At 69.6% G+C, this 445,677-nt stretch carries 462 protein-coding genes, 5 tRNA genes, 4 pseudogenes and 1 riboswitch (2 of these 472 cut by a window edge); of the genes and pseudogenes, 220 read left to right on the forward strand and 251 right to left on the reverse strand.

The window, feature by feature from the left end:
- The 5 genes from AC5L3X_RS06365 to AC5L3X_RS06385 form a co-directional block, all read left to right on the forward strand.
- Positions 1–787 carry the 3' portion of a 5-oxoprolinase subunit B family protein gene (locus AC5L3X_RS06365; protein WP_494855716.1) on the forward strand. Its footprint begins 119 nt before the window's first position, so 787 of the gene's 906 nt are visible here — the last part of the coding sequence; its start codon lies beyond the left edge, outside the window; it ends in the stop codon at positions 785–787.
- A complete protein-coding gene (locus AC5L3X_RS06370) occupies positions 777–1,754 on the forward strand; it encodes a 5-oxoprolinase subunit C family protein (RefSeq protein WP_494855718.1) in 978 nt (325 codons plus the stop codon). The genes AC5L3X_RS06365 and AC5L3X_RS06370 overlap by 11 nt, the downstream gene beginning before the upstream one ends.
- Before the next feature lie 64 nt (positions 1,755–1,818).
- Entirely contained in the window at positions 1,819–2,691 is an 873-nt protein-coding gene (locus tag AC5L3X_RS06375) for an FAD binding domain-containing protein (protein WP_494855720.1), read from the forward strand.
- A complete protein-coding gene (locus AC5L3X_RS06380) occupies positions 2,688–3,173 on the forward strand; it encodes a (2Fe-2S)-binding protein (RefSeq protein ID WP_494855722.1) in 486 nt (161 codons plus the stop codon). Before AC5L3X_RS06375 ends, AC5L3X_RS06380 begins: the two co-directional genes overlap by 4 nt.
- Positions 3,170–5,548, forward strand: coding sequence for a xanthine dehydrogenase family protein molybdopterin-binding subunit (locus AC5L3X_RS06385; protein WP_494855723.1), 2,379 nt, complete (start codon positions 3,170–3,172; stop codon positions 5,546–5,548). Before AC5L3X_RS06380 ends, AC5L3X_RS06385 begins: the two co-directional genes overlap by 4 nt.
- A 49-nt stretch (positions 5,549–5,597) precedes the next feature.
- Here AC5L3X_RS06385 and AC5L3X_RS06390 read toward each other — a convergent pair whose 3' ends face one another.
- The gene (locus AC5L3X_RS06390) at positions 5,598–6,062 is read right to left on the reverse strand and encodes a nuclear transport factor 2 family protein (RefSeq protein WP_189124964.1); all 465 of its coding nucleotides are present in this window, start codon (positions 6,060–6,062) and stop codon (positions 5,598–5,600) included.
- Positions 6,063–6,397: 335 nt separating this feature from the next.
- Between AC5L3X_RS06390 and AC5L3X_RS06395 the strand changes: the two genes are divergently transcribed.
- The 5 genes from AC5L3X_RS06395 to AC5L3X_RS06415 all read left to right on the forward strand — a co-directional run bounded on the left by AC5L3X_RS06395 (position 6,398) and on the right by AC5L3X_RS06415 (position 10,806).
- Positions 6,398–7,996: a sensor histidine kinase gene (locus AC5L3X_RS06395; protein WP_494855725.1), complete on the forward strand. Its 1,599-nt coding sequence runs from the start codon at positions 6,398–6,400 to the stop codon at positions 7,994–7,996.
- Positions 7,997–8,089: 93 nt separating this feature from the next.
- Positions 8,090–8,524 (forward strand): roadblock/LC7 domain-containing protein, encoded by a 435-nt coding sequence (locus AC5L3X_RS06400; protein WP_189124963.1) that lies wholly within the window; start codon positions 8,090–8,092, stop codon positions 8,522–8,524.
- Positions 8,521–8,877, forward strand: coding sequence for a DUF742 domain-containing protein (locus tag AC5L3X_RS06405; protein WP_189124962.1), 357 nt, complete (start codon positions 8,521–8,523; stop codon positions 8,875–8,877). Before AC5L3X_RS06400 ends, AC5L3X_RS06405 begins: the two co-directional genes overlap by 4 nt.
- A complete protein-coding gene (locus AC5L3X_RS06410) occupies positions 8,858–9,481 on the forward strand; it encodes a GTP-binding protein (protein ID WP_494855727.1) in 624 nt (207 codons plus the stop codon). Before AC5L3X_RS06405 ends, AC5L3X_RS06410 begins: the two co-directional genes overlap by 20 nt.
- Positions 9,478–10,806 carry a cytochrome P450 gene (locus tag AC5L3X_RS06415; protein WP_494855728.1) on the forward strand — a complete coding sequence of 443 codons (1,329 nt, stop codon included), beginning with the start codon at positions 9,478–9,480 and terminating at the stop codon, positions 10,804–10,806. The genes AC5L3X_RS06410 and AC5L3X_RS06415 overlap by 4 nt, the downstream gene beginning before the upstream one ends.
- Positions 10,807–10,876: 70 nt before the next feature.
- Here the strand turns inward: AC5L3X_RS06415 and AC5L3X_RS06420 are convergent, their stop codons facing one another.
- The 7 genes from AC5L3X_RS06420 to AC5L3X_RS06450 form a co-directional block, all read right to left on the reverse strand.
- Complete coding sequence (locus tag AC5L3X_RS06420; RefSeq protein ID WP_494855729.1) at positions 10,877–11,476, reverse strand: neutral zinc metallopeptidase; 600 nt, start codon at positions 11,474–11,476, stop codon at positions 10,877–10,879.
- Between the two features lie 240 nt (positions 11,477–11,716).
- Positions 11,717–12,325, reverse strand: a complete 609-nt coding sequence (locus AC5L3X_RS06425) for a hypothetical protein (protein WP_494855731.1) — start codon at positions 12,323–12,325, stop codon at positions 11,717–11,719.
- 112 nt (positions 12,326–12,437) lie between these two features.
- On the reverse strand, positions 12,438–13,952 hold the full coding sequence (locus AC5L3X_RS06430; protein ID WP_494855732.1) for a serine/threonine-protein kinase: 1,515 nt from the start codon (positions 13,950–13,952) through the stop codon (positions 12,438–12,440).
- Positions 13,949–15,343 carry a protein kinase domain-containing protein gene (locus AC5L3X_RS06435; protein WP_494855734.1) on the reverse strand — a complete coding sequence of 465 codons (1,395 nt, stop codon included), beginning with the start codon at positions 15,341–15,343 and terminating at the stop codon, positions 13,949–13,951. The genes AC5L3X_RS06430 and AC5L3X_RS06435 overlap by 4 nt, the downstream gene beginning before the upstream one ends.
- The gene (locus AC5L3X_RS06440; RefSeq protein ID WP_494855735.1) at positions 15,340–16,206 is read right to left on the reverse strand and encodes a hypothetical protein; all 867 of its coding nucleotides are present in this window, start codon (positions 16,204–16,206) and stop codon (positions 15,340–15,342) included. The genes AC5L3X_RS06435 and AC5L3X_RS06440 overlap by 4 nt, the downstream gene beginning before the upstream one ends.
- Positions 16,207–16,211: 5 nt before the next feature.
- Positions 16,212–16,838, reverse strand: a complete 627-nt coding sequence (locus AC5L3X_RS06445) for a hypothetical protein (RefSeq protein WP_494855736.1) — start codon at positions 16,836–16,838, stop codon at positions 16,212–16,214.
- Positions 16,839–16,867: 29 nt separating this feature from the next.
- Positions 16,868–18,616, reverse strand: a complete 1,749-nt coding sequence (locus AC5L3X_RS06450; RefSeq protein WP_494855737.1) for a serine/threonine-protein kinase — start codon at positions 18,614–18,616, stop codon at positions 16,868–16,870.
- Positions 18,617–18,703: 87 nt separating this feature from the next.
- Here AC5L3X_RS06450 and AC5L3X_RS06455 point away from each other — a divergent pair, with 87 nt between their 5' ends.
- The 4 genes from AC5L3X_RS06455 to AC5L3X_RS06470 all read left to right on the forward strand — a co-directional run bounded on the left by AC5L3X_RS06455 (position 18,704) and on the right by AC5L3X_RS06470 (position 22,359).
- Positions 18,704–19,846, forward strand: a complete 1,143-nt coding sequence (locus tag AC5L3X_RS06455; RefSeq protein WP_494855738.1) for a sensor histidine kinase — start codon at positions 18,704–18,706, stop codon at positions 19,844–19,846.
- A complete protein-coding gene (locus AC5L3X_RS06460; RefSeq protein ID WP_189124952.1) occupies positions 19,843–20,493 on the forward strand; it encodes a response regulator in 651 nt (216 codons plus the stop codon). Before AC5L3X_RS06455 ends, AC5L3X_RS06460 begins: the two co-directional genes overlap by 4 nt.
- Positions 20,494–20,599: 106 nt before the next feature.
- Positions 20,600–21,583: an NAD(P)-dependent alcohol dehydrogenase gene (locus tag AC5L3X_RS06465; protein ID WP_189124951.1), complete on the forward strand. Its 984-nt coding sequence runs from the start codon at positions 20,600–20,602 to the stop codon at positions 21,581–21,583.
- Between the two features lie 158 nt (positions 21,584–21,741).
- Positions 21,742–22,359 carry a hypothetical protein gene (locus tag AC5L3X_RS06470; RefSeq protein ID WP_494855740.1) on the forward strand — a complete coding sequence of 206 codons (618 nt, stop codon included), beginning with the start codon at positions 21,742–21,744 and terminating at the stop codon, positions 22,357–22,359.
- Between the two features lie 47 nt (positions 22,360–22,406).
- Here AC5L3X_RS06470 and AC5L3X_RS06475 read toward each other — a convergent pair whose 3' ends face one another.
- From AC5L3X_RS06475 to AC5L3X_RS06525, 11 genes and pseudogenes are all read right to left on the reverse strand, one after another.
- Positions 22,407–23,057, reverse strand: coding sequence for a response regulator (locus tag AC5L3X_RS06475; RefSeq protein WP_494855741.1), 651 nt, complete (start codon positions 23,055–23,057; stop codon positions 22,407–22,409).
- A 27-nt stretch (positions 23,058–23,084) separates the two neighbouring features.
- Positions 23,085–24,329, reverse strand: a complete 1,245-nt coding sequence (locus AC5L3X_RS06480) for a sensor histidine kinase (protein WP_494855743.1) — start codon at positions 24,327–24,329, stop codon at positions 23,085–23,087.
- Positions 24,323–25,072: an ABC transporter permease gene (locus AC5L3X_RS06485; protein WP_494855745.1), complete on the reverse strand. Its 750-nt coding sequence runs from the start codon at positions 25,070–25,072 to the stop codon at positions 24,323–24,325. The genes AC5L3X_RS06480 and AC5L3X_RS06485 overlap by 7 nt, the downstream gene beginning before the upstream one ends.
- Positions 25,069–25,785, reverse strand: a complete 717-nt coding sequence (locus AC5L3X_RS06490; RefSeq protein WP_494855746.1) for an ABC transporter ATP-binding protein — start codon at positions 25,783–25,785, stop codon at positions 25,069–25,071. The genes AC5L3X_RS06485 and AC5L3X_RS06490 overlap by 4 nt, the downstream gene beginning before the upstream one ends.
- Positions 25,786–25,966: 181 nt before the next feature.
- Positions 25,967–26,443: an anthrone oxygenase family protein gene (locus AC5L3X_RS06495; RefSeq protein WP_494855748.1), complete on the reverse strand. Its 477-nt coding sequence runs from the start codon at positions 26,441–26,443 to the stop codon at positions 25,967–25,969.
- Between the two features lie 48 nt (positions 26,444–26,491).
- A pseudogene (locus tag AC5L3X_RS06500) lies at positions 26,492–26,836 on the reverse strand (site-specific integrase); the annotation flags it as partial.
- Between the two features lie 322 nt (positions 26,837–27,158).
- Positions 27,159–28,073, reverse strand: a complete 915-nt coding sequence (locus tag AC5L3X_RS06505) for a GNAT family N-acetyltransferase (RefSeq protein ID WP_494855750.1) — start codon at positions 28,071–28,073, stop codon at positions 27,159–27,161.
- Between the two features lie 150 nt (positions 28,074–28,223).
- A complete protein-coding gene (locus AC5L3X_RS06510; RefSeq protein ID WP_494855752.1) occupies positions 28,224–28,775 on the reverse strand; it encodes a hypothetical protein in 552 nt (183 codons plus the stop codon).
- The gene (locus tag AC5L3X_RS06515) at positions 28,765–29,193 is read right to left on the reverse strand and encodes a MarR family winged helix-turn-helix transcriptional regulator (RefSeq protein ID WP_494855753.1); all 429 of its coding nucleotides are present in this window, start codon (positions 29,191–29,193) and stop codon (positions 28,765–28,767) included. The genes AC5L3X_RS06510 and AC5L3X_RS06515 overlap by 11 nt, the downstream gene beginning before the upstream one ends.
- Positions 29,194–29,324: 131 nt before the next feature.
- Positions 29,325–29,857, reverse strand: a pseudogene (locus AC5L3X_RS06520) (Tn3 family transposase).
- Complete coding sequence (locus AC5L3X_RS06525; protein ID WP_494855754.1) at positions 29,847–30,182, reverse strand: hypothetical protein; 336 nt, start codon at positions 30,180–30,182, stop codon at positions 29,847–29,849. The pseudogene AC5L3X_RS06520 and the gene AC5L3X_RS06525 overlap by 11 nt, the downstream one beginning before the upstream one ends.
- Positions 30,183–30,255: 73 nt before the next feature.
- Here AC5L3X_RS06525 and AC5L3X_RS06530 point away from each other — a divergent pair, with 73 nt between their 5' ends.
- From AC5L3X_RS06530 to AC5L3X_RS06540, 3 genes are read left to right on the forward strand one after another with little or no spacing between them, the layout of a single operon-like run.
- On the forward strand, positions 30,256–30,615 hold the full coding sequence (locus AC5L3X_RS06530; protein WP_494856234.1) for a YciI family protein: 360 nt from the start codon (positions 30,256–30,258) through the stop codon (positions 30,613–30,615).
- A 7-nt stretch (positions 30,616–30,622) separates the two neighbouring features.
- The gene (locus tag AC5L3X_RS06535) at positions 30,623–30,958 is read left to right on the forward strand and encodes a YciI family protein (protein WP_189124942.1); all 336 of its coding nucleotides are present in this window, start codon (positions 30,623–30,625) and stop codon (positions 30,956–30,958) included.
- Positions 30,955–32,205, forward strand: a complete 1,251-nt coding sequence (locus tag AC5L3X_RS06540) for an RNA polymerase sigma factor (protein WP_494855755.1) — start codon at positions 30,955–30,957, stop codon at positions 32,203–32,205. Before AC5L3X_RS06535 ends, AC5L3X_RS06540 begins: the two co-directional genes overlap by 4 nt.
- Positions 32,206–32,478: 273 nt before the next feature.
- On the opposite strand, the gene AC5L3X_RS06545 is transcribed toward AC5L3X_RS06540, so the two are convergent.
- From AC5L3X_RS06545 to AC5L3X_RS06555, 3 genes are read right to left on the reverse strand one after another with little or no spacing between them, the layout of a single operon-like run.
- On the reverse strand, positions 32,479–33,024 hold the full coding sequence (locus AC5L3X_RS06545) for an HAD hydrolase-like protein (protein ID WP_494855756.1): 546 nt from the start codon (positions 33,022–33,024) through the stop codon (positions 32,479–32,481).
- Positions 32,990–33,202 (reverse strand): hypothetical protein, encoded by a 213-nt coding sequence (locus AC5L3X_RS06550; RefSeq protein WP_494855758.1) that lies wholly within the window; start codon positions 33,200–33,202, stop codon positions 32,990–32,992. The genes AC5L3X_RS06545 and AC5L3X_RS06550 overlap by 35 nt, the downstream gene beginning before the upstream one ends.
- Positions 33,192–34,403 carry an MFS transporter gene (locus AC5L3X_RS06555; RefSeq protein WP_494855759.1) on the reverse strand — a complete coding sequence of 404 codons (1,212 nt, stop codon included), beginning with the start codon at positions 34,401–34,403 and terminating at the stop codon, positions 33,192–33,194. The genes AC5L3X_RS06550 and AC5L3X_RS06555 overlap by 11 nt, the downstream gene beginning before the upstream one ends.
- Before the next feature lie 47 nt (positions 34,404–34,450).
- Between AC5L3X_RS06555 and pdxR the strand changes: the two genes are divergently transcribed.
- On the forward strand, positions 34,451–35,887 hold the full coding sequence (gene pdxR / locus AC5L3X_RS06560) for a MocR-like pyridoxine biosynthesis transcription factor PdxR (RefSeq protein ID WP_494855760.1): 1,437 nt from the start codon (positions 34,451–34,453) through the stop codon (positions 35,885–35,887).
- Between the two features lie 21 nt (positions 35,888–35,908).
- On the opposite strand, the pseudogene AC5L3X_RS06565 reads toward pdxR, so the two are convergent.
- The 4 genes and pseudogenes from AC5L3X_RS06565 to msrA all read right to left on the reverse strand — a co-directional run.
- Positions 35,909–36,017: pseudogene (locus AC5L3X_RS06565) on the reverse strand (peptide-methionine (S)-S-oxide reductase MsrA); the annotation flags it as partial.
- A 12-nt stretch (positions 36,018–36,029) separates the two neighbouring features.
- Positions 36,030–36,446, reverse strand: a complete 417-nt coding sequence (locus tag AC5L3X_RS06570) for a type II toxin-antitoxin system VapC family toxin (protein ID WP_494855762.1) — start codon at positions 36,444–36,446, stop codon at positions 36,030–36,032.
- The gene (locus tag AC5L3X_RS06575; RefSeq protein WP_494855764.1) at positions 36,443–36,649 is read right to left on the reverse strand and encodes a hypothetical protein; all 207 of its coding nucleotides are present in this window, start codon (positions 36,647–36,649) and stop codon (positions 36,443–36,445) included. Before AC5L3X_RS06575 ends, AC5L3X_RS06570 begins: the two co-directional genes overlap by 4 nt.
- Positions 36,650–36,717: 68 nt before the next feature.
- The gene (msrA, locus tag AC5L3X_RS06580; protein ID WP_494855765.1) at positions 36,718–37,380 is read right to left on the reverse strand and encodes a peptide-methionine (S)-S-oxide reductase MsrA; all 663 of its coding nucleotides are present in this window, start codon (positions 37,378–37,380) and stop codon (positions 36,718–36,720) included.
- Positions 37,381–37,501: 121 nt separating this feature from the next.
- Between msrA and rarD the strand changes: the two genes are divergently transcribed.
- Positions 37,502–38,425 carry an EamA family transporter RarD gene (gene rarD, locus AC5L3X_RS06585; RefSeq protein ID WP_494855766.1) on the forward strand — a complete coding sequence of 308 codons (924 nt, stop codon included), beginning with the start codon at positions 37,502–37,504 and terminating at the stop codon, positions 38,423–38,425.
- On the opposite strand, the gene AC5L3X_RS06590 is transcribed toward rarD, so the two are convergent.
- From AC5L3X_RS06590 to AC5L3X_RS06670, 17 genes are all read right to left on the reverse strand, one after another.
- Positions 38,393–39,382: a polyprenyl synthetase family protein gene (locus tag AC5L3X_RS06590; protein WP_189124931.1), complete on the reverse strand. Its 990-nt coding sequence runs from the start codon at positions 39,380–39,382 to the stop codon at positions 38,393–38,395. The genes rarD and AC5L3X_RS06590 overlap by 33 nt on opposite strands.
- A gap of 11 nt (positions 39,383–39,393) precedes the next feature.
- Entirely contained in the window at positions 39,394–40,980 is a 1,587-nt protein-coding gene (nuoN, locus tag AC5L3X_RS06595) for an NADH-quinone oxidoreductase subunit NuoN (protein WP_494855769.1), read from the reverse strand.
- Positions 40,977–42,542: an NADH-quinone oxidoreductase subunit M gene (locus AC5L3X_RS06600; RefSeq protein WP_494855771.1), complete on the reverse strand. Its 1,566-nt coding sequence runs from the start codon at positions 42,540–42,542 to the stop codon at positions 40,977–40,979. Before AC5L3X_RS06600 ends, nuoN begins: the two co-directional genes overlap by 4 nt.
- A complete protein-coding gene (gene nuoL, locus AC5L3X_RS06605; RefSeq protein ID WP_494856235.1) occupies positions 42,542–44,386 on the reverse strand; it encodes an NADH-quinone oxidoreductase subunit L in 1,845 nt (614 codons plus the stop codon). The genes AC5L3X_RS06600 and nuoL overlap by 1 nt, the downstream gene beginning before the upstream one ends.
- 73 nt (positions 44,387–44,459) lie before the next feature.
- On the reverse strand, positions 44,460–44,705 hold the full coding sequence (gene nuoK, locus AC5L3X_RS06610) for an NADH-quinone oxidoreductase subunit NuoK (RefSeq protein WP_049559522.1): 246 nt from the start codon (positions 44,703–44,705) through the stop codon (positions 44,460–44,462).
- Between the two features lie 47 nt (positions 44,706–44,752).
- The gene (locus tag AC5L3X_RS06615) at positions 44,753–45,511 is read right to left on the reverse strand and encodes an NADH-quinone oxidoreductase subunit J (RefSeq protein ID WP_189124927.1); all 759 of its coding nucleotides are present in this window, start codon (positions 45,509–45,511) and stop codon (positions 44,753–44,755) included.
- On the reverse strand, positions 45,504–46,019 hold the full coding sequence (nuoI, locus tag AC5L3X_RS06620; RefSeq protein WP_189124926.1) for an NADH-quinone oxidoreductase subunit NuoI: 516 nt from the start codon (positions 46,017–46,019) through the stop codon (positions 45,504–45,506). Before nuoI ends, AC5L3X_RS06615 begins: the two co-directional genes overlap by 8 nt.
- Positions 46,006–47,322, reverse strand: coding sequence for an NADH-quinone oxidoreductase subunit NuoH (gene nuoH / locus AC5L3X_RS06625; protein ID WP_494855773.1), 1,317 nt, complete (start codon positions 47,320–47,322; stop codon positions 46,006–46,008). The genes nuoI and nuoH overlap by 14 nt, the downstream gene beginning before the upstream one ends.
- Positions 47,319–49,706: an NADH-quinone oxidoreductase subunit G gene (locus tag AC5L3X_RS06630; RefSeq protein WP_494855775.1), complete on the reverse strand. Its 2,388-nt coding sequence runs from the start codon at positions 49,704–49,706 to the stop codon at positions 47,319–47,321. Before AC5L3X_RS06630 ends, nuoH begins: the two co-directional genes overlap by 4 nt.
- On the reverse strand, positions 49,703–50,992 hold the full coding sequence (nuoF, locus tag AC5L3X_RS06635) for an NADH-quinone oxidoreductase subunit NuoF (RefSeq protein WP_189124923.1): 1,290 nt from the start codon (positions 50,990–50,992) through the stop codon (positions 49,703–49,705). Before nuoF ends, AC5L3X_RS06630 begins: the two co-directional genes overlap by 4 nt.
- Positions 50,989–51,666 carry an NADH-quinone oxidoreductase subunit NuoE gene (nuoE, locus tag AC5L3X_RS06640; protein WP_308015960.1) on the reverse strand — a complete coding sequence of 226 codons (678 nt, stop codon included), beginning with the start codon at positions 51,664–51,666 and terminating at the stop codon, positions 50,989–50,991. Before nuoE ends, nuoF begins: the two co-directional genes overlap by 4 nt.
- Positions 51,667–51,709: 43 nt before the next feature.
- The gene (locus AC5L3X_RS06645; protein ID WP_494855777.1) at positions 51,710–53,035 is read right to left on the reverse strand and encodes an NADH-quinone oxidoreductase subunit D; all 1,326 of its coding nucleotides are present in this window, start codon (positions 53,033–53,035) and stop codon (positions 51,710–51,712) included.
- A 46-nt stretch (positions 53,036–53,081) separates the two neighbouring features.
- Positions 53,082–53,789: an NADH-quinone oxidoreductase subunit C gene (locus tag AC5L3X_RS06650; RefSeq protein WP_189124920.1), complete on the reverse strand. Its 708-nt coding sequence runs from the start codon at positions 53,787–53,789 to the stop codon at positions 53,082–53,084.
- Positions 53,786–54,337, reverse strand: a complete 552-nt coding sequence (locus AC5L3X_RS06655; RefSeq protein WP_189124919.1) for a NuoB/complex I 20 kDa subunit family protein — start codon at positions 54,335–54,337, stop codon at positions 53,786–53,788. The genes AC5L3X_RS06650 and AC5L3X_RS06655 overlap by 4 nt, the downstream gene beginning before the upstream one ends.
- Positions 54,338–54,339: 2 nt before the next feature.
- Positions 54,340–54,735 carry an NADH-quinone oxidoreductase subunit A gene (locus tag AC5L3X_RS06660; protein WP_189124918.1) on the reverse strand — a complete coding sequence of 132 codons (396 nt, stop codon included), beginning with the start codon at positions 54,733–54,735 and terminating at the stop codon, positions 54,340–54,342.
- 76 nt (positions 54,736–54,811) lie between these two features.
- Complete coding sequence (locus tag AC5L3X_RS06665; protein WP_494855780.1) at positions 54,812–56,053, reverse strand: geranylgeranyl reductase family protein; 1,242 nt, start codon at positions 56,051–56,053, stop codon at positions 54,812–54,814.
- 339 nt (positions 56,054–56,392) lie between these two features.
- A complete protein-coding gene (locus tag AC5L3X_RS06670; protein ID WP_494855782.1) occupies positions 56,393–57,109 on the reverse strand; it encodes a demethylmenaquinone methyltransferase in 717 nt (238 codons plus the stop codon).
- 79 nt (positions 57,110–57,188) lie between these two features.
- Here AC5L3X_RS06670 and AC5L3X_RS06675 point away from each other — a divergent pair, with 79 nt between their 5' ends.
- The gene (locus AC5L3X_RS06675) at positions 57,189–58,403 is read left to right on the forward strand and encodes a delta-60 repeat domain-containing protein (protein ID WP_494855784.1); all 1,215 of its coding nucleotides are present in this window, start codon (positions 57,189–57,191) and stop codon (positions 58,401–58,403) included.
- Here AC5L3X_RS06675 and AC5L3X_RS06680 read toward each other — a convergent pair.
- The gene (locus tag AC5L3X_RS06680; RefSeq protein ID WP_494855785.1) at positions 58,400–58,618 is read right to left on the reverse strand and encodes a DUF4229 domain-containing protein; all 219 of its coding nucleotides are present in this window, start codon (positions 58,616–58,618) and stop codon (positions 58,400–58,402) included. The genes AC5L3X_RS06675 and AC5L3X_RS06680 overlap by 4 nt on opposite strands.
- Before the next feature lie 254 nt (positions 58,619–58,872).
- Here AC5L3X_RS06680 and AC5L3X_RS06685 point away from each other — a divergent pair, with 254 nt between their 5' ends.
- The gene (locus tag AC5L3X_RS06685; RefSeq protein ID WP_181616591.1) at positions 58,873–59,094 is read left to right on the forward strand and encodes a BldC family transcriptional regulator; all 222 of its coding nucleotides are present in this window, start codon (positions 58,873–58,875) and stop codon (positions 59,092–59,094) included.
- 217 nt (positions 59,095–59,311) lie between these two features.
- Here the strand turns inward: AC5L3X_RS06685 and AC5L3X_RS06690 are convergent, their stop codons facing one another.
- On the reverse strand, positions 59,312–59,554 hold the full coding sequence (locus AC5L3X_RS06690) for a hypothetical protein (protein ID WP_189124913.1): 243 nt from the start codon (positions 59,552–59,554) through the stop codon (positions 59,312–59,314).
- A gap of 10 nt (positions 59,555–59,564) precedes the next feature.
- Complete coding sequence (locus tag AC5L3X_RS06695) at positions 59,565–60,401, reverse strand: hypothetical protein (protein ID WP_494855786.1); 837 nt, start codon at positions 60,399–60,401, stop codon at positions 59,565–59,567.
- 276 nt (positions 60,402–60,677) lie between these two features.
- On the opposite strand from AC5L3X_RS06695, the gene AC5L3X_RS06700 reads away from it, so the two are divergent.
- Positions 60,678–60,983, forward strand: a complete 306-nt coding sequence (locus tag AC5L3X_RS06700) for a PLD nuclease N-terminal domain-containing protein (RefSeq protein ID WP_189124911.1) — start codon at positions 60,678–60,680, stop codon at positions 60,981–60,983.
- Positions 60,984–61,052: 69 nt separating this feature from the next.
- On the opposite strand, the gene ccsB is transcribed toward AC5L3X_RS06700, so the two are convergent.
- From ccsB to AC5L3X_RS06725, 5 genes are all read right to left on the reverse strand, one after another.
- Positions 61,053–61,997: a c-type cytochrome biogenesis protein CcsB gene (gene ccsB / locus AC5L3X_RS06705; RefSeq protein WP_494855787.1), complete on the reverse strand. Its 945-nt coding sequence runs from the start codon at positions 61,995–61,997 to the stop codon at positions 61,053–61,055.
- Positions 61,987–63,549 (reverse strand): cytochrome c biogenesis protein ResB, encoded by a 1,563-nt coding sequence (resB, locus tag AC5L3X_RS06710; RefSeq protein ID WP_494855788.1) that lies wholly within the window; start codon positions 63,547–63,549, stop codon positions 61,987–61,989. The genes ccsB and resB overlap by 11 nt, the downstream gene beginning before the upstream one ends.
- Positions 63,549–64,271, reverse strand: a complete 723-nt coding sequence (locus tag AC5L3X_RS06715) for a cytochrome c biogenesis CcdA family protein (RefSeq protein ID WP_189124908.1) — start codon at positions 64,269–64,271, stop codon at positions 63,549–63,551. The genes resB and AC5L3X_RS06715 overlap by 1 nt, the downstream gene beginning before the upstream one ends.
- Entirely contained in the window at positions 64,264–64,839 is a 576-nt protein-coding gene (locus tag AC5L3X_RS06720) for a TlpA family protein disulfide reductase (RefSeq protein ID WP_189124907.1), read from the reverse strand. The genes AC5L3X_RS06715 and AC5L3X_RS06720 overlap by 8 nt, the downstream gene beginning before the upstream one ends.
- A 92-nt stretch (positions 64,840–64,931) precedes the next feature.
- Positions 64,932–65,573, reverse strand: coding sequence for a histidine phosphatase family protein (locus AC5L3X_RS06725; RefSeq protein WP_189124906.1), 642 nt, complete (start codon positions 65,571–65,573; stop codon positions 64,932–64,934).
- Between the two features lie 128 nt (positions 65,574–65,701).
- Between AC5L3X_RS06725 and AC5L3X_RS06730 the strand changes: the two genes are divergently transcribed.
- Complete coding sequence (locus AC5L3X_RS06730; RefSeq protein WP_189124905.1) at positions 65,702–66,553, forward strand: EamA family transporter; 852 nt, start codon at positions 65,702–65,704, stop codon at positions 66,551–66,553.
- Between the two features lie 27 nt (positions 66,554–66,580).
- On the opposite strand, the gene AC5L3X_RS06735 is transcribed toward AC5L3X_RS06730, so the two are convergent.
- Positions 66,581–67,501 (reverse strand): LysR family transcriptional regulator, encoded by a 921-nt coding sequence (locus tag AC5L3X_RS06735; RefSeq protein ID WP_494855789.1) that lies wholly within the window; start codon positions 67,499–67,501, stop codon positions 66,581–66,583.
- A gap of 183 nt (positions 67,502–67,684) precedes the next feature.
- On the opposite strand from AC5L3X_RS06735, the gene AC5L3X_RS06740 reads away from it, so the two are divergent.
- Positions 67,685–68,626 (forward strand): EamA family transporter, encoded by a 942-nt coding sequence (locus tag AC5L3X_RS06740; protein ID WP_494855790.1) that lies wholly within the window; start codon positions 67,685–67,687, stop codon positions 68,624–68,626.
- On the opposite strand, the gene hemL is transcribed toward AC5L3X_RS06740, so the two are convergent.
- From hemL to AC5L3X_RS06775, 7 genes are all read right to left on the reverse strand, one after another.
- Entirely contained in the window at positions 68,524–69,813 is a 1,290-nt protein-coding gene (hemL, locus tag AC5L3X_RS06745; protein ID WP_494855792.1) for a glutamate-1-semialdehyde 2,1-aminomutase, read from the reverse strand. The two genes, AC5L3X_RS06740 and hemL, sit on opposite strands and share 103 nt — an antisense overlap.
- 49 nt (positions 69,814–69,862) lie before the next feature.
- Complete coding sequence (locus AC5L3X_RS06750; RefSeq protein WP_189124901.1) at positions 69,863–70,492, reverse strand: bifunctional DNA primase/polymerase; 630 nt, start codon at positions 70,490–70,492, stop codon at positions 69,863–69,865.
- 129 nt (positions 70,493–70,621) lie between these two features.
- Entirely contained in the window at positions 70,622–71,605 is a 984-nt protein-coding gene (gene hemB, locus AC5L3X_RS06755) for a porphobilinogen synthase (RefSeq protein ID WP_189124900.1), read from the reverse strand.
- Complete coding sequence (locus tag AC5L3X_RS06760) at positions 71,602–73,146, reverse strand: bifunctional uroporphyrinogen-III C-methyltransferase/uroporphyrinogen-III synthase (RefSeq protein ID WP_494855794.1); 1,545 nt, start codon at positions 73,144–73,146, stop codon at positions 71,602–71,604. Before AC5L3X_RS06760 ends, hemB begins: the two co-directional genes overlap by 4 nt.
- Positions 73,143–74,048 (reverse strand): hydroxymethylbilane synthase, encoded by a 906-nt coding sequence (gene hemC / locus AC5L3X_RS06765; RefSeq protein WP_494855796.1) that lies wholly within the window; start codon positions 74,046–74,048, stop codon positions 73,143–73,145. The genes AC5L3X_RS06760 and hemC overlap by 4 nt, the downstream gene beginning before the upstream one ends.
- Complete coding sequence (locus AC5L3X_RS06770; RefSeq protein WP_494855797.1) at positions 74,045–75,301, reverse strand: glutamyl-tRNA reductase; 1,257 nt, start codon at positions 75,299–75,301, stop codon at positions 74,045–74,047. Before AC5L3X_RS06770 ends, hemC begins: the two co-directional genes overlap by 4 nt.
- Positions 75,298–75,975: a redox-sensing transcriptional repressor Rex gene (locus tag AC5L3X_RS06775; protein ID WP_189124898.1), complete on the reverse strand. Its 678-nt coding sequence runs from the start codon at positions 75,973–75,975 to the stop codon at positions 75,298–75,300. The genes AC5L3X_RS06770 and AC5L3X_RS06775 overlap by 4 nt, the downstream gene beginning before the upstream one ends.
- 111 nt (positions 75,976–76,086) lie before the next feature.
- Here AC5L3X_RS06775 and AC5L3X_RS06780 point away from each other — a divergent pair, with 111 nt between their 5' ends.
- Positions 76,087–76,332 (forward strand): glutaredoxin family protein, encoded by a 246-nt coding sequence (locus AC5L3X_RS06780; protein ID WP_189124897.1) that lies wholly within the window; start codon positions 76,087–76,089, stop codon positions 76,330–76,332.
- 41 nt (positions 76,333–76,373) lie between these two features.
- On the opposite strand, the gene AC5L3X_RS06785 is transcribed toward AC5L3X_RS06780, so the two are convergent.
- Positions 76,374–77,849: a putative quinol monooxygenase gene (locus AC5L3X_RS06785; protein WP_494855798.1), complete on the reverse strand. Its 1,476-nt coding sequence runs from the start codon at positions 77,847–77,849 to the stop codon at positions 76,374–76,376.
- Positions 77,850–78,028: 179 nt separating this feature from the next.
- Between AC5L3X_RS06785 and AC5L3X_RS06790 the strand changes: the two genes are divergently transcribed.
- The 3 genes from AC5L3X_RS06790 (at position 78,029) to AC5L3X_RS06800 (ending at position 80,266) form a co-directional block, all read left to right on the forward strand.
- The gene (locus AC5L3X_RS06790; protein ID WP_189124895.1) at positions 78,029–78,667 is read left to right on the forward strand and encodes a sigma-70 family RNA polymerase sigma factor; all 639 of its coding nucleotides are present in this window, start codon (positions 78,029–78,031) and stop codon (positions 78,665–78,667) included.
- Positions 78,668–78,804: 137 nt separating this feature from the next.
- The gene (locus AC5L3X_RS06795) at positions 78,805–79,380 is read left to right on the forward strand and encodes a DUF5667 domain-containing protein (protein WP_494855799.1); all 576 of its coding nucleotides are present in this window, start codon (positions 78,805–78,807) and stop codon (positions 79,378–79,380) included.
- Positions 79,381–79,402: 22 nt separating this feature from the next.
- Positions 79,403–80,266 (forward strand): HAD family hydrolase, encoded by an 864-nt coding sequence (locus tag AC5L3X_RS06800; RefSeq protein WP_494855800.1) that lies wholly within the window; start codon positions 79,403–79,405, stop codon positions 80,264–80,266.
- Between the two features lie 34 nt (positions 80,267–80,300).
- Here the strand turns inward: AC5L3X_RS06800 and AC5L3X_RS06805 are convergent, their stop codons facing one another.
- The 8 genes from AC5L3X_RS06805 to AC5L3X_RS06840 form a co-directional block, all read right to left on the reverse strand.
- Entirely contained in the window at positions 80,301–81,344 is a 1,044-nt protein-coding gene (locus AC5L3X_RS06805; protein ID WP_494855802.1) for an LCP family protein, read from the reverse strand.
- Between the two features lie 2 nt (positions 81,345–81,346).
- Positions 81,347–81,928 (reverse strand): RNA polymerase sigma factor, encoded by a 582-nt coding sequence (locus AC5L3X_RS06810; protein WP_494855803.1) that lies wholly within the window; start codon positions 81,926–81,928, stop codon positions 81,347–81,349.
- Between the two features lie 88 nt (positions 81,929–82,016).
- Positions 82,017–82,913 carry a lysophospholipid acyltransferase family protein gene (locus tag AC5L3X_RS06815; protein ID WP_494855805.1) on the reverse strand — a complete coding sequence of 299 codons (897 nt, stop codon included), beginning with the start codon at positions 82,911–82,913 and terminating at the stop codon, positions 82,017–82,019.
- Entirely contained in the window at positions 82,910–83,902 is a 993-nt protein-coding gene (locus tag AC5L3X_RS06820) for an NAD-dependent epimerase/dehydratase family protein (RefSeq protein ID WP_189124890.1), read from the reverse strand. The genes AC5L3X_RS06815 and AC5L3X_RS06820 overlap by 4 nt, the downstream gene beginning before the upstream one ends.
- 23 nt (positions 83,903–83,925) lie before the next feature.
- Positions 83,926–84,024, reverse strand: coding sequence for a 30S ribosomal protein bS22 (locus AC5L3X_RS06825; RefSeq protein WP_018654693.1), 99 nt, complete (start codon positions 84,022–84,024; stop codon positions 83,926–83,928).
- A gap of 177 nt (positions 84,025–84,201) precedes the next feature.
- Positions 84,202–84,405: a helix-turn-helix domain-containing protein gene (locus AC5L3X_RS06830; protein ID WP_043629748.1), complete on the reverse strand. Its 204-nt coding sequence runs from the start codon at positions 84,403–84,405 to the stop codon at positions 84,202–84,204.
- A gap of 306 nt (positions 84,406–84,711) precedes the next feature.
- Positions 84,712–85,500, reverse strand: a complete 789-nt coding sequence (locus AC5L3X_RS06835) for a phosphatase (protein ID WP_189124889.1) — start codon at positions 85,498–85,500, stop codon at positions 84,712–84,714.
- Between the two features lie 11 nt (positions 85,501–85,511).
- Complete coding sequence (locus tag AC5L3X_RS06840; RefSeq protein ID WP_494855810.1) at positions 85,512–86,675, reverse strand: acetoin utilization protein AcuC; 1,164 nt, start codon at positions 86,673–86,675, stop codon at positions 85,512–85,514.
- A gap of 118 nt (positions 86,676–86,793) precedes the next feature.
- On the opposite strand from AC5L3X_RS06840, the gene AC5L3X_RS06845 reads away from it, so the two are divergent.
- From AC5L3X_RS06845 to AC5L3X_RS06860, 4 genes are all read left to right on the forward strand, one after another.
- Positions 86,794–87,924, forward strand: coding sequence for a sensor histidine kinase (locus AC5L3X_RS06845; protein ID WP_494855811.1), 1,131 nt, complete (start codon positions 86,794–86,796; stop codon positions 87,922–87,924).
- Positions 87,921–88,589 carry a response regulator gene (locus tag AC5L3X_RS06850; RefSeq protein WP_494855813.1) on the forward strand — a complete coding sequence of 223 codons (669 nt, stop codon included), beginning with the start codon at positions 87,921–87,923 and terminating at the stop codon, positions 88,587–88,589. The genes AC5L3X_RS06845 and AC5L3X_RS06850 overlap by 4 nt, the downstream gene beginning before the upstream one ends.
- Positions 88,590–88,669: 80 nt before the next feature.
- The gene (locus tag AC5L3X_RS06855; protein ID WP_189124885.1) at positions 88,670–89,560 is read left to right on the forward strand and encodes an ABC transporter ATP-binding protein; all 891 of its coding nucleotides are present in this window, start codon (positions 88,670–88,672) and stop codon (positions 89,558–89,560) included.
- A complete protein-coding gene (locus AC5L3X_RS06860) occupies positions 89,557–90,297 on the forward strand; it encodes an ABC transporter permease (protein WP_494855815.1) in 741 nt (246 codons plus the stop codon). The genes AC5L3X_RS06855 and AC5L3X_RS06860 overlap by 4 nt, the downstream gene beginning before the upstream one ends.
- An 85-nt stretch (positions 90,298–90,382) precedes the next feature.
- Here AC5L3X_RS06860 and proC read toward each other — a convergent pair whose 3' ends face one another.
- Positions 90,383–91,177, reverse strand: coding sequence for a pyrroline-5-carboxylate reductase (proC, locus tag AC5L3X_RS06865; RefSeq protein WP_189124883.1), 795 nt, complete (start codon positions 91,175–91,177; stop codon positions 90,383–90,385).
- A 20-nt stretch (positions 91,178–91,197) separates the two neighbouring features.
- The gene (locus AC5L3X_RS06870) at positions 91,198–92,088 is read right to left on the reverse strand and encodes a proline dehydrogenase family protein (protein ID WP_494855816.1); all 891 of its coding nucleotides are present in this window, start codon (positions 92,086–92,088) and stop codon (positions 91,198–91,200) included.
- A gap of 158 nt (positions 92,089–92,246) precedes the next feature.
- On the opposite strand from AC5L3X_RS06870, the gene AC5L3X_RS06875 reads away from it, so the two are divergent.
- The 7 genes from AC5L3X_RS06875 to AC5L3X_RS06905 all read left to right on the forward strand — a co-directional run bounded on the left by AC5L3X_RS06875 (position 92,247) and on the right by AC5L3X_RS06905 (position 100,321).
- Positions 92,247–92,702, forward strand: a complete 456-nt coding sequence (locus AC5L3X_RS06875; protein WP_494855818.1) for a hypothetical protein — start codon at positions 92,247–92,249, stop codon at positions 92,700–92,702.
- Between the two features lie 196 nt (positions 92,703–92,898).
- Positions 92,899–94,770, forward strand: coding sequence for a molecular chaperone DnaK (gene dnaK, locus AC5L3X_RS06880; RefSeq protein ID WP_494855819.1), 1,872 nt, complete (start codon positions 92,899–92,901; stop codon positions 94,768–94,770).
- Positions 94,770–95,363 carry a nucleotide exchange factor GrpE gene (gene grpE, locus AC5L3X_RS06885; RefSeq protein ID WP_189124879.1) on the forward strand — a complete coding sequence of 198 codons (594 nt, stop codon included), beginning with the start codon at positions 94,770–94,772 and terminating at the stop codon, positions 95,361–95,363. Before dnaK ends, grpE begins: the two co-directional genes overlap by 1 nt.
- Positions 95,364–95,385: 22 nt before the next feature.
- Positions 95,386–96,561 carry a molecular chaperone DnaJ gene (gene dnaJ, locus AC5L3X_RS06890; RefSeq protein ID WP_494855821.1) on the forward strand — a complete coding sequence of 392 codons (1,176 nt, stop codon included), beginning with the start codon at positions 95,386–95,388 and terminating at the stop codon, positions 96,559–96,561.
- 3 nt (positions 96,562–96,564) lie between these two features.
- Complete coding sequence (locus tag AC5L3X_RS06895) at positions 96,565–96,915, forward strand: heat shock protein transcriptional repressor HspR (RefSeq protein ID WP_189124877.1); 351 nt, start codon at positions 96,565–96,567, stop codon at positions 96,913–96,915.
- Positions 96,916–96,919: 4 nt separating this feature from the next.
- Complete coding sequence (clpB, locus tag AC5L3X_RS06900) at positions 96,920–99,490, forward strand: ATP-dependent chaperone ClpB (protein WP_189124876.1); 2,571 nt, start codon at positions 96,920–96,922, stop codon at positions 99,488–99,490.
- Positions 99,491–99,706: 216 nt separating this feature from the next.
- Positions 99,707–100,321: a hypothetical protein gene (locus AC5L3X_RS06905; RefSeq protein WP_494855823.1), complete on the forward strand. Its 615-nt coding sequence runs from the start codon at positions 99,707–99,709 to the stop codon at positions 100,319–100,321.
- Positions 100,322–100,453: 132 nt separating this feature from the next.
- Here the strand turns inward: AC5L3X_RS06905 and AC5L3X_RS06910 are convergent, their stop codons facing one another.
- Complete coding sequence (locus tag AC5L3X_RS06910; protein WP_494855825.1) at positions 100,454–100,984, reverse strand: tetratricopeptide repeat protein; 531 nt, start codon at positions 100,982–100,984, stop codon at positions 100,454–100,456.
- Positions 100,985–101,153: 169 nt separating this feature from the next.
- On the opposite strand from AC5L3X_RS06910, the gene AC5L3X_RS06915 reads away from it, so the two are divergent.
- Positions 101,154–101,492, forward strand: coding sequence for a hypothetical protein (locus tag AC5L3X_RS06915; protein ID WP_494855826.1), 339 nt, complete (start codon positions 101,154–101,156; stop codon positions 101,490–101,492).
- A gap of 38 nt (positions 101,493–101,530) precedes the next feature.
- Here the strand turns inward: AC5L3X_RS06915 and AC5L3X_RS06920 are convergent, their stop codons facing one another.
- The 5 genes from AC5L3X_RS06920 to AC5L3X_RS06940 all read right to left on the reverse strand — a co-directional run bounded on the left by AC5L3X_RS06920 (position 101,531) and on the right by AC5L3X_RS06940 (position 107,101).
- The gene (locus AC5L3X_RS06920) at positions 101,531–102,481 is read right to left on the reverse strand and encodes a DUF8094 domain-containing protein (RefSeq protein ID WP_494855827.1); all 951 of its coding nucleotides are present in this window, start codon (positions 102,479–102,481) and stop codon (positions 101,531–101,533) included.
- Between the two features lie 163 nt (positions 102,482–102,644).
- Positions 102,645–103,214 carry a TetR/AcrR family transcriptional regulator gene (locus tag AC5L3X_RS06925; RefSeq protein WP_225262846.1) on the reverse strand — a complete coding sequence of 190 codons (570 nt, stop codon included), beginning with the start codon at positions 103,212–103,214 and terminating at the stop codon, positions 102,645–102,647.
- 124 nt (positions 103,215–103,338) lie between these two features.
- Entirely contained in the window at positions 103,339–105,075 is a 1,737-nt protein-coding gene (locus AC5L3X_RS06930) for an SDR family oxidoreductase (RefSeq protein WP_494855828.1), read from the reverse strand.
- A 41-nt stretch (positions 105,076–105,116) separates the two neighbouring features.
- The gene (locus AC5L3X_RS06935) at positions 105,117–106,193 is read right to left on the reverse strand and encodes a CapA family protein (protein ID WP_494855830.1); all 1,077 of its coding nucleotides are present in this window, start codon (positions 106,191–106,193) and stop codon (positions 105,117–105,119) included.
- An 83-nt stretch (positions 106,194–106,276) separates the two neighbouring features.
- Positions 106,277–107,101, reverse strand: coding sequence for a helix-turn-helix transcriptional regulator (locus tag AC5L3X_RS06940; protein WP_494855831.1), 825 nt, complete (start codon positions 107,099–107,101; stop codon positions 106,277–106,279).
- Between the two features lie 109 nt (positions 107,102–107,210).
- On the opposite strand from AC5L3X_RS06940, the gene AC5L3X_RS06945 reads away from it, so the two are divergent.
- Positions 107,211–108,617 carry an MFS transporter gene (locus AC5L3X_RS06945; protein ID WP_189124870.1) on the forward strand — a complete coding sequence of 469 codons (1,407 nt, stop codon included), beginning with the start codon at positions 107,211–107,213 and terminating at the stop codon, positions 108,615–108,617.
- A 296-nt stretch (positions 108,618–108,913) separates the two neighbouring features.
- Here the strand turns inward: AC5L3X_RS06945 and AC5L3X_RS06950 are convergent, their stop codons facing one another.
- Together AC5L3X_RS06950 and AC5L3X_RS06955 are read right to left on the reverse strand one after the other, a co-directional pair.
- Positions 108,914–109,138 carry a DUF397 domain-containing protein gene (locus AC5L3X_RS06950; protein ID WP_189124869.1) on the reverse strand — a complete coding sequence of 75 codons (225 nt, stop codon included), beginning with the start codon at positions 109,136–109,138 and terminating at the stop codon, positions 108,914–108,916.
- A 54-nt stretch (positions 109,139–109,192) separates the two neighbouring features.
- Positions 109,193–110,056 carry a helix-turn-helix domain-containing protein gene (locus AC5L3X_RS06955; RefSeq protein WP_494855833.1) on the reverse strand — a complete coding sequence of 288 codons (864 nt, stop codon included), beginning with the start codon at positions 110,054–110,056 and terminating at the stop codon, positions 109,193–109,195.
- Positions 110,057–110,861: 805 nt separating this feature from the next.
- On the opposite strand from AC5L3X_RS06955, the gene AC5L3X_RS06960 reads away from it, so the two are divergent.
- The 6 genes from AC5L3X_RS06960 to AC5L3X_RS06985 all read left to right on the forward strand — a co-directional run bounded on the left by AC5L3X_RS06960 (position 110,862) and on the right by AC5L3X_RS06985 (position 116,409).
- Positions 110,862–110,993, forward strand: a complete 132-nt coding sequence (locus AC5L3X_RS06960) for a hypothetical protein (protein WP_263647933.1) — start codon at positions 110,862–110,864, stop codon at positions 110,991–110,993.
- A gap of 1 nt (position 110,994) precedes the next feature.
- Entirely contained in the window at positions 110,995–111,660 is a 666-nt protein-coding gene (locus AC5L3X_RS06965; protein ID WP_494855835.1) for a hypothetical protein, read from the forward strand.
- 136 nt (positions 111,661–111,796) lie between these two features.
- The gene (locus AC5L3X_RS06970; protein ID WP_494855837.1) at positions 111,797–113,986 is read left to right on the forward strand and encodes a molybdopterin-dependent oxidoreductase; all 2,190 of its coding nucleotides are present in this window, start codon (positions 111,797–111,799) and stop codon (positions 113,984–113,986) included.
- A 1-nt stretch (position 113,987) separates the two neighbouring features.
- On the forward strand, positions 113,988–114,599 hold the full coding sequence (locus AC5L3X_RS06975) for an HD domain-containing protein (protein ID WP_494855838.1): 612 nt from the start codon (positions 113,988–113,990) through the stop codon (positions 114,597–114,599).
- 63 nt (positions 114,600–114,662) lie between these two features.
- Positions 114,663–115,541, forward strand: coding sequence for a Rieske 2Fe-2S domain-containing protein (locus tag AC5L3X_RS06980; RefSeq protein WP_494855839.1), 879 nt, complete (start codon positions 114,663–114,665; stop codon positions 115,539–115,541).
- Positions 115,542–115,569: 28 nt separating this feature from the next.
- The gene (locus tag AC5L3X_RS06985) at positions 115,570–116,409 is read left to right on the forward strand and encodes an NAD(P)H-binding protein (protein WP_494855840.1); all 840 of its coding nucleotides are present in this window, start codon (positions 115,570–115,572) and stop codon (positions 116,407–116,409) included.
- 26 nt (positions 116,410–116,435) lie between these two features.
- Here AC5L3X_RS06985 and AC5L3X_RS06990 read toward each other — a convergent pair whose 3' ends face one another.
- The 3 genes from AC5L3X_RS06990 to AC5L3X_RS07000 form a co-directional block, all read right to left on the reverse strand.
- Complete coding sequence (locus AC5L3X_RS06990; RefSeq protein WP_189124861.1) at positions 116,436–116,660, reverse strand: DUF8836 family protein; 225 nt, start codon at positions 116,658–116,660, stop codon at positions 116,436–116,438.
- A gap of 30 nt (positions 116,661–116,690) precedes the next feature.
- Positions 116,691–117,446 (reverse strand): sulfite exporter TauE/SafE family protein, encoded by a 756-nt coding sequence (locus AC5L3X_RS06995; RefSeq protein ID WP_494855842.1) that lies wholly within the window; start codon positions 117,444–117,446, stop codon positions 116,691–116,693.
- 76 nt (positions 117,447–117,522) lie between these two features.
- Positions 117,523–118,311, reverse strand: a complete 789-nt coding sequence (locus AC5L3X_RS07000; protein WP_494855843.1) for an ABC transporter ATP-binding protein — start codon at positions 118,309–118,311, stop codon at positions 117,523–117,525.
- 69 nt (positions 118,312–118,380) lie between these two features.
- On the opposite strand from AC5L3X_RS07000, the gene AC5L3X_RS07005 reads away from it, so the two are divergent.
- Positions 118,381–119,100, forward strand: coding sequence for an Rv1486c family protein (locus AC5L3X_RS07005; RefSeq protein ID WP_494855844.1), 720 nt, complete (start codon positions 118,381–118,383; stop codon positions 119,098–119,100).
- A gap of 51 nt (positions 119,101–119,151) precedes the next feature.
- Here AC5L3X_RS07005 and AC5L3X_RS07010 read toward each other — a convergent pair whose 3' ends face one another.
- Together AC5L3X_RS07010 and AC5L3X_RS07015 are read right to left on the reverse strand one after the other, a co-directional pair.
- Positions 119,152–119,772 carry a response regulator gene (locus AC5L3X_RS07010; protein WP_494855846.1) on the reverse strand — a complete coding sequence of 207 codons (621 nt, stop codon included), beginning with the start codon at positions 119,770–119,772 and terminating at the stop codon, positions 119,152–119,154.
- Positions 119,769–120,884, reverse strand: a complete 1,116-nt coding sequence (locus AC5L3X_RS07015; protein ID WP_494855848.1) for a GAF domain-containing sensor histidine kinase — start codon at positions 120,882–120,884, stop codon at positions 119,769–119,771. Before AC5L3X_RS07015 ends, AC5L3X_RS07010 begins: the two co-directional genes overlap by 4 nt.
- A 92-nt stretch (positions 120,885–120,976) precedes the next feature.
- Here AC5L3X_RS07015 and AC5L3X_RS07020 point away from each other — a divergent pair, with 92 nt between their 5' ends.
- From AC5L3X_RS07020 to serB, 3 genes are all read left to right on the forward strand, one after another.
- A complete protein-coding gene (locus AC5L3X_RS07020) occupies positions 120,977–121,633 on the forward strand; it encodes an SDR family NAD(P)-dependent oxidoreductase (RefSeq protein ID WP_494855850.1) in 657 nt (218 codons plus the stop codon).
- A complete protein-coding gene (locus AC5L3X_RS07025; protein ID WP_494855851.1) occupies positions 121,630–122,694 on the forward strand; it encodes an S-adenosylmethionine:tRNA ribosyltransferase-isomerase in 1,065 nt (354 codons plus the stop codon). The genes AC5L3X_RS07020 and AC5L3X_RS07025 overlap by 4 nt, the downstream gene beginning before the upstream one ends.
- A gap of 120 nt (positions 122,695–122,814) precedes the next feature.
- Complete coding sequence (gene serB / locus AC5L3X_RS07030; RefSeq protein ID WP_189124854.1) at positions 122,815–124,032, forward strand: phosphoserine phosphatase SerB; 1,218 nt, start codon at positions 122,815–122,817, stop codon at positions 124,030–124,032.
- A 6-nt stretch (positions 124,033–124,038) separates the two neighbouring features.
- On the opposite strand, the gene AC5L3X_RS07035 is transcribed toward serB, so the two are convergent.
- The 4 genes from AC5L3X_RS07035 to AC5L3X_RS07050 all read right to left on the reverse strand — a co-directional run bounded on the left by AC5L3X_RS07035 (position 124,039) and on the right by AC5L3X_RS07050 (position 128,660).
- The gene (locus AC5L3X_RS07035) at positions 124,039–124,506 is read right to left on the reverse strand and encodes a SixA phosphatase family protein (RefSeq protein WP_494855852.1); all 468 of its coding nucleotides are present in this window, start codon (positions 124,504–124,506) and stop codon (positions 124,039–124,041) included.
- Positions 124,507–124,804: 298 nt separating this feature from the next.
- Positions 124,805–127,120: a sodium-translocating pyrophosphatase gene (locus tag AC5L3X_RS07040; protein WP_494855853.1), complete on the reverse strand. Its 2,316-nt coding sequence runs from the start codon at positions 127,118–127,120 to the stop codon at positions 124,805–124,807.
- 755 nt (positions 127,121–127,875) lie between these two features.
- Entirely contained in the window at positions 127,876–128,307 is a 432-nt protein-coding gene (locus AC5L3X_RS07045) for an ATP-binding protein (RefSeq protein WP_494855854.1), read from the reverse strand.
- A gap of 2 nt (positions 128,308–128,309) precedes the next feature.
- Positions 128,310–128,660 (reverse strand): STAS domain-containing protein, encoded by a 351-nt coding sequence (locus tag AC5L3X_RS07050; RefSeq protein ID WP_043629845.1) that lies wholly within the window; start codon positions 128,658–128,660, stop codon positions 128,310–128,312.
- Positions 128,661–128,878: 218 nt separating this feature from the next.
- On the opposite strand from AC5L3X_RS07050, the gene AC5L3X_RS07055 reads away from it, so the two are divergent.
- Positions 128,879–131,284: a DEAD/DEAH box helicase gene (locus tag AC5L3X_RS07055; RefSeq protein ID WP_494856237.1), complete on the forward strand. Its 2,406-nt coding sequence runs from the start codon at positions 128,879–128,881 to the stop codon at positions 131,282–131,284.
- Between the two features lie 84 nt (positions 131,285–131,368).
- Here AC5L3X_RS07055 and AC5L3X_RS07060 read toward each other — a convergent pair whose 3' ends face one another.
- The 11 genes from AC5L3X_RS07060 to AC5L3X_RS07110 form a co-directional block, all read right to left on the reverse strand.
- A complete protein-coding gene (locus tag AC5L3X_RS07060; RefSeq protein WP_494855855.1) occupies positions 131,369–133,108 on the reverse strand; it encodes a hypothetical protein in 1,740 nt (579 codons plus the stop codon).
- Between the two features lie 819 nt (positions 133,109–133,927).
- A complete protein-coding gene (locus AC5L3X_RS07065; protein WP_494855857.1) occupies positions 133,928–134,050 on the reverse strand; it encodes a hypothetical protein in 123 nt (40 codons plus the stop codon).
- Between the two features lie 151 nt (positions 134,051–134,201).
- Positions 134,202–135,464, reverse strand: a complete 1,263-nt coding sequence (locus tag AC5L3X_RS07070; protein WP_494855859.1) for a hypothetical protein — start codon at positions 135,462–135,464, stop codon at positions 134,202–134,204.
- 655 nt (positions 135,465–136,119) lie between these two features.
- Positions 136,120–136,518 carry an Rv3654c family TadE-like protein gene (locus AC5L3X_RS07075; RefSeq protein WP_494855860.1) on the reverse strand — a complete coding sequence of 133 codons (399 nt, stop codon included), beginning with the start codon at positions 136,516–136,518 and terminating at the stop codon, positions 136,120–136,122.
- A 297-nt stretch (positions 136,519–136,815) separates the two neighbouring features.
- Positions 136,816–137,133: a TadE family type IV pilus minor pilin gene (locus tag AC5L3X_RS07080; protein WP_494855861.1), complete on the reverse strand. Its 318-nt coding sequence runs from the start codon at positions 137,131–137,133 to the stop codon at positions 136,816–136,818.
- Positions 137,134–137,224: 91 nt separating this feature from the next.
- Entirely contained in the window at positions 137,225–137,626 is a 402-nt protein-coding gene (locus tag AC5L3X_RS07085; RefSeq protein WP_494855863.1) for a DUF4244 domain-containing protein, read from the reverse strand.
- A gap of 422 nt (positions 137,627–138,048) precedes the next feature.
- Complete coding sequence (locus AC5L3X_RS07090) at positions 138,049–138,570, reverse strand: type II secretion system F family protein (protein WP_494855865.1); 522 nt, start codon at positions 138,568–138,570, stop codon at positions 138,049–138,051.
- A 1,038-nt stretch (positions 138,571–139,608) separates the two neighbouring features.
- Complete coding sequence (locus tag AC5L3X_RS07095) at positions 139,609–140,319, reverse strand: type II secretion system F family protein (protein ID WP_494855866.1); 711 nt, start codon at positions 140,317–140,319, stop codon at positions 139,609–139,611.
- Positions 140,320–140,434: 115 nt separating this feature from the next.
- Positions 140,435–141,589: a TadA family conjugal transfer-associated ATPase gene (locus tag AC5L3X_RS07100; RefSeq protein ID WP_494856238.1), complete on the reverse strand. Its 1,155-nt coding sequence runs from the start codon at positions 141,587–141,589 to the stop codon at positions 140,435–140,437.
- Between the two features lie 62 nt (positions 141,590–141,651).
- On the reverse strand, positions 141,652–142,692 hold the full coding sequence (gene ssd / locus AC5L3X_RS07105; RefSeq protein ID WP_494855867.1) for a septum site-determining protein Ssd: 1,041 nt from the start codon (positions 142,690–142,692) through the stop codon (positions 141,652–141,654).
- A gap of 864 nt (positions 142,693–143,556) precedes the next feature.
- Positions 143,557–144,336 (reverse strand): Fic family protein, encoded by a 780-nt coding sequence (locus AC5L3X_RS07110; RefSeq protein ID WP_494855868.1) that lies wholly within the window; start codon positions 144,334–144,336, stop codon positions 143,557–143,559.
- Positions 144,337–144,630: 294 nt separating this feature from the next.
- On the opposite strand from AC5L3X_RS07110, the gene acs reads away from it, so the two are divergent.
- The 4 genes from acs to AC5L3X_RS07130 all read left to right on the forward strand — a co-directional run bounded on the left by acs (position 144,631) and on the right by AC5L3X_RS07130 (position 148,703).
- Positions 144,631–146,604: an acetate--CoA ligase gene (gene acs, locus AC5L3X_RS07115; protein ID WP_494855869.1), complete on the forward strand. Its 1,974-nt coding sequence runs from the start codon at positions 144,631–144,633 to the stop codon at positions 146,602–146,604.
- A 308-nt stretch (positions 146,605–146,912) separates the two neighbouring features.
- Positions 146,913–147,353, forward strand: coding sequence for a phage holin family protein (locus AC5L3X_RS07120; protein ID WP_494855870.1), 441 nt, complete (start codon positions 146,913–146,915; stop codon positions 147,351–147,353).
- Entirely contained in the window at positions 147,343–148,263 is a 921-nt protein-coding gene (locus tag AC5L3X_RS07125) for an alpha/beta fold hydrolase (RefSeq protein ID WP_494855871.1), read from the forward strand. The genes AC5L3X_RS07120 and AC5L3X_RS07125 overlap by 11 nt, the downstream gene beginning before the upstream one ends.
- Positions 148,260–148,703 (forward strand): DUF309 domain-containing protein, encoded by a 444-nt coding sequence (locus tag AC5L3X_RS07130; RefSeq protein WP_494855872.1) that lies wholly within the window; start codon positions 148,260–148,262, stop codon positions 148,701–148,703. The genes AC5L3X_RS07125 and AC5L3X_RS07130 overlap by 4 nt, the downstream gene beginning before the upstream one ends.
- Here AC5L3X_RS07130 and AC5L3X_RS07135 read toward each other — a convergent pair.
- On the reverse strand, positions 148,700–149,890 hold the full coding sequence (locus tag AC5L3X_RS07135) for a MarP family serine protease (RefSeq protein WP_189124837.1): 1,191 nt from the start codon (positions 149,888–149,890) through the stop codon (positions 148,700–148,702). The two genes, AC5L3X_RS07130 and AC5L3X_RS07135, sit on opposite strands and share 4 nt — an antisense overlap.
- An 82-nt stretch (positions 149,891–149,972) precedes the next feature.
- On the opposite strand from AC5L3X_RS07135, the gene AC5L3X_RS07140 reads away from it, so the two are divergent.
- Complete coding sequence (locus AC5L3X_RS07140) at positions 149,973–150,491, forward strand: HEAT repeat domain-containing protein (protein ID WP_189124836.1); 519 nt, start codon at positions 149,973–149,975, stop codon at positions 150,489–150,491.
- Here AC5L3X_RS07140 and AC5L3X_RS07145 read toward each other — a convergent pair.
- The gene (locus tag AC5L3X_RS07145; RefSeq protein WP_189124835.1) at positions 150,468–151,115 is read right to left on the reverse strand and encodes an NUDIX hydrolase; all 648 of its coding nucleotides are present in this window, start codon (positions 151,113–151,115) and stop codon (positions 150,468–150,470) included. The two genes, AC5L3X_RS07140 and AC5L3X_RS07145, sit on opposite strands and share 24 nt — an antisense overlap.
- A gap of 38 nt (positions 151,116–151,153) precedes the next feature.
- Positions 151,154–151,810 carry an endonuclease III gene (nth, locus tag AC5L3X_RS07150; RefSeq protein ID WP_494855874.1) on the reverse strand — a complete coding sequence of 219 codons (657 nt, stop codon included), beginning with the start codon at positions 151,808–151,810 and terminating at the stop codon, positions 151,154–151,156.
- Positions 151,811–151,866: 56 nt separating this feature from the next.
- Here nth and AC5L3X_RS07155 point away from each other — a divergent pair, with 56 nt between their 5' ends.
- Positions 151,867–152,598 (forward strand): Crp/Fnr family transcriptional regulator, encoded by a 732-nt coding sequence (locus tag AC5L3X_RS07155; RefSeq protein WP_189124833.1) that lies wholly within the window; start codon positions 151,867–151,869, stop codon positions 152,596–152,598.
- Here AC5L3X_RS07155 and AC5L3X_RS07160 read toward each other — a convergent pair.
- The 4 genes from AC5L3X_RS07160 to sp36 are packed head-to-tail and all read right to left on the reverse strand — an operon-like array spanning position 152,580 to position 154,849.
- The gene (locus AC5L3X_RS07160) at positions 152,580–153,371 is read right to left on the reverse strand and encodes an MBL fold metallo-hydrolase (protein WP_494855876.1); all 792 of its coding nucleotides are present in this window, start codon (positions 153,369–153,371) and stop codon (positions 152,580–152,582) included. The genes AC5L3X_RS07155 and AC5L3X_RS07160 overlap by 19 nt on opposite strands.
- Positions 153,368–154,177 carry an NUDIX hydrolase gene (locus AC5L3X_RS07165; protein WP_494856240.1) on the reverse strand — a complete coding sequence of 270 codons (810 nt, stop codon included), beginning with the start codon at positions 154,175–154,177 and terminating at the stop codon, positions 153,368–153,370. The genes AC5L3X_RS07160 and AC5L3X_RS07165 overlap by 4 nt, the downstream gene beginning before the upstream one ends.
- Before the next feature lie 58 nt (positions 154,178–154,235).
- Positions 154,236–154,697 carry a RidA family protein gene (locus AC5L3X_RS07170; RefSeq protein ID WP_189124831.1) on the reverse strand — a complete coding sequence of 154 codons (462 nt, stop codon included), beginning with the start codon at positions 154,695–154,697 and terminating at the stop codon, positions 154,236–154,238.
- Positions 154,694–154,849, reverse strand: a complete 156-nt coding sequence (gene sp36, locus AC5L3X_RS07175) for a Sp36 family protein (protein WP_165959776.1) — start codon at positions 154,847–154,849, stop codon at positions 154,694–154,696. The genes AC5L3X_RS07170 and sp36 overlap by 4 nt, the downstream gene beginning before the upstream one ends.
- A 76-nt stretch (positions 154,850–154,925) precedes the next feature.
- Between sp36 and bagA the strand changes: the two genes are divergently transcribed.
- Complete coding sequence (bagA, locus tag AC5L3X_RS07180) at positions 154,926–155,927, forward strand: ATPase BagA (RefSeq protein ID WP_494855877.1); 1,002 nt, start codon at positions 154,926–154,928, stop codon at positions 155,925–155,927.
- Positions 155,924–157,051 carry an ATPase BagB gene (gene bagB / locus AC5L3X_RS07185; protein WP_189124829.1) on the forward strand — a complete coding sequence of 376 codons (1,128 nt, stop codon included), beginning with the start codon at positions 155,924–155,926 and terminating at the stop codon, positions 157,049–157,051. Before bagA ends, bagB begins: the two co-directional genes overlap by 4 nt.
- A 43-nt stretch (positions 157,052–157,094) precedes the next feature.
- On the opposite strand, the gene AC5L3X_RS07190 is transcribed toward bagB, so the two are convergent.
- The gene (locus tag AC5L3X_RS07190; RefSeq protein WP_148036282.1) at positions 157,095–157,391 is read right to left on the reverse strand and encodes a WhiB family transcriptional regulator; all 297 of its coding nucleotides are present in this window, start codon (positions 157,389–157,391) and stop codon (positions 157,095–157,097) included.
- 277 nt (positions 157,392–157,668) lie between these two features.
- Between AC5L3X_RS07190 and AC5L3X_RS07195 the strand changes: the two genes are divergently transcribed.
- Entirely contained in the window at positions 157,669–159,846 is a 2,178-nt protein-coding gene (locus tag AC5L3X_RS07195) for a transglycosylase domain-containing protein (RefSeq protein WP_494855879.1), read from the forward strand.
- A 42-nt stretch (positions 159,847–159,888) separates the two neighbouring features.
- Here AC5L3X_RS07195 and AC5L3X_RS07200 read toward each other — a convergent pair whose 3' ends face one another.
- Positions 159,889–160,344 (reverse strand): GatB/YqeY domain-containing protein, encoded by a 456-nt coding sequence (locus AC5L3X_RS07200; protein WP_494855880.1) that lies wholly within the window; start codon positions 160,342–160,344, stop codon positions 159,889–159,891.
- Positions 160,345–160,433: 89 nt separating this feature from the next.
- On the opposite strand from AC5L3X_RS07200, the gene AC5L3X_RS07205 reads away from it, so the two are divergent.
- On the forward strand, positions 160,434–161,297 hold the full coding sequence (locus AC5L3X_RS07205; protein WP_494856241.1) for a metallophosphoesterase: 864 nt from the start codon (positions 160,434–160,436) through the stop codon (positions 161,295–161,297).
- Between the two features lie 96 nt (positions 161,298–161,393).
- A tRNA-Pro gene (locus AC5L3X_RS07210) sits at positions 161,394–161,467 on the forward strand.
- Between the two features lie 101 nt (positions 161,468–161,568).
- On the opposite strand, the gene AC5L3X_RS07215 is transcribed toward AC5L3X_RS07210, so the two are convergent.
- Both AC5L3X_RS07215 and AC5L3X_RS07220 read right to left on the reverse strand, forming a co-directional pair.
- Positions 161,569–161,730 carry a hypothetical protein gene (locus AC5L3X_RS07215; protein ID WP_494855881.1) on the reverse strand — a complete coding sequence of 54 codons (162 nt, stop codon included), beginning with the start codon at positions 161,728–161,730 and terminating at the stop codon, positions 161,569–161,571.
- Positions 161,731–161,830: 100 nt separating this feature from the next.
- A complete protein-coding gene (locus AC5L3X_RS07220; RefSeq protein ID WP_494855882.1) occupies positions 161,831–163,186 on the reverse strand; it encodes a serine hydrolase domain-containing protein in 1,356 nt (451 codons plus the stop codon).
- A 627-nt stretch (positions 163,187–163,813) separates the two neighbouring features.
- Between AC5L3X_RS07220 and AC5L3X_RS07225 the strand changes: the two genes are divergently transcribed.
- Entirely contained in the window at positions 163,814–165,559 is a 1,746-nt protein-coding gene (locus tag AC5L3X_RS07225) for a nitroreductase/quinone reductase family protein (RefSeq protein ID WP_494855883.1), read from the forward strand.
- An 85-nt stretch (positions 165,560–165,644) separates the two neighbouring features.
- Here the strand turns inward: AC5L3X_RS07225 and AC5L3X_RS07230 are convergent, their stop codons facing one another.
- From AC5L3X_RS07230 to AC5L3X_RS07265, 8 genes are all read right to left on the reverse strand, one after another.
- Positions 165,645–166,124 (reverse strand): hypothetical protein, encoded by a 480-nt coding sequence (locus AC5L3X_RS07230; RefSeq protein WP_494855884.1) that lies wholly within the window; start codon positions 166,122–166,124, stop codon positions 165,645–165,647.
- Positions 166,112–168,076: a hypothetical protein gene (locus tag AC5L3X_RS07235; protein ID WP_494855886.1), complete on the reverse strand. Its 1,965-nt coding sequence runs from the start codon at positions 168,074–168,076 to the stop codon at positions 166,112–166,114. Before AC5L3X_RS07235 ends, AC5L3X_RS07230 begins: the two co-directional genes overlap by 13 nt.
- On the reverse strand, positions 168,073–168,972 hold the full coding sequence (locus AC5L3X_RS07240; RefSeq protein WP_494855887.1) for an S-4TM family putative pore-forming effector: 900 nt from the start codon (positions 168,970–168,972) through the stop codon (positions 168,073–168,075). Before AC5L3X_RS07240 ends, AC5L3X_RS07235 begins: the two co-directional genes overlap by 4 nt.
- Positions 168,973–169,116: 144 nt before the next feature.
- Positions 169,117–171,249, reverse strand: a complete 2,133-nt coding sequence (locus AC5L3X_RS07245; RefSeq protein WP_494855888.1) for a peptidase domain-containing ABC transporter — start codon at positions 171,247–171,249, stop codon at positions 169,117–169,119.
- Positions 171,246–171,434, reverse strand: a complete 189-nt coding sequence (locus AC5L3X_RS07250; protein WP_494855889.1) for a hypothetical protein — start codon at positions 171,432–171,434, stop codon at positions 171,246–171,248. The genes AC5L3X_RS07245 and AC5L3X_RS07250 overlap by 4 nt, the downstream gene beginning before the upstream one ends.
- Complete coding sequence (locus AC5L3X_RS07255; RefSeq protein WP_494855891.1) at positions 171,431–172,432, reverse strand: TIGR04500 family putative peptide maturation system protein; 1,002 nt, start codon at positions 172,430–172,432, stop codon at positions 171,431–171,433. Before AC5L3X_RS07255 ends, AC5L3X_RS07250 begins: the two co-directional genes overlap by 4 nt.
- Positions 172,432–173,382, reverse strand: coding sequence for an MvdC/MvdD family ATP grasp protein (locus AC5L3X_RS07260; RefSeq protein WP_494855892.1), 951 nt, complete (start codon positions 173,380–173,382; stop codon positions 172,432–172,434). The genes AC5L3X_RS07255 and AC5L3X_RS07260 overlap by 1 nt, the downstream gene beginning before the upstream one ends.
- Before the next feature lie 60 nt (positions 173,383–173,442).
- Entirely contained in the window at positions 173,443–173,592 is a 150-nt protein-coding gene (locus AC5L3X_RS07265; RefSeq protein WP_494855893.1) for a hypothetical protein, read from the reverse strand.
- A 369-nt stretch (positions 173,593–173,961) separates the two neighbouring features.
- Between AC5L3X_RS07265 and AC5L3X_RS07270 the strand changes: the two genes are divergently transcribed.
- The gene (locus tag AC5L3X_RS07270) at positions 173,962–174,717 is read left to right on the forward strand and encodes a hypothetical protein (RefSeq protein ID WP_494855894.1); all 756 of its coding nucleotides are present in this window, start codon (positions 173,962–173,964) and stop codon (positions 174,715–174,717) included.
- Between the two features lie 22 nt (positions 174,718–174,739).
- Here the strand turns inward: AC5L3X_RS07270 and nhaA are convergent, their stop codons facing one another.
- Positions 174,740–176,080 carry a Na+/H+ antiporter NhaA gene (nhaA, locus tag AC5L3X_RS07275; protein WP_494855895.1) on the reverse strand — a complete coding sequence of 447 codons (1,341 nt, stop codon included), beginning with the start codon at positions 176,078–176,080 and terminating at the stop codon, positions 174,740–174,742.
- 235 nt (positions 176,081–176,315) lie between these two features.
- Between nhaA and AC5L3X_RS07280 the strand changes: the two genes are divergently transcribed.
- On the forward strand, positions 176,316–176,717 hold the full coding sequence (locus AC5L3X_RS07280) for a hypothetical protein (RefSeq protein ID WP_189124813.1): 402 nt from the start codon (positions 176,316–176,318) through the stop codon (positions 176,715–176,717).
- Between the two features lie 103 nt (positions 176,718–176,820).
- Here AC5L3X_RS07280 and AC5L3X_RS07285 read toward each other — a convergent pair whose 3' ends face one another.
- A complete protein-coding gene (locus AC5L3X_RS07285; RefSeq protein WP_494855897.1) occupies positions 176,821–177,129 on the reverse strand; it encodes a hypothetical protein in 309 nt (102 codons plus the stop codon).
- A gap of 57 nt (positions 177,130–177,186) precedes the next feature.
- Positions 177,187–177,498: a hypothetical protein gene (locus AC5L3X_RS07290; protein WP_189124811.1), complete on the reverse strand. Its 312-nt coding sequence runs from the start codon at positions 177,496–177,498 to the stop codon at positions 177,187–177,189.
- A gap of 230 nt (positions 177,499–177,728) precedes the next feature.
- On the opposite strand from AC5L3X_RS07290, the gene AC5L3X_RS07295 reads away from it, so the two are divergent.
- Positions 177,729–180,605, forward strand: coding sequence for an AfsR/SARP family transcriptional regulator (locus AC5L3X_RS07295; RefSeq protein WP_494855899.1), 2,877 nt, complete (start codon positions 177,729–177,731; stop codon positions 180,603–180,605).
- A 77-nt stretch (positions 180,606–180,682) separates the two neighbouring features.
- Here the strand turns inward: AC5L3X_RS07295 and AC5L3X_RS07300 are convergent, their stop codons facing one another.
- Positions 180,683–181,393, reverse strand: a complete 711-nt coding sequence (locus AC5L3X_RS07300) for an SRPBCC family protein (protein WP_494855900.1) — start codon at positions 181,391–181,393, stop codon at positions 180,683–180,685.
- On the reverse strand, positions 181,390–182,064 hold the full coding sequence (locus tag AC5L3X_RS07305) for an ArsR/SmtB family transcription factor (protein ID WP_494855902.1): 675 nt from the start codon (positions 182,062–182,064) through the stop codon (positions 181,390–181,392). Before AC5L3X_RS07305 ends, AC5L3X_RS07300 begins: the two co-directional genes overlap by 4 nt.
- A gap of 90 nt (positions 182,065–182,154) precedes the next feature.
- Between AC5L3X_RS07305 and lysS the strand changes: the two genes are divergently transcribed.
- From lysS to AC5L3X_RS07330, 5 genes are all read left to right on the forward strand, one after another.
- Complete coding sequence (lysS, locus tag AC5L3X_RS07310; protein WP_494855903.1) at positions 182,155–183,765, forward strand: lysine--tRNA ligase; 1,611 nt, start codon at positions 182,155–182,157, stop codon at positions 183,763–183,765.
- Positions 183,766–183,913: 148 nt separating this feature from the next.
- Positions 183,914–184,639: a glycosyltransferase family 2 protein gene (locus AC5L3X_RS07315; RefSeq protein WP_189127937.1), complete on the forward strand. Its 726-nt coding sequence runs from the start codon at positions 183,914–183,916 to the stop codon at positions 184,637–184,639.
- A 19-nt stretch (positions 184,640–184,658) separates the two neighbouring features.
- Positions 184,659–185,633: a ketopantoate reductase family protein gene (locus AC5L3X_RS07320; RefSeq protein ID WP_494855905.1), complete on the forward strand. Its 975-nt coding sequence runs from the start codon at positions 184,659–184,661 to the stop codon at positions 185,631–185,633.
- A gap of 41 nt (positions 185,634–185,674) precedes the next feature.
- On the forward strand, positions 185,675–186,115 hold the full coding sequence (locus AC5L3X_RS07325; RefSeq protein ID WP_494855907.1) for a hypothetical protein: 441 nt from the start codon (positions 185,675–185,677) through the stop codon (positions 186,113–186,115).
- A gap of 122 nt (positions 186,116–186,237) precedes the next feature.
- Positions 186,238–188,139 carry a sensor histidine kinase gene (locus AC5L3X_RS07330; protein WP_494855909.1) on the forward strand — a complete coding sequence of 634 codons (1,902 nt, stop codon included), beginning with the start codon at positions 186,238–186,240 and terminating at the stop codon, positions 188,137–188,139.
- Between the two features lie 20 nt (positions 188,140–188,159).
- Here AC5L3X_RS07330 and AC5L3X_RS07335 read toward each other — a convergent pair whose 3' ends face one another.
- Positions 188,160–188,900, reverse strand: a complete 741-nt coding sequence (locus AC5L3X_RS07335; RefSeq protein WP_494855911.1) for an MBL fold metallo-hydrolase — start codon at positions 188,898–188,900, stop codon at positions 188,160–188,162.
- A gap of 9 nt (positions 188,901–188,909) precedes the next feature.
- A complete protein-coding gene (locus AC5L3X_RS07340) occupies positions 188,910–189,053 on the reverse strand; it encodes a hypothetical protein (protein WP_494855912.1) in 144 nt (47 codons plus the stop codon).
- A 373-nt stretch (positions 189,054–189,426) separates the two neighbouring features.
- Between AC5L3X_RS07340 and rho the strand changes: the two genes are divergently transcribed.
- The 3 genes from rho to AC5L3X_RS07355 all read left to right on the forward strand — a co-directional run bounded on the left by rho (position 189,427) and on the right by AC5L3X_RS07355 (position 193,389).
- A complete protein-coding gene (gene rho, locus AC5L3X_RS07345; protein WP_494855914.1) occupies positions 189,427–190,530 on the forward strand; it encodes a transcription termination factor Rho in 1,104 nt (367 codons plus the stop codon).
- Between the two features lie 71 nt (positions 190,531–190,601).
- Entirely contained in the window at positions 190,602–191,480 is an 879-nt protein-coding gene (locus tag AC5L3X_RS07350) for a putative RNA methyltransferase (RefSeq protein ID WP_494855916.1), read from the forward strand.
- A gap of 142 nt (positions 191,481–191,622) precedes the next feature.
- Positions 191,623–193,389 (forward strand): S9 family peptidase, encoded by a 1,767-nt coding sequence (locus AC5L3X_RS07355; protein ID WP_494855918.1) that lies wholly within the window; start codon positions 191,623–191,625, stop codon positions 193,387–193,389.
- A gap of 144 nt (positions 193,390–193,533) precedes the next feature.
- On the opposite strand, the gene AC5L3X_RS07360 is transcribed toward AC5L3X_RS07355, so the two are convergent.
- Positions 193,534–195,078 (reverse strand): PP2C family protein-serine/threonine phosphatase, encoded by a 1,545-nt coding sequence (locus AC5L3X_RS07360; RefSeq protein ID WP_494855919.1) that lies wholly within the window; start codon positions 195,076–195,078, stop codon positions 193,534–193,536.
- A gap of 121 nt (positions 195,079–195,199) precedes the next feature.
- On the opposite strand from AC5L3X_RS07360, the gene AC5L3X_RS07365 reads away from it, so the two are divergent.
- From AC5L3X_RS07365 to AC5L3X_RS07375, 3 genes are all read left to right on the forward strand, one after another.
- Positions 195,200–199,357: a HAMP domain-containing protein gene (locus tag AC5L3X_RS07365; RefSeq protein ID WP_189127930.1), complete on the forward strand. Its 4,158-nt coding sequence runs from the start codon at positions 195,200–195,202 to the stop codon at positions 199,355–199,357.
- A gap of 3 nt (positions 199,358–199,360) precedes the next feature.
- Entirely contained in the window at positions 199,361–199,990 is a 630-nt protein-coding gene (locus AC5L3X_RS07370) for a response regulator (RefSeq protein ID WP_494855921.1), read from the forward strand.
- A gap of 107 nt (positions 199,991–200,097) precedes the next feature.
- Positions 200,098–201,255 (forward strand): VLRF1 family aeRF1-type release factor, encoded by a 1,158-nt coding sequence (locus tag AC5L3X_RS07375; protein WP_494855922.1) that lies wholly within the window; start codon positions 200,098–200,100, stop codon positions 201,253–201,255.
- A gap of 4 nt (positions 201,256–201,259) precedes the next feature.
- On the opposite strand, the gene AC5L3X_RS07380 is transcribed toward AC5L3X_RS07375, so the two are convergent.
- Both AC5L3X_RS07380 and AC5L3X_RS07385 read right to left on the reverse strand, forming a co-directional pair.
- The gene (locus AC5L3X_RS07380; RefSeq protein ID WP_494856242.1) at positions 201,260–202,474 is read right to left on the reverse strand and encodes an NYN domain-containing protein; all 1,215 of its coding nucleotides are present in this window, start codon (positions 202,472–202,474) and stop codon (positions 201,260–201,262) included.
- A gap of 175 nt (positions 202,475–202,649) precedes the next feature.
- Positions 202,650–205,010, reverse strand: a complete 2,361-nt coding sequence (locus AC5L3X_RS07385; RefSeq protein WP_494855924.1) for a sigma-70 family RNA polymerase sigma factor — start codon at positions 205,008–205,010, stop codon at positions 202,650–202,652.
- Between the two features lie 131 nt (positions 205,011–205,141).
- On the opposite strand from AC5L3X_RS07385, the gene pyrE reads away from it, so the two are divergent.
- Positions 205,142–205,675: an orotate phosphoribosyltransferase gene (pyrE, locus tag AC5L3X_RS07390; RefSeq protein ID WP_189127926.1), complete on the forward strand. Its 534-nt coding sequence runs from the start codon at positions 205,142–205,144 to the stop codon at positions 205,673–205,675.
- On the opposite strand, the gene AC5L3X_RS07395 is transcribed toward pyrE, so the two are convergent.
- Together AC5L3X_RS07395 and AC5L3X_RS07400 are read right to left on the reverse strand one after the other, a co-directional pair.
- Positions 205,656–206,075 (reverse strand): hypothetical protein, encoded by a 420-nt coding sequence (locus AC5L3X_RS07395; protein WP_189127925.1) that lies wholly within the window; start codon positions 206,073–206,075, stop codon positions 205,656–205,658. The two genes, pyrE and AC5L3X_RS07395, sit on opposite strands and share 20 nt — an antisense overlap.
- Positions 206,076–206,111: 36 nt before the next feature.
- Positions 206,112–206,822, reverse strand: coding sequence for a DedA family protein (locus tag AC5L3X_RS07400; RefSeq protein WP_225262862.1), 711 nt, complete (start codon positions 206,820–206,822; stop codon positions 206,112–206,114).
- 145 nt (positions 206,823–206,967) lie between these two features.
- Here AC5L3X_RS07400 and fbaA point away from each other — a divergent pair, with 145 nt between their 5' ends.
- The 3 genes from fbaA (at position 206,968) to AC5L3X_RS07415 (ending at position 209,818) form a co-directional block, all read left to right on the forward strand.
- Positions 206,968–207,990, forward strand: coding sequence for a class II fructose-bisphosphate aldolase (gene fbaA / locus AC5L3X_RS07405; protein WP_494855925.1), 1,023 nt, complete (start codon positions 206,968–206,970; stop codon positions 207,988–207,990).
- Positions 207,991–208,024: 34 nt separating this feature from the next.
- Positions 208,025–208,435, forward strand: coding sequence for a DUF3151 domain-containing protein (locus tag AC5L3X_RS07410; protein WP_225262863.1), 411 nt, complete (start codon positions 208,025–208,027; stop codon positions 208,433–208,435).
- A gap of 99 nt (positions 208,436–208,534) precedes the next feature.
- A complete protein-coding gene (locus tag AC5L3X_RS07415) occupies positions 208,535–209,818 on the forward strand; it encodes an adenylosuccinate synthase (RefSeq protein WP_189127922.1) in 1,284 nt (427 codons plus the stop codon).
- Between the two features lie 28 nt (positions 209,819–209,846).
- Here AC5L3X_RS07415 and AC5L3X_RS07420 read toward each other — a convergent pair whose 3' ends face one another.
- Entirely contained in the window at positions 209,847–210,494 is a 648-nt protein-coding gene (locus tag AC5L3X_RS07420; protein WP_494855927.1) for a GNAT family N-acetyltransferase, read from the reverse strand.
- A gap of 182 nt (positions 210,495–210,676) precedes the next feature.
- On the opposite strand from AC5L3X_RS07420, the gene AC5L3X_RS07425 reads away from it, so the two are divergent.
- A complete protein-coding gene (locus AC5L3X_RS07425; protein ID WP_189127920.1) occupies positions 210,677–211,582 on the forward strand; it encodes a glycerophosphodiester phosphodiesterase family protein in 906 nt (301 codons plus the stop codon).
- A 119-nt stretch (positions 211,583–211,701) separates the two neighbouring features.
- Here the strand turns inward: AC5L3X_RS07425 and corA are convergent, their stop codons facing one another.
- Complete coding sequence (corA, locus tag AC5L3X_RS07430; RefSeq protein WP_225262865.1) at positions 211,702–212,712, reverse strand: magnesium/cobalt transporter CorA; 1,011 nt, start codon at positions 212,710–212,712, stop codon at positions 211,702–211,704.
- Positions 212,713–213,165: 453 nt separating this feature from the next.
- On the opposite strand from corA, the gene purD reads away from it, so the two are divergent.
- From purD to AC5L3X_RS07450, 4 genes are all read left to right on the forward strand, one after another.
- The gene (gene purD / locus AC5L3X_RS07435) at positions 213,166–214,386 is read left to right on the forward strand and encodes a phosphoribosylamine--glycine ligase (protein ID WP_494855929.1); all 1,221 of its coding nucleotides are present in this window, start codon (positions 213,166–213,168) and stop codon (positions 214,384–214,386) included.
- Positions 214,383–215,219 carry a phosphoribosylaminoimidazolesuccinocarboxamide synthase gene (locus AC5L3X_RS07440; protein ID WP_494855931.1) on the forward strand — a complete coding sequence of 279 codons (837 nt, stop codon included), beginning with the start codon at positions 214,383–214,385 and terminating at the stop codon, positions 215,217–215,219. Before purD ends, AC5L3X_RS07440 begins: the two co-directional genes overlap by 4 nt.
- Before the next feature lie 77 nt (positions 215,220–215,296).
- Positions 215,297–216,562, forward strand: coding sequence for a UDP-N-acetylglucosamine 1-carboxyvinyltransferase (gene murA / locus AC5L3X_RS07445; protein ID WP_189127916.1), 1,266 nt, complete (start codon positions 215,297–215,299; stop codon positions 216,560–216,562).
- Between the two features lie 201 nt (positions 216,563–216,763).
- On the forward strand, positions 216,764–218,053 hold the full coding sequence (locus tag AC5L3X_RS07450) for a transcriptional regulator (protein WP_189127915.1): 1,290 nt from the start codon (positions 216,764–216,766) through the stop codon (positions 218,051–218,053).
- A gap of 236 nt (positions 218,054–218,289) precedes the next feature.
- On the opposite strand, the gene AC5L3X_RS07455 is transcribed toward AC5L3X_RS07450, so the two are convergent.
- Positions 218,290–218,748, reverse strand: coding sequence for a rhodanese-like domain-containing protein (locus tag AC5L3X_RS07455; RefSeq protein WP_494855933.1), 459 nt, complete (start codon positions 218,746–218,748; stop codon positions 218,290–218,292).
- 154 nt (positions 218,749–218,902) lie between these two features.
- On the opposite strand from AC5L3X_RS07455, the gene AC5L3X_RS07460 reads away from it, so the two are divergent.
- A complete protein-coding gene (locus tag AC5L3X_RS07460) occupies positions 218,903–219,895 on the forward strand; it encodes an EamA family transporter (RefSeq protein ID WP_494855935.1) in 993 nt (330 codons plus the stop codon).
- A 10-nt stretch (positions 219,896–219,905) separates the two neighbouring features.
- On the opposite strand, the gene hisC is transcribed toward AC5L3X_RS07460, so the two are convergent.
- The 7 genes from hisC to AC5L3X_RS07495 all read right to left on the reverse strand — a co-directional run bounded on the left by hisC (position 219,906) and on the right by AC5L3X_RS07495 (position 228,214).
- On the reverse strand, positions 219,906–220,964 hold the full coding sequence (gene hisC / locus AC5L3X_RS07465) for a histidinol-phosphate transaminase (RefSeq protein WP_494855937.1): 1,059 nt from the start codon (positions 220,962–220,964) through the stop codon (positions 219,906–219,908).
- A 212-nt stretch (positions 220,965–221,176) separates the two neighbouring features.
- Positions 221,177–221,326, reverse strand: coding sequence for a DUF4143 domain-containing protein (locus AC5L3X_RS07470; protein ID WP_494855938.1), 150 nt, complete (start codon positions 221,324–221,326; stop codon positions 221,177–221,179).
- 204 nt (positions 221,327–221,530) lie between these two features.
- Positions 221,531–222,196 (reverse strand): NUDIX hydrolase, encoded by a 666-nt coding sequence (locus AC5L3X_RS07475; RefSeq protein ID WP_189127912.1) that lies wholly within the window; start codon positions 222,194–222,196, stop codon positions 221,531–221,533.
- 27 nt (positions 222,197–222,223) lie between these two features.
- Positions 222,224–224,011: a DUF4434 domain-containing protein gene (locus AC5L3X_RS07480; protein WP_494855939.1), complete on the reverse strand. Its 1,788-nt coding sequence runs from the start codon at positions 224,009–224,011 to the stop codon at positions 222,224–222,226.
- A 43-nt stretch (positions 224,012–224,054) separates the two neighbouring features.
- A complete protein-coding gene (locus tag AC5L3X_RS07485; RefSeq protein ID WP_189127910.1) occupies positions 224,055–225,143 on the reverse strand; it encodes a glycosyltransferase in 1,089 nt (362 codons plus the stop codon).
- A 19-nt stretch (positions 225,144–225,162) separates the two neighbouring features.
- Entirely contained in the window at positions 225,163–226,425 is a 1,263-nt protein-coding gene (locus tag AC5L3X_RS07490; protein WP_189127909.1) for a nucleotide sugar dehydrogenase, read from the reverse strand.
- A 115-nt stretch (positions 226,426–226,540) separates the two neighbouring features.
- Positions 226,541–228,214: a glycosyltransferase family 4 protein gene (locus AC5L3X_RS07495; protein ID WP_494855941.1), complete on the reverse strand. Its 1,674-nt coding sequence runs from the start codon at positions 228,212–228,214 to the stop codon at positions 226,541–226,543.
- 56 nt (positions 228,215–228,270) lie between these two features.
- Between AC5L3X_RS07495 and wecB the strand changes: the two genes are divergently transcribed.
- Positions 228,271–229,401: a non-hydrolyzing UDP-N-acetylglucosamine 2-epimerase gene (gene wecB, locus AC5L3X_RS07500; RefSeq protein WP_494855942.1), complete on the forward strand. Its 1,131-nt coding sequence runs from the start codon at positions 228,271–228,273 to the stop codon at positions 229,399–229,401.
- 66 nt (positions 229,402–229,467) lie between these two features.
- The gene (locus tag AC5L3X_RS07505) at positions 229,468–231,504 is read left to right on the forward strand and encodes a glycosyltransferase family protein (RefSeq protein ID WP_189127906.1); all 2,037 of its coding nucleotides are present in this window, start codon (positions 229,468–229,470) and stop codon (positions 231,502–231,504) included.
- A 48-nt stretch (positions 231,505–231,552) separates the two neighbouring features.
- Here AC5L3X_RS07505 and AC5L3X_RS07510 read toward each other — a convergent pair whose 3' ends face one another.
- Positions 231,553–232,224, reverse strand: a complete 672-nt coding sequence (locus tag AC5L3X_RS07510; protein WP_494855943.1) for a hypothetical protein — start codon at positions 232,222–232,224, stop codon at positions 231,553–231,555.
- A 403-nt stretch (positions 232,225–232,627) separates the two neighbouring features.
- Between AC5L3X_RS07510 and AC5L3X_RS07515 the strand changes: the two genes are divergently transcribed.
- On the forward strand, positions 232,628–234,430 hold the full coding sequence (locus AC5L3X_RS07515; protein WP_494855944.1) for an NAD(P)-binding protein: 1,803 nt from the start codon (positions 232,628–232,630) through the stop codon (positions 234,428–234,430).
- A 38-nt stretch (positions 234,431–234,468) separates the two neighbouring features.
- Here AC5L3X_RS07515 and AC5L3X_RS07520 read toward each other — a convergent pair whose 3' ends face one another.
- The gene (locus AC5L3X_RS07520; RefSeq protein WP_494855945.1) at positions 234,469–235,251 is read right to left on the reverse strand and encodes an SDR family NAD(P)-dependent oxidoreductase; all 783 of its coding nucleotides are present in this window, start codon (positions 235,249–235,251) and stop codon (positions 234,469–234,471) included.
- Between the two features lie 198 nt (positions 235,252–235,449).
- Here AC5L3X_RS07520 and AC5L3X_RS07525 point away from each other — a divergent pair, with 198 nt between their 5' ends.
- From AC5L3X_RS07525 to AC5L3X_RS07540, 4 genes are read left to right on the forward strand one after another with little or no spacing between them, the layout of a single operon-like run.
- The gene (locus AC5L3X_RS07525; protein WP_494855947.1) at positions 235,450–237,525 is read left to right on the forward strand and encodes a sensor histidine kinase; all 2,076 of its coding nucleotides are present in this window, start codon (positions 235,450–235,452) and stop codon (positions 237,523–237,525) included.
- Positions 237,522–237,929, forward strand: a complete 408-nt coding sequence (locus AC5L3X_RS07530) for a roadblock/LC7 domain-containing protein (protein ID WP_494855948.1) — start codon at positions 237,522–237,524, stop codon at positions 237,927–237,929. Before AC5L3X_RS07525 ends, AC5L3X_RS07530 begins: the two co-directional genes overlap by 4 nt.
- On the forward strand, positions 237,929–238,288 hold the full coding sequence (locus AC5L3X_RS07535) for a DUF742 domain-containing protein (RefSeq protein ID WP_494856243.1): 360 nt from the start codon (positions 237,929–237,931) through the stop codon (positions 238,286–238,288). Before AC5L3X_RS07530 ends, AC5L3X_RS07535 begins: the two co-directional genes overlap by 1 nt.
- On the forward strand, positions 238,269–238,841 hold the full coding sequence (locus tag AC5L3X_RS07540; protein WP_189127900.1) for a GTP-binding protein: 573 nt from the start codon (positions 238,269–238,271) through the stop codon (positions 238,839–238,841). Before AC5L3X_RS07535 ends, AC5L3X_RS07540 begins: the two co-directional genes overlap by 20 nt.
- On the opposite strand, the gene AC5L3X_RS07545 is transcribed toward AC5L3X_RS07540, so the two are convergent.
- From AC5L3X_RS07545 to AC5L3X_RS07570, 6 genes are all read right to left on the reverse strand, one after another.
- Positions 238,838–239,215 (reverse strand): DUF742 domain-containing protein, encoded by a 378-nt coding sequence (locus tag AC5L3X_RS07545; protein ID WP_189127899.1) that lies wholly within the window; start codon positions 239,213–239,215, stop codon positions 238,838–238,840. The two genes, AC5L3X_RS07540 and AC5L3X_RS07545, sit on opposite strands and share 4 nt — an antisense overlap.
- Complete coding sequence (locus AC5L3X_RS07550; RefSeq protein WP_494855949.1) at positions 239,212–241,560, reverse strand: sensor histidine kinase; 2,349 nt, start codon at positions 241,558–241,560, stop codon at positions 239,212–239,214. The genes AC5L3X_RS07545 and AC5L3X_RS07550 overlap by 4 nt, the downstream gene beginning before the upstream one ends.
- Positions 241,561–241,616: 56 nt before the next feature.
- The gene (locus tag AC5L3X_RS07555; RefSeq protein ID WP_494855950.1) at positions 241,617–242,291 is read right to left on the reverse strand and encodes a DUF998 domain-containing protein; all 675 of its coding nucleotides are present in this window, start codon (positions 242,289–242,291) and stop codon (positions 241,617–241,619) included.
- A 152-nt stretch (positions 242,292–242,443) separates the two neighbouring features.
- On the reverse strand, positions 242,444–243,862 hold the full coding sequence (gene xylB, locus AC5L3X_RS07560; RefSeq protein ID WP_494856245.1) for a xylulokinase: 1,419 nt from the start codon (positions 243,860–243,862) through the stop codon (positions 242,444–242,446).
- 76 nt (positions 243,863–243,938) lie between these two features.
- Positions 243,939–244,127, reverse strand: coding sequence for a hypothetical protein (locus tag AC5L3X_RS07565; RefSeq protein ID WP_494855951.1), 189 nt, complete (start codon positions 244,125–244,127; stop codon positions 243,939–243,941).
- Positions 244,128–244,274: 147 nt separating this feature from the next.
- The gene (locus tag AC5L3X_RS07570; RefSeq protein WP_189127895.1) at positions 244,275–244,724 is read right to left on the reverse strand and encodes a MarR family winged helix-turn-helix transcriptional regulator; all 450 of its coding nucleotides are present in this window, start codon (positions 244,722–244,724) and stop codon (positions 244,275–244,277) included.
- Positions 244,725–244,784: 60 nt separating this feature from the next.
- Between AC5L3X_RS07570 and AC5L3X_RS07575 the strand changes: the two genes are divergently transcribed.
- Complete coding sequence (locus AC5L3X_RS07575; protein ID WP_494855953.1) at positions 244,785–245,294, forward strand: VOC family protein; 510 nt, start codon at positions 244,785–244,787, stop codon at positions 245,292–245,294.
- A gap of 106 nt (positions 245,295–245,400) precedes the next feature.
- The gene (locus AC5L3X_RS07580) at positions 245,401–245,637 is read left to right on the forward strand and encodes a hypothetical protein (RefSeq protein WP_494855955.1); all 237 of its coding nucleotides are present in this window, start codon (positions 245,401–245,403) and stop codon (positions 245,635–245,637) included.
- Here the strand turns inward: AC5L3X_RS07580 and AC5L3X_RS07585 are convergent, their stop codons facing one another.
- The 4 genes from AC5L3X_RS07585 to AC5L3X_RS07600 all read right to left on the reverse strand — a co-directional run bounded on the left by AC5L3X_RS07585 (position 245,638) and on the right by AC5L3X_RS07600 (position 250,236).
- Entirely contained in the window at positions 245,638–247,029 is a 1,392-nt protein-coding gene (locus tag AC5L3X_RS07585) for an FAD-dependent oxidoreductase (RefSeq protein ID WP_494855957.1), read from the reverse strand.
- Positions 247,022–247,588 (reverse strand): PadR family transcriptional regulator, encoded by a 567-nt coding sequence (locus AC5L3X_RS07590; RefSeq protein WP_494855959.1) that lies wholly within the window; start codon positions 247,586–247,588, stop codon positions 247,022–247,024. The genes AC5L3X_RS07585 and AC5L3X_RS07590 overlap by 8 nt, the downstream gene beginning before the upstream one ends.
- Before the next feature lie 52 nt (positions 247,589–247,640).
- Positions 247,641–248,750: a hypothetical protein gene (locus tag AC5L3X_RS07595; protein ID WP_494855961.1), complete on the reverse strand. Its 1,110-nt coding sequence runs from the start codon at positions 248,748–248,750 to the stop codon at positions 247,641–247,643.
- 94 nt (positions 248,751–248,844) lie between these two features.
- Positions 248,845–250,236, reverse strand: a complete 1,392-nt coding sequence (locus AC5L3X_RS07600; protein WP_494855963.1) for an amino acid permease — start codon at positions 250,234–250,236, stop codon at positions 248,845–248,847.
- Between the two features lie 227 nt (positions 250,237–250,463).
- Here AC5L3X_RS07600 and AC5L3X_RS07605 point away from each other — a divergent pair, with 227 nt between their 5' ends.
- From AC5L3X_RS07605 to AC5L3X_RS07615, 3 genes are all read left to right on the forward strand, one after another.
- On the forward strand, positions 250,464–251,453 hold the full coding sequence (locus AC5L3X_RS07605) for an LLM class flavin-dependent oxidoreductase (RefSeq protein ID WP_494855965.1): 990 nt from the start codon (positions 250,464–250,466) through the stop codon (positions 251,451–251,453).
- 155 nt (positions 251,454–251,608) lie between these two features.
- Positions 251,609–253,108: an MFS transporter gene (locus AC5L3X_RS07610; protein ID WP_494855967.1), complete on the forward strand. Its 1,500-nt coding sequence runs from the start codon at positions 251,609–251,611 to the stop codon at positions 253,106–253,108.
- A gap of 118 nt (positions 253,109–253,226) precedes the next feature.
- On the forward strand, positions 253,227–254,102 hold the full coding sequence (locus AC5L3X_RS07615) for an alpha/beta fold hydrolase (RefSeq protein WP_494855969.1): 876 nt from the start codon (positions 253,227–253,229) through the stop codon (positions 254,100–254,102).
- 13 nt (positions 254,103–254,115) lie between these two features.
- Here AC5L3X_RS07615 and AC5L3X_RS07620 read toward each other — a convergent pair whose 3' ends face one another.
- Both AC5L3X_RS07620 and AC5L3X_RS07625 read right to left on the reverse strand, forming a co-directional pair.
- Positions 254,116–254,907 carry a hypothetical protein gene (locus AC5L3X_RS07620; protein ID WP_494855970.1) on the reverse strand — a complete coding sequence of 264 codons (792 nt, stop codon included), beginning with the start codon at positions 254,905–254,907 and terminating at the stop codon, positions 254,116–254,118.
- 51 nt (positions 254,908–254,958) lie between these two features.
- Positions 254,959–255,600 (reverse strand): TetR/AcrR family transcriptional regulator, encoded by a 642-nt coding sequence (locus AC5L3X_RS07625; RefSeq protein ID WP_494855971.1) that lies wholly within the window; start codon positions 255,598–255,600, stop codon positions 254,959–254,961.
- 58 nt (positions 255,601–255,658) lie between these two features.
- On the opposite strand from AC5L3X_RS07625, the gene AC5L3X_RS07630 reads away from it, so the two are divergent.
- Together AC5L3X_RS07630 and AC5L3X_RS07635 are read left to right on the forward strand one after the other, a co-directional pair.
- Positions 255,659–255,952: a hypothetical protein gene (locus AC5L3X_RS07630; protein ID WP_494855972.1), complete on the forward strand. Its 294-nt coding sequence runs from the start codon at positions 255,659–255,661 to the stop codon at positions 255,950–255,952.
- Positions 255,952–256,851: a class I SAM-dependent methyltransferase gene (locus tag AC5L3X_RS07635; RefSeq protein WP_494855973.1), complete on the forward strand. Its 900-nt coding sequence runs from the start codon at positions 255,952–255,954 to the stop codon at positions 256,849–256,851. The genes AC5L3X_RS07630 and AC5L3X_RS07635 overlap by 1 nt, the downstream gene beginning before the upstream one ends.
- Before the next feature lie 110 nt (positions 256,852–256,961).
- On the opposite strand, the gene AC5L3X_RS07640 is transcribed toward AC5L3X_RS07635, so the two are convergent.
- The gene (locus AC5L3X_RS07640; protein WP_494855974.1) at positions 256,962–257,504 is read right to left on the reverse strand and encodes a hypothetical protein; all 543 of its coding nucleotides are present in this window, start codon (positions 257,502–257,504) and stop codon (positions 256,962–256,964) included.
- Positions 257,505–257,603: 99 nt separating this feature from the next.
- Positions 257,604–258,050 carry a hypothetical protein gene (locus AC5L3X_RS07645; protein ID WP_494855975.1) on the reverse strand — a complete coding sequence of 149 codons (447 nt, stop codon included), beginning with the start codon at positions 258,048–258,050 and terminating at the stop codon, positions 257,604–257,606.
- A 198-nt stretch (positions 258,051–258,248) separates the two neighbouring features.
- Between AC5L3X_RS07645 and AC5L3X_RS07650 the strand changes: the two genes are divergently transcribed.
- From AC5L3X_RS07650 to AC5L3X_RS07690, 9 genes are all read left to right on the forward strand, one after another.
- Positions 258,249–259,442, forward strand: a complete 1,194-nt coding sequence (locus tag AC5L3X_RS07650) for an ROK family transcriptional regulator (RefSeq protein WP_494855977.1) — start codon at positions 258,249–258,251, stop codon at positions 259,440–259,442.
- A 372-nt stretch (positions 259,443–259,814) separates the two neighbouring features.
- Positions 259,815–260,468, forward strand: coding sequence for a hypothetical protein (locus AC5L3X_RS07655; protein ID WP_189127880.1), 654 nt, complete (start codon positions 259,815–259,817; stop codon positions 260,466–260,468).
- Entirely contained in the window at positions 260,469–260,978 is a 510-nt protein-coding gene (locus AC5L3X_RS07660) for a hypothetical protein (protein WP_189127879.1), read from the forward strand.
- A gap of 2 nt (positions 260,979–260,980) precedes the next feature.
- Positions 260,981–261,496 (forward strand): hypothetical protein, encoded by a 516-nt coding sequence (locus AC5L3X_RS07665; protein WP_494855980.1) that lies wholly within the window; start codon positions 260,981–260,983, stop codon positions 261,494–261,496.
- A complete protein-coding gene (locus AC5L3X_RS07670; RefSeq protein ID WP_189127877.1) occupies positions 261,497–261,667 on the forward strand; it encodes a hypothetical protein in 171 nt (56 codons plus the stop codon).
- An 87-nt stretch (positions 261,668–261,754) separates the two neighbouring features.
- Entirely contained in the window at positions 261,755–262,228 is a 474-nt protein-coding gene (locus tag AC5L3X_RS07675) for a hypothetical protein (RefSeq protein WP_189127876.1), read from the forward strand.
- Positions 262,225–262,602: a MauE/DoxX family redox-associated membrane protein gene (locus AC5L3X_RS07680; RefSeq protein WP_494855983.1), complete on the forward strand. Its 378-nt coding sequence runs from the start codon at positions 262,225–262,227 to the stop codon at positions 262,600–262,602. Before AC5L3X_RS07675 ends, AC5L3X_RS07680 begins: the two co-directional genes overlap by 4 nt.
- A 136-nt stretch (positions 262,603–262,738) precedes the next feature.
- Complete coding sequence (locus AC5L3X_RS07685) at positions 262,739–263,242, forward strand: SigE family RNA polymerase sigma factor (RefSeq protein ID WP_494855985.1); 504 nt, start codon at positions 262,739–262,741, stop codon at positions 263,240–263,242.
- Complete coding sequence (locus AC5L3X_RS07690) at positions 263,239–264,312, forward strand: TolB-like translocation protein (protein ID WP_494855986.1); 1,074 nt, start codon at positions 263,239–263,241, stop codon at positions 264,310–264,312. Before AC5L3X_RS07685 ends, AC5L3X_RS07690 begins: the two co-directional genes overlap by 4 nt.
- A 12-nt stretch (positions 264,313–264,324) precedes the next feature.
- Here the strand turns inward: AC5L3X_RS07690 and AC5L3X_RS07695 are convergent, their stop codons facing one another.
- The 5 genes from AC5L3X_RS07695 to AC5L3X_RS07715 form a co-directional block, all read right to left on the reverse strand.
- On the reverse strand, positions 264,325–264,666 hold the full coding sequence (locus AC5L3X_RS07695) for a hypothetical protein (RefSeq protein WP_494855988.1): 342 nt from the start codon (positions 264,664–264,666) through the stop codon (positions 264,325–264,327).
- Positions 264,667–264,931: 265 nt separating this feature from the next.
- Positions 264,932–265,129 carry a hypothetical protein gene (locus AC5L3X_RS07700; protein WP_494855990.1) on the reverse strand — a complete coding sequence of 66 codons (198 nt, stop codon included), beginning with the start codon at positions 265,127–265,129 and terminating at the stop codon, positions 264,932–264,934.
- A 172-nt stretch (positions 265,130–265,301) separates the two neighbouring features.
- Positions 265,302–266,126 carry a lasso peptide biosynthesis B2 protein gene (locus tag AC5L3X_RS07705; RefSeq protein ID WP_494855992.1) on the reverse strand — a complete coding sequence of 275 codons (825 nt, stop codon included), beginning with the start codon at positions 266,124–266,126 and terminating at the stop codon, positions 265,302–265,304.
- 5 nt (positions 266,127–266,131) lie between these two features.
- Positions 266,132–268,012 (reverse strand): albusnodin/ikarugamycin family macrolactam cyclase, encoded by a 1,881-nt coding sequence (locus AC5L3X_RS07710; RefSeq protein WP_494855994.1) that lies wholly within the window; start codon positions 268,010–268,012, stop codon positions 266,132–266,134.
- A 206-nt stretch (positions 268,013–268,218) separates the two neighbouring features.
- Complete coding sequence (locus tag AC5L3X_RS07715; protein WP_225262900.1) at positions 268,219–269,208, reverse strand: ROK family protein; 990 nt, start codon at positions 269,206–269,208, stop codon at positions 268,219–268,221.
- Positions 269,209–269,576: 368 nt separating this feature from the next.
- Between AC5L3X_RS07715 and AC5L3X_RS07720 the strand changes: the two genes are divergently transcribed.
- Entirely contained in the window at positions 269,577–269,903 is a 327-nt protein-coding gene (locus AC5L3X_RS07720) for a hypothetical protein (protein ID WP_494855996.1), read from the forward strand.
- Positions 269,900–270,370 carry an acyl-CoA thioesterase gene (locus tag AC5L3X_RS07725; protein ID WP_494855998.1) on the forward strand — a complete coding sequence of 157 codons (471 nt, stop codon included), beginning with the start codon at positions 269,900–269,902 and terminating at the stop codon, positions 270,368–270,370. Before AC5L3X_RS07720 ends, AC5L3X_RS07725 begins: the two co-directional genes overlap by 4 nt.
- Here the strand turns inward: AC5L3X_RS07725 and AC5L3X_RS07730 are convergent.
- A complete protein-coding gene (locus AC5L3X_RS07730; protein ID WP_494856000.1) occupies positions 270,352–270,924 on the reverse strand; it encodes a dihydrofolate reductase family protein in 573 nt (190 codons plus the stop codon). The two genes, AC5L3X_RS07725 and AC5L3X_RS07730, sit on opposite strands and share 19 nt — an antisense overlap.
- A gap of 336 nt (positions 270,925–271,260) precedes the next feature.
- On the opposite strand from AC5L3X_RS07730, the gene AC5L3X_RS07735 reads away from it, so the two are divergent.
- Both AC5L3X_RS07735 and AC5L3X_RS07740 read left to right on the forward strand, forming a co-directional pair.
- Entirely contained in the window at positions 271,261–272,772 is a 1,512-nt protein-coding gene (locus tag AC5L3X_RS07735) for a S1 family peptidase (RefSeq protein WP_189127865.1), read from the forward strand.
- Positions 272,773–273,008: 236 nt separating this feature from the next.
- On the forward strand, positions 273,009–273,953 hold the full coding sequence (locus AC5L3X_RS07740; protein ID WP_494856002.1) for a hypothetical protein: 945 nt from the start codon (positions 273,009–273,011) through the stop codon (positions 273,951–273,953).
- 222 nt (positions 273,954–274,175) lie between these two features.
- On the opposite strand, the gene AC5L3X_RS07745 is transcribed toward AC5L3X_RS07740, so the two are convergent.
- The 3 genes from AC5L3X_RS07745 to AC5L3X_RS07755 form a co-directional block, all read right to left on the reverse strand.
- Entirely contained in the window at positions 274,176–274,565 is a 390-nt protein-coding gene (locus AC5L3X_RS07745; protein WP_494856004.1) for a hypothetical protein, read from the reverse strand.
- A gap of 534 nt (positions 274,566–275,099) precedes the next feature.
- On the reverse strand, positions 275,100–275,324 hold the full coding sequence (locus tag AC5L3X_RS07750; RefSeq protein WP_494856006.1) for a hypothetical protein: 225 nt from the start codon (positions 275,322–275,324) through the stop codon (positions 275,100–275,102).
- 125 nt (positions 275,325–275,449) lie between these two features.
- A complete protein-coding gene (locus AC5L3X_RS07755) occupies positions 275,450–276,355 on the reverse strand; it encodes an AraC family transcriptional regulator (protein ID WP_494856008.1) in 906 nt (301 codons plus the stop codon).
- Between the two features lie 143 nt (positions 276,356–276,498).
- On the opposite strand from AC5L3X_RS07755, the gene AC5L3X_RS07760 reads away from it, so the two are divergent.
- The gene (locus tag AC5L3X_RS07760) at positions 276,499–276,816 is read left to right on the forward strand and encodes a putative quinol monooxygenase (protein ID WP_189127860.1); all 318 of its coding nucleotides are present in this window, start codon (positions 276,499–276,501) and stop codon (positions 276,814–276,816) included.
- Between the two features lie 86 nt (positions 276,817–276,902).
- The gene (locus AC5L3X_RS07765; protein ID WP_494856009.1) at positions 276,903–277,862 is read left to right on the forward strand and encodes an alpha/beta hydrolase; all 960 of its coding nucleotides are present in this window, start codon (positions 276,903–276,905) and stop codon (positions 277,860–277,862) included.
- Positions 277,863–278,257: 395 nt separating this feature from the next.
- Here the strand turns inward: AC5L3X_RS07765 and AC5L3X_RS07770 are convergent, their stop codons facing one another.
- Entirely contained in the window at positions 278,258–279,193 is a 936-nt protein-coding gene (locus AC5L3X_RS07770) for a YxiH-YxzG fusion protein (protein WP_494856010.1), read from the reverse strand.
- A gap of 503 nt (positions 279,194–279,696) precedes the next feature.
- On the opposite strand from AC5L3X_RS07770, the gene AC5L3X_RS07775 reads away from it, so the two are divergent.
- On the forward strand, positions 279,697–280,653 hold the full coding sequence (locus AC5L3X_RS07775; protein ID WP_494856012.1) for a cyclase family protein: 957 nt from the start codon (positions 279,697–279,699) through the stop codon (positions 280,651–280,653).
- A 180-nt stretch (positions 280,654–280,833) separates the two neighbouring features.
- Here the strand turns inward: AC5L3X_RS07775 and AC5L3X_RS07780 are convergent, their stop codons facing one another.
- Genes AC5L3X_RS07780 through AC5L3X_RS07790 form a run of 3 tightly spaced genes read right to left on the reverse strand, consistent with a single transcriptional unit; the run spans position 280,834 to position 283,687 of the window.
- The gene (locus tag AC5L3X_RS07780) at positions 280,834–281,292 is read right to left on the reverse strand and encodes a S26 family signal peptidase (RefSeq protein WP_494856013.1); all 459 of its coding nucleotides are present in this window, start codon (positions 281,290–281,292) and stop codon (positions 280,834–280,836) included.
- Positions 281,289–283,154, reverse strand: coding sequence for an ABC transporter ATP-binding protein (locus AC5L3X_RS07785; RefSeq protein ID WP_494856014.1), 1,866 nt, complete (start codon positions 283,152–283,154; stop codon positions 281,289–281,291). The genes AC5L3X_RS07780 and AC5L3X_RS07785 overlap by 4 nt, the downstream gene beginning before the upstream one ends.
- Positions 283,151–283,687, reverse strand: coding sequence for a TlpA family protein disulfide reductase (locus AC5L3X_RS07790; RefSeq protein ID WP_494856015.1), 537 nt, complete (start codon positions 283,685–283,687; stop codon positions 283,151–283,153). Before AC5L3X_RS07790 ends, AC5L3X_RS07785 begins: the two co-directional genes overlap by 4 nt.
- A 2-nt stretch (positions 283,688–283,689) precedes the next feature.
- On the opposite strand from AC5L3X_RS07790, the gene AC5L3X_RS07795 reads away from it, so the two are divergent.
- On the forward strand, positions 283,690–283,830 hold the full coding sequence (locus AC5L3X_RS07795; RefSeq protein ID WP_494856016.1) for a hypothetical protein: 141 nt from the start codon (positions 283,690–283,692) through the stop codon (positions 283,828–283,830).
- 377 nt (positions 283,831–284,207) lie between these two features.
- Here AC5L3X_RS07795 and AC5L3X_RS07800 read toward each other — a convergent pair whose 3' ends face one another.
- On the reverse strand, positions 284,208–287,021 hold the full coding sequence (locus AC5L3X_RS07800; RefSeq protein ID WP_494856017.1) for an AfsR/SARP family transcriptional regulator: 2,814 nt from the start codon (positions 287,019–287,021) through the stop codon (positions 284,208–284,210).
- A gap of 476 nt (positions 287,022–287,497) precedes the next feature.
- Here AC5L3X_RS07800 and AC5L3X_RS07805 point away from each other — a divergent pair, with 476 nt between their 5' ends.
- Positions 287,498–287,851 carry a DUF6247 family protein gene (locus AC5L3X_RS07805; protein WP_494856018.1) on the forward strand — a complete coding sequence of 118 codons (354 nt, stop codon included), beginning with the start codon at positions 287,498–287,500 and terminating at the stop codon, positions 287,849–287,851.
- Positions 287,852–288,387: 536 nt separating this feature from the next.
- On the opposite strand, the gene AC5L3X_RS07810 is transcribed toward AC5L3X_RS07805, so the two are convergent.
- Entirely contained in the window at positions 288,388–288,675 is a 288-nt protein-coding gene (locus AC5L3X_RS07810; protein WP_494856020.1) for a hypothetical protein, read from the reverse strand.
- Positions 288,676–288,835: 160 nt separating this feature from the next.
- Positions 288,836–289,249 carry a hypothetical protein gene (locus tag AC5L3X_RS07815; RefSeq protein WP_357907386.1) on the reverse strand — a complete coding sequence of 138 codons (414 nt, stop codon included), beginning with the start codon at positions 289,247–289,249 and terminating at the stop codon, positions 288,836–288,838.
- Between the two features lie 700 nt (positions 289,250–289,949).
- On the opposite strand from AC5L3X_RS07815, the gene AC5L3X_RS07820 reads away from it, so the two are divergent.
- Positions 289,950–290,384 carry a tyrosine-type recombinase/integrase gene (locus AC5L3X_RS07820; RefSeq protein WP_494856021.1) on the forward strand — a complete coding sequence of 145 codons (435 nt, stop codon included), beginning with the start codon at positions 289,950–289,952 and terminating at the stop codon, positions 290,382–290,384.
- Positions 290,338–290,967: a site-specific integrase gene (locus tag AC5L3X_RS07825; protein WP_494856023.1), complete on the forward strand. Its 630-nt coding sequence runs from the start codon at positions 290,338–290,340 to the stop codon at positions 290,965–290,967. The genes AC5L3X_RS07820 and AC5L3X_RS07825 overlap by 47 nt, the downstream gene beginning before the upstream one ends.
- Positions 290,968–291,068: 101 nt before the next feature.
- Here the strand turns inward: AC5L3X_RS07825 and AC5L3X_RS07830 are convergent.
- Positions 291,069–291,141 (reverse strand) — tRNA-Arg (locus AC5L3X_RS07830).
- Between the two features lie 56 nt (positions 291,142–291,197).
- Positions 291,198–291,743, reverse strand: coding sequence for a hypothetical protein (locus AC5L3X_RS07835; protein WP_494856024.1), 546 nt, complete (start codon positions 291,741–291,743; stop codon positions 291,198–291,200).
- Positions 291,744–291,886: 143 nt separating this feature from the next.
- Here AC5L3X_RS07835 and AC5L3X_RS07840 point away from each other — a divergent pair, with 143 nt between their 5' ends.
- The 6 genes from AC5L3X_RS07840 to AC5L3X_RS07865 all read left to right on the forward strand — a co-directional run bounded on the left by AC5L3X_RS07840 (position 291,887) and on the right by AC5L3X_RS07865 (position 296,902).
- Positions 291,887–293,023: a sensor histidine kinase gene (locus AC5L3X_RS07840; RefSeq protein ID WP_494856025.1), complete on the forward strand. Its 1,137-nt coding sequence runs from the start codon at positions 291,887–291,889 to the stop codon at positions 293,021–293,023.
- On the forward strand, positions 293,020–293,646 hold the full coding sequence (locus AC5L3X_RS07845; protein WP_494856026.1) for a response regulator: 627 nt from the start codon (positions 293,020–293,022) through the stop codon (positions 293,644–293,646). Before AC5L3X_RS07840 ends, AC5L3X_RS07845 begins: the two co-directional genes overlap by 4 nt.
- Positions 293,647–294,197: 551 nt before the next feature.
- Positions 294,198–294,377 (forward strand): hypothetical protein, encoded by a 180-nt coding sequence (locus AC5L3X_RS07850; protein WP_225264042.1) that lies wholly within the window; start codon positions 294,198–294,200, stop codon positions 294,375–294,377.
- A gap of 1 nt (position 294,378) precedes the next feature.
- Positions 294,379–295,110, forward strand: a complete 732-nt coding sequence (locus tag AC5L3X_RS07855; protein WP_494856027.1) for a prolipoprotein diacylglyceryl transferase — start codon at positions 294,379–294,381, stop codon at positions 295,108–295,110.
- Positions 295,107–296,660, forward strand: coding sequence for a radical SAM protein (locus tag AC5L3X_RS07860; protein WP_494856028.1), 1,554 nt, complete (start codon positions 295,107–295,109; stop codon positions 296,658–296,660). The genes AC5L3X_RS07855 and AC5L3X_RS07860 overlap by 4 nt, the downstream gene beginning before the upstream one ends.
- On the forward strand, positions 296,657–296,902 hold the full coding sequence (locus AC5L3X_RS07865; protein WP_494856029.1) for a hypothetical protein: 246 nt from the start codon (positions 296,657–296,659) through the stop codon (positions 296,900–296,902). The genes AC5L3X_RS07860 and AC5L3X_RS07865 overlap by 4 nt, the downstream gene beginning before the upstream one ends.
- Here AC5L3X_RS07865 and AC5L3X_RS07870 read toward each other — a convergent pair.
- The 3 genes from AC5L3X_RS07870 to AC5L3X_RS07880 are packed head-to-tail and all read right to left on the reverse strand — an operon-like array spanning position 296,883 to position 299,233.
- Positions 296,883–298,247, reverse strand: coding sequence for a hypothetical protein (locus tag AC5L3X_RS07870; RefSeq protein WP_494856031.1), 1,365 nt, complete (start codon positions 298,245–298,247; stop codon positions 296,883–296,885). The genes AC5L3X_RS07865 and AC5L3X_RS07870 overlap by 20 nt on opposite strands.
- The gene (locus AC5L3X_RS07875) at positions 298,244–298,720 is read right to left on the reverse strand and encodes a SigE family RNA polymerase sigma factor (protein WP_189127429.1); all 477 of its coding nucleotides are present in this window, start codon (positions 298,718–298,720) and stop codon (positions 298,244–298,246) included. The genes AC5L3X_RS07870 and AC5L3X_RS07875 overlap by 4 nt, the downstream gene beginning before the upstream one ends.
- Positions 298,721–298,774: 54 nt before the next feature.
- On the reverse strand, positions 298,775–299,233 hold the full coding sequence (locus AC5L3X_RS07880) for a MaoC family dehydratase (protein ID WP_225264052.1): 459 nt from the start codon (positions 299,231–299,233) through the stop codon (positions 298,775–298,777).
- A gap of 563 nt (positions 299,234–299,796) precedes the next feature.
- On the opposite strand from AC5L3X_RS07880, the gene AC5L3X_RS07885 reads away from it, so the two are divergent.
- The gene (locus AC5L3X_RS07885; RefSeq protein ID WP_189127427.1) at positions 299,797–300,978 is read left to right on the forward strand and encodes an ATP-binding protein; all 1,182 of its coding nucleotides are present in this window, start codon (positions 299,797–299,799) and stop codon (positions 300,976–300,978) included.
- Between the two features lie 103 nt (positions 300,979–301,081).
- Here the strand turns inward: AC5L3X_RS07885 and AC5L3X_RS07890 are convergent, their stop codons facing one another.
- The gene (locus AC5L3X_RS07890) at positions 301,082–301,876 is read right to left on the reverse strand and encodes a MauE/DoxX family redox-associated membrane protein (protein ID WP_494856033.1); all 795 of its coding nucleotides are present in this window, start codon (positions 301,874–301,876) and stop codon (positions 301,082–301,084) included.
- A gap of 5 nt (positions 301,877–301,881) precedes the next feature.
- Positions 301,882–302,829, reverse strand: a complete 948-nt coding sequence (locus tag AC5L3X_RS07895) for a hypothetical protein (protein ID WP_494856035.1) — start codon at positions 302,827–302,829, stop codon at positions 301,882–301,884.
- A gap of 215 nt (positions 302,830–303,044) precedes the next feature.
- Between AC5L3X_RS07895 and AC5L3X_RS07900 the strand changes: the two genes are divergently transcribed.
- Entirely contained in the window at positions 303,045–303,587 is a 543-nt protein-coding gene (locus AC5L3X_RS07900) for a SigE family RNA polymerase sigma factor (RefSeq protein ID WP_494856036.1), read from the forward strand.
- Here AC5L3X_RS07900 and AC5L3X_RS07905 read toward each other — a convergent pair.
- On the reverse strand, positions 303,508–304,038 hold the full coding sequence (locus AC5L3X_RS07905; RefSeq protein ID WP_494856038.1) for a MarR family winged helix-turn-helix transcriptional regulator: 531 nt from the start codon (positions 304,036–304,038) through the stop codon (positions 303,508–303,510). The two genes, AC5L3X_RS07900 and AC5L3X_RS07905, sit on opposite strands and share 80 nt — an antisense overlap.
- A gap of 94 nt (positions 304,039–304,132) precedes the next feature.
- Between AC5L3X_RS07905 and AC5L3X_RS07910 the strand changes: the two genes are divergently transcribed.
- From AC5L3X_RS07910 to AC5L3X_RS07920, 3 genes are all read left to right on the forward strand, one after another.
- Positions 304,133–304,696: a YceI family protein gene (locus tag AC5L3X_RS07910; protein ID WP_494856040.1), complete on the forward strand. Its 564-nt coding sequence runs from the start codon at positions 304,133–304,135 to the stop codon at positions 304,694–304,696.
- A gap of 147 nt (positions 304,697–304,843) precedes the next feature.
- A tRNA-Ser gene (locus AC5L3X_RS07915) sits at positions 304,844–304,932 on the forward strand.
- A gap of 165 nt (positions 304,933–305,097) precedes the next feature.
- Positions 305,098–305,661: a hypothetical protein gene (locus AC5L3X_RS07920; protein ID WP_494856041.1), complete on the forward strand. Its 564-nt coding sequence runs from the start codon at positions 305,098–305,100 to the stop codon at positions 305,659–305,661.
- A 142-nt stretch (positions 305,662–305,803) separates the two neighbouring features.
- Here AC5L3X_RS07920 and AC5L3X_RS07925 read toward each other — a convergent pair whose 3' ends face one another.
- From AC5L3X_RS07925 to AC5L3X_RS07935, 3 genes are all read right to left on the reverse strand, one after another.
- Positions 305,804–306,364, reverse strand: a complete 561-nt coding sequence (locus AC5L3X_RS07925) for a dihydrofolate reductase family protein (protein WP_494856043.1) — start codon at positions 306,362–306,364, stop codon at positions 305,804–305,806.
- Positions 306,365–306,661: 297 nt separating this feature from the next.
- Positions 306,662–308,464: a hypothetical protein gene (locus AC5L3X_RS07930; RefSeq protein WP_494856045.1), complete on the reverse strand. Its 1,803-nt coding sequence runs from the start codon at positions 308,462–308,464 to the stop codon at positions 306,662–306,664.
- Positions 308,465–308,509: 45 nt separating this feature from the next.
- Entirely contained in the window at positions 308,510–309,310 is an 801-nt protein-coding gene (locus AC5L3X_RS07935; RefSeq protein ID WP_494856047.1) for a class I SAM-dependent methyltransferase, read from the reverse strand.
- Between the two features lie 275 nt (positions 309,311–309,585).
- Here AC5L3X_RS07935 and AC5L3X_RS07940 point away from each other — a divergent pair, with 275 nt between their 5' ends.
- The 6 genes from AC5L3X_RS07940 to AC5L3X_RS07965 all read left to right on the forward strand — a co-directional run bounded on the left by AC5L3X_RS07940 (position 309,586) and on the right by AC5L3X_RS07965 (position 314,336).
- Positions 309,586–309,819, forward strand: coding sequence for a hypothetical protein (locus AC5L3X_RS07940; RefSeq protein ID WP_494856048.1), 234 nt, complete (start codon positions 309,586–309,588; stop codon positions 309,817–309,819).
- A gap of 269 nt (positions 309,820–310,088) precedes the next feature.
- On the forward strand, positions 310,089–310,850 hold the full coding sequence (locus AC5L3X_RS07945; RefSeq protein ID WP_494856050.1) for an AfsR/SARP family transcriptional regulator: 762 nt from the start codon (positions 310,089–310,091) through the stop codon (positions 310,848–310,850).
- Complete coding sequence (locus tag AC5L3X_RS07950; RefSeq protein ID WP_494856051.1) at positions 310,847–311,341, forward strand: S26 family signal peptidase; 495 nt, start codon at positions 310,847–310,849, stop codon at positions 311,339–311,341. Before AC5L3X_RS07945 ends, AC5L3X_RS07950 begins: the two co-directional genes overlap by 4 nt.
- Before the next feature lie 134 nt (positions 311,342–311,475).
- A complete protein-coding gene (locus AC5L3X_RS07955; RefSeq protein WP_358494342.1) occupies positions 311,476–311,691 on the forward strand; it encodes a hypothetical protein in 216 nt (71 codons plus the stop codon).
- Positions 311,692–311,901: 210 nt separating this feature from the next.
- Positions 311,902–312,441: a TlpA family protein disulfide reductase gene (locus tag AC5L3X_RS07960; protein WP_189127411.1), complete on the forward strand. Its 540-nt coding sequence runs from the start codon at positions 311,902–311,904 to the stop codon at positions 312,439–312,441.
- Between the two features lie 98 nt (positions 312,442–312,539).
- On the forward strand, positions 312,540–314,336 hold the full coding sequence (locus AC5L3X_RS07965) for an ABC transporter ATP-binding protein (protein ID WP_494856054.1): 1,797 nt from the start codon (positions 312,540–312,542) through the stop codon (positions 314,334–314,336).
- Between the two features lie 63 nt (positions 314,337–314,399).
- On the opposite strand, the gene AC5L3X_RS07970 is transcribed toward AC5L3X_RS07965, so the two are convergent.
- The 3 genes from AC5L3X_RS07970 to AC5L3X_RS07980 all read right to left on the reverse strand — a co-directional run bounded on the left by AC5L3X_RS07970 (position 314,400) and on the right by AC5L3X_RS07980 (position 317,672).
- Complete coding sequence (locus AC5L3X_RS07970) at positions 314,400–315,491, reverse strand: serine hydrolase domain-containing protein (protein WP_494856056.1); 1,092 nt, start codon at positions 315,489–315,491, stop codon at positions 314,400–314,402.
- A 73-nt stretch (positions 315,492–315,564) separates the two neighbouring features.
- Entirely contained in the window at positions 315,565–316,989 is a 1,425-nt protein-coding gene (locus AC5L3X_RS07975) for a sensor histidine kinase (protein ID WP_494856057.1), read from the reverse strand.
- Positions 316,986–317,672: a response regulator transcription factor gene (locus tag AC5L3X_RS07980; RefSeq protein ID WP_189127407.1), complete on the reverse strand. Its 687-nt coding sequence runs from the start codon at positions 317,670–317,672 to the stop codon at positions 316,986–316,988. The genes AC5L3X_RS07975 and AC5L3X_RS07980 overlap by 4 nt, the downstream gene beginning before the upstream one ends.
- A 312-nt stretch (positions 317,673–317,984) precedes the next feature.
- Between AC5L3X_RS07980 and AC5L3X_RS07985 the strand changes: the two genes are divergently transcribed.
- The gene (locus tag AC5L3X_RS07985; protein WP_189127406.1) at positions 317,985–318,377 is read left to right on the forward strand and encodes an SHOCT domain-containing protein; all 393 of its coding nucleotides are present in this window, start codon (positions 317,985–317,987) and stop codon (positions 318,375–318,377) included.
- Positions 318,378–318,410: 33 nt separating this feature from the next.
- Here the strand turns inward: AC5L3X_RS07985 and AC5L3X_RS07990 are convergent, their stop codons facing one another.
- Both AC5L3X_RS07990 and AC5L3X_RS07995 read right to left on the reverse strand, forming a co-directional pair.
- Entirely contained in the window at positions 318,411–319,040 is a 630-nt protein-coding gene (locus AC5L3X_RS07990) for a GAP family protein (RefSeq protein WP_494856060.1), read from the reverse strand.
- Positions 319,041–319,083: 43 nt separating this feature from the next.
- A complete protein-coding gene (locus AC5L3X_RS07995; protein WP_494856061.1) occupies positions 319,084–319,686 on the reverse strand; it encodes a TetR/AcrR family transcriptional regulator in 603 nt (200 codons plus the stop codon).
- A gap of 100 nt (positions 319,687–319,786) precedes the next feature.
- Between AC5L3X_RS07995 and AC5L3X_RS08000 the strand changes: the two genes are divergently transcribed.
- The 7 genes from AC5L3X_RS08000 (at position 319,787) to AC5L3X_RS08030 (ending at position 328,303) form a co-directional block, all read left to right on the forward strand.
- Complete coding sequence (locus AC5L3X_RS08000; protein ID WP_494856063.1) at positions 319,787–321,571, forward strand: MDR family MFS transporter; 1,785 nt, start codon at positions 319,787–319,789, stop codon at positions 321,569–321,571.
- Positions 321,568–321,993: a hypothetical protein gene (locus AC5L3X_RS08005; protein WP_494856065.1), complete on the forward strand. Its 426-nt coding sequence runs from the start codon at positions 321,568–321,570 to the stop codon at positions 321,991–321,993. The genes AC5L3X_RS08000 and AC5L3X_RS08005 overlap by 4 nt, the downstream gene beginning before the upstream one ends.
- Positions 321,990–322,226, forward strand: a complete 237-nt coding sequence (locus AC5L3X_RS08010) for a hypothetical protein (RefSeq protein ID WP_494856067.1) — start codon at positions 321,990–321,992, stop codon at positions 322,224–322,226. The genes AC5L3X_RS08005 and AC5L3X_RS08010 overlap by 4 nt, the downstream gene beginning before the upstream one ends.
- A gap of 98 nt (positions 322,227–322,324) precedes the next feature.
- Entirely contained in the window at positions 322,325–323,056 is a 732-nt protein-coding gene (locus tag AC5L3X_RS08015) for a M15 family metallopeptidase (protein WP_494856069.1), read from the forward strand.
- 262 nt (positions 323,057–323,318) lie between these two features.
- On the forward strand, positions 323,319–323,927 hold the full coding sequence (locus AC5L3X_RS08020; protein ID WP_494856071.1) for a hypothetical protein: 609 nt from the start codon (positions 323,319–323,321) through the stop codon (positions 323,925–323,927).
- Positions 323,928–323,963: 36 nt separating this feature from the next.
- Positions 323,964–325,055: a helix-turn-helix domain-containing protein gene (locus AC5L3X_RS08025; RefSeq protein WP_494856072.1), complete on the forward strand. Its 1,092-nt coding sequence runs from the start codon at positions 323,964–323,966 to the stop codon at positions 325,053–325,055.
- A gap of 1,052 nt (positions 325,056–326,107) precedes the next feature.
- A complete protein-coding gene (locus AC5L3X_RS08030; RefSeq protein WP_494856073.1) occupies positions 326,108–328,303 on the forward strand; it encodes an ATP-dependent nuclease in 2,196 nt (731 codons plus the stop codon).
- Between the two features lie 164 nt (positions 328,304–328,467).
- Here AC5L3X_RS08030 and AC5L3X_RS08035 read toward each other — a convergent pair whose 3' ends face one another.
- Positions 328,468–329,202: an XRE family transcriptional regulator gene (locus AC5L3X_RS08035; RefSeq protein WP_494856074.1), complete on the reverse strand. Its 735-nt coding sequence runs from the start codon at positions 329,200–329,202 to the stop codon at positions 328,468–328,470.
- Positions 329,203–329,347: 145 nt separating this feature from the next.
- On the opposite strand from AC5L3X_RS08035, the gene AC5L3X_RS08040 reads away from it, so the two are divergent.
- The 4 genes from AC5L3X_RS08040 to AC5L3X_RS08055 all read left to right on the forward strand — a co-directional run bounded on the left by AC5L3X_RS08040 (position 329,348) and on the right by AC5L3X_RS08055 (position 331,511).
- Entirely contained in the window at positions 329,348–329,692 is a 345-nt protein-coding gene (locus AC5L3X_RS08040; RefSeq protein WP_494856075.1) for a hypothetical protein, read from the forward strand.
- A 14-nt stretch (positions 329,693–329,706) separates the two neighbouring features.
- Positions 329,707–330,159, forward strand: a complete 453-nt coding sequence (locus AC5L3X_RS08045; RefSeq protein ID WP_494856076.1) for a GntR family transcriptional regulator — start codon at positions 329,707–329,709, stop codon at positions 330,157–330,159.
- A 67-nt stretch (positions 330,160–330,226) separates the two neighbouring features.
- Positions 330,227–330,790, forward strand: a complete 564-nt coding sequence (locus AC5L3X_RS08050; RefSeq protein ID WP_494856077.1) for an HD domain-containing protein — start codon at positions 330,227–330,229, stop codon at positions 330,788–330,790.
- 25 nt (positions 330,791–330,815) lie between these two features.
- Positions 330,816–331,511, forward strand: a complete 696-nt coding sequence (locus AC5L3X_RS08055) for a DUF6000 family protein (protein WP_494856078.1) — start codon at positions 330,816–330,818, stop codon at positions 331,509–331,511.
- On the opposite strand, the gene AC5L3X_RS08060 is transcribed toward AC5L3X_RS08055, so the two are convergent.
- Together AC5L3X_RS08060 and AC5L3X_RS08065 are read right to left on the reverse strand one after the other, a co-directional pair.
- The gene (locus tag AC5L3X_RS08060) at positions 331,475–331,951 is read right to left on the reverse strand and encodes an NUDIX hydrolase (protein WP_494856079.1); all 477 of its coding nucleotides are present in this window, start codon (positions 331,949–331,951) and stop codon (positions 331,475–331,477) included. The two genes, AC5L3X_RS08055 and AC5L3X_RS08060, sit on opposite strands and share 37 nt — an antisense overlap.
- 3 nt (positions 331,952–331,954) lie before the next feature.
- Positions 331,955–332,695, reverse strand: coding sequence for a helix-turn-helix domain-containing protein (locus AC5L3X_RS08065; RefSeq protein WP_494856080.1), 741 nt, complete (start codon positions 332,693–332,695; stop codon positions 331,955–331,957).
- 148 nt (positions 332,696–332,843) lie between these two features.
- On the opposite strand from AC5L3X_RS08065, the gene AC5L3X_RS08070 reads away from it, so the two are divergent.
- Both AC5L3X_RS08070 and AC5L3X_RS08075 read left to right on the forward strand, forming a co-directional pair.
- Entirely contained in the window at positions 332,844–333,056 is a 213-nt protein-coding gene (locus AC5L3X_RS08070) for a hypothetical protein (RefSeq protein WP_494856082.1), read from the forward strand.
- Positions 333,053–333,244 (forward strand): hypothetical protein, encoded by a 192-nt coding sequence (locus AC5L3X_RS08075; protein ID WP_189129275.1) that lies wholly within the window; start codon positions 333,053–333,055, stop codon positions 333,242–333,244. The genes AC5L3X_RS08070 and AC5L3X_RS08075 overlap by 4 nt, the downstream gene beginning before the upstream one ends.
- Here the strand turns inward: AC5L3X_RS08075 and AC5L3X_RS08080 are convergent.
- Complete coding sequence (locus tag AC5L3X_RS08080; RefSeq protein ID WP_494856084.1) at positions 333,204–333,572, reverse strand: GntR family transcriptional regulator; 369 nt, start codon at positions 333,570–333,572, stop codon at positions 333,204–333,206. The two genes, AC5L3X_RS08075 and AC5L3X_RS08080, sit on opposite strands and share 41 nt — an antisense overlap.
- A 100-nt stretch (positions 333,573–333,672) precedes the next feature.
- Between AC5L3X_RS08080 and AC5L3X_RS08085 the strand changes: the two genes are divergently transcribed.
- The 10 genes from AC5L3X_RS08085 (at position 333,673) to AC5L3X_RS08130 (ending at position 340,756) form a co-directional block, all read left to right on the forward strand.
- Positions 333,673–334,002 carry an SCO3933 family regulatory protein gene (locus tag AC5L3X_RS08085; protein WP_189129228.1) on the forward strand — a complete coding sequence of 110 codons (330 nt, stop codon included), beginning with the start codon at positions 333,673–333,675 and terminating at the stop codon, positions 334,000–334,002.
- Complete coding sequence (locus AC5L3X_RS08090; protein ID WP_494856085.1) at positions 333,995–335,314, forward strand: FtsK/SpoIIIE domain-containing protein; 1,320 nt, start codon at positions 333,995–333,997, stop codon at positions 335,312–335,314. The genes AC5L3X_RS08085 and AC5L3X_RS08090 overlap by 8 nt, the downstream gene beginning before the upstream one ends.
- Positions 335,315–335,330: 16 nt before the next feature.
- Entirely contained in the window at positions 335,331–335,987 is a 657-nt protein-coding gene (locus tag AC5L3X_RS08095) for a DUF2637 domain-containing protein (protein ID WP_494856086.1), read from the forward strand.
- Positions 335,988–336,007: 20 nt separating this feature from the next.
- A complete protein-coding gene (locus tag AC5L3X_RS08100; protein WP_494856088.1) occupies positions 336,008–336,349 on the forward strand; it encodes a hypothetical protein in 342 nt (113 codons plus the stop codon).
- A gap of 16 nt (positions 336,350–336,365) precedes the next feature.
- Entirely contained in the window at positions 336,366–336,527 is a 162-nt protein-coding gene (locus AC5L3X_RS08105; RefSeq protein WP_494856089.1) for a hypothetical protein, read from the forward strand.
- Positions 336,528–336,532: 5 nt separating this feature from the next.
- Positions 336,533–336,655, forward strand: a complete 123-nt coding sequence (locus AC5L3X_RS08110; protein ID WP_494856091.1) for a hypothetical protein — start codon at positions 336,533–336,535, stop codon at positions 336,653–336,655.
- Positions 336,656–336,791: 136 nt separating this feature from the next.
- Positions 336,792–338,135: a replication initiator gene (locus tag AC5L3X_RS08115; RefSeq protein WP_494856247.1), complete on the forward strand. Its 1,344-nt coding sequence runs from the start codon at positions 336,792–336,794 to the stop codon at positions 338,133–338,135.
- Positions 338,132–338,317, forward strand: coding sequence for a helix-turn-helix transcriptional regulator (locus AC5L3X_RS08120; protein WP_494856093.1), 186 nt, complete (start codon positions 338,132–338,134; stop codon positions 338,315–338,317). Before AC5L3X_RS08115 ends, AC5L3X_RS08120 begins: the two co-directional genes overlap by 4 nt.
- Positions 338,318–338,385: 68 nt before the next feature.
- Entirely contained in the window at positions 338,386–339,576 is a 1,191-nt protein-coding gene (locus tag AC5L3X_RS08125; RefSeq protein WP_494856094.1) for a tyrosine-type recombinase/integrase, read from the forward strand.
- A 553-nt stretch (positions 339,577–340,129) separates the two neighbouring features.
- The gene (locus AC5L3X_RS08130) at positions 340,130–340,756 is read left to right on the forward strand and encodes a hypothetical protein (protein WP_494856095.1); all 627 of its coding nucleotides are present in this window, start codon (positions 340,130–340,132) and stop codon (positions 340,754–340,756) included.
- 727 nt (positions 340,757–341,483) lie between these two features.
- Here AC5L3X_RS08130 and AC5L3X_RS08135 read toward each other — a convergent pair.
- The gene (locus tag AC5L3X_RS08135) at positions 341,484–342,026 is read right to left on the reverse strand and encodes a dihydrofolate reductase family protein (protein WP_494856097.1); all 543 of its coding nucleotides are present in this window, start codon (positions 342,024–342,026) and stop codon (positions 341,484–341,486) included.
- A 475-nt stretch (positions 342,027–342,501) separates the two neighbouring features.
- Between AC5L3X_RS08135 and AC5L3X_RS08140 the strand changes: the two genes are divergently transcribed.
- From AC5L3X_RS08140 to AC5L3X_RS08150, 3 genes are all read left to right on the forward strand, one after another.
- Positions 342,502–343,278 (forward strand): TNT domain-containing protein, encoded by a 777-nt coding sequence (locus tag AC5L3X_RS08140; RefSeq protein ID WP_494856098.1) that lies wholly within the window; start codon positions 342,502–342,504, stop codon positions 343,276–343,278.
- 130 nt (positions 343,279–343,408) lie between these two features.
- The gene (locus AC5L3X_RS08145) at positions 343,409–343,951 is read left to right on the forward strand and encodes a helix-turn-helix domain-containing protein (protein WP_494856100.1); all 543 of its coding nucleotides are present in this window, start codon (positions 343,409–343,411) and stop codon (positions 343,949–343,951) included.
- 3 nt (positions 343,952–343,954) lie between these two features.
- On the forward strand, positions 343,955–344,317 hold the full coding sequence (locus AC5L3X_RS08150) for a hypothetical protein (protein ID WP_494856101.1): 363 nt from the start codon (positions 343,955–343,957) through the stop codon (positions 344,315–344,317).
- 222 nt (positions 344,318–344,539) lie between these two features.
- On the opposite strand, the gene AC5L3X_RS08155 is transcribed toward AC5L3X_RS08150, so the two are convergent.
- Positions 344,540–345,037, reverse strand: coding sequence for a hypothetical protein (locus tag AC5L3X_RS08155; RefSeq protein WP_494856102.1), 498 nt, complete (start codon positions 345,035–345,037; stop codon positions 344,540–344,542).
- Positions 345,038–345,220: 183 nt separating this feature from the next.
- On the opposite strand from AC5L3X_RS08155, the gene AC5L3X_RS08160 reads away from it, so the two are divergent.
- The 12 genes and pseudogenes from AC5L3X_RS08160 (at position 345,221) to AC5L3X_RS08215 (ending at position 356,301) form a co-directional block, all read left to right on the forward strand.
- Positions 345,221–346,132: a hypothetical protein gene (locus AC5L3X_RS08160; RefSeq protein ID WP_494856104.1), complete on the forward strand. Its 912-nt coding sequence runs from the start codon at positions 345,221–345,223 to the stop codon at positions 346,130–346,132.
- A gap of 69 nt (positions 346,133–346,201) precedes the next feature.
- On the forward strand, positions 346,202–346,798 hold the full coding sequence (locus AC5L3X_RS08165) for an RNA polymerase sigma factor (RefSeq protein WP_494856106.1): 597 nt from the start codon (positions 346,202–346,204) through the stop codon (positions 346,796–346,798).
- Positions 346,791–348,089: a CU044_5270 family protein gene (locus AC5L3X_RS08170; RefSeq protein ID WP_494856107.1), complete on the forward strand. Its 1,299-nt coding sequence runs from the start codon at positions 346,791–346,793 to the stop codon at positions 348,087–348,089. Before AC5L3X_RS08165 ends, AC5L3X_RS08170 begins: the two co-directional genes overlap by 8 nt.
- A 185-nt stretch (positions 348,090–348,274) precedes the next feature.
- Positions 348,275–348,520: pseudogene (locus AC5L3X_RS08175) on the forward strand (CDP-alcohol phosphatidyltransferase family protein); the annotation flags it as partial.
- A gap of 172 nt (positions 348,521–348,692) precedes the next feature.
- Entirely contained in the window at positions 348,693–350,288 is a 1,596-nt protein-coding gene (locus tag AC5L3X_RS08180) for an ABC transporter substrate-binding protein (protein WP_494856109.1), read from the forward strand.
- Between the two features lie 64 nt (positions 350,289–350,352).
- On the forward strand, positions 350,353–351,318 hold the full coding sequence (locus AC5L3X_RS08185; protein WP_494856110.1) for an ABC transporter permease: 966 nt from the start codon (positions 350,353–350,355) through the stop codon (positions 351,316–351,318).
- Positions 351,315–352,178 carry an ABC transporter permease gene (locus AC5L3X_RS08190; RefSeq protein ID WP_494856112.1) on the forward strand — a complete coding sequence of 288 codons (864 nt, stop codon included), beginning with the start codon at positions 351,315–351,317 and terminating at the stop codon, positions 352,176–352,178. Before AC5L3X_RS08185 ends, AC5L3X_RS08190 begins: the two co-directional genes overlap by 4 nt.
- Positions 352,175–353,035 (forward strand): ABC transporter ATP-binding protein, encoded by an 861-nt coding sequence (locus AC5L3X_RS08195; protein WP_494856113.1) that lies wholly within the window; start codon positions 352,175–352,177, stop codon positions 353,033–353,035. Before AC5L3X_RS08190 ends, AC5L3X_RS08195 begins: the two co-directional genes overlap by 4 nt.
- Positions 353,028–353,789 carry an ABC transporter ATP-binding protein gene (locus AC5L3X_RS08200; RefSeq protein ID WP_494856114.1) on the forward strand — a complete coding sequence of 254 codons (762 nt, stop codon included), beginning with the start codon at positions 353,028–353,030 and terminating at the stop codon, positions 353,787–353,789. The genes AC5L3X_RS08195 and AC5L3X_RS08200 overlap by 8 nt, the downstream gene beginning before the upstream one ends.
- A 12-nt stretch (positions 353,790–353,801) precedes the next feature.
- On the forward strand, positions 353,802–355,235 hold the full coding sequence (locus AC5L3X_RS08205) for an aldehyde dehydrogenase family protein (protein WP_494856116.1): 1,434 nt from the start codon (positions 353,802–353,804) through the stop codon (positions 355,233–355,235).
- 35 nt (positions 355,236–355,270) lie between these two features.
- Positions 355,271–356,116, forward strand: coding sequence for an NUDIX hydrolase (locus AC5L3X_RS08210; RefSeq protein ID WP_494856118.1), 846 nt, complete (start codon positions 355,271–355,273; stop codon positions 356,114–356,116).
- Positions 356,117–356,214: 98 nt separating this feature from the next.
- Positions 356,215–356,301, forward strand: a tRNA-Ser gene (locus tag AC5L3X_RS08215).
- A 1-nt stretch (position 356,302) separates the two neighbouring features.
- Here the strand turns inward: AC5L3X_RS08215 and AC5L3X_RS08220 are convergent.
- Entirely contained in the window at positions 356,303–358,600 is a 2,298-nt protein-coding gene (locus AC5L3X_RS08220; protein ID WP_494856119.1) for a MinD/ParA family ATP-binding protein, read from the reverse strand.
- Between the two features lie 113 nt (positions 358,601–358,713).
- Here AC5L3X_RS08220 and AC5L3X_RS08225 point away from each other — a divergent pair, with 113 nt between their 5' ends.
- On the forward strand, positions 358,714–359,670 hold the full coding sequence (locus AC5L3X_RS08225) for an NAD(P)H-quinone oxidoreductase (RefSeq protein WP_494856121.1): 957 nt from the start codon (positions 358,714–358,716) through the stop codon (positions 359,668–359,670).
- Positions 359,671–359,675: 5 nt separating this feature from the next.
- On the forward strand, positions 359,676–360,182 hold the full coding sequence (locus AC5L3X_RS08230; protein ID WP_189127385.1) for a bacterial proteasome activator family protein: 507 nt from the start codon (positions 359,676–359,678) through the stop codon (positions 360,180–360,182).
- Here AC5L3X_RS08230 and AC5L3X_RS08235 read toward each other — a convergent pair.
- Positions 360,173–360,952 carry an HAD family hydrolase gene (locus AC5L3X_RS08235; protein ID WP_308016009.1) on the reverse strand — a complete coding sequence of 260 codons (780 nt, stop codon included), beginning with the start codon at positions 360,950–360,952 and terminating at the stop codon, positions 360,173–360,175. The two genes, AC5L3X_RS08230 and AC5L3X_RS08235, sit on opposite strands and share 10 nt — an antisense overlap.
- A gap of 248 nt (positions 360,953–361,200) precedes the next feature.
- Here AC5L3X_RS08235 and AC5L3X_RS08240 point away from each other — a divergent pair, with 248 nt between their 5' ends.
- A complete protein-coding gene (locus tag AC5L3X_RS08240; protein WP_043619750.1) occupies positions 361,201–361,404 on the forward strand; it encodes a cold-shock protein in 204 nt (67 codons plus the stop codon).
- A gap of 167 nt (positions 361,405–361,571) precedes the next feature.
- A complete protein-coding gene (locus AC5L3X_RS08245) occupies positions 361,572–362,903 on the forward strand; it encodes a hypothetical protein (protein ID WP_494856124.1) in 1,332 nt (443 codons plus the stop codon).
- On the opposite strand, the gene serS is transcribed toward AC5L3X_RS08245, so the two are convergent.
- From serS to AC5L3X_RS08260, 3 genes are all read right to left on the reverse strand, one after another.
- On the reverse strand, positions 362,867–364,129 hold the full coding sequence (gene serS / locus AC5L3X_RS08250) for a serine--tRNA ligase (protein WP_189127382.1): 1,263 nt from the start codon (positions 364,127–364,129) through the stop codon (positions 362,867–362,869). The two genes, AC5L3X_RS08245 and serS, sit on opposite strands and share 37 nt — an antisense overlap.
- Positions 364,130–364,182: 53 nt before the next feature.
- On the reverse strand, positions 364,183–365,103 hold the full coding sequence (gene pheA, locus AC5L3X_RS08255; protein ID WP_189127381.1) for a prephenate dehydratase: 921 nt from the start codon (positions 365,101–365,103) through the stop codon (positions 364,183–364,185).
- A 163-nt stretch (positions 365,104–365,266) separates the two neighbouring features.
- Positions 365,267–366,475, reverse strand: coding sequence for a glycosyltransferase 87 family protein (locus AC5L3X_RS08260; RefSeq protein WP_494856127.1), 1,209 nt, complete (start codon positions 366,473–366,475; stop codon positions 365,267–365,269).
- 79 nt (positions 366,476–366,554) lie between these two features.
- On the opposite strand from AC5L3X_RS08260, the gene AC5L3X_RS08265 reads away from it, so the two are divergent.
- A complete protein-coding gene (locus AC5L3X_RS08265) occupies positions 366,555–368,918 on the forward strand; it encodes a hypothetical protein (RefSeq protein WP_494856128.1) in 2,364 nt (787 codons plus the stop codon).
- Here the strand turns inward: AC5L3X_RS08265 and mptB are convergent.
- The 3 genes from mptB to AC5L3X_RS08280 form a co-directional block, all read right to left on the reverse strand.
- The gene (mptB, locus tag AC5L3X_RS08270; RefSeq protein WP_494856129.1) at positions 368,800–370,467 is read right to left on the reverse strand and encodes a polyprenol phosphomannose-dependent alpha 1,6 mannosyltransferase MptB; all 1,668 of its coding nucleotides are present in this window, start codon (positions 370,465–370,467) and stop codon (positions 368,800–368,802) included. The genes AC5L3X_RS08265 and mptB overlap by 119 nt on opposite strands.
- Before the next feature lie 123 nt (positions 370,468–370,590).
- Positions 370,591–371,316: a glycosyltransferase family 2 protein gene (locus AC5L3X_RS08275; protein WP_494856130.1), complete on the reverse strand. Its 726-nt coding sequence runs from the start codon at positions 371,314–371,316 to the stop codon at positions 370,591–370,593.
- A gap of 43 nt (positions 371,317–371,359) precedes the next feature.
- Positions 371,360–371,707: an STAS domain-containing protein gene (locus AC5L3X_RS08280; protein ID WP_189127379.1), complete on the reverse strand. Its 348-nt coding sequence runs from the start codon at positions 371,705–371,707 to the stop codon at positions 371,360–371,362.
- A 223-nt stretch (positions 371,708–371,930) separates the two neighbouring features.
- On the opposite strand from AC5L3X_RS08280, the gene AC5L3X_RS08285 reads away from it, so the two are divergent.
- Positions 371,931–372,335, forward strand: a complete 405-nt coding sequence (locus AC5L3X_RS08285; protein ID WP_189127378.1) for a hypothetical protein — start codon at positions 371,931–371,933, stop codon at positions 372,333–372,335.
- Positions 372,336–372,366: 31 nt separating this feature from the next.
- Here the strand turns inward: AC5L3X_RS08285 and AC5L3X_RS08290 are convergent, their stop codons facing one another.
- Complete coding sequence (locus tag AC5L3X_RS08290) at positions 372,367–373,512, reverse strand: sensor histidine kinase (RefSeq protein WP_494856132.1); 1,146 nt, start codon at positions 373,510–373,512, stop codon at positions 372,367–372,369.
- On the reverse strand, positions 373,493–374,206 hold the full coding sequence (locus AC5L3X_RS08295; RefSeq protein WP_494856133.1) for a response regulator transcription factor: 714 nt from the start codon (positions 374,204–374,206) through the stop codon (positions 373,493–373,495). Before AC5L3X_RS08295 ends, AC5L3X_RS08290 begins: the two co-directional genes overlap by 20 nt.
- Positions 374,207–374,300: 94 nt before the next feature.
- On the opposite strand from AC5L3X_RS08295, the gene AC5L3X_RS08300 reads away from it, so the two are divergent.
- The 3 genes from AC5L3X_RS08300 to AC5L3X_RS08310 are packed head-to-tail and all read left to right on the forward strand — an operon-like array spanning position 374,301 to position 375,396.
- Positions 374,301–374,471: a hypothetical protein gene (locus tag AC5L3X_RS08300; protein ID WP_189127457.1), complete on the forward strand. Its 171-nt coding sequence runs from the start codon at positions 374,301–374,303 to the stop codon at positions 374,469–374,471.
- 1 nt (position 374,472) lies between these two features.
- Positions 374,473–374,694 (forward strand): DUF6412 domain-containing protein, encoded by a 222-nt coding sequence (locus tag AC5L3X_RS08305; RefSeq protein WP_494856134.1) that lies wholly within the window; start codon positions 374,473–374,475, stop codon positions 374,692–374,694.
- A 48-nt stretch (positions 374,695–374,742) separates the two neighbouring features.
- Positions 374,743–375,396: a YidC/Oxa1 family membrane protein insertase gene (locus AC5L3X_RS08310; RefSeq protein WP_494856135.1), complete on the forward strand. Its 654-nt coding sequence runs from the start codon at positions 374,743–374,745 to the stop codon at positions 375,394–375,396.
- On the opposite strand, the gene AC5L3X_RS08315 is transcribed toward AC5L3X_RS08310, so the two are convergent.
- Complete coding sequence (locus AC5L3X_RS08315; RefSeq protein ID WP_225264016.1) at positions 375,393–375,824, reverse strand: ATP-binding protein; 432 nt, start codon at positions 375,822–375,824, stop codon at positions 375,393–375,395. The genes AC5L3X_RS08310 and AC5L3X_RS08315 overlap by 4 nt on opposite strands.
- Before the next feature lie 143 nt (positions 375,825–375,967).
- Positions 375,968–377,836 (reverse strand): PAS domain S-box protein, encoded by a 1,869-nt coding sequence (locus tag AC5L3X_RS08320; protein WP_494856137.1) that lies wholly within the window; start codon positions 377,834–377,836, stop codon positions 375,968–375,970.
- 93 nt (positions 377,837–377,929) lie between these two features.
- Between AC5L3X_RS08320 and AC5L3X_RS08325 the strand changes: the two genes are divergently transcribed.
- Positions 377,930–378,490, forward strand: a complete 561-nt coding sequence (locus AC5L3X_RS08325) for a methylated-DNA--[protein]-cysteine S-methyltransferase (RefSeq protein WP_189127371.1) — start codon at positions 377,930–377,932, stop codon at positions 378,488–378,490.
- On the opposite strand, the gene AC5L3X_RS08330 is transcribed toward AC5L3X_RS08325, so the two are convergent.
- From AC5L3X_RS08330 to AC5L3X_RS08340, 3 genes are all read right to left on the reverse strand, one after another.
- Positions 378,468–379,802 carry a purine-cytosine permease family protein gene (locus AC5L3X_RS08330; protein ID WP_494856138.1) on the reverse strand — a complete coding sequence of 445 codons (1,335 nt, stop codon included), beginning with the start codon at positions 379,800–379,802 and terminating at the stop codon, positions 378,468–378,470. The two genes, AC5L3X_RS08325 and AC5L3X_RS08330, sit on opposite strands and share 23 nt — an antisense overlap.
- A riboswitch (TPP riboswitch) is annotated at positions 379,793–379,906 on the reverse strand. Its footprint overlaps the gene before it by 10 nt.
- A 26-nt stretch (positions 379,907–379,932) precedes the next feature.
- Positions 379,933–380,256, reverse strand: a complete 324-nt coding sequence (locus AC5L3X_RS08335) for a rhodanese-like domain-containing protein (protein ID WP_494856140.1) — start codon at positions 380,254–380,256, stop codon at positions 379,933–379,935.
- The gene (locus AC5L3X_RS08340) at positions 380,253–380,684 is read right to left on the reverse strand and encodes a winged helix-turn-helix transcriptional regulator (protein WP_189127368.1); all 432 of its coding nucleotides are present in this window, start codon (positions 380,682–380,684) and stop codon (positions 380,253–380,255) included. Before AC5L3X_RS08340 ends, AC5L3X_RS08335 begins: the two co-directional genes overlap by 4 nt.
- A gap of 77 nt (positions 380,685–380,761) precedes the next feature.
- Between AC5L3X_RS08340 and AC5L3X_RS08345 the strand changes: the two genes are divergently transcribed.
- Positions 380,762–382,183: an MFS transporter gene (locus AC5L3X_RS08345; RefSeq protein WP_494856142.1), complete on the forward strand. Its 1,422-nt coding sequence runs from the start codon at positions 380,762–380,764 to the stop codon at positions 382,181–382,183.
- On the opposite strand, the gene AC5L3X_RS08350 is transcribed toward AC5L3X_RS08345, so the two are convergent.
- Positions 382,184–383,062 carry an Fpg/Nei family DNA glycosylase gene (locus AC5L3X_RS08350; RefSeq protein ID WP_494856144.1) on the reverse strand — a complete coding sequence of 293 codons (879 nt, stop codon included), beginning with the start codon at positions 383,060–383,062 and terminating at the stop codon, positions 382,184–382,186.
- A gap of 51 nt (positions 383,063–383,113) precedes the next feature.
- Positions 383,114–383,719, reverse strand: a complete 606-nt coding sequence (locus AC5L3X_RS08355; protein ID WP_494856146.1) for a TenA family protein — start codon at positions 383,717–383,719, stop codon at positions 383,114–383,116.
- Positions 383,720–383,743: 24 nt separating this feature from the next.
- Here AC5L3X_RS08355 and AC5L3X_RS08360 point away from each other — a divergent pair, with 24 nt between their 5' ends.
- Positions 383,744–384,391, forward strand: a complete 648-nt coding sequence (locus tag AC5L3X_RS08360) for a GOLPH3/VPS74 family protein (protein ID WP_189127364.1) — start codon at positions 383,744–383,746, stop codon at positions 384,389–384,391.
- Positions 384,392–384,430: 39 nt separating this feature from the next.
- On the opposite strand, the gene AC5L3X_RS08365 is transcribed toward AC5L3X_RS08360, so the two are convergent.
- Complete coding sequence (locus AC5L3X_RS08365) at positions 384,431–385,663, reverse strand: LCP family protein (protein WP_225264014.1); 1,233 nt, start codon at positions 385,661–385,663, stop codon at positions 384,431–384,433.
- 244 nt (positions 385,664–385,907) lie between these two features.
- On the opposite strand from AC5L3X_RS08365, the gene AC5L3X_RS08370 reads away from it, so the two are divergent.
- The gene (locus tag AC5L3X_RS08370) at positions 385,908–387,254 is read left to right on the forward strand and encodes a hemolysin family protein (RefSeq protein ID WP_494856147.1); all 1,347 of its coding nucleotides are present in this window, start codon (positions 385,908–385,910) and stop codon (positions 387,252–387,254) included.
- Positions 387,251–388,267 (forward strand): hemolysin family protein, encoded by a 1,017-nt coding sequence (locus AC5L3X_RS08375; RefSeq protein ID WP_494856149.1) that lies wholly within the window; start codon positions 387,251–387,253, stop codon positions 388,265–388,267. The genes AC5L3X_RS08370 and AC5L3X_RS08375 overlap by 4 nt, the downstream gene beginning before the upstream one ends.
- Before the next feature lie 172 nt (positions 388,268–388,439).
- On the opposite strand, the gene AC5L3X_RS08380 is transcribed toward AC5L3X_RS08375, so the two are convergent.
- The 7 genes from AC5L3X_RS08380 to AC5L3X_RS08410 all read right to left on the reverse strand — a co-directional run bounded on the left by AC5L3X_RS08380 (position 388,440) and on the right by AC5L3X_RS08410 (position 393,589).
- Positions 388,440–389,069, reverse strand: coding sequence for a hypothetical protein (locus AC5L3X_RS08380; RefSeq protein ID WP_494856150.1), 630 nt, complete (start codon positions 389,067–389,069; stop codon positions 388,440–388,442).
- A gap of 3 nt (positions 389,070–389,072) precedes the next feature.
- Complete coding sequence (locus AC5L3X_RS08385; protein WP_225264012.1) at positions 389,073–389,660, reverse strand: RNA polymerase sigma factor; 588 nt, start codon at positions 389,658–389,660, stop codon at positions 389,073–389,075.
- Between the two features lie 58 nt (positions 389,661–389,718).
- A complete protein-coding gene (locus AC5L3X_RS08390) occupies positions 389,719–390,915 on the reverse strand; it encodes an ABC transporter permease (RefSeq protein WP_189127359.1) in 1,197 nt (398 codons plus the stop codon).
- Positions 390,915–391,643 (reverse strand): ABC transporter ATP-binding protein, encoded by a 729-nt coding sequence (locus AC5L3X_RS08395; protein ID WP_189127358.1) that lies wholly within the window; start codon positions 391,641–391,643, stop codon positions 390,915–390,917. Before AC5L3X_RS08395 ends, AC5L3X_RS08390 begins: the two co-directional genes overlap by 1 nt.
- A complete protein-coding gene (locus tag AC5L3X_RS08400; protein ID WP_494856153.1) occupies positions 391,640–392,704 on the reverse strand; it encodes a peptidoglycan-binding protein in 1,065 nt (354 codons plus the stop codon). Before AC5L3X_RS08400 ends, AC5L3X_RS08395 begins: the two co-directional genes overlap by 4 nt.
- Entirely contained in the window at positions 392,701–393,156 is a 456-nt protein-coding gene (locus tag AC5L3X_RS08405) for a hypothetical protein (RefSeq protein ID WP_189127356.1), read from the reverse strand. The genes AC5L3X_RS08400 and AC5L3X_RS08405 overlap by 4 nt, the downstream gene beginning before the upstream one ends.
- 350 nt (positions 393,157–393,506) lie before the next feature.
- A tRNA-Leu gene (locus AC5L3X_RS08410) sits at positions 393,507–393,589 on the reverse strand.
- A gap of 199 nt (positions 393,590–393,788) precedes the next feature.
- Between AC5L3X_RS08410 and AC5L3X_RS08415 the strand changes: the two genes are divergently transcribed.
- The 7 genes from AC5L3X_RS08415 to pknB all read left to right on the forward strand — a co-directional run bounded on the left by AC5L3X_RS08415 (position 393,789) and on the right by pknB (position 402,469).
- A complete protein-coding gene (locus AC5L3X_RS08415) occupies positions 393,789–394,529 on the forward strand; it encodes an FHA domain-containing protein (RefSeq protein ID WP_189127355.1) in 741 nt (246 codons plus the stop codon).
- Positions 394,530–394,546: 17 nt separating this feature from the next.
- A complete protein-coding gene (locus AC5L3X_RS08420) occupies positions 394,547–395,017 on the forward strand; it encodes an FHA domain-containing protein FhaB/FipA (RefSeq protein ID WP_189127354.1) in 471 nt (156 codons plus the stop codon).
- Positions 395,014–396,291, forward strand: a complete 1,278-nt coding sequence (locus tag AC5L3X_RS08425) for a Stp1/IreP family PP2C-type Ser/Thr phosphatase (protein WP_189127353.1) — start codon at positions 395,014–395,016, stop codon at positions 396,289–396,291. The genes AC5L3X_RS08420 and AC5L3X_RS08425 overlap by 4 nt, the downstream gene beginning before the upstream one ends.
- The gene (locus AC5L3X_RS08430; RefSeq protein ID WP_225264008.1) at positions 396,292–397,686 is read left to right on the forward strand and encodes an FtsW/RodA/SpoVE family cell cycle protein; all 1,395 of its coding nucleotides are present in this window, start codon (positions 396,292–396,294) and stop codon (positions 397,684–397,686) included. It begins immediately after the preceding gene.
- The gene (locus AC5L3X_RS08435) at positions 397,683–399,143 is read left to right on the forward strand and encodes a peptidoglycan D,D-transpeptidase FtsI family protein (RefSeq protein WP_494856155.1); all 1,461 of its coding nucleotides are present in this window, start codon (positions 397,683–397,685) and stop codon (positions 399,141–399,143) included. Before AC5L3X_RS08430 ends, AC5L3X_RS08435 begins: the two co-directional genes overlap by 4 nt.
- 21 nt (positions 399,144–399,164) lie before the next feature.
- Positions 399,165–400,541 (forward strand): serine/threonine-protein kinase, encoded by a 1,377-nt coding sequence (locus AC5L3X_RS08440; RefSeq protein WP_494856156.1) that lies wholly within the window; start codon positions 399,165–399,167, stop codon positions 400,539–400,541.
- A gap of 83 nt (positions 400,542–400,624) precedes the next feature.
- Positions 400,625–402,469, forward strand: a complete 1,845-nt coding sequence (gene pknB / locus AC5L3X_RS08445; protein WP_494856157.1) for a Stk1 family PASTA domain-containing Ser/Thr kinase — start codon at positions 400,625–400,627, stop codon at positions 402,467–402,469.
- Between the two features lie 161 nt (positions 402,470–402,630).
- Here the strand turns inward: pknB and AC5L3X_RS08450 are convergent, their stop codons facing one another.
- The 3 genes from AC5L3X_RS08450 to AC5L3X_RS08460 are packed head-to-tail and all read right to left on the reverse strand — an operon-like array spanning position 402,631 to position 404,013.
- Complete coding sequence (locus AC5L3X_RS08450; RefSeq protein WP_494856158.1) at positions 402,631–403,236, reverse strand: anthranilate synthase component II; 606 nt, start codon at positions 403,234–403,236, stop codon at positions 402,631–402,633.
- Complete coding sequence (locus AC5L3X_RS08455; RefSeq protein ID WP_189127348.1) at positions 403,233–403,391, reverse strand: hypothetical protein; 159 nt, start codon at positions 403,389–403,391, stop codon at positions 403,233–403,235. The genes AC5L3X_RS08450 and AC5L3X_RS08455 overlap by 4 nt, the downstream gene beginning before the upstream one ends.
- 1 nt (position 403,392) lies before the next feature.
- Positions 403,393–404,013 (reverse strand): class E sortase, encoded by a 621-nt coding sequence (locus AC5L3X_RS08460; protein WP_189127347.1) that lies wholly within the window; start codon positions 404,011–404,013, stop codon positions 403,393–403,395.
- Between the two features lie 144 nt (positions 404,014–404,157).
- On the opposite strand from AC5L3X_RS08460, the gene AC5L3X_RS08465 reads away from it, so the two are divergent.
- Positions 404,158–404,403: a cell division protein CrgA gene (locus AC5L3X_RS08465; RefSeq protein ID WP_189127346.1), complete on the forward strand. Its 246-nt coding sequence runs from the start codon at positions 404,158–404,160 to the stop codon at positions 404,401–404,403.
- Positions 404,404–404,436: 33 nt separating this feature from the next.
- Here the strand turns inward: AC5L3X_RS08465 and AC5L3X_RS08470 are convergent, their stop codons facing one another.
- Together AC5L3X_RS08470 and AC5L3X_RS08475 are read right to left on the reverse strand one after the other, a co-directional pair.
- A complete protein-coding gene (locus AC5L3X_RS08470) occupies positions 404,437–405,318 on the reverse strand; it encodes a rhomboid family intramembrane serine protease (protein ID WP_189127345.1) in 882 nt (293 codons plus the stop codon).
- A gap of 76 nt (positions 405,319–405,394) precedes the next feature.
- Positions 405,395–405,931, reverse strand: coding sequence for a peptidylprolyl isomerase (locus AC5L3X_RS08475; RefSeq protein ID WP_189127344.1), 537 nt, complete (start codon positions 405,929–405,931; stop codon positions 405,395–405,397).
- A gap of 158 nt (positions 405,932–406,089) precedes the next feature.
- Here AC5L3X_RS08475 and AC5L3X_RS08480 point away from each other — a divergent pair, with 158 nt between their 5' ends.
- On the forward strand, positions 406,090–406,590 hold the full coding sequence (locus AC5L3X_RS08480; protein WP_189127343.1) for a hypothetical protein: 501 nt from the start codon (positions 406,090–406,092) through the stop codon (positions 406,588–406,590).
- Between the two features lie 109 nt (positions 406,591–406,699).
- Here AC5L3X_RS08480 and AC5L3X_RS08485 read toward each other — a convergent pair whose 3' ends face one another.
- On the reverse strand, positions 406,700–407,506 hold the full coding sequence (locus tag AC5L3X_RS08485; RefSeq protein ID WP_494856159.1) for an MBL fold metallo-hydrolase: 807 nt from the start codon (positions 407,504–407,506) through the stop codon (positions 406,700–406,702).
- A 114-nt stretch (positions 407,507–407,620) separates the two neighbouring features.
- On the opposite strand from AC5L3X_RS08485, the gene AC5L3X_RS08490 reads away from it, so the two are divergent.
- A complete protein-coding gene (locus tag AC5L3X_RS08490) occupies positions 407,621–408,211 on the forward strand; it encodes a dihydrofolate reductase family protein (RefSeq protein ID WP_494856160.1) in 591 nt (196 codons plus the stop codon).
- Here AC5L3X_RS08490 and AC5L3X_RS08495 read toward each other — a convergent pair.
- Genes AC5L3X_RS08495 through AC5L3X_RS08535 form a run of 9 tightly spaced genes read right to left on the reverse strand, consistent with a single transcriptional unit; the run spans position 408,190 to position 413,202 of the window.
- Positions 408,190–408,525: a gas vesicle protein K gene (locus AC5L3X_RS08495; protein WP_494856161.1), complete on the reverse strand. Its 336-nt coding sequence runs from the start codon at positions 408,523–408,525 to the stop codon at positions 408,190–408,192. The two genes, AC5L3X_RS08490 and AC5L3X_RS08495, sit on opposite strands and share 22 nt — an antisense overlap.
- Complete coding sequence (locus AC5L3X_RS08500; RefSeq protein WP_494856163.1) at positions 408,506–408,748, reverse strand: gas vesicle protein; 243 nt, start codon at positions 408,746–408,748, stop codon at positions 408,506–408,508. The genes AC5L3X_RS08495 and AC5L3X_RS08500 overlap by 20 nt, the downstream gene beginning before the upstream one ends.
- Positions 408,735–409,520 carry a GvpL/GvpF family gas vesicle protein gene (locus AC5L3X_RS08505; protein WP_494856165.1) on the reverse strand — a complete coding sequence of 262 codons (786 nt, stop codon included), beginning with the start codon at positions 409,518–409,520 and terminating at the stop codon, positions 408,735–408,737. The genes AC5L3X_RS08500 and AC5L3X_RS08505 overlap by 14 nt, the downstream gene beginning before the upstream one ends.
- The gene (locus tag AC5L3X_RS08510; protein WP_494856166.1) at positions 409,510–409,911 is read right to left on the reverse strand and encodes a gas vesicle protein; all 402 of its coding nucleotides are present in this window, start codon (positions 409,909–409,911) and stop codon (positions 409,510–409,512) included. The genes AC5L3X_RS08505 and AC5L3X_RS08510 overlap by 11 nt, the downstream gene beginning before the upstream one ends.
- Positions 409,908–410,270: a gas vesicle protein GvpO gene (locus tag AC5L3X_RS08515; protein WP_494856168.1), complete on the reverse strand. Its 363-nt coding sequence runs from the start codon at positions 410,268–410,270 to the stop codon at positions 409,908–409,910. The genes AC5L3X_RS08510 and AC5L3X_RS08515 overlap by 4 nt, the downstream gene beginning before the upstream one ends.
- Positions 410,271–410,326: 56 nt before the next feature.
- The gene (locus tag AC5L3X_RS08520; RefSeq protein WP_189127336.1) at positions 410,327–410,551 is read right to left on the reverse strand and encodes a gas vesicle protein GvpG; all 225 of its coding nucleotides are present in this window, start codon (positions 410,549–410,551) and stop codon (positions 410,327–410,329) included.
- 29 nt (positions 410,552–410,580) lie between these two features.
- Entirely contained in the window at positions 410,581–411,381 is an 801-nt protein-coding gene (locus AC5L3X_RS08525) for a GvpL/GvpF family gas vesicle protein (protein ID WP_494856170.1), read from the reverse strand.
- A gap of 13 nt (positions 411,382–411,394) precedes the next feature.
- On the reverse strand, positions 411,395–411,799 hold the full coding sequence (gene gvpJ, locus AC5L3X_RS08530) for a gas vesicle protein GvpJ (RefSeq protein WP_494856172.1): 405 nt from the start codon (positions 411,797–411,799) through the stop codon (positions 411,395–411,397).
- A gap of 47 nt (positions 411,800–411,846) precedes the next feature.
- The gene (locus AC5L3X_RS08535; protein ID WP_494856174.1) at positions 411,847–413,202 is read right to left on the reverse strand and encodes an SRPBCC family protein; all 1,356 of its coding nucleotides are present in this window, start codon (positions 413,200–413,202) and stop codon (positions 411,847–411,849) included.
- Between the two features lie 566 nt (positions 413,203–413,768).
- On the opposite strand from AC5L3X_RS08535, the gene AC5L3X_RS08540 reads away from it, so the two are divergent.
- Positions 413,769–414,068: a hypothetical protein gene (locus AC5L3X_RS08540; protein ID WP_494856176.1), complete on the forward strand. Its 300-nt coding sequence runs from the start codon at positions 413,769–413,771 to the stop codon at positions 414,066–414,068.
- 105 nt (positions 414,069–414,173) lie between these two features.
- Here AC5L3X_RS08540 and AC5L3X_RS08545 read toward each other — a convergent pair whose 3' ends face one another.
- From AC5L3X_RS08545 to AC5L3X_RS08555, 3 genes are all read right to left on the reverse strand, one after another.
- A complete protein-coding gene (locus AC5L3X_RS08545) occupies positions 414,174–415,574 on the reverse strand; it encodes a hypothetical protein (RefSeq protein WP_494856177.1) in 1,401 nt (466 codons plus the stop codon).
- A 95-nt stretch (positions 415,575–415,669) separates the two neighbouring features.
- Positions 415,670–416,818: a bifunctional WXG100 family type VII secretion target/C40 family peptidase gene (locus tag AC5L3X_RS08550; protein ID WP_494856178.1), complete on the reverse strand. Its 1,149-nt coding sequence runs from the start codon at positions 416,816–416,818 to the stop codon at positions 415,670–415,672.
- A gap of 8 nt (positions 416,819–416,826) precedes the next feature.
- Positions 416,827–417,138, reverse strand: a complete 312-nt coding sequence (locus AC5L3X_RS08555) for a hypothetical protein (RefSeq protein ID WP_494856179.1) — start codon at positions 417,136–417,138, stop codon at positions 416,827–416,829.
- 123 nt (positions 417,139–417,261) lie between these two features.
- On the opposite strand from AC5L3X_RS08555, the gene AC5L3X_RS08560 reads away from it, so the two are divergent.
- Together AC5L3X_RS08560 and AC5L3X_RS08565 are read left to right on the forward strand one after the other, a co-directional pair.
- Positions 417,262–417,618 carry a YciI family protein gene (locus tag AC5L3X_RS08560; protein WP_494856181.1) on the forward strand — a complete coding sequence of 119 codons (357 nt, stop codon included), beginning with the start codon at positions 417,262–417,264 and terminating at the stop codon, positions 417,616–417,618.
- Positions 417,615–418,154, forward strand: a complete 540-nt coding sequence (locus tag AC5L3X_RS08565) for a GNAT family N-acetyltransferase (protein WP_494856183.1) — start codon at positions 417,615–417,617, stop codon at positions 418,152–418,154. The genes AC5L3X_RS08560 and AC5L3X_RS08565 overlap by 4 nt, the downstream gene beginning before the upstream one ends.
- On the opposite strand, the gene AC5L3X_RS08570 is transcribed toward AC5L3X_RS08565, so the two are convergent.
- The 3 genes from AC5L3X_RS08570 to AC5L3X_RS08580 all read right to left on the reverse strand — a co-directional run bounded on the left by AC5L3X_RS08570 (position 418,155) and on the right by AC5L3X_RS08580 (position 422,131).
- Complete coding sequence (locus tag AC5L3X_RS08570; RefSeq protein ID WP_494856185.1) at positions 418,155–419,942, reverse strand: flavin-containing monooxygenase; 1,788 nt, start codon at positions 419,940–419,942, stop codon at positions 418,155–418,157.
- A gap of 300 nt (positions 419,943–420,242) precedes the next feature.
- Positions 420,243–421,172 (reverse strand): hypothetical protein, encoded by a 930-nt coding sequence (locus AC5L3X_RS08575; RefSeq protein ID WP_494856186.1) that lies wholly within the window; start codon positions 421,170–421,172, stop codon positions 420,243–420,245.
- A 107-nt stretch (positions 421,173–421,279) separates the two neighbouring features.
- Complete coding sequence (locus AC5L3X_RS08580; protein ID WP_494856188.1) at positions 421,280–422,131, reverse strand: DUF72 domain-containing protein; 852 nt, start codon at positions 422,129–422,131, stop codon at positions 421,280–421,282.
- Positions 422,132–422,506: 375 nt separating this feature from the next.
- On the opposite strand from AC5L3X_RS08580, the gene AC5L3X_RS08585 reads away from it, so the two are divergent.
- From AC5L3X_RS08585 to AC5L3X_RS08600, 4 genes are all read left to right on the forward strand, one after another.
- A complete protein-coding gene (locus AC5L3X_RS08585) occupies positions 422,507–422,785 on the forward strand; it encodes an FmdB family zinc ribbon protein (RefSeq protein ID WP_494856190.1) in 279 nt (92 codons plus the stop codon).
- Positions 422,786–422,902: 117 nt separating this feature from the next.
- Entirely contained in the window at positions 422,903–423,568 is a 666-nt protein-coding gene (locus AC5L3X_RS08590; protein ID WP_494856248.1) for an AmiS/UreI family transporter, read from the forward strand.
- Positions 423,569–423,647: 79 nt separating this feature from the next.
- Entirely contained in the window at positions 423,648–424,895 is a 1,248-nt protein-coding gene (gene fmdA / locus AC5L3X_RS08595; RefSeq protein WP_189127322.1) for a formamidase, read from the forward strand.
- Positions 424,896–425,174: 279 nt separating this feature from the next.
- Positions 425,175–425,603, forward strand: a complete 429-nt coding sequence (locus AC5L3X_RS08600) for a hypothetical protein (protein ID WP_189127321.1) — start codon at positions 425,175–425,177, stop codon at positions 425,601–425,603.
- A 51-nt stretch (positions 425,604–425,654) separates the two neighbouring features.
- Here the strand turns inward: AC5L3X_RS08600 and AC5L3X_RS08605 are convergent, their stop codons facing one another.
- Positions 425,655–426,431 carry an alpha/beta fold hydrolase gene (locus AC5L3X_RS08605; protein WP_494856192.1) on the reverse strand — a complete coding sequence of 259 codons (777 nt, stop codon included), beginning with the start codon at positions 426,429–426,431 and terminating at the stop codon, positions 425,655–425,657.
- Positions 426,432–426,488: 57 nt separating this feature from the next.
- On the opposite strand from AC5L3X_RS08605, the gene AC5L3X_RS08610 reads away from it, so the two are divergent.
- Positions 426,489–426,965 carry a MarR family winged helix-turn-helix transcriptional regulator gene (locus AC5L3X_RS08610; protein WP_225264005.1) on the forward strand — a complete coding sequence of 159 codons (477 nt, stop codon included), beginning with the start codon at positions 426,489–426,491 and terminating at the stop codon, positions 426,963–426,965.
- Between the two features lie 45 nt (positions 426,966–427,010).
- Here the strand turns inward: AC5L3X_RS08610 and AC5L3X_RS08615 are convergent, their stop codons facing one another.
- A complete protein-coding gene (locus tag AC5L3X_RS08615; protein WP_494856193.1) occupies positions 427,011–428,003 on the reverse strand; it encodes a GlxA family transcriptional regulator in 993 nt (330 codons plus the stop codon).
- 52 nt (positions 428,004–428,055) lie between these two features.
- On the opposite strand from AC5L3X_RS08615, the gene AC5L3X_RS08620 reads away from it, so the two are divergent.
- Together AC5L3X_RS08620 and AC5L3X_RS08625 are read left to right on the forward strand one after the other, a co-directional pair.
- Positions 428,056–428,451, forward strand: coding sequence for a cupin domain-containing protein (locus tag AC5L3X_RS08620; protein ID WP_494856194.1), 396 nt, complete (start codon positions 428,056–428,058; stop codon positions 428,449–428,451).
- 123 nt (positions 428,452–428,574) lie between these two features.
- A complete protein-coding gene (locus AC5L3X_RS08625; protein WP_494856196.1) occupies positions 428,575–429,555 on the forward strand; it encodes a zinc-binding dehydrogenase in 981 nt (326 codons plus the stop codon).
- Positions 429,556–429,620: 65 nt separating this feature from the next.
- Here the strand turns inward: AC5L3X_RS08625 and AC5L3X_RS08630 are convergent, their stop codons facing one another.
- The gene (locus AC5L3X_RS08630; protein ID WP_494856197.1) at positions 429,621–430,046 is read right to left on the reverse strand and encodes a hypothetical protein; all 426 of its coding nucleotides are present in this window, start codon (positions 430,044–430,046) and stop codon (positions 429,621–429,623) included.
- A gap of 157 nt (positions 430,047–430,203) precedes the next feature.
- Between AC5L3X_RS08630 and AC5L3X_RS08635 the strand changes: the two genes are divergently transcribed.
- From AC5L3X_RS08635 to AC5L3X_RS08645, 3 genes are all read left to right on the forward strand, one after another.
- Complete coding sequence (locus AC5L3X_RS08635) at positions 430,204–430,575, forward strand: YciI family protein (protein ID WP_189127315.1); 372 nt, start codon at positions 430,204–430,206, stop codon at positions 430,573–430,575.
- 67 nt (positions 430,576–430,642) lie between these two features.
- Entirely contained in the window at positions 430,643–431,881 is a 1,239-nt protein-coding gene (locus AC5L3X_RS08640; RefSeq protein WP_494856198.1) for an RNA polymerase sigma factor, read from the forward strand.
- A gap of 104 nt (positions 431,882–431,985) precedes the next feature.
- Entirely contained in the window at positions 431,986–433,047 is a 1,062-nt protein-coding gene (locus tag AC5L3X_RS08645; RefSeq protein WP_189127313.1) for a DUF418 domain-containing protein, read from the forward strand.
- Positions 433,048–433,114: 67 nt separating this feature from the next.
- On the opposite strand, the gene sigJ (AC5L3X_RS08650) is transcribed toward AC5L3X_RS08645, so the two are convergent.
- Positions 433,115–433,993, reverse strand: a complete 879-nt coding sequence (gene sigJ / locus AC5L3X_RS08650; protein WP_494856199.1) for an RNA polymerase sigma factor SigJ — start codon at positions 433,991–433,993, stop codon at positions 433,115–433,117.
- A gap of 236 nt (positions 433,994–434,229) precedes the next feature.
- On the opposite strand from sigJ (AC5L3X_RS08650), the gene wrbA reads away from it, so the two are divergent.
- Positions 434,230–434,841, forward strand: coding sequence for an NAD(P)H:quinone oxidoreductase (wrbA, locus tag AC5L3X_RS08655; protein WP_494856200.1), 612 nt, complete (start codon positions 434,230–434,232; stop codon positions 434,839–434,841).
- 215 nt (positions 434,842–435,056) lie between these two features.
- Positions 435,057–436,058 (forward strand): WXG100 family type VII secretion target, encoded by a 1,002-nt coding sequence (locus AC5L3X_RS08660; RefSeq protein ID WP_494856202.1) that lies wholly within the window; start codon positions 435,057–435,059, stop codon positions 436,056–436,058.
- Between the two features lie 15 nt (positions 436,059–436,073).
- On the opposite strand, the gene AC5L3X_RS08665 is transcribed toward AC5L3X_RS08660, so the two are convergent.
- The 4 genes from AC5L3X_RS08665 to AC5L3X_RS08680 all read right to left on the reverse strand — a co-directional run bounded on the left by AC5L3X_RS08665 (position 436,074) and on the right by AC5L3X_RS08680 (position 440,228).
- Positions 436,074–436,841 (reverse strand): endonuclease/exonuclease/phosphatase family protein, encoded by a 768-nt coding sequence (locus AC5L3X_RS08665; RefSeq protein WP_494856204.1) that lies wholly within the window; start codon positions 436,839–436,841, stop codon positions 436,074–436,076.
- Between the two features lie 171 nt (positions 436,842–437,012).
- A complete protein-coding gene (locus AC5L3X_RS08670) occupies positions 437,013–438,209 on the reverse strand; it encodes an NAD(P)/FAD-dependent oxidoreductase (RefSeq protein ID WP_494856205.1) in 1,197 nt (398 codons plus the stop codon).
- Positions 438,210–438,302: 93 nt separating this feature from the next.
- The gene (gene sigJ / locus AC5L3X_RS08675) at positions 438,303–439,247 is read right to left on the reverse strand and encodes an RNA polymerase sigma factor SigJ (protein ID WP_494856206.1); all 945 of its coding nucleotides are present in this window, start codon (positions 439,245–439,247) and stop codon (positions 438,303–438,305) included.
- Between the two features lie 78 nt (positions 439,248–439,325).
- The gene (locus AC5L3X_RS08680) at positions 439,326–440,228 is read right to left on the reverse strand and encodes a hypothetical protein (protein ID WP_494856208.1); all 903 of its coding nucleotides are present in this window, start codon (positions 440,226–440,228) and stop codon (positions 439,326–439,328) included.
- Between the two features lie 363 nt (positions 440,229–440,591).
- Between AC5L3X_RS08680 and AC5L3X_RS08685 the strand changes: the two genes are divergently transcribed.
- The 3 genes from AC5L3X_RS08685 to AC5L3X_RS08695 all read left to right on the forward strand — a co-directional run bounded on the left by AC5L3X_RS08685 (position 440,592) and on the right by AC5L3X_RS08695 (position 442,861).
- Entirely contained in the window at positions 440,592–441,608 is a 1,017-nt protein-coding gene (locus tag AC5L3X_RS08685) for a hypothetical protein (protein WP_494856210.1), read from the forward strand.
- The gene (locus tag AC5L3X_RS08690; protein WP_494856212.1) at positions 441,527–441,841 is read left to right on the forward strand and encodes a hypothetical protein; all 315 of its coding nucleotides are present in this window, start codon (positions 441,527–441,529) and stop codon (positions 441,839–441,841) included. The genes AC5L3X_RS08685 and AC5L3X_RS08690 overlap by 82 nt, the downstream gene beginning before the upstream one ends.
- Positions 441,842–441,907: 66 nt before the next feature.
- A complete protein-coding gene (locus AC5L3X_RS08695; protein WP_494856213.1) occupies positions 441,908–442,861 on the forward strand; it encodes a GlxA family transcriptional regulator in 954 nt (317 codons plus the stop codon).
- Between the two features lie 64 nt (positions 442,862–442,925).
- Here AC5L3X_RS08695 and AC5L3X_RS08700 read toward each other — a convergent pair whose 3' ends face one another.
- The 4 genes from AC5L3X_RS08700 to AC5L3X_RS08715 form a co-directional block, all read right to left on the reverse strand.
- Complete coding sequence (locus AC5L3X_RS08700) at positions 442,926–443,465, reverse strand: hypothetical protein (RefSeq protein WP_494856215.1); 540 nt, start codon at positions 443,463–443,465, stop codon at positions 442,926–442,928.
- 173 nt (positions 443,466–443,638) lie between these two features.
- Positions 443,639–444,136, reverse strand: coding sequence for an RNA polymerase sigma factor (locus AC5L3X_RS08705; RefSeq protein WP_494856217.1), 498 nt, complete (start codon positions 444,134–444,136; stop codon positions 443,639–443,641).
- Positions 444,137–444,732: 596 nt separating this feature from the next.
- Complete coding sequence (locus AC5L3X_RS08710) at positions 444,733–445,257, reverse strand: hypothetical protein (RefSeq protein ID WP_494856218.1); 525 nt, start codon at positions 445,255–445,257, stop codon at positions 444,733–444,735.
- A 367-nt stretch (positions 445,258–445,624) separates the two neighbouring features.
- Positions 445,625–445,677: the 3' end of a hypothetical protein gene (locus AC5L3X_RS08715; RefSeq protein ID WP_494856220.1), read on the reverse strand. 1,141 nt of this gene lie beyond the right edge of the window; 53 of the gene's 1,194 nt are visible here — the last part of the coding sequence; its start codon lies off the right edge, out of view — the gene reads right to left on this strand; its stop codon occupies positions 445,625–445,627.

The following is a 445,677-nucleotide window of genomic DNA, read 5'->3' on the forward strand; positions in this document are numbered from 1 at the left end:
CGTGTCGAAGATCCTCAGCGAGGACCGCATCCCGGGCATCGTGGACATCTGCCCGGCCAACGCCTCCCTGCTGATCAGGTTCGACCCCGACATCGTGCCACCGGCCGAGCTGGAAGCGACGGTGCGGGCGGCCGAGGAGAAGGTCGCCGGCTCCCCCTCCCGCAGCGTGGAGACCCGCATCTTCGAGGTCCCCGTCTGGTACGACGACCCGTTCACCAACGAGACGGGCGCCCGCTTCCGCGACCGGCACCAGCGGCCCGAGGGCAACGATCTGGAGTTCGCGGCCGTCGAGAACGACCTCGACTCGGTGCAGGCGTTCATCGACGCCCACTCCGGCTCGCCGTGGATCACGTCGATGGTCGGCTTCGTGGCCGGGCTGCCGTTCCTGTTCCAGATGGTCCCGCAGGAGCGGCAGCTGGAGCTGCCCAAGTATCTGCGGCCGCGCACCGACACCCCGGCGCTGACCGTGGGCCACGGCGGCTGCTTCGCCTGCATCTACTCGGTCCGCGGGGCCGGCGGCTACCAGATGTTCGGCGTCACCCCGGTGCCGATCTTCGACCCGGAGCAGCGGCTCGCCGACTTCAGCGAATTCATGATCTTCTTCCGGCCCGGTGACATCGTCAAGTTCCGCGCCGTCGACCAGGCTGAGTACGAGGCCATTCGGGCCGAGGTCGAGGCGGGCACCTACCGCTATCGGCAGCGCCCGGTGACCTTCGACCTCGATCGCTTCCTGGCCGACCCCGACGGCTACAACACCGAACTTCTGGAGGCGCTCTATGCCAGTTGAGATCCTCGAACCGGGGCTGGCCTCCAGCATCCAGGACCGCGGCCGTCCCGGCTACTACAACGTGGGCATCCCGCCGTCCGGCGCGGCCGACCTGCGTGCCGCCGCCGCGGCCAACCTGCTCGTGGGCAACCCGCTCGACGCGGCGGTCATCGAGTCGCCGTACATGGGTCCGGTGCTGCGCTTCGACGAGCCGACGGTGGTGGCCGTCACGGGCGCCGACATGCCGGTGATGCTCAACGGCGAGCCCGCGCCGCAGTGGGAGTCCTTCGCCGTCGCGGCCGGAGACCAGCTGACCTTCGGCTTCCTGCGGGCGGGGGCGCGCATCTACATCGCCGTCGCCGGCGGGTTCGACGTGCCCGTGGTGCTGGGCAGCCGGTCGACGTACGCGCTCGGCGGGTTCGGCGGCTTCCAGGGCCGCAACCTCAAGAAGGGCGACGTCGTGCCGGTCGGCCGGTCCTCCGGCGGCGTGCCGGGCCAGGTCGTGCCCGAGACGCTCAGGCCCGTCTACAGCCGCGACGTCGAGCTGCGGGTGGTCCTCGGCCTGTACGACTACCGGCTGACCGACGCCGGGCGCAGCTGCCTGCTGGAATCGGAGTGGACGCTGACCCCGGTCGCCGACCGCACCGGCTTCCGCTACTCCGGCCCCGTCCTGGAGTGGGAGGAACGCGTCCAGCCGTTCGGCGCGGGGTCCGACCCGTCCAACATCGTGGACGCCGGTTACCCGGTCGGTTCGATCCAGGTGCCCGGCGGCGTCGAGCCGATCATCCTGCACCGCGACGCGGTCTCCGGCGGCGGCTACGCCATGGTGGCCAGCGTGATCAGCGCCGACCTCAACCTGGTGGCGCAGTGCTCCCCCGGCACCCGCACCCGGTTCGTCGCCGTGACCCTCGACGAGGCGTTGCGGGCCCGCGCCGACTCGGCCGACCGGGAGCTGAAGCTGCGCCAGGCCCTCGGCGCAGCCACCTGACCCGGCCCCGCCGTTCCGCTGAGGGACGGCGGGGGCCGTCGGCCACCAGACAAGGAGGTTCTCGATGACGGTTCCGACCGCGCCCAGCCTGTACCAGCCGACCTCGCTGGACGACGCCGTCGAACGGCTGGCGGTCGCCGGCCCCGACGCCGCTCCCATCGCGGGCGCCACCTGGATCATGAGAAGTCCTTCGCGTGGCGAGCCGTTCCACCGCGAGTACGTCTCGCTGGCCCGGATCGAGGAGCTACGGCGGATCGACGACGACGGCGCCACCCTCACGATCGGCGCCGCCGTCACCCACGCGCGGCTCGCCCAGGCGCTGGCCGGCCACCCAGCGCTGGAGGCGCTCCGGCAGGCCGCGGCGACTTCGGCCAACCCGTCCGTCAGGCGTCAGGCCACGGTCGGCGGCAACCTCTGCGCCCGCGACTTCGCGGCGGCCGACCTGGCGCCCGCGCTGCTCAGCCTGTCGGCCAGGGTGGTGCTGGCGGGCCCGGCGGGCATCACGACCACGCCGCTCAGCGGGTTCCTGGCCGGTCGTGACAACCTGCCGCCCGGGACAGTGCTGGCCCACGTGTCGGTGCCGCTCGCGCCGGTCGTCTCCGCGCACGCCCGCCTCACGCTGCGGCGCGCGGGCGACTACCCGGTCGCCATCGTCAGCGTCGCGGCGGCGCTCGATCAGGCGGGCGTGGTCGAGTCGGCCACCGTCGCCGTGGGCTCTGTCGAGCCCGTGGCCCGGCTGTGGCCCGAGCTGGCGGCCGCGATGACCGGCCGTCCGCTCGACGCGGACGAAGCGGTCCGTACGGCCCGCGAGCTCGCCGGATCCTTCACCCCGCGCACCTCGGTGGAGGCGGACGGCTGGTACCGACTGCAGGTGCTGCCGACGGTCGTCGGCCGTGCCGTACGAGCGCTGGAGCCGCACGGAAGGGACAGGACATGACCGAGTTGTTCGTCAACGGAGAGCCGCGCCGGGTGCACGCCGACCCGATGACCCCGCTGTCCGGCGTGCTCCGCGAGGAGCTGCATCTGCGCGGCACGAAGGCGGCGTGCGGCGAGGGGTTCTGCGGATCCTGCACGGTGTTCGTCGACGACGACGCGGTGGCCTCCTGCCTGGTGCCGGTGGGCCTGGCGGAGGGCAGGTCGGTCCGCACCGTCGAGTCCCTCGCCGACCCGGCCGGCGCGCTGTCCCCGCTGCAGCAGGCGATGAAGGACAACGACGCGGTGCAGTGCGGCATGTGCTTCCCCGGGATGCTGATGTCGCTGACCGCGCTGCTGGAGACCAACCCGAGCCCCGAGCGGCGTGACGTCCACGAGGCCCTGGTCGGCAACATCTGCCGGTGCACCGGATACGAGCGCATCGTGGAGGCCGCCCTCACGGCGGCACGAGCCGCCACCGCGACGATGGAGGAGGACGCGTCATGAGCGACGTCATCGGAGCGGACCTGCCCCGCCGCGACGCCGAGGACAAACTGCGCGGCCGGACGGTGTTCACGGTCGACGCGGCCGAAGGCGGGCTGCTGCACGCGGCCTTGTGCCGCTCGAAGGTCCCGGCGGGCCGCATCGTGTCGATCGACCTGGAGCCCGCCCGCCGCATGCCCGGGGTGCGGGCCGTCGTGTCGGCGGCCGACGCCCCCGGCCGCTACGGGATCACCATCGCCGACCATCCCCTGTTCGCCGTCGACCAGATCCGCTACCTGGGCGAGCCCGTCGCGGCGGTCGCGGCGGAGACCCTCGACCAGGCCCGCGCGGCGGCCGCCGCGATCGTGGTCGAGGTCGAGGAGTACACCCCTCTGGTCACCATGGCGCAGGCCCTGGCCGACGACGCCCGTGACCTCCATCCGGGCTGGGAAGACTACGACGTGCTCGTCGAGGGCGGCCGGCGGGGCCGCAACATCGGCTGGGAGGCCACCGTGGTCCGCGGCGACACCGACGCCGCCTTCGCCCGCGACGACGTGCGGATCGTCGAGACGGAGTTCGTGGCCGGCCGGCAGAACCAGGCCCCGCTCGAACCCCGCGCGTGCGTGGCCGGCTACGAGAACGGCCGGTTCGTCATCCAGACGTCCACCCAGGTGCCCTGGTCGGTCCGCAACTCCACCGCCCGCCTCCTCGGGGTGCGCGAGGCCGACGTCCGCGTGGTGGTCCCGCCGGTGGGCGGCGGGTTCGGCATGAAGTTCGAGGTGAGCCTCGAACCGTTCGCCGCGCTGCTCGCCCGGGCCGCGGGGCGGCCGGTCAAGCTGGTCAACAGCCGTCAGGAGGAGATGCAGACGGCCCTGTGCCGGGAGAACGCGGAGATCCGGATCCGGTCGGCCGTCACCGAGTCGGGCGAGATCGTCGCCCGGGAGGCCGTCGTCCTGATGGACTGCGGCGCCTACGGCGGCGAGCAGCCGTTCCTGACCAGCATGACCGCCCACACGCTCGGCGGAAACTACCGGCTCGGCGCGGTGCGCCTGGTGAGCCGGGCCGTCTACACCAACACGCCCCCCAACGGCGCCTTCCGCGCCTGCAACGGCACCTACTGCACCGCCGCCCTCGAACGGCACACGGACGAGATCTGCGCCGCCATCGGCATGGACCGGGTGGAGTTCAGGCGGCGCAACGTGCTCGGCGACGGCGACCTCGGATCCACCGGGCAGGTCTTCGAGGGCGACGTGCTGGCCCCGATGATCGACCGGATGGTCGCGCTGCGCGACTCCGCCGCCCCGGTGGAACGGGCCGACGACGGCCGCCTCTACGGGACGGCGACGACCGTCGGCACCTGGTTCATCTTCGTCGGCCCCTCCGCCGCCACCGTCAACCTAAACCCGGACGGCACGGCGACCCTGGTCACCGCCGGCGTCGAGATCGGCTCCGGATCGACCATGCAGGCGATCCCGCAGCTCGTCGCCGATTCGCTGGGCCTGCGGCCGGAGGACGTCACGGTCCGGGCCGCCGACACCGACGCGGCCGGGTACGACGGCGGCGTCGGTGGCGGCCGGACGACCGTCTCCCTGGGCGCGGCCGGCGTCGCGGCCTGCGACGAGGTGCGCCGGAAGGTCTTCGACCTCGCCGCCGAGATGCTGGAAGCGTCACCCGATGACCTGGTCCTCACCGACGGCCACGTGGCCGTCAACGGAGTGCCGTCGGCGCGGATCACCCTGCGCGAGGTGGCCGAGCGGGCGCAGCAGGTGTCCGGGCCGATCTCCGGCTCCGGCTCGTTCACCGGCATCGGGGTGCAGCCGATGTCCGGCTGCGCGGCCGGGCACATGATCGGCGCGCTGGACCTGCCCGTCTTCGCCGTGCACGAGTGCGACGTGGCCGTCGACCCGGACACCGGCCACGTGGAGGTGCTCGCCTACCGCGTCGTCCAGGACGTGGGCCGGGCCATCAACCCGAGGGCCGTCCGCGGCCAGGTGCAGGGCGGTGTCGTCCAGGGCCTGGGCTACGCGCTGCACGAGGAGATCACCATCGACGCGCGGGGGAAGGTGCGCCAGACCGGGTTCGAGACCTACCGCATGCCGCTGTCCGGTGACGTCGTACCCGTCCAGCTCGACCTGTACGAGGGAGCTCCGTCGTTCGGCCCGCTCGGGGTCAAGGGCGCCGGCGAGGTGCCCATCCTCAACGTGGCCGCGGCGGTCTCCTGCGCGGTGGCCGACGCCATCGGGCGGCCGGTGTCACAGATCCCGCTGACCCCGCAGCGTGTCCTCGGCCTCGTCCTCGGCCGTGAGAGCGAGGGCGTGGAGCTGCGGCACATCGGGCCCGGCTGGCGTGACAACGTGATCGCGGACCCTGACGAGCTGATGGCCGCAGCAGGGGTGTGAGGTCCGCACCCGGGGGATCCGCATCCCGGGGTGCGGATCCCGGGGATGTTCACAATCCGAGATCGCTCAGCCCCGGGTGGTCGTCCGGGCGGCGGCCCAGCGGCCAGTGATACCTGCGCTCCGACTCCCGGATCGGCAGGTCGTTGATGGAGGCGTACCTCAGCTTCATCAACCCCTCGCCGTCGAACTCCCAGTTCTCGTTGCCGTAGGAACGGAACCAGTTGCCGGAATCGTCGTGACACTCGTACGCGAAACGCACGGCGATCCGGTTCTCCTGGAACGCCCAGAGCTCCTTGACGAGCCGATACTCCAGCTCCCGCGCCCACTTGCGGGTGAGGAACGCGACGATCTCGTCGCGCCCGTTGACGAACTCCGCGCGATTCCGCCAGGCGGAGTCGATCGTGTAGGCCTGGGCCACCTTCTCGGGGTCGCGGGTGTTCCACGCGTCCTCCGCCAGCCGTACTTTCCGGGTGGCGGTCTCGAAGGTGAACGGCGGCAGCGGCGGTCTCGTCATGCGATCAGCTTATAGTCGCGGATTATCCCGCCATCGTAGGCGAACAGCCGGTCTGTGCCCCTTTGGCCGATCGTTGGGACCACCGGAACGCCACCTTGATCATCAGCCCACCTGGCCAGGCCAAATCGACCCATGTGTTGACTCTTTGTGCGTTAAAGGGGCAACGCATGATTTGAAGGTGCTTGTCTGTTCTTGGCTGTGCACGTGGTGCTAGCGTGTGCGCCTGTTCCCTTGCGCTCCGTCGCGAAGCGGCCACGCAACCGACCTGTCGCGCGAGGGGAGCAGGTTCGACGCGGCTCGGCCATGCCTCGCCGCCACGCCCCCAAGGACCGCCGATGCCAGCAGAAGCACCCCGCCGGACACAGCGCAGGCTTTCGCCGAGGGAGCTGGCGGTCATCGCCTTTCTCGGCACCTTGATCATCATGGCCTGTGTGTGGCTGTGGGCGGTGTCCTCCGTCACCGCCGAGGCCAAAGGCGTGATGGCGTTGGTCGGTGGCGTCTCGGCCGCGCTGCTCGCCGGCACCACCGCGGCCGTCGTCCACTACGCGGCCGCCGGGCGCCGCTCACGCGAGCAGGCCAGGTCGATCGCCGCGCGGCTGGCCCGGCTGGAGCGCGAGGTGCTGCAGCTGACCGAGGAGTCGCTGCCCGCGCTGGGACGTCAGGTGCGCGGAGGGGTCTCGGTCTCCGACGCCCTCACTCGCGTCGTCCAACCTCAGGACGGCGCGTTGCCCAGCCTGCTCAAAGCCATCGGGCACGAGCTCGACGTGCTCGAACGCGAGCGCACCATGGCCCAGGCGTCCCGCTCGGCCATGGAGTCCGAGATCGCCCGGGTGACCGGTGAGACGCTGCCCGACCTGGTCAAGCGGATCCAGGCCGACCGGATGTCGGCGACCGCCGCCCTGGCCGAGGTGCGCCAGCCGGTGCACACCCCGCTGCGCGAGCTGCTGGCCGAGACGGCACGCCGGCTCGACGAGGGCGAGCGCAGGGGCGCCGCGGTCATGGCGGCCTGCGCCGGCGCCGCGGCCCGCGTACAGGCCCAGGCCACCAGCCTGCTCGCCCGGCTGCGCGAGCTGGAGGAGCTGTACGGCGACCAGGAGGAGGTCTTCGCCGACCTGCTGGAGCTCGACCACCGCATCGCCCAGATGAGCCGGCTGGCGGACAACGTCGCCCTGCTGAGCGGCGGTCGCTCCGGCCGCCGGTGGACCCGGCCGATCGTGATGGAGAGCGTCCTGCGGGGCGCGATGGGCCGCGTCGGCGCCTACCGGCGCATCCGCCTGCACTCCACCAGCACCGTCGCCGTGGCCGGATACGCGGCCGAGGGCGTGATGCACGCGCTGGCCGAGCTGATGGACAACGCCGCCGCGTTCTCGGCGCACGGCTCCGAGGTTCACGTGTACGTGGACGAGGAGGACGCCGGTGTCGTGATCACGATCGAGGACAGCGGCCTCGGCATGCGCCCGCGCGAGCGGCACCACGCCACCAGGCTCGTGAGCGAGCCGCTCGACCTGCGGACGCTGTCCGGCACCCGGCTGGGCCTCGCGGTCGTCGGTCGCCTGGTCGACAAGTACGGTCTGACGGTCAGCTTCCGGCCGTCGGCCCGAGGCGGCACCGGAGTCGTCGTGCTGATCCCCCGCCTGCTGATCACCCAGCCCAGGCAGGACACCGCCCCACCCGCGATCGAGCCGGCCCGCCCCGCCGTGCCGGCCTCCGTGGCCGCCGTGGCCATCCCCGCCCAGGAAGGACCGGCCGAGGACGACGACGGCCTCCTGCCGAGGCGGCGACGGGGTCAGACACTGGCCGAGGCCACCAAGGGCCGGCAGGCGCGGATCGCGGGGCCCGTACGGGAAGGGCGTGACTCGGCGGCGAGGTTCGCCGCCTTCCGCCAGGCGGGGGCGCGCGGGCGCGGCTCTTCCCCGGGCCCGGGCGACGACTGACGCCCGCCCGCGGCTACCGGAACTTATCGATCACAGATAGGAGGCAGGGGCGGTCACGCCGGCGCCCGCGCCGGAGGGCGCCCCGTCGTTTCGATGAGCACTATAGACGCTTCGCGCAGTACCGATCGCAACCTTGACTGGCTGCTGGAGAACCTCAGAACCAAGACCCCGGGGATCAGGCACGTGCTGGTGCTGACCAGGGACGGCCTCAAGATGTGCTACACCACCGGCCTGGAGCGCGACGGCGCCGACCAGCTCGCCGCCCTGGCCGCCGGGATCCAGAGCCTGTCGCTGAGCGCCTCGGCCGAGTTCGGCGACAGCATCGGGGCGGGGCAGGCGATGGTCGAGTTCGCCGGAGGGCTGCTGCTCATCGTGCCGGCCGGGGCGGGCGCCCATCTGGCGGTGGTCGCCGAGGAGGACGGCGAGGTCGGGCTGATCGCGCACAACATGAACGAGCTGGTGGAGCAGATCGGCGTCTACCTCACGGCCGCGCCACGCCAGGCGGAGACCAGCGGCGAGCGCCCATGACGAGGCGGGCCATCGACCAGGAGGACCCGGACCGGCTCTACACGGTCACCGGCGGACGCACCCGCGCCGACGAGACGGCCTTCGACTCCGTCTCCCTGGTCGTGAGCGAATGCCGCCCGACTCCCGGCATGCAGTCCGAGCACGTCAAGATCCTGCGGATGACCCGGCGGCCGACGGCGGTCGTGGAGATCTCCGCCGAGCTGCGGCTGCCCGTCAGCGTGGTGAAGATCCTGCTGCGCGACCTGCTCGACACCGGCCGCATCACCGTCCGCCATCCGTCGGCCGCCACGCAGGCCGGACAACCGGATCCCGAACTCCTGAAGCAGGTGCTCATTGCCCTCCACGACCTCTGACCAGCCTGCGGCCGGCGTGCGGGCGCCCCTGCGCGAGACCGCCGTCGACGCCCTCAAGATCGTGATCGTCGGCGGGTTCGGCGTCGGCAAGACGACCATGGTCGGCTCGGTGAGCGAGATCCAGCCGCTGAGCACCGAGGAGGTCATGACCCAGGCCAGCGTGGGCATCGACGACGCGAGCCGGGTGCGTACCAAGGCCACGACCACGGTCGCCTTCGACTTCGGCCGGATCACGCTCAACGCCGGCATGGTGCTTTACCTGTTCGGCGCGCCCGGCCAGCAACGGTTCTGGTTCGTATGGGACCAGTTGTTCGCCGGCAGTCTCGGCGCGGTCGTCATGGTCGACACCCGCCGCCTGGAGGAGTCGTTCTACTCCATCGACCGGCTGGAGCACCACCGGATGCCGTTCGTGGTCGCCGTCAACCGCTTCGCCGACGGGCCCGCCCTGAGCTCGGTGCGCGACGCGCTGGCGTTGTCGCCCGAGGTCCCGATCGTCGACTGCGACGCGCGGGAGCGGTCCTCGTGCAAGACCGTGCTGATCACGCTCGTGGAACACCTCGCCCGCATGCACGACCTGTCGCCCGTCCGAGAGAGCACTCCGTGACCAAGCTCCCCGCCTCGCCCGCCGACTCCGCCGACTCCGCCGGGTCCTCCCCGCGCAGCGGGGGCCTGTTGGACGGATACCCCGACCACACCGACGCGGCACGCCTGTACGAGCCGGAGACGTACGACGACCCCGGTCCCCTTTACGAGCAGCTGCGCCGCACGTACGGGCCCGTCGTCCCCGTCCTTCTCGACGGCGACGTCCCGGCCTGGCTCGTGGTCGGCTACCGCGAGCTGCACCACGTCACCAGCCAGCCACAGTTGTTCGGCCGCGACCCGAGGCGCTGGAACCTGCGCGAGATCGTGCCGCCGGACTGGCCGTTGCGCATGTACGTGAGCTGGTCGCCGACAATGGTGTTCACCGAGGGCGCGGAGCGGATGCGGCGCGGCGGCGCCCTCGGCGACGCGCTGGACGCGATAGACCGCACCGAGCTGACCCTCGTCTGCGAGAGGATCGCCGACCTGGTGATCGACGCCTTCTCGGGCGACGGCCGGGCCGACCTGATCTCCCAGTACGCCTACCGCATCCCGGCCCAGGTCGTCGCCCGGCTCTTCGGCATGTCCGAGAGCGAGGCGCCCGAAATGGCCGAGGAGATCAAGATCGTGATGGACGGCGGCGAGGACGCCCACGCGATGCTCGGGCCCATCGTCGGGCGCATGGCGCGGCTCATGGAGAGCAAGCGCGCCCAGCCCGGCCGCGACCTCATGTCGATCCTGCTGGCGCACTCCGCGCGGCTCACCGACGACGAGATCGTCCAGGACGCGATGGCGCTGGTGATGGCCTCCCACGGCACCAGCTCCAACTGGATCGGCAACACGCTGCGCCTCATGCTGGTCGACGACCAGTTCCAGATGGACCTCCAGGGCGGGCGCAGCAGCGTCTCCGAGGCGCTGAACCAGGTCCTGTGGAAGGACCCGCCGATGCAGAACACACCCGCCCGCTACGCCGTACAGGACTGTGAGCTGGCCGGGCACCGCATCCGCAGGGGCGACCTGCTGGTGCTCAGCCTCGCCGCAGCCAACGCCGATCCCCAGGTCCAGCCGGCCGCGTCCACGTTCTCCGGGCCGAACCGAGCGCACATGGCCTTCAGCCACGGCGAGTACGGCTGCCCCTTCCCTGGCCCGGAGCTGGGCGAGATCATCGCCAAGACCGCGGTGGAGGTGCTTCTGGACCGCCTGCCGGACGTGCGCCTGGAGGTGGAGCCGGCGGACCTGCGGTGGCGCCGCTCGATCTGGATCCGCGCGCTGGAGTCGCTGCCCGTCCAGTTCGCGCCCACCATGCCGGCCGGTCAGCCCTCACCCCACTCCTGGGCCGACCTCCGCTGATGCCGCACATCAGGCCAGGCTCGGCTCAGGCCCGCCGTTCTTCGTCCACCGCGGATCAGGACACCTTGGATCAGGACACCTTGGACGACGGGGCCGTCCAGGTGTTGCACGCCGCCGGCGACCCGGCACGGAAGCCCTTGTCGAGCCAGGCGGCGATGTTGCGGCCCTTCCCGTGGTCACTGGCCTTGGTCCACTCGTCGCCGCTTTCGCGCGTGATGTCGAGCAGCTCGTCCCAGTCGTCCCGCGTCCGGTCCAGCGAGTCCCAGAAGCTGCGCATGAAGACGCCACCCAGGCACTCGGCCTGCAACTCGTTGCGCCGGATCTGCTCGTTCAGCTCCTTCTTGCCCTTGTACGGGTAGTAGTCGAACGCGCGCGCCATCCGGGTGAGGTGCTGCACGTGGTGCCCGTACTCGTGGGTGACGATCTGGAAGTTGAACAGGTCCCAGGGGTTGGAGAGCGTGTCGTCATCCAGCAGGACGAGGAAGCGCCGCTCCGCGTCGCAGTAGACCGCCGCGGCCTTCCCCCAGGAGCCTCCGCAGTAGCGCCGCGGTTTGGTGATGAAGCCGATCCTGGCCTTGGCGAAGGGCAGCCCCGCCCGCTTCGAATAGGCCGCCCAGGAGGTGTTGAGGCAGTTCAGCACCGAGGTCAGATACCTCTTGGCGGAAGGCACGTCGTTCGCCTTGATCTCCCGCTCAGGACATGCTCTCGGTGTGAGCTTGCCGCTGCGATACAGCTTGTTATGGGTCAGTACGCGATCTTTGATGGGGTAGGCGGTCGCGTGGGCCGTACCGGAAAGTAAGAGCAAGAAAGCTACGCAACCTGCAAGAAGGGGAGATAAACGCATGATCGACATCATAGGAGCAAGGTGGCTTTGGGCGAGTTGAGCCGACCGGAAAAGGTCGCGGCGCCTTCAGCTACCCAACTGAGCCTTGACCACGTCCAAGATCACGGAGGCGGCCAACCCGAAGGCCACGCCTGCCAACATGTATCGTCGCTGAGTTCTCCTCCCCCGTTGATCCACCTTCTCCGCGACGGCGTCGATCTTGGTTCCGAGAAGGCGGTCGAAGGCGTCGGCTTCTTCCTTGCGCAACTGCGCGGCTTCCCTGCTTGACTCGGCCTCCAGCCGGTTCGTTTCAGCTTCGGCCGCGAGTCGTCTGGCCACGGCGGCACGTGCGTGCATGGCCGCTTCGAGATCCGCGAGTTCGGCGAAAGTGCCTTCCAGGCGGAGCGCCAGGTCTTTGAAGCGCACCTCAAGGCTTTCGTCGTCACTTGCGATCGAGGTGCTTTTGCGGGGCGCGACTTCTTCGACGAGACTTTCTAGATGATCGAACCGTCGATCCACGCGGAGTTGGTGACGGAGTATCACGGTCGCGACGATTCCCAGCGCCAGCAGGCCGGCGGCGCTGATGAGCTGGGAGGAGTCCTCCGGCCCTCCGAGCACCTCTTCGGGAAGAATCCCGATCATGCCTATGCCTAACGCGAGAATCACCGCCATGACGGCATCGATGTTCGCTGTCACCCACTGAACGAAGCGTGCTGGAGACCTGGCCATGCTGGTTTTCTATCTGATCTTCGTGAGGCACGACAGACGAACGGAGTTCCGGTCTCAGCGGGCTCCACCGGACGACCGGTCAGCGCCGGAGCGCGTCGACGACCAGGCGGGCGACCGACAGCACACCCTCCTGATGCGCCTCGGTCACGGTGGGGGTCCCGCCCTTGGCGAAGGTCTTCGAGTAGTGGAGCTTCACCAGCCGGTCACCGACCCTGAACACGACGGTGCTGGTGGCGTTGTCGAGCAGACCGACACCTTCGACGGCGAAGGCCTCGTCCCCGAGGCCGGCCACGTCTCTCGGCGGCAGGTCTCCCGGCTCGGGTCCGAGCAGACCGCCGGACCGCGCCCGGGACATGTCGGTCTCCCGGCGGGCGATGTAGATCTCCCGCGCCGTCTCCGGCCCGGTCCTGCCCTGTCGCGGCGGGAAGGTCTCGACCGTCACGGTGAGATCACCGGCGTCCGCCGACCACGCGCACCCTCCAGCCGAGGGGGCCGGCTTGCGCGGGGCCGGTAGGAGGGTCTCCACCTGGCCAAGGGTCAGCAGCCCACATGGTTCGAGAGTCGCCGGCGAAGACGCGGCCGGCGGCGTCGCCCCCGGCTGCTCACGTGACGCCACCACGCTCACCGCGACCGTCCCGGCCAGCACCACCGCGCCGGCCGCCACGGCGGCCCGCCGCCGACCGCTCGTCCGCTCTCCGTCCGCAGACCCGTCCAGCCTGGTCGCCGGTAGGTCCACCTCGGGCGCCGGGGTGGGTGGTTCGGGCCTGGCGGCGTCGACCGGCAGGCCGTCGGCGATCCTGCCGAGATCCCGCCGGAGCCGGTCGGCGTCTGGGCGGTCGGCGGGATCCCTGGCCAGCGACCCGAGCAACAAGCCGGCGAGCGGCCCGGTGAAGGACGGTTCGCGTGGCGGCTGAGTGAGCACCGCGGCGAGCACCGCCATCGGCGTGTCCCGGTGGAAAGGTGCCTGCCCCTCCGCCGCCGCGTACAGCGTGGCACCCAGCGACCACAGGTCCGCCTCGGGCCCGTCATCCTCGCCCAGCAGCCGTTCGGGCGCGATGTATCCGGGCGAGCCGACCAGGGCGCCCGGCGAGGTCAGCCCCAGGTCGCCGACGAACGCCGCGATGCCGAAGTCCGTGAGCAGCGCCTTCCCGTCCGGCCCGATCATGATGTTGGCCGGTTTGACGTCGCGGTGCAGGATCCCCCGCCGATGCGCCTGGGTGAGCGCGTCGAGCACCCGCACCCCGATCGCGGCGACCCGGGCGGGCGGCAGCCGCCCCTCGGCACGCACCACCTCCTCCAGAGAACGGCCCGCGATCAAATCCATGACGATCCACGGCAGGCCCTCCTCCTCCAGCACGTCGTGGACGGTGACGATCGCCGGGTGCCGGAGCCGCGCGGCGGCGCGGGCCTCGCGCAGGGCGCGCTCGCGCAGCTCAGCCAGCCGGTCCGCGGACACGGCGCCCTTCGGGCGCACCTCCTTGACCGCCACCTCGCGATCGAGCAACTCGTCCCTGGCCTGCCACACGGCGCCCATCCCGCCTGCTCCGAGCAGCCGGACGAGCCGATAGCGGCCGGCCAGCAGGCGCTCGGTCATGCTCGCCTGGCGAGCGCGTCCGCGACCCACCGGGCGGCACGCAGCCCACCGGCCGCGAGGCGGCCCTCCGGATCGTCCTTGATCCGACCGGAGTAGACGATCTCGGCCACCACGTTGCTCACCCGCACCATGACCACCTGGGAGAGCCGGTCGCTGTCACGGAGCTGGTAGGTGTACGCCTCGTCACCCAGGCCGGGCAGCGGGCGGTGACCTGTGCCTCCCACTCGCGTCCGGGCGTCCTCGCTCTCCCTCCTGAAGAGCTCGCGACTGCCGGCCAGTTCGGCGGGCGGGTGGTGCTGGAGCACGAGCTTGACTCTGCGCTTCAGCCCTTCCGGAACGCCCGCCCCCAGGGCCGTGTCCCCACGACACACGGCGGGATTCGGGCCGGTCGTTTCCTCGTCGTCGATGGTCGGTGCGGGGACGAGGGCGGCGAACTGGGCGTCGGTGAGCAAGCCGCAGGCGACCGGCACCCGTACGAAGCCGCCCCGGGAGTTCGCGGCCCGCTCCGCGTCGGCCCCCGCCTTCACCCGGGCGCCGAGCACCCCGGCTCCGCAGGCCAGCACGACGGAGCAGGCGACCACGGCGGCGACGACGCTCCTGGGGACGACCAACGGTTCGCGGACCGGCCGGCCCGCGGCGATCCGGCGCAACCGGCTGCTGATCGTCCGGGGACGGGGCCTCGTCAGCGGGTCCTTCCCGAGCAGCGCTTCCAGCAGTGGGGCGAGCGGGCCCGCGTGCGCCGGCTCGCGCGGCCGCCCGGTGAGCGTCGTACTCGTGGTGGCCAGCGCGGTCGCCCGCCGGTACGGGGGCACGCCCTCGACCGCGGCGTACAGAGTGGCCCCCAGCGACCACAGGTCCGAGGCCGGGACGGGCGGGCCCGTCAGACACTCGGGCGCGGTGAAGCCCGGGACGCCGACGAAAGCCCCGGTCCGGCCGCCACCGCCGAACCCCGCGAGCTTGACCCGGCCGTCACCGTTGATCACCACGGTGGCCGGAGTGACGGCGCCGTGCACGAGGCCCCGCCGGTGGGCCGCGGTGAGGGCGGCCAGCGCTTCCAGCCCGAGCGCGGCCACCTGCTCGACGGGCAGCCGCCCCTGGTCGGCGAGCACCTGAGCCAGGCTGGTGCCGTCTTCGAGGCCGGTGATGGTCCACAGCCGGTCGTCGTCGGCCGTGACCAGGTCGTGCACCACGGCGACCGGGGCGTTCCTGATGGCGTCGACGGCGCCGATCCGCTCGATCACGTGCTCCCGCCACTCGGCCGGATCGGTTCCGGCGGGGACGGGCAACTCCTGCGCCAGCACGTCGCGGGCGAGCAGTTCGTCGTAGGCCAGCCAGGCGGCGCCCATCCCGTACGCCCCGAGCGGGACGTGCAGCCGGTACCTGTCGTTCACCGCTCCAGGCCCTCCAGGCTCCGATGGGCCAGCTCGACCAGACGCTCCTTCATCGGGCCGGCCTCCTCCCGCGTGCCGTTCAGCCGAAGGTAGTGGACGTCGACCACGACGGCGCCGTAGCGGTAGCCGACCATGGAGACGAACAGGCCGCTCTCCGTCACGCCGCCGAGGTAGAACGCCTCGTCAGCGAGACCGGACACGGGCATCAGGTGCCGGTCGGCGGGCCCCTCGGGAAGGTACTTCTTGCGGACGTTCTCCGCGTTCTGCCGCCGGTCGGCCAGGTCCGAGCCGGCCTTGTCCTCGTCGTCCCCGCGCCATGTGACCCAGACCGTCATGGTGGGCCGCTGGGCCGCCCCGATCGCGGCGTCCCCTGAGGTGATCTGACATTGGTTCATCGCCGGGTCGGGAGGGGAAGACGCGCGGGCCGTCTTCTGGGCCTGCGCGACCAGCGTCCGCAGGTCCTCGACGGTGAGCAGGTCGCAGGCCTGAGGCGGCGTGCTGAAGTGCGGGGGCCGCGCGGTGGCGACGGCGAGCGTCGTGGCCGTCACAGCGACGGCGGCCGCGCAGACGGCTGCCACCACGAGCGCCCGGGTCCGCCTGCCTCGCGGGTCGAGCCGCATCACCAGCCATGGCGTGTCCCCGTCGACCACGAGGTCGTGGACGGCGGTGAGAGCGATCGCGCGGCCCCGCACCGCCTCGCCCGCCGCGGCGAAACCCGCCGCCAGGTCCGCCGCGGACCTCCCCGCCACCTGGGTGACCGCGACGTCCCTGCGCAGCGACTCGTCACGGGCCCGCCAGACGTCGGTGCCGCCCAACCGGGCGACCAGCCGGTAGCGTCCGCCCAGTACGCGCTGCTCCGTCACGGGACTCACCTCAGCCGCCTCAGTGCCTGGACCGCCCAGGTGGCGGCCTGCCGGGCACCGCGTTCCAGCCGCCCGTCACGGTCGGCGGTGGCGCCGTACCTTCTGTAGTCGATCTCGGCGATCAGGTTGCCGAGCCGGACGACCATGCGCCGGCCGAACCCCGGCAACGCGCTGCTCATGTCGCCGCGCGCCGCGTACGCCTCGTCACCGAGCCCGGCGACGAGCGGTGGTTCCTCCGCGTCCGTTCGCAGCGCCTGGAAGTACTCCCTGGCGCGTGCCTCGTTCGGCAGCAGCCGCAACCTGAGCGCCAAGCCGTCCCGGGGCTTCGCCGGGTCGTCGAGGGAGTCCCACTCACACCCGCCGCGCCCGTCGCGCCGGCTGAACGGTTCGTGGACCAGCTCGCCGAACTGCGACTTCGTGAGCAGGCCACAGGCGTACGGCAGTTCGGTGAAGGGCCCGGAAACCGGCTCGGCCGTGACCGGCGCCTCAGGAGGAGGAAAAGTGCGGCCGGGAGCGGCGGCGGCGGGCAGCCGACCGTAGAGCACGGCGACGGCCGCGCCCACCCCGATCAGGAACACCACCGCCAGAACGGCCACGGTTCTGGAGACGGCGACACCTCTCCTTCGTGTCATCGACTCATCCCCCGTCGTGTGTCATCGGCTCATCCCCCGCGGTTGAGAGCGACCACGATCCACTGAGCCGCGGTCCGTGCCCGCCGCTCGATCAGTTCGGCGTCGTCGGCCTCGTTGATGTTGAAATAGCTCACCCTGAGGACCAGGTTGGAGGTCCTGAAGGTCACGTCGGTCCCCACCCGGCCGCCCATCCAGCGGTCGTTGGTGTGCACGAGGAACGCCTCCTCACCCACCCCGGTGACCGGCGTGGCGATCGACGTCCGAGCCGTGGTCCTTTTCATGCCGATCTGCGGCCATTCCATGAGCACCCACGAGCTGGTGTCCGCATACTTGGACCGCTCACCGACAAAGGTCCGGTGGGCCTTGTTCGGGCTCCCGCCCCACGGCTCGCCGCCCATGATGTCCACCGACACCCCGGATCCCTCGGGCAGGACGGTCGCCTTCCTGAAGCGCAGGACGGTGTCGGAACCCGCGGGCATCGCGTCCCCCTTCTTGAAGCGATGCCCTGGCCCTCTCGCGGTCCACGAACAGCTGTTGCCGCTCGACTTTCCGGCTGGATCGGCGACCTTCGGGAGCAACTGTCGTACCTGCTCGGGAGTGAGCAACTCGCACAGTCTGACGGGGATCCCGAACCTGCCCGGTTGGTCGCTCGGGTCGGCCGGCGGCTGAGTGGCGGCGGCGGGCGAGGCCGCCGTGCCCGGCGCGCCGAACGAGAAGCCCGCGGTGGCCGCCAGCGCACTGGCGATCACGGTCCCCACGAGCAGCACCCCAGGCCCCGCCCCGCCCCGGCGACGGACCGCTGCGGCGGTCAGGAGCCGGCGCCGGCCACCGGCCACCGTGCCATGACGCGCGACCCGGGCGCGGGCCTCACCACGCGTGACCTCGATCGCGCCACCCCTCGCGGGCTCAGTGTCACCGGGCGCGGCCTCCTTCGTCACGCCGGGGCGGGCCGGCCCGTCCGCTGTGGCGATCTCCGCCAGCATCGCGCCGGCCGTGGCGGCATCCGGCCTGTCTTCCGGACGCCGCTCCAGCAGGCCCATCAGCACGGGGGCCAGCGGCCCCGACAGCACCGGCGGGCGCCGCTGCTCGGTCAGCACCGCCGCGAGCACCGCCGTCGGCATGTCGCCCGAGTACGGTGGCACGCCCTCGACGGCGGAGTAGAGCGTGGCGCCCAGCGACCACAGGTCCGACGCCGGCCCGTCAGGCTCGCCGTGCAGGCGTTCCGGCGCCATGTAGCCGGGCGATCCGACCAGCACCCCTTCGGCGGTGATCGTCACCTGGCCCTCGATCGTGGCGATGCCGAAGTCGGTGAGGACGGCCCGGCCATCCTCGTGGAGGAAGATGTTGGCCGGTTTCACGTCCCGGTGCAGCACCCCGGCCTCGTGCACGAAGGCCAGCGCGGCGAGCACCTCGCCGCCGATCGCCGCGACCCGCCCGACGGGCAGCGGCCCTTCCTCCTCGACCGCCTCCTTCAGCGACCTGCCGTACAGGACCTCCATGACCAGCCACGGTCTGCCGTCCTCGGAGATCACGTCGTGCAGGGCGACGACCCCTGGGTGCCGCACCCGGGCGGCGGTCCGCGCCTCGCGCAGGACTCGCTCATAGGCCTCCGCCCGTTCGGCGGCGTCCAGCCCCGCGGGCAGCGTGACTTCCTTGACCGCCACGTCCCGCTCAAGGAGCTCGTCGTGGGCCAGCCAGACCCTGCCCATGCCCCCGGATCCGAGAGGCCCGCGCAGCCGGTAGCGCCCCGCCAGAACGGAGTCTGGACCGAAGATCATAAATCAGCAGATTAGCCGTCATCTTCACGTTTGATCCAGAAATGGCGAGACCTCGGCCGCTCCCGGGCCGAGCCTCGCGGACGTACCATGTTTTCCGTGCTCGCCCTTTTTCGCTCGGTGTGGGACGAGCCGCGCCCACCCGATCCGCCACGGCGGGTGTGGCGGGACTGGGCACTCGTGGGGGTGCTCGCGGCGGTCGCGGTGCTCGAAGGAGTGCTGCGGGCCGACCTTCCGTGGCGGGTCGTCTCGGTGACCGTCACCGTCGGGCTGCTGCCGACACTGCTGTGGCGCCGCACCAGGCCGCTCCTGATGGTCATGATCGTCTTTGTCGCCACCAGCCTGGCCCCGCTGTTGATGGACGGCGACGCCATGGACACGTACACGATGGCGTACGTCCTGGTCCTGTTCTACTCGTTGTGCCGGTGGGGATCGGGACGCGAGATCGTGACCGGCTTGACGATCATGCTCGTGGCGGTCTCCTTCTCGCTGTTCTTGGGTCGCCTCGCCCCCGGCGACACGGTCGCCGCGTTCGCCGTCACGTTCTCGGCCCTCGCCCTGGGCGGAACACTCCGCTACCGAGCCCGGGCCAGAATGCGCGAGCTCGACCAGATCAAGCTGCTCGAACGCGAACAGCTGGCCCGCGACCTGCACGACACCGTCGCCCATCACGTCTCGGCGATGGCGATCCGGGCACAGGCCGGCATCGCCACGTCGGCGTCGCGGCCCGGCGCGGCGACCGAGGCACTCCACATGATCGAGGCCGAGGCGGCACGCGCCCTCGACGAGATGCGCGCCCTGGTCCGGGTCCTGCGCCTGGACCGGCCCGCGGAGCTGGCGCCCGGCCGTCGCATCACCGACCTCGAACAGCTCGCCGGCCGAGACCACTCCGGCCCGCCCGTCGACGTGGAGATCTCGGGCGACCTCGGCGACCTCCCCCCGTCGGTCGAGGCCGCGATCTACCGCATCGCCCAGGAATCGGTCACCAACGCCCGACGGCACGCCCGCCAGGCCAGCCGCATCAAGGTTCGCGTCGCCGCCGACGACACCTCGGTGCGCCTGCGGGTGAGCGACGACGGCGGCCTCGTACGTCCGACCACGTCGAAGGGATACGGGCTCATCGGCATGAGCGAACGCGCTGACCTGCTGGGCGGCACCTGCGAAGCCGGCCCCGGCCCGAATCGAGGCTGGACCGTGACCGCCGTGCTCCCCCGAACCGGGTCGGTGACATGAGCATCCGGGTGCTCGTCGCCGACGACCAGGAGATCGTCCGCACCGGGCTCGCGATGATCCTCGACGCCCAGCCGGACATCGAGGTCGTCGGCCAGGCCGCCGACGGGCGTCGAGCCGTCGAGCTCGCCCGGCGCCTTCGCCCTGACGTGTGCCTGTTCGACATTCGCATGCCCGGTCTCGACGGCATCGAGGCCACCCGTTCCCTCGCCGGGCCGGACGTCGATGACCCCCTCGCCGTCGTCGTCATCACCACGTTCGACCTCGACGACTACGTCTACGCCGCGCTGAGAGCCGGTGCCCGGGGGTTCCTGCTCAAGAACGCGGGCGCCGAGCTGCTCTCCCAGGCCGTCCACGCCGCCGCCGACGGCGACGCGCTCATCGCCCCGAGCATCACCGCCCGGCTGCTCGGCGCCTTCGCCCGCACCGGGCGCGCCTCACCGCCGGCGCGCCCCGGCGAGGCGCTCACCGACCGGGAGGAGCAGATCCTGGCCACCGTGGCGCGCGGACGGACCAACAGCGAGATCGCCGACGAGTTTCACATCTCCCTCAGCACCGTCAAGTCGCACATCGCCAGCCTGATGGCCAAGCTCGGGGCCCGCAACCGCGTCGAGATCGCCATGTGGGCATACGAGACCAATCGGGTGTAGCCGTGACCTGGCCGATCGTCCGCCAATTGGGCGTACTTTCGGCTGATGAACGCCCTGGTGTCCGGCTTCTACGCTGAACTTCCCCGCAGTGGATGAGGAGTATGCGATGAAGGCGTTCGTCCTACGCTCGTACGGCTCACCCGACGTCCTCGAACTCACCGACGTCGACACGCCCGTGCCCACCGACGACGAGGTGCTGGTCCAGGTGCGCGCCACCTCCGTCCAGCCGTACGACTGGCACTTCATGAGGGGAGAACCGTACGTCGCGCGCCTGATGGGCGGCCTCGGGCTACGCAAGCCGAAGATCGACATCCTGGGCGCCGACGTGGCCGGAGTGGTCGAGGCGGTCGGCCGGAACGTGACGGAGTTCCGCCCCGGCGACGAGGTGTTCGCCATGCCCAAGCAGGGCGGTTTCAGCCAGTACGTCTGCGTACGGGAGGACGAGCTGGCGCCGAAGCCGAAGAACCTGACGTACGAGCAGGCGGCGGCCGTGCCCATGGCGGCCAACACCGCCCTGCTGGCCCTGCGCGACCAGGGACGAGTCCAGCCAGGACAGAAGGTCCTCGTCAACGGCGCCTCGGGTGGCGTGGGCACGTTCGCCGTGCAACTCGCCCGGGCCTTCGGCGCGCAGGTCACCGGCGTCTGCAGCACGCGGAACCTGGACCTGGCCCGGTCGATCGGGGCGCACGAGGTCATCGACTACACCCGGGAGGACTTCACCCGGAACGGCCGGCGCTACGATCTCCTGCTGGACAACGCGGGCAACCACCCAGGGGCGGCCTGCCGGCGGGCGCTGACCCCCAAGGGGACCCACGTCATCGTCGGCGGACAGGCCGGCCGCTGGCTGCGGCCCGTCGGCCGCATGTTCTCGACGCTCGCGGCGTCGCCGTTCGTGTCCCAGCGGATAGTCCGGGCGGACGTCGTCCGGTGCACGGAGAACAAGCGCAACCTGCTGACGCTGACCGAGCTCATCGAGACCGGGAAGGTCACTCCGGTCATCGACCGGACCTACCCCTTCGAGGACGTTCCGGCGGCCGTCAGGTACCAGGAAGAAGGGCGCGCCCGGGGAAAGGTCGTCATCACGATCTGACGGCCGGCACCGCGCCCGTGTCTTGTGCAGCACGAACCGACGGTCCTCTTGGTTCAGGGCCTGACGAAAGTCAGGGGTGGTCCCTGTCGTTCGGGTCCTGTCCTGGGGTTTCGCGATATCTAGCGTTGCCGACGTCAACGAGACGATCGGAGCACGTTGTGTGGCAGAGCAAGAAGTGGCAGAGCAAGAAGTGGCAGGGCAAGAACCGGTGGCGGGGCAAGAACCGGTGGCGGGGTGTGGCGCGGGCGGCGACCGCGGTGGTCGCCGGTCTGGTGATTCTGGCGGTGCCGGGCCCGGCATCCGCGAAGGGAGACCCGGACGAGGCGGCGATCCAGCGGGTGGTGTCCGACTTCGCCCGCAACGCGGGCTATCCGGGCATCGCCGTGGCGATCAGCAAGGGTGACCAGGTGCTGTACACGGGTGGATACGGCAAGGATTCGTCCGCTCCCGCGACCTGCCGCGTAACGTGCGCAAGGGATTCGTTTACGCCTACGGAGTGCCGATTCCCGTCACCGAGCCGAAACGGTTCGTCAACGGTTCCGACGGCGTGGTCACCATCGCCGCGGACACACAGCGGCGTCTGGTTCACCTACACCGCCGAACAGCTTCTGCTCCCCGGCGGCTACGGCATCGCGGTCATCGGCAACGGCGGCATGGGCCTGGTCAACGAGGGCATCGGCGCACTGGCGGACGAGTTGGCCACCCTGGTGACCGGCGGTCGGGGGGCTCACGACTCCCCGGGACGAGTGAGATCGCGAGCGGTCACCGTGCCGTGAGAGGCCATCCATGCCGAGACCGGTGCCGCGAAGACCGCGACAGTTGTTCAACCGCTGTCCCCCCTGCGAACATCGGCGCTCGGCTTGAGCAGGCCGGTCTCATACGCAGCCGCGACCGCGGCCGCCCGATCGTTCACCTCGAGTTTGGCGAAGAGGTGCAGCAGGTGCGTCTTCACCGTCGCCTCGGTGATGAACAGTTTCGCGGCGACCTCACGATTGGTCGCGCCACGGGCGACGAGCCCGAGCACCTCGAGCTCGCGGCGGCTCAGTGCGGGCGCGAGCTGTTCGGGCGCGCGCGCCCGGTGCGCCAGCGCGCCGGCCACGGAAGGGGACAGCACCGTCTCACCGCGAGCCGCCGCCCGCACGGCGCGGCGCAGGTCGGCGCGCGGGGTGTCCTTGAGCAGATAGCCGGTGGCGCCCTGCTCGATCGCGGGCAGGACGTCGGCGTCGTCGTCGAACGTGGTCAGGACCAGCACATGGATGCCCGGCGTCTGTTCGCGGAGCCGGCGGATGACCTCCGCCCCGCTCATCTTCGGCATCCGCAGGTCCATGAGCACGACATCGGGATTGGTCCGCAGGGCCACCACGAGTGCCTCCGGCCCGTCAGCCGCCTCGCCGACGACCTCGAAGGCGTCGTCGTCGGCGAAGATCCCACGCAGCCCGTCACGGACGACTGGATGGTCATCCACGATGATCATACGAATCGGCATATCTCACCACACGTTTCAGGAGGGGGCGGACGATCCCGCATCCGAGCCGGCCGGGATGGCTGGAATGGTGGCGGAGATTCCCGTTCCCTGGCCGGGGGCGGTCTCGATCTCGAAGTCGCCGGCCAGCCGCATCACCCGCTGACGCATCGCGACGAGCCCGAAGCCACCACTCGCGTCCGACGGGTTCGCCGCCCCAAGAGTGAAGCCCGCCCCGTCGTCACGGACGTCCAGCGCCACGACATCCTCCATGTACGACAGGGTGAGGCCGACCCGGGTGGCCGAGGCGTGCTTGCCGACGTTGGTCAGCGCCTCCTGCGCCACCCGCAGCAAGGTGATCTCCACCTCCCCGTGCAGCGGCCGGGGTTCACCGGTGACCGACACGGAAACGGGGACGCCGGAGGTCCGCGACCAACTCGCGGCGATGCCGTGAAGGGCGGTGGCGAGCTGGGCCTCGTCCAGCGGCGCCGGACGCAGCGCCTGAACCGATCGTCGGGCTTCGTTCAGGCTCTCCCTGGCCAGGGTGCGCACCGTACTCAGGCGCGAGCGGACGGCTGGGGTGTCATCGATCGCGTCGTCGACGGCTTCGAGCTGGGTGAGGATGCCGGTCAGTCCCTGCGCGATGGTGTCGTGGATCTCCCTGGCCATCCGCTGCCGCTCCTCGAGCACGCCGGCCTCACGAGCGCTGGTCAGTAGCTGGGCCTGCAGATTCGCGTTCTCCTCCGCGAGCGCGGCCAGCTTGGCGCCGGCCTCCCGCAACTGCGTGATCATCACCTTGCGGTTCTCGTTCTGATCACGGATGGCCTGGCCGACCAGGCCGATCGCGGAGGCGACCAGCAGCGCGACGAGGAAGGAGAAGAGCATCTGGCTCGGGGTCCGCCCTTGCTCAGGGCGAGCGACGACCAGCACACCGGCCGTCGCGACCACCCCCGCGTACGCCCACCAACCGGTGATCAGGGTGAAGGACTGGATGAACATCGCCACGCCCGTCACCGTGAACAGCGTGTCGATTCTGATCAGCGTCCCGATGACGGCGAGCATCACGACGAAGTAAGCGATCACCATCACCGGCCTCTCGATCCGGCCAGGACGCGAGGTGACCATGAACCAGTGCCAGACGCCGGCGACCAACACCAGGGCCGCCACCTCCGGCCTCCAGTCCCGCAGCAACGCGAAGACCGCCGGAAGCAGAATGAAGAGGTACGGCAGGACGGGCCAGACACGATCCCAGCGCGAGGCGGCAGGGTCGTCGGTGGCTACCACCGAAACGCCCTGACGGCGACACCGCCGGCGACGACGAAGATCGCGGCCATGAGGCCCAGGGTAACCGGGGACATCGCATCGCCGGCCCAGCCGTCGCGGATCGCCCGGACCGCGGGGGCCATGGGGGTCAGGTCGCCGATGGCCCGCATCGACTCGGACATGGACTCGCGGGGGATGATCGCGCCGGAGAGGAAGCCCATCGGAAAGAAGAGGCCCAGCCCGATCACCGTCGCGGCGCGACCACTGGGAACGAGCGCACCGACGAGGAGGCCGATGGAGCTGAGGCTCAGCGCGCCGAGTGTCCACGCCAGGAGAACTCCCCCCACGTTCGCCGGCGCCGTGAGCCCGTAGCCGATCAGTCCGACGACGATCAACAGCATCGTCCCGAGCGCGGCCAGCAGCATGTGAGCCACCCACTGGGCGCCGAACAGCAGGGTGGGTGAGGCAGGGGTGGCGCGCAGCCGCTTCAGCACCCGGCGTTCTCTGTACCCGGCGAGTGTGGCGGGGAGGACGACCAGCGCGGCGAGACCGATGACGAAGACGCTCAGCATCGGCACGGTGGCGTCGACGGCCGGCAACCCGCCCGGCAGGGGTTTGCCGGTGCGCAACTTGACCCACAGCATGATCAACGGGAAGGCCAGGGCGAAGAACGCCGACATCGGATCACGCATGATCAGCTTCAGCTCGACGGCGATGACGTTCGTGATGCCGTTCATGCCGTTCATGCCGTTCATGCCGTTCATGCCGTTCCCCTTCCGGTCAGCGCGAAGTACGCGTCCTCCAGTGAATCGGATCGTCCCTGCGTGATCAGCTCGCGCGGGCTGCCCTTGGCGATGACTCGGCCCCGGTCGATGATCGCGATGCGGTCGCACAGTGCCTCGGCCTCGTCCATGAAATGGGTGACCAGCACGACGGTGACCCCGCGCTCCCGCATCTCGCGGATCAGGCCCCAGGTCGTACGGCGGGCAGAGGGATCCAGGCCCGTGGTGAGCTCGTCGAGGAAGACGAGGTCCGGGTTGCCGACCAGGGCCAGCGCGATGAACAACCGCTGCTTCCAGCCGCCGGACAGGCTCGCGAAGCCGGCACGTCTCTTGTCCGTCAGCCCCCACTCGTCCATGAGTTCTCGCCAGTCTGCGGGCTTGGCATAGAGGGAGGCATACATCCGTAACGCCTCACCGACCTTGATCGCGTCAGGCAGGGCCGCCTCCTGCAGTTGGACGCCGATGCGCTGCAGCAGCTCGCGCCGGTCGCTCTGCGGGTCCAGACCCAGCACGCGCAGGGTGCCACCGTCTCGCCGCCGCAACCCCGACGCGCACTCCACGATCGTGGTCTTCCCTGCTCCGTTGGGTCCGGCGATCCCGAAGATCTCCCCTCGCTCCACCTTCAGGGAGACGCCGTCTACCGCGTCGCCGCCTTTGTAGCTTTTCCGGAGGCCGTGCATCTCGATGGCTGTCATGCTTCGAGGATCATCGGCAGGCGACTCCTTCGACATCCACCGAACGGTTGATGGGGCCCGCCCGGAGTCACCGCTTGTGGCCTGGGCGTACTGCTCAGGGTCGGTCTTGGTTCGAGCAGTTGCCCGCCGACCGGTGATGACCTCCCGCGTTCGACGCCGGCGGCATCGGAGAGCGCCTCGCCTAGCCTCCCGCCCTGTCGGCCACCTGGGCGATCAGGAGCGCGACGAAGGCCAGGGTCGCCATCGCCGTACGGACCAGATGCAGCGTCCACCAGCGCAGGCGGACGTCCGCCCAGCCGGCCGGCGGCCGATCGGCGTCCCACGAGTCGGCCAACTGGTTGAGCGGATCCAACGCGGTCAGGGTGAGCGCGATCGTGGCCACCAGGAGCAGCGTGGCGGCGACCACGAGCCAGAAGACGAGTCGGCCGCGCGGGTAGGAGGCGACACAGGTCGCCAGGAGCAGGACGAGGCAGGTGAGCAGGAGCACCGGCATGGCGCGGCGGTAGTCGGTGTTGAGCGCCTGCCAGTAGCGCACGTACGCGGATCCGGGCAAGGAACGTAGCGATGGGGCCAGCACGGTGAACACGAGCCCGCCGGCGAACAGGCCGAGCAGTAACGTCGCACCCGTACGAGCGACCTCCAGCAGCACGACCCGCATACCCGCCTCCGGCGAACCCGAGCTCTTGACCAGATGCACAAACTTTCATTAGAAGTGATTAAAGTCAATATGTGGGATCTCAGGCGCGCCGCAGGCTTCGCCGAGGTCGGTGATGATGTCGCGGGCGGCGCGGGCGGTCAGGCGGCCGCCGCGCTGGTTGAGGAACACCGCGGTGGTGCCGGCGCCTTTCCAGCTGACGCGCACTTGGAGCCAATCGGTGAGGGCCTGGCGCAGGTCGGGGTGGACGGGCAGGTGGCGCATCTTGCCGCCGTCGCGGCCCTTGCCACGGACTCGCAGCTCGCCCTTGCGGGCCGACAGCCGGACGTCGATCAGGCGGAGGCCGACGACTTCGGAGATGTGCAGCCCGGCGAAGTAGGGCAGCAGTGCGATGGCCTGGTCGCGCGGGCCAGCGGCGAGCTGAACGTGGCGGACAACCGGCGGGCGAGGCGGGTATCGAGCGCGCGGGGCGCGGTACGGCGGGAGCCGCGTTCGGGCCGGGCCTGGGGTTTGCCGAGGCCGCTGAGGGCTTTCCGGAAGGCACTCCCGAGTCTACTTCCGGAATTGCCTCATTCCGGAAGTAGACTTCCCGCCCGCTGTGGCGATCCGGGATTAGGCCGGCGATGGCGGCCAGCACGCGCTCGCGGGCAGTGGCAGCCAGGGGCGTCGATCAAGACGTACAGCGGGGGGCGGGGCGATACGAAAGGCGTTGCGCGGGCTACTTCGGCTGCCAGCGGCCGATCTTCTTGGAGACGAGCGTGGCGCCGATGCGCGTGTAGAACCGCTGCGCCGCCTCGTTGGCCTCGGCGACTTCCCAGCGGATCAGCTTGCCGTCGGCGGCTTCGGCCGCCGCGTGCATCAGTTGTTCTCCCACGCCGTGGCCGCGTTCGGCGCCGGTCACATAGAGATCGTCCAGGTGGAGGTAGTTCTCACCGGACCAGAAGCTGATCCGCTCTAACCAGGAGACGTAGCCGATGGCCTGCCCCTCCCGCTCGGCGATCAAGTAGGTGACCTCCGGGCGGGCCAGTATCTGCTGCAGGTCGGGGACGCTGACGGTGATGCTCCATGCCTGTTCTTGGTGTTCGGCCAGCCTGCGGATGAGGGCGTGCACGGTGGCGGCGTCCGCGGGGGTGGCGCGGCGAATCGAGGTCATCGTAGGTCCTTTGAGGATGGGGTTCAGGGTTGCGGGCCGGTGAGGGAGCCGGATGAGCGGGGGTGATGAGGGCGGCGGCCAGTTCGCCTGGCAGCGTTTGCGCGGCGGTGACCGCACCGTCGAGGCTGTCGCGGCCGGCGGCGGCGGCCTCGTGCGGCAGGCCCGCGGGAAGCGGCCGTGGACGGCGTTGTAGCCCTGCTCCTCCCACACCTCCAGTTGCGATTGCGGGTGCGCGGCGAACGTGCGGCCGCCGCGCCGGTCGGCATGCACGCGCAACGCGGTTTGCTTGGCCATGGTGCCGCTGGGGGAGAACAGCGCGTTGTCCTTGCCGGGCAGGTCGGCCAGCCGCTGCTCCAGCACCGTGACCGGGCCTTCCGGGCCGTCGGCCGGGGTGTCGTCGTCCACCAGGGCCAGCATCTGCTCCAGCATCAGGCGCGGCTTGCACCGGATCGGCGCGTGCAGGAACAGCGAGCGCCGCACCAGCGGGCTGGTGTGTCAGGCATCAAATCTCCTTCATTATTGCGACATATGTGCAAGAAGATATCGAAGAACCTTACCGGGGTTAGGTATCCACGGGACCTGCGGGTCCGCGACTTCCGTGCACGGGCGGGGGTGATGCAGACAAGCGGGTCATCCGTGTTCTGCATGCTGCCCGTGGTCGGAGACCTGGGCGTCGAACCAGGCATGCAGCGCCTTGACGAGGGACGCATCTGAGGTGGTGTAGGTGATCTGCGCCCCGGCGGGAGCTTCCGCGTAGCGGACGTCGATCCGGTCATGGCCGGCGGCGAGCTCACGCAGGCCGGGCATCTGCCCACCGTGGATGGAGGCGGGGTCGCCGAAGTCGCCCTTGCTGAAGCGCGCGACCTCCTTGGTTAGGTGCTCGCGGATGAGCGTGATCTGCCGGGTGTCGGCGAGGTCTTTGGCGGTGACGGTCTGCAGGCCGCCGCTGCCGGTCTTGGTGAAGCGGTGCATGGTGCGCTCGAGGTCGAACGGCATCACCTGCCGGCTCTTGGCCGCGATCTCCGCCTGCCGCTCCGCCTGCGCCTGCGCGCTTTTCTGGGTGCCCTGACTGCTCTGGCCGGTCTGGTCGTTCTGATCGCCTGCGGCGCATCCGGCCGACGCGCTGGCGATCACCGCGAGGCCGGCCAGCAGCAGGGGAACGGATCGCTTCTTAGGGTTCATCCATGGCCTCCGTGAGGATGTCCAGGGCGTGCAGGACGCCTGTGCGTTCGTTTTCCGGCACCCGGTCCAGGACTGCGGCGAAGCGGGCCGCTCTGGCTTTTGCCAGTTGCTCGGCGGCCATGATGCCGGCGGCGGTGAGCCGGACCAGCACGCCGCGTCCATCGTCCGGAGCCGGGGCGCGTTCGGCCCAGCCCCGGTTGATGAGTTGCGTGACAAGCCTGCTGGTGGTGCTCTTCTCCAGGCGTAGCCGCTGCGTTAGATCGCTCTGCCGCAGCGCGCCGTCCCTGGCCAGCTCGCCCAGGGCGTGCGCCTCCGAGGTCGGGATGGGCCGCCCACAGGGGGTCTGGTCGGGCTGGTGCAGGCCGAAGGCCCGGACGAAACGGGCCACGGCGTCCTGGAGGTCGCGCTCATCCGCCATGGTTCGACCCTGCCATGGTTCGACCCTACAACTATCTAGTTGTATGGCGCAACCAGGCGGGTAGATCACCTGATCCGCCGGGCTGAGCATCGAAACCCTGACGATGTTACGCGCGGGCTCCGATGCGGTGATCATGCCCTGCCAGAACCAGGGTGACCGCCGCCGAGGGCCAGTCGCTTGTTGATGTAGACCAATGCCGCTCGCAAGACCCGCAGGCATAGCACGGTCATCTCCATCTCCTCGCGGCGGTTGGTGGTGATGTCGCCGCCCTTGCCGTAGAAGATGACCAAATTTGCTCCGCTGGAGGACTCCACCACGTTGAGCCCTTCCTGGATCTCCCGCAGGCGCAGATAACGGGCGACGAAGATGGTCCTTTGAGCCCGCCCGACCTCCAGCATGGCCTGGTAGGTAGGGTGGGAGGCGGACTCGGTATAGCGGCGCAGAATCGCCTCGGTGGAGGCGGCGCCCTGCTTGATCGCGGTGGCGTACTTGATCATCTGGTCGTAGCTCTGCTCGATCAGTCCCAGCGGATCGGCCGGGTCATCGCCGGGGCCGGCTGCGGATGCAGGCCGCTTTCGCCGCTCTCGATGCGATACAGCTTGACCTTGTTGATCTGCTTGATGCGCGGCAGCAGGTCAAACCCAAGAGCAGGGTCACGCCGAATTGGTGCCGTACCCGTAGATCGCCAGCATCAGGCGTTCGGCCAGGACCTCGGGCGCAAGGCTGGAGCTGCCCACCACCGAGGTGACGGCGTTCAGGCAGCCGGTGCGCAGCACCGCCTCCTTGAGCATGTCGATCAGCGGAACCGAGCCCCAGCGACGGCCCACCTCCTTCTTGATCTTGCGCAGGTTCTGCGGCTCCTCCGCTGCGGCGATCTTTGTCGGCTTGGTCGCGCCGGACTTGCGCTCCTTGATCTCCACCCAGTCCAGCTTGGGCAGCACGGTGTTCAGCGCCTCCAGCTCGGCGCCAGTGCCGCAAGAATGCGGCACCGGCTCCGACCTCAGGGAGAACGGCGCCTCAAGGGCGCCACCCGACCGTCGAAGGAGACGACCTGTGAAGTTCATGTTGATCATGCATGCCAACCCGCAGATCTGGGACGCGCTGACCGACGAGGAGCGCAACGAGGTGATGAACGGCCACGGCCCGTTCATGGAGACCATCAAGAGGTCCGGGGAGATGATCAGCACCGTCGCGTTGGCCGACCCCTCGCAGAGCGCTGTGGTCAAGGTGCGGGGCGGCGTAGCGGCGGTGACGGACGGGCCCTACCTTGAGGCCAAGGAGTACCTCGGCGGCTACTACCTGGTGGAGTGCGACAGCCGGAAGCGTGCCCTGGAGCTGGCCGCGCTCATCCCCGACGCCGGCGTCGAGGGCCTGGGCATCGAGGTGCGACCGGTGATCTACGCGGGCACGGCGGACGGCTGAGCACGCGGTGAAGTTCCTGCTCAATCTCTACCTGCCCGCGGCCGACCTGCCGGGAGAGGGGTTCGACCATGCGGAGTTCCTGGCCGCGGCCGGGCAGGCGGGAGAGCTGATCAGTGCCCACGCGTTCGCCGATCCGTCCATCAGCGCGGTCGCACGGGCTCGGGACGGCGTGGTGACGGTGACCGAGGGCCCGTACCTCCAGACCTCCGATCAGGTCGTCGGCCAGTACGTGGTGGACTGCGAGAGCCGGGCGCGCGCCGTGGAGCTGGCCACCCTGATAGCGGGCGGTCTCGGCGGCGTGGAGATACGACCGCTGATGGACTCGGCCGGTATGGAGATGTGAGCACGACCGAACGCCTCGAGGATCTGCTGCGCGAACTCGTGCCGCAGGTCCTCGGCGTGCTCCTGCGCCGGTACGGCGGGTTCGAGGAGTGCGAGGACGCCGTGCAGGAGGCGTTGCTCGCGGCGGCGACGCAGTGGCCTGCCGAGGGCGTCCCGCGAAGCCCGCGGTCCTGGCTGGTGACCGTCGCCTCCCGCCGCCTGGTCGACCAGGTCCGCAGCGAGCAGGCCCGCCGCCGCCGGGAGGTCACCGCGGCGGCGCGCGAGACACCGCACGCCGGCCTCGCGCCGGCGCCCGGCGACGAGCGGCCGGGCGACCAGGACGACGCCCTCGCGCTGCTGTTCCTGTGCTGCCACCCGGCGCTGACGCCCGCCTCTCAGGTGGCGCTCACCCTGCGCGCCGTCGGCGGCCTCAGTGCCGCCGAGGTGGCGCGGGCCTTCCTGGTGCCGGAGGCCACCATGGCGCCGCGGATCAGCCGCGCCAAGCAACGGATCAGAGCCGTCGGCGCGTCGTTCGCCATGCCGTCGGCCCAGGACTGGGCCGACCGGCTGGACGCCGTCCTGCACGTGCTCTACCTGATCTTCAACGAGGGCTACACCGCCAGCTCCGGACCCGACCTGCACCGGGGCGAGCTCACCGCGGAGGCGATCCGGCTCACCCAGATGGCGCACCGGTCCTTGCCGGATGACGGCGAGGTGGCCGGGCTGCTGTCGCTGATGCTGCTCACCGACGCCCGCCGAGCGGCGCGCACCGGCCCGGACGGCGACCTCGTGCCACTGGCCGAGCAGGACCGCACCCGATGGGACACCGCCATGATCGAGGAGGGCACCGCGCTGGTCACCGCGGCCATGTCCGCCTCACCTCTCGGCCCTTACCAGCTCCAGGCGGCCATTGCCGCGCTGCACGTCCAGGCGCCGCGAGCCGGGGACACCGACTGGGAACAGATCCGCATCCTGTACGGAATCCTCACTCGGATCGCGCCCAACCCGATGGTCACGCTCAATCACGCCGTCGCGGTCGCGATGAGCCGAGGGGCCCACGCCGGGCTCGAACTGCTGGAAAGCCTGGACGGCGACCCCCGGATCGCCCATCACCACCGCCTCCACGCCGTACGCGCCCACCTGCAGGAGTTGGCCGGCGAGTACGCCGCCGCGCGAGAGAACTACCGGCTGGCGGCCCGACGCACCACAAGCCTCCCCGAACAGCGCTACCTGCGGGACAGGGCAGGCAAACTGCCCCGAAGGACGTGAGGGTCGCGGGGAGTCCTTGAGGTTCGACATAACGATGACTTGATCCCCAGGAGCGGACCGTAGGGGGCGAGCGCTTCTACACCGCCGGAGAGCCGCTGCAGCAGATCCAGCAGAACCATCGGACAAGACGCACGCCACTCACCTGCTCCGCATCAGCCACCAGGCGCGCAACCCCTCGCTGGGCCGCTTCGATGACGCTCAGCCCCGCCCGGACTGCATACACCACTTGCCGCCACACCGCCGGCAGAGCTACCTGAGCTCCTGCCCCTCCGGTCAGATGGGCCGCCTCCCTTCGGTAACAGCGCGCTGGACGGCGCAGGTGTCCGTGAGATCCGGCAGCACGACATCTGCGCCCGCCGCTTGTAGTTCGGCGACGCTGTTGGTTCCGGTTGCGACCGCGACGATCCGGGTCCCGGCCGCGTGGGCGGTGGCGATGTCACGGAGGGTGTCGCCGTTGATGACAGTGTCGGCGCCGCTGTGTCGGTGGCCGAGATGCCGCTCGGTGCGCTTGAAGGCGTGTGCCGGCAGGTCGGTGCCTTCGAAGGCGTCGCCTCCATACGCGCCGAGACGGAAGTCGATGTGGCGGTCGAGTCCGAACACTTCCAATTTGAATACCGCGAGCGAATACAGATTGCCGGTCAGTACTGACTGACGCACTCCTGGGACGGCCCCCACAGCCGTCAGTGCATCGGCCGCACCTGGCAGCGCACGCCCGTCAGCAACCAGGTCGCCTGCACGGTCCAGATGTTCTGCGATCAGCAGATCCGTGAAGGCGTCCAGCAGGTCAGCGCCGGGATCCAGGCCGTGAGCCCTCAGCACATCGGTAGCGGAGGCCAGTTCGGTGCGGCCGTCGAAACTGCCAGGGCTGCTCCAGCGTCAGGTTTGTCGCCTTACGGAACGCTTCGGCATAGGCCTGGCGCGCGACCGTGCCGGCGTCGATCAGCGTGTGATCGATGTCCCAGAGCACCAGAAGAGGAGTCGGCATGTCAGCTTGCATGAAGACCTCCATGATTGTTGCGGGCCCACACGATCAGTCCTAAAACCATGAACACGGCGCCGACCGCCGAGACAGCAGCCCATCCGCCGAGCCGATAGGCCGCCGTGCCCGCAGCGGTGCCGACCACGCCCCCAAGGGTGTAGATGGTCATGTATACGGAAGCGATCCGTGAACGTGCCACGTTCACCAGGCCATAGACCACGCTCATGTTCAGCAGGTGTGTGCCCTGTACCGCCATGTCCATCGCCAGGAGCCCGACGACGAGCCATGCCAGGCCCTGCGTTCCGATCGCCATCAGTCCGAACGAGGCCACACCCACCATGAGGAGAATGCCGGTCAACTGGCGTTGCCGTCCCCTGTCCACAGCCCGACCCGTCGCCTTTGCCGCGATCACGCCTGCGGCGCCGACCAACGCGAACAGGCCGATCTCAGCTTCGCCGTACTGGTAGGGAGGTCCTGCCAGCAGGAACGCCACGGTCGCCCAGAACACCCCGAACGCGCCGAAGGTACAGGCACCGATCAGCGAGCGTCTCCTGAGCAGCGGCTCACTCACCGCCAGCTTGACGGTCGCCCGGAACTGCGCGGCGTAGCCGATCGCCATCTCGGCGGGGGCTGACGGCAGGGTGCGTGCCAGCGCGCCGGTGAGCAGGAGCGTCACAACCGCAGCGCCCAGGAAGAGCGCACGCCAGCCGAACGCCTCGGCAGTCAGGCCGGCGATCGTTCGGGACAGCAGAATGCCCACCAGGCCACCGCTGAGCACCGTCGCGATGACGCGGCCGCGCTCGTGCTCGCCGGCGAGGGTGGCGGCGTAGGGGATGAGGATGTTTACCACACTCGCGCCGGCCAAGCCGATCACCGCCCCCGCGGCCAGCAGTACGCCCACGGTGGATGCCGTGCTGGTCACGACGAGCGCCACGACTTCGACGAGCAGGAGCAGGCAGACCAGCGGGCGTCGACGGACGATGTCGCCGAGCGGCACGACAAGAACCAGCCCCAGCGCATAGCCCAGCTGCCCGACGGCAGGCAGGTACCCGACCTCGAAGGCCGAGGGGTACGACCGCGCCATGTCAGGAAGCAGCGGCTGGCAGTAATAGAGGTTTGCTATGGCCACCCCGTAGCTCACCGCCAGGAGCCATACCTGATGGCCTGGAGCGTGGACGGCCTGCCCCGTACACGATGGGCGCCTCTCGTCGATGGTCACCGTAGCGACGCTACGAGAGTATTGGGCCTGAATTAAGATCCACCAATATGTCGAATTCTTGGCCCACTTCCGGTATCGATCTGCATCTGGAACTTGACCCGGCAACTGGCCGCCGCGCCGCTCTCGAGCAGGCGTTACGGGCCGCGATCCAAACTGGACGGCTGGCACCCCATGCCCGGCTGCCTGCCAGCCGCAATCTCGCTGCGGAGCTCGGGCTGTCCCGTGGAACCGTCAGGGCCGCGTACGACCAGCTCATCGCCGAGGGATACCTGACCGCCCGCCAGGGATCGGGCACGGCGGTGGCCGGGCTCCCCCAGCGCCACACGGACAGCGCAGCCGGTCGGCGTGACCCGGCATCGCCTGGCCCTCGGCACGATCTCCGCCCAGGCCGCCCAGATGTCTCCGCCTTCCCCACGGCGGCATGGTTGCGGTCCACCCGCCGGACACTGGGCTCCGCCGCAGCCGACGCGTACACCTGTGACGACCCGCGCGGCCGGATCGAACTGCGTACCGCACTGGCCGAGTACCTCGGACGCACCCGTGGCGTCCTCGCTCACCCAGACCTCATCATGATCACAAACGGGTACGTCCAGGCCCTGGCACTGCTCAGCCGCGTACTCAGCGAGACCGGCACGGCCACCATCGCGACGGAGGATCCGGGAGTCGCCTTCCACCGGGAGGTGATCCGTCGCAACGGCTCGGCGGTCGTCCCGCTCGCCGTGGATGAGCGCGGCGCCCGCACCGACCTGCTCGGCGCCCCGGGTTTCCCGTCGGTTGACGCCGTGGAGGTGACCCCGGCCCATCAGCATCCGACAGGACACACCCTCGACCCGCAACGCCGCCGGGCCCTCATCGGCTGGGCGCGTTCCAGCGGCGCTCTGATCATCGAGAATGATTACGACGGCGAGTTCCGCTACGACCGTCAACCCATCGGCGCGATCCAGGGCACAGCGCCCGACCATGTCGCCTACGTCGGAACCGTCTCCAAGACCCTCAGTCCCGCCCTGCGTCTGGGCTGGATCGTGCTCCCCCATCACTTCCTGGAGCCGCTGATCGAAGCCAAGCGCCACAATGATCGTCACACCGAGACCATCGGCCAACTGACGCTGGCGGACTTCATCGCCTGCCATGCTTACGACCGGCACGTCCGCGCAGGCCGGTTGCGCTACCAACGCAGGCGCGACCTGCTGCTGGCCCGTCTCCACGCTCAGCCGGGCCCCCTGCCGACCGGTTTCTCCGTCCACGGAATCGCCGCCGGCCTGCACGTCCTGATCAGCTTGCCGACTGAAGGCCCGACCGAGCAGCAGGTACTCCACACCGCAGCGGCCAACGACGTGGGCGTGGGACACTTGGGCGATCGCTGGCATGCCCCCGGAGACCACCCGCAGGGCATCATCGTGGGCTACGGAACACCGAGCGAGCGCACCTACCCGGCCGCAGTCGACGCCCTCGCCCACGTCCTACGGATCACGCATCGCGCATAGATCTCGCGCAGACAGCCCTGTTCACTCACCAGCGGGAGCAACGCCCACCGGACAGGAAACCCCAGTGCCACCGATCCCGCAGTACCCATTGGGCACTTTGTACAAAATACTGCTGGTGATAGCGCTCGCTTCAGGTCGTAATTCAGAGCGTTTCCGGAAGGAGGAGCAGTGCGCTGGTGTGGTTCGGTCGGACCACCGTGAAGTGACGGCGATCAAGTGTGGCCACCTCTGAGATCTTGAGCCGTTCGGCAATCGCGATCACGGACGCGTCCACTGCGCCCAGAGGAAGACTCGCGTACATCTCGACCAAGGTGCTCATGCGATCCAGATCTGACGCGGCGAGATCCACAAGCGTCAATCCCGCCCCGAGACTCCGCAAGAAGGCCGCTTCCGCCTTACCGCCTTGTCGTCTTTCGACCAACTGGCAGACTTCTACGACGACAGAGGAGGGGACCAGCAACGGACCAGGGTGAGTCCTCAGCAGGCGTGCGCATGCATCGTGGTGCTTGTCTCCGCGGTTGAGCGCCGCAACCAGTGGGCCTGTGTCAAGGACGATCACAGGCAGTGATTGTCCTCCGACTTCAGGATCTCTTCGCTGCGTTCGGCAAAATCCGGCTCAGCCGCCAGCAGACCGATGAATGGCAGATCACGGACGGCCGACGGCTCATCGAGCTGATCTTTGACCAAGCGCAGCAGAGGCGCGACCTTCTCTTCGGGGAGCCGGTCCACCAGGTGATGGAGTTCCTCGCGCATCACGCTCATGACGTCATTGTATAGACAAGGCTTTCCAGGAAGCCGGGACACACCTTGTCAACATCTCAGCGATGCGCTCAGGCCTCGCCAGTGGTTAGGCCGACCGGACAGGCCACGCCCGTCCCGCCGATTCCGCAGTACCCATTGGGCACTTTGTACAAGTACTGCTGGTGATAATCCTCGGCGAAGTGGAACGGGCCGGCGGGGGCGATCTCCGTGGAGATGTCGCTGTAGCCGGCCTCCTTGAGGACCGACTGGTACGCCGCCCGCGACGTCGTGGCCGCCTTCTCCTGCTCCGGCGAGTGGAAGTAGATGGCCGACCGGTACTGGGTGCCGACGTCGTTGCCCTGGCGCATGCCCTGCGTGGGGTCGTGCGACTCCCAGAAGACCTTGAGGAGCTCCTCGTACGAGACCTTCGACGGGTCGAAGACGACCCGCACCACCTCGGCGTGGCCGGTCTGGCCGCTGCAGACCTCTTCGTACGTCGGGTTGGGCGTGTAGCCGCCCTGGTAGCCCACGGCCGTGGTCACGACCCCGGGCGTCTGCCAGAACTTCCGCTCGGCTCCCCAGAAGCAGCCCAGCCCGAAGTCGGCGATCTCGACTCCCGAGGGGTACGGCGGGGCGAGCGGGGCGTCGAGGACCGCGTGCCGCGCCGGGACCGGCATGGCCGTCTCTCGCCCCGGCAGGGCGTCCTCGGGCCGGACCATCGATGTCTTGTTGCCGCCGAACAGCCACCCCATGGTGCCACCTCCATAGCCTCTGTTCACCATACATAGGCCGCAACATTTTAGAGAGGCTACATAATCCCGTATAGCGATACACGTTTGTGTTTAAGCATGGTAATGCCCGACTATGGGCTACATGCCTGACCTCCGGCGAGGCGTTCTGTTCGGGATCGCCGCCTACACCATGTGGGGACTTTTCCCCTTGTACTGGCCGCTGCTCAAGCCCTCCGGGGCCGTCGAGATCCTGGCCCACCGGATCACCTGGTCCCTGATAACGGTCATCGCGGTGCTGGCCGTGCGAAGGCACTGGTCGTGGTTCAGGACGATGATCCGGCAACCGAAGAAGCTCGGGTTGCTGGCGCTGGCGGCGGCGATCGTCACCGCCAACTGGGGCGTCTACATCTACGCGGTCAACAGTGGCCACGTGGTGGAAACCGCGCTCGGATACTTCATCAACCCCCTGGTCAGCGTGCTGTTCGGGGTGGTCCTGCTGCGGGAGCGACTGCGGCCGTTGCAGTGGACGGCGGTGGGGTTCGGCGCGCTGGCCGTGGTGGTGCTCACGGTCGACTACGGGCGCCTGCCGTGGATCGCGCTCACGCTGGCCGTCAGCTTCGGCGTGTACGGGCTGGTCAAGAAGCACGCGAACGTGGGGGCGGCCGAGAGTCTCACCGTCGAGACGCTCGTGCTGCTGGCGCCCGCCCTCGGCTACCTGATCTATCTGGAGAGCGCGGGGCAGGCGACCTTCGGGCACCTGGGTGCGGGACACGCGCTGCTCCTCGTGGGCGCGGGCGTGATCACCGCGGTCCCGCTGCTGTGCTTCACCGCGTCCGCGATCAGGGTGCCGCTCAGCACGCTCGGGTTGCTTCAGTACATCGCGCCGGTGCTGCAGTTCCTGTGCGGGGTGCTGGTCGTGAAGGAGACGATGCCGGCCAGCCGCTGGGTCGGCTTCTCGATCGTCTGGCTGGCCCTGGCGATCTTCACGTACGACAGCATCCGTACGGCTCGCGCCACCGCGCGGACCCGGCGGTCAGCCCGAACGCTCGACCACGTAGTCACATAGCGTCAAAAATGCGGTCTTGGCGGGGATGTCGGGAAGGCCGGAGATGTCATGCCGGGCCCGATCCACCCAGGCGGTCAGCTCGGCCCTGGCCTTCTCCATCGCCGGATGCGCGCGCAGCAGCGTCAGCGCCTCCTCGACGTCCTCCTCGCCCACCGGCCCCGACAGCAGCCGCCCCAGCCGAGACTCCGGGTCCGAGCCGAGCACGTACAGGACGGGGAGTGTGCGGATGCCCTCGCGCAGGTCGGTGCCGGGCGTCTTGCCCGACTGCCGGGAGGAGGACGCCACGTCGAGCAGGTCGTCACCGAGCTGCCAGGCCACGCCGATCGCCTCACACGCCCGGCTGAGCCGCTCCTCCACGTCGGCCGGAGCCCCGGACAGCAGCGCGCCGAACCGCCCCGAGGCGGCGATCAGCGAGCCGGTCTTGTCGGCCAGCACGCTGATGTAGTGGGCCACCGGGTCCTCGTCGTCGCGCGGCCCCACGGTCTCGCGGATCTGCCCCTGCACGAGGCGGGAGAACGTCTGGGCCTGGATGCGGATCAACTCCGGCCCGAGGTCGGCCAGCAGGTCGGAGGCCTGGGCGAACAGGTAGTCGCCGGTGAGGATGGCCACGGTGTTGTCCCACCGGGCGTTGGCCGACGGCGAGCCCCGGCGCACCGGAGCCTCGTCCATGACGTCGTCGTGGTAGAGCGACCCGAGATGGGTCAGCTCGATGACCACGGCGCCGGTCACGACCCCCGGCGCCGAGGCGTCGCCGAACTGCGCGGCCAGCAGCACCATCAGCGTGCGGAACCGCTTGCCACCGGCCTCGATGAGATGCTTGGACGCCTCCGTGACAAAGACGTCCTCGGTCTCCACCGACGACCGCAGCAGCTTCTCGACCGCGGCCAGCCCCTGGGCCACGTCCTGCGCCAACCGCGCATCCTCAATGGGAAGGTCAACAACGGGAGGCGCAGACATACGTAGTCCCCTTATCTAATGAACAGGCCGGATGCCGCCTGGTTTGCGAGGTCAAGCACGGGCTGCGGGAAGAGCCCCACTCCTACCGTAACCAGCATCGCGACCGAGATGACGGCCACGGTCCCCGTACTCGGCACCGCGATCGACGGACCGTCCGCCGCCGCGTCGCTGAAGAACATCAGCACGATGACCCGGACGTAGAAGAACGCGGCGACCGCCGAGGCGACCACACCCAGCACGACCAGGCCGACCATCCAGCCGCCCAGCGAGTCGCCCACCTCGGCGCCGCTGCCGAGCGCCGCCGTGAACACGGCGTACTTTCCGAAGAAACCGCTCGTCAACGGGATGCCGGCGAAGGCCAGCAGGAAGAAGGCGAAGGTGCCGGCCAGCAGCGGCGACCGCTTGCCCAGCCCGGCCCAGCGCGACAGGTGCCACGCCTCGCCGCCGGGATCACGGACGATCGTCACCACGGCGAACGCGCCCACGGTGGTGAAGCCGTAGACCACCAGGTAGAACAGGATCGCCGAGAGCGAGCCCGAGTTGCCGGCCGGGGTGTCGAACGTGGCCATGACGCCGATGAGCAGGAAGCCCGCGTGCGCGATCGACGAGTAGGCGAGCATCCGCTTGATGTCGGTCTGCGTGATCGCCAGGATCGAGCCGACCAGCATGGTCAGGGCCGCGACGCCCCACATGACCGGGCGCCAGTCCCAGTCGAGGTTGCCCAGACCCACCCAGAACACCCGCAGCAGCGCGCCTACGGCGGCGACCAGGGTGCCGGAGGCCATGAGCGCGGTGATGGGAGTCGGGGCGCCCTGGTAGACATCCGGCTTCCACGCCTGGAAGGGCGCCGCACCGATCTTGAACAGCAGGCCCACGCCGAGCAGCGCCATCCCGATCAGCAGCAGCGGATCGAGCAGCACCCCGGTGGACAGCGCCTGGTTGATGCCGGGCAGCGACACCGTGCCGGCGTAGCCGTAGATCATGGCCATGCCGTACAGGAAGAACGCCGAGGAGAACGCGCCAAGCAGGAAGTACTTCATCGACGCCTCCTGCGAGAGCAGGCGGCGACGGCGGGCCAGGCCGCACAGGAGGTACAGCGGCAGCGACATGACCTCAAGGCCGACGAACATCGTCAGCAGGTCGTGGGCGGCGGGGAAGAGCATCATGCCGCCGACCGCGAACAGCACCAGCGGGTAGACCTCGGTGTGCCCGCCGCCGGCGGTCTCGGCCTCCTCCTCGTCGGCGCTGCCCGGCACGGCCGCGGCCGAGGCGACGAAGTGACCCTCGTCGTTGATCAGCAGCACGCACACGAACGACAGGACGAGGATGACGCCCCAGATGAACAGCGACGGCCCGTCGACGGCGACCGCGCCCATGGCGGCAGGCGTGGTGGGCAGGCTGCCCCGCAGCGCCTGTACGAGCACCAGGGCGAACCCGCCGGCGAGGGAGAGCAGCGTGAGCGGCACGTGGATCGACTTGCGCAGGTAGCGGGGCGCGAACGCCTCCACGAGCACGCCGATCACGGCCGCGCCGAAGACCAGCAGCAGCGGCGCCAGCAGGCCGTACTCGATCGTCGGCGCCTCGATGGCTCCGTTCACTGGCCGGCTCCCTTCTCAGCGATAGCCGGGTTGTCCACTTGTACGTTGACCAGCGTCTGGGTCACCGTGGGGTTGATCACGTCGAGCAGGGGCTTGGGGTAGAACCCGAAACCGATGATCAGCGCGACCAGCGGCGCCAGCACGAGGATCTCACGCACGTTGAGGTCCTTGAACGCCTTGACCGGCTCGGCGGTCGGCCCGTTCAGGGTGCGCTGCACCATCCACAGGATGTAGACGGCGGCCAGGATCACGGCCAGCGCCGAAATGCCGGCGGCCACACTCAGCGCGCCCGAACCGAAGGCCGTGCTGGAGTAGGCGCCGATCATCACCATGAACTCGCTGACGAAGGACGACAGCCCCGGCAGCGACAGTCCGGCCAGGCCGGCGACCAGGAAGAATCCCGCCAGCAGCGGGGCGACCTTCTGGACGCCTCCGTAGTCGGCGATGTGCGGCGAGCCGCGCCTGGAGATGAGGAACCCGGCGGCCAGGAAGAGCGCACCGGTGGCGAAGCCGTGGTTGACCATGTAGAGGGCGGCGCCCGCCTGGGCGACCTGCGACATGGCGAACACGCCCAGCACGATGAACCCGAAGTGGGAGATCGACGTGTAGGCGATCAGGCGCTTCATGTCGCTCTGCCCGATGGCCACGATCGCGCCGTAGATGATGCTGATGACCGCCAGCACCACGATCGGCATCGTGAACGCCTTGGCCGCGTCGGGGAACAACTCCAGGCAGAAGCGGAGCATCCCGAACGTGCCCACCTTGTCGAGCACGCCCACGAGCAGTACGGCTGCGCCGGCCGGGGCCTGCGCGGCCGCGTCGGGCAGCCAGGTGTGCACCGGCCAGAGCGGCGCCTTGATGGCGAAGGCGATGAAGAATCCGGCGAACAGCCACTTCTGCGTGGCCGGGTCCTGGATGACCCCGACGAGCTCGGGGAACATGAACGTGCCCTTGCCCGCGACCACGTACAGCCCGATCACCGCGACCAGCATGAGCAGGCCGCCGAACAGGGAGTAGAGCAGGAACTTCACGGCCGCGTAGGACCGCTGGGCGCCGCCGTACGACCCGATCATGAAGTACATCGGGATCAGCATGGCTTCGAAGAACACGTAGAAGAGGAAGACGTCGGTCGCCGCGAAGACGCCGATCATCATCGCTTCCAGGACGAGCAGCAGCGAGAAGTACGTCTTGACCGACCGCTTCGGCGTGATCAGCGTGCCGTCGGCGGTCCGGACCCCGTCGGCGTCGTGCCACGAGGCGAGCACCACGATCGGCACCAGCACCGCCGACAGCGCGATCAGGACGAGCGCGATGCCGTCGACGCCGACTCCGAAGTGCACCCCGAAGCTCGGGATCCAGTCGTAGACCGCCTCGAACTTGAACCGGTCACCGCTCGCCGACGGGAACTGGAACGCCATGACGAGCGTCAGCACCAGGACGACCAGCGACACCGCCAGCGTGACCTGCTTGGCCAGCTTGTCGCTCCCCTTGGGAAGCAGCGCCACCACGATGGCGCCCAGCACGGGCACCGCCATGAGGATCGGGAGCCAGAGTGACGACATCAGATGTTCCCAACGAGGAGCAGGGCGCCTGTCAGCAGGGCGGCGCCGATCAGGATGGACAACGCGTACGTTCTGGCGAAGCCCGTCTGGAGCCGCCGCAGCCGGCCCGAGGTCCCGCCGATGCCCGCCGCCAGCCCGTTGACCACCCCGTCGATGCCGCGGTTGTCGAAGAACACCGCGATCCGGGTCAGCCACTGGCCGGGGCGCATGAACAGCGATTCGTTGAGCGCGTCGCCGTACAGGTCACGCCGGGCGAACGTGGTGACGAACGAGCCGCGCGGCGCCACGACGGGCACCTCGGCCCGGCCGTACTTGAACCAGGCGAAGCCCGCGCCGACGGCCACCAGCGCGAGCGTGGTGAGGCCGGGAACGCTGGCGAAGTGGAACACCGGCAGGTCCGTGGGCCGTCCGACCGCGGGGGCCAGGAACTTCATGAGCGTGTTGCTCAGGATCAGGTAGCCGCCCAGGAAGATCGAGCCGATCGACAGGATGATCAGCGGCACCGTCATGACGGCCGGCGACTCGTGCGGGTGCGCGTCGGCGTCCCAGCGCTTCTCACCGAAGAACGTCATGAAGATCATGCGCGACATGTAGAAGCCGGTGATGCCGGCGCCCGCCACGGCCAGCCAGCCGAGGACCGGCTGGTGGTGAACGGCCGTCTCGATGATGCCGTCCTTGGTGAAGTAGCCGGACAGCAGCGGGAAGCCGATGATCGCCAGGTAGCCGACGATGAAGGTGACGAAGGTGATCGGCATGTACTTGCGGAGACCGCCGTACTTGCGCATGTTCACCTCGTCGTTCATGCCGTGCATGACCGAGCCGGCGCCGAGGAACATGTCGGCCTTGAAGAAGCCGTGCGTGATCAGGTGACCGATCGCGAAGGCGTAGCCCGCCGGGCCGAGACCCGCGCCGAGCATCATGTAGCCGATCTGCGACATCGTCGAGCCGGCCAGGCCCTTCTTGATGTCGTCCTTGGCGCAACCGATGATCGCACCGGCGAGCAGCGTGGCCGCGCCGACGATGGCGACGGCGAGCGCCGCGGTCGAGCCCTCGGGGAAGAAGAACGCGCCCGAGCGGACCACCAGGTAGACGCCGGCGGTGACCATGGTCGCGGCGTGGATGAGGGCGGAGACCGGGGTCGGGCCCTCCATCGCGTCGAGCAGCCAGGACTGCAGCGGCAGCTGGGCCGACTTGCCGCACGCGCCGAGGAGCAGCAGCAGGCCGATGGCCAGCGTGGTGCCGTCCTGGACGCCGTTGACCTTGGCGCCCAGGTCGCCGAAGGCGAGGGTGCCGAACGAGGTCCAGATGATGAACATGCCGACCAGCAGCCCGAAGTCGCCGACCCGGTTGACGATGAACGCCTTCTTGGCGGCGACCGCGGCCGACGGCTTGAACTGCCAGAACCCGATCAGCAGGTAGGAGGCCAGGCCGACGCCCTCCCAGCCGATGAACAGCCCGACATAGTTGTCGGACAGCACCAGCAGGAGCATCGCGGCGACGAACAGGTTGAGGTACGCGAAGAACCTGCGCCGGTCGGGGTCGTGCGCCATGTAGCCGATCGAGTAGATGTGGATCAGCGATCCGACACCGGTGATCAGCAGCGCGAAGCTGATCGACAGCGGGTCGATGAGCAACCCCATGTCGACCATGCCGGGAATGAACTCATACAGATGTACGGCTTGCCGACGCTGGTCGTCCGGCAGGCCGATCAGCGCGAAGAACCCCAGCACCGCCACGACGAACGAGGCGAGGGACATGGCCACGCCCAGCAGATGGCCCCACCGGTTGGTCTTCCGCCCGAGGACGAGCAGGATCGCCGCGCCCAGCAGGGGAAGCACGATCATGAGCCAGGAGAGCCCGATCACGCCACCAGCGGTGTGCTGGACGATCTCAACAGGAGATTCCACCAGTCACCTCTTAGTACTTCAGCAGGTTGGCGTCGTCCACGGACGCCGACCTGCGGGTTCGGAAGATCGTCACGATGATGGCCAGGCCTACCACGACCTCGGCCGCTGCCACCACCATCACGAAGAACGCGATGATCTGGCCCTCAAGATTGCCGACCTGCCGGGCGAACGTGACGAACGCGAGGTTGCAGGCGTTGAGCATGAGCTCGACGCACATGAACACCACGATCGCGTTGCGCCGGATCAGCACGCCCATCGCGCCGATGGCGAACAGCAGGCCCGACAGGATGAGGTATTGGGTGGTCACTTGGACTCCTCCTCAGCCGAGTGCTTGATGGCCTCGGCCAGCGCGGGGTCCTCCGGAAGGTGGCCCTGCTCGACGTCGAAGCGGGCGATGTAGCGGTTGACGGAGGTCTCCGCCACCGTGCCGTCGGGCAGCCGGGCCGGCATGTCGATGGCGTTGCCGCTGGCGTACGTGCCGGGGCCGGGCAGCGGCGACGGCTGGTCGCTGAGGAACCGGGCGCGCGAGAGGTCCTTCTGGGTGACCTTCTCGGTCAGCCGCTCGCGGTGCGCCAGCACCATCGCGCCGAGCGCGGCGGTGATCAGCAGCGCCGAGGTGACCTCGAACGCGAACACGTACTTGGTGAAGAGCAGCAACGCGATCGAGCGGATGTAGCCGCCCTGCGCCGTGGCCGCGGCGAGCCCGGCCGGCTCGGCGAACACCACGTTGCCCACGGCGAGCACGATCAGCGCCGCGAAGCCGAGCCCGGCGATCGCGGCCCAGAAGCGCTGGCCCTTCAGGGTCTCGACGAGCGAGTCGGTGGAGTCGACGCCGACCAGCATGAGCACGAACAGGAAGAGCATCATGACGGCGCCGGTGTAGACGATGATCTGCACCGCGGCCAGGAAGGGCGCGTCCTGCACGGCGTACATGACCGCCAGGCAGAGCATCACGGTGCCGAGCATCAGCGCGGAGTAGACGGCCTTCCGGTTGAAGACCATGCCGAGCGCGGCGCCGACCGACACGACGGCGAGCACCCAGAACGTGATGGCCTCACCCATTGGTCCGTCCCAGCCGGTAGTAGTCCTCTTCGGTCTCGCCGAGCCGCATGGGGTGCGGAGGCTGCTCCATCCCCTGCGTCAGCGGGGCGAGGAGCATCTCCTTGGTATAGATGAGGCCCTCGCGGTTGCTGTCGGCGAGTTCGTACTCGTTGGTCATCGTGAGCGCCCGGGTCGGGCACGCCTCGATGCAGAGGCCGCAGAGGATGCACCGCAGATAGTTGATCTGGTAGGTGCGGCCGTAGCGCTCACCAGGCGAGAAGCGCTCCTCGTCGGTGTTGTCGGCACCCTCCACGAAGATCGCGTCGGCCGGACACGCCCAGGCGCACAACTCGCAGCCGACGCACTTCTCCAGCCCGTCCGGCCAGCGGTTGAGCTGGTGCCGCCCGTGGAAGCGCGGGGCCGTCGGCCTCTTCTCCTCCGGGTAGTTGACCGTGACGGGCTTCTTGAACATCGTGTGGAAGGTGACCCCGAAGCCTTTGACGGGGTTCAGGAAATCAGTTAGTCCCACTGGGAATCTCCTTGTGCTGCACCCCGTGGTAGTGCGGCAGATCGAGCGGCGGCACAGGGAAGCCACCTGCCGTCGGCTCGTTGGACAGCTCCTCGAACTCGGCCTCGACCTCGGCCTTCCTCGCTTCCCTGCGCCGCTGGTTGACCGTGTCGAACCTGAGCCAGATCGCGATCGCGCCGAACAGGATGGCCACGCCGATGCCGGCGACCACGTAGAGGTCTCCTTCGAACCGGCCGCCGTAGACGTACATCACGGTCCGGACGGCGGCGACGAGCAGGATCCAGGCCAGGTTGAGCGGGATCAGCACCTTCCAGCCGAGGGCCATGAGCTGGTCGTACCGCACCCGTGGCAGGGACGCGCGCACCCACACGATGAAGCAGAAGGTCAGCACGAACTTGATGAAGAACCACAGGAAGGGCAGCCAGCCCTCGTTGGCGCCGTCCCACATCGAGATCGGCCAGGGGGCCCGCCAGCCGCCGAGGAAGAGCGTGACCGCGATTCCGGAGGCGACGAACGTGTGAAGGTACTCGCCCATCATGATCACGGCGAACTTCAGCGACGAGGAGTATTCGGTCTGGAACCCGCCGACCAGCTCGCCCTCGCCCTCGGGCAGGTCGAACGGGATGCGCGCGGCCTCGCCGAACATGCAGATCACGTAGATGAGGAACGACGGGATCAGCAGCACCGCGAACCAGGTCGGCTCCTGTGCCGCGACGATCTCCGAGGTGGACAGCGTCCCGGCGAACAGGAAGACGCCGACGAACGACAGACCCATCGCGATCTCGTACGAGACCACCTGGGCCGCCGACCGCAACCCGCCCAGCAGCGCGTACGGCGAGCGGGACGACCAGCCGGCCAGCACCACGCCGTAGACCGAGATGGCGCCCATGGCCAGCATGAACAGCACGGCCACCGGGAGGTCGACCAGCTGCAGCGGCGTCTCGACGCCGAACAGGTTGACCATCGGCCCCATCGGGATGATGGAGAAGGCCAGGAAGGCCGGGATCACCATGATGACGGGCGCCATCAGGTAGAGCACCTTGTCGACGGTCCGCGGGAAGAGGTCCTCCTTGAGGCCCATCTTGATGCCGTCGGCGACCGATTGCAGCAGACCGAACGTGCCGGCCCGGTTGGGGCCGTAGCGGTTCTGCATCCGCGCGATCAGCTTGCGCTCGAACCAGACGCCGAACAGGATGCCCAGCATCAGGAAGACGAAGAGCAGCACGGCCTTGATGATGGTGATCCAGAGCGGATCCTTGCCGAAGTCGGCAAGGGTCGGATCGGCCGCGAGAACGTGGATCATGAAGCGCTCCCGATCGTGACGATGTCGCCGGCCACCGCGCCGAGGTCACGGGTGACCGAGCAGCCGCCCGAGTTGGACGGCACCCAGACCACCCGATCGGGCAGGTCGGCGATCCGGACGGGCAGCGTGACGGGGTTGGGTCCCGGCCCGCCGACGACGACCTTGTCACCGTCGGCGACGCCGATCTCCACCGCCGTGACCGCCGAGATCAGCGCCTCGGCGGGGCGAGCGGTGCCCGCGAGGTACGGCTCGCCGTCCTGCAGGCGGCCGTCGTCGAGCAGCAGGTGCCAGCTGGCCAGCAGCGCCTCGCCCTGGGCGGGCGCGGCCTGGGAGCGGGTGGCGGCGCTGGGCGCCGTGACCCGGGTGCCGCGCCACGCGCCGAGCGCGCTCAGCTCGCGCCGCGCGGCCGCGGCGTCCGGCAGGCCCAGGTGGACGTCCATCCGGTCGGCGATGGCGCCGAGCGCGGCGAGCTCGCTCTGCAGGCCCGGCACCTTGAACGGCGCCTCGAACGAGCGTCCGCGGCCCTCCCAGTTGACGAACGTGCCGCCCTTCTCCTGGACGGAGGCGACCGGCAGGACCACGTCGGCGCGGTCGGTGACGGCGCTGGCCCGGATCTCCAGGCTGACGATGAACGGCGTGCGCTCCAGCGCGTCGAGCGCGGCGGCGGGATCGGCCAGGTCGAAGGGATCGACCCCGGCCACCACCAGCGCGTCGAGCTCGCCCTCACGGGCCGCGGCGAGGATGCCCGCGGTGTCGAGGCCCGGCGTGGCGGGCAGCGAGCTCACGTTCCACGCCCTGGCGACCTCGGCCCGGGCGCTCTCGTCGTCGACCGGGCGGCCGATCGGCAGCAGGTTGGGCAGCGCGCCGGCCTCGATCGCGCCCCGCTCGCCGGCCCTGCGCGGGACCCAGCCGAGCCGGGCGCCCGACGCGGCGCTGAGTCGTACCAGGGCGGACAGGGCGCCGGGGACGGTGGCCAGCCGCTCACCGGCGAGCACGATCGTGCCCTCGGCGAGGGTGCCGACCAGGTCGCCGATCGCGTCGGCCTCGCCGCCGGGGGCGGTGCGGATGAGCGTCCCGCCCATCTTGGCCAGCCCGTTGGTGGCGAACGGCGCGATCGCGGTGACCTTGAGCCCCCGCTTCATCCACGCCTTGCGCAGCCGCAGGAAGACGATCGGCGACTCCTCCTCGGGCTCGAACCCGACGAGCAGCACGCCGGGCGCGCTCTCCAGGTCGGCGTAGGAGATCTCGATGCCCCGGCCCGCGACCTCGTGGGCCAGGAAGCGCGCCTCCTCGGCGGAGTGCGGTCTGGCGCGGAAGTCGATGTCGTTGCTGCCGAGCGCGATCCGGGCGAACTTGGCGTAGCCGTACGCCTCCTCGACCGTGGCGCGGCCACCGACCAGCACGCCGGCCTTGCCGCGGGCGGCGGCGAGCCCCCGGGCGGCGGCGTCGAGCGCCTCGGGCCACGAGGCGGGCACCAGCACGCCCTCCTCGTCACGGACCAGCGGCGTCTGCAGGCGGTCGGGCTGCGTGGCGTAGCTGAACGCCCAGCGGCCCTTGTCGCAGTTCCACTCCTCGTTGACCTGCGGGTCGTTGCCCGCCAGGCGGCGGGTGACCCGGCCGCGCCGGTGGTCGGTGCGCAGCGCGCAGCCGGAGGCGCAGTGCTCGCACGCGCTCGGCGTGGACACCAGGTCGAACGGGCGGGCCCGGAACCGGTAGGCGGCGCCGGTGAGCGCGCCCACCGGGCAGATCTGCACCGTGTTGCCGGAGAAGTAGGACTGGAACGGCTCGCCGTCGGCGATGCCGACCTGCTCCTTGGCGCCCCGCTCGAAGAAGTCGATGAACGGGTCACCGGCGATCTGGTCGGAGAACCGGATGCACCGCGCGCACTGGACGCAGCGCTCGCGGTCGAGCAGCACCTCGGTGGACAGCGGGACCGGCTTGGCGAAGGTCCGCTTCTGCTCCTGGAACCTCGACTCGCCCTGCCCGTTGGACATGGCCTGGTTCTGCAGGGGGCACTCGCCGCCCTTGTCGCAGACCGGGCAGTCGAGCGGGTGGTTGATGAGCAGGAACTCCATGGCCGCCCGCTGCGCCTTCTCGGCGACCGGGGAGGTCAGCTGGGTCTGCACCACCATGCCCTCGGCGACCTCGATCGCGCACGACGGCTGCGGCTTGGGGAAGCCCCGGCCGTTGCCCGCGTCGGGGATGTCGACCAGGCACTGGCGGCAGTTGGCCGCCGGGTCGAGCAGCGGGTGGTCGCAGAACCTGGGGATCTGGATGCCGAGCAGCTCGGCCGCCCTGATGATCAGGGTGCCCTTGGGGACGCTGACCTGGAACCCGTCGATGGTGAGGGTCACCAGGTTGGTCTCTACGGCGGTTGTCGTCACTGGTCACCCCAGAGAGTGGACTTCTTCGCGTCGAACGGGCAGCCGCCGACCTCGAAGTGCTTCAGGTACTCGTCGCGGAAGTACTTCACCGAGGAGTGGATCGGGCTCGTCGCGCCGTCGCCCAGGGCGCAGAACGAACGGCCCAGGATGTTGTCCGCGATGTCGGTGATCGTGGACAGGTCCTCCTCGGTGCCCTGGCCCTTCTCCAGGCGCTTGAGCACCTGCTTGAGCCAGAAGGTGCCCTCGCGGCACGGCGTGCACTTGCCACACGACTCGTGGGCGTAGAACTCGGTCCAGCGCAGCACCGTACGGACCACGCAGGTGGTCTCGTCGAAGATCTGCAGGGCGCGGGTGCCGAGCATGGAGCCCTTGGCGCCGACCGCCTCGAAGTCGAGCGGCACGTCCAGGTGCTCGGCGGTGAAGATCGGCGTGGACGAGCCGCCGGGGGTCCAGAACTTGATCTCGTGTCCGGCGCGGATCCCGCCCGCCATGTCGAGCAGCTCGGCGAGCGTGATGCCCAGCGGGGCCTCGTACTGGCCGGGCCGGGTGACGTGGCCGCTCAGCGAGAAGATGCCGAAGCCCTTGGACTTCTCGGTGCCCATCCCGGCGAACCAGTCGGCGCCGTTGGCCACGATCGAGGGAACGCTGGCGATGGACTCGACGTTGTTGACCACAGTGGGCGAGGCGTAGAGGCCCGCCACGGCGGGGAAGGGAGGCTTGAGCCGCGGTTGGCCCCTGAATCCCTCCAGCGAGTCGAGCAGCGCCGTCTCCTCGCCGCAGATGTAGGCGCCCGCGCCGCTGTGCACGACGAGTTCGAGGTCGTAGCCGGAGCCGAAGATGTCGGCGCCGAGGTAGCCCTTCTCGTACGCCTCCCGCACGGCCGCGTGCAGCCGGCGGATGACGTGCAGCACCTCGCCGCGCACGTAGATGAAGGCGTGGTTGGCCCGGATCGCGTAGGCCGTGATGATGACGCCCTCGACCAGCGAGTGCGGGTTGGCCATCATCAGCGGGACGTCCTTGCAGGTGCCCGGCTCCGACTCGTCGGCGTTGACGACGAGATAGTGCGGCTTGCCGTCGCCCTGCGGGATGAAGCCCCACTTCATGCCGGTCGGGAAGCCGGCGCCACCGCGGCCGCGCAGGCCGGAGTCCTTGACGGCCTGGATGACGGCGTCGGGGTCCATGCCCAGCGCCTTCTTCGCCGCCTCGTAGGGCCCGTAGCCGTCGATGGTGAAGGAGTCGGCCTGGTCCCAGTTGGCGGTGAGGACCGGTGTCAGGGTGGTGCTCATGCCTCGGGGGCCTTCCATCCGTTGGCCTTGGCGACCTTGAGGCCCTCCAGCGAGGCGCCCGCGGCCGAGGGCCCGTCGCCCGCCAGGTCGTCGGGCAGCCCGGCGAGCACTCGCGAGGCGTCCTTGAAGGTGCACAGCTTCTTGGGGCCGCGCGTGGGCCGCACGTCCTTGCCGTCGCGCAGGTCGTCGACGAGCTGCTTGGCCGAGTCGGGGGTCTGGTTGTCGAAGAACTCCCAGTTGACCATCATGACCGGCGCGAAGTCGCAGGCCGCGTTGCATTCGAGGCGTTCCAGCGAGACCTTGCCGTCGGGGGTGGTCTCCTCGTGGCCGACGCCGACGTGCTCGCTCAGCTCTTCCCAGATCTCGTCGCCGCCCATGACCGCGCAGAGCGCGTTGATGCAGACGCCCACGTGGTAGTCGCCCGCCGGCCTGCGCTTGTACATGGTGTAGAAGGTCGAGACCCCGACGACCTCGGCCTTGCTGAGGCCCAGCAGCTCGGCGCAGAACTCCTGCCCGGCGTCGGAGACGTAGCCGTCCTCCGACTGCACCAGGTGGAGCAGCGGAAGCAGGGCCGACCGCGCCTTCGGGTAGCGGCCGATGATCTCCTTGGCGTCCCGCTCGAGACGCTCCCGGACTTCCGGTGGATACGTCACGCGTCCTCCTCGGTCGGACACGTGGCAAGCGTGCTGTGTCCGATTGTTCGTTCGCTGCGCTCACTCACCTGTCCACACCTCCCATGACGGGGTCGATAGATGCCACCGCGGCGATGACGTCGGCGACCTGGCCGCCCTCGGACATCGCGGGGACGGCCTGCAGGTTCGTGAAGGACGGCTCGCGGAAGTGCACCCGGTAGGGGCGGGTGCCGCCGTCGCTCACCACGTGCGCGCCGAGCTCGCCCTTGGGCGACTCGATCGGCACGTACACCTGCCCGGCCGGCACCCTGAAGCCCTCGGTCACCAGCTTGAAGTGGTGGATGAGGGCCTCCATGGAGCTGCCCATGATGTGCGCGATGTGGTCGGGCGAGTTGCCGAAGCCGTCGGGGCCGAGCGCGAGCTGCGCGGGCCAGCCGATCTTCTTGTCCTCGATCATCACCGGGTCGCCCTTGAGCGGGCCGGCGAGCCGGTCGAGCGCCTGCTCGATGATCTTGAGCGACTCCTCCATCTCCTGCATGCGCACGAGATAGCGGGAGTAGACGTCGCAGCCGCGCTGGCTGGCCACGTCGAACTCGTAGGTCTCGTAGCCGCAGTAGGGCTGCGACTTGCGCAGGTCCCACGGCAGGCCCGCGGCCCGCAGGATCGGCCCGGTGATGCCGAGCGCCATGCAGCCGGTCAGGTCGAGGTAGGCCACGTCACGGGTACGGCGCACGTAGACGGGGTTCGCGTCGAGCAGCTTGCGGATGTCCTTGATCCGCTTGGGCATCTCCTTGAGGAACGCGCCCACCTTGTCGACCGCGCCCGCGGGCAGGTCGACGCTCACCCCGCCGGGACGCACGTACGCGTGGTTCATGCGCAGGCCGGTGATGTACTCGAACAGGTCCATGACCATCTCGCGGTCGCGGTAGCCGAAGAGGAACGGCGTGGTCGCGCCCAGCTCCATGCCGAACGTGCCCATCGCGACCAGGTGCGAGGAGATGCGGTTGAGCTCCATCATCATCACGCGGATGGCCGAGGCCCGGTCGGGGATCCGGTCCTCGATGCCGAGCAGCCGCTCGACGCCCAGGCAGTAGGCCGTCTCGTTGAAGATCGGCGACAGGTAGTCCATCCGGGTGACGAACGTGGTGCCCTGGGTCCACGTCCGGTATTCCATGTTCTTCTCGATGCCGGTGTGCAGGTAGCCGATGACGCTGCGCGCCTCGGTGACCGTCTCACCGTCGAGGGTCAGCACCAGCCTCAGCACGCCGTGCGTGGACGGGTGCTGCGGGCCCATGTTGACGACCAGGCGTTCCTCGCCGGAGTCGCGGGCCCCGCTGACGACCTCGTCCCAGTCGCCCCCGTTGACCGAGTAGACCTTGCCTTCCGTGGCCTCGTCGTAGCCGGTGGTCATCAGTGGTCCTCGCTTCGCTCGTCAACGCATCGCCCGACATGCTCGCTCACGCGTACGACCTCCTGTGGTCGGGCGAGGGGATCGTGGCGCCCCGGTACTCGACCGGGATGCCGCCGAGCGGGTAGTCCTTGCGCTGCGGGTGGCCGTCCCAGTCGTCCGGCATCATGATCCGGGTGAGACCGGGGTGACCGTCGAAGACGATCCCGAAGAAGTCGTACGCCTCGCGCTCGTGCCAGTCATGACCAGGGTAAACGCCGACCGTCGATGGAATGTGCGGGTCGGCGTCGGGGCAGCTCGCCTCGACGCGGACCCGCCGGTTGTGCGTGATCGAGCAGAGGTGGATGACCGCGTGCAGCTCCTCCCCCGCCAGGTGCGGGTAGTGGACGCCGGTCACGCCGAGCGAGAGCTCGAAGCGCAGGGCCGGGTCGTCGCGGAGCTTCTGGCAGACCTCGACCAGGCGCTCGCGCCTGACGTGCAGCGTGAGCTCGCCCCGGTCGACGACGACGCGCTCGATGGCGTCGTCGAGGCCCAGGGTGTCGACCAGCTCGTCGAAGTAGCCGCCGTAGGGCCGGGGCGTCGACAGCTGCGGCGCCCGGCGTACGACGAGGCCGCCGTAGCCGGAGGTGTCGCCGGAGTCCGCGGCCCCGAACATGCCGCGCCGGGCGACCGGCGCGTCGGCCGCGCCGGGCACCTTGGCGACCTCGGGCCCCTCGGCGGATTCGGGGACCTCGGGGAGATTGTCTGGCGAGGTCACTTCGCGGCCCCCTGGTCGATCAGCGGCAGCGTGCGCAGCGCCCGCAGCTCGAGCTCGTCGATCTGCTTGGCCCGGTGCGCGCCGAACTTCATGTTCTGGATCTTGTCGTGCAGCTTCACGATCGCGTCGATCAGCATCTCGGGCCGCGGCGGGCAGCCGGGCAGGTAGATGTCGACGGGCACGACGTGGTCGACGCCCTGGACGATCGCGTAGTTGTTGAACATGCCGCCGCTGGAGGCGCACACGCCCATCGCGATGACCCACTTGGGCTCGGCCATCTGGTCGTAGATCTGCCGCAGCACGGGCGCCATCTTCTGCGACACGCGACCCGCCACGATCATCAGGTCGGCCTGACGTGGAGACGCCGAAGCGCGCTCCATGCCGAAGCGCGCGAGGTCGTAGTGGGGGCCGCCGGTGGCCATCAGCTCGATGGCGCAGCAGGCGAGACCGAACGTGGCCGGCCACACGGAGTTCTTGCGCGCCCAGCCCGCGGCCTGCTCGACCGTGCTGAGGATGAACCCGCTGGGGAGTTTCTCTTCAAGTCCCATTTTCAGTCCCAGTCCAGACCCTTGCGACGCCACACGTACGCGTACGCGACGAGCACGGTGAGGATGAACAGCAGCATCTCCACCAGCGCGAACACCCCGAGGCCCGACGAGAGCACGCTGCCGGCGTCGTTCGTCAGCGGCGCGAAGGAGACGGCCCAGGGGTAGAGGAAGATGATCTCGATGTCGAACACGATGAACAGCATCGCGGTGACCATGTATTTGAGCGGGAACCGTCCGCCACCGACCGGCTGGGGCGTCGGCTCGATGCCGCATTCGTATGCGTCAAGCTTGGCGCGGTTCCAGCGCTTGGGACCGGTGAAGGGGGCGATGGCGACCGAGAAGATCGCGAAGCCCCCCGCGAGAACGGCGAGCACCAGGATGGGCACGTAAAGGTCCATCGCTACGCCTCCTCCGGAGTCGCCGCGCGCGCGGGCGAGCGGCCTGATCTATGCGTTTGCCTGGCAAGTCTGAGATTCATGCTGGTGGCGCGACCTTCGAGAGTGCGTTGATGATCTTGTCCGACGCATCGCCCCGCCGGTCGGTGAGATTACCAAGGAGTTTGAGAGCGAAGCGCATCAGCCTCGGGTGGGGCAACCCGTGCCTGGTGCCGAAACTCATCACACCGGGCTTTCCGATCGCCTCGACAAACCATCTGCCCAAAGTGAAATATCCGCCGTAAACATCCTTCAGCACCTGAGGGTACGTCCGCAGGATGCGTTCCTGAGCCGCGGGGGTGCCCGCACGGAGCGCCTTCGCGATCACCTCCGCGGCGATCTCGCCCGTCTCCATGGCGTAGGCGATGCCCTCGCCGTTGAACGGGTTGATCGCCCCGCCCGAGTCGCCCACGAGCACGAGGCCGCGGGTGTAGTGCGGCTGGCGGTTGAAGGCCATCGGGAGCGCGGCGCCGCGGATCGGGCCCCGCATGTTCTCCTCAGTGAAGCCCCACTCGGCCGGCATCGCCTTGCACCAGCGCTTCAGCAGGTCGCGGTAGTCGATGTTGCCGAAGTGGGCGCTGGTGTTGAGCAGCCCGAGCCCCACGTTGGCGGTGCCGTCGCCGACGCCGAACACCCAGCCGTAGCCGGGCAGCAGCGTGTCGTCGTCCCACAGCTCCAGCCACGTCTCGAGGTAGTCGTCGTCGTGGCGCGGGCTCTCGAAGTAAGTTCGTACGGCCACGCCCATCGGGCGGTCCGCACGCTTGTGCAGCCCCATTCCGAGGGCTAGGCGCGTGCTGTTGCCGTCGGCGGCCACCACCAACCGGCCGCGGTAGGTCGTCCCGTCCTTGGTGGTCACGCCCACCACGTGACCGCTGCGGTCGTCGAGGACCGGCGCGGTGACGTTGACGCCCTCCATCAGTCGCACGCCGCCCTTCTTGACGGCGTTGACCGCGACGATCTCGTCGAAGTCCTTACGGGTGCGTACGAGCCCGAAGTCGGGGAACCGGTCCAGCCGCGGCCAGTCGAGCTCGAACCGCAGCCCGCCGCCGACGACCCGGAGCCCCTTGTTCCTGATCCAGCCGGGAGCGTCGATGTCGACGCCCATGTTCATCAGCTGCTTGACCGCCCGGGGGGTGAGCCCGTCTCCGCAGACCTTCTCCCGGGGGAATCTGGTCTTCTCCAGGAGCAGCACGTCGAGACCGGCCCGAGCGAGATAGAAGGCGGTCGCCGAGCCGGCGGGACCGGCGCCGACGACGATGACGTCGGCGTCAGGTGTGCTCATGGTCGCGCCCGCTTCGCCATGCGTCGGCTCCTGGGTCGCTCTCTCGCGTCGAGCTCCTGCGCTTGGAGTTCGGCTGTTGGCACGGTCACTGGACTGTCCTGTCCTACGCGGGTCGAAGGTCTTGGGGTGTCGCGCCTTCGTTCCTTTGTGAACCTCTTCACAAACTGGTCGGCCCGCAGTCTAACCCTTTTCGAGCACAAAGTGGCAGTCAGGGACAGGTCCGGTAACAAAAGTAGGCCCCCCGTCAAGAACGGAGGGCCGTATACAGCTCGACACGCCGAGCTCGGACCTGGCACGCGCTCGGCCCTGGTGGGCGCTCGCACCCGCTCACCATGGGGCTCAGGCGGACTTGAAGCCCCTGTGCACGGCGACGATGCCCATGGAGAGGTTGCGCCAGGCCACCCGCCGCCAGCCGGCGTCCTGGATCGTGCGCGCGAGGGTCGGCTGGTCGGGCCAGTCCCTGATCGACTCGGCGAGGTACTCGTAGGAGTCGTCGTTGGACCCGAACACCTGGGCCACCTTGGGCAGCAGCCGCATCAGGTATTCGCGGTAGACGCGGTCGAACATGGGGACCGTCACGTGCGAGAACTCCAGGATGACCAGCCGCCCGCCGGGCCTGGTCACGCGGAGCATCTCGCGCAGCGCCTGCGAGGTGTCGTGCACGTTGCGCAGCGCCACCGAGATCGTCACCGCGTCGAAGCTGTCGTCGGCGAACGGCAGCCGCATCGCGTCACCGGCGATGAAGGGCACGCCCTGCCCGCTCAGCGCGTTGCCGCCGTGGCGTCGTACGCCGGTGCGGAGCATGCCGAGGGAGAAGTCGGAGGCGATCGCGCGCGCGCCCAGGGTGGTGAACGCGTCGGTGGACGTGCCGGTGCCGGCTCCGAGGTCGAGGACGACCTCACCGGGCCCCGCGTCGACGGCGGCGGCCACCGCCTTGCGCCAGAACCGGACCTGCCCCAAGGAGATCACGTCATTGACCAGGTCGTAGCGCCGGGCCGTGCGATCGAACATCGCGGCGACCTGGTCGGGCTGCTTGTCCAATTGAGCGCGCGTCATGGGCCCAAGCCTACGGGCTATCCCGACAATCAACCGAAAGTAGTCACACCACTACTCTGTGTCTGCTAGAACTTGGCGAATGCTTGCCCGTGCCGCCCTTGCGGCGTTCATCGCCCTCGCTCCCGTCGCGCACTCGCGTGTCGTGTCGGCCGACCCGGTCGACACGACGCCCCACGTGCTCGACGGCATCGTCAACAGCATCGCCCTGGTCGGCGGCACCACCGTCGTCGTGGGCGGTTCGTTCACCGAGGTGGCCGACTCCTCGCGGTCGTTCTCGGTCACGCGCGACAATCTGTTCGCCTACGACCTGGCCACCGGCCGCATCCTGCCGGACTTCGCGCCGCAGGTCGACGGGACCGTGTACGGCCTGGCGGCCGGCGACGACGGCACCGTCTACGTGGGCGGCGACTTCCCCGAGGTCAACGGCTGGCCCGCGAAGGCGCTCGCCCGGCTCCGCCTGCTCGACGGCTCGCTCGTGGCCACCTTCGAGCCCGGCATCGCGGGCGGCATGGTGACGACACTGGCCAGGCGAGGTTCGCAGCTGTACGCGGGCGGTGAGTTCACCCGGCCGCGGACGGCGCTGGCCAGGCTCGACGCCACGACGGGCGCGGCCGATCCGATGTTCGCCATCAAGCCGGGCTCACCGCTGACACCCAGGACCAGGGTTCACGCCCTCGCCGTCACGGCCGACCGGCTGGTGGTCGACGGCAGCTTCACCACGCTCGACGACAAGCCGAGGCATCAGCTCGGGGTCATCGACATCAGCCGGCCCACACCCACGGTCGCCCCCTGGCGGACCACCACCTACGCCACGGCGTGCAAGCCTGAGTTCCCTTCCTACGTGCGCGGGCTGGACGTCTCGCCGGACGGGTCCTATTTCGTCGTGGTGACCACGGGCGGCCCCCTGGGCAGCAAGCGGATGTGCGACACGGCGGCCAGGTTCGAGACGCTCACCAGGAGCGAGAGCGTCCGGCCGACGTGGATCAACCACACCGGCGGCGACTCGCTCTATTCGGTGTCGGTGACGGGGGCCGCGGTCTACGTCGGGGGTCATCTGCGGTGGCTGGACAACCCCGGCGGTCGTGACTCCGCCGGGCCGGGAGCGGTGCCCCGTGAAGGCATTGGCGCCATTCATCCGCGTACCGGAAAGGCGCTCAGCTGGAATCCCGGGCGATCACGTGGGATCGGGGTGAAGGCATTTCTTGCCCACCCCGGTGGCCTACTGGTTGGTAGTGACACGACGAGACTCGGCGGGGAGTACCATGCCCGGATTGGCATGTTCCCCCTGCCCTAGTCGCCCTGAGGCTTCGGCTGGTCGATCTTGCCGCTGATTCGCGCGCTCATGGCGTCACGCTGCTTCGACAGCAGCACGTAGCTGGCGATGCCGCTGACCAAGAAAGACACTGCGATCAGCACCAGCAGGTTTTGCAGACCGACCAGATAGAGGACAGCCGCGGTCACCAGGAACAGGGCGACCCGCGACGCGGTGTAAACGAGAACTGGACGCACACGTCGAGGTTACTCGCCCGACAGTGCGCTCGGTCTTCGCATCTGGCGCGCGCGCTGCTACTGTGCCCAGTTAGGGAGTTTCGTAAAGAAACACCCACGAGAGCCCCAAAGAGGCTCTATCATATAACAATCGGGCAGTCAGCTGATAACAACCCGTGATCTTTGTCGAAACCACGGATAAATCAGGCTTCGCTCGACACACTAGTTACCTGTCCGCCCGCTGGCAGGAAGCGGGATGCGAGGGGGAGAGATTGGTGGAGAGTAGCAGCGAGCGTCTGCTGACCCCGGGAGAGGTTGCCGCCCTCTTCCGGGTAGACCCAAAGACAGTTACGCGCTGGGCTGCGGCAGGCCGCATCAGTAGTATCCGCACCCCCGGAGGGCATCGGCGGTTCCGCGAGTCGGAAGTGCACGCCCTTCTCCGAGGCGAGGACGTTCTTACGGCCGACAGGCCAACAGGTGAGTCCCCGCGCGTCTGACGTTCCGTCATCATCGGTGATCCTGTGAGCCAGGATCACCGCGACGGGATGCCGTCCAGGAATGTGCACGGCATGGGAGGGCGCCAACCGCCGATCGTGGCTGGCGTCTCTCCATGCCTGTGACGCGCCCTCCAGCCCGGCCCGCGCCGCGCCGACCCCGACGTGCCTTCCTCCCGTCGCCGAGCCTCCTCGGGACCGCTGAACCTCTTCCGAGCCGCTAGGCCTCCTCCTGCTCCGCCTTGAACGCGAGGAACTCCTGCTCCAGCTCGTCGTTGCCGGCCTGCCACAGCCGCCGCCGCTCGGCCAGCTCCTCCTCCGTCAGCGACTCCGGCAGCCACTGGTCGTATTCGGGGTCACCAGGTTCGAGCTCCACGTACGCGTTGCCGATGAGCCGCCCGTCTTCGCTCGTCAGGCTCCGCGGCACGCGCAGGGTCCCGTCAGCGAGCCGGATGACGTGCATGGCTGATCACCTAGATTCCGTAGCGCCGGTTGAAGAAGAGCATGACGTTCAGGGCCATCCGCGTGTCGCCCCTGAGCATGTCGACGAGTGCCGGCCGCTGGCGCGAGGCGATCGCGGCGAACGCGTCGGCGAAGAACTCCTTGCGGCCCAGCCCGCCGCCCTGGCGGTGGAAGGCCGAGGCCAGCAGCGGCGTGACCTCCTCGTAGAGTGCCACGAAGGCGGGCGAGTCGGAGACCCAGTCGCCGTAGACCGAGTCGACGTCGTCGATGGCGTGGCCGACCTCGTGCATCATCACGTCCGGCGTGGGTGAGGGCCGGTCGCCCACCACGATCTTGCGATCGCCGTACGCGCCCGCGCAGATGTCCCACGAAGCCCGCCCCGACGGCAGCGGGGCGCCGCGCAGGTAACCCATGTCGTCGAGGTCCGGCACGCCGCCGGGGCCAACGTAGATCCCTTCGAGCCCGCCGGCCAGGAGTTCCTTGAGCCGTTCGGGCAGCCTGGCGAGGCTCTCCACGGCCCGTACGACCTCGGCCGGAGGGGGGCCGAGGCGCGCGTCCCACTGACGGTGCAGGATCGCCTCCAGCTTGCCGCAGTGGCGCAGCCCGTCGCCCATCGAGGGCGCGTCGGGGCGGTTGGGCTGGGCCCGGGGAGGTGTGTCGTCCAGTTCGAAGTCGTGCCAGGTGTACTGGGGGCGTTCGGCCACGGCCGCGGACAGTCGCTCGCCGCCCTCCCAGCGCTGGCGGCGCTCGCGCGGCCGGACGCCCTCACGCGAGACGGGACGCGGGCGCTGGGTCTCCTGTCCGGTGAAGCGGTGGTCGGCGCCGTTGCGGGCCGGCCGGTCTTTCACCCAGACGGAACGATCGGCCTCCGGAGGCGCCTCCCTGCGACGGGAGAAAAGGTATGACCCACGTCGCCACCAACGACCCCGCCGATGGCGGCCCTTGTCGTGAGAAAAGGCCATCGCACCTCTCCACGCGAGCCGCCGGGCGGCGGGAAGGGCTGCCCCGGGGGAAGGCGGACTCCGCTGAATCGTGTTCTACCGTACGACGCCGATCATCCCTAGTCACCCGAAATGGTGCATGCATCTGACACGATCACGTCGCGGATGGCTTACAGTTCGGGCATGGCAGGTGTCCTTGTCGGCCTGGCGCTGCTGGCCTTCTGGCTCTACTCACTCTTCGACGTCATCACCAGTCCGGAAGACGAGGTTAGGAACGTACCAAAGCCACTCTGGATGTTGATCGTGGCTTTGATCCCGATTGCGGGCGGGCTGCTCTGGCTGGTTCGCGGCCGTCCCCAGACCCCCCGATCCGAGTGGCGGTCCTCGCCGCAGGCCGGCTCCGCTCCCCCGGCCGCTCCCCCCAAGGGGCCCGACGACGACCCCGAGTTCCTCCGCGAGCTCGAACGCCGCATGCGCGGCGACGACTGAGCGCACGCACGCCGAAGAGGCCACCGTTCGCACGGAGGCCTCTCACGGCAGGTTCGTACGGCCCTCAGCTCACAGGTCGGCGTAGCTGTGCAGCCCTGAGAGGAAGATGTTCACGCCGATCAGGTTGAACATCAGGCAGGCGAACGCCACCAGCTGGATGATCGTCGCCGGCCGCCCGCGCCAGCCGCCGGTGGCCCGCGCGTGCAGGTAGGCCGCGTAGGCCACCCACGTGATGAAGGACCAGACCTCCTTGGGGTCCCAGCCCCAGTAGCGCCCCCACGCCTTGTCGGCCCAGAGCGCGCCCGTGATGACGGCGAACGTCCACAGCGGGAAGGCCACCACGATCGCCCGGTGGGCCACCCGCTCCAGGTCGGCCCGCGACGGCAGCCGCGACGGACCGTCGCCGCGCACCAGGTAGAGGCCCCCGGACGCCGCGCCCACCACGAACAGGCCGCTGGCCAGCACGGCCGCGGAGACGTGGATCGCCACCCAGTAGGAGTCGAGCGCGGGCACCACCGGCCCCGCGGACGTGTAGAGCAGCCGGGCGGCGGCGCCGAGCCCCACCGCCGCCGCGATCATCACGAAGGAGCCCAGGAAGCGCACGTTGTAGCGGACCTGGGTGACGAGGAAGGCGGTCACCGCGGCGAAGCAGAGCGCGACGACGAACTCGTACATGTTGCCCCACGGCCACCGCTCCACGGCCAGGCCCCGGGTGAGGATGGCGGCGAGGTTGGCCGCCCAGCCCACCCAGCCGAGCGCCAGACCCGCGACACCGGTCTTGGCGGCCCAGGCCGGCGGCTCGACGTCTCCGGGCGGCGCCTCGACCGGCTCGTCGGGCGCCGCGTCGGCGCCCGCCCCCACGGCGACGGGCCGCCGCGCGGGCACGGCGGGCGCGTCGGCCCGGACCCGCCCGAAGGCCAGCTCCGCCGCGAACGCGATCATGGAAAAGAGGTAGAGCAGAATGGCGCCGACCACGAACAGGTCGCTCACCTCGGCTAGCTGCTCAGCGGGCATCCTTGTCTCCTGCTGATAGGACCTTCACGATGTCGTCGAACTCCTCGGCGAAGCCCGCCGCGGAGCCCTCGGTGCGGGTCAGGCCGCCCACCTCGACCATGCCGTCCTTGACCCGCACCCAGACCCGGCGGCGCCGGATGGTCAGCGAGAGCGCGATGGAGACGGTGGCGAGCGCGGCGAAGACCAGGGCGGGCACCCGGCCCGGATCGTAGGCGATCTGGAGCGTGATCCACTCCTTGACGCCGGTGAACTCCAGCTTGCCCGCCCCCTGCGGCAGGTCGACCGACTGGCCGACGGCGAGCGGCTTGGGCACGGCGGTGCCCATGAGCAGCGGGGTGAGCTTGCTCATGGCCTCGGGCGGCGCGAGCTCGTAGACGGACTGCGGCTTGCCCGAGCGCATCCCCAGGTCGCCGGAGAAGGCCCCGAGGACCTGCACCTCCGGCTGGATCGCGCCCGGGAAGGCGGAGGCGTAGGAGCCGTCGACCAGCGGGACGCTCGTCGGCAGGAACCGCAGCAGGAACCCGAGCTGCTGGGGCTGGGCGTCGGGCGCCTTGACCACGCACCCGGAGGTGTACGTGGGCTTGTCCTCGATGAGGCACGGCACCGGCCCCTCGTAGGCCACCTCGCCCTTGCCGTCGGTCACCCGGAACACGGGCGCGTAGCCGTGACCGATCAGGTAGGTCTGCGTGCCGTTGATCTCCAGTGGCTCGTTGACCTTGAGCTCGTAGGGCCGCTCGGCCGCCCCGGGCGCGTCGTTGACCCGGAGGAAGGCGGAGTAGTCGAGCTCCTGCCCCTTCTTCTCGCCCTCGACCTGGTAGGTGGCCTGGAAGTCGGTCAACTGGAACGCGAACGGCTCCAGCGACTCGGCGGACACCTGGCTGCCGGGAATGAACCGGTCGTAGGCGGCCACGGTGTTGGCGAAGCCGTCGCCCTCGACGACCAGGACGTTGCCGCGGTAGCCGTACAGGGAGCCGAAGCCCACGGCGACCAGCAGGCCGAGCAGCGAGATGTGAAAGACCAGGTTGCCGGTCTCGCGCAGGTAGCCCTTCTCGGCGGACACCCACCCGTCGCCGGTGTCGACCCGGAAGCGCCGCCGGCGCAGCCGTCTGGCGGCCTCCTCGACCGTCAGGTCGCCGGAGAAGGCGGCCGAGTGCGGCAGCCGCGACAGGTTGCGCGGCGCGGCCGGCGGGCGGCGGCGCAGCTCGCGCAGGTAGGTCGAGGTGCGCGGGATGATGCAGCCGATCAGCGAGGTGAACAGCAGCAGGTAGATGGCGGCGAACCAGACCGAGGTGAAGACGTCGAAGAGCTGGAACCGGTCGTACCACTCGGCCAGCGTCGGGTCGTTCTCGTAGAGCTGCGCCACCTTGTCGGGGTCGACCCCGCGCTGCGGCACCAGCGAGCCGGGCACCGACGCCAGGGCGAACAGGAAGAGCAGGATCAGCGCCGTCTTCATCGAGGTGAGCGTGCGCCACGTCCAGCGCAGCCAGCCCATGACCCCGAGCCCGACCGGCCCCTTGGCCGCCTGCTTCCGCTCCAACTCGTCGACGCTCATCAGATCACCGGCCTGAACGTGCCGATGAGCCCCTGCATGGTCGCGATGATCTCTCCCCACAGGCCGGTCACGAGCATGACGCCCACGGCCACCATCATCCCGCCGCCGATCCTGGTGATCAGGCGGGAGTGCCGCCGGACCGCCCGGAACGTACGCAACGCCCTGCTGTAGGCGAAGGCGGCGATCACGAAGGGCAGCCCGAGCCCGAGCGAGTAGGCCACGGCGAGCAGCGCTCCCCTGGAGGCGCTCCCCTCGTTGAGCCCGAGCGTGAGCACGACCGCCAGCGTGGGCCCGATGCACGGGGTCCAGCCCAGGCCGAACACCACGCCGAGCAGCGGCGCCCCGGCCAGCCCCGCCGAGGGCACCCGGTGGATGCGCACGTCGCGCATCAGCCCGGGCAGCACGCCGAGGAAGGCCAGCCCGAGCAGGATGGTCAGCACGCCGAGCACCCGCGTGATGATCTCGGCGTTGCCCAGCATCACCGAGCCGAGCCCGCCGAACAGCGCCCCGCTGAGCACGAACACGACCGCGAATCCGGCGACGAACAGCGTCGTGCCGAGCACCAGCCGGCCCCGCCTGGGGTCGGCGCTCATGCCCGTCACATAGGACAGGTAGCCGGGCACGAGCGGCAGCACGCACGGCGAGAGGAACGACACGACCCCGGCGAGGACCGCGATGGGCACGGCCAGCAGCAGCGAGCCGGAGGCCACGACGTCACTCATCGCGCACCTTGGTGACCGTGTTCATCAGGTCGGTGTAGCGGACCGCGCCGAGCGCCCGGGCGGCGATGCGGCCCTGCTTGTCGATGATCAGGGTGGACGGGATGGCCGCGGGCGGCACCGTGCCCTGGAAGGCCAGCGCCACCTTGCCCGGCTGGTCGAAGATGCTGGGGTAGCCGGTCTGCTCGGTGCGCTCGAAGGCCAGCGCGTCGGCCTTGCGGTCCTTGAAGTCGACCCCGATGAACTCGACCCCGGTGCCCTTGGTCTTGGCGGCCACGTCCTTGAGCACCGGCGCCTCGGCCCGGCATGGCCCGCACCAGGACGCCCAGAAGTTGAGCACCACGACCTTGCCCTTGTGGGCGGCCAGCGAAGCGGTGCCGCCGTCGAGCGTCGGACCCTCGACCGAGGGCGCCGCCTGACGGTCGGTCGCGGTGAACACCTGCATCTTCCCGTCGCCCGCGACGAAGCGCGTGTCGCCCGCCTGAGGCTGCCCGCCCTGGTTGCCCGCGCAGCCCGCGGCGCTCACGGTGAGCGCTGCCAGGAGGACGAGGGAGATGGACTTCGCGCGCACGGGGAAGATCTCCTTGTACTACAAGAGGTAGAGCTTGCAACTCTACCGGCGGAACCGGACGCCCGGCACGCTGGGGCCCTCCCCGCTCGCGGTCAGGCCCCCGGGATCGTCGGCCCCTGGCTGAGCGACCCGGCCGGCTCGCTGTAGCCGACGCTGACGAGGCGGTCGCCGTCGAAGGTGAACGTGGTGAGGCTGGCCAGCCCGCACTGCCTGCGCCTCGGATCGTGCACGAACCTGCGGCGTCCCTCGGCCGCCATCCTGATCGTCCAGATCGGCAGCTGGTGGCTGACCAGCACCGCCTCGTGGCCGCGCGCCGCCTTGCGGGCGTCGTCGACCATCGTCCGCATGCGCTCGATGATCAGCGGATAGGGCTCGCCCCACGAGGGCCGCATCGGGTTCCAGAAGTAGCGGTAGTTGCGGGGGTTGCGCAGGATGGCCAGGCCCTGGCCGACCATGCGGCCTTCGAGCATGTTGCCGGCCTCGATCAGCCGGTCGTCCACCTCGGGTTCGAGCCCGAACGTCGCGGCCAGCGGGGCCGCCGTCTCCAGGGCCCGTTCCAGCGGTGAGCTGTAGAGGGCGACGACGTCGCGGCCGGCCACCGCCTTGGCGACCGTCTCTGCCATCAGGCGGCCCGTCTCGGACAGGTGGTAGCCGGGCAGCCTGCCGTAGAGGATGCCGCCGGGGTTGTGCACCTCGCCGTGACGCATCAGGTGGACGACAGTGGTTTCAGCCATGGTGTGCCTCAGCCTATCCGCTCACGTACCGCTCGCGGCGGGTGGGCACCCTGGTCCGGATCAAGACCGGACGGTAAAGTCAAGGTCATCTCGATCAGATCTTGTGGTGTCCCGAGGGAGTCGCCCGCGTGAGTCCGTGGGCTCTCCTTCTCGTCTTCGTGGCCGCCGTGGCCCACGCCTCGTGGAACGTGCTGAGCAAGCGGGCCGCGCGGGCCGACGGCGTGGTGTTCGTCTGGCTGGTCGCGGTCGCCTCCACGGTCGTCTGGGCCCCGCTGTTCGCGGGCTTCCTGCTGGTCACGGGCGCCCGGCCCGATCTGGGCGACCTCGGGGTGATCGCCGTCAGCACGATCATCCACCTCGGCTACTTCGTGCTGCTCCAGAAGGGGTACGGCAAGGGCGATCTGTCGGTCGTCTACCCGGTGGCGCGCGGCACGGGGCCGCTGCTGGCGAGCCTGGTGGCCGTGCTGGCGCTGGGCGAGCGCCCCGGTCCGGTGGGCGTGGCGGGGATCGTCCTGGTCGGGGTGGGCGTGTTCATGATGAGCGGCGGTGGCCGGGGCGACCTCAGGGGCCTGGCGTTCGGGCTGATGGTGGGCGTGTTGATCGCGGGCTACACGATCTGGGACTCCCAGGTGGTGAGCGCCTTCGCGGTGGCGCCGCTGATGCTGGTCTACCTCGGCGAGGCCGGGCGGGCACTCCTGCTCGCCCCGGTGGTGTTCGCCAGGCGCGGGCTGATCCTGCCCACCTGGCGTGAGCACCGGTGGCCGGTCGTGGGCGCGGGCGTGCTCAGCTTCCTGTCGTACCTGCTGGTGTTGTTCGCCTTCACGATGGCGCCGGTCAGCGTGGTGGCCCCCGCTCGCGAGGTCAGCGTGCTGATCGCGGTGGTGCTCGGCGGCCGGCTGCTGGCCGAGGGCGACCTGCCGCGCAGGCTGGTGGCCGCCGGCGTGATCCTTGGCGGGATCGTGGCGATCGCGCTCAGCTGACCGCCCAGGCGTTCTCGTGCGGCTGACTCAGTTGACCGCCCAGGCGTTCTCATGGGTGCGGCTGACCTCGGCGAGCGCCTCGATCGCGGCCCTGATCGCGGGGCGGCGGGCGGCGTCGGTGCGCCAGATCGTGTAGATGCGGCGCGACTGCCTGGGCCGGATGGGCACGATGCGCACGCCGTCGGGCACGCAGTCGCGCCCCAGCCTCGGCACGATCGCGCAGCCGAGGCCGGCGGCGACCAGCGCCATCTGGGTGGGATACTCGTCGGCTCTGCAGTGGATCTCGGGTTCGAGCTCGGCGTTGCGCAGCGTGAAGACCAGCCAGTCGTGGCAGACGGTGCCGGGCCTGGAGCTGATCCAGCGCTCCCCGTGCAGCTCGGCCAGCTCGATCTCCTTGCGGCCCGCCAGTGGGTGCGACGCGGGCAGCACGACGTCGGCGACGTCGTCGAGCAGCGTCGACCGCGAGAGCCCGTCGGGCAGCGCGATCGGCCGGTTCAGCCAGTCCTGGACCACCCCCAGGTCGAGCTCGCCCCTGGCCACCTCGCGCGTCACCCGCTCGGGCTCGCGCTCGTCGAGCTGGAGCAGCAGGTCGGGATGGCGCTCCTTGAGCCTGGCCACCGCACTGGGCAGCAGCCCGCGCGCGGCGGTCGGGAACGCGCCCACGCTCAGCCGGCCCACGACCTGGCCGCGCAGTGCCTCGAAGTCGGCCTCGGCGGTCTCGACCAGCGCCAGGATGCGCTCGGCGTGCTCGGCGAGCAGCCCGGCCGCGTCGGTGAGCCGGACACCGCGGCCGTTGCGCTCCATCAGCCGGGCTCCGGTCTCACGCTCCAGCTTGGCGATCTGCTGCGACACGGCCGACGGGGTGACCATGAGCGCGTCGGCCGCGGCCCCCACCGAGCCGTAGACGTGCACGGCGTGAAGGGCCTTGAGCCGGTTCAGGTCCAACATGTAAGCCAGCCTAAAGGGTTAAGCGTAGAAAGTCTCGCTTGTCGTCAACTCTGTAGCGGACGAAAATATATGCATGCGAAACATTAAGTCGAAGCAGCAGCAGTCCTCCTCCGTCTCCTACCTCAAGACGCTGGCCGAGCAGGCTCGCGACATCCGCGTCCGTCGCCAGAAGACGCGCGCTGCGTGAGTCCGCGTCACCTGGCGCTGGCCATCGGGCTGGCGGCCGTGTGGGGCTTTAACTTCGTGGTGATGGAAGTGGGTTTGCGGCACTTCCAACCCCTGCAGTACGCGGGATTCAGGTTCGCCCTGGCCGCCTTCCCCGCCCTGCTGTTCGTGGGGCGGCCGGCCGTACCGTGGCGGTGGGTCGTGGGGGTGGCGGCCACACTCGGCGCGGGACAGTTCGGCCTGCTGCTCGTCGCCATGCGGGCCGGCATGCCCGCCGGGCTCACCTCACTCGTCCTGCAGGTGCAGGCCCTGTTCACCGCGTTGTTCGCGGTGACGCTGCTGGGCGAACGGCTCGGCGCGCGCCGGGTGACCGGCCTGGCCGTCGCCTTCGCCGGCCTGGCCCTGGTCGCCTACGACTTCGGCCTGTCAGGCCCCGTGGGCGCCTTCGCCCTGTGCGTGGCCGCGGCGGCGGCGTGGGGGCTCGGCAACGTGCTGCAGCGCAAGGCCGCCCCGCCCGACTCGCTGCGGTTCATGGTGTGGGTGAGCGCCCTGTCGGCGCCGCCGCTCCTGGCGATGTCGTTGCTGGTGGAGGGCCTGCCCTCGCTGGTCGCCCCGGTGGAGGGCTGGCTGTCGCTCGGGTACGTGGCCTTCGTCTCGACCCTCGGTGGGTTCGGGGTGTGGGGCTGGCTGCTCCGCAGGTACGACGCCTCGACCGTGGCGCCGTACACGCTGCTGGTGCCGGTCTTCGGCATCTCCTCGGCGGCCCTGGTGACCGGTGAGCCGATCTCCTGGGTCAGCCTCGTCGCGGGAGCCCTCATCGTGTCAGGAGTGCTGTGGGCCGGCACCCGCGGCAGGGCTCAGCGGACCGAGGCGGCGGCCTTGGCGGCGGACGGCAGCGCCTCGGCCACCCGGGTCAGCGCCTCGTCGTCGTGGGACGCCGACAGGAACCACGCCTCGTAGGCCGACGGCGGCAGGTAGACCCCCTGGTCGAGCATCGCGTGGAAGAACGCCCGGAACGCCGCGGTGTCCTGCGTCTGGGCCCCGGCGAAGTCGGTCACCTCGTCCTCGGTGAAGAAGATCGAGAATAGGTTGCCCGCCCGCTGCAGCCGGTGGGGGACCCCTGCCGCCGCGAGCGCCTCGGAGGCGGCCTGGCCGACCGCCAGCGCCGCCGCGTCCACCCTGGTGTAGGCGTCGGCGTCGAGCGCGCGCAGCGTGGCCAGCCCGGCGGCGCAGGCCAGCGGGTTGCCCGACAGCGTGCCCGCCTGGTAGACGGGGCCCTCGGGCGCGAGGTGGGCCATCACCTCGGCCCGCCCGCCGAAGGCCGCCGCCGGCAGCCCGCCGCCCATCACCTTGCCGAACGTCACCAGGTCGGCGTCGACGGGGTCGAGGCCGTACCAACCGGCGGGCGAGACCCGGAAGCCCGTCAGCACCTCGTCGACGATCAGCAACGCTCCGTTGGCCGTGCACAGCTCGCGGAGCCGCGCGTTGAAGCCGTCGCGGGGCGGCACCACCCCCATGTTGGACGGGCACGCCTCGGTGATGACGCAGGCGATCTCGGCCGAGGCGAAGGCCTCCTCGACCGCCGCCACGTCGTTGTAGGGCAGCACGATCGTGTCGGCCGCCGAGGCGCCCGTCACGCCGGGGGTGTCGGGCAGGCCGAACGTCACCACCCCGGACCCGGCCGAGGCGAGCAGCGCGTCGACGTGGCCGTGGTAGCAGCCGGCGAACTTGACGATCTTGGATCGGCCGGTGAAGCCACGGGCCAGGCGCACCGCGCTCATGGTCGCCTCGGTGCCCGAGCTGACCAGGCGGAGCTTCTCGACGGGCGCCACCCGGCCCACGATCTCCTCGGCCAGCTCCACCTCGCCCGGCGTGGCCGTGCCGTAGCCGAACCCGTGGGACGCCGCCCGGGCGACGGCCTCGACGACCGCGGGATGACGGTGACCGAGGATCATCGGCCCCCACGAGCAGACCAGGTCGACGTAGCGGTTGCCGTCGACGTCGGTGATGTAGGGCCCCTGACCGGCGGCCATGAACCGCGGGGTGCCGCCCACCGCACCGAACGCGCGGACGGGTGAGTTGACGCCTCCCGGCACGATGGCGCGGGCGCGGGCGAACAGGTCCTCGGACTTCTTTGTACGGCTCACGCGTCCAGATTAGTCGGCAACCGCCGTGCCGCCTTCCGTCGGAAAGGCGCTAGTCGGCGAGCACGTCCAGGATGCGCAGCGGGTCGGGCAGCGGCCGGCCGTCGGGCGGGCGCAGCCAGGAGACGGGCTGGCCGGTGGGCAGCGTGGAGGGCGGGGCGAGGACGTAGCTGTCGCGGCAGTGCCAGCGCAGCCCCGGTGTGTCGTCGATGGTGGCCGGATCGCAGTCGAGCTGGCAGGACCACCACTCGTCCTCGTCCTCGGGATTGCCACGGGTGGCGACATAGAACAGGACCCGGTCGCCGTTGGCGGCGACCGGGCCCGAGTGCGCTTCGTCCGCGTCGATGCGGGTCAGGGCCGCGAGGCCCGTCGGAAGGGGTACGTCGAACACGTCGAACACCCGCCCGGTGGGCAGGATCACATTGGCCTCGGGCTCCCGCTGCCACCAGCGGGTCAGCTGCGTGGGGTCCGTCGTGGCCTGTACGTGCCAGGCGGGCGAGACGGGATGCGCGCCGGGGTCGGGACAGCCGAGCCGGTCACAGGAACACGCGCGGGAGCCGTGCCGCAGGGGGTGAGCACCGGGCACCACCGGCCAACCGAGAGCGGCGTAGCCCAGCACGGAGTCGATCCGGGTCGGGCGAGACCGTTTTCTGGTACGCCGAGCGAGTGGTACCCCCACCATGGTGTCTCCCGTCGAGTTACCGCGCCTGAAGCGGCCCCGGCTCCTGGCCATTAGCGCATGCGGGGCACACCAGCACTTGTTATCGCACTCTAACGCACAGGCCCCAGGAGTTAACGGGAAACCCCCTCGTTAGAGGGCGCGCGCCACCTCGGTCGCCCAGTAGGTCAGGATGAGGTCGGCGCCGGCCCGCTTGATCGCGACGATGGATTCCATGATCATGCGCTCGCGGTCGACCCAGCCGTTGGCCGCGGCCGCCTCGATCATCGCGTACTCGCCGCTGACCTGGTAGGCCGCGACCGGCACGTCCACCGTGTCACGGAACTGCCTGATGACGTCGAGATAGGCGAGCGCGGGCTTGACCATGACCGCGTCGGCGCCCTCGGCCAGGTCGAGTCGCACCTCGCGCAGCGCCTCTTCCAGCGGCCCGGCCGGGTCCTGCTGGTGGGTGCTGCGGTCGCCGAACCGGGGCGCGCACTCGGCGGCGTCGCGGAACGGCCCGTAGAAGGCGGAGGCGTACTTGGCGGAGTAGGCGAGGATCGGCACATCGGCGAACCCGTCGGCGTCGAGGGCGGCGCGGATGGCCCCGACCTGGCCGTCCATCATGCCGCTCGGCGCCACCATCTGGGAGCCGGCCCGGGCCTGGGCGACGGCGATGGACGCGTAGCGCTCCAGGGTCGCGTCGTTGTCGACGTCGCCCGCGTCGGTGAGGATGCCGCAGTGGCCGTGGTCGGTGAACTCGTCGAGGCAGGTGTCGGCCATCACCACCAGGGTGTCGCCCACCTCGGCGCTGACATCGCGCAGGGCCACCTGCAGAATGCCGTCGGGGTCGTCGCCCGCCGAGCCGCGCGCGTCCTTGACCGCCGGGATCCCGAACAGTATCAGCCCGCCGACCCCGGCCTCGGCGGCCTCATGGGCGGCCTTGCGCAGCGAGTCGCGGGTGTGCTGGAACACACCGGGCATCGAGGCGACCGGGGCGGGCTCGTCGATGTTCTCCTTGACGAACATCGGCAGGATCAGATCTGCGGGATGCGGCCTGGTGCCGGCCACCATCCGCCTCATGGCCGCGTTGCGACGCAGCCTGCGGGGACGGGCGACAGGAAACTCGGCACTCACTTGGCTCTCCTCCTGGCTCCTCTTCGGTTCTGGGAAGGACGCCGCGGGGTGTCGCCGGCGGACACGGCCGCCTGCCGCTGCTTCGCACCGTACTCGGCCAGCGCGGCCGCGAGGGCGGAAGCCGAAGGTTTGTCGGCCATGACATCGACGCGCAGCCCGAACTCTTCCGCCGTGTTGGCGGTCTGGGGCCCGATGACAGCGATCACGGTGACGTTGTGCGGTTTGCCCGCGATGCCCACCAGGTTGCGCACGGTCGACGATGAGGTGAAGAGAACGGCGTCGAACCCGCCTCCCTTGATCGCCTCGCGGATCGGCGCGGGCGGCGGTGCGGCGCGTACGGTCCGGTAGGCCGTGACGTCGTCGCACTCCCAGCCTAGCTCGGTGAGCCCGGCTACCAGGGTGTCAGTGGAAATATCGGCACGAGGAAGCAGCACCCGGTTGATCGGGTCGAGCATCGAGTCGTACGGCGGCCACTCGGCCACCAGGCCCTCGGACGACTGCTCGCCCGAAGGCAGCAGGTCGGGCTTGACCCCGAACTCGACCAGGGCCCGCGCCGTGGCGTCGCCCACGGCCGCGACCTTGAGCCCGGCGAAGGCGCGGGCGTCGAGGCCGTACTCCTCGAACTTCTCGCGCACCGCCTTGACCGCGTTGGCGCTGGTGAACGCCACCCACTCGTAGCGGCCGGTGACCAGGCCCTTGATCGCGCGGTCCATCTGCTGCGGGGTGCGCGGCGGCTCGACGGAGATGGTCGGCACCTCCTCGGGCACCGCGCCGTAGGAGATGAGCTGCTCGGTGAGGCTCTTGGACTGCTCCTTGGTGCGCGGCACCAGCACCCGCCAGCCGAACAGCGGCTTGGTCTCGAACCACGACAGCTTGTCGCGCTGCCCCACGGCATCACCGACCACGATGAGCGCGGGCTCGGTGAAGCCGGCGTGCTTGAGGTCGGCCTGCAGCCTGCCGAGCGTGGAGACCACGGTGTACTGCTCGGTGGTGGTGCCGCCGCTGCTGACCGCGACCGGGGTGTGGTCGGGCTTGCCGCCGGCGATCAGCGCCTTGCCGATCGACACGGCCTCGGCGACGCCGTTGTAGATCACCAGCGTGCCCGGGCAGCCGGCGTGCGAGGACCAGTCCTGGTCCTGGGCCGCGTCGACCACCCTGAACTCGGGCACGGACGTCGCGGGCGGGATGCCCGCGTAGGCGAGCACGGCGGTCGCGGGCGGCACGCCCGGCACGATCTCGAAGTCCACCTCCGCCGCGACACATGCCGCGACCTCCTCGGTGATCGAGGAGAACAACATGGGGTCGCCCTCCGACACGCGTACGACGAGCCGGCCCCGCTTGGCGTGGCCGACCACGTCGCCGGACACGACCTCGACACCGGTGCGGCAGTGCCGGAGCAGCGCGCCGTAGCGCTCCTCGTCGACCACGACCACGTCGGCCTTGCCGAGCAGTTCGGCGCCGCGAAGCGTGAGGAGGTTGGGGTCGCCCGGGCCCGCGCCCACGAAGGCGACGAATCCGAAGGTTGGACTATCGGAGCTCAATGGGATTGCTCCCCCATCAATCTGTCGGCCCCTTCGGCGATCATCTCTGCCGCGAGGACGCGGGCCAGATCGACAGCCTCCGAAGGAGAACCGGCGGCGGACTTGCGGACCGCCTGGCGGCCGTCGAGTGCGACGACCACCGCGGTCAGGTTGAGAGTCTGCCCGTCATCGAAGGCGAACGCACCCACGGGCGCCGAACATCCGGCCTCGAGAGCGGACAGAATGGTGCGCTCGGCCGACACCGCGGAGCGGGTCCGCGCGTCGTCGAGCACACCGAGAAAATCGATCAGGTCATCACGACCGGACAGACACTCGACGGCCAGCGAGCCCTGGCCCGGCGCCGGAGTCAGCTCCTCGACCGTGAATATCTGGGCGATCTCGGTGGTGCGGCCGATCCTGGTCAGGCCGGCCGCGGCGAGCACGACGGCGTCGAGCTCACCTGAGGTTACCTTGCCGATCCGGGTGTCCGCGTTGCCGCGGATCGGGACGTACTCGAGGTCCGGGCGCAGCGCGCGGAGCATCGCGACCCGGCGCGGGGAGCCGGTGCCGACCTTGGCCCCGGCGGGCAGGTCGGCGAACGCGAGCGGGCCGACCAGCGCGTCGCGGTGGTCGTGGCGGGTGGGCAGCGCCGCCAGGGTCACCCTGGGGTCGGGCTTGGTCGGCAGGTCCTTCAGCGAGTGGACGGCGAAGTCGATCTCGCCCTCGAACAGCTTGTCGCGCAGCGCGCTGACGAACACGCCGGTGCCCCCCAGCTGCGCCAGGTGGGCCTTGCTGACGTCACCGAAGGTGGTGATGCCGACCAGCTCGATGTCCCGCCCGGTGCGCTCGGTGTAGGCGTCGGCGACCATCTGGGACTGGGTGGTGGCCATGAGGCTGCGCCGGGTCCCCAACCGCAACGTCACAACTCCACCTCCCTCACGGCTCGGGGCATCTTCGGATCCAGGTCGAACAGCTCGCGCAGCGCTTCCGCATAATGATCGCCTCCGGGTGAGGTGGCGAGCTGTTTGACACGCACGGTCGGCTCGTGAAGCAGCTTGTCGACGACTCTCTGCACGGTCTGGGTGACCTCGTCTCTGGTCTTGCGGTCGAGGTCGGGCATGCGCATCAGCAACCGGCCCAGCTCGGCCTCCACCACGCCCGCCGCCTTACCGCGCAGCGCCACCACGGTCGGGGTGACCCTGGAGGCGCGGCCGGCGTCGAGGAACGCGGTGAGCTCCCGGGTGACGAGCTCGCGGACCGCCTGGACGGCGTCGTCCTCGTGGGAGCCGATGCCGGACTCCTGGATCGTCTCCAGGTCGACCAGCGTGATGCCGGGCACGGTGCGTACGCCGGGGTCGATGTCGTGGGGCAGCGCCAGGTCGAGGAGGAACGCCTCGCGGGACAGCATGTCGGGAGTGATCACGTGGCGACCGGCGCCGATGCAGGTGATGACGAGGTCGGCCGCCGCCAGCTCTCGGGGAACCGCGGCGAACTCGACCGCCCGGCCGCCGACCGACTGGGCGAGTCGCAACCCGCGGTCGAAGGTGCGGTTGGCCACGACGATGTCGGTCACGCCCGCCCGTGCCAGGGTGGTGGCGGCCAGCGAGCTCATCGAGCCCGCGCCGACCACCAGCGCCCGCCGGCCGGGCAGCTCGCCCGCCAGCGCCAGCCCGGCGCTGACCAGCGAGGCGCCCGCCTGGTCGATGCCGGTGTCGGTGTGGGCGCGCTTGCCCACGCGCAGCGCCGACTGCACCAGCTCGTTGAGCGAGGCGCCGACCGTGCCATGCTTCTGCGCCAGCTTGAGCGCCCTGCGGACCTGGCCGAGGATCTGCCCCTCGCCCACCACCATCGAGTCGAGGCCGCACACCATGGAGAACAGGTGCTCGACCGCCTGGTCCTCGTAGTGCACGTAGAGGTGCGGCCTCAGCTCGTCACCGGGCACGCCCGAGTGCACGCTCAACAGGTCGCTGAGCGCGGTGACGGCAGCGTGGAAACGGTCGACCGCGACGTAGATCTCGACCCTGTTGCAGGTCGAGACCACCATGGTCTCCGCCACCGAGATGTCCTGCTGCACGTCGTGCAAGAGTTTGACGAGCGCGTCGCCGGTCACCGACACACGCTCCAGCATGGCCACCGGCGCTGTCCGGTGGCTGAGTCCGATCGCCAGAATGCTCACTGGCTGTCCACGGCCATCAGTGGCCCCCCTGCTTTGCGTTGCTCATGGAACGCAAGGATCTGCAGTTCGATTGATAGGTCGACTTTACGGACATCGACGCTCTCAGGCACAGATAGCACGACGGGAGCAAAGTTCAGGATGCTGGTCACGCCGACGGCGACGACCCGATCGCAGACTTTCTGCGCTGCCGCCGCCGGAGTGGCCAGGACCACGATCGAGACTCCCCGCCGCTGGATCACGGCTTCCAGTTCGTCAATGTGTTCAACATTCAACCCCGCAATGTCGTCGCCCACCACCTCGGGGTCGGCATCGATGAGCGCGGCCACCCGAAAACCCCTGGAGACGAACCCGCCGTAGTTGGCGAGCGCACGGCCGAGGTTACCGACTCCGACGATGGCCACGGCCCAGTCCTGGGTCAGACCGAGCTCACGGGAGATCTGGTAGACGAGGTACTCGACGTCGTAGCCGACGCCGCGGGTACCGTACGAGCCGAGATGGGACAGGTCCTTGCGGAGCTTGGCGGAGTTGACTCCGGCGGCCACCGCGAGATCTTCGGAGCTCACGGTCGCGGTGCCGCGCTCGGCCATCCCGTGCAGCGCCCTCAGGTACAACGGGAGCCTGGCGACCGTTGCCTCGGGGATGCCGCGGTCACGGGGGTGGGACGGGCTCTTCACGTGCCGGAGCTCCAGAGGAACGGGCGGTCGGAGACCGCGATGGGGTAGAACCTTCTTTCAGGTTAATCCCTTTGTGAACCGACGCACAAAGTGTGGCGCTACGGAGGAGTCATGCATCGCATCACCTTGCTCAGCAGACCCGGCTGTCACTTGTGTGACGACGCCCGCGCGATCATCTCTCGCGTGGCGGCAGAGCTGGGCATGCCGTGGGAGGAGGTCGACATCGACTCCTCCGACGAACTGCGCGAGAAATACTGGGAGATGATTCCCGTCACACTTGTGGACGGCGTCCAGCACGACTTCTGGCGGGTCTCGGAGGAGCGCCTGCGGGCCGCGCTCGGCGACCGGGAACCCTAGACCGGAACGGCCGGGACCGGAGCGACCCGCGAGTCGGCGGCCTAGAACATCGCGGTCGGCAGCGGCACGACCTTGGCGGCGTTGACGTCGAGCTCGATGATGTTGGTGGCCAGCACCAACGCCTGACGGTCGTTGACGAACCTCTCGACGTGCGGCTGACGCTGGTGGTCGCGGTAGGCCACCTCGTCGCGGTAGAGCTCGTAGACGATGCGCTGCAGAGGCGCCGACTTGACCGCGTGGCAGGCGTAGATCAACGTGTCGGGCTCGCCGCTCCGCACCGCCTCGACGGTCTGCTCGGCCAGCCGGTCGAACGCCTCGCCCGAGCCGTCGATGAGCGAGAAGACGGTCAGCATCCCGTAGATGCTCGGCGAGGGCTTGCTGGAGACAGGCTGCGGCTGGGGGTGTGGACGGCTCTGCGGCGGCTGAGGTGACTGCGGGGCCTGGGGGGCCTGCGCGGCCTGCGGCTGCGCGGTGTAGGCGCCCGTGGCGAACATGTCGGCCCCGGGATAGACGGCACCGGTCGCCGGCATGCCGTATTCGGGCGCGCCGTGCCTGCCGTTCATGATGAAGCCGGTGGACGGGCCGGACTCGGGTGGTGGCGGCGCCATGCGCGCGGCATAGTCGATCTCGCGGTCGCCCGCTCGGTACTCCGCCACCAGGTCCCCCAGCCCCGACGACCTGCGCGGCTGGACGGCCGGCGGCATCTCGTTCGCGACGACCGGATCCAGCCGCGGCTGGGACACGGGAGCGGCGGCCCGGCGGCCCGCTCCCTGGGCTCCATGGGCTCCCTGAGCCCGCTCGTCGTGCCGGGAGGGGACCTCGTCGTCGTCCTCGTCGTCGTCCTCGTACGGCGCCAGCGGGCGCAGCACGGAGTACCAGATCGCGGCGGCCACCACGACGAGCAGCGCCGCCGCGAACAGGCCCGGCACCGCGAACCGCATCGCCCCGAGCAGGGCCAGGCCGGACGGCACGACGACGATCGTCGCGTGCAGGTTGTCGGTGTCGTAGTCGTCGCCGCCGCGCCACCGCAGCGCCGCGACCACCAGGGCGCCCAGCAGAATGAGCGCGATGATGACGTGCGCGCCGAGCAGCAGCTTGTCGGGGATGAGCCCCCAGTGGCCGGCCGCCGTGGGCAGCGCCTTGGTCATCTCGTCGCTCTTGCGGACCGGGTCGACCAGCAGGATCACACCGACGACGATGGTGAAGGCGATGCCGAACAACCAGCCCGCGAACTTCGGCGGCACCTTGTCGGCGAGCAACTGGATGAGGCCGATCGACAGCCAGAGCGGCGCCAGGAACGACCCGGTGAGCTGGTAGAGCTTGAAGCTGACCGACCCGAATCCCACGAGGTGGCCGATCGTGATCGCCGCGAGCGACACGGCCAGCGCGGCCACCGCGACGGTCCAGGCGATCAACCACCCATCCCGGTCGTCGCGCAGCCGGCGGCCCAGTGCCACGGCCGCGATCGCGGCCAGGAGGGCACCGGCGAAGGCGATGACAGCAACGAGGATCTCCATGGTGACTCCAATGCTGCCGGACTATGCCTCCCAGCCGGTAGCCGAAGAGGGAACGGGGGCGGTCCACACGCTATCCGCCGATTACGGCAAGTCATGCCTCGGGGAAGCGGATTGTGGAATTTCCAGTTGATTTCTAGAGTGTTCGAGCACGCCGCACCCCTTACCCGTAGGGATACCGGATGCCTGACTCGTGGCCGTTCGCCGGGCTGCTCACTCCAGCGGTCGCTGGCCCCGCCCGGCCGACCGAGCCTGCTGTGCGGGAAGAGATCCCGGACGACCTCCGTACGCTGGTGTTACATGCCAAGACCGGCGACTCGGAGGCTTTTGGCACGCTCTATGACCGCTATGTGGATCTGGTCTATCGCTACATCTATTTCCGGGTGGGCTCCCATCCGCTCGCGGAGGACCTCACGAGTGAGACGTTCCTGCGGGCGTTACGCCATATCACCGACTTCACCTGGCAGGGCCGCGATTTCGGCGCCTGGCTGGTGACCATCGCGCGCAACCTGGTGACCGACCATTTCAAGTCCGGGCGCTACCGGTTGGAGATCCCGACGGGCGAGGTGATCGACGTCCCGCTCGACGGGCCGCACATCCCGGAGAACGCGGTGGTGACCGCGATCATCAACGACCGGGTCCTGCGGGCGGTCAGAGATCTCAATCCGGAACAACAGGAATGCGTGGTGCTGCGTTTCCTGCACGGACTGTCGCTGGCGGAGACGGCACTGATCATGGGGAAGAAGAGTGGAGCCATCAAAGCGCTGCAGTTCCGTGCGATCCGTGCACTCGCGAGGGCTCTCCGTCACGACCTCGCGTAACCTCGCACCGCATCCCGTCGTTAGGCAGGTGTCACGTCAGGATCATTAGCCGGGGGCGTCAGGGAGCGGTCATGGGTAGGTCGCGCAGATCGCGCGAACGGGTTGTGGATCACCTCACGGAGCTGCGGAGGCTCCCCTTGGGCGGCGGGCCGGAGGCCGGTTTCCGCGCCCGGCTCCGGCGCGACCTCCTGACGGCCCCTCCGCCCGCCGAGCCGGCGCCGCGCGGCGCGCGGCGCGGCCACCGGCGACCGCCCCGGCGGATCTCCTGGTTCTCCCAGGTGGCCACGCTGGGGCTGGCCGCCGGGATGATGCTGTCGGCCTTCGCCACCTACCAGGCGGTGCCGGGCGACACGCTGTACCCGCTCAAGCGCGCCGCGGAGAGCACACTGGTCCGGCTCAGCACCGACGACGTCGAACGGGCCGAGCGCGAGCTCCACTCGGCCCGGAACCGCGCCGCCGAGGTCGCCGAGCTCCTCGGCTCCTCGGGCGAGGGGCCGCTGGTCTCTGAAACGCTCAAGGACATGGAGCAGTCGACACGCTCGGGCATCAGCAGGCTGAAGCGGGCCGAACCACGCTCCTCCAAGCTCGACTCCTTCGCCAAGGACCAGCGCGACATGGTCGAGCCGATGCTCGATCAGCTGAACGAGGTCAACCAGGACCAGGCCACGGGATACCTCGATTACATCGAAGGTCTCGTCGCCCCTTCTGGGTAAGCTGACGCACATGTGGCGGCTCATGCGACGACGGCACCAGGCAGAGGCGAAGATCGCCGGCGAGGCCGCGGCGGCGGCGGCTGTGACGGCGCCACCCGCCGAGCCCGACCTGCAGGCGGCGGCCTTCTTCGACGTCGACAACACGATGATGCGCGGCGCCTCCATCTACCACTTCGCCAGAGGTCTCGCCACGCGCGGCATGTTCACCACGTCCGACCTGTTCAAGTTCGCCGTCGGCCAGGCGGCGTTCCGGCTGCGCGGCAACGAGAATCCCGACCACATCGCGGTCGCCCGCGAGACCGCGCTGGCGTTCGTCGCCGGCGCCAAGGTCGACGACGTCGTACGGCTGGGCGAGGATATCTACGACGAGGTGATGGCCGACCGCATCTGGGGCGGCACCCGAGCCCTCGCGCAGAGCCACCTCGACGCGGGCCAGCGGGTCTGGCTGGTCACCGCCACGCCGGTCGAGCTGGCCAGGGTCATCGCCCAGCGGCTCGGCCTGACCGGGGCGCTCGGCACCGTGGCCGAGAGCTCCGACGGCGTCTACACCGGGCGGCTGGTCGGTGACCTGCTCCACGGTCCGGCCAAGGCCGAGGCGGTGCGGGCGCTGGCCCGCCGCGAGGGCCTCGACCTCACCCGCTGCACCGCCTACAGCGACTCGGCCAACGACCTGCCCATGCTCTCGCTGGTGGGCCACGCGGTGGCCATCAACCCCGACAGCGAGCTGCGCGAGTACGCCAAGGAGCAGCGCTGGCCGATCAAGGACTTCCGCACCGGCCGGAAGGCGACCCTGACCGCGCTGCCGATCGCCGCCGGTCTGGGCGCCGTGGCCGGCGGGGTCGCCGCGGGCGTGGCGCTGCGCAGGCACTACCGCTCGGTCCAGTGACACCGCGCCACGCAGCGCCGCGGACGACGGACGGCTACTTCAGGCTCTCGAAGAGCCGGCTCGCCTCCGGCTGCGCCCACTCGATCCGGTTGCGGTCGTCGGGATGGCGGGTCCAGGGCACGGTGCGGAAGCTCACCTTGGCCTTCGACAGGCTCCTGGCCAGCTCGTACATCGACTGCGGGTCCAGATCGGTCCGTACGGACCTGGACACCGCGCCGAGAAACTCCTTGAGCTTGGCGGGCTCGGCCGCCTGACTCTGCGCCTTCTTCAGCATCGCCAGCATGAGCTGCTGCTGCCGCTTGACGCGTTGGATGTCGGAGCCGTCGCCGTAGCGCCGCAGCCGGACGAAGCCGAGGGCCTGCTCGCCGTTCACCAGGCTCCTGCCGGCCGGCAGGACGAGCTTCGACGCCTTGTCGTTCACGGCCGTCGGCAGCCTGACCTCCACACCCCCGAGCGCGTCCACCATGGCCTTGAACCCGGTGAAGTCCACCTCCACCGAGTGGTCGATGGTCAGACCGGTGAGCTGTTCCAGCGTCGCGCCGAGGCAGGCGGACCCGCCCTGGTCGTACGCGGTGTTGATCAGGTCGGTTCTGGCCGGCCGGCCGGAACAGCGGGGGATGCGCACGATCGAGTCGCGCGGCACGCTGACCGCGGTCGCCCGCCTCCTGTCGGCGGGCAGGTGGAGGAGCACGATCGTGTCCGACCGCTTGCCCACCTTGTCCCTGGCCATGCGCGGGCCGTACACCTCGTTGCCGGCGCCTTCGCGGGTGTCCGAGCCGATCAGCAGCACGTTGAGCGCCCCCGACACGTCCACGACGCGCGCACCCGCCGGAGGCGCGGCCGTGTGGCGGTCACCGACCAGCACGACCGGCACCGCGACCGCGGCGGCGGTGGCGACGGCGACGAGCCCGGCCGCCCACCAGCCCGTCCATCGGCCCGTCCAGCGGCCCGTCCAGCGGCGAGCCGGCCGGAACCGCGACCCGGCGCTCAGCATGCGCTCACGCTGCCTGACGAGCGTCGCGGGTGGCTCGTGTTCCAGCTCTCCGCCGAGATCGCGGAGCAACCGCAGGTCGTCCATCGTCACTCCTCCTCGATCATCGGGTTGCTGTCGCCGAGCGCCGCGCGTACCTTCCGCCTGCCCCTGTTGAGGCGGGAGCGCACGGTCCCGACCGGGATGCCGAGCGCCCGCGCGACCTCCTCGTACGTCAGATCGCCCCAGGCGATCAGCAGGAGCACGTCACGGTCCCTGGCCGGAAGCGCCGCGAGCGCGCTGACCAGGTCGGGGCGCGCGGCCCGCGCGGTCACCCCGGCCGCCACCCGGTCGGCCGGCGACTCCACGTGCCCGTCGACCGGCGCCCGCAGCAGCGCGCGGTAACGGGCCGCCTCGGTGCGGTGGTGGCGGGACATGAGCTTGGTGAGGATGCCGAAGAGCCACGGCCGGGCGTCGGTGTAGGCCAGGTCGTAGCTCCTGCGACGGGAGAAGGCGACCAGGAACGTCTCGCCGACGAGATCCTCGGCGGGCTCGGGGCCGAGCCGCTTGGAGACGTACCGGTAGAGCATGGCGGAGTAGCGGTCGAACAGCTCGGCGAACGCCTCCGGCTGGGTCCAGGAGGCGCTGACGAGGTCGGCGTCCGCGTCCCTGGTGGCGGGTTGTGTGATCATCTCCGCCCTTCTGTGGGGAAGTCGGTCACGCATGTCTCGCCACAGCCCGCCGAACGGGTTCACACCAGAGGGAGCCGCCCTCAGCGGCTCAGAGGAAGGGCGGGAACGCGTGCCCGCGGCGCAGCCGCAGCTCGCTGAGCATCTGCTGGATGACCTCGCGGACGTGGTCGGTGAGGTTGAACACCAGCATGGGATCGTCGGCGTCCGACGGATCGTAACCGTCGGTGCGGATCGGCTCACCGAACTCGATCAGCCACTTCGACGGCAGCGGCACCAGCCCGAGCGGCCCGAGCAGCGGGAAGAACGGCGTGATCGGCACGTAGGGCAGCCCGAGCAGCCTGGCCAGGAACGGCAGATCACCGATCTTGGGGTAGATCTCCTCGGCTCCCACGATGGCGGCGGGCACGATCGGCGCGCCCGCGCGGATGGCCGACGCCACGAACCCGCCCCTGCCGAACCGCTGCAGCCTGTAGCGCTCGGAGAACGGCTTGCCCACGCCCTTGAAGCCCTCGGGGAACACTCCGACCAACTCGCCCTTGCGCAGCAGCCGGTCGGCGTCCTCGGGGCAGGCCAGCGTGTGGCCGCTCTTGCGCGCCAGATGGGCGAGGACGGGAAGCTGGTAGACGAGGTCGGCGCCGAGCAGCCGGAGCGGCCGGCCCACCTCGTCGTGCAGCGCCACCTGCATCATCAGCGCGTCGACCGGCAGGGTGCCGGAGTGGTTGGCCGCGATGAGCGCGCCACCCTCCTCGGGCACGTGCTTCAGCTCGGACGTCTCGACCCTGAACCAGTGGTGGTAGAGCGGCCGGATCAGCTCCAGCAGCACCTTGTCGGTGAGCTCGGCGTCGTAGCCGAACTCGTCGACCTCGTAGTCGCCGCTGATCCGCCTGCGGAGGAAGGCCAGTGCCTTGGCCATGGGGTCGGGCTCGCCGTAGGAGGGCGCCGCGCTGATCGGGATCACCCGCGCCTCGTGGCCGGGAACACTCACCGAGCACCTCCGAACGGATGCAGCCCGCGCGAACGCAGGAAGTCGTCGAAGGCCGCGCCGGTCGTGAACTTGGGTTTCCAGCCCAGCTCGGACTCCAGCCTGCTGGAGTCGACCGCGCGGCCGTGGCTCATCAGCCGCACCTGCTCGGGCGAGTAGTCGACCAGCCCTGCCCGGCGTACGACGTCGCCGAGCGCGTGGAAGACCGGCGAGAACAGCGGCAGCGACGGCCGCCCGGCCCGGCGCGCGCACTGCGACAGGAGCAGCACGCCGGCCCCGGCCACGTTGAACGTGCCGGGGTGGTCCTCCTTCGCCATCCGCCGGAACACCTCGACCGCGTCGTCCTCGTGGACGAACTGCAGCCGAGGGTCGAAGCCGAACACGGTCGACAGCACCGGCTGGGTGAAGTAGCGGGTGAGCGGCGAGTCAACGCCGGGCCCCATGAAGTTGGCGAAACGCAGCAGTGACACGGCCACGTCGGGACGGCGGCGCGCGAAACCGCGCACGTAGCCCTCGACCTCGGCCGCGTCCTTGGCGTAGCCGTGGACGGGGCCGTCGTGCGGCTCCATGTCCTCGGTGAGCACCGCCGGGTTGCGCGGCGACGAGCCGTAGACCGCGGTGGTCGAGCGCACCACCACGCGCCGCACGGTCGCCGACCGCTGGCAGGCGCCGAGCAGCTGCATGGTTCCGATGACGTTGTGCTCTTTCATCACCGCCCGGCCGGTGCCCCGGGACGGGGCGCTCACCAGGCTCATGTGCACAACGGTGTCGATGTCCGCGACCGCGATCACCTCGGCGATGTCGGGGCTGCGGAGATCCACCCGGACGAACTCCGTCCGGCCCAGAGAGACGCCGCCAGCTCGCGTCAGCGAGGGCGGCGGCACGGTGTCGACTCCTATGACGCGGCTGACGTCCGGGTCCGCCGCGAGAACACTCGCCACCCGGGCGCCAATGTGGCGCGAGACCCCGGTGACCAGCACGGTGTGGGTCATCAGCGCCTCACAGCTGCGTCTTGTTACTTCTTGTTGCGCCGCTGGATGCGCGTCTTCTTGAGCAGCTTGCGGTGCTTCTTCTTGGCCATCCGCTTACGGCGCTTCTTGATCACAGAGCCCACGGGACCCCCAGGTACTGGTAGCAAGGCTGAAAACGATGTGCGAGCGCACACCGCGTCACAGACTACCGGCGATCGGTGGTAGATCGCCCCTTGGGGTGAGAGCCCGGCCGCGTCGCGCCGGCCGGACCTCTCCCGCGACGGTATTCACGGCGTACGGTCCACGCCGCTACTCCTGCATCAACCTGCCTCGATGTAGGCCTCCCGGAGATAGTCGTGGACCGCCTGCTCAGGCACCCTGAACGACCGGCCTACTCGGATCGCCGGCAGCTCGCCAGAGTGCACCAGCCGGTACACGGTCATCTTCGAGACCCGCATGACCGTGGCCACTTCCGCCACAGTCAGGAACTTCACCTCGCTGAGAGGTCTTTCGCCTGCAGCCATCGGACGCCTCTTCCGCACGTGTTTCCGGGTTATCCCCACTGGTGCCATTGCTCACGCACGTGTACTGCCGTCAGCGTAAGTCGGGACTCCGAGTGCGCAAACCCCCTAGTTTCTCAGTTGGCGGAGCCACCTGTCAGCCGGACCAACGAAATCGCTGGCCAGCAGCATGGCCGAGCACCTCGCCGGCACGTTGGAACTGTCCAACATGTCACACATAAGAGTCGCCCAGGCCCCATCAAAAGTTGGCAAAGGGACTGCGAGCCTCTTGGAATGCAGGCGCGAAAAGACGGTATCGGGAGGACCGAATTAGACGCGAAGGGCTCGTGAGACGCGTGTGACCAGACGGTCGGTCAGTGGCTCGTAATAACGGGGTAGCACGTTGTCGTCGAGCGGGACGACGACGTCCAGCTTGCCCTCCGCCTCGCCCAGGAAGAGCCCCGGATCGTTGCTGTCGGCGAAGCCCACCGTGGGCACTCCTGCCTCACCCGCCGCACCCGCCCACCCGTGGTCGGCGATCACGAGGTCGGGCGCCAGGTCGCCGAGCTCGCTCAGCATCCGCTCCATCGGGGCCGAGTCGTGCGTGTGCACGAACCCACCCTTGTCGTCGAGCATCGCGACGTCGTCGAGGTAGCGGATCCGGCGGTGGCGGCCGTAGCCCGACCCGGAGTAGACCCAGCCCTCGGCGGGCGTCAGCAGCGTGGCTCCGTGGGCGGCGGCGAACCTGGCCAGCGGCTGGTGGATGGCCAGCAGGCCGGTGGGGTGGCCGGTGGCGAACAACAGCTTGGGCTGATCGCGCGACAGGGCGGCCGCGATGCGGTCGGCCATGGCGTCGAGCGCGTCGATCGTCCGCTCCGGGTCAATGGTGTCCTGGCCCCAGCGGTGACCGGGATCGGCGATCACGCCGGCGGACTTGGCCATCGTGGCGAGGATGTCGCGGAAGGACCACGGCTGGTCGAACGTCAGGCCCAGCATGTAGTAGGGGTCATCGTTGGCCAGCGAGCTGTAGTGGTCGAGGTTGTTCTCCCGGGGGGTCGCGACCTCACCGGCGATGCGGGTTCGGATCAGGTGCTCGCGGAGTTGGTCGCGGCTCAGCACAGCTTTCCTCGCTAGGGCATCGGGTCGAGGCCGTGCAACGGGAAGACCGCGTTCCGGGTCGCCATGATCGCACGGTCTATGGGGTCCGCAGGGTCATAACCATGGGAAAGGTCACGAAATTCCGGACTGCGGCCATCGGTCATCGTCAGCGGCGGCAACTCGCCCGTACGTTCCCTGGCCATGGTCCGCCAGGCCTGGCCGGTCGGCGTGGCCGGGTCGAGAGGATGCCCGGCGACCTCGGCGATCAGGTGGGTCCAGGCCCGCGGCACCACCTGGACGAGCTCGTAACCACCGCCGCCGGTCACGATCCAGCGCCCGCCCGCCGTCTCGTGGGCCAGCCGGTGCAGCGCGGCGTAGGACGCACGCTGGGCGTCGAGGCTGAGCATCAGGTTGGCCAGCGGGTCGAGCGCGTGGCTGTCGCAGCCGTGCTGGGTCACCAGGATCTCCGGCCGGAACTCACGGAGCAGCGGCGGCACCACCGCGTCGAAGGCCCGCAGCCAGCCCGTGTCGCCGCAGCCCGCCGGGAGCGCCACGTTGACCGCCGAGCCGTCGGCGCCGGTCTCCGACGGGAACCCGGTGCCGGGGAACAGCGTGCGCGGGCTCTCGTGCAGGCTGATCGTCAGCACCCGCGGATCGTCGTAGAACATCGCCTGCACGCCGTCGCCGTGGTGCACGTCGACGTCGACGTAGGCGACTCGGCTCACGCCCTGGGCGAGCAGCCAGGCGATGGCCAGCGCCGGATCGTTGTAGACGCAGAACCCACTGGCCGCGGACGGCATCGCGTGGTGCAGGCCGCCGGCCACGTTGACCGCGTGCTCGGCCGTGCCCTCCCAGACCGCGCGGGCGGCGGCCAGCGAGGCGCCGGCGATCAACGCGGACACCTCGTGCACCCCGGCGAACGCCGGGTTGTCGGTGGTGCCGAGCCCCGCCGACAGGTCGGGAGCGCCCGTCGCGGAGACCCCCTTGACCGCCTCGATGTAGCCGCGCTTGTGCACCATGGCCAACTCGTCGTCGCTCGCGGGCACGCAGCCGGCCAGCTCGACCTTGTCGAGGACGCCCAGCTCGCGCGCCAGCGCCATCGTCAGCTCCACCCTGACGGGAGCGAGCGGATGGCTGGGCCCGAAGTTGTACGCGGTCAGGGCATCGTCCCAGATGACCCGTGCCGTCCGACTCATGCGTGCTCCCGTCACTCGCCCACAGGGCGACGTTACCGCAGCGTCAACTGCCGCCGTCCACACGGGAAGGCCGGTAACCTCAGCGAAATCCGGCCGCTTTTCCGCGTAGGGTCGGCTCATGCGCTTGGTGCGTCGGGTCACGGCCGCATGGCGTTTCCTCATGCGCCCCCGCGTCTTCGACACCGCGCTGGTCGTCGTGCTGGCCGGCGGCGCGTGCGTCGGGATGATCTCGGTGCTGCTCCAGGATCACCTGGACGTCGCCATGGGCGCGGCGCTCTTCATGATCACCTCGCTCCCCCTGCTGCTGCGGCGGAGCAGGCCGGTCCACGTCGCGGCCGTCGTCATCACGCTCGACATCCTCGGCCTCGGCTTCGGCGTCGTCACGTCCAACAGCCTGCCCGGTGCGATCGCCCTCTACAGCGTGGGCCGCTACACCACGGGCCGGAAAGCGGCGCTCACCGCGGGGGCCGCCACCGTGGCGTACGGCGCGGCGTCCCAGCTGACCGCCCCGGGGCCGGGAGCGGTGGTGCCGGCCGTGGTCTACGTCCTGGTGTTCGTCGGCCTGGGACAGTTCGTCAGGGTCCGTGCCGAGCTCCGGGAACGGGAGCGGCGGGAGACGGCCGACAACGCGGTCCGCGCCGAGCGGCGGCGCATCGCCAGGGAGCTGCACGACGTCGTGGCCCACCACCTCAGCGTGATCAACGCCCTGGTCGGCGGCGCCCGGGCCACGCTCCCGCCAGGTCACGAGGTCACCCGTGAGGCCCTGACCGGCGCCGAGGGGACGGCCCGCCAGGCGCTGGCCGAGATGCGGCAGTTGCTGCACGTGCTCAGGGCCGACGACGGCGACAACGCCGACGCCGCGACCGGGGTCGGCGCCGCCCGGCTGTCGGCACTGGTCAAGGAGGCCATGACGGCCGGGCTGCCCACCAGCCTGACCGTGACCGGCGAGGTCGCCCCCCTGCCCACGGCCGTCGACCACGCCGTCTACCGCATCGTCCAGGAGGCGCTGACCAACACCCGCAGGCACGCCTCGGGCGCGCGGGCCAGTGTCCTGCTGACCTACCAGGAGGCGGCGGTCGAGGTGGAGGTGGTCGACGACGGGGTCGCGGTGCCGCCGGGCGGCGCGCCGGGGTTCGGGCTCAGCGGCATGGCCGAGCGGGTGGCGCTGTGCGGTGGAGAGCTGCGGACGGGGCCGCGTCCCGGTGGCGGCTTCCGGGTGCACGCCCTCATCCCTCTGGAGCAGTCATGATCACGGTTCTGCTGGTGGACGACCACGCGCTGGTGCGTATGGGGTTCAGGCTGATGCTCGACGCCCAGCCTGACCTGAGCGTGGTCGGCGAGGCCGGCGACGGCGCCGAGGCGGTCGAGCTGAGCAGACGGCTGCGACCCGACGTGGTGGTGATGGACCTGCACATGCCCGGCCTCGACGGAGTGCGGGCGACCGAGCTGATCACCGCCGAGCTGCCCGGCGTCCGGGTGCTGGCGCTGAGCACGTTCGACCTGGACGAGAACGTGGTCGCGGCGCTCCGGGCCGGAGCCGGCGGGTTCCTGCCCAAGGACATCTCGCCGGAGGAGCTGGTCGAGGGCGTCCGGGTGGTGCACCGGGGCGAGTCGGCCGTCGCGCCCCGCCTGCTGACCCGCCTGATCGGCACGTTCGTCCGCGCCTCGCGGCAGCGCCGGTCGACGCCCCCCACGCCCCCGGCCGGGCTGGCCGCGCTGACCGAGCGCGAGCGGGAGATCCTGGAGCTGATCGCCCGCGGCAGGTCCAACGGCGAGATCGCCGGCGAGCTGGGCGTGTCGTCGTCCACCGTGAAGAACCACGTGACCAACCTGTTCGCCAAGATCGACGTGAGGGACCGGGCACAGGCCGTGATCATCGCCTACGAGGCGGGCCTGATCACTCCTGGAGAGTAGGACCAAGGTCCCAGGGACACGCCGCCGGAACGGTTCTCCAGCACGACGAGATCGGCGGCCACCTCGGTCACGCTGGAGTCATGACCACGATCCGGGCAACGAGCCTGACCAAACGCTACGGGCGGACCGTCGCCGTGTCGGACCTGTCCTTCGACGTCCAACCCGGCCAGGTGACCGGGTTCCTCGGACCCAACGGCGCCGGCAAGTCCACCACCATGCGCATGATCCTCGGCCTCGACCGGCCCTCGGACGGCTCGGTGCTCGTCGACGGGCTGCCGTACCAGGAGCTGCGCCACCCGTTGCGCAAGGTCGGCGCGCTGCTGGACGCCAGGGCCGTGCACGGCGGCCGGAGCGCCCGCAACCACCTGCTGGCCATCGCCCAGAGCAACGGCATCCCCGCGAGCCGGGTCGAGGAGGTGCTGGCGCTGGTCGGGCTGAGCGAGGTGGCGAGACGGCGGATCGGCGGCTTCTCGCTCGGCATGTCGCAGCGCCTCGGGATCGCCGCCGCGCTGCTCGGCGACCCGGAGATCCTGCTCTTCGACGAGCCGGTCAACGGGCTCGACCCCGAGGGCATCCTGTGGATCCGCACGCTCATGCGCGAGCTGGCCGCCGAGGGCCGCACGGTCTTCGTCTCCAGTCACCTGATGAGCGAGATGGCGCAGACCGCCGACCACCTGGTGGTGATCGGCCGCGGCAGGCTGATCGCCGACACCGGCGTGGCGGAGTTCATCGGGCGTAGCTCGCAGGGCTACGTACGGGTGCGCTCGCCCCGCCTGGACGAGGTGGCGAAGCTGATCGAGATCGGGGAGCCGCACGACGGCCACCTGCGCGTGACCGGGATGACCCCCCTGGAGATCGGCACGATCACCGCGCGGGCGGGGCTGCCGCTGGAGGAGCTGACCTTCGTCCAGCCCTCGCTCGAAGCCGCCTACATGGAGCTCACCAAGGACAGTCTGGAGTTCTCGTCATGATGGAGATCCTCGCCTCCGAGTGGACCAAGATGCGCTCGGTCCGCTCCACCGTCTGGACCCTCGCGAGCACGGCGCTGCTGATGCTGGCCATCGGTGTCCTGCTGGCGCTCGCGGTGGCCGGCTCCGCCGACGGTCCGGTGAACGACGCGGAGGCCACGCGGGTCAGCATGGCCGGGGTGACGTTCGCCTCGCTGGCCATCGCCACGCTGGGCGTGCTGGTCGTCTCCAGCGAGTATCGGACCGGCGCCATCCGCACCTCGCTGATGGCCGTGCCCAGGCGGCTGCGGCTGCTGTCCGGCAAGATCATCGTCTTCACCGTGGTGGCGCTGGTGGCTTGCCTGGCCTCGTCGTTCGCCACCTTCCTCATCGCGCAGGCGATCCTCGACGGGCCCGCGCTCGGCGAGCCGGGCACGTTGCGGACGGTCGCCGGCACCGGCCTCTACCTGACGGCGTCCGGCCTGTTCGGGCTGGCGCTCGGCGCGCTCGTACGGCACACGCCCGGCGCGATCGTGGCGGCCATCGCCCTCATCCTCGTGCTGCCGCAGCTGACCAACGTCCTGCCCGGCGAGTGGGGCACGGCCGTGCACAACCACTTCACCTCCAACGCCGGGCTGCAGATCGCGATGCCGGTGGAGAGCAATCCGCTGGGCCCGTGGAGCGGGTTCGGCGTCTACCTGGCCTGGATCGCGGTCACCCTGGTCGCGGCGGCCGTCCTCATGCGGCGGCGGGACGCGTGACGATGGGCCGTCACCCGGTGCGCAGGGCGATGACGGGATCGAGCCGTCCTCCCTGCGCGCGGGTGCTTCCGGCCCTTTTCGGGGGTCAGCCGGAGGCGAGCTCGCGGCCCCGGTCGCGGGCGGCCTCGATGGCGGCCAGGAAGGCGGCGCGCACGCTGTGCCGTTCGAGCTCGGCGATGGCCGCGATCGTGGTGCCGCCGGGCGAGGTGACGGCCTCGCGCAGGATCACCGGGTGCTCGCCCGAGTCGCGCAGCATCACGGCCGCGCCCACGATGGACTGGGTGACCATGTCGAGCGCGGCGGCTCGCGGCATGCCGAGCAGGATGCCCGCGTCGACCATGGCCTCGACCAGGTAGAAGAAGTAGGCGGGGCCGCTGCCCGACAGGGCGGTGGCGGCGTCCTGCTGCGACTCGGGGATGCGCAGCACCTTGCCGACCGGCTTGAGCAGGTCCTCGGTGTGCCTGAGGTGCTCCTCGTCCGCGTGGGCGCCCGCCGAGATGACGCTCATCGCCTCGTCGAAGCGGATCGGCGTGTTGGACATGACCCTGACCACGGGCACCTCGACACCTAGCCGCTGCTCGACGAAGGACGTGGTGATGCCGGCCGCGGCGGTGATCACCAGGCGGTCGGCGGGCACGTAGGGGGCGATCTCGGCCAGCAGCGTCGCCATGTCCTGCGGCTTGACGGCCAGGATCAGCGTGTCGGCGGCCTTGGCGGCCTCGGCGTTGGTGACGGTGCGCACGCCGTAGGACTCGCGAAGCGCCTGCGCCCGCTCGGGCCTGCGGGTGGTGGCCAGGACGTCGCCCGGCGCGAGCCCGGCGCGCAGCAGCCCGGACAGCAGGGCCTCACCCATCTTGCCGGTGCCCAGAATCGCAATCACGCCAGCAGCCTACCGACCGCTCAACGCCTGCCCAGCAGCGACCGCAGGAAGAAGGCCAGGTTGCGGGGCCGTTCGGCGAGGCGGCGCATGAGGTAGGGGTACCAGTCGGAGCCGTAGGGCACGTAGACCCGCATCCGGCAGCCCAGCGCCGCCAGCCGTCGCTGCTCGTCGGGACGTACGCCGTAGAGCATCTGGTGCTCGTAGGACGACGGGTCGCGCCCGTGGAGCGCGGCCAGCGTCGAGGCGATCTCCACCAGGCGCGGATCGTGCGTGGCGACCATCGGGTAGGCGGCGCCGGCCATCAGCTCCCTGAGGCAGCGTACGAACGAGCGGTCGATGTCGGACGTGGACGTGTAGGCCCCCGGCGCGGTGTAGGCGCCCTTGCAGAGGCGCACCCGGGCGCCGTCGAGCTCGGCGAGCCGCGCGCAGCGCTCGTGCGCGTCGGGCAGGTAGGCCTGCGCCACGACGCCCACGCCCGGGTGCTCCTTGCGCAGCATCGCGTGCACGGAGTGCAGCCCCGGGATGGTGTCGTGCTCCTCGGCGTCGAGCGTGACCGTGATGCCCCGGAGGGCGGCCCGCTCGCAGATGGTGGCCGCGTTGTCGAGCGCGGTCTGCTCGCTCAGCCGCAGGCCCAGCGCGGTCAGCTTGACCGACACGTCGGCGCCCTCGGGTATCCGGCCGAGCAGGTCGAGGTAGGCGTGGACCGCGCCCTCCGCCTGCGCCCTGTCGGTCACCTCCTCGCCCAGGTGGTCGACCGAGACGAGCAGGCCCTCGCGGGTCAGCTCGGACACGACCGCGCCGACGTCGTCGGCGACGTAGCGCCTGACCACGTCCTTGGTCAGCGGCGAGGTGGACACGAGGCGCTCGGCGCGCTCGCTTCTGGAGACGGCCAGCAGGGCCTGACGGAGCACGGGTCCAACCCTAACTTCACCGGGGCGGCGACCGCTGGTCTGTCGGACGAACCTGTGGACGACCCCGTCCGGTCTGTCGGACGAACCTGTGGACGACCCCGTCCGGTCTGTCCGATGAACCTGTGGACGCCCCCGTCCGTCGTATGGGTATGCGCACGATGACAGCGACTCTTCTGGCCGGGTGTCTGGTGCTCGCGACGGGCTGCGGCACGGCGTCGTCCGACGGGCGGACCTCGGCCTCCGCTCCGGACACGCCGGTGTCGGCCTCGGCCGTGTCCACGACCCCCACCACCTCCGTCCCCAAGGGCCCCGAGCCGGTCAAGCCGATCGGCGACGCGATCAACACCCGCAAGGTTCCTTGGACCAAGGCCAAACGCGTCTCGAAGGGCCGCCAGATCCAGCTGGTCTGGACGTCGGGTGTGGCCCCCTGCACCGTGCTCGACCGGGTGAAGGTCAAGGAGACCCGCAAGCGGGTCACGATCACCCTGTACGAGGGGACGGCGCCGCAGGCGAAGGACGTCTCCTGCATCATGATCGCGATCGAGAAGACCACGACCGTCAAGCTCAGGAAGCCGCTCGGCGCGCGCAAGCTCGTGGACGGCGGCAGATCCTGAGCTGACCGGGCGAAACCCCCGGCGACCCCGGCACGGCGTCCGTGCCGGGGTCGCCGGGGGTTTTCGTGTGCGTGAGGCCGGGAATGCGTGGCGCGTCAGTTAGCTTGAGTCGAGTAGGCTCAAGTCGTTTGACAAACCTTCCAGGCATTCGTAGGTTGAGTCTGACCGACTCAACTTTGACTACAAGGACGTACTCATGGCACGTGCGGTAGGTATCGACCTTGGGACGACCAACTCCGTCGTCTCGATCCTCGAGGGCGGTGAGCCCACCGTCATCGCGAACGCGCAGGGCTCGCGGACCACGCCGTCCGTGGTCGCCTTCGCGAAGAACGGCGAGGTCCTGGTCGGCGAGGTCGCCAAGCGCCAGGCCGTCACCAACGTGGACCGGACCATCCGCTCCGTCAAGCGCGAGATGGGCACCAACTGGTCCCAGGAGATCGACGGCAAGAAGTTCTCCCCTCAGCAGATCAGCGCCTTCGTGCTGCAGAAGCTCAAGCAGGACGCCGAGGCCTACCTGGGCGAGAAGATCACCGACGCGGTGATCACCGTTCCGGCATACTTCAACGACTCCCAGCGGCAGGCCACCAAGGAGGCCGGCACGATCGCGGGCCTCAACGTGCTCCGCATCATCAACGAGCCCACCGCCGCGGCGCTCGCCTACGGGCTCGACAAGGACCAGGACCAGACGATCCTGGTCTTCGACCTCGGCGGCGGCACCTTCGACGTGTCCCTGCTCGACGTCGGCCAGGAGGACGGCCACGGCTTCGTCGAGGTCAAGGCCACCTCCGGCGACAACCACCTCGGTGGTGACGACTGGGACCAGCGGGTCGTCGACGAGCTGGTCACCCGGTTCAAGAACGCCCACGGCGTCGACCTGTCCAAGGACAAGATGGCCCTCCAGCGCCTGCGTGAGGCGGCGGAGAAGGCCAAGATCGAGCTGTCCAGCCAGTCCGAGACCAGCATCAACCTGCCCTACATCACGGCTTCGGCCGAGGGCCCGCTGCACCTCGACGAGAAGCTGACGCGCGCCGAGTTCCAGCGGCTGACGGCCGACCTGCTCGAGCGGACCAAGGGCCCGTTCCACCAGGTCATCAAGGACGCCGGCATCAAGCTCTCCGACATCGCCCACGTGGTGCTCGTCGGCGGCTCGACCCGCATGCCCGCCGTCACCGAGCTGGTCAAGGAGCTGACCGGGGGCAAGGAGCCCAACAAGGGCGTCAACCCCGACGAGGTCGTCGCCATCGGCGCCGCGCTGCAGGCGGGCGTGCTCAAGGGCGAGGTCAAGGACGTCCTGCTGCTCGACGTGACCCCGCTGTCGCTCGGCATCGAGACCAAGGGCGGCATCTTCACCAAGATCATCGAGCGCAACACGACGATCCCGACCAAGCGCTCCGAGGTCTTCACCACGGCCGAGGACAACCAGCCGTCGGTGCAGATCCAGGTCTACCAGGGCGAGCGCGAGATCGCGTCCTACAACAAGAAGCTCGCCACGTTCGAGCTGACCGGCATCGCCCCGGCGCCGCGCGGCATCCCGCAGATCGAGGTCACCTTCGACATCGACGCCAACGGCATCGTCAACGTCTCCGCCAAGGACCTGGGCACGGGCAAGGAGCAGACGATGACGATCACCGGCGGCTCCGCGCTGCCGAAGGACGACATCGAGCGGATGATGCGCGAGGCCGAGTCCTACGCCGAGGAGGACAAGAAGCGCCGCGAGGAGGCCGAGGTCCGCAACAACGCGGACGGGCTCGCCTACCAGACGGAGAAGTTCCTCCGCGAGAACGACGACAAGGTTCCGGGCGAGATCAAGACCGAGGTCAACGACGCGCTGAGCGAGCTGAAGAAGGCTCTCGACGGCACCGACACCGACCTCATCCGCACCTCCGCGGAGAAGCTCGCCACGGTCAGCCAGAAGATGGGTTCCGCGATCTACGCCCAGAGCCAGGGCGCGGGCGGCGAGGGCGCTCCGCAGGACGCCGCGCAGGGCCAGCAGACCCAGGACAAGGCCGACGACGACGTGGTCGAGGCCGAGATCGTGGACGACGACCAGGCGAAGAAGGACAAGTGATGCTGCCGCGCGAAAACGGGCACGAGGAGCCGGTGATCCGCGACAACCGCAAGATCGACCCTGAGACGGGAAAGGTGCGCGTGCCCGCAGATGGCAAGGCCGAGCAGCCCGCCGCTCCTGAGGCCACGGCCCAGGACGGCGAGCTGAAGGCACAGCTCACCGAGCGGACCGCCGATCTCCAGCGCCTCCAGGCCGAATACACCAACTACCGCAAGCGGGTCGAGCGCGACCGGATCGCGGTCCGCGAGCAGGCCGTCGCGGGCGCGTTGATGGAGCTCCTTCCGGTGCTCGACGACATCGGACGGGCTCGCGACCACGGTGAGCTCAACGGGGGCTTCGCGAAGGTGGCAGAGTCACTGGAGGCGACGCTCACCAAGCTCGGGCTCTCCGCGTTCGGCCAGAAGGGCGACCCCTTCGACCCGACCGTCCACGAGGCGCTGATGCACAGCTACTCACCGGACGTGACCGAGCCCACCGCGATCGAGGTGTTGCAGCTGGGTTACCGCATGGGTGACCGGCTGCTGCGCCCGGCGCGGGTGGCCGTGGCCGAGCCCGAGGACGCCCCCCCGGCGTCCTCAGACGACGACAACTGACGAAGAGCGAAGGGCCCTGTAGATGAGCACCAAGGACTACCTGGAGAAGGATTACTACGCCGTCCTTGGTGTGCCCAAGTCCGCCACCGCCGATGAGATCAAAAAGGCGTACCGGAAGCTGGCCAGGCAGTATCACCCGGACACCAATCAGGGCGACTCGGCCAAGGAGACCAAGTTCAAGGAGGTCTCCGAGGCCTACGACATCCTGTCCGACAGCAAGCGCCGCAAGGAGTACGACGAGGCGCGCACGCTGTTCGGGTCGGGTGTCGGCGGCCAGCGTCCCGGCGGTGGCGGGTTCCCGTTCGACTTCGGTGACCTGTTCGGCGGCACGGCCGGCCCACAGGGCGGTCACGGTGCGGGAGACCGCATCGGCGACCTGTTCGGCGGGCTGTTCAACCGCGGAGGCTCGACGCGTACGAGCGGCACGACGCGTCCGCGTCGCGGCCAGGACGTCGAGTCCGAGGTCACGCTGACGTTCACCGAGGCGGTCGAGGGCAGCACCGTGTCGCTCCGGCTGACCAGCTCGGCCGCCTGCGCGGCGTGCACCGGCACGGGAGCCAAGGCCGGCACGACCCCGCGGGTCTGCCCGACCTGTGAGGGCACCGGGGCGGCGAGCCGCAACCTCGGCAACTTCGCGTTCTCCGAGCCCTGCCGCGACTGCAAGGGCCGCGGGCTGCTCGTCGACGACCCCTGCCCCGTGTGCGAGGGCAGTGGCCGGGCCAAGAGCACCCGCACCATCCAGGCGCGCATTCCCGCCGGGGTAGCCGACGGCCAGCGGGTCAAGCTCAAGGGCAAGGGCGCGCCGGGCGAGAACGGCGGTCCCGCCGGAGACCTCTACATCCAGACCAACGTCAAGCCGCATGCGGTGTTCGGCCGGATGGGCGACAACCTCACGATCGTCGTGCCGGTGACGTTCACCGAGGCGGCGCTCGGCGCCGAGATCAAGGTGCCGACCCTCAAGGGGATGCCGGTCACGCTGCGCATTCCGCCGGGCACGCCCAACGGCCGTACGTTCAGGGTGCGCGGCAGGGGAGTCGCCCGCAAGGACGGCACCAAGGGAGACCTGCTCGCCAGTGTCGAGGTGGTCGTTCCCAAGACGCTCGACGACAAGTCGCGTGAGCTCCTGTCGGAGTTCAACACCGCGACCGCGGGTGACGACCCGCGGGCCGATCTCATTCTGCGAGCCAGAAGCGAGTAGCCGATGGACGCCAACTATTTCGACCTGTCAGACGACACTCCTGTCTATGTGATCTCGGTGGCCGCCCAGCTGTCGGGCCTGCATCCGCAGACTCTGCGGCAGTACGACCGGCTCGGGCTGGTCTGCCCGGGCCGTACGGCGGGGCGCGGCCGCCTCTACTCGACCCGCGACATCCTCCAGCTGCGCGAGGTGCAGCGGCTCTCCCAGGAGGAGGGCATCAACCTCGCCGGCATCAAGAGGATTCTCGAGCTCGAGAACGAGGCGCTGCGGCTGCGTGAGGAGGTTCACCGCCTCCGCTCCGAGATGCGGATGGTCAGGGCGCTGATCCGATACGAGCTGCCACCGGGGGCCTAGGAAGATGGACTACAAGCTCACCCAGAAAAGTCAGGAGGCTCTTTCGGGGGCCATGCGGCGCGCCGCCGCCGAGGGCAACCCGGAGATCGCTCCGGTTCACCTGCTGGGCACACTGCTCTCCCAGACCGGCGGCACCGCCGTGCCCCTGCTGGAAGCCGTGGGCGCCGACTGGAAGTCACTGCGGGCCAAGGCCGAGGAGCAACTGGCCGCGCTGCCCAAGGCACAGGGCTCGACCGTGAGCGCGCCGTCGAGCTCGCGCCAGCTGCTGACCGTGATCAACACGGCGGCCCAGCGCGCCAAGCGGCTGGAGGACGAGTACGTCTCCACCGAGCATCTGCTCGTGGGCTTGGCCACCGACGGCGGCCAGACGGCCGAGCTGCTCAAGTCGCAGGGGGCCACCCCGCAGGCGTTGCTCGACGCGTTCGAGAAGGTACGCGGCCACGCCCGCGTCACCAGCGAGACCCCCGAGGACACCTACCAGGCGTTGGAGAAGTACGGCGTCGACCTGACCGAGCGGGCCCGCGGCGGCAAGCTCGACCCGGTCATCGGCCGCGACTCCGAGATCCGCCGGGTCGTGCAGGTGCTGTCGAGGCGCACCAAGAACAACCCGGTGCTGATCGGCGAGCCCGGCGTCGGCAAGACCGCCGTCGTCGAGGGCCTGGCCCAGCGCATCGTGGCCGGTGACGTGCCCGAGTCGCTGCGCAACAAGCGGCTGATCTCGCTCGACCTGGGCGCGATGGTCGCGGGCGCCAAATACCGGGGTGAGTTCGAGGAGCGGCTCAAGGCCGTGCTGTCCGAGATCAAGGAGAGCAACGGGCAGATCGTCACCTTCATCGACGAGCTGCACACCGTGGTGGGCGCGGGCGCCGCCGAGGGCTCGATGGACGCGGGCAACATGCTCAAGCCCATGCTGGCCCGCGGTGAGCTGCGCATGATCGGCGCGACGACGCTCGACGAGTACCGCGAGCGCATCGAGAAGGATCCCGCGCTGGAGCGCCGCTTCCAGCAGGTGTACGTGGGTGAGCCCACCGTCGAGGACACGATCGCGATCCTGCGCGGGCTGAAGGGCCGCTACGAGGCCCACCACCAGGTGCAGATCGCCGACAGCGCGCTGGTCGCCGCCGCCGCCCTGTCCGATCGCTACATCACCAACCGCTTCCTCCCCGACAAGGCCATCGACCTGGTCGACGAGGCCGCCTCCCGGCTCCGCATGGAGATCGACTCCCGCCCGGTGGAGATCGACCAGCTCCAGCGCAACGTCGACCGGATGAAGATGGAGGAGCTGGCGCTGTCCAAGGAGACCGACGACGCCTCCGTCCAGCGGCTCGAACGGCTGCGCAAGGAGCTGGCCGACCGCCAGGAGGAGCTCAACGCCCTGGTCGGCCGCTGGGAGCACGAGAAGGCCGGCCTGAACAAGGTCGGCGAGCTGAAGAAGCAGCTCGACGAGGCCCGCAGCGGCGCCGAGCGGGCCCAGCGCGACGGCGACTTCGAGACGGCGTCCAAGCTCATGTACGCCGAGGTCCCCAGGCTGGAGCAGGCGCTGCGCGCCGCGTCCGAGGCCGCGCCGCCCGACAACGCCATGGTCAAGGAGGAGGTCGGCCCCGACGACATCGCCGAGGTCATCTCGTCCTGGACGGGCATCCCGGCGGGGCGTCTGCTGGAGGCTGAGACGGCCAAGCTGCTCCGCATGGAGGAGGAGCTGGGCAGGCGTCTCATCGGGCAGCAGCGGGCCGTACAGGCCGTCTCCGACGCCGTACGACGGAGCCGCGCGGGCATCTCCGACCCCGACCGGCCGACGGGCTCGTTCCTGTTCCTCGGCCCCACCGGTGTGGGCAAGACCGAGCTGGCCAAGGCGCTGGCGGAGTTCCTGTTCGACGACGAGCGCGCGATGACCCGCATCGACATGAGCGAATACTCCGAGAAGCACAGCGTCGCCCGGCTGGTCGGCGCGCCCCCCGGCTACGTGGGCTACGAGGAGGGCGGCCAGCTCACCGAGGCGGTGCGGCGCCGGCCCTACACCGTGGTGCTGCTCGACGAGGTGGAGAAGGCTCATCCCGAGGTCTTCGACATCCTGCTGCAGGTGCTCGACGACGGGCGGCTGACCGACGGGCAGGGCCGTACGGTCGACTTCCGCAACACGATCCTGATCCTCACCTCCAACATCGGCTCGCAGTTCCTCGTCGATCCGAAGCTGGAGAACGGCGCCAAGCGCGAGGCCGTCATGGGCGCGGTGCGGGGCTCCTTCAAGCCTGAGTTCCTCAACCGGCTCGACGACGTCATCCTGTTCGACGCGCTCGGCTCCGAAGAGCTGACCCGCATCGTCGACCTGCAGGTCGACCGGCTCGCGCAGCGGCTGTCCGACCGCAGGCTGACGCTGGACGTCACGCCCGCCGCCCGCGAGTGGCTGGCGCTCACCGGCTACGACCCGATGTACGGCGCGCGTCCGCTGCGCCGCCTGGTCCAGTCGGCGATCGGCGACAAGCTGGCCAAGGCGGTGCTGTCCGGCGAGGTCACCGACGGCGACGGGGTCAAGGTAGACCTCGGCGACGACGAGCTGACGATCCAGCGGGCCTGACCACACCCGGCCGACGCCCGGAGACCGATCGGTCTCCGGGCGTCGGCGTCTCACGGGAGGGTCAGGCGGCGCCCCTCTCGGTAAGGTCTGGCCCACCCTTCAGGCAAGCCGCCTGCCGCGCGTCGCCCGCCTGGCTAGCTTCAGCGTTCGTCAGATCACCGAGAACGATCAGGGGGACGTGAAGTGTCATCTCGGAACATCCGAAGCGTCATTGCGGTGGCCACTCTGACCGCGGGGGTGGCCTGGTTCGCGGCGAGCCCGGCGGCCGCGGACGACTGCGCCCACCGGTCGGCGACGCCGAACCTGCCGGCGGCCACGACGACGCTCTGCGACGGCCTGCCCGGCGTCCAGGGCGCCGAGGTGTACGACCTCGCCGGCCAGGAGGGCGAGGAGGTGTCCGAGGTCGTCACGCGGACGGCCAAGCGGCTCGGCCTGACCGGCCTGGCGACGGCCCGGCCCGACACGGCCGCGGCCGATCTGGCCGGAGACGTCGCCTCGGGCCGCCCCGCGCTGCCGTCCGGAGTCCAGAACCCGGCGGGCCTGCGGGACGTTTCGACGATGACCTCGACGCCCGACCTTCCCGGGCTTCCGACGGTGCCGTCCGCGCTGCCCGTCAGGACGTCCTTCGGCGAGCTCACCGACGGCGAGCGGCCGGTGGTCCTCCCCCGGCCCGGGGTCTTCCGCCGGCCGGTGGACAGGCTGCCTCGCCGGGTCGCGAAAAAGACCCTCGCCACGGTGCCCGAGGCGGTGGCCGCCACCGGGCTGCCCCGGACGGACGTGGCCGAGGCCGGCGCCGTCGGCGATCTGCTGAAGGATCTCGACCTCGGCTGACCATGGCCGCTGGGCGAGCGCCGGTCCGGCGTCGACGCCCACCACGCCCGTGTGCGGGCCGCACCGCCCGCCCACGGCTCTCCATAGGTGAAGGGGCCGCGACCGGCCGGCCGCGGCCTCTTCGCGCCGCGCTCAGGAGATCAGCGCGTCGATCTCGTCCTCGGGCAGCCCCAGGTCGACCCTGATGCGATAGCGGGTGCGCAACAGGGCCAGGTGCTCGGGGTCGTCCTCGTCGCAGGCGAGCACGGCCTGCGTCGCCCACTCGAGCCCGGCCTTCAGGTCGCCGTAGGCGACCAGGGTCTCGGCGATCGTGTGGGACGTCGCCGGGGTCGCCCGGCCCTCGGCGCGGATGGTCTCGATGACCTCCCTCGCCTCAGCGGGTCTGTCGAGCTCGAACAGCGTGTCGGCGATGCCGGCGCGCGGGTCGATGCTCGACTCGCCGCCGTCCTCCACCGCGCGCTGGAAGCACTCCATCGCGCGGGCCGGCTGCCCGGCCGCTCGCCATTCCTCGGCCGCGAGGACCAGGATGGACGCTCTGGAGACATCGCCGGAGGAATAACTCAGCGCGACGTCGTACAGCCGCCTGGCCAGGGAGCTGTGGTCGTCGGCCAGCAGTGCCTGCTCAAGCAGGCGATCAAGGTGCTCACGGGTCACATGCGCCACAACGTGAGACTACCGAGCCGCATGCCGCTTTGCCCGGTCAATGCACATCGCCGATAGGGCACGAGTTTTCGCGACAGTTTGTTAAAGACTGACCACGCTCGGCGTGTCCCTGCTGCTCGACGGGCATATTCCGCTAACACGCGCGTGGGCGGGAGGGGCTGCGATGGGCATGTCCAAGCAGATGACCTTCACGCTCGCCTGTGTGGTGAGCCTGTCGGCCCTGCTGCCGGGCACGGCCGGCTACCTGTCGGCACGCCTGGACGCGATCCGCTCGGCGGAGCGCTCGTTGCGAGCGGTCGAGGTCAGGCTGGACATCAGGATGGCCCGCGAGGCGCGGGAGGGCGGCTCCGTGTCGTTCCCGGAGCACTGCGTGCACCCGCCGACGACGGTCGAGCCACCGGCCACGGCGCTGCGACCCGAGGACCGGCACCACCGCAGGGACCACCGGCCCGCGCAGCTGTCCGACTGGCTGCCCCAGCTGGTCGACTCACTGGCCGAGGCGCGTTAGGCGCGAGGGGCCGCCGCGGGGGCCGAGCTCAGGTCGGGCTAGCGACCGCTGCCCGAGATGATGCCCTGGTAGGAGCCGATCACCTTGACCTGGCCGAGGTCGGCGGTCTTCGACGGGATGTGCGCGACGACCTGGATCAGCCGGGTGACCTTCATGTAGGTGTAGTACTTGCCGGGCAGGAGTCCGTTGTCCTTCTGGAAGACGTAGTTGCGTCGCGGCCCCTGGCGTACGTCATAGCGGCTGGTCCGTTGGATGGTGGTGAAGGCGAGCGCTCCGCCGTCGGCCGTGCGCAGGGCGTAGGAGGGATGGCCGGTCGCCGGGCGGGCGCGCTCGGTGAGCTTGGCGTACTGGTTCATCCTGACGCGGCTGGACGCGGCGTCGGTGGTGAGCCGGTCGGCCGCGAAACGGCTCCTGGACCTCGTCGCGCCCTTGCCGACCAGGTGGGCGGCGTAGCTCCTGGCGAACATGGCGGGTGACATCATCAGCCCGGCGGCGTCCGACTGGGCCACCTCAGTGGCCGTTCCCGAGGCGTCCGTGGTGATCTCAGGGAGTTCGTCCACGGCCTGGCCCTCGAAGACGTCGGGGGCGTACATCTGCCGCCAGGACTCTCCGTCGCGGGCGAACAGCAGGTACGTCGGCTCCTTGGCGGTCTCGCTCCCGCGGTTCCAGTACGCCGTGGTCAGGAACCAGCGGCCCTCCTTGACGGAAGGCACGGCGTGGGTGGGCTTGACGTAGCCGAACGGCCGGTAACCGCCTCGGCCGAGCCTGCGGCTGGAGGCGTAACCCGCCTTGTCGATGGCGAGGCTGGAGCCGCCTTCGTAACCCGCCAGCAGTTTGTCGCTCCTGACGTTGTTGGCGGCGTTGTTGCGCTTGACGTAGTTCGCCAGGACCGTGGCGGTCTCCTGAGCGGTGACGGGCGCGGCCACCGGTGTCGGGGTGCCGGTGGCCGTCGCGGGCGGGGTCTGCTTCGCGCCGGCCCCCGGCAGCACGGAACATCCCGCCGCCGCCAAACACCCGACTATCAACACCAATCGCCGCATCAAGACCGCCTCCCGATATTTCCGGACCAAAGCGGCCAAAGGTAGCAACAGCGAGTGTCGGATGCACGAAGAACCCAGGGAGGGCGAAAGAAGATCCGAACCCGCGTCGGCCCTAGGCGGGAGTGGGCGACCAGGCCTTGAGCTGGCGCGACAGGAAGCCCCGGATGAGCTGCTTGGCCGCCTCGATGATCTCGGGCGAACCCTCGGGCAGACGCCGGAACGCCAGCTTGAGGACCGCGTCGCCGGCCTCGACGGCCACCAGCACGGCCACGTCGAGCTCATGGCTGTCGGCCAGCCCGAACTCACGGAGCAGCAGCCCGCGCAGCCGCCCGGCGATCACCGTGTTGTTGTCGGAGTCGGAGTCGAGCAGGTTGAGGTCGACCACGTCGCCGAAGTGCAGGCTCTTGAAACCTGGAACGCTCCGATGCATCGCGACGTACTCGTCGATGATCGCGTCGACCGCCTCCCACCAGCCGTCGTAGTCCTCGTCGAGGAACCTGCGGCCGACCCGGGAGACGAACAACTCGACGTTGCGCCGGGTCAGCTCCTGGGTGATCGCCCGTTTGTCGGGAAAGAACTGGTAGACCGACCCGATCGCGACACCGGCCCGGTCCGCGATGCGAGTGGTCGAGAGCGCTTCGTAGCCGATCTCGTCGAGAAGCTCGGCGCAGGCGTCGAGCATCCGCTCGACACGACGCGCGCTACGGCGCTGCGTGGGCCGCCGTCGTAACGGCTGGCGCTGCGAACAGTCTTCGTCAATCTGGGGGGACGGCACGAATTCCATCCTCCCCCCATCGGGGCGATCGTTACCGGTCAATGGGCTTATTTCTCCGGGAGACCGCTCTCTCAGAAACACCGGACAACCGGGCCAGTCCCCGCATCGCGCCCGGGGAGATCCTGGACAGCGCGTAGCCGATCTTCCCCTCGGCGTTGACCGGGACGACGGGCTGGTCACGGTGCACGGCGCGGAGGATATGCGCGGCGACCCGCTCGGGCGGATAGCCACGGCGCTCCAGCCCGCGTTCGGCGGCCTCACGCAGGTCGTCGTCGCCGACGAACGTGGCGTTGTGGGCGATGCGGGTGGACACGAAGCCGGGGCAGATCGCGCTCACGCCGATGCCCTTGCCGGCGAGCTCGGCCCGGAGACAGTCGCTGAGCATCTTCACCGCCGCCTTGGAGGTGGAGTAGGCGGGCAGCAGCCTCGACGGGGCGAACGCGGCGAGCGAGGCGATGTTGACGATGTGACCGCCCTCTCCGCGCTCGACCATCTGCGCGGCGAACAGGCGGCAGCCGTGGACGACGCCCCACAGGTTGACGTCGATGGTCCGGCGCCAGTCCTCGACCGAGTGGTCCAGGAAACCGCCGCTGACCGCGATCCCCGCGTTGTTCACCACAATGTCCGGCACGCCGTACTCAGTCTGGATATTTCGTGCGAAGTCCTCCATCTGTGCGGCGTCGGCCACGTCGACCCGTACGGCGTGCGCCGTACCCGCGAGGTCCTTGGCGATGCCGTCGGCGGTGCGCGCCGCCGCCTCGGCGTCGAGATCGGCGCAGACCACCTCGGCCCCGTGCGCCGCGAAGGCCCGCGCGGTGGCGCGGCCGATCCCGCTGCCCGCGCCGGTGATCACCACCAGCCGATCCTGGAACGCCCGGCGCCCCTCCTCCACCAGCGCGGCGCGCAGACTCCTCGCGGCCGGGCCGCCATCAGTGTGCTCGGCGAACTCGGCGATCATCCGGGCGACCACGGCGGGGTGGCTGCGCTGCGCCCAGTGCCCGGCGGCGATCCGGCGATGCCAGAACCTCCGCACCCCCCGCCCGAGCCAGGCCACCAGGCCCGGCGACACGAACCGGTCGCGGGTGGCGTCGATCAGCTGGACCGGCACGCCGATGTCCGGCTCGGCCTCGCCTGACCGGTCGCCGATGTTGCGCCGGTAGAGCCAGAGCCCGTTGGCGGCGTCCTTCTCCAGCGTGGGCGCGGGATGGCCGGGGCGGGGCTGGACGCCGTCGAGCCGCAGGGTGCGCTCCAGCAGGCCGGGCATGACCGTACGCCAGGCCAGTTCGGGCAGGTAGGGGGTCTGGAACGCGCCGATGTACCACGACCTGGCGAGCTGCCCGGCCACGTCGCGCCGCCTGCCGCGCCGGACGAAGCTCGTCGTCTGGGCGACGCCCGGGCCGCCGAAGCCGGTGAAGGAGATGAGCCGGTCGCGCAGGCCGGGCCTGGCCACCGCGTCCCAGCCCTGCACCGAGCCCCAGTCGTGGCCGACGAGGTGCACGGCGGGCTTGCCGATCGCGTCGAGCACGGCCACCAGGTCGGCCGCCAGGTGGTCGAGGGTGTAGTGGCCGTTGTCGCGCGGGGCGCCCGAGTCGCCGGCGCCGCGCACGTCGTACCGCACCACATGGAAACGGTCGCGCAGCAGCTCGGCCACCTCGTCCCAGACGCGATGCGTGTCCGGATAGCCGTGGATCAGCAGGATCGTGGGATCGTCCGGATCGCCTTCCTCGAAGACCGCCAGTCGCACGTCACCGGATTCGATCCATCGCATCGCGACCTCCTATTGGACGACTCGTCCAAACATAGAGCGGGTCAGGGGCGCGAGGCCAGACCGGTGCAGGAACGCAGCGCCTTCCAGTCGGCCACCGCCTGGGTGCGGGCCGAGCCGGTCATCGGCACCGGCAGGCCGCCCTGGATGGTGGCCGGGGTCCAGCTGTCCTTGAGCACCTTGCGGCCGTTGATGGTGAGGGTCAGCACGCCGGTGCGGCCGGTGGTGGCGGGGTTGGAGTTGTAGAAGACGAAGTTGCCCAGGCCGTAGCTGATGTAGGCGTTGCCCAGGTATCCGGCGCCGAGCAGGATGTGCGCGTGGCCGCCGACCACCACGTCGGCGCCCGCCTTGACCAGCTTGGGGGCGAGCGAGAGCTGCGCCGGGTTGGGGCATTTCTGCATCTCGGTGCCCCAGTGCAGGTGCACGATCACGGTGTCGGAGTTCTTGCGCGCCTGGCGCACCGCCTTCAGCAGGCGGTCCTCGTTCTTGGCCGAGGCGAGCCCGCCCTTCTCGCCGCCGGCCGTCCACGAGGCGATGAACTCCGCGTCGAGCACCTGGGTCGCCCCGATGATCGACACCCGGTTGCCGTTGACGACCTTGCGGTACGGCTTGTACGCCTCGGCCTCGTCCTTGCCGATGCCCACCACCGGGAACCTGGACCGCTTGATGGCCGCCAGCGAGTCGGCCAGCCCGGTCTCCATGTAGTCCATGCCGTGGTTGTTGGCCATCGACACCACGTCCACGCCGGCGGCCTTGAGCGCGGTGAACGCGCTGGCCGGCGCCCGGAAGGTGTACTGCTTGCCCGGTGCCGGAGTGCCGCCCGTGGTGATCGCGGTCTCCAGGTTGATCATGGACAGGTCGGCCTTGCGCAGGACCTGCGCGATCGGCCCCAGCGCCGTGCGCGGGTCGTTCAGCCGGGGCCGCAGCATCCCCTCGAAGTGCACGTCGCCACCGAACGAGATCGTGAACGGCCGGCGCACGGGCGACGGCTTGGCCGAGGCGGTCGTGGGCTTCTCGACCACCTCCTGGCTCTGTGGCTCCGACTGGGCCGCGGAGCACGCGGAGGCCGCGGTGAGGGCGCCGACGACGGCCACGGCGAGGAGGGCACGGGGGAGTCTCACTTGTTGGCACTTCCGCTCGATCCAGACGTTCAGCCCACGAGCATGCCATGTGCGACCGGTTTGTGCGCGGTGCGGTGCGGCTGCTAGCCGGCGGCCATGAGCCACTCGACGGCGGCCCGGCTCTCCTCCCCGAGCGGCGTGTAGATCACCAGCCGGGTCTCGGGCGCCGACGCCAGGTCGAAGCTGGTGATGCGGAAGCCGATCTCACCCAGCGCCTCGTGCTTGAACCTCTTGTCCCGCGGCCCGCGCTCGGCCACGTCCTGGCGTGCCCAGAGCCTGGCGAACTCGGCGCTCTCCGCGCTGAGCCGCCGGACGAAGTCCTGCCAGCCGGGATCGTCGGAGTGGCGGCTGTAGGCGCCCCGGAAGATCGCCACCGCCCGCGACAGATCCTGGTCGCGGTCGGCCAGGGTCGCCGACATCCTGGGGTTGACGCAGCCCTGCCACAGGGTGTTGCGCTCGCCCTCCGGGGCCGCGACGACCTCGGGGAAGAGCGCGCCGTAGGCGGTGTTCCAGGACAGCACGTCGCAGCGGCTGTTGGCCAGGCAGGCGGGCAGGGGGTCAAGCCGGTCGAGGATCTCCCGCATCTCGGGGGTCACCCGGGTCACGTCGGCCGTGAGCGCGGTCTCCGGCTGGCCTGCCAGCCGGTAGAGGTGCTGCCGCTCCACGGGGTCGAGGCGGAGCGTGCGCGCGACGGCGTCGAGCACCTGGGTGCTGGCGTTGATCGGGCGGCCCTGCTCCAGCCACGTGTACCAGGTCACGCCCACCCCGGCGAGCTGCGCCACCTCCTCGCGGCGCAGGCCGGGGGTGCGCCTGCGCGGGCCCGGCGGCAGATCGACCATCTCGGGTGTGATCCGCTCGCGACGGCTGCGCAGGAAGGCCGCCAGGTCCGAACGCCGAGCTTCTGTCACGGTCACCACTCCACTGTGGAGGCACCCGGAACCGGTTAGCCAGGTAGCACCAGTACCAGTATAAATGGGCTCTCGTTACTGGTATCAGATGGGCCTCATGCTAGAGGTCATGACGCGTGCCATCGCCGTTTCCACCACTCCGGTCATCCCGCCGGAGCGGACCCGGGCCAGCGGCCTGCTCCTGACGGTGATCCTCGTCGGGCAGTTCCTGGCCATCCTGAACGTCAACATCGTCAACGTGGCCACCCCCACCATCGAGGCCGACCTGCGCTCATCCGGCGCCGCGCTGCAGATGATCGTGGCCGGCTACACCATCGTCTACGCCGTCCTGCTGATCACCGGGGCCAGGCTCGGCGACCTGTTCGGCTATCGCAACGCCTTCCTCGGCGGCCTGGCCCTGTTCACCCTCATGACGCTGGGCGCGGGACTGGCGGCCTCGACGGGCTGGCTGATCGGGTTCCGCTTCGGGCAGGGCGCCGGCGCCGCGCTGATGATGCCCCAGGTGCTCACCCTGATCCAGCGCAACTACCACGGCGCGGCCCGGGGCCGGGCGATCGCCCTGTGGTCCGCGGTGGTGAGCGGCGGCATCGTAGCCGGTCAGGCGCTCGGCGGCATCCTGCTGGGGTTCGGCGCCGGCTGGCGGGTCGTGTTCCTGGTCGTGGTGCCGATCGGCGCGCTGTTACTGATCGCCGGTGTCAGGGCGCTGCCCGCCGACGACGAGCGCGGCCAGGGCGGGCTCGACCCATGGGGCCTGATCAGCCTGTCGGCCGCGGTGCTGCTGCTCGTGGTGCCGCTCGTGCTGGGCCGGGATCTGGGCTGGCCGCCGTGGGGCTGGGTCTCGATGGGCCTGAGCGTCGTGGTCTTCGGGGTCTTCGTCGCCGTCGAACGCCGCGTGACCGCCCGCGGCGGGCGGCCCCTGATCAGCGCCGGCGTGCTGCGCGCCCCGGGTATGCGGCCAGGTCTCGGCGTGCTGCTCTTCGGGCCGGCGACCTGGGGCGCCTTCCTCTTCACCTCGGCCCTGCACCTGCAGAACGACCTCCACCTGTCGCCGCTGGCCTCGGGCATGATGATGATCCCCTGCGCGCTCGCCTTCGCCGTCGTCGGGCTCGGCTGGCCCCGCCTGCCCGCTCGTCAGCAGCGCACGCTGGTGCCCTTCGGATACGTGGTGGCCGCCCCCGCCTATCTCGGCCTCGGCCTCGCCGACGGCGGCGGGGTGGCGTACGCGCTGATGAGCGCGCTGATCGGCGCCGGGCTCGGCGTGCAGGTGGCGGTGACGAACATCGCGACCGCCCAGGTGGACGACGCCCACGCCGCCGACGCGAGCGGCGCGCTGCTCACCGTGATCCAGCTCGGCCAGGTCATCGGGGTGTCCACGGTGGGCACCCTGTTCATCTCCCACCAGGGCACCGGCTCGGCCACGATGCTGACCGCCGCCGCCCTCGCGGGCCTGGCCGTCCTCGCCGGCACCTGCTCCCTCTTCCTGGTACGGCGCCGCCGCCCGGCGGAACGTGGATGACCTCTTGGGCCGAAGGACCCGCGGGCGTACGGCTTCGCGAGCGCACGGAGACGTCAGGCCGTCGTCCCGCTCGTGGGTCTCGAAACCCGAGCCGTCCTGCCGCGCTCGGCGCTGCGGCGGCGGTCGTCGGTGGGCTGGCTGAGTGTTTTCCGTTCCGTGCCAGGGAAAGGGCAATTCAGAGGTTGATCATCATGGTCGGTCCTGTGCCATGATGTGCAAGTCTTCCGCCCGTCAAAGAGCTGGAGCGTCAGAGCGGCCCTGCGTGTGTTGTGCCAGCAACCAGCCAGGGCCGTTCTTTATGCGCTGGCGGCGAGCGCGGCCAGGTCGAACTCACCATCGCGGACACCCGCGGTGAAGGCGGCCCATTCGGCGGGCGTGAAGACCAGGACGGGGCCGTCCTCGGTCTTGCTGTCCTTGAGAGCGACATTGCCGTCCGCGAGTGGAGCGACTTCAACGCACGCCGAAGCGCCGTTGCAGAAGCTACTCCTCCGCCAAGCCGCCATCTTCGAGTCGGTGTACATTTTCTCCCCAAATGGGTAAAGGGGCGCCATTGCCCCTTGTGGAAGTCTTCGTCTCTAACGCCGCCAGAGCATGGCCTTGCGCTGGATGAGCACGCGAGACTCGTCCTCATCGAGCGCCTCCGACCTGATGTGGTCGAAGGCCGTCTCGTATCCAGCCACCAGCCCGAGGTCTTCGACGAAGTGTGCGCTGTACAGCTGTTCTAGATATACAACATCGTCGAACGCCACGAACTTCAGATGGATGAAGGCACCCGTGTTGACCGGGTGAAGCGAGTCGAGCGTCAGCACGCGCACGCTGACGTGTGGCAGCAGAGAAATCTCCAGGAGATGCTCCATCTGCTCACGCATCACCGACGGCTCGCCGAAGCGGCGCATCAGCGCCGACTCGTCGAGCACGACGTTCAGCTCGGACGGATCGGCCTTGCTGAGGACCCGCCGCTGCCGGTCGAGGCGGGCCTCGACGCGGCTGCGGACACCACTGTGCGTGATGCGCGCGATGCCACGGGTGGCCAGGATGACCTCCCGCGCGTAATCCTCGGTCTGGAGGAGACCCGGCACAATCTGTGGTTCCCAACTGCGTTGGACCGTGGCCTCCGCCTCCAACCCCAGGAGTTTTGTGTACTCCTCAGGCAGAGAGTCTTCGTAATCTTCCCACCAGCCACGCTGATCCGCATCCCGCAACAGGCCGAAGAGTTCGTCAAGCTTGCCGCCGTCGACCTGGTAGAGCTCGCCCATCGCCTTGATGTCCTCGGCGCTGGGCATCGTCTTCGCCGCCTCGATGCGACTCACCTTGCTGGGAGACCAGCCGAGCTCTCGCGCAGCCTTGGCCCCCGTCAGCTTCTGCCGCTCTCGGAGAAGGCGCAACTCCTGCCCCAGTCGGAGCCTTCGGACAGTCGGGCTGCCCTGCTGCGATGGCACCGTCCACTCTCCTCGTCGGGAAGGAAGGTGTAGCCGGAAAGGACCGTTTGAACTCCGGCCACCTGGGCCGTTCATCCAATCTTACACTGCAACTTGCATGTGTAGTGCCACTCAGGCTTGCCATAAGGCTTTCACGGAGAGACGGTAGGAGGCAAGCAAGCTTCTCTCGGGGGACGGGGACGGGGCGACGATTTCTTGCACCCTCACGAGCCACAGGCGTTCCCGAGAGTTCGCGTGCAAGTTGCACATGTAGATGCATAGCAAATCGGCGAGCAATGCACGAAGAAATTTAAATCTTCTCTTGCTCAAAGTATTGCGGCATCACGGCGACGGGGAGACGATCGTGCGCAGGAGGAACCCGATCGACGAGGAGGCCGGGGTTGACCGGACGGCCGAGCACCCGGGGGATTCCGTCCACGTGCACGCGCGGCCTCGCGGGCCGCTCCATCGGCAACGTCGCCGTCCCGGATTTGTATCTCGACCCCAGGGAGGCCGTCTGCCGGAGGGATCCCGCCACCACCTGACGAATCGCCGCGACCATCGCTCGGTCGAGCATCGCCGTCCAGCATCGCGATCGAGCACCGGAATCACCATGGAAAAGCCGGACCGAGGCCGACCACCGATCGCCGCATAAGGGCTGCCACCCTGCGACGACGCCGGTCGTAAGCCATCAGTCCGGCGAAAGAAGCCACCTCGAATAATGCCGCGAAAGGGGTCTTCTATGTACTCACAAGGTACCAAGGGACTCAGTCGAATCAAGTCCCGGATCCGGGAACTCATCGCGTGGGCGGATCGAGAGATCTGCATGGAGCCGGACGAGTTCGCCTTCCGGCGAGACTGGACCGTCTCGAAGTCCGGATTCGGCGCCCGCACCTATCGGGATCCCCGATTCGACCAGCTCAGGGTCATGCCGAGAGTGCCAGAGGAGGTGTCGTGAGATGCCGAGGAACCCACGGAACCAGATGTACCCGGCCAACGAGGACCTGCCCGCCGCCGGCCGCGGGAGCCTGCCGGCCAGACTGTGGCGGATCCGCACCGAGCTGCTGCTGACCGCCGCGCTCGGCCTGCTCACCTTCACCTTCCTGAGCGCGGCGCAGCACGGCCACTGGATGCCGTTCATCGTGCTGACCAGCGCGATCTCGGTGCCGGCCGCGACCCGGGCGGGCCGCAACTGGGTGACGGCGCACATCTGGTGCGTGGTCTCCAGACACCGCCTGCAGCGCACCTGCCTGGAGACCACGATGCACACCCGGTCGGGCCGGATTCCGCTGGTGCTCTGGATCACGCCGACCCGTACGGGCGAGAAGGCACTGATCCTGACCAGGGCCGGCATCTCGGCCGCGGAGTTCGAGGCGTACGCCGAGGAGATCGCGGCGGCCTGCTGGGCCAGGACCGTCAACGTCTACAAGCACCGCGCCTGGGCGCACCTGGTGGTCGTCGAGATCGTCCGGCGTGACGAGATCCCGGGTGCCGTCTCCCCCGGGCTCGACCGGTTCTACGGTCGCCGAGCCTGGATCTCGATGCGACCCGACGTCGAGGAGCCGCCTGATCTGCTGACGCTGCCCGAGTTGTCCAGAAAGCTCGCGCTGCCGCGGGTCGGCTGATCGGCCGGCGCCCCCTGGCCGGCTGACCGGCCGGGCGGCCCGCCGGCCAAGCCCCGGAGACCGCGGGGGCTCCGGGGCTTCCGCATGCGCGCCGTACGAGACAAGATGAGTTCAACTTCCGAACTCAGGAGTCGTGATGACGTCGACCGTTCACCGGACCTGTCCCCTGTGCGAGGCCGTCTGCGGCCTGACGCTCACCCTCGACGAGGGCGGGCACGTCACGAGCGTCCGGGGAGACGGCGATGACCCGTTCAGCAAGGGGTTCATCTGCCCGAAGGGCGCCAGTCTCGGCCGCCTCGACGAGGACCCCGACCGGCTGCGCAAGCCGTTGATCAGGGACGGCGAGCAGTGGCGAGAGGCCGGCTGGGACGAGGCGTTCGCCGCCGTCGAGCAGGGCCTCAAAGCGGTCACCGAGCGGCACGGCCGCGAGTCCGTCGCCGTCTATCTGGGCAACCCCAGCGCCCACACCATGGCCGGCGCCCTCTACGCCGGGCCGATGATCAAGTCGCTCGGCACCCGCAACATCTTCTCCGCGAGCACGTCCGACCAGATGCCCAAGCACGTGGCCAGCGGACTGATGTTCGGCCACCCGCTCGCCATCCCGGTGCCCGACCTCGACCGGACCGACTACCTGCTCATGCTCGGCGCCAACCCGCTGGAGTCCAACGGCTCACTCTGCACCGCGCCCGACTTCCCCGGCAGGCTCAAGGCGCTGCGCGCGCGGGGCGGCCGGCTGGTCGTGGTCGACCCGCGCCGCACCCGCACCGCCGCGCTCGGCGACGAGCACGTGTTCGTCCGGCCGGGCACCGACGCCTACCTGCTGTTCGGCCTGGTGAACACGCTGTTCGCCGAGGATCTGGTCCGGCTCTCGCACGAGGTCAACGGGCTCGACGAGGTGCGCGAGGCGGCCAAGCACTTCCCGCCGGACGTGGTGGCCCGGCACACGGGCGTGCCCGCCGAGGTGATCGTACGGCTCGCGCGAGAGCTGGCCGGGGCGCGCCGGGCCGCTGTCTACGCCCGGATCGGCACCTGTACGGCCGAGTTCGGCACGCTGGCCCAGTGGCTGGTCGACGTGCTGAACGTGCTGACCGGCAACCTTGACCGGCCGGGCGGCGTCATGTTCCCCAAGTCGGCCACGGAGTCCGGCGGCAGGCGCAGGCCGTACACGGTGGGGCGGTGGCGGAGCCGCGTCAGAGGGCTGCCGGAGGCCAACGGCGAGCTGCCCGTGGCGACGCTCGCCGACGAGATCGAGACGCCGGGAGACGGGCAGATCAGGATGCTCGTCACCGTGGCGGGCAACCCGGTGCTGTCGGCCCCCAACGGGCCGCGGCTCGACACGGCCTTCGCCGGGCTCGACTTCATGGTCTGCGTCGACCCCTACCTGAACGAGACGACCCGGCACGCCCACGTCATCCTGCCGCCGCCGCGCGTGCTGCAGTCGGGGCACTACGACTTCGCGCTGCTCGGGTTCGCGGTGCGCAACTACACCCGTTACTCGCCGCCGGCGCTGCCGCTGGACGGGCGGCCGTCCGAGGCGCGGATCCTGTCCAGGCTGGCCATGATCGCGTCGGGGCTGGAGGGCGATCTCGACGAGTTCGTCATCGGCCAGACGCTGGCCAAGGCCGTGGACACCCCCGGATCGGGCGTCGAGGGACGCGACGTGGCCGAGCTGCGGGCCGCGCTCGACGGCGAGTCGGGGACGGAGCGCAGGCTCGACCTCATGCTCAGGCTCGGCCCCTACGGCGAGTGGTCCGGCGGCGGCGACCTGTCGCTGCGTAAGCTGCTCGACAACCCGCACGGGCTGGACCTCGGGCCGTTGGAGCCCCGGTTGCCCGAGGTGCTGAAGACCGCCTCGGGCCTGATCGAGCTCGCCCCGCCTCAGCTCGTCGAGGACGTCGAACGGCTGCGCGCCGGGCTGGAGCGAGAGCCGGCGGAGATCGTGCTGATCGGGCGGCGGCACCTGCGGTCCAACAACAGCTGGATGCACAACGTCGGGCCGCTGGTGGGCGGCAGCAACAGGTGCACGCTGCAGATCAACCCGGCCGACGTGGCCAGGCTCGCGCTCGACGGCGAGGCCGTGGTGCGCTCGGCCAAGGGCGAGCTCAGGGTGCCGATCGAGCCGACCGACACGATCATGCCCGGCGTCGTCTCCCTGCCCCACGGCTGGGGGCACGCGGGCAGCGCTCAGTCGGTGGCCGCCGAGCACGCCGGGGTCAACGCGAATGCCTTGACCGATGAGACCACTATCGATGTTCCGTCCGGAAACGCGGTGTTCAACGGGGTTCCGGTCACGATTTCGCCCACTGCTGTGATCATCGCGCATTAGGGTGTCGCGCGTGACTATCGCACCAGCAGAGGACCGCCTGACCGCCCAGATCGCCTTCGCCGTCGAGATCGACAAGTTGAAGCGGGTCATCCGCCGCAACCTGCTGATGGACGGCTCGCGACGGGAGAACGACGCAGAGCACTCCTGGTACGTGGCCATGCTCGCGATGATCTTCGGGGAGCACGCTCCACCCGGCACCGACCTCCAGCGGGTCACGGCCATGCTGCTGGTGCACGACCTGGTCGAGATCGACGCGGGCGACACCTTCATCTACGATCCGGTCGCGGTGGCCGCCCAGGCCGAGGCCGAGCGGGCCGCCGCCGACCGGATCTTCAGCCTGCTGCCCGCCGGCCAGGCCGAGCCGATGCGCGCGCTGTGGGAGGAGTTCGAGGCCCGTGAGACGCCGGAGGCGAGGTTCGCCAGGGCGCTCGACCGGTTCGCGCCGATCCTGGCCAACCACAACACCGAAGGCGGGACGTGGCCGCTGTTCAAGGTGACGGCCACGCAGGTCGAGGAGAAGGTCCGGCTCATCGCCGAGGGGTCGCCGTCACTCGGCGCGTACGCCCAGGAGCTGGTACGACTCTCCGTCACCAGGGGACACCTATCCGAATGACCCCCTTACCCCCGGGGTAGGTGACTTGTCGTGAAAGAGACAGTACGACCGAGACGTAAGCAAATGCACGGTTTCACGGGACCGGTCGATCTCGCCGTACGGCTTGAGAAGTCCACGGTCATGGACAAACCCATCAAGTCGCTGGCCACGGCCGTACGCGGCAAGCTGCGACCCGGGAAGCTGCGGGACCTGCTGCACGGCGTGCCCACGGGCAAGCCGCTGCACCCGCCGCTGGCCACGATCAGCCTCGGCTGCTGGTTCTCCGCCGCCGTGCTCGACCTCACTTCCATCGATCCCCGGGCCGCGCGGCTCCTGCTGACCGTGGGCATCGGCAACGCGCTGCCCACAGCCGCCGCCGGGCTGACCGACTGGTCGTCTCTGCACCGCGAGCAGCAGCGGGTGGGATTCGTGCACATGCTGGCAAATGTGACCGCACTCGGGCTGTTCACCGCCTCGGTGCTGTCACGCGTGTCAGGGCGGGAGCGCGCCGGACGCGTGCTGTCCTTCGCCGGCCTCGCCGTGGGCGGCCTCGGAGCCTACCTCGGCGGCCACCTGGCCTACCGGCTGGCGGCGGGCGCCAACCACGCCCCGCAGGTGACCCATCTGGTGCCGCTGGGCTGGCATGACCTGTGCATGCTCAACGACCTGCCGCAGGGCCGGCCGGTCGCCCGGCGGCTCGGCTACATCCAGCTCTTCGTGCTCCGGCACGGCGACGGCGTCACCGTGCTCGCGGACCGCTGCCCGCACCTGGCGGGCCCGCTCCACCAGGGCCGACTCGTCGTGGAGGACGGTGAGGTGTGCGTGGTCTGCCCCTGGCACGGCAGCACGTTCCGGCTGGACGACGGCGCGGTGGAGCACGGGCCGGCGACCGCGCCCGCGCCCGTCTTCGAGACGCGCATCCGCAAGGACGGCATGATCCAGGTCCGCCCGAGCTTGACCTGAACTTTACTTGAGGTCCTACGGTCGGCTCATGAGCAAGATTCTGCTGACCGGGGCGACCGGCAACGTCGGCAAGCACGTCGCCAACCAGCTCGCCGGCGCCGGACTCGACGTCCGGGCGCTGGTCCGTGACCCCTCCAGAGCCACCCTTCCCGCCGGGATCGAGGCGATCCGCGGCGACCTGACGGCGCCTGACACCCTGGGCCCGGCGCTGAAGGACGTGGAGACCGTCTTCCTGGTCTGGCCGGGCTTCTCCGCCGAGACGGCCTCGGCCGTGGTGAAGGCCATCGCCGGACAGGCGCGCCGCATCGTCTACCTGTCGGCGGACGTGGCGGACCTCCGGGAGGACGAGCAGTCCACGATCTTCCACCAGGACGTCGAACGGCTCATCCGGAAGAGCGGGCTGACGTGGACGTTCCTGCGGCCCTGCGGCTTCGCGACCAACACGCTCGGGTGGGCCGACCAGATCCGCCAGGGCGTGGTGCGCTGGCCGTACGGGGAGGCCTCGCGGTCGTTGATCCACGAGAAGGACATCGCGGCGGTGGCCGCGCACGTGCTCACCTCGGCCGGGCACGGCGGCGCGGCGTACGTGCTCAGCGGGCCGGAGCGGCTGACGCAGGCCGAGCAGGTGCGCGTCATCGGCGAGGTCGTGGGGCGCGAGGTGCGCTGGGAGGATCTGCCGCCGGAGGTCGCCCGTGAGGAGTTGCTGGCGGCATGGGGTGACGCGACGTTCGTGGACGGCGCCCTGCGGGGGTGGGCGTCGTTCGTGACCGAGCCGGAGAAGGTCACCGACACCGTGCGGACACTGCTCGGCCGGCCCGCGCTGACCTTCCGCCAGTGGGCGGAGGACCACGCGGCCGACTTCCGCTGAGCACGGGGGCGACAGCGCCCGGGCACTCAGCCCGGGTGCTCGTCCGCCGGATGTTCCACCAGGGCGAGGATGCGGCTCGACATGAACCGGGCGGTGCGTACAGCGGTGCCGCTCCGGGTGACCTCGCTCACCTCGACCAGCCCTCGCCGCGTGGCCACCTCGACGCGGCGGCCCGCGCGGGTGGCGATGACCTCGTAGGTGCGCGGGGTGCCGCCCGCATCGATGACGATCTCCACCCAATCACCCTTCATGTACGGATTTATACCCGCAATGCCCGGCATTTATCCGTACACCAGTTTGATAATCGCCAGTACACCGACCACCACGATCACGCCACGCAGGACCGGCGCCGGAACCCGGCGCCCCACCTTGGCCCCCACGAACCCGCCCACGATGGCCCCCAGGGCCACCGCCAGCACCGCCCACCAGTCGACCTCGGCGATCAGGACGAACAGCACCGCCGCGACACCGTTGACGATCAGCGCCAGCACGTTCTTGGCGGCGTTGACCCGCTGAATGCCGTCACTGAGGAAGCTGCCGAGCAGCCCGATCAGCAGCACACCCTGGGCGGCGCCGAAGTAGCCACCGTAGATCCCCGAGGCGAACACGCCCAGCAGGAGCAGCACCCCGCCGTCGGGATGGGCGTGCTCGCGCCGTGCCGACAGCCAGACGTTGAGCTTGGGCTGCACCACCACCAGCACGCAGGCCACACCGATCAGCACCGGAACGACCACCTGGAACACGCCCGGGTCGAGGTAGAGCAGCAGGATCCCGCCGATGACCGAACCCAGCGCGGAGACCACACCCATCCGGATCAGCCGGTCGCGCTGCCCGGCGAGCTCCCGCCGGTAGCCGTAGGCGCCGGTGAAGGAGCCCGGCACCAGGCCGATGGTGTTGGACACGTTGGCGACCACCGGTTCGACCCCTACGGCCACCAGGGTGGGAAACGTGATCAGCGACCCCGAGCCGACGATCGCGTTGATCGCGCCGGCCGCCACTCCCGCCGCACAGACCGCGACCGTCTCCCACAGCATCATCCGCACGAGCCTAGAGGGAACACCGCCGCACGATCACAGCGGGTGGCCAGGGAACCCTGGATCCAAGAGAAGGGATCTAGTAGGCGCGGGCGTACCAGCGGCCCTCGCCGCTCCGGTCGAGCGTGAGCGGCACCCCGAACGTGTGCGACAGGTTTTCGGCGGTCATCACGTGATCGAGCGGCCCCTGCGCCACCACCGAGCCGTTGCGCAGCAGCAGCCCGTGGGTGAAGCCGCTCGGCACCTCCTCCACATGGTGCGTGACCAGCACCAGCGTGGGCGAGCGGTAGTCGCCGGCGAGCGCCGTCAGGCGGCGCACCAGGTCTTCGCGACCCCCCAGGTCGAGCCCGGCGGCGGGCTCGTCGAGCAGCAGCATCTCGGGGTCGGGCATCAGCGCGCGGGCGATCTGCACGCGTTTGCGCTCGCCCTCGGACAGCGTGCCGAACCGGCGGCGGATCAGATGGGCCGCCCCCAGCATGTCGATCAGCTCAACGGCCCTGGTGACGTCGTTGGAGTCGTACTCCTCGGTCCAGCGGCCCATGATCCCGTAGGAGGCGGTCAGCACCAGGTCGATGACCTTCTCCTCCGCCGAGATGCGCTCGGCCAGCGACGAGCTCGCCAGCCCGATGCGCGGCCGCAGCTCGAACACGTCGGCCTGCCCCAGCCGCTCGCCCAGCACCTCGACGACGCCTTCGCTCGGATACAGCAGCGTGGCCGCGACCTGCAACAAGGTGGTCTTGCCCGCGCCGTTGGGCCCGATCACGACCCAGCGCTCATCCTCGTTGACCGTCCAGTCGATGCCGCGCAGCAGAGCCGCTCCGTCACGCCTGACGGCGACGTCCTGGAGCCGCAGCACCTGACCACCCATCCCGGATCCCTCCCTTTGGAGAACGCTCGTGGACAAACCTATTGCAGGGCGAGCGCATATCGTGGATCGGTGCGCCCTGAATCACCTGTCTCAGCCATCCTGGTCGCCTGGGGCAACGCCTGGTTGTCCGGCCACGCCGGGCTCGACGAGGCCGCCGACCACGTCGAAAAGATCTCCGGCCCCACCGTCGTGGGTGAGGTGCCGCTCCGTGCCCACCTCGCCGAGCTACGGGCCGACGGCCTGCGCGAGCTCCGGCTGGCGCTGCCCGCGCCCGGCGACCCGCTCGGGCTCTCCGGGCCTCCGGTGTTCAACTCGGCCGCCGTCGACGCGGGCCAGGCGGTGATCGCCGTGCTCGCCGACCGGTGCCTCGGCCTCGTCCCCTCCCCCGACCTGCGCGGCTCCTCCTACGTGGGCGTCCGCCTCACCGTGCACGACTCGGGCCCCGTACGTCCCGACCTGCCGTCGGTCGCCGAGGCCGAGCAGCAGCTGGCAGCCGCGATGCGGGCGGCCACCGAGGCCCTCGGCTCGGTCGACGGCCCCGCGCAGGGCCGCCCCGACCGGCTCGCCCACGCCGACGGCACCCTCGCGCCCGGTTACCCCGCCCGGGCCCACCGGGTCTCCGCGCTGGCCACCCGGCTGGCCGCGGTGCTGCGCCTGGCCGACGAGAGAGGGCTCACCTCCGGGCAGATCGCCGTACGCGGCACCGCCCTGCGCGACCTCGACCACGCCGTGCGACAGGCCATCGTGGCCGCCCACCACGCGATCTTCGAGCCGGTCCGCGAACCCTGACCGGTCCGGCGTCGGCCACGTCCCACCCAGCCGGGCGCGACCCCTGACCGGTCAGCCCAGCCCGTGCCGCACCGCGTAGAGAGCGGCCTGGGTGCGGTCCTGGACCCCGAGTTTCATCAGCACGTTGGAGACGTGCGTCTTGACCGTCTTCTCGGCGACGGCCAGGCTCCTCGCGATCTCGCGGTTGGAACGTCCCCCCGCGATCAGCGCCAGCACCTCCTGCTCACGCTCGGTCAGCGGCACCGGCCCGGGCACCCTCGTCGGGCCGTCGCCGGCCAGCACCGCCTCGGCCGCCTCGGCCGCCAGCAGCACCTGCCCTTCGTGCACCGCGCGTACGGCCTGCACCAGCGCGCCGGGGTCGACGTCCTTGTAGAGGAAGCCGGCCGCCCCCGCCCGCATCGCCGGAGCCACGTCCGACGGATCGCTCACCGAGGTGAGCACCACCACGCGGGTGTCCGACCCGGCCAGCCGCTCCAGCGCGCCGAGGCCGTCGAGCACCGGCATCCGCAGATCGAGCAGCAGCACGTCGGGAGCCAGCTCGCCGACCAGCTCGACGGCCCGCGCCCCGTCCGCCGCCTCACCCACGACCGCGATGTCGTCCTGCAGGTCGAGGAAGGTGCGCAGGCCCTGGCGCACCACTGGATGATCGTCCGCGATCAGCACCCGGATCACACTCCCACCTCCATGCGGACCGTCGTCCCCCGGCCGCACGCCGTGTCCACGGCCATGACGCCTCCCACGGACTCGGCCCGCTCGCCCATCGAGATCAACCCGAGGCCGCGCGACTCACCGGGCTCGAACCCCTTGCCGTCGTCGGCCACGGACAGCACCAGCTTGCCGCCCCGCAGGTCGAGCCGTACGGACACCTCGGCGGCGGCCGCGTGCCGGAGCGCGTTGTGCAGCGCCTCCTGCGCCACCCTCAGCACGGCCACCTCCACCGCCGCGTCGAGCGGCGGCAGCGCGTCGCCGCCGAACCTGACCCGCACGGGATGCAGCCGGTCGAGCAGGCGGACGTGCTTGCGCAGCGTCTCGGCCAGGCCGTGGCGGTCGAGCTCGGCCGGACGCAGCTCCACGATCACCGCGCGCAGCTCGGACAGCGCCTCGCCCGCCAGCCGCTGCACCCGCTGGAGCTCGGCCGCCGCCGCGCCGGGATCGCGCTCCAGCATGGTCGCGGCAGCCTGCGCGGTGAGCCGCAGCGAGAACAGCTTCTGGGTGACGGCGTCGTGCAGCTCGCGGGCCATCCGGTTGCGCTCCTCGAGCATGGCCAGCTCGCGGCCGCGTTCGTAGAGCATCGCGTTGGTCAGCGCGATCGCGGCGTGCGCCGCGAAGAGCGTGAGCAGGTCCTGGTCCTCCCGCGTGAAGCCGCCCTCGGCACGCTTGTTGGCAAGGAAGATGATGCCCAGCACCTCGTCGCCGTCATGGATCGGCACACCGAGGAAGTCCTTCATCACCGGGTGCGCCTTCGGCCACCACTCGAACCTGTCGTCCTCGCGCAGGTCGGGCAGCCGCACCGGGGCCCCGTCACGGAGCATCGCGCCGAGCATGCCGTGCTGGCGCGGCAGCGGCCCGATCGCGTCCCACTGCTTGTCGGTGAGCCCCTCGGCGACGAACTCCGCGAACGACCCATCGTCGTCGGGCACGCCGAGCGCCGCGTAACGGGCGTCGAGCAGCCGCTGCGCCGAGCGGACGATCACCTGCAACACCTCGCGCACCGACAGGTGGCGGGTGACCGCGAGCACAGCCCTGCTCACCGCCTGCAGGATCTCGTCTCTGTCGCCCGTCACGAGCCCACTCTATGGTCCTAGGACGAAGTGCCCAGGCCCGGCCGGGCCCTGCGCCCGATGTCCGGCCGGCGCCGCGTTCCTACCGTCAGAGCATGACGAACACCGCACTCATCACCGGCGCCTCCCGCGGCCTCGGCCTGGCGCTCGCCAGGTCCCTGGCGGAGGCCGGATGGAGCCTCGTCCTCACCGCCCGCGGCGCCGCCGAACTGCGACAGGTGGCCGCCGAACTGGACGCCGTGGCCCTGCCCGGTGACGTGACCGATCCCGCGCACGTCGAGCGGCTCTCCCTGGCCGCGCCCGAACTCGACCTGCTGGTCAACAACGCGAGCGACCTCGGCGTGACGCCGCTGCCGCCGCTGGCCGGCTACCCGCTGGAAGCGTTCAAGGTGCTGCTGGACACGAACGTGACCGCGCCCCTCGCGCTGATCCAGGCCACGCTGCCCGCCCTGCGCGACCGGCGCGGCGCCGTCGTGAACATCACCTCCGACGCCGCCACCGGCGCCTACGCGGGCTGGGGCGGCTACGGGGCCACCAAGGCCGCCCTGGAGCAGCTGTCGAACGTCCTGGCCGCCGAGGAGCCCGACCTGGCCGTCTGGTGGGTCGATCCCGGCGAGATGAACACCCGGATGCTGGCCGACGCCGTCGGCGTCGAGGAGGCGGCCGGGGCCACCGACCCCGCCAAGGTCGCCGCCTCCCTGCGCGACCTCGTCGCCTCCCGTCCCGCAAGCGGCAGGGTGAGCCTGCAATGAGCGCGACACCCAACTCCGCCCGGCCGCCCGTCCTGGCCCCGCCGCCCGACTCCGCCCCGCCGCCCGAGTTCGCTCTGCCGCCCGCGCTCTCCGCGCACGCGCCGCCCGAGGCCCGGGGGATGGCGCGCGACGCGGTCCGGCTGCTGGTCTCGCGCGGTCGTCAGGCTCCGGAGCACCACCGCTTCACCGACCTGCCCGGCCTGCTCGATCCCGGGGACCTCGTCGTGGTCAACAACTCGGCGACGCTGCCCGCCGCCGTCCGGCTCGACCGGCTCGCGGTGCACTTCTCCACCGCGCGGGAGGACGGCACCTGGCTCGTCGAGCTGCGCCGCCGTACGCCCAGGGCCACCGAGCCGTACGGCGGGGGCGAGCCGGGCGAATGGCTGCCCATGCCGGGACAGGCCACGCTGCGGCTGATCGGGCGCGAGACGCCCCGGCTGTGGCGGGCCGTCCTCGACCGGGACGTACCCGCCTACCTCGACGCCCACGGAGTGCCGATCCGCTACTCCTACGTCGAACGGGACTGGCCGATCGACGCCTACCAGACCGTGTTCGCCACCGTGCCCGGCAGCGCCGAGATGCCGAGCGCGGGCCGGCCGTTCAGCACCGCCCTGGTCACGGCGCTGGTGGCGCGCGGCATCCAGATCGCGCCGATCACCCTGCACACCGGCGTCGCCTCACCCGAGAAGGACGAGCCTCCCTATGCCGAGAGGTACGCGGTGCCCGCCCCGACCGCCGGCCTGGTCAACCTGACCAGGAGGAACGGCGGCCGGGTGGTGGCCGCCGGCACCTCCGTGGTCCGCGCCCTGGAGACGGCCACCGGCGAGGACGGCCGCGTCACCGCCTCCGCCGGCTGGACCAATCGCGTCGTCACCCCAGCGACCGGGGTCAGGACCGTGACCGGGCTCATCACCGGGCTGCACGAGCCGCGTTCCAGCCACCTGATGATGCTGACCGCGCTCGCCGGCCCCGGCCCGCTCGCCCGCGCCTACGAGGAGGCGCTGCGCGAGGGCTATCTGTGGCACGAGTTCGGCGACGCCCACCTCCTGCTCGCCGCCTGATCCGCGCACGCTCGACGCCCAGTCCACACCCGGCGCGACAGCCGGCGGCCGCCTTCGCTCGACGCCCAGTGGCCACCCTGTGACCCGAGCACCGGGCTGGGCGCAGTACCGTGACCTGATGTGGACCAGCGCACCCTCCTGATCACTCTGACGGGCCCCGACCGACCCGGCGTCACCTCACGGCTCTTCTCGGTGCTGTCCGGCTTCCCGGTGACCGTGGCCGACATCGAGCAGGTCGTCATCCGGGGCAGGCTCACGCTCGGCGTGCTCGTGGCCTACGCGGGCGGCCCCTCCACCGGCACCGGCAGCACCCTCGGCGCCATGTGGACCGCTGTCGAGAGAGTCGCCGAGGACCTCGGCATGGAGGTCGAGCTGGCCACCGGCTCGCAGACCAAGGAGCAGCGCCGGCGTGGCCGCCTGTCCGTCAGCGTGCTCGGCGCGACGCTGCAGCCCGCGGCCATCGCCGGCATCGCCGGACGCATCGCCGCCGCGGGCGCCAACATCGACCGCATCGAGCGGCTCGCCCAGTGGCCCGTCACCTGCATCGAGCTGTCCGTCTCCGGCGCCGACCCCGCCGCCCTCCGCGTCGAGCTGGCCGCCGAGGCGGCCGCCCAGCAGGTGGACGTGGCCGTGCAGCGCACCGGCCTGTCCCGGCGGGCCAAACGGCTCATCGTCATGGACGTCGACTCGACCCTGATCCAGGGCGAGGTCATCGAGCTGCTCGCGGCGCACGCCGGCTGCCTGGAGGAGGTCGTACGAGTCACCGGGGAGGCCATGCGGGGCGAGCTCGACTTCGCCGAGTCGCTGCGACGACGGGTCGCGCTGCTCGAAGGGTTGCCGGCGGAGATTTTCGAACGGGTACGCCAGGAGGTCGTGCTCACGCCCGGCGCCCGCACGCTGGTGCGCACCCTCAAGCGCCTCGACTATCGCTTCGCCATCGTCAGCGGCGGCTTCACCCAGATCACCGACGCCCTGGTCGAGGACCTGGGCATCGACTACTCCGCGGCCAACGTGCTCGAAGTCGTCGACGGCAGGCTCACCGGCAAGGTCGTCGGCGACATCGTCGACCGGCCGGGCAAGGCCCGCGCGCTGGAGCGGTTCGCCAGCGAGGCGCGGCTGCCCATCAGCCAGACCGTGGCCATCGGCGACGGGGCCAACGACCTCGACATGATCGCCGCCGCCGGGCTCGGCATCGCCTTCAACGCCAAGCCGGTCGTCCGTCAGGCCGCCGACACCGCCGTCAACACGCCCTACCTCGACTCGATCCTCTACCTGCTCGGCATCTCGCGCGACGAGGTCGAGGCCGCCGACGCCGAGGACGGCGTGCTCAGCCGGTGAGCCGGGTCAGTCCTCCTTGGGGTCCCACCTCATGACCAGATCTCCTTCGCCCGGCCCCAGATCCGTCCACGCGGAGCCGGTGCGGATCACGGCGAACGCCCCCGGCCGGAACACGTAGTCGCCCCCCGCCAGCACGACGGCCAGCTCGTGCACGCCGGGATTGTGGCCGCACAGCACCACGGTCCCGGCGTCGGCGTCGGTCCGCCTGAGCAGCTCCAGCAACTCGTCAGGGTACGCCTCGTAGATCTCCCGCTCGTAGCTCGGCTCAAGACCGGGGAAGGCCAGCTCGGCGGTGCGCCGGGTGCGCAGGGCCGGCGAGCACAGCACCAGATCGGGCGCCAGCCCCATCTCCCTGATCCGCTCCCCCGCCCGCTCGGCGTCCTGCTCGCCCTGGCCGGTCAGCGGCCGATCCCGGTCGGCGACACCCACCACATGAGCGGCCTTGGCGTGCCGGAGGACGATCAGTGTGCGCACCAGGTCACGCTCCCCTCGAGGCCCACATGGCCAGGGCGACGATGGCCGCCAGGATGACCAGCATCGCCACCAGGATGATGGCGAGCGACTTGCCGCCGTTGGTCCGCTTGTCTGCCATCCGCACAGTTTCCCACCGCCCGGCCGCGGAGCCGCCAACGGGCCACGCTGACACGCGACCGGCCCGTACAGACCCGTACAGACCTGAAACCGGCCGTGGAGACACCAAGCCGACCGGTGGAGACGCGGAACGCCCGCCCTTCCCGTACGGGGAGGGCGGGCGTCCGGTGTGCGGCAGGAACTACGACGCGACGGGCGCGTGCTCGCGGTCCTGGTCGTTGGACGGCTCGTTCGTCACCGAGCGGCGCTTGGAGATGATGATGGCCCCGACGACCACGCCCACCGCCAGCACCGTGATGCCGATGCGGAGTGCCGGGTTGCCCGCGTAGAGCACCACGGCGGGCGCCACCAGGAGGGCGACCAGGTTCATCACCTTGATCAGCGGGTTGATGGCCGGGCCGGCGGTGTCCTTGAACGGGTCGCCGACCGTGTCGCCGATGACGGTCGCGGCGTGGGCCTCGGAGCCCTTGCCGCCGTGGTGACCGTCCTCGACCAGCTTCTTGGCGTTGTCCCAGGCGCCACCGGAGTTGGACAGGAACACCGCCATCAGCGTGCCACAGGCGATCGCCCCGGCCAGGAACGCGCCCAGCGGGGCGTAGCCGAGGGCGAAGCCCACCGCGATCGGCGTCATGACCGCCAGCAGGCCGGGCGTGGCCAGCTCGCGCAGCGAGTCACGGGTGCAGATGTCGACGACGCGGCCGTACTCGGGCTTGACCGTGCCGTCCATGATGCCGGGGTTCTTGCGGAACTGGTCGCGTACCTCGAAGACCACCCGCATCGCGGCCCGTCCGACCGCGCTGATCGCCAGGCCGGAGAAGAGGAACACCACTGCCGCGCCGATCACCAGGCCGACCAGCACGTTGGGCTGGTCGATGCTGAGGCTGAAGCTGCTGAACGAGCCGAGAGCGTCCTTGGCCGCCTGGCTGGCCACGGCGAGCTCGCTCTCCACCGCCGTCCGGAACGCGCCGAACAGCGCGGTCGCCGCGAGGACGGCCGTGGCGATGGCGATGCCCTTGGTGATGGCCTTCGTGGTGTTGCCCACGGCGTCGAGGCTGGTCAGCACCTGCGCGCCCTCGCCCTCGACGTCGCCGGACATCTCCGCGATGCCCTGCGCGTTGTCGGAGACGGGGCCGAAGGTGTCCATCGACACGATGACGCCGACCGTGGTGAGCAGGCCGGTGCCGGCCAGGGCCACCGCGAACAGCGCGACCGTGACGTTGCCGAAGCCGAGCAGGAACGCGCCGTAGACCGCACCGGCGATGATCAGTGCCGAGTAGACCGCCGACTCCAGGCCGACGCTGATGCCGGCCAGGATGACGGTCGCGGGGCCGGTGCGCGAGCTCTCGCCGATCTCGCGGACGGGACGCCTGGTGGTCTCGGTGAAGTAGCCGGTCAGCAGCTGGATGGCACTGGCCAGGACCAGGCCGATGAGCACCGCGCCGATGGCGATGAGCCGCGGGTCGGAGTCGGACTGCACGGCCGAGCCGGTCAGGCCGCTGAAGCTGCTCGGCAGATACCAGAACGCCGCCGCCGCGACCAGGACGGCCGAGATGCCGGCCGAGAGGAAGAAGCTCCTGTTGATGGCCGCCATGCCGCTGCGGTCGCGGTCGCGCATCCCCGTGAGGAAAATGCCGATGATCGCGGTGACCACACCGATCATGGGCACGATGAGCGGGAAGATCAGTCCCTGCTCGCCGAAGGCGACCTTGCCCAGGATGAGGCTGGCGACCAGCATGACCGCGTAGGACTCGAACAGGTCCGCGGCCATGCCGGCGCAGTCGCCCACGTTGTCGCCCACGTTGTCGGCGATGGTCGCCGCGTTGCGCGGGTCGTCCTCCGGGATGCCCTGCTCGACCTTGCCGACCAGGTCGGCGCCGACGTCGGCGGCCTTGGTGAAGATGCCACCGCCGACTCGCATGAACATCGCGAGCAGCGCCGCGCCGAAGCCGAAGCCTTCGAGCACGCCCGGCGCGTCACCCTGGTAGACGAAGACGACGACCGCCGCGCCGAGCAGGCCGAGGCCCACGGTGAACATGCCGGCGACGCCGCCGGTGCGGAAGGCGATGCGCATGGCGCGCTTCTCGCCGGACTCGCGCGCCGCGGCGGCCACACGGACGTTTCCGCGTACGGCCAGCCACATGCCCATGAAACCGGTCAGCGCGGAGAAGACCGCGCCGACCACGAAGAAGATCGAGCGACCGATCCGTACGTCGGTTTCGCCCGGTAGCAGAAGCAGCAGGAACGGGATCACGATGACGAAGATCGCCAACGTGCGGAACTGCCGTGTCAGGTACGCCGCGGCGCCTTCCTGCACGGCACGGGCTATGTTCTGCATGCGTTCGGTACCCTGGTCCGCGGACAGCACTTCGCGCACCAGGCCGCCGGCGACGGCTAGGGCGATCAGTGCGACCGCGGCGACCACGATCACGATGGTGAGATTGTTACCGCTGAGGGCCAGATTGGACGCTGGCTCCGCGGCCAGCATGTGCCTAGACATCGTTCTCCTCGGCAAGACCGGTCGTCCTGCCCGGGCGGTGCTGCGAATATCGGCGGGCGGTGCGGCACCATCCGGGTTGTGGGTGCCGCTTCCGGTTGAGTCCGCAGTTTCGCCGGATCACCTTGGCCGGTGCCGGGAGTCTACGCAGCGTCTGCGCCGATATGAAGGCTCTGCGGGCGGCCAATTATGCGCGAGTCCAGTAATCCGCTGACAGCGGCCCGATTTGGGATCTGACAAGGCATATTTCCGGTGGTTTACGGCCATGACTAGCTGCCCTTACGACACGCCCTAAACCTGTCCGAAGGACGGATGCGGGCCTCAGCCGCCACCGCGCCGGGCCTGTCGGCGGGCACCCCGGCCACACCTGGTGACCGACCGGCCTCACCACGAACGACACACCGGACCTGTCGGCCACCGCCCTGCCGTCGGCCGCGCACGGCCGCACACGGCCACCGCCCGGCCGACGCCCGCTTGCGGCCGTCGGCACGGGACGCGTCGTACGGGCCCGGACCAGAACGAGTCCGGCCGACCGCACAGCACGCGAGAGCGCTCAGCGCGCCACGTCAGAGCGGTCCGCACGACAGAAGGAGACACGCGAACCCGGACGACCCGTGCGCGGACATGAGACCGGTCCCGCGCCTCCGTACTCTCAGGCCGGTCGCGGCCGTGGCGGAAAACGACAAGTCCCCAGGTGACTCCCTGGGGACTTGACAAGTCTCCTCACAGCATCGGCCGTTCGCGGTGAACGGACCCCGTCAGATCGGCGGGTGACCGTTGTGCGCGGCGGGCCAGCTCATGCGAATGCGCATGCCCTTGGGGCTGGGAAAGACCTCGACGTCGTCGGCCAGGCCCGCGATCACGGCGATGCCGAAGCTGGACATGAACGGGTCGGCGAGCATACCCAGCTCGTAGGTCTGTTCGTGCTGCTGCTCGTCACTGGGGGCCTGGTCGCTCACGGTCACCTCGAACCGCCCCGAGTCGTCGCGCAGCTCGATGCGGATGGGCTCGCCCGGGCAGTGAGCGCGATGCGCCTCCACCGCCCGGGAGCAAGCTTCACCCACGGCGAGCCTGACCTCGTCCAGCAACGACTCCTCCACGCCGGTGCGGCGGGCGATCGCCGTCGCCACCAACCGGGCGGTGCGGACATGCGCGGGAAGCGCGCTGAACGTCAGCTCGACGGTAGCCATGACTACTTGTCTTTGCCGTGAGCTTCCTTGGCTTCGTCGACCGAAGCGTAGATCCCGAAGACCTTGGTCAGACCGGTGATCCGGAAGATCTTCAGAATGCGCTCCTGTGTGCAGACCAGCTCCAGGGAGCCGTCGTGCGCGCGAACTCGCTTGAGCCCTCCGACCAGGACACCAAGCCCGGTCGAGTCGAGGAAGTCCACCTTCTCCATGTTGACGAGCAGGTGGAAGTTGCCCTTGTTCACCAGGTCGATGAGGAGCTCACGCAATCTCGGCGCCGTGTAGACATCGATCTCACCTTCGACCTCCACAATGGTGAGTCGGTCTTCGGTGCGGTGATCCAACTTCAGATCCACAGATCCTCCAGCGCCTCGCCTGCGAAAGTACCCTTGCGGGCCTGGCAGTCTGGAGGGTGCTCCAGACTGTCCGACCCCGACGCGCGGCATTCAACCATGCGTCTCGCTTGTGTCTATACGAAATCACGATTCCCGGCGACTTTGCCCACAGATGCAAACTGGAAACAGTGACTTCCTCCGCTTCCTCCCCACACCGGCCAGGTCCACTCCTCCAGCACCTGCTCGGCGTTCCCGCACGTCACGAGCGTGTCACGCATGTGGAGCATGTTCCAGCACGTCAGGCCGGTCAAGCGAGATGGCCGAAATGGGCCCCCGAACTTCTGGTTACGCGCTTGGCGAACCAAGGCGTCACAGGATTGTGGCCTCACCAGTACGAGGCTGCCGACCTGGCCCATCGTGGCCGAAACGTGATTATTTCCACAGGCACCGCCTCCGGGAAGTCCCTGGCATACCTCACCCCGGCGGTCGCCTCCTGCCTTGACGGCGGCACCGTCCTCTACCTGACGCCGACCAAGGCCCTGGCCGCCGACCAACTCCGCACCCTCCGCGAGCTGCGCATGACCCAGCTACGGGCCGCCTGCTTCGACGGTGACACCCCGTTCGAGGAGCGGTCCTGGGTCCGCCAGCACGGCAACTACGTCCTGACAAATCCGGACATGCTCCACCGCGGCATCCTGCCCCGGCACGCCCAGTGGTCGACCTTCTTCCGCCGCCTGCGCATGGTCGTGGTGGACGAGTGTCACGGCTATCGCGGGGTGTTCGGCTCGCACGTGGCCCAGATCCTGCGGCGCCTGCGCCGGATCTGCTCGCGGTACGGCTCACGGCCCGTCTTCATGCTCGCCTCGGCGACGGCCAGCGAGCCGGGGGCGTTCGCGATGCGGCTGACGGGGCTTGAGATGGCCGAGGTGACCGTGGACGCCTCGCCGAAGGGTTCGACAACCGTCGCGCTGTGGGAGCCGCCCCTGACGGAGCTACGGGGCGAGGGAGGGGCTCCGGTGCGACGCACCGCCACAGCCGAGGCGGCCGACCTCCTCGCCGACCTCGTCCTGGCGGACGTCCGCACCCTCGCCTTCGTACGGTCCCGCCGCGGCGCGGAGACCGTCGCCCTGTCGGCCCGCGCCAAACTCGCCGATGTCGCCTTCTCCCTCTCAGGCACCCCGGCCGCCAGGCCGCACGCCACGGCCGAACCCCCGGAGCCGCCCCCCTCGGCCGAGCCCTCAGAGTCGCACCCCTCGGCCGAAACTCTGAGGCCGCACCCTGCGGCCGAAACCCTGAGGGTCGAGGAGTCCGACTGGTCGGACCTGCCGAACAAGATCGCCGCCTATCGCGCCGGCTATCTGGCCGAAGATCGCAGGCTGCTCGAGAAGGCGCTGCGCTCCGGCTCGCTCATGGGTCTGGCCAGCACGAACGCCCTCGAACTCGGCGTCGACGTCTCCGGGCTCGACGCCGTGCTCATCGCCGGCTGGCCGGGCACCCGCGCCTCCCTCTGGCAGCAGGTAGGTCGCGCGGGCCGCGACGGTCAGGACGCGCTGGCCGTGCTCATCGCCAGGGACGACCCCCTCGACACCTACCTCGTGCACCACCCCGACGCCCTGTTCGGCCAGCCCGTCGAGGCGATCGTGCTCGACCCCGACAACCCGTACGTTCTCGGCCCCCATCTCTGCGCCGCCGCGGCGGAGATCCCGCTGGCCGAGGACGACCTGCCGACCTTTGGCCCCACCACGCCGAAGGTCCTCGGCGACCTGGTCTCTCAGGGTCTCCTCCGGCAGCGGTCCGCAGGCTGGTTCTGGACCAGACGTGAGCGTGCCACGGATCTCGCCGACATCCGCGGCGGCGGCGGCGCACCCATCCAGGTCGTCGAGTCCTCCACCGGCCGCCTACTCGGCAGCGTGGACGAATCTTCCGCACACACCACCGTCCACACCGGTGCGGTCTACCTGCATCAGGGCGAATCGTTCCTGGTAGAACTGCTCGACCTCGAGGCCGGCGTGGCCCTGGTGAGCGGCGCCGAGCCCGACTACACGACCTTCGCTCGTGACGTCACGGAAATCACCATCCTGGCCTCCCTGCGTTCCCAGGAACTGGGCCCGGGCCGCCTCCACTTCGGCGAGGTGGAGGTCACCAGGCAGGTGGTCTCCTACCTCAGGCGCCGCATCCAGTCAGGCGAGCTGCTCGGCGACGAGCCACTGGACCTGCCGCCCCGAACCCTCCGTACCCGCGCGGTCTGGTGGACCCTTCCCACGTCGGTGGTCGCCGCCCTGGCCGGTGAGGGCTTCGATCTCGGAGGAGCCGCCCACGCCGCCGAACACGCCGCCATCGGCCTGCTCCCGCTCTTCGCGACCTGCGACCGGTGGGACATCGGCGGCGTCTCCACCGAGCTCCATGCCGACACGGGCCTGCTCACGGTGTTCGTGTACGACGGGCACGAGGGTGGCGCCGGATTCGCCGAACGCGGCTACGCCCGCGCGAGCGACTGGCTGACGGCTACCCGCGAGGCCATTACTTCCTGCGAGTGCCAACACGGCTGCCCCTCCTGCATCCAGTCGCCCAAATGCGGCAATGGCAACGATCCACTACACAAACGCGGCGCCGTCCACCTCCTGAACACGCTCCTCGGCTCCTGACACCGCCTCAGAGTTGACCGGACGCAGCCGGTGACGATCTGCGCAACAGCCAGACGCCGGTGGCCTGTGGGAAGGCGGACGGGTTCAGGTGTCGTCGTCGTGGCGGCGACGGCCCACGTAAGAGTCGTCCTCGTCGTCAGGGGCCCAGAAGTCGGCCCCCGGCTTGAAGCGGTTCCAGTATTCGTTGTCCTCCATGGACCTGGGCACCGAAGGAAGGTAGTCATTCCATCGATCATCGATACGTACGCCGGGCTGGCTGCCGGAGGGCAGCGAGTCGGACACGTCGGTGACCGCCGAACTGGGCAGGGTCAGCCATACCGGTTCCTGTCTGGCCGTCTCTTGCGCCCCGGTGGGCTTGTCGTCAGCACTCTTGTAAAACGGGAGAGCCACCGGCATTTCGCCGCCGGACTTCTCGGGCGCCTGGGTTCGCTCGGGACCCCACATGACGGGAAGCTCCCACTGCCCTCCGGAAGCGCGCTCAGGACCCTGCACCGCCGGCAGTTCGTGAACGGCACTCGCGGCACGTTCGGACCCCTGCGCGGCAAGGGATCTCTGAGCGGTGTCGACCTGCTCGGTAGCCTTCGGCCGGGGCTCTTGGATCTCTGAATGGGTCTTGGCGACGGCCAGGACGATCGCGGGGCGGCGAGAGGCCATCGTGGTGAAAGGCATGCCGCCCGGGTTGGTCTGGCCGGGTGCGCCGCCCGACAGCGGCGTGGCTGCAGCCTCAGCGGCCACGGGGGGACGGCGAGTCCACGCTCCCACGAACCCGGCGAGCAACATGAGGACCATGCCGCCCGCGATGTAGAGGCCGTACTGTCCCAGGGCCCCGAGTGGCGACTCCGCTGACTGGGCCGTCACGTGGGTGGCGATCGGCACCGCCTCGGTGCCGGGTTTCACGCCTTCGGGAGTGAGGCTGTCACTGCTGCCCGGGTCGGTCTCGGCAGTCGGGATCGGAAGATTGCCCTGCCGGTCGGTATCCGGCATCGCAGGCAGCTTGTCATCACTGGCCGGCGCCGTCTGCTTACGCGTCGGCGTGGCAACGACCTTCTCCTGCTTCTTGGCCGGCAACGTCGGCAACGCCTCAGAACCCCGCGTGGTGTCCTCACTCTTGGGCTTCGCACTCTTCACCGGCTGCACGACCTTCGAGGCCGGAACCATCACATACGCGACACCCGAACTCCCCGAGCCCACCACTCCGCCGTCACCGTCACTCCTGAACGCCTTGACCGTGAACCCCACCCGGCGCCCCGCAGCCTTGGCAGGCACAGCCAGCACCGCCCTGCACGAGGAACCCGAGCACGCGCTGCCGGCCGCCACCCTGTCAGCCATACCGGACTGAGTGGCGGAAATCACATACGACTGGAGATCCGGCTCAACGCCCTTGCTCCAGGTCACCTGAATCCTCTTCGCACCCTGGAGCACCGCCTTCACATTGCTCGGCGACGCCGCCGGCCTCCTCAACCTGAACGTACTCGTCGTGTGGACCCTGCCGGCCATCTCTCCCTTGAGAGCCACCGTGTAGGTCCCGTTGGGAGACCTGCCCGCGTCGAAGGTCCCGGAGAGCGTCTGGTTGTTGTCGCCACGGGCGATCAACCGACTGGTGGAGGGACCCTCCACGTACAGGGCCATTTTGAACTGAAGCGCATCGGTCCGCGCGGAAACCAGCACGGAGGCGCTCGAGACGACCTGGCCTTCAGGGGGCGACGTGATCTGGCCGACAGCGCTCGTCCGATCCGCCACCACGACAGCCTGCGCGGATCCGCCAACCACGATGACCCCGGCCACGACGATCGCCGCAACCACAACTCTGCCAACCACCGCCACGACGCGTCCCTCCAACGAGAGCCTCGCGCCACCTGACCGCCCTGGCACGCTCAGGCGACGGCCGGAAGTGCAGTCTGCCGACAGAACACGATCAGCAAGCGTCTCTCGGACGCACCTTGACGACTCGGTTCCGGATTTCCCGGAATGCGGTGCCGATCGACACGGGCCCGAAGAGGAGCGGAACTTTATGTGAGATACCCAGCTCTTGGACCTCATGTCCAAGGACCAGTGATTTGATCGCGATCCAACACCATGTACCCCACAAGCCACTTGCCTGACCAAAATCACGTTTAGCCCCAGATGGAATCACTTTTCAATCGAACGATCAAGGTGCCTAGTCACACGAGTGGATCGACCTTGAACCAACGTCTCCCCACGGCCCGAAGTGAGCCGATACCCGCTCCGCCTCGGCACGATGACCCCCCGGCTGCCGGCGCACTACCCTCGCGCCGCGCTGTCTCCGCCCTGGGACAGCCGATTCAACCGCCTTCGTCCCTCTGATGCCGCCTTCTGCGCGCTGGAGCCGATGTCTCCTGGACCTGCACGCCCTTCCGGTCACAACGCGCGCTCCGAGCACCGGCAATGTGATCACCGGTGAGGTCCAGGGTCACGTCCACGGACGTGGTGTATGAATCGACGACCCATCGGCGATCCTGCATTCGGCCAGCGCGGGACCTGCTGCACGGCGTGCCCACGGGCAAGCCGCTGCACCCGCCGCTGGCCACGATCAGCCTCGGCTGCACCGCTAGGCCGCAGGCTCCCGGGATCGACGATCGCCGGACCTCGCGGCGGCCTGCGCACCGAGATCGGCCGCGCCGTTCACTCGATGGCGGGCGACGAGACGGAACCCGCCGTGGCCACGCCCGTGGCGACCGCCATCACCAGCCCCGAATGCCATCCCCATAGCGTCGCGGAGCCCCGATCCCCACTTCCGACGGACATGTGTCCACCCTCCCTCCGTGACTCGTATCTCCACCGTTGTGCACTCGCCACGGCCAAACGGCTACCTGCCCGCCGCAGGCTTACTCGTCCAGGTCTACCGCGGACCTTGCCGCGAACTCAGTCACCTCGGTTGTCTGCGGCCCCAGATCGTTCAGCTTTCGCCGCCTCGGTAACCGCGCAGGGGTTGTCCTCCTCGATCGGCGTCCCATAATTCGATCGCCTTACCGGTGGGACGTTCCCAGAACCCGCTGTCCTCCATCGACCTGGGCGACGGAGGGAGGTAGTCGTCCCAGCGATCTTCGGTGTGGACTGCGCGGGGCGCCAGCGGATCAGAGGACTTGGCAATCGCCAGGACGACGGCGGGACGGCGTGCAGTCGTCGCGGTAGGCCGGATACTGTCGCCCCTCATCCGAGCAGGTCCGTCACCGGACGGCGCGTCGGCGACGATGGGGGGACCGGCGCCCGTCTCGGCGGCCAGGGCACGGCGGCGGGCCCATGCTCCGATGTGGGCGGCGGCCAATAAAAGAACGATGCCGCCCGCGATGTAGAGGCCGTACTGTCCCAGGGCCCCGAGTGGCGACTCCGCTGACTGGGCCGTCACGTGGGTGGCGATCGGCACCGCCTCGGTGCCGGGTTTCACGCCTTCGGGAGTGAGGCTGTCACTGCTGCCCGGGTCGGTCTCGGCAGTCGGGATCGGAAGATTGCCCTGCCGGTCGGTATCCGGCATCGCAGGCAGCTTGTCATCACTGGCCGGCGCCGTCTGCTTACGCGTCGGCGTGGCAACGACCTTCTCCTGCTTCTTGGCCGGCAACGTCGGCAACGCCTCAGAACCCCGCGTGGTGTCCTCACTCTTGGGCTTCGCACTCTTCACCGGCTGCACGACCTTCGAGGCCGGAACCATCACATACGCGACACCCGAACTCCCCGAGCCCACCACTCCGCCGTCACCGTCACTCCTGAACGCCTTGACCGTGAACCCCACCCGGCGCCCCGCAGCCTTGGCAGGCACAGCCAGCACCGCCCTGCACGAGGAACCCGAGCACGCGCTGTCGGCGGGCATTCTGCCGACCACACCGGACTGGCTGGTGGACACCTCGTAGGACTGCAGGTCCGGCTCTGTGCCCTTGGTCCAGGTCACCTGGATCTTCTTGGTGCCCTGGAGGGCGGCGTCGACGTTACTCGGTGCCGCCGCCGGTCTCCTCAACTTGAAGGTGCTCGTCGCGTAGGTCCTGCCGGTGATCTCTCCCTTGAGGATCACGGAGAAGGTGCCGTTGGGAGCACTGTCCGCGTCGAAGGTCCCGGAGATCGTCTGGTTCGCCCCACCGCTCGCGACCTGCTGCCGGCCCGTGGAGGTCCCCTCGACGTACAGGCCCATTTTCAGCTGGATCACGCCGGTGCGTGCGGAGACCAGCACGGATCCGCTCGACACCACCTGCCCGTCGGCCGGCGACGTGATCTGCCCGGCGGCTCCGGCGTGTCCCGTCACCACGGCCGCCTGAGCGGATCCACCGAACACGGTGGCTCCTGCCACGACCACTGCCGCGGCCACAACTCTGCCAACCACCGTCACGACGCGTCCCTCCATCGAGAGCCTCGGGCCGCGCGACCGCCCGAGGCGCTCACGCGGCGACCGGAAGTGCGATCCACCGGCCGACCACGATCATCAACCGCTCCCTCGGATGCATCCCCTGACGACTTAATCCTGGAGCTACCAGAATCCGTCGTAGTCGGCATGGAACCGAGGTAAGCGGAACCTTATGTGAGATATTCAGCTCTTGGACACCACGTCCAAGAACTCGTGATTCGATTGCGACCTAGCACCACTTACCTCATAAGCCCCGGCCTTTTGACCAGCCTTAATCTGCCATTTCGCCCCGAAAGAACCGCTTCTCATCCAACACCGATCAAGGTTGTTCGCCAGCCCAAGCACGGAAGCGAACGACTGTCTCAGCATCTCGACACTGGGCCGACGCGCTCCATTTGGACCGTGACACCATTTCACCTCGACCCGGGCCAGCTGGGTATCTGCCGTCTCATCGCACGCCTGCGCCTGGACGGGTCGAATCGCGTCAGTCGAGCTCGACCTGATCGATCACCCCCGGCGCCCCTGGGGCCACCCGTTCCGGACCAGCCCGCGCCCTACCGGTCAGAGCGCGGGAGCCCACGACCGGCAAGGTGATCGCGAGTGACGTCCGGACATCCACCACCTCGTCACTGATCGTGCATTCGGCCAGGTCAACGCCATTTCCTAGGGCTACGGCCGCCGCCTTCCCGCAAGCTCCGCCAGGATCGACCACTACCAGCCTGGCGGCGGCCAACGCACTCAGATCGGCGGCATTGTTCACGCGATGGCGAGCGACGCGCGCGACACCCACCGCGGCCACCCCCATGGCGACCGCCATCAGCAACCCCATGAACGCCACTCCCCACAGCGTCGCGGAACCGCGATCTCTACGCGCGCCAGACATTGTCAACCTTTCTTGACGATGCTGCGACCGGCGGAGCAAAGAACGCGATGCCGGTTTCCAGAGGGCACATCTTGTATGCCAATGCGGCCACCACGGCCCGCCTACTCACAGGAGACACATCCTTTGCCTGATGACGTTACGGGTTACGACAGCACGTATCACGTGGGCAGATATCTGAAGCACGAACCCTCAGGGGATTCTGCGCGACGGTGGGTTTGATCTACACGTGAGCCGATTAGACCAGTGCGACAGCACGCTCTTTGAGCGAACACAACTGAGCACCGATATGACAGTCGATCATTCGGTGTTGGCCACCGCGGTGGCTGACACCTGGACCGCCGGAAGTGACGAGCCCCAGGAGGGCCGTACCTCCACCGAGACGTTCACCGTCGTGTGCTCCCTGTCACGGCTCACGGTCACCTGTGCTCCCGGGCGGGTCACCGAACGTGCGAGATCACCGACCCGGTCCAGGGACTCACCTCTGGCAGCGGCCCGCGCCGCCGCACGGGCCGCGTCCACGCATTCGAGCTGCACCCCAACGGCTTGGATCGCCCATAGCCCCGCGGCCAGCACGATCGTGAGCGCAGGCAGCATCGCGGCCGTCTCAGCCGTCACCGAGCCTCGACACGCCGACCACTCCCTGCCCCGGGGAATGGCCATCGCCGTGGGCATCGCCACATCCCTCACGGCAGACGGCTTCCTTTCGTCATCCGCCCGTCTTCAGCGCGCGATCGATCAGTGATGAGAGCATCTCCTGCACCTCAGGACTGCTGACTACCTTGAAGAGCAGGGCTGCGAAGGCACAGGCCGCTATGGTGCCCACCGCGTATTCGGCTGTGGACATGCCACGCTCCCTGTACGCCGCCGTGACCATGGACGGCCTGGAGACCCACCAGCGTCGACAGCGGTCGATCAAAGCTGTTGCTGCGGAGGTCGATGGCGTTTCCGGGGTCGTGCTCGGCTCATCCGGGGTGGTTGCGACAACACGCATCATGCCTCCAGGTGCTTGTTCGCCGGGGTCTTGTCCGGCCTGGCGAGCCTTAGCGTCCCTGAACCCGGCCATACGCCGGGCAGCCGAGTCACGTTCTGTGGATAACCGCCGAGGCATGGAACACAGGCTGTGGACAGGCTCGACTGACTGATGCAGGCGCCGAGGCCGCGCCGGCTGTCATCAAGCGCGCCGAACCGCCAGGTAGACCGACCCGCCAGCGGGCCGAACCGCCCATGCGAATGTGATGGAGAGGCGCTTGAACGCCTGGAGAGGGGTGCTTATGGCAACCGTGGAGGCGGAAGCAGCTTCGAGGACGATCGCCGCAGGTTTGTGATCGACAAAGGTGATTGCAGGTCGCGCGGTGGAGGGGGGCGGCCATTGGGAGAACGGCGGAGGTGACCGACGGCTATGGAAGACCGCCAAAGTGACCGCCATGGGAAACGGCAGAACTGACCGACCGCCATGGAAGACCGCCAAGGTGACCGCCATGGGAAACGGCGGAGGTGGCCGACCGCTGTGGAGGGTCGCGGAGGTGACGGCTATGGGAGGACGATGGTGGCGGCGAGGCCCGCGATGACGGGGATGATCCCGACCAGCACGAAGGCCGGCAGGAAGCACAGCCCGAGAGGTGCCACCGCCTTGACGGCGACGCTTCGAGCGGCGGCCACCGAAGCGGCATGGGCGGCGTCTCGGGCGTCGTCGGCGAGACGGATGAGGACATCCGCCACGGGGGCCCCGCTTTGGGTCGCACGGGTCATCGCTCTGGCCAGGCTGCCCATTGCCGAGTCACGAGCGAGGTACGCCCAGGTGGGTTCGGGCTCCGCCCCCAGACGGAGTTGGCTGCTCACCCAGGAGAGGCGTTCTCCGAGGGGGCCTTCCACAGCGGACGCGGCGGATTCGATCGCCGAGCTGATCGGCTGCCCCGCAAGGAGGCAGGCGGCCATCAGGTCGGCGGCGAACGGGAGGTCAGTGATGATCCGACTTCGGGTTTGCCGATCGGCGGGATCTTCTCTTCTGTGCAGGATCACACCCACTACCGGAGCGATCAGCAGGCCGGCCACGATCCCCGTCACCCCACCGACCAGCAGGCCGGATAGGAGTCCTGCGATGGCTGAGCCGACTACCGTCCGGCGGTCAAGCCGCCTCGGCCCCTTGCCACCGGACTGGAGCCAGCCGGGCGTGATCACCCCACCATTACTCGTATCCGGATGACTCAAGGGCCAAGCTTCTTCGGCGCCGATCGCGGCCCTGACGACAGAGGCTTCCGCTCTGATACCGCGCCCCTGGGGCAAAGCCGCAGGTTCTGCCGTAGGCCTCCTGAACGGGTCACCGGGTGCGGATCTCGCTTGAAAGGTTCGCCATGGCGAAGTCGTTGCCCGCGAGTGTCGCGGGTCCACGGCTCCGGCCGAGAGAGCCGGAGCAGGCGCACGCGGGGAGAATCGTGTCGTCTCCGCGGTGCGGAGCGTCGGCTTGGCGCGGGTAGGTGGAGGGCGCAGGCGGGCCAGGCGGTCCGCCTGGTTCGTCGGCGGCACGCACAGCCACGCGGCCAGGGCGACGCAGAGGGCCGAGAGCAGTTCGAGCATTGTCAGGTTCCGTCCTCTGTCTTTCCCGGCCGCGGACCACGACCGGCTGGGAGCCGCATCCGCCACGGAACGCTCCTGCCGTATGTCGCTCCTTGCCGTTCGGCGAGTCGCATGCCGTTTTATAAGCCACTTGCCGCTTGGTGCGGTGCATGCCGTTTGAGGAGGTGCATGCCGCTTGGGGAGCCGCCCCGGCCAACTGCGCAGCCGTGGACGGCAACCGTGCGGGATGCGGACACGGTGAGGTCTAGGTGGTACGGACCGGTCATTCGTGATGAGTGACGAAAGCGACGGCGCTCGCCAGGCCCACGCCGCTGACCGGGCAGCAGCACACTGCCGATGGTTTCGACTGACCGCACGGTGGGGCCGCCCGATACGCGCTCACAGCGACCGCTTAGCGCCCCCAGGCAAGAGCGCCTTGGAGTGGGGATTACCACATAGAACCCGGACACATGGCTAAGAGTCATGACTAATAGCCGTTGAGTGACCGTGCGAGCACGAAACCCCTACGGGCACAGTTCAGGAGGCTTGGGCGTGTAGGGCCATGCGGTGGGTCCACCACAGGCCGCACGCGTCGAGGGCGAGACCCGCTACCAGGCAGGCGAATCCGGGCAGGCTGCCACACAGGAAGTCGAGCGGGCGCATGCCCAGCGCTCCGGCCATGAGGAGCCCGAGAGCCGGAAGAGCGGCCAGCATTCGGGCGGTGGCGCGAGGGCCGGCCAGTTGCGCTGCGACGTCCTGGCGGTGGGCCTGAGCGGCTCGTAACGTGCGGCCGATCCGTTCGACGAGGGCGGACAGACCCGCGCCCGCGGTCACCCCGATGTCCCAGCACGCGGCCAGTCGGCACAGCCCCTCTCCGCCCTGGGCGGGCGCGACGGCTCTCAGAGCCGCGGACACGTCACCGCCGTCTTTGGCCGCCGCCACCAGCGGACGCAGGGCCTCGGGATCGGGGAAGTCGACCGCGGCGACCGCTCGGGTCAGCGCCTCTCCAGGAGTGCGGCCCGCCGTGAGCTCGGCGGACAGGGACTGGCACAGCTCGATCGTGGCGCGGCGCCACGCGTCGGCTCGTCGCGCGGGGTTGGGACGCACGACGTATCGGCGCAACGACGGCCAGGGCCAGGTGCGCTCGTCCGAGGTCAGCACCCGCAGGCGGGCCATCGCGAGATCGGGGCCTGTCCACAGCCATACGGCCGCGGCTGTGGACAGCGCGGCCAGAAGTGCCGCCGTCATGAGCCCACCGCGCGATCATCCTGTGGACCTGGGTCGCCACCGCGCACCACGACGGCGCTCTCAGGGCGGCACCTCGCACGATCGAGATCGGCGCCGGCCCGGCGGACGGGCGGACTCACGGCGAGACCCGGCTGGTGAGGAGGCTGTGGCCGGGGCCGAGGTGAGTGCGGCCATGGGCATCGACGGCCAGGGCCGGGACGGCTTCCACGAAGCCCGCGCCGGTCCGCGACAGGAGGCAGATCTCGGCGACGCGGCGACGACCGTCCGAACGGCCGCGGGTCAGGTGGACCACCACGTCGAGGGCGGCGGCGAGTTGACTGTGCACGGCTTCGCGGCTCAGCCCTGCCGCACAGCCGAGCGCCTCCAGCCGGGGCGGCACGTCGGCCGCCGCGTTGGCGTGCAGGGTGCCACAGCCTCCCTCATGGCCCGTGTTGAGGGCGCTCAGCAACTCGACCACCTCGGCCCCTCGGACCTCGCCGACCACCACCCGGTCGGGCCGCATCCGCAGAGCCTGACGGACCAGATCGCGCAGGCCCACCCCGCCCGCGCCCTCCAGGTTGGCCGGTCTCGACTCCAGGCGGACCACGTGAGGGTGAAGAGGCCGGAGCTCGGCGGAGTCCTCGACGAGGAGGAGCCGTTCGCCGGGCCCGGCGAGCGACAGCAACGCCGAGAGCAGTGTCGTCTTGCCCGTGCCCGTGCCGCCGGTGACGAGGAAGGCCAGCCGGGCCGACACCATCGAGGTCAGGATCCGGGCCGCCTCGGGCGTGACGGTGCCGGCCGCCACCAGGTCCGGCAGGGTGAACGTGCGCCTCGGTGGCAGCCGGAGCGAGACGCAGGTGCCGCCCGACGCGATCGGCGGCAGGACGGCGTGCAGGCGCACGCCTCCGGCCAGCCTGGCGTCCACGTAGGGCGAGGCGTCGTCCAGCCGCCTGCCCGCCGCCGCGGCCAGCCGCTGGGCCAACCTGCGTACGGCGGCCTCGTCGGTGAAGGTCACGGCGGTGCGCCGGAGCCCCTGACCGTCGTCGACCCACACGTCTCTCGGGCCGTTGACCAGGACATCGGTGACGTCAGGCGCGGCCAGCAGCGGCTCAAGCGGGCCCGCCCCGATCAGGTCGGCGCACAGGGCTCTGGCGACCGCGAGGATCTCGGCGTCACCGTAGACGGACTTCTCCGCCCGCAGCGCGACGGCCACCTGCGCGGCGCTGGGCTCGACGCCGGCCCGGGCGAGCCGCACGCGTACGGCTTCGACCAGCTCCGGCGAGACGCTCACCTGCTCCGGGCGACCGTGCGAGGCGGCAGGCGGGTGGGCCGGAGGTCCGGCGTTGACCGAGGTCACGACGGCAGCAGATCGCGCAGGAGGGAGGTGCACAGGGTGCCGAGCGCGGTGCGCGGGCCCAGCTTCGGCAGCTCGCCCCGGTTGAGCGTGGCGGTGAGGCGCGGCTGGTCGGGCAGCTGGCCGACCACGGGGACGCCCAGTGAGGACGCCACGACGGCTTCGTCGAGCACGCCTGGCCGGATGACCGCGCGGATGTCGGAGGTGTGGCGAGCGGTTTCGGCCAGCACCTGGGCGGCGGCCAGAACGCCTCGTACGTCGGCGGTGGCCACGAGGACGGTGCCGGTCGCCCGGCCGAGCGCCTCGGTCGCGGCAGAGTCGAGGTAGCGGGGCAGGTCGACCACGACGAGGTCGAACCCGCGGTGGCCGGCTTCGAGGACCGAGCGCATGGCCTGGGCGGGAATGGGGCGCACATCGCCCCGGTGGAAGGAGAGCACGGCGAGATCGCCGAAGGCAGGCAGGGCCTCGCGGAGCGCCGTCGAGCTGACCCGCCCCTCACGGGCGACGAGGTCGGCCCACCGGGCACCGGCGGCCTCCTCATGGCCGAGCAGGGCGTCGATGCCGCCGCCCAGCGGATCGGCGTCGATCAGCAGGGTGCGCAGGTGGTCGTGGGAGGCGCGGAGGGCGAGGCAGGACGAAAGCACGCTGGCCCCCACACCTCCCCGGCCGCCGATCACGCACAGCACGGCGCCGGACCGAGGCTCGGGCTCCATGGCGTCGGCGAACTCCTCCATCAGGCGGCGCTCACCGTCAGGGAGACTCACGACGGCCTGGGCGCCGACCGCGACGCAGCGCCGCCAGGTGTCGTGGTCCTCCGCATCGCGGGTCGCCAGCAGCACCCGCTCGCGGGCAGGCGGCGCCGTGGCTGCCACCGCGTCGGCCAGATCGCTGCCGATCACCACCAGCGGGGCGAGATTCCAGTAGGGGCGGGCGTGGGCCGGAACGTGTGCCACGTCGAGCTGGGCTCCGGCTGCGGCGGCTGTGCGGACGAGGTCGTCGAGCAGCTCGCGATCCTCGGTGATGACCAGTGGACGGTTCATCGGGGGCCTCCCTGTCGTCGGGGAGGCCAACCATGCTCCAGGGCCGGATGGCGCCGAGGAGCCGAACGGAGTTCTGTGGACAGAACGGCCCTGCCAGCCCGGCCTGTGGACAGAACGGCCCTGCCCGAACCAGACCTGTGGACAGAACGGCCCGGCCGGGCCTGTGGACGAGCCTCGCCCGAAGGAGAACCCCGGGTCGCCCCTCCGAAGAGAACCAAGCAGAGCCGGCCTCTGAACGGGCAGCGCCCCGACCGGGCTGCGGCTGAGGGGAGAAAAAGGGCGACCCCCGCCGGGGGGGAGAGCGGGGGTCGCCTGATCGGTCCGGCTCCGGGGGGGTAGAGCCGGTCCCGTTTCAGAAGAAAGCTTTCATCACTTGACCAGAGCATGGCAAGAGATCTGGAAACCAATCCGATGCGCAGTCGCTCCAGTTTCAGGTGATACCACCGTATGCTGCCCGATCAACTTGAGTTTCGTCGAGGAGCAATCTCGTATTTTCGCCAAGTTTTTTTCGTCATCCCATAACGATCACATAAAGATGCTCACCCTGCGTAATCATCACAGGTTGGTAACCGCACCGCCAGGCGCCGGTATGCACGCGCCCGAGCCCTCCGGTCCCCGTATTGGCAAAGGTCTTGTTCCCGGGGGTTCCCATCAGGGTGAATCCGTCGTAGAAAGGGGCTACGGACGAGTTGTCCGGGTGCATCAACCGGGTACCCACGCGCGACCAGCCGCGGGAGGCGCGTCGAGACGGGCTTGACCCGCTCCGACGAATTCAGGTGCACGCTTGGTAACCCGGTGTGGTGTACCGGCGAGACGGCGTCTCATCAGCGAGACGCCGTCCGCTATGTCGCCCCCCGCGCCCCCTCAGCCCCGCTGCAGCGCCTCGCAGATCGCCGTCGTCTCGCGCACGCCGAGGGTCACCGCCGACGCGCACTGCCCGATCCACCCGGCCACGCCCTCAGGGCTCCCCGTGAGGTAGGCGCGCAGGCCATCGGCGTACGGCAGCTCCAGATGCCCCACCTCGACGGCGACCAGCGACTTGGGATCGAGGCCGTGTTCGACCAGCGTGAGCCGCTCGGCCGTGCGCGCGACCACGCCGTCGGCCGTACCGAAAGGACGCAGCACGGCGAGCTCGGCATGGACGACGGCGGCCAGTACGATCGCGGGCGCCTTCGTCGGCTTCTCGAGCAGCTCCAGCAGGCTGTCCATCCGCGCCGCCGTCTCGGCGGCGCTCGGCGCGGCGCCCAGCCCGAGCGGGTCGGGGGCGTCGTCGTGGACGCGGGGACGGCCCAGCGTGGGCTCGGCGGCCAGGCCGGCGGCGGCGACCGTGTGCAGCCGGGCGAGCACCTGCCGGGGGGCCTTTCGCCAGGTGGAGCCGAGACGACCCATCTCGGCCGAGGCGCGCAGCGCGCCCTGCACGACCGGATCGTGCACCTCGTCACGGCGCAGGGCGTCGAGGGGAACGTCGGCGCCCTCGATCGCGGCCGACGCGCGGGCGCCCCGCAGGGACGACTCGGTGGAGACCGCAGGGCTGGCGCGGCGTAGTACGCGGTGGCGGTAGAGCCTGTCGACGGCCTGCCTGGCCTCCTCCACCGCCTCCAAGACGCCGGGGAGCCGCGCGATCACTGCCAATGGGTCACTCACGGATCCCGACCTTACCTGCGGGTACGGCTCCGCCCTCCACCGCGTCCGGCGGCCGGGGTCACCGGGGGCCCATAAACCGTCGCCCGCCCCTTCGAGAAGCACGGGAATTGGCGCGTTCCAGGTTAGTTCCATTTCGAACGGACAACAGTTGAATAGCGTTTGTCACGTGATCCGATAAGCGCGCCAACCAGATCATCCGACGGTACAGACCTGTCTAGACCTCTTGTGTGGGGAGGTCGTGAGCTGGTGGAGTGGGACATGACCTACGTAATCTGGCCATAGAAGGAGCACGACGTGGCCCCGGAAACCCCTGGCACCGAGCCGCAGGCCCTGTCCAACCTGCTGCAGGAGAACCGTCGCTTCGCACCCCCGGCCGAGCTGGCGGCGGCCGCGAACGTGACAGAGGCGGCCTATGCCGAGGCGGCCGCCGACCGCCTCGCGTTCTGGGAGGGCGCCGCCGACCGGCTGACCTGGGCCAGACGGTGGGACACCACCCTGGAGTGGAACGCCCCGTTCGCCAAGTGGTTCGTCGGCGGCGAGCTGAACGTCGCGTACAACTGCGTGGACCGCCACGTCGAGGCGGGCCGCGGCGACAAGATCGCCTACCACTGGGAGGGCGAGCCCGAGGGCGACACGCGCACGCTCACCTACGCCGACCTCCAGCGCGAGGTCTGCAAGGCGGCCAACGCGCTGCGCGAGCTGGGCGTCGGCGAGGGCGACCGGGTCGCGATCTACCTGCCGATGATCCCCGAGCTGCCGATCTCCATGCTGGCCTGCGCCCGCATCGGAGCGATCCACTCGGTGGTGTTCGGCGGGTTCTCGGCGACCGCGCTGCAGAACCGCATCGACGACGCCGACGCCAAGCTGGTCATCACCGCCGACGGCGGCTACCGTCGCGGCGCGCCGAGCGCGCTCAAGCCGACCGTGGACGAGGCCGTGGCCCAGTGTCCGCAGGTGCGCAACGTCCTCGTCGTACGAAGGACGGGCCAGGACGTGGCCGTCAGCGACAAGGACATCTGGTGGCACGACCTGGTCGACCGCCAGAGCGACCAGCACACCCCCGAGCCGCACGACGCCGAGCACCCGCTCTACATCCTCTACACCAGCGGCACGACCGGCCGGCCGAAGGGCATCCTGCACACCACCGGCGGCTACCTGACCCAGACGGCCTGGACGCACGACGCGGTCTTCGACCTCAAGCCCGAGACCGACATCTACTGGTGCACGGCCGACATCGGCTGGGTGACCGGGCACTCCTACATCGTGTACGGCCCGCTGGCCAACGGCGCGACGAGCGTCATCTACGAGGGCACTCCCGACACCCCGCACCGGGGCCGGTTCTGGGAGATCGTGCAGAAGTACAAGGTCAGCATCCTCTACACCGCTCCCACGGCGATCCGGACGTTCATGAAGTGGGGCGACGACATCCCCGCCAAGTTCGACATGTCCAGCCTGCGCGTCCTCGGCTCGGTCGGCGAGCCGATCAACCCCGAGGCGTACGTCTGGTACCGCCACAACATCGGCGGCGACCGGTGCCCCGTCGTCGACACCTGGTGGCAGACCGAGACCGGCGCCATCATGATCAGCCCGCTCCCCGGCATCACGCACGGCAAGCCGGGCGCCGCGATGCGCCCGCTGCCCGGCATCAGCGCCGACGTGGTCGACGACCAGGGCAACAGCGTCCCCGACGGCGGCGGCGGCTTCCTGGTGATCCGCGACCCGTGGCCGGCCATGCTCCGCACGATCTGGGGCGACGACCAGCGCTACATCGACACCTACTGGAGCAGGTTCGAGGGGATGTACTTCCCCGGCGACGGCGCCAAGAAGGACGAGGACGGCGACCTGTGGCTGCTCGGCCGCGTCGACGACGTCATGCTCGTCTCCGGCCACAACATCTCCACCACCGAGGTGGAGAGCGCGCTGGTGAGCCATCCGAAGGTGGCCGAGGCGGCCGTCGTGGGGGCCACCGACCCGGTGACCGGCCAGGCCATCGTGTCGTTCGTGATCCTGCGCGGTTCGGCCGAGGAGGGCGACGACATCGCCACCGAGCTGCGCGCCCACGTGGCCAAGACGCTCGGCCCGATCGCCAAGCCGCGCCAGATCCTGATCGTGCCCGAGCTGCCCAAGACCCGCTCGGGCAAGATCATGCGGCGGCTGCTGCGCGACGTGGCGGAGAACCGCAGCATCGGCGACGTGACCACGCTGGCCGACAGCACGGTGATGAACCTCATCTCGGAGAAGCTGCCGAGCGCCAAGTCGGAGGACTGACCTCCGGCAGCGAACAGACCGCTTGTCCCGAAATTTCGGGACAAGCGGTCTGTTCGCGTAGGGGCAGGGCAAAAGCGCACTCCTCCCCTCACGGCGGTATCTTCGTCGATCGGGTAGGTGTGGAAGGGATGCCGGGGATCGCACGCCCGTTCCCCGGCGTATCCGGGGGGCGCCTGACAAGCCCGTACGACCAGGCCCGGCGAGACCGTCCGAGGTAGGGGCGTCGCCGACTCCCGTACGGGTACGCAAGGGGCGCGATGAACTGGATGATGTTTGACACGGCCACCAGGCCTCGATAGGAGACGTTCATGCCGCAGACTCCCGAGGAAGAATCCCTGGGCTCACTGGTCGCCCAGGCGAGCAGCCACATCTCGACCCTGGTCCGCTCCGAGATCGAGCTGGCCAAGGCCGAGTTCAGGTTCGACGCCAAGCGGGTCGGCATGGCGGGCGGGATGTTCGCCGCCGCCGCCTTCATGGCGCACCTGTGCCTGATCCTCGCCTCGTTCACCATCGCCTACGTGCTGGACCAGTGGCTGCCCACCTGGGCGTCCTTCCTCATCGTGACGGTCTTCTACCTGCTGGTCGCGGGCCTGCTCGTGTTCGTCGGGATCCGCCGGCTCAAGGGGCTGTCGGGCATGAAGCGCACCACCCAGTCGATCAGGGACCTCAAGGAGATCGCCTCGCCGGAGGAGCCGACGGCCGGACAGGTCGGTCTGCATCGCGAGCCGGTGAGCCGAGATGGCGCCTGACGAGTCGGTCGTCCAGATCGAGGGCCCCTGGCAGCACCGGCAGGTGCACGCGGGCGGCACCCGCTTCCACGTGGTCGAGGCCGGCGAGGGCCCGCTGGTGCTGTTGCTGCACGGGTTCCCGCAGTTCTGGTGGACCTGGCGCCACCAGCTCGCGTCACTCCCGGCGGCCGGCTACCGGGCGGTGGCGGTCGACCTGCGCGGCTACGGCGGCAGCGACAAGCCGCCGCGCGGCTACGACCTGCCCACGCTGGCGGGCGACGCGACCGGCCTGATCCGGGCGCTCGGCGAGACCGGGGCGATCGTGGTCGGCCACGACTGGGGCGGCCTGCTGGCCTGGACGATGGCGGTGCTCGAACCGAAGAGCGTCTACCGCCTGGTGACGGTCTCGGCGGCGCACCCTCTGCGGCTGCGCAACGCGCTGTTCACCGACCCGTTCGGCCAGTTAAGGGCGAGCTCGCACGCACTGGGCTACCAACTGCCGCTGCTGCCCGAGCACCGGCTCACGCGCGACGGCGCGTCACTGGTCGGCCGGCTGCTCGACCGGTGGTCCGTCCCCGGCTGGCCCGACCAGGAGACGGCCCGCACCTACCGCGAGGCGTTCCGCATCCCGGCCGTGGCCCACTGCGCGCTCGAGTACCACCGCTGGTTCGGCCGCTCGCAGCTCCGGCCCGACGGCCGGCGCTACGCCCGGGCCATGCGCACCGAGATCGAGGCGCCGACCCTGCAACTGCACGGCGCGCTCGATCGCCGCGTGCTGCCGCGCACCGCGCAGGGATCGAGCCGCTACGTCGCCGCCCCCTACCGGTGGAGGCTGATGGAAGGGGCGGGACACTATCCGCATGAGGAGGTGGCCGGGATGTTCGACACGGAGCTGATCGGCTGGCTGTCCGATCCGGAGCCTGACCGATGAGAGACCGCGACCCCGACGGCAGGCCGCGCAGCGCCCGGCCCCGCGACGCCTTCGGCAGGCCGCTGCCTCACGGCGCGCCCGGGGTGGAGCGGGTGCCCGACGACTACGCCCCCACCACCGAGCAGGCGCTGGCCGACGGCCGCCACTTCCTCGCCGCGGGCCTGCCGTTCAACGCGCACGAGGTGTTCGAGGGCCGCTGGAAGTGCGCGCCCGACGACGAACGCGAGCTGTGGCAGGGGCTCGCGCAGATCTGCGTCGGCCTGACCCACCTGCAACGCGGCAACGGGCGCGGGGCCCTCACCCTCTTCGGCCGCGGCGCGGCCCGCGTGCAGGGGTACGGCCTGCCGTACGACGAGGTGGGCCGGGCGGCCTCCGGCCTGAGCGACGACAGCGACCCCGACCAGGCCATCGCGCTGATCCTGGCCGCGCTGCCCGGCTAGTCGCAGTCCTGCGTGCCCGCCGGGGTGGTGTCGTCGCGGCCCTGGTCGGCGTCGGGCTTGACCTCGGCGGCGGTGAGCACGTAGCCCGTCTCCTCCTGGCTGACCGCGGCGGCGAAGATCACGCCGTAGACCTGGCCGTCGACCGTGAGCAGCGGGCCGCCGGAGTTGCCGGGCAGCACCTTGCCGCGGATCGAGTAGACCTGGCGCTCGACGTTGGTGCTGCGGTAGATGTCGGGGCCCTGGGCTTCGAGCCGGCTGCGGATGCGGGCCGGCTCGGCGGTGAAGCCGTGGCCCTTGGGGAACCCGGCGATGATCGCGTTGTCGCCCTTGCCGCCGTCGTTCTTGAAGGTCAGCTGCGGCAGGCCGAGCCCGGGAACGTACAGGACGGCGATGTCGCGCTGCGGGTTGTAGCGCACCACCGTGGCGTTGTGGCGTTTGTTGGTGGAGTCGATGACCTGCAGGTCGCGCGTGACGCCGGCGACCACGTGCGCGTTGGTCATGATGCGGTCCTTGGCGTAGACGAAGCCGGTGCCCTCGATGTGCTTGTTGCAGCTCTCGGCGTTGCCCTGCACCTTGACGATGGCCCGCTGGGCGCGCCCGAGCTTGGCGCCCTGCAGCACGCTGCGCGGCGCGGGCGGCACGTCGACCAGCCGGTCGGCGCCGATGGCGTCGAAGACCGGCGGGAACTCCGAGCGGTCGATGAACTTCTTGAACGGCTGCTGCCAGTTGCGCGCGGCCTGCGGGATGGCGTCGTCGACCGTGGTCAGCAGCATGGAGTTCTTCACCTGCTCGACGAGCGGCGCGAACGACGTCGAAACGATCAGCGACCCGATCAGCCAGGCGATCACGAGCACCGACAGCGCGCTGGCGAACGTGCCGCCGACCGCGTCGGCGACCTTGGCGGGCTCCCACGTCACATGGCTGCGTACGACGGCGCCGATGGTCGAGGAGGCGAACTGGCCGATCGTGGCGGCCAGAAAGACGATCACGATGGCGAGCAGGGCCTGTGGGGTGTCACCGTCGACGACGGCCTTGGAGATCGGCGGCGCGATGAAGACGCCGAGCACCGCCCCGCCCACGAAACCCACGAAGCTCATGACGCCGATGATGAAGCCCTGCCGGTAACCCGAGACGCCGAAGGCGATCACGAGGCCGATCAATATGAGGTCAAGCAGATCACCGCGCACGGTTCAAAGGTAACCAGCGATACGGTCAAGCGTGCACGTCTTCGTCCATGACGGCGTTTCACCGATGACTACCTTGAGCCCTATGTCGCCTACCGAGGGAACAGTGCGCTGCCTCGTCGAGGTGGCTCTGGGCGATCCTGATCCCGACGGTCCGCTGCGCTGGGAGGTGATCTCCGAGCTGCGGCGGCGCGGCGACATGGAGTCGTTCATCGAGGCACGACGGCTGTGCGCGTCGGACGACGTCGGCGAGCGCATGCTCGGGATCGACATCATGGGCATGCTCGGCAGGTTCGTGGACCGCGCGCTGCCCGTGCTGCGCTATCTGGCGGCCAGCGAGGAGGACGCCATGGTGCTCTACGCGGTGCTCATCGCCTTCGGCCATCTGGCCGACCCTCGGTCGCTGCCCTCCGTGATCGACCTGGCCGCCCATGAGGACGCGCGGGTGAGGTATGGCGCCGCCTACGCGCTCCAGCACGTGCTGGGCAACCCGCCCGACCGGGCCGGCCTGGACGCGCTGCGCCGGTTGGCGGCCGACGGCGACGCCGACGTGGCCGGCTGGGCCTCGCTCGGTGTGGCGCTAACCACGGGTGGCGAGTTTTAGCACGTCCGGCGGCAACGGCTCCACCCGCGCCGGGTCCCAGGGCCGCTCCAGCCCGCCCTCGCGCATGACCCGGTCGAGCACCATCGCGGTGAACCCCCACACGAGCATGCCGCGAACCCGGAAGGCCGGCCCCATGAACCCGGCCTGGTGGCGCAGGGTGAACCGGTTGCCCGGATCGACCAGCTCGGCGATCGGCACCCGCTCGACGGAGTCGACCTCGTCGGGCGACGCCGCGTGCACGGCGGACGGCAGGTGCCACCAGCCGACGACCGGGGTGACCCGGTTGTCGCTGCGGCTGACGTAGAGCTCGGGCATCGTGCAGAGGACGCGCACGCCGCGCGGGTCGAGCCCGGTCTCCTCCTCGGCCTCGCGCAGGGCCGCCTCGACCGGGCCGCCGTCGTCGGGGTCGATGCCGCCGCCGGGGAAGGCCGGCTGACCCGCGTGCCTGCGGCCGAGCGTGCTGCGCTGGATGAGCAGCACGTCGGGGCCGAGCGGCCCTTCGCCGAAGAGCATGAGCACCGCCGCCCGTCTGCCGCCCTCGGCGGGCGGGCGCAGGCTCCGGGGAACGGGGAAATGTACGGCTCGCGCCGCCAGTCTGTCGAGCCAGTCAGGGACCACCGTCACGCCATCTCCAACACGCCAGGCCTTCCGGGACTTCCCGGTCAGGAGAAAGGACCCGATCTTACGAGCTTGCGGGCCTCGTCGGCGCTCGTCGGGCCGGTGCCGTAGGAGGGGCAGAGGGTGGCCAGGGGACAGACGCCGCAGGCGGGCCGGCGGGCATGGCAGATGCGGCGGCCGTGCCAGATCACCCGGTGGGAGAAGACCGTCCATTCGCGTTTGGGGATCAGCTCTCCCACGAGGTGCTCGATCTTGACCGGGTCGGTCTCGTCGGTCCAGCCGAAGCGGCGGACCAGCCGCTGGAAGTGGGTGTCGACGGTGAGGCCGGGGACGTCGAACGCGTTGCCGAGCACCACGTTGGCGGTCTTGCGGCCCACGCCGGGGAGGGTGACCAGGTCTTTCAGCTTGGCGGGCACCACACCGCCGTAGCGGTCGCAGACGGCCTGCGCCATGCCGATGATGCTGTTGGTCTTGGCGCGGAAGAAGCCGGTGGACCGGATGATCTCTTCCATCTCGGCTCGGTCTGCCGCCGCATAGTCGGACACGGTGGGGTACTTGGCGAAGAGGGTAGGAGTCACCATATTGACCCGTTTGTCCGTACACTGCGCCGAGAGGATGGTGGCGACCAGCAGCTCAAGGGGGCTGCCGAAGTCAAGCTCGCAATGAGCATCGGGATAGGTTTCCGCCAGAATGCGGTTCATCCGGCGAGCACGCCGCACAAGGGCGAGTCTTGACTCAGTGGGCATTCCCATAGCCTATGTGGGCCGCCTGGGGTGGGGTGAGCCACAATGGCAGCAGAGGAGGCAGAGTGAACACCGAAGATGTGCTGGGCAAGGCCCCCCTGTTCGCCGCGCTCGACCGCGAGAGCGCCGCGGCGCTGCGGACGAGCATCACCGAAGTCCAGCTGTCGAAGGGACAGACGCTCTTCCACGAGAACGAGACCGGAGACCGGCTCTACGTCGTGCTCGAAGGCAAGATCAAACTGTCCCGCCAGTCTCCGGACGGTCGCGAAAACCTTCTCAGCGTCCTCGGTCCGAGCGAGATGTTCGGCGAGCTGTCGTTGTTCGACCCCAGGCCCCGCACCGCCACCGCGACGGCGCTGACCGACGTGCGGCTGGCCGGGCTCGGCCACGACGACCTGCGACCCTGGCTCACCGGCCGCCCCGAGGTGGCGCTCCACCTGCTGCGGGCGCTCGCCCAGCGGCTGCGCCGCACCAACGACGTGCTGGCCGACCTGGTCTTCACGGACGTGCCCGGCCGGGTGGCCAAGCAGCTGCTCGACCTGGCCGAGCGGTTCGGCAGCAAGACCGACGAGGGCACCCGGGTCCATCACGACCTCACTCAGGAGGAGCTGGCCCAGCTGGTGGGCGCCTCGCGCGAGACGGTCAACAAGGCCCTGGCCGACTTCGCGCAACGTGGCTGGCTGCGCATCGAGGCCAAGGCCGTGGTCATCCTCGACATGGACCGGCTCTACAACCGTTCGAGATAGTCGAGCTGGGCCCGCACCGACATCTCGGCGAAGGGCCAGAGCGACCTGTCGACGTCGGCGTAGACGATCTCGACGACCTCTCGGGGCGTCCGCGCGCCCTGCCGCTGGGCGGCCCTGATCTGGTCGAGCCGTACGCGGCGGTGCGCGATGTAGCCGTCCAGCGCGCCGATCGGGTCCGGCAGCACCGGGCCGTGCCCGGGCAGCAGGGCCTCCGCCTCCAGGCTCTCCGCCACGGCCCTCAGCCGGTCGAGAGTGCGCAGGTAGTCGCCCAGGTCGCCGCCGTCGGACGCGATCACGGTGGTGCCCCTGCCGAGCACGGTGTCGCCGGTGAGCATGGCCCGGTCCGCGGGCAGCCAGAAGCAGAGCGAGTCGAACGAGTGGCCCGGCGTGCCGTACACGTGGATCTCGACGCCGCCCGCGGTCACGACGTCGCCCTCGCCCAGCCCCTCCTCGCCCAGCCGGTGCCTCGGGTCGAGGGCCCGCACCGGCGCCCCGACCAGTTCGGCGAACCGTCTGGCGCCGCCGCTGTGGTCGCGGTGGCCGTGGGTGAGCAGGATCCCCGTGACCCGGCGCTCGCCCAGGTGGTCGGCGACCCTGCGCAGGTGGCGCTCGTCGTCGGGGCCCGGGTCGATGACGACGGTCTCCCGGTCGCCGATGATCCACGTGTTGGTGCCGTCGAGCGTCATGGGTGACGGGTTGGGTGCCAGCAGGTTCTCGGCATGGGTCGTACGGGATCCGTCGGGACCGCCCAGAGGGATGTGCAGGCCACTCATGAGGTCACCAGCCGCCACTCGCCGTCGATCTCCAGCACCTTCGGCAGGATCGTGACGATCTCGCGCTCCGCGGCCAGCACCGCCCCCACGCTGTCGTACGCCGTCAGCTCGGTCAGGGTCTGGTGCGTCGGCGGCATCAGGAAGATGGAGCCCTGGCGCGCCAGCTCGATCGCCTCCGCCGGCCGCTGCCAGACGACCTGATCGGCCTCGCCGCCCACGTCACGGGTGCGTTGCCCCTCGGGGAGCACGGCGACGAAGAACCGGGTGTCGAACCTCTTCCGCTCGACCTCCGGGGTGATCCAGTGGGCCCAGGCCTTGAGCAGGTCGGAGCGGAGCACGAGGCCGCGCTTGGCGAGGAAGTCGGCGAAGGCCAGGCTGCGATCGATGAGCGCCAGCCGGTCGGCCTCCCAGTCGTCTCCGGTGGTGTCCGCGACGACGGAGTCGGGGCCGGGACCGGCCAGCAGCACGCCGGACTCCTCGAAGGTCTCGCGCACGGCCGCGCAGACCAGCCCGCGCGCCACCCGCTCGTCGGCGGCCAGGGTCCGGCCCCACTCCGCCGGCGACGGCCCGGCCCAGGCGACGGCGTTGTCGCTGTCGCGCGGGTCCACCGAGCCGCCCGGGAAGACGTACGCGCCCGCCGCGAAGGCCATCGTGGACTTGCGCCTGAGCAGGTAGACCTGGGCGCCGCCGCCAGGCGGCCCCTCGCGCAGGACCGCCACGGTGGCGGAGTCCCGAGCGGGGACCGGTTGGACGCGTCCGGCGATTATGTCCCGTGCCCGTGCGGCGAGCTCGTCTGGGAGCGACAGACCAGTCACAATGACCTCCTTCTAGAACATCACTCGGTCATGGTGACATATCCGACACTCAGCCCACTTCGGCGACTAGCTCCACTTCCACCGGAGCGTCGAGCGGGAGGACCGCCACGCCGACGGCGCTGCGGGCGTGCGAGCCCACCACTGAGCCGAGCACCTCGACCAGGAACTCGCTGGCCCCGTTGGCCACCTGCGGCTGCTGGGTGAAGCCCGGCGCGCTGGCCACGAAGACGACGGCCTTGACGACGCGCTTGACGGCGGCGAGGTCGCCGACCTCCGACTTGAGCGCGGCCAGGGCGTTGAGCGCGCAGAGACGGGCCATCTCCTTGCCCTCGTCGGCGCTCACCTCGGCGCCCAGCTTGCCGGTCAGGGGCAGCTTGCCGTCGACCATCGGGAGCTGCCCCGAGGTGTAGACGAGGTCACCGGTGCGGACGACGGGCACGTACGCGGCGAGCGGTGCGACCACCGCCGGCAGGGTCAGGCCCAGCTCGGCCAGCTTCTCCTCCGGAGTCACTGCTTCTCCCTCTTGAAGTAGGCGACCAGCTGCTCGGGCGTGGCGCCCTGCAGGATCTGGACCAGCTCCCAGCCGTCGGCGCCGAAATTATCCAAGATCATTTTTGTGTTGTGGATGAGCACGGGTGCCGTGAGGTACTCCCATTTCTTCATGGGGATCAGCGTAGTGTGAGCTATGTCAAGGCTGCCCGTCGACTTACGTCGAGTGACCGTTCGGTAGCCTCGAATCGTGGAGTCTCTGGACACCGATTGGGACGGCGTGCGCCTGCACGTCGTCACCGGCAAGGGCGGCACCGGCAAGACGACGGTCGCCGCCGCTCTCGCTCTCGCGCTGGCGTCGGGCGGGCGTAAGGTGCTGCTCGTCGAGGTCGAGGGCCGGCAGGGCATCGCGCAGATCTTCGACCTGCCGCCCCTGCCCTACGAGGAGCGCCGCATCGCGGTGGCGCCGGACGGCGGTGACGTCTACGCGCTGTCCGTCGATCCCGAAGAGGCCATGCTCGAATACATGGAGATGTTCTACGGGATGCGCCGCGCGGGCCGGGCGCTGACCAAGATGGGCATCGTCGACTTCGCCACCACCGTCGCCCCCGGCTTTCGCGACGTGCTCGTCACGGGCAAGACGACCGAGGCCGTGCGCAGGCGCGACAAGCGGGGCAAACGGGTCTACGACGCGGTCGTGCTCGACGCCCCGCCGACCGGTCGCATCGCGCGCTTCCTCAACGTCACCCAGGAGGTGGCGGGCCTGGCCAAGGTGGGGCCGATCAAGAACCACTCCGAGCTGGTCAACGGGGTCGTGAAGTCTCCCGAGACGGCCGTGCACTTCGTCACGGTGCTCGAGGAGATGCCGGTGCAGGAGACGCTCGACGGCATCGCCGAGCTGGCCGAGGCGGGCCTGCCGGCCGGCGGGATCTTCATCAACATGGTCCGCGAGTCGCAGCTCCCGCGGTCCGTCCTCGACCTGGCGGTCAAGGGCCGCTTCGACCCGGCCGAGCTCGCGCTGGGGCTCAAGACCGCCGGTCTGGCCGACGGCTCCGACGCCTCCGCGATGGCCGAGGCGCTGGCCGAGGAGATCGCTGAGCACGCCCGCCGCGCCGAGCTGGAAAACTCCGAGCGCGAGTCCCTGGCCGAGGCGCCGTTGCCGCGGTACGAGCTGCCGCTGCTGGCCGACGGCGTCGATCTGGCCGGGCTCTACGAGCTGGCCGAGACCATCCGCACCCAGGGAGCCGCGTGAAGAAGCCCCCCGTTCTCGACATCGACGCGATCCTCGACGACAAGGGCACCCGGATCATCGTCTGCTGCGGCGCGGGCGGCGTGGGCAAGACCACCACGGCCGCCGCGCTCGGACTGCGGGCCGCCGAGCGCGGCAGGTGCGCGGTCGTGCTGACCGTCGACCCGGCCAGGCGGCTGGCCCAGTCGATGGGTCTCAGCGAGCTCGACAACACGCCCAGGCTGATCAGCTCGCCCGAGGGCGGCGGGCAGTTGTTCGCGATGATGCTCGACATGAAGCGCACGTTCGACGAGATCATCGAGGCCCACGCCGATCCGGTGCGCGCCCGGCAGATCCTGTCCAACCCCTTCTACCAGTCGCTGTCGTCGAGCTTCTCCGGCACCCAGGAGTACATGGCCATGGAGAAGCTCGGCCAGCTCCGCCGGTCGGACGAGTGGGATCTGATCATCGTCGACACGCCCCCCTCGCGCTCGGCGCTCGACTTCCTCGACGCGCCCGAACGGCTCGGCCGCTTCCTCGACGGCAGGTTCATCCGGTTGCTGACCGCCCCGGCCAAGGCCGGCGGACGCAGCGCGTTCCGGCTGCTCAACGCGGGGTTCGGGCTGGTCGCGGGCGCGATGACCAAGCTCCTGGGCGCGCAGGTGCTGAAGGACCTGCAGACGTTCGTGTCGGCCCTCGACGCCGTCTTCGGCGGGTTCCGGCAGCGCGCGGAGATGACGTACAAGCTGCTGCAGGCGCCCGGCACCGCGTTCCTGGTGGTGGCCGCGCCCGAGCGCGACGCGATGCGCGAGGCCTCCTACTTCGTCGAACGGCTCGCCGAAGAGCGCATGCCGCTCGCGGGGCTGGTGGTCAACCGGGTGCACGAGTCACCCGTCACGAAGCTCTCAGCCGCACGGAGCGCCGCCGCGGCCGAGGAGCTGGAGTCTCGGGGCGAGCACGAGCTGACCGCCGCCGTGCTGCGGCTGCACGCCGGTCGGATGCAACTCGCGGCCCGCGAGCACCGAGAGCAGGAGCACTTCGTCACGGCACATCCCACCGTGCCGGTGGCACAGGTGCGCGCGATGTCGGAGGACGTCCACGACCTGGCAGGTCTGCGCGAGATCGGGGAGCTCCTGGCGAGCGCATGAGAGTACGGCCGGCGAGGTCGCCGGCCGTACGCTCCGGGCTGGATCAGCCCGCGATCAGCTCGTTGGTCCGTTCGTACTCTTCTTTGGCGGACTCGAGCAGCTCACGCCACGAGTCCACGTCCGGTCGCCGCCTCAGGAGAGCCCGGCGCTCACGTTCGGTCATACCGCCCCACACCCCGAACTCGATGCGGTTGTCCAGCGCATCGGCGAGGCATTCGGTACGGACCGGGCATCCTCGGCAGATCAGCTTTGCCCTGTTTTGGGCGGCACCCTGGACGAACAGCGCGTCCGGGTCCGCACCCCGACAGGCGGCACGGGAGGTCCAATCCGTGATCCACATTTCGACCCCACTCCCCTTAGGTGGTCAGTCGTCATTTGGGGCCGACGGGCGCGGGCGCCGAGCCTCCGTATTCAGTTGCCGCAGAGGAGAACGTACGCAACTAGACGTTCGGGCCGACAGACCCCAGAGGACCAATTTCTAGGTGGAGTGTTGACCGGGAATGACTAGTCACCCCCGTCAGTCAAGGCGAAATGGTGACGAGTTGCCGATAAGGTCACTCTTTCGACGTACCCTGGTCCTTGTGCAAGCTCAGGGCAAAGATCGATCATCAGCGTTCTTGAACGTCACGCGGCTGATCGCCGCGGGTGTGGCCGCAGGGGTGCTGACGGCCGCCGTGGCACTGCCCGCCGTCGGCGGTGCGGGCGTCACCGCGAAGTCCGCGATGGAGGGGATCAACCTCAAACCGGAGGAGCTCAACGAGCCTCCGCTGCCCGAGCGCACAGTGCTCCAGGACGCCAACGGCAAGCAGATCGCGCAGTTCTACTACGAGAACCGCCAGTCGGTGGAGCTCGACAAGGTCGCTCCGATCATGCAGACGGCGCTGATCTCGATCGAGGACTTCCGCTACTACCAGCACGGACCGATCGACATCGAGGGCACCGCCCGAGCCCTGGTCAAGAACCTGACCACCGGCGGCGTGACGCAGGGCGGATCCTCGATCACCCAGCAGTACGTCAAGCAGGTGCTGGTCAACGCCGCGGAGACGCCCGAGGAGCAGCAGGCGGCCATCGCGCCGACCGTCTCCCGCAAGCTCAACGAGCTGCGCTACGCCATGGCCATGGAGAAGAAGTACTCCAAGGACCAGATCCTGGAGAAGTACCTCAACATCGCCTACTTCGGCGCCGGCGCCCACGGCATCCAGGCCGCGGCCAAGCGCTTCTTCGCCAAGCCCGCCTCCGAGCTCAACCTCGTCGAGGCGGCCACGCTCGCCGGAGCCGTCCAGAACCCCGCGCGCACCGACCCCAACGTGAACAAGAAGTCCCGGGCCGCGCTGCTCGAACGGCGCAACGTCGTGCTCGACCGGATGGCCGAGCTCGGCAAGATCACGCCGCAGGAGGCGACCGAGGCCAAGGCCAAGAAGCTCGGCTTCAAGGACGTCAAGGTGCCCGGCGGCTGCGAGGTCAGTAAATACCCGTACTTCTGCCTCTACGTCCAGAACGAGATCCTCACCAACCAGGAGTTCGGCAAGACTCCGAAGGAGCGACTGCGCCTGCTCCAGCGCGGCGGTCTGACGATCAAGACCACGATCGACCCGAAGATGCAGGCCGCCGCCGACAAGGCGATCAAGAAGTACGTCAGCACCAAGGACAAGCCGGTCGCCGCGCAGGCGATGATCGTGCCGGGCACCGGCGAGATCAAGGCCATGGCCGCCTCCCGCAAGTTCGGCGGCAACAAGAAGAAGAACGAGATCAGCTACAACGTCGTCGCCGACGCCAAGCACGGGGGTGGCAGCGGCTTCCAGCAGGGCTCCACCGCCAAGCCGTACACCCTCGCCGCCGCGCTGGAGGAGGGGATGAAGTACAACGACGGCTTCCCCTCGCCCGCCGGCTACACCGCGGCCAGCTACGGCTCCTTCCGCGACTGCAAGGGCAACCGGGTCGGCGACCCCACCCACGAGGTGCGCAACTCCAGTGAGGGCGGCGGCGGCTTCAAGACCCTGCAGTCCGGCACCTGGGGTTCGGTCAACACGTTCTTCCTGAAGCTCGAGGAGCGGGTCACCCTCTGCAAGGTGGTCAAGCTGGCCAAGCGCCTCGGGCTCAAGCGGGCAGACGGCGGAAAGCTCCGCGAGGTCGAGACGTTCACGCTCGGCGTCAACGAGGTCGACCCGGTCACGGTGGCCAACACCTACGCCGTCTTCGCCTCCCGCGGCCAGTACTGCACACCGCTGGCGATCACCGAGATCAAGGATCGCAACGGCAAGGCCAAGCAGTTCAAGCCCAAGTGCTCGAAGGTCATGGACCCCGAGGTCGCCGACGCGGTCAGCGGCATCCTGTCCGGCGTCTTCACCAAGGGCACGATGACCGGGGTGGGCGGCATCGGCCGTGACGCGGCGGGCAAGACCGGCACCACCGACGGCTACACGGCCGCCTGGTTCGCCGGCTACACCCCCAACCTTGCGTCCGCGGTCAGCCTCGGCGACCCGCGCGGCGCGTTCGGCCATGACCTGACCAACGTCGTCATCAAGGGGCGCCACTATGACTACGTCTACGGCGCGACCATCTCCGGGGCCGTCTGGAAATACTCGATGATCGACGCGCTGAAGGGCATCGAACCCGTCAAGTTCACCCCGGTCAACCAGGCACGCTTCGGCGGCTGCACCGACGTCTGCGCGCCCAAGCCCAAGAAGAAGCGCGAGGACGGCGGGCCCGACCTCATGGACCAGCTCAACGACCAGTTCGACCTGAACGACGACAACCCGTTCGAGCGCGGCAACCGCGGCCGGGGCCGCGGCTGACCCCCGCGAGGCCTCCGCGGCGACGCGGAGGCCCCACCGGCATTAACCGGAGAGCCGCGCGCGGACGGCCGCGGCGACCCGTCCCCCTTCGGCCCGGCCCGCGACCTTGGGGTTGACGACCTTCATGACCTGCCCCATGGCCTGCGGGCCGGAGGCGCCGGTCTCGGCGACCGCCTCGTCCACGAGCCGCCCCAGCTCCTCGTCGGACAGCTGCGCCGGAAGGTACTCCTCCAGCACGGCCTGCTCGTCGAGCTCCGCCTGGGCCTGCTCGGCGCGCCCGGCGTTGCCGAACGCCTCGGCCGCCTCGCGCCGCTTCTTGGCCTCCTTGGTCAGCACCTTGATGACCTCGTCGTCGGAGAGCTCGCGGGCCTGCTTTCCGGCGACCTCCTCCACGTTCACCGCGGACAGTGCCATGCGGATAGTCCGGAGACGTACCTCGTCCCGGTTCTTCAGCGAAGCCGTCAGATCGGCCTTCAGCTTGTCTTTCAATGCACTCATGCGGTCCATCTTGCCGTCTGGGCGAACGGCTCGCGCCGGATGTCGGGCATCATGAGTACGTGAGGAAAGCCGTCGCGGTGCCACTGTCCATGCTCGGTCTCGGCCTGGCCGGGGTCGGCTACGCCTCGGTCGTCGAGCGCAACTCGTTCCGGCTGCGCCGCTTCGACGTGCCGGTCCTGGAGCGCGGGCAGCGTCCCGTACGCATCCTGCACCTGTCCGACCTGCACCTGACGCCCCGGCGCAGCATGCTGATCAACTGGGTCCGCTCGCTCGGCGCCCTGCGGCCCGACCTGGTCGTCAACACGGGCGACTCCATCGCCCACCCTGACGCCGTTCCCTCGCTCCTGCACGCCCTGGAGCCGCTGCTCTCGCGCCCCGGCCTGTTCGTGTACGGGTCCAACGACCTCTACGCCCCCAAGCCGAAGAACCCCTTCCGCTACCTGTGGCGCACCTCCAAGAGCGAACGCCGCCAGCACATCCCCACGCTCCCGTGGGAGGAGCTCGGCGCGGGCATGGCGGCCGAGGGCTGGCTCGACATGAACAACACCACCGCCCGCGTCAAGGTCGGCGACCTCGACGTGGCCGTGGCCGGCATCCACGACTCCCACATCGACCGCGACCGCTACGACCTCGTCGCCGGTCCCGCTCCCGCCGACGCCGACCTCCGGCTCGGCGTCATGCACTCCCCCGAGCCCCGCAACATGACCCGCTTCGCCGCCGACGGCTACCAGCTCCTGCTGGCCGGCCACACGCACGGCGGGCAGCTCTGCATCCCGTTCTACGGCGCCCTCGTCACCAACTGCGGCATCGATCGGGCCCGTGTGAAGGGGCTGAGCCGCCACGACGCCGCCTGGCTGCACGTCTCGGCCGGCCTCGGCACCTCCCCGTACGCCCCGGCCCGGTTCGCCTGCTTCCCGGAGGCCACGCTGCTCACGCTGCTTCCCCGGCGCTGAGGCGGGCGGACGGCAGGGCGGACGCGGGGCGGACGCGGTCACAAGCGCCCTCGAAGTCCGCTAGACTTTCCCAAGCACGTGCAAGACGGCGTGCACCGGGGTGTAGCGCAGCTTGGCAGCGCGCTTCGTTCGGGACGAAGAGGTCGTGGGTTCAAATCCCGCCACCCCGACGCCGTTTGACCAGGTAGAGGGCTTGATCCGCTCAGCGGGTCAGGCCCTTTTCCGTTTCTGGAGTCGATAGGAGCCAATCGGGGAGTCATTCCACTCGGACTCAACCCGTCGGCTTGTCGCCGCCGAAGATCGTGTTCATGGTGTGGGCGCCCTTGGTGATCAGCGGCTTGAGCTGGTGCCGATAGACCGCTTCCGTGATGCTGGTGCCGGCGTGCCCGACGGCATGGGCGATGGTCTCGATGGGTACGCCCTGGTCACTCATGATGTGCTACCGCTGACCGTTGTGGTGTCCGCTGGACAAGGGCTACGACTACTGGGCCAGCCCGGCGCCGGGCATCACGGAATGCCCTGGTCGCCATCACCTAGGCGACGTCGGGCCGGGTCATCAGTGGCGACCGCAGATGCAACTCCAGGCTGGGGCTGGTCAGGGGCACGGTGCTCCACGTCGCCACCGCTGTCCCCGCGTCGGGGTCGAGCACCAGCCGGACTCGGTGCGGGGTGGTGATGACGTAGAGGTCGGCGACGAACGTGTCGCCCTGCCAGGCGCCGACGGCAACGACCGGGCGGCCGAGCGGCGAGCTTTCCCGCCATTCGCCGTAGCCGACGGCGACCTTGAGGGACGACCCGAGTCGCAGGTGCCATCCGCCGTCCACCGGCTCGACGGCCACCGTGGTGCCGTCGGGCAGGGCCGAATCCTCGGCGGAGGCGTCGATCCTCGCCGCACCGGAACGGGAAGGGGCCGCCGACCCCGGCACCGGCACGAGTGACAGCCGCCGCAGTCGATCGGCGAGGATCTCGTCGTCCCGGGCGCTTCCCGCGTCATCCAGGCCGGGCAGCAGGCAGTCCCAAAAGACGCTGGGCAGTGCGTGTGTCTGCTCGACGGCGGCGGTCACGACGACCACAAGATCATGAGACGGGACGACCACGCATTGCTGGCCGAAGGCGCCGTTACCGTGGTAACCGTGACGCGACATCCAGAACTGGTAGCCGTACCCGCAAAGAAAGTCGGGGTTAGGCGAGTCGTCCTCAAGTTGCCGGGTCTCGATGTGCCGTTTGGTCGCGAGTTCCACCCATTCGCGCGGGATGAGCCGGCGATCGTCCCAGACGCCTCCGCGCAGCAGCAACTCGCCGAAAGCGGCGACGGCCTCGGTCGTGAGGTGCAGCCCGTGGAATCCGAAGGCGGCACCGCTCGCCACCCGATCCCATTCGGCGTGGTCGACGCCCATCGGCTGGAACAGGCGGTCGTCGAGCAGCTCCGGCAGGTCGCGGCCGGTGACTCGTTCCACCATCCGGGCCAGGACGAAAGTGGTCGCGTTGTCGTAGGTGTGCAGGATTCCCTCAGGCTCGGAGAATGGTACGCGCAGGAAGCCCTTCACCAGGTCGTCCGGTTCCAGCTGCCAGGCCTCGGCGAGGCTGTCCGTGCTGTGCCCGGCCGTCATGGACAGCAGGTGGTGCACGGTGATGCGGCGTCCCTGCTCGGAGATGTCGGCCGGAACGTGGTCGGGCAACACGTCCACCACCCGGTCGTTCAGCGAGAGCCGCCCGTCGGCGATCGCGAGCCCCACCGCGACCGAGGTGAACGACTTGGTCAGCGAATAGAGCAGATGCGGACGCTCGGCCGAGTATGGCGCCCACCAGCCCTCGGCCACGACGTGACCGTGGCGTACGACCATGATGGAGTGGCACTCGACGGATTGTGCGTCGAGCTGGTCCAGCACCGCAGCGATCGAACGGGACGAGACCCCTAAAGCCGCCGGTGTCGAGCGCGGTAGCAAGGCCGGCTGAGGACGCATACGGGCACCCTAACAAGGCGGACTGCCCGATTTTCCGGAATTTCGCCCACGCCGGCCGGGCGACGACCTGACGCCCCGCCCCGGTGAGCAAATAATGGCAACATCTCCAGCGATCCGGGAAGGCGACTTCTGGTTGCCGGGCGACGAGTATCCGCCACGCTCACCTGGGATTTCAACGCCGCAGTATCGTGATTGCGAAGCCCCCGCCGCGTCCGCCCGCAGATAAGATGTCGCCGCACTCCGACGGCAGCGATAACGTAAAGACCATGACTGCCGGGTCGGCCATGGGCCAAGAGCGAGTGGGGCACCCGGCCACGGCGTGAGCGCCGGGCGGGCGCGAGGTCCACCGCGTCTCCTTACTTCCTGATCTGAAGCATCGTTCTCATCGCGCTTCCGCGCGCCCCTACGGCGTCGGCGCAATCGCCGTCACGCCGGCCGTTTCCGCGCGCGTTTTCCTCATTACTTCAAACCACTGGCCCCCATGTGGCGACGTGGTTGATTCGCCATGCCCGAAAACGCGCTGCGGAGCCATTTCCACCAAGAAAGCAAAGAATGCCGTACGAGTTCAACCAGCAGATCATCCAGGAATTCCGCGCCAACCGCGGCAAGGTAGGCGGGCCTTTCGAGGGAGCCCGGCTGCTCCTGCTGACCACCACGGGAGCTCGTTCGGGAGCCCGTCACACCGTCCCGGTCGGCTACCTGCACGATGGCGGAGGCCGCATGCTGGTCATCGCCTCGGCCGGTGGCGCGCCGCACCACCCGGCCTGGTATCACAACCTGCGGGCCAACCCTCAGGTCACCGTGGAGACCGGCGTCTTCACGATCGAGGCCGAGGCCACCGTCCTGGACGGCGAGGAACGCGACCGGTTGTTCGCCAATGCCGTGGAAGCCGACCCCGGCTGGGCCGACTACCAGGACAAGTCCGGCCGTGTCCTGCCCGTCGTCGCGCTGACCCCCGTCTCCCACACCTTTCCTGACCTGCCGGGCGGCGACGTGCTGAAGGCGATCCACGACGCCTTCAGGCGAGAGCTGGCCCTGATCCGCGCCGAGGCCGCCACCTCGGGTCCGCGCCTGGGCGCGCAACTGCGGATCAACTGCCTGACCCTGTGCGGCGGGCTGCACCACCACCACACCCAGGAAAGCGGCGGGCTGTTCCCCCACCTGCGTGACCGCCACCCTGAGCTCGACGCGGTCCTGGACCGGTTGTACGACGAGCACGCCGTCCTGGCCCGCCTCCTCGACGACCTGCAAACGGTGCTCTCAACCGAGCAGGCCGACCAGGCCGACCAGGCCGAACTGCTGACCGAGGTCGACCGGCTCATCGCCGAGGTCGAAAACCATCTCGCCTACGAGGAACTGCACCTCGTCCCCCTGATGAACGCGCTACCGCCCCGACACGAGGATCACTTGACCGTCACGCGCATCCCCACCACCCCCGACGACCACGCGGCCGTGATGGCCGAGATGCAGGGCCTGGCCTCCCAGGCGCCACCGCTCGCCGGCGACATGACGCCCGCGCTGCCCCATACCGGCGGCGTACCGGGACAGTGGGTCACCGCCACTGAGGGCTCGGCGACCGAGTCCGGCGTCACGTTGTACGTGCACGGAGGCGGCTTCGAGCACACCCAGCCCGCGCTGGAACCTCTCATGGCCCACCGCCTGTCCCAGGCCACCGGCCGCCCCGCTTTCAAGGTGGACCAGCGCCTGGCCCCCGCCGATCCGTACCCCGCCGCCCTCGACGATGTCGTGGCCGTCTACCGGAGCCTGCTCGAACAGGGTGTTCCCGCCGACCGCGTCATCCTGTCCGGCGAGTCGTCGGGCGGCACCCTCGTCCTGTCGGCCCTGCTGGCGCTCAAGGAAGCGGACGTCCCGCTGCCCGGCGCGGCCGTCGCGATCTCCCCGCTCACCGACCTGACCCTGTCCAGCCGATCCCTGGACACCAACGACGGCGAGGACGTGATCAGCCGCCCCGTGGCCGAACACGTCGTCAGCCAGTACCTGGCCGGAGCCCCGGCCGACCGGGCACCCCAGTCTCCCCTCCATGGCGACCTGTCCGGCCTGCCCCCGCTCCTGCTGGTGGCCGGGACCAAGGAGGTGCTGCTGGACGACGCCCGCCGCTTCGCCGCGGCCGCCTCGTCCGCCGGCGTCGACGTGACCCTCGACCTGTACGAGGGCCTGCCGCACGCCTTCCACGCGAGCGTGATGGCACAGGATCCGCCCCCCATCGCCACGACCTTCCTGCGCCGCCTCACCGACTGGATCACCAAGACACAGGCAGGGGGTACTGACGTGCGCTGATCGGTCCCGACAAGGGCCTGAGCGGAACCCGCATCGTGGTCGCGTACGGTGCTCAGCCGGTGCGCGACCACGCCGCGGGTCCGGGTCAGGCGCTGCGGTCACGGCGGCGAATCTCGGCGTGCACCTCCAGCCGGGTCGAGCTGCGATCGTCCCTGAGGTCAAAGGTCTTGGCCGCCTGGGCGAAGGCGCGGAGCACCGGGTCGAGTTTCCGCCACGCGTTGAACAGTTTGTTGGCCCGGGCGAAGATCCTCTCCTTGTGCCTGACCGTCAGGCCGTTTTCCTCGTCCTCCATCTCCTGCACCCGCTGGTGAAGGAGATCCAACTGCTGTGCGTACGTGCGCAGCGGCGTGACCAGCCCGCTGACCGTGGCCGCCTGCTGTTTTCCGCGTACGAACTTCCTTCGGTCTCGCAGTGCCTCCTTGAGCCCGTCGCAGCGTTCCAGGAGCGAGCGGAGAATGGCGGACGCCGGTATCAGTCGCGCGTCGAGGTTCGCATCCAGCGCCTCGGCCTCGCTCCAGATCGTTTCCGCCAGTTCGGCGGCTTGGCTCCAGGTCAGGGGGACCATGGGGGATCATGGTCCATCGCTTCCCGCAGGGCCTCCAGCGCCTCCCGCGCGGCCACGGCGCCGTTCACGAGTCCGGAGAACCGCGGCAGCGCCGCCTGCGCCGCCTGCTCAGTGACGGGCAGCAGTCTCTCCAGCCGGGTGAGATGCATGGTCGCGTCCCTCCTGAGCGAGCTGAACGACACGCGCCAGTCGAAGGGGAATCTCTCGTCGGCCTGAAGCGCGGGCACCTGGTCGAGGGCTGTTCTGATCTCCTCGGCCAGGTGCCGGGGCAGAATGACTCGGCCGATCAGGTCGTAGGCGTCCACGGCCGACGACGCCTCATACATCAGGCGTTCAAGGTCCCTCGCCTGCCCGGCGAGCCGCTCCACCGTCCCCGCGCGGACGATCTCGCCCAGATGCCTGTCCGCCTCCAGCACGTTGGCGAGGCGCTGCCGTTGCAGTGCGAGCAGGTGTGGAATCAGGTCATCCAGCCGGTCCGCCGCGGCCAGCCACCACCACAGCTCTTCCGCTCTTCTGACGGCGGGGGGCGCGTGCAGTCGGCGGAGCAGCCCTTTCAGGTCCTCGCCGAGCTCGTGGCAGAAGGTCGTGTAGCCCAGATCACCGTACGGAGTGGTCGTGGACGGCACGGCTGACGGTTCGTCCGGCTCGGGGACGACGAGCCGGAGCCGTGGCACAGGTGAGGGCTCGGGGAATCGCTCGGGAGGGGCCGGTGAAGGCTCGGGCTCCTCCGCCGGCTCGGGCATGCCCATCTGCGCCGACGTGACGAGGAATCCCGGCTGGGGCTCCCAGTCTGGTGCCGTCCTTTTCAGGAACGCGTTCACGCAGTGCGCGGCCAGGCGGAGGAACCACAGCCGCTTGTCCCGATCGTCGTCGAAGGTGATGTGCAGCAGCGCCGCGGCCGCCACCGAGAGGAGAAGTTGCAGCGTCCACGTGTCGATCGCGTCCGGATACAGCCGGCGGAGTTCCTCGGCCATCCTTCCCAGGAAGTCGCCCTCTGGCGCGGACTCGGCGTCCGAGGCGAGCACCCGGATCAGGTGGTCTCGCGCGTCCTCGGCGGGATGCCGTGCGTTGATCACGGACAGGGCCAGCATGGCGGGATCCCGGGTGAGGGGCGCGCTGGGATCGAAGGACGTCAGGTCCACCAGCCGGAATTCGGTCGCCTTGGCGCTGGACGCGGCGGTCTTCGGGACGAGAATGTTACCGGTGTGCAGGTCCCCGTGGGTGAGCCCGTTGAGGCATGGGAGAGTGATGCCATCGGCGGCGCGTAGCGTGCCGTCGGCCAGGGCCAGGGGATTGGGCAGGTTCGCTTGTGGGCTCTCGCCCGCGAAGCGCAGAGTCTGATGGGGTGGCAACCCGCTGCGTCGGGCCCATTCCAGGAGACTCCCGCCGTCCTGCCACGCCCAGCGGAGCTCGTCCCGCAGGAATGCGGCCGGATTCACCTTCGGGGCGGTGACGATCTTCCCGCGGTTCCACTCGCGGATGAGGCTGCCGCAGACGGCGGAGAAGACCTCGCGGAGCTCGGCAGGGGAGTCCAACTGGGCCATCTGGCGCATGCCGCGGAGCGTGCCCCCCGCGACCTGCTGGACCATGACCACGCCACCGCCGGCGGTCCGCCGGACGCCCAGCATGCGACCCACGAGATGTCTCTCGCCGAAGTCGTCCTGCTGGATCCACGCGGCCTTGTGCCGGGACGGCTCGTGCGCGAACTCCTGCTCGCACGCCTTGACCACGACGATGGTGGACGGCTGGACATCCTCCTGAGCCGCGTGCAGGAAGAGAGCCAGAAGCGGGCTGTCGGTGTATCCGGACTTCTCCCAGCGCTCAGGAGGTAGGGCGAGAAGGTAGTTCTCGTCGCGGGCCCACGCGTCCAGCGCTGCGACAGCGCTCTCGCCCAGAGAGCCGACGATGTGCGGCCGGTCCGCCGGATGGATGCCGCAATCCGACATGTTCATGGTCGTGGCCTCCCCCCGTTCCGGACCCGGGCGGCCAGATCCTCCTGCGCCGCCTCGTAGTCCGCCCGGTCCTTCGCCTGAGACCACCGAGAGAAGACCTCCGGCACCCGCACATGCGTCTGCCGGGCGTGCAGCACGACGTCCTGGACCTGTCGCGCCAGGACGAGCAGATCGGCGGCCCGCCCCGGCGAGTTGGTCCGGTCGTCGAGCAGGTCGGCCACCCGGTCGCGTTCGGTGGCTGTGTCACGTTGCGCCCGGTAGGTGTCCAAGGCCATCAGCAACGCCCCGATCGACGGCACGTACCAGCGGAGCAGAAGCTCACCGACGGTGAGGCCGACCGCCCAGCCGACCACCAACCCCGTCACGCTCCACACGCCGACCGCCGTCAGCAGGACGCGGGCGAAGCGGCGGCGGATCCTGGCCGCCCAGCTGAGATTCTGCGACTGGCAGCCCAGCACGTCGAACGGCCGGGGCAGCCCCACCGTGACGTAGTAGTCACGCACCGCCTCGTCGGACAGCTTGGAGCGTTGGGCCAGGGCGTGGACCTCGTGGATTGGGATGCGCTTGCCCGCCGCCACGTCGTTCCACGGCAGCTCGAACACCTCGACGTCGAACATCTCCTGCAGCAGCGCCGCCCGTCGCAGGGCCCCCCGGCCGACGGTGCCGAGTCCGGCGGCGTACGCGATCGCCCACAACGCGCCGCCCACCGCGATCGGCGTGGCCGTCGCGGGAGCCACGGCACCGACGAGCCCCAGCAGCCCGAGGAGCGCTGAGACGGACAGGCGCAGGCCATCGATGCGCTGGGCGCGGAGGTGGCAGAGGCGGGCGGCGCGCAGGAGGTCGTGCATGTGGGGCCGGTTCTGGCGCTCCTGGACAGTACCTGGGGGAGCCGGCACGTGTACCTCCCGCCCTGACAGGTCCCGGTAAGTCCGCATTCTCACTGTGGGCCCGCCGTCCCCACGTGTCCAGAACTCACCCGGTCGTGATCGCCTCCCGTCGAGCGAACGCGCCGAGGTCGTGGTCGGCGGCGGACGGCCTGGCTAACGGATGGACTGGTGCTCGCTCAGGTCGGCGTACCGGCCGCCGTACCTCATCAGCTCGTCGTGAGTGCCGTGCTCGACGACGCGGCCCGCCTCGATGACGAGGATCTGGTCGGCGTCGCGCACGGTGCTCAGCCGGTGCGCGATCACGATGCGGGTCTGGGTCAGCCAGGCGAGGTTCTGCTCGATCGCCGCCTCGGTGGCGGTGTCGAGGTGGCTCGTCGCCTCGTCGAGCAGGAGGACCCGGGGCTGAGGCAGCAGCGCCCGGGCGAGCGCGATCCGTTGCCGCTGGCCGCCGGACAGGCCGCTGCCCTCGGTGAGCAGCGTCTCGTAGCCCATCGGCATGGCCATGATGTCGTCGTGCACGCAGGCCAGTCTGGCCGCCGCCACGACCCGCTCCAGCGAGGCGTCGGGAACGGCCAGGCCGATGTTGTCCCTGATAGTCCCGGTGAAGAGGTGCGGATCCTGGGTGACCACGCCGAAGCGGCTGCGCAGCCAGCTCACGTCGACGTCCCTCGCGGGTGTCCCGTCGTACCAGATCTCGCCCTCGACCGGCTGGTAGAGGCCCAGCAGGATCCGTCCCAGCGTGCTCTTGCCCGACCCCGAGCTTCCCACCAGCGCCAGCTTCTGGCCGGGGCCCACGGCGAGGGACACGTTCCTGAGCGTCCACGGGGAGCGCGGGTCGAAGCGGAATCCGACGTTCCGCAGCACGACCTCGCCGCGCAGGCGCGGTCTCTGCCCGCCTTTCCGCTCGGGCTCGGCCTCGACGATGTCGGCCAGCCTCTCGAAGTGCGCGCCGGCCTCCTGGAGCTCCTGCAGGCTGGTCAGGAGCGAGGTCAGCGGAGTGAGCGTGGACACGGCCAGCGCGTTGAGCGCGATCATCGTGCCCAGGCTCAGCTCACCATCGAGCACCCGTGACGCGCCCACGAGAAGCAGCAGCGCGGGGCCGAGAATCCTGACCCCGGAAAGGACCGCGTCCAGGACGCCGCGGGTCAGGCCCAGGCGCAGGTCGGTGTTCATCTGGGCGGTGAACATCCCCGACCACCGCTCCATGGCCCGCCACTCGGCGCTGGACGCCTTGATCGTCTCGATGCCCCCGATGGACTCGATGAGCCTGCCCTGGGTCGTGGCCGCGGCGGTCAGCCCGCGCCCGGTGAGGTCCGTGATCCGTCTGCGGGTCGCCAGCAGCATCACGACCTGTACGGCCGCCACGGCCGCCAGGCAGCCGCCGAGCACGGGATCGCCCACCAGGACCAGGGTCATGAGGACCACGGCGAGCGGGCCGTCGAGCAGCGCGGAGAGCACCTGGCCGGACAGCATGGCGCGCAGGCTGGCCGCGCTCTGCGTGCTCATGACCAGGTCACTCGTACCCCTGAGGGTGAAGAACCGGTAGGGCAGCGCGAACAGGTGTCCGACCACCCCCGCCGTGAACTCGGTGTCCGCCCGCGCCCGCAACATGAGCAGCACGGCCGTACGGAGGTAGCTGAGGATCGCCTGGGTGAGCACCACGAAGCCGAGGCCCACGAGGAGGATCCGCAGCAGATAGCGGTCCCCGCCGGGCAGGATCTCGTCGATGACGAGCCCGGACAGCAACGGCAGGACGAGGCCGAGCCCCTGCAGCAGCAGGGACGCGAGCACCGCCTGGAGCATCAGGCCGCGGTGGCGCGTCAGGAGAGCGCGGACCAGGTCCCGGCGCCACGGTCCGCGCTTCGGGCCCTCGACGCTGAAGTCGGGGCCGGGCTCGAAGGCCAGGACGACCCCGGTGAACCCGACGTCGAACTCTTCCGCCGTGAGCCTGCGCCGCCCGGAGGCGGGATCGACGACCTCGACGACGTCCGGACGCCAGCGCTCGACGACGAGGAAGTGGTTGAACTCCCAGTGCACGACGAAGGGGCCGGGCACCGCGCCGAGCTGCGCGGGGGCGAGCGAGAGCGCCTTGACGCGCAGGCCGTACGACTTGGCGGCCTCGGCGATCGCGAACGCGTTCAGCCCGTCCCGCGACACCTGGACGTGCTCGCCGACCTCGCGCACGGTGACGCGTCGTCCGTGGTGCCCGAGGACCATCGCCAGGCAGGCCGCGCCGCAGTCGGCCATGGTGCTCTGCCTGATGACCGGCACCCGCCCGCGCCTCATCGTCCTGCCCCGAGGGCCGGCAGGATGCCGACCAGCAGCACGCCCGCCATGGACAGCCCGAGCAGTCCGGCGTAGACCCACAGGCCGATCAGGAGTCTCCTGGAGATCTGGTACGGCCGTTCGACGTGCCGCCGGGAGGCGATGTGGTGGTGAACCGCCTTCTCCCGGTACGGAAGCGGGTTCACCCGCCGGTCCGGTCGGCGGTTCCCCAGAACCACTCGATCTTGGCCGTGCTCCGGCGCCGTTCGAGCCAGTCGGCGAAGATCCGGCGTTCGGCGAGGTCTCGGACGGTGGCGTCGAGAACGGCCGGTTCCACGGCCAGCACCTTGATCAGCAGGTGACCGCGCTCTGTCGGGAAGGGCCCGACGACCGTCCCCGGTGCGGCCCCGAACACCTGGTCGGCCGTCTCCTGATCCAGCTCTCCCCTGCGCAGGGTGGCGAACACGTCGCCCGGCCGGGCCGTACCGTCGGCGAACGCCCGCTCGGCGGCGTCGAGGAAGCCGTCGGCGTCGGGCACGCGCGGCCCCGCCCCGGCGGTGAACTCGACCCGCGCGACGCGGGCGACGTCAAGCTCGTGACCGTGCTCGGCGAGCCACTCCTCGACCTGCCCGCCGGCCACCCGCGAGCGGAGCCGGGCCACGGACGCCTCGACGGCGACCAGCTCCTCCAGCTCGGGGTGGGAGAGGTGGTTGCGATCCATCCACTCCCGGACCGCGCCCGCGGTCAGCAGTCCCCGCGCCCGGCGGAAGGCGTCCGTCGCCACCTGCAGCTCGGCGTCGGTGAGCGGTTCCGGCGCCTCCTCCAGCAGCTCGCGCACCAGGCTGTCGGTGATGAGGCGGTCGGCCAGCCGGGACTCGTCCCAGATGAAGTCCAGGCAGGCGATCGCCCTGGCCACCGGCGTTTCGACTCCGTTCACCCGGAGCAGCAGATGCTCTCCGGCGCGGTGCACGCCACGCAGGGGCCAGGGCAGCGCCCGGTCGGGACACCACGAGAGGGAGATCGTGGCGCCGTCCCCGTCCTTGATGAGCAGGGCGTGGTGGAGCGATCCGTCGTACTCCTCGCGCTGCCTGACCAGCCGCACCCGGGCCGACGGGTGGTCCGCCCTGAACGCGGCCAGGTCTCGCCCGGCCGCACCGGCGCTGAGCAGGTCGACCGCCTCGGCGAGCATTCGCCCGTCCGCCATCACGTGCCTCCGCGCATGAGCAGCTCGCCAACGGCCGCGCTGATGGGCAGCCCGGCCGCGTCCTCGATCCAGAGGAACTGGCCGTTCGGATTGATCTCCAGGAAGACGTGGCGGCCGTCCGGCGTGCGGATCAGGTCGATCGCGCCGTAGGCCAGCCCGAGACGTTCGACCAGCTCCAGGCAGCGTCGCGAGATCTCGGCGGGCAGCTCGTGCGGCCGGATGGGCGTCGCGCCCGGGTCGTAGTGCCGCCAGTCGTACCTCGTGTGGTTGCTCACCTGGGAATGGATCTCCGCGGCGAAGATCGTGCCGCCGACCACGGTCACCCGGATCTCGACGTGCTTGGGCACGTACGCCTGAATGATGACCGGGCAGAGACGCAGGGCGTCCGCGTACGCGACGTCCATGGGGGTGACGGGGGCCGCGAACCGGCCGAACCGTTCGCCGTCCGTCTCGAGCCGGTTGCCGTGCACGGGCTTGGTGATCACGCGGCCCTCGTGCCGGTCGTAGAAGTCGAGAAAGCTCTCCGGATCGTTCGTGATCAGCGTCGCGGGCAGCTCGAAGCCCAGTCGCCCGGCCAGCTCCAGCTGGTACGGCTTGCGCGCCGCGCGGTCGATGACCGGCCGCGAAGCGGGGACCGTGGGGCAGCCGAGGCTGTCCCAGAGGCCCTCGGTCATCAGGCGGCACTCCTCCGCCACGTGGTCACGGGCGGCGACCCGCGGATCGATGACCGGGTCGAGCGGCCGGCGGTACCAGAGCGCGGTCAGCTCGTCGAGGACGATCCGGCGGCCGTCGCGGCCGAGCACCCGGCGGGTCGAGCCGTCGAGGGAGTGGCTGATCTCAAGGGTGGCGGCGGTCGGGAAGGAGGCGGGATCGAAGACGACGACGTCCGCGCCCGCGGCCATGAGCGGTTTCACGACCCGGTCGGCGTGCTCATCTCCGTCAGAGGTCAAGACGAGGATCATCGGCGTGGCTCCGGACGGGGGCGCGACGCGGTCGCGCCCCCGCGCGAACTAGTTGCTGTCGCCGGAGGTGTGGGTGTGGCCGCCGTGGATCACGATGACCTGGCTCTTGGCGCCGCCGCTCACCTGAAGAAGCTGCCCCTCGTCCAGCTCCGGACCGAGAGCCGCGATGTCGTCCAGCGTGGTACGCGTCCTGCTCATGCGTAGCCGCCCTTTCTTCCCGTACGGGACGCCTGGTGCGCCCCGTGGCATCGAGCAAGGTAGGCGAGCGGCGACCGGCCCCGCGTCCGCCACTCGGGTGATCTCGTGTCACCCCTCCAGCGGACGCGGAACGCCGTGATGGTCGGGCAGCACCGGACATTTAGCACCAATATGGGACGGCCTTCGTCAGCGTGGTATCTGACGCACGCCCGGTCGCCAGCCTGTTTACCTTGTGCATTTTTCCTTGACATTGCGTAAACTAGAGCAGGTAGGGGTCTTTACCCCACCCTGTAACCCTCGTCCCCGACACCCCGCGCCCACGGAATCCATGGCGCCAGCGAGCGTATGAACCTCTTCCATGACGACCCCATGTCCCGCCCTCTCACCTATCCCGGCCGCGTCCCCGCCACGTCGGGCGTGCTGGTGGACGACGCGTACCTGCCGCTGCGCCCCATCGCGGACGCCTCGGCGGGTGAGTGGCAGGCCGGCGACGAAACGCTGGACGAGGTGCTGGCGGAGCTCGGCCGCAGGCCGATGCCGGAGCGCCACCCGGTCGTGGCCGTGGGCTCCAACGCCTCGCCGAGTCAGCTGCGGCGCAAGTTCGTCAGGCGTGGGATCCGGCCGGTCATCCCCATGACGCTCGCCGACGTGGCGGGCCTCGCGCCGGGCGTCTCGGCGCACGTCAACCGGTGGGGATACGTGCCGGCCGTGCCGGTGGAGGCTCCGGGCGAGAGGTCACGACTCTTCGTGCTCTGGCTCGACGATCACGAGCTGGCCGTGCTGGACGCCACCGAGCCCAACTACGACCGCCGCCGCCTGCCCGTCGAGCGCCACCCTGTGACTCTCGAGTCGGGTGTCCGGCTCCCGCCCTGCTTCGTCTACGTCGGCCGCCACGGCTGCCTGGTGGACGAGACCGGCCAGGCCAGACGTCTCACCGACCAGCGGAGCCTGATCCAGTGCCTCCTGGACGAGTCGGCCGAGCTTCGCCGCCTGTGTGGGAGCACTCCTGACGAGTTCGTCGCACTGGTGCGGGACGAGACCCTGCGCGACACGATCCATCGGCTCTTCCCGGTGGAGCGCCGCGCCCTGCCGCAGCCCAGGCTCGCGGACCTGCCGTCGCACTAGCGCGCCGCTGTGTCCGCTGAGGTCATCCCTGCCGGGAGTCACCGGCGATGGTCTCGTCATCGGCGTCCTCGTACAGGTCGGGGATGCCGTCGTGGTCACGGTCGATGGTCTCGGCCTCGTGGACGCGCCGGTGGACGCGGCTGCGCAGCCGAAGCAGGACGGTGGCGAGCAGAGCCGAGACGATCGACGCGGCCAGGACCGCCACCTTGACGTGATCGTCGGTCGCGGTGCCGGCGCCGAAGGCCAGCTCACCGATGAGCAGCGAGACGGTGAAGCCGATCCCGGCCAGAATGGACAGCGCGGCCAGGTCGACCCAGGCCAGATCCTTGTGCAGGCGGGCATGGGTGAAGCGGGCCACCAGCCAGGTCGCGGCCATGATGCCGAGCGGCTTGCCGACGATCAGGCCGACCAGCACACCGAGGGCGACGGGGCTGGTCAGGGCGTCGGTCAGCCCGTCCAGGCCGTTCAACGCGACCCCCGCCGACAGGAACGCGAACACCGGCACGGCCAGGCCCGCCGACAGCGGCCGGAAGCGGTGCTCGAAGTGCTCGGCCAGTCCTGGTCCGGCATCGGGCCCCCCGGCCTTCTCGCTGCGCACGACCGGCACGGCGAAGGCCAGCAACACTCCGGCGACCGTGGCGTGCACTCCCGAGGCGTGCACCAGCGCCCAGGTGGCGAAGGCCAGCGGAAGCAGCAGCCACCAGGCGCGTACCCGCCGCTGCACCAGCGCGGCGAAGAGGCCCAGCGGCAGCAGTGCCGTCAGCAGCGGGATCGGGGAGAGCTGGTCGGTGTAGGCGACGGCGATGATGACGATGGCCACCAGGTCGTCGACCACGGCCAGCGTGAGCAGGAAGGTGCGCAGCGCGGTCGGCAGGTGGCGGCCGACGATCGCGAGCACGGCGAGGGCGAAGGCGATGTCGGTGGCGGTCGGGATCGCCCACCCCCGGGCGGCGCCCTCGGCACCGCCGGCGACCAGCAGGTACAGCAGGGCCGGAACGATCACGCCGCCCAGCGCCGCCGCCACGGGCACCGCGGCCCGGCGGGCCTCTCGCAGGTCACCGGCGACGAACTCCCGTTTGAGTTCGAGCCCGGCGACGAAGAAGAAGATCGCAAGGAGGCCGTCGGCTGCCCACGTGGCCAGACTGAGATCGAGGTGCAGCACCGCCGGGCCGAAGGTGAGATCGCGCACCGCCTGATAGCCGTCACTCCATGGGGAGTTGGCCCACACCATCGCCGCCACCGCGCCGACCAGCAACAACGTGCCGCCGACGGTCTCCTTGCGCAGGATGTCGGCGATGCGGCGCACCTCATGCCACGATCCCCGGCCGAGCAGGTCAGGGGCAGGTTGAGGTGCGTGGTTCATGAGTGCTCCGGTTTCGGGATCGGGTCGAACGTTGCCGACCAGACTTCCCGGCGCACCATTTCCACCCTACAGTCCGTCTTCGGGACCTGCCTCCGGAGCCCGCCTCCTCCAGCGAACCGTCCGCCAAAGCTCGCATTATGCGGACTTAACAATCTTTCCGGCACTATCGGAGATGATCAGCCGGTCGTCATCACCCGTACGCCCGGAAACCCCGTTCTCTCGGAGAAGAGGCCCCATGAGACGCGCGCTCAGCGCCGCCATCATCGCGTTGGCGACCATCGGAGGCACCGCCGCGATTTCCGCCCCGGCATTCGCCGCCCCCACCTCGGACGACCCCCTGGTCCTCACCAGCGACCAGCTCACGCCCGCGCTCGACTGCGACAAGCCCGCCACCCTGCTGAAGGACGGCAGGTGGCACGTCGTGCAGGCGAGGCACGACGATTGCCGCCGCAAGCACAAGAGGACCGAGTGCCTGACCGGACCGGTCAAGCACGGCAAGAAGTGGCAGGTCCATCTCCATGACGAGAAGGGATTCGTACGGGTCCACGGCTTCAAGCACAGGGACGACGCCGTACGTTTCGCCAAGAAGCACAAGCGCGACCTCAGTCTGATCGACTGCGCCGCCTACCGCCGCTGACCTCAGCACTCGGCGACAGGGCAGGCCCCCTGCCCTGTCCCTGTCGCCCACGTGAGTGACGCGAGGACGCTCCGCCCGGAGCGTTGTGAACGTCAGGCTCCGACTACCTGAAGCGAACGCGTCCGTCCCTCAGCTCTTCGTCGAACTGGCAGCTGGCGATGGACTTCTCGCCTCCGGACCGCCACTGTCCGTACCTGAGCGTAGGCACGGGATTACCGGGCTTGTAGCACCGGGCCTCCGCCTGGTACTCCCCGGTTCCGGCGTGGCAGGACACGGAGAAGGTACGAGAGGTGGACGTTGTGACGCAGTTGGTGGGCTGGGCTTGCGCGGCCGTCGCCGGCAGGGCCAGGCCGCCGGCCATGATCCCGCCGAGCACGGCCACCTGCAGTGCCCGCTTCATCTTCGAACCCATGACTCTCCTCTCACGGGCGGCACCCGTCCGGGCACCGCCCCAGACAGCGGACCCGGACTAGGAGAGGATGATGCCGCCCCCGCCCACCTCTTCCGTGCTCTGACAGCTGACGTTGGACCTGTCGCCTCCAGGGCTCCGCCAAGGGCCGTGCCTGATCGTGTACTTGAGCGTATTGATCTTGTAGCACCTGGCCCACACCTGGTAGGTGCCAGTGCCCTTGCCGCACCATCCGGACCAGCCATTGCCATAGGGGACGCTGCTGCAGTTGCTGGGTGTGGCCTGCGCGGCCGTCGTGGGCAGGACCATGGCGCCGGCCATGATCCCGCCGATCGCGGCCACCTGCAGCATCCGTTTCACCTTCGAACCCATGACTCTCCTCTCACGGGCGGCACCCGTCCGGGCACCGCTCCAGACCCCCGCGGACCCGGGCCGAGCATGCCCCAAAAGGGGATTTTCAGCCTGTTCAACAGGGTTTCGGCGAACCTGTCCGAAGAATAAGTAAGGCGATTTATACAGCGACTTGTGATCGGCTATCGATACACTTGCCGAAGATCACTCAACGGGACTCAAGATCTTGCTGGCGCTGCGGGGGGCAGGCGTTGCGGTTCTTCATCCTCGGTCCGGTCGAGGTGGCGACGGCTGACGGACCGGCATCGGTAGCCCGGCCTCGGCATCGTGCGCTGCTCGCCTACCTGTTGCTCCAGGCCAACCAGGTGATATCGCCTGACCAGCTCATCGAGGCGATCTGGGGTGGCGCCGAGCCGAGCTCCGCGCGGTCGCAGATCCACGTGGCGCTATCCGAACTGCGCCGAGCCCTGCGAAAACTGGGCCTGGACGAGGTCATCGCCACCAGACCCGGTGGCTACCTGCTGGCCCTGGCCGACGACGAACTGGACGCCGGCAGATTCGGACGCCACGTCGAAGCGGCTCGGGATCTGCGGAAACGCGACGAACTCGAGGAATCCGTCCGGAGGCTGCGGGCGGCACTCGGGCTGTGGCGCGGTCATGCCCTGGCCGACATCAGCGCGGCGTACGCGCAGTCGGCACGGCAGGCGCTGCACGAGCGCCGGCTGAACGCGCACGAGTCGCTGGCCGAAGCCGAGCTCACACTCGGGCACCACGACGCCCTGCTTCCGGCGCTGGGCAAGCTCGTCGAGCAGCATCCGTTACGAGAGCGCCTGGTCTGCCATCTGATGCTCGCCCAGTATCGGGCCGGCATGCAGGCCGAAGCCCTGCTGACGGCCCGACGCCTGCGCGCCCGGCTGGTCGAGGAGCAGGGACTCGATCCCAGCACCCGGTTCTCGGCTCTGGAGAAGGCCATCCTCAACGCCGATCCGGCACTGGACCTCGCTCCCAGAACCATCACGATCTCGGCGCCGTCCAGTGACACCACACCGGCCCAGTTGCCTCTGGACACGTGGGGATTCACCGGCCGTGATCGCGAGTTGGCCGAGCTGGATCTGCTGGCCGACGTGCGGGACACACCACCTGTGGTGTTGATCGTGGGCACCCCTGGGGTCGGAAAGACCGCGCTGGCCGTCCGCTGGGCTCATCGTCACGGGGATCGGTTCCCCGACGGGCAGCTTTACGTGAACATGCGGGGATTCGACCAGGATCGGCCTCCGCTGGACTCCTTCGCCATCCTGCGTCGCTTCCTGTCCTCATTGGGAGTGGATCCCGGCGCCACACCCGAGGACGTGGACGAGGCCGCCGCCCTGTTCCGATCGCTGCTCGCACGACGCCGAGTTCTGATCGTGCTGGACAACGCCCGCAGCGCCGACCAGGTACGGCCACTGCTGCCGGGCTCGGCGACCTGCGCCGTCCTGGTGACCAGCCGCAACCGGTTACGCGGGCTGGTGGCCCACGAAGGTGCCCGCCTGCTCCAGCTCGGCCCGCTCACCGAGGACGAGGCGAGTGACCTGCTCCGCGTGGCTCTGGCCGGAGGAAGTGACGCTCTGGCCGGAGGAAGTGACGAGGACGGCGACGTGGCCGCCAGGCAGGTGGCCCTGCGGTGCGCGTACCTGCCGCTGGCCCTGCGGTTGGCGGCGGCGCAGCTCACCGGCCAGCGACACCTGACGCTCGCTGACTACGCCCGCCAGTTGACGACCGGCGACACACTGGCCGTGCTCGACGAGCACGGCGACCTGGACGGCGCCGTCAGCACCGCGTTCCGGCTCTCGTACCAGGCCCTGCCTCCCGCGACACAACGCCTGTTCCGCCTGCTGAGCCTGCTGCCGGGACAGGACTTCGCGCCTGTCGCCGCGGCCGCCCTGCTCGGCGTCTCCCTCGCCACCATTCGACCCCGGCTCGAAGAGCTGTGCATAGGCCACCTGGTCAGCGAGCATCGCCCCGGCCGGTACGCGATGCACGACCTGCTGCGCAGCTATGCCGTCCGCACCCTGGAGAGCGAAGAGCCCGAGGCCGACCGCACGACGGCCGCCCGGCGCCTGGTCGACTTCTACGCGGAGACCGTCTTCGAGGCCTACCCGTTGCTCCAGCCTCGCCGGCTGGCGGGCGACAGGGAGGTGGTCTATCCCCCGCGCGAGCCCCTGCGTTTCGCCGACAGGGCGTCCGCGCTGGACTGGCACGATCAGGAGCTCGAGAACCTGGTCGGTGTCGTCGCCCTGGCCACCGCGCACGCCTGGCATCGCCGCGCATGGCAGTTGGCCGCCGATCTGCTCGCCTACTTCATCATTCGGCGGCGTTGGCCGGAGTGGCTGTCCGTTCTGCGAACAGGCCTGCTCTCGGCCGAGCGAAGCGGCCAGCCGGAGGGCATGGCGCACATGGAGAACGCCCTGGGGGTGGTCCACAAGCAGATCGGCAGGTACGCGGCGGCACGCGAGCACTACGGCAGAGCGATCGAGCTGGCGGCCAGGGCCGGCAACATGCGCATGGTCGCCGCGTTCAACGCGAACCTGGGGGGACTCGCCATCAACGAGGGCGATCTCGAAGGCGGCCTGCGCCACCTGCGGACCGCCCTGTCCATTCCGGAGTACGGGCAGGTCCCCCAGTACGCCGTCGCGGCCTACATCAACCTGGGGTGCGCCCTGATCGACATGGAGAGGTATCCGGCGGCGGCCGACGCACTCCAGCGGGCACTCATGTTCGCCGACGTCGCCGACGACACACAGCAAGCCTGCTACTCCCATCACAACCTGGCCGAGATAGCGCTACGTCAGGGAGATCCGGTCACGGCCCGTCGGCACGCCGAGCGCCAACTGCGGCTGGCCGAAGAGATCGGCGATCCGCTGCGGAGGGCCTCCGCTCACGACAGCCTCGCCTCCGCCCTTGTCCACGAGGATGGGGCCACCGCCCGGACCCACTGGCTGGAGGCGCGGCGTATCTATCGGGAGCTCGATCATCAGATCGCCGCCGTACTCGACGAATGGCTCGCGGCTCTCGACACCCTCAGCGACGCGGCCGAGCTCGCCGCGGCCGACGAAGCCCGCCGCCGCCGGTGTCGCCACCTCATCTGAGCCGGTCGCACCACCTGGGGAACCCGCACCACCAGCGGTCACGTTCCGTGTCGCACGGTCTCGCCCCGTCGAGACGATCAGCGGGCGATGGCCCGCTGCCACCAGCTGGTCCAGCGGGATTCGAGGTCGGCGAACCGGTCGTCGGTGAGGTCGTACGCGGTGAGGACCATCATGGCGACCCCGTCGGCGTGGGTGGCGGTGGCCGGGGAGTGCGCGGCGATGAGCAGGCCGTCGCCCCACCCGTCGACCGTGAACCCGACCTGGTGGTCCGAACGGAACCAGACCCGGCCGGCGAGCGTCTCCCCGGCCGGCGTGACGGCCTCGTACGGGCTGCCGGGAGGCAGGGCCACGGCGGCGTCCAGCCCCGCGGCGGTCAGCGGTGACGTGGTGCCGGGCCCGTGCAGGAAAAGGGTGCGCCGGTCGGCGCCGGGATGCCGCTCCAACGCGAACTTGAGTTGGTGGATGAAGGTCACCCAGCCCTCGTTGACGTCGTCATAGTAGGCGTCCCAGTCGGGGTCGCCGCTCAGGGGCGCCCGGGTCATCCGCAGCCGGGTGCGCCCGTCGCCGGCCTCGGTCAGCTCGAACCGGTCGCCGCCCTGGACCTCCATCCAGTGCTCGTCGGCCGATTCGGTGACGTGCTGGGCGTAGATGAGGTCGATCTCCTTGTCGAGCCCGTCGAAGTGCCATCCGTGCCAGCGCCGGATCTGCTCCGGGTCGCGCAGCGCGGTCCACACCTCCTCGACGGGCGCGGCGATGGTGACCTCGACGGTGAAGCGCTCATCGGTCATCTCTCAGGCTCCTTACCTGGGGCGGGATGCCCCCCGGCGACGAGCCGGTACGGCCGGCCGCCAGGGCTGTCGTATCGGGCCGCGACCCGCGCAACGGCCTCGGCCAGTTCGTCGGTGAAGCGGTGCACGTCGCCCGGCTCGGCGAACCGCACCTCGGCTTCGAGGGTGAAGGTGAGCAGCCGGACGCCCTGCCGGTCGGCCTCGGCGGCCATGCGCGTGACGTGGCGTACGGTGCCGGCGGCGGCCTCGACGAGGTGCTCGGCGGCGTACCGGTCGGCGATGCCGTGGAAGCCGGCCTCGACGTCGGCCCGCGAGACGTCGGCTCGCGGGCTGTCGGCCCGCGAGCTGTCGGCCCGCGAGACGTCGGCCCGCGAGACGTCGGCCCGCGAGGCGAGGACGTCGGGGTCGACGAGGAAGGCGTTGGCGGTGGTCCGCATGACGCGCTCGACGAACCCGCGCCGGGGCCGCTCCTCCACCAGCTCGATCAGCCCCTGCCCTTCCAGCACCTTCAGGTGGTAGCCCACCCTCTGGCGCGGCAGGTCGAGCTCGGCGGCGAGCTGCACCGCCGACGCGGGCTCGCGCAGGCGGGCCAGCAACTCCCTGCGGATCGGCGTCAGGGCGACGCGCAGGCGGTCCGGCTCGTCCATGAGCGACATCTCGGTGGCTGCCACGGCCACATGACATCATTAGACAAATATTTCTGTCAATTGAGCCGATCGGTCGCGTTGGCCTGAACACCGGGGAGCCGCGACAATGGCGCGATGAGCGCAGCTGACAGTGCGGAGAGCGACTGGGTTTCCAAGTTCGCCGACGAGGTGATCTCCGAGGCGGAGCGGCGCGCGCCGGGCGAACCCATCGTCTGCGCCTCCGGGCTGAGCCCGTCCGGGCCGATCCACCTGGGCAACCTTCGTGAGGTGATGACCCCTCACCTGGTCGCCGACGAGATCCGCAGGCGCGGCCTCGACTGCGTGCACCTGTTGTCGTGGGACGACTACGACCGCTTCCGCCGCGTCCCCGCGGGCGTCGACCCGTCGTGGGAGGAGCACATCGGCAAGCCGCTGACCTCCGTGCCCGCGCCTCCGGGCAGCTCCCACGCGAGCTGGGCCGAGCACTTCAAGGCGCCGATGACCGCCGCGCTGGCCGAGCTGGGCGTCGAATACCGGGCGATCAGCCAGACCGAGCAATACACCTCGGGCGCCTACCGCGAGCAGATCCTGCTCGCCATGCGCGAGCGGCGGCGGATCGACGAGGTCCTGGCGCGCTACCGCACCAAGCAGGTCGACGCCTACTTCCCCTACAAGCCCTACTGCGAGCTCTGCGAACGCGACCTCACCACGGTCACCGCCTACGACGACGACACCACCGAGCTGGCCTACACCTGCGTGTGCGGGTTCGGCGAGACCGTGCGGCTGGCCGAGCACGACCGCGGCAAGCTGGTGTGGAAGGTCGACTGGCCGATGCGCTGGGCGTACGAGGGCGTGGTGTTCGAGCCGTCGGGGGTCGACCACCACTCGCCCGGCTCGGCCTGGATCGTCGGCGAGCAGATCGTGGGCGAGGTGTTCGGCGGCGAGCAGCCGATCGGCCCGATGTACGCCTTCGTCGGCATCACCGGCATGTCCAAGATGAGCAGTTCCAAGGGCGACGTGCCGATCCCGGCCGACGCGCTGGAGATCATGGAAGCTCCGGTGCTGCGCTGGCTGTACGCGCGGCGCAAGCCGTCCCAGTCCTTCAAGGTCGCCTTCGACCAGGAGATCCAGCGGCTGTACGACGAGTGGGACGCCCTCGGCCGCAAGGTCGCCGCCGGGAGCGCCCTGCCGGCCGACCGGGCCGCCTACGACCGGGCCGTCCGCACCGCCGAGGGGCCGCTGCCGGTCACTCCCCGGGCGGTGCCCTATCGCACGCTGGCCTCGATCGTCGACATCACGACCGGTGACGCCGAGCAGACCCTGCGGATCCTCGGCGACCTCGACGCGATCACCGCGCTGGACGCGGCGCGACCGAGGCTCGACCGCGCCCAGCGCTGGGTCGACACCCAATTGGCCGCCGACCAGCGCACCCGCGTGCGCGAGTCGCCGGACGAGGAGCTGCTGAGCTCGCTCGGGCAGGACGACCGCGACTCGCTGCGGCTGCTGCTCGACGGCCTGGACGAGCACTGGTCACTCGACGGGCTGACCACACTGGTCTACGGCGTGCCGAAGGTGCGGGCGGGGTTGCCACCCGACGCGAAGCCCACGCCCGAGGTCAAGGTGGCGCAGCGGGAGTTCTTCGCGCTGCTCTACCGGCTGCTGGTGGGCCGCGACACCGGGCCGCGGCTTCCGACGCTGCTGCTGGCCGTGGGCGCCGACCGGGTACGAAAGCTGGCAGGCGGTTGACTGGGGTCCCGGCGCCACGGTCCCGGTGCCGGGAGTTCCACCTGTGCAGGTCACAGGACGATTACCACCTCCTGGTGGAGCGCATGGCCCATGATCGATGCAAGGCGGCGTAAAGCCGCTTGCATGTGACCTGGCTCATCTTCTTGGCATGACCAAGCAGCAGTTCGCCCCCAGTGTCACCGTTGTCGTTCCCGCGATGAACGAGGCGGACAATCTGCCGCACGTGTTCGCGACTCTCCCCCACTGGATCGACGAGGTCGTCCTCGTCGACGGAAACTCCAGCGACGACACCGTCGCGGTGGCCCGCAGGCTGCGTCCCGGTCTCCGGGTCGTCGCGCAGAGCGGGCGCGGCAAGGGCAACGCGCTGATCGAGGGCTTCGCGGCGGCCAACGGCGACATCATCGTGATGATCGACGCCGACGGCTCGACCGACGGCCGGGAGATCTTCTCCTTCGTCTCGGCGCTGGTCGACGGCGCCGATTTCGCCAAGGGCTCGCGCTACGCCCCTGGTGGCGGCTCCGACGACATCAGCCCGGTGCGCTCGCTCGGCAACAAGCTGCTGACCGGCCTGACCAACCTGCTGTACGGCACCCGCTACACCGACCTGTGCTACGGCTACAACGCCTTCTGGGCCCGCCACCTCGACGCCATGGCGCTCGACTGCGACGGATTCGAGATCGAGACGCTGATGAACGTCCGCGCCGCCCAGGCCGGGCTGGTCATCGCCGAGGTGCCCAGCCACGAGCGCAGCCGGATCCACGGCGAGAGCAACCTGCACGCCGTACGCGACGGCTGGCGGGTGCTCAAGACGATCATGCGGGAGCGGTTCCGCGGCGCGACCGTCCCGCAGGCCCAGGTGGCACTCGCGAAGTAGGGGATGACATCCTCGGATCATGCGTTACATCGTGGTCGGAGCCGGAGCGGTCGGGGGCACCATCGGTGCCCGTCTCTTCCAGGGCGGGCACGAGGTGCTGCTGGTCGCTCGCGGCGCCCACTACGAGGCGCTGAAGAGCGACGGGCTGCGCCTGTTCGCCCCCGGCTCCGCCGAGACGCTGACGATCCCCGTCACCGACGCTCCGGTCCCGCCGCGTGACGGCGACGTGCTGATCCTGGCGACCAAGTCACAGGACACGATCGCCGCCCTCGACCCCTGGCCCCGGCACCTGCCGGTCGTGTGCGCCCAGAACGGTGTCGAGAACGAACGCGTCGTGCTGCGCAGGTTCGAGCGGGTCTACGGCATGTGCGTGTGGCTGCCCGCCCTCCACCTGGAGCCCGGCACGGTGGCCGCCCACGGGCATCCCCACTCGGGCATGCTGCACGTCGGACGTTATCCACAGGGTGTGGACGACCTTGCCCAGCAGTTCGCCGCCGACCTGGCCAAGAGCGGCTTCGTCGCGCTGGCCACGCCCGACGTCATGCGCTGGAAGTACGGCAAGCTGCTCGGCAACCTGGCCAACGCCGTCGAAGCGCTCTGCGAGCAGGCGCCGGGCATCGACTCCCTGTACGAACGCGTACGGGCCGAGGGCGCCGCCGTGCTCGAGGAGGCCGGCATCCCCTACTCGACCACCAGCGAGGAGCGGGAGCTCCGCGGCCGCCAGGTCGATGTGCTGCCGATCGAGGGCATCGAACGCGGTGGCGGCTCGTCGTGGCAGAGCCTGGCCAGGTCCAGCGGCTCGATCGAGGCCGACTACCTCAACGGTGAGATCGTCCTGCTCGGCCGCGAGTACGGCATCGCCACCCCGGTCAACGAGGTGCTGCAGGCCGAGGCCAACCGGTTCGCGCGCGAACAGTCGCCGCCCGGCTCCATGCCGCTGGAGCGGCTGGTCACGCTCATCGACGAGCGTTCGCGGCATACCACGCCCTCCTGAGGGCAGGTGGTGACTCGCTCAGATGACAAGGGGTGAGTTGGATGGTCTTACTAGGTCTGGTTCTGGTCCTGCTCGCCGGCGGCGCCATCTACATGGTCGCCACCGAGGAGAGTGCCAGGTACATCCTGTTCGGTTACACGTTCCAGCCTGACCACGTCGAGATGTTCCTCGCGGGTGCCGCCACCGCCGCGGTCCTGCTGGCGGGCCTGTGGCTGCTCGGCTCCGGCTCTCGCCGGTCGGCCAGGCGCCGCCGCCGGATCCGCAGCGCCAGGGCCGAGGAGTCGAGCCGGCTGGCCAAGCTGGAGAACGAGAAGCGCGACCTGGAGCGGAAGCTGGAGCGCGAGCGCGCCGACACTCAGCCGGCCACCCAGCCGGCGCCGGCTCCCGAGCCGGCTCCCGAGCCGGAGCCCGTTCCCGAGCCGCGGCACGCCTCCGGCGACAAGCTCGTCGCGCGCGGCTCCTTCGACGACACGAGGCCGTAGCCGACGTCACGAGGCCGTAGCTCACTGGCGCGAGGGCGACGGGCCCTCGCGCCAGAGCCCGGAAATCCGGCCAAAGAGGGGTGTACTCTGCGAGGCGATCTCATCCTGTACCTGGAGGTCGCATGCCCCCCACCCGTGGCCGCCCCATCGCGCTGAAGCTGCTCGTCCTGCTGCTCGTCCCGCTGCTGTCACTGGTGGGCCTGTGGGCGTTCGCGGCCGGCCTGACCGGGGTCGACGGGCTGCGCCTCCTGCAGACCAACGAACTCGTCACCAACCTGGCCACTCCCGCCGAGCAGATCAACATCCAGCTGCAGAGCGAGCGACTGGTCTCAGTGGACTTCCTGACCAGCGGTCAGGGCACCGAACGCCTGACCACCCAGCGTGCGCTGACCGACCGGACCATCGCCGACTTCCGGCAGCGGGCCGAGGAGCAGCGCGACCTCTCCCCGCAGATGACCACCCAGCTCACCGCCCTGTACGGCAAGCTCGGCCAACTCGCCGACACCCGCCGCAAGGTCGACGCCCCGGGCCCCGAGCCGCTCGACGTGATCGACGGCTACAGCCAGATCGTGGACGCGACGTTCCGCATGTACGACGCCATGGTCCTGGTGCCCGACACCGCGCTCTACCGGCAGGCCAGGGCCGTCACCATGATGGGCGAGGCCAAGGACATCCTGTCCAGGGAGCGGGCGCTGATCACCGTGGTGCTGGCCAGGGGCAGGGTGACCGAGGCGGAGCGCGAGGCGTTCACCGGGATGGTCGCCACCAGGCGTCTCCTCTACGCGCAGGCGCTCTCGCAGCTCGACTCCGGGCTGCGCGGGCCGTACGAACGGCTCGTCTCCTCGGCCGCCTACCAGGAGTTCCTCCGGGCGGAGGACGCCATGAGAGGGCAGGCCACGCTGAAAGGGCTGCCCGTCGAGGCCGCCACCTGGCCCATCGACGGCGCCAACCTGTGGGCGGCGGTCGAGCGCAACCAGTCGGAGGCCGCGCACGGCATCTTCCAGCGCGTGACCCCCGCCGCGAACAGCGTGCTGGTCAAGATCGGCGTCGCGGGCGGTGCCGGCCTGCTCGCGGTGATCGCCTCCGTGCTGGTGTCGCTCCGCTTCCGCCGCCGCCTCGGCGACGAGCTCGCCGGGCTCCGCGACGCCGCGACCGAGCTGGCCGAGGTGCGGCTGGCCGGGCTGGTCAAGCGGCTGCGCAAGGCAGGCGGCGGGCCGCTGCCTGAGGAGGTCACGCCGTTGGAGGTCAGGACCGACACCGCCGAGATCCAGGACATCGTCCGCGCCTTCAACAACGTCCAGGCCACGGCCGTGGAGGCCGCGGTGAGCCAGGCCCGGCTCCGGCACGGGGTGAGCAAGGTCTTCGTCAACCTGGCCAGGCGCAACCAGACGCTGCTGCACCGTCAGTTGCTGCAGCTCGACGGCATGGAGCGCGACACCGAGCAGCCCGAGATGCTCGCGGACCTGTTCAAGCTCGACCATCTCACCACCCGCATGCGCAGGCACGCCGAGAGCCTCATCATCCTGTCGGACCAGGCGCCGGGGCGCGGATGGCGCAACCCGGTGCCGATCGTCGACGTGCTCCGCTCGGCCGTCGCCGAGGTCGAGGAGTATCAACGCGTCGAGGTGCTGCAGCCGCCGCCGGTGGCGCTCGTGGGCAACGCCGTCACCGACGTCGCCCACCTGATGGCCGAGCTGATCGAGAACGCCACGCTGTTCTCGCCGCCGAAGACCCGGGTCGACCTGCGGACCTCGACCACCCCGCACGGCCTCACGATCGAGATCGAGGACCGCGGGCTCGGGCTGACCCGGACCGAGCTCAACGAGCTGAACGAGCGGCTGTCGGAGATGCCGGAGTTCGACCTGGCCCAGAGCGACCAGCTCGGCCTGTTCGTGGTGGGCCGGCTGGCCGCCCGGCACGACATCAGGGTGACGCTCGGCCCGTCGCCGTACGGAGGGCTGACCGCGGTGGTCGCCCTGCCGTCGGCGCTGCTCGCCGAGCAGCCGGCGCTCAGCGGCCGTTGACGGCCGTCAGCGCCCTGTCGTCAGAGCTGCACGAACGGGTCGCTGAGGTGGGCCGTCGCGAGCACGGCACGCTCGGCGCGCAGCGCGTCGAGCACCTCGGCACGGGTGGCCGCGGCCCACTCCTGGTCGTCGTCGTAGAGGTAGCGGACGCTCGGATCGGCGAGCTGCGCGGGGTGCAGCACCAGGTCGCCCGTGATGGCCAGCTCGCCGACCCTGGCGATCTGGTGACCCGGGGTGTGGCCCGCCGCCAGGTGCACGTGAACGCCGGGAGAGACCTCGGCCTGGCCGTCGACCACGTGCAGCCGGTCCTTGATCGGGATGATGATCTGGTCGAGCATCGCGCCCTCGGCCACGTCGAACTCCGCCTGCTGGAGGACGTAGCGGGCGTTCTCGAACAGCGGCCGGCCGTCGGCGACCGCTCCGCTGGCGTGGTCGCTGTGCAGGTGGGTGAGGATCACGGTGTCGACGTCGGCGGGCGTGACGCCCGCGGCGGCCAGCTCACCGGGCAGGGTGCCCGGCACCGGCGCCCAACTGGACGCCGGTGAGTCGGCCGGGCCGATGCCGGTGTCCACGAGCGTGAGGCGGCCTGCCTGATCCTTCAGCAGGTAGCAGTGGAAGTGGAGGATCCACGGCTCTTCCCGGAGGGCCGCTCCGGGGAACATCTCGGCCAGCGGGCGGCGGATCGTCTCGCCCATCGGGCCGATGGCGTCGCAGAGCGGCGTCACTTCGACGCCTGCGATGATGCGGGGTTGGTGCGGCATTCGTCCAGACTAGGCGGCGACCGGCTGGCGCGGAACGTACTCGTTCTCGACATCCGCGGCGTAGACGGCGCGGCGGCAGTTGGCGCACCGGTAGATGATCGGGCCTTCGTCGAGCTCGTGGTGGCACCGCGGGCAGCAGCTGGTGGTCTTCATGAGATCCCCCTTGGGTGATTGCTTCTAGGAAAGCCTCTTCGGATTGCAGAAGCCCTGCATCACGCTTGACAGGATGCCGCTGCGTTGATGGGCCTTCCATGCCGTTCAGCACACCGGTCATGGGTAATACGACGGTGTTTCCAGGAGAAGATTGTCCCGGCGGCAGAAGCCATTTCGCGGGCGAAGACACGAGAACGGCCCGGGAATAGTCCATCAGGGCTAGGCGTTCCAGTCGTCGGGACGTGTGATACGTTGCCACCGGCGTTGAGCTCAAGCTCCGCCGGATCCCCCCGCGGCCCGCCCCTTTTCGATGAGGGCCGGCTCGCTCTTCACCTCGGCCGACTTTCGGCCTGCCCTTGAGAGGGGCCTCATCATGTCTGTCAACACCATCCCCCGACAGCGCGCCGCAACTCCCGTACGCCAGGTCAGCGGCCTGCTCGACCTGCGGGACAAGGACGCTTTCATCCGCGCGGGGCACCTTCCCGGTCCCGGGGACGTCCGCGTGCGACCCGAACAGGCCGGACAGCTCGGCCTGCGCCCCGGTGACCACGTCGTCGTCGACGTCGCCGGCGGCAAGCTGGTCAAGGTCCATTCGGTCAACGGCTCCACCGACCGGCGAGACCGGCCGCACTTCGCCGACCTGGTCCCCGTCCACCCGACCGAGCGGCTGCGCATCGAGACCGAGTCGCTGAGCACCCGGGTCATCGACCTGTTCGCGCCCATCGGCAAGGGCCAGCGCGGGCTCATCGTGGCCCCGCCCAAGGCCGGCAAGACCATGGTCCTGCAGGCACTGGCCGCCGCCGTCGCTCGCAACCACCCCGAGGTCCACCTCATGGTGCTGCTCGTTGGCGAACGGCCCGAGGAGGTTACCGAGATGCGCGGGTCGATCCAGGGCGAGGTCTTCTCCTCCACCTTCGACCACCCCGACCGTGACCACGCCGCCATCGCCGAGCTGGCCATCGACCGCGCCAGGCGGCTGGTCGAGGACGGCAGGGACGTGGTGCTGCTGCTCGACTCGCTGACGCGGCTCGGCCGGGCGTACAACAACCTGGCGAAGGGCGGCGGCCGGGTGCTCAGCGGCGGGCTGGACGCGACCGCGCTCTACCCACCCAAGCGTTTCTTCGGCGCCGCCCGCAACGTGCTCGGCGGCGGCTCCCTCACCATCCTGGCGACCGCGCTGGTGGACACCGGGTCGCGGCTGGACGACTTCCTGTACGAGGAGTTCAAGGGCACCGGCAACATGGAGCTGCACCTGGTGCGGGATCTGGCCGAACGCCGGCTGTTCCCGGCCGTGGACCTCGACGCGTCGGGCACCCGGCGCGAGGAGATCCTGCTGCCCGCCGAGGAGCAGCGGGTGGTGTGGCGGCTGCGCCGCATGCTCGGCTCGCTGGATCGACGGCAGGGGATGCAACTCCTGGTCGACAAGCTCCGCGAGACGCCGACGAATGCTCACTTCCTGTACGCCGCCGCGGTCTAACGCCCTTTCCCTGCCTTCCCTGAGCTGTGCTGATCGGTGTCCGGCCGATCGCCCGGCGGGAGAATGGGGTCATGCTCGCTGACATCGTCGACCTGCTCGCCTGCCCCGTCTGCCAGGGCGACCTCGCGATCGAGCGCGGTGCGCTGCGCTGCGCGGACGGCCACGCCTTCGACATCGCCAGGCAGGGATACGTGAGTCTGCTCGTCGGGTCGCGGGCGCCGGGCACGGCCGACAGCGCCGAGATGGTGGCCGCGCGGGCCGGGTTCCTGGGGGCCGGGCACTACGCGCCGCTCACCGAGGCGCTGGCCGAGAGCGTGGCGATGCGGGCCGGTCACGCGCCGGTGGTCGTCGACGCGGGAGCGGGCACCGGACACTACCTGGCGACCGTGCTGGAGGCGATCGGCGACGGCGTGGGGGTGGCGTTCGACGTGTCCAAGCACGCCGTCCGGCGGGCGGCGCGGGCGCATCCCCGGGTGGGGGCGTTCGTGGCCGACGTGTGGCGTCCGCTGCCGATCCGGAGCGGAGTGGCCGACGTGGTGATGAACGTGTTCGCGCCCAGGAACGGCCCCGAGTTCCGGCGCGTCCTGCGCCCCGGAGGCGTGGTGGCCGTCGTCACGCCGGCCCCGTCCCATCTGAGCCCGCTGGTGCGTGAGCTGGGCCTGCTCTCGGTCGACGAGGAGAAGGAACGGCGGGTGGCCCGCAGCCTGGACGGGTTCGTCGAAACCGAGCGGCGGACCATCGCGTTCGATCTCCACCTGTCTCATGACGACATCGTCGAGGTCGTGAGGATGGGGCCGAGTGCGTGGCACACTGAAGCGTCCGAACTGGAGAAGCAAATCTCGGGATATTTCTCCCGACGGGCCACGAAAAATCGCGAAAAAGTGGTAGTGCAAGCCGCGTTCCACCTGTCTATCTTTGAGGCATCGCCACGATCAAGCGCTGTTCCTTGACGGACATGTGGGGCTGATGTTACTGATGGGGCATTTGGCCGGAAATTCCCCCACATTCCCCAAGTATTTCCGCGAATCAGGCGCAATACTGGACGACAACCCACGCCCGGCGGCTGGGATCCAGAGGGAGGGAGCGCGCCGAATGAAGGCCGAGGAACGCTGGCAAGCCAGGTTCCGAGCGTCGCGCATGACGCTGCCGCTCTGGGCACGCCAGGCCCCCAACCGTTCCATCTACCGCTCCAACACCAGCGGCACGTGGGAGGTCTACGCCTGGGACCGCACCACCGGCGCCACCCGCCAGGTCACCGACCGGGCCAAGGGCACCGCCCACGCCACCATCGACCCCACCGGCCAGTGGATCTACTGGTTCGCCGACACCGAGGGCGACGAGTTCGGCCAGTGGTGGCGACAGCCGTTCAACGGCGGCCCTGACGAGCTCGTCGCCCCCGACCTGCCGCCCGGCCAGCCGGGCGGCATCGCGCTGTCCGTCAACGGCGCCGCGGCGATCAGCCTCGCCAGCGAGGGCACGTTCCGCATCCATGTGGCGCGCGCCGGTGAGACGTCGCGCCTGCTCTACGAGCACGCCGAGGCGGCCTGGGTGGCCGACATGTCCCTCGACGGCCGGCTGATCGCCATCAACCACGGCGAGTACGGCGACTTCCGCCACCCGGCCCTGCGGGTCGTCAGCCAGTTCGGCGAGCCCGTCGGCGAGCTCTACGACGGCCCCGAGCGCGGCGTGATCGGCCTCAGGTTCGCGCCCGTGACCGGCGACCGCCGGCTGCTCGTCCTGCACGAACGCCGCCGCCGCCAGGAGCCGCTGGTGTGGGACCCGGTGACCGGCGAGCAGCGCGAGATCTGGCTGCGCGACTCCGGCGACCTGGCGGCCGACTGGTACCACGACGGCCGCGGCCTGATGCTGGTGCGCGACGACCGCGCCCGCAGCTACCTCCACCGCTACGACCTCGGGGGCGGCGGGCTGACCCTGATCGAGACCCCACACGGCGTGATCGAGGAGGCCGCGCCGCGCCCCAGCGGCCACGTCGAATACTCCTGGTCGAGCGCGTCCCGCCCGCCGGTCATCCGGTCGAGCAACGGCCAGGTCGTGCTCAACGCCGGTGGCCCGGCCGCGCCGCCCAGTGTTCCCGTCGAAGACCTCGACGTGCCGGGCCCGGGTGGGCTCATCCACGCCCTGGTCTCGCGGCCAGAGTCCGGCTCGGTGCCGTTCCCCACCGTCTTCCTGCTGCACGGCGGCCCGACCGCGCACGACCGTGACGCCTTCTCTCCCGAGGTCGCGGCCTGGGTCGACGCCGGTTTCGCGGTGGTGCGCGTCAACTACCGCGGCTCCACCGGCTACGGCTCGGCCTGGCGCGACGCGCTGCACGGCGAGGTCGGGCACATCGAGCTCGCGGACGTCGCCGCCGTACGCGACTGGGTGGTCGAGCGGGGCATCGCCGACCCCGACCGCATCGTGCTGTCCGGCACGGCCTGGGGTGGCTACCTCACGCTGCTCGGCCTCGGCACCCAGCCCGAGCTGTGGGCCGCGGGCATTGCGGCCGTGCCCATCGCCTGCCACCAGACCTCCTACGAGGACGAGGCCGAGAGCCTGCGCGCCTACCACCGGGCACTGCTCGGCGGCTCGCCCGACGAGCAGCCCGAGCGCTACGCCGCCAGCTCCCCGATCACCTACGTCCACCAGGTGCAGAGCCCCGTGCTGATCCTGGCCGGCGAGAACGACACCCGCTGCCCGCTGCGCCAGATCGAGAAGTACGTCGCCCAGCTGGCCGAGTACGGCCTCGAGCACGAGGTCTACACCTACGACGCGGTGCGCGGCTCCCTGGTCGTCGCCGAGCGGATCGCGCAGATCACCCTGCAGCTTGAGTTCGCCCGCAAGCACGTCGACGCCTCCTGACCTTCCCGCCCTGCCCCACCCCGCCCTGACCCACCGCCGACGACGGCCAGCGGCGACCAGTGGACGGGCGTCGGTCAGCGGGTGGTGGTCAGCGGGTGGTGGTCAGCGGGTGGTGGTCAGCGGGTGGCGGTCAGCGGGCGTCGGTCAGCGGGCGCGAAGCACCACGATCGCCAGGTCGTCGGCGCTGGGTTCGGGGGCGTAGTCGGCCACCCCCCGGCGAATGCGCTCGGCGACCGCCCGGGCCGACAGCCCCACACACTCGGCGAGCAACTTGGCCAGCCCGCCGTCGTCGTCGAGCAACCGGCTGCCCGAACGCCGCTCGGTCACCCCGTCGGTGACCGCGAGCAGCACGTCGCCGTGGTCGAGGTGGACCGTGTCCGACTCGAACACCACTTCGGGGAAGACGCCGAGCAGCGACTGCGGAGTGGTGACCGCCTCGACCACGCCGCTCGGCTTCAGGCGCAGCGCCTCGGGATGGCCCGCCGACACCAGCCGCAGCTCCAGGCCGGTCTCCACCGGCGTGATGTCGCCGTGCAGCAGGGTCAGGAACCTGGCCCGCTCGCCCTCTTCCAGGATCGCCTGGTTGAGCCGGCCGAGCACGGCGGCGACGCCGTACCCCTCTCGGGCGAGCAGGCGCAGGGTGTGGCGGGCCAGGCCGGTCACGGCGGCGGCCTCGGGGCCGGTGCCGCACACGTCGCCGATCGCGAACCGCCACGAGTCGTCGCTCGCCTTGAACAGGTCGTAGAAGTCGCCGCCGACCTCGTTGGCCTCGCCGGCGGGGTCGTAGACGACGCCGTAGTCGAGGCCGGGCACCTCGGGCTCGTTCGGCGGCAGGAGACTGCGCTGGAGCGCCCGGTTGGCGGCGGCCTGCTGCGCGTAGAGCCGGGCGTTGTCCATGGCGAGCGCGGCCCGCCGGGCGATGTCCTCGGCGAACTGGATGACGTCGTCGCCGAAGCGGTCGGATCTGCCCAGGCACATCAGGCCGAGGCCGCGGCCACGGGCGATCAGCGGCACCGCGAGCACCTGCGAGTCACTCAGGTGCATGGAGGACGTGACCTGGTGGTCGGGCGGGCTCACGTCGACCTCGGCCAACTCGTGGCGCAGGCCGTCGATCCTGGCCTCGTCGGCGTGCCAGAGATAGGCCAGGCGGAGCGGGCCGGACACGGTGTCGGCGGTGTAGACGGCGCACCAGTTGGCCAGCCGGGGCACCACGATCTGGGCGATGATCGCGGGCACCATGTCGGGGTTGAGGGTGCCGGCGAGCAGGTCGCTCGCGTCGGCGAGGAACCCCAGCCAGTGGGGGCCCCTGGAGGTCTCCTCCTGCCATTCGGAGACGACGCTGTCCACGGAGCCAGGTAGCGTGAGTCTTGCCCAATGGACACGGGAGTCGCCCGAATAGGTGATCCCCCACTCCTCCACGCCCACAGAAGGAGCTTTCGGATCGCCGTGCGAGGTGTTCCGCTGTCGCAGCTCCACCTGTATGGCACCGCCGAAATGCTTCCAGATGACCTCGAACGGCTCGTATATCACCTGTTCCGTAAGATCGCCCGCCACCTGCTCGGCGATGTGGAGCATGCCGCCGACGGCCCACGCGGTCATCACCTCGCGCGTGAACCTGATCGCAGCCGGCACAGCGGTCTCACCGGGCGCGAACGTCGCGGCGAGCACCGCGTGAGGAGGAGCAGTCATCCAACCGTGCCTACCACACTTCCCGTTGACTTGGGGTAAATCCAAGGGCAGGACTGAGAGCTACACAACGTGACAGACTTCAAGCACTCACGGCGGTACCCCGCGAGTTGAAGGAGGGGCCATGACATCGGCCAAGACCGCGCCGGGTTCCGAGGAGAGGACCTACACCGAGTCAGATCTCGTCCCGATCCTCGAGACCCTTTTCTCCTGGCGTGACGGCGATTTCCGGCGCCGGGTCCCCCATGCGCGACCGGGCATCCTCAGCGAGGTACGACTGCTGCTCAACGAGGTGGCGGACCGCCGCGAGCACCTGGCCAACGAGCTGGTACGGGTCCGCAAGGAAGTCGTCAAGGAGGGCAGGTTCGGTGAGCGGCTGACGCCGGGGCCGGGCGTGGGCGCCTGGGCCGAGAGCGTCGAGTCGGTCAACATCCTGATCGACGCGCTGGTGAGCCCGGTGAGCGGCGCCGCCGACGTGATCGACGCCGTGGCCAAGGGCGACCTGTCGCGGCGCATCGACCTCGACCGCTCGGCCCGGGGCGAGGTGCGCCGGCTCGGCAAGGCCATCAACGGCATGGTCGACCAGCTCGCCCTGTTCAACTCCGAGGTGACCAGGGTGGCGCGCGAGGCCGGCACCGAGGGCCGGCTGGGCGGCGGGGCCAACGTGCGCGGCATGTCGGGCAGCTGGCGCGACCTCACCGAGGCGGTCAACACGATGTCCTCGCGCGTGGCGGCGCAGGTGCGTGACATCGCCGTGGTGACCACCGCCGTGGCCAAGGGCGACCTGAGCCGCAAGGTCACCGTCGACGCCGTGGGCGAGATGTTCGAGCTGAAGAACACCGTCAACACGATGGTCGACCAGCTGTCCGCGTTCGCCGAGGAGGTCACCCGAGTCGCCCGCGAGGTGGGCACCGAGGGCCAGCTGGGCGGCCAGGCGCAGGTGACCGGGGTGTCGGGCGTCTGGAAGGACCTCACCGACAACGTCAACTTCATGGCCAACAACCTGACCTCGCAGGTGCGCAGCATCGCGACCGTGGCGACCGCCGTGGCCCAGGGCAACCTGTCCAAGAAGATCACCGTCGACGCGCAGGGCGAGATCCTCCAGCTGAAGGACACCCTCAACACGATGGTCGACCAGCTGTCGTCCTTCGCCGACGAGGTCACCCGAGTCGCCCGCGAGGTCGGCACCGAGGGCAAGCTGGGCGGGCGCGCCGAGGTCAAGGGCGTGTCGGGCGTCTGGAAGGACCTCACCGACAACGTCAACTCGATGGCCGCCAACCTCACCTATCAGGTGCGCAACATCGCCCAGGTGACCACGGCCGTCGCCAACGGCGACCTCACCCGCAAGATCGACGTCGACGCCCAGGGCGAGATCCTGGAGCTCAAGTCGACGATGAACACGATGGTCGAGCAGCTGTCGTCGTTCGCCTCCGAGGTGACCCGCGTCGCCCGCGAGGTGGGCACCGAGGGCCAGCTCGGCGGCCAGGCACAGGTACGCGGCGTGTCCGGGGTCTGGAAGGACCTCACCGACAACGTCAACTCGATGGCCAACAACCTGACCAGCCAGGTGCGCCAGATCGCGGCCGTCTCCTCCGCGGTGGCCCAGGGTAACCTGTCCAAGAAGATCACCGTCGACGCGCAGGGCGAGATCCTCCAGCTGAAGGACACCCTCAACACGATGGTCGACCAGCTGTCGTCCTTCGCCGACGAGGTCACCCGAGTCGCCCGCGAGGTCGGCACGCAGGGCCAGCTCGGCGGCCAGGCCCGGGTGCAGGGCGTGTCGGGCGTCTGGAAGGACCTCACCGACAACGTCAACTTCATGGCCAACAACCTGACGTACCAGGTGCGCAACATCGCCGAGGTGACCACGGCGGTCGCCAACGGCGACCTCACCCGCAAGATCGACGTCGACGCCCAGGGCGAGATCCTGGCGCTCAAGACCACCATCAACCGGATGGTCGACCAGCTGTCCTCGTTCGCCTCCGAGGTCACCCGGGTCGCCCGCGAGGTGGGCTCCGAGGGCCGGCTCGGCGGCCAGGCCCGGGTCGAGGGCGTCGAGGGCACCTGGAAGCGGCTCACCGAGAGCGTCAACGAGCTGGCCGGCAACCTCACCACCCAGGTGCGCGCCATCGCCACCGTGACCAGCGGCGTGGCGCGCGGCGACCTGACCCGCTCGATCGCCGTCGAGGCGCAGGGCGAGCTGGCGGAGCTGAAGGACAACATCAACTCGATGGTGGCCAACCTCCGCGAGACCACCCAGGCCAACCAGGAGCAGGACTGGCTCAAGTCCAACCTGGCCCGCATCTCCCGGCTCATGCAGGGCCACCGCGACCTGTTCGAGGTGGCCAAGCTGACGATGAGCGAGCTGACGCCCCTGGTGTCGGCCCGCTATGGCGCCTTCTACGGCGTCGACCCCGAGGGTGACCACGAGCTGCTGCTGATCGGCGGCTACGGAGTGCGCCCCGACCGGGGGCCGCGTCAGCGCTTCGCGGTGGGCGAGGGCATCGTCGGGCAGGCCGCGGCCGAGGGCCGCCACATCGTCCTCGACGACGTGCCGCCGAAGTTCATCACCATCGACAGCGGTCTCAGCCAGTCGACGCCGGCGCAGATCGTGGTGCTGCCGATCCTGTTCGAGCACCGCGTGCTCGGCGTGCTGGAGCTGGCCTCCTTCACGCCGTTCGGCGAGGTGCACCTCGACTTCCTGACGCAGCTCGTCGAAACCATCGGCGTCACCATGAACACCATCATCGCCAACTCGCGCACCGAGGACCTGCTGACCGAGTCGCAGCGCCTGACCCGCGAGCTACAGGAACGCTCCGACGAGCTGCAACGCCAGCAGGAGGAGCTGCGCAGGTCTAACGCCGAGCTGGAGGACAAGGCGGCGCTGCTGGCCAAGCAGAACCGCGCGATCGAGATCCAGAACTTCCAGATCGAGCAGGCCCGCCGCACCCTGGAGGAGCGCGCCGAGCAGCTCGCCGTCTCCTCCCGCTACAAGAACGAGTTCCTCGCCAACATGTCCCACGAGCTGCGCACGCCGCTCAACAGCCTGTTGGTGCTGGCCAAGCTGCTGACCGAGAACGCCGAGGGCAACCTGACCTCGCAGCAGGTCGAGTTCGCCCGGACGATCCACAGCGCGGGTTCGGCGCTGCTCCAGCTGATCAACGACATGCTCGACCTGTCCAAGGTCGAGGCCGGCCGGATGGACATCCACCCGATCCAGGTGTCGCTGCCCAAGCTGGTCGACCTCGTGGAGGCGGCGTTCGCGCCACTGGCCGCCGACAAGGGCCTGGCGTTCACCGTCGACGTCGACAGCGCCGTGCCCCTGGAGCTGCTGGCCGACGAGCAACGCCTGCAGCAGGTGCTGCGCAACCTGCTCTCCAACGCGGTGAAGTTCACCCCGAAGGGCGAGGTCAGGCTGCGCGTCGTCCCCGCTCCGCGCGGGGTCGCCTTCGACGACGAGACCCTGCACGACGCCCATGACCTGCTGGCCTTCCAGGTCATCGACACCGGCATCGGCATCGCGCCGGACAAACGTGAGGTCATCTTCGAGGCGTTCCGGCAGGCCGACGGCACCACCAGCCGCAAGTACGGCGGCACCGGGCTGGGCCTGTCCATCTGCCGCGAGATCGCCCGATTGCTGGGCGGCGAGATCCACGTCGAGAGCGAGCTGGGCAAGGGCAGCACGTTCACCCTCTACCTGCCGGCCAGCTACACCGGCCCGCTGGCCGCGAGCGACGGCGGCGCGGCCCGCAGGCAGCTGATGGCCGTGCCGGTCGAGCAGCCCTCGCCCGAGCCGCCGCTCGACCTGGACCTGCCCGAGCTCGGCGAGTCCTCCTCCGAGGCCGCCACCCAGTGGCAGGGAGACGACCCGCTCAACGGCGCGAAGATCCTGATCGTCGACGACGACATCCGCAACGTGTTCGCGCTGACCAGCGTGCTCGAACGGCACGGCGCGACGGTCGTCTACGCCGAGAACGGCCGTGAGGGCATCGAGCAGCTCGAACGCAACGAGGACGTCGCGTTGGTGCTGATGGACATCATGATGCCGGAGATGGACGGCTGGGCCACGACCTCGGCCATCCGCCGGATGCCCCAGTTCGCCGATCTGCCGATCATCGCGTTGACCGCTAAGGTCATGCGGGGCGATCGTGAGAAGAGCATCGCCTCGGGCGCGTCCGACTACGTGCCCAAGCCGGTCGATGTGGACCGTCTGCTCGAACGTCTGCGTGGCTGGCTCAGCCGTGGGCGGGTGTCCACGACGGATTCAGCCGAAGGGGCGTGATCAATGCCGGACCGAGCCAAGATCCTTCTGGTCGACGACCGTGAGGAGAACCTGATCGCTCTTGAGGCGATCCTCAGCTCGCTCGACCTGGTGCCGGTGCGCGCCAGGTCCGGCGAGGAGGCGCTCAAGGCACTGCTCAACACGGAGTTCGCGCTCATCCTGCTCGACGTGCGGATGCCGGGCATGGACGGGTTCGAGACGGCCGCGCACATCAAGCGGCGCGAGCGGACCAAGAACATCCCGATCATCTTCCTGACCGTGGTCGACAGCGCTCCCGACTACGCCTTCCGCGGCTACGCGGCGGGCGCCGTCGACTACCTGACCAAGCCGTTCGATCCATGGGTGCTGCGAGCGAAGGTGTCGGTGTTCACCGAGCTCTACACCATGAACAGGCGGCTGACCGAGCAGGCCGCGCTGCTGCGCGACCGGCTGACCGGCGAGCTGCCGGCCGGCGCGGGCGATCAGGCGTCGGTGCTCCCCGAGCTGTCGAGGCGGCTGGCCGCGGTCGAGGAGGAGCTGGACCGCGTGCGGGAGCTGGCGCGCAAGTCGCCCGATCCGGCGCTGTCGATCCCGCTCTCCGAGCTGTACGAACGGCTGGCCGCCCTGCGCGCCGGGTTCGACGCCCTCTCCTGACGCGACGCCCTTGGAGGTAAAACTGGGGCATCTGTCCATTAAGAGGGCGATTTGGGGTATTTCCGGTTCTCTAGAGTCGTAGTGGCCCGACGACAGAGGAGAACATCGTGATACGCGATCATGCCTTCCTGCGGGAGCTCGTGGCGATGAAGGACGAGGTTGGCGTCGTGTCGCTGTACGTGACCGCCGATCCTCGCCTGGAGGCCTCGGTCAAGCCCGGCTGGGAGATCCTGCTGCGCAACGAGCTGGAGTCCCTGCGCGAGCAGGTGTCCGGCTGGCCGGACCGGATGCGGCGCGCCACCGTGCTGGAGCACCTCCAAGGGCTGGAGCCGGACATCGAGCAGCTCGTCGATCCCTCCCAGTCGGGACTCGGCCGGGCGCTGTTCGCGCCCGTGTGCACCGACGAGGTCCACCGCACCACGCTGCAGGTGCCGGTCGGCACCAGCGCGGTGTTCGAGTCGACCGCGTACGTACGCCCCATGGTCAGCGCCATGGCCACCAGCGCCCCCGCCTGCGTCGCGGTGGTCTCACGCGACGGCGTGCGCCTGATCGACTACAGGTACGGCCAGGCCGAGGACGTCTACGAGTCCACCTTCGCCCTGGACACCGACGACTGGCGAAGGATGCGCGGCCCGGGCGCCGCCAACACCTCCCAGCAGGCGTCGATGCAGGTCGACAAGTTCCAGCGCCGCGTCGAGGAGAACCTGACCCGCTACCTGCACTCCGTCGCCCCCGAGATCAGCGGCAGGGTCATCGGCCTGCACTGGACCGACGTGCTCCTGGTCGGCGACGCGAAGGTGACCGCGAAGCTGGCCGAGGCGCTGCACCCGCTGGAGGTCGTCCAGATCGACAAAATCATCGACGGGCTGACGGCGCCCGAGGTGGTCGCGTACATCTCCGACGCCCTCGCCCACGTACGGGTCCGCAGGGACGTCTCGCTGATCCAGCGCGCCAAGGACGCCGCGCTCGCCGGCGGGCGCGGCTCGCTCGGGCTCGGCCAGACCCTGTCGCTGCTGAACGAGGGCCGGGTCGACTGCCTGCTGCTCGACGAGATGGGCGCGTGGCGGGGCGGCCGCGGCCCGGACGGCCGGCTCTATCCCGCCGGGCAGGTGCCGCCCGGCGTCGAGGCCGTGGACGAGCCGGATCTCGGCGAGCGGATGATCGAGCGCGCGCTGGAGAGCAGCGCTGAGGTCACCATCCTGCAGCGCGAGGCCGCGGCCGACCTGGCCGACCACGATGGAGTGGCCGCGCTGCTGCGTTGGTGACCGCCTACTGGCGGGCGCGTTCGAGGGCGTCCCAGAAGCCGCGGCGCAGCGCGTGGCGGACCTCGTCGTGCAGCAGGAAGTCGATCGGCAGCGACGAGCCCTGCAGCAGCCGGGCCTCCAGGTCTGACGGCATGCGGGGCTTGCGGGCGAGCACGGCCTCCAGCCAGAGGGCCGGGGCGTCGCGGGCCACCGACTCGCCGAAGTCGTGCCCCTCGCGGTGGGCGGCCTTGACGGCGTCGGCCAGTGTGGTGGCCCCGGCGGTGGCGGCGGAGGGCGGCGGGACCGGCGCGGCCTGCGGGCCGGTGTAGGCGCCGAGCTGCGACTGCTGGTAACTGCCGCCGGACGGCGGCGAGGCGAACTGCCCGGTGGTCGGTGACTGCGCCTGCGGCTGTGACGGCGGCTGCTGCGGGAGGGGGCCGGTCGCCGGGGACGGAGCGGGCTGCGACGACGGGATGTCCATCTGGTAGCTGGTGTAGGTGGGCAACGCGGGCGGCTGGGCCCCCTGGCCGCGGTCGGACGACGAACCGTTGGTGGAGGGCCTGCTCTGGGTCGCCGAGCCCGACGCGGGAGGCAGGGCGTGGCTGCCGGTGCTCTGCTGCGGCGTGGAGGCCGGCGGCAGCGAGTGGGCGGCATGGCCGTTGCCGAGCGGCTGGTGGTGGTGGCCGTTGGACACCTCGGTGACGCCGGTCACCAGGTTGACGTAGGGGCGCAGGTGGGCGCTGCCCAGCTCGATGAGGTCGTCGCCCTCCTGCCGCAGCGCCCGCGAGACCGCCCAGCCGCCCTCAGCGGCGACGTGCACGACGGTCACCCGGATGCCGAGGTCCTGCGCGTCGCAGACGACCTGGGTGAGGTCCTCGTCGCCGCTGACCACGACCGCGTCGCAGATGGCGTTGTTGCGGGCCAGGGTCATCAGGTCGCGGTGGACCTGGGCGTCGACGCCCTCGCGGCGGCCGGGCCGGATGCGGGAGAGCCGCAGCTTGAGGCCGGGGATGTCGGCCAGCGCGTCGTGCTCGGGAGTGCGGCGGGCCTCGACCGTCGCTTCGTACCAGTAGCAGCGCAGCAACGGCAGGCCGGTGCGCTCGCGGGACAGGTTGGTCATCAACTGCAGCAGCCCGGGATAGTCCCAGGCGACGGCTTCGCGATGACGGGTCCCATGCACGGCCATCGCGCCGTCAGCCAGCAGATAGCCGGCGTCCACGAACAGCGCGCAGCGATCCACTGACACCGCCCCTTTCCTGATGGGTCCGACCTCACTGGCTCTGTCACCGTCAGAGCCGGACTCGGCGGCCCTCTCTCAGAGTAATGAAAGGGGGTGATCGCGCGAGGGTTAATCCCGACGATTGACATTACGCCCGCCCATTTAGGTGGACCGTACCAGTTTGTCCTGATTAAAGTCACTGGTCTATCCGAACGCTTATGGCGGCGACGCCCAGCAGGACCGCGTCCTTCGTCGTGGCGATCGTCAGCGCGGGAGCCCGGCCCAGTCTGGCGCTGAAGGAGTCGACGTCGACACCGAACGCCGTCCCCCGCGCACCATTGGCCGAGCCGTCGAAGACGTCGGCCGGATCGCGGTCACCACCGGCGGGCACCAGCGGCCCCGACCCCACCGAGACGGCCTCGCCGCCGAGCCCGGCGTCACCCTCCCAGGCCACCAGCTCGATCCGGGCGGGAGCCGCCGGCCGGCCCAGCCCGCTCAACGGCATCCGCACCAGCCGCTGCCCGCCGCCGGCCACCGCGGCCGGATCGAGCACGACGGCGCGGCTGTAGGGCTGGGCCGGATCCGTCGTGACGACCACCAGGCTCCACCCCGCGTAACGCGCGATCCCCGGCTGCATGGGCACATCGGCCGCCCACCACTCCCCCGCCTTCGCGGCGCCGCCGACCAGCCCGGTGACGTCGGCGAACGCCTGGTAGACGGGGCCCGAGGGCAGCTCCCGGGCCAGCACCTCGTCGGGCCGGATCGATACGTAGCCCCGGCGCCCCGGCGGCCTGATCTTGATCGGCCCGGCGACCGCGGCGCTCGCCGACCAGTAGAGCCCGGCCCACGCCACCCGTCCGGCCCTCGGCAGGCGCAGCGTGGCGGCGCTGGAGGCCGCGGTGGCGGCCGACCTGTCATGATCGACCGCCACCATCGGCCACTGATCGTTGTCGCGCCGGTCGCCGCGCCGGGCGGCGGCCTCCGCGCAGCCGTAGTGGTCGGTGGGGCAGCTCAGCAGGGAGTTGCCGACCGCCCTGACCGTCACCTCGCCGTCGGCGGCGAATCTGGCGGGCGCCCCGGTGGACCGCACGCCCGAGGCGCTCTGCCCACTGACGCCCAGCGAACCTGACCGTACGGACAGGGACGGCCCGGCGCCGGCCGGGGCGAGGGCGGCGACCTGGACGCGCAGGAACACGGCCGTGGACCGGCCGGCCGCGAGCGGGCCTCTGACACACCTGGCGCTCCCGGCCGCGGCCCGGCACCTCCAGCCGTCGGCCGGCCCCACCGGTTGGAGCGGACCGGCCCCGCCGCCGCGTCTGCCCGCCGGGACCGGGGTGACGCCCGAGGGCAGGCCGACCACGGCCTCGACCACCTGGCTCGGCCCCTCGCCCGTGTTGCTCAGGCGTACGCCCACGAGGCCCGGACGGCCGCGGACCAGCGCGCCGAGCGGCCCGACCGCCGCGCGCAGGCGGGGCCGCCCTGAGCTGACCGGCTCGCGGCCGGGGACGGGCGGCGGCACGGGAGTGGACTCCGCGAGCTCCGCCACCCGGGGGATGGGCGGCGGCTGGAGGGCGGCCATGGGCTGGGCGAGCCGCTCCTCCGCCTGCTCGCCGGAGACCAGCAGTAACGCGGCGGCCGCGACGACGGCCAGGGCCGTACCACCCGCCAGCGCCACGGGCCGGCGGGTCAGACCGCGCGGGCGCGAAGGCGGCCACCGGGTCAGGCCGCGTCGGCGCGAAGGCGGCCACCGCGCCCGGCCGCGCGAGCGCGCGACGCCCCCGGTCATGGCCGCGACGTAGCCGGTGAAGGCCGCGCCGAGCATCAAGGGCCCGACGACCGTGCGCAACCCCTGGTCGACGCCGGACAGCTCGGTCATCACCGCGCGGCAGTCGGGGCAGTGGCTCACGTGCTGAGCCACCACCCTGGAGTCGCGCCTGGCCAGCCCGCCCCGGACATGGGCCCCCATCTTGCCCAGCACCGGCCGACAGACCGGCCTCGGCGGGACGGCCAGGTGCATCTGGAGGTAGGCCTGGCGCAGCCCCTCGCGGGCCCGGCAGGCGAGGGCCGCGACGCCGTTGGGCGACAGCCCGAGCAGCGGCGCGACCTCGGCGGCCTTGGCGCTCTCGACCTCGGTGTGCCACAGGACCGCCCGCCACCGCTCCGGCAGAGACTGGAACGCCCTCGCGATCAGCGACCTCTCGAGCCCGGCGACCGCCGGATCGGCGAACGGCACGCCCGGGTCGAAGCTCTCGATCTCGCCCGTCGTCACCTGACGGCTCTCGATGCGGGTGCGGTCGTAGACCGTGCGCCGCACCACCGTGAGCAGGTAGGTGCGGAACCCCGCCGCCGGCCCGCCGCCGCGGCCGACCAGGTCAAGGATCTTGGTGAACGACTCGGCCACCGCGTCCTCGACCTCCGCCTCCCCCCTGACGAGCTGGCGGGCGAGCGAGCGGGCCGCCACGACGTGGCGCTGGTAGAGCTCTCCGTAGGCGGCGGCGTCACCCTCCCTGACCGCATGGAGCAGATCCGCGTCGCTCCGCACTGACTGCGCACTCATCGTTACCTCATCATTACGTAGAGTTGCCACGCGCAATCATTCCGCATCCATCGCACCGGCTAAACCGATGGCCGGGCTTTACCTCCGGGCGGCAGCGAGTCTCACCTGATCAGGCCCCTAGGCTGGAAGGCATGACGGATCGTGACAACCTCCTGGCCGAGATCAACAAGAAGGCCGTCGTCCACGGCAGAGTGGTGCTCTCCTCCGGGCAGGAGGCCGACTTCTACCTCGACCTGCGCCGGATCACGCTGGACAGCGTGGCCGCGCCCCTGGTCGGCAGGGTGATGCTGGACATCACGGCCGACCTCGACTACGACGCCGTGGGCGGTCTGACGCTCGGCGCCGACCCGGTGGCCGCTGCCATGCTGCACGCCGCCGCGGCCCGCGGACAGGCGCTCGACGCGTTCGTGGTCCGCAAGGAGCAGAAGCAGCACGGCCTGCAGCGCCGGGTCGAGGGGCCCGACGTGCGGGGTCGCCGGGTGCTCGCGGTCGAGGACACCTCGACCACCGGCGGCTCGGTGATGACGGCCGTCGAGGCGCTGCGCGAGGCGGGCGCCGAGGTGGTGGGCGTCGCCACCATCGTCGAGCGCGGGGCGGCCCCGCGCCTCGCCGAGGAGGGGCTGACCTACCGCACCGCCTTCACGCTCACCGACCTCGGACTGTGAACGCCTCCCGCTTGCCGGGCTGTCCCGGAGCGCGCGGCTCGCCGTTCTCGGTGACACGGACCGACGAGGCGTCGGCGAGGACCACGTCCAGCTCGGGTTCGAAGTAGCTGACCTCTTCGCCCCTCGTCATGTCGCGGTATTGCAGCACGTCGCCGCCCGGCACCCGGACCGTGACCAGCGGGCAGGTGTCGGCCGCGCACACGATGTGGACGGTCGGCACCGGCACGCTCGCCGTGGCCCTCGCGGTGGCGCGCAGCGCCTCGGGCGACTCCTGGGGCGTGTCGAACGAGGTGATCAGCGCACGACCGCCGAGGACCAGCAGCCCGACCACGCCGACGACCGCCAGGACGGCGAGCGAGAGGCGGGCGATGCCCATCGGATCTGACCTGTGGCGTCCCACACAGGGAGGGTATCGCGCCGGTCGGCCGGGGTCTGGCTACGGGCCGTCAGCGCCCGGACGGACCCGGTGATGCTTGCCGGTGGGCACGGGCACGGCCTTGGCCATCCGGCGGCCCTTGACGAACTCGACGAAGATGGGGATCAACGAGATCAGCACGATGAGGAAGACACCTGGCAGGATGTACTTGTCGATCTGCTTGGGATCGACCCGGCTGCCGAGGAAGTGGCCGAGCAGGACCAGGCTCTCGACCCACACCAGGGCCCCGACGACGTTCCAGAGGAAGAACCGCTTGGGCGGCATCTCCAGCACGCCCGCGACGGGGTTCATGAAGGTGCGGACGATCGGCACGAACCGGGCGAGCACCACGGCCTTGGCCGGCCCGAACTTCTCGAAGAACACCTCCGCCCGGACGACGTGCTCCCTCTTGAACAGCCGCGAATCGGGCTTGTCGAAGAGTCTGCGGCCGAACCTCGCACCGAGCCAGTGGCCGAGCTGGGCGCCGGCGATCGCGCAGATCGGGGTGCCGATCAGCAGCACCGGAAGTGAGAGGGGCTCGATCCCCATTCCCTGAGCCACCGACACGGAGCTGAAGATCCCCGCGGCGACCAGCAGCGAGTCGCCCGGCAGGAAGAAGCCGAGCAACAGACCCGTCTCGGCGAAGATGATGGCCAGCACACCGACGGTCGCGAAGGCGCCGAGGATGGTGAGCCACCATGTCGGGTCGAGGAGATTCAAGAGCGAGTCCACGGGCTGAGCCTACCCGGATCAGGCAGGGCCGGCGGAGGCCGATACGGGCGGCGACCGGCGTCAAGGCGCGTCGTCACTACCGCCTGGGGTAGCGGAGCCGAGATACTGGGCTGTGCGAAGCCCGCACTCTTCAGGGAGATGAGTCATGCCGATAGCTACTCCAGAGGTCTACGCCGAGATGCTCGACAGGGCCAAGGCCGGCGGATTCGCCTATCCGGCGATCAACGTGACCTCCTCACAGACGCTCAACGCCGCGCTGCGCGGCTTCGCCGAGGCCGAAAGCGACGGCATCGTCCAGGTGTCGACCGGTGGAGCCGAGTTCCTGTCCGGCGCCACGGTCAAGGACATGGTGATCGGCGCGACGGCTCTGGCCGAGTACGCCAGGGTGGTGGCCGCCAAATATCCGGTGACGATCGCCCTCCACACCGACCACTGTCCCAAGAACAAGCTCGACGGGTTCATGCGGCCGCTGATCGACATCTCGCTGGAGCGGGTGTCGAAGGGCCTCGACCCGCTCTTCCAGTCGCACATGTGGGACGGCTCCGCCGTACCTCTGGAGGAGAACCTCGAGATCGCCGCGGAGCTGGTCGAGAAGTGCGCCCGCGCCCGGATCATCATGGAGATGGAGATCGGGGTCGTCGGCGGCGAGGAGGACGGCGTCGTCGGCGAGATCAACGAGAAGCTCTACACGACGCCGGGCGACGCCCTGGCCACCGCGGAGGCGGTCGGCCTCGGCGACAAGGGCCGCTACATGCTGGCCGCGACGTTCGGCAACGTGCACGGCGTCTACAAGCCGGGTCACGTCAAGCTGCGGCCGGGCGTGCTCAAGGAGATCCAGGAGGCGGTCGGCGCCAAGTACGGCAAGGACAAGCCGTTCGACCTGGTCTTCCACGGCGGTTCCGGGTCGACGCTGGAGGAGATCCGCGAGGCGATCTCCTACGGCGTGGTGAAGATGAACATCGACACCGACACCCAGTACGCCTTCACCCGGCCGATCGCGGACCACATGTTCCGCAACTACGACGGCGTGCTCAAGGTCGACGGTGACGTGGGCAACAAGAAGGCCTACGACCCCCGGTCCTACGGCAAGACGGCCGAGGCCGGGATGGCCGCCCGCATCGTGGAGGCGTGCGCCGACCTCCAGAGCACTGGGACGAAGATCTCCTAGCCACGCTCGGGGCCCGGCGGGTATGACTTGTCCTATGGATAACCTTCTCGCCGGGCCTCCCCCGACTCACCTGCCGGACCTGCCCGAGGCCAGGGAGGCGCTCGAGTCCGGTGTCAAGGCCGCCGACATCGCGGCCCGTTTCCCCGCCTATCCGGCGGCCTGGGCGACACTCGCTGAGGAGTACTTCGCGCAGGGTCACGCCGTCACCTCCTACGCTTTCGCCCGCACCGGATATCACCGCGGGCTCGACCAGTTGCGCCGCAGCGGCTGGAAGGGCCATGGGCCCGTGCCCTGGGACCACGAGCCCAACCGCGGCTTCCTGCGCTGCCTCTACTCCCTCGCCAGGGCGGCCCAGGCCATCGGCGAGAAGGACGAGGCCGAGCGGTGCATGCAGTTCCTCCGCGACAGCGACGAGGCGGCGTACGACGCGCTGACCAAGAACTAGCGCTTGGGACGAATGGGTCGACTCAGGTAGTCTCTGCACGCAAGAGCCCCTGTCGCGCTTGCGCCAGGGGTTTCGTTTTGTGCTCGGGAGACTAGAACCATGCCGGCTGTCGTTCTCGTGGGTGCCCAGTGGGGCGATGAGGGCAAGGGCAAGGCCACCGACCTGCTCGGTGGCGATGTCGATTACGTCGTCCGCTATCAGGGTGGCAACAACGCGGGCCACACCGTGGTCATCGGCGACCAGAAATACGCCCTGCACCTGCTGCCCACCGGGATCCTGTCGCCCGACGTCGTGCCGGTGATCGGCAACGGCGTGGTGATCGACCCCGCGGTGCTGCTGAAGGAGATCGACGGGCTGGCCGCGCGCGGCATCTCCGCCGACCGGCTGCTGATCTCGGCCAACGCGCACCTGATCATGCCCCACCACAAGGCCCTGGACAAGGTCACCGAACGCTACCTGGGCAAGGCCAAGATCGGCACGACCGGCCGTGGCATCGGCCCGGCCTACGGCGACAAGATCTACCGGATGGGCGTGCGGGTCCAGGACCTGCTCGACCCCGGCATCCTGGCCAAGAAGATCGAGGTCGCGCTGACCGAGAAGAACCAGGTGCTCACCAAGGTCTACAACCGGCGCGGCATCGACACCGGCGCCGTCGTCGACGAGTACCTCGGCTACGCGGAGCGCCTGCGCCCGCACATCGCCGACACCTCGCTGGTGCTCAACCGGGCGCTGGACGACGGCAAGTTCGTGCTGCTCGAAGGCGGCCAGGGCACGTTGCTGGACATCGACCACGGCACCTACCCGTTCGTCACCTCGTCCTCGCCCACCTCGGGCGGCGCCTGCGCGGGCTCGGGCATCGCGCCGACGCGGCTCACGCGGGTGATCGGCATCCTCAAGGCCTACACCACGCGGGTCGGTTCGGGGCCGTTCCCGACGGAGCTCGAGGACGAGATGGGCGAGTGGCTGCGGCAGACGGGCGGCGAGTACGGCGTCACCACCGGCCGCAACCGCCGCTGCGGCTGGTTCGACGCCGTCATCGCGCGTTACGCGACCCGGATCAACGGGGTGACCGACTTCTTCCTCACCAAGCTGGACGTGCTGTCCGGGCTGGAGCGGATCCCGGTCTGCGTGGCGTACGAGGTCGACGGGGTGCGGCACGACGAGATCCCGATGACGCAGACCGAGTTCCACCACGCCAAGCCGGTCTACGAGGAGCTGCCCGGCTGGCAGGAGGACATAACGGAGGCCAAGTCCTTCGAGGACCTGCCGCCCAACGCGCAGGCGTACGTGCGGGCGCTGGAGGAGATGAGCGGGGCTCAGATCTCCGCCGTCGGCGTCGGCCCGGCCCGCGACGCCACGCTGGTGCTGCGCCCGCTGCTCTGATCTGTCCGCCTCGCCGGTGACGCCGCCGTCAGCCTCGCAGTACGGCGGCCGTCACGGGCGTGTGCAGGACCCAGCCGAGGCTCTCGTAGAGCGACCGGCCGGCCGGGGTGGCGACCAGGACGCCGGTGCGGGCGCCGGAGGCGGCGGCCGTGGCGGTGAGAGCCGTCATGACGACGCTGCCCAGACCGCGCCGGCGGTGCTGGGGAGCGGTCTCGACCTGGTCGACGACCGCCGTACGGCCGGTGATGACGACCTGGCCGCGTGCCGCCATCTCGCCGGCCATCGTGAGCAGGCGGGCGACCGTGACCCCGGCGCGGGTGGTCATGGCCATCGTGTAGCCGGGCGGCGCCGCGAAGGCCGCCCGCTCCAGCGCGGCGGTCATCATGAACTCCGGTTCCTCGACGGACCAGGGCGCGGGCAGCCAGGGAGCGACGGCTTCCACGGGGGCGCAGAGCTTGAGCCAGGTGCCCGGGGCGGTCACCGAGGCCGTCAGGTGGCGGAGCGTGGCGGGAGCGGGGTCCGGGAGGATGTGGCGGGTCCGGTGGTCCGGCAACCCGACGTCGACGCGGAGGCCCCAGGGCTCCGGCACCGGGGCGGGGGCCTGGCGCGAGATCACCCATCCGTCGACCCACGCCCGTACGGTCTCCGGGCGGGCGGTGGTGAGAGCCTGCCTCATGGAGATCAGCTTATTGCCAGACGATTACGTTTATCGAGGCATATATCGGTGCAAGGCATGCGCAAGCGGACAAGGCACAGCGCTGTGCGTCCGCTCGATCGGTACCTCTAGGGCGTATCCCCACAAAAAGGGCACGGCGTGGGAGTGCGGGATAGTGACGCGCGCCCGGTAGGGTCCCGGTTGTGCGCGTTGAGATACATGGTCATCGGGGGGCGAGAGGCCTGTGGCCCGAGAACACCTTGCCGGGTCTGAGCCGCACGATGGAGCTCGGCGTGGACGCGCTCGAGCTCGACGTCGCGCTCACGGCCGACCGGCGGCTCGTGCTCACGCACGACCTCACGGTCTCGGCCGTGACGAGCGCCGACACGCGCCCGGCCAGGCCGGATGATCCGCACTTCCCCTACGTCGGCAAGCCGATCAACCTCCTCACGCTGGCGCAGCTGCGCACGCTCGACGTCGGCACCCGCCTGCCGCGCCACCCCGACGACCCGTTCGCGCTGACCCAGGTCACGCTGCCGGAGACGCGGATGCCCACACTCGGCGCGGTGCTCGGCCTGGTCAACGCCTACGAGGCGGAGAGCGTGCGACTGCACGTGGAGCTCAAGTCCGACCCGACCAGGCCGGAGCTGACACCCGATCCCGAGCTGTTCACCGAGTTGGTGGTCGACGAGCTCGACCGCCACGGGCGGCTCGGCAACGTGGCGATCCTCAGCTTCGACTGGCGGATCATCGGTCACGCCGCCGCGATGGCGCCCGGCACGCGACGGTTCGCGCTGATCGAGCTCGACACCCTCCACTGGCACGAGGACCTGGGCGACGACATCCCGGCCGCCGCCCGCGAGGCCGGGGCCACCACGCTGTCGCCCGAGCATGTGATGGTGGACGAGCCGCTGATGGAGCGGGCCGCCGCGGCGGGGCTGGACGTGGCCGTGTGGACCGTCAACGACCCCGGGCTGGCGGCGCGGATGCTCGACCTGGGAGTGAGCGGCGTGGTGACCGACTACCCCGACCGGATGCGCGAGCTGTGGCGGGAGCGTGGGCTGGCACTGCCCCCGCGCGTCGAGCCGCTCAGGCCGGTCGGCGTCTAGAGCGGCCGGCTTCAGAGCGGTCAGTGTTCAGAGCGGTCAGTGTTCAGAGCGGTCAGTGTTCAGAGCCGTCAGCGTTCAGAGCCGTCAGCGTTCAGAGCCGTCAGCAGCGTTCGGAGCGGTCAGAGCCAGCCGTTGCGGCGGAAGCCGCGGTGCAGCAGCAGGCAGGCCGTGACCATGACGGCCAGCACGGCCGGATAGCCCCAGACCTGTTTGGTCTCGGGCATGAAGTCGAAGTTCATCCCGTAGACACCGGCGATCATCGTGGGCACGGCCAGGATGGCGACCCAGGACGAGATCTTGCGCATGTCCTCGTTGGCCAGGGCGTTCGACCGGGCCAGGGCGGCCTGGAGGATCGAGCTGCACAGCTCGTTGGACGACTCGACCTGCTCGCACACCCGGGAGAGGTGGTCGCCGACGTCGCGGAAGTACTCGCGCATCTCGGACGGGATCACGCGGCGTTGCGGCAGCGCGGCCAGCGGGCTCTGCAGCGGGGTGATCGCCCGCTTCATCTCCAGCATCTCCCGCTTGAGCTGGTAGATCCGGTTGATGTCGCGCGAGCTGACGTCGGCGAAGACGGTGGCCTCGACCTCCTCCAGCTCCATCTGCATGAGGTCGGCCACCTGAAGGTAACGGTCGACGACGTGGTCGGCGATGGCGTGCAGCACGCCGGCCGGGCCGCGGGCCAGCAGCTCGGGCTGATCCTCCAACCGGCCGCGCACCTCGGTCAGCGGGCAGTGCTCGCCGTGGCGCACGGTGACCACGAAGTCGGCGCCGAGGAACACCATGATCTCGCCCGCAGCGATGATCTCGCTGGTGGCGGTCAGCTCGTCGTGGTCCAGGTAGGCGATGGTCTTGAGCACCATGAACAGGGAGTCGCCGTAACGCTCCACCTTGGGCCGCTGGTGCGCCTTGACGGCGTCCTCGACGGCCAGCGGGTGCAGGTCGAACACCTCGGCCAGCCACTCGACCTCGGGGGCCGCCGGCTCGTGCAACCCCACCCAGAGGAAGGCCTTGGCGCCCTCGAACTCGCTGTTGTGCTTGCGGACGAGGTCGAGCGACTCGGCGATGCCCTGGGCGGAGGCTCGCCGGCCCTCGATGTAGGCGCCGTACGTGACGATGGAGTCGGGCACCCGGACCTCAGGCGCCTGCCGGATCGGCTGACGCGCGGCCCGAGGCTGAACGGGGTGACGGTTGATGCGACGGAAAATCGTGGACGAGCGCATGGCAGTCCCTTTCCGCCCGACCTGGCACGCTCCATGCGCGATGAAAAGTCACCTCAATCAACACGTATGCATGGAGGCACGATCAGGCTGCCGGATTGGAGTGGTCGGGGGTACATGGGGTGTACGTGAACGAGCACGTACTGCTGGGATCACCAGGTTTCATCCCGGACCACCTCCAATCACGCAAGACGCCACAAAGCCGCCCTAAGTTATCACAGACGGGTGAACGCCTCCCGACGATACCCGCAGAGCGGCACCCGCGGCAGGTAGAAGTTCGCCAAGGAATGCCCTCCGTAGCGCCGTGGGGCGTACGGGCCTCCGATGCGGGGCGGGGTGGCGGGAGCTGCGACAATGGGCCCCGTGCGCGTTCTAGTCATCGGATCCGGCGGGCGTGAGCACGCCCTGTGCCGTTCACTCAAGCTCGACCCGCGGGTCGGCGAGCTCCACTGCGCTCCGGGCAATCCGGGCATCGAGGAGATCGCGACCCTGCACGCCGTCACGCCCACCGATCCAGAGCAGGTGGCCGGGCTGGCCACGCGGCTCGGGGCCGACCTGGTCGTCGTGGGGCCGGAGGCGCCGCTGGTGGCGGGGGTGGCCGACGCGGTGCGGGCGGCCGGCATCCCGTGCTTCGGGCCGTCCGCCGAGGCGGCGATGATCGAGGGGTCCAAGGCGTTCGCCAAGGAGATCATGGCCGCCGCCGACGTGCCCACCGCGCGGGCCCGGACGTGCGCGACCCCCGAGGAGGCGGCCGCCGCGCTCGACGAGTTCGGCGCCCCCTACGTGGTCAAGGACGACGGGCTGGCCGCGGGCAAGGGCGTGGTCGTCACCGACGACCGCGACGCGGCCCTGGAGCACGCGCTGGCCTGCGAGCGGGTGGTGATCGAGGAGTTCCTCGACGGCCCGGAGGTGTCGCTGTTCGCGCTGTGCGACGGGCGCACGGCCGTGGCGCTGCAGCCGGCGCAGGACTTCAAGCGCGCCTACGACGGCGGCGAGGGGCCCAACACGGGCGGCATGGGCGCCTACACCCCGCTGCCCTGGGCGCCCGAGGGCCTGGCCGAGCAGGTCATGCGCGAGGTCGTGGAGCCGACGATCGGCGAGCTGGCCCGGCGCGGCCTGCCCTACCAGGGCGTGCTCTACGTCGGCCTGGCGCTGACCGCCAAGGGGCCCAAGGTGATCGAGTTCAACGCCCGCTTCGGCGACCCGGAGGCCCAGGTGCTGCTCGACCGGCTGGAGACGCCGCTCGGCGGGCTGCTGCTGGCCTGCGCGACCGGCACGCTCGGTGAGCACGACCGGCCGGTCTTCCGCGACGGCTCCGCGGTGACCGTGGTGATCGCCGCCGAGGACTACCCCGGAGCCCCGGTCAAGGGCGACGTGATCAGGGGGATCGAGCCGACCGCCGACGCCTACGTGATCCACGCCGGCACCAGGCGGGTGGACGGCGAGGTGGTCTCCGACGGCGGGCGGGTGCTCGACGTCGTGGGCACCGGGCCCGACCAGGAGAGCGCCCGGCGCCACGCCTACGAGCTGGTGGCACGGGTCGAGCTGCGCGGCTCCTTCCACCGGACGGACATCGCCCGATGAAGCACCTGCACTCCGGCAAGGTACGCGACCTCTACGAGACCGACGACGGCCTGCTGCTGATGGTCGCCTCCGACCGGATCTCGGCCTTCGACCACGTGCTGGAGCCCGGCATCCCCGACAAGGGGGCCATCCTCACGCAGCTGTCGCTGTGGTGGTTCGACCAGCTCGCGGACGTGGTGCCCAACCACATCGCGGCACCGGGGCCCGACGCGCGCAGCATGGTGTGCAAACCACTCAAGATGGTGCCGATCGAGTGCGTGGCGCGCGGCTATCTGGCCGGGTCGGGGCTGACCGACTACCGGCGCGAGCGCACGGTCTCCGGCGTCCGGCTGCCCGAGGGGCTCCAGGACGGGTCACGGCTGCCCGAGCCGATCTTCACCCCGTCGACCAAGGCGCCGGTGGGGCAGCACGACGAGCCGATCCCGTACGAACGGGTGGTCGAGGAGGTCGGCGCGGAGACGGCCGAGGCGCTCCGGCGCGTCACGCTCGCCGTCTACACCCGGGGCGCCGAGATCGCCCGGGAGCGGGGCATCATCCTGGCCGACACCAAGATCGAGCTGGGCTGGGACTCCGAGGGAGTGCTGACCCTGGGCGACGAGGTCCTTACGCCGGATTCCTCGCGATTTTGGCCGGCGGACGCTTGGGAGCCGGGACATCCGCAACCGTCCTTCGACAAGCAATATGTCCGGGATTGGCTGACCTCTCCCGAATCCGGGTGGGATAAATCCTCCGAAACTCCTCCACCACGCCTGCCCGACAAGGTCGTCGAGCAGACCCGGCGCCGTTATCTGGAAGCGTACGAACGCCTCACCGGAGCTTCCTTTAACGGATGATTCGGCTGGGGCAGTTGGTATGACCGACTACTCTTGGGCCGGTCGAGCCAGACCAAGAACCCCGAGGAGCCCCAGGAATGGTCCGTTACCGCGTGCGCGGTGGCAACGCACTACGTGGAACCGCCTTCATCCAGGGCGCCAAGAACGCCGTGCTGCCGATGATCGGGGCCGCTCTGCTCGCCGCGAAAGGGCGCACCGTCCTGCGCAACGTGCCCATCATCGAGGACGTCCGCCGCGCGGTCGAGCTCGCCGAGACGGTGGGCGCGTACGTCGAGCTGCATGAGGCCGAGCGCACGCTGGTCATCGACGCCTCCCGGCTGCGCAGCCCGGTGCTGCCCGCCGAGATCGCCAGGCGCTTCCGCGGCTCGGTGCTCTTCACCCCCGCGCTGCTCCACCGGCTGGGCGAGGCGATCGTCGAAGGCGTCGGCGGCTGCAACCTCGGCAGCCGCAACCTCGACTTCCACTACCTGGGCTACAAGCGGCTGGGCGCGGTCGTCGACGAGGGCGAGACCGTCATCCACGTCAAGGCCTCCGGCCTGACCGGCGCGACGCTCTACCTCGACACCCCGTCCCACACCGGCACCGAGAACCTGATCATGGCCGCGGCGCTGGCCAACGGCGTCACCGTGATCGAGAACGCCGCGCTCGAACCCGAGGTGCTCGACGTCATCGACATGCTCACCAAGATGGGCGCGCGCATCAGCGGCGGCGGCACCGGGTTCATCACCGTCGAGGGCGTCGACGAGCTGCACGCCGTCGAGCACACCGTGATGCCCGACCGGCTCGACGCGGGCGTCTTCGCGATGGCCGCGGCGATCACCGGCGGCGAGCTCAGCCTGGTCGGCACCGGCCTCGACCTCGGCGTGGTCCGCTACAAGCTGGAGCAGATGGGCGTCGACTTCGCCCGGCAGGGCGCGGTGCTGCACGTGCGCCGCGACCGCACGCTCCGGCCGATCAACATCATCACCGACACCTATCCCGGCTTCGCCACCGACCTGCAGTCGCCCATGATGACGGTCGCGGCGCTGGCCGACGGACCCAGCTACATCCACGAGCGCATCTTCGACGGCCGTTTCGCCCTGGCCGGCGAGCTGAACAAGATGGGCGCCCAGGTGGAGGTCGACGGCAGCCGGGCGATCGTGCGCGGCGCCACCCCGCTGACCGGCACCCAGGTGACCGCCCACGATCTTCGGTCGGGCATCGCTCTGGTGCTCGCCGGGCTGGCCGCGGAGGGCGAGACCGTCATCGAGTCGGGATACCTGATCGACCGCGGGCACGCGCATCTCGCCGAACGAATGCGGGCGCTCGGAGCGGACATTACACGAGAGATTTCAAGACACTGACAATCGTCAGGTAAACCCATCTGAACTGCTGAAATGACTTCTCGGGCGGCCAACCAGAACGGCTTTCCGGAAAAGTCGGGCGTGACATTACGGCCCTCGCGAGCGATCGTTCCAAAAGAGAGCACTGCAACTTACGGCAGGATGGGACGAACATTGGTCGAGAGGGCCGAAGAAACAACCCGAGTGTCACGCCCGGGCGCTATGACACCGGACCTCACCATCGGCGTGGTCGGACCCCACGATTTGGTCGAGCGCGTCATGTTGATGGGGCACGCAGCCGCGCCCCTGCCCTGTCGCCTTGTGGCGGCCGCCTACCGCGACGAACAGGAGGCGCCCGACAAGGTGACCCGGCTCGGTCCCGGCGTCGACGCGTGCCTGTTCGCCAGCCCGGTCCCCTACGACCTGGCCCGGCGTTCCGGCGTGCTGACGATGCCGGCGACCTACGTCCAGCTCGGCGGGGCCGCACTGGTCGCCGCGCTGGCCAAGGCGGCGCTGGATCCGCGCATGGACCCCCAACGGGTCAGCGTCGACGTGGTGTCACGTGCCGATGTCGAGGAGGCGTACACAGATCTCGGCATACCGGCCGCGGACGTGCACAGCCGCGACGAGCCGGGGGCCACCGGCACGATCGCGGCCTACCACGAGCGGCTGGCCCGCCAGGGCGCCACCACCGGCGCGCTGACGTGCCTGCCGGCGGTCGCCGAGCGGCTCCAGACGGCCGGGGTGGCGGTGATCCGGATCAGGCCGACCTCGGCGGCGGTGCGCACCGCGCTGCACACGGCGGCGCTGCTGGGCGCGCACCACCGGCTGGAGGAGTCGCAGCTCACCGTCGTGCTGGTGGAGGTGCCGACGCTCCGCGAGCCCGTACGCCGCGCCGCGCCGCGTTACTGGCGCGACGAGCTGCGGCTGTCGCTGCACAGGCTGCTGGTCCAGGAGGCCAACCGGATCAACGCGACCGTGTGGCCGATCGACGATCACAGCTATCTGGTCACCGCGACCAGGGGCTCGATCGCGACCGCCACCGACGGGTTCCGGGTGCTGCCGTTCGCGTCCAGGATCCGCGACGAGCTGGGGCTGGCCGTCGAGGTGGGCGTGGGGATGGGACGCACGACGCACGACGCCGAGTCGCACGCGCGGGCCGCGCTGGCCCGCACCCAGGCGGGCAAGCAGGCCCAGGGCTTCGCGGTGGACCGCGAGGGCCGGACCCTGGTGCCCGCTCCCCGGATGCCGCCCACCGGGTCCGGCGCGCTCAAGCCCAAGGGCGTCGAGGTGCTGGCCAGGCTGGCGGCCAAACTCGAAGGAGGTGACACGGTGGTCGACGCGGAGGGAGCCGGGAAGATGCTCGGGGTGACGCCGCGTACGGCCCGGCGGTTGCTGCGCACGCTGGTTGACGAGGGACTCGCGTGGCCGCTCCCGCCGAACCGCACGCCCCAACCCGGTCGGCCGCGGCAGCTCTACCGCCTCATCGTGGAGAAGCTTGGCCCGCGCTGATCCCCTGTACAGGTCCGCCGTCCCCCTTCCCCTTCCAGGACGGCGGGCCGTAGCTCTGCGTTACGGACATTGGGAGCGCTACCAAGTGTCCGAAATGTGAACTTGGGGGGAGATCGGCGTGAACTTCTGCGACCAGTTCTGCCGAGTTCTTGGTTGGCCCTTGTGGAAGGGGGTATGTTCTCCCTCGCCCCCGATCGACGGGATTCGGACGGGGGCACCAATTTTTCTCCCCGGCGTCAGCAGGCGCAGGCGACCTCCGTGACCGGCGTCGTGAGGGCGTCCTTCGGATGGCGGATGAGCCCCGAGGCGGTCTCCACCGCGAAGCCCTCCCTGGCCCAGTACTCGAAGCCGCCGATCATCTCCTTGACCCGGTAGCCGAGCCTGGCGAACTCCAGCGCGGCGCGCGTGCCGCCGTTGCAGCCCGGTCCCCAGCAGTAGACGACGACCGTGACGTCGCGCGGCACGCTCGCTGGCGCGCGGGCGGCGATCTCGCGGGTGGGGAGGTGGCGGGCGCCGGGGACGTGACCCTGGTCCCAGCTCTCCCGGCTGCGCGAGTCGACCACGACGATGCCGGGTTCGGCTGCGGCCAGGTCGGCGGCCACGTCGGAGACATCGGTCTCGAAGGACAGGCGGGCGGCGAAGTGGGCCAGGGCGGCGGCGTTGCCGGCGGCCGGGGTGTCGGTAACAGCGGACATGGGACTCCATTCACGAGATGAATGGAAAAATCGTGACATCCAGCTCGTGAAGCGGACAGTGGGGCGAATGCCGCTTATCGCTAAGATTCCGCCAGCCTCCCAGCGTCGGCCCTCCGCCGGAATCTGTCGGAACCGACCAGTATTGTCATCAGTCATGGGATCGAACACTGCTGACCGCCGGACCTCCCTCAAGGTCTGGGGCGCCCTCGCCATCGTGTACGTGGTGTGGGGATCGACCTATCTCGGCATCGGAATCGCGATCGAGTCGATCCCGCCCATGCTCAGCGCGGCCATCCGGTTCATCATCGCGGCCGCCCTGCTGTCCGGGTTCCTGCTGGTGCGGTCGGGGCCGGGGGCCTTCAGGATGTCGCGCCGGCAGTTCCTCGGCGCGGCCCTCGTGGGCGTGCTGCTGCTGACCACGGGCAACGGGATGCTGTCCGTGGCCGAGCAGTACATCTCCACGGGCCTGGCGGCGCTGCTGGTGGCCTCGGTGCCGCTGTGGCTGGTCGTGTTCAGGTTCGCCGTGCGCGACCGTCCCAAGACGCTCACGCTCGCGGGCGTGCTGGTCGGCATCGGCGGGGTCGGCGCGCTGTCGCTGACCGGCGCCGAGGGCGGCAGCGAGGTCGGGATCGTCGTGGTGCTGCTCGCGTCGGTGTCGTGGGCCGTGGGCTCGTTCGTGTCGGGCAGGATCGCGATGCCCGCCAACGCGCTCGCCACCAGCGCGGTCGAGATGGTCGTGGGCGGCGCCGGATTGCTGGTGCTCGGCACCGGCTTCGGCGAGCGGCTCGACGTCTCGGCCGTCACCACCAGATCGTGGCTGGCCCTGGCCTACCTGGTCGTGGCGGGGTCGCTGATCGGGTTCACCGCGTTCTCGTGGCTGCTGGGCAACGCGCCCATCTCGCTGGTCTCCACCTACGCGTACGTCAACCCGGCCGTCGCCGTCGCGCTCGGCGCGCTGGTCCTCAGCGAGCCGATCACCGTCCAGGTGATCGTCGGCGGCCTGGTCATCCTGGTCGGCGTCGCCCTGGTGATCTCGACCGAGCGCAAGGGAACGACACGCGCGCCCGACGCCGGCGCGGGCGATGGCGGGACACCACCACCCGCGCGCCGGCGGGCCGAGCCCGTGGCCGAGCAGCCTGGCGGGTAGGCAGGCGTCGTCAGCCCCGGAAGGCGGCCGCCGCGGCGAGGAACGTGTCGTTGGCCTCCGGGTCGCCGATCGAGACGCGGGCGCCCTCTCCCGCGAACGGCCGCACGGCCACACCCTCGACCGCGCAGGCCTCGGCGAAGTCGAGGGTGCGCTCGCCCAGCCTGAGCCAGACGAAGTTGGCCTCGGTGGGCGGGACGGTCCAGCCCTGCGCGATCAGCGCCTCGCGCACCCGGGTGCGCTCCTTGACCACGAGATCGACCCGCTCCAGCAACTCGTCCTCGGCCCGCAGCGAGGCGACGGCCGCGACCTGGGCGAGGTGGTTGACGGCGAACGGAATGATCGTCTTGCGCACCGCCGCGGCCACCGGCTCGTGCCCGACCAGGTAGCCGACCCGCAGCCCGGCCAGCCCGTACGCCTTGGAGAACGTACGCAGCACGCAGACGTTGGGCCGGTCGCGGTAGAGGGTCAGGCCGTCGGGCACGTCCGCGTCGCGTACGTACTCGCGGTAGGCCTCGTCGAGCACCACCAGCACGTCGCCGGGCACCCGATCGAGGAAGGCCGTCAGCTCCGCCTCGCGGATCGCGGTGCCGGTCGGGTTGTTGGGGTTGCACACGAACACCATGCGGGTCCGGTCGGTGATCGCCTCGGCCATGGCGTCGAGGTCGTGGTCCTCGCCGGCCAGCGGCACCCGCACGGACCGCACGCCGGCCAGGTCGGCCAGCAGCGGGTAGGCCTCGAACGACCGCCAGGCGTAGACCACCTCGACGTCCGGCTCGCCCACGGTCTCGAACAGCTGCTGCGCCACGGTCACCGAGCCCGCGCCGAGCGCGACGTGCTCGTACGGCACCCCGAACCGCTCGGCGATGGCCTCGGTCAGCCCGGTCGCGCCCGGGTCGGGGTAGCGATGGATCTGCCGCGCCCCCTCGGCGATCGCCTCCAGCACCGACGGCAGCGGATCGTAGGGCGACTCGTTGGAGGAGAGCTTGTACGAGCGGCCGTCGGCGGCGGCGACGGCCTTGCCCGGCTGGTAGGCCGGCATCGTGTCGAGGATCGGGCGAAAACGAGGCATGTCCTCACCTTATGAAATGCCGGGCCCACCGGCATCCTCACCCGGCCGCGTCGACGTTGTTCGTGGAAGGCGAGCGTGCCCCCATAGGGCCGACAGGGAAGCATCTGGATGCCGTCGCCCAGGGACACGCTCTGGTCGCCGAGATGCAGGACGACTCCGGCGGCGAACCGATCGCCGATCGCGTCGCGCATCCAGCGCAGGTGCGCGACGTCTCACGCCGAAGGGGAGGCGCTGGCCTTGATCTCGATGCAGGCGACGCGCCCGTCATAACGTTCGAGGACGAAGTCGACCTCCCGCCCATTGCGGTCGCGAAAGTAGTGAATGCGGAAGGGCTCAGACGTCGTCGAACGAAGCTTGGGCACTGAACGATCTCATCAGCTCGGCGAGCCGCCGCTCCAACAGCCGCGGACGAAGGTCGTCCACGCGTTCCCCCAGGTCGTCACTTCGCCTGGCGCCAACCCTACATCTCGTCCGGCTGCGACTCGTCACTTCGTCCAGACAGAACTCGTCACGTCGTCCAGGCATAGCTCGGCACTTCGTCCACCTCGGGCGTCAGGTGTGGGCGGTCAGACCTTGAGGGAGCGGAGCATCGGGGGGTGGAGAAGCTCGGCGGGGCCGCGGCGGTAGAGCTTGGCGGGGCGACCGCCGTCGCGGGTGGTGGTGGCACCCGTCTCCACCAGGAAGCCCTCGGCCTTGGTGACCTTGCGGTGGAAGTTGCGCGGGTCGAGGGAGCGGCCCCAGACGATCTCGTACACCCTGCGCAGGTCGGCCACCGTGAACTCCGGAGGACAGAAGGCGGCGCCCAACGGGGTGTATTCGAGCTTGGCCCGGGCCCGCTCGATGCCGTCGAGCATGATGCGGCGGTGGTCGAAGGCCATCACGGCCAGCTCGGCGAGCGGGCGCCAGCTCATGTGGGCCTGCTCGGAGGCGGGCAGGTCGGGCGCGAGCCCGAGGTAGGCGACGCTCACGACCCGCTGGCGGGGGTCGCGGTCGGGGTAGCCGTAGGTCTGGAGCTGCTCCAGGTGCACCGGGGCGCCCGGCAGGCCGGCGCGCTCGCCCAGGATGCGCTGGGCGGCGGCCGGGAGGTCCTCGTCGAGCTGGACGAAGCCGCCCGGCAGCGACCAGCGCCGCAGGAACGGCGGGTTGTCGCGCCGCCAGACGAGGGCGCAGAGCGCCTGGCCGCGCACGGTCAGCACGACCAGGTCGACGCTGACCGGCACGCACGGAACCATGGCAGGCACGTTACACTCAGCGGCCGTTCACGTGCCGACCCGGACGTGCAGCCGCTCCGTGGTCTCCTGCCCCGAGGGCAGCCGGACGCCGATCCTGAGCCAGTCGCCGGGCTCGGCCTGCCCCCAGTCGAACGGCACCCAGGCGGTCTGCATGCCCTCGGGCAGCTCCTCCAGCGGGTCGTCGTCGAGCCAGCCGGCGGTGGCCACGTCGAGGTCGACGGAGCCGCCCGGCCACTCGACGGTGACCGTGCCGTCGGTGAAGTTGTAGCCGCGCACCTCGATGCCGTCCTGGACGTCGCGCGCGCGCCGGATCGCGTCCACCGCGATCGGCCGGCCCCAGTCCTTCATGACCTCGGTCTCCAGGGACGGCGAGCCGCACGTCATGAAGTCGCTCCACATGTACGAGACGATCTTCTGGACGTATCGGCCGGCCATGGTGACGGCCTGGTCGAGGCGCTTCTTGTCGGTCTTGCCACGGGTGCCGCTGGCGGCGCACGGCTGGTCGCCCGACGGCTCGAACGCCTCGACGTTGGCCCACAGCTGCACCTCGTGACCGGCTTCCAGCATCTTCTCGCGGGCCAGCGACATCTCGCGGTAGTAGTCGCGCGTCGAGCCGTGGTAGGCGGTGTCGTACGTGCTCTCCCCCACGACCGGGCGGAGCCGCTCGTCCACCTCCTCGCCGCGCTCGTCCGGCCAGAACAGGCCCACCTTGCCGGTGCCGCGGCTGTCCTGTGGCGCGATGATGCCGACCCCGGTCTGGGCGAGCGCCGTGAAGCCCTCGGCCACCTGCTTGGGCGTCTGGCCGAAGGCGACCCGCTTGCGCGCGTCGAGGTAGGGGCTGATCAGGATGGGCTTGTTGGGCAGCTCCTGCTCCACGATCGTGTGCTGGTCGGCGTAGACCCTCAGCGTGGGATTGGAGACCAGGGTGCTCGACATCTGCACCTCGAAGGGCTGGTAGACGCCGCCGAGCGAGGCCCGGTCGGCGAAGCGCACACCGTAGTCCTGCAGGATGCGGCGGGTCAGGGTGGTCAGCGTGCCGAGGTGCTTGGGGTTGGCCCGGGTCGGCGTCTCCGGGTCGCGCGGCGCGAGCGGCAGCGCGGGGAAGACCCGCAGGCCGAACCGGTCGCCGAGGTCGAGCAGCTCGGTCAGGCTGTCCTTGGCCGCGCCCGCGATGAGGATCAGGTCGTACGGCTTGGCCTTGCCGAAGTCGCAGGTGGCGTCGTCGGAGCCGTCCATGGGCGCGAGCACCCGGTAGTAGACGCGCTTGCCCGCCGGAATCGATCGTTCCATCTGGGCGCAGCGGAACAGGTCGGGGCCGAACGCCTCGTCGGTGCGGTAGACGTAGGTGCGGGCGATCCGGTTGCCCGGGTCGGCCGCCTTGAGGTCGCGCTCGGCCGCGGCGTGGCAGCTGAGCCCGTCCTCCTCGCACGGCTCGTAGAGCGAGTCGACCTTGCCGTCCTTGGCCCGGACGCGGCCCCGGTCGTCGAGCTCCCGGTACTGCAGGCCGTACCCGATCCTGATCACCGTGTCGCCGCCGAGGCTGTGGATCTCCTGCATCTGCTTGCGCCAGGTGCAGGGGTTGGACTTGGGCGTGACCCAGTAGCCGGTGACGGCGTAGGGGGCCTTCTCGCCGGTGTCGAACGTGCCGCACGGGTCGGTGAACTCGCTCACCTGGGGCGTGGGGTCGTCGCGGGTCGGGGTGGCGCTGACCCGCTGGCTCACGGGCTCGGATGGAGGGTCATCGGGAAGGACGACGATCACGGCCGCCACGGCGGCCAGGATCACTGCGCCCAGGAACACAAAGAGCCAGCGCACGTTGAAGAACCTACCGCTCTCGGGATCTGCCGGAGATAAGCCGTTATTTCAGCAGCCCGGCCCAGTCTTCGAGCTGGGCCACGAACCGTTTCGCCGAATTGGGCCAGTGGTGGTTGGCACGTGCCGACGCGTAGCCGCGCGCGCCCTGCGCCCGCCGCTCCCGTACGTCGTCCCGCAGCGTGAGCACGGCCTGTGCCACGGCCTTGGGGTCCTCCCAGGGCACCACGACGCCGCTTTCGTACCGCTCGACCAGCTCGACCGCGCGAGGGGACGGAGTCGTGATGACCGGGATGCCGTGCGCCATGTACTCGACGATCTTGGTGGGCATCGAGTGCCGGTAGTTGGGCTCGTCGTGCAGCAGCGAGAGCCCGGCCAGCGCGCCGTCGAGCCGCTTGAGGGCCTCGTCGTTGGGCATGAAGTCACGCCACTCCAGCAGGCCCTCGGTCACCGCCTGGTTGAGCAGCGGACGGCTCTGCGGGTCGGCGTAGCCGATCAGCTCGACCGCCACCCGGTACGGCTGCAGCAGCCGGGCCACCTCGATGGCCTCCAGCACGCCCCGCGCCCGCGACAGCCAGCCCAGGTAGACCACCCGGTCGTCGCCCGGCGGGGTGACCGAGTCGGGCACCCACGTCTCGTTCGGCACGATCAGGTGGGCGTGCTTGAACCTGCCCGCGTAGGCCGTCTCGGCCAGCAGCAGGTGCATCCGACGTTCGGCCGTGCTCTCCAGCATGCGGGCCAGGAAGCGGACGGGCGGGCGCAACAACGAGGGCAGCCACGGCTTGAGCGAGAGCGTCGCCGGAGTGTCCTCGTGCACGTCCCACACCACGGGCGGGCTGTTGCGCACCCCCCAGACGGCGAACAGCAGCTCGGGGTCGTGGATCAGCACCAGGTCGACCTTGCCGCGCATCCGCTTGAACACCCGGCGGGCGGCCAGCACGGCCGCGACGCGCTTGCGCTGGGCGGCCCGGGGCAGATCGACGCCGGTGACCCACGGCCTGGGGACGACCCCGTGAGCCGTGAAAGAAGCCGCATACGTGACCTCATGACCGGCATCCACGAGGGCGCGGATCTGCCGATGCAAGATCCTCGCATCCTCGGGGTTATGCACCACCGTCATGACGAGCACGTGCACTGCGCGCAGCCCTCCGTCGCTACAGCCGCTCGACGCGTTCACCCTCGGTGAGAACACCGCGGGTGTCGAGCACGAGCCGGGCCTTTGCCTCCACCATGTCCAGGTCGAACGCGGCGTGCTGCTGGAGCAGCAGTGTCACGTCGGCACCGGCCACGGCCTCGGCCAGATCCTCTTCACGCGGCACGGGTGTGCCGTCGACCGACCACTCCTTGACATGCGGGTCGGCGAACGAGAGGTCGGCGCCCAGTTCCAGCAGCGCACGCGCCACCGGTAGGGCCGGGGTCTCGCGTTCGTCAGCGATGTCCGGTTTGTAGGTAACGCCGAGCATAACGACTCTGGCGCCGTTCACGGGCTTCTTATGCCTGTTCAGCAATCGCTGTACGCGGGCCACCACGTAGGACGGCATCCGCTCGTTGATCTCCTGGGCCAGCTCGACGAACCGGAACGGGTAGCCGAGCTTGCGCACCGTGTAGGACAGGTAGGACGGATCGACGGGGATGCAGTGCCCGCCGACCCCGGGGCCGGGCAGGAACTTCTGGAACCCGAACGGCTTGGTGGCCGCGGCCTCGATCGACTCCCACAGGTCTATCCCGAGCTCGTCGCAGAAGATCGCCATCTCGTTGACGAGCGCGATGTTGACGTGCCGGTAGGTGTTTTCCAGCAGCTTTGCCATCTCGGCCTCGCGGGTGCCGCTGACGGGCACGACCTGCTCGATGAACTGGCCGTAGAAGGCGGTCGCCCGGTCGCGGCAGGTCGCGGTGTAGCCACCGACCACTTTGGGGGTGTTGCGCAGCCCGAACTTGGGGTTGCCCGGGTCGATCCGCTCGGGCGAGAAGGCCAGGTGGAAGTCGACGCCCGCGGTCAGGCCCGAGGCTTCGAGCAGCGGGCGGGCCACCTCGTCGGTGGTGCCCGGCCAGGTGGTGGACTCGAGCACGACCAGCGTGTCCTTGGTCAGGTTGCGGGCGACGGTGGAGGTCGCCCCCTCGACCGCGGACAGATCCGGCCGGTGGTCCTCGTCCAGCGGGGTCGGCACGCAGATGACGATCGTGTTGCTCGAGGCCAGCACCGACTCGTCGAGCGTGGCGCGGAAACCGCTGACCAGCATGTGATCGAGGTCGGCGTCGGTCAGGTCATCGATGTAGGACTGCCCGGCGTTGAGCGCGTCGACCTTACGAGGGTCGACGTCCACGCCGACGACTCGGAGTCCGGCGGCCACCGCTTCCTTCGCGAGCGGCATGCCGACGTACCCCAAGCCGATGACAGCCAAGTCGATTTCTGTCACAGCTGTACCTTGGAGGGCCGGAAACAACACTTCATGGTGGCAAAGGTTATCTCAAGTCCACCTAGCTCACGCCTAATGCGACTGAACATGTCACAACAGACAGCCAAACGGGAGGTCATCGTTCGGCAAGGTCCCGGTAGAGGGATCGATAGGTTTCGGCTACGCGGCTCCACGTGCGCTTGGTCGCCACTTCAACCCGTCCGGCCTCGCCCATCTCAGCGCGCCGGGCAGGGTCCTCGCGCAGGCCCGCGATCGCCTTGGCGAGCGCGGCCGGATCGCCCGGCGGCACCAGCAGGCCGGCGCCGTCGGAGCCGACCAGCTCCGACAGCGCGGGCAGATCGCTGAGCACGACCGGCTTGCCCAGCGCCATCGCCTCGACCGGCTTCAGCGGCGTGACGAGCCGGCAGACGCGGAGATCCTCACGCGGGCAGACGAAGATGTCGATGGCCTCCTGGGCCTGCAGCGCCTCGTCGGGGCCGACCCGGCCCGGCAGGATGGCGGTCTTGAGCCCCAGGTCCTCGACGATGGCCAGCAGGTTGTCACGCTCGGTGCCGTCGCCCACAATGAGCACCCGCACCGGCGCGCCCTCGTCGCGCAGCAGCGCCGCCGCACGCAGCAGCGTCGCGAACCCCTCGTACGCCACGATGCTCGACACCGAGCCGACCACGATCTCGTCGGCGCCGATGCCCATGGCCGACCTGAACGACGCGCCGTCGTAGTGGGCGGTGAGCAGCGTGTCGTCGACCGCGTTGGGCGCCAGGAAGACGCGCTCCCTCGGCACGCCCCGCTCGACGATCTCGGTGGCCATCGTCTCGGCCAGCGTGACGACCGCGTCGGCCTCGCGCATCAGGAACGCCTCGCGCTCGCGCTGGAGCACGTGCCGCTCGCTGCCGACCCGGACCGGGTCGCGCGAGGCCCAGGTCTCCTCCAAAAAGCCGCGCACCTCGTAGACGAAGGGGGTGCCGGTGCGCTCGCGCACGGCGTGGGCCACGGAACCGTTGCGGTGGTCGGTGGCCGCGTGCAGGATCTGCGGCCGCAGCTCGGCGACGAGCCTGGTGACCGACTCGGCGCCCTTGACCATCCGGCCGCGCATCTCGAACGGCATCTCGCCGTGCCCGTCGGGCAGCAGCCGGTGGTAGGGCGTGCCGTCGATCTCCTCGTACGGCGTGGCGTCGGCGTGGCCCTGGAACATCGGCCAGCCCCAGCTGGTGACCACGTGCGGGTCGAGGCCGAGGGCCCGCTGGGCGGTGACGATGCGGTGGGTCCTGACGGTGTAGCCCGCCTGGGTGTAGGGCAGGGCGTTGGTCACGCAGTGGAGCACCCGGCCCTCGACCCGCTCGCCGACGGCCACCTTGGGGCCGGGCGGGATGGGGTCGGGGCTGATCGCGGCCAGCTCACCGCGGTAGTAGGCGGCCCGGCGCTTGACGAAGGGGTACTTGGCGTGGGCGTCGAGCACCTCGGCCGCCTGGCTGACCCGCCCGGCGTCCCAGTGCTCCTTGGCCTCGTTCCACGGCGCCTTGATCACGCGCATGCCGAGCCTGCGGACGGCCAGTCTGGCCCGGCGGGCGGCCGGCCAGGCGACCCGGCCGACGATCGGCCGGAGCCGGGGCGGAAGGGTGTCGGCGGCGGCCTGCGCGACCCGCACCGGGTCGGATTTCACCTTGGTGAAGACCACCCGGGAGACGATGATCGGGTGCTGGACGAAGCCCTTCAGAAGCCCACTGACACCGGCACGCGCGGACTTGGCGGAAACCTTGGGGGAGTCTGGACGACTGGCGTCGGATGCCACGCGGTGACCGTACCATAGGCAGCGTTTTTTCCCTTCCGCTCCGAAAGGCGAGGTCAATGAGGGAGAACCCCCTGGTCCTGCACGTGCTGGGAGCGCGTCCCAACTTCGTGAAAGCGGCCCCGGTGGTGCGGGCCCTCGGCGAGCTGGGCGTGCGGCAGGGCATCGTCCACACCGGTCAGCACTACGACGCGCTGATGTCCGATGTGTTCTTCGCGGACCTCGGCCTGCCCGAGCCCGTGGCCAATCTGGGGGTCGGCTCCGGCACCCACGCCAAGCAGACCGCGGCCCTGCTGGTCGGCCTGGAGGAGATCGTCCTCGGGCAGGACCCCGACCTGGTCGTGGTCTACGGCGACGTCAACTCCACGCTGGCGGCCATCCTCGTCTGCGCCAAGCTGGGCGTCCGCACGGCGCACGTGGAGGCGGGGCTGCGCTCGTTCGACCGGGGCATGCCCGAGGAGGTCAACAGGATCGTCACCGACTCGCTGTCCGACCTGCTCTTCGCCACCTCCCCCGACGCCCTGTCGCACCTGGCGGCCGAGGGCGTGCCGGCCGCCAAGGTGCACCTGGTCGGCAACCCCATGATCGACAGCCTGTTCTCGGCGCTGCCGTCGCTGGACCCGGCGCCGGTGGTGGCGCGGCTCGGCCTCCCGGACCGGTATGCCGTGGCGACGCTGCACCGGCCGGCCAACGTGGACACCCCGGAGGCCGCGCGCGAGCTGGTCTCGTCGGTGCTGGAGGTCGCGCGGCAGATCCCGGTCGTGGTGCCGATCCATCCCCGTGGGCGCACCCGGCTGGCGGAGGCCGGGCTGGTCGACGGGCCTTCGGTCAGGGTCGTGGACCCGCTCGGCTACGTGGACTTCCTGTCGCTGGTGCGCGGGGCCGCGCTGGTCGTGACCGACTCGGGCGGCGTCCAGGAGGAGACGACCATGCTGGGTGTGCCGTGCCTGACGGTCCGGCCCAACACCGAGCGGCCGATCACGATCACACACGGGACCAACCGCCTGGTCACGCCCGCCCTGCTGCCCGCCGCCGCGGAGAAGGCGCTGGCCGACGGGGCCTCGACGCCGTCCGGGGAGCTGCCGCCGCTCTGGGACGGGGCCGCCGGTCCGCGCATCGCCCGGGTGATCTCGGCCTGGCTCAAAGGGGACAACCTCTCGCCGGCCGCCCAGGGCACGCGTTCCGAATAGCCCCCCATTCCGTACGGGTTACGCCGTACCATGACATATCTCCGCGAGCGATAGGCGAGCATCCTCATGGCCGAAACCCCCGAAGAGCCCACGTACCAGCGGCTCGGCCCCGTCAACTGGCTGCCTGAGGAGCGCAAGCTCGTCGAGAGGTACGAGGCGGAGATCAGGGAGCTGCGCCGGCGTCTGGAGATCTCCGAGGCGCGGGCCGCCTACGCGTCCTGGAAGCTGGAGGCCACCCAGGCCAAGCGGACGTTCAAGCTCGGCGAGGCGATCGGCTCCAAGAAGCCCGGCAAGGTGCTGGAGGCGGTCCGCTCCAAGGACAGGGCGCCCAAGCCGCCCGTCCCGGTCAGCGAGGCGGTCGAGGTGGCCAATCACCGGCCGCCGCCGGTCGAGGTGCCCGCGGTGAAGTGGCCGGCCGGCCCGGTGAACCGGCCCGGCCTGCGCGTCGCGGTGATCCTGGACGACTTCTCCCGGATGGCGTTCCGGTACGAGTGGGACCAGATCGAGTTCGGGCTCAAGGACTGGCCGGAGATCTTCGCCGACAAGCGGCCCGACCTGCTGTTCTGCGAGTCGGCCTGGCACGGCAACCAGGGTCGCTGGCGCTACCAGATGACCGGCACCAACGCGCCCAAGGAGCCGCTGCGCGACCTGGTGGCCTGGTGCCGGGCAGAGGGCATCCCGACGGTCTTCTGGAACAAGGAGGACCCGCCCAACTTCGACTTCTTCATCGACACGGCCAAGCTGTTCGACTACGTGTTCACCTGTGACGGTGACATGGTGCCGAAATATCGGGAAATATTGGGTCACGACCGGGTGGACGTGCTGCAGTTCGCCGCCCAGCCCCGCGTGCACAACCCGATTCAGCAGAAGCAGGGCCGGCTGCACGACGTGGTCTTCGCCGGGATGTACTTCCGCGACAAGCACCCCGAGCGGCGCGAGCAGATGGAGGTCGTCCTCGACCCGGTGCGCGAGCTGGGCCTGCACATCTTCGCCCGCAACGGCGAGGTCGACGAGAAGTACGGCTGGCCCGAGAAGTACCGCCCGCACATCGTGGGCGAGCTGCCCTACGACCAGATGCTCGCCGCCTACCGGATGTACAAGGTCTTCCTCAACGTCAACTCGGTGCTCGACTCGCCCACCATGTGCGCGCGCCGCGTCTTCGAGCTGTCGGCCTGCTCCACCCCGGTCGTCTCGGGCTGGTCGCGGGCGATCGAGGAGACGTTCGGCGACCTGGTGCCCATCGCCCGGGAGCCGGTCGAGTCGTACAACCAGGTGCTGCACCTGATCAACAGCCCCGAGCTGCGGGCCCGGATGGGCCACCTGGCCATGCGCGAGGTGTTCGACAAGCACCTGTTCTCGCACCGGGTGGACCAGATCCTCCAGCTGCTCGGCCGGCCGGCGCCGGCACGGTCGCGGTCGATCTCGGTGGTGCTGCCGACCAACCGCGCCTCCCACATCGAGCACGCGATCTCCTCGGTGGCCAAGCAGATCCACCGGCCGCTGCAACTCGTCATGGTGCTGCACGGGCTCGACATCGACCCCGTCGTGGTGGCCGACAAGGCCCGCATGGCGGGCATCTCCGACGTCGTGGTGCTGCCCGCCGCCGCCGAGCTGTCGCTGGGCGCCTGCATGAACCTCGGCATCGCCGCCGCCGAGGGCGAGCTGATCGCCAAGATGGACGACGACAACCTGTACGGCGAGCACTACCTGTCGGACCTGGCCCGGGCCTTCGACTACACGGACGCGGAGCTGGTCGGCAAGGGCGCGCACTACGCCTACTTCGAGGGCCGCAACACCACGATGCTCCGCCTGCCCGGGCTGGAGCACCGCTACTCCTTCCTCGTCCAGGGCGGCACGTTCCTCGGCAAGGCCGAGATGTTCCGGTCCTACGGCTTCCCCGACCTCACCCGTGGCGAGGACACCCATCTCGTGCGCAGGCTGAAGGAGGACAGCGTCAAGATCTACTCGGCCGACCGCTTCAACTTCGTCTACTGGCGCGGCGCCGACGCGAGCATGCACACCTGGCAGGCCGACCACATCAAGCTGACCAGGAACGCGCAGTTCTCCTTCGTCGGCCGGCCCGACGACCACGTGCTGATCTGACGGCCTCAGGCCGCCGGCCCTCCTGACGGCCTCGACCTGGCCTGACGGCTATCGGCTGATCTTGGCGAGCTGACGGTCGGCCACCTGGGCGAGCTGGAACAGGCCCCCCGACTTCACCTTCCGGCCCACGACGAGCAGGCTCAGGATCACGTTGCCCCGCCTGATCACCACCGACCCGACCTGGGCGTTCTGGCCGCCGCCCACGGCCGTGGTGAGGTAGGCGCGCGACTCGTCGCCCTGCCTGGGCATGGTCAGCTGCCGCGTGCCGTAGGTCACCCGGGTGCCCTCCACGTCGGCGGCGTAGTCGGCGCACTGCGCGGGCAGTGCCGGCGGGAAGACCGGCGAGGGCATCGCGACCAGCGCCTGGGTGATCGATCCCCGGTCGGAGGCGTAGGCGACGACGGCGGCCGGGGCGTTGGCGAGGGCCGGCTCGCCGGCGTCGAGCTGAGCGGCACCGGCGCACTCGGGCCGGGCCAGGCTGACCTGGCGCGCGGCCGCCAGCCCCTTCTTCGTCGACTCAAGCGACCCGAACGCCCCCGTCTCGGGGCCGTGGACGACGCGCATGCCCTGGGGTGCCGGCAGCAGCGCCAGGCGGAGCCGGCCCGCGTCGACGGGAGGCGCCGAGGAAGCAACCGAGGTGGCGGGCGTCGTGGGCGCCGAGGGCGTGGCGTCGGCGACGGGCTCGGCCGCCCTCCCCGCCGAGCAGCCCGCGATCACCACGGCGCCCAGACATATGCCGGAAAGAGCCTTGAAAATGAATTTCGGATTTCGCGCTATCAGCATATGGATAAACGCTAGAGGAGCCGCGCGGCGGGCATCCGACTAACGTCGCTATTCGCGGGATTCAGCGGTTCTACGGGGGCTCTCGGCTTCTGCCCCATTCGACGGCACACTGTTCGCGAGAGCCATGACGCCACCCCTGACTGGGATCATGACCTCACCGACCAGGCCAAAGCTGATCTTGCCGGTGACACGGCCCTGCTCGCCGACCACTCGGACTCCCCCGCCGCAATGTTCCGAACGTTCCTCCAAACGGGCAAAGGCCGTAATAGGTCACGTAAAAAGTTCTCGAAAGGGTGCGCGGCGTAGTGCCGCATTTGCTCCAGGTCGCGAAGCTCGTGGTATGAGCGACATCAACCCGCGTGAGGCGCGCGATCTCGGGATGAGCCGGACGATTTCGCGCCGCGACTTCTTCGACGGCGTCGCCATGACCGTCGGGGTCGCCACGCTGGGCTCGCTCACCGGCTGCTCCGGCGACGGACCGCCGGGCGGCGCCGGGGCCGTCCAGCCGGGGGTGCGGGGTGACACCGCCGCCGCGCTGAGCGTGCCGCACGCGCTCCGCGACGACCGCTTCTGGCAGCACGCGGGCGCCCCCGAGCCCACCGGCGAGACCTATGACCTGGTGGTGGTCGGCGGCGGCGTGAGCGGGGTGAGCGCGGCCCACGAGTGGCTGCGCCGCGACCCGGCCGCCCGCGTCCTCATCCTGGACAACCACGACGAACTCAGCGAGGAGCCGCAACTCGGCTCGGTCTCGGTGTGGACCCCCGAGGGCAGGGACTTGCTGGACCGGCTGGACATCGCGGTGCGGGAGCCGGACGGCCGGCACTACCCCGCCCTCGGCATGTACGACAGCGTGCTGTGCGACCGGGAGACCTACCCGGTGGAGCGGCTGGTCTGTTTCACCCCGGAGATCGAGGCCGAGCAGTGGGTGGGCCGGCTGCCGATCGCCGACCGGGCCCGGAGGGACCTGCTCGCGCTCTACCGTGACCCGGTCGACTGGTTCCCCGGGCTGTCGCGGGAGCGGAAGCAGGAACGGCTGGCGGGCCTCACCTACTCCGCCTTCCTGCTCGACGTCTGCGGGACGCACCCCGACGTCGAGCGGTTCTGCCGGACCATGCCGAACGCCGACTGGGCCTACGACGCGCGGGCGTTCGGCGCGATCGACGCCTGGGGCCGCGCGGACGGCTGGGAGTTTCCCGGGTTCCGGGGCCTGCACCTGGACCGTGACAAGCCGTCCAGGTTCAACTCTCCCACGGTGCAGAAGGAGTGGGGCGAACCGCGCGCCCACTGCCTCCCGCAACGCGGCCGGACGCTGGTGCGGACGATGCTGGCCCGGATGATCCCCGGCTTCACCGGCTCCCGCGACCACGAACCGGCCGACCGGCGGCTGCTGGACCTGCCCGCCAACCCGGTCCGGTTCCGGCTGTCGAGCCCGGTCGTCTCGGTGCGTCACGACGGCCCGCCGGACACCGCGTCGTCGGTCACCGTCGGCTACTTCGACGGTCACGCGGTCAGGACCCTCGGCGCGGGCTCGGTGATCATGGCCTGCTGGCACACGGTCATCCCCCACCTGGTCCCGGAGCTGCCGGACGACCAGAGGCGGGCGCTGCGCGAGGCGGTCAAGCAGCCGCTGCTCCAGGCGACCGTACGGCTCCGCGACGGGGAGGCGTGGCGGCGCGTCGGCGTCCACCGCACCCGCTGGACGGGCGCCTACTGGTGCCTGTCGGAGCTCGACGGGAGGGCCGACCCCGCCGGCCCGGTCACCGCGCGCCTGGTCGCGACGCCGTGCCGGTCGGAGCTCGGCCCCGCCGAGGGCGCGGTCGCGGGACGGCACGCGCTGCTCAGGACGCCGTACGACCACCTGGAATACACCGTCAGGGACCAGCTCACCCGGCTGCTCGGACCCGGCGGCTTCGACCCGGCCACCGACATCGAGGCCATCACGATCGACCGGTGGGGCCACGCTCAGGCGCCTGAGTACTGCCGGCCGTGGCACGCCTTCTATCCCGACGGCCCGTTCCCGGCGGACCTGGCCCGCCGGCCCTTCGGCAGGATCGCCATCGCGGGCTCCGACGCGATCCCGGCGGCGAGCGCCGACGCGGCCATCACCGCGGCCTGCCGCGCCGTCACGGAGCTGTCGACGTGAGCGCCCCCAGGCTGTGGCGGTGCGCGGCGGCGCGTTGGTCAGCCGGCCAGCGCGGCCAGGCTGGTCTGCCAGAGCCGCTCTGCCAGCTCCGGATCCGACATCGAGGACACCCGTTCGAATCTCCCGCCGGAGTAGTAGCCGCCCGCGCGCTCGACGCCGTCGGGGTGGGTGGCCAGGTGCACCAGCGGGCGCGCCCCGTGCTCGGGCGGCTTGGCGAAGCCCGGCAGCGCCAGGGCCAACCGCATGAGCCGCGCGTCGCCGGCGAACCCGGTGCGGATCACGCCCGGGTGGAAGCAGGTCGCGGCCACCCCGCGGGCGGCCAGCGCGACGGTGAACAGGGCGTTGGCCTGCTTGGTGTCGCCGTACTGCAGCCAGCCGTTCCACCGGCGGTGTTCGCGCGACAGGTCATCGGGATCGATCCGGCCGCTCTGCCCGGCTCGCGAGGAGGTGGTGACCACCCGGTCCACCCGATCAGCCAGGGTATGGGTCAGCAGAAGCGGCGCGAGATGGTTGACCTGAACCATCAGTTCGTGCCCGTCCTGGGTCATCCGCCGGTCCGGGCTCATCACTCCCGCGTTGTTGGCGAGCACGTCGATGCGCTCGTACCGCTCGCGCAGCAGGGCGGCCAACCGGCGCACGTCGTCCAGCGAGCTGAAGTCGCAGGTCACCACGTCGCCCTCAGGTCCGGTGAGCGTGTCCGCCACGGCGTTCAGCCGGCTCTGGTCGCGCCCGACGAGGACGACCCGGTGTCCACGCCGCGAAAGCTCCTCCGCCGCGGCGGCACCGATGCCAGCACTTGCCCCAGTTATCACGCTAATCATCGTGTTCCTCCCACTGCGCCGGAACCCTATTCGGTGCTAGTCTCCTGTGCGATCTTCCGGAGGCGTATTTACACGAAACGTGGAAATATCCCTCGACTCCGAGGTTGGGACATGGGCTCGCAAAACCGGTCAATTCGGTTCAAGATCTTCTTATTACTCCTGTTACCCCTCCTGTCTCTGAGCGCGCTCTGGGGATTCGTGCTCAACCTCACCGTGGGCGACGGGCTGAGCCTGCTCCGGTCCAACACCGTCTACCAGACGGTCGGCGTCACCTCCACCGAGCTGGGACTTCAGCTCCAGGCCGAGCGGGCCCGGTCCGTCGTGGCCGTCACCACCCGTGATCTCACGGAAGATCTCGGCGAGCAGCGCGCGCGGACCGACACGTCCGTCACCGGCTTCCGGCGGGCCGCCGCCGAAGCCGGCGACGCGATCGACGACGAGCTGCGCGGCCGGCTCGGCACCCTCGACCGCGAGCTCGACCGCCTCACCGCCATCCGGGCCGACATCGACACCGGCCTCAGCTCCCGGCTGAACGCGCTGAACGCGTACAACCGCGTGCTCGACGCCCTCTTCCGCCTCTACGACCACCTGGCCCCCGTGCCCGACCTGGCGCTCTTCCAGCAGGCCTCGTCGCTGCAGACCATGGGCAACGCCCGGGAGGTCATCGCCAGGGAGCAGGCGCTCATCGGCGGCGCGCTCATCGACGGGCGGCTCACCCCGGACGAGGCCACCGCGTTCACCGAGTACGCCGCCACCCGCGGGTTCATGCACGCGCGCGGCCAGGCGGCACTCGACGTGGAGCTCCGCCGGCCGTACGAGCAGGTGTTCGCCGGCCCGGCCTTCCGGGACTTCACCCTGATGGAGGCGCGGATCGTCACCACCGGGGCGCCGCCGCCCGACGCCACCGCCTGGAACGCGACCGTCAGCCAGGTCATGGCCCAGCTCGACCGGGTCGGCGCCTCCTCCTCCCAGGTGGTCGCCGCCCGCGCCGCCGAGGCCGCCACCGCGACCCTCGTCCGGATCGGCGTCGCCGGCTGCCTCGGGCTCGCCGCCGTGCTCGCCTCGATCGTCATCTCGGTACGCTTCGGCCGCCGGCTGTCCGCCGAGCTGGCCGAGCTGCGCTCGTCCGCGCTGGAGCTGTCCGAGAAGCGGCTCCCCGGCATCGTCGAACGGCTGCGCCGGGGCGAGGACGTCGACGTCGAGAAGGAGGCCAAGCCGCTCAAGGTCAGCGGGTCGGCCGAGATCACCGACGTGGCCAGGGCCTTCGGCTCCGTGCAGCGCACCGCCGTACGGGCCGCCGTGGGTCAGGCCGCGCTGCGGCGCGGAGTCGGCCAGGTCTTCCTCAACCTCGCCCGGCGCAAGCAGGGGCTGCTGCACCGGCAGCTGGGACTGCTCGACAGCATGCAGCGCCGCACGCACGACCCCGACCGGCTGGAGGAGCTCTTCCGCCTCGACCACCTGACCACCCGCATGCGACGGCACGCCGAGAGCCTGATCATCCTGTCCGGCGCCGCCCCCGGCCGCGCCTGGCGCAACCCGGTGCCGGTGCTCGACATCGTCCGGGCCGCGGTCGCCGAGGTCGAGGACTACACCCGCGTCGCCGTCGAGACCATGCCCGCCGGCGCCATCGACGGCGAGGTCGCGGCAGACCTGACCCATCTGGTCGCCGAGCTGATCGAGAACGCCACCATCTACTCGCCGCCCAACACCCAGGTCCAGGTCCGAGGCGACCTGGTGAGCAACGGCTACGCGATCGAGGTCGAGGACCGAGGGCTCGGGCTGTCGGAGGCGGAGTACGGGGCGTTCAACAAGTTGCTGGCCGACCCGCCCGAGTTCGACCTGGCCGACAGCGACCGGCTCGGCCTGTTCGTGGTGGCCAGACTGGCCGAGCGGCACGGCATCAAAGTGCTGCTGCGGCGCTCCCCGTTCGGCGGCACCACCGCGATCGCGCTGGTGCCGCGCACTCTGGTCAACAGCCAGCCGGCGCTGCCGCCCGCCGTCAAGGAGCCGTCGTCCACGACACGCGGGCGCACGCTGCCCAGCCGTACGAGGAAGAAGGCCCTGGCCGTGGTGAGCGGCGGCACCCACGCCGGCCTGCCCACCCGGGTCCGGCAGGCGAGTCTCGCACCCCAGCTCCAGGCGAAGCCACCACCCGAGCCGGAGCCCGAGCGAAAACCCGAACGCTCTCCCGACGAGATACGCGATCTGTTCTCCGCGTTCCAACGGGGAACCCAGCGCGCACAAGAAGAAGCAACCGAAAAGGGGGAGGCATGAGCGTGCCGACGACCAATACCGGCGAACTGAACTGGCTACTCGACGACCTGACGACCAGGGTCGCGGCGGTGCGCCAGGCGGTCATCCTGTCCACCGACGGCCTCGCGGTCGGCTACTCCAAGGGGCTGACCCGCGAGGACGCCGAACACCTGTCGGCCGTGGCCGCCGGGTTCCAGAGCCTGGCCCGTGGCACGGGACGCCACTTCGGCGGCGGCGACGTCCGCCAGACCATCGTCGAGATGGAGTCGGCGTTCCTCTTCGTCACCGCGGCCGGACAGGGCACCTGCCTGGCCGTGCTCGCCGACGCGAACGTGGACGTCGGCCACATCGCCTACGAGATGGCGATGCTCGTCAAGCGGGTCGGCCAGCACATCTCGACCAATCCACGGACGACCGCGCCATGATGGAGCCGGCGCAATGGCTGGATGAGGACGCGGGGCCGATCGTCCGGCCCTATGCTCTCATCCGCGGCCGTACGAGGTCCTCGGGGGAGATGCTCGATCTCATCGCGACCGTGAGCGCCATCGGTGACCCGCCGGACGGCCTCGGACCTGAGCAGCAGCTCATCCTGCGGGTGGCGTGTGAGCCGATCACGGTGGCCGACCTGGCCGTCGAGCTCGACCTGCCCATCGGAGTGGTCCGGGTGCTGCTCGGCGACCTGCTCGACGGCGGTCTCATCTCGGTGAAGTCCCCCTCAGCGGCCCGGCCGCGTGCGAACGAGGGCATTCTCAAGGAAGTGATCAATGGACTCCGGGCTCTCTGAGGACCCCGTCGCGCTGAAGATCCTCATCGCCGGCGGCTTCGGCGTGGGCAAGACCACTCTGGTGGGGTCGATCAGCGAGATCAAGCCGCTGCGCACCGAAGAGGTGCTCTCCGACCGAGGCATCGGTGTGGACGACCTCGACGGCGTGGAGGCCAAGACGACCACGACGGTCGCGATGGACTTCGGCCGCATCACGATCCGCGAGGGCCTGGTCGTCTACCTGTTCGGCACTCCGGGGCAGGAGCGCTTCTGGTTCATGTGGGACGAGCTGTCCTACGGCGCGCTCGGCGCGGTCGTGATCGCCGACACCCGGCGGCTGACCGACTGCTTCCCCTCGGTCGACTACTTCGAGCAGCGCGGCACCCCCTTCGTGGTGGCCGTCAACTGCTTCGACGGCGCCGACCAGCACAGCGTCGACGACGTGCGGATCGCGCTCGACCTCGACACCGACGTGCCCGTGCTGCTGTGCGACGTGCGGCGGCGGACCTCGGCCAAGGAGGTCATGGTGACGCTGGTCGAACACTCCCTGCGCACCCTGACCGCGGCCGGCTAGAGCGCCTTGAGGCCGTTGATCACCTCGCGGAGGAGGCTCTCCGTGGCCACGCCGGCCTTGGCGTGCGGCGGCCGTACCGTGACCAGCCCGTAGTCGAGCAGGTCGCCGAGCAGCACCCTGATCACTCCCACCGGGAGGTTCATCTCGGCGGCCACCTCGACCACGGGCCTCGACTGCCCCGAGACCGAGCCGATCAGGCGCCGGTGCTGCGCGCTCAGCTCGGCCTTGGACGGCATCGGCTCGGTCGTCGCCGAGATGTGCGAGAGCAGGTCGATCGCCGGCGAGGAGGGCCGGGTGCGGCCGCGGGCGACCGCGTACGGCCGCACGACCGGACCGGCCTCCTCGTCGACCCATTCGTCGGGCTCGCGGCTCACGATAGAGATCCCCCATCCTGATCGCTCTCCTGGCGCCCCCGCTGCCAGCCTGACTGCAGTGAGGAGAGCAGTGCCCTGGTCTCCTCGGGTGAGCGCTCCCGCACGGGCTCCACGAGCTCCGCGAGCTCCGCGTGCTCGCGGAGGTCGGTGGGCTGCGGCTGCCTGAGTTGCTCGGGCAGGTTGGCCTGCCGGGTACGGCGGGGCAGCCCCGACTCGGAACCCGTCTGGGAGCCGCGCTTGGAGACGCGGACCCGGCGCGGCAGACCGCCCGCCGGCGGCGGATTCTGGGCCGACGGGTTCGGCACCTGCTGGTTCTGGCCCCGTTGGTTCAGACCCGGCTGACTCAGACCCGGCCGGCCCTGGCCCGGCTGGTTCAGGCCCGGCTGGTTCAGGCCCGGCTGGTTCAGGCCCGGTTGGTCGTCACGCACGACCGACACGGACACCGACTCCAGCTCGGGCAGCTCGATCGGCGGCGGCAGCGCCTCGACCAGCGCCCCCGGCACCAGCACGATCGCGGTCGTCCCGCCGTACGGCGACGGTTTGAGCGTCACGACGATGCCGTGCTTGGCCGCCAGCATGCCGACCACCGCGAACCCCAGCCGCTCGGTCTGCGACGCGTCGAAGTCGGGCGGGCTGGCCAGCCGCTCGTTGATGGCCTGACGCATCTCGGGCGGCAGGCCGAGACCGCGGTCCTCGATCTCCACCGCGAAGCCCCTGCCGACGAGCTCGCCGCGCACCGACACCTCGTTGCCGGGCGAGGAGAACGAGGTGGCGTTCTCGATCAGCTCGGCGAACAGGTGCATCAGGTCGGCCACGGCGGCGCCGGACACGCCGCACTCGGGCATCGGGTAGACGCGGACCCGGGTGTACTCCTCGACCTGGGCGGCGGCGCCGTTCAGCACGTCCTCGACCGGGATGGTGCCGCGCCAGCGGCGCCCCGCCGCGCCGCCGGACAGCAGCACCAGGCCCTCGGCGTGGCGGCGCATACGGGTGGTCAGATGGTCGAGCTTGAACAGCCGCTCCAGCGCCTCCGGCTCCTCGGTGTCGCGCTGCATCTCGTCCAGGAGTCTGAGCTGGCGTTGCAGCAGCGACTGGCTCCGCCTGGCCAGGTTGCGCAGTGCCTCCGACACGCCCTGCCGCAGCCTGGCCTGCTCGACCGCCGCGTCCACGGCGGTGCGCTGGACGCTGCCGAACGCGGCGGCCAGGTCGGCGACCTCGCTGGTGGCTCCTCGGGACACCTCGATGGGCGGCGCCTCGGTCTCGACGTCGACGTTCTCGCCCTTGCGCAGCTTGGTCACGACGCCGGGCAGCCGGACCTCGGCCAGGTCGAGCGCGGAGCGCCGCAGGCCGGTCAGCTCACCGGTGACGCGCCTGCCCACCCGGATGGACATGACGACCGAGAAGACGACCGCCAGCAGGCCGAGCACGCCGGCGATGCCCGCCCGCAGGAGGATGGCGATCCCGGCCGGCTCCATCTTGGCGAGCAGGCGGTCGCCGCCGTCCCAGATGACCCGGGTGTAGTCCTTCATCACGGGGTCGGCCGTGCCGCGCCAGAGCTGCATGTCGACGGGCTTGCCGGAGATGGCCGACTCCAGGGCCCGTTCCATCGTGTTGTAGCGGGAGGTGGCGGCGAGCCGTTCGAACGGAGCCCGCAGGTCGGCGTCGAGGTTGGCCATGGCCTGCGGCCACAGGTGGGTCCGGGCGCCGTCGATGCCGGCGAGCTGGTGCACGTCGTGCATGGTCGGCCGGCCGTTCGCCGCGACGATCAGCGCGTGCTCGCGGCTCAGCAGCTCGCGCACCCCGTCGGCGGCGATCAGGCCCTGACTCTGCCGGGCCAGCTCGACGTCGCTGCTGACCGTGATCGTGGAGTAGAGCCGGTGCACGGCGTCGGGAATCGTCGCGTACTCGGTGATCAGGGTGCCCGGGGTGAGCCGGCCCGTGTCGACCAGCCGCCTGATCTCCGGCAGCCGATCGATCGCGGCCAGCGCCTCCTTCAACCGGCCCTTCATCTCCGCCGTGAGGGCGTCCTGGACCTCCTCCGACAACGCCGACTTGGCCAGCCTCTGCCTGCTGCGGTCCGCGGCGGCCCGGCTCTCGGCCAGCGCGGCCCCGTCGGAGGCGGTGCCCGCGATCCGTTCGGCCGAGGCCAGGCGCTCCACCTGCAGATGGGAGACCAGCCCGTCGGCGTCGTCGATCACGCCGTTCCAGATGGTCTGCACCTTGAGCAGGTTCAGCGCCTCACCGGAGGTGGTGGCGGCGGCGAAGCCCCACAGGACGATCAGGGATACCAGGGGGACGACGAGCAGCGTCGAGATCTTGGATCTGATGGATCTGCCCGATGCCATGACACCTGCTCCCGGATAGAAGATCGCCGGAGAGAATAGCACCGATACGGGCAGCCTTAAGATCTACTAGCTAGAAATCTGTGATATGTCGTGAAATTCACGGCCTTACCGACAGACCGTATCCACCACAGACGCACCAGCCACGCCGCCAGCACGGCCAGCAACGCCACCTCGGCCCCCAGCAGCAACCGCTCGACGAGCCCGATGAGCACCCGGTCGCCCGGCAGCGCCACGTACGTGATCGCCAGCACGCCCAGCCCGCCGGCCAGCGCCAGCCACTCCACCACCCTGGCCACCGGCTTCCAGTCGGGGTCGGCGGCCAGCCTCGGCACCAGCAGGGCCGCCGCCACCGGCAGACTCACGAACGCCGCGACGGAAACGTACCGGTGGACCTGCGCGGTGAGGGTCAGGTCCGCCCCGATCGGCGTGGTCGGGACGACCGCGGCGACGACCAGCGCCCCCGACCACACCGCCAACAGCCGCTCCGGCACCCCGCGGACCGGCGCCCCCGCCGCCCGCAATCCGCCCAGCAACGCCAGCGACCCGAGCCCCAGCACCGCGATCGCGACCTCGGTGACGCCCCCGCGGTCGGCCACGGCGTATTCACTCACGGTCACGTTCATCGGATCGAGATAGGGGTCCGGCACCAGCTGCCCGACCACGATCGCGCCCACGGAGAACACGATCGCGACACAGGCGACAAGCGGATAGAGCCTTTTTACTGCGGTCATAGCCGCATTCTGGAGCTTTCGCGGCCCTGATCCATCAGGCTCCGCCCCTGACCCCACCCTGAGATGACCACTAGGGCTTTCACCCTCCCTTTAAAGATCATTTCCTTTCACGGCACCGCCAAAGGAGGTGACGGCGATCCCCGGCCGGACGGTCAGTGCGGCTGGTGCAGGATGTGGGGGCGAGCGGCGGCGTAGCGGTCGCGGATGGCGGGCTCGGCCGCGGCCTCGTAGCGCGCCGGCTGGTCGGTGGACCAGTGGACGTCCTCGTCGAGCAGCCGGGCGGCCTGGTAGGCGGCGCCGTCGGCGACGTACTCGCCCGGCGCGGGCGCCAGGACCGGCCGGCCGAAGATGGTGGGGGCGATGCGGCGGACCGCCTCCGAGCGGGCGCCGCCCCCGATCAGCAGGATCCGCTCGGGCGTCAGGCCGAGCGCGTCGAGCGCGTCGGCGAGGCCGCACAGCAGGCCCTCGATCGAGGCCCGGGCCAGGTGGACGGGGGTGGCGGTGGCGAGGGTGAGGCCGTGGATCGAACCGGTGGCGGTCGGCAGGTTGGGGGTGCGCTCGCCCTCCAGGTAAGGCACCAGCGTGAGCCCGCCGGCCCCCGGCGGAGCCTGGAGCGCCAGCTCGCCGAGCCGGTCGAGCTCGACCCCGGTGAGCCGGGCGGCCGCGTCCATGACGCGGGCCGCGTTGAGCGTGCACACCAGGGGCAGGAAGCGCCCGGTGGCGTCGGCGAACCCGGCCACCGCGCCGCTCGGGTCGGCGCTCGGCACGTCGGACACCGCGAACACGGTGCCGGAGGTGCCGATCGACACGACGACGTCGCCGGGCCGCGCGCCCACGCCGAGCGCGGCGGCCATGTTGTCTCCGGTGCCGGGCGCGAGTCGGAGAGAGCTCTCCGGCGCGGCCTCCGCCAGCGGACCCAGCACCCGGGGCAGCAGCGGGACCGAGCCGAAGGCGGCCTTCAGCAGGTCGAGGCGGTAGTCGCCGGTGGCCGGAGACCAGTAGCCGGTGCCCGAGGCGTCGCCCCGGTCGGTGGTCAGCCGGTCGAGGGCGGGCGGCGGCGCGGCGGCCCAGGCCGCCCGGGGCAGGCCGAGCGCGCCCGCCAGCCGCCAGGTGAGCCAGTCGTGCGGCAGGCACACCGCCGCGGTGCGGCGCGCGTGCTCGGGCTCGTGCTCGGCCAGCCAGCGCAGCTTGGCCACCGTGAAGGACGCCACCGGCACGCTGCCGACCGCGTCGGCCCACGCCACCGGGCCGCCCAGCTCGGCGACCAGCGCGGCGGCGGCCGCGGCGGAGCGGGTGTCGTTCCACAGCAGCGCGTCGCGCACGACGTCGCCCGACTCGTCGAGGCAGACCATGCCGTGCTGCTGCCCGGCCACGCTGATCGCGGCGACGTCGTCGAGCCCGCCCGCCTCGTCGACGGCCCGCAGCAACGCGGCCCACCAGTGGGACGGGTGGACTTCGGTGCCGTCGGGATGGGCGGCCCGGCCCTGGCGCACCAGCCGGCCGGAGGCGGCGTCACGGATGACGACCTTGCAACTCTGCGTCGACGAGTCGACTCCCGCGACCAGAGTCACGCGCACCTGCCGGACAGAACACCGCGAACGGCGTCAATATTGGACATGCTTCGATGCTCCACGAGCGGCCGCCGCATCACAAGCCCGAGGGATCACGCCCCACGCTGATCTCCTCGGCGATCCGGCGGATCTCCGGCGCCTCAAGACCGGGCGCCTCGGGCAACTGGCTCAGCAACACGCCCATCACCACGGGCACGGGCTGGCCCGCCAACCGGCCCGCGATCCCGTGGACCGTCCTGAACAGCGCCTCATCCGTGTCGTGCATGCCCGTCTCCTTGTTCGCTCCCGGAGCTCGACCCTCGAAGAGTTCGCCCCCCGAAAAGTTCGCCTCCGAGGAGTTCGACTCCCGAAGTCCGCCCCTGAAGAGTTCGATTCCGGGAGAACGGTACGGCTTCACGCCGACAGTTTCCCGTTATCGCTCCAGCGTGTTCCGCACGGTCGCGCAGATCTCGTCCAGGGCGCGTACCTGATCGGGGGTGAGCACGTCGAACAGGCTGCGCCGGACCTCCGCCACGTGACCCGGCGCGGCGGCGGCGATGGCGGCGAAGCCGTCGTCGGTGAGCACGGCGATGTTGCCGCGCCGGTCCTCGGGGCAGCGGTCGCGGCGCACCCAGCCGCGCTCCTCCAGCCGAGCCACCGCATGCGACAGACGGCTCTGCGAGCTCTGCGCCCGCGCGGCCAGCTCGCTCATCCGCATCCGGCGCTCCGGCGCCTCGGAGAGCGCCACCAGGATCATGTAGTAGGCGTGCGGCATCGCCGCGTCGCGCTGCAACTGGCGGTCGAGCGCCTCGTTCACCAGCTGCGTGGCGGACAGGAAGTTACGCCAGGTGCGCTGCTCGTCCGCGTCCAGCCATCGGGTCATGCCGCCAATTTACTTGAACTCTCATATAGTTGGTGCTGAAACCAGGGAAAGGGGTTCCTCATGCCGGTCCAACGGCTCAATCACGCGGTCCTCTACGTGCGCGACGTGGAGCGCAGCGTCACCTTCTACCGCGAGGCCCTGGGCTTCGAGGTCGTCATGGGCATGCGCGGCGCCGCCTTCCTGCAGGCCCCGGGCTCGACCAACGACCACGACCTGGGTCTGTTCGAGATCGGCGCCCAGGCCGCGCCGTCCCCGGCCGGTCGCGGCTCCGTCGGGCTCTACCACCTGGCCTGGGAGGTCGACACACTCGACGAGCTGGAGCGCATCGCGACCAGGCTCGGCGAGCTCGGCGCCCTGGTCGGCGCGTCCGACCACGCCACCACCAAGGCCCTCTACGCGCAGGACCCCGACGGCCTGGAGTTCGAGGTCTCGTGGCTGGTGCCCGCCGCCCTGCTCACCGAAGAGGTGCTCACCGCCCGCACCACCATCCGGCCGCTCGACCTCGCCGCCGACAGGCAGAGGTACGGCGGGCAGACCCGTGGCGGCGTGGGGGTCTCGATCCCCGCGTAGTTCTCCCCGGCCGGACCGGATCACGTTCTCCCCGGCCGGACCGGAGCATGCCTGGTTCGCGCGGTACCGTGGCCTTGTCGGACTCCTTCGTCCTGGAGAGACGGCCATGCCGAGCGACCCTGACCACGTGCTCGACGCCATCGACGGCGTCGTCGACGAATGGGAGGCGCTGAGCGCCGACGCCATGCGCTGGGCGCCTCCGGAGAGAAAAGAGGCAGACCTGCTGAGCGAGGTCACCGAGATCTTCAGCCCGCTCGCCAACGCGCTCACCGAGGCGTTCCGCCCGCTGGGCGACGCCCTGACCCGCGCCCTCGACCACCTCGCCGACAACGACGATCAGTAGTCATGACCTCCCGGCGTGCGACCTTTCCGGCTCTTGGGGCGAGTGGTCCGTCCACTGCCTGCCGAAGGTCATCCGCTTCAGCGGCTCGGCCGCGTCGCACGCGCGGAACCAGCCTTTGGCCACGCTCCTGACGAGTGTGTTGTCCGAGACGATGAGGTCGGAGATCCGGCGGGACACCTGAACGGCGCGGAAGCCGTAGTCGCGCATCTCCTTCTCGTACGCGGCGACGGCGGGCACGAGGTCCTCCTCCCCGCGACACACCGCCGCGAGACGGCTCGACAGCAGGGCGGCGTCGCGGAGCGCGACGTTCGCGCCGAACCCCATGACGGGGGTCATGCTGTGGACGGAGTCGCCGAGCAGTGTGACGGGCGTGCTCGGCCACGCGGAGATCGTGGTCGACGTCTTGAACGGCATGAGCTGGACGGTGGCGGGGTCGGCCTCGGCGATCATCCGGCGGACATCGGAGTGCCAGCCGCCCGTCATGTCCGCGACCAGCCGCTTCAGGTCCTCGCCGGCCAGGGCAGGGGCGTTCGGCGGGTACGCCCGCCGGTGGGCGATGAAGGCCAGGAGGACGTAGTCCTCCATCTCGTCCACCAGCGATCTGATGTCGAGCCCGAACGGGGCCAGGCCGGAGTCGAGGGCGAGCTCCTCCGCGCCGCCGCGGGCCGACGCGCGTCGCCTGGCCGTGAAGGAGGCCGTGAACAGGGCGCATCTCCTGGCAGGGAAGACGACATTCAGACCGGCCTGGAAATGGGCGGGCACCCATCGCCGGGTCGCTTCGGTCAGGGGCAGACGCGCGCCGACCGCGACCGCGCCGGTGAGCACGCGATCAACCCCGGGCAGGTATTGGCCGCGCACCGCGGAGTTCGCGCCGTCCGCGCCGACCAGCACGTCCGCGGTCGCTGAAGTCCCGTCGGCGAAGTGAGCCGTGACGCGGCCGTCCGGCCTGGTCTCGTAGCGCTCGAACGTCTTGCCGAACCGAACGACGTCCCGGATGCCCGCGAGCAGCAGTTCGCGCAGCACTGCGCGGCTGGCCGCGTAGTGGGCATCGGCGGGCTCCGTGGCTCCGCCGGTCATGACGTCCTCGTCGACGAACACGAGTTCCTCCAGCCGTTCGGTCTGGAAGCGGAAGCCCGGCCCCGGGTGTCCAGCGGTGCCGACGAAGGCCTCCCAGAGCGGTGTGGGCAGGCACTGGCGGAGAGAGCGGCTGCCGAGCTGGTTGACGTGGATGCGATATCCCCGCACCCAGTCGCGCGGATCCTGGTTGCGCTCGTAGACCTGGACGCGCACACCGGCGCCTTTCAACGCCTGTGCCAGACACAGGCCGCCGATGCCGCCACCGATCACCATGACCTCGATGCCGGATGCGGCGATGGCTCTCATCTCACTCATCCTCTCCCCGTTCCACGACGTCGGCCGGGGTCACGGACAGCGCTTTCAGCAGGCCCTCGTGCCAGGTGACCTCGGTCTCCAGACGCATGAGCGTGTGATCGAATCCGTGCGTCTCCAAGGGGGTGAGGTAGGGGGCGGCCACGTCCTTGAGCCGTCTCCACTCCTCCAGCTTGGAGGTCAGCGCTCCCAGGCGATCTCTGATCGTCGAGGCCAAGATCGGGGTGGGGACGTCCTCGCTGAGCTGGAGGGCCAGGTCCACGGGGTCGGGGGCCAGCTTGGTGTCGCGCAGGGTCGCGTCACGAAGCGACTCCAGCTCAAGGCGGCCGTCCTCGGTGATCTCGTAGATCGTGCGCGCGGGCAGCTTCCCTTCCTGCTCGGTGCGCACCTCTTCGATCAAGCCTTCCCCGGCCATCCTGTGCAGGGCGCCATACAGGGAGCCGACCTTGATGTCGGTCCACAGCTCGGTGTGGTCCTGCTGCGCGCTCTGCCTGATCTGGTGCCCGTGCATGGCCCCTCTTCTGGCGAGCGTGCCGAGAATGAAAACTCGTACGCTAGTCATGCGAGTACTCAAACACGAGTAGTCGCATGCAGTCAATCCCTCGGATGCGGGACTAACCGGCCGGGGCTCGCAGGTGCTCGGCGATCGCGGCGGTCATCGGGGTGACCGTGGGCAGCGGGGGCTCGCTGAAGTAGCCCGGCTTGTGCGTTCGCAGCAGCAACTCGCCACTGCGTTCCCAGTCGAACCCCTTCCGGTTGAGCAGCCCGGCGAACACCGCCCCCGCCTTCGCGGGATCGCGTTCGGCCAGCCGCTCGATCGGCACCGGCGAGACGGACTCGTCCCGCAGGTAGGTGGTCAGCAGCTCGCGGTATTGACGCCTGACGATCAGCCGGGGGTCCTCGAACACCTCCTCCAGCCTGCCGAAGTCCACGTGGTAGCCGAGCCCACCCAGCTCATCGAAGATCAGAGCCACCGTGTCGGCCGACGTCACGCGTTCGGGCAGCTCCAGCGCCTCCGGCGGCTCCCCGCCCAGCCGCGCCGCCTGGTAGGCCAGGTAGGCCCGCATCAACGCGGCCACGTCCGCCCCCTCCAGCACGACCAGGTCGGTGCCGAAGTAGCCGACGAAGCAGCGGCGCTGCTCTCGCTGCGTCTCACGGGCCTGGGCCAGCAGCACCGGGTTGCGGAACACCCACGCCGGATTGGCCAGCGCCACGTGCGCGGCCACGGACCCCAGCGTCTCGCGCGCCTCCGCGGGGTGCACCGCCGGAGTGCCGCTGATCAGCCAGTCGGCCCCGAGCGGGATCAGCCTGCCCACCAGGTGCATGCCCGGCGTCAACGACTCGAAGGCGGCCTCGCCCAGGTTGGAGAACGCCCGGTAGACCAGCTCGTCGACCAGGTTGAACAGCAGCACGGCCGGCCCGTCGACCGCCCGCACCTCGAACACTCCCTCGACCACGGTCTTCCAGCTCAGCAGCAGCTCCACGTCGGACCGGTCGAGCCCGGCCCGCTCGGCCACGAAGCGGTCCACGACCGTCTCGCCCGACGGCAGCCGGTGCTGGTGGGCGAAGAAGTCGACGGGCAGGAAGGCGGCGGCCTCGTCCGCCGGCGGCCCGTCGGCGTAGAACCGGTCGAGCACCGCGCCCAGCTCACGGCCGAACCTGCCCGACGTGGCGAAGTGGACCAGCTCGGCCTTCAACACCACGGCCCGCGCAACTTTGCTCATCATCACTCCTCGTGTCCGGAGTGACACTAACCGTCCATGCTTGGCGTGCGAAGCCAGTTCGCCCAATCCGGCGTCCCGCCTCCGCCGATCGGGTCTACGGTTCGAGCGCCGAGTGGCGGCGGCTGTAGGCGAAGTAGATGATCAGGCCGAGCACGAACCAGACCGCGAAGCGGAGCCAGGTGACCGGGTCGAGGAAGGTGATCAGCCAGAGCGAGAAGATCACCCCGACGGCCGGCACGACCGGCATCCAGGGCGTACGAAACTCCCTCGGCAGGTCGGGGCGGCGGTAGCGGAGCACGATCACCGCTACGCACACCACCACGAAGGCCAGCAGGATCCCGATGTTGGTCAGCTCGGCGGCCTCCCGGATGGGCAGGAACCCGGCGATCAGCGCCGAGCCGATGCCCACGATCCAGGTGACGCGCGTGGGCACCCGGCGCACGGGATGCAGCTTGGCGAACCAGATCGGCAGCAGCCCGTCGCGGCTCATGGAGAACCAGACCCGGGTGACGCCGAGCATGAAGGTGAACATCACGGTCAGGATGCCGACGATGGCGCCGACCGCGATCACCGACGCCAGCCCGGACAGGCCGACCGAGGCGAACGCCGAGGAGAACCCGCTCTCCGGGTCGATCTCCCGGTAGTTCTGCATGCCGGTGAGCACGAGCGTGGCCAGCACGTAGAGCACCATCGAGATGACCAGCGAATACATGATCGCCTTGGGCATGTGGCGGCGGGCGTCCTTGGACTCCTCGGCCGCGGTGCTCATCGCGTCGTAGCCGAAGACGGCGAAGAACACGGTGGCCGCGCCGGTGATGGCCCCGCCGATGCCGAACGGGAAGAACGGGGTGTAGTTGGCGGTGTTGACGTAGAAGAAGCCGACCACGATCACCAGGAGCACCACGGCCACCTTGACCGCGACCACGAACGTCTCGAACCTGGCCGCCGTCTTGATGCCGAGGTTGAGCAGGTAGGCGATCAGCAGGCACAGGACCACCGCGAACAGGTCGACCACATGCCCGTCGCCGGTGCCCGGCGCGCCGAGCATCCAGGAGGGCAGGGTGAAGCCGAGGTTCTGGACGAGGAAGCCGAAGTAGCCGGAGATGCCGATGCCCACGACCGCGACGATGGCGGTGTATTCGAGCAGCAGGTCCCAGCCGATGAACCAGCCCACGATCTCGCCGAGGACCGCGTAGCCGTAGGTGTAGGCCGATCCGGCCTTCGGGATCATCCCGGCGAACTCCGCGTAGGAGAAGGCCGCCGCCGCGCTGGCCACTCCGGCGATGAGGAACGACAGGACCACGGCCGGGCCGGCCGTCTGGTTGGCGACCGCCCCCGCGAGCGCGAAGATGCCCGCCCCGATGATGCCCCCGACGCCGATCGCGGTGAGCTGCCACAGACCGAGCGTCCGCTCCAGCTCTCCCTCGTGCTCGCCGGCGATCTGCTCAACCGGTTTGCGGCGGAAGATGCTCCGCGAAGCAGTCATGCCGGCCTCCTGACCACCTGTCGTACCTTGCACCTCCCCCTTCCCGCCTGCGCCTTTTCCCATGCGAGGGGCCCAATCGGCCCGCCGCCGCAGTTCGCTTGGTACGACCTCCGCACCGAATCCGGCACCAGGCGAAATATCCGGTAAGCCACCGCGGTTGTACGGCCCATGGCGAGGTGAATGCCCCACCCGGCTCCTCTTGGTCCACCGCGAAAGGCTTGTTCCCCATGGCTCTTCCCCTCTCGATTCTTGACCTGGCGCACATCGGCGAGGGAGAGACGGCGGGCGACAGCCTGCGGGCCAGCGTGACTCTGGCCCAACGCGCCGAGGAGTGGGGATACAAGCGGATCTGGTACGCGGAGCACCACAACATGCCCACCATCGCCTCCTCGGCGACCAGCGTCCTCATCGCCCACGTGGCAGCACACACCCGGACGATCCGCCTCGGAGCGGGCGGCGTCATGCTGCCCAACCATTCGCCGCTGACCATCGCCGAGCAGTTCGGCACCCTCGCGTCCCTGCACCCCGGCCGCATCGACCTGGGTCTCGGCCGGGCGCCGGGCAGCGACCAGCAGACGATGCGGGCACTGCGCCGCAGCCCGGCGTCGGCCGACGGCTTCCCACAGGACGTCCTGGAGCTGCAGGGCTACCTGACGGGCGAGTCGCGGATCCCGGGCGTCGACGCGACGCCGGGCAAGGGCACCGACGTGCCGCTGTACATCCTCGGCTCCTCCCTGTTCGGCGCCGGTCTCGCCGCCGCCCTCGGGCTGCCGTACGCGTTCGCCTCCCACTTCGCGCCGAACGCGCTGGAGGAGGCCGTCGCCCTCTACCGCCGCGATTTCAAGCCGTCAAGGCAGCTCGATCACCCGTACGTCATGGCCGGCGTCAACGTCATCGCGGCCGACACCGCGGCCGAGGCGCAGGAGCAGTTCCTGGCCACGAAGCGGAGCCGGGTCGGCCTGCTGCTCGGCCGGGGCCGGACGTTCACGCCGGAGGAGGCCGACCACATCCTCGAATCCCCGGCGGGACGGCAGATCCTCCAGATGACCACCTACTCGGCCGTCGGCACTCCGGCCGAGGTGACCGACTACCTCGACCGGTTCGCCGAACACGCGCAGGCCGACGAGCTGATCGCCGTCTCCTCCGCGCCCGACCGGAAGGTCTGGCTGCGCTCGTTCGAGCTGCTCGCGCAGGCCCGCGACCAGCGCGCCGGCTGAGCCCGTCTCCTCCGTCTGGGATCTCGCCGGCGGCGGTGGCATATTCCGGCCGCATGTCGAGACGCGCCCTCATGTCGAGACGCGGCCGCCTGGTCCGACCCGGTCACAACAGGTGCCTCACAGGCACGAACGTGTGACCGAGGAAGGACTCCATCATGCGACACGCGCCTTCGGCCGAGACCGGCCGGCGAGCAGGCTGGCGGGAGTGGACCGGGCTGGGCGTGCTGATCCTGCCGACCCTGCTGGTGGCCCTGGACATCGGCGTGCTGTTCCTGGCACTGCCGCATCTGAGCGCCGACCTGGGAGCGAGCGGCACCCAGCAGCTCTGGATCACCGACGTCTACGGGTTCATGGTCGCCGGGTTCCTGATCACCATGGGAACCCTGGGCGACCGGGTCGGCCGGCGCAGGCTGCTGCTGATCGGGGCCGCCGCGTTCACCGCCGCGTCCGTCATGGCGGCGTACTCGACCAGCGCCGAGATGCTGATCGTGGCGCGGGCCCTGCTCGGCGTCGCGGGGGCCACGCTGGCGCCCTCGACGCTGGCGTTGATCAGCAACATGTTCTCCGACGAGCGCCAGCGGGGCGTCGCGATCTCCTTCTGGGCGACCAGCCAGTTCGGCGGCGCCGCTCTCGGGCCGGTCGTCGGCGGGCTGATGCTGGAGCACTTCTGGTGGGGGTCGGTCTTCCTGCTCGGCGTGCCGGTGATGTGCCTGCTGCTGGTGGCCGGCCCGCTCCTGCTGCCCGAGTACCGCAGTCCGACCGCCGGCCGGCTCGACCTCGCCAGCGTCGCCCTGTCGCTGGCCACCGTCCTGCCCGTCGTCTACGGCATCAAGGAGCTGGCGGCGGGCGACGCGGGCACGTCGGCCGCCGGAGCGATCGCCGTGGGGCTCGCTCTGGGCGTGGTGTTCGTCCGCCGGCAGTTCCGGCTGGAGGATCCGCTGCTGAACCTGTCGCTGTTCGCGCTTCCCGCCATCCGGGCGGCGCTGCCCGCCATGATGATCGCCTCCGCCGCGCTGGCCGGCACCGGCCTGCTGTCCACCCAGTACATCCAGAGCGTGATCAGGCTCGCGCCCGGCGAGGCAGGTCTGTGGCAGGCGCCCACGGGCCTCGGCATCGCGGCGGGCACCCTGCTCGCCCCGCTGGTGGTGCGCCGGCTGAAGCCCGTCACGACCATGGTGGCCGGCCTCTCGCTGTCGGCGCTCGGGTTGCTCCTGCTCGTCCAGGCGGGCGCCGACTCGCTCGTGCCCGTGGTGGTGGGCGCCGCGATCGCGGCGTTCGGCGTGGGACCGCTGTTCGTGCTGGGCACCGGCCTGGTCGTCGGATCCGCCCCGCCGGAAAAGGCCGGATCCGCGGCGTCCCTGTCGGAGACCAGCAACATGTTCGGCTCCACGCTCGGCCTGGCCGTGCTGGGCAGCGTCGGGGCGGCCGTCTACCGGCAGCAGATGACCGCCCCGGACGCCGCCCGGGAGAACATCGCCACCGCCGCGGCCATGGCCGAGCGGCTGCCCCCCGAAGCGGGCGACGACCTGCTCCGCGCCGCCGGCGAAGCCTTCACCACGGCGGTGAACTCGGTGGCGGTGATCGGGGTCGTCCTCTTCCTCACCCTCGCCGTCCTGCTCCGGCTGGCGCTGCGCCGGGACGCGACCGGTGTCTGAAACGTCGTCAGGAGACGTCGAGAGCCTGAACCGGGCTCTGACTCCCCTGTGACCGGCCGCGAAACCCGCGGCAGTCCCCCACCTTGTGATCAACTGTGCCCATCAAGGAGAGAAGATGATGAACGCCCTGACAGTGCCCGGCGCGAACTTGCACTACGAGGTCGACGGGTCCGGGCCCGTGCTGCTGCTGATCTGCGGCGGGGTCTACGACGCCGCCGGCTACGCCGCCCTGGCCAGGCAACTGTCCGACCGCTACACGGTGGTGAGGTACGACCGGCGCGGCAACTCGCGCAGCCCGCTCGACGGTCCACCGGAGCCGCAGAGCATCGAGGTCCACGGCGACGACGCGCATCGCGTGCTGTCGGCTGCGGGCGTCACGGCGGCGGCTCCCGCGTACGTCTTCGGCAACAGCTCCGGCGCGGTGATCGGCGTGGAGCTGGCCACCCGTCATCCCGAGCAGGTGCGCACCCTGGTGGCCCACGAGCCGTCCATGTTCGAGCTGCTGCCCGACCGCGACCACTGGCGGGTGGTCATGCGGGACGTGGAGGAGGCCTTCCGCAAGGAAGGGGCCGAGGCCGCGGGCCAGGTCCTCAGCGAGGGCCTCCAGATGAGCGACGGCGGGCCGACGGAGGGTGCCGAGCCGGACGAGGAGGGCTCCGGCCGCATCCCGGGAGGCGGCACGGCGAGCGAGCCCGATCCGGAGACGATGGCGATGATGGCGCGCCTCGGCGCGAACATGGAGTTCTTCATCGGCTACGAGGTGCCGCCGTTCTCCAGGTACGTCCCCGACCTCGACGCGCTGCGGGCGTCCCGGGTGCGGGTGCTCCCCGCGGTGGGCGTCGCCTCGGACGGCGAGCCGCCCTACCGGGTCGCCGTCGCCCTGGCCGAGCGGCTGGGCACCCGGACCGTCGACTTCCCCGGCGACCACGGGGGGTTCGGCTCCCATCCGGAGGAGTTCGCCGTCCGGCTCCACGAAAGTCTCCAGGCGAGCTGACGCGCGCCGGCCGCTAGTCCTTGAGCTTGCCGGTGACCTGGTTCGCGGGCGGCCGCTTGACCGACACCTTCGCGCCCCAGCCGGTGTAGCGGGTCTCGGTCACGACCGTCTTCTCGTCCCAGGCGGGGATGGCCGCGAGGTCGGTGGCCAGCCACGAGGTGGTCAGCCTGCTGGGCAGCCCTCTGCGGTCGACCTTGAGGGTGTAGGTGATGGTGGCCTCGTTCGGACGCGTCATCCCCAGCGTCCCCCTGAACCAGGGGGAGATGTCGGAGAGTTGGTCGAAGGTGATCGTGCCCCGGTAGGAGGAGCCGCTGCGCTTGCCGTGCTTCACCAGCGCGGCCAGCGTGGCCGGCTCGAGCGGGCTCACCAGCTGGCCGAACCAGCTGCTGACGGTCCCCACGTTGTACATGCTGTAGGTCTTGTACCAGGTCTTGCCCTTCGGGAGGTCCTCGGCGAGGATCCCGCCCGACCGCCAGGCGTCCTTGCCTATCATGATCGTCCGCTCGGGCTTGGTGGTGTGCCCCTCGAACAGCGGCGAGGCGAATCTTCCCCGCACGTCCGAGGCGACGATGCCCTTCTTGCCGAACTGGACGACTCCGGTGCGGTGGACCAGAGGATCCTTGTTGATGCTGCCGACGAACGAGCTGGCGTCGGTGAAGCGGACGCCGTGACCGGCGACGAGCTGCGCCTTGAGCGCCGAGACGGGATTCTTGGCGGCGCCTTCGGTGGTCTTCGACACTGCCTGCGCGGGTAACGACACCAGAAGCACGGTCGCGCCGGCCACACATGTGATCACGAGTTTCATGAGCGGCAATAATGCCCGGAAATGATCACGACCGCATGTCGTTGTCGCTCGCTACGCGCGGTCGAGGATCGCGCCGGCCACAGTGTCGACGAACCAGTGCTGATAACTTTCGACGCTCCAGCAGCGCTGACGTACGAGCCAGTCGTAGTTGCGGACGTCCATGGCCAGCCAGAGGACGTCGGCCACGCTGTCGGCGTCATGGCCGGGCCGGAGCCGGCCGGTGGCGGCGAGGTCGGCGGCCAGCATGCCCATGCCGCGCCGGCGTTCCTCGCTGTTCTTGCGCCAGATGGCGGCGGCGTCCGGGTCGGCGGTCGCGGCCCCGGCCAGCGCGATCATCACATCGGCCTGGCGGACGTGGGTCTCGGTGAGGTGCCGGGCGTATCTCGCGAGCTTGGCCACCGGGTCGGCGAGCGCCGTGATCTCGGCGACGAAGGGCCGGTCGGGCAGGCTCAGCGGTTCGTCGTCACCGGCGATGGTGACGTCGACCAATTCAGACAGCAAGTGGCGTTTACTGCCGAACACCGCATACACCGTCTGGATCGCGACCCCCGCCTCGGCGGCCACGGCGGTCAGGGGTGTCGCGGCGTAGCCGGGATCGACGAACAGCCTGGCCGCGGCGTCGAGGATCGCCCGCCGGGTCTGGCGGGCCTGATCCTGCCTTCGCGCCGACTGGTATCGCCTCTTGACAGCCACACTCAAAGTGTAGTGCTCTATTAGATGGAGTTTTACTCTATCCAAAGGGGTGGGTGCCATGCCGTACGGAGTCCTCCAGGAGATGCCCAGGGTCAGCGAGGAGGAATACCGGCAGGTGGAGAGGCACCTGGGTCCCGATCGGCCGCCCGGCCTGCTCGCCCACGTCGCCGGCCCGGCCGAGGGCGGCTGGCGGATCATCAACATCTGGGAGAGCGAGGACGCGTTCCGCCGGTTCCAGTCGGAGCGGCTGATCCGGGCCGCCGGCTTGGCGGCGCAGGCCGACGGCTTCGATCCCGGCAAGGCCGCGGGGTTCCGCTCGGTCTCCGTCGACGGCGCCGAAATGCCGTTCTGATGGCCGGCATCGAGACCCTCCGAGCCCGTAACGCCGACTTCTGGGCCCGGGCCGCGCCCGGCTGGATCCGTCACGCCGACCGGCAGGACAGGACCGGCCGGCCGCTGGGCGCGGTGGCGGTGGACCGGCTGCGCGCGCGGCCGGGCGAGCGGATCCTCGACGTCGGTTGCGGCTGCGGCGGCACCACGGCCGAGCTGGCGGCGGCGGTGGGTCCAGGCGGTGCGGCGGTCGGCGTCGACCTGGCCGCCCCGATGGTGGCCGCCGCCCGCACGCGATTCCCCCGCGACCGGCATCCCGGCCTGGAGTTCGTCACGGCCGACATCGAGACGGTCGAGGTCATGCCGGGGGCGCCGTTCGACGCGGCGTTCTCCCGCATGGCGCTGATGCTGCTGGCCGACCCGCAGGCAGGGTGCGCGGCGATCCGGCGTTCGCTGCGTCCGGGTGGCCGGCTCGCCGCGACCGTCTTCCGTGACGGAGGCTCCAACCCGTGGCTGTCAGCGGTCATGCTCGGCGCCGCGCCCCACGTGGGAGCGCTGGCGCCGCTGCCGATCGACGAGGAGCCCGGCCCGTTCGCCTTCGCCGACCCGGCGCGGCTGGAGCGCGTCCTGAGCGCCTCGGGCTTCGGCGCCATCGCGATCGAGCCGCACGAGGTCACCCTGGACGCCCCCGACGAGCCGGACGCCGTGGCCGAATGGCTCATCGAGATGGGCCCCGCCGGGGCGGCGTACCGTGCGACCGCGCCACCGGGGCAGGCCGCCGCGCGGGCGGCGGCGACCCGGCTGCTCGGCCGGTTCCGTGAGCCCGGCGCAGGCTACCGGCTCCCGACGGGGCTCTGGCTGGTCACCGCGACGAGCGTGGCGACTGGTCGACCGCTTCGGGAGCCACCCGCTACCGCCTGAGACTCATTGGCTGGAGCACGGCGGCCCGGACGCGTCCATCGCGCTCCGAGGCGACGGCCCGGGCATGGGCCTCCGGTGCCACTGACCGGTCCTGGGATCGACGGCATCGCTCATGGGTGGGCTGGTTCGAGTCGGGCACGCAACCCGAACTCAGACCCAGAGCACGAAGAGGCAAGGCACGGCTCTTCGTGGAAGTCGTCCGGGGGCCACCCGTAGGGCTCCACGACGACCGCTCCCTCCGGCTCTTTGGAGTAGACCGCGGATTCGACGGCCTGGGTGGCGACAGCCAGCACGAAGAGCGTGAATCCGGCGATGCCCCAGCGCTTCAGGCGGCGGCGGAAGCCCTCGTCCAGCGGCTCTCTCGGCTCGTCACGACCGAAGATCGCGGTGACGGCGCTACCGTCGAAGGCTGGCGGCCTGGCGGCGTAACGCGCGAGATCCTCGGGGGTGGGGGTGCCGAGGATCGGGACCGGAGGCCACGGCGACACGGGGCCGCTCTCGGCCCGGACCGGAAGCGAGGTCACGGCAGCCGCCTCATCCTCGTGGACCGGCCACCGACGCGTCCGAGAACGCACGATCACGACGACCGTGGCCGCCACCACGGCGGCCCCGAGCGCGAGCCATACCCCACGGGAGGTGATCAATCGGCGCACGCCCGGCAGAGTATCCCGAATTGATCTGCTATCCCTGCCAATAAGCCATCTTCAGCTGATCACCGGGGCATCCCCCGAGGATGCCCCGCCGCGACCTGGTCACTGGGGCCAGTTCGCGATGATCTCGGGCTTGATGGCGTCGGCGTGGCACCTGACGGTCTTGCGCCGATGGGAGTCGTACAGGCAGACCTTGACGTCCACCCGCCTGATCTGTCCGTCCGAGGTGAGCCGGAAGGAGCTCTTGGCCGAGCAGGTCGTGCGAGGCCGGCTCCATCCGGTGCCACCGCCCGCGTAGTGGAAGCGGGCACGGAGGTAGGCGCAGTGGCCCCGGTGAGCGTCGCGGTCGTAGAGCTTGCCGTACACGGCGAACGTCTCGGCGCTGAAGTCGGTGATCCAGACGTCGGCCCTGGCCTGGCCGGAGTGTCCCGCCGACGACGTGACGGGGCCCCAATGGATGCGGGAGGCCGAGGCCGCCTGCGCCGAGGCCGGGACGGCCGCGCCGATCACGAAGGCCAGGACTCCACTGATGACGAGTGTCTTTCGCATGGCCAGGACGGTAGGAGACGCGACTTGGAGTGATCTTGCATTCGGCTGGAGCCGCCCCACCGACGTCCTGGTCCGATCGTCCGCTGACGGTTCTGATGGGGCGTGCCGCCGGGGACTCCCGGTCGCGGCCCACCGGAGTATCGTCCGGTTCAGACACGCTTTTTCCAGCTGAGTGGCCAGACGGTTTCGGAGGTCAGGTTGGGCCAGGAGGAGATCCGCCGGCACAATGTCGGCACCCTGCTCCGACACGTGCACCTGAGCGGCTCGCTCTCCCGCGCGGCGCTGGCCGAGCGGATGAGGCTGAACCGCAGCACCATCATGGCGCTGACGGCGGAGCTCACCGCGGCGGGCCTGGTCCGCGAGGAGCTTCCCACGGAGACCGGCCGGGCGGGCCGCCCGTCGCTGGTGGTCCGGCCTGACTCCAGCCGGGTGTACGTGCTGGCTTTCGACGTCGCCGTGGACCGGCTGGTGGCCGCCCGGGTGGCGCTGGGCGGGATCATGCTGGACCGCAGGGAGGCGGTCCGGCCGCGCGCCGGGGCCGACCTCGACTGCGTGGTCAAGGTGCTCGCCCAGTTCGGTCAGCAGTTGCACCAGGCGGCGCCGCCGGGGTCGGTGTGTGTCGGCGTCGGCGCGTCGTACTGCGGAATGATCCGGCCCGGCGACGGCATGGTGCGCTTCGGGCCCGACATGGGCTGGGTGGACCAGGCGTTCGGCACCGAGCTCGGCCGCCGGCTCGATCTCGGCCTGCCGGTGCCGGTGGGCAACGAGGCGCATCTCGGCGCACTGGCCGAACAGCAGCGCGGAGCGGGCCTCGGCCGCCAGAACCTGATCTACTTACACGGAGACGTCGGGGTGGGCGGCGGCATCATCGTCGGCGGCAAACTGCTGGACGGCGACAGCGGATACGGTTGCGAGCTCGGGCACATGGTGGTCAACCCGTACAACGGGCGCCCCTGCGGGTGCGGCTCACATGGCTGCCTGGAGGCGGAGGTCGGCGAGCGGGCCCTGCTCGACGCGGCCCGCCGGCCCGCCGAGTGGTTCGGCCGTGACGCCGTGCGGGCCGTGGTGGACGACGCCGACCGTGGCGACCCGGTGGCTCAGGGCGCGCTGCGGCACGTAGGCGACTGGCTCGGCATCGGAGTGGCGAACCTCTGCAACCTCTTCAACCCCGGCATGGTGATCTTCGGTGGGATGCTGCGCGAGATGTACCCGGGCGCGGCGGCTCAGGTGCGCGCCCGCATAGCCACCAACGCGCTGCCCGTCGCCCGGGAGCGAGTACGGCTGCGCATCTCGGCGCTGGGAGACGATGCCACCCTGGTCGGCGCCTCCGAACTCGGCTTCTCCGAGTTGCTGGCCGACCCGCTGGGCGTGCTCGCCCGCACGGCGCGGTGACCCACCGCCTTTCCGAGGCGGGATCGCCCGCGAAAGCAGCCCCATCGGCGGGAATGGCCCATGCGATTTCCGGCGCGCGCAATTCGCCACTCCTCCGGCCCGCCTTTGGCGTGGAGAACCCATTACGGGCCTTCATCCGATGGGCCGCGAGGCTCATGATCAGGCACTTTACAACCCCTGGTAGACAGGTCTTGACCGCCCGGTTCGATCATGAAACACTGCGCCCAGGCAGCCCCTAATCCCATTATTGGTCATTCGACAAGGGACAGCTGTATGGCACATTTATCCACAGTCCGCGCGGTCGATAACTCCATCATTCAACTAGAAGTCGAAGACGCCGACAAAGACGCCCTGCATTCATGGTGCGGTCACGTGCGCTACCTCCCTAAATACGGGAGCCGTAACACGACGGCCGACGTATGGGCACTCGAACTCGCCCCGAAGTCCTCGCTCGGCTCGGCGGTGTTCTCGGTCGGCGGGCGCGAACGCGAGCGCTTCTCCCTGGCCGGCGGCGAGCTCGTCATCTACGACTGCAAGACCCCTCAGGACGCCCGATGGGCAGCCTGGCTCGGGCCCTGGCACATGGCGCACGGCATGTTCTACGCCCCCATGTGGGAGTCGCAGGACATCGTCGAGACCTTCACCAGGGTGGCCTGGACCGACACTCCCGAGGGCCTGACCGCCGATGCCGGGCAGCGGTTCGACCTGTCGATGGCCCTCTACATCCAGACCATCGCGGGCGTCGGAACCCTGCACGTCCAGACGAAGCAGGCGGGAGCGAAGCAGATCCCCAAGTGGCGCGGCTACGAGGCCCCCGCGGGTGAGATCTGGCGCCTGGAGGCCGCGCCGGACTCCCAGACGCAGCCGCTGCTCATGGTCACCGACTCGGCCGTGGTGACCCTGACCCCGTGGGACGCCCCCCGCGAATCACAACCGGGCGTCTCGGTCCGCGCGAAGGGGATCGCACCGGAGGAGTCCGCCGCCGACTTCCTGACCAAGATCAAGCGCCTCGCCTGGACGGCCTGAGTGGACCCGACGTCAGCCGCGGTCATCGTGCTCGGCATACTCGTCGCCCTGCTGTTCGCGGCCGGGGCGGGCCTGTATCGCCGGGTTCGCGAGCTGGAGATGGCCACCTACAACGGCGTCGGCGTACGTTTCGGCGCGGGACAGGACGAACAGGTACGGTCCGCCGTCACGACCCCGAACGGCACGACCCTCGTCGTCAAGGTCAACCGGCAGTGCTCGACCTGTGAGGATGTCCTGCTCGCCGTCGGCAAGCTGGCTCCCGAGCTGCCCGGGGACCACTCCTTCGCCGTGGTCTCCGACGATCCGGGATTCGACAAGAGCCTCCCCGCGGAGGTTCGGGTGATCAAGGACCCGGCGATCTGGCGGTCCGTGACCGTCCCCTACGCGCCCGCCCTCCTCATCGTCGACGCAGCTGGGCTGGTGGTGTTCACGGCCCCGCTGGGGTCCGGCGACGCGCTGGTGGACGTCGTCGAACGAACAGTACTGAGACGAAGGGAAACACAGCCGTGACCATGGCCGGCCAGAAGAGATCGATCCTCGACCAGATACCGAGCGCGCAGGAGCCACCCGAAGCGGCGCTCCCGTCCCATGTGGCCCCGGTCAAGGAACGCTGGAGCCGCAGGCGGATGTTCGGCATGGCGTTCGGCGTGGCGACGGCGGCCGGGCTCGGCGCCCTGGACCTGCTGCCGGGGGCCCGGCCGCGCAGCGCGGCGGCCGTGGTCTACAAGACCTACCACGACACCTGCAAGGGATTCATCAACGCGAGCACGGTCTGCGTGCCCCCCACCGCGTACTACGGTTCCGACAACTGCACGAGTGGCTGGCACCGGGATGACGGCTACTCGGGCACCTGTGTCAGCATCAACTACACCTCTTACGCCGACACCTGCGCCGGCCGCAACGCGTGGCGTTGGACCGGCGGCAGCACCACCAGCACGCGACGCAAGTGCTCCGACGGCTACTACTACTCGGTCACCTGCGGCAGCAGCGGCTCCGGCCGGTTCTCGATCTGCCGGACCGCGATCTAGGTGCGTACCACCACGACGGCCTCCCTCCGTCTGCTGGCGCCAGGTCTGGCGCTGATCGTGGCGGGGGAGGCGGCCGTGCTCGCCGCGCGGGCGCTCGGCGCCGGCACGACCGGCTTCACCTGGCTGGTCGCGGCCCTGGTCGCCGGGTTCTCGTTGTCCGGATCCGTTTGAAGCCTCAACAGCGCCTGGGTGCTGTCCTCGTCGGTCCGGCGGGGTTCTGACGTTTCCGGTTTCGTCTTCGGGCTTTTCGTGGGGGCGATGGCCACCGCGTTCGCCTTCGTCGTGGTCGGCTCACTCGTCCGTGCGCCGTTCCCCTTACTCGTCCTCCAGATTCTGGTCGCCCTCGCGGCCGTCGTCCTGCTGCTTCAGGAACTCGGCGTGCTCAAGTTCCCGATACTGCAGAACGCGCGCCTGGTCCCGCAGTTCGTCACCGGGATCCCCTTCTGGGGGTCGGTGCAGTTCGGCATGGAAATGGGCACCGGAATGCGGACCTACTCCCCGACCGCGCTGCCGCACATCATGGCGATCTCCATCGTGTTCCTCGCCTCATGGCCGGAGGCGCTCCTGGCGGGGGCCGGTTTCGCGCTGGGCAGGGCGGTGATGCTCCTGACGTTCGTGGCCGCCCGGAGCAAGATGGCCGCTGACACCGCCTTCTACTTCGAACTGCCTCGGTTGAGGCCGTTGTTCGTGATCCTGGCGATTCCGATGATCGTGCTGCTGGTGATCGCGTGATCATCGTCCGGTACGCCCTGGGGGTCGTCCTGGTCCTCGCCGTCGTCGGAAAGCTCCGCGCCTTCGGGGCTTTCCGCGACAGCCTGGCGAACTTCGGGCTCCGGTTCCGGATCGCGTCGGCGGCGGCCGGCGCGATCGTCGCCGTCGAGGCACTGACGGCCGCGGCCCTGTTCTCCTCCGTGCCCGACCTGGCCGTAGGGGTGGCCGGCACCCTGCTGGGCATCGCGTTCACCGGAGCGCAGACCTACCTGCTGGCCGCCGGGAGACCCGCTGCCTGCCAGTGTTTCGGCGTCCGCGAGACGGTGTCGGCGTGGACCTGGGTCAGAGCGGCCCTGGTCCTGGTGATGGGCCTGGTGTTGCTCGGCGCGGCCTGAGCGCGCCGCTCCACGGGCTCCCGCCTGCGCGATGCCGTACCGTGCGCGCCTCTGGGTCACCCCTGACGGCCTCAACCTTTCGCGGGCGGACGGAGTCTTCAATGGTGAGGCCGTCCAACGGAAGGACTGTGTCCGGGTGACCGACACCGAAAGTTTCCGAGAGTTCGTGGCCGCGCGCGGCCTGGCCCTGTCCCGGACGGCCTTCCTGCTCACGGGTGACCACACCCACGCCGAGGACCTGCTCCAGGAGACCCTGGTCAAGGCGGCGGCCCGCTGGCGCAAGATCATGACGGTGGCCGATCCCGAGGCGTACGTACGCAAGATCATGCTCAACCAGCTGCGCACCTGGCGCCGCCCCCGCCGGCTGACCTTTGTCCCCACCGCCGACCTGCCCGAGGCTCCGGTCCACGAGGACCGGTCCACGCAGACCGAGCTCAAGATCATGCTCCGGCACGCCCTCGCCCTCCTCAGTCCCAGGCAGCGGATCGTGCTCTACCTGAGGTTCTACGAGGACCTCCCGGAGGCGGAGGTCGCCGCGCGGCTGGACTGCTCCGTCGGGACGGTCAAGCGGCACGCGCACGACGCGCTCAACCGTCTGAGAAAAGTGGCTCCGCAACTGCTGGAGAGGGTGCATCCGTGAACCTTCGCGACACGTACCACGAGCTCGAACAGGAGGCGCGTGACTACGCCGACGCGGGCCGCGCGCTGCGCGTCCTGCGCCGTCGCCGGATCGCGCGGACCGCAGCGGGAGCCGCCTGCGCGGCGCTGGTGATCGTCGGTGGAGTCGGCCTGCGACAGAGCCTGACGCACCCGTCCGGCGACACCATCGTGGCGGTCCCGGCGACGTCCGGCTCCGCGGAGCCCTCTCCGGCCTACCCGGCACTGCCCGCGAGCGGCCCGATCGGCCGGGGCGCGGCCGTCTACACACCGTGCAGACACGCCTGCCCCACGCTGCTGGCCCTCACGGACGGCCGGCGCTACCTGCTCGGCACCCGCACCGTCAACCCGCCGGGCAACCTCACGCTGTCCCCCGACGGGCGCTGGCTCGGCAGGCCGACCGCGAGCGGTTACGAGCTCAGAGACCTGCTGGGCGACACGACCCACCGCGTCGCCTCCCCGTCGACCGGCGGGCCGGACACCGCCTACAGCCCCTGGACCTGGTCCGCCGACTCCCGGCGCGTGATCCTCGGCTACCACGCGAGCGGGAAGGTCGCCGAATACACCGACGTGGACCTCGCCACCGGCCGCCTCACCACGCCGCGCCTGCCGGACGGGTACGAGCCCGTCGGCATCATGCCCTCGGGCGAGCTGGTCCTCCTGGACCGGTCACAGGACGGCGAGAACACCCGCAGGCAGGTCGAGCTCCGTACGGGCGGCTCGACCGTGACCCTCCAGGCGACCGGAGACGGGGTGCTGGCCGACGCCGACCACGGCCTGTCGGTGCAGGTCAGCGGCGGCCGCGTCTTCCTGCTGGAGTACACCGGGGAGAAGGTCGCGGTCCTGGAGTTCGGCCAAGGGGGCGCCCTCGTGTCGCGCACGCCCCTGGCGGACGGCCACTATGCCGTGGGCCCCACGCCGGACGGCTATGCCGTCATCCAGCTCCCCCCTGACCAGCGGACCGGACGCCTGCGGCTGCTGTCAGCCGGCCGCCTCCTCCACGAGTTCCCCGGCGAGGCGGAGATCGTCATCCCCGGCGGCGCCAGGCACTGACCTCAGGCGTCGCTATTCACACTCCGACACCTCGCGCTGGATCTGCGCCTCCTTGTCGCCGAAGGCCTTGAAGTCGTTCGTCACGTCCACCTTGCCGTCAACGAAGCCCTGCAACGTGGCCTGGTCGCCGTGCTTCAGCATGGCAGCGGCCATACAGTCCCAGGTCGAATCCGGGACGTCCTTCGCCTCCGGGGTCTCCTTCAGCTTCGCGACCAGAGCGGCCTTGTCGACGCCCGCCGCGGCAGGCGCACCCGAGGTGTCCTCAGCACCGCCTCCGCAGGCGGCGAGGGTGGAGGCCAGAGCCAGAGTCACAAACGCCAGCGAGGCGGGACGAGCGGCACGCGAAATACGCATAGGAACCTTCCGGAAAGGGGCATGGCGAAAGAACGCCACGCGGAGTCAGACGATCAGTGATGCGCCCGCAGTGCCTGATCGGCTGCCGAGGCACCGAGGCCCCGACCACAGGCACGCTGGAGACATCTCCTCGGCGGAGAAGCTCGACCATGATCATAACGAACGCCACAGGTCCGGCCACCGGTTTCGCGACATCACGTACGCGCTTCCGAGTCATTACTCAATGACCCCAGCGACGCCACTCTGCGTGCCGGACGCCCTCGCGTCAGTCGTCCTCCCTTTTAGGGCGGGAGAGCAGGTCGTTGAAGAGCGTGGCCACGCCGACGGCGATGGCGACGGGTGCGGCGAGAGACGGCTGGAAGATCACGACACCTCCCGTGCCCGTGGCCGCCGCGATCAGCAGGAGCAGTTTCCAGTCGGGTCCTCTGTCACGTCCGGTGGAACGGCGCAGATAGCGCCCCATTTCCCATCACCTTTTCGGCCGACCCCATTTTTCGGGGCCCTTTCTCAGGGTCTCCTTGCTCGGATCTTAGGTCGCTAGTTCTCTAGAGAACAACGCCCGTTCAGTCGCACCAGAAAACGGCACAACATGAATCCGCGCGGGAGCGGCGAAATTTGGTGCCGTCCCTTTCGAATTAGCGCCGCAACGAGGTGGGCCACCGAAACAGGCGTTCAGAACGAAGCGGCCACTGTTGTGTGTCCAGCGGGCGTAGCCGGTGATAGGGCGGGCCGTAAAGACGGTCTTCGTCGTCCTCTACGCGCTGTCCCTGCGTCTCGACCCAGGCGTGGAAGGTGAAGGGGTCGGGCAGCACTCCCCAGCACCAGTCGAGCCGGTGCCCCAGGGCCGCGGCCCAGAGCACGGTCGCCAGGGAGATCTCGAAGCAGGCGGCGCGTCCAGGGAAGATCGCCGCCGCCTTCTTCACCTCTGCCGTCATGCGTTCCGCTCTGTCGACCGGGAGCGGCCGGTGGCCCAGCCGGCGATGCGCCCGACGCGCGAGCCGGGAGGAGAAGCGCACGGGCAGGGCCAGCAGCGTCACCGCGGCCAGCAGGAACACGACGCTCGCCGGACTCGGCCGGCCCGCCGGGCCGCGCGCCATCGGCACCCCGCTGGCCCGCCGTTCGCCCCCCTCGGCCTCCTCGGCTTGTTCGGTCTCCTCGGTGTTCTCGATCCCGGGCGCGCTCGTACTCGCCGAAGGTGGGGCCGGACGCAGGAGGCCCGCTTCGCGAAGCTCGGCCACGAACGCGGTGACATCGGCCCGGAGGCGCTCGCGCGGCTGGTCCACGTGCCGGTCCGCGAGCGCCTCGACCGCGTCGGCGACGGTGCCACCGCTCCGCAGCACCTCCCACACCAGAGCCGCAGTGGAGTTCAGCGCGTGGCAGTGCTCCGTTCGTACGTCGACGACCACCACGCCGTGTTCGTCGGTGTGGCGGTAGAGCTCCGGAAGCGTGGACGAGGCCATGGCGGTCAAGTGTCGCGAAGCGCGATTTCCATCGCCAGGAGGCGACTGAACGAACCGAGCGGCACAGGGGCACCGTGACACAGGCGGGTCAGCGTGACAGTGACCGCGCGCGGGTCCACGACACCGAGATCCACCAGCCTCGAATCCGCCAGGAGCGCGGAGATCTCACGACGCGCCCGGCGTGCGCCCAGGTACTCCTCCGCCTGATAGGCGCCTTTGGTCGTACGGGACAGCGCGTCGTTCGGCACCAGGTCGCGCAGCGCCGCGACGAGCAGCGGTTTGAAGCGGCCCCGCTCGGCGCGCAGCACGGCGGGGACGGCCAGGCAACCGCGGATCACGGCCCGGTCGAGGTAGGGGGCGTGCACCGCGACCCCCACCCCGGCGCCCAGCTCCCGCAGGTAACGCTGGGCGTGCGCGGCCGAGCGAAGTTCGGCCAGCGCGGCGTGGTCGGCCGGGCCCGCGCCGTCGGGCATGGCCCTGGTCGTGGCGGGGTCGGTCGCGAGGTCCGCGAGCTCCGACCGCACCCGGGGCGCCAACCAGCCGATGGCCTCTCCCGGGACGCTCCACCACGACACGGCGTCCGCCGGTGACCCTGCCGCGCGTGGCGGAACGCTCAGACTCCGTCCCAGTTGGCGCAGCGCCGTCGCGGGTGACGTACGGGCGAGCCGTACCGCCCGGAGCATGAGATCGCCGGGCGAGATCTTGCGCAGCTGGGCGAGAGCGGCGCTGTCCTTGGCCAGCCGGACCACCGAACCCGCCCTGACCAGGTCGGCCAGATACGCGGGCGAAGGGTGCAACAGCGCGTCGGCGCCCTCGCCGGTGAGATGCGCCCCGGATCCGTGAGCGGCCGCCCAGCGAAGCCGCAGCATCGCCCTGCGATGAGCCAGAGCCCCCGGCGCGGGGCGATCGGCCCAGGCCTGGTCCAGCCGCTGGTAGGGGAGGGTGTCCGGGGTGCCGCGAACGGTCGCGAGCCTGATGCGCCGATCGGCCCCCGCGACCCGGACGGCCTGGGCGAGGTCGTCCGCCGGAGCGGACGGATGGTGATAGACGACGGCGTCGACGACCTCCGGTGACAGCCGCGCGGCCAGCAGGGCGAGCGCGGTGGAGTCGACGCCGCCGCTCAGATCCGAGGTGACGACGCCGGAGCGGCGCCGCAGACGCACGGCCTCCACCAGAGCCGACCGCAACGCCCGAGCCCCCTCGGCCGGATCGGTCACCCGCTCGGGCAGCCATGGGGCGTAACGCCGCACCTCGACGCCACCGGACCCGGCGGAGACCAGCTGACCGCCGCCGACTTCGCGAACACCCCGCAGGAACGACCTGCCCTCCGCCAGCGGCAGCACGTGCGGGCAGACGACGTCGACCGCGGCCGCCAGCGGGTCCGGCTCGCGCCCGTGCGGCCAGGCGTGCGACGAGACCAGCCACCCTCCGCCGCGGGCGGCCAGATAGAAGGGGAACTGCCCCGCGAGATCGCTGTAGATCTGGATCCTGTCCCGTTCCACCAGGACACACGCGTACGCTCCGGGCAACTCGGTCAGCAGGTCGGGGCCGGCGCCGTCGATCGCGGTCGCGAGCCGGGCGGCGATCTCCTCCTGGGAGGCGAGACAGTGACCGGCGACGAGCAGGCGGGCGGAGCCGTACGTGGCCGTGGAGAGGTGTCCGGGCGGCCAGAGCCCGTAGGCCCTGACGCCCTCGATCCCGGCCCAGACGGGATGGCCCGGCAGCTCGGGATCACCGCTCAGGCGACCGTCGCGCAGGTGGACGAGGAGCCCGGGAAGTGACCGTTCACCAGTAATACTGCGAGTTGGCGTCGGCGTTGCCGCTGGAGGCGTTGCCGCGGAAGAGAGCCCTGATGCGTCCCAGATCGATGATGACCGGCGGTTCATAAGCAGGCTCCGGCGACGGCGCGTCAGCACGATCTTCGGACGGGGTGTCCGACACGGCGATCATCTCTTTCTGGGAGTCCGGCTATGGCTGTACGGACTCTACTCACCCGCGGCTCCTGGCACCGGCCGGCCGGGCAATCCGGTGCCCGGCCGTTGAGCCGCCGCTGGGTGGCCGTTGGGCCGCCGTTGTAGCCGCCCATGGGCCGTCAGTTGAGGTGGCCGGCCAGGCCGAGCAGGAGGGCGCCGTGAGTGGCGGCATCGAGCTCGCCGATCAGCACCGGCACCTCTCGGGCCCACCCCGAACGGTCCATCTCCCTGCGACACTCGTCCAGCACCAGCTCGAAGCCGGGCGCGACCGTACCACCGAGCACGATGGCGTGCTGGTCGGCCGCGACCGTGGCGCTCACCAGGCCACGCCCCAACTGGACCGCCGCCCGCCGCAGCACGTCGAGGCAGACCAGATCACGGTCCCGTGCACGAGTGATGAACTCCTCGATCGTGCCCGGCGGTGCGACCTGCCGGGCGTGGCACTTGACGAAGGCCTCCTCCAGGAGCGCGGGCGCGGTGACGTACCCCTCCAGGCAGCCCCTGAGCCCGCACCAGCACTCCCTGCCCGCCAGGTCGACGGACAGATGCCCCACGCTCACGGCCCTGCCCCGGGCGCCGCGCACATGCGTGTTGGCCAGCATCAGGCCGCCGGTGACGTGCGCCGACACCTGGACCGACAGCATGGTCTCGAAGGCGTGGTTGTAGGTCTGTTCGTAGAAGGCCGCCAGGCGCGCGTCCGTGTCGATCACGACCTGGATCCGGTCGCCCGGTGGGAGCGCGAGCGCCTCAGCCAGCAATCGCCCGACCGGCCTCGTGTCCGCCCAGGTCGGCACGGGGTCGCTGGGTAACAGGGTGCGCGCGTGAACCGCCCACGGAACCGCCATCCCGAGCGTGGCTATGTCCGCGCGATGCCTTCCGATGCTCTGGGTCATCGTGTGGACGGCTTCGGCGGTCTCGGCCACCCATCCGTTGCCACCGGAGATTCCCTGACTGACCGTCATCAGCTGGATGTCGTCCTTGGGCTCGTGCACCAGGCGACCCGCGACCCGGACTCCGTGCAGCCCGACCGAAATCCCGAGGGCGACGCCGGTGGTCTGTTCGAGCTCGATCGGCCGGTTGGTGTTCTTGACGATGCGGTCGGCGCGCATTTCCTGCACCGCTGAGGAAATGGTGGCCGGGGAGAGCCCGGTCCGTCGTACCAGCTCGCTCTGCGATCCCGGGCGACACATGATGGCCCTGATGATTTTGGTGCGATTTTCTTTTCGCGTGCCGTCCGAGTCGCTCAAGAGTTTTCGCGCGTCAAGCACGGCTCCCTCGCAGACAAAATCAGAATTCTGAGATGCGAGACCTCGATGGTGACACAGTTCGTTCGATTCGAAAAGTTGCCCGGTCGCCGCCGTCGTCGGTCGTCTCGACGTTCGCGCAGGGGATGAGACCGATGCCGGCCATCTTCCTCCTCCACCGGTGAGAACGCGGTCATTGCATAGCGATCGCTATCGATTGCTATGCTATCGCCATGGAAGAGCCGTCCTCGTCGCACATGCGCCAGGTAGCCGCGGCGCTACGCCAGATCAGTGCTGGATTCGCGGCACTGGCCGACGCCATCTCCGCCGACGCGACTGAAACCCCAGCCGAGACCCGCTATCGCACACTCATCTCCGAATGGGGGCGGCGAGGCCTGACAAGAGCCGAGGCCAGTGCCTTGTTCCGCAAGCACGGCTTCTCGCCCCAGGCGGCGGGTGGCTGGGTCCGTGGCGACTGGCTGGAGATCCGCGACGACGGCCGCCGCTACCTGACTGATCGTTCGCTGCGCTGGCCTGCCGAGCAGGGAGACTCCCGTTGACCGAGCCGTTCAGCGTCCGCCTGGAGGTCCGCAGCTACGAGGTCGACCCGCAACTCCATCTCAACGGAGGCTTCTACATCCAGTACGCCGATCATGCTCGCTTCGCCTGCGTCCAAGCCGCGGGAATCTCCGTCGACGACCTTCTCGGCAGCGGCATCGGCCCGGTCAATCTGGAGACCGTCATCAAGTATCACCGCGAGCTACGTGGCGGCGACCAGGTCGACGTCTCATGCGGGTGGGAATGGGGCGGCGGCAAGACCTACCGGGTGCACCATCGGTTGCGGCAACCGAACGGCACCGTGGCCGCCGAAGTCAGCCATGTGAGCGGACTGCTCGACCTCAGGACACGCCGCCTGATCGCCGACCCCGTCCACGAATGGCGAATCCGAGCGGAGCGGCCCGCACTTCTGGGCCTCCAGCCCCGTGAGGCCGGCATCTCCTCGACGGTTCAACGGCGGACTCGATAGAGCAGGTGCAGCACCCGGTCGCCCTGGATCACCGTGTGCGGGTCCTCGAGCAGATACTGGGCGTCGACCGACCCGAAGTACCGCTTGCCTGAGCCGAAGACCACGGGCACGACGTCCATCGCCACCTCGTCCACCAGGCCGAGGGCGAACGCCTGACCTCCGACGTCGCCCGCCGCCACGGCGACGGTACGCTCCCCCGCGAGCTCCTTGGCCTTCGCGATCGCCTGTGCCACGTCATCGACGAAGTGGTACGACGCCTCGGGATGCCATCCCTCGGGCTTGGGCCGGTGCGACACCACGACCACGTGTTCACCCGCCGGCGGTGCGCCCTCCCAGCCGTTGGTGATGTCGAACAGGTGACGCCCGATCACCGTCGACCCGATGCTCGCCCACATCGGCTTGACGTACTCGGCCGAGGACCGCGAGATCCCGCCCAGCGCGCCCAACTCGACGTCGCCGTTGGAGTACCAGTCGAACAGAGGACCAACCTGATCCTTCGCGTCGGCGATGAAGCCGTCGACCGACACGACGTTGTGCATCACCACGGTGCTCATACCATCTCCTACGTGTTCCGAGGACTTGACCTTGCTCATGTCATCTCGTTCGTCGTCGCGAGCCCGTCGACCCGGCTCGCCAGGCGGGACCGGGCTGTCCGGCCACTCACCTGTCGTCTCACCAACGCGTCGATCGCGCGCCACCGGAATCGACACGGACACACCCGCGGCTTGCGGACCACTCACCTAGAACATTCCTTACGCGTGGCGCGCGCGTTTCGCGACCTTGGTCGGCAACGGCTGGATTAAGGTGGCGCTGCCGATATCGCATGATCACTCTGCGATACGCGGCGATTCCCCCCTCATGCCTGCAAAGCCGAGGTTGAGGAGAGACTCATGCCCCGCCGACATGCCGTAAGCACAGGATGCGCCCTAGCGATCGCCACCCTTACCCTGTCCACCGTCCCGGCCGCCGCCGAGGGCCGGCCCGCGAGCATCCCCACCGCCTCGACCACCGCGAGCGCGTTCGAACCACCGCCGGGCATGCTGGAGGCGCTCGTCCGCGACCTGAAGATCAGCATGACCCAGGCACGGGCCCGCCTGCTGAACGAGACCCGCCTGACCCCGATCGCGACGCAGCTGAGCAGGACGCTCGGCAGCCGCTTCGCCGGCGCCTGGCTCCGAGGAGACAGCGCGCACACCCTCGTGGTGGCCACCACGAGCGACGCCGACATTCCGCGGATCCTCGACGCGGGCGCCCAGGCCGAAGTGGTCGCCAGGTCACTGACGGAACTGACCGCGATCAAGAGGAAGCTCGACCAGGCTCTGCCCTCGAAGCCGCAGAGAGCGACCGACTACCCGGTGTCGAGCGTGCGCTACGTCGACGTCAAGCGCAACAAAGTGGTCGTTCTGGCCCCGCACCTCGAGCAGACCCGGATCGTCGTCGAAGGCGCCGGCGTGGACACCGACGCGGTGCTCGTGCTGCCCTCCACCGAAATCCCCCAGCCCCTGTACGACCTGGTGGGCGGCGACGCCTACTACATCGGCACCACCAGCCGCTGCTCGATCGGCTTCCCCGTGGTCAAGGGCGCCGTGAACGGTTTCGTCACCGCCGGTCACTGCGGTGCGGCCGGCGCCACCACCACCGGCTTCAACCGCGTCACCCAAGGCGTGTTCCAGGGATCGAGCTTCCCCGGCAACGACTACGCCTGGGTCGCGGTGAACTCCAGCTGGACCCCCAAGCCCGCGGTGGACAACGGCCAGGGCGGCACCGTGCCCGTCGCCGGCGCCAGGGTCGCCATCGAGGGCGCGTCGGTCTGCCGGTCCGGCTCCACCACCGACTGGCACTGCGGCCTCATCCAGCAACGCGACGCCAGCGTCACCTACCCCCAGGGCACCGTCACCCAGCTGACCCGTACCAACGTCTGCGCCGAACCCGGCGACTCGGGCGGTTCGTTCATCTCCGTCGACCAGGCCCAAGGGGTCACCTCCGGCGGTTCGGGCGACTGCACTTCGGGCGGCACCACCTACTTCCAGCCGATCGGCGAGATCCTCACCGCCTACGGCCTGACCCTGAAGACCACCACCGCCACGAGCACCTGCACCGGCTACCCGAGCACCGTCACCGGCTCCCTGGCCAACGGCCAGTACGCCTACCAGCCACCCGGCTCGTACTACTGGTCCAACACCTCAGGCGTCCATTCCGCCTGCCTGGACGGCCCCAACGGCGCGGACTTCGACCTGTACCTGCAGAAGTGGAACGGCCAGACCTGGCGCACCGTCGCCAGCTCCGACGGCCCGGGCCCTGACGAGAAGATCACCTACACCGGCACCGCCGGTTACTACAGCTACCTGGTGAACTCGGCCAGCGGCTCCGGCCCCTACTCCCTGGGCTACCGGAAGCCGTAACCGCTCGGCACCTCGGCTCGTCTGCATGGAGGACGAGCCGAGGTTCCCGCTCTCTGGCGATCGATCGACCTACACCGTCGACAGAAAGGACCCCTGCTCAGTCGGCGGTCATCCGCTACCGTGGCCCGAATTGATCATTTCCGGGAGAAGGTGCCGTGATGCCGGGTCCCGCGACAGAAGCGCCATCTCCGGCGGTGGTGCTGCGCTTAGGTGCGGTTCTGGCCGCGTCCGGACCGGTGATCCTGACGACCTTCGGGGTCGGCAGGCAGAGCGTCGGCTGGTTCTGTTCCGTGACGGACACCGCCCCCTACCAGGTCGAAGGCCCTTACGCGCTGGAGAACGTGCCGGGAGAGCTGCTGTTCTGGGGCGTTCTCCTGCTGCCGGTCGCCGTGGCCGGACTGCTCCTACGCGGGTCACGCCGGGCCACTCTCACCGCCGTCGCCGCGGTCGGCGCCGTGCTCGCCTTCGGGCTCGTCACCGCGTTCCTTCTGCCGGGCCCCGACCCATGCACCGGACAGGATCGTGCGGTCGTGCCGCCTTGGCCGTTGATCGTCTGTTATCCGGTGGCCGCAGGGGCGCTGCGCCTGGCGGCTCGGTCACCCCTGCCTCGGAGGCGGCACGGGTTCATCCTGTGGGCGGGCGCCGTCGTCGCGGCGGCGTGGACACCGATGTTCCACCGCTGGACGGTCACATCCGACAACCGCCTGCTCAGCAGCGTCTACGTCCAGATTTCGGAATCCTCCTGGGACGACCTCGCCTGGTGGGCCTGCGAGGCCGATGGGATCGGCTCGCCGGTCGTTCTCGTCGTATTGGCGGCGACCGCGAACGTCACCGCCTCCATCCGATGGGGCAGATTCGCCGGCACAGCGGCCGCGGCGGCCCTGCTTCTCTTCCCGCTGCTCGACGTCACGACGTACATCAGCCAGTACAGCGGCGATGTCGAGATGATGCCTTTCACCGATTCGATACGGTGGCCGCTGCTTTTCGCGGCCCTTCTCGTCACGTGGGCCGTTCGGAGCCCCCGGGCGCGAATTTCATGGGCCGTCCACCTGGCACGAAGCGTGATCAGGGAACGGTCGGCAAGCATGATTCCCGGTCGAACAAGGGAGGTCGCCGTCGCCGTCGTGATCGCGGCCGCCGGCATCTGGCTGATCGTCTCGTCCTTCACGCCGATGCGGTAGGAATTCCTGCGCAGGGTGTAACAGTCCGAGTTTCGGAGACGACGCCACCCTGGACGCCGTCTCCGAACTCAGCTTTCTCCGAACTCAGCTTTCTCCGGACCGCTGGATGTGCTCATCCGCCGGCTCCGCCATAGCCCGCGGCGGTCGATCTTCCGGACACAGAGACGTGCGCCCCTCTCACGCACGCGAGCTGCGGCCGCTTCCCCGACGGTCAGGATGGGGTCAGCACGAGGTCCGGAAGGTGCCCGACGTCTTGATGATGCCCGTGCCGCTCTTCCAGACGGCGGACCTGAACGTGTGCGTCCCTGTGCCCGAGCAGTTGTACGTCACCACCGTCCCCTCGTTGGCCTTGATCCACTGCGACGCGGCCATGGTCTCCCACCCGTAGTACCGCGAACGCTCGATGTAGATCCGGTAGTCACCGGAGCATGAGCCGGCGAACCCTTCGCCCCAGATGTTGGTGCCCACCTTCCACGGTGTTTTGGCCGTGGGGCCCCCGCAGGCCAGAGCGGCGGAGGCCGTTTGCGCGTTGGCTACGGCCGCGGGCGACATCGCCAGGCCGACCAGCGCCACGACGACCGCCGTCCGGCGACCGATCTTACGAGAAAACAATTTCGTCTCCTTCCCCGTGTACAACGGAGCGACTATGACACGGCGGCGCCCGGATGATCAATAGGGTATTTCTCGGCACTTAGCGTAACTTTCAGCGCACGAAACCCGGGCCCGCACTCATTTGGGCCCGGCCCACTTCGCTGAGTGGTTACACGGTCGTTCAGAGTTACGTTGACCCTCATTCGAGTGATCCGCCCGACGCCTCCAGTCGCTTGACCAGGAGACTTCACCGACAGCGCAACAGTCTTGACGGCGACTTGTGATCATGTAAGACTGCGCCCAGGCCTCGACCTCGCCCAGATCCCACTACTGGCCGCCTGTCAGGGAAATGCTGCATGGCGCACTTATCACGTGTCCGCGTAATCGACGATTCTTTCATTCAACTCGAAGTCGAAGGCGTCGAAAAAGGCGTCCTCAGTTCGCGGACCGGCCACATGCGTTATCTCCCTGAATACGGGAGCCGTAACTCGACGGCCGATGTGCCCGCACTTGAACTCGCCCCACATCCTCAAGGGAATGAGACAGCTGTCGGGCTCATCGACAGAGTTTCATCATGGTGTCGCCCAGGTCACGCGCGACGACGCCGGTCTCCCCTTCGGAACCGAGGAAGACAACAGGCTGATCGGCCGGTTCCCGGTTCGGGCGGATCAGCCAGAACGCGGCGTAGCCACCGGTGCCGTCCTGTCCGAACACGCGAAAGTCATCGCCGCGGGCGGCGGCGAGCGCGGCGGGGAACTGTTGATCAACGGTGAGTGCCACGCGAGCAGGCTAGCAACCGGTCGAATCTTCAAGGCAAGTGGTGAAGCCGCCGAATCGAGAGGTGACAACCTCAGGAGAACTGTCCTCGCATCTCTTGCACGATCCTCGTTGCGGTCCAGCCCCGCTCAGGGCAGGACACTCTCGGGAGTGCGTACGGTGTTCCGCAGGCGGGCCGCGTCCCGGCTCGGGGGGACGCCGAACTGGCGGCGATACTCACGGCTGAACTGCGACGGGTTGTCGTAGCCGACGCGATGGCCGACCCCGGTGACGTCGCCCGGGTGGGTGGCGAGCAGCAGCCGGGCCTCCTGGAGCCGGATCTGTTTCTGGAACTGGATGGGGCTCATCGCGGTCACCGCCTGGAAGTTGCGGTAGAAGGCGGAGACGCCCATGCCGGACAGGCGTGCCACGTCTTCGACCCGGAAGGGTTCCGCGTAGTGCTCCCGGATCCAGCGCACGGCCCGGGAGACATGGCTGAGACTGCTGTCGGCGAGGCCGAGTTGACGCACCGCCGCGCCCTGCTCGCCGGTGATCAGGCGCCACAGGATCTCGCGTTTGACCAGCGGGGCCAGTACGGCGCGGTCGCGGGGTTCGTCGAGCAGGCGCAGCAGCCGGACCGCCGCGTCGAGCAGAGCGGGCGGGGCGTCGCTGACGGCGATCCCCGACGGCGCGCTCCCGACGGCGCGGGGGGTGTCTCCGGGACCGGCCTGCAGCAGCAGTTCGGCGACGGCGGACGGTTTCAGCGTGAGACCGAAGCCGAGGGCCGGCTGCTCGGGTTCGGCCTGGGTGAACTGTCCGGTGACGGGCAGGTCGACGGACGCGATCAGGTACTGCCCGGGGCCGTACTCGTAGACCCGGTCTCCCAGCGCGAGGCGTTTGGCGCCCTGCGCGATGACCGCGAGCACCGTACCGGTCATGGAGGGCGCCGGTGGATCCGGTCGGTCGACCTTCGAGATCAGCACGCCGTCGATGGCGGTGGTCCAGTCAGGGCGGGCGTGCCGGGCCAGGAGGGTGCGGAGCTCTTCGAGGTACATGTGTCCATTGCAGCACCACTCCACGCCTCGGCTCCCATCGCTGCGAGGATCGTGCAAGTACGAGCGAGTAATGTTCTAGCGTTTCCACAGGTCATCTCGGTTGGATGGAATCACCTCACTCCATCACCGAGAAGAAGGCTTCCATGATTGTCAACTACGGCTTCAACGCCACCCTGACCGCCAAGCCCGGAATGGGCGACCGGCTGGTCGACCTGCTGCTGACCGGACTGAACGAGGGCAGTCCTGGCGCGAGCGAACACTGCATCGTCTACCTCGTCTCCCGTTCGGTGTCCGACCCCGACGTCGTCCACGTCATCGAGGGGTGGAGCAGTGCGGAGGACCACCACCGGATCTTCGCCGGCGAGGCGGCCCAGGCCATCGTGGCGCAGATCGACGTACTTCTCGCCAAGGAATCCGAGTACACCGACTACGTTCCGGTCCGCGGCAAGGCCGCCTTCTGACCCCCGGATCGATCCCCCAGCCTGCCGAGGAGGGCCCCCGTCCTCGTCCGGCCGTCGGCACCACCCCACGAAAGGCAGCGACAAGCATGACCACGGCACGACCCGACCTGGACCCCGAACTGCGTGAGCTACTGGCCGACATGCCGCTGATGTCCCAGCTCACCCCGGAAGTACTCGCGCAACTGCGGCAGTTCCCATCGACGCCTGTCGAGTCCCTGCTCGCACACCGGCAGGTCGACCGGCGCGAGATCACCGTGCCTGCCAGGGACGGTTCCCCGATTCCCCTGTCGGTCTTCAGCCCCGCGAGCACCGATCGCGGCAGCGCCGCCCCCTGCGTTTACTGGATGCACGGCGGCGGGATGGTCATGGGCGACCGCTTCTCGCAGATCGACATCCCGCTGGAGTGGCTCGACGAGTTCGGCGCGGTCGTGGTCTCGGTGGACTACCGGCTCGCGCCGGAGGCCACCGGCACCGCCCTCGTCGACGACTGCTACCAGGGACTGCTCTGGATCGCCGAACACTCCGAAGAACTGGGCATCGACCCCGCTCGGATCGTCGTCGCGGGCGCCAGCGCCGGCGGCGGCCTCGCCGCCGGCGTCACCCTGATGGCCCGCGACCTCGGCGCCCCGGCGATCGCCGCGCAGATGCTGATCTGCCCCATGCTCGACCACCGCAACACCAGCACCTCCAGCCGCCAGTATTCCGGCGTCCCCGGCGTATGGACCCGTGAGATGAACGAGTTCGGCTGGCGTGCCGTCCTCGGTGACCTCACCGACGACAAGGTGTCCGAGTACGTCTCGCCCGCGCTGGCCGACGACCTTTCGGGCCTGCCGACCACCTACATCGACACCGGCTCCGCCGAAGTCTTCCGCGACGAGGACACCGACTACGCCACCCGTATCTGGGCGGCCGGCGGCCAGGCCGAACTCCACGTCTGGGCGGGCGGCTTCCACGGGTTCGACGCCCTGTACCCGCAGGCACGCATCTCGGCCACAGCCCGCAGAACCCGCACCGACTGGCTCGCCCGACTCCTGCCCCTGACCTAACGCCGTCTCCCGCTCGCGGGCGACCGGCGTCCACACGATCTGCGGCATACGGGCACCATGCCTGTCCTGGCCGTGTCGGTGTCCGGCTACTACGCCTGGCGGGGGACCGGCCGCCCTCGACACGGGCCATCCGGCACGCCTGGCTGACGGACCTGATCTAGCGGGTCCACCAGCACTCGCGCAGAAGGCGCCCGGTGCACGCCGGGCTGCGCCTGGGCGTCCAGGTCCTGGCAGATGCGCGAGACCTCGCTTTTGGAGATGCCACTGTCGGCGCCGAGGACTTTGACCAGGTCGTCGACGGCGCGGGTCCGCTTTCGTGCCGGGCGGAGCCGTCACGACCTTGACTGGCGCGACGCGGTGTCCCCTGCGTGTGCCAGGGAGCGCCAGTTGACCACTCAGCCTGTCGTCAGGTCCTCGAAACCCAGCTTCAGCCAACTAAGGCCTGCGACGACGTGGAGCTCACTGCCTCGGCCCCATAGGGTCGCTGTCCTGGGAACCGGTCGTCCATTGGGCATTACCAGCCAGGTAGGACGATCCACCGAAAAGGCTTCTTCCTGAATACTCCCCGCGACCACCCTGTGCCGATGCTCGCTATACCCGCCGACGAGCGCCACCCGGTCATCGGCGACAACGAGCGCATGAGCGCCACGCACCTCCGTGGACCAGCCGGCAACCGCGCCAGCTCGGACCCGCACAATCGGGAAGTCGGTGTAGTAGTAAGCCCACGCTTCGTCCCCCGTCACGTTCAACGCATAGCAATCGGAGATCGCACCGAACTCGCCGTGGTACGGGTACCGCCACGCGAGACTCAGGTCAGACCGAAAGCGGATCAGCCCGGGGGAGCCGATGGGTGCAGGACTGTCTGCCTCTCCCCATCCGAAGTTGCCGTACACGCCTTCGTCGAAATAGCTCACCCATATGTCGCCGGAAAGCGTCGTCTGCACGTCAGCGATTCCGTCTCCCAGCACGCCCTTCCGCAGGAGCTGCCCATCGGCATCGTAGACGGCAGCGTTGTACTCAGCCGCCCCGTTACGCCAACGGCACCGTGCCCCCACCAAGAGCACGCCCCCGCCCGGCAGCGGCTGGACAGCGCTGTGCGCCAGTAACTGCCCGACGATGGAAACCGACCTCGCCAGATGGGGACGGTACGTGGAGACATGCAGCGAGACGGGCGCGGCCGTAGGTGAATCGGCAAAAAATGCCCCAGCGGGTGTGACAGTCCGAGCGGTCAGCGCATCGGCGTTCTCTTGCGAGGCCCACACAACGACGAGTTCTCCCTCGGGACCTGCCGCCGCACTCACCATCTCCGCGCCCCGGGATGGTGGAGCCAAGTCCGCATGGTGACGCAGCCTCACAACGGCCGCCTTCCGACTTCTTCCGATCCGGCCTCGCATGGCGGATACATTATTGATCGCGCGGCTGATCCACGACTGAAACACCAGCCAGCGCTTGCGCCGATCACGTGCGAACGGACCTCGCTCCTGAAGCCGCTCCCCTTCGACGCGAACAGACGCGCCACATCGTGAGCAGTCATGAGCCTCATCCAATCGGATGTCGACGACATCTCCTTACGTTCTTCTGAACCGACAAGTGAAGCCTCCCGCCTGAACTTGATCTCTTTGCAAAGCCCAGTTCCAAGCGCCTATCCATAAGTTCCGCGTGTAACGGGGTGATGAGACCGCCGAGGCGGATGGGGATCGACACGGGCCTCGCCGAGGGTTGGATCGAGGTTGCTCACACCGTCTCTCCGCCTCGGCGAGGTCGTTTCAAAGGAGAGGGCAGATACCCTGCCTGCGGTGCCTCGAACCACGTGACCGGAGGAGTCGATGCTGGGATGGCGGCAGAGCGACCGATGCCCACACAGGACGACGTGCTCGGGTACTTCGACACGCTGTCGAACTGGGGACGGTGGGGCGACGGCGACGAGCTCGGCACTCTGAACCACATCACCGACGACGTCCGACTGGCGGCGGCGCGGGCCGTGCGCCACGGCAGGAGCGTGTCGTGCGCATGGGAGGTTGCCGTACCAGAAGACATGGAGCGGTCGACGACGACGTGCCCGTGCGCCGCCGACATGCCGGGTGCCGAGGACATGCCGGCGCCCGGATTCCGCAACGACCGGCACTGGGGCTTTTCGTCCGAACGGCTCGGCGTCACGTTCCACGGCAACACCCTCACCCACATCGACTCGCCGTGCCACATCTTCTGGGACGGCACGATGTACAACGGGCGGTCGCACTCGCTGGTCGACGCCGCGACGGGATCGGCGTGGGCGTCCGTCACGGTGGCGGCGAACGGGATCATCACGCGTGGTGTCCTGCTGGACATCGCGAGCGTGCGGGATGTGCCGTGGCTGGAACCGGGGCAGGGCGTGTTCCCCGACGATCTCGAGGAGGCCGAGCGTCGCCAGGGTGTGCGGGTGCGATCCGGCGATGCGGTACTCCTACGGACCGGCTATGGCCGCGTCCGGCACGAGAGCGGTGCGATCAGCGGTCTCACGCAGGCTGGGTGGCACGCGTCCTGCCTGCCGTGGCTGCACGAACGGGAGGTCGCGCTGATCGGCGCTGACACCCCCCAGGACGTCCTGCCATCGGGGTACGAAGGCGTGTTGATGCCGGTTCACGCCGTGAGCCTCGTCGCCATGGGCCTGTGGATGCTCGACAACTGCGACCTGGAGGCGTGCGCGACGACGGCTGCCGAGTTGGGCCAATGGGACTTCCAGCTCGCGGTCGCGCCGGTCCGCTTCGCCGGTACGTCCGGCAGCCCGGTCAACCCGATCGCCACATTCTGACCAACTCATCGGCAACTACCCGGTGATCAGCGATCCGGCCGGAGGTACGCGAAACCCCAACCTTCTCCTTAGGTCAGGTCTCCATGCTAGAAGGGGAAGTCCACTCCTGGATCGCATCTACCTCCCGCTTCCGGGGCCTGGCGCGATAGTGGGGCTTCGTGCCTTCGCACTCAGACCGGGTCAGGCGTTGACGGGTCCGCCCGACGTTCCCGGCGACATGCCGCGGTGCACCACGCCGAGCAGGTGCTCGGCGGTGATGTACCCCCAGTGCCGGGAGTCGGCGCTCCGCGCCCGATTGTCGCCCAGCACCACCAGACATCCATGAGGTACGCGGTCGTCGCGCGCGTCGACGGCCGCCCGTACCTCCGCGGGCACCGGATCCCCTCCCACCGCGACCACCCGCTTGACCAGCCAGGGCCCGGCGTCTCCCGGCTGACCGGGTCGGGACGGTCTGCGTGCCACCATCACCTGCCCGGTGCGGACCTCCGGCAGCGGCACCCGGCGCACCAGCACCCTGTCTCCGTCCCGTAGGGCCGGCTCCATGCTGGGCCCCTCGACCGTGACCACGACCAGCCGCCGGCGTACCCAGAGCCAGAGCGCGACCAGCGCGCCGCAGGACGCCAGCACGACCGCGGTCATCCCGGCGACGCCGCGGGCAACTCGTCGGCGTATCCCCGGGCCTGCAGGGAGAACAGCCGGGCGTAGACGCCCCGCCGTTCCATGAGCTCGGCGTGCGTCCCCGTCTCGGTCACCACGCCGTCCCCGAGTACGACGAGGCGATCGACGTCGCGCAGCGTCCCCAGGCGGTGGGACACCAGCAGGCTGGTACGGTCTCCGCGGTACGCGCCGATGCTCGCGTGTATCCGTGCCTCGGCCTCGGCGTCCAGGCCCGAGCTCGGCTCGTCGAGGATGAGCAGGTCCCGGTTCTCCCGCAGGAACGCTCTGGCCAGTGCCAGCCGCTGCCATTGGCCGCCCGAGAGGGTCACGCCGTTCCCCGTGCCGCCGTTCCCGTTCTCCGAGCCATCGTCGTCCGGATCCTGCGGGAACATCCTGCTGAGCAGGGTGTCGTAGCCCCGGGGCAGCGACGCCACCAGGCGATCGATCCCGGCGCGGCGGGCAGCGTCCTCGATCCTGGACTGGTCGTGCAGCACGTTCAGGTCGCCGAGGCCGATGTTCTCCCGCACGGTGAGGTCGTAGGCCATGTAGTCCTGGAAGACCGCGCCGACCTGCTCTCGCAAGGTCGCCGGCGCCACCTGGCGCAGGTCCACCCCGTCCCACAGGATGACGCCCCGCGTCGGGTCGTACAGCCGGCACAGCAGCTTGACGAGCGTGCTCTTGCCCGCGCCGTTCATGCCCACCAGCCCGATCGACTGCCCGTGGGGGATCGTGAAACTGACGCCGCGCAGCACCCAGTCGTGCTCGTCGGAGTAGCGGAACCACACGTCCCGGAGCTCGATGCCCCGGCGCAGGGCGGGGAGCCGGGCCGGCGGATCGGCGACCGGCAGGTCCGGCGCCGCGCGTACCACCCGCAGGTAGTGGTCGAAGAGCAGGAGCTCCTGGTGCACGCGGGCCAGCTGCTGGATCAGGCCGGTCAACGCCGCCTGGACGCCGGCCACCGCCGCCACGAACATCGCGATGTCGCCCGCCGTCAGGGCGCCCCGTCCGGCTGCGAGCACGGCCCAGACCAGTCCGGCGCCGGCCACCACGGCGCCCAGCAGCCCCAGCCCGCTCTGGACCGCGGCCTCGCGGCGGTCCGTCCCGCGCTGCGCGGCGTGCGCGGTGCGCAGTTGCCCGAGCATCCGGTCACGGAGGAAGTCGCCCAGGCCGAACAGGCGCACCTCCTTGGCCGCCCGGGGGTCGCACAGCAGGGCGGAGTAGAACAGCCGCCGCCGTTCGACGGGCCCGATCCGCCACATCATCGTGGCCCGGCGCCGGGACAGTGCGAGCTCCGCCAGCAGCGCGGGCACCGCGGCCGCGATCACCAGCAGTGCCATGACGGGACTGAGCAGGTACAACGAGGCGAGGAAGCCGAGCCCGGTGGCCAGTGCCTGGACCAGCCCAGAGGCGCCCAGCACCAGTGCGGCAGGGGCGCCGTCGGCCGCCTGCTCGGCGAGCCTGAGCCGGTCCAGGAAGCGCGGCTCCTCGAATCGGCTCAGGCCGGGAAAGGCGTTGACCGCCGTATAGAGCCGGTCCTGCGTGAGCAACCCCACCCGCCGCCGCAGCTCGCTACGGACGTACTGAGTGATCTGGGGCAACGCCGCTGCCGCCGCGCCGACGAGAGCCAAACCAAGGGCGAGGTGCTCAAGGGACGGGGCCGGTCCGGCTGCCACCACCTGCTCCAGCACCAGCTTGGTGAGCCAGGCCGCCGCCACCGGCAGAGCGGCGCCGGCCACCGTCGTCACGAGTTCGAGCGCGAGATGGCCGGGCGCCGCCCGCAGCGCCAGCGCCACCGCCGCGGCCAGTCCCGCCAGGTGCGCCCGATGAGCAGGGGCGGCCGTCATGCCGGGGTCTCGGCGGTCAGGTCCTCAAGCGTGGTCCCGCCGGCCACGGTCGTGCCCTCATCGACCACCGCGAGGGTGGGGAACGCCGTGACCGCGAAGGCGGTGGCGATCGGCCCCTCGTACCGCTCCACCACGACTCGCGCCACGGATCGCGCCTGGCCGACGAAGTCCTGCGCCTCCTCCGGTTGCCGGGTGACCACGACGACGAGCACCTGGTCGCGGCCGCCGGGGAAGGCGCGGGCGTAGTCCACGAACTCGGGAAGGCGTTCCAGGCACGGAGCACAGGTCGTGGAGAAGAATCCCACCGCGGTCCGGCCCCTGAGATGAGCGCGGGTCAGCGGGTCGCCGTCCACGGTCACCGCGGTGAAATCCCCGACCGCGCCGCCGATGGGGAGGATCTGGTCCGGTGCCGGACGCACGGCCAGTGCTCTCCCGTGCTCCCGCAGCCGCCGGATGACGCCGAAGGTGAGGATCAGGTTGAGGGCTCCGATCAGCCCGACAAGAACCACGCCCGCGAGCAGGTACGGCGTCATGGATGTCTTTCATCCTTCTCGAAGTGACGGAATCTCTCGAAGCGACGGAATTTCTCGAAGTGACGGAATTTCTCGAAGTGACGGAATGGAGAGTGCGGGACGGCGACCATGATCTGATCGCCGCCCCGGAATTCGGTCAGTGATATCTCTTCTCACAGGTACGGACCCAGTGGCAGCCGTTGCAGCGCCACTTGTAGTACCACCCTCCGGTGTCGCAGGCCTCGGCCCAGTACCAGCGCGATCCGCTGCAGGAGCACAGGTCGGCCTTCGCTGTGACGGCCGGCGCGAATACGCTGAGGAGACGATCGGCCACCTTTTCGGCAATTCTGGTCATGACCTGTCGAGCCTTTCTCTGCTGTTCATTCGACGAACCGCGACAGCATGGCCGCGCAGCGTCGGACGGACGGATGCCACGGCCACGGAAAAGACGGAATCTCCCGCACGGCGTTGGCCACCGAGATCGTGGCATCGGCGGGGATAGTCGTCGTATATATCCCGTATATATGGAGGACCGCATCCCCTACCGGGGAGACTCCCCGGGCGTGCGTGCACCGAGCCGGTCGAGGTGATCGCGGACCACTCCGGCCTCGTCGTGCCCGAGCTCCTCATAAACGGCCAGCGCGGCTTCGAGGTGGGCCACCGCCTCCTCGGTGCGCTCCCGCACGCCGTGGGCGAGACCGAGCGCCTTGTGCGCTCCCGCGCGCAGCAGGGTGTCACCTGTTCGGACGGCGAGCGCCAGAGCGCGCTCGCCACACGACACCGAACTCTCGTACGCGCCCATGTCGCGATGGAGCGCGCTCATGCTGACCAGGATCTGGGCGATGTCCCGGTCGCCGCAGCCCGTCTCGCTGATCTCCAGCGACGTCCGATAGTGGCTCATCGCCTGGTCGAGCCGTCCGACGAGGTGGTGCGCCTCGCCCAGGTTGCTGTGCAGCAGGGCGTGGAAGTGGTGGGCCTCCTTCAGGGACGCCCCCAGGGTGGCCGCCTCCTCAAGCCACCGGATGGCCTCCTCCGGGCGGCGGGCGTTGACGTACACGGCGGCGAGATTGAGCAGCGCCGTGGCCGCGCCCAAGGTGTCTCCCAGCCCGAGCCGGAGCCGGTGCGCTCGGCGGCAGGCCGCCACGGCACGTTCGGTGTAGCCCATCAGGCTGTGGGTGACGGCGAGCCGGCCCATGATCATCGCCTCGCCCCCGGGGTCCGCGGCCCTCACGGCCGCCTCCGCCGCGACGGTGTACAGGTCGGCCCACTGCCTCGTGTGGTGGCGCCGCTGCAGCCAGCCGTACATGGCCGCCGCGATCTGCCAGGCCAGCGCCGGATGTGAGCGCGCCGCGCTCTGTACGGCGGCGTTCAGGTTCGCGGCGTCGGCGTCGAACCAGGCCAGGGCCGCATTGTCGTCGGCGAAGTTCATGGGCCGGGTCGGGAAGGCGAAGTTGGGCCGTTCCTTCGGCCGGAGCACCCGGTCGGCCGCGTTCGCGGCGTCGCGGTACCAGGTCAGCATGGCGGTCAGGGCCTGGTCCCGCTGGTCCGCGCTCTCCTCGGCCAGGCATCGCTCGTGGGCGTAGATCCGTACCAGTTCGTGCATCACGTAGTGGTCGCCGGACACCGGCTGGAGCAGGTGGGCGGAGACGAGCCGTCCAAGAAGTTCCCGTGTCTCGCCGGCCGTCCCGCCCACCAGGGCGGCGGCGACGGCCAGGGACGGCCTCGGTCCGGGGTGGAGTCCGAGGAGCCGGAACATCCTGCGGGCGGGCTCGCTCAGCGGGCGGAGCGAGGCGCGCAGAACCGCGCGCACCGAGATCTCGTCTTCGTCGACGGCCAGCCTGTCCAGGCGTACGCGCTCGTCGGCCATCTCCGCCACCAGCTCAGCGACGGCCGAATCGTGGGTCGACATCTCCAGACGAGAGGCGGCGATCCGCAGGGCCAGGGGGATCCGGTCGCACAGCTCGGCCAGCTTCTCCGCGCCCATGACCCTTCCGCGGTGGGCGAGCCGTTCCCGGATGAGGGTGACGGCGTCGGCCATCGGCAGCGGCCCGAGCGAGATCCGCGGCACGCCGTGCGTGGTGGCGAGACCATCCAGGCGGAGCCTGCTGGTGACCAGGGTCAGGCTCCGCGCGGCCCCCGGGAGCAGCGCGCGCACCTGACCGGCCGAGGCGGCGTTGTCCAGCACGACCAGCATCCGCCGGTCGGCCATCAGCGACCGGAACACGGCGGCCCGCTCCTCCGTTTCGGCGGGGATCCGCCAGGGCGGAACGTCCAGGGCACGCAGGAAGCGCTCCAGCACCAACCCCGGATGCAGCGGTGTCTCGGGCCCGAACCCCCTCAGGTCCGCGAAGAGCTGCCCGTCGGCGAACAGGTGACGGGTCAGCTGAGCCCACCGGACCACCAGGGCCGTCTTCCCCACACCCCCGGGCCCCACCACGGCGACCACCCCGGCGCCCGCCGTGATCTCGTCCAGTCGCTTGATCTCGTCGTCGCGTCCCACGAATCCGAGCGGACTGCCCGGTAACTGGGCGGGCACCGGTGGCCGGGCCGGGAGCTCCGGGGTGTCCGCCCGTCGCGGCCGATGGAGATCCAGGCCGTCCGCCCGTCGCGACCGGCCGAGCTCCGGCTCGGAGATGAGGATGGCCCTTTCCAGGGAACGCAGCTCCGGGCCCGGCTCCAGGCCCAGCTCGTCGATGAGGACGCCACGCGCCCGTCGATAGGTCTGCAGAGCGTCCGCCCGCCGGCCGGACCGGTAGAGAGCGAGCATCAGGTGTGACCACAGCCGCTCACGGAAGGCATGCCGGTTCACCAGGGCGGAGAGCTCGGCCACCAGAGAAGCGTCCTGCCCCAGGCGCAGGTCCGCCTCTATCCGCTGTTCCAGGGCGACGAGGTGCCATTCCTCCAGGCGGGACCGCTCCTCGCTCAGGGCGGACTCGGCGGAGAGGTCCACGAACGGGGGTCCCTGCCACAGCTCCAGCGCCGCACCGAGCACCCGCCGAGCCCTGACGGGATCCTCCGCCGTCAATGCCTCCTGGCCGTCCCGTACCAGAGCGACGAACCGGCAGGCGTCGACCTCGGCGCAGTCGGCATCGAGCCGGTAGCCGGCACCACCTTCACGCAGAATCCGGTCGGCTCCCAGGATCATGCGCAGGCCACGCGTGTACAGCCGCAAGTTGGCCGCCGCGGAAGGCGGAGGCGTGGGGCCCCACAGCGCGTCGACCAGGTAGTCGGCGGAGAATCTGCCATGCGGGTGACTGAGCAGCACCGCGAGCAGGAGCCGCTGCTTGCGCGGCCCCAGGGCCGGGACGATACCGCCGGACCGTACGCGCAGCGGACCCAGAACCCTGAACTCCACGATCACGCTCCTTTCGCGTGTCGCGTACGGCACTCGCGCGCATGACCGGAAACGCCCGCTCGGTCGACGGTCACCCGTCAGCCTAGCCCGAGTGATCATCTCCGGGGTTCCGTACGATGATTGTCCGGACTCGTCGTTAGCAAACGCGTTAGCAAGATCGACACCCTGCCACAGCTGATCGCGATTCCGCCCAGCGCTCGTCTTCCCGTGTCTTTCTCGCGCTTGATCGGCCCGGTCGAAGGAGCGGTGGTCATGGCTCCAGGGTGCCGATCGTCCGAAGGTACGGCGGCAACGCCTGAGCCGAAGACGGGCTCATCATCCGGCAGGGGTCTATTCTGACGATTAGGCGCTCCGGACCCGCCGCCAGCGACACGAGGACGCCGACCACCCATATCAGGGCTTTGACCTGCGCTTAAAGGGCGGAAAGGGTTCAGTTGTACCGGTAGCGTGGAGGCATAACAGCTTGGAGGTCAACGATGTCCACCCCGCATCAAGACAGCGCGGCACTGATCCCTCGCCCACCACTGACCACCGCCGCCCTCAGGGCAGCAGTTGCCCAAATCGCTCCGGCCTTCCTCGGCCAGTTTGTCGACCACCTCGACCAGGCGACAGAGCAGGCGGCGCGGCAGAGCACCGTAGCGCCGCTGCAGAACTTCTTGCAGCAATGGGGCGAGTTTGTGGCGATTCAGCGCTACCCCGCCCGAGCGGCCCGCCTGCACGCATTGGAGACGAAAGTCGCCACTGCGACCGACAGGGTCACGTTGGACTCAGTCTTGGCCGAAATCAACGAGATCACGACATCCGCGCGCCGAGAGGCCGTCGGTGAGTGACGCCTGGACCTGGGAGTACAACCCCGACGCCGAGCATGTCATTGCTGGGCTTCCTCCGACCGTCATCCTTGAGGTTGAGCGGCTTGCCGACCAACTCGCAGTCCTCGGAAGGGATGCGGTCCGTGCCGGTAGAGGCCCGTTGCATGGGGGAGGTCTTCGGACGCTCGTCTGTTCGGCGGCCGCGGGTTCCTCAACTTCATCGTCGCGGAGTATCTGCGCCTTGTGCTGATCGTTCGCGTTACCTGGATAGATTGACGCGACCTCGCCGCACCTCAGAGAAGTTGAGAAGGCCCGCACCCAGATTCTTCCTGGTAGCGGGCCTTCCGCTGTGTGCGACGCACGATCGGAAAAGGCCCTCCGGGATCACCCCCGAGGGCCTTTGACTTGCTGTGCGGCCGGAGGTACTCAAACCCCAACCTTCTGATCCGTAGGGTAAGGCAGATACCCCGTCAACGCTCGACCGTTCTGCTCAAGTGCTGATCGCGAAGAGTCGACATGCGTTGAGAGGCGGCATTGCTGTACGCGCTGCTGTACAGCTAGGCCGTTGTATGACGCATCTTCCGGGTTGCTCGTTCCAGAAGCAATCCACGAATCAACAGGTGAATCAGTAGCGACACACCAAGGATCAAGGAGAGTGCTCGCACGGTGAGCGTCTCAAGTTGTCCGGACACCCCCATGAACACGCCGCCGATGCCCATGTAGAGCTGAAAGCCACTGCCGATCCAGGCCCGCAGCCGCGGCACCCATTTGCCTAGCAGAGCCAGGGCAATGATCATGACGCCGATGCCCAGCGGAGCTTCCGGTTCCGCAATCAGCACGACCACGCCTCCGACGATGGCTTCGGTCTTGACGGGGCTGGTGGCGGGTGGGAGGTGACGGTGTTGAACTTGGGCATGAGAAAGGCGGGTTCCTGCATGACGGAGGTACAGGGAGTAACCGGCCTTCGAGGTCGAGCCACTTCCGCCGTGCGGCGAATGCCCAATCTCACTCCGGAGGGGAGACCTTGCAGAGTGCCGCCCACTTTCGTTCAGCCTCATGCAGCCTCTCCAGCTCTGCTTGGCTGTTCTGCTCTCTTCGTAGCGCGGCCGCCCAGTCCTGGTGGGCGTATACCGACTCGCGCAAGCTCCCACGGAGCTTCGGATCATCGGTTGCCTCCGCAGCAGTGAGCAACCTATCGGCATATGCCAGGGCGTTCACTTGCCATTCCTCTGGCGTCACAGTGATCGTCTGGACATCGCGAGCAGCGACTGCCAGGGCGCAAGCTTTGGACCGTGCAGAGTCCTTGTTGTTCAACAGGTCATCGAAACTCTTGATGCCGAAGAAGGCCAAGACGGTGATTATGGACACCGCGATCCCCAGGCCCGCAGCGAATTTCGGCTTATCAGAACCGTCGCTCACCTCTGTGCCTCCGTCACCCGAAAGCGTTGCTGCCCCGAGTATAGGATTAAGGTGGCGGTTGGCGGAGCTTTTGTCTGGAACCGGGCCTGGCCATGCAAACCGACAAGTTCGCCCTCTCTAATGAGAGCCACCAGCCCAGAGAACCCACCCACGACCACCCACCTGGGAATCCTCATGGCCGCTGACAAAGAGCGGCTTCAGCGTGAGCGCCAGCCCACAGCGTCGTGTTACTCGCGCCCTGCTCGGGTCGACGTGATGAGCCTCAAAGCCAGCCCTGGGAGGAGCAGCGGCTGCGCGTAGGCGGTGCTGGCCGCGACCGGCCGGAGAGCCGCAGCGCGGCCAGCGACCGCCCACGCGCGGCAGGCCGCCGCAGGCGGGCTGCCCTTGATGACGTGCAGATAAGTTGCTTTCTGATCTTGGTCGGGCGATCTTGCCGTCTGCCGTTCTGCCTGTTCAGGCTCTATCTGAGACCGGCGTAGCCGTTGTCCAGACGCGTTCGAAGCTGGTCAGGTAGGTGGCTGCTGCGGCCTGTGCTTCGGTGGCTCGTAGGTGGATGACTGGTGCTTGGGCGGCGGGTGTGCTGTAGGCGTGGGTGTTGATCAGGAGGTTGTCGTCTGCGCGGTAGATCGAGCGGCCCGCTGCCCCCAAGCTGCGCGACGGCGTCGTCAAGCGCGGGAACACCTGGTCGTACGTGATCCGCGTGAAGGATCCTGAGACCGGGGAGAGCAAGCCGAGGTGGGTCGGCGGCTTCGCCACCGAGGACGACGCCAAAGCAGCCCGTGACGAGGCTCGGGTCAAGGCCCAGCGCGGTGTGTACGTGGACAGGAATACCATCACGGTCGGCGAGTACCTCGATGCGTGGATCGAAGCCCACGCCGTCGAGATCAAGCCAAAGACCCTCAAGGACTACCGGAACATCATCGCGCTGTACATCAAGCCCCACATCGGCACGCTCCGCGTTCAGGCTGTCCGCCCTTCGTCCGTGACGAAAGGCGTTCAGGGACGCCGTGGAGGTAGACGAAATCCTTTCGTCGAGCGCCGTCGACAAGGCGAAGCGGCCTCGCCGGGAGACCAGCGAGCCTGGAGCGGTGTGGACGACCGTCCAGCTCAGGTCCTTCCTCACCACTGCGCGTGATCACCGGCTGTGGGCCTTCTTCCACCTGGCCGCGTACACGGGGGCTCGTCGCGGCGAGTTGCTGAACCTGCGCTGGGCGGACGTCGATCTCGATGGCGCGCAACTCACCATCACCGGCTCGGCCGCATTCATCGACGGCGAGCGCATCGAAGGGACGACGAAGAGCGGCAGAAAGCGCATCGTCAGCCTCGACGAGCAGACGATGCGGATCCTCCGCGACCAGCGGAAGATGCAGGCGCAGGACAAGCTGAAAGTCGGGCCCGAGTGGCGAGGCGGCGGTGAGTACGTGTTCACGACCGGCTGGGGTGAGCCGATCCACCCGGACACTGTTAGCTCGCTCTTCCCGATCCTGATCAAGCGCCACAACGGGCAGAACCCGAAGACACCTCTGCCCAGGGCCCGCCTGCACGACCTCCGGCACGTCCACGCGACGACCCTGCTCCTGGCGGGTGTCCCCGTCCACGTCGTCGCGGCCAGGCTCGGCCACGCCGACCCCTCGATCACTCTCCGGGTCTACGCCCACGTGATCCGCGCGGCGGAAGCCTCAGCGGCCGAGGTCTTCGCTCGGGCGATCAGCGAGTGAGGGCACCGTGTTAGCAGAGGTGTTAGCAAGATCCGGAGATTGTCCTGACAAACACAAAGGCCCGTTCCAGGTTTTCCCTGGTAACGGGCCTTGATGCTGTGTGCGGCCGGAGGTACTCGAAACCCCAACCTTCTGATCCGTAGTCAGATGCTCTATCCATTGAGCTACGGCCGCTTGCTGCTAGACAAGCATAGCGGGTCTGAGGTGGTGCCTCGAACCAGTTGTGGCACTCATGACTGGGCGGACTCCTTCTTGCTCGGCCAGAGGGTGTAGCTCACCGGCCAGAGCACGGCGATCAACGGCACCTTGAGCAGGTCGTACATGAAGGCGATCAGTGGTTCGGTACGGGCGGGGTCGTTCACGAGCCAGACCAGACCGAACACGACGAGCCAGGCGATCCCGTATGCCAACAGGATGCGGAACCAGAAACGCCACTCGTAGCGGGCGCGGGCCATGCCGCCGGCCGGGGGTTTCCAGGGCGGAGGGCCGCCGGCGAAGCGGTGACGGAACTTGGCGTCGGCCCAGCGGATCGTGCTGTGGCCGAAGACGATGGAGTACGCCAGGTAGGCGGCCGCGAGGCCGTGTCTGAGGTCGGCCACGGCGCCCCCGCGCATGTCGATGACGGAGGCGACCAGCAGGACGACGTCGAGCAACGGCACGCTGAGGAGCAGGGCGGTGCTGAGCTTGCGGCGGTTCCACAGGTAACGGGAGGCCAGCCCCAAGCCGAGCAGCAACCAGAAGCCGACCTCGCAGCCGATCAGAATGGCGACGATCACGTATCCCATCGTTTCGCCCACGAGGCCGGGTCACATCCTCAGGGGAAACGAACCTGTGGATACATCGAAGGGTGTATCCACAGGCTGCCCTCCGGATGAGGACCGGACGGACCGGCGATGGTGGGATGGGGAGCATGAAACGCATGGCGCCTGTGGCCGGGCTGGCCTTCGTTCTGGGCGTGCTGCTCATCCTGGCCGGCGCCTATACCCCCCGTGGCGTGCCCGAGTGGATGCTGGTGGTGCCGCTGGCCTTCACCTGCGCGGGGGTTCTGGTGCGGCGGCGGGCGCCGATGTGGTCGCTCAGCCTGGGGGTCGTCGGCGTCGCGATGGACCTGGTCGTGGGGCCTTCGCTCGCCACGGTCCTGGTGTTCACCGACAACATCTACGCCGCCGCTCTGTACGGACCCGCCCGGTTCTCCCGGTGGCTGCTCGGTGGCGCCAGTGTGCTGGCGGTGTTGACCGGTGCGGTGCTGGGGTTCATCACGAGTGACTGGCGAATATTCGCGGGCATGGGCATTCAGGCGGGATTGGTGCTGATCGTGCCGGTCACGTCGGCGATGATCGTGCGTCAGCACCGCGACCAGGCGGCCGCCGAGCGGGCACGGGCGGAGCAGGTGGCCCGGCTGGCCGAGCTCGACCGGCAGACGGCGATCACCGCCGAGCGCACGCGGATGGCTCGCGAGCTGCACGACATGATCGCCAACTACTTCAGTGCCATCGCCATCCAGTCCACGGCCGCGCTCTCGCGTAAGGACCTCGACCGAGCGACCGTCCAGAAGATCATGGAGTCCGTACGGGAGAACAGCGTGAAGGGCCTGGCCGAGATGCGCACGATGATCGGGCTGCTGCGCCATGAGGGTGACGAGACCGAGGCGACCCGGCCGCGGCTGGCCGACGCGGAGACCCTGGCCGGCCGGTCGCGCGAGGCCGGGATGGTCACCGAGATCCGCGTGGACGGTGAGCTCCGGGACCTGCCTGCCCCGGTCGATCTGGCGGCCTACCGCATCCTGCAGGAGGCGCTGACGAACGCCCTCAAACACGGCGAGCAACCGGCCACGGTCGCCATCGCCTACGAGCCACACGGGGTCACGCTGACCGTCGACAATCCGGTCAACGGCCGTAAGGCGGGGTTACCCGGCGCGGGGGCCGGGCTGATCGGCATGAAGGAGCGGGCCATGCTGGTCGGGGGCACGTTCGAGGCGGGTCCGCGGGAGGACGGATGGCGGGTCCACACCACGTTGCCCACGTCCGCGGTCAGCACGTCCCTGGAGGTGGGATGACGATCAGGGTGCTGGTCGCCGACGATCACGCGGCCGTCCGGGCGGGGATCGTGCTGATCCTCGGCGGGGCCGGCGACATCGAGGTGGTCGGGGAGGCCGCCGACGGCGAGCAGGCGGTGGCGCTGGCGCGGGAGACGCGCCCCGACGTGGTGCTGATGGACGTTCGCATGCCCAGGCTCGACGGCATCTCGGCCACGCGCGAGCTGGCCGGGGTGACCGACGTGTTGATCCTGACCACGTTCGACGTCGACGAGTACGTGTTCGGCGCGCTGCGAGCGGGGGCGGCGGGGTTCCTGCTGAAGAACACCGACGCCGACACGCTCGTCGAGGCGGTGCGACTCGTGGCCAGGGGTGACGGCCTCATCTCGCCCTCGGTGACCCGGCGGTTGATCTCTGCCTTCGCCGGGCAGGCGCCACGCCGGGAGCCGCCGGATATATCCGTCCTGACGCCGCGCGAGCGGGAGGTGCTGGCGTGCGTCGGGCGCGGATTGTCCAACGCCGAGATCGCCAAGGAGCTCGACATGGCCGAGGCCACCACCAAGACGCACGTCAGCCGGGTGCTCGGCAAGCTGGGGCTGAGGAGTCGGGTTCAGGCCGCGATCTACTACTCCGAAGGGATGTGACCGCCTCTGATGTCCGTCATCCCACTCCGTCTCTCGTGGATGTCCGGGAGGCGGCCTGTGAGGTGCGTCCTTGCCGGAAGCCGTACGAACACGGGTCCGTTCATACAACCGCAATCGCCACCGCCTAGCCTGGCTTCGATCAGGGGGTACGAAAGATGACCACACCGCCACATGACCCACCACCGGGTGCTGACGGATGGCCGCCGCCGGCTGGTGAGAGTGGACCGCCGCCCGGCCAGGGCGGGCCACCGCAGGGTCAGAGGCCACCGCCCGGTCAAGGGCTGCCGCCCGGTCAAAGGCTGCCGCCCGGTCAAAGGCCATCGCCGGGCCAAGGGCTGCCGCCGGGTCAAGGGCCGCCGCCCGGCCATGGTGCGTGGCCGGGGGCCGGCCAAGGAGGATGGGGGCCACCGCCGCCACCGCCGCAGAGCGGGTCGACCGGCACGATCGTCGGGCTGGCCTTCGCAGGGATCGCCGTCTACAGCGTCATCAACATCGTCCTCGCCTTCGTCGTCCTCGCCCTCGCCTCCAACTCCGGTGCGTCGAGCGCGGCGGTGGTCGGCGTCGGCGCGGCGGTGTTGGCATTAATCGGCCTGGGCACGGGCGCGGGCCTGCTGTTCGTGCGCAAGCCGTGGGCCACCGGCGCGGGCCTGGGCCTGATGATCGGCTGGGCGCTCTGGTCGATCGTCTCGGCTGGTTACTGCACCGGCCTCAACCCGGGCCTGTATGCCTGACATGCCACTCCATGAGGTCTTCGTCGGGCTGGGGGTGCTGGTCGCCGCGGTGGTGTTCGTCCGCGAGGCCCGGCGCCGGGGCGCGCTGAACGAGCAATCGCTGATCGCGGTCACGGGCGCGCTGGTCGGCGGGGCCATCGGCATGCGGCTGGCGGGCTGGCTGGAGACGCTCAACCTGTCGGACCTGTGGCTGTACGGCTCTCGCAGCATCCTCGGCGGCCTGACGGGCGCGTACGTGGGCGTGCTGGTCGCGAAGCGGATCATCGGCTACCGCGAGCGCACGGGTGACCTGTTCGCCCCGGCGGTGGCGCTCGGCATGGCGGTGGGCCGGATCGGCTGCCATCTGACCGAGGCACCGGGCCGGCCGACGGAGTTGCCGTGGGGGGTGTACGCGCCTGCGTCGACGCCCGAGTGTCCAGGCTGCCTGGTGGGCCAGGCCATGCATCCGTCGTTCATCTACGAGATCGTCTTCCACCTGGCCGCGTTCGCCGCCCTGGTGTGGGCGCGCAAGCGGCTCACGCGCCCGGGGGAGCTGTTCACGCTCTACCTGGCGGCGTACGCCGGGTTCCGTTTTCTGGTGGAGTTCACCCGGGCGAACGAGACCGTCTGGCTCGATCTCACCCGGCCGCAGTGGTTCCTGGTGCCCGGTGTGCTCTTGCTGGGGCTCAGGGTGGCGTACGGCTGGCGGCGCGGCTACTACGATGCCCTGTTCGGGCGGAAGGTCATGACATGAGCACAGGGATGGGGCTGCGGGGCGATCGCATCCTCAGGTACGTCAACGCGTTCTGCCCGCACTGCCACGGTCGCGATCTTGACCGCGTCGAGCGGCTGAGCGGTTATCTGGTGGTGCGCGAGGATCGGGTGTGGCTGGAGCGCGGGTGCCGCGAGCACGGTCTGGTGCGCACGTTGTACGACGAGGATCCGGAGATCCTGGCGTACCTGGAGGAATGGACCGCGCCCACCAAGCAGCACGTGCCCGATGTGGCGGGCAACTGGCTGCCCGTGCCGAGCGCGTACCTCCAGGGGTTGCCTGAGATGCAGACGCAGCACACCTGCATTCTGCTGGAGGACATCGCGGAGGCGTGCAACCTGCGATGCCCCACCTGCTTCGCCGGGAGTTCGCCCGATCTGAGCGGCATCGTGCCGGTCAGCGACGTGCTCGCGAACGTCGACCAGCGTCTCGCCCGCGAGAACGGCCGGCTCGACGTGCTCATGCTGAGCGGCGGCGAGCCGACCCTGCACCCCGAGCTGAAGACACTCCTCGCCGAGCTCCAACAGCGTCCGATCACCCGCATCCTGATCAACACCAACGGCGTGCTCATCGCCCGCGACGACTCCCTGCTCGACCTGCTGACCGCGCATCGCGAGCGGGTCGAGGTCTACTTGCAGTACGACGGGAGCTCGGCCGAGGCGTCGAAGCATCACCGGGGTGGTGACCTGCGCAGGCTCAAGGCGCAGGCCGTACAACGGCTGTCGGAGCGGGAGATCTTCACCACGCTGGTGATGACCGCGGCGCTGGGCGTCAACGACGGCGAGATCGGCGACGTCGTGCGGCTGGCGCTCGACACTCCGTTCGTCGGCGGGGTGTCGTTGCAGCCGCAGTTCGGCTCGGGCAGGTCGGAGCCGATCGACGCGACGGACCGGCTCACCCACACGGGAGTGCTCAAGCGGCTCGGCCCGCAGACCGACGGCCTGGTGACCTGGCGCGATCTCACCGCGCTGCCGTGCTCCCATCCGCACTGCTGCTCGGTGGGCTACCTGATCCGCGACGACTCGGGGCAGTGGCGCTCGCTGACGGCGCTGATCGGTCATGACCGGCTCAAGGCCAACCTGGGCCTGGTCTCCAACCGCATCGCCGACACCGAGATCCCACGCGAGCTGCGGCTGGCCGTGCAGGAGTCGCTGCTCGGGCTGCTGTCGGAGCAGTCGTCTCTGTCGCATCCGCAGATCGGCGACCTGTGGCGCGACATCTGTGAAAACTGCGATCTGGGCGTCGCCACCCTGCTCACGCTGGCCTCCTCGGCGCTGCCGGGCAGGCGCAGGAAGCTGCGCCGGATGCTGGGCGAGCGGGTGGTGCGTCTGACGGTCAAGCCGTTCATGGACATCTCGACCATGATCGAGGAACGGCTCACGCAGTGCTGCGTGCACGTCGGCACGCGGGCCGAGCAGGATCAGTGCGCGCCGTTCTGCGCGGTGCAGGCGTGGCCGCAACTGTCGGCGCAGCGGCTGTCCGCTGTCGCCTCGGAGCCTCAGGTACGGTTGCCGCTCGAGGTGATCCCGTGAAGGCCGAGCCGTACGATCCGCTTCGGTTGTGCGTGTACGCCACGATCGCGCTGCTTGCCTGGTTGCTGGGGCCGTGGGCGTTGCTCGGGTTCGCCGGGCTGGGGTTCGCCGGCTACTGGAAGGCGCGGCGAGCCGGGTTGACCCGGAGCAAATGCCTGCTCAGGGACACCCGGCTCGTGCTGGCCTACCTGGGGCTGCTCGCGCTGGTGGCAGCGGCGGCGATCATCCACTCCCTGCTGTGACGGCCAGCAGGTTGAGCACGGTGAGCTCCTTGCCACCGCCCTTCCTCCTGGTCACGCAGACCTGGCCGTCTTGGCGGCTGATGCCCACCACGTCCGCCGTCATGGTCGGCTCGGTCGTCCCGCACGTCTCCTCCGACTTCTCGTCCTCGTCCCAATAGACGATCGTGGTGGGCGAGGAGGAGGTGCCCGTGCCGAAGCCGCCTCCGCCGGCCGGATGTACCCGGCTGATACCACCGACCAGGCCGGTCACCGGGTCGTAGACCACAGCCGATGCGAAGTAGTGCTTCGCCGGGTCGCCGGTGGGCGCGTCGAGCAGCGCGAACCGGTCACCGAGGATCCGGCCTCCGCCGAAGAAGCTCATCCCCTCCGGCAGGATCTCGCTGTCGGAGCCGTCGAGCCGTTGCCTGATCGTGCGGTCGCCTCGCACGCCGAAGCACCACTCGGCGGAGCAGGTCAGGTTGGTGGTCCCGGTCTCCGCCTGGACGTCGGCCGATGTGCCGGTCTCCAGGTCGACCACGCGGCTCTGGTTCCTCAGGCCACGCCCGCCAGGGGCGTATGCCACCGCCAGCGGCCAGGAGACCAGGTGGAGCCCGTCGGTGCCGTTGATCCGCTCGGGGGCGCCGCCGGTCAGCGGCATGCGGTAGACGCCGCCCTTCTGGACGGACCAGATGAGGGAGTCGTCCGTGACGCCGATCTTCTCGACGCGCGACGGCTCACCGGTCACCTCCCCGACACGCCGGGCTGTGCCGCCTTCGCGGGGCATGATCCAGAAATCTGCCCACTTGTCGTCAGGGTTGTTCGGCGTTGCGCCGTACCAGGCGAAGTGCCTCTCCCCCACGTCGACGGCCTGGGCGAAGTAGCCCTTCACCCCTTCGGGGGCGGGCATGTCGCCGACCACGCGGGTCTTCCCAGTCGAGGCGTCGAACACCTCAAGGCGTCCCGCCTTCTCAAAGGACGACTCCGCGGCCAGCAGCACCTCGGTCGCACTGAGCCCGGTCACCGGGCGATATTTCCAGCCGTCAGCCGACTTGGCGGGCATCTTGAAGACCGCGTCGGGCCACACCTCGGCCGCCCGCTTGACCTGCACCTGCGGGCGCTCGTCCCTGGGCGGGCCGGTGGTCACGGTGACGGCCGGCTCCGCCCGCCCACCCGTATCGGTCAGTACGGCGGTCGTACCGCCCGCCACGACCACCACCGCCGCGGCGGCCAGCGCCACCTGCACGCGCTGCCTGACCCGCCGCGTCCGGCGCCGCGAGGCGACCGCGCCCGCCAACCCCGTCACGGGTTGCCCTGCCTGGTCGGCCGCCGTGCGCAGTGTCCGGATCAGGTCGTCTTCGCTTCTCATCGCGCCTCCTGCAGCACTCGCTTGATCCGGAGCTTGTCCAGGGCGCGGGCGGCCTGGCTGCGCACGGTTCCACGGGAGACGCCGAGAATCTCCGCGATCTTCTCGTCGGAGAGGTCCTCGTAGTAACGCAGCACCAGCACGGCCCGCATCTTGCGAGGCAGCTGCTGAAGCTCGGCCCACAGGTCGGCGTCGCCGTAGTGGTCGAACCTGCCTCCCTCGGGCACGGTGGCCACCAGATCCTCCCGGTGCCGCCGCCGCCACGCGGTGATGTGCAGCCGGACCATCGTGGTGCGCACGTACCCCTCGGGGTCGTCCTTCTTCCGGACGCGGGGCCAGGCGTCACCCAGACGGGCCAGCGCCTCCTGAACGAGATCGGCGGCGTCCTCCGAGTTGCCGGCCAGTACGTAGCCGTACCGGAGGAGCGCATCACCCCGGGCTCGGACGAACTCGTCGAAATCAGCCGTGTTATCCACGAACCCAAGGACCGCCGGGCGGGTGCTTCTGTTGCACGCCTGAGCGAAGTGGTCCTACTCGGCGGGCACGTACAGGCTGAGCGTCTCGGCCACGCAGGCGGGCCGCTTCTCGCCCTCGACCTCGATCGTCAGCTTCAGGTTGGACAGGTAGCCGGCCGGGGTGCCCTTGACGTCGGACAGCTCGCCGGTGGCCCGGATGCGCGCGCCGACCGGCACCGGCCTCGGGAACCGAACCTTGTTGAGGCCGTAGTTGACGCCCATGGCGATGCCCTTGACCTCGATGAGCTCCATCATGAACGAGGGCAGCATCGACAGGCTCAGGTAGCCGTGGGCGATCGTGCCGCCGAACGGCCCGTCCTTGGCGCGTTCGACGTCGACGTGGATCCACTGGTGGTCGTCGGTGGCGTCGGCGAAGAGGTTGACCTGCTCCTGAGTGACGGTGCGCCACTCGGTGGGGCCGAACGTCTCACCGACGGCCGACTTGAGCTCCTGTACGTTGGCAAAGGTCCGCATGGTCCGGAACGCTATTGGGCGGGTGGCACGGCTGCCAAGTTCAGCACCCAGTACCTGTCCGGCTTGTCGGCCTTGGTGGTGCCCCAGTAGATGCCGCAGCGCCAGCTCCTTCCACAGCTCGCCGAAGGAGTGGCTGTCGCTGTAGGAGCCCTCGGGCACGTCGTCCGTGAGCTGCTCCCGCCGCCGCCTGCGCCACCAGCTGATGTGCTGGCGGGCCATGGTGGTGCGAACGTACGCCTCGGGGCTGTCCTTGTTGCGGACACGGTCTCAGGTGTCGCTCAACCGGAGCAGCGCGGAACCCCTGGCTCTGACGAAATCCTCGAACTCCACATCCCAGAGACGTCCGAGCGGGGCGATCTGTTGCGAAGATCTTTACTCGAAAGCATCGCATACCTGTTCGAGTCCGCGCTACAGTTCTGGGTACTGAATCGAACAGAGGTTCGGCCAGGTGGGAGGGGGTGTGTCCGGTGACGGTGATGGCGACCGCGCCTGCTCGGACACGCCGTAGCTCTTTCTTCCCAAATCTAAGACGGCCGCTATATCCGGCAATAAAGTCCGAGAGCGTGGACCCTGTGCGCAATCCCTACGCCCCCGGTGCCGGGCAGCGTCCGCCAGAGCTGGCCGGGCGCGATCGTGAGCTCCAGCAGTTCGAGGTCGTGCTCGAACGGGTCGCCCGTGGCCGGCCCGAGCGGAGCATGGTCGTCACCGGCCTGCGCGGCGTGGGCAAGACCGTCCTGCTCAACACCTTCAAGTCCATGGCGATGCAGCGGCTGTGGGGCACGGGCAAGATCGAGGCCCGGCCCGACCAGTCGATCCGCCGTCCCGTCGCCGCCGCCCTGCACATGGCGATCCGCGAGCTGGCTCCTCGCCATCGCGCGCCCGAGCGCATCGAGGAGTTCCTCGGCGTGCTCAAGGCGTTCGCGATGCGCGATCCGGCCGCCGCCAAGGGCACCTCGCACTGGTCGCCCGGCATCGAGGTGCCGGCCAGCCGCGGCCGGGCCGACTCCGGCGACCTGGAGATCGACCTCACCGAGCTGTTCGTCGACGCGGCGAGCGTGGCCACCGATCTGGGCGTCGGCATCGCGCTGTTCATCGACGAGATGCAGGACGTGCAGGCCGCCGACGTCTCCGCGCTCTGCGCGGCCTGCCACGAGCTGTCACAGTCGGGCGGGCCGCTGATCGTGGTGGGGGCGGGGCTGCCGCACCTGCCGAGCGTGCTTTCGGCCAGCAAGAGCTACTCGGAGCGGCTCTTCCGCTACGCCCGTATCGACAAGCTCGACCGTGACGCGGCCGACCTCGCGCTGATCCTGCCGGCCCGCGAGGAGGAGGTCGAGTTCACCCAGGACGCCCTCGACGCGCTGTACGAGGCGGCCGATGGCTACCCCTACTTCGTCCAGGCCTACGGCAAGGTCGCCTGGGACCTGGCGCCGCGCAGTCCGATCACGCTCGACGACGTCAAGGTGTCCGCGCCCGAGGCGGAGGAGGAGCTCGCGGTGGGCTTCTTCGGCAGCCGCTACGAGCGGGCGACTCCAGCCGAGCGCGACTACATGCACGCCATGGCTCAGATCGGTGACGAGCCGGTCCCCACGGCCGAGGTGGCCGATGCCCTGGGCCGCAAGCCGTCGAGTCTGTCCCCCGCCCGCGACAGCCTCATCAAGAAGGGGCTCATCTACAGCGCCGAGCGCGGGCTGATCGCGTTCACCGTGCCGCACTTCGGGAGGTTCCTGCGTGCCCAACCGATCTGACCGGCACCCCTAGTCCTCTATTGGGCTGTCTAGTGGGGAAGCTAGATAGCCCAATAGAGTTATATCGCCATGTCCGTCGAGAGGAATCTAAGACTCTCTAGCCCTACGCCGATACAGGCGTATACACCGGCAGAGCGTCGCTGTCCTCTCCGCTGACCACGGCCACCCGCACCGCCGGGCGGCGTCCGCTTAGGTAGACCGCGAAGACGACGTCGTCCCGGTCCTGGTTCCGGAAGACGAAGAAGCGCCAGCAGAGCTCGCGCCAACTGTCGTACGGGTCGGTCGTGGTCAGCTGGTCACGGTGCGCCCGCCAGACGCCGCTGGCCCGGAGCCTCGACAGCATGACGCTCTCGGCCGGTGCCGGGCGCTGCTCGCACGGCGCGCGATAACGCACCCGGTCGATCAGCTCCTCGATCTCCGGCGACATCACGGCGAGGGCGACCAGCCCGGCGGCGATGAGCGGCCACGGCGGATCGGCGAACACCGCCACCCCGGGCACCTCGGCCCACACCGCCATGCCCGCCATACCGGTGAGCACGATCGTCCTGCCGACCGACCTGCGCCCCACGGGCGCCGCGCTGATCTCGCCGAAGCACCCACACCCCGCGTCGGGTCTCCGCCTGCGCAGCTCCAGCAGCACGTACGTGGAGAGCGCGAAGAACGCCACCGCGCCCCACCGGAAGATCGGATGGGCGGTGAGCAACAACCCAGTGGCGAGCACCAGCTCCCCCAGGGCGCAGCCGAGCAGCGCCGGACCCTGCATCCGCGCCGGCACGAGGACCGCCGGCCCCAGCTTGGAGAACGAGCCGGGATCGCCGCCCGAGGACACCGTGATCACCTTGGTGACCGTCCCGAGAACGAGCACCGCGATCAGAACCGGCAGCTGCGATGCCAGCACGAACGTCACCCCAATCCGATCTGCACGTTGAAGCACCCCTTGACCAGTTCGCCCCCGAGTTCGAGGTAAGACGACGGCGACAGCTCGACGATCCGCCCCCGCTCGGACGTGCCGCACTCGACGCAACGATCGCAGAACCGGCCGGCCACGCAACCACAGGTCACGATCGGCAGATTCGCCGTCCGGTCCGTACAGGAGTTCCTGATCTGGAGCAAAGACCCCAGAGCGAGGTACGGCAGACCCGCGCACGACACACCCGCGTCGGGGCAGGCGGCATCGGCTCGTTCCACCATGGGGTAGGCGAGGCCGCGTTCCTCCTCGTCGAAGGCGTCGGACCAGGTGGCGGTGCCGGAGATGCGCGGCTGGACGCCGGCGTAGGCGGGCGGCGCGGGCGGCACGGCGCGGGCGGGATAGGTCGGCTGCGAGGTCGCGGGCAGCAGTGCCAGCGTCGCGCCGTCCTGCCTGATCCCGATCGCGTCGAAGAGGTAACCCGGCTCCAACTGCGGGTGCCGCACCTGCAGGCGGCCGGTGGCCCGGTAGGGGATGACGACGGTCCGGCGGCCCCGATGCGGCCCGCAGTGCAGCTCGACCACCAGATCCTTACGGCCCTCGACGGACAGGATGGTGCCGGTGATCCGCACGATGTCGGCCCAGACCCGTTCGACCACCTTCCGTTCGCGCGACGTCCGCATGATCACCCTCGCGCCCACGGGCAGGTCGGCGGGCGTGACCTCGGCTCCGCGCCAGATCGTGGCCCACGGCGCGATGATCAGCCGATCCGTCCGGCCGTCGGCCCGCTCGATGGTCATGAGATGCGGGCTGACGTCGAGAATCGTGCCCGTGACCGCGTGCAGCGGATCGCCGCTGCCCGGGTCGGGACCGGGGACGCCCACCTCGCGGCCCAGCGCCGCCGCCGCGAGCACCCGGCGGCGTTCGATGCTCGGATATGCCATCAGCCCTCCCCTGTCGTAAACAGATTCACACGACTCCGCTCACCACATGTGGCGTACACCACATAGGGGAGCAAAATACGCATCCCCCGGAGAAGGAGATGACATCCGGCGGCGAACAATCCGCCACCGACCTTGACCTACCTTTATCGTCGGTAAGCCGAATCCTGGATTGCGGTTCAGCCGTTACAGAGCATCGGGCTGCGATTCTGGCCACGATGCAGACCGCCAGTGAGGAAGAGGAGTTCCGCGCGTACGTTCAGGCCCGCGGACCTGCTCTGCTGCGCGCGGCTCACCAGCTGACCGGGCATCCACTGGACGCGGAGGATCTCCTGCAGAACGCCCTGACCAAGACCTATCTCGCATGGGATCGCATTCAGGATCGGGGCGCGCTTGACGGTTACGTGAAGCGGGCGATGGTCAACATCAACATCTCGCAGTGGCGGCGGCGGAAGGTGGAGGAGTATCCCTCCGAGGAGTTGCCGGAGGTCACCTGCGAGAGCGAGGCACAGGGCGAAGTGCACGAGCAACTCGACCAGGCGCTGAGCAAGCTGCCCGCCCGCATGCGGGCCGCGATCGTACTGCGCTACTACGAGGACCTGAGCGAACGGGAGATCGCCAGGACCCTGGGCATCAGCGTGGGCACGGTCAAGAGCACGGTGTCCCGGGCGATGGCCAAGCTCAGGGGTGAGCTGGGGACAGAGACTCAGCCTGCGACCGAGACTCAGCCTGCGACCGAGATTCGGCCGCCCCAGCCGTAGCGCACGGACGTACGACGTCCCTGATCCTGCGCAGAATCGCCAGGAAGAACTCGAGCTCCTCCTCGGCGAGCAACCCGGTGAAGCACGTGTCGATGTCGGACAGATGGTGGGGCAGCACCGTGGCGAGCCGGTCGCGCCCGGCCTCGGTGAGCGTGGCGTAGGAGGCGCGGCGGTCGGTGGGGCAGGCCACGCGGGCGAGCAGGCCGTCACGTTCGAGACGGTCGACGACCCTGGTCACGCCGCTGGTGGACAGGCCGGTCTGGGCCGCGAGGTCAGTCATCCGCAACCGCTCCCCCGGGGAACGACTCAGGCGGATCAGCGTCTCGAAGTCGATGTCGGACAAGCCGGCCGCGACGAGCGCCGGCTGCATCCTGTCATTAAGGCCTGCGTGGACCTCTGACAGCAGACCTATGGCCGTCAGGCGGGGATCGTCGATGGGGAGCACGCTCATACTGTAACCGACGCTAGTTGACGTGGGGAATATTCCTCGTGTAGACATTTGTTAATTCAACTGTCCACACAGCAAGCTTCTGAAGGAGAGCCCCATGAGCACCCGCACCTGGGAAGGCCTGACCGTTCCCGCCCCCGGCATCTACGCCCTCGACGTGGCTCACACGCGCATCGGGTTCGTGGTCAAGCACATGATGGTCAGCAAGGTGCGTGGAAACTTCACGGACTTCAGCGGTTCCGTGACGATCGCCGAGAACCCGCTGGAGTCGTCCGCCGAGCTTACGATCAAGACGGCGAGCATCGATACCCACGCCGGCGACCGCGACAATCACCTGCGCAGCGACGACTTCCTGTCGGTCGAGAAGTACCCCGAGATCACCTTCAGGAGCACCCGTGTCGTCGAGCACTCGGGCGACGAGTTCACGGTGGTCGGTGACCTCACGATCCGCGACGTCACCAGGGAGGTCGAGCTCAACGTCGAGTACGGCGGCGCCGGCACCAACCCCTGGGGCCAGGCACTCTGGGGCTTCTCCATCAACACCGAGTTCGACCGCGAGGACTTCGGCCTGACCTGGAACCAGACTCTGGAGACCGGCGGCGTCCTGGTGGGCAAGAAGGTCAAGATCGAGATCGAGGGTGAGGCCAACCCGGCCGCCTGACCTCCGCGCCCCGCGCGCCGCTCGTCAGGAGTTGTCCACAGGCCACCATCCACAGGCTGTGGATAACTCCTGGAAAGGACGCGCGGGGCAACCGCTTTGCCGCCTCGCCAGAAGGCCGGTACGCTGTCCTGAGCCGCGTGGCTACCAGGAGGATTCGCCTAGTCAGGTCTATGGCGCCGCACTGCTAATGCGGTTTGGTGGCAACACCATCCGGGGTTCAAATCCCCGATCCTCCGCAGGTGAAAGGCCCTCGCCCCAGATTCGGGGAGAGGGCCTTTTGATCTCCTGGGCGTCATAGTCGCGGTGTTGGTTGCAACGGCACGTGCTGTGGCTGGTCGACTGAGTCGTGGACTGCAGAAATGCGATGGCCCGGGTTGTCTCGGTTGGGTGATGCTGTACCGGTGTCGTCGTTGCTGACCGCGGTGGAGTACGAACGTACGGCTGCCATGTTGCGAGGCAGACGTATCCGGAAGGTCGTCTATTACCCCTTGATGGGCGGGGACGACGGATGCGAGGTCGAGCAGTGGGACTTCGGGACGTGGCACCAGCCCACCATGGGGGTCGAACTGTTCACCGACGATGGCGCTTGTTTCGCGGCTGTGTGGGGCAACAGCTTCGACTATTACGGGCTTGAAGTCTTCCCCGAGCCGATGACCGCTCACCTGCGAATGATCGGAGAGCCAGGCGGGTCGGCGGCGGTGGACGTGACCGACCACCCGCGCTGGTCGAGCATGGTCGGTAGGAAACTGACCGGCGTCGATATCGCCTGGCGCCAGGACCCTCAGAGCCACCTCCGGACGCCGGACGCGATCAGGTTGTGCTCGCGGGAAAAGAGTGTGTGGATAGCCGCCGGGGCACCGGCAGAATCGCCACCAACCGAGGTCTACTACCTGGGTACCGATGATGTCATGGTCATCTTCACCGCCGAGTTCGCGGCCAAGGTGGGCACTCCCTCTGCCGGCTAAACCCGTGATGGCCAGTCGGCCGCCGTCTCCTCGTCGGTGGGCCTACTTCAGATCCGCACCACAACGCCGGATCCGGGCCACGAACGTGCCGCCGACCGGCCACGCACCCTGGCCGAGGTAAAACTGTCCACGTCGGGGCGGTTCAGTGTCGCCGGTACTGCAGATACACGATCCCGTTGCTGGAGGCGGTGCTGGAGACCAGGTCGAGCTGGGAGGACTTGGGGACACCGTCGAACAGCCGGGTGCCCTCGCCCGCAACGTAGGGGAACATGCTCAGCTGGAACTCGTCGATCAGATCGAGCCGCATGAGCGACCGCCAGAGGCTGACGCCGCCCCAGACCACGATGTGGCCGTCGCCGCCCAGCCTGAGCTTGTCGATCTCTTCTGTCGTGTCACCAGCGGCGACAGTGGTGTTGGCCCAGTCGGCCGTCTTCAGGGTCCGGGAGAAGACGACCTTGCGCCCGGTGTTCAGGATGTCGGCGAACGGGTGGTCGGTGGACGTTGTCATGGCCCCGGCGATGCTCTCGTAGGCGGTGCGGCCCATGAGGTGCGCGTACGCGCTCTGGAGAAAGTCGAGGTGCGCCCGGTCGTCGGGCTGACGGTTTTCGGGCAGGTCGAAGCAGAACTTCCAGAACTCGGTGCCCTCGTCGGCGAGGAAGCCGTCGAGGGAGTAGTTGAACACTGTCGCTATCAGCTTCCGCATGATCAGAACTCCGTGGTCTCGGGCCCTCTGGGTCCGTGCTTGTTAGGGAACATTCGTCTCCGGGCCCCAGCGCTCGCGTGGCCGCGGCGTTTGTGGCCTGTCGCTCATGCTTTAGACGACACCTTCGCCCGGAAGTCATCGGCGCCCGGTCTACTGGCTGGTTGCGAGGTCAGGTACCGGGGCGTCTTGGAGCAGTGCGCGCGTCCACACGGGTCAGGAGCTCGCACGGGTTCGCTGCCGTACCAGCGTGCGGGCAGGTGCCCGCGCTGGCGCGCGGTACCCAGGGCGGCTGACCGGTCAGCGCCACGGGCGGTGAACGATCTTTTCCGTGGAGCGGCCGGGGTAGACGACGATCAGGTGCTCCTCGGCGGGCGCATCGTGATCGTCCTCGTTCCACTCGAACGTGCGAGCGTAGACGCGCATCCGATAGCGGCCGGGGCCATGGACGGCCAGGTTGGGCAGCGGCCGGAGCGCCCCGCTGTCGCCGCCTTCGGAGAACGGCGGTACGACCAGCCGACCGCTCCGGCTGACGACCCCCACCTCGACCACCCGGTCCCAGCCCTTGAGCCGGAGGGGTGGGGCGGCGCGGAACGCCTTTACGGTGAGGCACATCGGCTCGTTCTCGGCGTAGGTCGTGATGGCGGCGCTGCTGCCGGCGGCGTCGATGAACCCGTCGTCGATGGCCTTGAAGATGTCGCCGCCCGCGCCCTCGGTGCTGTCCCGGTCGTCGAAGACCTCGTAGCCGCCCCCTTCGAACAGCGAGTACGCGGCCGTACCCTGCCGCCTGGCGCGCAGCTTCGGCCAGGGGTCGGCGCATCGGGCGTTACTCTCCACCTTCCATGAGGCCAGCTCCCGTTCCTGCTCGGCCTGTTCGCGCGCCTCGTCCGCTCGCTGCCGGGCGACGACGCCAGGGCACAGGAACTCCAGGGCATCGCGGAGCTCGGCCGTGCCCGCTGACCCGCCCACCCGCCGGAGCAGCGCCTGCCGCTCCTCGACGTCGGGCACCGCGCACAGTTCCTCGCCGTACGCCAGGAGGCGCTGATCCGGCAGGTCCTCGGGGAACATCAGCGTCCCTGTGAAGGTGTGGTTCCTGGCGCGACAGAGGAACGCCCGCCGCCGGTCCTCCGGCCGGGTATCGGCGTACGACCTGAGCTCCTCGCGGCAGCCCTTCTCCGCGCCGGTGAAGCTGAATCGGGCGCCCTCCTCGGCACCGACCACGGCGAGCGGTAGCACGAGCGCAACGGCGATCAGCAACCTACGCCTGCGGCCGGTGGCGGGCCGGGTGGCGGTCTCAGCGGCGGGCATGTCGGCGGGCCGGGCGAGCTCGTGCGCGGTGCGCGCCAGCCACACCGTGCTGAACACGCCGAGCGTGTTCAGCACAAGCCCCAGGCCATCGAACAGCAACTGCTCGCTCTGGACGAGGCTGAGCACGAGGAAGGTGAGCGGGACGATGAGGGCGATCCGCCCGATGTCGATCGTGCCCCTGCTCCACCGCCCGTCGTGGCGCTGCCCGACGAGGATCATCGCCGTGCACCCGAAGCTCGCCAGTCTCAGCAGGTTGATCGCCAGGGGACCGGCGTCGAAAAGGTAGACCAGGGGTGCCGGGGCCAGTACGCCGATCAGGCCCAATGCGAGGGCGATCGCCCGAAATCTGGTCGAGACGCCGGAGACGACCAGCACCAGCAGGGTCACCGTGGCGGCCCACACGACCCGGCTCGCGACGTACTCCACGGTGTTGGAGAGCACTTCGACGAGCTCCCAGAGCACGAGGTCGCCGACGACGCCCGCGTAGAGCAGGCGCCGAAGCCAGACCACGCTGCGTGACAATCCCTCGGCGCGTGGCAGTTCGGGACCGCGCAGCACCTGCCACAGCATCCATGCGTTGAGCCCGCAGATCCCGGTGAGCAGGGGTCCTAGCCAGTCTCCCCGCGCGAAGAAGGCCCACGGCGTGGCCGCCGCGGCCATCGACAGCGCCGACAGATCGCCGGACACGGCGGCGAGCACCGCGGCGACGGTGACGGCGGACAGGTAGAGCGCTACGACGACGACGGCCACGCGTCCGAAGCGGTATCGGCCGGCGGCGGCCCGGATTCGACCCACGATTCGGATGATCTTAGGGGCATGCCTGACTGAACGGCATGGGAACTAGTCGTCCGCGGCCGACGGCGGTACCTCGACGACGAAGAACAGGAAGCTCAGTTTGGTGGCAAGGTCCTGGAAGTCGTCGGGGAACAGCTCACGGGCGGCCGGGTCGGGCTGCGGCTCGCTCATGGCGGCAAGGCGGAAGCCGGCGGCGGTGAAGGCGTCGGTCATCGCGTGCAACGGCCTGCGCCAGAACCTCATCGGGAAGGACTGCCCGTTGAACGTCCAGTCGAAGGTGTAGCTGGTGGTGGCGAAGTAGTTGGGCCGAGGATCCTGGAGCATGTAGGCCACGAAGGGGTGGTCCACCGACGCGATCAGCCGGCCGCCGGGCCTGAGCACTCGCCGGATCTCGGCCAGCGTCGGCCCCCAGTCCTCCAGGTAGTGCAGGACCAGCGAGGCGACCACGTCGTCGAACGCACCGTCGTCGAACGGCAGGCGGTCGTTGAGGTCGACCACGTGCAGGGCCGCGTCGTCACCGAGCCGCCGCCTGGCCAGCGCCAGCATCCCGGCGCTGGCATCGATGCCAGTGACGACCGCACCGCGGTCACGCAGCGCGGCGGACAGGGGGCCTGAGCCACAGCCGGCGTCCAGGATCCGACGGCCGGCCACATCTCCGGCGAGGGCCAACATCGCGGGCCGCACGTAGTGGGCGTTCAGAAGGTTGCTCTCGGTCTCCGCCGAATACGCCTCCGCGAAGCTGTCATAGTCATTCGCCTGGGCGGGAGTCGCGGGCTGGGGCGCGGTCGAAACCCCTGCAGGACCCCGTGTTGCGAGACTCTCGGGCACGTCGGTTACGCGTTCCATCGTCGCAGCCTAGTCTGCCGCCTCTCGGGACATATGCGGAAGATGATCTTGTCCGGCATCCGTCGTGATCATTCGCGTGTGGAAATTCGCGTTTGGAAACAGGAGCTCAGCCATGCTGATCAGTTCGAAGACCGCTCCCAATAGCAGAACCTGAACGACCGCGAAACCTGCGAGCACCCGGAAGAGAGACAATCCGCGATTATCACGCGCCGCCCGTCTTGCAGCAATGATCAGCACTATGGCAGGCCCAACGCATTGGCCGTATGGTCCCGAGCATGACGGCTCCTGACGGCCTTTCCGGAACACATCGTTCGGCCCCGCTCCTGCCGGCCGATATCGCGTGGGCGGACGAGGCGGGGAACCTCACGATCGGCGGGCGGCCCGATTGCCTGAAGGGCGACCCGGAGCGTGGGGCCCATGGGATTCCGGTTGAGGCGGGTTACGTCGAGGCGAAGTTCCCGGACGGCGAGGGTCGCACGCGCATCGTCGCCTGGATCCGGTGCCTGTAGGTTCCGCGCTCGCGGACGCCCGCGAGATCACCCGGCTCCGACACGGAGCGATACCACTCGTCACCTGGCTGCCGCCCGATCTCGACGAGACGACTCGACACGTTGAACCCCGTATCGATTCCATGACATTCAAGCCGAGATTGCGCATCGCCATTGCGGTCCCCTAGTGGGCCGATAGGCCATGGCGCATAATTCGGGATTAGTAGCTTATATCGCAATAACTGCCCTTCTGTCCAGTTTATGAGTGTGTGAGCTTCTACGGGGTGTATATGAAGTTTTGCCTTCTCGGTCCGCCGGAGGTGCGCGACGACGCCTGCCGCCTGTGGTTTCGAGGGCATCGTCAGCGCGCGGTCTTCGCGTCTCTGGCGCTGAACGCCAATCGGGTCGTGGAGACCGACAGGCTGGTCGACATCGTGTGGGGCGACCGCCCTCCCCTCACCGCACAGGCGCAGATACAGAAGACCCTCTCGGCGTTACGTCAGATGCTGGCTCGCACGTCCACCGGAGGCGAACGGATCAGCACGGTCTCCTCGGGATACCTGCTCCACGCCGACCCGGGTGAGATCGACGTGGAGGTGTTCAGAGGAGAGGTGCGACAGGCCTCGTCCGCCATGGTGGCGGGTGACCTGCCCGGGGCGGTCACCTGCTTCCGCGGGGCCCTGGCTCGCTGGTTCGGGCGGGCGCTCGACGGCGTGCCCGGCCTCGCCGCGGAGGCCACCCACCTGGAGGAACAACGTCTGATCGCATGGGAGGAGTGCATGCACGCCGAGTTGGCGCTCGACGGGCACGCCAGGGTGGCGGCCGAGATAGAGCCGCTGGTCGGCAGCCATCCGCTGCGCGAGCGTCTGTGCGCCTTACTGATGATCGCCCTGTACGGGTGCGGACGCAGGGTCGAGGCCCTGCGCGCCTACCACGGCCTGCGCGGGCGGCTGCATGAGGAGCTGGGCATCGAGCCGAGCAGCGAACTGCGCGACATCGAGCACGCCATCCTGATCGAGACACCGGCGGCCCAGATGCTGTCCGCGCCATGACGGGCCGGCGGGTGAGCATGGCGGTCGCCGCAGGCGTCGCCGTGGCCGTCGGCCTGCTGGCCGTACGACGCCGCTATCTCGTCATCACGGTCAACGGCGCCAGCATGCGCCCGGCCTTCACCGATGGCGACCGGGTCCTGGTGCGCAGGGCGACCATCCGGCTGCCTGCTCGCGGCGACGTGGTGGTGCTGCGCACGCCGCCGTCGCGGGCGGGCTGGAACGGGTCGCCGTCGTCGAGGAGTCCGGCACGCAGGGGTTGGAGCATCAAGCGGGTCGTGGCCGTTCCCGGCGACCCCCTGCCGGAGGCCGCCGTCGACGCCTGCGGGCGACCGGCCGGGACGCCCGTCCCGGCCGGTCGCCTCGTGGTCTTCGGGGACGCGCTCGACAGTTACGACTCCAGGACCTGGGGCTTCCTGCCTGCTGAGCACCTGGTCGGTGTCGTGACCAGGCGTCTGACCTCGCGTCCTGACACCGATCAGCCGCGCCGGTAGCGATCGGGTAGGCATCCGGTAGTGATCCGGTAGGGCTCACTGAGAGGGTGACGGCGCACCGCGGTGTGGAGGTGACATGGGTCCCGCGCTCACTGCAGCGGGCCTGTGCACAGTCGATGCGTAAAGGGAGAAGCATGATCAAAAAGGTCAACGCTCTGGGCGACAAGCTGCTCGGGTTGCTGCTGCCCAGCAGCAGCGCGGACGCGGCCCCGCTGTGCCAGGGTAAGTATCTCTACACTGACGGTAACGGCTGCAATTACTACTGCTACCGCTGGCTCGACCGCTCCTCGAAGCTGAAGTGGTGCGGCAACGACCGGACCTGCAGGGCCGTCTGCTACGACTGCTGCTGAGTTGGAGTACGTGGCACTGGCCTGCCGCCGCCTGATCAGGCCGGTGCCACCGCTCACGTCGTCGCCGGCGACGCCGCCCTGCTTCCCGGCGGGGTGGCGGTCGCCGTCGGGGCCGCCCTGGGAGTCGTCATCGGGGTCGTGTTCACCGACGATCTCGCGTCATCGTTCGCGCCGGCCTCCCCGCCGGCTCGGTCCTGAAAGGAAGACGGAGTGCCGTTTCTCGTCGCGGGAATGGTCGTCTTCGGGCTTTTGTGCCTGGTCAATCTGGTTCTCACACTGGCCGTGATCCGTCGGTTACGAGAGCACACCGAGCAGCTCGTGGCGCTCAAGGCAGGAGACCCGGCCGAGGTGCTGCTGGCGACCGGGACGTCGCTCCCGGTGTTCGAGGCCGAGTCCGTCGACGGTGAGACGATCGACAGCCGGGTGACCTCGCCTGAGGTTGTCGCCCTGCTCTCCACGGAGTGCTCGGTGTGCCTGGACCAACTGCCGGATCTTGTCGGCCTCATCACCGACCGGCGCGTCGACCGCCCCGCTGCGGTGGCGGTGATCATGGGAGATGACAGTGCCCAGGCCGAGCAGCTGGTCGAGAAGCTGCGGCCGGTCGCCAGCGTGGTCCGCCAGCCCTGGGGAGGCCCGATCGAGAAGGCGTTCCAGGCCAGGGCCTTTCCCGCCTTCTATCTCGCCTCCGAGGGAGTGGTGCGGGCCGCCTCCATCTCCGTGATGGAGCTGGACCGGCCGGTTCCCGCGTGATCCGCGCCGCACGGAACCGTGCGGACGCCTCGTCCCCGGACACGCGGCACACTTCGGCCGCCGGCCCACTCTGGCAACGGGCCGGCGCCGCGTGGACGATGGTCTGGCGAGCCGGCCCGCTGTTGTCGCTCGGTTCGGTCGCCCTGTCAGTGCTGTCGGGCATCTGGCCCGTCGCGGGCGCCTGGCTCACCAAGCTGCTTCTCGACGAGCTGAGCAGCCCGCGGCGTGACCCGACGCTGCTGGCCGGGCTGGCGGCCGGGCTGGCCGTCCTCGGCCTGCTGACCACCACCCTTCCCCATCTCAATCGCTATCTCGACGCGCAGTTGCGCCGGCGGCTCGACCTGCTCGCTCGCGACGAGTTGTTCGGTGCGGTGAACCGGTTCGCCGGGCTGGCGCGCTTCGAGACGCCGCAGTTCCTCGACCGGCTGCGGCTGGCCGAACAGACGGGCCAGACGGCGGCCGTCCAGATCGTCCTGCCCGCGTTCTCCGTGCTGCGGACGCTCATCTCGGTCGTCGGGTTCGTCGTCACCCTGACGCTGCTGAGCCCGGTCATGACCGCCGTGGTGCTGCTCGCCGCGGTGCCGACCGTCATCGCGGAGGTGGCCCTGAGCCGGCTCCGGGCCGGTATGCAGTGGATGATCAGTCCGCTCGGCCGCCGCAGCGCCTTCTTCGGCAGGCTGCTCACCAGCCTCGACTTCGCCAAGGAAGTCCGCCTGTTCGGGCTCGGTGAGTTCCTCCGGCGGCGGCTGCTGGCCGACGTCCGCGATGCCCAGGAGAGCGAACGGGCGGTCGACGTACGCGAGTTGAAGACCCAGACGCTGCTCAGCGCGCTCGGCGCGGTGACCGCGGGTGCCGGCCTGATCTGGGTGGTGACGGGCACGGCGGGCGGCGCGCTGTCGATCGGCGACGTGGCCGTCTTCATCGCGGCGGTGGCCGGAGTGCAGTCGGGCCTCGCGGAGCTGGTCGGGTCGGTCGGCGGGGTGTACGAGTCGTTGCTCCTGTTCGGCCACTACCGCGAGGTGGTGCGGGCCGAACCGGACCTGCCGGTGCTGGAGGCGCCGAAGAGGACGCCGCCACTCCGGCGCGGAATCGAGTTCCGCGACGTGTGGTTCCGCTACGACGACGAGCACCCGTGGGTGCTGCGTGGCGTCGATCTGTTCCTGCCCTGCGGCAGCGCGCTGGCTCTGGTCGGCCTCAACGGATCCGGCAAGTCGACGCTGGTCAAGCTGCTCTGCCGGTTCTACGACCCGCAGCGCGGCGCGGTGCTCTGGGACGGGGTGGACATCCGGGAGATCGATCCCGCGGATCTGCGCGACCGGATCGCCGCCGTCTTCCAGGACTGCGTCGCCTACGACTTCACTGCCGCCGAGAACATCGGCATCGGCGACATCTCCGTTATGTCCGACCGGGAGCTCATTCGCAGGGCCGCCACGCTGTCCGGGATCGACGAGACGCTCGCGAACCTCCCCCACGGCTACGACACGATGCTGAGCCGTAACTTCAGGCACCCGGGTGAGGACGAGGCGAAGGCGGGCGTCCTGCTCTCGGGCGGTCAGTGGCAGCGCGTCGCGCTCGCCCGGGTGTACCTGCGGGAGGACCGCGACCTGGTCATCCTGGACGAGCCGAGCGCCGGTCTCGACGCGGAGGCCGAGCACGACCTGCACACCGACCTGCGGCGGCACCGGGCCGGGCGCACCAGCCTGCTCATCTCCCACCGGCTCAGCGCCGTACGCGAGGCCGATCTCATCGTGGTGCTCGCCGGCGGGCGGATCGTGGAACAGGGCACCCACGGCGAGCTGATCACCCGCGACGGCGAGTACGCCCGGCTGTTCGCCCTGCAGGCCAGCGGATACCGCCCGGAGGCCCTCCCTGCCCAGGCGGCCGGGCAGGGGTGAGCGGGCCGGCCCGGCGACGCCTCCCGCCAGGGGCGGGAGGCGTCCGGCCTGGCTGGTTACGGGTCAGCGGGTCTTCGCGACTTCGGCGGCCACGGCGCGGAACACGGTCAGCGCCTCCTCCTGGTCCGGCGGGGTGGTGGAGGTGGTCGACTTGACGACGACCACGCCGTGTTCGGGCGAGACGTAGATGTACTGCCCGCCGAACCCGGCGGCCATGAAGTCGCGCCCGCCCTCGCCGCCGAGCCACCAGTGCAGGCCGTAGCGGGGATTGACGGACGAGGGCTTGGTCGACGCCGTGATCCACGAGGCGGGCACCACCTGCCGCCCGTTCGCCTTCCCCTTGCGCAGATAGAGCAGGCCGAACCGGGCGAAGTCGCGGTCGGTGGCGTAGACGCAGCAGTAGCCCAGGCTGTCGCCGTTGCCGTCGTTGGCGATCTGCGCTGTGCCCGCCATGCCCGCCGGCTGCCAGATCTTCCGCTCCACGTAGCGGTGGAACGGTGTGCCGGTGGCCTGGCTCACCAGCCGGGCGAGCACGAAGGAGTTCATGCTCGTGTACTCGAACGCGCTCCCGGGAGTCCAGCCCCGCACCTGCTTCGCCGCCATCTTCTTGACGGACTGCCCCTTGTTCGCGGCCACCTGCACCCGCGGGATGTCGGAGCGTTCGTCCCATTCGATGCCCGACGACATGCGCAGCAGGTCGCGGATGGACACCCCGTTGTAGCCCGACTCGCGCAGCTCGGGCAGATACTTGGTGACCGGGTCGTCGATCGAGCGAATGTGCCGATCGCGCAGCGCGATGCCGACCGCGGCCGACGTGATGGACTTCGCCATCGACCAGGACTGGAACCGGGTGTCGCGGCCGGCGTCGACGTAGCGCTCGGCCACGATCTTCTGCCCGTCGAGCACGAGGAAGCCGTTGGTCTTCGTACGGGTCAGGAAGTCGTTCAGGGTTCGCCGCTCCCCCTCGTAGGTGTAGGTCACGGAGAGCGGCCGGGGGGCGCTACGCAGCTTGACGGGGTTCGCCGAGGGGCTCACCACGTCGGGAGTGGCCGGTTTGGCGGCAGCGGCTCCAGCTGGGGCGAAGCCTGCCGTCGAGACGACGGCCAGCGCGAGCGTGGTGACCGCCGCGACGCGCCGAAGGTGGGTCGTACGCACGTTGCCTCCTGTGCGGGGTTCTTCAGGTCAGGCCGCGATGGTGGCGCACCTTTCTGGCAGATCTCTGGCAGACCTACGGCCTGGGGGGCTGTTCGAGCCAGGACCGACCTCCGGCCGGGCGCTCCGGCGGGTGTCCGGAGGCGGGCAGGCGCACCTCCACGCACGTTCCGCCGCCCTCGCCGGTCACCGTGGCGGTGCCGCCGTGCAGGGCCGCCTGCTGCCGGACCAGGGTGAGCCCGAGACCGGAGCCGGGGCTGCCGGAACACCGCTGGAACCGGGTGAAGACCGATTCGCGGTCGTCCTCCGGGATCCCGGGGCCTCGGTCTCGGACGGTGAGGACCACGTCCTCCCCGTCGGCGGACAGGTCCATCGTGATCAGGGCCTGGCCGTGCTCATCCCGCCCGTGGATCGCCGCGTTGTCGAGCAGGTTGTCGGCGATCATCCGGAGCCCCTCCGCCCAGCCGCGCACGGTCAGGGCGCCGGCGGTCGAGGCAGTGATCACGGCCTCCGGATGGCGACGCCGCGCGTCGTCGGCGGCGGCGCCGACGATCTCGCTCAGGTCGGTCTCGGCGAACGTAGCGGGGTCGACCAACTCGCCGCGCGCCAGCCGGCGCAGCATCGTGATCAACCGCTGGATCCGGCCGTGCTCGGCGCCCAGGTCGGCGATGATCTCGTCGCGCTCCGCCGGATCCAGGTCGGGGTGGCCGAGCAGGCTGACGTTGGCGCCCATGCTGGTCAGCGGGGTCCGCAGCTCGTGAGCCGCGGTGGCCGCGAAGGCGCGGGCGGACTCCAGCGCCTCTCCGGTGCGGGCCACCGCCGCGTCGCGCCGGTCGAGGAGATCGTTGAGCAGCGCCGCCAGCCTGTCGATCTCGGTGACTCCGGAGCTCGTCGCCAGCCGGATCTCCGTACGGGCCGGGGTGTCGATCGCCTGAGCCTGCCCGCTGAGCGTCGCGAGCGGCCGCACCGCGAACCTGCCGAGCGTGAACCCGGCCACGGCGCCCAGCCCGGCCGCGGCCAGCGTGACCGTCACCAGCCGCTCGGTGAGCAGGGAGATCTGCCCGGCCAGGCGTTCCTCCGGGTCGAACAGCCACAGCCGGGCGCCGCTGTCGCGCCGTCCCAGGTGCGCGGCCACGAACCGCCATCGCCGCCCGCCCTCGGTGAAGTCAGCCGGCCCGTCGCCCGGTGGCGGCAGGGTCGCGGGCACGTCCCCGATGACCAGCGGTCCGGCTCCGCTCGTGTCGATGTGGAAGCCGCCTTCGCCGCCGGCCGCCGTCAGCCGCTGTTCGAGGAAGTTCGGCGGGATCACGGGGATCGCGCGGGCCCGCCACGCGTACGAGGCGGCCATCGGCGTCAGGGCCCGGAGCCGTACGATCAGCTGCCTGTCACGCTCGGCGCGCAGGTCGGCCGAGACGAGGCTCAGCACGAGCCACCCCGCCAACGACACCATCAGCGGGACCAGCACGGCGAGGCAGAGCGCGAAGCGAGTGGACAGGCTCACGGCGCGGGGCACCTCAGCACGTAGCCGACCCCGCGCACGGTGTGCACCAGGCGCGGCTCGCCGCCGGCTTCCAGCTTGCGCCGCAGGTAGCCGACGAAGGTGTCGACCGCGTTGCCGGTCACCTCGAAGTCGTAGCCCCAGACGCGTTCCAGCAGCACGTCCCGGGACAGCACGATGCCGGCGTTGAGCGCCAGCACCTCCAGCAGGTCGAACTCCCGGCGGGTCATCTCGATCTCCCGGCCGTTCAGGGTCACCCGGCGGGCGTCCGGCTCCACCGTCAGCGGTCCCGCCCGCACCGTCGCGCCCGGAGCGCGGCCCGCCCTGCGCAGCAGGGCGTGCAGGCGTAACACCAGCTCGTCGAGGGCGAACGGCTTCACCACGTAGTCGTCGGCGCCCGCCGCCAGCCCCGCGACCCGGTCGGCCACCTCGTCCATCGCCGACAGCATCAGCACCGGCACGTCGGCCCCGGCTGCCCGCAACTGCGCGCACACCTCGATGCCCGACATGCCGGGCATCGACACATCGAGGACGAGGGCGTCCGGCCGGCGGGTCCCGACCAGTTCGAGCGCCCGCCGCCCGGAGTCGGCGGTGTCCACGCCGAACCCCTCCAGCCGCAGGCCGCGGCGGAGCGCGCGCAGGATCGCCTGGTCGTCGTCGACCGCGAGGATCTGGTAGCCGGTCATCGAATGCTCCCCGTGTCCGCGACCGGCGGGTCGACTGTCTCTCCGAAGTCCCCGGTCCGCCGGCGCGACCACCAGTATCCAGACCCCAAGCGTCGCACGCGCCCCTAAATCCGACCCAAAGGGTTAGTAAGCCAAAAACCTTCGCCTTATATCCCTTTTGTCCGATTTGAGAGTCGGGCTTCGGGCAGGTGGCAGTCGAGTTCTCCGCGCACCGATCTGCGGCCCTGCCGCTCATCGTGGACATCTGGGTCCTGAGCCGCCCGCTCTCCGTTGCCGCTGGGAGCACGCTCGACCACAGGAGGGACGACCGAAATGGATGACTATCCGCTACTCAACATCTTCCTCAGCATGATGTGGTTCTTCCTCTGGATTCTGTGGGTGATGCTGCTCTTCCGGGTCATCGCCGACATCTTCCGCGACGACACGCTCAACGGCTGGGGCAAGGCCGGCTGGACGATCTTCGTCATCGTGCTGCCGCTGCTGGGCGTCCTCGTGTACCTGGTCGCGCGCGGCAAGGAAATGGGCCGGCGCGAGGTCGCCACGATGGTCGATCGCGAGTCCCGTTACTACGAGGCCGTCGAACGCCGGGTCGGCCGCGGCACCGGCCAGGCCGATGAGCTCACCCGGCTGGCCGATCTCAAGAACCACGGCGACCTCACTCCGGAGGAGTACGAACGCGCCAAGGCGAAGGTGCTGGCGGCGTGAACGGCGGGCGTGGTCGGCGTCCGCAGGGTGCCTTCACGTCAGGATGAGGACGATGAACAGCAGGCACACGAAGATGTTGATCAGCCAGCCATGGGAGTTCATCCAGTCCCGCACCTTGGGCATCACGGCCACCGCCCGGCGCCGGAAGATCAGGTAGCCGAGCAGAGGCAGGGCCGCCAGCAGCAGCGTGGCCAGCAGGAACGGGATCGCCGCCAGGAGCGGTGAGTCGTTCTGCTCCAGGTTCACGCCGACGGTGAGCATCACCATGATGTCGGTGGGCATCAGCAGGACCAGCAGCAGCCCGGTGGTGAAGGCCCGGCCGGGGCCGGCGTCGAGCAGCCGGCCCAGCCACGCGGGCGGCTCGGACGTCGCGCGGCCCCGATAGTTCTTGAGCGCCGCCAGCACCAGCAGGCCGACCAGGACGTACTGGATGACCGAACCCGTTGACCCGTTGTCGTCGGGGTCACCCAGCGAGAGGGCGCCGGAGAGCAGATGGGCGAGCAGCCGGGCCACCGTCACGCCCACGATCACCGCGATCGCGACGCCGGCCAGGAACGCGAGCGACACCCGCACCGCGCGTCTGTGCGTGACGAGGATGATCGCCGACATGATCTGGGGACCCGCCATCATGGTGACGGCCAGCGGAAGCAGTTGCAGATTCATCGGCGCCTCTCCTGTCACGACGGCGCTGGTGCACTCCCCTGACCTACCCGGACGCTCCTGTCTCTCCCCTGGCCGGAGTCTCCCTGCGTTCGGCAAGGCAGCCCTCGAAGACGGCGGTGAGCCGGTCGATGTCGGCTTTCGTCGGCTCCTCGGGGCCGAGGTGCCGGCGTAGCGCGCCGACCCCCAGGAACATCGCCGCCACCAGCCGGGCCCGAGCCTGCGCGTCGGGGCCGCCGAGGAGCTCGGCCAGCGGGTCGACCAGCGCGGTGCGGACCCGCCCGTGGACGAGGTCCTGGATCTCGGGGTGGCCCGCCGAACGTTCGAGGCAGCGCAGGATCGGGTTCTCGGGATCGGCGTGCATGCGCCGGGCGGTGTGCTCGGCCAGCCGCCTGGGCAGACCCTCCCGGTCGCCGGCGAGCACCTTGCTGATCGTCGGCTCGCCGGCCAGCACCTCGCCGAACAGCCCTGCCTTGGAGCCGAAGTAGCGCCCGACCAGGGCGATGTTGGCGTCGGCCGCGGCGGCGATCATGCGCACCGTGACGTGCTCGTAGCCGTGCTCGGCGAACAGCGAGCGTGCCGCGGCGAGCAGCCGGCCCCGAGTGGCGGCGCGGTCCCTGGGCCGCGCCTCCATCTGGAGGTTGTCCATCCGTGAACTCTAACCGGGCACACCCCGCTTGCCGCCCGGCTAGTAAACGTACGTATACTCGATGGGTTCGTCGATGTTGAACAGAGAATGTGGTGGCTTGATGACCCAGACCCGGCAGTACTCCCACCGGGAGATCCTCGAGGTCATGTCCGGGCTGATGCTCGCCATGCTCACCTCGATGATCTCCACCTCGGTGGTGGGCACGGCACTGCCGACGATCGTGGGAGAGCTCGGCGGGCAGAACCAGTACTCCTGGGTCGCCTCGGCCACGATGCTGACGATGACGGTGTCGACGCCGCTCTGGGGGAAACTGTCCGACCTGTTCGGGCGGAAGCTGCTCTTCCAGACCGCTCTGGGGATCTTCGTCGCCGCGTCACTCGTGGCCGGACTCTCACAGGACATGGGCCAGCTCATCGCGGCCCGAGCCGTGCAGGGTCTGGGCGTCGGCGGCCTCTCGGCCCTGTCGCAGGTGATCCTCGGCGACATCGTCTCGCCCCGGGAACGCGGCCGCTACTCCGGCTACATGGGAGCCGTCTTCGGCATCTCCACCGTCGCCGGGCCACTGCTCGGCGGATTCATCGTGGACAGCGAATGGCTGGGCTGGCGCTGGTGCTTCTACGTCGTGGTGCCCTTCGCGATCATCGCCGCCGTGGTGATCCAGAAGGTGCTGCGGCTGCCCACGGTCAAGCGGGACACCTCGATCGACATCTGGGGCGCGACCACCATCACGGCCGGCGCCACCGCCCTGATGCTCCTCCTCACGCTCGGCGGCCAGGAGTTCGAGTGGAACTCCGTCTGGACGTACGTCCTCAGTGCGGTGAGCCTGCTCATGCTGGCCCTGGCGGTGCTCTCGGAGCGCACGGCCCGCAACCCGATCCTGCCGCCCAGGTTGTTCAGGAACCGCACGTTCGTGCTCACCAGCCTCGGCTCGCTGTTCGTGGGCATGTCGATGTTCGGCGCGATGATCTACCTGCCGCAGTATCTGCAGATCGTCAAGGGGATGAGCCCGACCGACTCCGGCCTCATGACGCTGCCGATGGTCCTGGCGCTGTTCGTCGCCGGCGTCGTCTCCGGCAAGATCGTCACCAGGACCGGGAAGTGGAAGGCGTTCCCGGTGGCGGGCCTGCTGATCGTTGCGGTGGGGCTGTTCCTGCTGTCGCGGCTGCATGTGGACTCGAGCGAATGGCTGATCGGGTTCGACGTGGGCGTGCTGGGCGTCGGGCTCGGCCTGTCCATGCAGATGCTCATCCTCGCCGCCCAGAACGGCTCCGAGCCGCGCGACATGGCCGCCACCACCTCGGGCGTCTCCTTCTTCCGGTCGCTCGGCGGCGCCGTGGGTGTGGCCGCATTCGGCGCGATCCTCACCAACCGCCTCATGAGCGAGATGACGGAGATGCTGCGCGCCGCGCGCATCGAACTGCCCGGCGGCGGTACCCCCTCGCTCGGCAGCCCCGACGCGATCCAGCGCCTGCCCGAGCCCATCAAGGGCATCGTCCTGGAGTCGTTCACGCGGGGCCTGGAGACCGTCTTCCTGGTGGGCGTGCCGATCGCCGTGCTCGGCTTCCTCGCCGTGCTCTTCCTCAAGGAACTGCCGCTGCGCGGCGCCACCCTGCCCGCGGCACCCGAACCTGAGCCGCTCAGCAAGGACGATCTGGTCCTGGCGGGCCTGCTGCTGGAGCTCATCGCCCAGCGCGTCGAGCGCGCCAACGGACAGCCGTCCGCCCTGCTCACCGCGGTCGCCAGGATGGCCCCTCCAGATGACCGGTCCGAACGGGAGCGCGCCAGGTTCGTCGCCCGAACCGTGCTCCGCCCCACCTCACGCGCCCTGATCACGCAGGCGGCGCCCCCTCAGAAAGACCTCGTCACGGGAGGAATCGCTCAATGATCCGCAAGTTCGTGGGCGCTGTCGCGGCGGCCCTCGCGCTCATGGCCGGGCTGTGGCTCATGATCGCGCCCTTCGCCCTGGGCACCCAGCCCGAGTCGGGCGACTGGATCGGCGCGACCAGGTCCGAGTTCTTCACCGGCCTGGGCGTGGCCGTCCTGGGCGTCGTCGGCGTGGCCGCCTTCGTCGCGTCCATCCACGAGGAGCTCGTCGCCCGCGGCCTGGTCACCGTACGAGAGCGGCGGCCACGGCCCGAACCCCGGCCCACCCCCGAACCGGCTCCTGTCGCCCCGCAGTCGTCGTCCGCAGAGCTGGCGACCCTGCTCGCCCCGCTCGTCGAAGCCCTGCGCGAAGACCTGAACCGCACCGGCGAACACCGCCAGAACGGCACGACCACCCTGGTCGGAGCGGAGGACGACCGATGAAGGCGAAAATGGGCCTGACCGCCCTCTTCCTGATCTTCCTGGCCGGCCTCTGGCTGGTCGTCGCGCCGTTCGCCGTCGGCTACCAGCCGCGCGGCGCCGCCTACGCCGACGCGACGGTCAACGACCTGTGGGTGGGCGGCCTGCTGGCCGGGGGGTCGTTCGTCGTCCTCGTGGCGTACGCGGCCGACGCGCTGCGCGAGATCACCGGTCGCGGAAGGCACTCCGCCGACTAGCCCCCTGGACGGCTGTTTCACCAGCAGGCCGCCGGACGGCACGCCGTGCCACCCCTGACAGTCCTCTGAGCTGGCAAGACGTCGCATATGGTGGCGAGATGAAGCGTTCTGCCATTCTCGCCTGCCTGACGCTCACGGTCGTCGCATGCGCCGGGCAGACTCCGGCCGCAGCGCCGGACCGCACCGGGCTGGACCCGGCGCAGAGCACTCCTCCGGCCTCGGCTTCGCCATCACCGTCGCCTTCACCATCACACACCGGCCCGCCGGAGTTCACCGCCAAGGTCACCAAGATCGCCCGGGACCGGCTGCCTTACTCGTGGCGTCCCGGCTGCCCCGTCAGCTACCAGGACCTGCGCCTGGTCACCATGACGTACTGGGGTTTCGACGACCGCCCGCACACCGGCGAGCTCGTCGTCAACAAGAGCGTCACCGGCGACATCACGACCGCCTTCAGGAAGTTGTACGACATGCGCTTCCCGATCAGGCAGATGCGGCTCGTCGACGTCTACAAGGGCGACGACTTCGACTCGATCGAGGCCGACAACACCTCGGCCTTCAACTGCCGCAAGGCCACCGGCTCGGGCAACTGGTCCAACCACGCCTACGGCAAGGCCGTGGACGTCAACCCGCGCGAGAACCCGTACGTCACGGCCAGCGGCGGCACCGCCCACCAGAACGCCGAACAGTTCACCAAGCGCCCCATGAAGGGCAAGGGTGTGATTAACCCGGGCGACAAGGTCGTGCGCGCCTTCGCCTCGGTGGGCTGGGAGTGGGGCGGCTACTGGTCAGGCATCAAGGACTACCAGCACTTCTCCAAGGGCGGCGGCTGAGACCTGCGCCGATGTAACGATGATGGTCCTGACCTGCGGTTCGGCTACTCACCAGCTCTCAACGTTTCCGCGCTTCTCACGCCCTCATGTGCCCTCGTTGTGCCCTGCCCTCGCATGCGCGACACGCCAAGGCAAGGTGACAATGTCGAACATGTGTGCGATCCTGTCTAGGGTTTCATAAACCGCCCCTCAGGTGAGGTATGGTTTTTGAAACCCACGGTTGCCTGGAGGGGCTTTGCGAAACCTGGATCCTGAGTGGTGCATGACGCGCCTCGCGCAGCTCGACTTCTCGATCGACCTTTTCCATGGGGCGCTCGATCTGGCAGCTGCTGACGTCCGCAGCTGCACCGACTTCGACGCGCCGGCAATGCCCGGCTTTATGTTCTGGAGCCGTACTAACCGGTATCTCGCTGAAACCCTCGACCCTGAGGGCTGGGGCCGTACTTCCCGGGACAGCATCCTTCGGATGATTCATCCCAGCGCGAGCCACGCAATCACCGCAATCAGCGCCGAGGGCGGCGTAGGAGACCTGGATCGCCCGGTGAGGTCGAAGAACCCCAAAGGGACTGCCATGGCGCGCCTGGTCGAGAAGAACGGCCAGTTCGCCCTCATGAGCCACGACGAGGTGCTCTACGGACGGGAGCTGGATCAGATCCCGACATGGTGTCTGCTGTACAAGCGCGACAAGGGCACGGTCATCGCCGAACTCTCACTTCCGGTCAAAATGCGCGGGAAGTTCATCAACGAGTGGCAGGACCGCATTCCGCTATTCCTGCCTGAAACGGGAGACCCAGGCGCGAACATCGCCCTTCTGGATGACCCAGGCGACGGCAGCGGACCGGAAGTAATAGTGGAACTACTCGGGGACTGACCTGGTAGTAGAAATGCAATATAGGAGCTGAGGAAAGTGTTTACCGCAGAACGGTTGGTCATCGCGCGCAAGCGTAGGCGCATGACTTTGGCAGAGTTGGCCCGCAGGTCGGGAATCTCGGCGCAAAGCATCACTGCTTTCGAGAACCAGCGCAAAGTACCGTCATTGGAAACACTTTCCTCATTGGCTTCAGCTCTTCGCTATCCGGCCACCTTCTTTGAAGAGCCACGGCCAGCAGAGATACGACTGGACTCTGTGAGTTTCAGGGCGCCGTCGAAGATGAGCGCCTTGGAGCGCGACAGCGCCCTGAGCTCCGGCGCGCTGGCGATAGAATTTAATTCCTGGATGGAAGGGCTCTTCAAACTTCCGCGCCCAAATCTCCCTACGTACCCCCACGTAGAGCCAGAAGAAGCCGCAGAGCGTGTACGCGCCGCCTGGGGGCTCGGGGAGGATCCAATACCAAACATGGTGCACCTATTGGAGGCCAATGGAGTACGCGTTTTCTCCTTGCCTCCGGATTGTCTAGACATCGACGCGTTCTCGACAATCCATTCCGGTACTCCATTTGTCTTTCTAAATACTCGTAAGGCTGGCGAACGGGGCCGCTTTGACGCAGCGCATGAACTGGGACATCTTCTATTGCACTGCGAACATCGGATTCCGCACGGTCGCGACTCAGAAAGCGAGGCGAACGACTTCGCATCTGCTTTTTTGATGCCACGCGCGGGCGTCATCGCTCAGCGGCTACATAGCGCATCCACCGATAGAATATTGAGCGCAAAGCGCAAATGGGGCGTCTCCGCTATGGCACTAACCTACCGGCTTCACAAGTTGGAACTGCTGTCTGAATGGCGTTACAGTCAAACAGTTAAGGAACTTGCTCGTAGAGGATACCGGCGAGGCGAACCAGACTCTTCCATGGTCCGCGAGAGCAGCCAACTACTCGCTAAGATCTTCGAGGTCCTACGCCATCCGTTGAAGATGACGTCAGGCGATGTCGCGGCACAGTTGGGCATTTACCCTGAAGAGCTTAATGAGTATGTATTCGGCCTTGTACCTATCAGGATTGAGGGTGGTCGTGAACACTCAGCACCATTGCGGCCGGAACTACGGCTTATTCACGGTTAAATGACATTGGGCTGAAAATAATCCACAGCGAGTTACTTCGACGAACGCCGCCTGTCCTGGTTACGACTTACGGCCCGAAAGTGGACGGGTCGCGAGAACGACACCCCGGCAATGGGCTGCCCCACCGTCGACGCGAAGCACCCGCCTCACCAACAACGACACTTGCGCCGGTTCCATATCGCCGCCGATCCAGAACCGCCACAGCCCGTCGTCGAAAGACCTCCTCCGTGCAAGAAAGCCGAGCACGGACTCGCGGCAGCCAGCATGGAACATTGCACCGCATCTGATTGATTGAGGTACAAGTGATGTCCCGCGTCACCTGTTGACTACGTTCACAGCGTCATCCGATGGCAAGCCGACCCGGAGCACAGGGCCGCCGGCCCGAGCACCGCAAACGGCGCGGCAGCCTGGCCTTCCGCTTTCCAGGCGAACCGATTGCCCTGCTCGGCTAATGGCGCCCGTGCTCAGGTGCGTGTGTGCGGTAGTGCGGATGCATCGGCGTGTGGGGACGTTGCTGTCAGCGTTGCTGTCGCCTCAGCCATGGTCACCCGGTGCCGGGGCCCGACGAAGGAGGGCTTCGGCGTCGATCGCCCCAGCCATAGTTGGCGAGATCCGAAGTCAGCGATCGTCACGGCCTTGACGGGCGACAACTTGTGCTCCGTATGTCATCGGATGAGCGCTTGCTTACAAACGGAGCCAGTCACTACCCAAGATCTCCTGGGCTGGTCAGCTGACAGACGAAGATCGGACACAGGCGATCAAGTAAGGTGATGCTGTTGCACTTCTCTGGAACCTGACAGCTTTGCGGTAAGTGAAACCGTACTGCAGGGCCGCCGGACTGAGGATCGGACAGCCCGTAGCAAGCTGACCCGCTTTCAGCAGGATTGACCGTCTCCATACAGAACTTCCCTTGGAGGCGACGGTATGCCTGGCCCCATACTAACGGTGGGCTGTTTGCGTATATTGTCCCATATTACCGTATGGCGTCCTGGGCCGTGAGGCTCTATGTTGTATGTCGCACACTGCACCTCGACGGGAGTACGGAGCCAGCCATGCGACTAGTTTCCATCAAGATCGAGAATTTCCGCAGCATTCAGCAGGCTGGCTTCGAATCATGCGGCGAACTGAATGTCCTGATCGGCAAGAATAATTCAGGAAAATCAAATCTTCTCGAGGCTCTAGATAGATTTTTTGGATTTTTCGCTAAGCATGCCGCCTCTGCCTCTGACCTCCCTTACCTAAGTATCGATACCGAAGCGTTTCAACGACAAACGCGTTCACCTAGCAGAATAATCGCGACACTAGAGCTCTCCTCGGAGCAACACTCCGATCTTCGTGACAGCATATCGACATCCGCTCCACAAGTACGGAACGCCCTCGAGAGTATTCCAACTGACGCATTGCTCGAATGTGAACTGCTCTTCTGCCAGATACCCCAGCGCATAGCCTTCATCAGTCGTCTAGAGTTCGTTACACGAACTGCATCTCCGCAAGGATCGCTTGGTCGAGAGATTTTCTCGATGTCGACTCAGGCCGCAGCAGAAATCGCCACTCGAAATCGCGAAGTTACACGACTCCGTGATGACGCTCGCAGATTGTCGCTTCGACTACTTGACGCCGACGATTGGCGCGCGCTTAAGGAGCGTGCGACTCGGCCGCCAGCCCGCCGATTCTTCTCAAGATACGATCTTAGTTCTCCAACTACAGATCTTATCGAACGGGTATTTCAAACTAGTGAATCCCTTGCAGAATTCAATACATCTACTAGGGAGCTCTCGAACTCATTAGTTGATCATGCGTCTCGCTTGATGGGCGAGGAAAGCCAGCATCACGTCAACACATTTGCAGGTGAAGCCGGAACTCTTCCTGATTACCTCGAAACGTTTATATCGATGATGGCGGGCTACAAGGTCCACTACTTGACCGAGTCGCGAGAAGCTATCGGAGAAGATGAAGCCCGACGCATTCTCAATCTGAAGACTAGCCGCGGTCAAGGTGATATCCTCCGCCGCATACAGGATCTTGTCGAAGAGCTGCTCGGCGTCCGTATCGACGCTTTCACTGCCGACGTACCCACACATTCATCGCTCCGGCCTGAACCAGCACAGGCGGAGATTGATGTTGACGACTTCCTCATTCAAGTGAATGGCTCCGGAATCCGGGAAGCGCTACGCATCATACTCGACTATGAATTCGAGCAGCCTGACATCCTCCTCATCGAGGAGCCGGAAGTGCACCTTCACCCGGCACTGGAGTTTGCAATGCTGCAGTATCTAAAGAGCATCGGCAACTCCTGTCAGGTATTCCTGACCACCCACTCCACTAACTTCCTAGATACACCCGAGTTCGAGAATGTATACTTGGTCACGCGCGCAAATTCGACTTCCGTGCAACTAGTACATGTAGAAGAAGCGGAAGGGGCAATCCCTCAAGAGCTCGGACTGCGGCTAAGTTCGCTATTCATGTACGACCGGCTAGTTTTCGTAGAAGGCCCTACGGACGAGAGGATTCTTAGATCACTGGCCGCCACCGCTGGATTCAATTTCGGCCGCAGTAGCATCGGGTTCATTCCAATAGGTGGGGCGCGCAACTTCGCCTACTACGCCAACTCCCAGGTACTGTCCTTCCTCTCCAAGCGGCGAGTCGAAATACACTTTCTTCTGGATCGCGATGAGAGAACCGACGAAGAGGTAGCAAAACTGCAGGAGCGGCTCGGGCAGTACGGCCGCCTGTGGGTCTTCAAGAGACGTGAGATAGAGAATTACCTCCTGCAGGCATCTGCAATTGCAAGGTACCTAAAATATCAAGGAGTCGAGGAGGTGTCGGTAGAGGTTATCGATTCTTTGATCGACGATACCTGTGAGCAGCTTCAAGGAGTCGCTGTCGAAAGAGTGGTTCTCTCCCAGGCCTTCCGCCCCCTAATCCCGGACAGGGATGCCATTATCGGGCGCAGCGGAGGTGACTTTATTGCTGCCACTATCGCCGAGCTGGGCCGCGTGAGGGACGATATCCAAGCTCTTGAGCAGAATATCTCTAAGCTTGCAGAGAAAGCACGTAGTGAACTATCGAATAGCTGGGAACAAGACAGGAGAGGCAGAGTTCCAGGCGACCTCGTACTCGCGAGAGTATTTGATCATTACGGTGTCCGGTTCGCAAAGAAGCGTGATGGGCTGGGTATTGCGGAGCAGTTGAAGCGTGAAGAAGTTTCTCTAGAAATAATAGAATTGCTTCGTGTCCTCACGGCCTAGTATTGGCATACGGGTCCAGCTCCGGGCGGCGCTGGCCGCGACCGGCCGAAGAGCCGCAGCGCGGCCAGCGACCGCCCGATGCGCGAGACGCCGCAGGCGGCACGCGCCTTGATGACGTGCAGATAAGTTGCTTTCTGATCTTGGCGCGTCTCCGTTTTGGCTCGTCAGATGCTGTCTGAGGCTGGTTTGGCGGTGGCCCAGACGCGTTCGAAGCTGGTCAGGTAGGTGGCTGCTGCAGCCTGCGGCTCGCTAGCTCGTAGATGAATGACTGGAGCTTGGGCGGCGGGGGTGCCGTAGGCGTGGGTGTTGATCAAGAGGTCGTTGTCTGCACGGTAGATCGAGTTGTACAGAACGGTTCTGTGGAGCCTGATCTCGGCGTGGTCGATGGCCATGAGTGGGCGGTACAGGTTGAGAGCGTTCCTGACCCGGGCGGCCATGACGGCGGCTCCGATGGCTTCGTCAACGCCTCGCGCGGCCACCTCGGCGGCGTTCTCGTCGCCGAGCAGGATGCGCACTCTGACGCCGGCGCGGGCTTTGGCTGCCAGCAGGCGGATGATGCCGGTGTCCTCGGCGAGGAACAGGCCGCTGTAGGTGAGGATGCCGATCTCGCGCGTGGCGCCCTGGAACAGGTAGCGCCAGGTGGCCTGCGGCACAGTCCAGCGGTGCGGGTAGACGGCCTGCACCTCTTCGGATATCGCCCGGCGTTGCGGTGCCACCTCGGGCCACAGGTCCGCCTCGTCCACCTGAAGCAGGTCCGCGACCGCCCATCGATGCCGCGGATAGGGGGTCCGTCCGTTCAGCCATCGGTGCACGGTTTTGGGGTCGACGGCGAGGCGGGCGGCGATGTCGGTGGGGTGGAGGCGGGCGTTGCTGAGGGCGTCGCGCAGGCTGTCGTTCACAGGGCACCTCCGGTGAGGCCGGGCCTTCTGCCTGGGAAGCTAACACGAGACGTCCCCAGACGTCCCTGAGTTGCGGTGTAGAGGTTCCAGCCGGCGGGCGAACCTCGATGTACATCGACCGTGACGACGAAGGGACACTCCGGTGATGAACGGCCTCAAGGAACGCCAGCGCGCCTGCCAGGAGGCGTTGCTGGCGGCGCTGTGCAACGAGTTGGTGGAGCGGAACGTGCCTGCGGTGTTCCTCATCGAGGACGACGGCCGTCCGGGCGTGGAGGTGCTGGACGCCACGGGCCGCCGCCGTCGGGTGTATGTGCATCTGCCGTTTCGCTGGTTCTACTGGGGCGACCGGCAGGACGAGCGAACCTCCTGCGTTCAGCTCCTGACCGCGGTCGAGCGCGTCGAGCAGGCCGCCCGGCAGGGCTGGCGGCACGAGCCGCAGGGCGAACTCAGCTTCAACCTCAACAAGATCGCTGACGCGTACCGGCTCTGAGACCCACATCAACAGTGACCAGGTGGCTGACCGGTTGGCGCGTCTTTCCCCAGATCGTCGACCGGCTTCGAGAACGGATCGAGATGACCACGTATCCGGTGGGAACGATGATGCCCTCAGAGGCGGAGCTGTGCGCCGAGTTCGGCGTCGCGCGCAACACGGTCCGGCGCGCGCTGGCGCTGCTGGAGGCCGAAGGGCTGATCCTGGCCATTCCCGCCAAGGGCCGGTTGGTCCTCGGCGGCGGCAAGACCGGCGGCGAGCCGTACCTGTATCAGGCGGTCGCGCGGGAACTGCGCGAGCAGATTCAGCGCGGTGACCTGGCGCCGGGCAGCACGGTGCCCAGCGAGGCGCAGTTGCGCCGATCGCACGGGGTGTCGCGCAGCACGGTTCGCCAAGCGCTCGCCGTCCTGGAACAGGAGGGCCTGATCGTGGCCGAGCACGGCCGTGGCCGGTTCGTCCGCAGATGAGACGTCCTGGGACGTCTCGGCGCTCGTACTGGATCGATCCCGGCACCCCGTGCCTATCGTGGGCGATGTGGGACAAGCTGAATGGGCTCATGACCTCGCCAAAGGCCTGCTGGAGACGACGCTCCCCCGGCGCTGGGCGCACACCCAAGGGGTAGCCGCCCGCGCCAGGTCGCTGGCGCCCATCCTCGGAGACGAGGCCGACACCCTGACCGCCGCCGCCTACCTTCACGACATCGGGTACGCCCCCAATCTGGTCGACACCGGCTTTCACCCTCTGGACGGCGCTCGTTATCTGCGCGACGTCCACCAGGCCGACGACACGCTGTGCCGCCTGGTCGCCCACCACTCCTGCGCGGTCAACGAGGCCCGCGAACGCTCCCTGTTCGACGCGCTCACCGCAGAGTTCGACGAGGAACGCCCGGAACTGGTGGAGGCGCTGACTTACTGCGACATGACCACCGGCCCCGACGGCACGCACCTCGATGTCACTGATCGGCTCGCGGAGATCCACTCCCGGTACGGCCCGGAGCACCTGGTCTCCCGATCGATCGCGACGTCGACCCCTTGCATTCTGGCCGCCGTCAAGGGGGTGGAGAACGCGCTGGCCGCCATCACGGGGCCTGTGCCGTGACAGAGATCCCCGGCATGATGACGTCATGCGGTTTCCGATTCCGCCCGACTTCGAACTGATAGCCGTCGTCCGGCACTACGTCAGCTCAGGCAGAGGTGAGGTCCGCAGATACCTGAAGCTTCTGGGCGGCGGGTTCATGATGCTGCCGGACCGAGACCTTGCCCGGTTCGCCCGCTCCTTGGCCAAGGACGCACGGCGGATCACCGATAGTGACCTTGAAATGCTGCTGGACAGCGAGTGGCGAGCACGGCTGACCGCCGCCTGGCTGATCGGCCTGGACCGGCGGACACACTTTCGTGAGCGACTCGGCGCGATGCTCCTGGAAAGCGAACTCGTCTACTCCGGACAGGGTTATTGCTTCGCTCTCGCCCAGTTCGCCGAAGACAGCGACGCAGAGATCCTCACCGCCTACCTGGACCACTACCTGCCCCGGCTGGATTGCCACTACGACCAGGACGACGCGATGGGCGCACTGCTCCACCTCGATGAGCGACTTGGAACCGATCACGCCGCTCGATTCCTCGTCCCCGGCGGCCTCTGGGAACGATCAACGATGCGCAAGGTCAGCCCAGCTGAAAAGAAGCAGGTCACAGACGAGATGTGCGCCTTCGCCGACAGCTGCATGACCGGCACGATCGAACAGTGGTTGCCACGACGACGACGCTTCTTGGAAGAGCGCTGGTCTCACCCGATGAACGGTGACGATGCTCCGGACAGGTAGTGCTCGATGCGCATCCGCATCGACCGGTCCATCCGCAGAGACGTGACCTGCTCACGTGGCACCCACAGGACTTCGCGGGATTCGTCGCTCGGCGTGGCCTTGCCGCTGACGGCTCGTGCGGTGAGGACGACGGAGAACTCTTGGCGGGCCTCGCCATTCGAGGTGTAGAGGATGACGTGGCGGGGGTCGCTGTAGGTGCCGGTCAGGCCGGTGATCTCGCAGGTGATGCCGGTCTCTTCGAGGGTTTCGCGGATGGCGGCTTGCGGGATGGATTCGCCCAGGTCGATGGCGCCGCCGGGGACGGCCCAGTTGTCGTTGTCGGTGCGGCGGATCATCAGCAGGTCGCCGGCGGTGTTGGTGACGATGACGTTCACGGACGGGACCAGGCTGTTGGGTGCGGGGGCGTTCGGGTCGTCGTAGTAGTCGATCCGCTTGGCCATGGCTCAGGACCCTATCGGCCGGGCTCGGTCCCAGACGCGTTCGAAACTCTCGGCGTAGGTGGCGACCATGTCCCCGCCGATGACCTTGCGCAGGTGGAAGACGGGCGCGTTGCCGGCGGGCACGCCGTACACGTGGGTGTTGACGAGGAGCTGGTCGTCGGCGCGGTAGATGGAGTTGTAGAGCACGGTGGCGTGGAGGCGGAACTCCACGTTGGCACGCCCGATCAGTGGCCGGTACAGCACGAGGACGTTGCGGATCTTGGCGGCCATGCCGTCGTCGATTCCCTCGTCCGCGCCACGCTGGGCCACCTCGGCGCAGTCGGGGTCGCCGAGCAGGATCCGCACCTTCACTCCAGCGTCGGCCTTGTCGCCGAACATGCGCACGATGCCGGTGTCATCGGCGAGGAACAATCCGCTATAGACCAGCACGCCGATCTCCGCCGAGGCCGCTGAGAACAGTCGTCCCCACACGTCCCGTGGGACGGCCCAGCGGTGCGGGTAGACAGTGACGATCTCCGACTCTGAGGCTGAGGCGACCTGGTCGCGGGTCAGCGCCTCCGGCCACAGGTAGGTCTCGTCGGCCTCCAGATAGGAAGCCACCGCAAAGCGGTGCTTTCGGTACGGCGCGCGTCCCTTGGTCACCCACCGCTCGACCGTTTTGGGGTCCACTGCGATGGCCTGCGCGAGCTGGGCGATACTCACGCCGCGCTGCAACAGGGCCGCCCGCAACCTCTCGTTCGCCATCTCACCCGCTCCGTGGGACGTCCGGGGACCTGGACATCGTAGGCCGGACGTCTTGAACATGTCCCGTCGTGTAGTGATCTCGTCCTGACTCTCCGTCGCATTCTCGGTTCGCAAGCAACAACCGAGACCCGAAAGGAGAGGTGATCACATGACTGATGAGATCTACCCCGAGCCTGCCTGCGAGTGCGGCGCGCACCTGGAGGAGGGGCAGACCCGCTGCGGCAAGTGCTCGGCCCGCCAGCGCTGGATCAAGAAGCAGGCGGCCAAGCGCCGCCGTGACAACGGTCGGCGGCGTGGCGAGACCCGCCGCCCCCCGCGCGCTGCTCGCGGCCTGGCCGCGGCGGGGGTGATCTGGTCATGACCACGATCCCGCTGATCATCGCCGGACTGCTCGGCGTCGCGCTGCTGGCCGGGTACGTGGCGGTGCTGGTCGGTATCCGCCGTGAGGACAAAGCGCTCAGCCTCCGGCGTCGCCCGGATGGGGCGTCGGCGTCGCTGGCCAGGAGGGTTACCGGCTGCTACGTCCGGAACGGGGTGTCGTGGACGTAGCCAACCGCTCCTCGACCTTCGCCAGGCGTACCGACAGGTCCTCCACGACCGCGCGCAGCTCGGCCACCTCACCCCCCGTGTCGCCGGCGGGCGGGGTCTCGTCGGGGTCGGTGACGAACACGCCCTTGCCCTGCTGGCCGATGACCAGGCCCTCGTTGCGCAGGATGCCGACGGCCATCTTCACCACCGACAGCGACGCGTCGTACTGCTCGGCCAGTTGCGCGGTGGACGGCAACGGAGCTCCGGGCGCGAGGGAGCCGCCGCGGATCTGCGCGCGAAGATCGTCGGCGATCTGGAGATAGCCGGCCCGGCCGGTGTTCTTGACCATCGCGTCAATCTCACCACACCAAGACAGCCATGCCAACATTGACAACTGAGCCGACTAGGTTAACTATGTTGGCTACGACGAAATGAGGAGGTCACCACCCATGCGTTCCGTCCCGATCCCCGTGGATGTCAGCAAGCTCGCCATCACCTGCGTCAAGGCCCCGCGCCCGCGCGTGCTCAACCGCGACACCGGCGAGATCAAGACCGACAAGAACGGCAACACCGTCTACGAGGTCACCGTCTCGGTCGAAGACGAGTTCGGCCGGATCGAACTCGTCAAGATCGGCACCACCGGAGAGCCGCCCATCACCACCGGCGACACCGTCACCGCCGTCGGCCTGCTCGGCTACGTCTGGGAGATCGCCGGCCGGTGGGGCATCGCCTACCGCGCCTCGGCCCTGCTCCCTGCCCGGGAGGCCGCCGATGTCTGACGCGCTCCTGCTGCTCGCAGCCCTGGCCGCCCTCGCGGCCGGGCTGCAGGCCTGGCGCCACCTGCACCACCCCTCGTTCTGGCTTGCCATCGGCTTCCCACCCACTGCGCTGTCCGTCCGCGTCTCTTGGAGGCGGATCGCGCTCGGCTGCGGCCTGACGAAGAAGCGGCAACGCTGGTGGTTCACCACCGTCCCCGGAGCGATCGCCTCCACCGGGCTGGTGAAAGTCCGCCGTCGCTTCCAGCGGGTCGCCGTCGACACCAAACCGTTCATGTGGCTGCCGCTGCCCACCCGGCACGGCTGGCGCGTCACCCTGCACACCCTGGAAGGCCAGACCCCCGGCGACTACGCCGACGCCGCCGAACGCCTCGCCCACTCCTGGGGCGTGCACGCCGTGCGCGTCTCCTCACCCCGGCCCGGCCGCGTCGTGCTCATGGCCACCATGCGCGACCCGCTGATCAAGCTGAACGAACTGCCGCCCTCGCCCGACCTGCTGAAGGTGACGGTCGGGCGGCTGGAGACCGGCCAGCCATGGACCATCGACTTCCGCACCGTGCCGCACTGGCTGAACGCTGGGGCGACGCAGTCCGGCAAGTCCAACCTCGCCAACGCGCTCATCGTCGGCCTGGCCCCGCAGCCCGTGGCGCTCGTCGGATTCGACCTCAAAGGCGGGGTCGAGTTCACTCCGTACGCGCCGCGGCTGTCGGCGCTGGCCACCTCCCGGATCGAGTCCGTCAGCCTGCTGGCCGATCTGGTCGCCCTGATGATCGACCGGATGGGGTTGTGCCGACAGGCGTCCGCCCGCAACATCTGGCAACTCCCACCCGCCCTGCGGCCGGTCCCGGTCGTGGTCCTGGTCGACGAGCTAGCCGAGCTCTACCTGATGGCCGACAAGTCCGAGAAGGACGAGATCGCCAAAACCTCCACCGCACTCCTGCGGGTAGCCCAGCTCGGACGGGCGTTCGGCATCTACCTGTTCTGCTGCGGCCAACGGATCGGCTCCGACCTCGGCCCCGGCGTCACCGCCCTACGCGCCCAATGCTCCGGACGGATCTGCCACCGGGTCAACGACCCGGAGACCGCGACCATGACCCTCGGCGACCTCGACCCCGCCGCACTCGTTTCGGCCCGTGCGATCGCCGCCGAGACACCCGGCGTCGCGATCGTCGCCGGCCAAGACGGCCAGTGGTATCGCGCCCGCTCCTTCTACGTCAGCGAACAGACCGCCGAACAGGCAGCCGCCGCCCATGCTCACCTCGCTCCGTCCTGGTCAGAGATCACCACCCACCTGCCCGACCCCATCACCGCCTGAGAAAGGGGGTGCGACGATGCGACGCTTCGTCTGCCGGCTGCTCGACACCGGCCCGGTTCTCGTCCTGGCCGCCATTGCGGGTGCCGGATCGTTCACCCACATCCGCCAGACCGCCACCGAGCACGGCCAGACCGGCTGGATGTCCTGGGCCATCGCCGTCTGTATCGACCTGACCTGCGTCATGGCCGCCCGCGAACGCCAACGCGACAAGAACACCGGCAAAGGCCGGCCCGGCCGCATCACCTGGCCCGTGCTCGTCCTGACCGGCGGCATCGTCCTATCCCTGGCCGCCAACCTCGCCCAAGCCGCCCCCACCGTGTGGGGCTGGATCACCGCAGCCACCCCGGCCGCCGCCTTCCTCATCGCCATCTCGATGCTGGAACGCCGCGCCACCCGTCCCGAACCGTCCACCGCCTCGGCGGCCTCGTCCGCGCCCGTCCCTGTCTCGTCGCCGGTCCCGGAACTCGTCCCGCACAACAGCCAGAGCCAGGACGAGGGCCAGGACGACCGGGACGGCGACCTCGCGCCCGCGCTCGTCGACTACGCCCGCCGCGTCGCCGACGAACACCACACCAAACACGGCAAGCCGATCACCTGCGACGCACTACGCGCCCACCTCGGCGTATCCAACCAACTCGCCTCCGACCTGCTGCGCACCCTGCGCACCGCCTGACCAGAAGGGAGACACCGCCGATGACCAACGACCACCGCGCCGCCCTCATCAACGGCCTGCTGGAGCTGGCCGCGTTCCTGAAGGACCACCCCGACCTGCCCGCCTCCAAGAGCCTCACCTTGCACCACTTCTCACGCCACGACAGCGACGCCGAACAGTGCGCCGAAATCGACCAGATCGCCGCACGCCTCGGCTCTCTCATCGACCAGAAAGAGATCCCGTACGGCCACTACGCCACCTCACTGAGCTTCGGCCCCGTCGAATACCGCGCTGTAGCCATCCTCGCCGCCGCCCGCGCCCGACACCGCGCCGAAGAAAGCTACCGCGGCTGCATCCAACCCGACCCGACCTCCGCCACCTGACCAGAAGGGACCGATCATGCGCATCCGCATCGACGGCACCCGAGCCGAAATCGTCGACGCCCTGTTCCGCCTGCGCCTGCACTTCACCGTCTACGCCGTCTCCCGCGCCTACCCCGACCGCGCCCACCCCCACCAGTGGCGCATCTACCTCACCACCCGACCACGCGAAAAGAGGTGAAGGCCATGCCCGAACTCCTGCCGGTGATCCGCTACCGCTGCTGCACCTGCAACGGCACCGGCCTCGACACCGACAACGCCCGCTGCCACGACTGCGACGGCACCGGCATCGACAACCACGGCGCCTAACCAGCGCGGCGCCCCCGGCCTGGCCGCACATCCGCCAAGACACACGCCAGGTCGAGGGCCATCCCCGCACCCGAACGAGTGAAAGGAGGTCTCCATCTTGCCCACAAACCACGCCAACGCGCACGCTAAAGCGGGCATGATCGCCCGACTCAACCATCCCGACTACGACCGCTGGGCATCCCAGATCCGCGCCACCGGCGGCTGCCGCCAGCCCATCCGCCTACGCGGGAAGATCGAACACTGGGACGCCGCCACAGGTGCCCTGCTCCACCGCTACACCACGAGGAACGAGCCTGACGGCGTCCTACGCCTGCCGTGCAAGACCCGCCGCGCTTCCCGCTGCCCGGCTTGCGCCGAGGTCTACCGCGCCGACACCTACCACCTCATCCGCGCGGGCCTCATCGGCGGCAAAGGTGTCCCTGAGACCGTCACAAGCCACCCGACGCTGTTCGTCACGCTCACGGCCCCCTCCTTCGGTGCCGTCCACGCCCGCCGCGAGAAGAACGGCAAGGCTCTGCCCTGCCACGCTCGCCGCGACGCCGTGACCTGCCCACACAGCAAGGTCATGTCCTGTACGGCCACGCACAACCCCGACGACAAGCGCCTCGGCGAACCGCTGTGCCCGGACTGCTACGACTACTCCGGCGCGGTCCTGTTCAACGCCCTTGCCCCACTGCTGTGGAAGCGCTTCGCCGACTCGCTCCGCCGGCACCTGGCCAAGCTCGGCGGCCTGGCCCTCAAAGACCTGCGCCACCACCTGACCCTCTCCTTCGCCAAGGTCGCCGAATACCAGCGGCGCGGCGTCGTCCACCTCCACGCCGTCATCCGCCTTGACGGCCCCGGCGGCCCCGCCATGCCGCCCCCGCCCTGGGCAACGACCGACATCCTGGCGCAAGCCGTACAACATGCCGCTCGTGTCGTCAGCGCCCTCGTCCCAGCCCTGAGCGAGCAGCCTCCGCGCCTCTTCAAATGGGGCCAGCAGCTCGACATCCGCCCGATAACCCTGACCGGCGACCTCACCGAACAGGCCGTCGCGGGCTACATCGCCAAGTACGCCACCAAAGCGGCCGAGTGCGTCGGCACCCTCGACCGCCGCATCAATCCACTGGACAACCTCGACGCCCACAACCTCCGCGACCACCCCAAACGGCTCATCACCGAATGCATGAGCCTGGGCGCCATCGACGAACTCAAAGAGCTCCAGCTCGCCGAGTGGGCCCACATGCTCGGCTTCCGGGGCCACTTCTCCACGAGGTCTCGCAACTACTCCACCACCCTCGGCGCACTCCGGGCAGCCCGCCAACACCACACCCGCGACACCGACATCACCACCGGCCGCCTCCCCCTCTTCGACGAAGACACCGTCCTCGTCATCAGCGAATGGCAGTACGCAGGCAAGGGCCACTCCGCCGGAGACCAACTCCTCGCCGCCGCTCTCACCGGGACCGTTCCTCCGCGAGTAATGGAGGTGGGCACTTGATCAGCGGAATCGGCGGAGACCGGATGTGGGACGTACACCGGCTCTCCGACTTCCTGGGCGTGCCAGTTGCCACGATCTACCAGTGGCGTTACCTCGGCAAAGGGCCGAGAGGCTGCAAGATCGGGCGTCACGTGCGCTACCTCGCGGAGGACGTCTACGCCTGGGTGCGTGAGCAGTCATGACGGTCTACGACAGGTGGCACAAGTCCAGGCCGCGCCCTGGAGACTCCAAGTGTCCCGAGCATCAGCGCGTGCCGTCGTCGGATCACGGCAAGGGCGAGCGCTGGCAGGTTCGATGGCGTGATGACCACGGCGAGCAGCGGAAGAGGAACTTCGACAAGAAGAGCGCCGCCGACGCTTTCGACGCGAAGGTCAAGAACGAGCTGGCCGTGGGAACGTACGTCGACCCCAGTGCCGGCAAGGCTCTCTTCCGCGTGTGCGCCGAGGAGTGGCTGAACGCGGCGCCCTTCGACGAGGCCGTTCACGATCAGGTCGCCATGCGGCTGCGTAACCACATCTATCCGGTGCTCGGGAACCGTGAGATGCGTGTGCTCGCCAACCGGCCCTCGATGATTCAGGCGTGGATTCGCGGGCTACAGGGCGAGCTCGCGCCGTCGTACATCAGGGTGCTGCTCGCGCACGTGTCGGCCGTGTTCTCCGCCGCTGTGGATGACGGCCTCGTCGCCAAGAACCCGTGCAAGGCGTCCGTGGTGAAGCCGCCCGCGATGTCGCGCGAGAAGGTGAAGCCCTGGACGTACGAGATGGTGAACGGCATGCGCACCGCCCTCGGTGAGCGGTACGCCGCGATGGTGGACGTCGGCGCGGGCCTCGGGCTTCGGCAAGGCGAGATCATCGGTCTGGCCGTGGACGATGTCGACTTCCTGCGCCGCGTCGTCCACGTACGACGGCAGGTGAAGCTGATTCGCGGGCGGCGAGTGTTCGCTCCCCCGAAGGGCGGCAAGACACGGGACGTACCGCTCCCGGACTCGGTGGCCCTTCGACTGTCGGCCCACCTTGCTGCCTTCCCGGCCGTCGATGTCGCGTTGCCCTGGATGGCGCTGGCCGGCAAGCCCGTGACGCACCGGCTGATCTTCTCCTCGCCCAATGACAACGCGATCCACTGCACGTACTTCAATCAAGGACAGTGGCGACTCGCCCTCGTACGCGCGGGCATCGTGCCCGCGCCTCCCAAGGGTGAGATGCCGGAGTCGCACCGCGAGCACGGGATGCACGCGCTCCGGCACTTCTACGCCTCCGTGCTCCTCGATGGCGGCGAGAGCGTCAAGGCGCTCAGCGAATACCTCGGCCACCATGACCCCGGCTTCACACTGCGGACGTACACGCATCTGATGCCGTCGAGTGAAGACCGGACACGGAAGGCCGTCGATCGGGTCTTCGTGGCACAGGAGCCGTGTGCCCTCGGTGTGCCCGCATCCGGCTGAGCAGCACCCGAACCACAGGTCAAAGACGCGCGAATCAACTACCAGCACTTCAGCAAGGGCGGCGGCTGAGACCTGGAAAGACGCCGCAGGATGGGCTCCGATTGCGATCAGATAGTCGAGGGGAAACAGCGTCGGCCTGCTCCGGAACGGGCACACGTACGTGTAGTTCCCGGCGAACTCCTCAGGAACCCGGACGAACTCCTCAGGATCGAGTCGCTCGCGCCACAGCTCCCACGTCGGAAAGGCGGCGACAATCACAGCCGCCACCCATGCCGACAGCGCTGGCCACGATAATCGGGACGCCTGCGGCAAGATGATCCTTTCGCCCTGTCGGCGACACCTTACCGATGCTCTGCGACCGTCCAGGACGTGCTGTGGGGTCCGCTCACGTCTGGGCGAAAGGGGCGATTGATTATTTGCCGGGTTTAGTGGTGATCAGGCCCTGCGCCCTGAAGGGTGCAATCCGCGACGCTCTCGTGACACTCGGCTCGTACACCGAGCCCCCGGACGATGCGTCCAACGACGTCCACATCCCTCGTCACAGGAGCCACACATGCGTCTCCGTTTACGCGTTCTCGTCGGGCTGGCCACTCTCGCTGGAGCGTTTCTTGTCTCGACGCCGGCCCTGGCGCAGGCCGCTGCTCCCACGTCCGCAGGCACATATCGCGGTGAGGGCGACGACGTCATCCGCATCCCCGCGACATCGGCACCAAGCATCGTGAAGGCCACCCACCAAGGTGAGGCCAACTTCATCGTTTGGGCGCTCTCCAGTAGCGGAAAGGAAGTGGACCTGGTCGCGAACGCCATCGGCGACTATAAGGGCACGGCCGCGTTCAACATCAACGGCACCCACAAGGTCCGGTCGATGAGCATCACCGCTGACGGCCCCTGGACCCTCCAGATCCTCCCCCTCACCAAGGCCCGATACTGGGCGATCAATGCCAAGGGCACCGGCGCGGACGTACTTCGGCTCACCGCTCCGAGCAAAGGTCTACGCCGGCTGACGATCCGCCACAACGGCGACCTCAACTTCATCATCTGGGCGCTCGACAACCGCGGACGCACCCGGAGTCTCCTCGTCAACAAGATCGGTGCCTACAAGGGGCGTGTCGCTCTGCCCGCCGGCACCCGCTACGCCGCGATCACAGCGGACGGGGCATGGACCATAAGCCGCCGATGATGCGGTGCACGACCCCGTAGCAGCTTGGCTGACTAGCTGACGCCGCACCATTGCACGCGAGCCGTCAGCAAGACCGGCTTCATCCGGACGGCGGTTCGCCGGATGGCCCGCGCTCCGCCCGGCGAACCGCGGGTCGGACTCTGCCCGCGTGATCTCCTGCTTCCGCAAGGGCCTGCGACGGGTCCTGTCGAGGGCTCCCCTCCCAACCACAGTCACAGACCGCCACGTATCCCGCACCGCCTCCGGTTCCGGTCCGTTCCTCCGCCCAGCCGACGTGTTCCGTATGTGCCTCGCGCAGGAGGAGGACAGCCGTCACCATCAGCACCATTCCTCCCCCCGCCATCAGTCCTCCGAGCGTTCCGAGGAAGGCCGCGTCCGAGGGCTCCTCCATGAGAGACAGACCCGAACCGAGCAGGTGCGCCAGGAGTGTGAAGGTCATCAGCACCCCGCCGCCGCCCACGGCTGTCAAGCCGAACGTCATCCGGAAGCTCCGGGAGACGCGCCCCAGGACGGCGGGGATGATGACAAGGTCCACTCCAATCACGCCGCCCCCGAGAACATGAGGTGTGTGCGTCGCGTGCCACAAGGGCCGGGCCACGAGAGCCACCGCCACGCCGGCGAGGATCACACCGCCTCCGGCGAGGGCGAGTGCGGGGCGCCTGTCGAGAATCATCGTTCCTCCCTGCCCGGGACAACGGATCTCGCGAGAGGTCGGTGCCCGTTCGCGTCAACCGGTGACGCGGTACCAGAGGCTCGTGGTGTGGGGCATCTCGTCGAGCCGGACGCGTTCGAGCTTGACGTTGGTCCCGCCCGGGTGGTCGAAGAGGCGGACGCCGTCGCCGAGCAGGACAGGCGTCACGAACGTCAGGATCTCGTCCAGTACGCCCGCCTCCAGGCACTGCCGGGCCACATCGGCGCCGAGCACGTTGACGTACTTGCCGCCGGCGGCGGTCTTGGCCGCGGCGACGGCCTCGTCCAGGGCGTTGACGAAGGTGACCCCTGGCACCGGCGTGTCGGGGGCGCGGTGGGTCAGCACGAACTGCGGCCCCTCCCATCCGCCGCCGAACGCCTTGCCCTCACTCTCCGTGTCCTTGTGCGGATCGTCGCCACGGAAGGTCCGGTTGCCGACGAGCAGCGCGCCAATCTGGCCGATGAGCTCGTCGACCACTGGGTTGGGGCCGAGGTGCGCGGACAGCCAGGACATGTCGCCTCCCGGTCCGGCGATGAAGCCGTCCGCCGACATGGTGACCGAGTACAGCAGCCTGCTCATGATCTGCCTCCAGAGGGATCAGCCGAGTTGACGCATGTTAGGACAGCGGACGGCGTACGAACTCATCGGCGGGACTCCCCGGGCGGCGGAACAGGGTCCTTCCTGGACACAGCCGAGGAGAGACCGGCGTCCTACCACGAAGTTCGCTGCCATCCCTGCTGAAATGACGTCCATCTCTCGACCGCCCCTTTATTCAGGATAAAGTACGGGCTTTCATCGCCATTCGTGAGTCGAATTGCAAATGTCGCGACATGCCGTCCTTCACGTATCTTTCGACCGGCTAACGCGAACACCTTTTTGACGCTCTGGCGAATTCCTTGCGATGCGCCTGAAGAATGGCCGGGTACGCACGGATCCAGCGCATCCAGAGCATTCATCCGAAGGGTCGGCGATTATCGTGTGCCATCTTCGATGAATTGCGAATTGATGCGGATATGTCCGATCGCACTCCGTGTGAGTTCTTTCAGGAGAGTCCGTGCATCTCTTTTCCCGGCGAGCGCCACTGGTCGCCGCCTTCGCCATCGCCGCCACGTCCTTCTCGGGCGGCTCGGCCCAGGCCACCGCGTACGCCCCCGCCCCCGCCCCCGAGCCGCCCGCGTTCACCACGCACGACGCGAAAGCGCGCCACAGCAAGGTCGACCTCGCGATCGTCCGCCACAAGAGGACGACGCGGGATCCCGCCATCGCGGTCTGCGGCCCGCCGTACGTGTTCGGCGACCCGAACCTCGGCCCGAAGTATCTCCCGCGCACCAGTTGGCTCGGCTCGATCCTGCGCGGCTACGTCCGCTACGGAGGCCTCCCGCCGGCGACCTTCCTCGACCGCTACCGGACCGTCGACGGATGGCGTTACCCGCAGGACTTCGGCTTCGCCCACGCCGGGGGCTACTCCAACGCCAAGCCGCTCATCACCACCATGACGCTGCCCCAGGGACTGAAACTCGACCGGTTCGGCGGCGAGAGCGGCGCCTTCCTCGCACCGTACGGCACGCCGTTCGTGAAGCGGGCCCTGCCGCCGAGCAGTCTCAACACGTTCGGCGGCGATCCCCAGCACCTCTGCAACTACCACGCCTACCAGGTGGAGAAGCCGTTCCAGGTCGACGCCGGCCCGGCCGCCTCGGCCTTCCAGCAGGCGGGTGTGGGACGGCAGTACCACACCCTCGTCAAGTACCTCCCGGGGTCGGTGGGGAACGACAAGGGCGAGCTGCCGATCAGCTGGCTCGTCGACCACGGCTACCTCAAGCGCCTCAACTGAGCGGCCGGAGCCGCTGATCGCCCTCCTGGCCGCCCCGGCGGCCAGGAGGGCGCCGGTCGGACGCCGATGGGGGCCACGCGTCATCGTTCCCACTAGCATTATCATTATCGATAATGATAATGTCGATTCTGTGAGACCTTCGACAGAGCGCTGGGCCGAACTGGCGCTGCACCCCGTGCGCATCCGGATCCTGGGCGCCGTCGCCGGCGCTCGGCGCACGCCTTCCGACCTGGCCGGCCTGCTGCCCGACGTGCCGCAGGCCACGCTCTACCGGCACATCGCCACGCTGGCCAAGGCCGGCCTGCTGGACGTGGTGGAGGAGCGCAAGGTCGGAGGCGCGACAGAACGGGTGTACGCGCTGCCGGAGGGCGCGGTGACACCGACCGCCGAGTCGCTGGCCTCCGCGTCCCCAGAGGAACACGCGCGATATTTCACCGCGTTCGTGTCCAGCCTGCTGTCGGAGTTCTCGCGCTACCTGGCCAGAGAGCACGTCGACCTGGTGGCCGACGGCGTCGGCTACCAGCAGTTGGTGCTTCACCTGAATGACGAGGAGTTCGTCCGCTTCGCGCAGGGTTTCGGCGAACTCGTGCGACCCCTGCTCGCGAACGAGCCGGGAGAAAACCGGTCACCCCGTCTGCTGGCCACGATTCTCCTCCCCCTGACGAAAGGCTGACCCATGGCAACGGTCATGATCACCGGTGATTCGGTCACTGTCGAGTTCGGCTCCTGGGAGCGCATCTTCACCGGGCGAGCCCGGCACACGATCCCCCTGCCGGCCGTACGGCAGGCGGCCATCACGGAGCAGCCGCTGCGCGTTCCCCGCGGCGCGAGAAAGGGCCTGACGGTGTCGGGCCACACCAAGATCGGCGTTTGGGGCATCTACGGCGGCCCGCGCCAGCTGGTCTCGGCCAACCGCAACCTGCCCGGCGTCCACCTGCTGCTGGACCGCGCGAGGTCCGGCGACGAGTTCGACGAGGTCGTCCTCTCGGTCCCCGATGCCGACCGGCTCGTCGCGGCCATCCGGGAGGCCGCCAGGTGACCGGCATCGAGGTACGAAACCTGACCAAGAGCTACGGCCCGATCACCGCCGCCGACATCCTCGGCTTCACCGTCAGGCCGGGAGCCGCGTCCGACCACCGTGGTGGGCGCCGTCTTCGACGCCGCCTTCCACCCGCACCACTCGGCCCGGGACCACCTGAGGATCTACGCCGCGATGGGTGGCCGACGCCCTGACCCGGCAACTGCCTGCGGATCAGGGCGGTCACGCCCCGGCCGCGTCGCTGACGCACACCGTGGACTGGGTGGAGGTCAGGCCGTAGTTCTTGCCCCACCAGATCCGGGCCGTCGCCATCAGGCAGCCACGGCCGACCCTCAGCCGTGCCGTGTCGCTGCGCCCGGGGTACCAGCCGCGGACGGTCGTCGACTGGAGCTGTCCGATGCACTGCCCATAACGGTCGCTACGCCGAGCGCAGTGCTTCAGGGTGATCGTCATGTGCTTGTTCGTGCCCCAGGTGGCGTTCGTGGAATTGAGGTAGGCGCAGGCGGTCGAGGTGCGAGCGTCGTAGAAGACGTGGATGTAGGCCGCCTTGAGCATCTCCCGCGTGTAGAACGGGAAGCGCAGGACCCTCTTGCCCGAACAGTTCGGCAACTGGGCGGCGGCCGAGACCGCCTGTCCTCCCGAGACGGTGGCGGCGGCTGATGCGGCGGGCAGTCCGGCCAGCGTGGCTGCGGCGGCGAGTCCGATGATCAGTGATCGCATGGTGCCTCCCTATCTGTCTCGCATCGTGCGAGCATTGATCGTTTACTTGTCGCCAGACTCGCCGAGCCACGGCGGTGGGCACCAGACATGAGCATCAGTGCGATCGCGCACCGCCTGTTGCACCGGGCTTGACGTGCGATTTCACCGCGGGCCGAACAATTGCGCAGGAGGGGCGGCACGGCGATGGGGACCTTCGAGGAGCTCGCGGACCGGCTCATCGCGGCTCTGGACGAGGCGGCCGAAGGCATTCGCGAGGGGTTGCGGTCGCAGGGTCGGCCGCAGAAGTACCTCGTCAACCGGGTCCGCGACGCCAGCGCCACGCTCGTGTCCCGGTGGCTGTCCGGAGCCCGGCAACTGGCGGAGCGCAACCGGCTGCCGGGCGCCGAGGTGATGCGCGAGATCGCCACGGGGCTGGAGCTGCCCGCCGACCAGACACGGAGGCTGGTCGCCCTCGGAGCCACCATCGACGACCTGCGCAGGCAGTTGGAGGGAGAGGAGCGCGGCTGGCGGGCCAGGGCGGCCGAACGTCTCGCGCGTGAGGCCCCTGGTGACGGGGGCGGTGAGAGCGAAGCGGCCGGGCGGCCTTCTCGGAGGTCGGTGCCGCTCCTGACCGCCGTGCTGGCCACCACAGGTCTGGTGCTGGTCTCATTCGTGGCCGGTACGTTCGCCGGAAGATCGTGGTCGTCGTCCACGGCCGCCGGGCCGTCCATCGAGCCGTCCACCGGGCCGGAGGAGCACCCTCCGGCCGACGGCGAGCAGTGCAGCCCGTGGACCGACGCGGGCCAGGGCGTGCTCCTGCGGGCGTGCATCCGGATCCGCGAGAGCCGCATGCTCATCAGGAACCAGTTACGCGGCCCGGTCGGCACCAGGAGCGACCTGGTGATCCGGGCCTACGACTCGTTCCAGGAGCGGCCGGTCACGCGCGAGCTGAAGTGCCACAAGATGTTCATCACGGTCGAGGACCAGACACAGACGTGCGGCTGGTACGAGGTCCGCCCTCCGTACGGATCGAAGTACGCGGCCCAGGCGGGGTGGCGGCTGCCGGGCACCGGCGTTTTCGCCGGCTTTGTGGTGAGCCCGTCCGTGACCTGGTGAGTTCGTCCGCGGAGGCGGATCGGGGGTGCGGCGGAACAAGGGTGTAGCCCACAGAAGGGACCCGTGTGGATGGCCGCTCCCCCGGAGGCGCCGGCGTCGGTCGATGACGCCACGCTCATCGAGCTGTCGTGGCGACGCCCGGACGCGTTCGCGTCGCTGTACGACCGCTACTTCCGTGAGATCCACCGCTACGCGGCCGGACGGCTCGGCACGCAGCTCGCCGACGACCTGGCCGCGGAGACCTTCCTGGTGGCGTTCCGCAAGCGCCGCAGCTTCGACCCGGCCCGCGGCGCCGTACGCCCGTGGCTCTACGGGATCGCCACCAATCTCGTCGCGCAGCATCGCCGGAGCGAGGTCCGCAGGCTGCGGGCGTTCCAGCGGACGCCGCTGGACGACGGCGCGGACGTCGGGCACGAGGACAGGGTGGCGGCGCGGGTCGCCGCGGCGAGCGCGCACCAGCCGCTCACGACGGCGCTCGAAAGCCTGCCGGACGGTGATCGCGACGTGCTGCTCCTCGTCGCGCTGGCCGACCTCAGCTACGAGGAGGTCGCGCAGACCCTGAACATCCCCTTCGGCACCGTCGGCTCCCGGCTCAACCGGGTGCGCAGGAAGCTCCGCGCCGCCTTGGGAGGCGTCAACCCCGTGATCGGAGGATCTGATGGATGATCTGAACGGCCGGACAGACTCCACCGTTCCGGACGACCTGAGCGATCTGGCCGCGGTACGCGACCTCCTCGCCGCGCCCTCGCCATCGGCCGACGCGGTCCGGGCGGGCCGCGCCCGACTCCTGGCGGCGCTCTCCCAGGAGCATGAGCAGACCGACGAGCACGACCAGACCGGTGGACACGAGCGGACCAGCGAGCGCGAGTGGACCGGCAAGGGCGAAGGGCCCGCCGAGCGGCGCCGGGCCGGTGGGCGCGGGTGGTCGGCACCACGGCGGGCCCGCAAGCGGGTAGCCCGACGGTGGGCGGCGGTCGGCACCGTCTTGGCCGGAGCGGCCACCGCCGCGCTCCTGGTCGCGGTCGTCCCGTCCGACGCGCCGATCTCCATCTCCCGCAGCCCGTTCGAGTCCGCCGGCCCGCCGCAGGACACCCGGCCGACCGCCCGGCAGGTCCTGCTCGCCGCGGCGAGCGCCGTGACCGAGTCTCCGGCGGAGGGCGCCTACTGGCGGGTCCGGACCGTCACCGGGCAGTTGACGCCCTCACCGGATCGTCGCTACGTCATCCGCCGTCTCTCCTCCACCGAACTGTGGCTGGCGAAACGACCGGGTGAGCAGAGCTGGCGAATCCACCGGTACCTCGGCGCGAAGCCCGCGACTCCGGAGGACGAGACGGCCTGGCGCGCGGCGGGCTCGCCGACCGCCTGGACCTACCCGGAGAACGTCGCGAGCTTCGACGGCGACGTGGCCCCGGGGCAGGCAGTGACGAGCACCCCCGGTGAGCCGGAGGCGTTCCGGCTGCGCGGCGGATGGAAAGGGGCGGGCGGGATCCTGACGAAACAGCCGGTCACCTGGGCCGAGCTGCGGGCGATCCCGGACACCCCCGAAGGGCTCCGGACCTATCTCGAGGCTCGCATCAGGAGCCTGGCCCAGCGCCATGAGTTCAGTCTGGACGGACAGATGGAGTCACGGCTCCGGGGAAGCTGCATGGAGCTCCTCAACGGCCTGGCGGTCTCGCCCAGGGTACGGTCCTCCGCCTACCAGATCTTGGCCGGGCTGCCCGGGATGACCGCCGAGGGCGAGGTGACCGACCCGCTCGGGCGCACCGGGCAGGCGATCGGCTACGAGGCGGACATGGCCCACGAAGTGCGTCTCGTGGTCGATCCAGACAGCGGACAGCCCCTCTCCGACGAGTCGACGAGGCCCGGCACGCTCGCGGACGGCCGAGTCGTACGGATCGGCGCCTTCACCGCGTACGAGGAGATCGGCTGGACGGACGAGAGGCCCGACGTGAGATAGGCCGACCCCGCGGCCCGCCACGGCACGACCAACACCCCCGGAGACGACCGGACGGCGAGTCCGGCTCGGGAACCGGCTCACCGGCCCTTTCCGGGGTCTCGGCGGACGGACTGCTGACAGGCGACGACGCGTTTCCCGAGGACGCCGGCTCCGACGAGATCCGGATCCGGACGGCCGACGCGTCGGACTTCCAGCGGGAGTTCCGGACCCGGTTCACCTGGTACCTGCGGGTCCGCGACTGGCTGCGCGCCCACCGGGTGCGTACGCACCTGGTCAGCGGCATCGAGTTCCAGATGGCGGTGTTCGTCGTCGGCCCGCTGACCGGTCAGATCGTCCCGGTCACCGTCGGCGCCGCCGTGCTGCTGCTCGTCTTCGAGGCCGCGATCATGTACAAGCTCTGGCTGTCGTCCCGCGACTTCGCCCGCGCCCTGGCCGCCCTCGCTCCGTAGAACAAACCGTTGACAAGCCGGATAAACAGTGCAAAAGTGACCTCCCAATACCCGACTATCTATATCGGAAATAGGGAAAATGTTCGGCCTCTGGACGAGTGCCGGGCCTGAGTTTCTCGCCGGCCCCAGCCGGCCGGCGAGGTAGGGACCATCCATGCGTCGCCGTCAGCACCGTCTGCTGTTGTCCTCCCTCGCCGCACTCTGCGTAGCAGCGGCCGGCGCCTGTTCGTCCGCCCCACCACCACCCGTCACCGACCAGGCCGCCGACGAGGGCGCGGCCGGCTCGGGGGCCGGGTCGATCGTCTGGGGCAAGCCCGCCGACCTCATCGAGTACGACCCGCAGACCTCGCCGAACGGCGTGTCCTGGCAGCTGATGTTCCTGGTGTACGACACGTTGGTGCACACCGGCGACGATCTGGAGACGCTGCCGGGCATCGCCGAGTCGTGGGAGCAGAAGTCGCCGACCGAGTACGTCTTCCACCTCCGCGACGGCGTGACCTTCTCCAACGGGCGGGCGCTGGACTCCAGTGACGTCGTGAGCTCGTTCGAGCGGCTGCTCGACCCCGAGCTGGGCGCCTCCTGGACGGGACAGCTCGGGCCGGTGAAGTCGGTGACCGCGTCGGACGCCAGGACCGTGACGTTCACCCTGTCCCGGCCGTACACACAGTTCGTCGCGTCACTCGCCAACATCGCCACCGCGATCCTGCCGATCAAGGAGCTCAAGGCAGGGACCTTCGATCCCACGAAGGAGCTGCTCGGTTCCGGCCCCTACCAGGTGGCCTCGCACAAGCAGGACCAGTCCTGGACGTTCACCCGGAACCCGCACTACTGGCGCACCGGACACCCGAAGCTCGACCAGGTGGATGTCCGGATCATCCCTGACGACACCGCGCGCATCGCGGCGTTGCGCAGCGGCGCCGTCGACATCGCCAACTTCGAGAACGTCGACGCGCCCCAGTTGCTGAGCGGGGTGGCGAACGTCACGTCGGTCGTGCAGGACACCACCGACTACTACCGGATCGATGTGAACGAACTCGGCGGCAAGCTGGTCGACCAGCGGGTCAGGCAGGCGATCAACATCGCGATCGACCGCGACAAGATCCGCACCGCGGCGCTCGGCGGGCTGGGCAAGGTCACCGCGGCGACCCCGCCCGGCCTTCCCGACTCGTGCGACCCCGACGCGATCCCCTCCGCCAAGGCGACCCTGGACGACGCGAAGAGGCTGCTCAAGGAGGCGGGCGCGGAGAACCTCACGTTCACTCTCATCGCGTCGCCGATCTATCCGACGTTCCCGCTGATCGCACAGGTGATCCAGGAGGACCTCGGCAGGATCGGGGTGAAGGTGGACATCGCCCAGCTCGACGTGGGCGACTGGCAGAAGCGGGTGTTCACCGACAAGCCAGGCACCTTCGACGCCGCCATGTCCTACTTCGCCGGATATGCCGACCCCGGCATGGTGATCTCCTGGTGGGACCCGAAGAAGTCCGTGTGGAACGACGGCTTCCTGAAGCGGGACGCCGACCTGGTCAAGCTGATCGAGCAGTCCCAGACGCTGCCGTCGGGCCCCGAGCGCAAGGCGGTGCTCCAGCGGGCGTGTGACCGGATCGACTCCGACGCCGGCATCATCCCGCTGGTCACCCGCCCGGTCGTGGTCGGCTACCGCACCGACCGGGTGAACGCCGAGATCCAGCCGAACGAGGGCTACCTCAACCTGTTCCGCAACATCGACGAGTTCAGCTCCGCCTCCTGAGCGGCGCGGACCAGGTGAGGTGCGTGATGTCCTCGTTCGCCGCGCGCGGGAACCGGCCCCCGGCATGAGATCCGCTGCGTGGTTCGTCGTCCGGCGGCTGGCCGGCGCGGCGGTGACGGTCTTCTTCGCGTGCGTGGTGATCTTCACGGTGCTGCGGCTGGTCCCGGGAAGCTACGCCGACATCGTGCTGGGGCCCTACAGCACCGCCGAGCTCCGGGCCCAGGCGGTGGCGCACTACGGCCTCGACCGGCCGCTGCCGGAGCAGTTCCTGCGCTGGCTGGCCGGGTTGTTCCAAGGCGACCTCGGCTTCTCCATGATCAGCCGGCTGCCGGTCGGCTCCGTGATCGCGGAGCGGCTGCCGGTCAACCTCGAACTGGCCGCCCTGGCCGGGCTGATGGCACTCGCCGTCGGCGTGCCGCTCGGGGTGGTGTCCGCGCTGCGGGCCACCCGCCGCGCCGTCGCGGGAGCGGGCCGGCTGGCCGGGGCGATGGGCCTGAGCGTTCCCGACTTCGTCCTGGGCAGCGTGCTGGTACTGGTGTTCTCCAGCGTCTCGCTCGGGCTGCCGGTGAACGGGTACGTGCCGTTCACCGGCGATCCGGGCGGCAACCTGCGCGCGATGGCGCTTCCCGCCACGACACTCGGCGTATTCGTCACCGCCCTCACGCTGCGCACGACCAGGGACGCGGTCCTCGGCGTGCTCACCGAGCCGTACGTGACCGCCGCCTTCGCGCGCGGGGAGAGCCGGGCGCGGATCGTCCGCCATCACCTGCTCCGCAACGCGGCGATCCCGGTCGTCACGGTGCTGTTCACCAACGTCGCGTACATCGCCGGGGGCGCCGTCGTGGTCGAGCGGATCTTCACTCTGCCCGGTCTCGGGGACGTGCTGTTCGGCGCGATCACCAACCGCGACTACGCGGTCGTGCAGGGCGTCGTGCTCCTCGCCGCGGTGCTCTTCGTGACCCTCAACACGCTGACCGACCTGGTGTACGCGCTGCTGGACCCGCGCGTGGCCCCGAACGGAGGCTCGTGAACACCCCCACGCGCCCGCCTCGCGGACTGCCCTTCCGCGGAGACCCGCTGTCCAGGATCGCGCTCGTCGTTCTCGTCGGGATCGTCGGGACAGGCGTCCTCGGCCCGTTGCTCGGCCTCGGCGGCAGCGCGCGCGAGCTGGTCGGCCCCAGGCTCTCCGGACCCTCGGCGCAGTGGCCGCTCGGTACCGACAACCTCGGCCGGTCCCTGCTGCCCCGGGTGATCGAAGGCATCGGGACGACGCTGCTCCTGTCGACGCTGGCGGTGCTGGTCACCTGCCTGGCGGGGGTCGGGTTCGGCCTGCTCGCCGGATACCGGCGGGGCGCGGTCGACCAGGTGGTGGTCCGGGCCACGGACACGCTGTTCGCGTTCCCGCCGATCCTGCTCGCCCTGGTGTGCTCGGCCGTGCTGGCGCCCGGGATCACGGCCGTGCTGCTGAGCGTCGTGCTGGTCACCCTGCCGTTGATGATCCGGGTGGTCCGCGCCTCGGCGGCCGCGGTGGCCGGCCGGGATTTCGTCCTCACCGCCGTGGTCAGCGGCGCCTCGACCTGGCGCGTGCTGCGGGTGCACCTGTTGCCCAACGTCATGGGACCCGTCGTGGTCCAGGCGACGTACGCGGTGTCGGCCGGGATGCTGGTCGAGGGCGCGATCAGCTTCCTCGGCGCCGGCGTGCAGCCGCCCCGGGCGTCACTCGGCTCGTTGCTCCAGGAGGGCAGCCCCTACATCACCACCGCGCCGTGGTACGTCCTCGGCGCCGGCGCGGTGCTGGCCGTCACCATCCTCTCGGTGAACCTGCTCGGCGACGGCGTCCGCGACGTTCTCGACCCGCACACCGACACCGGCCGGGAGGTCGCCTCATGACCGCTCTGCTCACGGTCAGCGACCTCGGTGTCGACTACGTCACCCGAGGCCGGCGGCACGCCGCCGTCAAGGGGGTGTCCCTGTCCGTGGACCGGGGCGAGGTCCTCGGCCTGATCGGGGAGAGCGGCTCGGGCAAGAGCACGCTCGGCCTTGCCGTCGGCGCGCTCCTGCCTCCCTCGGCCCGGCTGACCGGCGGCGAGGTCCGCGTCGCGGGCGACTCCGTCTTCGACGCCCCGCACGACAGGCTCCTGGAGCTGCGCAGGCGGCGACTCGGATTCGTGTTCCAGAATCCGATCACCTCGCTCGACCCGACGAAGCGGATCGGCCGCCAGTTCGCGCTCACCCTCTCCGCCCTCGGCCTGCCGCTGGACGTGCGCGCGGAGTTGACCGCGGTCGGCCTGAGCGAGCCCGACCGGGTCGCCCGCAGCTATCCGCACGAGCTGTCGGGCGGCATGGCGCAGCGGGTGTTCATCGCGCTGGCGCTGGCGTCCCGCCCGGAGCTGGTCATCGCCGACGAGCCGACCGCGTCCCTGGACAGCGAGGTCCGCGACCTCGTGCTGGACCTGCTCGTCGACCGGGTCCGCCGTACCGACGCCGGCCTCCTGCTGCTGACCCACGACCTGCGTGCCGTACGGCGGCACAGCGACCGGATCGCGGTCATGTACCGCGGCGCGCTCGTCGAGTCCGGCACCACCGCCGAGGTCTTCGCCGCGCCGTCGCATCCGTACACCCGCAGCCTGCTGGACTCGGTGCCCGGCTCCAGCCCGGCGACCGGCCCACCACCAGGCCCAGCGCCCGCCTCATCGACCGGCTCATCGACCGGCTCATCGACCGGAGGGGGAGACGCGGATGGATAGCCCGCTGGTCGAGGTCGACGACGTCGACGTGGTGTACGCGGGAGGGCCGCCGTGGGCGAGGAAACGCGTGCCCGCGCTGCGGGAGGTGAGCTTCGCCGTGCGGGCCGGCGAGACGGTCGGCGTCGTCGGCGAGTCCGGCTCGGGAAAGAGCACCGTGGGGCGGCTCTGCCTCGGCCTGGTACGCCCCTCCCGCGGCCAGGTGCGTTTCGACGGGAGCCCGCTGCGCCCACCGGGAGGCTGGTCGCGCGGCGCCCTGCAGGCGGTGTTGCAGCAGCCGGCGTGGAGCCTCAACCCTCGGCTGCGCGTCGCCGCCTCGGTCGCCGAACCGCTCAGGATCACGGGGACGACCGGCCGCCGGGAACTGCGGGAGGCGGTGGCGGACGCGCTGGAGAAGGTCGGCCTGGACCCGGCGACGGCCGAGCGCTATCCGCACGAGCTCTCCGGCGGCCAGCGCCAGCGCGTCTCGATCGCCCGCGCGCTGGTGACCAGGCCGCGATTCATCCTGTTCGACGAGGTGACCAGCGCCCTGGACGCGCTCATCCAGTCGCAGATCCTGGACCTGATCCGCCGCCTCCAGGCCGAGCACGGCTTCGCCGCGCTGTTCATCTCCCACGACCTCGGGGCGGTACGTCACGTCGCGCGCACCGTGGCGGTGCTCCGCGGTGGACGGCTGGTCGAACTCGCCGAGGCGGAACGCTTCTTCTCCGGGCCGGAACACCCGTACTCCCGCCGGCTCCTGGAGTCCGCGACCTGAAAGGGGAACCCCATGACAGCCGACACGCCCGCGGCGAACCTGCTGGCCGGAAGGTGGCGGGAACCACGCGGCGACGCCGGAGAGCCACAGTACGATCCGTCGACCGGCGCCCGCACCGGATGGCTCGACTACGCGAGCGTCGAGGACGTCCACGCCGCCGTCGACGCGGCGCACAGCGCGCTGCCGGGCTGGCGGAGCCGACCGGCCGCCGAGCGGACCGCTTTTCTCGCCGCGCTGGGCCGGCTGCTCCGGCGGGATCGGGAGTCGCTGGCCCGGACCATCGCCGCCGAGGTGGGAAAGCCCCTCCACGAGGCCGGCCGCGAGGTGGACACGTCCGCCGGACTGCTCGCCGACGTCATGGCCGGACAGATCTGGCCGACCGACCGCGACACCTCCTCGCCCGCCGTGCACGGCGGCATCTCGCTCTACCACGAGCCGCTCCTCAGCCCGCTGGCCATGGCCGCGCCCGCGCTCGCCACCGGCGCCACCTACGTGCTGCGTCCCTGCACCTGGTCGCCGCGCACGGCGGTGCGGCTCGGCCGGCTGATGGTCGAGGCGGGCCTGCCCGAAGGCGTGCTGAACATCGTGCAGGGCTCGATCCAGGTCGTGGACGCGATGCTCGACCACCCGGGCATCGGCGCCATCTCGTACGTCGGCTCCGGCCCCTGGGCCGGATACATGCTGGATCGGGGCCGATCCCACGGCAAACAGGTCCGGGCGCAGGGCGCGATCGCGCGGCTGCACCTCGTCGCGCCCGAGCCTGGCTGGTCCGACGCGGAGCTCCGGCGGATCGCGGCCAGCGTGTGGGCTACGGTCACGCCGCTGGCCGGTCAACGCCGGCTCGCGGGCACCGCGGTCGTCACGGCCCCGTCGCTCGCCGATCGGATGGCGGCCGCCCTGACGGCCGCCGCCACGACGCTCCGCGTCGGCCCCGCCGTCGATCCGTCGAGCCGGCTCGGACCCGTGATCCGGCCGGACCGCCTCCGGGAGCTGCGGCGCCTCCTGCCCGGCGGCCCGCACCCCCTCTCCGCCGGACTTCCCCTGGAGGGCTTCTTCGTGCCGCCCACCGTGGTGGACCTCGCCGAAGGCGCGTGGTGGCCCGCCTCCTCGCCGTACGAGCCGCAGGAACCGCACGAACCGCAGGAACCGCACGGACCGCAGGAACCGCACGGACCGTACGCGGAAGTGCCCGGCCCGCTCGTCGGTCTGCTCAGGTCCGAGGACATGGCGTCGCTCGTGCGGTCCCTGCCCTACAGCACCGTCGCCACCGTCCACGGACGCCCGTCCGGCGACCCCGACGCGGTGCGCGCGGCCACCCCTTCGACCGGTCTCGTCCTGATCGACCGTGGTGAGCCCGGCCACGTCACGGAGCGGTCCCCTCTCGCCGTCGAGGGCCCGTCCCTCCTCTTCCACGCCCCGGACTCGCCGGTTTCGTCACCCGCATGAGGCGCATCACGGGCCGAGGCTGAGACAATCGGTTCATGGCTGCCAAGGACGGCGACGGTTGGGCCGAATGCGGGCGAGGGCACCGGCACTGGGGGCTGCACGGAGCCTCCGGCCTGCTGGCCGTGCACCATGACACGTCCGGCGTTCCACACGTTCTCATGCAGAAGCGGTCCTGGTGGAGCCACCACGGCGGCACCTGGGGGCTGCCCGGTGGCGCGCGCGACAGCCACGAGGACGCCGTGGCGAGCGCCCTGCGCGAGGCCCGCGAGGAGGCCGCGCTGGGCGGCGACGGGCTGCGGGTGCAGGGCGTCTTCCTCGACGACCACGGCGGGTGGACGTTCGAGACGGTGATCGCCGAGTCGTCGGAGTTGCTGGCCGCCGTCCCCGCCAACGGTGAGAGCGCCGAGTTGCGCTGGCTGCCGTTGCCCGAGATCGGCGCCCGGCGGCTGCATCCGGGGTTCGCCGAGACCTGGGACCGGATCCAGGTCGAGCTCCAGCCCGAGACCCTGGTGCTCGACATGGCCAACATCATCGGCGCGCGCGCCGAGCACGGCTGGTGGAACGATCGGCTGGGCGCCGCGACGCGGCTGCTCAACGAGGTCTCAGTGCTCAAGCTCGGGCATCCGGTGCTCGCCCAGTGGTATCCACGGATCGTGGCCGTCGTGGAGGGCGCCGCCAAGGAGGCGCCGGCCGTCGCCGGGGTGCAGGTCGTGGCCGCGACGGGCAGCGGCGACGACGCGATCGTCGATGTGGTGCGGCAGGCACGTCCGTGGGAGCGGATGCTGGTCGTCACGGCCGACCGGGGGCTGAAGGAGCGCGTCACCGAGCTGGGAGCGCGCACCGTCGGGCCGAAGTGGCTGCTGTCACAGCTCGGCGGCTGACCGGAGGCCGTCCACGGGCCTCCGGCTCGATGCCGCGATCCACCGCCGCCCGAACGTAACACCCCTGCCGCGACAGCCGCTATGGTGGTGTGCGCACTGGAGGGTTCGCATAGTGGACGAGTGCAGCCGCCTTGAAAGCGGCCAGGTCAGCGATGGCCTCGTGGGTTCGAATCCCACACCCTCCGCTTACCCCTGGCTTCCCGCGAAGCCGTCGCCGACGCACGCCGCCAGTTGCAGGTAGGCGTCGCGCGTGGCCTCCTGGAGGCGGTCAAGGTCGATCTCGGCGCCCTCCTCCAGATGCGGGTCGTACGGCACGCGGATCACCGCCCGGCACCTGGCGGCGAAATGGGCCTCCAGCTTCTTGATGTCCACCGCCGACTTCGAACGCGGCCTGACGCTGCACAGCACCACGGTCGCGTCGCTGACCAGGTCGCCGTAGTGGTGGGCCTCCAGCCAGTCGAGCGTCGCCGAGGCCGCGCGGGCGCCGTCGACCGACGGCGAGCTGACCAGCACGATCTGGTCGGCCAGGCCGAGCACGCCGCCCATGGCCGAGTGGAGCAGCCCGGTGCCGCAGTCGGTGATGCAGATCGAGTAGAAGTTCTCCAGCACCTGGGAGATCGACTGGTAGTCGGCGCCGCTGAACGCCTCCGACACCGACGGGTCCCGGTCGGAGGCGAGCACCTCCAGCCGCGAGGGCGCCTGCGAGGTGAACGCCCTGATGTCGACGTACCTCTTGACCTGGTCACGCTCGTTCAGCAGGTCACGTACGGTCGCCGAGGTCTCCAGGACGAGCTTGTCGGACAGGGTGCCGCGGTCGGGGTTGGCGTCGATCGCGATGACCCGGTCACCGCGCACCTGGGCGAGCGTGGCGCCCAGCCCGACCGTGGTCGTGGTCTTGCCCACGCCGCCCTTCAGGCTCAGCACGGCGACGCGGTGGTGTCCGGTGGCGACCGGAGTGCGGGCCCTGGTGAGCAGCTCACGGCGGCGACGGACCTCCGGTGCCTCGCCTGGCTTGATCCAGCCGCCCGACGCCTTGTAGATCACTCGGCGCCAGCCCTTGGCCGGGGCGTTGCGGCGGCCGCGCAGCAGCGTCTCGGGGTCGAGACTCTCGGCCGTCGGCCTGCCGGTCACCGGCGGGCGCGGCGGCGCGCTGAACACGGGCACCGGGGCGGGGCGCCGCCGCCGGTCGGGCATCGGCGGCTCCGGCCGCGGCTGGCCGTAGGTCCGCGGCTCGTCGAAACTGGGCGACTCCTCCTCGACCGGCCGCCCCCGCCGCGACACCCTCGTGGGCCTCGCCTGGTCGGCGACCTGGGACGACTCGGCCGACCGCTCGGCCGTCGAATCGAAAGCCCTAGGCCGGTCGAAGGACTGCTCGACCGACCGGTCACCGGACCGATCGAGGAACTCATCGCCAGGTCGATCGTAGGACCGGTCGGAAGGGCGACCGACGGGCTGATCGCCGGACCGGTCGAAGGACTGATCGGCCGAGCGATCGCCGGACCGGTCGAGGGACTGGTCGGCCGACCGATCGAGGGGCTGATCGCCGGGTCGATCGTAGGACCGGTCGGAAGGGCGACCGACGGGCTGGTCGCCGGGGCGGTCGGAGGGCTGATCGGCCGACCGTTCGCCGGGGCGGCCGAAGGGAGGCTGCGGGGGCGGCGAGAGGTCGAACGAGCGGGACCGGCCGAACGCCGGAGGCTGGTCCAGAGGCCGCGACCCGGCCGGGGAGCCCGGCTCGTCCGTTGACGGGTCGGCGGTCGGCGAGGAGCCGGCGGCCCGCACGGGGCCGTAGCCGCCGGACTCGTCGAAGGAGCTCGGCTTGTCGGGGGTGTCCTCGGACGAGGCCCCCTCGGCGGGCTCGGCCGGGTGCACCTCGAAGGCGCCGGGCCGCGACTCGCCGGCCTGCCGCTTGTCGCCGAACGCCCGCTTGTCGCCGAACGCCTGCTTGTCGTCGAACGCCTGCGGCCACTCGGGCGGCTCGGGCCACTTCGTCGGATCCGTCGTGCCGGGCCCGGAGCCAGAACCGGGAGCGGGCTCGGCGAAGGAGATCGTGTAGGTGTCGGTGTCGTCGGGCCGGGGCAGCGGCTTGAGCGGGGCGAGGAACGCGTCGTCCGGCCTGTTCAGGTTCAGGGTCGGGCCCGCCGGCGCGGTGTCGTCCGCAGAGCCGGCCGTCTCCAGCCACTCGGCGGCCTCGCTCTCCCCATCGGGCAGGGCCTCGGCGGCCTGCGCGCCGTACACGGAGTCGACCGCGGCGCGGAACAGCGGCGGCGTCGGCGTCTCCGGCTGGGAGGGCACCGACAGCCACGGATCCTGGGGGTACGGCGATGCGGCGGGCTCGTCGGGCGACGCGTTCGAGCCGGTCGAGGCGCCCGGGGACGCCGGAGCCGGAGTGCTGACCTGGACAGGTGCCTCTTCGGTCTCCTTGATTGCGTCCAGCCAGGCCAGCTGTTCCTCGAGCGAATCTTCGCGATCGTGTCTTGCCACCGTGTTCCCCCTCGGGTGGGTCTAAAGGGGCAGCAAATACCTTGCAGGGTAACGCCATGTGTTCCCATGAACGCGGCCAACCCACAACTTCCTTGCCCGGCTACATTTGGTCCATGCGAGCCATCGAGATCGCCCAGGCAGGCGGGCCAGAGGTCCTGGAGTGGCGCGAGGTGCCCGATCCGCGTCCTGAGCAGGGCGAAGTCATCATCGAGGTGACGGCCGCCGGGGTCAACAGGGCCGATGTTCACCAGCGCAACGGTTTCTACGATCCGCCGCCGGGCGCCTCCCCTTATCCGGGGCTGGAGGTCTCCGGTGTGGTGTCCGAGATCGGCGCCGGCGTCGAGGGCTTCGCTCCGGGCGATGAGGTGTGCGCGCTGCTGAGCGGTGGCGGCTACGCCGAGCGGGTGGCCGTGCCGTGGCAGCAGGTGATGCCGGTGCCCGAGGGTGTCCCGCTGGTGCGGGCGGCGGCGCTGCCCGAGGTGGCGTGCACGGTCTGGTCCAACGTGTTCATGCTCGCGCGACTGCGCCGGGGCGAGACGCTGCTGGTGCACGGCGGGGCGAGCGGCATCGGCACGTTCGCGGTGCAGTTGGCCAAGGCGCTCGGCTCGCGGGTGATCACGACCGTCGGCTCGGCGGCCAAGGCGGAGCGGGTGGCGGAGTTGGGGGCCGACGAGGTCATCAACTACCGCGAGGAGGACTTCGCCGACAAGGCGCGTGCCGATGTGATTCTCGACATCATGGGCGCCAAATACCTGTCCGGCAACATCCGGGCACTCAACAGCGGCGGGCGACTCGTGATCATCGGGCTGCAGGGCGGTCGCAAGGCCGAGATCGACCTCGGCGCCCTCCTCGCCAAGCGCGCCACCGTCCACGCCACCACGCTGCGCGCCCGGCCGGCCGACGACAAGGGCGCGATCGCCCGCAGCGTCGTCGACAACGTGTGGCCGCTGGTCAGCGCGGGTGCGGTGCGCCCGGTGGTCTACGCCGAAGTGCCCATGTCCGAGGCGGCCGAAGCTCACCGTATGTTGGATTCCGGCAACCACATCGGCAAGATCCTGCTAGTACGGTGAGAGATATGAATGCAGAGGACAACAACACCCCTCATATCGTGGTGGTCGGTCCTGACTTCCAAGGCAAGGGCGAGGACGACGAGCGCTCGGTGGCCAACCTGGTCGAGCAGCCCGCCAAGGTGATGCGCATCGGCAGCATGATCAGGCAGCTCCTCGAGGAGGTCCGCGCGGCTCCCCTCGACGAGGCCAGCCGCAAGCGCCTGAAGGAGATCCACGGGTCCTCCATCAAGGAGCTCGAGGACGGCCTGGCCCCCGAGCTGGTTGACGAGCTGGAGCGGCTGTCGCTGCCGTTCACCGATGAGAACGGCACTCCTCCCAGCGAGGCCGAGTTGCGCATCGCCCACGCCCAGTTGGTCGGATGGCTCGAAGGTCTGTTCCACGGCATCCAGACCACGCTGTTCGCGCAGCAGATGGCGGCCCGTGCCCAGCTTGAGCAGATGCGCAGGGCGCTGCCCGGTGTGCCCCATGACGACCAGCCGCGTCCTCCCGGCGGCTCCGGCCCCTACCTGTAGAGCTTTTCGAGCACCAGGGCGACCCCGTCGTCGTTGTTCGCCGCCGTCACGTGGTCGACGGCGGCGAGCACTTTGGGATGCGCGTTCGCGACGGCGTACGACGTCCCGGCCCACGCCAGCATGGGCAGGTCGTTCGGCATGTCCCCGAACGCCACCGTCTGTGACGGGTTGATCTCGTGCCGTTCGGCCAGCACGGCGAGGGCGGTGGCCTTGGTCACGCCGTGGGCGCTCATCTCGATCAGGCTCCGGCCGCTGGAGTGGGTGCTGGTCACCAGGTGACCCACGAGATCGTCCACGGTCGCGTGCAGGCGATCGGGGTCCATGTGCGGATGCAGCGCGAGCAGCTTGGCGCACGGTTGAGAGGTCAGCGTCGTCATGCCCACACGCAGGCCGCCGACGAGCTTGCGGTCCCAACCGCCGAGCGGGAAATCCGACTCATGCGCAAATCCGCCTTCGTACTCGACCGAAAAGGCGAGTTCGGGCACGTTCGCTCGTAGCTGAGCGACGACTTCCTCAAGCACCTCGGCGGAGATGAGGTGAGATTCAACTATCTCCTCCGTATGGAGGTCATAGATCAGCGCTCCGTTAGCGCAGATCGCCAGGCCGTGATGGCGCACGGCGTCGGCCACGCCGCTCATCCACCTGGGCGGGCGCCCGGTCACGAAGACGAGCGCGGCACCGGACGCCTCGACCTTGGCGAACGCCGCAACCGTACGGGGAGAGACGGTTCCGTCCGTGCGCAGGGCGGTGCCGTCCAGGTCGGTGGCCACCAGACGTGGCGCGGGAGAGCTCTGCATAACACGTTCCAGTTTGCCGGGTGATGCCGCCGACCAGAAATCTTCGTGGGGAGGGGAACACCAACCCGCCAGAATGGTGTTAGATGAATGGCGTTGTATTAGCTGATCCCGTAGTGAAAACCAGCATGAGTTGTCTGAGCCACCCCGGGTGCTTGCTGTACGACACACCGGGATTCGCGAGGTGCGGGTCCCATAGATTCACATCCTGAGGGAGAGCTTTTATGGCTCAGGGAACCGTCAAGTGGTTCAACGCTGAGAAGGGCTTCGGCTTCATCGCCCCGGACGGCGGTGCGCCGGACGTGTTCGTGCACTTCTCCGAGATCGTCGGCAACGGCTACCGCAGCCTTGAAGACGGCCAGCGGGTCGAGTTCGAGATCACGCAGGGCCAGAAGGGGCCGCAGGCCTCCCAGGTCCGTGCCATCTGACCTGTAGCAGCGAGACAGACCGGGGTTCGCTTCCAGCGGACCCCGGTCTTTCGCGTCCGGGACGATGACGGATCGATCACAGGTGCGGCTCGACTCACACCGGGCCGAACCATGAGCTTCTCGCCGTCATCGACACATGCATGAGGCACGCGTGGTTATGTCACCCCGTGACGATGGTCGCGGTGATCGTCCTGCTGCTCAACGACCACCTGCTCAAGCAGGCCCATCCAGGGTTCGTCACCGGCAAGCTCAGTGACGTCGCCGGCCTGGTCGTCGCCCCTCCCCTCCTCGCGCTGCTGTTGTGGCGCCGGGCCGACCTCACGGCCACCCTGCTGACCGGAGCGCTCTTCACGCTCGTCAAGACGACGGAGACGGGCGCTGAGACCGCCTCCCACCTCTGGACCCTGGTGGCCGGCCCATCGCGGGTCCTGGCCGACCCCACGGACCTGCTGGCGCTGCCCGCGCTCGGACTGGCCTGGTGGATCCGCCGGCGCACCCTGCTCGCCGACTCAGGGCGGTGGCGGCCGCTGGTCACGATGCCGCTCGCGCTGCTCGCCGTGGTGGCCACCTCCGCCGCCCCTCCGCCGCCCATCGCCGACTCCGTCCTCGTGGACGGCGGGCGCGTCATCGTCCACACGTACGAGGGCTTCGAGAGCGACAGCGGCGTCACCGGGATGGTGTCCGAGGACGGCGGGGCCACCTGGTCCGAGTGGTACCCGAGGCGCGAGCGGGCGCCACAGAGCGCGGCCTGCGTGCCCGGACGACCCCAGCGCTGCTACCGGGTCCTCGACGAGACGACCGTGACCGAGTCCGACGACGGCGGCGTGACCTGGCACGAGTCGTGGAAACCGGCGGCGGGCGGCCCCGGCGCCCCCCAGCGCCTTCGTGCGCTCGCCGTACAGGCCAGGCCCGGAGGGCACGTCGTGGTGGTCGCGGGCGGGGTCGACGGGATCCTCGTACGGGACGTCTCGGGGGCCTGGCGGCAGGCGGGGTGGCCTCTCTTCGCGCCGCCTCGGGCCGAACCGGCGGATCCGGTGGGCGAGGAGCGCGGGATCGCGTTCTTCCTCGCGGCGACCGTGCTGCTGGGCGCGTTGGGGATCGGGCTGAGGCAGTTGCGGGCGCCCTACACGGTCTTCGCCGTGGTCGGCCTCGGCGGGCTGCTCTACACGACGTCCCAGGCGGTGCACGCGTCGGGGATCGACCCCGGCGGCCTGCTCATCGGCGGCTCACTGACGCTGATCGGCATCCTCATGTGCCTCGTCCTGGCCGCGGCGGGACGCATCCGGCCCACCGCGGCGCTCGTCGGCCTGGGCGCCGCCCCGCTCGTCTTCGCGGCCGTCTACGGGCCCTTCTACGGCTGGACGCAGGGCGTGCCCGCATCGTACGGCGTGGCCGTCGCCGCGGCGGTCGTGCTGACCACGGGCGTCGTCGCCGCCGGCGGCCTGCTCATCAGGCGCGACGCCTACTTGACCGGCTCCAGCACGTCGAGCCCCACATAGGGACGCAGCGCCTCGGGCAGCACGACCGAGCCGTCGGCCTGCTGGTGGTTTTCCAGGATCGCGACGATCCACCGGCTGGTCGCCAGCGTGCCGTTGAGCGTGGCCAGATGCTGGGGCCGGCCGTCCTTGTCGCGGTAGCGGATGCCCAGCCTGCGGGCCTGGAACTCGGTGCAGTTGGAGGTCGAGGTCAGCTCGCGGTAGCGGCCCTGGGACGGCAGCCACGCCTCGCAGTCGAACTTGCGGGCCGCCGACATGCCGAGATCGCCCGCCGCCGTGTCGATGACCCGGTAGGGCACCTCGATCTTGGCCAGCATGTCCCTCTCCCACGCCAGCAGCCGCTGGTGCTCCTCGTGCGCCTGCTCGGGGCGTACGTAGGAGAACATCTCCACCTTGTCGAACTGGTGGACGCGGATGATGCCCCGGGTGTCCTTGCCGTAGGAGCCGGCCTCGCGCCGGAAGCAGGACGACCAGCCCGCGTAGCGCAGCGGCAGCTCGTCGCCGCCGAGGATCTCCTGGGCGTGGTAGCCCGCCAGCGACACCTCGGAGGTGCCGACCAGGTAGAGGTCGTCATCGGGCAGGCGGTAGATCTCCTTGTCGTGGGCCACGTGGAAGCCCGTGCCCTGCATGGTCTCCGGCTTGACCAGCACCGGCACGATCATCGGCGTGAACCCGGTGCCGATCGCCTGCTGCATGGCCATGTTGAGCAGGCCGAGCTGCAGGCGGGCGCCGACGCCCTTGAGGAAGAAGAACCGCGAGCCGGAGACCTTGGCGCCCCGCTCCATGTCGATGGCGTCGAGCCGCTCACCGATCTCCAGGTGGTCTCTCGGCTCGAAGTCGAAGACGCGCGGCTCGCCATGGGTCTCGAGCACCACGTAGTCGTCCTCGCCGCCGGGAGGCGCGCCCTCCTCGACGATGTTGGGCACCGTCTGCAGGACCTCATCGAGCTCGGCGGCCAGTTTTTCGGCCTCCGTCTCGGCACCCCTGACCTGGGCGGCGAGCTCCTTGGCGCGCTGCAGCAGCGCCGCCTTCTCCTCGCCCTGCGCCCGGGAGACCGACTTGCCGAGGATCTTCTGCTCGGCGCGCTGCGACTCGAAACTGGTCAGCGCGGCGCGACGGCGCTCGTCGAGGTCGAGCAGCGTGTCGACGACGGAGTCGTCCTCACCGCGGGCACGCTGCGACGCCCGTAGCCGGTCGGGGTCCTCACGAAGGGTACGCAGGTCAATCACAAGGAAAGGCTACCGGCGCACGGCAACCGCGCGCTCCTCAATTGGGCCCCGCCTCAGACCTGACCGGCGCGGACCCGGGCGAGCCACTCGCCCGCCTCGGCGAACTCGCCGTCGGCGGTGCCCCGCTTGATCTGCGGCGCCACCCCGTCGGCGCGCGGATAGCTGCCCAGGAAGCGCACCTCACCGCAGATGCGGTGAAGCCCGGCGATGGCCTCGCCCACGCGGGCGTCGGCGACATGGCCCTCGAAGTCGAAGTGGAAGAAATAGCGGCCGATGCCGTCTCCGGTGGGCCGCGACTCGATGCGGCTCAGGTTGACGCCGCGCACCGAGAACTCCGTCAGCATCTCCAGGAGCGCGCCCGGATGGTCGTCGGCCAGGAACACGACGAGCGTGGTGCGGTCGGAGCCGGTCGGCTCGGGCAGCGGGCCGGGCCGGCTCACCCTGACGAACCTGGTCACCGTGTCGGACCGGTCGCCGATGTCGCCGGCGAGCTCCACCAGCCCGTAGTGCTCTCCCGCGATGCGGGCCGCGATCGCCGCGTCGTACGGCGAGCCGGGCAGCGCGACCTCCTGGGCCGCCGCCGCCGTGGAGGGCGCGGACACCACGACCGCGTCGGGCAGCTCACGGGCGACGTAGGCGCGGCACTGGGTGATGGCCGCCGGGTGGGTGTAGACCCGCTTGATGTGCGGCAGCTCCGTGCCGGGCCTGGCCAGCAGCGAGAAACGCACCGGCAGCAGCAGCTCGGCCGTGATGAGCAGGGGCTCGCCCCAGGCGAACTCGTCGAGGGTGGTGGTGATCGCGCCCTCAAGAGAGTTTTCCAGCGGGACGACCGCGCCGTCGGCCTCGCCACCGCGCGCGGCGTTGAGCGCAGCGGTGACGTTCGCGCAGGGCAGACGCTCGGCGTCGGGCTCCAGGAGCCTGAGGGCCTCTTCGGTGAAGGTGCCCTCTGGTCCGAGATAGGCGAGTCTGGGCATGGCTACAGAGTATCCGCAGGTTGGCGAGCTACGCGCGACTTCGTAATGACCGGTCCCAACCCGAGACGGCCGGCCCGCACCGCCTCCTCCTTTTGCGGCGCCAGCGGCCGCCCACCACCGCGCGCACGTTAGGTGCGGGTCTCGGAAGAACCGTTGATCGAGGTCAGCTCGATGCCGTCACCCGGGGGGTCGCGGTTTCCGCGCGCCGGGCGGGCAGCCACGACGCCAGCAGCCAGACCAGCGCCACGGCGCCCAGCCCGTAGGCGTTCTGCACGATCTTGCCCAGGATCGGGCTGACGAGCGGGATCTCCGCCGCCTTCAACGCCACCCCCCACCACGGGATCGGCAGCACATAGTAGAGCCACACCCCGGTGGCCACCCGGAGCCTGACCGGGTCGCGACCGTCCCCCACGATCGCGCCGAGCACCACGACCACCCAGGCCAGGTGGTGGATCCAGGCGACCGGCGACAGCAACACCGCCATCAGCCCGACCAGCCCGACCGCCACGACCGGGTCCTTCGCCCGGACCGCGCCGCGGAAGCCGTACCAGCCGACGAGCGCCACCAGCGCCAGCCAGAGCACGGTCGTCAGCGCGTCGGGAAGGTAGAGACGGATCAGCATGCCGCGGATGGACTGGTTGGTGGTGGCGGCGTTGGCGCCCAGCCGTTCGGGGTCGAGCAGGGCCGAGAACCAGAAGTCGGCGGCGTCCTGCGGGATCACCGCGAACGGCAGCAGCGTGAGCAGCGCCGTCGTGAACGCCGCCATGAAGAACGTCCGCCACTGCCTCGTCACCATCAGATAGATGAGGAAGACACCCGGTGTGAGCTTCACCGCGGTCGCCAGCCCGATCAGGAACCCACGCGGCCACCACGGCCGCCTCGCCACGCAGTCGGCCAGGCACAGCGCCACGAGCAGGATGTCGACCTGGCCGAACCGCACCTGGTCGCGGATCGGCATCAGATAGGCGCACGCCACCATCAGGAACGCGAACACCCACGGCGCGTGCCTGCCCAGCACCTTGCGGAAGGAGTAGGCCACGGCGACGCCGAGCGCCACGTAGACGCCGACGGTCCACACCCACTGGGCGCTCTCCCACGACAGTTTCGCGAGCAGCGCGGCCAGCATCGCCGCGATCGGCGGGTAGGTGAACGGGAGCAGCTGCGGCGCGGGCGTGAAGAACTCGTAGACAGAGCGGCCCTCGAGGATCATCTGCCCGCCGGTGCGGTAGACGTCGAGGTCGACCAGGCGCTGGTCGTCGGGATTGGTCAGCCAGTGCCGCACCAGGGGCGCCACGGCCACCGCGATGACCAGGACCGCGAGCGCCCACGCCCACCATTGCCGCCGGATCGACGGCTCGTCGCCACCTGTCACGGTGTGGCACGTTACCGTGGCTCTGCCCGATCGAAGCACGCCGGTTGATCCAAGAAGCACCACCCTGGGGGTCTCGCACATGCCGCACGTCACCTTCCGTGCGCCCTCCGGTCCCGTACGGCCAGCGACGGCACGGAGTGCGGCCCCTGGTCTCATACGACAGGCGGCGGCACGGAGTGCGGCCCTCGGTCTCGTACGCCCGGCGGCATGGAGTGCGGCCGGGCAGGCCTCGCGAGCCCTCACCGCCCTGCTGGGCATCGTCCTGGCCGTCCTCCTGTCTCCCGGCGCCGCCCACGCCGCCTCCCTGGCAGCTCCCCAGGGGCGGGTGGCGCTCATCGGGGTGCCCGGCCTCGAGTGGAGCGACCTCGACCCAACGCGCACGCCTCACCTGTGGAGGCTCGTCGCCGAGGGCGGATCGGCCTCGCTGTCGACCCGGGCCGTGCCGCCTCCGGATCGCGGCATCACCTGCCCGATGTCCGGCTGGCTCACCGTCTCGGCGGGCCAGCGGGCGGGCACGCCGGGCAAGGGGTGCCCGGCGATCCCGGATCCCCGGCCCGACGGGGAGGGCGCCACGGTGCCGGGGTGGGCGGAGCTGGCCGCTCACCAGCCGGAGACGGGCTACGACGCCCAGCTGGGCGCTCTCGGGCAGCTCGTCGCCGACGCCGGGGGGAAGGTGGCCGCCATCGGCCCGGGCGGGGCCCTCGCCGCTGCCGACAAGGCCGGGAACATCGCCAGATACGTCGACGATCCCGAATCCCTGCCTGACCTCACCCCTTACCACCTGATCGTCCTCGACGCCCCCGAGCTGGCCACCGCCTGGGCCGGCCGGCCACTGGACGAGTACGGTGTGCCGACCTCGATGCCGGCGGCGGCCAGGAAGGCGGCCGTGGCCGAGGCGGACCGCCGGATCGGCGCCCTGCTCACCCGTCTGCCGGCCGGCACCACCGTGCTGGTGGCGGGCGTCTCCGACGTGACCCCGAACGCCCACCTGCACGTCGCGCTGGCCACCGGCCCCTCCCCGGAGGGCGGGACGTACGGGCACGGGCACCTCACCGCGATGTCCACCCGGCAGGACGCCCTGGTCACGATCACCGACCTGACCGCGACCGCGATCGCGGCGCTCGGCCTCGACGCGCCGCGCGAGGTCGTCGGGCGGCCCTGGCGGAGCGACGGTCCCGCGCCGGCGACGCCCGCCGAGACGGTCGAGGAGCTGGCCGACGGCGATCTGGCCAGCCAGGTGCTGCGGGAGGTGCGCGGCCCGTTCTTCGCCGTCTTCGTCACAGTGCAGCTGCTCTTCTACGTCTTCGCCGCGCTGGCCCTGCGCCGCCGCCGCGACTCGGCGTCGTCGCCCGTCCAGGAGACCGCGAGCACCTCCCGGCTGCTGGCCACGGTCCAGGTCGTGGCCGTGGTCAGCGGGTCCGTCGCCGTCTCCACGTTCCTCGCCCAACTGGTGTCCTGGTGGAGCCTGCCGGCTCCGATGCTCGCGCTCATCGTGACGATCCTCGTGATCGCCGGGCTGATCAGCGCGCTGGCGTTCGCCGGCCCCTGGCGCGGGCATGTGCTCGGCCCCCTCACCGTGGTCGCGGGCGTGACGTCGGTGGCGTTGCTCCTCGACGTGATGACCGGCTCGACGCTGCAGGTGAACGCCGTGACCGGCTACGAGCCGGTCACCGGCGGCAGGTTCTACGGCTTCAGCAACATCGCCTTCGCCGTCTACGCGACCGGGACCATCCTCGGCCTGGCCGGCGTGGCCCAGTGGCTGCTCGGCCGAGGGACCACCCGGCTCGTCGTGGTGCTGGCCTGCGGGGCCTACGGCGCACTGGCGATCTTCGCCGACGGCTGGCCGTCGTGGGGCGCGGACTTCGGTGGCGTGCCCGCCTTCGTGATCGGGTTCGCCGTCTTCCTGATCATGCTCTATGGACGCCGGGTCTCCCTGGTCAAGCTGCTGCTGGTCGCTCTCGCGGGCACCGTGCTCATCGGCGGGATCGCCGTCTTCGACTGGCTGCGCCCGGTCACCCAGCGGACCCACCTGGGCAACTTCGTCCAGCAGATCATCGACGGCCAGGCCTGGACCGTCATCACGCGTAAGTTCGGCGCCATGATCGGCGTGACCGTGGGGAACTGGTCGCTGACCCTCCTCTCGCTCGTCGCCATCGCCTTTCTCTTCCTGGTGCTCGACCGCCCATCGCGCTGGGGCGCCTCGGCGCTCGGCCAGGCCTACGCCGCCGCGCCGCCGCTCCGCGCCGGTCTGCTGGGCGCCCTCACCTGCGCCTTCGTCGGCTTTCTCATCAACGACTCGGGCATCGCCATCCCGGCCATGGCCCTCACCGTGGCGGTGCCGCTGGCTCTGGCCGCCTCCGTACGCGCCCTGCGGCTCGCCAAGCCCACCACACCAGGCCAACCGTCAGCGCCAACAGCAACCACGGAACAACCTGAGCCCTGACGACGGTCCTCAACCATTCGAGGTCCTGTGGCTGCCCCACGACCCGCGCCGGCAGGTAGGCGAGCGACAGCACGAGTAAGTGCACCACGAGGAACCCGTCCAGCGCCGAGGCGGTCACCAGCGCGAGCATCGCGAACGCCAGCCCGTCATACCAGGGCAGCACGTACGGCGTCGCGAACACGTAGGCACAGACCAGCACGGCCGCCACGACCTCGGCGGGCAACTCCCCCCGCCCCCCACCGGCCGACAGCGTCGGCCCACCCCGCCCGGCATCGGCCGAGGAGGGCGCCCCACCTCGCTCGACCCCGGCGGATGACTGCGCCCCGCCCCGCCCGGCGCCGGCCGACGGCGCCCCACCCCGCGCCGCGCCGATGGACGGGACCGGCGAGCCCATGCCGGGGGCGCGCGACGCCAGGCGGAACAGTGACCAGGCCACCAGCGCGAGCACGAGCAGCGAGCCGATCTGGATCTCGCCACGGTAGGCGCTGCCCACTCCCACGATCCCCTGCAACCACCCCTGGACCAGCTTCCAGAACGAGGCGTGCGAGACGGCCTTGCTGGTGCGGGTCACCGGGGCGACGGCGTCGGCCCCCACGACGGCGTAGCCGACCACCACCACCGCCACGGCGGCCCCTGCCATCAGCGCCAGGCGGCCCGGCCGGCGGCGCAGCTCCCAGGCGAGCCCGAGGGCGACCAGCCCCGCGTTGAGCTTGATGGCCACGCCGGCCCCGAGAAGCAGCCCCGAACCGACCGGACGCCCGCGGGCGAGCAGCGCCGCCACCATGCACGCGATGGCCAGCGTGTCGACGTGCATGCCGGCGACCAGTTGGTAGAGCAGGAGCGGATTGGCCGTCCACAGCAGGGCCGCGCGCAGCCGCCTGGCGGGATCGTCCCTGGTGAAGCGGTCGATCAGCAGGCCGGTCACGATGAACGCCCCGGCGTTGAACAGGGCCAGCACGAAGATGGTGAGCCTGACCGAGTCGCCGCCTACCCAGCTCGCCAGGGCCTGCACGGCGGTCGCGACGGGGCCGTAGACGCTCGGCTCCTCACGCCACGGCGCCTCGACGGCGTCGGCGACCGGGTCGCCACTGAGATCGACCGCGCCATGGGTGTAGGGGTCGACACCGAGGACCACCATGCGCCCGTAGGCGGCGTAGTTGAGATGATCGCCCGACCCCGACGGCGGCAGGAACGCGAGCACGCCGGCGGCGACGCAGCCCACGAGCACGAGAGCCCGCGCGGACGGCAGCCCCCGAGGGCCGGAAATCCTGCTGGCCGGCGGGATGTCGCGAATGGCGAGGAGAGCCCCGAGGAGGCCCAGGCCGCCGAGGACCAGGGCCGCCACGGCCAGGGCGACCACGAGATGGGCGCTGGGCTGGAGGGCCAGAGAGTAGGGCGGGTGCCAGGCGGGGCCGCCGAGGGCGGGGACGACGGCGGACGGCCCGAGCAGGCCGAGACCCGTCGTCAGCAGGATCGAGCCACCGATCGCCGCCATGGCCAGCCTCGGGAGCAGCCAGGACGACCGGCCGCTCCGCGTCTCCGAAGTCACCCGCAAATTCCAGCACACTCACCACAACGCTCACGCCAGTCATCCCCAGCCTGTGGATAACTCCGCCACAGACGCCGCACTTGACCGGTCAGTACGGTGTTTGCCTGGTTTGCCGGGCAAGGATCAGCGCTTGGGGCGGAGTTTGTTGAGGTTTTGGGTGATTACCGGCTCTCGGGTAGCGAGAGCAAGCGCCACATCACGCAGTTGACGGGCGCGGTGAAGCTGGGCGTGCCAGTCGGTGCCCGTCGCCCGATGCCCCATCTCCACCTCGACCTCCGTCACGCGATAGCCCTTGCGCAGGAGGTCGATGGTCAGGCCGGTCTCCACGCCGAAGCCGTGGGCCAGCGGGCGGGCCGCCTCGAAGGCGTCACGGGTCAGGCAGCGCTGGCCGTTGAGCGGCTGCGTCGCCTCGAACCCGGTGGCACGGCGGATGCCGTCGCGCGAGAGCCTGACGACCATGCCGTGGCCACCGAGCTTGACCCGGGTGGCGAAGACGGCGATGGTCATGTCGGCCCTGCCCTCACGCACCGGCTCGATCAGCGCGGTCGCGGCCTGGGCGGTCTCCCCGAGGTCGGCGTCGAGGAAGACTAAGTGGCGCGGGACGTCTCCGTCGAGCAGCCGCACGGCCTCCGCGCCCGACTCCATGGCGGCCGCCTTGCCGCGGTTGCGGCTGTGGCGGATCACCCGGGCCCCCGCGGCCCGCGCCACCCTGCCCGTCTGGTCGGTCGAACCGTCGTCGACCACCACGACGAGGTCGACGCCCGGCAGGGCGAGGGCGGCCGTGACGGTGGCGCCGATCCGGTCCGCCTCGTCCTTGGCCGGGACGATCACCGCTGTGTCGCTCACCACGCCTCGCTTCTCGGGTGGACCGCCCCGCCGTGTCGGGCCGCCGTCATGATCCCTCGGCGATGAGGAACTCCTGCGGCACCTCGTCGTGCACGGTGAAGACCGAGTCGAGGCCGGTGACCTGCAGGATCTTGCGCACGGCGGGGCGAGGGGCGGCGACGTCCAGCGCGCCTCCCTGCTCCTTCATGCGTTTGAGCGCGGACAGCAGGACGTTCATCCCCGTGGAATCGCAGAAATCCACGGCGGACATGTCGATGACCACGCGGCTGGGCCCCTCCTGCAGCAGCCGAGTGAACTCGGACTGCAGGTGGGGTGCCGTATAGAGGTCGATTTCGCCGGTGATCGCAACGAGTGCATGGCCGGCATGTGATCGAGTCGAGACCTTGAGCTCCACAGGGGCAGGCTAGCGGCGACGAGCCTTCCGGTCACGTTGTCACGCCGATAGGGGAACCACAGCTTTTTGTCATCCGTTTAGGCTTCGCGGCAACGCAGAGTACGCGAAGCTTGACGTTGTGACACCGGTATGGCCGGAAGGGGCGGCTCGGCACCTCCCGCATCCGGTCACCACCTCACCGCGAAGGAGGGGCTGGGGCCGAGACCCACGGGCCCGCGTATCAATGAACACAGACAACCAACCGGAAGATCCTCAGCGCCAACGACTCCGCGAACATCTGGAGACCATCTTCATCCGCACCGACAAGGCCGCCTCGTGGCACGACGAGGCGAGCCGCCTTCGTGACCTCGTCAACCACGAGGGCTACGTACCCGTCAGCACCAAGCTCGCGGTCGAGGACCTCGACTTCCTCTCGGGCGCCCGCGAAAATCTGCTCGCGTTCTCGGAGCTGGGGCTGCGCCTGCTCGACCTGCACCAGCCACGCGACGCGGGGGGCATCACCAGTGACGCCGCCCATCCGATCCTGCGGTGCCGGAGCTGCATGTGGCGCTGGCCCTGCCCGACGTTCCGGGCGATGTCCGAGTCGTTCGGCTCGATGCCCGACGCGATCCTGCCGGAGCCCGCCTGAAGACCGGCACCCGCCGCGAAGACGACCCGTGTCAGCCCACCAGGGGGAGGCGGATCTCGAACCGGCAGCCGGGGCCCTCGTTGACCACGCCGATCATCCCGTCATGGGCCTCCACGATGCCCTGAGCGATCGCCAGCCCGAGCCCGGCCCCGCCGTCCCTCGTCGGGGTCCGCGCGGCCTCCCCTCGGAAGGCGACGTCGAACACCCGGGGCAGGTCGTCAGCCGGTATCCCACCACAACAGTCCGAAACCGACAGGCAGGCCATCCCGGAGTCGACCGCCGCCCGCAGCACGACCGCGTGTTCCGACGGGGTGTGCCGGATGGCGTTGACCACGAGGTTGCCCAGGGCCCGGCCCAGGGCTCCCGCGTCGGCCTCCACGGGCGCGGACTCGGCGGCGGCCACGGTCAGGCGCACCCCTTTGGCCCTGGCCAGCGGCTCGGCCCCGGCGAGGGTGTCGGCCACCAAATCGGCCAGCCCGATCCGGGTCCGGGAGAGCCGTAGCGTCCCGGCGTGGATGCGCGAGAGCTCGAACAGGTCGTCCACCATCGCCGACAGGTGCTCCACCTCCAGCTTGATCTGCGTGTGGTAGCGCCCGACCGTCTCGGGATCGGCCACGACCCCGTCCTCCAGCGCCTCGGCCATGGCGCGCATACCGGCCAGCGGAGTGCGCAGGTCGTGGCTCACCCAGGCCACCAGCTCGCGGCGGGCGCCTTCCAGCGCTCTTTCGCGGGCGTACGCCTCCTGCAGGGTGTTGGCGATGGTCTGCAACTCGGCCGGCAGGCCGCGCGGCGCGGCGAAGGGCAGGTCGCGCACGGCGGCGACCAGCCGCCTGCTCTCGCCCACGACCCGCCTGGCCAGCACGAACGCGACCCCCAGGCCCACCAGACCGCCGACCACGACGACGCTGAGCACGATGTCCCTGACCGAGCCATCGATGATCATTTTGAGCGTGATCGCCACGACGCCCGCCAGGGTGGCCACGATCGAGACCACCATCACGACACCGAGCATCATCGCGATCGAGCGGGTGCGCAGCCACCACATGACCGACACACCGACCAGGGCCACCACCAGCCCCAGACCGGCCGTGACCGCCACGATCAGGCTCAGGTCGTGGACCGCCGCGGCGCCCACCGTCAGGCCGTGGACGCCAGGGTCAACGATCAGCCCGTTCATCGCCCGTCTCCAGGGGTTCGTACCGATAGCCCACGCCCCATACCGTGACGATCCTGCGCGGCTCGGTCGGGTCCGGCTCGATCTTCTCCCGCAGCCGCCTGACGTGCACGGTCACCGTGGACGAGTCGCCGAACGACCAGCCCCACACCTGGTCGAGCAGCGCCGACCGGCTGAACGCCTGGCGCGGATTGCGCAGCAGGTAGGCCAGCAGGTCGAACTCCCGTGCCGTCAGCGGCACCTCAGCGTCGCGTAGCCGTACCTCGTGGGCTCCGACGTCGACCACCAGATCGCCATCACGCAGCACGCCCGTGCCACCCGTGACGGACGCCCCGCGCGCGCGGCGCAGCACCGACTGGACGCGGAGCGCCAGCTCGCGCGGGCTGAACGGCTTGGTCACGTAGTCGTCGGCGCCGGTCTCCAGGCCGACCACCCGGTCGATCTCCTCACCGAGGGCGGTCAGCATGATCACCGGGACCGGCCAGCGCTCCCTGAGCTTCCTGCAGACCTGCAGACCGTCGATCTTGGGCAGCATGAGGTCGAGCACCATGAGGTCGGGCGGTCGGGCCAGCGCGCGCCGCAGCGCCTCCGCGCCGTCGCCCACGCACTCGACCTCGTGCCCGTCGCGCTCCAGGTATCGCGCCACCACCTCCGACACGGTCGGATCGTCGTCGACCACCAGGATGCGCGTGTTCACAGCCTCACGGTACGGCCGGACGAGGCCGAACCGACACCCACGTCATCGGTTCGTAAGCCTCGCGGATCATGGCCGCAGCACATACGGTGGACTCATGAGTCGAGTCATCATGCTCGTGTTGGGCGCCCTGTTGGCGCTCTTCGTGCTGTTCAACTTCATCCTGCCCATGGTGGTGGGTCTGCTGAAGATCGCCCTGATCATCGGGGTCGTCGGCCTGCTGGTCTTCATCGCGGTCACGATGGTCGGCAAGTCCTCCTCGCGCTGACATGACGCTGTTCCTGTTCGACCCGTGGCTGATCGCCGTCACCATGATGGCGATCATGCTGCTGGCCGTCTGGGCGGCCAGGATGCTGCCCGTGGCCCGTCGCGAGACGCCGGGCTTTCCGCTGGTCTACGCGCGGCGCACCGCCTTCCAGCGCCAGCGCGACCCCGACGCGGCCGGACGCCCGCGTCCACGAGCGCCCTCACCCAGCCCCGCTTCCGGCTGAGCGGGGCTCGTCACCGAGCCCCGATCCATCTTCCTGATCGAGGGGCTCATGATCGATTCGCTTGTCACGTTCGTCATCGGCGTCGCCGGAGGCGACGCCGCGCTCGCCATCGTGCTGTTCACTCTGGCCGTACGGCTCCTCCTGCTCCCGCTGGGCGTCAGGCAGGCGCGCAGCGCACGAGTGCGCGAACGGCTGGCGCCGAAACTACGCGAGCTGCGCCGGCGGTTCGCGGGTGATCCGCGACGGCTGAGCGAGGAGATGTCCGCCCTCTACGCGAAGGAGGGCACCTCGCCTTTCGCCGGCATTCTTCCTGGGTTGGCGCAGTTGCCGTTCATGTGGTTGATATGGCGGGTCGCCACGCATCCCACCGCGCTGGCCGGGCACGATCTGCTGGGCGCCCCGCTGGGACAACAGGTCGCCGGGGTGATCGCCAATTACGGTCTGATCAGTTGGCCGGTTTCGGTCTTTACAGCGATCATCGTGCTCATGGCGCTGGTGGCCTGGCTGTCCGCGCGTTCGATCCGGGCCTCGATGCCGGAGGAGCAACCGGAGGCGCTGCGCAGGGTCATGCCGCTGCTGCCGTTCGGCTCGGTGCTGGCCGCCGCGGTGCTGCCGCTGGCCGCGGGGCTCTACCTGCTCGTCTCCACGGCGTGGACCGCGGGCGAGCGGGCCGTGCTGGCCGGCCGGCCGCTGAGGGCCTAGCCGGCCTCTCTGAGGGCGTGGACCTGCCCGTTCAGCGTGCCGTCGGGAGCGGGCAGGATCGCCCACACCGTCGTCATGTCACCCTCGTGGCGAACCCCCCAGCTCTCCGCGACGTACTCGACGATGCCCAGCCCTCTGCCCCCCAGCGAGGACAGGGTCGGTCGGCCCGCACGCGGCTCGGTGGCGGCGCCCCCATCGCTCACCGCTACCTCGATGTGATCCTCGTTACGCAGCCAGGCGACCTTGACCATGCCTGACGGCAACGGATGCGCGTGTCGCAGCGCGTTGCTGAGAAGCTCGCTGACCACCAGCACGGCGTCGTCGATGGCGGAACTGAAAACCCCACAATCCCGCAGGTCAGTGCTTAGACGCTGGCGGGCAACGGCGACACTGGACGGCGCGTACGGCAGCAACACCACGCTTGACACACCCACCTCCCCGTCTCCCAGTGCCCCCCGCGGGAACACTCCCCGGTACGACCGAAATGCCCCGTTACTCGGCCCCAGAAACCGCATCCCGATCACAGCTTGTACACATTGGACGATAGATGAGCGCAACCGTGACCACCTCGTTACCGCATCGGTGTGTCGGTTCCGATAGGGGGAGCCGCGGCCAGGACGAGTCGCATCCGGGTGCCTCCTCCGACGCGCGCGTGAGCGCTCACGTCGCCGCCCTGGGCCCTGGCGAGGCTGCGCACGATGTAGAGGCCGAGGCCCACGCCGCCGAACCTGCGGCGGTCGCCGCTGTCGACCTGGACGAAGCGTTCGAAGACCCGATCGCGGTCGTCCGGGGCGATGCCGACCCCCTCGTCGTCGACGACCACGACCACCGAGTCGTCCTCGGGCCAGGCCTCGACGCTGATCAGCCCACCCTTGGGTGAGTACTTGAACGCGTTCTCCAGCAGCTGGCCGAGCACGATGTCGGTGGCCAGCGCGTCGCCCATCACGAGTGGCAGCCCCTCGGGGATGACCACCTCCACCCGGTGCTTGTCGGAGAGCACGGGCAGGCCCAGCGTGGCGGCGTGGATGCGTGCGGCCAGGTCGAAGGACTCGATCCGGACCGGCACCTCGTCGGCGCCCGCCCTGGAGCCGAGCAGCAGGTGATCCATCAGCTGCCCCAGCGAACGGGACCGCTCGGCGATCGTGTGCACGGCGGAGCGGCGCTCGTCGTCGCTCAGTTTGTCCCAGCGCGAGTCGAGCGTGCTGGCGAAGCCGTGCACGATCGTGATCGGGGTGCGCAGCTCGTGGCTGGTCGTCGCCAGGAAGAGGTCCTTGGCCTCCTCCAGCTCCTTAGCCCTGGTCACGTCGCGGAAGTCGATGACGACCTCGCCGGTCTCCTCGATCTCGGCGCTGACCACGTCGAGCCAGCGCCCGGTCTCCATCTGGAAGGTCATCTTCTCGCCCGGCTCGGGCAGCGGGAAGGGCAGCGGCCCGCCCAGCACGGCCTCGCCGGGCAGCGCGGTGAGCTCGGCCGCTGCGGGATTCCACCGGGTCACCAGGCCCTCGCGGTCGAGCACGGCGATGCCGTCGGCGCTCGCGTCGAACACCGCCTGCTCATGGGCCCGCTGGCGGACCGCGTCCTGGTAGGCCACGGCGTTGCCCGCGGCGATGCCGGCATGCCCGGCGAGCAGCTCCAGCAGCTCCAGCTCCAGGTGACCGGGCTTGCGCTTGGCGAACAGGGCGTAGAGCGCGCCGTAGGGGCGGCCGCCGACGGCGGCGAGGCCGAGGGCGATCGTGTGCAGCCCGTCGAGCTGGGCCCACACCAGGTCGCCGAGCCCGTCTGATTCGAGCAGGACCGTCTTGCCGGTGCGCAGCAGCCGGTCGACCAGGCTCGTACGGAGATCGGCGGTCGCGCCCCTGAGAGAGTCGGGCAGGTGGTGCGCGCTCACCAGGCGCAGGCGTTCGCCCTCGATGAGCACGAACCCGCCGGCGTCGGCGCCGGTCAGCTCGGTCAGGCTGGCCGCGATCCGGTCGAGCACGGCGGACAGCTCCAGCTCGGCGTTGATGTCGCCGACCACGTCGGTGAGCCGGCGCACCAGCCTGGCCCGGCGTGCCATGCGGTGCCGGGCCGCCTCGTCGGCCTCGGTCAGATGGTGGACGCACACGTAGCCCGCCACCGTGGTGCCCATGAGCAGCGCGCTGGCGTCGACCCGGAGATCGACCACGCTGCCGTCGCGCCGTAACCGCTTGGTGCGGAGGGTCACCTGGCCGCCCGTGCGGACGTGTTCGAGCACCGCGTTGTGCTCGGCGAGCAGCTCCCCCGGCACGATCGGCGCCCTGCGGCCCAGCATCTCGCCGGCCGTCCAGCCGAAGAGCCGTTCGGCCGCCGGATTCCAGACCAGCACGGTCTGGTCACGGTCAAGCGCGATGATCGCGTTGGGCGAACTCGCGAGCGCCGCACGCGCGATCTCGTCGTCACTCCCGGCCCAGTCGTCACCCACACCTCCATAGTGCCTGCGGTGCGGTGCTTCCGTTGGGCGATCCGTCCGATACGCTGCGGTCACGGCCTCTCCGGGCGGGAAGTGGGTGAGGGAATGCCGGGCGGCGACATCGACGCACTGCTCAGGGTCACCTCCACCACCTACCGCGGGGAGGCGCCGCCCGACATCGCGTTCGGCACCTACGACGGGGCCGTGGGCCGGCTGGTCCTCGCGGTGTCCGGCAAGGGCATCGTGGCCTGCAGCTTCGACGACGAGAACATCGTGTTCGAGCGGGTGGTCAAGCATGTCGGCACGTTCATCGGGCCTGACCCCGGGCGGCTCGACCCGGTGCGCAGAGAGCTCGACGCCTACTTCTCCGGCCGTCTCCGGGCCTTCGCCACGCCGGTCGACCTGGCCCTCACCACGCCGTTCGCCCGTACGGTGCTGCAGAAGACGATGGCGGTGCCCTACGGCGCCACCACGACGCTGGCCGAGATCGGCGAGCTCATCGGCCGGCCGCGCGCGCTGCGCGCGGTCGGCAACGCGGTCGTCTCCAACCCTGTGTGCGTGATCGTGCCGTGCCACCGGGTGGTGGCCGGCGAGGCCGTGCTCGGCGACTATCCCGGCGGCGCGGCCGCCAAGCGCCACCTGCTCACCGTCGAGTCGCGCGCCTGACGGCGCCGATCGCCAGCGTCACCAGCGCCGCCACCAGCGCCGCGCCGAGCGCGCCGTTCATCCACGGCTCCCGGGTGAAGCCGATCGCCTCGCGCGCCGCCATCCAGAAGCCGTCCCACTGCTCGATTGTCGGGGTCGAGGTGGTCAGCCAGTAGGCGGCGAAGCCCAGCGCCCAGGGCACCAGCATGGACCAGCGGGCGGGGGCGTCCTCCTCGGTGTTCCACCGCCGAGCGCCGCCGAGCAGGAAGTAGTCGACCGCGAGCACCGCGAACATCGGCACGAACACCGCGCCGATCACGCCCAGGAACGCGCCGTACGACGCCACGTTCACGACCAGCGCGATGGCGGTGGTCAGCACGCCGATGACGACCGAGATGATCCGCCGGTCGACGCGCGGCATCAGGTTCTGCAGCGACATCGTGGTGGAGTAGACGTTCGCGAACGACTGGTCCGCCTCGCGCAGCACGAGGATCGCGAAGAACAGCGCCCCCAGCGGCGCCGCGACGAACGGGCCGAACACCGCGGTGCTGTCGGCGGTCACCGCGGCCGTCCCGGCGATGGCCACCGCGTAGACACCGAGCCCGAGGCAGGCCACCTGGGCCAGTGTGTAGCCGCCGACCACGCCGGTGAACGCGGCCCGGCTCGACCTGGAGTGCCTGGCGAAGTCGGCGGCGATCGGCACCCAGGAGACCGACAGCGCGATCACGTAGTCGACGGCCGGCGCGAACGCCGTCCAGGAGCCGCCGTCCTGCGGGGTGGCCTCGCCCAGGAACTCCACCGCGAACCAGATCAGCGAGATGATCACGGCGACCGTGACGTACCGGCGCAGCAGCCGGATCGAGCCGAGCGGCCAGATGCTCAGCGCGGTCGTCAGGATGCCGGCCACGACCACCCACACCGCGTACGGCACGGCGTCACCGAAGATGGCCATCGCGCCCATGGAGATCACCCAGAGCTCGAAGGCGCCCCAGCCGATCATCTGCACGATGTTGAGGACGCTCGGGATGTAGGAAAGCCTCGCCCCGAACAGGCCGCGGAGCAGCACCATCGACGGCCGGCCGGTCTGCGTGCCGGGGATGGCGGCCAGGCCCACCATCGTGGTGCCGATCAGGCTGCCGACGAGCGCGGCCACCAGCGCGGCGGTCACGGTCAGCGGTGCGTCGCCGAGGGGGTTGAGCAGGAACAACGCTCCGGAGAAGCCCAGCAGGCTGACCGCCAGGTTGGCCCACAGGGCGCCCTGGTCAAGAACTCCGAGGGTCTTGGGGGGCTCTCCGTCGAGGGTCAGCGGAACTTCGTCGACGACAGAGGACATCGCACTCTCCCTACGCCGGCATTACCCGGACAGGTTCATGCGGTCGGCGACGGCCTCGGTCACCCTCTCAGCCCGGTACGCCCCGAGCTCCCGCGATCTGTGTAATTTTCAACCGGGATTATGCCATCGATCACGCCACGATGGGAGAGCCCCCGGTCTCGCTGACCATCGTCCGCCGGGCGAACTCCCACGACCGCATGCCGCCACCGACGTTGACGGCCTCACGGCCGAGCTGGTTGAGCCACGCCGCCACCTGCAGCGACCGGGCGCCAGACCGGCAGATGACGTAGACCTTCCGGTCTTCGGGCACCTCGGCGACCCGGGCCTGGATCTCGCTCATCGGAATGTGGACGGCCTCGGGCGCGTGACCGGCCACCCACTCGTCCTGCTCGCGCACGTCGAGCAGGAAGACGTCGGCGGGCAGGTCGCGTGCCTCGATCTGGGGAACGTTCATGCGTCCATCATCTCGCGCCTGGCGTCGTAGTCGGCGCGGGCCCGGGCTATCTCCTGCTGGTGCTCCTCGGTCCAGATGACCAGGGCTTTGATGGTCTGGTGCAGGGTGCGGCCGAGCGGTGTGAGGGCGTAGTCGACGCGGGGCGGCACGACGGGGTGAACGGTGCGGCTGACCAGGCCGTCGCGTTCGAGGTGACGCAGGGTGACGCTGAGCATGCGCTGGCTGACGCCGTCGATCTCGCGGCGGAGCTGGGTGAAACGCAGGCTCTGGCAGTCGAGCAGGGCGATGACCAGCAGCGACCATTTGTCGGCGACGCGATCGAGGATCTGCCTGACCTCGCAGTCCTCTCTGGTGTCCCACTGCTTGACGTCGTAGTCGTCGGCGGTGCTCTCGCAGTAACCGAGTGACTTGAAAGTGCCGTCTTCCATGGAACCTCATGCTGTCGCAGGATGCTCCTGGTTACAAGAGATAACCGACCCAACTACAAGTAACCGGGGGTTGAACCATGCCTGCGACCGACCGACTGTCCGGGCGCGCACTGGGCGCGCTGCTGGTCCTGTGCGGAGCCATCTTTCTGGAAGGCATCGACGTCGCGATGCTGAACGTGGCCCTGCCGTCGATCAGGGCCGAGCTGGGGCTCTCCACCGGCATGCTGAGCGGGGTGGTCAGCGCGTACGTGCTCGGCTACGGCGGGTTCCTGCTGCTCGGCGGCCGGGCGGCCGATCTCCTGGGGCGGCGCAGGATGTTCCTGCTCTGGCTCGGCGTCTTCCTGGTCTTCTCCGGGCTGGGCGGGTTCGCGACGGAGGGGTGGATGCTGCTGGTCGCCAGGTTCGTGACCGGGGTGGCCGCCGGTTTCATGACGCCCGCCGGGCTCTCGCTGATCACCACGACGTTCGCCGAAGGCAGGCAGCGCAACCGGGCGCTGCTGGTCTACGCGGGCACCGCCTCCGCCGGGTTCGCGCTCGGCCTGGTGATCGGCGGGTTGCTGACGGCGATCGGCTGGCGCTGGGTGTTCTTCGCGCCGGTCGTCCTTTCGCTGGTGATCCTGCTCGTCGCCATCCCGGTGCTGAAGGAGCCCGCGGGTGACCGCCGCCCCGCGGGCGGCTTCGACCTCGCCGGGGCCGGGTGCGTGACCGGCGCGATGATGCTGCTGACGTACGGCGTCGTACGGCTGGAACACCCGGGTGAGGGCCTGGCGCTGACCGCCGGCGTCTTCGCGGTCGGGCTGGCGCTGCTGGCGGCGTTCGCGGTGATCGAGCGACGGTCGGACGCGCCGCTGGTGCGCCTCGGGCTGCTGCGGTCGGGCCCGCTGGCGCGGGCCAATCTGGCGGCGCTGCTGCTCACGAGCGCGTTCTTCGGCTTCCAGTTCCTCGTCACGCTGTACCTGCAGGAGCTGCGCGGCTGGTCCGCGCTCCAGACCGGCCTCGCGCTGATCGCCGTGGCCGCCGACGTGGTGCTGGCGCCCCTGCTCACTCCCTGGCTGGTCAACAGGTACGGCACCGCCCGGGTGATCCTCGGTGGACTGCTCGTCGGGCTGGTGGGCTACGGGTTGTTCCTGGGAGTCGGCCTCGACTGGACGTACGCGGCCATGCTGCCCTCGATGCTGCTGATCGGCACCATGTTCGCGTTCGTCTACGGCCCGCTCACCATCGCCGCCACGGACGGCGTCGCCGAGCACGAGCAGGGCCTGGCCGGTGGCCTGATCAACACGTCCTTCCAGTTCGGCGCCGCGCTCGGCCTGTCGGCGGTCACGGCCGTCAACGTGGCGGTGCTGGGCGCCGGCGACTCCGCTCAGGCCGGGCTGGACGCCATCCGGGCGGCGCTGGCCGTGCCGGTGGCCGCCACGCTGCTCGCCGTGATCGTCATCGCCGTCGGAGCGCGCGAGCGCGCCGCTCCGCCCTCGGAGCGGCTGGCCGTCGAGGTGTGACTACTTCAGCAGGCGGGACAGGCGGCGGTCGGCGAGCGGCTTGCCGCCCGTCTGGCAGGTGGGGCAGTACTGCAGCGCCGAGTCGGCGAAGGAGACCTCGCGGATGGTGTCGCCGCAGACGTCGCAGGGCTGGCCGGCGCGGTTGTGCACGCGCAGGCCGGACTTCTTCTCCGCCTTGAGGTCCTTGGCCGCCAGCCCGTGCGCGCGCTCGACGGCGTCGCGCAGGGTGGTGACGATGGCCTCGTGCAGGTCGGCGATCTGCGCGTCGGTGAGGGTGGCCGCGATCTTGTACGGCGACATCTTCGCCGCGTGCAGGACCTCGTCGGAGTAGGCGTTGCCGATGCCCGCGATGATCTTCTGGTCGCGCAGCAGGCCCTTGATCTGGGTGCGGTTGCCGTCCACGATGCCCTTCAGGGCCGCCACGGTGAAGGATTCGTGGAGCGGGTCGGGGCCGAGGGCCGCCACGCCCGGCACTTCGTCCGGATTTTTCGTGACATAGACGGCGAGGCGCTTCTGCGTCCCCGCCTCGGTCAGCTCGAAGCCGGGCGCCAGTCCCTCGTCGTCGGGCGCGAGCCGTACGCGTACCGCCAGCGGGCTCTTGCCGGGACGGACCGGCTTGGCGCCCGAGAGGTCGTCACGCCAGCGCAGCCACCCGGCACGGGCCAGGTGGAAGACCAGGTGGAGGCCGTCGCAGTCGAGGTCGAGGAACTTGCCGTGCCTCGACACGCCCGTGACGGTCAATCCGCCGAGCGCGCTGACCGGCGGATCGAACGTCTTGAGAGCCTGGAACGCGACCACGTCGACGCCCAGGATGGTGCGGCCCACCGCCTGCTCGCGCAGGAACCCGGCCAGCGACTCGACTTCGGGAAGCTCCGGCATGTCACCAGGGTACGGCGCGCACCGCACTGTCCACAGCCTGTGGAAATCTTCCTAGGGCACGTCCCAGAACGCCAGCTCGTGCGCCATCCCCTCGACGAACAGGGCCTCGGCCCGCGCCGGATCCGGAGCGGCCTCGTCGATCATCTCGCCGATCCGGCCGGTCAGGGCCGCGAAGCCGGGATCGGCGTAGGTGTCCACCCAGGCGCGGTATCGCGGCTCAACGGGCGGATTCTCCGCCAATATCCGGCCAAGCGTCGAATAACCCCACATACAGGGATAAAGCGCAGCAAGCCCCTCCGCATAGTCCGCCGCCGACTCCAACAGGAACGACGTGTACGCCGCGCACGCCGGCCCCTTGCGAGCTCCCTCCAGATCGGCGCCGAACCCCGCCGACAACGACCGGTGCAGGTCCAGCTCGTCGTGGAAGGTCGCGTGGGCCAGGTCCACGAGATCGCCCAGGTGCGCCGCGGGCGCCTGCCAGGCCAGCCGCGCGAAGACCCGTACATAGTCGTGCAGGAACAGGTAGTCCTGCTCCAGCCAGGACCGAAACACCTCCTCGGGCAGATCACCGCGCCCGATGCCGACCACCGTGGGATGCGCCAGTTGGGCCCGCAGAAGCGGTCGTCCGACCGCGTGCAACTTCTCCGCAGTACTCATGAACCGCACGTTAGTGTCAAAGGCATGAAAGTCACGATCGCGGAGGAACTGCTGCTCCTCGCCTACAGCGAGGATGAGGGCAAGCAGCTCATCAGCGCCACGCAGCTCGACGCCGCGCTCGGCGGCGCCATCCTCGCCGAGCTGGCCGTCAACGAGCGGATCAGCCTGTCGGACGCCAAGGTGTCGGTCCTGGACCCCACGCCCCTCGGCGACGAGGAGCTCGACGCGGCGCTGGCCCGGATCGCGGCCGAGAACAAGGAGCGCAAGCCCGCCTGGTGGGTCCAGAAGCTCTATTCCGCCACGCTGCGCAAGCGCCTGCTGACCAGGCTCGCAGAGGCGGGCGTGCTGGCCGAGGAGCGGGGGAAGGTGCTCGGCGTCTTCCCGACCACGCGCTGGCCGGAGGCCGACGGCTCGGTCGAGGCCGACGTCAGGGAGCGCGTGGCCGGCGCACTCGGCGGCGCCGACCCCGACGCCCGCACCGCCGTGCTCGTCGCCGTGATGCACGCCTCCAAGCTCGACCGCAAGGCGTTCCCCGGAGCCGACAAGGAGCGCGTCAAGGAGATCGCCGAAGGCGCGTGGGCGGGCGACGCCGTGGCCACGACCATCGCGGCGATCAACTCGGTCATCATGATCGCCGCGACCACCGCGGCCGTCACCGCCACGATCAGCTAACGGTTGATCGGGCGGTGTGGCGACAGCCCACGCCGGGCCTCAGCCCGCGTCGATGATCTCCTTCGGCACCGGCTTGTCCTCGGCCAGCGCGTTGAAGAGACCGAGTGCCTTCTCGCGGTCCCACTTGACCGCCGTGCCGCCGTCGACGCTCTCGTTGCCGCCGAACGGCACCACCGTGGTCACCGGGCTGTCGCCCATGGCCAGGCCCAGCGAGAGCATGTCGAACGCCCCTGTGCCCTCGTCGACCAGAACCGCCTCGGTGGCGCTCATGGCCAGCGGGATGGAGGTGAAGGGGTTGATCAGGACACCGGGGCTGGCCGCCTTCTTCACCACGGCCGACAGGAACTGTCGCTGGCGCTTGGTGCGCTCGAAGTCGGGCAGCGCACCGCCCTTGCGGGTGCGTACGTAGCCCAGGGCCTGGTCACCGGTCAGGACCTGCTTGCCCTTCTTCAGTTTGAGCCCCGCCTTGGGGTCGTCGACGGCGGCGCGGACGTCGATCTCGACCCCGCCGACCGCGTCGACGATGTCCACGAAGCCGGCGAAGCCGATCTCCATGTAGTGGTCGACCCGTACGCCCGTGACGGTCTCGACGGTCTTGACCAGCAGACTCGGCCCGCCGATGGCGTAGGCGGCGTTGAGCTTGTGCCGGCCCTTGCCCGGGACGGTGACCGCCGAGTCGCGCGGCAGGCTGACCAGTGTCGGCTTGTCGCCGGCGTCGGAGATGTGCAGCAGCATCATCGAGTCGGTGCGCTGGCCAGCCGCACGGCCCGTGGCGAGCTTGCGGCGCTGGGCGGCCGACAGGCCCTTGCGGCTGTCGGAGCCGACGAGCAGCCAGTTGGTGCCCGGGGTGTCGGCGACGCGGCCCTCGTAGTCGTCGAGCGCGTTGTCGATGCCGCCCAGCCGTGAGTCGATCCAGAAGAACAGGCCGACGGCCGTGACCAGCAGCAGTGCCACCAGGACGGCGACGATCCTCAGGATCACGCGACCGGACGGCCGTCGTCGCGGTGGCCGGGGGCCGGAGGGAGCCTGCTCCTCGGAACGCCGCAACGGCTTCACCGGGCCGCCACCGCCCGAGCGTTGCCTGCCGTACACGCGCCCGCCGGACCGAGGAGGGTCGCCGGCGGGCGGCCCCATGGGGGAGCCCCCGGGCGGCGCGGACGGGCGCTGGTGCGCGGGCGCACCGCCGGACCGCAGGCCGCCGTCCTGCCGGGGGGGCAGCGGGCGGCCGTCACCAGGCGAGCGCATGGCCCGCGTCCGCTCGTCCTCAGACACTTCGCTCTTCTTCCCCTCTGTTGCCATAGACGCTACGTCGATCCATCGTCCAGTGAAGACCCGTCATCAAGGTTTTCCCACGGAAAAGTACGCACAGCTTGCACTTGGCCACTCCGGAAACATAGACGCGTTCCCAGTCGTTACGTTTGTGGACGACTTCTAGCGAAAGGATGATCGTGTCCGCCTCGGACCCATGGAGTAGTCGCCCGTGCACGAGCACGGGTTCCCCTGAGAGCTCACTGCGGTGAGCGCTTATCTGGGCTTGCTTGCCCTCTTTCTTCTCACCGCCGCGACCGGCTACTTCGTCGCCCAGGAGTTCGCCTACGTGGCCGCCGACCGGGCCGTCCTGCGTGAGCAGGCCGCCGCCGGCGACAAGGCCGCGGCCAAGGCCCTTCAGGTCACCTCCCGCCTCTCGTTCATGCTCTCCGGCGCGCAGCTGGGCATCACGGTCACCGCGCTGATCGTCGGTTTCCTGGCCGAGCCCGCCATCGCCACCCTGGTACGGCCCTGGCTGGTCGACGCCGGGCTGTCCGAGGGCGTCATCGCCGGACTGTCGGTGACCATCGGCGTCTTCGTCGCGACCGTGGTGCAGATGGTCCTGGGCGAGCTGGCGCCCAAGAACCTCGGCATCGCCCGGCCGGAGCCCGTCGCCAAGTTCCTGGCCTCCTCGACCCTGGTGTACCTCGCCGTCGTCGGCCCCGTGATCCGCCTGTTCGACTCGGCGGCCACCGGCCTGCTCAGGCGCGTCGGCATCGACCCCGTCGAGGAGGTGGAGCACGGCGCGACCCCCGAGGAGCTCTCGCGGATCATCGCCGAGTCCACCCAGGCGGGCGAGCTGCCCCCGCGGCTGTCGGAGCTGCTGGAGCGGGCGCTGGAGTTCGGCGACCGCATCGCCGAGGAGATCATGGTGCCCCGCCCCCGCGTCGTGGCGCTGCGCGACTCCCAGTCGATCTCCGAGCTCATCGACGCCATGCGCGAGTGCGGCCACTCCCGCTACCCCGTGCTCCGCGACGACGGCGACGTCGTGGGCGTGACCGGCGTCCGCGAGTTGCTGGCGTCCGGCCTGGAGGAGGGCCGGATCAGTGACGTCACCCGGTCCTCCCCCATGGTGCCCGACTCGCTGCCGCTGCCCGCGGTGCTCGAGCAGATGCGCGCGGCCAAGGACGACATCGTCTGCGTCATCGACGAGTACGGCGGCCTGGCCGGCGTCATCACCATCGAGGACCTGGCCGAGGAGCTGGTCGGCGAGCTCGTCGACGAGAACGATCCCGAGCCGGCCGGCGCGGTCGAGCGGCCCGACGGCGTCTGGGACGTGCCCGGCCGCCTCCGGCTGGACGAGGTCGAGCGGGCCACCGGCATCGCGCTGCCCGAGAGCGACGACTACGACACGCTCGCCGGGCTGGTGCTGGCCAAGCTCGGCCGGCTGCCCGACGCGGGTGACACGGTGATCGTGCGCACCACGCCCGAGACCGACCCGTTCGTCGAGAACGACGACGAGCACCTGGCCGAGCTGACCGTGCTCTCCCTCAACCGACGGGTGCCCGACTGGGTGCGGCTGGCCCCGGTGCGACACGCGGAGGTCACCCGATGACGCTGATTCTGCTCAGCATCGCGCTGCTGCTCTTCAACGCGGTGTTCGTGGCCGCCGAGTTCGCCTTCGTCTCCTCCCGGCGCCACCGCCTGGAGGAGATGGCGAGCGGCGGCAACCGCCTGGTCAGGTTCGCCGCGAAGTCCGCGGTGGGCGGCGGCCGGCGGCTGTCGCTCATGCTGGCCGGCGCGCAGCTCGGCATCACGCTCTGCACGCTGGGCCTCGGCTTCGTCACCGAGCCCGCGATCGAGCACTTCCTGGAGCCGGTCTTCGGCGCGATCGGCGTGCCGGAGCCGCTGCAGGTGCCGATCTCGCTGACCATCGCGCTGGCGCTGGTGACGTTCCTGCACATGGTGATCGGCGAGATGGCGCCCAAGTCGTGGGCCCTGACCCATCCCGAGCAGGCGGCCATGATCCTGACGCTGCCCTTCCGCGCCTTCGTGTGGGTCATGAGCCCGCTGCTGTCCACGCTGAACGGCCTGACCAACCTGATACTGCGGGTCTTCGGCGTCCAGCCGCGTGACGAGCTGGCCACCACCAGGACCCCGCGGCAGCTGGCCATGCTGGTCGGCGAGTCGGGCCGGATGGGCCTGCTCGACCGGGAGGAGCACGACCTGCTCACCCGGGCGCTGCGGCTGCAGGCCGAGGGCATCGAGCGGCTGATGGTGCCGATCGACCGGGCCGTCATGGTCCCCGCGTCGGCCGACGCGACCCGCATCAGGGAGGCCGCCCGGGACAGCGGCCACCTGCGGCTGCTCGTCGGGTCCCCCGGCGACGTCCAGGGGGTCCTGCACGTCCGCGACGCGCTGCTCCAGCCCGACCGTACGGCCGGCGAGCTCGTCCGGCCCGTGCCCGGTCTGGAAGGCGCCACGCAGGTGCCAGAGGCCGTCACAGCGCTCCAGGAGGCACGGGCGCATCTGGCTCTGGTCACCGGGCAGGCCGGCGCGGTCGTGGGCATGGTGACGCTCACCGATCTGGTCGGCGAGCTGCTCGACACGCGCGCGATGGCGGCCTGACCAAGTCGACGCGCGATAGCGGGCTGGACCCGAGGAATATCAAGAACACACCACCCGGCCGATGGCGATCCGAAAGGACCGCCACCGGCCGGGCCCACATTCCGCACCCGGGCCTGAGCAGGCGGTAGAAGTGGGCTGGACGAGGTCGGCGAGGCACCGGCGGTGATATCGGTCAGGACGGCCCGACGGAGCCCTCCTCGTTGTCCACCAGCTCGCATGCCGCCACGGGGCCGTTGGAGATACGGGCCCAGATGCTGGCGATGCGATCGTCGTCGGAGACGTTGAGCTCGATCACCGCTGTCTGCCCGCGCCCGACCACGCGGGGGTCAATGATGAAGCCGTTCTCCACCTGGCTCTGCGGTGCGGGCGGAACGGCCAAGGGAGCCTCCTGCGCGGACAGCAGGCTCGTACTGCGCGGTTGCGGGCTGCACCGCTTGCCTGACGGGACGAAGTCCACGACCGCGTTCACGCCCATGCGGCTCAGGTCCTCTCGCAGGCCCTCGGGGTCTCTGGCTTCGGTGAACGTGACGTGGATCGTGCCGTCGCCCAGCTTGGTGATGGCGTAGGCGGGCGTGCCACCGATGATCTGGGTGGCGGCGACCACCAGCGCGGCGGCCGCCGTCATCACCGGGATCAGGATCGCCGGGCGGGGCAGCCGAAGCCTGGGCCTGGCTGAGCGGACGGTGTGATGGATCTCCGCCATGACGAACTCCTTGAGCTTCTGGCGCCGCCGTTCCGACAGCACGGGATCCACTTCGGGTAGCACGTTCTCGCCCCACTCGGCGCGCTCGTTCGCGTCCATATGTCAGACCTCCCTCATGACCCGGGTCACGGTCACCTGCTGTGCCGGCCGCGACGGCTCTCGCTCCGCCGTGGCCTTGTCCAACTTCCGCCGGGCGCGGGACAGCCGGGATTTGACCGTGCCCACCGAGACGCCCAGCGCCTCGGCGGCTTCGGCGTGACTCAGCTCCGAGCCGACGACCAGCGAGATCACCTCCTGCTCCGCACGCCGCAGCTGGGCGTAGGCCCGCCGTAGCGCGGCCACCCGCTCGGCGTCGTCCAGCCGTCCCGCCACCTCTTCGGCGAAGTCGGCGACTTGGTCGTTTCTCGGCATCCGGGCCAGGGCGTTGTCGTACCGCCGGGACGCGCGCCTGGTGTTGCGCGCCACGTTGGTGGCGATGCCCAGGAGCCAGGGCCGCAGGCTGCCGCCGTCCGCGTCGATGCGCCCACGCAGCCGCCATGTCTCCAAGAAGGTCAGGGACATCACGTCCTCGGCGGTCGACCAGTCGCCCGTCAGCCGGAAGGCGTGGTTGTACACCGTCCGGGCGAACTCGTCATAGAGCTGTCCGAACGCGTCAGCGTCCCCGTCCCGGATCCGGGCTCGTGTCACCATGTCCATACTCAAGACCTGTTCGCAGCCTGCTCGGGGTTCCGAGATTTTCCGGACGAGTTCAGATCATCGCCAGAGCGACGCTGGGGGGAACACGGGAGGCCCGTACCGCCGGGTAAATGCCGGCGATCAGGCTGACGGCGAGCGTGGCGGCCAGGGTGCCGCCGATCACCCAGGGCGGCACCACCGCGGGCCACCCCTGCATCAGCGCGTACGCCATGGTGACGAGCACCCCGATGACCAGTCCGCCGCCTCCGCCGATCACCGACAAGATGAGGGATTCGGTGAGGAACTGCATGCGGATCTGGCCCCGCGTGGCGCCGAGCGAGCGGCGCAGGCCGATCTCCCGCCGCCGTTCGAGCACCGAGATCACCATGGTGTTGGCCACCCCCACACCGCCGACCAGGAGCGCGACCGCACCCAGGCCGAGGAGCAGGCCGGTGAACGTGCCCGCGGCGGCCGCCCGGGCCGCGAGCGCGTCCGACGGCCGGGAGACCGCGACGTGTTCGGGGTTCTCCGGGTTCACGGTGCGTGCCAGCAGGGCCCGTACGGCCTCCACCGACTCCTCCGCCGACCGTTCGTAGATGGTCGTCGGGTGCCCGTCGAACTGGAAGTACTTCTGGGCGGCGGCGAACCCGATCAGCGCGGAGCGTTCGATCTCGGGAGCCAGCGGCATCGGGCCGAGGATGCCGATCACCGTGAACCACCGGTCGCCGATCCAGACCCGCATCCCCGTACCGGTGACGCCGAGCCGTTCCGCGGCCACCGAGCCGAGCACAACCGCGGGATAGCGTGCGGTGGCCTCGTTGAGCCAGGAGCCGACCCGCACCTGACCGTCGAGGGTGGACAACAGGTCGAAGGTGGCGGCCTGCACCGTGATACCGCCGGTCAGTTCCTTGGGGATCCGGTCGGTGCGCCGGATCGCCACCGCGATGGTCCCGGTGGCCCCGGCATGGCGCACCGCTTCCACCTCACGCACCATCGCGACCGCGCGGGCGGGCAGTCGCGCCTCCTCGCCCGAGAAGGTGCTGCCCGCCTCCACGCGTAGCAGGCCGGTGCCGAGCCGATCGAGTTGCCGCATGAGCTGTTCCTGTCCGGAGGCCGAGATGCCGATGACTGCGATCATGGTGGCGATGCCGATGGCGATGCCCAGTGCCGACAGGAACACGCGGCCTGGCCGGGTCCGCAGCCCCGCGCCGCCGACCCTGAGGACATCGCGCAAGCGCAGCCGCGACGGCGCGGGAACAGTCGTGCTCATCACGCCTCCCCCGGGCCGCTCTTGATCAGCGCCGCCACCTGCCGATGTCCGGCGCCCGGCCCGTCATCGGAAACGATGCGCCCGTCACGCACGCGCACCCGGCGCGGAGCCCAGGCGGCGATCTCCGGGTCGTGGGTGATGACGACCACCGTCGTGCCGTCGGCGTGCAGATCGCGCAGCAGGCTGAGCACCTCGGTCCCGGCGGACGAGTCGAGGTTGCCGGTCGGCTCGTCGGCCAGCAGGAGCGGCGGGTCGCCGACCACAGCGCGGGCGATGGCGACGCGCTGCTGCTCTCCGCCGGACATCTGCTGGGGATGGTGGCCGAGCCGGTGGCCCAGACCCACGCGCCGCAGCGCCTCTTCGGCCCGGGTCCGGCGCTCACGCAGCGGGCGTCCGGAGTACAACAGCCCGTCCGCCACGTTGTCCAGCGCCGACGTGCCGACGGCCAGGTGGAACTGCTGGAAGACGAACCCGATGCGGGAGGAGCGCAGCCCGGACAGTTGCCGGTCCGACAGCTCGGCGACAGAGAAGCCGTCGATTCTCACGGTGCCCGAAGTCGGCCGGTCCAGGGTACCGATCAGTTGCAGCAGCGTGGACTTGCCTGAGCCGGACGGGCCGACGATGGCCACCAGCTCGCCTTCCTCGACGATGAGGTCCGCGCCGCGCAGGGCGTCCACGGAGCCGTTGTAGCGCTTGGTGATGCCATGTGCCTCGATGACCCTTCTCACGACGCGGGCACCCTGACCTTCGTCCCGGCCCGCAGCCCTGGTGCCGAGACCTCCACACGGCCGCCGCCATAGGCTCCGGTCCGCACGCCCACGGTCCGCCGGGCCTCGCCCGGCTCCACCACCTCGATGCCGAACCCTCCGTCGCGTAGCGCCAGCAGAGCCTCGATCGGCACGCTGAGGACGTCCTCGCGGCGCTCACTCTCCAGCGTCACCGTGACCGGCGCCTGGTCCTTGTCGAATGCCCTGCCCTTCTTCCCGCCGCTCAAGGCGATCTCCACGTCCACAGTGCTCTCCTCGCCCTGCTGAGAGGCGGACGCCTTCCGTACGACGGGGCCGACGCGGATCACCTTTCCCTTGACGGTCTTGCCGCCCGGCAACTCGGCCGAGACCTGGGCACCCTGGCGGACGAGGTCCTGTCTGTCGACGTCGAGGTCGAGACGCACGACCTGCCGCGTACTGGACGCGGTGAGCACCTCCGTGTTCGGCCCCATGAGGTCGCCGACGGCGGCCGTCACCCTCGTGACCCGCACCGTGCCGGGCAGGAACACCACCTGGGAGGCGTCCACCACGCCGGTCCTCTTCCACCCCCGGTCCTTCTGCCAGGCCCGTACGGCCTGTGCCGTCGCATAGGAGAAATGCCGGTCGACCGTCATGTCGTCGCCGTATCCGAGCGCCTTGAGGCCTCTTTCCAGTTGCAACACGTCCGGCCCATCGGTGACCCCCTGCCGGAGCGCGCGGTAAAGCGGCACCTCGCCGCGCATGAGCACGGTCCAGCGCCGGTCGGCGGCGAACAGGGCTCCGCCTTGCCTGATCGTGGCCTCCGGCCGGGGCACCCAGGTGATCATGCCGGCGGCGCCGGTCCTGATCCGGCGTTCTCCGGTGAAGGTCAAGGTGCCCTCCACCGACACGGTGTCGACGAGATCACCTCGTATGACCTCGGCGGTGGCCACGGGCACGGCCTGGGCCACGGGCGTCTCCCGCCCACCGGTGAAGGCCATCGCCGCCCCCGCTGCCGCGGCGAGAACCGCCACGACGGCGGTCGCCACGACGGAGCGCTTCACTGGCCACCGGCCTCGGCGGAGCATTCCTTCATCGCCGCGTCGAACGTCGCCTGATCGCCGCCGTTGAAATCGGGGCCGGGCATCTTGCCGTCGGGGCCCGGATCGGGGAAGTCGATGCCGTGTCCTCGCATGCACTTCGCGAGCCGGGTCATGCGGTCGAGATAGGCCGGGTCCTTTCCGTCGATCGTGTTGGCCACGCCCTGCATCTCCTTCTCGCACGCCTTGCCCGCCTCCTCGGGAATCTGCGTTCCGCCCGCGGGAAGCTGCTTGGGGTCGTCGGGGAAGCTCTTGACGCCGTGCTCGCGCAGACACTTGGCGTACTTGAGGTAGGAGTCGTTCGCGGCCGAGGTCGTGGGGATCCCCACGGCGTCGCCGCCGGCGGGCTGGGCGCTGCCGCAGGCCGTGGTCAACGCCAGCAGGGGAACCGTCAGCAGGAGTGCGACTCGTCGCATGGGGTGCGCTCATTTCCGGCCAGGGAGCGGCTTTCGCTCCTTCGCCCCATGTCCTGTCCGCTGCCTCCGCCGGGTTCCCGCCTTTCTCGGCGCCGGACCCCTCGACACGCGCGATGGCGGCCTGAGCAAGTCGGTGCGCAATAGCGGTCTCAACCCCAGGAATGTGGTCAAAAACACACCGCCCGGCCGATAGCCATCCGAAAGTGGACTGCAACCGGCCGGGCCTACATTCCCGCACGAGGGCGTCAGCCGTACACAGGTTCTTGGAAAAGAAGAAGCCCCGGCTCTTGCGAACCGGGGCTGTCTTTCGTCAGTGTGGGTCTGCCGAATTCTTCGGCTGAACCGCGAGGTGGGCGAGGAGGGATTTGAACCCTCACGTCCTTTCGGACACACGGACCTGAACCGTGCGCGTCTGCCGTTCCGCCACCCGCCCTGAGTGGGTGCTGAGAAACAGTAGCACGGAACAGCCGCTGGTACTGAACCCGGATACGATCGCATAAGACACGGGAGCGGAGGAGCTGGGCGCGACAGCCGACGAGCGCCGGGATCACCGCGACGGTGGGACGAGCGGGCACCAGGCGTGAGAGCGTCTGTAGGCCGCGATCATATGCACGGAGGAAGGGAGGTACCCGGTGGGAGTCCTTCAGCGCTTCGAGCGAAGGCTCGAAGGCTTGGTTGAGGGGGCCTTTGCGCGGGCGTTCAAATCTGACCTTCAGCCGGTCGAGGTCGCCAGCGCGGTTCAGCGGGAGATGGATGAGCGTGCGGCGATCGTCGCACAGGGTCGCACGCTCGTGCCCAACGACTTCGTGGTGGAGCTGTCCACGACCGACAGCGAACGGCTTGAGGTCTACGCCGACAGCATCAGCCACGAGCTGGCCAACCTTGCCAGGGAGTACGCCAAGGAGCAGGGCTACTCCTTCGTGGGACCGGTCCGGGTCCGTTTCGAGACCGCCACCGACCTGGCTGTGGGACTGTTCCGCATCAGGTCAGGCGTCATCCGCGGCGCGACGGTGGAGCAGGACGAGATTCGCCAGCCGGCGAGCGATCTGCCCCCGTCGAGGCCCAACGCGTTCGGCGGGCGGCCCCGGCTGCTCGTCTCCACCCAGGACGACCCTCAGGGCGACCGCTCCTACGAGCTCACCACTCCGGTGACCTTGCTCGGACGGGGCACCGACTGCGATCTTCGTCTGGTAGACCCTGGGGTCTCACGTCATCACGCGGAGCTGCGCGTCGAGGGGCAGCAGGTCCATCTGGTCGATCTCGGGTCGACCAACGGCACATTCGTCAACGGCCAGCCGGTACGCAGGATCGAGCTCCAGAACGGCACGCGAGTGACTTTGGGGCGTACGACACTGGTGTTCCGGCGCGATTGAGGGTAGACAGACGGTCCATGTCCGAGCTCACGCTGCTGCTGATCCGGCTCGCCTTCCTGGCGGTGCTGTGGTTCTTCGTCATTGCCGCAGTCGGCGTGATCCGGACTGACTTGTTCGGATCACGCACGGCCCCCGCCGGTCCACGTAAGAGTGCGAAACCATCCAAACCAGTGGCAAAGCCGAAGAACAAGAAAGGCGAGCCACGCCAGCTTGTCGTGACAGGTGGCCCGCTCCAAGGCACCACCATTAACCTCACGGAGACGCCCATCACCATTGGCCGGGCGAACGACGCCACGCTCGTGGTCAGCGATGACTACGCTTCCAGCCGACATGCCCGGCTCTTTCCCCAGGACGGTCAGTGGATCGTGGAAGATCTCGGTTCGACCAACGGCACGTATCTCGACCGCTCGAAAGTCACCCGCCCGACCCCGGTGCCGCTCGGTGTTCCGATCCGTGTCGGCAAGACAGTCATTGAATTGCGCAAATGACCATCGCACTCCGCTACGCCGCCCGCTCGGACGTCGGCCTCCTCCGCGAAGGAAACGAGGACTCGGCGTACGCTAGCGGCCGCCTGCTCGCCGTCGCCGACGGCATGGGCGGGCACGCACACGGCGAGGTGGCGAGTTCTGTCGCCATCTCCGCAATGGCCTCCCTGGAGGAGGCCCAGCAGGGCGGTGACCTGCTCAACGCCATCGAGGCAGCCGTACGCGACGCCAATCGCAAGCTGCACGAGATGGTGGGTCGGGACCCGAGCCTCAAGGGCATGGGCACCACGCTCACCGCCATGCTCTGGAACGGCACCCAGGTGGCCCTGGTGCACGTCGGCGACTCGCGCGCCTACCTGCTCAGGCGCGGGGAGCTCTACCAGATCACCCATGACCACACGCTGGTGCAGCAGCTGGTCGACGACGGGCGCATCACGCCCGAGGAGGCCGCGACGCATCCGCAGCGCTCGATCCTGCTGCGGGCGCTCGACGGCAGCGGCGAGGTCGATCCCGACCTCACGCTGCGCGAGGCGCAGGTGGGCGACCGCTACCTCCTCTGCTCCGACGGGCTGTCGGGTGTGGTGAGCGCGGAGACGCTGCACGCCACGCTGACCAACATCGACGACCCCGAAGAGGTGGTACGCCAGCTCATCGACCTGGCCAACCGGGGTGGCGGGCCCGACAACATCACCTGCGTGCTGGCAGACGTCCTGGAGATCAGCGACGGGCAGCAACCACCCAGCGACGCGGCCGTCGTCGGCGCGGCGGGCATGAACCGCCTGCGGTCGAGCCCCCAGGACACCTCCCCGGGGCGCGTCGGCACGGTGACCGCGCCCCAGCCGGTGATCACTGACGACGACTACGAGCCGGGCGCCCAGGCGTCCCGGCGGCCGGTCAAGCGTCGTCGGGTGTGGCCCGTGCTGGTCTCCGTGCTGGGCTTCGGGGCCGCCGTGGTGGGCGTCGGGGGCTACTTCGGCTGGCAGTGGACCCAGGAGCAGTTCTTCGTCGGAGCCAGAGGCGACGAGGTCGTCGTGTTCCAGGGGATCCAGCAGGAGGTGGGCCCGTTCCAGTTCTTCTCGGTCGCGCAGCACACCGGCAAGCCCTTGTCCAAGCTCTCTCCCCCCGACCAGGCGCTGATCAAGGACGGCATCGAGGTCACGAGCGTCGCTGAAGGCATGACGAGGATCAACGGTTTGAAGTTCACGACAGAGCAGAAGGCGACGACGCCACCCGCGAGCACGTCGCCGTCCCCCACCGCGACGAAGACGCAGCGGTAGATGAGCGAAGTAGCCGCCTCCCCCATCCCCATGCCCGCCAAGCGGCGTGGGGCCCAGTTGGCGATGCTCGCGTTCGCGGTGGCCATCGTCATGGGCGCCTATGCCAACGTGGGGCTGGCCATCGACGGCCAGATCCCTTCGGGCATGCTGACCTACGGCTTGAGCCTGGGCGGCCTGATGCTGGCCGCCTACCTGGTGCTCGCCAAGTTCGCCCCCTGGGCCGATCCGCTGATCCTGCCGCTGGTGACGCTCATCAACGGGCTGGGCCTGGTGATGATCTTCCGGCTCTCCGAGTCGGATTCGACCCTGCCTTCGGCCAAGCTCGCCTCACCCAGCTCCCAGCTGCTGTGGACGTTCATCGGCGTCCTGCTGTTCAGCCTCACCCTGATCTTCCTGCGCGATCACCGCGCGTTGCAGCGGCTCACCTACACCGCCGGCGCGCTGGGCCTGTTCCTGCTGGTCTCGCCGCTGATTCCGTTCCTCGGGCAGGAGATCAACGGCGCCCGCATCTGGATCGGCATTCCCGGCCTCGGCCAGCTGCAGCCCGCTGAGTTCGCCAAGCTCGCGCTGGTCGTCTTCTTCGCCGGCTATCTGGTGGCCAAGCGCGACGTGCTCGCCCTCGCCGGGCGCCGGCTGCTGTTCATCGACCTGCCGCGGGCCCGCGACCTCGGCCCCGTGCTCATCACCTGGGGCGTCAGCCTGGGCGTCCTGGTCATGCAGAAGGACCTGGGGTCCTCGCTGCTGCTGTTCGGCACGTTCGTCGCGATGCTCTACATCGCCACCCAGCGCAGCTCCTGGGTCATCATCGGCATCCTGCTCTTCGCGGGCGGCGCCATTCTGGCGGGCATGGTCTTCAACCACGTCCAGCAGCGCTTCGAGGTCTTCCTCAACCCCGGCGATCCAGTGCTCTTCGACGCGGTCGGCGGCAGCGGGCAGCTCATGCAGGGCCTGTTCGCCATGGGCTCCGGCGGGATCCTCGGGACCGGGCTCGGCCAGGGCCACCCCGAGATCATCCCGCTGGCCTTCTCCGACTTCATCTTCGCCGCCACCGGCGAGGAGCTGGGCCTCACCGGGCTGATGGCACTGCTCATGCTCTACGCGCTGCTCGTCGAACGCGGCCTGCGCACCTCGATCGCGGCTCGCGACCCGTTCTCCAAGCTGCTGGCGGCCGGCCTGTCGTTCCTGCTGGCCTGGCAGATCTTCATCATCGTCGGCGGCGTCACCAACCTCATCCCCCTGACCGGCCTGGTCACCCCGTTCATGTCGCAGGGTGGTTCGGCACTGCTGTCCAACTGGATCCTCATCGCGCTCCTGGTACGCATGTCGGACGCGGCGCGGCGGCCCCCGCCCCAGGCGATCCAGAACGAAGGAATGACGCAGGTGTTCCAGCGATGAACAGCCCGATCAAGCGCGCGGCCGTGGCCTGCCTGGTGATGTTCGCGCTGTTGATGATCAACGTGAACTACCTCCAGGCGGTTCGCGCCGAAGGCCTGTCCGAGGACGCCCGCAACACCCGCAACTACTTCGAGCGCTACGCGGTGCAGCGGGGGCGCATCACGGCGGGCGGCAAGGTGATCCTCGCCCAGTCCAAGGAAGCCTCGGGCGACTTCAAGTTCCTCAGGGAATATCCCGACGGCAAGCTCTACGCCCACATCACCGGCTTCTTCTCGCCCGAGAGCGCCTCGGGCATCGAGGCGGCCCGCAACAGCCTGCTCGACGGGTCCAGCCCCGACCTGCTGCTGCGGCGCAGCATCGACCTGTTCACCGGCGAGCCCACCAGGGGCGCCAACGTCGACCTCACGATCAACCCCAAGGCGCAGAAGACCGCCTACGACGCGCTGCGGCAGAGCGGCAAGCGGGGCGCCGTGGTCGCGCTCAACCCCAAGACGGGCGCGATCCTGGCGATGGTCTCGCTGCCCACCTATGACCCCGCCGAGCTGTCGGGCACCGACAAGGGCAAGGTGTTCGGCCGCTACGACGAGCTGGCCAAGGAGAAGTCCCAGCCGCTGCTCAACCGCAACATCGACCGCACCTACCCGCCCGGCTCCACCTTCAAGGTGGTCACCGCCGCGGCGTTCCTGGAGGACGACTCCGACCGCGGCCCCGACACGGTGGTCGACGCCCCGCAGTCGCTGGCGCTGCCCGGCACCTCCGTCAGACTGCCCAACTACGGCGGAGCGGCCTGCGGCGGCGGGCAGGTGCCGCTGGTCTTCGCTCTCGAGAAGTCCTGCAACACGCCGTTCGGCAGCATGGGCATGGACCTCGGCTACGACAAGATGCGGGAGCAGACCGAGAAGTTCGGCATGGGCCAGCAGCTCGGCATCCCGATGTCGGTGGCCAAGAGCGACTTCGGTCCCAAGGAGGACCAGGCGGCGGTCGCCATGGCCTCCATCGGCCAGCGCAGCAACCAGATGACGCCGCTGCAGATGGCCATGATCGCCGCGGGCATCGCCAACGACGGCACCGTGATGAAGCCGTACCTCGTGCACAAGATCACTGACGCGAAGGGCGACTCGGTCGAGGAGGCCGACCCCGAGGAGCTGACCGAGGCGGTCAGCTCCGAGACCGCCGGCAAGCTGCGCGAGATGATGGTGAGCGTGGTCGCCAACGGCACCGCCAACCAGGCGCAGGTCTCCGGTGTGCGGGTGGCCGGCAAGACCGGCACCGCGGAGACCGCCGACGGTCAGCCGCCGCACGCGTGGTTCATCTCGTTCGCGCCGGCCGACGACCCGCAGATCGCGCTCGCCGTGCTGGTCGAGTCGGGAGCCGCCAACGTCGGCGCAGAGGCGACGGGCGGCGGCACCGCCGCGCCGATCGCCAGAGCCGTGCTGGAGGCGGTGCTGAACAAGTGATCGACGGTAACGTACTGAATCATGCGGCTCGGTAACCGCTACCATCTGCTCTCCCGCATCGCCATGGGCGGTATGGGAGAGGTCTGGCGTGCCCGCGACGAGCTCCTCGGCCGTGAGGTGGCCGTCAAGGTGCTGCGCAGCCACATCCACGCCGACCCGACGTTCCGCGAGAGATTCCGCAACGAGGCCCGCATCACCGCGGCGCTCGCCGACCCCGGCATCGCCCAGATCTTCGACTACGGCGAGCAGGACGACGTCGCCTACCTCGTGATGGAGCTGGTGCACGGCGAGCCGCTGTCGGCCATCCTGGCGCGCAACGGCTCGCTGGGGCCCGAGGTGGCGCTCGACGTCCTGCACCAGACGGCCAAGGCGCTGCACGTCGCCCACGCCGCCGGGGTCATCCACCGCGACATCAAGCCGGGCAACCTGCTCGTCACGCCCGAGGGCGACATCAAGGTGACCGACTTCGGCATCGCCCGCGCCCTGGAGGCGGCGCCGGTGACCCAGTCGGGCACGGTCCTCGGCACCGCCCAGTACGTCAGCCCCGAGCAGGCGCAGGGCCTGCCTCTCACGCCCGCCACCGACCTCTACTCCCTGGGCATCGTGGCCTACGAGTGCCTGGCGGGGCGCACGCCCTTCCGCGCCGAGAGCCAGGTCGCGATCGCGCTCCAGCATTTGAACGAGCAGCCGCCGCCGCTGGGCGTCGACGTGCCGGGCCAGGTGCGCGAGCTGGTCATGGCGTTGCTGGCGAAGGAGGCGGCGCAGCGTCCGCAGCCGGCGCTGGAGGTGGCCGACCGGGCCTACGCTCTGCGCGCGTCGCTGGCCGACGCCGAGCAGGGCGCAGGGCAGGGTGTCGAGCTCAGCATGCTGACCGACCCCGGCGGTTTCCGGGTGCGCGAGCCGCACGACGGCGAGCCGACCGGCGGCCTGCCCCCGCCGACCCCCACCCTGCGCGGGCCGGAGCAGCCCACTGGGCCGGGACGCCCGAGGCGGCACAGGCGCATCCGGGCCGTGGCGGCGGTCGCGACGGCGGGGTGCATGGCCGCGGTGGGGTTCAGCGCCATGACGCTGACGCAGCGCGACACGCCGGTCAGACCGCCCGACGTCGCCGAGCCCACATCGACGGTGGTGACGACGCCCAGCCAACGGCCGTCAAAAACGAAGACACGGACTCGTCGACCCCCGGTGGTTACGGTGAAGTCAACGCGGCCGGTACCCTCGCCGTCGGCTACGGTAAGCAAGTCGGCTACGCCCACCAAGCCGCCGACGCCGAAACCTACTCCGACACCGACCCCGACTCCCACGCCCACCCCAAAACCCACCACTACACCGACAACTCCGACACCTAGCGCCTCCCCCGACCCGGGTGACACAAACCCGCCAAAGGAGGAGACGTGACGCGCCACGGGGTCGATGATGGACACCGGCGGCCCCCCGAGCAGGCCGGTACCCCAGATGAACGGTAAGGGACAGTGCAGGAAATGACTCAGCCTCGGCTACTCGGTGGTCGCTACGAGCTCGACGGTGTCGTCGGGCGCGGCGGCATGGCCGAGGTGTATCGCGCCCGAGACATCCGGCTGGACCGCATAGTCGCGATCAAGACCCTCCGCTCCGACCTCGCGCGCGACCACACATTCCAGGCCCGTTTCCGCCGTGAGGCGCAGTCCGCCGCGTCGCTGAACCATCCGGCCGTGGTCGCGGTCTACGACACGGGCGAGGACGTCTCCGAGGGGGCCCCCGTGCCCTACATCGTGATGGAGTACGTCGACGGCCGGACGCTTCGCGACCTGCTGCGCGCGGACCGCCGGTTGCTGCCGGAGCGCGCGGTCGAGCTGGTCGACGGCATCCTGCGCGCACTCGACTACAGCCACCGCGGCGGCATCGTGCACCGCGACATCAAGCCGGCCAACGTGATGATCACCCGGGCCGGCGACGTCAAGGTGATGGACTTCGGCATCGCCCGCGCGATGGCCGACTCGGCCGCGACGATGACGCAGACCGCGCAGGTGATAGGGACCGCCCAGTATCTCTCTCCCGAGCAGGCGCGCGGTGAGCGGGTCGACGCCCGCAGCGACATCTACTCGACCGGCTGCGTGCTGTACGAGCTGCTGACCGGCCAGCCGCCGTTCACCGGTGACTCGCCCGTCGCGATCGCCTACCAGCACGTACGCGAGGAGCCGATCCCGCCGTCGCAGATCGACCGTGAGATCCCCGCGTGGGCCGACGCGATCGTGCTCAAGGCGATGGCCAAGGACCCGGCCCACCGCTACCAGAGCGCCGGCGAGATGCGGGCCGACATCCAGCGCGCCATGTCCGGCATGCCGGTCGACGCGCAGACGATGGCGATGACCGGCAACTACGGCCAGGGCACGCGCATGATGACCGCGACCCAGTCGGCGGCCGACCCGGCCACGCAGCGCGGCGGGATCCCGCCCTACGAATACTCCGACGGCGAGGGGGGCGGCCGCGGCGGCCGGCGCCGGGCCACCAACAGCGGCGACAACCGGGCGCTCAAGACCGCGGCGTGGATCATCGTCCCGCTGCTGGTGATCGGCGCGTTCATCGGCATCGGCTACGCGTTCCTCAGCTCCACCACCGAGACTCCGGCCACCCAGCCGGTCACCGTTCCGGAGCTGGCGACGCTGACCCAGAAATCCGCGCAGTCGCAGCTGACGGCGCTCGGGCTGAAGTTCGAGGTGGTCAAGGAGTTCAGCTCCGAGGACGACAAGGACACGGTGATCAAGACCGATCCGCCCGGGGGCACCGAGGTGGCCAAGGACTCGACGGTCAAGCTGTTCGTGTCCAAGGGGCCCGAGCAGGTCAAGGTCCCCGACGGGCTGATCGGGGCGACGACCGAGGACGCCAACCGGATCCTCGAGGAGCTGGGACTGAGCTCCACGGTCAAGGCCAAGGTCTCCAGCAAGCCGCAGGGCAAGGTCATCGAGACCGATCCCAAGGCCGGTGAGCAGATCGAGAAGGGCGGCACTGTCACCCTGTTCGTGCCCAAGGAGATGACGGCCCTCCCGAGCGTGATCGGGCTGACCGAGCAGGACGCGAGCAAGATGCTCAAGGCCGCCGGCTTCAAGGTCCGGGTGGTGACGCAGGCGAGCGACCAGCCCGAGGGCACGGTCATCCAGCAGAACCCCCAGGAGGGCGTCAAGCTCAACCCCGGCACGGCCATCACGATCGTGGTCTCCACGGGCCCCGACACCACGCCCACGGAGCAGCCGACGGCCGACCCCGAGCCGTCGACCCCGACCGACGAGCCCACCGAGGAGGACCCGCCGATCGAGGACAACCCGATCGGCGACGACTTCAGCGGCTGACGAGCACAGGCCGGCGACGCGGCCGGTTGAGACAGACCGGTTGCCGGCCGAGACAGACCGGTTGAGAGGGCCGCCTTCCCGTTCGGGAGGGCGGCCTCGCCGTTTCCCCAGTCTCGGGACAGCAGAACGCCCCCGCCGCTCGGGGGCAACGGCGGGGACGTTCAGTGGTGAGTCGTCCGGCGAAAGCGGGGTGTTACACGAATCGCGCGCAGCCAGTTGGCGAGGAGCCGGTGGCCATGCTCCGACAGCACGGACTCGGGGTGGAACTGGATGCCCTCGACGGGCGCCTCACGGTGACGCAGGCCCATGATCACGCCGTCGGTGGTGCGGGCGGTCACGTCGAGCTCGGCGGGCACGGTGTCGGATTGTACGGCGAGCGAGTGGTAGCGGGTCATGCGCACCGGGGAGGGCAGCGTGGCGAACACCCCCAGGCCGTCGTGGGACACGGCACTGGTGCGGCCGTGAACGAGCTCGGGGGCGCGCGAGACGACGGCTCCGTAGGCGACGGCGATGGCCTGGTGGCCCAGGCAGACGCCGAGCAGGGGCAGCCCCTGGCGGGCCGCGTGGCGCACGAGGGGGACACTGACGCCCGCCGCCTCGGGAGTGCCCGGGCCGGGGCTGATGAGGACGCCGTCGAAGCCGTCGGCGTCGCCGACCTGCACGTCGTCGCGGGCGCGCACGTCACACGTGGCGCCCAGCTCGCGCAGATACTGCACGATGGTGTGGACGAAACTGTCGTGGTTGTCCACGACCAGCACTCCGGTCATCCGAACAGGGTCACCTCGTCGAGTGTCACGGCGGGCTCCAGCAGCGGGAACACCGCGAACCAGAGTACGGCCACCGCGATGGCGACCAGCACGGTGGCCACCAGCAGTTTGACACCCGTGTTGCCCGGCAGCCTGCGCCAGAGCCAGCCGTACATGTCAGTCCTTCCGGAGTTCGAGCCGCTTGAGCACGCCGTGGACGATGAGCCGCTGGGCGGCGGAGTATTCGGGGTGGCAGGTGGTCAGCGTGATGACGGCGCGGGATGGGCGCGCGTCGGGTTTGCCGGGAACCGGCGCGATGACCTCGACCTCGTCGGGCCGTACGATCTCCTGCTTGGTCACCCGGTAGGTGTAGCGCGCGTCGCGGGCGTCGGCGATGATCTCGTCGCCGCGTCTCAGCTCGCCGATCCGCTTGAACGGCGCGGCATACGTGGTGCGGTGACCCGATATGACGAAATTTCCGATCTGTCCGGGCTGGGCGCTGCCGGGATAGTGGCCGGGCCCCTTCTTCAGATCCTCGGTGCTCACGCCCTCGATGACGGCGTAGCGGTAGTCGCGGCCGAGGCGCGGGATGCGCAGCATGGCCACGGCGGTGCCGAGCTGGATCCTCCCCAGGCGCGGTGTCTCGGCGGGGCGTTCCTCGGTCAGCTGGCGCTGCAGCAGCAGTTGCTGGTCCTCGGTGTAGCCGCCGGTGCCCCAGAGCAGGTAGGCGCAGAACAGCAGGATTATCAGGCCCGCGGTGATGCTCGACTCCCCCACGGCCCGCAGCATGGCCCTCATTCGATCAAGCGTATGCGCGGTCGATCCATCGGGCCGGGATCGCCATGTCATGCGCGTGGCGACTATCCTGGGCCCCGCTACGACTACGCTTACCGAAGAGCCTGTGGACGATCCGGAAGCCCAGGCCCTCAGCAGGAGTTACCAGTGCCCAAGTCCAAGGCTCGCAAGAAGGCGGTCTACACCCCGCCGCAGAAGTCCCAGCAGGTCAAGGTCAGCCCGCGCTGGCTGGCTCCCACGATGGTCGCGGCATGGATCATCGGTGTCCTGTGGATCGCCACCTGGTATGTGGCGCCCAGTGCCCCCTTCATCGGCGACCTCAACCAGTGGAACCTGCTGATCGGGTTTGTCTTCATCATCTTCGGAGTGGTGCTCTCCACCCGCTGGCGTTAGTTTTTTCCACAGTTTTTCCACAGGCTGGGGATGTCAGCCGGCGCCTGCCACGATGGACGCCGTCCGGACCAGCACGAGCACGCCGAGCACGGCCGCCGCTCCCACGATCGTCAGCACCTGCCAGCGGGTCCTGTTGGTCTTGGGGGCGTAGACCAGCGCGGCGGCCAGCAGGGTGCCCACGATCAGCCCGCCGACGTGACCGGTCCAGCTGATGCGCAGCCCCGAGAACGCCGGCAGCACGAACGTGATCACCAGGTTGAGCACGATGACCACGGCGATGCCGCGCACGTCGAGGTTGAGTCGGCGACCCACCACGAAGACCGCGCCGAACAGACCGAAGACCGCGCCCGAAGCACCCACGGTCAGGGTGTTGAGCGGGTCGAGCCACAGGTTGAGCACCGAGCCGCCCAGCGCGCTCAGCAGATAGAGGGCCACGAACCTGCCGTGCCCGAAGGCCCGCTCCAGGTAGGGGCCGATGACGTAGATCGCCCAGCAGTTGAACAACAGATGGATCAGGCTGGCGTGCGCCACCGCCGCCGTCAGCAACCGGTGATACTGGTCGAGGTGGGCGACGCCGTTGGGCCACATGCCGAGCGCCAGGTTGACCGAGTCGCCGAGCAGCAGTGACGCGCCGTAGACCAGCACGTTGAGGGCCAGGATGGTCCACGTCGCGTAGGGGGTGTGGACGACCGCGCCGCCGAAGGCGGTCTTCGCCTGCCGGATGCCCTTGTTGCCGTCGGCCACGCACTCGGGGCACTGGAAGCCGACGGCGGCGTCACGCATGCAGTCGGGGCAGATGGGCCGCTCGCACCGCTGGCAGCGGACCCACGTCTCCCTGTCGGGATGCCGGTAACACGTCGGCACCGCCTCTGCGGGCTCTTGGTGAGGAGGGGGACTGGGCGGCTGGCTGGTCATGACCGCAGCCTATGGCCTGCCGGAGGGTGCCGCGTGTGCGGCGAATCCCCCGGCCCGGCCGCCCAGTCAGCTCCCCTCAGCCCTGGACGCGGTCGATGGTGACCGACTCGATCACGACGTCCTCGAGCGGCCGGTCGTTGCGGCCGGTGCGGGTCTTGGCGATCGCGTCGACGACGTCCTTGCCCTCGATGACCTCACCGAAGATGCTGTGCTTGCCGTTGAGATGCGGCGTCGGCACGACCGTGATGAAGAACTGTGACCCGTTGGTGCCCTTGCCGAAGCGGATGCCCGCGTTGGCCATGGCCAGCAGGTAGGGCCGGTTGAAGTAGAGATCGGGATGGATCTCGTCGTCGAACTCGTATCCGGGGCCACCGATGCCCTGACCGAGCGGGTCACCGCCCTGGATCATGAACCCGGGGATCACCCGGTGGAAGATGGTGCCGTCGTAGTAGCGGTCGGAGCTCTTCTCGCCGGTGCCCGGGTGGGTCCACTCACGGCTGCCCTCGGCAAGCTCGACGAAGTTTCGCACTGTCTTGGGAGCTTGATTAGGGAAGAGCTCGGCCTTGATGTTGCCACGATTTGTCTGCAGGTTTGCGATCAGCTTCTCAGCCACGAGACAGCTGCCCTCCTCTATGCATAGCGTTGGTTTGTGGTGTTTGGATGTCTATGACCGGATGGCCTTCTGAGTCATCCTCCCACGGCCGGCCATGATTGAGCCGCTTCGTACAGGGCAGGTCAGGCTGCGGGGCCCCACCGACAGGGGAGGTTGTTGTGTCCCTGACACTGAGAAAACGCCACGTGGTCATAGAGGTTCCCGCCACGTGGGTAGGCCGAATGAAGGCCCAGGCCGTACAGACCGGCCAACGCATGGCGCCTATGGCGGACCAGGCCAAGATGGCCACCGCCCAGCGCATCGAGGAAGCCCGCTACTGGGCCGCGCCCAGGCTCGAAGATGCCGCGCACCGGGTAGAGGACCAGTTCGCTCCCAAGGTCAGCTCCCTGCTGACCACGGCGGCGCACAAGATCGACCCCAGCTACGCGAAGTCGCGGCGCTGGCCGGTCATGGTCCTGATGACCGGGGTGGCGCTGGGCGCGATGGGTTACATGTTCTACCGTCGCAATGCACAGCAGTGGACGGAGCACATGAAGGAATCCGCCTCGGACGCTTCGCGCTGGGTCAGCGAGAAGGCGGACCGAACCGCCGGCTCCGCGGAGCAGGCCACCTCCAAGGTGACCGACAAGGCGGAAGAGGCATCCCGCAAGATGCCTTGATCCGCGAGTGAAAGTGCGCCTCCGCGTCGCGGGGGCGCACTTTCGCGTTCAGTCAGGCCTTTCGCGTTCAGTCAGGCCTTTCGCGTTCGATCAGGCCTTTGGCGTTCGATCAGGCGGGGAGGGCGTCGAGCTGCAGGAAGGCGCGCTCGATGAGCTTGCGGGTGACGCCCTCGGGGTAGGGGAAGCGGCCGATCAGGTCGCGCAGCCCCTCCACGTGGGCCCGCCTGGCCAGCTCGGCCGCCGCCACGAGATCGGCGTGCTGGCTCTCCACGAACGCCCGGTCGACCACCGCGCCGTGGCCTGGCACGATCACCCGGTCGGGCAGCTCGGCCAGCATCGCGGCGGTCGTGCCCGGCCAGTCGAGCGGGTAGGAGTCGCCGAATGCCGGCGGCGCCCCCTCCTCGACCAGGTCACCGGCGAACACCACGCCGGCGTCGGGCACGTGCGTAACGACGTCGTTGCTGCTGTGGCCGAGGCCGAAATGGCGCAGCTGGACGACCCGGCCGCCGATGTCGAGCGTGGCCCCGGTGGCGAAGGTGTGGTCAGGTGGCACGATCTCGACCTCCCGCACCTCAGCATGCCGGTCCGCCGGCAGGAAGCCGAGCACGTCGCCCCGCTGCCGCTCGCCGTACAGCTCGATCTCCTCGACGCACCTGACGTGGCCCCAGATCTCGGCAGGGCGGAACAGCGCGTTGCCGAAGAAGTGGTCGAAGTGGGAATGGGTGTTGACGACCGTCCAGGGGCTGCTGGTGATCCGCCTGATGGCCTCGATCAGATCGGCGGCCTCGCGATGGGACATGCGGGTGTCGACCACCAGGCAGTGCCCGTCGCCCACGACCAGGCCGACGTTCATGTCGAACGACTCGTGCCGGCGGACGTAGACCCGGTCACCGACCTCCTGCCACTGCTCGTTCATGGCACGAAACCCTAAACGAATCCGCGCATCCCGTGTCGATTCGGACGGGGTCCGTTCGTACAGAGGGTGAGCGCCCCTCGGCGGGCGGCCCTGAGAGAGACAAGGATTTCGATCATGCGTGAGATCACCGTGTTCAACAGCGTCACCCTGGACGGCGTCATGCAGGCGCCGGGACGGCCCGACGAGGACCGGCGCGGCGGGTTCGGGCACGGCGGCTGGGCTCAGCGCTACAACGACCCGGTCATGGGGCAGGCCGCGGGCGAGGGCATGTCCCGATCGGGCGCCCTGCTGTTCGGGCGGCGGACGTACGAGGACTTCGCCGCCGTCTGGCCCCACCAGCCAGAGCCCAACCCCTTCACCGCGGTGCTCAACCGGATGCGCAAGTACGTGGCGTCGCGGACGCTGAGCGAGCCGCTGCCGTGGGTCAACTCCACGCTGCTCAAGGGCGACGCGGAGGAGGCCGTGGCCCGGCTCAAGGAGGAACCGGGCGACGACCTCGTCATCCTGGGCAGCGGCGAGCTGATCCGGTCGCTGATGCGGCACGACCTGATCGACCGGTACGTGCTGCTGATCCACCCGCTGGTGCTCGGCTCGGGGCGCCGGTTGTTCGACGCGGGCCTGGCTCCGGCCGCGTTCGAGCTGACCGACTGCAAGCCCACGACCACCGGCGTGCTGATCGCGACCTACCAGGCGGCCGGCGGCTGATCGGCGGCCGGGAGGAGGGTGCCGAGCGGTCCGAGGTCGAGGTTGAGGTCCGACGGCGACAGCTCGAACCGCTCGCACAACTCCGTCATGGCCTCCTCCAGCCGCATCAGGGTCAAGCCGACCGCTTCGAGCTGCTCGGAGCTCAGGTCGCCCTGGTCCATCCGGCGCACGCACTGGCGCTCCACCAACTGGCGGACGAGCTCCACGAGGGTGAGCACGAGGCGGCTGAGATCGCGCTGCACGGAGTCGGCGTCGGTCTCCAGCCGCCACTCGCCCGGCTTCGAGCCGCGCGGGTCACTCCTTGACGCCGTCATGGCGCATACCTCCGTCGATCGCGTCGGTCTCCCGTACGGATACGAGCAGCGCGCGCAGCGAGATCCGTACCAGGTCGATGCCGGAAATGGACAGGACGACATCGCCCGCGACGACCACCCCGCACGCCAGCAGGCGGTCCAGCAGGTCGACGAGCGCCACCCGTTCGACCGGCAGGCGGCCCTGGGCGGCGAGCCGCTCGCCGCGCGGCTCAGGGAGCGGCACCGCGCGCCGCCTCACCCTCCAGTGCCGCGAACGAGTAGGGCGCCCAGGGGCCCACCAGCTCCACGGTGACTCCATCGCCGTCGAGGTCGCCGAGCACGCGGGCGAACTCGTCGGCGCGATCCTCGTCCACCAGGTAGGCGCCGTTGAGCACCATCAGCTCCTCCCTGCCGGACAGCTGGGGATCCTGGGCACGATGGAGCCGGCCCTCCACGGCGACGGACATCAGGACCTCGTGCACGAACTCGGCCCGTGTCGCGGCCCGGCGCCACGCCGCCTCCCGGCCGTGCAGGCCCGCCCGGCGGCGCTTCAGGTAGGCGAGCCCCGGCCGGTCGTCCTCCGGGCCGCTCTCGTCGGCGGGCGCGCTCTCGTACGGCTCGGCGTACGCCTTCACCGCCCACTCGGACCGGCCCGCGACATGGGAGAGCACCGCGACGAAGTCGTCATGCCGCTCGTCGAGCAGGTCGCGGAGCTGTTGTTCGAGGTGGTAGACCGTCACGAGCCGGACCGGGGCCGTGGGAAGCACCCGCGCGACGGCCTCCACGACCCGGTGGTGGCCGCGCGCCGTCTCCTCCAGCCAGGACAAATCCTCCATCGAGCGCCGCAGCCGCTCCTCGCCGAACTCGTCCAGCGAGACCAGGCTGTAGAGAGCGGCGAGACCCCGGTGCGCGAGCGACCGCACGGGCAGGCCGGACACGCCGGTCAGGCCCTCCGGGCAGGCGTGCTCCTCGGCGCGCGTGACCGCGTAGAGGTAGACGCCCTCGTCACTCGGCATGCTCGGCCACCTCGGGCGAGCGCTCGCGGACCCGCCCGCCCCGGCCCTCTCCGCCGCGCAGGGCCAGCGTCTCCTCCAGCGCCGTGAGCCGCCGGCGCAGCCTGCGGTTCTCGTCGGCCAGCTCGCGGTGGCCGCCGGTGAGCCACGGATCGTGCTCCCACCAGTCGATGCCCATCTCGCGGGCCGTGTCGACCGAGGCGATCAGGAGGCGCAGCTTGATCGTCAGCAGCTCGATGTCGAGCAGGTTGACCCGGATGTCTCCCGCGATCACCACGCCCCGGTCGAGCACGCGTTCCAGGATGTCTCCGAGGTTGGCCGACTCGCGCCCGCCGGGAGTGCCCGGAATGGAGGACTGACGCGGGTAGGGGCTCGACCTCGCCGGCGCGCTCACTGGGCGCCCTCGCCGACGTCGGCGCTCCCCCGCTTGTAGCGGCGCACCCGGCGGTAGGAGAGCAGGTAGCCCTCCATGTCGAAGTCGGCCTCGTACAGGGCGAGGGTGTCGCCGGACGACGGGATCCGGCGGTCTTCGACGATCTCCACGCCGACCAGCCATCCGTCGTCGGTCGGCTCGACGCGGGTGACGCCCTCGGCGTCCTTGCCGGTCAGCTCGCTGATCTGCCGCAACCCGACCGCGCCGACGTCGGCGGCCGACAGCTCCTCCGACGGCCCTCGCGGCCCCTCGGCGTCCTCTTCCTCGACGTCCTCTTCCTCGATGTGGTCCTCGTGCTTGGTTCCATGCCTGACAGGCATGAAATCACCCCCGCTTCCCCCGAGCGCGGCACCGCCTGATGCCTCAGCTTGATGCCTCACTGACCGAGCATCCTCCGCAGAATCTCGTCCACCGCCCGGCTCTCCTCCTCCTCGGAGATCCGGCCGGCGGCCCTGGCCTCCTCCACCTCCTCCAGGCGGCGCCGAACCACCGCCGGATCGTGGAGCTCGCGTTCGACCTGGTCACGTAGGAGCTCACCCAGCTTGATGACTCCGTAGACCGGCGCGAGCGGCCAGCCAAAGAGCAGCGTCCCCAATCCCATCAGATCTCACTCCTCCCGCTCGTCACCCTTCACTCCGCGGTGGTGCCCACGAAGTCGTACGGGGCCAGCGGGCCGAGAAGGCGGATCTCGACACGTCCCGCCCATTCGTCGCGCAGCTCGTCCAGAACCTGTTCGAGCTCGGCCCGGCGGTCGCTCTCCATCAGGAGGGCGACGTGCGCGGCGTCTCGCTCATGCGTGGGTTCGCGGATGACCACCGCCTCACTCAGGTTCTCGATCTCGTCGAGCAGGGTGTCGGTGTCCAGCTCGCGCTTGGCCGCGATCGTCTGTTCGATGATCTCGCCGAGCCGCATCCGGGCGTTCCGGGTCAGCTCCTCGGGACGGCCCTGGATGTCCTTCCTGAGCCGGGCCGCCTCCTTGTTCTCATCGAGGACCTCCAGCAGGATCGCCCGCTCGACGTACCTGGCCTTGATCACGTACTCCGCCCGTCCCTCCAGCTCCTCCAGGGCGTCGCGGAACTCGTCGTGGTAGGGGGTCAGCAGTTCCTCGACCACCGCTTCAGGGCTGGTGAGCACCGCGCCGAACCTCAGCGGCAGCACGGGCACCTCAGCCGCGGTATCGTCCAGCAGCTCCGCGTGCCTCTGGAGATCCTTCGGCCTGCCCAGCGGGCGGTCCACCGGCACGTCGCTCACCAGGGCGCCGATCTCGCCGTAGGTCAGCAGCTCGACCTGGCCGGGCGGGTCTCCCACCCCCTTGGTGCCGGGGGTCACCTCCACATCGCCGGGCACGATCCCGTACACGTAGGACCCGACGCCGTTGCCGCCGGCGTCGGCCTCCTGGTTTTCGGCCTCCTGGGTTTCGGTGGACCGCATGCGTCGGGACACCTCACTCCTCCTCTCGCCGGTGCGCACGGCGCGGCCTGTCTTCACGCTCGGTGGAGGTATCGGCCACGAGGTCCTCCAGACTCTCGCCGCCCGCCTCCAACGTCTTCTCCTTGCCCTGCTCCACGGCTCGCCCCTGCTTGACGTCCTTGACGAGCTCCGGCAGCCCCTTCTCGCCCGTCTCAGACAGGTCCAGCCGGTTGACCGCCTCCGCGAAGCGCAGGTAGGTGTCGACGCTCGCCACGACGATCCGCGCGTCGATCGTCAGCACCTCGATGCCGACCAGCGAGACGCGGACGAAGGCGTCGATGACCAGGCCCTTGTCGAGAATGGTGTCGATGACGTCCGCCAGGCCCGTCGCGGAGCCACCGCCGGCCGCCGATCCGCGATTGGCGGGTTGCATGGTCATGTCGTATCCCTGCTGATCGGTCGCCCGGCTCTTCCTCCGGCCGGGTCCTACTCGGTGCGGGGGTTGCGTCGCCGGACCGGGCGTTCCCGCTGGCCGGTGCTTCCTCTCTCGGAGCGGCGTGCGCCTGCGCGCCGCCGCGCGGGCTCCCCTTCCTCGGGGCCCTCTTCCCCGCCCTCTGTCCTTTCGGGCTCTCCCTCCTGGGTCCGTGTTCTCTTGGCCCGTGTGTTCCTGGCCTGTGTGTTCCTGGCCTGTGTGTTCTTGGCCCTCTCGCCTTCTTCCTCTTGGGGCTCTTTCTCCTCGGCTTCTTCCTCTTCCGGCTCTGGCCGTTCCGGCTCTTCTTGTTCGTGCTCCTCCTCGGCGGCCTCTTCACCGGCGCCCTCCGAAGCGGCTTCCTCGGGCTCCTGGCCCTCTTCGGGCTCCTCCTGCGGGCCCTCGGCCTCTTGCTCCTCCCGCAGCGCGGTCTCGTGGTCCTTGACGACCTCGCCGTCGCGGATCTCGCCGCGCCAGCCGTCGCCCACCTGGTCCGGATGCAACAGGAGGTGCGACATCACGTGCCGCCTGAAGTGCTTGAGCTCAAGGCGGGCCCGCCGCCCCTGCGCGCGCCACAGGTTGCCGGTCTTCTCGAACAGGCCCTGCGGGTGGTACTCCAGCACCAGCAGGATCCGGGTGAGATCGGGGGTGGCCTCGTGGAACGTCACCGCTCCGTCGACGTACCCCTTGGCCCCTTCGGACCGCCAGATGATGCGCTGATCGGGGATCTGCTCGAGGATGTGCGCCTTCCAGTTCCGGTGTGACCAGAAGACCTGTGCCTTCCAGGTGAGCTCCTCGTCGGAGTCCTGGCTGACGTTCTCGACCTTCTTCATGAAGCTCGGGAAGTCCTGGAACATGGTCCACTGGTTGTAGACGAGGCGACGGGGGGCGCCGACGTCGATCGTCTCCACGATGTTGGTGACCTTTTCGAAGCCGCCCTTACCGCCTTTGCCGCCCTTGCCGCCCTTGCTGAACAGCCCCTTCAGCGCGCCCTTGAGCCCGCCCGCGAGCCCGCCTTTGAGTCCGCCCTTCAGGGCTCCGCCCGCCACTCCGCCGCCCGCCGCATCGGCCACCGAATCGACCACCGTGCCGAGCAGTCCCTTTCCGCCGCTCTCGGCATAGTCGGTCAACCGGCCGGTGAGACCCGCGATCCGGTCCCCGGCGGAGTTGAGCATCCGCTCGCCCGCCGCCCGCAACAGGTTTTGGACCTCCTGCTTGAGCCGGTCCGTCGGCAAGCCGGCAAGCCCCTGGCCGAGGTCCTGGACCGCCCCTGCGGTTCCCTTGGCCGTCTCGGCGGCCTTCCCCGCCGCTTCCTGTCCTGTCCGCTCCGCCGCGTCCTTGAGCCGACCGGCTCCGGCTGTTCCGTCCGCCATCTGCCTCACCTCCTTGACCGACCGACCTGTTCGGACAGCCGCGTTCACCGCTGTGCCGGCTTCTTCCGGGCCTGCCCCCTAACCGCGACAAAGAATCAAATATCGGTGGAAAGTAGGACAGAATTGACACGAGAGAAACCAGCGATTTGCGCCCTCGGTGCGCCTCGGCGTGGCGCGCCCGCCATCGCCACCTGATCGACATAATCAGACGAACGGCCTGTTCAGCACGGGTTTCCTCGTCCAGGGCCGCCATCTGTTACCGGCGTTGCGCTGCTCCACGCGAGGGCGCCGCCGACACCTGGGCGTCCGTCCGGCAGGGGGAAGAGATGCGTGTCCTCATGGGAATGGCCCTGGTCGCCGCTCTCGCCATGGGTCCGGCGGCCGACGCGCGCACGGCGCCGCCGACCTCCGACGATTCGCCGTCTTCTGACGATTCGCCGTCTTCTGATGATTCGTCATCATCTGAAGATTCGTCGTCGGCATCCTCCGACGATTCGCCGCCGAAGGACTGGAAGAAGATCACGTCACTGCGGGTCCTGCCCGAACTGCCCCGCCAGAACGACGTTTTGCGGATCTTCGTGCACTGCCCCACGACGGCCAACCACGCGCTCATCGGCTCCACCGCGTTCGCCCTCAAGGGGTCGCGGCGGCTCTACCGGGAGGTGGGGCTGGGGCTCTCCGACCGGGGTCTCGGCCGGCGCGCGGTCATCATCTCCTACTACACGCTGCTCGGCGATCACGACGTGCGGCTGAAGTGCGTGAAGGTCACCATCAACAAGAAGACCCGCCTCCGGAAGATCCGGCTGATCAGCCAGTGCACCGTCCCCCTGACCGTACGCAGGTTCCGGCTCGCGCGCTTCCTCTGATCCACCTGTGACGGAGACCCCGGCATGGTCCGCACCGACGCGGTCGTACGGAGGGTCCCGGGCCGGTGCCGGTCCTGCGGCGGTCACATACGACCTGCCGGCGGCTCAGCCGTGTCCGGGTCGCCGCGCGGCTCTCTCCGCCATCCATTCCGGCAGCAGGCGCTTGCTCGCTTCCCACTCCTCCAGTACGTCTTCCATGGTTCTGAAGCCGAGAAAGGGAAGCTCGACCTCCCGGTAAGGGATCTCATCCAGCACCCCCTCGGAGGCTCGCAGGCGATGATTGCCGTCCACCACGAACATCCTCCCCTCATGCGAGACGACGGCGACGGGCCTGCCCACGTACCCGTCCCTGTGCATGTTCCCCCGGATGGTCTCGATCCTCAGCCGACTGTTCTCACCCACTGGTGGATCGGTCGGCTCGAATGCGTAGGGCGAAGCCTTCTGGGTACTCGGCGGCGTCCGTCCCGCTGGGGCAGGCGCCGCGGGTCGAACCGGGGCCACCGACTTGACCGGCGCCGCGGCCGGTCGCTCCGGTTTCGCGACGGCGGGCCCGCGGGCGCCGAGAATGCGTTGGAGACGGGTTTCGACGCCGCGAACCAGGGTCTGGCCGAGAAACCGTTCGAATCCGCCCCGGAAGACCGTCGTTACGCGCTGAGCGATGGACCGCAGGCCAGCGATGACCGTCCGCGCGTACAGTGTGGCGCCTCCCGTGGTGAAGGCGGCGGCCACCGCCGCCCACACCAGGGCTGCGGCCACGATGCCCGCCAGCGCGATAAAAGTCCATTTGATGACTTGGACGACGGTCGCGGACATGTCATGCAGACCGGCCAGGGTGTGCAGGGTGGTCGCGAGGCTGGACAGATGCTCGGAGTCGTCGCCCTGCCGGTGATAACCGTTCCAGAACACGGTGGCCGCGTCGATATCGTCCCCGGCGTTGTTCGCGGTGGCGTGCCTGACGGCGCCTTGGGCGAGCGGAATGACCTCCGCGGTGAGGGTACGGCCGCACGCCTCGTAGGTCGCGGCGCACTCCCGTAATCGAACCTCGTCCTCGGTGGGCCACGGGACCCCCAGCATCGCAAAGGCGGTCTCCAACGCGAGCGGGAGCATCAGCCCGCGCTCCTCACCGCCACTCGTCGCCGGACGCGCCACGTCCGCCATACCACGCTCGACCCTGCTCTGCGTGAAACCGGGCGGCATCTCGGCTGAGGAGGGCACCACCGCGCCGGGGACGGCGGCCAGCGCGGCACGCTCGGCGACGGCGTGGCGTTCGGCCATCGCCAGGAAGCCCGCACCACTCGCGTCGAGGTTGGCGCGCAGGTGGCGGCAGGCATCGCCGAGCAGCTCGTTCACCCGGTCCATGACCATCCCGATGACGCCGACGCCCCATGGCGACCGGACTCCACCGATGGTGGCCGCGAGCAGTTTCTCGGTGTTCCGGCCGAACAGGTCGGCCGACTCCTCCAGCCCCTGGGCGGCCCGGATCAGCGACGTCCGATTGACCTGCATCGGTCAGTACGGAGGCTTCACTTGCTGTCCGATATCCCGCACCATTCACGACCTCCGACCGATCAGGCGGCCCCGTCACGGAGACGGCAGGCCGCTCAGGCCTGAGCGACGGGAGTGCTTCCCGGCCGGGTGTAACCCACGATGCCACCTCTGCTGCCATATTCTTCGATCTTGACGTGCTCCCCCGTTCTGGGGGCGTGGATCATCTTCTGCGCCTCCGGATCGGTCACGATGCCGACGTGGTCGACTACGCCGTCACCTTCCCAGTCGAAAAAGACCAGGTCTCCAGCCTGAGGGGCACCAGCGACGCGTGGTCCGGCATTCCATTGATCGTCGGCAACCCGGGGAAGATCGATCCCGGCCGCGCCGTACGCCTGTTTCGCCAGGCTGGAACAGTCAAACGCCTCCTCGCTGTTCGCGCCGTACACGTAAGGGTCGCCGAGCTGCTTCAACGCGTAGTCAAGGACCTTCTGCGCTTCGGGGTTGTCGGTGAGCTCCTCCGCCTTCGGCGCGTCCTTGGCCAGCGCCGGGTTGGCCGCAGGTGTGTTCGAGCCGTTCCCGCTCTCTTGCGGCTTGTCACCGCTGCCGCTGTCCTGCGGCTTTTCACCGCTGCCGCCGTCCTGCGGCTTGCCGCTGTTGTCGGCAGCCGGCTGGGTGGTGGCCGCATCCTTGAACTTGGGATCCATGGTCCAGCCCAGCTTGGCGTTCTTCGGAAGGAAGTTCTCATCACCGGGGGCGGGGATGCCGGAGAAGAACTTGGCGCCGAGGTGCTCGTTGATCTCGGTGAGGGCCTGGTCGATGGCGTCCATGACCGTCTGCTCGTGCTGCTTGGCCTGCGTCGTGAATTTGTTCGCCTCCCTCTGCAGGGTCGACGCGACGAGATTGCCCTTCTTCTGCTCCTGCTGCTTCAGCCACGCGCTCAATGTGTCGTGGAGGTCCTGGACCTGCCCCTTCGCTTCGGTCAACGCGCTTCCCACCGCGTCGATCCTGCCGGCGCTGCGGGCCAGCGCCGTCGCCAGCTTCGCCCCGCCTTCAGGATATTTCGCCATGTAGGTACTGAAGCTCTCAGCGGCTTGGCCGTTCCAGGCGTCGTCCACCGTCTTGACCGCACGGTTGAGGGCTCCGGTGTGACTTGCCACGGTAGGCGCCAGCTTCTTCCAGCGCTCCGAGATCTTCTGGATCTCACCCGCGTCACCGGTCAGGTCCTTGAGGATGCGCCGGATGGGGGCGAGGTAGCCGTCCAAGCCTGCCATTACACCCTCACCTGCGTGTCCGGGGCGACTACCGCGTTGTCGGACCTTCTGATGTTCGTGATCACTTGATCCAGAGCTGCCTCTACCTTGCCCAGGTTCTCCTGTGCGGACTTCGCCTCGCTCTGGATCTTGTTCTCCAGATTGTTGACGGCAGTGGCGAGCTTGCCTGACCTGCCGCTGAGTGACCCGAAAATGGCGGTGCTGACGGCCGGGGGAGTCTCGTCGGCGATGCCCTTGAACTGCTTGGAGATGGCCAACGCCCTGTCAGCGCAGTTTTCCAGGGCATCAAAGTAGATCTCGAAGCCTGCCACCGAGCCCCATCCTTCGCGCCCCATAAACAACAATTGCCCCAGTAAAGGTAGCACCCAACGATCAAGAAGGGAGGAGGGAGAGCCCACGGTGTGATATCAGATCAGCGACGAGGAGGATTCGACATGAAGCACTACCTGCTCAGCATGTACCAGCCTGATGGGGATCCGCCCCCAGCCGAGGTCCTGGAGCCGATCATGCGGGAGCTCGACGCCGTGGGCGAGGAGATGAGGGCCGCCGGGGTGTGGGTCTTCTCCGGCGGGCTGCACTCCCCCAGCACGGCCACCGTGCTCCGGCTGCGCGACGGCGAGGTGCTCATGACCGACGGCCCCTACACCGAGGGCAAGGAGCACATCGGCGGATTCACCGTCATCCGGGCCCCCGACCTGGACGCCGCGCTCGCATGGGGACGCAAGCTGGCCCGCGCGGTGGCACACCTCCCGGTCGAGGTGCGCCCCTTCCAGGGAGAAGAGGCCGGGTGATCACCTGGCGGCGGCTGAACGAGCGGGACTTCCCCATGCTGCGCGAATGGCTGCGGCAGCCGCACGTGGCCCGCTGGTGGAACCACGAGACCTCGATGGAGGCCGTGGAGCGTGACTTCGGCCCCGCGGCCAGGGGCGAGGAGCCGTCCGAGGACCTGCTCGCCCTGCTCGACGGCCGGCCGCTCGGCCTCGTCCAGCGCTCACGGCTGGCCGACTACCCCGACTACCTGACCGAGCTCGCGCCCATCGTCGACGTGCCCGAGGGCGCGGTGACCATCGACTATCTGATCGGCGATCCCGGCCAGGTCGGCCGTGGCCTCGGCACGGCCATGATCCGCTCGATCGCCGAGCGCACCTGGGCCGAGCTGCCGGAGGCCACCTGCCTGCTGGTGCCCGTGTCGGCCGCCAACCGCGCCTCCTGGCGGGCCCTGGAGAAGGCCGGACTGCGCCGCGTCGCCGTGGGCGACCTGGAGCCTGACAACCCGATCGACGATCCCGTCCACTACCTTTACCGGGTGGACCGGCCGAACCGCTGATCAGCGGAACTCCAGACCCTCGAACACGCCGGATGCGCGCCATCCGTCGAGGTAGCTGAAGTAGGCCATCGCCCCGTGCGGGTAACCGACCATGAGCCGCCCTCGCGCCCCTGGGTCGCGGCCCTCGTTGTTGTAGTAGCCCGGTGTGCAGTCCGGCGATCCCAGCAGCATCCCGGCTCCCGACAGCAGCAGCTCGACCCAGGCGTTCTCCGCCTCCTCCGACACCTCGATCTCGTCGAACCCGTGGTCGAGCGCGTGCCTGACCAGCATGGCGATCGTCCGGCCCGCCTCCGTGAGGTTGTGCGGGATGTTGGAGATGAGGTTGGCGCCCTGCGTCGGCTGCACGATGAAGGCGTTCGGGAAACCGTGTACGTGGATGCCGTGCAGCGTGCGCATGCCCTCGGCCCAGTGCTCGGAGAGCCTGACGCCGCCGCGGCCGGTCAGGTCGAAACCGGCCCGCCGCGTGTGCTCGGTGCCGACCTCGAAGCCGGAGGCGTAGATGACGCAGTCGACCTCGTACTCCCTGCCGGCGACGACCACCCCGGTCTCGGTGATGCGCTCCACGCCCTTGCCGTCGGTGTCGACCAGGTGGGTGCCGGGGACGTTGAACGCCTGGAGGTACTCGTCGTGGAAGCAGGGCCGCTTGCACAGCTGGCGATACCAGGCCTTCAGCTTCTGGGCGGTCTCGGAATCCTCGACGATGGAGTCGACGCGGGCCCGGATCTCCTCCATCTTCTCGAAGTCGTAGTCCTCGAAAGCCTCCAGCATCCTGGCCACGCTCCGGTCCTCGGGCGGGAGCGTCATGATCCTGGAGCGGACCCGGCGGGCGATGTCGGTCCAGCCGTCCATCACCAGATCGTCCTCGGGCATGCCGCCCGCCTGGTTGGCCGTGAAGTTCTCCAGCCAGCGCTGCTGCCAGCCGGGCGTGGAGATCTCGGCGAACCACTCGGGATCGGTCGGCCGGTTGTCGCGTACGTCGACGGAGGAGGGCGTGCGTTGGAAGACGTACAGCTCCGCGCAGGCCCGCGCCAGATGCGGCACGCACTGGACGGCGGTCGCGCCCGTCCCGATGATGGCCACCCGCCGCTCGGCCAGCCGGTCCATCGGCGCGCCGGACGGGTCGCCGCCCGTGTAGTCGTAGTCCCACCTGCTCGTGTGGAACGAGTGCCCCCTGAACGACTCGATGCCCGGGATCCCCGGCAGCTTCGGCACGTGCAACGGGCCGGTGCCCATGGCGACGAACTGGGCGGTGAACTCGTCGCCCCGGTTCGTGCGGATGATCCAGCGGGATCGGCTCTCGTCCCATTCGAGATCCTGGACCTCGGTGTGGAACAGCGCGTTGTCGTACAGGCCGAAGTGCTTGCCGATGCGCCGGCAGTGCTCCAGGATCTCGGGCGCGTGCGCGTACTTCTCGGTCGGCATGTGGCCGGTCTCTTCGAGCAGCGGCAGGTACACGAACGACGCCGTGTCGCACTGCGCGCCTGGGTAGCGGTTCCAGTACCAGGTGCCGCCGAAGTCGCCGCCCTTCTCGATGAGGCGTACGTCGTCGACACCCGCCTCCCGCAGGCGCGCGCCGGTGACCAGGCCGGCGAAGCCGCCCCCGATGAACGCGACCGTTACGTGGTCGGTCTTGGGCTCGCGCTCGACCCGCGGGGTGTACGGATCGTCCAGGTAGTGCGCGAGCCGACCGGTGATCTGGAGGTACTGGTCGTTGCCGTCGGGACGGAGGCGTTTGTCGCGTTCCTCAAGGTATCTACGGCGGAGGGTGTCTTTGTCGATGGCGGGCATGCGTGCTCCGGAGGTCGGGTCCACGAGTGCCGGATGCCGGGCGGCGTCCGCTGCGCAGCAATTCCAGAATGTCATTCCGAAATCACATCCGGCAAGGGGCCACCTGACGCATTCGACCTGCCGTCCTGGGTAGGGGGCGCGTATGGCGACAATCATTGATCGAGTACGCGCTTACCTGGGCAGCCCAAAAGGCAGGGAGGCAGTCGAGAAGGCCAAACGGATGGCCAACGACCCGCGGAACCAGCAGAAGGCCAAGAGGTTCCTCGGCCGATTCCGCTCACACCGCTGATCCGCTGACCGTCAGCGGATGATTTGCAGCAGCGCCTGATCCTTGGCCGCGACCGGCTCGGACAGGCGCTGCACCACGCGGCCCCGCTGGTCCAGAACCACCAGGGCGTTGCCGCCGCTTCCGGCCACCCTGACCACCAGCCGCCCGTCGGCCAGGTGGAACGCCCCGATCTGCCGTCCCTTCACCGCGATCGGCAGCTTGCGCCCGGTGACCGTGTCGACCAGCGTCGGCGTGAACCACTCCGGCCACGACCCGTCGCCGGCGTCGTCACCGGCCCGCAGCGTCCGTACGACCACGTACCTGCCGCCCGGCGACAGGCTCTGCACGTGGTTGGCCAGGGCGACCCCCTTGACCTTGGCCGCCTTCCCGCTCTTCACGTCCAGCCGGTAGACGCCGGCGGTGGTGCCGGCGTAGCCCGCCAGGTAGCGCCCGTCGGGCGACCAGGCCAGATGACACACGCCGCGGGTGCTGCCGAGCACCCGCTCACCCGTGCCGTCGGCGTTGACCACGCTCACCGACCCCGCGGGGTTGCGCCCCACGTGCACGTACGCCACCCGCCGCGAGTCGGGCGACCAGACGGGAGACAGGCAGGGCGTGCCACCCTGCAGCCCCCTGGCCGCGGTGGTGACCTTGGCGCCCTCGCGCACCCGCAGCAGCCCGCCGGCCGTGATCCAGGCGACCTTGCGGCCGTCGGGCGAGGCCGCGAACTGCGGGCTGTCGCCCGGCTTGGCCAGCGTGCTCGGCGCGGCGCCCGGCCGGTGCCGGGAGACGGTGTAGCCCCGCTGGTAGCCGGCGTACACGGCGGCGCCGGAGATCGCCCGCGCCGCCGTCGCGTCATCGGCCGTGCCGACCGGCGCGACGGAGACGGCAGCCGCGGCCGGGGTGGCGGCCAGCAGCACGGAGGCGCCGAGTGTCACTACGGCCAGGGTCTTGTGCATCACGGATTTCTCCCACCACGAAGTCTTTGGGATGTTCGACGCGCGAAGGGGCCTCTCAGTTCGCAACCCGTCACGACTGATCCAACTCAGGAGGTTGGGCCCGAGCGCGGTCAGAACAGGGACAGCGGCTCGGCCGGCATCGGGTCGGGCAGCGGCTCCAGCTCGGGCAGGCGGCTCCGCACGTCGTCGTGGAAACGGCGGGCGAGCGTCAGCGCGTCGGCGTTGTCGGGGGTGTGGACGAACACGGTCGGCGAGCGGCCTTCGCGCAGCCATTCGACGACCGTGCCGATCCACGGCTGCCAGCCCTCGACCGTCCGTTCCGTGGCGTCCCTGCCCAGATAGCGAACGATCGGCCGGTCTGTCAGAGCCGACGACCGGCGCGGCACGCGGGGCTTCTTCGTCCACGCGTCCCGTTCGGCGTCGCTGGTCGGAGGGCTCTGGAAGAACGCGGTGGTGTCGAACGGGATCCACTCGGCATCGGCTCGGGCGAGCACCTCTTCGAGCAGTCGCGCGGCACGCCCGTCCTCGAAGAAGGCCCGGTGGCGGACCTCGACCGCGTATCTGTGCGAACGGGGAAGCCGGTGCAGGAAGGCCGCCAAGGCGCCGAGATCGTTCGGCGCGAACGAGCCGGGCAGCTGGATCCACAGGCTGTGGACACGCGGGCCGAGCGGCTCCATCGTGTCCACGAACGACCGGAGCTCGTCGTCCACGCCGACGAGACGGCGCTCGTGCGTGATGGGCTTGGGCAGCTTGACCACGAACCGGAAGTCCTGCCCGCACTGCCGGGCCCACGACTCCACCGTGCTCTTCGCCGGTGTCGCGTAGAACGTCGTGTTGCCCTCGACCGCGTTGCACCAGGTCGCATAGGCCCGCAGGCGTTCGGCGGGAGGCAGCGGATGAGGCAGGAAACGCCCCTGCCACGACGCGTGCGCCCACATCGCGCATCCCACATGAAGACGCATGCCCCGACGCTACCGCCTGCGCCTCTCGAACGGCGCGGCCCAGAACGGTCCAGAGCCGTCCAGAACGGTCCGGAAAGCTTCGGTGACGTCGCACACCCGCCCGAGTCAAATATCGGGAAATTCGCCCACGCCCTCGGGAAATCATTCGCCGCACCCCCGCAAAGAATGGCCATGCAAAATGGCGCGGCGAACAGGTTTCAGCTTCGGGCCGGAATTTTTCCGCTGTTCCACGACCCCCGCCGCCGACCTTGACACGGGTTTCCGCCGGAGGTTGTCTGAAAGTGCGGCCTCAATCACCACAACCGGTGATTGAATTGACGAAATTCGTTTACCAAGGGCCGGAAACAGTGGGGTCGACCTCCGGCGGGAGCGCCTATGGCAACCTACGAGTATCGCTGCCTTGATTGTGGGTCATTCGAGATACGGCTGCCCATAGGCACTGCCACGGCGGTGTGCGACTGCCCCGTGTGCCACCTCCCGGCGCCTCGCGTCTTCTCCGCGCCGTACCTCAACCAGGTGCCCACGGCCGTGTCCACCGCGCTCGCCCGCGAGGAGCAGGGACGGGAAGCACCCGAGGTCGTCACCGGCCTGCCTTCTAGGGGGCGCCGCCCGCCGCCGCAGCACCCCGCGCTGCGACGCCTTCCCCGGCCCTGACGGGCCGACGGGGTCGCGCGCCACGGGCCGGATCGCTCGGCACGGTCGGCACGGTCGGCACGGTCGGCACGGTCGGCCGGAAACCATCCATCACGAGCACAAGGAGGTGCGTTGCTGATGGGAGCCGTCGGGCTACTTTACGTCGGCGCGGTGCTCTTCCTGAACGGACTGATGCTCCTGAAGAAGGTGGAGCCACGTGCGGCCGCGATCTTCAATCTCTTTGTCGGGGCCCTGCAGGTGGTCACGCCCACCGTGCTGATCATCGCCAATCCCGACGTGCCGGCCGCACTCCTGAACGCGTCGGGGCTCTATCTCTTCGGTTTCACCTATCTCTATGTCGGGATCACCCTGCTGGGCGGATTCGACTCCACGGGAGTCGGCTACTTCTCCTTGTTCGTGGCCATCATGGCGCTCGGCTACTCGTACGCGAACTTCCAACTCCTGGCCGACCCGGCGTTCGGGGTCATCTGGCTCTACTGGGCCTTCCTGTGGACCCTGTTCTTCGTGCTGCTGGGACTGAAGCGCGAGGAGATCACCAGATACACCGGCTGGGTCGCGGCGATCCAGGGGTGGGTCACGGCGGCGATCCCCGCGTTCATGATCCTCACTGGCTACTGGGTGAACCTGGGGCTCTACGCCCTCATCCTCGCCGTCTTCGGCCTGGTGGTCTTCATCGGGCTGTGGCTGCTCGCCCGGCAGCGGCAACTCACCGCCACGACACCGGGCTCAGGCGAGGAGTCGATGGGCGCCCATGACGACAAGCATCGCCAGCACTGGACTTAGCACACCGTGAAACCCGTGGTCGCGACAGGAGGTGGTACGGCAGGCGCAGGACACCGTTATCGAAGAAAGGCCGATCATCATGCCCAAGGTCATATTCAGCATAGACCAGTCGAAATCCATGCGTGATCAGAAAATACCCGGCCACAACCGGTGGCACCCGGATGTTCCGGTGGCCGACATGGTGCACCCAGGAGATGAATTCCGGATCGAATGCAGAGAATGGACCGACGCCCAGATAGGCAACAACGACTCCGCGAACGACGTACGAGACGTCGATCTGACCGTCGCGCACGTGCTGAGCGGGCCCATCGGGGTGGACGGAGCCGAGCCGGGCGATCTGCTGATCGTCGACATCCTCGATCTCGGCCCGGTTCCGCAGCAGATGGGACAGGCGCCCGGACAGGGGTGGGGCTATACCGGCATCTTCGCCAAGGCGAACGGCGGCGGCTTCCTGACCGACTACTTCCCGGACGCCTACAAGGCGATCTGGGACTTCCACGGAATGTCCGCCACATCCCGTCACCTGCCGGGTGTGCGGTTCACCGGCATCACCCATCCCGGGCTGTTCGGCACCGCGCCGTCGGCGGCACTGCTCGAGTCCTGGAACCGCCGGGAGCAGGCGCTCATCGACACCGATCCGCACCGGGTCCCGCCGCTGGGCCTGCCGCCGTTGCCCGAGAACGCCATCACCGGCACGGCGATGGGCGACGTGATGGAGCGGATCGCCAACGAGGGCGCCCGCACCGTCCCGGCACGCGAGAACGGCGGCAACCACGACATCAAGAACTTCACCCGTGGAGCGAGGGTCTTCTACCCGGTGCACGTGAAGGACGCCAAACTGTCCGGAGGTGACCTGCACTTCAGCCAGGGCGACGGCGAGATCACCTTCTGCGGCGCGATCGAGATGGGCGGTTACATCGACTTCCACGTCGACCTCATCAAGGGCGGCATGGAGAAGTACGGTGTCACCACCAACCCGGTCTTCATGCCGGGGAACGTCGAGCCCCGATACTCCGAGTTCCTCTCGTTCATCGGGATCTCGGTCGACCACGACACCGACACCAACTACTACCTCGACGCGACGGTGGCCTACCGCAGGGCCTGCCTCAACGCCGTCGAGTATCTGAAGAAGTGGGGCTACACCGGCGAGCAGGCGTACCTGCTCCTCGGCTCGGCTCCGATCGAGGGGCGGGTCAGCGGGATCGTCGACATTCCCAACGCGTGCTGCTCGCTCTACCTGCCCACCGGCATCTTCGACTTCGACGTCCGTCCGACCGCGGAAGGGCCGGTGAAGATGGACCGGGGACAGTGCGCCGTGACGACCTGACCGCCACGCCGTGACGTGAACCCCTGCCTGGAATCATCACCAGGCAAGGGTTTGCGGCATTTTTCGTTAAAAACATGGTCAAATTCTATTTTGCGATACAGGTACGCCCGGCGGTCGTCCCGTACGCCTTCCGCGCCGGCTCAGCGCCCCGTGCAAGCCCCTGCCAGCCCTTTCATCAGGACCACACGTACGATAAATCACGCTCAAGTTCCGGTTATCCTCGCGTATAGCCATAAATAACTCCGGAACACGAGCGCCCCCCTTTGAAAGGTCTGAACGATGAACAACGACGCCGTGTGGGTCCGGGGCGTGACAGGCATCCAGCTGCACCACACCACCGACCTCCAGGACGCCGGCCGTTTCCTGGGCAACGCCGTGATGGCGCTGCGGGCGGCACACGTACGAACCGGCGACGACCGGTACTCCGACCTCGCCACCCAGCTCAAGGCCATGGTGGCCGAGACGCGGGCGCTGGAGACCCAGGCGCGGTCGCGCATGGAGGGGCTGCACGCGACGGACCCCGAGCAGTTCGTACGCTGCCGCGAAGGCGAGGACCCCTGGCCCGACGAGATCCAGGCAGGGTTCGTCCCGCGTCACACCTGCAATGACCGGTGCCTCTACCACGACCACGACGTCCTTGAGGCGATCATGCAGTGCACCTGCGGACGGCCCCCGTGCCGCGCGTGCGCCATCGCCGGCGCGCCGTGAGCCCCCGGCTCCGCGCCCGGCCGTACCCCCTCGAGAGGTACGACATGACGGTCACACGGTGCGCAGGAAGTCTTCGAGGATCTTGTTGAAGAGGTCCGGGCGTTCCATGTTCGGGTAGTGGGCGGTCCCGTCGATCGAGATGACGCGGCCGTTGACGACCGTGCCGGCGAGGCGTTCGGCCATGCCGATGTGGTCGGGCGAGTCGACGGCGCCGTTGACGGCGAGCACCGGAACGTCGATTCCGGCGGCGCGCTCCCAGGTGTCGCGCACCGGTACGAGCCGGTCGGGTTCGCCGGCGGTGTGCTTGGACATGGTGTCCCGGGCCAGCCGCCGCAGGTGGCTCACGACGCCGGGATCGAGATCGTCGAGGGTGCGGTGCGGCCCCGCGGCGAACCGTATGAATCCCTCGATCGAGGCGTCCAGGTCGCCGGCGGCCATCGCCGCGTGCCACGTGGTCAGCGCTTGGGTGGTCCAGGGGTCGGTGAAGTACGGCTCGCTGGTGCCGGCGCCGCTGACGACCACGGCGCTGACCAAGTCGGGGTGCTCCAGCGCGGTGTCGACCGCGATGCCCGCCCCCATGGAGACTCCGACCAGGATGGCGGGGCCGGTGTCCAGGTGGCGCAGCAGCGCGGCGAGGTCGTCGGTGAGCCGGAACGGCTCGGTGGCGTTGGCCGAGCGGCCATGGCCGCGGGCGTCGGGCGCGATGACGCGGTGTCCCGAGGCGAGGGCCGGGATCTGGTCGTCCCACATGCCGTGGTCCACGAAGCCGCCGTGCAGCAGGACGAGGGGTCGGCCGGAGCCGGTGTCGAGCCAGAACAAGTCATTCATGACAACCAAGGTGTCATCATTGGCGCACAATGACAACTCAGGTGTCATCATGGTGGAGTGAGCGACACAGAGCGTGCCCAGGCGTCCGAAGAGCTGACCGACCGGCTCATGGAGGTGTTCGACCTGGTAGGGCCGCTGTACCGGCGCGCCCAGCGCAAGGTCGAGCAGGACGCGCCCATCGAGGGCCTGTCGGTCGGGGTGCGGGCCGTGCTCAACATGCTGCGTGAGCACGGGCCCATGACCGTCCCCCAGATGGGCCGGGCTCAGGCGTTGAGCCGCCAGTTCGTCCAACGCATGATCAACGACGCGGCCGCGCGCCACCTCGTCGAGTCAGTCCCCAACCCGGCGCACCAGCGGTCGTCGCTCATCCGGCTGACCGAGGAGGGGCGCGCCGCCATCACCGCCGTCATGGCCCGCGAGCGCGCGGTGCTGAGCCAGATCGGTGGCGACCTGACCGAGGCCGAGGTCGCCACCTGCATCCGGGTGCTCTCCCGCCTCCTCCAACTCGTCGACAACGTCGACCTGGACGGCTGACGTGGCCGGCCCGCGTCAGCCCTCCGGCCATGGACGCCCCCGCCGTCAACTCATCTCAGGCCCGAACCTGCGCCTGTAGGCCGAAGGAGTGATGCCGGTCGCGCGACGCATCAGCGTGCGCAAATTGGCGGCGGTGCCGAGCCCGCTGCTCCGCGCGACCATCTCGAAGCGAGACTCACCCCGCTCGATCAACCGGCATGCCAAGGCAAGTCGTTCTCCCGTGAGCCACGTCAACGGCGTCGTGCCCAGTTGCGCCTGGAAGCGGCGATGCAGCGTCGCCGGACTGACCGCCGCACGCGCCGCGAGGTCGGACACCGTGAGCGGCGAGTCGAGGCGTTCCTGGGCCCAGGCCAGGACAGGAGCCAAGGACTCGTCCGGCAGGTCGGGTATGGGACGCTCCACGAACTGCCGCTGCCCACCGTCCCGGTGCGCCGCGAAGACCAGGCGCCGGCTCACAGAGTTGGCGATCTCCGCGCCGTGGTCGCGTCGGACCACATGCAGCCCAAGGTCGAGGGCGGCCGCGCTCCCCGCTGCGGTGAGAATGTCCCCGTCATCCACGAACAGCACGTCTGACTCGAACTGGACCGAAGGGAAGCGGGCCTGGAAGGAATCCGCCCACTGCCAGTGCGCGGTGGCCCGGCGCCCGTCGAGCACTCCGGCCTCGGCCAGCGTGAAAGCGCCGCTGCAGAAGCCGACCAAGCGCGCACCACGCGCGTGCGCCCGTCGGACGGCGGCGAGCACGGACCTGCGGCGGGGCACCTCGACGTCGGGGCGGTTGGGGACGATCAAGGTGTCCGCCGTGTCGGCCACCTCCAGGTCGCCGACTCCGGTAAGCGTGAAGAATCCGTCCCGCATCAGGGTGCGGGGCTCGGGCGAACAGAGCCTGAAGTCGTAGAGATCACGACCGATCTCCGGTCTGCGCAGACCGAAGACCTCGGTCGCGCAGCCGAGCTCGAAGGGGTTCGAGTTCTCGTCCACGATCACGACGACCCGGTGCACGCCCGTCGCGCGCACTGCGTGCGAGGATTCTTTCGCCATGTGCTATTCCTAGCACTCACGCCGGCCACGCGAAACGGCGAAGGATCAGCTCATGAGCAACGAACCGATCCCCCTCAGCAAGGCTTTGGCCTCCTTCGACGCCCTGTGGAGCCCGCGTATCGTCACGCGCGTCAACGACTATGACGTCCGCGTCGCCAAGGTCGAGGGCGAACACCTCTGGCACGTCCACGACGACACCGACGAGTTCTTCCTCGTACTCGACGGCGAGCTGCGCATCTCCTTGCGCGAGCCCGCCGGGGAGCGCACGGTCCTGCTCCCCCAGGGTGCGGTCTTCACCGTCCCCCGAGGCACGGAGCACAAGCCTTACGCTCCGTCCGGCACCGCCATCCTGATGTTCGAGCCCACCGGGACACCGTCCGTGGGCGATCGCCACGATGAGATCCCGGACCACGTGGACGCGACGACCGGGCACGCACTCGACACCTGAGCCGACAGGCTTCGGGCAGGACGGCATGGGAGGTCGGCCGACGGGCCGACCGGCCCTTGACCTCAACCGTCCTTCAGGTTGAACACTGAGCCATCACGACGTCTCACGTGAAAGGTGTTCACCATGCGCGCAATCCAGGTGGCCTCGTTCGGCGGTCCGGAAGCACTGTCCGCTGTGGACCTGCCCGATCCCGTGCCCGGATCCGGCCAGGTCGTCGTCGGTATGGCCGCGGCGGATGTCATCTTTCTGGACACTCTCCTGCGCGGCGGCTGGGGTCAGGACTTCTTCCCACGGACCCTGCCGTACGTGCCAGGCGGCGGCGGAGCGGGCGAGGTGGTGGCGACCGGCCAAGGCGTGGATCCGGCATGGATCGGTCGGCGCGTGGTCGTACGGACCAGCACCGGTTACGCCGAACGGATCGTCGCGGGTGAGCAGGAGATCATGCCGATACCCGACGGTCTGGCCGCCGAGACGGCGGCGGCACTGGTGCACGACGGCGTGACCGCGCTCAACCTGGACCGGCTGGGCAGGCCGGAGAAGGGAGAATGGGTGCTGGTGTCGGCGGCGGCCGGTGGAGCCGGGTCACTGCTGGTGCAACTGGCCGTCGACGCTGGAGCCCGGGTGGTGGCCGCCGCGTCCAGCGACGCCAAACTGGCACTCGCCCGCGAGCTGGGCGCCGAGGTCGTCGTCGACTACACGCGGCCAGACTGGATCGAGCGGGTGCGCGAGGCCACCGAGGGCGGTGCCGCCCTGGTATACGACGGCGCGGGCGGCCCGCTGGGCACGGACACTGTCCATGCGGTGTCCGATGGCGGCCGATTCGTCACCTACGGCACGGCCGACGGCTTCGCCGCTCCGGACCCAGAGTCGGCCACGAGCCGCGGCGTACGGGTGCACACCCCGCTCCTCGACGGTCCACCGGACCAGGAGACCGTGCGCGAGTTGCTGAGCCTGGCACTGGAACGGGCCGCGGAGGGACGGCTGCGGCCGACGATCGGCGCCACCTACCCACTGGAGCGTGCCGCCGATGCCCACCGCGCACTGGCCGCGCGCACCACGGTGGGCAAGTCACTGCTGCTGGTGGGCGCTGAACCGTCTGGGTGAACGGCCGGGAACGGTGGTCCCCCTGTTCAGGTGAGCCCACCGCTTCCGGCATGCCGGGGACAGCTTCAGATCCGGGTCATGCTCGACTCGTATCCGCCCCCGCCGGGGTAGACCCATTCGCCGGTGACCGTGGCGTCGTCGGCGCTGAACGTGCCCTCGTAGTACGCCGGGCTGCCCTTGGCACCGGCCCAGATGGTCAGCTTGTCGCCGTTCAGCTCGTAGACGTAGTCGAAGGTGTTGCCGACCGAGTCGTAGAACCGCGACACCACGTCCGCGCCGACCGGCTCGCCGAACGGGCGCAGGTTTCCGATCACCTCCAGCCCGGTGACCGGCTGGCCGAACTGGCTGAGCTCGACGTGCTGGAGCAGGAAGAACCGGCCGGGCATCCACTCGTACCGCACGGTTCCCTCGGCGCCGCCGGCAACCGCCCAGGTGCCGACCAGGCGCTCCAGAGCCTTCAGTTCGGCGCTCGGCTGGTTGTTCTCAGACATCTCGTCCTCCTCGGTGAGTTCTTGCCGCTACCTCGAAGCCGGCTCCCGTGCCTCGACACCCGGCGTGTGTGATGTGAATCACATCGCGGCCAGGTCGAGATCCCAGGTCCGGTCACGAGGTACCGGCAAGAACCCGCCGAGGAGGAAGGATGTCCTCATGAAGTATCTGCTGCTCAGCTACACTCCCGCCGCCGCGTGGGACGCCGCGACCGCCGACACACCGTCCGATGAGGCGATGGCCGCGTTCGCCGCGTACCAGCTGTTCGAGAAGGAGCTGATCGAGACCGGCGAGTTCGTCGGCAGCGAGGGCCTCGGCCACCCGGCGGTCAGCACCACGGTGCGCAGAACCGCGGACGGCGTGGTGGCGACCGACGGACCGTTCGCCGAGCTCAAGGAGGTCCTGGCCAGCTTCGCGGTGATCGACGTGGCCGGCCATGAACGAGCCGTCGAGATCGGCTCGCGGATCGCCGAGGTGCTGGGTGAGCCGATCGAGATCCGGCCGATCATGGGCGAGGACTTCACGGCATGACCGACCGTACCGAGCGACGCCTGGCCGGAGCGGAGCGGCGGGAGGGCACGCGAGGGGCGGGCTCAGCATGACCACGGACGTCGAGCGACTGCTGCGCGCGGAGGCGCCGCAGGTGCTCGGCGCGTTGGTACGGCGCTTCGGCCACTTCGACATCGCCGAGGACGCGCTGCAGGAGGCGCTGCTCACCGCGAGCCGGACGTGGCCGGCCGACGGCGTGCCGGACGACCCGCGCAGCTGGCTGATCCGGATCGGCTACCGGCGGATGGTCGACCTGCTCCGCTCCGACCAGGCCCGGCGCCGGCGCGAGCGGGAAGCCGGACTGACCGAACTGGCCATGCGGGAACCGGCCCGCCGGGCGGGTCCTCCTCAGGAGAGCGACGACAGCCTCACCCTGCTGCTGCTCTGCTGCCACCCCGCGCTGAGCACCACGTCCCAGGTAGCGCTCACGCTGCGCGCGGTGGGCGGTCTGACGACCGCTGAGATCGCACACGCCTACGGGACCACCGAGAACACCATGGGTACGCGGATCAGCCGCGCCAAACAGCGACTGGCCCGGGCCGGCGCCCGCTTCACTCCGCCGGAGGAAACGGACCGCGACAGTCGGATGGCCGCCGTGACGCAGGTGCTCTATCTGATCTTCAACGAGGGCTACACGGCCTCCACCGGCGTCGAGCTCGCCCGCGTCGACCTGACCCGCGAAGCGATCCGGCTGACCCGCATGCTCCGTGACTCCCTGCCGGACGACGCCGAGGTGACCGGGCTGCTCGCGCTGATGCTGCTCACCGAGTCGCGGCGCACCGCCCGTACCGACGACGACGAGCTGGTGCCGCTGGAGGAGCAGGATCGGACCCGGTGGGATTCCCGGCTGATCCGCGAAGGCACCGAGCTGATCGACAGCGCCTGGAGCCGGCGGGTGGTGGGCCCGTACCAGTTGCAGGGGGCGATCGCGTCCGTGCACGCCGCGGCCGCCGGCCCGGCGGAGACGGACTGGCCGCAGATCGCGGCGCTGTACCTGTGGCTCGAACGGCTCACCCCGACCGCGCCGGTGCGGCTCAGCCGGGTGGTCGCGGTGGCCCAGGCGTACGGGCCGGCCAGAGGGCTGGCCCTGCTCGACGACCTCAACCGGCGCCACCGGCTGGATCAGGAACCACTCACCCGGCAACGGGAACGCGCGGTGCGCGCCCACCTGTTCCAGCTGACCGGCGACACGGCCGGGGCGGCGACGCTGTACCGCGAGGCGGCCACCTTGACGGACAACCAGGTCGAGCGGCGATACCTGCTCGGCCGGGCCGACCGCCTCGGCTGATGGGTCAGCCCGGCACAGAATCGGCTGGAAGTACGGTCCGGACCGCCGAACAACCTCCTTTCGACCGATCCGGCATCGGCCCGGGGACCACAGAATCAAGCCCCATGCCGCAGGAAAAACACCCCCCGACACCGCAGGCCGCCGGATCGGCGCACCCCGCCACGACGCCCTCCGACCAGCCGCGGATCGCCGCGCTCGACGTGCTGCGAGGGTTCGCCTTATGCGGAATCCTGGTGGCCAACGTCAAGCCGATCGCCCACATGGTCCACACCGTGTCGACCACGCAGCCCGTGGTGGCGACGAGCCAGGACGGCTCCTGGCTGGGGCTGGGGCTCTTCGTCGACCAGCGCTTCTTCCCGATCTTCTCGCTGCTGTTCGGCATCGGTTTCTCGCTACTGGTGAGATCCGCGGGACGACGGGTGCCGCGTCCGCGCGTGCTCCTGCTGCGCCGGCTCCTGGCCCTGCTCGCCATCGGCCTGGCTCACATGTTCCTGCTGTGGCGGGGCGACATCCTGACCATCTATGCCATCGTCGGCCTGCTGGTGCTGCTGCCCTCGACCTGGCTGCCGCGCTGGGCCGTCGCGGGACTCGCGGCCGTTCTCATCGTGACGCCGCTGATCCTCGGCGGCAACGGCGTGCCCCTGGTGCCCGGACTGTTCCTCCTGGGCTCGGCGTTGACCCGTTACGGGGTGATCGACCGGATCGAGGGCTCTGTTCGGGTTCCGGCCGCGCTGGGCCTGGTCTTCGCGGCGGGAGCGTTGCCCGCGGTGTGGCTACAGGTCCGGACACCGATCGACGACGCGCACCTCAACACCTGGTTCGGCCTCGCCGGGGCGCTGATGGCGGGCGTCTACGTGTGCGCCCTGCTGCTCCTGCTCAGGACGCCGCTCCGGCCGGTGCTTCAGACGGTTTTCGCCCCGCTGGGCCGGATGGCGCTGACCAACTACCTGTCCGCCACGGTCCTCGTCCTGCTGGCCGCCCGCCTCATCGGCAGCGTCCCGGACGGCTGGTCCTCGGCGACGGTGCTCCTGATCGCCGGAGCCATCCTCATCCCTCAGTGGCTGGTGTCCACGCTCTGGCTGCGTCGCTATCGCCAAGGTCCGCTGGAATGGCTCTGGCGCTGGGCCACCTGGGTCAGCCGTCCACCTCTGCGCCGCACCCCCTGACCGCCGGCCGCACGCGCTGACGACCCGCGAAGCTGCCCGTAGCCGGTCCGGCGGTACGAGACGCGCGTCAGCCCGTCGTCCACGTCCGGAGCTTCTCCGGGTTGCGTACCGCCCAGATCTGCTTGATCCGGTCGCCTGCGACGTCGAACGCCATCACCACCACGGTGACGCCGTCCTGCTGAGTCACCAGACCGGGCTGGCCGTTGACCGTGCGCTCCAGCATCGTCAGGTCGGGCACCTCGCCGACGATGTCGACGAGGGCGCGCGCGATCCGCTCGCCGCCTTCGATGGGGTGGAGCACGGCGCTGACCAGGCCGCCGCCGTCGGCGATCGCCGCGGCGTCGGGATCGAGCAGGCCGATGAGGGCGTCGATGTCCTTGGCCTCCCACGCCTGCTTGAAGTCCCTGACGATGTCGGCGCGCGGGGTCGACGGAACCGCACCGGCCCGCGACGCGCGGATGCGGCGCCGGGCCGAGGAGGCCAGCTGGCGGCATGCCGCCGGCGTACGGCCGACGATCTCGGCCACTTCGGCGAAGGAGTAGCGGAAGACGTCGTGCAGGATGAACGCGACCCGCTCGGCAGGGGTCATCGATTCGAGCACGACGAGGAAGGCCATGTTGATGGACTCGTCGAGAGTGACCCGGTCGGCCGGGTCGACGGTGGTGCCGCCCGGCCGTCCGCTGATCCACTCCGTACGATCGGGCAGCGGCTCCGGGATCCATTCGCCCACGTAGCTCTCACGCCGGGCCCGTGCCGAGCCGAGCAGGTCGAGGCAGATGCGACTGGCGACCTTCGTCAGCCAGCCGCCGGGCGATTCGATGGCCTCCTGCTGTCGCCGGGACATGGTGTACCAGCGGGCGTACGTCTCCTGTACGACGTCCTCGGCGTCGGCCAGGGAGCCGAGGAGCCGGTACGCGAGATTGATCAGCTGACGCCGCTCGCTCATGATCGCGCTCAGGCTCGGATCGAGCCGACCTTCTCCTGGCTGGGGTGGGGTGGTCATGGTGCCGCCGACTTTCCTTTGTCGCATCTGCCCTCATGAGTACGACGAGGCAACTCCTCGGAATGTGAGGTCGGCGCATCGCCTCACATTCGGAGGAGGTGCCTCGTCGTACTGACTGATGCTCATGCGCCGCCGACGGATAGCCGGCGGATAGAACCCGCGAAGGAAGAAAGCCGACCATGGAACCCGTGAACGTGGCAATCATCTACTACAGCTCCACCGGCACCGTGCACGCGCTGGCGCGAGCCGCCGCCGAGGGCGCGGAGAAGGCCGGCGCACATGTGCGGCTGCGCAAGGTCGCCGAACTGGCCCCACCGGCGGCGATCAACGCCAAGCCCGCCTGGGCCCAGCACCTCCAGGACACCGCCGGCGTCACCGAGGCCGGCCTCGACGACCTGGACTGGGCGGACGTGGTCCTGTTCGGCACCCCCGCCCGCTTCGGCAACCCAGCCAGCCAGCTCAGGGCGTTCATCGAAACCACCGGCGGCCTGTGGGCACAGGGCAAGCTCGCCGACAAGGTCTATTCGGCGTTCACCGCCAGCAACACCACCCACGGCGGACAGGAGTCCACCCTCCTGGCGCTGGGGAACACGTTCTACCACTGGGGCGGCATCATCGTGCCGCCCGGCTACACCGACCCCGTCCAGTTCAAGTCGGGCAATCCGTACGGCTCCTCCCATGTGGTCGGCGATGGTCCGCCCAACGACGTGTCCTTGGAGGCGGCCCGCTACCAGGCCCGGCGCGCCGTCGACACCGCCGCCGCGCTCAAGGCCGGTAGGGGTGGTGCATGAACGACCGGTACGCGGGCCGCCACCTCATCGGCGGCTCGCCGGACGGCCGCGCTCCGGCGACACGGCCGCACATTAGCACCAATATGTCTGCAAGAACGCACACGCCTCTACTAGGCTGCCCATCTGCCTTAACCCTGACGTGCTTGCTGATACAGAGTTAACTTACGCGTACACCTTTTACCGCTACAGCAGCAAACAACTGAGGAGGTTCCGTTTTGAGCCGTCCGCTCGATGGCGCGGAGAACGCAGTGATCTCGATCGCCGTGGACCCCTCTCTGTGGGTCCTTGGGGCGGCTCCGGACGCGCTGGACGAGCAAGCACGCTCGTGGCGAGGTCTGAAGAAAGCCGCGGGGTCGACGGACAGCCAGATCAGTGGCGCGGCCAAACGGGTCATCGGCACCGGGTGGCTGGGAAAGACCGCGAGCGCGTATGACAATCACCGGAGAAAGGTGGGCGGCGGGCTGGACGACCTCGCCCAGTGCGCGGGCCGGATCGCGGATCTGCTGGAGCAGACAGCCGAGATGCTCCGGACCAACCAGGGACGGCTGACAAGTGAAGCCGAGAGGGTCTCCGGCGTGCCGTCGAAGCAGGGCACGCCCCTGACCTACTACCCCGCGGACGCCGACCAGGCGCAACTGGTGCACAACGCCGTCAACGCCGCGAAACAAATACGATCGCGGGTGGACGAAAAACTGGCGGAAAAGCATGGACAACTCGAGGCCGCACAGAACAGCTTGGCCGACATCGTCAAGGCCTGGAAACCGCGGACCATCGGCATGCTAAACATGAACATCGGCATGGGCTACAAGAACTCGCCCATGAATTCCGACGGCACCGACCAGGACGATATCCCGGACATCGCCCAGACCATTGCCGACAAGAATGTTGATGTCGTCACCATTCAAGAGATAGCCGGCACAGAGGCGAAGAACCTTGAGCAGGAATTGAAAAAGCGCACCGGACAAGACTGGACGGTCCATTTCGGCGAGACGAAGAAATCCCCGTACTGGGGGGACGGCGTGCTGCCGAACGGCGTGTACGAGCCGTTCGGCAATGCCGTCGCGGTGCGTCACGGAGGCGCCATCGACTCATCGCAGTACGTCGACAATCACGATCTGACCGCGGAGGGTGACTTCATCCGAACCCCTGACGGATACGTGACCGACGGCACCGCCCGGAAGGCGGTGGAGATCGAGGTCACGTTCGGCGGCAGTTGATCCTTCGGATGAGCCTCACCAACGCGGGACGGTGATGTCGACCCGCTGGCCGTCATGATCGGAGGATCCTCCGTCGACGCGTTCCGGATTCTGCGCCACGATCCCGGGAGCGGTGATCACATAATCGATGTGCCTGCCGCCCCCGGAAGTCCCCCCGTCGTTCAGACGGCCCGCGTCGATCCGATGACCGTCCTCCTCGAAGCCCTTCATCGCCTCTGCGGACCGGTCTCCCGCAGTGGATTCCACGTTGAAATCGCCCCCGACAAGCCCGGGGTTCTGGTTGAACAACTGGCGGAATTTGTCGATCTGTCCCGCTCGAACGTAGTCGTTGGCCGCGGTGTTGTCCGTGGGATTGTCCTCGCCGGGCAGGACCGGGGGGCGCACCTCTTCACTGCCGGTGGAATGAACATGGGTGCTGTATACGCTCAGCGTCTCACGACCGAGCGTCGCGTTGATCCGGTCGGCCACCTCATGATCATTTTCCTTGAAGGAGCGGATCACGTCCCGCAGGCGGATGACGTCCTCGTCCAACACCGTGCCCAGCTGATCCGCAGCGGTGCTGCCGACCTCTTTGACGCTGCTGAACAAGCCGGACATCTCCTTGGCGGCGGGTGTGTTGCCGAACGCGTTGAAGCCGGGAAAATATTGCGACCTGGACATGATGGGGTTGTCGGATGCCTTGGTCAAGGCATCCCCCGCTTGTGTCAGCGCGCCGTTCGCCTGAGCCACCGAGTTGGCCAGCGCGCCAACCTGCTCGTAATTCATCAGAACACGTGATGCCATGATCGAATTCTAGGATCTACGAATCCAGCTTCGCCATGATTCGCGCTTTTCACCGGCCGGGGTGGCAAGACGACCGGTTTCAGGGAGCCGGAGAGGCCGACCGGCTCGGTCAGGATCCCCACCGTCCACCCGGGCGCCCTCGCATGGAGGGCGCCCGATTCGCCTCGTGCTCTACGCCGGCGCCTTGACGGCCGAGCCCGTCGCGGCCCGGTCCGGCGTGACGCGGCGGCGCCGGGTCGGCAGCCCGAGCGTCGGGTTGGCGACGGCCCAGGCGGCGCCCTTGCAGACCAGTTCCTTGTAGACGGCGGCGAGCCGTCCGGTCAGGGCGGCCCGCACGGCGCGGTCGTCGGCGGTGACGTACTGGATCAAGCCCTCCTTGCGGCCCAGTGAGACGCACTGGTTGAAGTAGCGGATCGGCGTGTTCGGGAGCTTTCCGCCGGTCAGGCGGGCCGCGATCGCGTCGGCGGCCTGCCACGCGGTCGGACTTCCCGAGGCGCACGACATCCGCAGCGGCTTGTCGCCGGGGCCCATCGCCAGGGCGGCGTCGCCGACGGCGTACACGTCCGGGTGCGAGACCGAGCGCATGGTCCCGTCGACCACGATCTGGCCGGCGCCGGTGACCTCCAGGGCGGTCGCCTTCGCGATCGGGTGGACCGCGAAGCCGGCGGTCCACACGGTGACCGCGGCCGGGATGGCCCTGCCGTCGGCGGTGGCGACGCGGTCGGCTTCGACGCCGGTGACGTCGGCGTGCTCGTGCACGGTGATCCCGAGCTTGCCGAAGACCTTCCGCAGGTGCTCGCGCCCCTTGGGCGAGAGCCAGTCGCCGAGGCCGCCGCGGGAGGTGAGGGCGACGTCGAGGTCCGGGCGGGCTTCAGCGATCTCGGTCGCGGTCTCCAGGCCGGTGAGACCGCCGCCGACGACGACCACGGTCTGCCCGGCGTCGAGGCGGGCCAGGCGCTCGCGCACCCGGAGCGCTCCGGGACGGCCGGCGATCTCATAGGCGTGCTCGGCGGTTCCGGGGACGTTCCGGGCGTTCCACCCGCTGCCGAGGGCGTAGACGAGCGTGTCGTAGGCGAGTTCGCCGGCGCCGTTCGCGTCGATGACGGCCACGGTCCGGCGGTCGACGTCAACGCCCGTGACCTTCGCGAGCCTCACTTCCACGCCGGTGCCCGCGAACATCTCGCTTAGCGGCCGGGGTCTGAGGCGCTGGCCGGCCGCCAGCTGGTGCATGCGGACGCGCTCCACGAAGTCGGGCTCGGCGTTGACGACGGTGATGGCGACGTCCTCGCGGTGGAGCCGCTTGGCGAGGCGGCCGGCGGCGATGGCTCCGGCGTACCCGGCTCCGAGGACGACGATGCGGTGTTGCATTTTCTTGCTCCTGTCTTGCGCGGGTTTGCCACTTGAACCGGCCGGCCCGCCGTTTCCTGACAGGAACGCGATGTGAAGCACCTCACATGGCGCTCAGAAGGCGTTGAACAGGGGCGCCCCGTGGTCGGCGGTCGCCCAGTGCGCGGTCGCACGTTCGAGCTTGTCCGGGTTGACCTGGTTGCGGATTGCAGCGATGCCCTCGGCGGTGACCTCCAGGGACATGACGCCGACGACTCGGCCGTCCACGACGACCAGGACGGCGGGGTCGCCGTTGGCGGTCCAGGCGTAGACCTCGGGCGCGCCACCGATCAGGGCGCGCTTGGCCTCGCCGGGCGCGAACAGGCCCCGCAAGAACTTCGCGACCGCGACGGCGCCCTCGAACGCCTTGGCGCGTGCCGGGACCTTGCCGCCGCCGTCGCCGATCGAGATGGCGTCCTTGGCGAGCAGGCGCACGAGCGGCTCGATCTGGCCGCTGGTGGCGGCCGCCAGGAACTCCTCGACGATCCGCCGGGCCGCGGCCTCGTCGATCGCGGAACGGGCCTTGCCGTCCGCGACGTGCTTCTTGGCTCGGTGGAAGATCTGCTGGCTGGCGGCCTCGGTGATGTCGAGGATCTCGGCGATCTCCCGGTGCGGGTAGTCGAAGGCCGCCCGCAGCACGTACACCGCCCGCTCGTTGGCGGACAGGCGCTCCATGAGGGTGAGGACCGCGTACGAGACCGACTCGCGCCGCTCGGCGGTGTCGGCCGGGCCGAGCATCGGGTCCCCGGCGAGCAGCGGCTCGGGAAGCCACTGGCCCACATAGGTCTCGCGGCGCGCCCGCGCGGAGCTGAGCTGGTTGAGGCACAGGTTGGTGAGGACCTTCGTCAGCCAGGCCTCGGGGACCTCGATGCGGTCGACGTCGGCGGCGTGCCAGCGCAGGAACGTCTCCTGCACGGCGTCCTCGGCCTCCCCGGCGGAGCCGAGGAGGCGGTAGGCGATGGCCTCCAGGCGCGGCCTGGAGGCCTCGAACCGGTCGACGTCGCTCGCGCTCAACGGCATGGCCCGATACTAATCAGCCCGAACGGCGCGAATCACGAGGAACCAAACTCGGGCCGGAGCGGCAGGAACGATCGGCGGTCAGCCGACGCAGCCCGGAATGGTGTTCAGCGGACTGCAGTTATCGGGGGTGTTGTTACGGACAATCGAGTTCCGGATCTCGACATTGGCGTTTCCGGTGGCGATTCCACCGCCTCCGGATCCCTTGTTCCCCTCGACCACGACACGGTCGAGCTTGGTGGTGCCCAAGTTGGAGATGCCTCCTCCCAGGCCGCCGGAGGTGTTGGTGGTCACGGTGCTCGAGATGAGGTGCGACACGCCGCCCGGCTGGGTGTTCAGCGCACCGCCGTTGATCGGCGCGCTGTTGCCGGTCAGGGCACTCCGGTATACGGTCAGCGTCCCGAAGTTGATGATCGCGCCGCCTCCGACGCTCGTCGCCGAGTTCGCGTTGAGCCGGCTGCGGGAGATCGTCGCCTTGGCGCCCGCATTGTTGGCGAACGCGCCACCGTTCGATCCGCTGTTGCCGGAAAGGGTGGTCTGCTCCAGAACCACGGTGCCCGCGTTGAGAATTCCACCACCGAGGCCCGCCGTGCTTCCGCCAAGAATGGCGACCCTTTGGACACGGAGCGTCGCTCCGGATGCCACCTCCAGGACGCGGAAGGCCTCGGAGGCGCTCGGGTCACGCCTGATCCTCGTGTTCGACCCGCCCACCAGAGTGGTGTCGCCCGTGACGACCGGTAGCGCGACGCCGGGGGCGTTCGCGGTGGCGTAGTTGTAAAGGCAGTGCGGCGCGAGAAGGAGCCTGGCGACTCCGAATCCGTTCGCCGCCCGGATCGCCGCGACGAGCGCGGCCGCGTCGCACGGGACGACCAGGACCCTCACCGGGCCGGTCATCGCCTGCGCTGACGAGGGCACCGCGACCAGCGTGATTCCCGCGAACACAGCGGCCCCGACGCCGCCGGCGATTCTAGAGAGAAAGCCCATCGCGCCGCCCCTATACAGAAATGGACATTTGTCCTATTGGAAACGAAGACCTGCCGGCATCGCCGAAAATAGGGAAACATGGCTGAGCGCGGTAAATCCTCGGGGCGCAGCTCTGTTCTGAACAGTTGACCAAGATTTGCGATCGCCTTTTCATGGCGCCGCACGCCCGACGTCGTTACGTCGGCTCCCCTGGCGGGGCAAAGCCATGGAATACGCGCCTCTTCCCTTAGGTGGCTGAATGACTTCGATGTGCGGATTTCGGTAGCACGGGGGCACCGGTTGGTGTTTTCTCCTTCTATGGCTTCTGGAAGGCGTGGGGCCAGGTTCGCCTGGGGCAGTGCGGTCGCGCTGGTGGTGGGCGGGGTGGCCACCAACCAGGTGGAAGGCCCCTGGGAGGCGCAGCTGGCATGGTTCGCCCTGGCAGTGGTGGCCTTCGTCGTGGCGGGCGGGCTGACGCGCCGGGCCGGCCGCTCCGCGCACTCGGCCACGGACGCCGATCAAGAGGCCACGCCCGTCCCGGAACCGCGTGCGGACCAGGCGACCGCCTCGATGACCTTCCACGCTGGACCGAACAGACCCGACCACGGTTCGGTGGTCGTCTACGGGGTGAATCATGGGCCAATCAGCGCCGAGGGCTCACGGAGTGGTAATCGGCCCATGTATCGCGTGGCCATGGCAGCCCTGCTGGTGATCCTTCTCGTCGCCGGCGTTCTCATCGGTCGCGCCGTCTGGTGGTCCGACTCGCGGGCCGGCGACTCACTCGCGCCGATTCCGCCTGCGAGCACTCCGCCGGTCGTCGACACTGACGGCACGAATACCCCGCCCCCTGAATCGGCACCTGTCTACGGCTCGGCACTGAAATTCAAAATTCAGTACGTGGGCGCCATGGAAGGTCCGAGGGACGTGGCTTTCCCGGCCTCCGAGAAGGACCGGATCGAAAGGTTCAACGCGCTGCTCGGCCCCTCGGGGACACCTGTTCCGCAGGAGGCGTTTCCCGCCGGCATGATGACGGAGATGCGCTACGGGGGATACGCGCTCTCCGGCATGGCCATAGCCATACACATCGAGAACACCAGCTCGCGGTCCCTGTCGATCTCAGCCATCCGGGTCACCCGGCTCCGGAAGTCGCGAATCGCCACCGGCGCGGTCTTCTATCTGCCGTCGGGAGCCGGAGACGGTCATCACATGTTCTTCGACCTCGATTGGCCCGACCCCGTACGCGCGTATTCTCCTCGACGACGGACTTCGGCGACGAGCGCCGCCCGCCCACCGACATGCCCTTCTTCCGCGCCCATGGAGTGGCTGTCGCGGCGAACGACCGCTCCACTCCGCTGGACATCGTCTTCAACGCCGACAACGCCTCCTATGATTTCGCCATAGCGTTCGACTACACGTTCCAGAACGACGACCGGAAATACACGCAGACCCTCCTCAACGGCGATCAGCCATGGCGGGTCACCGGCTCAGCCTGCCGTACCGACCGAAATTCGGGCGACAGGACGTACAAGCCGGGCCTGCGCTATGAGTTCGTGCGGGACATGGCCTATGTGCACGACGAGTACGTGACGGTGCTCAGCACTCCGGCGCGTGGTTGCGCGCGACCGCCGATGTGATCACGAGATCTCCACTCGCTGAAATACCTGTCGCATATTCCCATTGCCCACCCGTATGGTGTTGCCATGGTGGGGCGAATGGTCGTCGTCATAGGTTTCGACGGCATCGAGCTCGTCGATGTCGCGTGTGTGACGACCGGATTCGACTACGCCAACCGGCAGGGCGCCGACCCGGCCTACCAAGTGGTGTTCGCGACTCCGATGGGCCGGCCCGTGCGGTGCGACTCCGGGCTCGAGCTGCCCGGGCAGGGCCGCATCGACACGATGGGCGGTCCGATCGACACCCTGATCGTCTCGGGTGGCCAGGGGCACGAGACCGCCGCCGCCAACCCTCGGCTCGTCAGCCAGGTCGTGCGGCTGGCCAGGCTGTCGCGGCGGGTCGCGTCGGTGTGCACCGGGGCGACCGTGCTGGCCGCCGCCGGGTTGCTCGACAACCGCCGCGCCACCACGCACTGGTACGAGGCCGGACGGCTCGCCACCCGTTTCCCGAAGGTGCGGGTCGACCCCACGCCGGTCTTCGTCCGGGACGGCGCGGTCGCGACATCAGGCGGGGTCACGGCTTCTCTGGATCTCACGCTGTCCTTCATCGAGGAGGACCACGGGGCCGAGCTCGCCCGTCGCGTGGCCATGGGCACGGTCACCTACCTGAGACGTCCCGCGGATCAGGCGCAGGTGAGCCTGTTCAACCAGATTCCGCACGCTGACCAGGCCCTGGTCCGGCGGGTCATCGACCACGTGACCAGCCACGTCGACGAGGATCTCAGCGTCGCCCGCCTGGCCGCGCTCGCCGGGGTGAGCGAGCGGCATCTGAGCAGGCTGTTCGTCGAGTGCGTCGGCCGGACCCCCTCGCGGCTGGTTCGCGACACGCGCCTCGAAGCGGCCTCCCAGCTGCTCACCGCGACCCGTGAGCCGGTCGCGGCCATCGCCCGGCGGTGCGGGTTCGCCTCCGCCGAGTCCTTACGGCAGGCGTTCGTGGCATGGGCCGGGGTCTCGCCGTCGCGGTTCCGGGGAAGGTCATAAGGCTCGGTGCCGCGGTCGGCGCCGGCCCGGGGGAACCCGGGCCGGCGCTCTCGCGTGTCCGGCGTCAGCCGCCGGCGCTGAAGGACGATCCGCCGTTACCGTAGACGGTCATGTCCACCCAGGGGTGGGACTCCTGGATGCAGGAGACGTAGGGGACAAGGCAGAAGACGCCTTGGGTCCGCTTGCGCCACTGGGTCGATCCGCGGCCGCCGTTGCTCGTCAGCGACTCGTGGCCCTTGAACGACCAGCCCACCATATAGACCTCGGCCCACCTGGTGTACCAGTGGGCACTGGTGATCCGGGAGCCGTCGCGGCACCAGTCCATCCTCTGGAAATACTTCCAGAGCCATTGGCCTACGCGGTTCTTGCCTCCCCGGTAAGCGGTCCAGATCCAGCAGGAGCTCGCCATGATCTGGGACCGTTCCTCCGCGGAGACGATGACGCCGTTCTGGGCGAGCCTCGCGAGATACTCCTCGGGGGCGATGGTGTCCAGCGGCTCCTCGCCGTTCTCCGTGGTGGCCAGTTCGGTGTCCGGGTCCGCCGGGGACGACGAGACCTTCTGGGACGTCGTGCTCTCCGCGCCCGCCGCGGGCGCGAGCGTCAAGCAGGCGAGCGCGACCGCAAGCAGCAGAACAAACGCATGTCGTACGAGCGGAATACGCCTTCGCAGGCTTTTCATGGCTGTCCTTCTCCGCGATTCACAAAGAATCGCATATCGGCCTGAGCGAATGGACCTTTCACTAGTAGTACGGTCCTGGACGGGGAGCTCGACAAAATTCATCTCCGATTTCCGGATGGGCGGTTCATGGCCCGCCGTACGGGGGCCGTCGCACGGCGATACCGCATCTCGACGGCGGCGGCCGATTCACCGCGCACGACCCCGATCTGCACCCAGGTCGCGCCCTCCATCCGCAGGCGGACCAGGTGGCGGATCTCGGGGTCGAGCCGCGCGATCAGGGTTGCCGCACGCCGGGCCTCGTCCCAGTCGGCCACGACGTCCTCGAAGCCGTGGGGGCGCGGCATCAGCGCCGCGTGGTGGCGTAACACCTGGTCGCGGGCCGTTCGACGGTGGTGGTCGACCACCAGTCGCGCCGCGACGGTGGCCAGGAAGGGCCACGCCCGCTCCTCCACCAGGCCGGCGAAGGTGGCGGTGCGCAGCAGCGCGTCCTGGACGACGTCCTCCGCTTCCGCCCCCGCCCCCATACGCGACGCCAAGGCCAGCAGCCTCGGCCGGTGCGCCATCAGGACATGCCAGCGTTGCTCTGTGACATTCATGCCACGGCCCTCTCCGATTTCCTGCAGGCCAAGGGCCCGGCAAAGCCGCCTGCCCCCAGCCGCCCCGTTGGATGAGTTCATCTCGCGACGAACAGACCGGACGTCACCAGGACCGCCGCCGGACATTTTTGGGCCGCCCTGGGAAATTGCCGGTCAATGTCCGCTGCTGATCCTGGCCCGGTTCATCGCACGCACCGGGCGGTCACCCCGTACGGCCTCTCTTGGTTCTGATCAGGATCGAAGCAGTTCGAGGCCTTGGCCGGAACGCGCCCGGGCGTGCCCTGTCCGGATCTCCGGGGTTCCCGTCCGGTTGTCAGGGCGTGGAGAGGTCGATCTCGACGACGGAAGAGTCGTTCGACGTTGCTTCGTGTTGAAACTCGGGTCATGCCGGCCTGGCGGCGAAGCCCCAGGCCGGCTCGTTCACCTGTCCGTCTCACGCTGTCGGCGACAGACCGCCGGACGCCGTGAGACGGTGATCAGGCCGCTCGCCTCGGCCGGCAACAACGGCACCCGATCGGGTGACACGCGGGCCCCAGTCACGTCAGCGATCGGCTGTGGGGGGCCAGGCTGGTGGGACAAGCTCCGTAGCTCGTCCTTCACGTTCCGATCTTCGCGTCTGCCCGGTGCGCCGTACCGAGAGCGGTGATGAGTTCCACGGTGAGCGGCTCCCCGCTCGGCAGGCCGCCTCCGGTACCCAATGGGGCGTCCCCCGGGCTGATCAGCAGATTCCCCGCGCAGAGCGAGGTGTTCAGTGCCACGCCCGGGTCGACCGCGAGTAGGCCCGACTCGCTGATGGTGGCGAACACCAGGTACCGGGAGCCGATGACGAAGTCGTATCCGCACGCGGCGCTGACGGCGTTGGTGGCCACCTCGAACTCGGCGCTCGACTTCCCCTTGTAAATGTGGTCGGCCCGGAAGGTGTAGACGACCGGTGGCGGGGGATCGAGCGGGTCTCCTTCGACCCGGCGAGCGGCCATCACCGTCCCGGTGAAGACGGCCGCCGCCATCTTCACCTGCTCGGCCGGTTGGAGAGGAACGCAGGAGCAGGCGCATGCCGTACCGGGAGCGACCATAATGGCCCCTGCCAGCAGAAGCAGCACGACGAGTAGTCGATGTCTCATGCCCCTCACGACGCATCCCTCCGCGCGAGGGTTCTCCATCGGATCATGTTTGGAAATCCCTTTGCCTGAAGAGCTGTCCGTCGCATCGGGCCTGATCGCACTGGTGATGCTCGTCCTCCAGATAGGGCTGATCATCCTGGTGCGCCGACGCATCCGCTCCCGCCCGCAATGAGCTTGCCTGATGGTGACGAGTCCGCCACAACGCCGCCCGCGCGAGAAGAGCGGCTCTTGCGGGAGCGGTTGGCTGCCCACAGCACCTTCGCCGGCGGAGTGATCAAACCGGAGGCCTGGTCTCCAGCCGCTCGGCCGCGGTGACGCCCTCCATCGCGACGGGCGGCGTTGAGGCGCGAGTCGAGCCCTGGCGGGCCTAGCGCCGCGCATACTCCCGGACGGCCAGGGAGAGGGCCAGCACGTACGGGC

It is taken from the genome of Nonomuraea sp. CX421 (assembly GCF_059358955.1).

Coding starts and splice junctions, on each gene's coding strand:
- AC5L3X_RS06370 (WP_494855718.1), top strand. CDS start 777: ATGCCAGTTGAGATCCTCGAACCGGGGCTGGCCTCCAGCATCCAGGAC.
- AC5L3X_RS06375 (WP_494855720.1), top strand. CDS start 1,819: ATGACGGTTCCGACCGCGCCCAGCCTGTACCAGCCGACCTCGCTGGAC.
- AC5L3X_RS06380 (WP_494855722.1), top strand. CDS start 2,688: ATGACCGAGTTGTTCGTCAACGGAGAGCCGCGCCGGGTGCACGCCGAC.
- AC5L3X_RS06385 (WP_494855723.1), top strand. CDS start 3,170: ATGAGCGACGTCATCGGAGCGGACCTGCCCCGCCGCGACGCCGAGGAC.
- AC5L3X_RS06390 (WP_189124964.1), bottom strand. CDS start 6,062: ATGACGAGACCGCCGCTGCCGCCGTTCACCTTCGAGACCGCCACCCGG.
- AC5L3X_RS06395 (WP_494855725.1), top strand. CDS start 6,398: ATGCCAGCAGAAGCACCCCGCCGGACACAGCGCAGGCTTTCGCCGAGG.
- AC5L3X_RS06400 (WP_189124963.1), top strand. CDS start 8,090: ATGAGCACTATAGACGCTTCGCGCAGTACCGATCGCAACCTTGACTGG.
- AC5L3X_RS06405 (WP_189124962.1), top strand. CDS start 8,521: ATGACGAGGCGGGCCATCGACCAGGAGGACCCGGACCGGCTCTACACG.
- AC5L3X_RS06430 (WP_494855732.1), bottom strand. CDS start 13,952: ATGACCGAGCGCCTGCTGGCCGGCCGCTATCGGCTCGTCCGGCTGCTC.
- AC5L3X_RS06445 (WP_494855736.1), bottom strand. CDS start 16,838: ATGACACGAAGGAGAGGTGTCGCCGTCTCCAGAACCGTGGCCGTTCTG.
- AC5L3X_RS06450 (WP_494855737.1), bottom strand. CDS start 18,616: ATGATCTTCGGTCCAGACTCCGTTCTGGCGGGGCGCTACCGGCTGCGC.
- AC5L3X_RS06455 (WP_494855738.1), top strand. CDS start 18,704: ATGTTTTCCGTGCTCGCCCTTTTTCGCTCGGTGTGGGACGAGCCGCGC.
- AC5L3X_RS06460 (WP_189124952.1), top strand. CDS start 19,843: ATGAGCATCCGGGTGCTCGTCGCCGACGACCAGGAGATCGTCCGCACC.
- AC5L3X_RS06465 (WP_189124951.1), top strand. CDS start 20,600: ATGAAGGCGTTCGTCCTACGCTCGTACGGCTCACCCGACGTCCTCGAA.
- AC5L3X_RS06475 (WP_494855741.1), bottom strand. CDS start 23,057: ATGATCATCGTGGATGACCATCCAGTCGTCCGTGACGGGCTGCGTGGG.
- AC5L3X_RS06485 (WP_494855745.1), bottom strand. CDS start 25,072: ATGAACGGCATGAACGGCATGAACGGCATGAACGGCATCACGAACGTC.
- AC5L3X_RS06490 (WP_494855746.1), bottom strand. CDS start 25,785: ATGACAGCCATCGAGATGCACGGCCTCCGGAAAAGCTACAAAGGCGGC.
- AC5L3X_RS06495 (WP_494855748.1), bottom strand. CDS start 26,443: ATGCGGGTCGTGCTGCTGGAGGTCGCTCGTACGGGTGCGACGTTACTG.
- AC5L3X_RS06510 (WP_494855752.1), bottom strand. CDS start 28,775: ATGAACCCTAAGAAGCGATCCGTTCCCCTGCTGCTGGCCGGCCTCGCG.
- AC5L3X_RS06515 (WP_494855753.1), bottom strand. CDS start 29,193: ATGGCGGATGAGCGCGACCTCCAGGACGCCGTGGCCCGTTTCGTCCGG.
- AC5L3X_RS06530 (WP_494856234.1), top strand. CDS start 30,256: ATGTTGATCATGCATGCCAACCCGCAGATCTGGGACGCGCTGACCGAC.
- AC5L3X_RS06550 (WP_494855758.1), bottom strand. CDS start 33,202: ATGCAAGCTGACATGCCGACTCCTCTTCTGGTGCTCTGGGACATCGAT.
- pdxR (WP_494855760.1), top strand. CDS start 34,451: ATGTCGAATTCTTGGCCCACTTCCGGTATCGATCTGCATCTGGAACTT.
- AC5L3X_RS06575 (WP_494855764.1), bottom strand. CDS start 36,649: ATGAGCGTGATGCGCGAGGAACTCCATCACCTGGTGGACCGGCTCCCC.
- msrA (WP_494855765.1), bottom strand. CDS start 37,380: ATGGGGTGGCTGTTCGGCGGCAACAAGACATCGATGGTCCGGCCCGAG.
- rarD (WP_494855766.1), top strand. CDS start 37,502: ATGCCTGACCTCCGGCGAGGCGTTCTGTTCGGGATCGCCGCCTACACC.
- AC5L3X_RS06590 (WP_189124931.1), bottom strand. CDS start 39,382: ATGTCTGCGCCTCCCGTTGTTGACCTTCCCATTGAGGATGCGCGGTTG.
- AC5L3X_RS06600 (WP_494855771.1), bottom strand. CDS start 42,542: ATGTCGTCACTCTGGCTCCCGATCCTCATGGCGGTGCCCGTGCTGGGC.
- nuoL (WP_494856235.1), bottom strand. CDS start 44,386: ATGATCGTGCTTCCCCTGCTGGGCGCGGCGATCCTGCTCGTCCTCGGG.
- nuoK (WP_049559522.1), bottom strand. CDS start 44,705: ATGGGCGTGCTGATCCGGCGCAACGCGATCGTGGTGTTCATGTGCGTC.
- AC5L3X_RS06615 (WP_189124927.1), bottom strand. CDS start 45,511: ATGGGTGAGGCCATCACGTTCTGGGTGCTCGCCGTCGTGTCGGTCGGC.
- nuoH (WP_494855773.1), bottom strand. CDS start 47,322: ATGATCCACGTTCTCGCGGCCGATCCGACCCTTGCCGACTTCGGCAAG.
- nuoF (WP_189124923.1), bottom strand. CDS start 50,992: ATGAGCACCACCCTGACACCGGTCCTCACCGCCAACTGGGACCAGGCC.
- AC5L3X_RS06645 (WP_494855777.1), bottom strand. CDS start 53,035: ATGACCACCGGCTACGACGAGGCCACGGAAGGCAAGGTCTACTCGGTC.
- AC5L3X_RS06655 (WP_189124919.1), bottom strand. CDS start 54,337: ATGGGACTTGAAGAGAAACTCCCCAGCGGGTTCATCCTCAGCACGGTC.
- AC5L3X_RS06660 (WP_189124918.1), bottom strand. CDS start 54,735: ATGGACCTTTACGTGCCCATCCTGGTGCTCGCCGTTCTCGCGGGGGGC.
- AC5L3X_RS06665 (WP_494855780.1), bottom strand. CDS start 56,053: ATGAGCACACCTGACGCCGACGTCATCGTCGTCGGCGCCGGTCCCGCC.
- AC5L3X_RS06670 (WP_494855782.1), bottom strand. CDS start 57,109: ATGACGCGCGCTCAATTGGACAAGCAGCCCGACCAGGTCGCCGCGATG.
- AC5L3X_RS06675 (WP_494855784.1), top strand. CDS start 57,189: ATGCTTGCCCGTGCCGCCCTTGCGGCGTTCATCGCCCTCGCTCCCGTC.
- AC5L3X_RS06690 (WP_189124913.1), bottom strand. CDS start 59,554: ATGCACGTCATCCGGCTCGCTGACGGGACCCTGCGCGTGCCGCGGAGC.
- AC5L3X_RS06700 (WP_189124911.1), top strand. CDS start 60,678: ATGGCAGGTGTCCTTGTCGGCCTGGCGCTGCTGGCCTTCTGGCTCTAC.
- ccsB (WP_494855787.1), bottom strand. CDS start 61,997: ATGCCCGCTGAGCAGCTAGCCGAGGTGAGCGACCTGTTCGTGGTCGGC.
- resB (WP_494855788.1), bottom strand. CDS start 63,549: ATGAGCGTCGACGAGTTGGAGCGGAAGCAGGCGGCCAAGGGGCCGGTC.
- AC5L3X_RS06715 (WP_189124908.1), bottom strand. CDS start 64,271: ATGAGTGACGTCGTGGCCTCCGGCTCGCTGCTGCTGGCCGTGCCCATC.
- AC5L3X_RS06725 (WP_189124906.1), bottom strand. CDS start 65,573: ATGGCTGAAACCACTGTCGTCCACCTGATGCGTCACGGCGAGGTGCAC.
- AC5L3X_RS06735 (WP_494855789.1), bottom strand. CDS start 67,501: ATGTTGGACCTGAACCGGCTCAAGGCCCTTCACGCCGTGCACGTCTAC.
- AC5L3X_RS06750 (WP_189124901.1), bottom strand. CDS start 70,492: ATGGTGGGGGTACCACTCGCTCGGCGTACCAGAAAACGGTCTCGCCCG.
- AC5L3X_RS06780 (WP_189124897.1), top strand. CDS start 76,087: ATGCATCGCATCACCTTGCTCAGCAGACCCGGCTGTCACTTGTGTGAC.
- AC5L3X_RS06785 (WP_494855798.1), bottom strand. CDS start 77,849: ATGGAGATCCTCGTTGCTGTCATCGCCTTCGCCGGTGCCCTCCTGGCC.
- AC5L3X_RS06790 (WP_189124895.1), top strand. CDS start 78,029: ATGCCTGACTCGTGGCCGTTCGCCGGGCTGCTCACTCCAGCGGTCGCT.
- AC5L3X_RS06800 (WP_494855800.1), top strand. CDS start 79,403: ATGCGACGACGGCACCAGGCAGAGGCGAAGATCGCCGGCGAGGCCGCG.
- AC5L3X_RS06805 (WP_494855802.1), bottom strand. CDS start 81,344: ATGGACGACCTGCGGTTGCTCCGCGATCTCGGCGGAGAGCTGGAACAC.
- AC5L3X_RS06810 (WP_494855803.1), bottom strand. CDS start 81,928: ATGATCACACAACCCGCCACCAGGGACGCGGACGCCGACCTCGTCAGC.
- AC5L3X_RS06820 (WP_189124890.1), bottom strand. CDS start 83,902: ATGACCCACACCGTGCTGGTCACCGGGGTCTCGCGCCACATTGGCGCC.
- AC5L3X_RS06830 (WP_043629748.1), bottom strand. CDS start 84,405: ATGGCTGCAGGCGAAAGACCTCTCAGCGAGGTGAAGTTCCTGACTGTG.
- AC5L3X_RS06840 (WP_494855810.1), bottom strand. CDS start 86,675: ATGAGTCGGACGGCACGGGTCATCTGGGACGATGCCCTGACCGCGTAC.
- AC5L3X_RS06845 (WP_494855811.1), top strand. CDS start 86,794: ATGCGCTTGGTGCGTCGGGTCACGGCCGCATGGCGTTTCCTCATGCGC.
- AC5L3X_RS06850 (WP_494855813.1), top strand. CDS start 87,921: ATGATCACGGTTCTGCTGGTGGACGACCACGCGCTGGTGCGTATGGGG.
- AC5L3X_RS06855 (WP_189124885.1), top strand. CDS start 88,670: ATGACCACGATCCGGGCAACGAGCCTGACCAAACGCTACGGGCGGACC.
- AC5L3X_RS06860 (WP_494855815.1), top strand. CDS start 89,557: ATGATGGAGATCCTCGCCTCCGAGTGGACCAAGATGCGCTCGGTCCGC.
- AC5L3X_RS06875 (WP_494855818.1), top strand. CDS start 92,247: ATGACAGCGACTCTTCTGGCCGGGTGTCTGGTGCTCGCGACGGGCTGC.
- dnaK (WP_494855819.1), top strand. CDS start 92,899: ATGGCACGTGCGGTAGGTATCGACCTTGGGACGACCAACTCCGTCGTC.
- grpE (WP_189124879.1), top strand. CDS start 94,770: ATGCTGCCGCGCGAAAACGGGCACGAGGAGCCGGTGATCCGCGACAAC.
- dnaJ (WP_494855821.1), top strand. CDS start 95,386: ATGAGCACCAAGGACTACCTGGAGAAGGATTACTACGCCGTCCTTGGT.
- AC5L3X_RS06895 (WP_189124877.1), top strand. CDS start 96,565: ATGGACGCCAACTATTTCGACCTGTCAGACGACACTCCTGTCTATGTG.
- clpB (WP_189124876.1), top strand. CDS start 96,920: ATGGACTACAAGCTCACCCAGAAAAGTCAGGAGGCTCTTTCGGGGGCC.
- AC5L3X_RS06915 (WP_494855826.1), top strand. CDS start 101,154: ATGTCCAAGCAGATGACCTTCACGCTCGCCTGTGTGGTGAGCCTGTCG.
- AC5L3X_RS06925 (WP_225262846.1), bottom strand. CDS start 103,214: ATGCTCGACGCCTGCGCCGAGCTTCTCGACGAGATCGGCTACGAAGCG.
- AC5L3X_RS06930 (WP_494855828.1), bottom strand. CDS start 105,075: ATGCGATGGATCGAATCCGGTGACGTGCGACTGGCGGTCTTCGAGGAA.
- AC5L3X_RS06945 (WP_189124870.1), top strand. CDS start 107,211: ATGACGCGTGCCATCGCCGTTTCCACCACTCCGGTCATCCCGCCGGAG.
- AC5L3X_RS06950 (WP_189124869.1), bottom strand. CDS start 109,138: ATGTACACCGACTCGAAGATGGCGGCTTGGCGGAGGAGTAGCTTCTGC.
- AC5L3X_RS06960 (WP_263647933.1), top strand. CDS start 110,862: ATGGAGCCGGACGAGTTCGCCTTCCGGCGAGACTGGACCGTCTCGAAG.
- AC5L3X_RS06965 (WP_494855835.1), top strand. CDS start 110,995: ATGCCGAGGAACCCACGGAACCAGATGTACCCGGCCAACGAGGACCTG.
- AC5L3X_RS06970 (WP_494855837.1), top strand. CDS start 111,797: ATGACGTCGACCGTTCACCGGACCTGTCCCCTGTGCGAGGCCGTCTGC.
- AC5L3X_RS06980 (WP_494855839.1), top strand. CDS start 114,663: ATGCACGGTTTCACGGGACCGGTCGATCTCGCCGTACGGCTTGAGAAG.
- AC5L3X_RS06985 (WP_494855840.1), top strand. CDS start 115,570: ATGAGCAAGATTCTGCTGACCGGGGCGACCGGCAACGTCGGCAAGCAC.
- AC5L3X_RS06990 (WP_189124861.1), bottom strand. CDS start 116,660: ATGAAGGGTGATTGGGTGGAGATCGTCATCGATGCGGGCGGCACCCCG.
- AC5L3X_RS06995 (WP_494855842.1), bottom strand. CDS start 117,446: ATGATGCTGTGGGAGACGGTCGCGGTCTGTGCGGCGGGAGTGGCGGCC.
- AC5L3X_RS07000 (WP_494855843.1), bottom strand. CDS start 118,311: ATGGGTGGTCAGGTGCTGCGGCTCCAGGACGTCGCCGTCAGGCGTGAC.
- AC5L3X_RS07020 (WP_494855850.1), top strand. CDS start 120,977: ATGACGAACACCGCACTCATCACCGGCGCCTCCCGCGGCCTCGGCCTG.
- AC5L3X_RS07025 (WP_494855851.1), top strand. CDS start 121,630: ATGAGCGCGACACCCAACTCCGCCCGGCCGCCCGTCCTGGCCCCGCCG.
- AC5L3X_RS07040 (WP_494855853.1), bottom strand. CDS start 127,120: ATGTCTAGGCACATGCTGGCCGCGGAGCCAGCGTCCAATCTGGCCCTC.
- AC5L3X_RS07045 (WP_494855854.1), bottom strand. CDS start 128,307: ATGGCTACCGTCGAGCTGACGTTCAGCGCGCTTCCCGCGCATGTCCGC.
- AC5L3X_RS07065 (WP_494855857.1), bottom strand. CDS start 134,050: ATGTCCGTCGGAAGTGGGGATCGGGGCTCCGCGACGCTATGGGGATGG.
- AC5L3X_RS07075 (WP_494855860.1), bottom strand. CDS start 136,518: ATGTCTGGCGCGCGTAGAGATCGCGGTTCCGCGACGCTGTGGGGAGTG.
- AC5L3X_RS07085 (WP_494855863.1), bottom strand. CDS start 137,626: ATGCCTCGGCGGTTATCCACAGAACGTGACTCGGCTGCCCGGCGTATG.
- AC5L3X_RS07095 (WP_494855866.1), bottom strand. CDS start 140,319: ATGACGGCGGCACTTCTGGCCGCGCTGTCCACAGCCGCGGCCGTATGG.
- ssd (WP_494855867.1), bottom strand. CDS start 142,692: ATGAACCGTCCACTGGTCATCACCGAGGATCGCGAGCTGCTCGACGAC.
- AC5L3X_RS07120 (WP_494855870.1), top strand. CDS start 146,913: ATGCCGCAGACTCCCGAGGAAGAATCCCTGGGCTCACTGGTCGCCCAG.
- AC5L3X_RS07125 (WP_494855871.1), top strand. CDS start 147,343: ATGGCGCCTGACGAGTCGGTCGTCCAGATCGAGGGCCCCTGGCAGCAC.
- AC5L3X_RS07130 (WP_494855872.1), top strand. CDS start 148,260: ATGAGAGACCGCGACCCCGACGGCAGGCCGCGCAGCGCCCGGCCCCGC.
- AC5L3X_RS07140 (WP_189124836.1), top strand. CDS start 149,973: ATGTCGCCTACCGAGGGAACAGTGCGCTGCCTCGTCGAGGTGGCTCTG.
- nth (WP_494855874.1), bottom strand. CDS start 151,810: ATGAACCGCATTCTGGCGGAAACCTATCCCGATGCTCATTGCGAGCTT.
- AC5L3X_RS07155 (WP_189124833.1), top strand. CDS start 151,867: ATGTGGGCCGCCTGGGGTGGGGTGAGCCACAATGGCAGCAGAGGAGGC.
- AC5L3X_RS07160 (WP_494855876.1), bottom strand. CDS start 153,371: ATGAGTGGCCTGCACATCCCTCTGGGCGGTCCCGACGGATCCCGTACG.
- sp36 (WP_165959776.1), bottom strand. CDS start 154,849: ATGAAGAAATGGGAGTACCTCACGGCACCCGTGCTCATCCACAACACA.
- AC5L3X_RS07190 (WP_148036282.1), bottom strand. CDS start 157,391: ATGTGGATCACGGATTGGACCTCCCGTGCCGCCTGTCGGGGTGCGGAC.
- AC5L3X_RS07200 (WP_494855880.1), bottom strand. CDS start 160,344: ATGAGTGCATTGAAAGACAAGCTGAAGGCCGATCTGACGGCTTCGCTG.
- AC5L3X_RS07205 (WP_494856241.1), top strand. CDS start 160,434: ATGCTCGGTCTCGGCCTGGCCGGGGTCGGCTACGCCTCGGTCGTCGAG.
- AC5L3X_RS07215 (WP_494855881.1), bottom strand. CDS start 161,730: ATGAGTGACCAGGGCGTACCCATCGAGACCATCGCCCATGCCGTCGGG.
- AC5L3X_RS07225 (WP_494855883.1), top strand. CDS start 163,814: ATGCCGTACGAGTTCAACCAGCAGATCATCCAGGAATTCCGCGCCAAC.
- AC5L3X_RS07230 (WP_494855884.1), bottom strand. CDS start 166,124: ATGGTCCCCCTGACCTGGAGCCAAGCCGCCGAACTGGCGGAAACGATC.
- AC5L3X_RS07235 (WP_494855886.1), bottom strand. CDS start 168,076: ATGAACATGTCGGATTGCGGCATCCATCCGGCGGACCGGCCGCACATC.
- AC5L3X_RS07245 (WP_494855888.1), bottom strand. CDS start 171,249: ATGAGGCGCGGGCGGGTGCCGGTCATCAGGCAGAGCACCATGGCCGAC.
- AC5L3X_RS07255 (WP_494855891.1), bottom strand. CDS start 172,432: ATGGCGGACGGGCGAATGCTCGCCGAGGCGGTCGACCTGCTCAGCGCC.
- AC5L3X_RS07265 (WP_494855893.1), bottom strand. CDS start 173,592: ATGAGCAGGACGCGTACCACGCTGGACGACATCGCGGCTCTCGGTCCG.
- AC5L3X_RS07270 (WP_494855894.1), top strand. CDS start 173,962: ATGTCCCGCCCTCTCACCTATCCCGGCCGCGTCCCCGCCACGTCGGGC.
- nhaA (WP_494855895.1), bottom strand. CDS start 176,080: ATGAACCACGCACCTCAACCTGCCCCTGACCTGCTCGGCCGGGGATCG.
- AC5L3X_RS07280 (WP_189124813.1), top strand. CDS start 176,316: ATGAGACGCGCGCTCAGCGCCGCCATCATCGCGTTGGCGACCATCGGA.
- AC5L3X_RS07285 (WP_494855897.1), bottom strand. CDS start 177,129: ATGGGTTCGAAGATGAAGCGGGCACTGCAGGTGGCCGTGCTCGGCGGG.
- AC5L3X_RS07290 (WP_189124811.1), bottom strand. CDS start 177,498: ATGGGTTCGAAGGTGAAACGGATGCTGCAGGTGGCCGCGATCGGCGGG.
- AC5L3X_RS07300 (WP_494855900.1), bottom strand. CDS start 181,393: ATGACCGATGAGCGCTTCACCGTCGAGGTCACCATCGCCGCGCCCGTC.
- lysS (WP_494855903.1), top strand. CDS start 182,155: ATGAGCGCAGCTGACAGTGCGGAGAGCGACTGGGTTTCCAAGTTCGCC.
- AC5L3X_RS07315 (WP_189127937.1), top strand. CDS start 183,914: ATGACCAAGCAGCAGTTCGCCCCCAGTGTCACCGTTGTCGTTCCCGCG.
- AC5L3X_RS07320 (WP_494855905.1), top strand. CDS start 184,659: ATGCGTTACATCGTGGTCGGAGCCGGAGCGGTCGGGGGCACCATCGGT.
- AC5L3X_RS07325 (WP_494855907.1), top strand. CDS start 185,675: ATGGTCTTACTAGGTCTGGTTCTGGTCCTGCTCGCCGGCGGCGCCATC.
- AC5L3X_RS07330 (WP_494855909.1), top strand. CDS start 186,238: ATGCCCCCCACCCGTGGCCGCCCCATCGCGCTGAAGCTGCTCGTCCTG.
- AC5L3X_RS07335 (WP_494855911.1), bottom strand. CDS start 188,900: ATGCCGCACCAACCCCGCATCATCGCAGGCGTCGAAGTGACGCCGCTC.
- AC5L3X_RS07340 (WP_494855912.1), bottom strand. CDS start 189,053: ATGAAGACCACCAGCTGCTGCCCGCGGTGCCACCACGAGCTCGACGAA.
- rho (WP_494855914.1), top strand. CDS start 189,427: ATGTCTGTCAACACCATCCCCCGACAGCGCGCCGCAACTCCCGTACGC.
- AC5L3X_RS07350 (WP_494855916.1), top strand. CDS start 190,602: ATGCTCGCTGACATCGTCGACCTGCTCGCCTGCCCCGTCTGCCAGGGC.
- AC5L3X_RS07355 (WP_494855918.1), top strand. CDS start 191,623: ATGAAGGCCGAGGAACGCTGGCAAGCCAGGTTCCGAGCGTCGCGCATG.
- AC5L3X_RS07360 (WP_494855919.1), bottom strand. CDS start 195,078: ATGACTGCTCCTCCTCACGCGGTGCTCGCCGCGACGTTCGCGCCCGGT.
- AC5L3X_RS07365 (WP_189127930.1), top strand. CDS start 195,200: ATGACATCGGCCAAGACCGCGCCGGGTTCCGAGGAGAGGACCTACACC.
- AC5L3X_RS07370 (WP_494855921.1), top strand. CDS start 199,361: ATGCCGGACCGAGCCAAGATCCTTCTGGTCGACGACCGTGAGGAGAAC.
- AC5L3X_RS07385 (WP_494855924.1), bottom strand. CDS start 205,010: ATGAGTGCGCAGTCAGTGCGGAGCGACGCGGATCTGCTCCATGCGGTC.
- pyrE (WP_189127926.1), top strand. CDS start 205,142: ATGACGGATCGTGACAACCTCCTGGCCGAGATCAACAAGAAGGCCGTC.
- fbaA (WP_494855925.1), top strand. CDS start 206,968: ATGCCGATAGCTACTCCAGAGGTCTACGCCGAGATGCTCGACAGGGCC.
- AC5L3X_RS07410 (WP_225262863.1), top strand. CDS start 208,025: ATGGATAACCTTCTCGCCGGGCCTCCCCCGACTCACCTGCCGGACCTG.
- AC5L3X_RS07415 (WP_189127922.1), top strand. CDS start 208,535: ATGCCGGCTGTCGTTCTCGTGGGTGCCCAGTGGGGCGATGAGGGCAAG.
- AC5L3X_RS07420 (WP_494855927.1), bottom strand. CDS start 210,494: ATGAGGCAGGCTCTCACCACCGCCCGCCCGGAGACCGTACGGGCGTGG.
- AC5L3X_RS07440 (WP_494855931.1), top strand. CDS start 214,383: ATGAAGCACCTGCACTCCGGCAAGGTACGCGACCTCTACGAGACCGAC.
- murA (WP_189127916.1), top strand. CDS start 215,297: ATGGTCCGTTACCGCGTGCGCGGTGGCAACGCACTACGTGGAACCGCC.
- AC5L3X_RS07450 (WP_189127915.1), top strand. CDS start 216,764: ATGACACCGGACCTCACCATCGGCGTGGTCGGACCCCACGATTTGGTC.
- AC5L3X_RS07455 (WP_494855933.1), bottom strand. CDS start 218,748: ATGTCCGCTGTTACCGACACCCCGGCCGCCGGCAACGCCGCCGCCCTG.
- AC5L3X_RS07460 (WP_494855935.1), top strand. CDS start 218,903: ATGGGATCGAACACTGCTGACCGCCGGACCTCCCTCAAGGTCTGGGGC.
- hisC (WP_494855937.1), bottom strand. CDS start 220,964: ATGCCTCGTTTTCGCCCGATCCTCGACACGATGCCGGCCTACCAGCCG.
- AC5L3X_RS07475 (WP_189127912.1), bottom strand. CDS start 222,196: ATGGTTCCGTGCGTGCCGGTCAGCGTCGACCTGGTCGTGCTGACCGTG.
- wecB (WP_494855942.1), top strand. CDS start 228,271: ATGAGGGAGAACCCCCTGGTCCTGCACGTGCTGGGAGCGCGTCCCAAC.
- AC5L3X_RS07505 (WP_189127906.1), top strand. CDS start 229,468: ATGGCCGAAACCCCCGAAGAGCCCACGTACCAGCGGCTCGGCCCCGTC.
- AC5L3X_RS07515 (WP_494855944.1), top strand. CDS start 232,628: ATGAGCGACATCAACCCGCGTGAGGCGCGCGATCTCGGGATGAGCCGG.
- AC5L3X_RS07520 (WP_494855945.1), bottom strand. CDS start 235,251: ATGATTAGCGTGATAACTGGGGCAAGTGCTGGCATCGGTGCCGCCGCG.
- AC5L3X_RS07530 (WP_494855948.1), top strand. CDS start 237,522: ATGAGCGTGCCGACGACCAATACCGGCGAACTGAACTGGCTACTCGAC.
- AC5L3X_RS07535 (WP_494856243.1), top strand. CDS start 237,929: ATGGAGCCGGCGCAATGGCTGGATGAGGACGCGGGGCCGATCGTCCGG.
- AC5L3X_RS07540 (WP_189127900.1), top strand. CDS start 238,269: ATGGACTCCGGGCTCTCTGAGGACCCCGTCGCGCTGAAGATCCTCATC.
- AC5L3X_RS07550 (WP_494855949.1), bottom strand. CDS start 241,560: ATGGCATCGGGCAGATCCATCAGATCCAAGATCTCGACGCTGCTCGTC.
- AC5L3X_RS07555 (WP_494855950.1), bottom strand. CDS start 242,291: ATGACCGCAGTAAAAAGGCTCTATCCGCTTGTCGCCTGTGTCGCGATC.
- AC5L3X_RS07565 (WP_494855951.1), bottom strand. CDS start 244,127: ATGCACGACACGGATGAGGCGCTGTTCAGGACGGTCCACGGGATCGCG.
- AC5L3X_RS07570 (WP_189127895.1), bottom strand. CDS start 244,724: ATGACCCGATGGCTGGACGCGGACGAGCAGCGCACCTGGCGTAACTTC.
- AC5L3X_RS07575 (WP_494855953.1), top strand. CDS start 244,785: ATGCCGGTCCAACGGCTCAATCACGCGGTCCTCTACGTGCGCGACGTG.
- AC5L3X_RS07580 (WP_494855955.1), top strand. CDS start 245,401: ATGCCGAGCGACCCTGACCACGTGCTCGACGCCATCGACGGCGTCGTC.
- AC5L3X_RS07585 (WP_494855957.1), bottom strand. CDS start 247,029: ATGAGTGAGATGAGAGCCATCGCCGCATCCGGCATCGAGGTCATGGTG.
- AC5L3X_RS07590 (WP_494855959.1), bottom strand. CDS start 247,588: ATGACTAGCGTACGAGTTTTCATTCTCGGCACGCTCGCCAGAAGAGGG.
- AC5L3X_RS07595 (WP_494855961.1), bottom strand. CDS start 248,750: ATGAGCAAAGTTGCGCGGGCCGTGGTGTTGAAGGCCGAGCTGGTCCAC.
- AC5L3X_RS07600 (WP_494855963.1), bottom strand. CDS start 250,236: ATGACTGCTTCGCGGAGCATCTTCCGCCGCAAACCGGTTGAGCAGATC.
- AC5L3X_RS07605 (WP_494855965.1), top strand. CDS start 250,464: ATGGCTCTTCCCCTCTCGATTCTTGACCTGGCGCACATCGGCGAGGGA.
- AC5L3X_RS07610 (WP_494855967.1), top strand. CDS start 251,609: ATGCGACACGCGCCTTCGGCCGAGACCGGCCGGCGAGCAGGCTGGCGG.
- AC5L3X_RS07615 (WP_494855969.1), top strand. CDS start 253,227: ATGAACGCCCTGACAGTGCCCGGCGCGAACTTGCACTACGAGGTCGAC.
- AC5L3X_RS07620 (WP_494855970.1), bottom strand. CDS start 254,907: ATGAAACTCGTGATCACATGTGTGGCCGGCGCGACCGTGCTTCTGGTG.
- AC5L3X_RS07630 (WP_494855972.1), top strand. CDS start 255,659: ATGCCGTACGGAGTCCTCCAGGAGATGCCCAGGGTCAGCGAGGAGGAA.
- AC5L3X_RS07635 (WP_494855973.1), top strand. CDS start 255,952: ATGGCCGGCATCGAGACCCTCCGAGCCCGTAACGCCGACTTCTGGGCC.
- AC5L3X_RS07645 (WP_494855975.1), bottom strand. CDS start 258,050: ATGCGAAAGACACTCGTCATCAGTGGAGTCCTGGCCTTCGTGATCGGC.
- AC5L3X_RS07665 (WP_494855980.1), top strand. CDS start 260,981: ATGGCCGGCCAGAAGAGATCGATCCTCGACCAGATACCGAGCGCGCAG.
- AC5L3X_RS07675 (WP_189127876.1), top strand. CDS start 261,755: ATGGCCACCGCGTTCGCCTTCGTCGTGGTCGGCTCACTCGTCCGTGCG.
- AC5L3X_RS07695 (WP_494855988.1), bottom strand. CDS start 264,666: ATGCGTATTTCGCGTGCCGCTCGTCCCGCCTCGCTGGCGTTTGTGACT.
- AC5L3X_RS07700 (WP_494855990.1), bottom strand. CDS start 265,129: ATGGGGCGCTATCTGCGCCGTTCCACCGGACGTGACAGAGGACCCGAC.
- AC5L3X_RS07705 (WP_494855992.1), bottom strand. CDS start 266,126: ATGGCCTCGTCCACGCTTCCGGAGCTCTACCGCCACACCGACGAACAC.
- AC5L3X_RS07710 (WP_494855994.1), bottom strand. CDS start 268,012: ATGAACCGCCGGTCATCATCGATCTGGGACGCATCAGGGCTCTCTTCC.
- AC5L3X_RS07715 (WP_225262900.1), bottom strand. CDS start 269,208: ATGCGCGCCGACCGCATCGTCAAGAACACCAACCGGCCGATCGAGCTC.
- AC5L3X_RS07720 (WP_494855996.1), top strand. CDS start 269,577: ATGGAAGAGCCGTCCTCGTCGCACATGCGCCAGGTAGCCGCGGCGCTA.
- AC5L3X_RS07730 (WP_494856000.1), bottom strand. CDS start 270,924: ATGAGCACCGTGGTGATGCACAACGTCGTGTCGGTCGACGGCTTCATC.
- AC5L3X_RS07735 (WP_189127865.1), top strand. CDS start 271,261: ATGCCCCGCCGACATGCCGTAAGCACAGGATGCGCCCTAGCGATCGCC.
- AC5L3X_RS07755 (WP_494856008.1), bottom strand. CDS start 276,355: ATGTACCTCGAAGAGCTCCGCACCCTCCTGGCCCGGCACGCCCGCCCT.
- AC5L3X_RS07760 (WP_189127860.1), top strand. CDS start 276,499: ATGATTGTCAACTACGGCTTCAACGCCACCCTGACCGCCAAGCCCGGA.
- AC5L3X_RS07765 (WP_494856009.1), top strand. CDS start 276,903: ATGACCACGGCACGACCCGACCTGGACCCCGAACTGCGTGAGCTACTG.
- AC5L3X_RS07775 (WP_494856012.1), top strand. CDS start 279,697: ATGGCGGCAGAGCGACCGATGCCCACACAGGACGACGTGCTCGGGTAC.
- AC5L3X_RS07780 (WP_494856013.1), bottom strand. CDS start 281,292: ATGACCGCGGTCGTGCTGGCGTCCTGCGGCGCGCTGGTCGCGCTCTGG.
- AC5L3X_RS07785 (WP_494856014.1), bottom strand. CDS start 283,154: ATGACGGCCGCCCCTGCTCATCGGGCGCACCTGGCGGGACTGGCCGCG.
- AC5L3X_RS07790 (WP_494856015.1), bottom strand. CDS start 283,687: ATGACGCCGTACCTGCTCGCGGGCGTGGTTCTTGTCGGGCTGATCGGA.
- AC5L3X_RS07795 (WP_494856016.1), top strand. CDS start 283,690: ATGTCTTTCATCCTTCTCGAAGTGACGGAATCTCTCGAAGCGACGGAA.
- AC5L3X_RS07805 (WP_494856018.1), top strand. CDS start 287,498: ATGTCCACCCCGCATCAAGACAGCGCGGCACTGATCCCTCGCCCACCA.
- AC5L3X_RS07840 (WP_494856025.1), top strand. CDS start 291,887: ATGGCGCCTGTGGCCGGGCTGGCCTTCGTTCTGGGCGTGCTGCTCATC.
- AC5L3X_RS07845 (WP_494856026.1), top strand. CDS start 293,020: ATGACGATCAGGGTGCTGGTCGCCGACGATCACGCGGCCGTCCGGGCG.
- AC5L3X_RS07855 (WP_494856027.1), top strand. CDS start 294,379: ATGCCACTCCATGAGGTCTTCGTCGGGCTGGGGGTGCTGGTCGCCGCG.
- AC5L3X_RS07860 (WP_494856028.1), top strand. CDS start 295,107: ATGAGCACAGGGATGGGGCTGCGGGGCGATCGCATCCTCAGGTACGTC.
- AC5L3X_RS07870 (WP_494856031.1), bottom strand. CDS start 298,247: ATGAGAAGCGAAGACGACCTGATCCGGACACTGCGCACGGCGGCCGAC.
- AC5L3X_RS07880 (WP_225264052.1), bottom strand. CDS start 299,233: ATGCGGACCTTTGCCAACGTACAGGAGCTCAAGTCGGCCGTCGGTGAG.
- AC5L3X_RS07895 (WP_494856035.1), bottom strand. CDS start 302,829: ATGGCATATCCGAGCATCGAACGCCGCCGGGTGCTCGCGGCGGCGGCG.
- AC5L3X_RS07900 (WP_494856036.1), top strand. CDS start 303,045: ATGCAGACCGCCAGTGAGGAAGAGGAGTTCCGCGCGTACGTTCAGGCC.
- AC5L3X_RS07905 (WP_494856038.1), bottom strand. CDS start 304,038: ATGAGCGTGCTCCCCATCGACGATCCCCGCCTGACGGCCATAGGTCTG.
- AC5L3X_RS07910 (WP_494856040.1), top strand. CDS start 304,133: ATGAGCACCCGCACCTGGGAAGGCCTGACCGTTCCCGCCCCCGGCATC.
- AC5L3X_RS07925 (WP_494856043.1), bottom strand. CDS start 306,364: ATGCGGAAGCTGATAGCGACAGTGTTCAACTACTCCCTCGACGGCTTC.
- AC5L3X_RS07935 (WP_494856047.1), bottom strand. CDS start 309,310: ATGGAACGCGTAACCGACGTGCCCGAGAGTCTCGCAACACGGGGTCCT.
- AC5L3X_RS07940 (WP_494856048.1), top strand. CDS start 309,586: ATGACGGCTCCTGACGGCCTTTCCGGAACACATCGTTCGGCCCCGCTC.
- AC5L3X_RS07945 (WP_494856050.1), top strand. CDS start 310,089: ATGAAGTTTTGCCTTCTCGGTCCGCCGGAGGTGCGCGACGACGCCTGC.
- AC5L3X_RS07950 (WP_494856051.1), top strand. CDS start 310,847: ATGACGGGCCGGCGGGTGAGCATGGCGGTCGCCGCAGGCGTCGCCGTG.
- AC5L3X_RS07955 (WP_358494342.1), top strand. CDS start 311,476: ATGATCAAAAAGGTCAACGCTCTGGGCGACAAGCTGCTCGGGTTGCTG.
- AC5L3X_RS07965 (WP_494856054.1), top strand. CDS start 312,540: ATGGTCTGGCGAGCCGGCCCGCTGTTGTCGCTCGGTTCGGTCGCCCTG.
- AC5L3X_RS07980 (WP_189127407.1), bottom strand. CDS start 317,672: ATGACCGGCTACCAGATCCTCGCGGTCGACGACGACCAGGCGATCCTG.
- AC5L3X_RS07985 (WP_189127406.1), top strand. CDS start 317,985: ATGGATGACTATCCGCTACTCAACATCTTCCTCAGCATGATGTGGTTC.
- AC5L3X_RS07990 (WP_494856060.1), bottom strand. CDS start 319,040: ATGAATCTGCAACTGCTTCCGCTGGCCGTCACCATGATGGCGGGTCCC.
- AC5L3X_RS07995 (WP_494856061.1), bottom strand. CDS start 319,686: ATGGACAACCTCCAGATGGAGGCGCGGCCCAGGGACCGCGCCGCCACT.
- AC5L3X_RS08000 (WP_494856063.1), top strand. CDS start 319,787: ATGACCCAGACCCGGCAGTACTCCCACCGGGAGATCCTCGAGGTCATG.
- AC5L3X_RS08005 (WP_494856065.1), top strand. CDS start 321,568: ATGATCCGCAAGTTCGTGGGCGCTGTCGCGGCGGCCCTCGCGCTCATG.
- AC5L3X_RS08010 (WP_494856067.1), top strand. CDS start 321,990: ATGAAGGCGAAAATGGGCCTGACCGCCCTCTTCCTGATCTTCCTGGCC.
- AC5L3X_RS08015 (WP_494856069.1), top strand. CDS start 322,325: ATGAAGCGTTCTGCCATTCTCGCCTGCCTGACGCTCACGGTCGTCGCA.
- AC5L3X_RS08020 (WP_494856071.1), top strand. CDS start 323,319: ATGACGCGCCTCGCGCAGCTCGACTTCTCGATCGACCTTTTCCATGGG.
- AC5L3X_RS08030 (WP_494856073.1), top strand. CDS start 326,108: ATGCGACTAGTTTCCATCAAGATCGAGAATTTCCGCAGCATTCAGCAG.
- AC5L3X_RS08040 (WP_494856075.1), top strand. CDS start 329,348: ATGAACGGCCTCAAGGAACGCCAGCGCGCCTGCCAGGAGGCGTTGCTG.
- AC5L3X_RS08055 (WP_494856078.1), top strand. CDS start 330,816: ATGCGGTTTCCGATTCCGCCCGACTTCGAACTGATAGCCGTCGTCCGG.
- AC5L3X_RS08060 (WP_494856079.1), bottom strand. CDS start 331,951: ATGGCCAAGCGGATCGACTACTACGACGACCCGAACGCCCCCGCACCC.
- AC5L3X_RS08065 (WP_494856080.1), bottom strand. CDS start 332,695: ATGGCGAACGAGAGGTTGCGGGCGGCCCTGTTGCAGCGCGGCGTGAGT.
- AC5L3X_RS08070 (WP_494856082.1), top strand. CDS start 332,844: ATGACTGATGAGATCTACCCCGAGCCTGCCTGCGAGTGCGGCGCGCAC.
- AC5L3X_RS08075 (WP_189129275.1), top strand. CDS start 333,053: ATGACCACGATCCCGCTGATCATCGCCGGACTGCTCGGCGTCGCGCTG.
- AC5L3X_RS08080 (WP_494856084.1), bottom strand. CDS start 333,572: ATGGTCAAGAACACCGGCCGGGCCGGCTATCTCCAGATCGCCGACGAT.
- AC5L3X_RS08085 (WP_189129228.1), top strand. CDS start 333,673: ATGCGTTCCGTCCCGATCCCCGTGGATGTCAGCAAGCTCGCCATCACC.
- AC5L3X_RS08090 (WP_494856085.1), top strand. CDS start 333,995: ATGTCTGACGCGCTCCTGCTGCTCGCAGCCCTGGCCGCCCTCGCGGCC.
- AC5L3X_RS08095 (WP_494856086.1), top strand. CDS start 335,331: ATGCGACGCTTCGTCTGCCGGCTGCTCGACACCGGCCCGGTTCTCGTC.
- AC5L3X_RS08100 (WP_494856088.1), top strand. CDS start 336,008: ATGACCAACGACCACCGCGCCGCCCTCATCAACGGCCTGCTGGAGCTG.
- AC5L3X_RS08105 (WP_494856089.1), top strand. CDS start 336,366: ATGCGCATCCGCATCGACGGCACCCGAGCCGAAATCGTCGACGCCCTG.
- AC5L3X_RS08110 (WP_494856091.1), top strand. CDS start 336,533: ATGCCCGAACTCCTGCCGGTGATCCGCTACCGCTGCTGCACCTGCAAC.
- AC5L3X_RS08115 (WP_494856247.1), top strand. CDS start 336,792: ATGATCGCCCGACTCAACCATCCCGACTACGACCGCTGGGCATCCCAG.
- AC5L3X_RS08130 (WP_494856095.1), top strand. CDS start 340,130: ATGCGTCTCCGTTTACGCGTTCTCGTCGGGCTGGCCACTCTCGCTGGA.
- AC5L3X_RS08135 (WP_494856097.1), bottom strand. CDS start 342,026: ATGAGCAGGCTGCTGTACTCGGTCACCATGTCGGCGGACGGCTTCATC.
- AC5L3X_RS08150 (WP_494856101.1), top strand. CDS start 343,955: ATGGCAACGGTCATGATCACCGGTGATTCGGTCACTGTCGAGTTCGGC.
- AC5L3X_RS08155 (WP_494856102.1), bottom strand. CDS start 345,037: ATGCGATCACTGATCATCGGACTCGCCGCCGCAGCCACGCTGGCCGGA.
- AC5L3X_RS08160 (WP_494856104.1), top strand. CDS start 345,221: ATGGGGACCTTCGAGGAGCTCGCGGACCGGCTCATCGCGGCTCTGGAC.
- AC5L3X_RS08165 (WP_494856106.1), top strand. CDS start 346,202: ATGGCCGCTCCCCCGGAGGCGCCGGCGTCGGTCGATGACGCCACGCTC.
- AC5L3X_RS08170 (WP_494856107.1), top strand. CDS start 346,791: ATGGATGATCTGAACGGCCGGACAGACTCCACCGTTCCGGACGACCTG.
- AC5L3X_RS08180 (WP_494856109.1), top strand. CDS start 348,693: ATGCGTCGCCGTCAGCACCGTCTGCTGTTGTCCTCCCTCGCCGCACTC.
- AC5L3X_RS08185 (WP_494856110.1), top strand. CDS start 350,353: ATGAGATCCGCTGCGTGGTTCGTCGTCCGGCGGCTGGCCGGCGCGGCG.
- AC5L3X_RS08195 (WP_494856113.1), top strand. CDS start 352,175: ATGACCGCTCTGCTCACGGTCAGCGACCTCGGTGTCGACTACGTCACC.
- AC5L3X_RS08200 (WP_494856114.1), top strand. CDS start 353,028: ATGGATAGCCCGCTGGTCGAGGTCGACGACGTCGACGTGGTGTACGCG.
- AC5L3X_RS08205 (WP_494856116.1), top strand. CDS start 353,802: ATGACAGCCGACACGCCCGCGGCGAACCTGCTGGCCGGAAGGTGGCGG.
- AC5L3X_RS08210 (WP_494856118.1), top strand. CDS start 355,271: ATGGCTGCCAAGGACGGCGACGGTTGGGCCGAATGCGGGCGAGGGCAC.
- AC5L3X_RS08225 (WP_494856121.1), top strand. CDS start 358,714: ATGCGAGCCATCGAGATCGCCCAGGCAGGCGGGCCAGAGGTCCTGGAG.
- AC5L3X_RS08230 (WP_189127385.1), top strand. CDS start 359,676: ATGAATGCAGAGGACAACAACACCCCTCATATCGTGGTGGTCGGTCCT.
- AC5L3X_RS08240 (WP_043619750.1), top strand. CDS start 361,201: ATGGCTCAGGGAACCGTCAAGTGGTTCAACGCTGAGAAGGGCTTCGGC.
- pheA (WP_189127381.1), bottom strand. CDS start 365,103: ATGCCCAGACTCGCCTATCTCGGACCAGAGGGCACCTTCACCGAAGAG.
- AC5L3X_RS08265 (WP_494856128.1), top strand. CDS start 366,555: ATGCCGCACGTCACCTTCCGTGCGCCCTCCGGTCCCGTACGGCCAGCG.
- AC5L3X_RS08285 (WP_189127378.1), top strand. CDS start 371,931: ATGAACACAGACAACCAACCGGAAGATCCTCAGCGCCAACGACTCCGC.
- AC5L3X_RS08290 (WP_494856132.1), bottom strand. CDS start 373,512: ATGAACGGGCTGATCGTTGACCCTGGCGTCCACGGCCTGACGGTGGGC.
- AC5L3X_RS08300 (WP_189127457.1), top strand. CDS start 374,301: ATGAGTCGAGTCATCATGCTCGTGTTGGGCGCCCTGTTGGCGCTCTTC.
- AC5L3X_RS08305 (WP_494856134.1), top strand. CDS start 374,473: ATGACGCTGTTCCTGTTCGACCCGTGGCTGATCGCCGTCACCATGATG.
- AC5L3X_RS08310 (WP_494856135.1), top strand. CDS start 374,743: ATGATCGATTCGCTTGTCACGTTCGTCATCGGCGTCGCCGGAGGCGAC.
- AC5L3X_RS08325 (WP_189127371.1), top strand. CDS start 377,930: ATGCCGGGCGGCGACATCGACGCACTGCTCAGGGTCACCTCCACCACC.
- AC5L3X_RS08330 (WP_494856138.1), bottom strand. CDS start 379,802: ATGTCCTCTGTCGTCGACGAAGTTCCGCTGACCCTCGACGGAGAGCCC.
- AC5L3X_RS08335 (WP_494856140.1), bottom strand. CDS start 380,256: ATGAACGTTCCCCAGATCGAGGCACGCGACCTGCCCGCCGACGTCTTC.
- AC5L3X_RS08340 (WP_189127368.1), bottom strand. CDS start 380,684: ATGGAAGACGGCACTTTCAAGTCACTCGGTTACTGCGAGAGCACCGCC.
- AC5L3X_RS08345 (WP_494856142.1), top strand. CDS start 380,762: ATGCCTGCGACCGACCGACTGTCCGGGCGCGCACTGGGCGCGCTGCTG.
- AC5L3X_RS08350 (WP_494856144.1), bottom strand. CDS start 383,062: ATGCCGGAGCTTCCCGAAGTCGAGTCGCTGGCCGGGTTCCTGCGCGAG.
- AC5L3X_RS08355 (WP_494856146.1), bottom strand. CDS start 383,719: ATGAGTACTGCGGAGAAGTTGCACGCGGTCGGACGACCGCTTCTGCGG.
- AC5L3X_RS08360 (WP_189127364.1), top strand. CDS start 383,744: ATGAAAGTCACGATCGCGGAGGAACTGCTGCTCCTCGCCTACAGCGAG.
- AC5L3X_RS08375 (WP_494856149.1), top strand. CDS start 387,251: ATGACGCTGATTCTGCTCAGCATCGCGCTGCTGCTCTTCAACGCGGTG.
- AC5L3X_RS08380 (WP_494856150.1), bottom strand. CDS start 389,069: ATGGACGCGAACGAGCGCGCCGAGTGGGGCGAGAACGTGCTACCCGAA.
- AC5L3X_RS08385 (WP_225264012.1), bottom strand. CDS start 389,660: ATGGTGACACGAGCCCGGATCCGGGACGGGGACGCTGACGCGTTCGGA.
- AC5L3X_RS08390 (WP_189127359.1), bottom strand. CDS start 390,915: ATGAGCACGACTGTTCCCGCGCCGTCGCGGCTGCGCTTGCGCGATGTC.
- AC5L3X_RS08405 (WP_189127356.1), bottom strand. CDS start 393,156: ATGCGACGAGTCGCACTCCTGCTGACGGTTCCCCTGCTGGCGTTGACC.
- AC5L3X_RS08420 (WP_189127354.1), top strand. CDS start 394,547: ATGTCCGAGCTCACGCTGCTGCTGATCCGGCTCGCCTTCCTGGCGGTG.
- AC5L3X_RS08425 (WP_189127353.1), top strand. CDS start 395,014: ATGACCATCGCACTCCGCTACGCCGCCCGCTCGGACGTCGGCCTCCTC.
- AC5L3X_RS08430 (WP_225264008.1), top strand. CDS start 396,292: ATGAGCGAAGTAGCCGCCTCCCCCATCCCCATGCCCGCCAAGCGGCGT.
- AC5L3X_RS08435 (WP_494856155.1), top strand. CDS start 397,683: ATGAACAGCCCGATCAAGCGCGCGGCCGTGGCCTGCCTGGTGATGTTC.
- AC5L3X_RS08440 (WP_494856156.1), top strand. CDS start 399,165: ATGCGGCTCGGTAACCGCTACCATCTGCTCTCCCGCATCGCCATGGGC.
- pknB (WP_494856157.1), top strand. CDS start 400,625: ATGACTCAGCCTCGGCTACTCGGTGGTCGCTACGAGCTCGACGGTGTC.
- AC5L3X_RS08450 (WP_494856158.1), bottom strand. CDS start 403,236: ATGACCGGAGTGCTGGTCGTGGACAACCACGACAGTTTCGTCCACACC.
- AC5L3X_RS08455 (WP_189127348.1), bottom strand. CDS start 403,391: ATGTACGGCTGGCTCTGGCGCAGGCTGCCGGGCAACACGGGTGTCAAA.
- AC5L3X_RS08460 (WP_189127347.1), bottom strand. CDS start 404,013: ATGAGGGCCATGCTGCGGGCCGTGGGGGAGTCGAGCATCACCGCGGGC.
- AC5L3X_RS08470 (WP_189127345.1), bottom strand. CDS start 405,318: ATGACCAGCCAGCCGCCCAGTCCCCCTCCTCACCAAGAGCCCGCAGAG.
- AC5L3X_RS08485 (WP_494856159.1), bottom strand. CDS start 407,506: ATGAACGAGCAGTGGCAGGAGGTCGGTGACCGGGTCTACGTCCGCCGG.
- AC5L3X_RS08490 (WP_494856160.1), top strand. CDS start 407,621: ATGCGTGAGATCACCGTGTTCAACAGCGTCACCCTGGACGGCGTCATG.
- AC5L3X_RS08495 (WP_494856161.1), bottom strand. CDS start 408,525: ATGACGGCGTCAAGGAGTGACCCGCGCGGCTCGAAGCCGGGCGAGTGG.
- AC5L3X_RS08505 (WP_494856165.1), bottom strand. CDS start 409,520: ATGCCGAGTGACGAGGGCGTCTACCTCTACGCGGTCACGCGCGCCGAG.
- AC5L3X_RS08515 (WP_494856168.1), bottom strand. CDS start 410,270: ATGCCTGTCAGGCATGGAACCAAGCACGAGGACCACATCGAGGAAGAG.
- AC5L3X_RS08520 (WP_189127336.1), bottom strand. CDS start 410,551: ATGGGATTGGGGACGCTGCTCTTTGGCTGGCCGCTCGCGCCGGTCTAC.
- AC5L3X_RS08525 (WP_494856170.1), bottom strand. CDS start 411,381: ATGCGGTCCACCGAAACCCAGGAGGCCGAAAACCAGGAGGCCGACGCC.
- gvpJ (WP_494856172.1), bottom strand. CDS start 411,799: ATGACCATGCAACCCGCCAATCGCGGATCGGCGGCCGGCGGTGGCTCC.
- AC5L3X_RS08535 (WP_494856174.1), bottom strand. CDS start 413,202: ATGGCGGACGGAACAGCCGGAGCCGGTCGGCTCAAGGACGCGGCGGAG.
- AC5L3X_RS08545 (WP_494856177.1), bottom strand. CDS start 415,574: ATGCAGGTCAATCGGACGTCGCTGATCCGGGCCGCCCAGGGGCTGGAG.
- AC5L3X_RS08560 (WP_494856181.1), top strand. CDS start 417,262: ATGAAGCACTACCTGCTCAGCATGTACCAGCCTGATGGGGATCCGCCC.
- AC5L3X_RS08570 (WP_494856185.1), bottom strand. CDS start 419,942: ATGCCCGCCATCGACAAAGACACCCTCCGCCGTAGATACCTTGAGGAA.
- AC5L3X_RS08580 (WP_494856188.1), bottom strand. CDS start 422,131: ATGCGTCTTCATGTGGGATGCGCGATGTGGGCGCACGCGTCGTGGCAG.
- AC5L3X_RS08585 (WP_494856190.1), top strand. CDS start 422,507: ATGGCAACCTACGAGTATCGCTGCCTTGATTGTGGGTCATTCGAGATA.
- AC5L3X_RS08590 (WP_494856248.1), top strand. CDS start 422,903: ATGGGAGCCGTCGGGCTACTTTACGTCGGCGCGGTGCTCTTCCTGAAC.
- fmdA (WP_189127322.1), top strand. CDS start 423,648: ATGCCCAAGGTCATATTCAGCATAGACCAGTCGAAATCCATGCGTGAT.
- AC5L3X_RS08600 (WP_189127321.1), top strand. CDS start 425,175: ATGAACAACGACGCCGTGTGGGTCCGGGGCGTGACAGGCATCCAGCTG.
- AC5L3X_RS08605 (WP_494856192.1), bottom strand. CDS start 426,431: ATGAATGACTTGTTCTGGCTCGACACCGGCTCCGGCCGACCCCTCGTC.
- AC5L3X_RS08615 (WP_494856193.1), bottom strand. CDS start 428,003: ATGGCGAAAGAATCCTCGCACGCAGTGCGCGCGACGGGCGTGCACCGG.
- AC5L3X_RS08620 (WP_494856194.1), top strand. CDS start 428,056: ATGAGCAACGAACCGATCCCCCTCAGCAAGGCTTTGGCCTCCTTCGAC.
- AC5L3X_RS08625 (WP_494856196.1), top strand. CDS start 428,575: ATGCGCGCAATCCAGGTGGCCTCGTTCGGCGGTCCGGAAGCACTGTCC.
- AC5L3X_RS08630 (WP_494856197.1), bottom strand. CDS start 430,046: ATGTCTGAGAACAACCAGCCGAGCGCCGAACTGAAGGCTCTGGAGCGC.
- AC5L3X_RS08635 (WP_189127315.1), top strand. CDS start 430,204: ATGAAGTATCTGCTGCTCAGCTACACTCCCGCCGCCGCGTGGGACGCC.
- AC5L3X_RS08640 (WP_494856198.1), top strand. CDS start 430,643: ATGACCACGGACGTCGAGCGACTGCTGCGCGCGGAGGCGCCGCAGGTG.
- AC5L3X_RS08645 (WP_189127313.1), top strand. CDS start 431,986: ATGCCGCAGGAAAAACACCCCCCGACACCGCAGGCCGCCGGATCGGCG.
- sigJ (WP_494856199.1), bottom strand. CDS start 433,993: ATGAGCGAGCGGCGTCAGCTGATCAATCTCGCGTACCGGCTCCTCGGC.
- wrbA (WP_494856200.1), top strand. CDS start 434,230: ATGGAACCCGTGAACGTGGCAATCATCTACTACAGCTCCACCGGCACC.
- AC5L3X_RS08665 (WP_494856204.1), bottom strand. CDS start 436,841: ATGGCATCACGTGTTCTGATGAATTACGAGCAGGTTGGCGCGCTGGCC.
- AC5L3X_RS08670 (WP_494856205.1), bottom strand. CDS start 438,209: ATGCAACACCGCATCGTCGTCCTCGGAGCCGGGTACGCCGGAGCCATC.
- sigJ (WP_494856206.1), bottom strand. CDS start 439,247: ATGCCGTTGAGCGCGAGCGACGTCGACCGGTTCGAGGCCTCCAGGCCG.
- AC5L3X_RS08680 (WP_494856208.1), bottom strand. CDS start 440,228: ATGGGCTTTCTCTCTAGAATCGCCGGCGGCGTCGGGGCCGCTGTGTTC.
- AC5L3X_RS08695 (WP_494856213.1), top strand. CDS start 441,908: ATGGTGGGGCGAATGGTCGTCGTCATAGGTTTCGACGGCATCGAGCTC.
- AC5L3X_RS08705 (WP_494856217.1), bottom strand. CDS start 444,136: ATGAATGTCACAGAGCAACGCTGGCATGTCCTGATGGCGCACCGGCCG.
- AC5L3X_RS08710 (WP_494856218.1), bottom strand. CDS start 445,257: ATGAGACATCGACTACTCGTCGTGCTGCTTCTGCTGGCAGGGGCCATT.